This is a genomic window from Erwinia phyllosphaerae, assembly GCF_019132875.1.
Classification (GTDB): Bacteria; Pseudomonadota; Gammaproteobacteria; order Enterobacterales; family Enterobacteriaceae; genus Erwinia; species Erwinia phyllosphaerae.
In genome coordinates this window covers 1-447,793 of sequence record NZ_JAHSPF010000003.1, presented here as the reverse complement: position 1 = coordinate 447,793, position 447,793 = coordinate 1, and the positions used below count along the sequence as shown (strand labels likewise).

455 protein-coding genes, 4 tRNA genes, 1 other RNA gene, 9 pseudogenes and 1 other annotated feature (1 of these 470 cut by a window edge) are annotated in these 447,793 nt (G+C 53.0%); of the genes and pseudogenes, 190 read left to right on the top strand and 279 right to left on the bottom strand.

From position 1 onward, the window contains the following. The 10 genes from KUE00_RS08075 to ssuD all read right to left on the bottom strand — a co-directional run. A protein-coding gene (locus KUE00_RS08075; protein WP_246759217.1) for a MetQ/NlpA family ABC transporter substrate-binding protein crosses the window boundary here: on the bottom strand, window positions 1-171 show its 5' end (the start). It extends 621 nt beyond the left edge of the window; only the first 171 of its 792 coding nucleotides appear in the window; the start codon lies at window positions 169-171; its stop codon lies off the left edge, out of view. Beyond that, window positions 168-1,544 carry an LLM class flavin-dependent oxidoreductase gene (locus KUE00_RS08070; RefSeq protein WP_246759216.1) on the bottom strand — a complete coding sequence of 459 codons (1,377 nt, stop codon included), beginning with the start codon at window positions 1,542-1,544 and terminating at the stop codon, window positions 168-170. The genes KUE00_RS08075 and KUE00_RS08070 overlap by 4 nt, the downstream gene beginning before the upstream one ends. Next, on the bottom strand, window positions 1,541-2,737 hold the full coding sequence (locus KUE00_RS08065) for an SfnB family sulfur acquisition oxidoreductase (protein WP_246759214.1): 1,197 nt from the start codon (window positions 2,735-2,737) through the stop codon (window positions 1,541-1,543). The genes KUE00_RS08070 and KUE00_RS08065 overlap by 4 nt, the downstream gene beginning before the upstream one ends. A 10-nt stretch (window positions 2,738-2,747) precedes the next feature. Next, the gene (locus KUE00_RS08060) at window positions 2,748-3,953 is read right to left on the bottom strand and encodes an SfnB family sulfur acquisition oxidoreductase (protein ID WP_246759213.1); all 1,206 of its coding nucleotides are present in this window, start codon (window positions 3,951-3,953) and stop codon (window positions 2,748-2,750) included. Between the two features lie 17 nt (window positions 3,954-3,970). Beyond that, window positions 3,971-5,173, bottom strand: a complete 1,203-nt coding sequence (locus KUE00_RS08055) for an acyl-CoA dehydrogenase family protein (protein ID WP_246759212.1) — start codon at window positions 5,171-5,173, stop codon at window positions 3,971-3,973. Next, window positions 5,166-6,617: an MFS transporter gene (locus tag KUE00_RS08050; RefSeq protein ID WP_246759211.1), complete on the bottom strand. Its 1,452-nt coding sequence runs from the start codon at window positions 6,615-6,617 to the stop codon at window positions 5,166-5,168. The genes KUE00_RS08055 and KUE00_RS08050 overlap by 8 nt, the downstream gene beginning before the upstream one ends. A 313-nt stretch (window positions 6,618-6,930) precedes the next feature. Next, window positions 6,931-8,337 (bottom strand): LLM class flavin-dependent oxidoreductase, encoded by a 1,407-nt coding sequence (locus KUE00_RS08045; protein WP_246759210.1) that lies wholly within the window; start codon window positions 8,335-8,337, stop codon window positions 6,931-6,933. 101 nt (window positions 8,338-8,438) lie between these two features. Next, a complete protein-coding gene (locus tag KUE00_RS08040; RefSeq protein WP_246759209.1) occupies window positions 8,439-9,848 on the bottom strand; it encodes an FAD/NAD(P)-binding protein in 1,410 nt (469 codons plus the stop codon). Further along, window positions 9,841-10,917, bottom strand: a complete 1,077-nt coding sequence (sfnG, locus tag KUE00_RS08035) for a dimethylsulfone monooxygenase SfnG (protein WP_246759306.1) — start codon at window positions 10,915-10,917, stop codon at window positions 9,841-9,843. The genes KUE00_RS08040 and sfnG overlap by 8 nt, the downstream gene beginning before the upstream one ends. Before the next feature lie 25 nt (window positions 10,918-10,942). Further along, complete coding sequence (gene ssuD / locus KUE00_RS08030) at window positions 10,943-12,100, bottom strand: FMNH2-dependent alkanesulfonate monooxygenase (protein ID WP_246759208.1); 1,158 nt, start codon at window positions 12,098-12,100, stop codon at window positions 10,943-10,945. 271 nt (window positions 12,101-12,371) lie between these two features. Between ssuD and KUE00_RS08025 the strand changes: the two genes are divergently transcribed. Continuing rightward, window positions 12,372-14,276, top strand: a complete 1,905-nt coding sequence (locus KUE00_RS08025) for a sigma-54-dependent Fis family transcriptional regulator (RefSeq protein ID WP_246759207.1) — start codon at window positions 12,372-12,374, stop codon at window positions 14,274-14,276. Window positions 14,277-14,288: 12 nt separating this feature from the next. Here KUE00_RS08025 and KUE00_RS08020 read toward each other — a convergent pair whose 3' ends face one another. The 5 genes from KUE00_RS08020 to KUE00_RS08000 form a co-directional block, all read right to left on the bottom strand. Then, a complete protein-coding gene (locus KUE00_RS08020; RefSeq protein WP_246759205.1) occupies window positions 14,289-15,038 on the bottom strand; it encodes an IclR family transcriptional regulator in 750 nt (249 codons plus the stop codon). Between the two features lie 316 nt (window positions 15,039-15,354). Further along, entirely contained in the window at window positions 15,355-17,043 is a 1,689-nt protein-coding gene (betA, locus tag KUE00_RS08015) for a choline dehydrogenase (protein WP_246759204.1), read from the bottom strand. A 61-nt stretch (window positions 17,044-17,104) separates the two neighbouring features. After that, window positions 17,105-18,562 (bottom strand): betaine-aldehyde dehydrogenase, encoded by a 1,458-nt coding sequence (gene betB / locus KUE00_RS08010; RefSeq protein ID WP_246759305.1) that lies wholly within the window; start codon window positions 18,560-18,562, stop codon window positions 17,105-17,107. A gap of 25 nt (window positions 18,563-18,587) precedes the next feature. Further along, window positions 18,588-19,184, bottom strand: a complete 597-nt coding sequence (betI, locus tag KUE00_RS08005) for a transcriptional regulator BetI (protein ID WP_246759199.1) — start codon at window positions 19,182-19,184, stop codon at window positions 18,588-18,590. Window positions 19,185-19,638: 454 nt separating this feature from the next. Beyond that, entirely contained in the window at window positions 19,639-21,090 is a 1,452-nt protein-coding gene (locus KUE00_RS08000) for a flagellin N-terminal helical domain-containing protein (RefSeq protein WP_246759198.1), read from the bottom strand. Window positions 21,091-21,716: 626 nt separating this feature from the next. On the opposite strand from KUE00_RS08000, the gene dtpA reads away from it, so the two are divergent. After that, on the top strand, window positions 21,717-23,180 hold the full coding sequence (dtpA, locus tag KUE00_RS07995) for a dipeptide/tripeptide permease DtpA (protein WP_246759197.1): 1,464 nt from the start codon (window positions 21,717-21,719) through the stop codon (window positions 23,178-23,180). Window positions 23,181-23,296: 116 nt separating this feature from the next. Here the strand turns inward: dtpA and KUE00_RS07990 are convergent, their stop codons facing one another. Both KUE00_RS07990 and KUE00_RS07985 read right to left on the bottom strand, forming a co-directional pair. Further along, window positions 23,297-24,175: a pyridoxamine 5'-phosphate oxidase family protein gene (locus KUE00_RS07990; RefSeq protein ID WP_246759195.1), complete on the bottom strand. Its 879-nt coding sequence runs from the start codon at window positions 24,173-24,175 to the stop codon at window positions 23,297-23,299. A gap of 2 nt (window positions 24,176-24,177) precedes the next feature. Then, entirely contained in the window at window positions 24,178-24,792 is a 615-nt protein-coding gene (locus KUE00_RS07985; RefSeq protein WP_246759194.1) for a glutathione S-transferase, read from the bottom strand. A 95-nt stretch (window positions 24,793-24,887) separates the two neighbouring features. Here KUE00_RS07985 and KUE00_RS07980 point away from each other — a divergent pair, with 95 nt between their 5' ends. The 3 genes from KUE00_RS07980 to KUE00_RS07970 all read left to right on the top strand — a co-directional run bounded on the left by KUE00_RS07980 (window position 24,888) and on the right by KUE00_RS07970 (window position 27,325). Next, window positions 24,888-25,817 (top strand): LysR family transcriptional regulator, encoded by a 930-nt coding sequence (locus KUE00_RS07980; RefSeq protein ID WP_246759193.1) that lies wholly within the window; start codon window positions 24,888-24,890, stop codon window positions 25,815-25,817. An 87-nt stretch (window positions 25,818-25,904) separates the two neighbouring features. After that, the gene (gene gstA, locus KUE00_RS07975) at window positions 25,905-26,510 is read left to right on the top strand and encodes a glutathione transferase GstA (protein ID WP_246759192.1); all 606 of its coding nucleotides are present in this window, start codon (window positions 25,905-25,907) and stop codon (window positions 26,508-26,510) included. A gap of 74 nt (window positions 26,511-26,584) precedes the next feature. Next, window positions 26,585-27,325 carry a nitroreductase family protein gene (locus KUE00_RS07970; protein WP_246759190.1) on the top strand — a complete coding sequence of 247 codons (741 nt, stop codon included), beginning with the start codon at window positions 26,585-26,587 and terminating at the stop codon, window positions 27,323-27,325. A 31-nt stretch (window positions 27,326-27,356) separates the two neighbouring features. Here the strand turns inward: KUE00_RS07970 and pdxY are convergent, their stop codons facing one another. The 5 genes from pdxY to anmK form a co-directional block, all read right to left on the bottom strand. Beyond that, a complete protein-coding gene (pdxY, locus tag KUE00_RS07965) occupies window positions 27,357-28,217 on the bottom strand; it encodes a pyridoxal kinase PdxY (protein WP_246759188.1) in 861 nt (286 codons plus the stop codon). A gap of 134 nt (window positions 28,218-28,351) precedes the next feature. After that, entirely contained in the window at window positions 28,352-29,626 is a 1,275-nt protein-coding gene (gene tyrS / locus KUE00_RS07960) for a tyrosine--tRNA ligase (RefSeq protein ID WP_246759187.1), read from the bottom strand. Between the two features lie 135 nt (window positions 29,627-29,761). Continuing rightward, window positions 29,762-30,415 carry a pyridoxamine 5'-phosphate oxidase gene (pdxH, locus tag KUE00_RS07955; protein ID WP_246759186.1) on the bottom strand — a complete coding sequence of 218 codons (654 nt, stop codon included), beginning with the start codon at window positions 30,413-30,415 and terminating at the stop codon, window positions 29,762-29,764. Window positions 30,416-30,476: 61 nt separating this feature from the next. Further along, complete coding sequence (locus KUE00_RS07950) at window positions 30,477-30,785, bottom strand: MliC family protein (protein ID WP_246759185.1); 309 nt, start codon at window positions 30,783-30,785, stop codon at window positions 30,477-30,479. 9 nt (window positions 30,786-30,794) lie between these two features. Further along, a complete protein-coding gene (gene anmK, locus KUE00_RS07945; protein ID WP_246759184.1) occupies window positions 30,795-31,916 on the bottom strand; it encodes an anhydro-N-acetylmuramic acid kinase in 1,122 nt (373 codons plus the stop codon). 273 nt (window positions 31,917-32,189) lie between these two features. Between anmK and slyB the strand changes: the two genes are divergently transcribed. After that, on the top strand, window positions 32,190-32,657 hold the full coding sequence (slyB, locus tag KUE00_RS07940; protein WP_246759304.1) for an outer membrane lipoprotein SlyB: 468 nt from the start codon (window positions 32,190-32,192) through the stop codon (window positions 32,655-32,657). 30 nt (window positions 32,658-32,687) lie between these two features. Here slyB and slyA read toward each other — a convergent pair whose 3' ends face one another. After that, entirely contained in the window at window positions 32,688-33,125 is a 438-nt protein-coding gene (gene slyA / locus KUE00_RS07935) for a transcriptional regulator SlyA (RefSeq protein WP_246759183.1), read from the bottom strand. Between the two features lie 149 nt (window positions 33,126-33,274). Between slyA and KUE00_RS07930 the strand changes: the two genes are divergently transcribed. The 3 genes from KUE00_RS07930 to KUE00_RS07920 are packed head-to-tail and all read left to right on the top strand — an operon-like array spanning window position 33,275 to window position 36,353. Further along, on the top strand, window positions 33,275-33,514 hold the full coding sequence (locus KUE00_RS07930) for a DUF1656 domain-containing protein (protein ID WP_414146849.1): 240 nt from the start codon (window positions 33,275-33,277) through the stop codon (window positions 33,512-33,514). Continuing rightward, a complete protein-coding gene (locus KUE00_RS07925) occupies window positions 33,511-34,368 on the top strand; it encodes an efflux RND transporter periplasmic adaptor subunit (RefSeq protein WP_246759179.1) in 858 nt (285 codons plus the stop codon). Before KUE00_RS07930 ends, KUE00_RS07925 begins: the two co-directional genes overlap by 4 nt. Beyond that, window positions 34,365-36,353, top strand: a complete 1,989-nt coding sequence (locus tag KUE00_RS07920; RefSeq protein ID WP_246759178.1) for an FUSC family protein — start codon at window positions 34,365-34,367, stop codon at window positions 36,351-36,353. The genes KUE00_RS07925 and KUE00_RS07920 overlap by 4 nt, the downstream gene beginning before the upstream one ends. 35 nt (window positions 36,354-36,388) lie before the next feature. On the opposite strand, the gene KUE00_RS07915 is transcribed toward KUE00_RS07920, so the two are convergent. Further along, window positions 36,389-36,628 carry a DUF1289 domain-containing protein gene (locus KUE00_RS07915; protein WP_246759177.1) on the bottom strand — a complete coding sequence of 80 codons (240 nt, stop codon included), beginning with the start codon at window positions 36,626-36,628 and terminating at the stop codon, window positions 36,389-36,391. Window positions 36,629-36,759: 131 nt separating this feature from the next. On the opposite strand from KUE00_RS07915, the gene KUE00_RS07910 reads away from it, so the two are divergent. The 4 genes from KUE00_RS07910 (at window position 36,760) to rnt (ending at window position 40,162) form a co-directional block, all read left to right on the top strand. Further along, entirely contained in the window at window positions 36,760-37,395 is a 636-nt protein-coding gene (locus tag KUE00_RS07910; RefSeq protein WP_246759176.1) for a phosphoethanolamine transferase domain-containing protein, read from the top strand. Window positions 37,396-37,648: 253 nt separating this feature from the next. After that, a complete protein-coding gene (gene nemA, locus KUE00_RS07905) occupies window positions 37,649-38,749 on the top strand; it encodes an alkene reductase (protein WP_246759175.1) in 1,101 nt (366 codons plus the stop codon). A 191-nt stretch (window positions 38,750-38,940) separates the two neighbouring features. Next, complete coding sequence (gene gloA, locus KUE00_RS07900; RefSeq protein ID WP_246759174.1) at window positions 38,941-39,348, top strand: lactoylglutathione lyase; 408 nt, start codon at window positions 38,941-38,943, stop codon at window positions 39,346-39,348. A 163-nt stretch (window positions 39,349-39,511) separates the two neighbouring features. Next, complete coding sequence (gene rnt, locus KUE00_RS07895; protein WP_246759172.1) at window positions 39,512-40,162, top strand: ribonuclease T; 651 nt, start codon at window positions 39,512-39,514, stop codon at window positions 40,160-40,162. Window positions 40,163-40,222: 60 nt separating this feature from the next. Here rnt and KUE00_RS07890 read toward each other — a convergent pair whose 3' ends face one another. After that, window positions 40,223-40,561 carry a Grx4 family monothiol glutaredoxin gene (locus KUE00_RS07890; RefSeq protein WP_246759171.1) on the bottom strand — a complete coding sequence of 113 codons (339 nt, stop codon included), beginning with the start codon at window positions 40,559-40,561 and terminating at the stop codon, window positions 40,223-40,225. 369 nt (window positions 40,562-40,930) lie between these two features. Between KUE00_RS07890 and KUE00_RS07885 the strand changes: the two genes are divergently transcribed. Together KUE00_RS07885 and purR are read left to right on the top strand one after the other, a co-directional pair. Continuing rightward, window positions 40,931-41,755 (top strand): C40 family peptidase, encoded by an 825-nt coding sequence (locus tag KUE00_RS07885; RefSeq protein ID WP_281434544.1) that lies wholly within the window; start codon window positions 40,931-40,933, stop codon window positions 41,753-41,755. Between the two features lie 344 nt (window positions 41,756-42,099). After that, window positions 42,100-43,125, top strand: coding sequence for an HTH-type transcriptional repressor PurR (purR, locus tag KUE00_RS07880; RefSeq protein ID WP_246759167.1), 1,026 nt, complete (start codon window positions 42,100-42,102; stop codon window positions 43,123-43,125). Between the two features lie 30 nt (window positions 43,126-43,155). Here the strand turns inward: purR and punR are convergent, their stop codons facing one another. Next, window positions 43,156-44,064 carry a DNA-binding transcriptional activator PunR gene (punR, locus tag KUE00_RS07875; protein WP_246759166.1) on the bottom strand — a complete coding sequence of 303 codons (909 nt, stop codon included), beginning with the start codon at window positions 44,062-44,064 and terminating at the stop codon, window positions 43,156-43,158. A 116-nt stretch (window positions 44,065-44,180) separates the two neighbouring features. Between punR and punC the strand changes: the two genes are divergently transcribed. Next, window positions 44,181-45,368 (top strand): purine nucleoside transporter PunC, encoded by a 1,188-nt coding sequence (gene punC / locus KUE00_RS07870; RefSeq protein WP_246759165.1) that lies wholly within the window; start codon window positions 44,181-44,183, stop codon window positions 45,366-45,368. A gap of 291 nt (window positions 45,369-45,659) precedes the next feature. Then, complete coding sequence (gene cfa, locus KUE00_RS07865; protein ID WP_246759164.1) at window positions 45,660-46,808, top strand: cyclopropane fatty acyl phospholipid synthase; 1,149 nt, start codon at window positions 45,660-45,662, stop codon at window positions 46,806-46,808. A gap of 135 nt (window positions 46,809-46,943) precedes the next feature. On the opposite strand, the gene KUE00_RS07860 is transcribed toward cfa, so the two are convergent. Next, window positions 46,944-47,603, bottom strand: a complete 660-nt coding sequence (locus tag KUE00_RS07860) for a riboflavin synthase subunit alpha (protein ID WP_246759163.1) — start codon at window positions 47,601-47,603, stop codon at window positions 46,944-46,946. Window positions 47,604-47,697: 94 nt separating this feature from the next. Here KUE00_RS07860 and KUE00_RS07855 point away from each other — a divergent pair, with 94 nt between their 5' ends. The 6 genes from KUE00_RS07855 (at window position 47,698) to KUE00_RS07830 (ending at window position 52,066) form a co-directional block, all read left to right on the top strand. Beyond that, window positions 47,698-49,071 carry an MATE family efflux transporter gene (locus KUE00_RS07855; protein WP_246759162.1) on the top strand — a complete coding sequence of 458 codons (1,374 nt, stop codon included), beginning with the start codon at window positions 47,698-47,700 and terminating at the stop codon, window positions 49,069-49,071. Between the two features lie 143 nt (window positions 49,072-49,214). Then, a tRNA-Val gene (locus tag KUE00_RS07850) sits at window positions 49,215-49,291 on the top strand. A gap of 4 nt (window positions 49,292-49,295) precedes the next feature. Then, window positions 49,296-49,372, top strand: a tRNA-Val gene (locus KUE00_RS07845). A 4-nt stretch (window positions 49,373-49,376) separates the two neighbouring features. Next, window positions 49,377-49,453, top strand: a tRNA-Val gene (locus tag KUE00_RS07840). A gap of 658 nt (window positions 49,454-50,111) precedes the next feature. Beyond that, window positions 50,112-51,524, top strand: a complete 1,413-nt coding sequence (pykF, locus tag KUE00_RS07835) for a pyruvate kinase PykF (protein ID WP_246759161.1) — start codon at window positions 50,112-50,114, stop codon at window positions 51,522-51,524. A gap of 305 nt (window positions 51,525-51,829) precedes the next feature. Beyond that, on the top strand, window positions 51,830-52,066 hold the full coding sequence (locus KUE00_RS07830; protein ID WP_016169824.1) for a major outer membrane lipoprotein: 237 nt from the start codon (window positions 51,830-51,832) through the stop codon (window positions 52,064-52,066). Window positions 52,067-52,199: 133 nt separating this feature from the next. On the opposite strand, the gene KUE00_RS07825 is transcribed toward KUE00_RS07830, so the two are convergent. The 7 genes from KUE00_RS07825 to sufA form a co-directional block, all read right to left on the bottom strand. Next, window positions 52,200-53,153 (bottom strand): L,D-transpeptidase family protein, encoded by a 954-nt coding sequence (locus KUE00_RS07825; RefSeq protein ID WP_246759160.1) that lies wholly within the window; start codon window positions 53,151-53,153, stop codon window positions 52,200-52,202. A 69-nt stretch (window positions 53,154-53,222) separates the two neighbouring features. After that, window positions 53,223-53,645: a cysteine desulfuration protein SufE gene (sufE, locus tag KUE00_RS07820; protein ID WP_246759158.1), complete on the bottom strand. Its 423-nt coding sequence runs from the start codon at window positions 53,643-53,645 to the stop codon at window positions 53,223-53,225. Between the two features lie 22 nt (window positions 53,646-53,667). Continuing rightward, window positions 53,668-54,891 carry a cysteine desulfurase SufS gene (sufS, locus tag KUE00_RS07815; RefSeq protein ID WP_246759157.1) on the bottom strand — a complete coding sequence of 408 codons (1,224 nt, stop codon included), beginning with the start codon at window positions 54,889-54,891 and terminating at the stop codon, window positions 53,668-53,670. Further along, entirely contained in the window at window positions 54,888-56,171 is a 1,284-nt protein-coding gene (gene sufD / locus KUE00_RS07810; RefSeq protein ID WP_246759156.1) for a Fe-S cluster assembly protein SufD, read from the bottom strand. The genes sufS and sufD overlap by 4 nt, the downstream gene beginning before the upstream one ends. Continuing rightward, window positions 56,146-56,892 (bottom strand): Fe-S cluster assembly ATPase SufC, encoded by a 747-nt coding sequence (gene sufC / locus KUE00_RS07805; RefSeq protein WP_246759154.1) that lies wholly within the window; start codon window positions 56,890-56,892, stop codon window positions 56,146-56,148. The genes sufD and sufC overlap by 26 nt, the downstream gene beginning before the upstream one ends. A gap of 55 nt (window positions 56,893-56,947) precedes the next feature. Further along, complete coding sequence (gene sufB, locus KUE00_RS07800; protein ID WP_246759153.1) at window positions 56,948-58,441, bottom strand: Fe-S cluster assembly protein SufB; 1,494 nt, start codon at window positions 58,439-58,441, stop codon at window positions 56,948-56,950. Between the two features lie 5 nt (window positions 58,442-58,446). Then, window positions 58,447-58,821 (bottom strand): Fe-S cluster assembly scaffold SufA, encoded by a 375-nt coding sequence (gene sufA / locus KUE00_RS07795; protein WP_246759152.1) that lies wholly within the window; start codon window positions 58,819-58,821, stop codon window positions 58,447-58,449. Window positions 58,822-59,212: 391 nt separating this feature from the next. Between sufA and KUE00_RS07790 the strand changes: the two genes are divergently transcribed. After that, window positions 59,213-59,617, top strand: a complete 405-nt coding sequence (locus KUE00_RS07790) for a hypothetical protein (RefSeq protein ID WP_246759151.1) — start codon at window positions 59,213-59,215, stop codon at window positions 59,615-59,617. Between the two features lie 69 nt (window positions 59,618-59,686). Here the strand turns inward: KUE00_RS07790 and ydiJ are convergent, their stop codons facing one another. Then, window positions 59,687-62,740 carry a D-2-hydroxyglutarate dehydrogenase YdiJ gene (gene ydiJ / locus KUE00_RS07785; protein WP_246759150.1) on the bottom strand — a complete coding sequence of 1,018 codons (3,054 nt, stop codon included), beginning with the start codon at window positions 62,738-62,740 and terminating at the stop codon, window positions 59,687-59,689. A 211-nt stretch (window positions 62,741-62,951) separates the two neighbouring features. On the opposite strand from ydiJ, the gene ydiK reads away from it, so the two are divergent. Continuing rightward, window positions 62,952-64,070 (top strand): AI-2E family transporter YdiK, encoded by a 1,119-nt coding sequence (ydiK, locus tag KUE00_RS07780; RefSeq protein WP_246759149.1) that lies wholly within the window; start codon window positions 62,952-62,954, stop codon window positions 64,068-64,070. Between the two features lie 252 nt (window positions 64,071-64,322). After that, window positions 64,323-64,435, top strand: an RNA gene (gene rprA, locus KUE00_RS07775) — antisense sRNA RprA. 59 nt (window positions 64,436-64,494) lie between these two features. Here rprA and ppsA read toward each other — a convergent pair. Next, window positions 64,495-66,876, bottom strand: coding sequence for a phosphoenolpyruvate synthase (ppsA, locus tag KUE00_RS07770; RefSeq protein ID WP_246759148.1), 2,382 nt, complete (start codon window positions 66,874-66,876; stop codon window positions 64,495-64,497). 467 nt (window positions 66,877-67,343) lie between these two features. On the opposite strand from ppsA, the gene ppsR reads away from it, so the two are divergent. Together ppsR and KUE00_RS07760 are read left to right on the top strand one after the other, a co-directional pair. Further along, window positions 67,344-68,174 carry a posphoenolpyruvate synthetase regulatory kinase/phosphorylase PpsR gene (gene ppsR / locus KUE00_RS07765; RefSeq protein WP_246759147.1) on the top strand — a complete coding sequence of 277 codons (831 nt, stop codon included), beginning with the start codon at window positions 67,344-67,346 and terminating at the stop codon, window positions 68,172-68,174. A gap of 164 nt (window positions 68,175-68,338) precedes the next feature. Continuing rightward, entirely contained in the window at window positions 68,339-69,385 is a 1,047-nt protein-coding gene (locus KUE00_RS07760; RefSeq protein WP_246759146.1) for a 3-deoxy-7-phosphoheptulonate synthase, read from the top strand. A 97-nt stretch (window positions 69,386-69,482) separates the two neighbouring features. Here the strand turns inward: KUE00_RS07760 and KUE00_RS07755 are convergent, their stop codons facing one another. From KUE00_RS07755 to thrS, 13 genes are all read right to left on the bottom strand, one after another. Then, on the bottom strand, window positions 69,483-70,922 hold the full coding sequence (locus tag KUE00_RS07755) for a protein adenylyltransferase SelO (RefSeq protein WP_246759145.1): 1,440 nt from the start codon (window positions 70,920-70,922) through the stop codon (window positions 69,483-69,485). A gap of 91 nt (window positions 70,923-71,013) precedes the next feature. Continuing rightward, window positions 71,014-71,763, bottom strand: coding sequence for an EAL domain-containing protein (locus tag KUE00_RS07750; RefSeq protein WP_246759143.1), 750 nt, complete (start codon window positions 71,761-71,763; stop codon window positions 71,014-71,016). A 364-nt stretch (window positions 71,764-72,127) separates the two neighbouring features. Next, the gene (locus KUE00_RS07745; protein ID WP_246759141.1) at window positions 72,128-72,586 is read right to left on the bottom strand and encodes a C40 family peptidase; all 459 of its coding nucleotides are present in this window, start codon (window positions 72,584-72,586) and stop codon (window positions 72,128-72,130) included. Between the two features lie 52 nt (window positions 72,587-72,638). Beyond that, window positions 72,639-73,373, bottom strand: a complete 735-nt coding sequence (gene btuD, locus KUE00_RS07740) for a vitamin B12 ABC transporter ATP-binding protein BtuD (protein WP_246759139.1) — start codon at window positions 73,371-73,373, stop codon at window positions 72,639-72,641. Next, complete coding sequence (locus KUE00_RS07735) at window positions 73,374-73,919, bottom strand: glutathione peroxidase (protein ID WP_246759138.1); 546 nt, start codon at window positions 73,917-73,919, stop codon at window positions 73,374-73,376. It abuts the gene before it with no gap. Between the two features lie 41 nt (window positions 73,920-73,960). Beyond that, window positions 73,961-74,944, bottom strand: coding sequence for a vitamin B12 ABC transporter permease BtuC (gene btuC, locus KUE00_RS07730; RefSeq protein WP_246759137.1), 984 nt, complete (start codon window positions 74,942-74,944; stop codon window positions 73,961-73,963). 73 nt (window positions 74,945-75,017) lie between these two features. After that, the gene (gene ihfA, locus KUE00_RS07725; protein WP_004157378.1) at window positions 75,018-75,317 is read right to left on the bottom strand and encodes an integration host factor subunit alpha; all 300 of its coding nucleotides are present in this window, start codon (window positions 75,315-75,317) and stop codon (window positions 75,018-75,020) included. A 4-nt stretch (window positions 75,318-75,321) separates the two neighbouring features. Beyond that, entirely contained in the window at window positions 75,322-77,709 is a 2,388-nt protein-coding gene (gene pheT / locus KUE00_RS07720; RefSeq protein ID WP_246759136.1) for a phenylalanine--tRNA ligase subunit beta, read from the bottom strand. A 15-nt stretch (window positions 77,710-77,724) separates the two neighbouring features. After that, window positions 77,725-78,708, bottom strand: coding sequence for a phenylalanine--tRNA ligase subunit alpha (pheS, locus tag KUE00_RS07715; RefSeq protein WP_246759135.1), 984 nt, complete (start codon window positions 78,706-78,708; stop codon window positions 77,725-77,727). A gap of 78 nt (window positions 78,709-78,786) precedes the next feature. After that, window positions 78,787-78,911, bottom strand: a sequence feature (Phe leader region). A gap of 118 nt (window positions 78,912-79,029) precedes the next feature. Continuing rightward, window positions 79,030-79,386, bottom strand: coding sequence for a 50S ribosomal protein L20 (gene rplT, locus KUE00_RS07710; protein ID WP_246759134.1), 357 nt, complete (start codon window positions 79,384-79,386; stop codon window positions 79,030-79,032). A 39-nt stretch (window positions 79,387-79,425) separates the two neighbouring features. Next, window positions 79,426-79,623, bottom strand: a complete 198-nt coding sequence (gene rpmI / locus KUE00_RS07705) for a 50S ribosomal protein L35 (RefSeq protein WP_010275699.1) — start codon at window positions 79,621-79,623, stop codon at window positions 79,426-79,428. Window positions 79,624-79,716: 93 nt separating this feature from the next. Next, entirely contained in the window at window positions 79,717-80,268 is a 552-nt protein-coding gene (gene infC / locus KUE00_RS07700; RefSeq protein ID WP_246759303.1) for a translation initiation factor IF-3, read from the bottom strand. Between the two features lie 3 nt (window positions 80,269-80,271). After that, window positions 80,272-82,200, bottom strand: coding sequence for a threonine--tRNA ligase (thrS, locus tag KUE00_RS07695; protein WP_246759133.1), 1,929 nt, complete (start codon window positions 82,198-82,200; stop codon window positions 80,272-80,274). Window positions 82,201-82,622: 422 nt separating this feature from the next. Between thrS and KUE00_RS07690 the strand changes: the two genes are divergently transcribed. Further along, window positions 82,623-82,982 carry a DUF6404 family protein gene (locus KUE00_RS07690; RefSeq protein ID WP_246759132.1) on the top strand — a complete coding sequence of 120 codons (360 nt, stop codon included), beginning with the start codon at window positions 82,623-82,625 and terminating at the stop codon, window positions 82,980-82,982. 376 nt (window positions 82,983-83,358) lie between these two features. Here the strand turns inward: KUE00_RS07690 and KUE00_RS07685 are convergent, their stop codons facing one another. The 8 genes and pseudogenes from KUE00_RS07685 to KUE00_RS07655 form a co-directional block, all read right to left on the bottom strand. Further along, window positions 83,359-83,577, bottom strand: coding sequence for a hypothetical protein (locus KUE00_RS07685; protein WP_246759131.1), 219 nt, complete (start codon window positions 83,575-83,577; stop codon window positions 83,359-83,361). 21 nt (window positions 83,578-83,598) lie between these two features. Next, window positions 83,599-83,841: a hypothetical protein gene (locus KUE00_RS07680; RefSeq protein ID WP_246759130.1), complete on the bottom strand. Its 243-nt coding sequence runs from the start codon at window positions 83,839-83,841 to the stop codon at window positions 83,599-83,601. After that, window positions 83,838-83,999: a hypothetical protein gene (locus KUE00_RS07675; RefSeq protein WP_246759128.1), complete on the bottom strand. Its 162-nt coding sequence runs from the start codon at window positions 83,997-83,999 to the stop codon at window positions 83,838-83,840. Before KUE00_RS07675 ends, KUE00_RS07680 begins: the two co-directional genes overlap by 4 nt. Window positions 84,000-84,048: 49 nt before the next feature. Further along, on the bottom strand, window positions 84,049-84,552 hold the full coding sequence (locus KUE00_RS07670) for a hypothetical protein (RefSeq protein WP_246759126.1): 504 nt from the start codon (window positions 84,550-84,552) through the stop codon (window positions 84,049-84,051). A gap of 96 nt (window positions 84,553-84,648) precedes the next feature. Continuing rightward, window positions 84,649-84,996, bottom strand: coding sequence for a hypothetical protein (locus tag KUE00_RS07665; RefSeq protein WP_246759125.1), 348 nt, complete (start codon window positions 84,994-84,996; stop codon window positions 84,649-84,651). 105 nt (window positions 84,997-85,101) lie between these two features. Beyond that, the gene (locus tag KUE00_RS21945; protein ID WP_425523570.1) at window positions 85,102-85,236 is read right to left on the bottom strand and encodes a restriction endonuclease; all 135 of its coding nucleotides are present in this window, start codon (window positions 85,234-85,236) and stop codon (window positions 85,102-85,104) included. Continuing rightward, window positions 85,215-85,613 carry a restriction endonuclease gene (locus tag KUE00_RS07660; RefSeq protein WP_246759124.1) on the bottom strand — a complete coding sequence of 133 codons (399 nt, stop codon included), beginning with the start codon at window positions 85,611-85,613 and terminating at the stop codon, window positions 85,215-85,217. Before KUE00_RS07660 ends, KUE00_RS21945 begins: the two co-directional genes overlap by 22 nt. A 172-nt stretch (window positions 85,614-85,785) precedes the next feature. Beyond that, a pseudogene (locus KUE00_RS07655) lies at window positions 85,786-86,270 on the bottom strand (putative metallopeptidase); the annotation flags it as partial. Window positions 86,271-86,309: 39 nt separating this feature from the next. On the opposite strand from KUE00_RS07655, the gene KUE00_RS07650 reads away from it, so the two are divergent. From KUE00_RS07650 to KUE00_RS07640, 3 genes are all read left to right on the top strand, one after another. Further along, window positions 86,310-86,858, top strand: a complete 549-nt coding sequence (locus KUE00_RS07650) for a GNAT family N-acetyltransferase (RefSeq protein ID WP_246759123.1) — start codon at window positions 86,310-86,312, stop codon at window positions 86,856-86,858. Window positions 86,859-86,955: 97 nt separating this feature from the next. Beyond that, on the top strand, window positions 86,956-87,156 hold the full coding sequence (locus tag KUE00_RS07645; protein WP_246759122.1) for a hypothetical protein: 201 nt from the start codon (window positions 86,956-86,958) through the stop codon (window positions 87,154-87,156). 119 nt (window positions 87,157-87,275) lie between these two features. Further along, on the top strand, window positions 87,276-87,602 hold the full coding sequence (locus KUE00_RS07640; protein ID WP_246759121.1) for a hypothetical protein: 327 nt from the start codon (window positions 87,276-87,278) through the stop codon (window positions 87,600-87,602). 68 nt (window positions 87,603-87,670) lie between these two features. Here KUE00_RS07640 and KUE00_RS07635 read toward each other — a convergent pair whose 3' ends face one another. Beyond that, entirely contained in the window at window positions 87,671-88,117 is a 447-nt protein-coding gene (locus KUE00_RS07635) for a hypothetical protein (protein WP_246759120.1), read from the bottom strand. Window positions 88,118-88,379: 262 nt separating this feature from the next. Between KUE00_RS07635 and KUE00_RS21940 the strand changes: the two genes are divergently transcribed. Continuing rightward, a complete protein-coding gene (locus tag KUE00_RS21940; RefSeq protein WP_414146918.1) occupies window positions 88,380-88,739 on the top strand; it encodes a DUF6404 family protein in 360 nt (119 codons plus the stop codon). 447 nt (window positions 88,740-89,186) lie between these two features. On the opposite strand, the gene KUE00_RS07630 is transcribed toward KUE00_RS21940, so the two are convergent. Next, a complete protein-coding gene (locus KUE00_RS07630) occupies window positions 89,187-89,489 on the bottom strand; it encodes a hypothetical protein (RefSeq protein ID WP_246759118.1) in 303 nt (100 codons plus the stop codon). Window positions 89,490-90,294: 805 nt separating this feature from the next. Between KUE00_RS07630 and KUE00_RS07625 the strand changes: the two genes are divergently transcribed. Further along, complete coding sequence (locus tag KUE00_RS07625; protein ID WP_246759116.1) at window positions 90,295-90,498, top strand: hypothetical protein; 204 nt, start codon at window positions 90,295-90,297, stop codon at window positions 90,496-90,498. 58 nt (window positions 90,499-90,556) lie between these two features. On the opposite strand, the gene KUE00_RS07620 is transcribed toward KUE00_RS07625, so the two are convergent. The 6 genes from KUE00_RS07620 to KUE00_RS07595 all read right to left on the bottom strand — a co-directional run bounded on the left by KUE00_RS07620 (window position 90,557) and on the right by KUE00_RS07595 (window position 97,629). Continuing rightward, the gene (locus tag KUE00_RS07620) at window positions 90,557-91,939 is read right to left on the bottom strand and encodes a TolC family protein (RefSeq protein WP_246759115.1); all 1,383 of its coding nucleotides are present in this window, start codon (window positions 91,937-91,939) and stop codon (window positions 90,557-90,559) included. After that, window positions 91,936-92,961: an LpxL/LpxP family acyltransferase gene (locus KUE00_RS07615; RefSeq protein WP_246759302.1), complete on the bottom strand. Its 1,026-nt coding sequence runs from the start codon at window positions 92,959-92,961 to the stop codon at window positions 91,936-91,938. Before KUE00_RS07615 ends, KUE00_RS07620 begins: the two co-directional genes overlap by 4 nt. After that, window positions 92,948-95,044 carry a peptidase domain-containing ABC transporter gene (locus KUE00_RS07610; RefSeq protein ID WP_246759114.1) on the bottom strand — a complete coding sequence of 699 codons (2,097 nt, stop codon included), beginning with the start codon at window positions 95,042-95,044 and terminating at the stop codon, window positions 92,948-92,950. Before KUE00_RS07610 ends, KUE00_RS07615 begins: the two co-directional genes overlap by 14 nt. Next, complete coding sequence (locus KUE00_RS07605; RefSeq protein WP_246759113.1) at window positions 95,041-96,258, bottom strand: HlyD family secretion protein; 1,218 nt, start codon at window positions 96,256-96,258, stop codon at window positions 95,041-95,043. The genes KUE00_RS07610 and KUE00_RS07605 overlap by 4 nt, the downstream gene beginning before the upstream one ends. Before the next feature lie 131 nt (window positions 96,259-96,389). After that, entirely contained in the window at window positions 96,390-96,587 is a 198-nt protein-coding gene (locus tag KUE00_RS07600; protein ID WP_246759112.1) for a hypothetical protein, read from the bottom strand. A gap of 286 nt (window positions 96,588-96,873) precedes the next feature. Next, window positions 96,874-97,629, bottom strand: coding sequence for a DUF481 domain-containing protein (locus KUE00_RS07595; RefSeq protein WP_246759111.1), 756 nt, complete (start codon window positions 97,627-97,629; stop codon window positions 96,874-96,876). Between the two features lie 360 nt (window positions 97,630-97,989). Between KUE00_RS07595 and ghoS the strand changes: the two genes are divergently transcribed. After that, complete coding sequence (gene ghoS, locus KUE00_RS07590) at window positions 97,990-98,283, top strand: type V toxin-antitoxin system endoribonuclease antitoxin GhoS (RefSeq protein WP_246759109.1); 294 nt, start codon at window positions 97,990-97,992, stop codon at window positions 98,281-98,283. Between the two features lie 107 nt (window positions 98,284-98,390). Continuing rightward, on the top strand, window positions 98,391-99,275 hold the full coding sequence (locus tag KUE00_RS07585; RefSeq protein WP_246759108.1) for a fructosamine kinase family protein: 885 nt from the start codon (window positions 98,391-98,393) through the stop codon (window positions 99,273-99,275). Between the two features lie 5 nt (window positions 99,276-99,280). Here KUE00_RS07585 and KUE00_RS07580 read toward each other — a convergent pair whose 3' ends face one another. Continuing rightward, a complete protein-coding gene (locus KUE00_RS07580; RefSeq protein ID WP_246759107.1) occupies window positions 99,281-99,820 on the bottom strand; it encodes a YniB family protein in 540 nt (179 codons plus the stop codon). Window positions 99,821-99,983: 163 nt separating this feature from the next. Here KUE00_RS07580 and hxpB point away from each other — a divergent pair, with 163 nt between their 5' ends. From hxpB to KUE00_RS07550, 6 genes are all read left to right on the top strand, one after another. Then, a complete protein-coding gene (gene hxpB / locus KUE00_RS07575; protein WP_246759106.1) occupies window positions 99,984-100,655 on the top strand; it encodes a hexitol phosphatase HxpB in 672 nt (223 codons plus the stop codon). 208 nt (window positions 100,656-100,863) lie between these two features. Further along, window positions 100,864-101,454 carry a metal-dependent hydrolase gene (locus KUE00_RS07570; RefSeq protein ID WP_246759105.1) on the top strand — a complete coding sequence of 197 codons (591 nt, stop codon included), beginning with the start codon at window positions 100,864-100,866 and terminating at the stop codon, window positions 101,452-101,454. 158 nt (window positions 101,455-101,612) lie between these two features. Further along, window positions 101,613-103,010, top strand: coding sequence for an L-cystine transporter (locus KUE00_RS07565; protein WP_246759104.1), 1,398 nt, complete (start codon window positions 101,613-101,615; stop codon window positions 103,008-103,010). Window positions 103,011-103,126: 116 nt separating this feature from the next. Beyond that, window positions 103,127-105,391, top strand: a complete 2,265-nt coding sequence (gene katE / locus KUE00_RS07560; protein WP_246759103.1) for a catalase HPII — start codon at window positions 103,127-103,129, stop codon at window positions 105,389-105,391. A 353-nt stretch (window positions 105,392-105,744) separates the two neighbouring features. Continuing rightward, the gene (locus tag KUE00_RS07555; protein ID WP_246759102.1) at window positions 105,745-107,088 is read left to right on the top strand and encodes an MFS transporter; all 1,344 of its coding nucleotides are present in this window, start codon (window positions 105,745-105,747) and stop codon (window positions 107,086-107,088) included. A gap of 94 nt (window positions 107,089-107,182) precedes the next feature. Further along, entirely contained in the window at window positions 107,183-107,575 is a 393-nt protein-coding gene (locus KUE00_RS07550; protein WP_246759101.1) for a DUF6515 family protein, read from the top strand. A gap of 155 nt (window positions 107,576-107,730) precedes the next feature. On the opposite strand, the gene osmE is transcribed toward KUE00_RS07550, so the two are convergent. Further along, window positions 107,731-108,066 carry an osmotically-inducible lipoprotein OsmE gene (gene osmE, locus KUE00_RS07545; protein WP_246759100.1) on the bottom strand — a complete coding sequence of 112 codons (336 nt, stop codon included), beginning with the start codon at window positions 108,064-108,066 and terminating at the stop codon, window positions 107,731-107,733. A 217-nt stretch (window positions 108,067-108,283) separates the two neighbouring features. On the opposite strand from osmE, the gene KUE00_RS07540 reads away from it, so the two are divergent. The 4 genes from KUE00_RS07540 to cho all read left to right on the top strand — a co-directional run bounded on the left by KUE00_RS07540 (window position 108,284) and on the right by cho (window position 112,046). After that, on the top strand, window positions 108,284-108,865 hold the full coding sequence (locus tag KUE00_RS07540; RefSeq protein WP_246759098.1) for a TetR/AcrR family transcriptional regulator: 582 nt from the start codon (window positions 108,284-108,286) through the stop codon (window positions 108,863-108,865). Then, window positions 108,862-110,055, top strand: a complete 1,194-nt coding sequence (locus KUE00_RS07535) for a multidrug effflux MFS transporter (protein ID WP_246759096.1) — start codon at window positions 108,862-108,864, stop codon at window positions 110,053-110,055. Before KUE00_RS07540 ends, KUE00_RS07535 begins: the two co-directional genes overlap by 4 nt. Before the next feature lie 105 nt (window positions 110,056-110,160). Beyond that, a complete protein-coding gene (gene nadE, locus KUE00_RS07530) occupies window positions 110,161-110,988 on the top strand; it encodes an ammonia-dependent NAD(+) synthetase (RefSeq protein WP_246759094.1) in 828 nt (275 codons plus the stop codon). A gap of 191 nt (window positions 110,989-111,179) precedes the next feature. Then, complete coding sequence (gene cho / locus KUE00_RS07525) at window positions 111,180-112,046, top strand: excinuclease Cho (protein WP_246759093.1); 867 nt, start codon at window positions 111,180-111,182, stop codon at window positions 112,044-112,046. A gap of 341 nt (window positions 112,047-112,387) precedes the next feature. On the opposite strand, the gene spy is transcribed toward cho, so the two are convergent. The 7 genes from spy to KUE00_RS07490 form a co-directional block, all read right to left on the bottom strand. Next, the gene (gene spy / locus KUE00_RS07520) at window positions 112,388-112,882 is read right to left on the bottom strand and encodes an ATP-independent periplasmic protein-refolding chaperone Spy (RefSeq protein WP_246759092.1); all 495 of its coding nucleotides are present in this window, start codon (window positions 112,880-112,882) and stop codon (window positions 112,388-112,390) included. A 306-nt stretch (window positions 112,883-113,188) separates the two neighbouring features. After that, window positions 113,189-114,187, bottom strand: a complete 999-nt coding sequence (gene astE / locus KUE00_RS07515; protein ID WP_246759091.1) for a succinylglutamate desuccinylase — start codon at window positions 114,185-114,187, stop codon at window positions 113,189-113,191. An 82-nt stretch (window positions 114,188-114,269) separates the two neighbouring features. Then, window positions 114,270-115,595 carry an N-succinylarginine dihydrolase gene (gene astB, locus KUE00_RS07510; protein WP_246759089.1) on the bottom strand — a complete coding sequence of 442 codons (1,326 nt, stop codon included), beginning with the start codon at window positions 115,593-115,595 and terminating at the stop codon, window positions 114,270-114,272. After that, window positions 115,592-117,058: a succinylglutamate-semialdehyde dehydrogenase gene (gene astD, locus KUE00_RS07505; RefSeq protein WP_246759088.1), complete on the bottom strand. Its 1,467-nt coding sequence runs from the start codon at window positions 117,056-117,058 to the stop codon at window positions 115,592-115,594. The genes astB and astD overlap by 4 nt, the downstream gene beginning before the upstream one ends. Beyond that, window positions 117,055-118,089: an arginine N-succinyltransferase gene (astA, locus tag KUE00_RS07500; protein ID WP_246759087.1), complete on the bottom strand. Its 1,035-nt coding sequence runs from the start codon at window positions 118,087-118,089 to the stop codon at window positions 117,055-117,057. Before astA ends, astD begins: the two co-directional genes overlap by 4 nt. 588 nt (window positions 118,090-118,677) lie before the next feature. After that, a complete protein-coding gene (locus KUE00_RS07495) occupies window positions 118,678-119,583 on the bottom strand; it encodes a bestrophin family protein (protein WP_246759086.1) in 906 nt (301 codons plus the stop codon). Window positions 119,584-119,927: 344 nt separating this feature from the next. Next, window positions 119,928-121,364, bottom strand: a complete 1,437-nt coding sequence (locus tag KUE00_RS07490; protein ID WP_246759085.1) for a YchO/YchP family invasin — start codon at window positions 121,362-121,364, stop codon at window positions 119,928-119,930. Window positions 121,365-121,554: 190 nt separating this feature from the next. Here KUE00_RS07490 and KUE00_RS07485 point away from each other — a divergent pair, with 190 nt between their 5' ends. Further along, complete coding sequence (locus KUE00_RS07485; protein WP_246759083.1) at window positions 121,555-122,103, top strand: YbhB/YbcL family Raf kinase inhibitor-like protein; 549 nt, start codon at window positions 121,555-121,557, stop codon at window positions 122,101-122,103. 3 nt (window positions 122,104-122,106) lie between these two features. On the opposite strand, the gene KUE00_RS07480 is transcribed toward KUE00_RS07485, so the two are convergent. The 9 genes from KUE00_RS07480 to KUE00_RS07440 are packed head-to-tail and all read right to left on the bottom strand — an operon-like array spanning window position 122,107 to window position 131,222. Then, the gene (locus KUE00_RS07480; protein ID WP_246759082.1) at window positions 122,107-122,898 is read right to left on the bottom strand and encodes a glucose 1-dehydrogenase; all 792 of its coding nucleotides are present in this window, start codon (window positions 122,896-122,898) and stop codon (window positions 122,107-122,109) included. Then, a complete protein-coding gene (locus tag KUE00_RS07475) occupies window positions 122,876-124,420 on the bottom strand; it encodes an FGGY family carbohydrate kinase (protein ID WP_246759080.1) in 1,545 nt (514 codons plus the stop codon). The genes KUE00_RS07480 and KUE00_RS07475 overlap by 23 nt, the downstream gene beginning before the upstream one ends. Further along, the gene (locus tag KUE00_RS07470; RefSeq protein WP_246759079.1) at window positions 124,413-125,477 is read right to left on the bottom strand and encodes an ABC transporter permease; all 1,065 of its coding nucleotides are present in this window, start codon (window positions 125,475-125,477) and stop codon (window positions 124,413-124,415) included. The genes KUE00_RS07475 and KUE00_RS07470 overlap by 8 nt, the downstream gene beginning before the upstream one ends. Window positions 125,478-125,519: 42 nt before the next feature. Continuing rightward, window positions 125,520-127,058 carry a sugar ABC transporter ATP-binding protein gene (locus KUE00_RS07465; protein ID WP_246759078.1) on the bottom strand — a complete coding sequence of 513 codons (1,539 nt, stop codon included), beginning with the start codon at window positions 127,056-127,058 and terminating at the stop codon, window positions 125,520-125,522. Window positions 127,059-127,068: 10 nt separating this feature from the next. Further along, a complete protein-coding gene (locus KUE00_RS07460; protein ID WP_246759077.1) occupies window positions 127,069-127,680 on the bottom strand; it encodes a DUF2291 family protein in 612 nt (203 codons plus the stop codon). 29 nt (window positions 127,681-127,709) lie between these two features. After that, window positions 127,710-128,642 carry a D-ribose ABC transporter substrate-binding protein gene (locus KUE00_RS07455; RefSeq protein WP_425523567.1) on the bottom strand — a complete coding sequence of 311 codons (933 nt, stop codon included), beginning with the start codon at window positions 128,640-128,642 and terminating at the stop codon, window positions 127,710-127,712. A 51-nt stretch (window positions 128,643-128,693) separates the two neighbouring features. Beyond that, window positions 128,694-129,491: a GolD/DthD family dehydrogenase gene (locus KUE00_RS07450; protein ID WP_246759076.1), complete on the bottom strand. Its 798-nt coding sequence runs from the start codon at window positions 129,489-129,491 to the stop codon at window positions 128,694-128,696. Between the two features lie 10 nt (window positions 129,492-129,501). Beyond that, window positions 129,502-130,416: a transketolase family protein gene (locus KUE00_RS07445; RefSeq protein WP_246759075.1), complete on the bottom strand. Its 915-nt coding sequence runs from the start codon at window positions 130,414-130,416 to the stop codon at window positions 129,502-129,504. Next, window positions 130,416-131,222: a transketolase gene (locus KUE00_RS07440; protein WP_246759300.1), complete on the bottom strand. Its 807-nt coding sequence runs from the start codon at window positions 131,220-131,222 to the stop codon at window positions 130,416-130,418. The genes KUE00_RS07445 and KUE00_RS07440 overlap by 1 nt, the downstream gene beginning before the upstream one ends. Window positions 131,223-131,600: 378 nt before the next feature. Between KUE00_RS07440 and KUE00_RS07435 the strand changes: the two genes are divergently transcribed. Beyond that, window positions 131,601-132,392 (top strand): DeoR/GlpR family DNA-binding transcription regulator, encoded by a 792-nt coding sequence (locus KUE00_RS07435; protein WP_246759073.1) that lies wholly within the window; start codon window positions 131,601-131,603, stop codon window positions 132,390-132,392. Here KUE00_RS07435 and KUE00_RS07430 read toward each other — a convergent pair. Next, a complete protein-coding gene (locus KUE00_RS07430; protein ID WP_246759072.1) occupies window positions 132,378-132,521 on the bottom strand; it encodes a hypothetical protein in 144 nt (47 codons plus the stop codon). The genes KUE00_RS07435 and KUE00_RS07430 overlap by 15 nt on opposite strands. Window positions 132,522-132,773: 252 nt before the next feature. Here KUE00_RS07430 and KUE00_RS07425 point away from each other — a divergent pair, with 252 nt between their 5' ends. From KUE00_RS07425 to KUE00_RS07390, 8 genes are all read left to right on the top strand, one after another. Then, entirely contained in the window at window positions 132,774-133,301 is a 528-nt protein-coding gene (locus KUE00_RS07425; RefSeq protein WP_246759071.1) for an SH3 domain-containing protein, read from the top strand. A 79-nt stretch (window positions 133,302-133,380) separates the two neighbouring features. After that, window positions 133,381-134,595: a type IVB secretion system protein IcmH/DotU gene (gene icmH, locus KUE00_RS07420; RefSeq protein ID WP_246759070.1), complete on the top strand. Its 1,215-nt coding sequence runs from the start codon at window positions 133,381-133,383 to the stop codon at window positions 134,593-134,595. Further along, window positions 134,595-136,703 (top strand): type VI secretion system membrane subunit TssM, encoded by a 2,109-nt coding sequence (gene tssM / locus KUE00_RS07415; RefSeq protein ID WP_246759069.1) that lies wholly within the window; start codon window positions 134,595-134,597, stop codon window positions 136,701-136,703. The genes icmH and tssM overlap by 1 nt, the downstream gene beginning before the upstream one ends. A 17-nt stretch (window positions 136,704-136,720) precedes the next feature. Further along, window positions 136,721-137,419 (top strand): type VI secretion system-associated protein TagF, encoded by a 699-nt coding sequence (gene tagF, locus KUE00_RS07410; protein ID WP_246759068.1) that lies wholly within the window; start codon window positions 136,721-136,723, stop codon window positions 137,417-137,419. Window positions 137,420-137,454: 35 nt separating this feature from the next. After that, window positions 137,455-138,618 carry a type VI secretion system-associated FHA domain protein TagH gene (gene tagH / locus KUE00_RS07405; protein WP_246759066.1) on the top strand — a complete coding sequence of 388 codons (1,164 nt, stop codon included), beginning with the start codon at window positions 137,455-137,457 and terminating at the stop codon, window positions 138,616-138,618. Then, window positions 138,615-139,388, top strand: coding sequence for a PP2C family protein-serine/threonine phosphatase (locus tag KUE00_RS07400; protein WP_246759065.1), 774 nt, complete (start codon window positions 138,615-138,617; stop codon window positions 139,386-139,388). Before tagH ends, KUE00_RS07400 begins: the two co-directional genes overlap by 4 nt. A 12-nt stretch (window positions 139,389-139,400) precedes the next feature. Next, window positions 139,401-140,348 (top strand): hypothetical protein, encoded by a 948-nt coding sequence (locus KUE00_RS07395; protein ID WP_246759063.1) that lies wholly within the window; start codon window positions 139,401-139,403, stop codon window positions 140,346-140,348. Window positions 140,349-140,397: 49 nt separating this feature from the next. Further along, complete coding sequence (locus tag KUE00_RS07390; RefSeq protein ID WP_246759061.1) at window positions 140,398-141,849, top strand: serine/threonine protein kinase; 1,452 nt, start codon at window positions 140,398-140,400, stop codon at window positions 141,847-141,849. A 7-nt stretch (window positions 141,850-141,856) separates the two neighbouring features. Here KUE00_RS07390 and KUE00_RS07385 read toward each other — a convergent pair whose 3' ends face one another. Both KUE00_RS07385 and chaB read right to left on the bottom strand, forming a co-directional pair. Beyond that, window positions 141,857-142,534: a gamma-glutamylcyclotransferase gene (locus tag KUE00_RS07385; protein ID WP_246759060.1), complete on the bottom strand. Its 678-nt coding sequence runs from the start codon at window positions 142,532-142,534 to the stop codon at window positions 141,857-141,859. A 294-nt stretch (window positions 142,535-142,828) separates the two neighbouring features. Continuing rightward, window positions 142,829-143,059 (bottom strand): putative cation transport regulator ChaB, encoded by a 231-nt coding sequence (gene chaB, locus KUE00_RS07380; RefSeq protein ID WP_246759059.1) that lies wholly within the window; start codon window positions 143,057-143,059, stop codon window positions 142,829-142,831. A gap of 375 nt (window positions 143,060-143,434) precedes the next feature. On the opposite strand from chaB, the gene chaA reads away from it, so the two are divergent. Further along, complete coding sequence (chaA, locus tag KUE00_RS07375) at window positions 143,435-144,526, top strand: sodium-potassium/proton antiporter ChaA (protein ID WP_246759058.1); 1,092 nt, start codon at window positions 143,435-143,437, stop codon at window positions 144,524-144,526. Between the two features lie 221 nt (window positions 144,527-144,747). On the opposite strand, the gene kdsA is transcribed toward chaA, so the two are convergent. From kdsA to hemA, 6 genes are read right to left on the bottom strand one after another with little or no spacing between them, the layout of a single operon-like run. Then, window positions 144,748-145,602 carry a 3-deoxy-8-phosphooctulonate synthase gene (gene kdsA / locus KUE00_RS07370; protein WP_246759057.1) on the bottom strand — a complete coding sequence of 285 codons (855 nt, stop codon included), beginning with the start codon at window positions 145,600-145,602 and terminating at the stop codon, window positions 144,748-144,750. Between the two features lie 31 nt (window positions 145,603-145,633). Beyond that, a complete protein-coding gene (sirB1, locus tag KUE00_RS07365; RefSeq protein ID WP_246759056.1) occupies window positions 145,634-146,443 on the bottom strand; it encodes an invasion regulator SirB1 in 810 nt (269 codons plus the stop codon). Then, the gene (locus KUE00_RS07360) at window positions 146,440-146,838 is read right to left on the bottom strand and encodes a SirB2 family protein (RefSeq protein WP_246759055.1); all 399 of its coding nucleotides are present in this window, start codon (window positions 146,836-146,838) and stop codon (window positions 146,440-146,442) included. Before KUE00_RS07360 ends, sirB1 begins: the two co-directional genes overlap by 4 nt. Window positions 146,839-146,852: 14 nt before the next feature. Next, on the bottom strand, window positions 146,853-147,680 hold the full coding sequence (prmC, locus tag KUE00_RS07355; protein ID WP_246759054.1) for a peptide chain release factor N(5)-glutamine methyltransferase: 828 nt from the start codon (window positions 147,678-147,680) through the stop codon (window positions 146,853-146,855). Further along, window positions 147,680-148,762: a peptide chain release factor 1 gene (gene prfA, locus KUE00_RS07350; protein WP_246759052.1), complete on the bottom strand. Its 1,083-nt coding sequence runs from the start codon at window positions 148,760-148,762 to the stop codon at window positions 147,680-147,682. Before prfA ends, prmC begins: the two co-directional genes overlap by 1 nt. 33 nt (window positions 148,763-148,795) lie before the next feature. Further along, on the bottom strand, window positions 148,796-150,049 hold the full coding sequence (gene hemA, locus KUE00_RS07345) for a glutamyl-tRNA reductase (protein ID WP_246759051.1): 1,254 nt from the start codon (window positions 150,047-150,049) through the stop codon (window positions 148,796-148,798). Window positions 150,050-150,273: 224 nt separating this feature from the next. On the opposite strand from hemA, the gene lolB reads away from it, so the two are divergent. The 3 genes from lolB (at window position 150,274) to prs (ending at window position 152,853) form a co-directional block, all read left to right on the top strand. Beyond that, complete coding sequence (gene lolB / locus KUE00_RS07340; RefSeq protein ID WP_246759050.1) at window positions 150,274-150,891, top strand: lipoprotein insertase outer membrane protein LolB; 618 nt, start codon at window positions 150,274-150,276, stop codon at window positions 150,889-150,891. Next, on the top strand, window positions 150,888-151,766 hold the full coding sequence (gene ispE / locus KUE00_RS07335; RefSeq protein WP_246759049.1) for a 4-(cytidine 5'-diphospho)-2-C-methyl-D-erythritol kinase: 879 nt from the start codon (window positions 150,888-150,890) through the stop codon (window positions 151,764-151,766). Before lolB ends, ispE begins: the two co-directional genes overlap by 4 nt. A gap of 139 nt (window positions 151,767-151,905) precedes the next feature. Next, on the top strand, window positions 151,906-152,853 hold the full coding sequence (gene prs, locus KUE00_RS07330; RefSeq protein WP_124232585.1) for a ribose-phosphate diphosphokinase: 948 nt from the start codon (window positions 151,906-151,908) through the stop codon (window positions 152,851-152,853). A 122-nt stretch (window positions 152,854-152,975) separates the two neighbouring features. Here prs and ychH read toward each other — a convergent pair whose 3' ends face one another. After that, complete coding sequence (ychH, locus tag KUE00_RS07325; RefSeq protein ID WP_246759048.1) at window positions 152,976-153,260, bottom strand: stress-induced protein YchH; 285 nt, start codon at window positions 153,258-153,260, stop codon at window positions 152,976-152,978. Between the two features lie 258 nt (window positions 153,261-153,518). Between ychH and pth the strand changes: the two genes are divergently transcribed. Both pth and KUE00_RS21935 read left to right on the top strand, forming a co-directional pair. Further along, window positions 153,519-154,103, top strand: a complete 585-nt coding sequence (gene pth, locus KUE00_RS07320) for an aminoacyl-tRNA hydrolase (RefSeq protein ID WP_246759047.1) — start codon at window positions 153,519-153,521, stop codon at window positions 154,101-154,103. Window positions 154,104-154,639: 536 nt separating this feature from the next. Further along, window positions 154,640-154,804 carry a colicin-like pore-forming protein gene (locus KUE00_RS21935; RefSeq protein WP_425523569.1) on the top strand — a complete coding sequence of 55 codons (165 nt, stop codon included), beginning with the start codon at window positions 154,640-154,642 and terminating at the stop codon, window positions 154,802-154,804. Between the two features lie 4 nt (window positions 154,805-154,808). On the opposite strand, the gene KUE00_RS07315 is transcribed toward KUE00_RS21935, so the two are convergent. Next, window positions 154,809-155,153: a colicin E1 immunity protein gene (locus KUE00_RS07315; RefSeq protein ID WP_246759046.1), complete on the bottom strand. Its 345-nt coding sequence runs from the start codon at window positions 155,151-155,153 to the stop codon at window positions 154,809-154,811. A 179-nt stretch (window positions 155,154-155,332) separates the two neighbouring features. On the opposite strand from KUE00_RS07315, the pseudogene KUE00_RS07310 reads away from it, so the two are divergent. Beyond that, window positions 155,333-155,710: pseudogene (locus KUE00_RS07310) on the top strand (hypothetical protein); the annotation flags it as partial. A 383-nt stretch (window positions 155,711-156,093) separates the two neighbouring features. Here KUE00_RS07310 and KUE00_RS07305 read toward each other — a convergent pair. Beyond that, window positions 156,094-156,735: an EAL domain-containing protein gene (locus tag KUE00_RS07305; RefSeq protein WP_246759044.1), complete on the bottom strand. Its 642-nt coding sequence runs from the start codon at window positions 156,733-156,735 to the stop codon at window positions 156,094-156,096. A gap of 134 nt (window positions 156,736-156,869) precedes the next feature. Next, window positions 156,870-158,351, bottom strand: coding sequence for a SulP family inorganic anion transporter (locus tag KUE00_RS07300; protein ID WP_246759042.1), 1,482 nt, complete (start codon window positions 158,349-158,351; stop codon window positions 156,870-156,872). A gap of 334 nt (window positions 158,352-158,685) precedes the next feature. On the opposite strand from KUE00_RS07300, the gene ychF reads away from it, so the two are divergent. Next, entirely contained in the window at window positions 158,686-159,777 is a 1,092-nt protein-coding gene (gene ychF, locus KUE00_RS07295) for a redox-regulated ATPase YchF (protein WP_246759040.1), read from the top strand. A gap of 207 nt (window positions 159,778-159,984) precedes the next feature. After that, window positions 159,985-160,241, top strand: a pseudogene (locus KUE00_RS07290) (Arm DNA-binding domain-containing protein); the annotation flags it as partial. Window positions 160,242-160,443: 202 nt separating this feature from the next. On the opposite strand, the gene KUE00_RS07285 reads toward KUE00_RS07290, so the two are convergent. The 5 genes from KUE00_RS07285 to KUE00_RS07265 form a co-directional block, all read right to left on the bottom strand. Then, window positions 160,444-161,070, bottom strand: a complete 627-nt coding sequence (locus KUE00_RS07285) for a hypothetical protein (RefSeq protein ID WP_246759039.1) — start codon at window positions 161,068-161,070, stop codon at window positions 160,444-160,446. Between the two features lie 486 nt (window positions 161,071-161,556). Next, on the bottom strand, window positions 161,557-162,114 hold the full coding sequence (locus KUE00_RS07280; protein WP_246759038.1) for a DUF4142 domain-containing protein: 558 nt from the start codon (window positions 162,112-162,114) through the stop codon (window positions 161,557-161,559). A gap of 233 nt (window positions 162,115-162,347) precedes the next feature. Next, a complete protein-coding gene (locus KUE00_RS07275; protein WP_246759037.1) occupies window positions 162,348-162,536 on the bottom strand; it encodes a YjfB family protein in 189 nt (62 codons plus the stop codon). 176 nt (window positions 162,537-162,712) lie between these two features. Next, complete coding sequence (locus KUE00_RS07270) at window positions 162,713-163,699, bottom strand: SDR family oxidoreductase (RefSeq protein ID WP_246759036.1); 987 nt, start codon at window positions 163,697-163,699, stop codon at window positions 162,713-162,715. A gap of 272 nt (window positions 163,700-163,971) precedes the next feature. After that, window positions 163,972-164,823: an MBL fold metallo-hydrolase gene (locus KUE00_RS07265; RefSeq protein ID WP_246759035.1), complete on the bottom strand. Its 852-nt coding sequence runs from the start codon at window positions 164,821-164,823 to the stop codon at window positions 163,972-163,974. Window positions 164,824-165,187: 364 nt separating this feature from the next. On the opposite strand from KUE00_RS07265, the gene KUE00_RS07260 reads away from it, so the two are divergent. From KUE00_RS07260 to dcuR, 3 genes are all read left to right on the top strand, one after another. After that, window positions 165,188-166,297: a mechanosensitive ion channel family protein gene (locus KUE00_RS07260; RefSeq protein WP_246759034.1), complete on the top strand. Its 1,110-nt coding sequence runs from the start codon at window positions 165,188-165,190 to the stop codon at window positions 166,295-166,297. A gap of 382 nt (window positions 166,298-166,679) precedes the next feature. Beyond that, window positions 166,680-168,290 (top strand): sensor histidine kinase, encoded by a 1,611-nt coding sequence (locus KUE00_RS07255; RefSeq protein WP_246759033.1) that lies wholly within the window; start codon window positions 166,680-166,682, stop codon window positions 168,288-168,290. Beyond that, window positions 168,287-168,997, top strand: a complete 711-nt coding sequence (gene dcuR / locus KUE00_RS07250; protein WP_246759031.1) for a two-component system response regulator DcuR — start codon at window positions 168,287-168,289, stop codon at window positions 168,995-168,997. The genes KUE00_RS07255 and dcuR overlap by 4 nt, the downstream gene beginning before the upstream one ends. Here dcuR and KUE00_RS07245 read toward each other — a convergent pair. Then, entirely contained in the window at window positions 168,978-169,934 is a 957-nt protein-coding gene (locus tag KUE00_RS07245) for an FAD:protein FMN transferase (RefSeq protein ID WP_246759030.1), read from the bottom strand. The two genes, dcuR and KUE00_RS07245, sit on opposite strands and share 20 nt — an antisense overlap. A gap of 111 nt (window positions 169,935-170,045) precedes the next feature. Further along, a complete protein-coding gene (locus KUE00_RS07240; protein WP_246759029.1) occupies window positions 170,046-172,826 on the bottom strand; it encodes a flavocytochrome c in 2,781 nt (926 codons plus the stop codon). 584 nt (window positions 172,827-173,410) lie between these two features. On the opposite strand from KUE00_RS07240, the gene KUE00_RS07235 reads away from it, so the two are divergent. Both KUE00_RS07235 and fumA read left to right on the top strand, forming a co-directional pair. Continuing rightward, window positions 173,411-174,922 (top strand): anion permease, encoded by a 1,512-nt coding sequence (locus KUE00_RS07235; protein ID WP_246759028.1) that lies wholly within the window; start codon window positions 173,411-173,413, stop codon window positions 174,920-174,922. A gap of 100 nt (window positions 174,923-175,022) precedes the next feature. After that, window positions 175,023-176,666, top strand: a complete 1,644-nt coding sequence (fumA, locus tag KUE00_RS07230) for a class I fumarate hydratase FumA (protein WP_246759027.1) — start codon at window positions 175,023-175,025, stop codon at window positions 176,664-176,666. A 366-nt stretch (window positions 176,667-177,032) separates the two neighbouring features. On the opposite strand, the gene KUE00_RS07225 is transcribed toward fumA, so the two are convergent. The 4 genes from KUE00_RS07225 to KUE00_RS07210 form a co-directional block, all read right to left on the bottom strand. Further along, entirely contained in the window at window positions 177,033-178,736 is a 1,704-nt protein-coding gene (locus tag KUE00_RS07225) for an OmpA family protein (protein WP_246759026.1), read from the bottom strand. A gap of 3 nt (window positions 178,737-178,739) precedes the next feature. Then, window positions 178,740-179,387, bottom strand: coding sequence for a type VI secretion system protein TssL, short form (gene tssL, locus KUE00_RS07220; protein ID WP_246759025.1), 648 nt, complete (start codon window positions 179,385-179,387; stop codon window positions 178,740-178,742). Between the two features lie 91 nt (window positions 179,388-179,478). Continuing rightward, on the bottom strand, window positions 179,479-179,646 hold the full coding sequence (locus KUE00_RS07215) for a type VI secretion system contractile sheath small subunit (RefSeq protein WP_246759023.1): 168 nt from the start codon (window positions 179,644-179,646) through the stop codon (window positions 179,479-179,481). Window positions 179,647-179,969: 323 nt separating this feature from the next. Then, entirely contained in the window at window positions 179,970-181,139 is a 1,170-nt protein-coding gene (locus KUE00_RS07210) for a type VI secretion system ImpA family N-terminal domain-containing protein (RefSeq protein ID WP_246759021.1), read from the bottom strand. A 571-nt stretch (window positions 181,140-181,710) separates the two neighbouring features. Between KUE00_RS07210 and treA the strand changes: the two genes are divergently transcribed. Next, complete coding sequence (treA, locus tag KUE00_RS07205) at window positions 181,711-183,363, top strand: alpha,alpha-trehalase TreA (protein ID WP_246759019.1); 1,653 nt, start codon at window positions 181,711-181,713, stop codon at window positions 183,361-183,363. A 138-nt stretch (window positions 183,364-183,501) separates the two neighbouring features. On the opposite strand, the gene KUE00_RS07200 is transcribed toward treA, so the two are convergent. Next, window positions 183,502-183,750 carry a GlsB/YeaQ/YmgE family stress response membrane protein gene (locus KUE00_RS07200; protein ID WP_246759018.1) on the bottom strand — a complete coding sequence of 83 codons (249 nt, stop codon included), beginning with the start codon at window positions 183,748-183,750 and terminating at the stop codon, window positions 183,502-183,504. Window positions 183,751-183,931: 181 nt separating this feature from the next. Between KUE00_RS07200 and KUE00_RS07195 the strand changes: the two genes are divergently transcribed. After that, window positions 183,932-184,666: a flagellar brake protein gene (locus KUE00_RS07195; RefSeq protein WP_246759016.1), complete on the top strand. Its 735-nt coding sequence runs from the start codon at window positions 183,932-183,934 to the stop codon at window positions 184,664-184,666. Between the two features lie 62 nt (window positions 184,667-184,728). On the opposite strand, the gene emtA is transcribed toward KUE00_RS07195, so the two are convergent. After that, window positions 184,729-185,361 (bottom strand): membrane-bound lytic murein transglycosylase EmtA, encoded by a 633-nt coding sequence (emtA, locus tag KUE00_RS07190; protein ID WP_246759014.1) that lies wholly within the window; start codon window positions 185,359-185,361, stop codon window positions 184,729-184,731. Between the two features lie 279 nt (window positions 185,362-185,640). On the opposite strand from emtA, the gene ldcA reads away from it, so the two are divergent. Continuing rightward, window positions 185,641-186,552, top strand: coding sequence for a muramoyltetrapeptide carboxypeptidase (ldcA, locus tag KUE00_RS07185; protein WP_246759299.1), 912 nt, complete (start codon window positions 185,641-185,643; stop codon window positions 186,550-186,552). A gap of 16 nt (window positions 186,553-186,568) precedes the next feature. After that, entirely contained in the window at window positions 186,569-187,231 is a 663-nt protein-coding gene (locus tag KUE00_RS07180) for an MBL fold metallo-hydrolase (RefSeq protein ID WP_246759013.1), read from the top strand. A gap of 7 nt (window positions 187,232-187,238) precedes the next feature. Here KUE00_RS07180 and KUE00_RS07175 read toward each other — a convergent pair whose 3' ends face one another. From KUE00_RS07175 to KUE00_RS07160, 4 genes are all read right to left on the bottom strand, one after another. Beyond that, on the bottom strand, window positions 187,239-187,646 hold the full coding sequence (locus tag KUE00_RS07175; RefSeq protein WP_246759012.1) for a GNAT family N-acetyltransferase: 408 nt from the start codon (window positions 187,644-187,646) through the stop codon (window positions 187,239-187,241). Between the two features lie 19 nt (window positions 187,647-187,665). Continuing rightward, on the bottom strand, window positions 187,666-188,826 hold the full coding sequence (locus KUE00_RS07170; RefSeq protein WP_246759011.1) for an L-dopachrome tautomerase-related protein: 1,161 nt from the start codon (window positions 188,824-188,826) through the stop codon (window positions 187,666-187,668). Between the two features lie 76 nt (window positions 188,827-188,902). Then, window positions 188,903-189,307, bottom strand: coding sequence for a hypothetical protein (locus KUE00_RS07165; RefSeq protein ID WP_246759010.1), 405 nt, complete (start codon window positions 189,305-189,307; stop codon window positions 188,903-188,905). A gap of 95 nt (window positions 189,308-189,402) precedes the next feature. Then, window positions 189,403-189,618, bottom strand: a complete 216-nt coding sequence (locus KUE00_RS07160) for a YgdI/YgdR family lipoprotein (protein WP_246759009.1) — start codon at window positions 189,616-189,618, stop codon at window positions 189,403-189,405. Between the two features lie 191 nt (window positions 189,619-189,809). Between KUE00_RS07160 and KUE00_RS07155 the strand changes: the two genes are divergently transcribed. Beyond that, a complete protein-coding gene (locus KUE00_RS07155; protein WP_246759007.1) occupies window positions 189,810-190,055 on the top strand; it encodes a DinI-like family protein in 246 nt (81 codons plus the stop codon). Window positions 190,056-190,356: 301 nt separating this feature from the next. Continuing rightward, entirely contained in the window at window positions 190,357-190,596 is a 240-nt protein-coding gene (locus KUE00_RS07150; RefSeq protein WP_246759006.1) for a hypothetical protein, read from the top strand. 3 nt (window positions 190,597-190,599) lie between these two features. Here the strand turns inward: KUE00_RS07150 and KUE00_RS07145 are convergent, their stop codons facing one another. The 3 genes from KUE00_RS07145 to KUE00_RS07135 all read right to left on the bottom strand — a co-directional run bounded on the left by KUE00_RS07145 (window position 190,600) and on the right by KUE00_RS07135 (window position 192,013). Continuing rightward, complete coding sequence (locus KUE00_RS07145) at window positions 190,600-190,800, bottom strand: hypothetical protein (RefSeq protein WP_246759005.1); 201 nt, start codon at window positions 190,798-190,800, stop codon at window positions 190,600-190,602. A gap of 552 nt (window positions 190,801-191,352) precedes the next feature. Next, a complete protein-coding gene (locus KUE00_RS07140) occupies window positions 191,353-191,646 on the bottom strand; it encodes a phage holin family protein (RefSeq protein ID WP_246759003.1) in 294 nt (97 codons plus the stop codon). After that, the gene (locus KUE00_RS07135; protein WP_246759002.1) at window positions 191,633-192,013 is read right to left on the bottom strand and encodes a putative holin; all 381 of its coding nucleotides are present in this window, start codon (window positions 192,011-192,013) and stop codon (window positions 191,633-191,635) included. Before KUE00_RS07135 ends, KUE00_RS07140 begins: the two co-directional genes overlap by 14 nt. Window positions 192,014-192,750: 737 nt before the next feature. Here KUE00_RS07135 and KUE00_RS07130 point away from each other — a divergent pair. The 3 genes from KUE00_RS07130 (at window position 192,751) to budC (ending at window position 194,273) form a co-directional block, all read left to right on the top strand. After that, window positions 192,751-192,894 (top strand): hypothetical protein, encoded by a 144-nt coding sequence (locus KUE00_RS07130; RefSeq protein WP_246759001.1) that lies wholly within the window; start codon window positions 192,751-192,753, stop codon window positions 192,892-192,894. A 10-nt stretch (window positions 192,895-192,904) separates the two neighbouring features. Continuing rightward, window positions 192,905-193,396 (top strand): GNAT family N-acetyltransferase, encoded by a 492-nt coding sequence (locus KUE00_RS07125; RefSeq protein ID WP_246758999.1) that lies wholly within the window; start codon window positions 192,905-192,907, stop codon window positions 193,394-193,396. Window positions 193,397-193,508: 112 nt separating this feature from the next. Next, window positions 193,509-194,273, top strand: a complete 765-nt coding sequence (gene budC, locus KUE00_RS07120) for a meso-2,3-butanediol dehydrogenase (RefSeq protein ID WP_246758998.1) — start codon at window positions 193,509-193,511, stop codon at window positions 194,271-194,273. Window positions 194,274-194,392: 119 nt separating this feature from the next. On the opposite strand, the gene KUE00_RS07115 is transcribed toward budC, so the two are convergent. Continuing rightward, complete coding sequence (locus KUE00_RS07115) at window positions 194,393-195,475, bottom strand: acyltransferase family protein (RefSeq protein ID WP_246758996.1); 1,083 nt, start codon at window positions 195,473-195,475, stop codon at window positions 194,393-194,395. 762 nt (window positions 195,476-196,237) lie between these two features. On the opposite strand from KUE00_RS07115, the gene KUE00_RS07110 reads away from it, so the two are divergent. The 3 genes from KUE00_RS07110 to KUE00_RS07100 all read left to right on the top strand — a co-directional run bounded on the left by KUE00_RS07110 (window position 196,238) and on the right by KUE00_RS07100 (window position 201,214). Further along, complete coding sequence (locus tag KUE00_RS07110) at window positions 196,238-198,073, top strand: polyurethane esterase (protein WP_246758994.1); 1,836 nt, start codon at window positions 196,238-196,240, stop codon at window positions 198,071-198,073. 91 nt (window positions 198,074-198,164) lie between these two features. After that, window positions 198,165-199,853 (top strand): type I secretion system permease/ATPase, encoded by a 1,689-nt coding sequence (locus tag KUE00_RS07105; protein ID WP_246758992.1) that lies wholly within the window; start codon window positions 198,165-198,167, stop codon window positions 199,851-199,853. A gap of 35 nt (window positions 199,854-199,888) precedes the next feature. Further along, the gene (locus tag KUE00_RS07100; RefSeq protein ID WP_246758991.1) at window positions 199,889-201,214 is read left to right on the top strand and encodes an HlyD family type I secretion periplasmic adaptor subunit; all 1,326 of its coding nucleotides are present in this window, start codon (window positions 199,889-199,891) and stop codon (window positions 201,212-201,214) included. Between the two features lie 38 nt (window positions 201,215-201,252). Here KUE00_RS07100 and tcyN read toward each other — a convergent pair whose 3' ends face one another. The 10 genes from tcyN to KUE00_RS07050 form a co-directional block, all read right to left on the bottom strand. Continuing rightward, window positions 201,253-202,005: an L-cystine ABC transporter ATP-binding protein TcyN gene (gene tcyN, locus KUE00_RS07095; RefSeq protein ID WP_246758989.1), complete on the bottom strand. Its 753-nt coding sequence runs from the start codon at window positions 202,003-202,005 to the stop codon at window positions 201,253-201,255. Then, entirely contained in the window at window positions 202,002-202,670 is a 669-nt protein-coding gene (gene tcyL, locus KUE00_RS07090; RefSeq protein WP_246758988.1) for a cystine ABC transporter permease, read from the bottom strand. The genes tcyN and tcyL overlap by 4 nt, the downstream gene beginning before the upstream one ends. Beyond that, entirely contained in the window at window positions 202,670-203,470 is an 801-nt protein-coding gene (gene tcyJ, locus KUE00_RS07085) for a cystine ABC transporter substrate-binding protein (RefSeq protein WP_246758987.1), read from the bottom strand. The genes tcyL and tcyJ overlap by 1 nt, the downstream gene beginning before the upstream one ends. 60 nt (window positions 203,471-203,530) lie before the next feature. Next, the gene (locus KUE00_RS07080) at window positions 203,531-204,517 is read right to left on the bottom strand and encodes a D-cysteine desulfhydrase (RefSeq protein WP_246758986.1); all 987 of its coding nucleotides are present in this window, start codon (window positions 204,515-204,517) and stop codon (window positions 203,531-203,533) included. Window positions 204,518-204,604: 87 nt separating this feature from the next. Next, on the bottom strand, window positions 204,605-205,108 hold the full coding sequence (fliZ, locus tag KUE00_RS07075) for a flagella biosynthesis regulatory protein FliZ (RefSeq protein ID WP_246758985.1): 504 nt from the start codon (window positions 205,106-205,108) through the stop codon (window positions 204,605-204,607). A gap of 42 nt (window positions 205,109-205,150) precedes the next feature. After that, window positions 205,151-205,873 carry an RNA polymerase sigma factor FliA gene (locus tag KUE00_RS07070; RefSeq protein ID WP_246758984.1) on the bottom strand — a complete coding sequence of 241 codons (723 nt, stop codon included), beginning with the start codon at window positions 205,871-205,873 and terminating at the stop codon, window positions 205,151-205,153. 143 nt (window positions 205,874-206,016) lie between these two features. Further along, window positions 206,017-206,985 (bottom strand): HNH endonuclease signature motif containing protein, encoded by a 969-nt coding sequence (locus KUE00_RS07065; protein WP_246758983.1) that lies wholly within the window; start codon window positions 206,983-206,985, stop codon window positions 206,017-206,019. Window positions 206,986-207,480: 495 nt separating this feature from the next. Next, entirely contained in the window at window positions 207,481-208,293 is an 813-nt protein-coding gene (locus KUE00_RS07060) for a glycosyltransferase family 2 protein (RefSeq protein WP_246758982.1), read from the bottom strand. A gap of 75 nt (window positions 208,294-208,368) precedes the next feature. Continuing rightward, the gene (locus KUE00_RS07055) at window positions 208,369-212,007 is read right to left on the bottom strand and encodes a glycosyltransferase (RefSeq protein ID WP_246758981.1); all 3,639 of its coding nucleotides are present in this window, start codon (window positions 212,005-212,007) and stop codon (window positions 208,369-208,371) included. Between the two features lie 81 nt (window positions 212,008-212,088). Continuing rightward, on the bottom strand, window positions 212,089-212,898 hold the full coding sequence (locus tag KUE00_RS07050; RefSeq protein ID WP_281434522.1) for a flagellin N-terminal helical domain-containing protein: 810 nt from the start codon (window positions 212,896-212,898) through the stop codon (window positions 212,089-212,091). Window positions 212,899-213,269: 371 nt separating this feature from the next. Between KUE00_RS07050 and fliD the strand changes: the two genes are divergently transcribed. From fliD to amyA, 4 genes are all read left to right on the top strand, one after another. Beyond that, window positions 213,270-214,712, top strand: a complete 1,443-nt coding sequence (fliD, locus tag KUE00_RS07045; RefSeq protein WP_246758980.1) for a flagellar filament capping protein FliD — start codon at window positions 213,270-213,272, stop codon at window positions 214,710-214,712. Between the two features lie 12 nt (window positions 214,713-214,724). Then, on the top strand, window positions 214,725-215,132 hold the full coding sequence (gene fliS, locus KUE00_RS07040; RefSeq protein ID WP_246758979.1) for a flagellar export chaperone FliS: 408 nt from the start codon (window positions 214,725-214,727) through the stop codon (window positions 215,130-215,132). Next, window positions 215,132-215,491 carry a flagella biosynthesis regulatory protein FliT gene (gene fliT / locus KUE00_RS07035; protein ID WP_246758978.1) on the top strand — a complete coding sequence of 120 codons (360 nt, stop codon included), beginning with the start codon at window positions 215,132-215,134 and terminating at the stop codon, window positions 215,489-215,491. Before fliS ends, fliT begins: the two co-directional genes overlap by 1 nt. A gap of 131 nt (window positions 215,492-215,622) precedes the next feature. After that, window positions 215,623-217,104, top strand: coding sequence for an alpha-amylase (gene amyA / locus KUE00_RS07030; protein WP_246758977.1), 1,482 nt, complete (start codon window positions 215,623-215,625; stop codon window positions 217,102-217,104). 35 nt (window positions 217,105-217,139) lie between these two features. Here the strand turns inward: amyA and yedD are convergent, their stop codons facing one another. Then, window positions 217,140-217,619, bottom strand: coding sequence for a lipoprotein YedD (gene yedD / locus KUE00_RS07025; RefSeq protein ID WP_246758975.1), 480 nt, complete (start codon window positions 217,617-217,619; stop codon window positions 217,140-217,142). Between the two features lie 157 nt (window positions 217,620-217,776). Here yedD and KUE00_RS07020 point away from each other — a divergent pair, with 157 nt between their 5' ends. Then, window positions 217,777-218,100 carry a DUF6388 family protein gene (locus tag KUE00_RS07020; protein ID WP_246758974.1) on the top strand — a complete coding sequence of 108 codons (324 nt, stop codon included), beginning with the start codon at window positions 217,777-217,779 and terminating at the stop codon, window positions 218,098-218,100. A 413-nt stretch (window positions 218,101-218,513) separates the two neighbouring features. Next, the gene (locus KUE00_RS07015; RefSeq protein ID WP_246758972.1) at window positions 218,514-219,914 is read left to right on the top strand and encodes a GGDEF domain-containing protein; all 1,401 of its coding nucleotides are present in this window, start codon (window positions 218,514-218,516) and stop codon (window positions 219,912-219,914) included. A 73-nt stretch (window positions 219,915-219,987) separates the two neighbouring features. On the opposite strand, the gene KUE00_RS07010 is transcribed toward KUE00_RS07015, so the two are convergent. Beyond that, window positions 219,988-221,736 carry an amylovoran biosynthesis protein AmsF gene (locus KUE00_RS07010; protein WP_246758971.1) on the bottom strand — a complete coding sequence of 583 codons (1,749 nt, stop codon included), beginning with the start codon at window positions 221,734-221,736 and terminating at the stop codon, window positions 219,988-219,990. A 221-nt stretch (window positions 221,737-221,957) separates the two neighbouring features. Next, window positions 221,958-222,257, bottom strand: a complete 300-nt coding sequence (locus KUE00_RS07005; protein WP_246758969.1) for a hypothetical protein — start codon at window positions 222,255-222,257, stop codon at window positions 221,958-221,960. Between the two features lie 54 nt (window positions 222,258-222,311). Here KUE00_RS07005 and KUE00_RS07000 point away from each other — a divergent pair, with 54 nt between their 5' ends. Beyond that, a complete protein-coding gene (locus KUE00_RS07000) occupies window positions 222,312-222,725 on the top strand; it encodes a hypothetical protein (protein WP_246759310.1) in 414 nt (137 codons plus the stop codon). Window positions 222,726-222,781: 56 nt separating this feature from the next. Here the strand turns inward: KUE00_RS07000 and KUE00_RS22045 are convergent. The 3 genes and pseudogenes from KUE00_RS22045 to KUE00_RS06985 form a co-directional block, all read right to left on the bottom strand. Further along, window positions 222,782-222,991: pseudogene (locus tag KUE00_RS22045) on the bottom strand (DUF7940 domain-containing protein); the annotation flags it as partial. A 26-nt stretch (window positions 222,992-223,017) separates the two neighbouring features. Then, the gene (locus KUE00_RS06990; protein ID WP_246758968.1) at window positions 223,018-223,485 is read right to left on the bottom strand and encodes a glycoside hydrolase family protein; all 468 of its coding nucleotides are present in this window, start codon (window positions 223,483-223,485) and stop codon (window positions 223,018-223,020) included. A gap of 168 nt (window positions 223,486-223,653) precedes the next feature. After that, entirely contained in the window at window positions 223,654-224,040 is a 387-nt protein-coding gene (locus KUE00_RS06985; protein WP_246758967.1) for an antiterminator Q family protein, read from the bottom strand. Between the two features lie 321 nt (window positions 224,041-224,361). Here KUE00_RS06985 and KUE00_RS06980 point away from each other — a divergent pair, with 321 nt between their 5' ends. Beyond that, window positions 224,362-224,961: a helix-turn-helix domain-containing protein gene (locus KUE00_RS06980; protein WP_246758966.1), complete on the top strand. Its 600-nt coding sequence runs from the start codon at window positions 224,362-224,364 to the stop codon at window positions 224,959-224,961. A 241-nt stretch (window positions 224,962-225,202) separates the two neighbouring features. Here KUE00_RS06980 and ymcF read toward each other — a convergent pair whose 3' ends face one another. From ymcF to KUE00_RS06960, 4 genes are all read right to left on the bottom strand, one after another. Further along, the gene (gene ymcF, locus KUE00_RS06975; RefSeq protein WP_246759296.1) at window positions 225,203-225,352 is read right to left on the bottom strand and encodes a cold shock small protein YmcF; all 150 of its coding nucleotides are present in this window, start codon (window positions 225,350-225,352) and stop codon (window positions 225,203-225,205) included. A gap of 143 nt (window positions 225,353-225,495) precedes the next feature. Continuing rightward, window positions 225,496-225,789, bottom strand: a complete 294-nt coding sequence (locus tag KUE00_RS06970) for a hypothetical protein (RefSeq protein WP_246758965.1) — start codon at window positions 225,787-225,789, stop codon at window positions 225,496-225,498. A gap of 15 nt (window positions 225,790-225,804) precedes the next feature. Beyond that, window positions 225,805-226,032: a hypothetical protein gene (locus KUE00_RS06965; protein WP_246758963.1), complete on the bottom strand. Its 228-nt coding sequence runs from the start codon at window positions 226,030-226,032 to the stop codon at window positions 225,805-225,807. Window positions 226,033-226,340: 308 nt separating this feature from the next. Next, on the bottom strand, window positions 226,341-227,024 hold the full coding sequence (locus KUE00_RS06960) for an SOS response-associated peptidase family protein (protein WP_246758961.1): 684 nt from the start codon (window positions 227,022-227,024) through the stop codon (window positions 226,341-226,343). Window positions 227,025-227,562: 538 nt separating this feature from the next. Between KUE00_RS06960 and KUE00_RS06955 the strand changes: the two genes are divergently transcribed. The 3 genes from KUE00_RS06955 to KUE00_RS06945 all read left to right on the top strand — a co-directional run bounded on the left by KUE00_RS06955 (window position 227,563) and on the right by KUE00_RS06945 (window position 228,542). Continuing rightward, entirely contained in the window at window positions 227,563-228,027 is a 465-nt protein-coding gene (locus tag KUE00_RS06955) for an STM2901 family protein (protein WP_246758959.1), read from the top strand. Continuing rightward, entirely contained in the window at window positions 228,021-228,326 is a 306-nt protein-coding gene (locus KUE00_RS06950) for a DUF1493 family protein (protein ID WP_246758958.1), read from the top strand. Before KUE00_RS06955 ends, KUE00_RS06950 begins: the two co-directional genes overlap by 7 nt. A gap of 75 nt (window positions 228,327-228,401) precedes the next feature. After that, window positions 228,402-228,542, top strand: a complete 141-nt coding sequence (locus KUE00_RS06945) for a hypothetical protein (protein ID WP_246758957.1) — start codon at window positions 228,402-228,404, stop codon at window positions 228,540-228,542. 430 nt (window positions 228,543-228,972) lie between these two features. On the opposite strand, the gene fliE is transcribed toward KUE00_RS06945, so the two are convergent. After that, window positions 228,973-229,284 carry a flagellar hook-basal body complex protein FliE gene (gene fliE / locus KUE00_RS06940; protein ID WP_246758955.1) on the bottom strand — a complete coding sequence of 104 codons (312 nt, stop codon included), beginning with the start codon at window positions 229,282-229,284 and terminating at the stop codon, window positions 228,973-228,975. 244 nt (window positions 229,285-229,528) lie between these two features. On the opposite strand from fliE, the gene fliF reads away from it, so the two are divergent. The 15 genes from fliF (at window position 229,529) to KUE00_RS06865 (ending at window position 243,734) form a co-directional block, all read left to right on the top strand. Continuing rightward, entirely contained in the window at window positions 229,529-231,247 is a 1,719-nt protein-coding gene (gene fliF / locus KUE00_RS06935) for a flagellar basal-body MS-ring/collar protein FliF (RefSeq protein WP_246758953.1), read from the top strand. Beyond that, on the top strand, window positions 231,244-232,236 hold the full coding sequence (gene fliG, locus KUE00_RS06930; protein WP_246758951.1) for a flagellar motor switch protein FliG: 993 nt from the start codon (window positions 231,244-231,246) through the stop codon (window positions 232,234-232,236). The genes fliF and fliG overlap by 4 nt, the downstream gene beginning before the upstream one ends. Next, complete coding sequence (fliH, locus tag KUE00_RS06925; RefSeq protein WP_246758949.1) at window positions 232,229-232,933, top strand: flagellar assembly protein FliH; 705 nt, start codon at window positions 232,229-232,231, stop codon at window positions 232,931-232,933. Before fliG ends, fliH begins: the two co-directional genes overlap by 8 nt. Then, window positions 232,933-234,291 carry a flagellar protein export ATPase FliI gene (fliI, locus tag KUE00_RS06920; RefSeq protein ID WP_281434521.1) on the top strand — a complete coding sequence of 453 codons (1,359 nt, stop codon included), beginning with the start codon at window positions 232,933-232,935 and terminating at the stop codon, window positions 234,289-234,291. The genes fliH and fliI overlap by 1 nt, the downstream gene beginning before the upstream one ends. A 9-nt stretch (window positions 234,292-234,300) precedes the next feature. After that, entirely contained in the window at window positions 234,301-234,747 is a 447-nt protein-coding gene (gene fliJ / locus KUE00_RS06915) for a flagellar export protein FliJ (RefSeq protein WP_246758947.1), read from the top strand. Then, on the top strand, window positions 234,744-236,093 hold the full coding sequence (locus tag KUE00_RS06910; protein WP_246758946.1) for a flagellar hook-length control protein FliK: 1,350 nt from the start codon (window positions 234,744-234,746) through the stop codon (window positions 236,091-236,093). Before fliJ ends, KUE00_RS06910 begins: the two co-directional genes overlap by 4 nt. Window positions 236,094-236,236: 143 nt before the next feature. Then, window positions 236,237-236,716, top strand: coding sequence for a flagellar basal body-associated protein FliL (gene fliL, locus KUE00_RS06905; RefSeq protein ID WP_246758945.1), 480 nt, complete (start codon window positions 236,237-236,239; stop codon window positions 236,714-236,716). 6 nt (window positions 236,717-236,722) lie between these two features. Then, window positions 236,723-237,730, top strand: a complete 1,008-nt coding sequence (fliM, locus tag KUE00_RS06900; RefSeq protein WP_246758944.1) for a flagellar motor switch protein FliM — start codon at window positions 236,723-236,725, stop codon at window positions 237,728-237,730. Further along, window positions 237,723-238,130 carry a flagellar motor switch protein FliN gene (gene fliN, locus KUE00_RS06895; protein WP_246758943.1) on the top strand — a complete coding sequence of 136 codons (408 nt, stop codon included), beginning with the start codon at window positions 237,723-237,725 and terminating at the stop codon, window positions 238,128-238,130. Before fliM ends, fliN begins: the two co-directional genes overlap by 8 nt. A gap of 233 nt (window positions 238,131-238,363) precedes the next feature. After that, window positions 238,364-238,744 (top strand): flagellar biosynthetic protein FliO, encoded by a 381-nt coding sequence (gene fliO, locus KUE00_RS06890; RefSeq protein WP_246759292.1) that lies wholly within the window; start codon window positions 238,364-238,366, stop codon window positions 238,742-238,744. Beyond that, the gene (gene fliP / locus KUE00_RS06885) at window positions 238,741-239,475 is read left to right on the top strand and encodes a flagellar type III secretion system pore protein FliP (protein WP_246758942.1); all 735 of its coding nucleotides are present in this window, start codon (window positions 238,741-238,743) and stop codon (window positions 239,473-239,475) included. Before fliO ends, fliP begins: the two co-directional genes overlap by 4 nt. An 81-nt stretch (window positions 239,476-239,556) precedes the next feature. Beyond that, window positions 239,557-239,826: a flagellar biosynthesis protein FliQ gene (fliQ, locus tag KUE00_RS06880; RefSeq protein ID WP_246758941.1), complete on the top strand. Its 270-nt coding sequence runs from the start codon at window positions 239,557-239,559 to the stop codon at window positions 239,824-239,826. After that, the gene (gene fliR, locus KUE00_RS06875) at window positions 239,827-240,612 is read left to right on the top strand and encodes a flagellar biosynthetic protein FliR (protein WP_246758939.1); all 786 of its coding nucleotides are present in this window, start codon (window positions 239,827-239,829) and stop codon (window positions 240,610-240,612) included. 642 nt (window positions 240,613-241,254) lie between these two features. Continuing rightward, window positions 241,255-241,890 carry a transcriptional regulator RcsA gene (rcsA, locus tag KUE00_RS06870; protein ID WP_246758937.1) on the top strand — a complete coding sequence of 212 codons (636 nt, stop codon included), beginning with the start codon at window positions 241,255-241,257 and terminating at the stop codon, window positions 241,888-241,890. Between the two features lie 152 nt (window positions 241,891-242,042). Continuing rightward, complete coding sequence (locus KUE00_RS06865; protein ID WP_246758935.1) at window positions 242,043-243,734, top strand: methyl-accepting chemotaxis protein; 1,692 nt, start codon at window positions 242,043-242,045, stop codon at window positions 243,732-243,734. Between the two features lie 91 nt (window positions 243,735-243,825). Here KUE00_RS06865 and dsrB read toward each other — a convergent pair whose 3' ends face one another. Continuing rightward, the gene (gene dsrB / locus KUE00_RS06860; RefSeq protein WP_246758934.1) at window positions 243,826-244,014 is read right to left on the bottom strand and encodes a protein DsrB; all 189 of its coding nucleotides are present in this window, start codon (window positions 244,012-244,014) and stop codon (window positions 243,826-243,828) included. A 46-nt stretch (window positions 244,015-244,060) separates the two neighbouring features. After that, window positions 244,061-244,219: a YqaE/Pmp3 family membrane protein gene (locus tag KUE00_RS06855; protein WP_246758933.1), complete on the bottom strand. Its 159-nt coding sequence runs from the start codon at window positions 244,217-244,219 to the stop codon at window positions 244,061-244,063. Window positions 244,220-244,844: 625 nt separating this feature from the next. On the opposite strand from KUE00_RS06855, the gene KUE00_RS06850 reads away from it, so the two are divergent. Then, entirely contained in the window at window positions 244,845-245,648 is an 804-nt protein-coding gene (locus KUE00_RS06850; protein WP_246758932.1) for a mannosyl-3-phosphoglycerate phosphatase-related protein, read from the top strand. Between the two features lie 38 nt (window positions 245,649-245,686). Beyond that, window positions 245,687-246,907 carry a glycosyltransferase family protein gene (locus KUE00_RS06845; RefSeq protein WP_246758931.1) on the top strand — a complete coding sequence of 407 codons (1,221 nt, stop codon included), beginning with the start codon at window positions 245,687-245,689 and terminating at the stop codon, window positions 246,905-246,907. On the opposite strand, the gene dgcQ is transcribed toward KUE00_RS06845, so the two are convergent. The 5 genes from dgcQ to KUE00_RS06820 form a co-directional block, all read right to left on the bottom strand. Then, window positions 246,904-248,550: a cellulose biosynthesis regulator diguanylate cyclase DgcQ gene (dgcQ, locus tag KUE00_RS06840; protein WP_246758930.1), complete on the bottom strand. Its 1,647-nt coding sequence runs from the start codon at window positions 248,548-248,550 to the stop codon at window positions 246,904-246,906. The two genes, KUE00_RS06845 and dgcQ, sit on opposite strands and share 4 nt — an antisense overlap. A gap of 108 nt (window positions 248,551-248,658) precedes the next feature. Beyond that, the gene (locus KUE00_RS06835) at window positions 248,659-248,838 is read right to left on the bottom strand and encodes a YodC family protein (protein WP_246758928.1); all 180 of its coding nucleotides are present in this window, start codon (window positions 248,836-248,838) and stop codon (window positions 248,659-248,661) included. 314 nt (window positions 248,839-249,152) lie between these two features. Continuing rightward, window positions 249,153-249,932 carry a TIM barrel protein gene (locus KUE00_RS06830; RefSeq protein WP_246758927.1) on the bottom strand — a complete coding sequence of 260 codons (780 nt, stop codon included), beginning with the start codon at window positions 249,930-249,932 and terminating at the stop codon, window positions 249,153-249,155. Beyond that, the gene (locus KUE00_RS06825; RefSeq protein WP_246758926.1) at window positions 249,932-250,951 is read right to left on the bottom strand and encodes a Gfo/Idh/MocA family oxidoreductase; all 1,020 of its coding nucleotides are present in this window, start codon (window positions 250,949-250,951) and stop codon (window positions 249,932-249,934) included. The genes KUE00_RS06830 and KUE00_RS06825 overlap by 1 nt, the downstream gene beginning before the upstream one ends. 10 nt (window positions 250,952-250,961) lie before the next feature. Further along, window positions 250,962-252,410: a sugar porter family MFS transporter gene (locus KUE00_RS06820; RefSeq protein WP_246758925.1), complete on the bottom strand. Its 1,449-nt coding sequence runs from the start codon at window positions 252,408-252,410 to the stop codon at window positions 250,962-250,964. Window positions 252,411-252,596: 186 nt separating this feature from the next. On the opposite strand from KUE00_RS06820, the gene KUE00_RS06815 reads away from it, so the two are divergent. Next, the gene (locus tag KUE00_RS06815; protein WP_246758924.1) at window positions 252,597-254,558 is read left to right on the top strand and encodes a sigma-54-dependent Fis family transcriptional regulator; all 1,962 of its coding nucleotides are present in this window, start codon (window positions 252,597-252,599) and stop codon (window positions 254,556-254,558) included. 305 nt (window positions 254,559-254,863) lie between these two features. Continuing rightward, the gene (locus tag KUE00_RS06810; protein WP_246758923.1) at window positions 254,864-256,714 is read left to right on the top strand and encodes an acyltransferase family protein; all 1,851 of its coding nucleotides are present in this window, start codon (window positions 254,864-254,866) and stop codon (window positions 256,712-256,714) included. Window positions 256,715-256,772: 58 nt separating this feature from the next. Here the strand turns inward: KUE00_RS06810 and KUE00_RS21840 are convergent, their stop codons facing one another. From KUE00_RS21840 to KUE00_RS06800, 3 genes are read right to left on the bottom strand one after another with little or no spacing between them, the layout of a single operon-like run. Beyond that, a complete protein-coding gene (locus KUE00_RS21840; protein ID WP_281434520.1) occupies window positions 256,773-256,904 on the bottom strand; it encodes a hypothetical protein in 132 nt (43 codons plus the stop codon). A 39-nt stretch (window positions 256,905-256,943) separates the two neighbouring features. Next, the gene (locus KUE00_RS06805) at window positions 256,944-257,843 is read right to left on the bottom strand and encodes a DUF808 family protein (protein WP_246758921.1); all 900 of its coding nucleotides are present in this window, start codon (window positions 257,841-257,843) and stop codon (window positions 256,944-256,946) included. Between the two features lie 15 nt (window positions 257,844-257,858). Then, window positions 257,859-258,131 carry a hypothetical protein gene (locus KUE00_RS06800; protein WP_246758920.1) on the bottom strand — a complete coding sequence of 91 codons (273 nt, stop codon included), beginning with the start codon at window positions 258,129-258,131 and terminating at the stop codon, window positions 257,859-257,861. Between the two features lie 170 nt (window positions 258,132-258,301). Between KUE00_RS06800 and yedA the strand changes: the two genes are divergently transcribed. Further along, window positions 258,302-259,216: a drug/metabolite exporter YedA gene (gene yedA, locus KUE00_RS06795; RefSeq protein ID WP_246758919.1), complete on the top strand. Its 915-nt coding sequence runs from the start codon at window positions 258,302-258,304 to the stop codon at window positions 259,214-259,216. Here the strand turns inward: yedA and KUE00_RS06790 are convergent. Beyond that, a complete protein-coding gene (locus tag KUE00_RS06790; protein WP_246758918.1) occupies window positions 259,203-259,694 on the bottom strand; it encodes a very short patch repair endonuclease in 492 nt (163 codons plus the stop codon). The genes yedA and KUE00_RS06790 overlap by 14 nt on opposite strands. Before the next feature lie 113 nt (window positions 259,695-259,807). Beyond that, on the bottom strand, window positions 259,808-261,193 hold the full coding sequence (locus tag KUE00_RS06785) for a DNA cytosine methyltransferase (RefSeq protein ID WP_246759290.1): 1,386 nt from the start codon (window positions 261,191-261,193) through the stop codon (window positions 259,808-259,810). Between the two features lie 155 nt (window positions 261,194-261,348). Between KUE00_RS06785 and KUE00_RS06780 the strand changes: the two genes are divergently transcribed. Beyond that, window positions 261,349-262,011 carry an epoxyqueuosine reductase QueH gene (locus KUE00_RS06780; protein ID WP_246758917.1) on the top strand — a complete coding sequence of 221 codons (663 nt, stop codon included), beginning with the start codon at window positions 261,349-261,351 and terminating at the stop codon, window positions 262,009-262,011. An 84-nt stretch (window positions 262,012-262,095) separates the two neighbouring features. Here the strand turns inward: KUE00_RS06780 and KUE00_RS06775 are convergent, their stop codons facing one another. Further along, window positions 262,096-262,347, bottom strand: a complete 252-nt coding sequence (locus KUE00_RS06775) for a DUF6364 family protein (protein ID WP_246758916.1) — start codon at window positions 262,345-262,347, stop codon at window positions 262,096-262,098. Window positions 262,348-262,419: 72 nt separating this feature from the next. Beyond that, complete coding sequence (locus KUE00_RS06770) at window positions 262,420-263,124, bottom strand: phosphohydrolase (RefSeq protein WP_246758915.1); 705 nt, start codon at window positions 263,122-263,124, stop codon at window positions 262,420-262,422. 559 nt (window positions 263,125-263,683) lie between these two features. On the opposite strand from KUE00_RS06770, the gene KUE00_RS06765 reads away from it, so the two are divergent. The 3 genes from KUE00_RS06765 (at window position 263,684) to KUE00_RS06755 (ending at window position 265,308) form a co-directional block, all read left to right on the top strand. Next, window positions 263,684-264,343 carry a hypothetical protein gene (locus KUE00_RS06765; RefSeq protein WP_246758914.1) on the top strand — a complete coding sequence of 220 codons (660 nt, stop codon included), beginning with the start codon at window positions 263,684-263,686 and terminating at the stop codon, window positions 264,341-264,343. Window positions 264,344-264,365: 22 nt separating this feature from the next. Beyond that, entirely contained in the window at window positions 264,366-265,133 is a 768-nt protein-coding gene (gene mtfA / locus KUE00_RS06760; RefSeq protein ID WP_246758913.1) for a DgsA anti-repressor MtfA, read from the top strand. Between the two features lie 99 nt (window positions 265,134-265,232). Further along, window positions 265,233-265,308, top strand: a tRNA-Asn gene (locus KUE00_RS06755). A 75-nt stretch (window positions 265,309-265,383) separates the two neighbouring features. Here the strand turns inward: KUE00_RS06755 and KUE00_RS06750 are convergent. Further along, on the bottom strand, window positions 265,384-266,610 hold the full coding sequence (locus tag KUE00_RS06750; RefSeq protein ID WP_246758911.1) for an MFS transporter: 1,227 nt from the start codon (window positions 266,608-266,610) through the stop codon (window positions 265,384-265,386). Window positions 266,611-269,049: 2,439 nt separating this feature from the next. Between KUE00_RS06750 and KUE00_RS06745 the strand changes: the two genes are divergently transcribed. Both KUE00_RS06745 and KUE00_RS06740 read left to right on the top strand, forming a co-directional pair. Further along, on the top strand, window positions 269,050-269,514 hold the full coding sequence (locus KUE00_RS06745; protein WP_246758909.1) for an STM2901 family protein: 465 nt from the start codon (window positions 269,050-269,052) through the stop codon (window positions 269,512-269,514). Beyond that, window positions 269,508-269,846 (top strand): DUF1493 family protein, encoded by a 339-nt coding sequence (locus KUE00_RS06740; RefSeq protein WP_246758908.1) that lies wholly within the window; start codon window positions 269,508-269,510, stop codon window positions 269,844-269,846. Before KUE00_RS06745 ends, KUE00_RS06740 begins: the two co-directional genes overlap by 7 nt. A 337-nt stretch (window positions 269,847-270,183) precedes the next feature. Here KUE00_RS06740 and KUE00_RS06735 read toward each other — a convergent pair whose 3' ends face one another. Beyond that, on the bottom strand, window positions 270,184-270,591 hold the full coding sequence (locus tag KUE00_RS06735) for a glycoside hydrolase family 19 protein (protein WP_343215881.1): 408 nt from the start codon (window positions 270,589-270,591) through the stop codon (window positions 270,184-270,186). On the opposite strand from KUE00_RS06735, the gene KUE00_RS21835 reads away from it, so the two are divergent. The 4 genes and pseudogenes from KUE00_RS21835 to KUE00_RS06720 form a co-directional block, all read left to right on the top strand. Next, window positions 270,569-270,700: a hypothetical protein gene (locus KUE00_RS21835; RefSeq protein ID WP_281434548.1), complete on the top strand. Its 132-nt coding sequence runs from the start codon at window positions 270,569-270,571 to the stop codon at window positions 270,698-270,700. The genes KUE00_RS06735 and KUE00_RS21835 overlap by 23 nt on opposite strands. A gap of 183 nt (window positions 270,701-270,883) precedes the next feature. Continuing rightward, the gene (locus KUE00_RS06730; protein WP_246758906.1) at window positions 270,884-271,351 is read left to right on the top strand and encodes an STM2901 family protein; all 468 of its coding nucleotides are present in this window, start codon (window positions 270,884-270,886) and stop codon (window positions 271,349-271,351) included. Then, window positions 271,345-271,662 carry a DUF1493 family protein gene (locus tag KUE00_RS06725; RefSeq protein WP_246758905.1) on the top strand — a complete coding sequence of 106 codons (318 nt, stop codon included), beginning with the start codon at window positions 271,345-271,347 and terminating at the stop codon, window positions 271,660-271,662. Before KUE00_RS06730 ends, KUE00_RS06725 begins: the two co-directional genes overlap by 7 nt. Before the next feature lie 136 nt (window positions 271,663-271,798). Beyond that, a pseudogene (locus KUE00_RS06720) lies at window positions 271,799-271,999 on the top strand (site-specific integrase); the annotation flags it as partial. 98 nt (window positions 272,000-272,097) lie between these two features. Here the strand turns inward: KUE00_RS06720 and KUE00_RS06715 are convergent. Both KUE00_RS06715 and KUE00_RS06710 read right to left on the bottom strand, forming a co-directional pair. Further along, a pseudogene (locus KUE00_RS06715) lies at window positions 272,098-272,271 on the bottom strand (NADP-dependent isocitrate dehydrogenase); the annotation flags it as partial. A gap of 140 nt (window positions 272,272-272,411) precedes the next feature. Next, window positions 272,412-272,651 (bottom strand): DNA polymerase V, encoded by a 240-nt coding sequence (locus tag KUE00_RS06710; protein ID WP_246758904.1) that lies wholly within the window; start codon window positions 272,649-272,651, stop codon window positions 272,412-272,414. Between the two features lie 199 nt (window positions 272,652-272,850). Between KUE00_RS06710 and KUE00_RS06705 the strand changes: the two genes are divergently transcribed. Continuing rightward, window positions 272,851-273,549, top strand: a complete 699-nt coding sequence (locus tag KUE00_RS06705) for a hypothetical protein (protein WP_246758903.1) — start codon at window positions 272,851-272,853, stop codon at window positions 273,547-273,549. A gap of 223 nt (window positions 273,550-273,772) precedes the next feature. Here KUE00_RS06705 and KUE00_RS06700 read toward each other — a convergent pair whose 3' ends face one another. From KUE00_RS06700 to KUE00_RS06680, 4 genes are all read right to left on the bottom strand, one after another. Further along, window positions 273,773-273,955 carry a hypothetical protein gene (locus KUE00_RS06700; RefSeq protein WP_246758901.1) on the bottom strand — a complete coding sequence of 61 codons (183 nt, stop codon included), beginning with the start codon at window positions 273,953-273,955 and terminating at the stop codon, window positions 273,773-273,775. A 382-nt stretch (window positions 273,956-274,337) separates the two neighbouring features. Continuing rightward, the gene (locus tag KUE00_RS21900) at window positions 274,338-274,481 is read right to left on the bottom strand and encodes a phage holin family protein (protein WP_343215880.1); all 144 of its coding nucleotides are present in this window, start codon (window positions 274,479-274,481) and stop codon (window positions 274,338-274,340) included. Window positions 274,482-274,737: 256 nt separating this feature from the next. After that, window positions 274,738-275,124 carry a hypothetical protein gene (locus KUE00_RS06690; RefSeq protein ID WP_246758899.1) on the bottom strand — a complete coding sequence of 129 codons (387 nt, stop codon included), beginning with the start codon at window positions 275,122-275,124 and terminating at the stop codon, window positions 274,738-274,740. Window positions 275,125-275,746: 622 nt separating this feature from the next. Continuing rightward, window positions 275,747-275,914, bottom strand: a complete 168-nt coding sequence (locus KUE00_RS06680; protein ID WP_425523566.1) for a hypothetical protein — start codon at window positions 275,912-275,914, stop codon at window positions 275,747-275,749. A gap of 219 nt (window positions 275,915-276,133) precedes the next feature. Here KUE00_RS06680 and KUE00_RS06675 point away from each other — a divergent pair. The 3 genes and pseudogenes from KUE00_RS06675 to KUE00_RS06665 form a co-directional block, all read left to right on the top strand. After that, window positions 276,134-276,580, top strand: a pseudogene (locus tag KUE00_RS06675) (STM2901 family protein). Beyond that, a complete protein-coding gene (locus tag KUE00_RS06670; protein ID WP_246758897.1) occupies window positions 276,574-276,900 on the top strand; it encodes a DUF1493 family protein in 327 nt (108 codons plus the stop codon). The pseudogene KUE00_RS06675 and the gene KUE00_RS06670 overlap by 7 nt, the downstream one beginning before the upstream one ends. Before the next feature lie 136 nt (window positions 276,901-277,036). Continuing rightward, window positions 277,037-277,237 (top strand): annotated as a pseudogene (locus KUE00_RS06665) (site-specific integrase); the annotation flags it as partial. A gap of 98 nt (window positions 277,238-277,335) precedes the next feature. Here the strand turns inward: KUE00_RS06665 and KUE00_RS06660 are convergent. Both KUE00_RS06660 and KUE00_RS06655 read right to left on the bottom strand, forming a co-directional pair. Further along, window positions 277,336-277,503: pseudogene (locus KUE00_RS06660) on the bottom strand (NADP-dependent isocitrate dehydrogenase); the annotation flags it as partial. Window positions 277,504-277,712: 209 nt separating this feature from the next. Next, window positions 277,713-277,943 (bottom strand): DNA polymerase V, encoded by a 231-nt coding sequence (locus KUE00_RS06655; protein WP_246758896.1) that lies wholly within the window; start codon window positions 277,941-277,943, stop codon window positions 277,713-277,715. Between the two features lie 1,080 nt (window positions 277,944-279,023). Here KUE00_RS06655 and KUE00_RS06650 point away from each other — a divergent pair. Further along, window positions 279,024-279,869: a hypothetical protein gene (locus KUE00_RS06650; RefSeq protein ID WP_246758895.1), complete on the top strand. Its 846-nt coding sequence runs from the start codon at window positions 279,024-279,026 to the stop codon at window positions 279,867-279,869. A gap of 74 nt (window positions 279,870-279,943) precedes the next feature. Here the strand turns inward: KUE00_RS06650 and KUE00_RS06645 are convergent, their stop codons facing one another. The 10 genes from KUE00_RS06645 to KUE00_RS06600 are packed head-to-tail and all read right to left on the bottom strand — an operon-like array spanning window position 279,944 to window position 291,310. After that, window positions 279,944-280,825 (bottom strand): arabinofuranosidase catalytic domain-containing protein, encoded by an 882-nt coding sequence (locus KUE00_RS06645; RefSeq protein ID WP_246758894.1) that lies wholly within the window; start codon window positions 280,823-280,825, stop codon window positions 279,944-279,946. Then, the gene (locus KUE00_RS06640; protein ID WP_246758893.1) at window positions 280,826-283,564 is read right to left on the bottom strand and encodes a prophage tail fiber N-terminal domain-containing protein; all 2,739 of its coding nucleotides are present in this window, start codon (window positions 283,562-283,564) and stop codon (window positions 280,826-280,828) included. A gap of 2 nt (window positions 283,565-283,566) precedes the next feature. Further along, complete coding sequence (locus KUE00_RS06635; RefSeq protein ID WP_246758892.1) at window positions 283,567-284,826, bottom strand: tail fiber domain-containing protein; 1,260 nt, start codon at window positions 284,824-284,826, stop codon at window positions 283,567-283,569. Window positions 284,827-284,869: 43 nt separating this feature from the next. Continuing rightward, on the bottom strand, window positions 284,870-285,163 hold the full coding sequence (locus KUE00_RS06630) for a TonB family protein (protein WP_246758891.1): 294 nt from the start codon (window positions 285,161-285,163) through the stop codon (window positions 284,870-284,872). Window positions 285,164-285,187: 24 nt separating this feature from the next. Continuing rightward, window positions 285,188-285,964, bottom strand: a complete 777-nt coding sequence (locus tag KUE00_RS06625) for a hypothetical protein (RefSeq protein ID WP_246758889.1) — start codon at window positions 285,962-285,964, stop codon at window positions 285,188-285,190. Continuing rightward, a complete protein-coding gene (locus tag KUE00_RS06620) occupies window positions 285,957-286,322 on the bottom strand; it encodes a hypothetical protein (RefSeq protein WP_246758888.1) in 366 nt (121 codons plus the stop codon). Before KUE00_RS06620 ends, KUE00_RS06625 begins: the two co-directional genes overlap by 8 nt. Beyond that, window positions 286,319-289,399: a TipJ family phage tail tip protein gene (locus tag KUE00_RS06615; RefSeq protein ID WP_246758887.1), complete on the bottom strand. Its 3,081-nt coding sequence runs from the start codon at window positions 289,397-289,399 to the stop codon at window positions 286,319-286,321. Before KUE00_RS06615 ends, KUE00_RS06620 begins: the two co-directional genes overlap by 4 nt. Before the next feature lie 8 nt (window positions 289,400-289,407). Then, window positions 289,408-289,938: a tail assembly protein gene (locus tag KUE00_RS06610; RefSeq protein WP_246758886.1), complete on the bottom strand. Its 531-nt coding sequence runs from the start codon at window positions 289,936-289,938 to the stop codon at window positions 289,408-289,410. Further along, a complete protein-coding gene (locus KUE00_RS06605; RefSeq protein ID WP_246758885.1) occupies window positions 289,881-290,606 on the bottom strand; it encodes a C40 family peptidase in 726 nt (241 codons plus the stop codon). Before KUE00_RS06605 ends, KUE00_RS06610 begins: the two co-directional genes overlap by 58 nt. Then, entirely contained in the window at window positions 290,606-291,310 is a 705-nt protein-coding gene (locus KUE00_RS06600) for a phage minor tail protein L (protein WP_246758884.1), read from the bottom strand. The genes KUE00_RS06605 and KUE00_RS06600 overlap by 1 nt, the downstream gene beginning before the upstream one ends. Window positions 291,311-291,483: 173 nt before the next feature. On the opposite strand from KUE00_RS06600, the gene KUE00_RS06595 reads away from it, so the two are divergent. After that, window positions 291,484-291,747, top strand: coding sequence for a DUF1883 domain-containing protein (locus KUE00_RS06595; RefSeq protein ID WP_246758883.1), 264 nt, complete (start codon window positions 291,484-291,486; stop codon window positions 291,745-291,747). On the opposite strand, the gene KUE00_RS06590 is transcribed toward KUE00_RS06595, so the two are convergent. The 5 genes from KUE00_RS06590 to KUE00_RS06570 all read right to left on the bottom strand — a co-directional run bounded on the left by KUE00_RS06590 (window position 291,688) and on the right by KUE00_RS06570 (window position 296,825). Then, the gene (locus KUE00_RS06590; protein ID WP_246758881.1) at window positions 291,688-291,906 is read right to left on the bottom strand and encodes a hypothetical protein; all 219 of its coding nucleotides are present in this window, start codon (window positions 291,904-291,906) and stop codon (window positions 291,688-291,690) included. The genes KUE00_RS06595 and KUE00_RS06590 overlap by 60 nt on opposite strands. 13 nt (window positions 291,907-291,919) lie before the next feature. Then, window positions 291,920-292,273: a phage tail protein gene (locus tag KUE00_RS06585; protein ID WP_246758879.1), complete on the bottom strand. Its 354-nt coding sequence runs from the start codon at window positions 292,271-292,273 to the stop codon at window positions 291,920-291,922. A gap of 9 nt (window positions 292,274-292,282) precedes the next feature. Continuing rightward, window positions 292,283-295,399: a hypothetical protein gene (locus KUE00_RS06580; RefSeq protein ID WP_246758878.1), complete on the bottom strand. Its 3,117-nt coding sequence runs from the start codon at window positions 295,397-295,399 to the stop codon at window positions 292,283-292,285. A 58-nt stretch (window positions 295,400-295,457) separates the two neighbouring features. After that, window positions 295,458-296,126 (bottom strand): hypothetical protein, encoded by a 669-nt coding sequence (locus KUE00_RS06575; RefSeq protein WP_246758877.1) that lies wholly within the window; start codon window positions 296,124-296,126, stop codon window positions 295,458-295,460. Between the two features lie 291 nt (window positions 296,127-296,417). Next, on the bottom strand, window positions 296,418-296,825 hold the full coding sequence (locus KUE00_RS06570; protein WP_246758876.1) for a hypothetical protein: 408 nt from the start codon (window positions 296,823-296,825) through the stop codon (window positions 296,418-296,420). A 140-nt stretch (window positions 296,826-296,965) separates the two neighbouring features. Between KUE00_RS06570 and KUE00_RS06565 the strand changes: the two genes are divergently transcribed. Together KUE00_RS06565 and KUE00_RS06560 are read left to right on the top strand one after the other, a co-directional pair. Continuing rightward, window positions 296,966-297,517, top strand: a complete 552-nt coding sequence (locus KUE00_RS06565) for a hypothetical protein (protein ID WP_246758875.1) — start codon at window positions 296,966-296,968, stop codon at window positions 297,515-297,517. Window positions 297,518-297,553: 36 nt separating this feature from the next. Then, window positions 297,554-297,904 carry a hypothetical protein gene (locus KUE00_RS06560; protein ID WP_246758874.1) on the top strand — a complete coding sequence of 117 codons (351 nt, stop codon included), beginning with the start codon at window positions 297,554-297,556 and terminating at the stop codon, window positions 297,902-297,904. Here KUE00_RS06560 and KUE00_RS06555 read toward each other — a convergent pair. The 15 genes from KUE00_RS06555 to KUE00_RS06485 form a co-directional block, all read right to left on the bottom strand. Beyond that, on the bottom strand, window positions 297,888-298,574 hold the full coding sequence (locus KUE00_RS06555; protein ID WP_246758872.1) for a DUF6246 family protein: 687 nt from the start codon (window positions 298,572-298,574) through the stop codon (window positions 297,888-297,890). The genes KUE00_RS06560 and KUE00_RS06555 overlap by 17 nt on opposite strands. Window positions 298,575-298,633: 59 nt before the next feature. Beyond that, entirely contained in the window at window positions 298,634-299,377 is a 744-nt protein-coding gene (locus KUE00_RS06550; protein ID WP_246758870.1) for an Ig-like domain-containing protein, read from the bottom strand. Between the two features lie 32 nt (window positions 299,378-299,409). Continuing rightward, a complete protein-coding gene (locus KUE00_RS06545) occupies window positions 299,410-299,793 on the bottom strand; it encodes a phage tail termination protein (protein ID WP_246758869.1) in 384 nt (127 codons plus the stop codon). Then, entirely contained in the window at window positions 299,790-300,158 is a 369-nt protein-coding gene (locus tag KUE00_RS06540; protein WP_246758868.1) for an HK97 gp10 family phage protein, read from the bottom strand. Before KUE00_RS06540 ends, KUE00_RS06545 begins: the two co-directional genes overlap by 4 nt. A gap of 1 nt (window position 300,159) precedes the next feature. After that, window positions 300,160-300,510: a hypothetical protein gene (locus KUE00_RS06535; RefSeq protein WP_246758867.1), complete on the bottom strand. Its 351-nt coding sequence runs from the start codon at window positions 300,508-300,510 to the stop codon at window positions 300,160-300,162. A 172-nt stretch (window positions 300,511-300,682) separates the two neighbouring features. After that, complete coding sequence (locus KUE00_RS06530) at window positions 300,683-301,108, bottom strand: DUF7370 family protein (protein ID WP_246758866.1); 426 nt, start codon at window positions 301,106-301,108, stop codon at window positions 300,683-300,685. Further along, on the bottom strand, window positions 301,062-301,430 hold the full coding sequence (locus KUE00_RS06525) for a hypothetical protein (RefSeq protein WP_246758865.1): 369 nt from the start codon (window positions 301,428-301,430) through the stop codon (window positions 301,062-301,064). The genes KUE00_RS06530 and KUE00_RS06525 overlap by 47 nt, the downstream gene beginning before the upstream one ends. Window positions 301,431-301,440: 10 nt before the next feature. After that, window positions 301,441-302,517: a major capsid protein gene (locus KUE00_RS06520; protein ID WP_246758863.1), complete on the bottom strand. Its 1,077-nt coding sequence runs from the start codon at window positions 302,515-302,517 to the stop codon at window positions 301,441-301,443. A gap of 11 nt (window positions 302,518-302,528) precedes the next feature. Continuing rightward, complete coding sequence (locus KUE00_RS06515) at window positions 302,529-302,969, bottom strand: hypothetical protein (protein ID WP_246758862.1); 441 nt, start codon at window positions 302,967-302,969, stop codon at window positions 302,529-302,531. 3 nt (window positions 302,970-302,972) lie between these two features. Continuing rightward, window positions 302,973-304,364, bottom strand: coding sequence for a DUF2213 domain-containing protein (locus KUE00_RS06510; RefSeq protein ID WP_246758860.1), 1,392 nt, complete (start codon window positions 304,362-304,364; stop codon window positions 302,973-302,975). A 70-nt stretch (window positions 304,365-304,434) separates the two neighbouring features. Beyond that, window positions 304,435-304,914: a DNA polymerase alpha/epsilon subunit B gene (locus tag KUE00_RS06505; RefSeq protein ID WP_246758859.1), complete on the bottom strand. Its 480-nt coding sequence runs from the start codon at window positions 304,912-304,914 to the stop codon at window positions 304,435-304,437. A 36-nt stretch (window positions 304,915-304,950) separates the two neighbouring features. Beyond that, window positions 304,951-305,946 (bottom strand): phage minor head protein, encoded by a 996-nt coding sequence (locus KUE00_RS06500; RefSeq protein ID WP_246758858.1) that lies wholly within the window; start codon window positions 305,944-305,946, stop codon window positions 304,951-304,953. Then, on the bottom strand, window positions 305,897-307,342 hold the full coding sequence (locus tag KUE00_RS06495; RefSeq protein WP_246759289.1) for an anti-CBASS protein Acb1 family protein: 1,446 nt from the start codon (window positions 307,340-307,342) through the stop codon (window positions 305,897-305,899). The genes KUE00_RS06500 and KUE00_RS06495 overlap by 50 nt, the downstream gene beginning before the upstream one ends. Window positions 307,343-307,368: 26 nt before the next feature. Beyond that, window positions 307,369-308,841: a phage terminase large subunit family protein gene (locus tag KUE00_RS06490; RefSeq protein ID WP_246758857.1), complete on the bottom strand. Its 1,473-nt coding sequence runs from the start codon at window positions 308,839-308,841 to the stop codon at window positions 307,369-307,371. Then, window positions 308,828-309,400 carry a terminase small subunit gene (locus KUE00_RS06485; RefSeq protein WP_246758855.1) on the bottom strand — a complete coding sequence of 191 codons (573 nt, stop codon included), beginning with the start codon at window positions 309,398-309,400 and terminating at the stop codon, window positions 308,828-308,830. Before KUE00_RS06485 ends, KUE00_RS06490 begins: the two co-directional genes overlap by 14 nt. Before the next feature lie 21 nt (window positions 309,401-309,421). Here KUE00_RS06485 and KUE00_RS06480 point away from each other — a divergent pair, with 21 nt between their 5' ends. Next, window positions 309,422-309,868 (top strand): hypothetical protein, encoded by a 447-nt coding sequence (locus KUE00_RS06480; protein WP_246758853.1) that lies wholly within the window; start codon window positions 309,422-309,424, stop codon window positions 309,866-309,868. Between the two features lie 90 nt (window positions 309,869-309,958). Here KUE00_RS06480 and KUE00_RS06475 read toward each other — a convergent pair whose 3' ends face one another. From KUE00_RS06475 to KUE00_RS06455, 5 genes are all read right to left on the bottom strand, one after another. Further along, the gene (locus KUE00_RS06475; RefSeq protein WP_246758851.1) at window positions 309,959-310,138 is read right to left on the bottom strand and encodes a hypothetical protein; all 180 of its coding nucleotides are present in this window, start codon (window positions 310,136-310,138) and stop codon (window positions 309,959-309,961) included. Between the two features lie 117 nt (window positions 310,139-310,255). Beyond that, window positions 310,256-310,537, bottom strand: a complete 282-nt coding sequence (locus KUE00_RS06470; protein WP_246758850.1) for a hypothetical protein — start codon at window positions 310,535-310,537, stop codon at window positions 310,256-310,258. A gap of 81 nt (window positions 310,538-310,618) precedes the next feature. Then, complete coding sequence (locus tag KUE00_RS06465) at window positions 310,619-311,056, bottom strand: lysis protein (RefSeq protein ID WP_246758849.1); 438 nt, start codon at window positions 311,054-311,056, stop codon at window positions 310,619-310,621. Then, window positions 311,053-311,478 (bottom strand): lysozyme, encoded by a 426-nt coding sequence (locus tag KUE00_RS06460; RefSeq protein ID WP_246758848.1) that lies wholly within the window; start codon window positions 311,476-311,478, stop codon window positions 311,053-311,055. Before KUE00_RS06460 ends, KUE00_RS06465 begins: the two co-directional genes overlap by 4 nt. Beyond that, the gene (locus KUE00_RS06455; protein WP_246758847.1) at window positions 311,465-311,782 is read right to left on the bottom strand and encodes a phage holin family protein; all 318 of its coding nucleotides are present in this window, start codon (window positions 311,780-311,782) and stop codon (window positions 311,465-311,467) included. Before KUE00_RS06455 ends, KUE00_RS06460 begins: the two co-directional genes overlap by 14 nt. 182 nt (window positions 311,783-311,964) lie before the next feature. Here KUE00_RS06455 and KUE00_RS06450 point away from each other — a divergent pair, with 182 nt between their 5' ends. Next, a complete protein-coding gene (locus tag KUE00_RS06450; RefSeq protein ID WP_246758846.1) occupies window positions 311,965-312,231 on the top strand; it encodes a hypothetical protein in 267 nt (88 codons plus the stop codon). Window positions 312,232-312,475: 244 nt separating this feature from the next. Here the strand turns inward: KUE00_RS06450 and KUE00_RS06445 are convergent, their stop codons facing one another. After that, window positions 312,476-313,036 (bottom strand): glycoside hydrolase family 19 protein, encoded by a 561-nt coding sequence (locus KUE00_RS06445; RefSeq protein ID WP_246758845.1) that lies wholly within the window; start codon window positions 313,034-313,036, stop codon window positions 312,476-312,478. Window positions 313,037-313,055: 19 nt separating this feature from the next. On the opposite strand from KUE00_RS06445, the gene KUE00_RS06440 reads away from it, so the two are divergent. Beyond that, window positions 313,056-313,505, top strand: a complete 450-nt coding sequence (locus KUE00_RS06440; protein ID WP_246758844.1) for a hypothetical protein — start codon at window positions 313,056-313,058, stop codon at window positions 313,503-313,505. 126 nt (window positions 313,506-313,631) lie between these two features. On the opposite strand, the gene KUE00_RS06435 is transcribed toward KUE00_RS06440, so the two are convergent. Beyond that, window positions 313,632-313,922, bottom strand: coding sequence for a putative holin (locus KUE00_RS06435; RefSeq protein ID WP_246758843.1), 291 nt, complete (start codon window positions 313,920-313,922; stop codon window positions 313,632-313,634). 557 nt (window positions 313,923-314,479) lie between these two features. Between KUE00_RS06435 and KUE00_RS06430 the strand changes: the two genes are divergently transcribed. After that, window positions 314,480-315,514 (top strand): hypothetical protein, encoded by a 1,035-nt coding sequence (locus tag KUE00_RS06430; RefSeq protein WP_246758842.1) that lies wholly within the window; start codon window positions 314,480-314,482, stop codon window positions 315,512-315,514. Then, window positions 315,504-316,049, top strand: coding sequence for a hypothetical protein (locus tag KUE00_RS06425; protein ID WP_246758841.1), 546 nt, complete (start codon window positions 315,504-315,506; stop codon window positions 316,047-316,049). The genes KUE00_RS06430 and KUE00_RS06425 overlap by 11 nt, the downstream gene beginning before the upstream one ends. A gap of 18 nt (window positions 316,050-316,067) precedes the next feature. Here KUE00_RS06425 and KUE00_RS06420 read toward each other — a convergent pair whose 3' ends face one another. The 7 genes from KUE00_RS06420 to KUE00_RS06390 form a co-directional block, all read right to left on the bottom strand. Next, complete coding sequence (locus tag KUE00_RS06420; protein WP_246758840.1) at window positions 316,068-316,427, bottom strand: antiterminator Q family protein; 360 nt, start codon at window positions 316,425-316,427, stop codon at window positions 316,068-316,070. A 190-nt stretch (window positions 316,428-316,617) separates the two neighbouring features. Then, on the bottom strand, window positions 316,618-317,214 hold the full coding sequence (locus KUE00_RS06415; protein ID WP_246758838.1) for a DUF1367 family protein: 597 nt from the start codon (window positions 317,212-317,214) through the stop codon (window positions 316,618-316,620). Between the two features lie 43 nt (window positions 317,215-317,257). Beyond that, entirely contained in the window at window positions 317,258-317,926 is a 669-nt protein-coding gene (locus KUE00_RS06410; protein ID WP_246758837.1) for an autoinducer binding domain-containing protein, read from the bottom strand. A gap of 210 nt (window positions 317,927-318,136) precedes the next feature. After that, window positions 318,137-318,685: a replication protein P gene (locus KUE00_RS06405; protein ID WP_246759288.1), complete on the bottom strand. Its 549-nt coding sequence runs from the start codon at window positions 318,683-318,685 to the stop codon at window positions 318,137-318,139. Further along, on the bottom strand, window positions 318,630-319,655 hold the full coding sequence (locus tag KUE00_RS06400) for a hypothetical protein (protein WP_246758836.1): 1,026 nt from the start codon (window positions 319,653-319,655) through the stop codon (window positions 318,630-318,632). The genes KUE00_RS06405 and KUE00_RS06400 overlap by 56 nt, the downstream gene beginning before the upstream one ends. Next, complete coding sequence (locus tag KUE00_RS06395; RefSeq protein WP_246758835.1) at window positions 319,636-320,082, bottom strand: toxin YdaT family protein; 447 nt, start codon at window positions 320,080-320,082, stop codon at window positions 319,636-319,638. Before KUE00_RS06395 ends, KUE00_RS06400 begins: the two co-directional genes overlap by 20 nt. Continuing rightward, entirely contained in the window at window positions 320,060-320,338 is a 279-nt protein-coding gene (locus KUE00_RS06390) for a transcriptional regulator (RefSeq protein WP_246758834.1), read from the bottom strand. Before KUE00_RS06390 ends, KUE00_RS06395 begins: the two co-directional genes overlap by 23 nt. Window positions 320,339-320,443: 105 nt before the next feature. On the opposite strand from KUE00_RS06390, the gene KUE00_RS06385 reads away from it, so the two are divergent. The 12 genes from KUE00_RS06385 (at window position 320,444) to KUE00_RS06335 (ending at window position 328,884) form a co-directional block, all read left to right on the top strand. Further along, window positions 320,444-320,827: a helix-turn-helix domain-containing protein gene (locus KUE00_RS06385; protein WP_246758833.1), complete on the top strand. Its 384-nt coding sequence runs from the start codon at window positions 320,444-320,446 to the stop codon at window positions 320,825-320,827. A 630-nt stretch (window positions 320,828-321,457) separates the two neighbouring features. Continuing rightward, on the top strand, window positions 321,458-321,718 hold the full coding sequence (locus tag KUE00_RS06380; protein WP_246758831.1) for a hypothetical protein: 261 nt from the start codon (window positions 321,458-321,460) through the stop codon (window positions 321,716-321,718). Between the two features lie 72 nt (window positions 321,719-321,790). After that, a complete protein-coding gene (locus tag KUE00_RS06375; protein WP_246758829.1) occupies window positions 321,791-322,147 on the top strand; it encodes a hypothetical protein in 357 nt (118 codons plus the stop codon). Between the two features lie 50 nt (window positions 322,148-322,197). Then, a complete protein-coding gene (locus KUE00_RS06370) occupies window positions 322,198-322,356 on the top strand; it encodes a hypothetical protein (protein WP_246758828.1) in 159 nt (52 codons plus the stop codon). A 1-nt stretch (window position 322,357) separates the two neighbouring features. Continuing rightward, a complete protein-coding gene (locus KUE00_RS06365; protein WP_246758827.1) occupies window positions 322,358-325,207 on the top strand; it encodes a RecE family exodeoxyribonuclease in 2,850 nt (949 codons plus the stop codon). Continuing rightward, window positions 325,204-326,328, top strand: coding sequence for a RecT family recombinase (locus KUE00_RS06360; RefSeq protein ID WP_246758826.1), 1,125 nt, complete (start codon window positions 325,204-325,206; stop codon window positions 326,326-326,328). Before KUE00_RS06365 ends, KUE00_RS06360 begins: the two co-directional genes overlap by 4 nt. Window positions 326,329-326,330: 2 nt before the next feature. After that, a complete protein-coding gene (locus KUE00_RS06355) occupies window positions 326,331-326,807 on the top strand; it encodes a class I SAM-dependent methyltransferase (RefSeq protein WP_246758825.1) in 477 nt (158 codons plus the stop codon). Continuing rightward, window positions 326,800-327,030: a hypothetical protein gene (locus KUE00_RS06350; RefSeq protein ID WP_246758824.1), complete on the top strand. Its 231-nt coding sequence runs from the start codon at window positions 326,800-326,802 to the stop codon at window positions 327,028-327,030. The genes KUE00_RS06355 and KUE00_RS06350 overlap by 8 nt, the downstream gene beginning before the upstream one ends. A gap of 31 nt (window positions 327,031-327,061) precedes the next feature. Then, a complete protein-coding gene (locus KUE00_RS21930; protein WP_425523568.1) occupies window positions 327,062-327,235 on the top strand; it encodes a helix-turn-helix domain-containing protein in 174 nt (57 codons plus the stop codon). Next, window positions 327,232-327,474, top strand: coding sequence for a hypothetical protein (locus KUE00_RS06345; protein WP_246758823.1), 243 nt, complete (start codon window positions 327,232-327,234; stop codon window positions 327,472-327,474). The genes KUE00_RS21930 and KUE00_RS06345 overlap by 4 nt, the downstream gene beginning before the upstream one ends. Before the next feature lie 47 nt (window positions 327,475-327,521). Further along, complete coding sequence (locus KUE00_RS06340) at window positions 327,522-327,773, top strand: excisionase (protein WP_246758821.1); 252 nt, start codon at window positions 327,522-327,524, stop codon at window positions 327,771-327,773. Continuing rightward, the gene (locus KUE00_RS06335) at window positions 327,748-328,884 is read left to right on the top strand and encodes a site-specific integrase (protein WP_246758820.1); all 1,137 of its coding nucleotides are present in this window, start codon (window positions 327,748-327,750) and stop codon (window positions 328,882-328,884) included. The genes KUE00_RS06340 and KUE00_RS06335 overlap by 26 nt, the downstream gene beginning before the upstream one ends. 88 nt (window positions 328,885-328,972) lie before the next feature. Here KUE00_RS06335 and KUE00_RS06330 read toward each other — a convergent pair whose 3' ends face one another. Then, entirely contained in the window at window positions 328,973-329,869 is an 897-nt protein-coding gene (locus KUE00_RS06330; protein ID WP_246758819.1) for a hypothetical protein, read from the bottom strand. 188 nt (window positions 329,870-330,057) lie between these two features. Further along, window positions 330,058-331,308 (bottom strand): NADP-dependent isocitrate dehydrogenase, encoded by a 1,251-nt coding sequence (gene icd, locus KUE00_RS06325; protein WP_246758818.1) that lies wholly within the window; start codon window positions 331,306-331,308, stop codon window positions 330,058-330,060. A 130-nt stretch (window positions 331,309-331,438) separates the two neighbouring features. Here icd and rluE point away from each other — a divergent pair, with 130 nt between their 5' ends. The 8 genes from rluE to KUE00_RS06285 all read left to right on the top strand — a co-directional run bounded on the left by rluE (window position 331,439) and on the right by KUE00_RS06285 (window position 339,321). Then, a complete protein-coding gene (rluE, locus tag KUE00_RS06320) occupies window positions 331,439-332,071 on the top strand; it encodes a 23S rRNA pseudouridine(2457) synthase RluE (RefSeq protein WP_246758817.1) in 633 nt (210 codons plus the stop codon). A 19-nt stretch (window positions 332,072-332,090) separates the two neighbouring features. After that, entirely contained in the window at window positions 332,091-332,564 is a 474-nt protein-coding gene (locus KUE00_RS06315) for an NUDIX domain-containing protein (protein WP_246758816.1), read from the top strand. A 61-nt stretch (window positions 332,565-332,625) separates the two neighbouring features. After that, window positions 332,626-333,723, top strand: a complete 1,098-nt coding sequence (mnmA, locus tag KUE00_RS06310; RefSeq protein ID WP_246758815.1) for a tRNA 2-thiouridine(34) synthase MnmA — start codon at window positions 332,626-332,628, stop codon at window positions 333,721-333,723. Window positions 333,724-333,781: 58 nt separating this feature from the next. After that, entirely contained in the window at window positions 333,782-334,423 is a 642-nt protein-coding gene (gene hflD / locus KUE00_RS06305) for a high frequency lysogenization protein HflD (protein ID WP_246758814.1), read from the top strand. An 18-nt stretch (window positions 334,424-334,441) separates the two neighbouring features. Continuing rightward, window positions 334,442-335,812, top strand: coding sequence for an adenylosuccinate lyase (gene purB / locus KUE00_RS06300; protein WP_246758813.1), 1,371 nt, complete (start codon window positions 334,442-334,444; stop codon window positions 335,810-335,812). A gap of 160 nt (window positions 335,813-335,972) precedes the next feature. After that, window positions 335,973-336,641 (top strand): two-component system response regulator PhoP, encoded by a 669-nt coding sequence (gene phoP, locus KUE00_RS06295; protein ID WP_246758812.1) that lies wholly within the window; start codon window positions 335,973-335,975, stop codon window positions 336,639-336,641. Continuing rightward, window positions 336,641-338,101 carry a two-component system sensor histidine kinase PhoQ gene (gene phoQ / locus KUE00_RS06290; RefSeq protein ID WP_246758810.1) on the top strand — a complete coding sequence of 487 codons (1,461 nt, stop codon included), beginning with the start codon at window positions 336,641-336,643 and terminating at the stop codon, window positions 338,099-338,101. The genes phoP and phoQ overlap by 1 nt, the downstream gene beginning before the upstream one ends. A 92-nt stretch (window positions 338,102-338,193) precedes the next feature. Continuing rightward, window positions 338,194-339,321, top strand: a complete 1,128-nt coding sequence (locus KUE00_RS06285; RefSeq protein WP_246758809.1) for a ribosomal protein uL16 3-hydroxylase — start codon at window positions 338,194-338,196, stop codon at window positions 339,319-339,321. A 115-nt stretch (window positions 339,322-339,436) separates the two neighbouring features. Here KUE00_RS06285 and pepT read toward each other — a convergent pair whose 3' ends face one another. Together pepT and KUE00_RS06275 are read right to left on the bottom strand one after the other, a co-directional pair. Beyond that, entirely contained in the window at window positions 339,437-340,672 is a 1,236-nt protein-coding gene (pepT, locus tag KUE00_RS06280) for a peptidase T (RefSeq protein WP_246758808.1), read from the bottom strand. 101 nt (window positions 340,673-340,773) lie between these two features. Further along, complete coding sequence (locus tag KUE00_RS06275; protein ID WP_246758807.1) at window positions 340,774-341,343, bottom strand: helix-turn-helix domain-containing protein; 570 nt, start codon at window positions 341,341-341,343, stop codon at window positions 340,774-340,776. A gap of 92 nt (window positions 341,344-341,435) precedes the next feature. On the opposite strand from KUE00_RS06275, the gene KUE00_RS06270 reads away from it, so the two are divergent. After that, window positions 341,436-342,620 carry a benzoate/H(+) symporter BenE family transporter gene (locus KUE00_RS06270; protein ID WP_246758806.1) on the top strand — a complete coding sequence of 395 codons (1,185 nt, stop codon included), beginning with the start codon at window positions 341,436-341,438 and terminating at the stop codon, window positions 342,618-342,620. A 119-nt stretch (window positions 342,621-342,739) separates the two neighbouring features. Here the strand turns inward: KUE00_RS06270 and cobB are convergent, their stop codons facing one another. The 5 genes from cobB to lolC are packed head-to-tail and all read right to left on the bottom strand — an operon-like array spanning window position 342,740 to window position 347,637. Beyond that, window positions 342,740-343,573: a Sir2 family NAD+-dependent deacetylase gene (gene cobB / locus KUE00_RS06265; protein ID WP_246758805.1), complete on the bottom strand. Its 834-nt coding sequence runs from the start codon at window positions 343,571-343,573 to the stop codon at window positions 342,740-342,742. 10 nt (window positions 343,574-343,583) lie between these two features. After that, entirely contained in the window at window positions 343,584-344,495 is a 912-nt protein-coding gene (gene nagK, locus KUE00_RS06260; RefSeq protein ID WP_246758804.1) for an N-acetylglucosamine kinase, read from the bottom strand. A gap of 1 nt (window position 344,496) precedes the next feature. Beyond that, window positions 344,497-345,741 (bottom strand): lipoprotein-releasing ABC transporter permease subunit LolE, encoded by a 1,245-nt coding sequence (lolE, locus tag KUE00_RS06255; RefSeq protein WP_246758803.1) that lies wholly within the window; start codon window positions 345,739-345,741, stop codon window positions 344,497-344,499. Next, window positions 345,741-346,445, bottom strand: coding sequence for a lipoprotein-releasing ABC transporter ATP-binding protein LolD (lolD, locus tag KUE00_RS06250; RefSeq protein WP_246758801.1), 705 nt, complete (start codon window positions 346,443-346,445; stop codon window positions 345,741-345,743). Before lolD ends, lolE begins: the two co-directional genes overlap by 1 nt. Then, window positions 346,438-347,637 (bottom strand): lipoprotein-releasing ABC transporter permease subunit LolC, encoded by a 1,200-nt coding sequence (gene lolC, locus KUE00_RS06245; protein ID WP_246758800.1) that lies wholly within the window; start codon window positions 347,635-347,637, stop codon window positions 346,438-346,440. Before lolC ends, lolD begins: the two co-directional genes overlap by 8 nt. Window positions 347,638-347,893: 256 nt before the next feature. Between lolC and KUE00_RS06240 the strand changes: the two genes are divergently transcribed. Continuing rightward, on the top strand, window positions 347,894-348,103 hold the full coding sequence (locus KUE00_RS06240) for a hypothetical protein (RefSeq protein ID WP_246758799.1): 210 nt from the start codon (window positions 347,894-347,896) through the stop codon (window positions 348,101-348,103). Between the two features lie 77 nt (window positions 348,104-348,180). Then, window positions 348,181-351,627, top strand: coding sequence for a transcription-repair coupling factor (gene mfd / locus KUE00_RS06235; protein WP_246758798.1), 3,447 nt, complete (start codon window positions 348,181-348,183; stop codon window positions 351,625-351,627). A gap of 54 nt (window positions 351,628-351,681) precedes the next feature. Here mfd and gvpU read toward each other — a convergent pair whose 3' ends face one another. Further along, a complete protein-coding gene (gvpU, locus tag KUE00_RS06230; RefSeq protein WP_246758797.1) occupies window positions 351,682-352,107 on the bottom strand; it encodes a gas vesicle accessory protein GvpU in 426 nt (141 codons plus the stop codon). A 193-nt stretch (window positions 352,108-352,300) separates the two neighbouring features. Beyond that, a complete protein-coding gene (locus KUE00_RS06225; protein ID WP_246758796.1) occupies window positions 352,301-353,533 on the bottom strand; it encodes a sensor domain-containing diguanylate cyclase in 1,233 nt (410 codons plus the stop codon). A gap of 208 nt (window positions 353,534-353,741) precedes the next feature. Between KUE00_RS06225 and KUE00_RS06220 the strand changes: the two genes are divergently transcribed. After that, on the top strand, window positions 353,742-354,632 hold the full coding sequence (locus tag KUE00_RS06220; RefSeq protein WP_246758795.1) for an oxidoreductase: 891 nt from the start codon (window positions 353,742-353,744) through the stop codon (window positions 354,630-354,632). Window positions 354,633-354,742: 110 nt separating this feature from the next. Here KUE00_RS06220 and KUE00_RS06215 read toward each other — a convergent pair whose 3' ends face one another. The 3 genes from KUE00_RS06215 to KUE00_RS06205 all read right to left on the bottom strand — a co-directional run bounded on the left by KUE00_RS06215 (window position 354,743) and on the right by KUE00_RS06205 (window position 357,819). After that, a complete protein-coding gene (locus KUE00_RS06215) occupies window positions 354,743-355,774 on the bottom strand; it encodes a methionine synthase (RefSeq protein WP_246758794.1) in 1,032 nt (343 codons plus the stop codon). 29 nt (window positions 355,775-355,803) lie between these two features. Then, window positions 355,804-356,781, bottom strand: coding sequence for a DUF1852 domain-containing protein (locus KUE00_RS06210; RefSeq protein WP_246759287.1), 978 nt, complete (start codon window positions 356,779-356,781; stop codon window positions 355,804-355,806). Between the two features lie 375 nt (window positions 356,782-357,156). Then, entirely contained in the window at window positions 357,157-357,819 is a 663-nt protein-coding gene (locus tag KUE00_RS06205) for a glutathione S-transferase family protein (RefSeq protein ID WP_246758792.1), read from the bottom strand. Window positions 357,820-357,934: 115 nt separating this feature from the next. Here KUE00_RS06205 and KUE00_RS06200 point away from each other — a divergent pair, with 115 nt between their 5' ends. Then, window positions 357,935-358,828, top strand: coding sequence for a LysR family transcriptional regulator (locus KUE00_RS06200; RefSeq protein WP_246758791.1), 894 nt, complete (start codon window positions 357,935-357,937; stop codon window positions 358,826-358,828). Window positions 358,829-359,258: 430 nt separating this feature from the next. Here KUE00_RS06200 and KUE00_RS06195 read toward each other — a convergent pair whose 3' ends face one another. Beyond that, window positions 359,259-360,113, bottom strand: a complete 855-nt coding sequence (locus KUE00_RS06195; RefSeq protein WP_246758789.1) for a LysR family transcriptional regulator — start codon at window positions 360,111-360,113, stop codon at window positions 359,259-359,261. A gap of 74 nt (window positions 360,114-360,187) precedes the next feature. Between KUE00_RS06195 and KUE00_RS06190 the strand changes: the two genes are divergently transcribed. After that, window positions 360,188-361,111 (top strand): DMT family transporter, encoded by a 924-nt coding sequence (locus tag KUE00_RS06190; protein ID WP_246758788.1) that lies wholly within the window; start codon window positions 360,188-360,190, stop codon window positions 361,109-361,111. Window positions 361,112-361,140: 29 nt separating this feature from the next. Here the strand turns inward: KUE00_RS06190 and KUE00_RS06185 are convergent, their stop codons facing one another. Next, window positions 361,141-361,860, bottom strand: coding sequence for an SDR family oxidoreductase (locus KUE00_RS06185; RefSeq protein ID WP_246758787.1), 720 nt, complete (start codon window positions 361,858-361,860; stop codon window positions 361,141-361,143). A gap of 182 nt (window positions 361,861-362,042) precedes the next feature. Continuing rightward, on the bottom strand, window positions 362,043-362,669 hold the full coding sequence (locus tag KUE00_RS06180) for a glutathione S-transferase family protein (protein ID WP_246758786.1): 627 nt from the start codon (window positions 362,667-362,669) through the stop codon (window positions 362,043-362,045). Window positions 362,670-362,786: 117 nt separating this feature from the next. On the opposite strand from KUE00_RS06180, the gene KUE00_RS06175 reads away from it, so the two are divergent. From KUE00_RS06175 to KUE00_RS06165, 3 genes are all read left to right on the top strand, one after another. Beyond that, window positions 362,787-363,692: a LysR family transcriptional regulator gene (locus tag KUE00_RS06175; RefSeq protein ID WP_246758785.1), complete on the top strand. Its 906-nt coding sequence runs from the start codon at window positions 362,787-362,789 to the stop codon at window positions 363,690-363,692. Between the two features lie 98 nt (window positions 363,693-363,790). Further along, window positions 363,791-364,558, top strand: a complete 768-nt coding sequence (locus KUE00_RS06170) for an enoyl-CoA hydratase/isomerase family protein (protein WP_246758784.1) — start codon at window positions 363,791-363,793, stop codon at window positions 364,556-364,558. A gap of 85 nt (window positions 364,559-364,643) precedes the next feature. Further along, window positions 364,644-365,777 carry an alkene reductase gene (locus KUE00_RS06165; RefSeq protein ID WP_246758782.1) on the top strand — a complete coding sequence of 378 codons (1,134 nt, stop codon included), beginning with the start codon at window positions 364,644-364,646 and terminating at the stop codon, window positions 365,775-365,777. Between the two features lie 42 nt (window positions 365,778-365,819). Here KUE00_RS06165 and KUE00_RS06160 read toward each other — a convergent pair whose 3' ends face one another. The 5 genes from KUE00_RS06160 to KUE00_RS06140 all read right to left on the bottom strand — a co-directional run bounded on the left by KUE00_RS06160 (window position 365,820) and on the right by KUE00_RS06140 (window position 371,134). Continuing rightward, window positions 365,820-366,608 carry an alpha/beta fold hydrolase gene (locus KUE00_RS06160; protein ID WP_246758781.1) on the bottom strand — a complete coding sequence of 263 codons (789 nt, stop codon included), beginning with the start codon at window positions 366,606-366,608 and terminating at the stop codon, window positions 365,820-365,822. 159 nt (window positions 366,609-366,767) lie between these two features. Beyond that, the gene (gene yajD, locus KUE00_RS06155; RefSeq protein ID WP_246758780.1) at window positions 366,768-367,112 is read right to left on the bottom strand and encodes an HNH nuclease YajD; all 345 of its coding nucleotides are present in this window, start codon (window positions 367,110-367,112) and stop codon (window positions 366,768-366,770) included. A gap of 587 nt (window positions 367,113-367,699) precedes the next feature. Beyond that, window positions 367,700-368,263, bottom strand: coding sequence for an Ail/Lom family outer membrane beta-barrel protein (locus KUE00_RS06150; protein ID WP_246758779.1), 564 nt, complete (start codon window positions 368,261-368,263; stop codon window positions 367,700-367,702). Between the two features lie 733 nt (window positions 368,264-368,996). Beyond that, on the bottom strand, window positions 368,997-369,545 hold the full coding sequence (locus tag KUE00_RS06145) for a glycine zipper 2TM domain-containing protein (RefSeq protein WP_246758778.1): 549 nt from the start codon (window positions 369,543-369,545) through the stop codon (window positions 368,997-368,999). A 284-nt stretch (window positions 369,546-369,829) separates the two neighbouring features. Continuing rightward, window positions 369,830-371,134 (bottom strand): NAD(P)/FAD-dependent oxidoreductase, encoded by a 1,305-nt coding sequence (locus KUE00_RS06140; RefSeq protein WP_246758777.1) that lies wholly within the window; start codon window positions 371,132-371,134, stop codon window positions 369,830-369,832. Window positions 371,135-371,662: 528 nt separating this feature from the next. Between KUE00_RS06140 and KUE00_RS06135 the strand changes: the two genes are divergently transcribed. Continuing rightward, a complete protein-coding gene (locus KUE00_RS06135) occupies window positions 371,663-372,262 on the top strand; it encodes a carbonic anhydrase (RefSeq protein WP_246758776.1) in 600 nt (199 codons plus the stop codon). 13 nt (window positions 372,263-372,275) lie between these two features. Then, window positions 372,276-373,724: a SulP family inorganic anion transporter gene (locus KUE00_RS06130; RefSeq protein WP_246758775.1), complete on the top strand. Its 1,449-nt coding sequence runs from the start codon at window positions 372,276-372,278 to the stop codon at window positions 373,722-373,724. Window positions 373,725-373,948: 224 nt separating this feature from the next. Here KUE00_RS06130 and ycfP read toward each other — a convergent pair whose 3' ends face one another. The 20 genes from ycfP to yceD all read right to left on the bottom strand — a co-directional run bounded on the left by ycfP (window position 373,949) and on the right by yceD (window position 390,166). Then, window positions 373,949-374,491 carry an alpha/beta hydrolase YcfP gene (ycfP, locus tag KUE00_RS06125; protein ID WP_246758774.1) on the bottom strand — a complete coding sequence of 181 codons (543 nt, stop codon included), beginning with the start codon at window positions 374,489-374,491 and terminating at the stop codon, window positions 373,949-373,951. Between the two features lie 22 nt (window positions 374,492-374,513). Further along, window positions 374,514-375,521: a beta-N-acetylhexosaminidase gene (nagZ, locus tag KUE00_RS06120; protein WP_246758773.1), complete on the bottom strand. Its 1,008-nt coding sequence runs from the start codon at window positions 375,519-375,521 to the stop codon at window positions 374,514-374,516. 15 nt (window positions 375,522-375,536) lie between these two features. Next, window positions 375,537-376,385 carry a thiamine kinase gene (gene thiK / locus KUE00_RS06115; RefSeq protein WP_246758772.1) on the bottom strand — a complete coding sequence of 283 codons (849 nt, stop codon included), beginning with the start codon at window positions 376,383-376,385 and terminating at the stop codon, window positions 375,537-375,539. Continuing rightward, window positions 376,369-376,938: a penicillin-binding protein activator LpoB gene (gene lpoB / locus KUE00_RS06110; RefSeq protein WP_246759286.1), complete on the bottom strand. Its 570-nt coding sequence runs from the start codon at window positions 376,936-376,938 to the stop codon at window positions 376,369-376,371. The genes thiK and lpoB overlap by 17 nt, the downstream gene beginning before the upstream one ends. A gap of 43 nt (window positions 376,939-376,981) precedes the next feature. After that, entirely contained in the window at window positions 376,982-377,350 is a 369-nt protein-coding gene (locus KUE00_RS06105) for a YcfL family putative periplasmic lipoprotein (RefSeq protein ID WP_246758771.1), read from the bottom strand. Between the two features lie 12 nt (window positions 377,351-377,362). After that, complete coding sequence (hinT, locus tag KUE00_RS06100; RefSeq protein ID WP_246758770.1) at window positions 377,363-377,713, bottom strand: purine nucleoside phosphoramidase; 351 nt, start codon at window positions 377,711-377,713, stop codon at window positions 377,363-377,365. A 199-nt stretch (window positions 377,714-377,912) separates the two neighbouring features. Continuing rightward, window positions 377,913-379,346, bottom strand: a complete 1,434-nt coding sequence (gene ptsG / locus KUE00_RS06095) for a PTS glucose transporter subunit IIBC (RefSeq protein WP_246758769.1) — start codon at window positions 379,344-379,346, stop codon at window positions 377,913-377,915. Window positions 379,347-379,652: 306 nt separating this feature from the next. Further along, complete coding sequence (locus tag KUE00_RS06090; protein WP_246758766.1) at window positions 379,653-380,447, bottom strand: metal-dependent hydrolase; 795 nt, start codon at window positions 380,445-380,447, stop codon at window positions 379,653-379,655. Between the two features lie 9 nt (window positions 380,448-380,456). After that, window positions 380,457-381,449: a DNA polymerase III subunit delta' gene (holB, locus tag KUE00_RS06085; RefSeq protein ID WP_246758764.1), complete on the bottom strand. Its 993-nt coding sequence runs from the start codon at window positions 381,447-381,449 to the stop codon at window positions 380,457-380,459. Continuing rightward, on the bottom strand, window positions 381,446-382,078 hold the full coding sequence (tmk, locus tag KUE00_RS06080) for a dTMP kinase (protein ID WP_246758762.1): 633 nt from the start codon (window positions 382,076-382,078) through the stop codon (window positions 381,446-381,448). Before tmk ends, holB begins: the two co-directional genes overlap by 4 nt. Beyond that, window positions 382,068-383,087: a cell division protein YceG gene (yceG, locus tag KUE00_RS06075; protein ID WP_246758761.1), complete on the bottom strand. Its 1,020-nt coding sequence runs from the start codon at window positions 383,085-383,087 to the stop codon at window positions 382,068-382,070. The genes tmk and yceG overlap by 11 nt, the downstream gene beginning before the upstream one ends. Then, window positions 383,084-383,899 carry an aminodeoxychorismate lyase gene (gene pabC, locus KUE00_RS06070; protein WP_246758760.1) on the bottom strand — a complete coding sequence of 272 codons (816 nt, stop codon included), beginning with the start codon at window positions 383,897-383,899 and terminating at the stop codon, window positions 383,084-383,086. Before pabC ends, yceG begins: the two co-directional genes overlap by 4 nt. A 126-nt stretch (window positions 383,900-384,025) precedes the next feature. Beyond that, window positions 384,026-385,267 (bottom strand): beta-ketoacyl-ACP synthase II, encoded by a 1,242-nt coding sequence (gene fabF, locus KUE00_RS06065; protein ID WP_246758759.1) that lies wholly within the window; start codon window positions 385,265-385,267, stop codon window positions 384,026-384,028. 89 nt (window positions 385,268-385,356) lie between these two features. Then, entirely contained in the window at window positions 385,357-385,593 is a 237-nt protein-coding gene (acpP, locus tag KUE00_RS06060) for an acyl carrier protein (RefSeq protein ID WP_124233666.1), read from the bottom strand. Window positions 385,594-385,747: 154 nt separating this feature from the next. Next, complete coding sequence (fabG, locus tag KUE00_RS06055) at window positions 385,748-386,482, bottom strand: 3-oxoacyl-ACP reductase FabG (protein WP_246758758.1); 735 nt, start codon at window positions 386,480-386,482, stop codon at window positions 385,748-385,750. Window positions 386,483-386,495: 13 nt separating this feature from the next. Next, on the bottom strand, window positions 386,496-387,425 hold the full coding sequence (gene fabD / locus KUE00_RS06050; RefSeq protein WP_246758757.1) for an ACP S-malonyltransferase: 930 nt from the start codon (window positions 387,423-387,425) through the stop codon (window positions 386,496-386,498). Window positions 387,426-387,441: 16 nt separating this feature from the next. Next, window positions 387,442-388,395: a beta-ketoacyl-ACP synthase III gene (locus KUE00_RS06045; RefSeq protein ID WP_246758756.1), complete on the bottom strand. Its 954-nt coding sequence runs from the start codon at window positions 388,393-388,395 to the stop codon at window positions 387,442-387,444. Window positions 388,396-388,401: 6 nt separating this feature from the next. Beyond that, window positions 388,402-389,436, bottom strand: a complete 1,035-nt coding sequence (gene plsX / locus KUE00_RS06040) for a phosphate acyltransferase PlsX (protein ID WP_246758754.1) — start codon at window positions 389,434-389,436, stop codon at window positions 388,402-388,404. A gap of 23 nt (window positions 389,437-389,459) precedes the next feature. Continuing rightward, window positions 389,460-389,630, bottom strand: a complete 171-nt coding sequence (gene rpmF / locus KUE00_RS06035; RefSeq protein ID WP_013025362.1) for a 50S ribosomal protein L32 — start codon at window positions 389,628-389,630, stop codon at window positions 389,460-389,462. Window positions 389,631-389,644: 14 nt separating this feature from the next. After that, window positions 389,645-390,166: a 23S rRNA accumulation protein YceD gene (yceD, locus tag KUE00_RS06030; protein ID WP_246758753.1), complete on the bottom strand. Its 522-nt coding sequence runs from the start codon at window positions 390,164-390,166 to the stop codon at window positions 389,645-389,647. Window positions 390,167-390,308: 142 nt separating this feature from the next. Here yceD and KUE00_RS06025 point away from each other — a divergent pair, with 142 nt between their 5' ends. Next, a complete protein-coding gene (locus tag KUE00_RS06025; RefSeq protein WP_246758752.1) occupies window positions 390,309-390,890 on the top strand; it encodes a Maf family protein in 582 nt (193 codons plus the stop codon). A gap of 108 nt (window positions 390,891-390,998) precedes the next feature. Here the strand turns inward: KUE00_RS06025 and rluC are convergent, their stop codons facing one another. Further along, window positions 390,999-391,961, bottom strand: coding sequence for a 23S rRNA pseudouridine(955/2504/2580) synthase RluC (gene rluC / locus KUE00_RS06020; RefSeq protein ID WP_246758751.1), 963 nt, complete (start codon window positions 391,959-391,961; stop codon window positions 390,999-391,001). 571 nt (window positions 391,962-392,532) lie between these two features. Here rluC and rne point away from each other — a divergent pair. Further along, window positions 392,533-396,363, top strand: coding sequence for a ribonuclease E (gene rne, locus KUE00_RS06015; protein WP_246758750.1), 3,831 nt, complete (start codon window positions 392,533-392,535; stop codon window positions 396,361-396,363). A gap of 684 nt (window positions 396,364-397,047) precedes the next feature. On the opposite strand, the gene flgL is transcribed toward rne, so the two are convergent. The 11 genes from flgL to flgB form a co-directional block, all read right to left on the bottom strand. Then, window positions 397,048-398,013 (bottom strand): flagellar hook-associated protein FlgL, encoded by a 966-nt coding sequence (gene flgL / locus KUE00_RS06010; RefSeq protein WP_246758748.1) that lies wholly within the window; start codon window positions 398,011-398,013, stop codon window positions 397,048-397,050. 20 nt (window positions 398,014-398,033) lie between these two features. Beyond that, the gene (gene flgK / locus KUE00_RS06005) at window positions 398,034-399,686 is read right to left on the bottom strand and encodes a flagellar hook-associated protein FlgK (RefSeq protein WP_246758747.1); all 1,653 of its coding nucleotides are present in this window, start codon (window positions 399,684-399,686) and stop codon (window positions 398,034-398,036) included. Between the two features lie 121 nt (window positions 399,687-399,807). Beyond that, the gene (gene flgJ, locus KUE00_RS06000) at window positions 399,808-400,749 is read right to left on the bottom strand and encodes a flagellar assembly peptidoglycan hydrolase FlgJ (RefSeq protein ID WP_246758746.1); all 942 of its coding nucleotides are present in this window, start codon (window positions 400,747-400,749) and stop codon (window positions 399,808-399,810) included. Next, window positions 400,749-401,846: a flagellar basal body P-ring protein FlgI gene (locus KUE00_RS05995; RefSeq protein ID WP_281434519.1), complete on the bottom strand. Its 1,098-nt coding sequence runs from the start codon at window positions 401,844-401,846 to the stop codon at window positions 400,749-400,751. Before KUE00_RS05995 ends, flgJ begins: the two co-directional genes overlap by 1 nt. 9 nt (window positions 401,847-401,855) lie before the next feature. After that, window positions 401,856-402,557, bottom strand: a complete 702-nt coding sequence (locus KUE00_RS05990) for a flagellar basal body L-ring protein FlgH (RefSeq protein WP_246758744.1) — start codon at window positions 402,555-402,557, stop codon at window positions 401,856-401,858. A 72-nt stretch (window positions 402,558-402,629) separates the two neighbouring features. Beyond that, on the bottom strand, window positions 402,630-403,412 hold the full coding sequence (flgG, locus tag KUE00_RS05985; protein ID WP_246758743.1) for a flagellar basal-body rod protein FlgG: 783 nt from the start codon (window positions 403,410-403,412) through the stop codon (window positions 402,630-402,632). Between the two features lie 17 nt (window positions 403,413-403,429). After that, the gene (locus tag KUE00_RS05980) at window positions 403,430-404,170 is read right to left on the bottom strand and encodes a flagellar basal body rod protein FlgF (protein WP_246758742.1); all 741 of its coding nucleotides are present in this window, start codon (window positions 404,168-404,170) and stop codon (window positions 403,430-403,432) included. A 21-nt stretch (window positions 404,171-404,191) separates the two neighbouring features. Further along, on the bottom strand, window positions 404,192-405,400 hold the full coding sequence (flgE, locus tag KUE00_RS05975) for a flagellar hook protein FlgE (RefSeq protein WP_246758741.1): 1,209 nt from the start codon (window positions 405,398-405,400) through the stop codon (window positions 404,192-404,194). Window positions 405,401-405,426: 26 nt separating this feature from the next. After that, window positions 405,427-406,098 carry a flagellar hook assembly protein FlgD gene (gene flgD, locus KUE00_RS05970; RefSeq protein WP_246758740.1) on the bottom strand — a complete coding sequence of 224 codons (672 nt, stop codon included), beginning with the start codon at window positions 406,096-406,098 and terminating at the stop codon, window positions 405,427-405,429. Between the two features lie 11 nt (window positions 406,099-406,109). After that, window positions 406,110-406,514, bottom strand: coding sequence for a flagellar basal body rod protein FlgC (gene flgC / locus KUE00_RS05965; protein WP_246758738.1), 405 nt, complete (start codon window positions 406,512-406,514; stop codon window positions 406,110-406,112). 3 nt (window positions 406,515-406,517) lie between these two features. Beyond that, window positions 406,518-406,931, bottom strand: a complete 414-nt coding sequence (flgB, locus tag KUE00_RS05960; RefSeq protein WP_246758737.1) for a flagellar basal body rod protein FlgB — start codon at window positions 406,929-406,931, stop codon at window positions 406,518-406,520. A gap of 155 nt (window positions 406,932-407,086) precedes the next feature. Between flgB and flgA the strand changes: the two genes are divergently transcribed. The 3 genes from flgA to flgN all read left to right on the top strand — a co-directional run bounded on the left by flgA (window position 407,087) and on the right by flgN (window position 408,591). After that, window positions 407,087-407,752: a flagellar basal body P-ring formation chaperone FlgA gene (gene flgA / locus KUE00_RS05955; RefSeq protein ID WP_246758736.1), complete on the top strand. Its 666-nt coding sequence runs from the start codon at window positions 407,087-407,089 to the stop codon at window positions 407,750-407,752. Between the two features lie 100 nt (window positions 407,753-407,852). Further along, window positions 407,853-408,155, top strand: a complete 303-nt coding sequence (gene flgM / locus KUE00_RS05950) for a flagellar biosynthesis anti-sigma factor FlgM (RefSeq protein WP_246758735.1) — start codon at window positions 407,853-407,855, stop codon at window positions 408,153-408,155. A 4-nt stretch (window positions 408,156-408,159) separates the two neighbouring features. After that, on the top strand, window positions 408,160-408,591 hold the full coding sequence (gene flgN / locus KUE00_RS05945; RefSeq protein ID WP_246758734.1) for a flagellar export chaperone FlgN: 432 nt from the start codon (window positions 408,160-408,162) through the stop codon (window positions 408,589-408,591). A 111-nt stretch (window positions 408,592-408,702) separates the two neighbouring features. Here flgN and murJ read toward each other — a convergent pair whose 3' ends face one another. The 4 genes from murJ to rimJ all read right to left on the bottom strand — a co-directional run bounded on the left by murJ (window position 408,703) and on the right by rimJ (window position 412,696). Continuing rightward, on the bottom strand, window positions 408,703-410,241 hold the full coding sequence (murJ, locus tag KUE00_RS05940; protein ID WP_246758733.1) for a murein biosynthesis integral membrane protein MurJ: 1,539 nt from the start codon (window positions 410,239-410,241) through the stop codon (window positions 408,703-408,705). 127 nt (window positions 410,242-410,368) lie between these two features. Then, window positions 410,369-411,283: a Gfo/Idh/MocA family protein gene (locus KUE00_RS05935; RefSeq protein ID WP_246758730.1), complete on the bottom strand. Its 915-nt coding sequence runs from the start codon at window positions 411,281-411,283 to the stop codon at window positions 410,369-410,371. 163 nt (window positions 411,284-411,446) lie between these two features. Next, window positions 411,447-412,100 (bottom strand): DUF480 domain-containing protein, encoded by a 654-nt coding sequence (locus tag KUE00_RS05930; RefSeq protein ID WP_246758728.1) that lies wholly within the window; start codon window positions 412,098-412,100, stop codon window positions 411,447-411,449. Continuing rightward, window positions 412,100-412,696, bottom strand: a complete 597-nt coding sequence (gene rimJ / locus KUE00_RS05925; protein WP_246758727.1) for a ribosomal protein S5-alanine N-acetyltransferase — start codon at window positions 412,694-412,696, stop codon at window positions 412,100-412,102. The genes KUE00_RS05930 and rimJ overlap by 1 nt, the downstream gene beginning before the upstream one ends. A gap of 317 nt (window positions 412,697-413,013) precedes the next feature. Here rimJ and grxB point away from each other — a divergent pair, with 317 nt between their 5' ends. The 7 genes from grxB to solA all read left to right on the top strand — a co-directional run bounded on the left by grxB (window position 413,014) and on the right by solA (window position 418,034). Beyond that, the gene (grxB, locus tag KUE00_RS05920; protein WP_246758726.1) at window positions 413,014-413,661 is read left to right on the top strand and encodes a glutaredoxin 2; all 648 of its coding nucleotides are present in this window, start codon (window positions 413,014-413,016) and stop codon (window positions 413,659-413,661) included. Window positions 413,662-413,813: 152 nt separating this feature from the next. Then, window positions 413,814-414,377, top strand: coding sequence for a lipoprotein (locus tag KUE00_RS05915; protein WP_246758725.1), 564 nt, complete (start codon window positions 413,814-413,816; stop codon window positions 414,375-414,377). Between the two features lie 210 nt (window positions 414,378-414,587). Continuing rightward, entirely contained in the window at window positions 414,588-415,631 is a 1,044-nt protein-coding gene (pyrC, locus tag KUE00_RS05910) for a dihydroorotase (RefSeq protein WP_246758724.1), read from the top strand. Window positions 415,632-415,703: 72 nt separating this feature from the next. Next, window positions 415,704-415,949, top strand: coding sequence for a DNA damage-inducible protein I (dinI, locus tag KUE00_RS05905; protein WP_246758723.1), 246 nt, complete (start codon window positions 415,704-415,706; stop codon window positions 415,947-415,949). Window positions 415,950-416,111: 162 nt separating this feature from the next. Further along, window positions 416,112-416,330, top strand: a complete 219-nt coding sequence (locus KUE00_RS05900) for a hypothetical protein (protein ID WP_281434528.1) — start codon at window positions 416,112-416,114, stop codon at window positions 416,328-416,330. A gap of 237 nt (window positions 416,331-416,567) precedes the next feature. Further along, window positions 416,568-416,822 (top strand): biofilm formation regulator BssS, encoded by a 255-nt coding sequence (bssS, locus tag KUE00_RS05895; protein WP_246758720.1) that lies wholly within the window; start codon window positions 416,568-416,570, stop codon window positions 416,820-416,822. Window positions 416,823-416,927: 105 nt separating this feature from the next. Next, complete coding sequence (gene solA / locus KUE00_RS05890; protein ID WP_246758719.1) at window positions 416,928-418,034, top strand: N-methyl-L-tryptophan oxidase; 1,107 nt, start codon at window positions 416,928-416,930, stop codon at window positions 418,032-418,034. 78 nt (window positions 418,035-418,112) lie between these two features. Here the strand turns inward: solA and proP are convergent, their stop codons facing one another. The 3 genes from proP to trhO form a co-directional block, all read right to left on the bottom strand. Then, complete coding sequence (gene proP / locus KUE00_RS05885) at window positions 418,113-419,582, bottom strand: glycine betaine/L-proline transporter ProP (RefSeq protein WP_246758718.1); 1,470 nt, start codon at window positions 419,580-419,582, stop codon at window positions 418,113-418,115. A gap of 386 nt (window positions 419,583-419,968) precedes the next feature. Further along, on the bottom strand, window positions 419,969-420,562 hold the full coding sequence (locus tag KUE00_RS05880; RefSeq protein ID WP_246758717.1) for an NADPH-dependent FMN reductase: 594 nt from the start codon (window positions 420,560-420,562) through the stop codon (window positions 419,969-419,971). 320 nt (window positions 420,563-420,882) lie between these two features. Next, complete coding sequence (gene trhO / locus KUE00_RS05875) at window positions 420,883-421,935, bottom strand: oxygen-dependent tRNA uridine(34) hydroxylase TrhO (protein ID WP_246758715.1); 1,053 nt, start codon at window positions 421,933-421,935, stop codon at window positions 420,883-420,885. 208 nt (window positions 421,936-422,143) lie between these two features. On the opposite strand from trhO, the gene KUE00_RS05870 reads away from it, so the two are divergent. The 3 genes from KUE00_RS05870 (at window position 422,144) to mdtG (ending at window position 425,660) form a co-directional block, all read left to right on the top strand. Continuing rightward, window positions 422,144-423,238 carry an NADH:flavin oxidoreductase/NADH oxidase gene (locus KUE00_RS05870; RefSeq protein ID WP_246758713.1) on the top strand — a complete coding sequence of 365 codons (1,095 nt, stop codon included), beginning with the start codon at window positions 422,144-422,146 and terminating at the stop codon, window positions 423,236-423,238. 156 nt (window positions 423,239-423,394) lie between these two features. Further along, entirely contained in the window at window positions 423,395-424,315 is a 921-nt protein-coding gene (locus KUE00_RS05865; protein ID WP_246758712.1) for a Kdo(2)-lipid IV(A) acyltransferase, read from the top strand. Window positions 424,316-424,439: 124 nt separating this feature from the next. Then, entirely contained in the window at window positions 424,440-425,660 is a 1,221-nt protein-coding gene (mdtG, locus tag KUE00_RS05860) for a multidrug efflux MFS transporter MdtG (protein ID WP_246758711.1), read from the top strand. A 4-nt stretch (window positions 425,661-425,664) separates the two neighbouring features. On the opposite strand, the gene KUE00_RS05855 is transcribed toward mdtG, so the two are convergent. Both KUE00_RS05855 and KUE00_RS05850 read right to left on the bottom strand, forming a co-directional pair. Beyond that, entirely contained in the window at window positions 425,665-425,979 is a 315-nt protein-coding gene (locus KUE00_RS05855; protein ID WP_246758710.1) for an ArsR/SmtB family transcription factor, read from the bottom strand. Between the two features lie 15 nt (window positions 425,980-425,994). Then, complete coding sequence (locus KUE00_RS05850; protein ID WP_246758708.1) at window positions 425,995-427,119, bottom strand: alkene reductase; 1,125 nt, start codon at window positions 427,117-427,119, stop codon at window positions 425,995-425,997. A gap of 267 nt (window positions 427,120-427,386) precedes the next feature. On the opposite strand from KUE00_RS05850, the gene KUE00_RS05845 reads away from it, so the two are divergent. The 3 genes from KUE00_RS05845 to KUE00_RS05835 all read left to right on the top strand — a co-directional run bounded on the left by KUE00_RS05845 (window position 427,387) and on the right by KUE00_RS05835 (window position 429,952). Beyond that, entirely contained in the window at window positions 427,387-428,196 is an 810-nt protein-coding gene (locus KUE00_RS05845) for a flagellin N-terminal helical domain-containing protein (RefSeq protein WP_281434518.1), read from the top strand. Window positions 428,197-428,513: 317 nt separating this feature from the next. Continuing rightward, window positions 428,514-429,320: a DUF6216 family protein gene (locus KUE00_RS05840; RefSeq protein ID WP_246758706.1), complete on the top strand. Its 807-nt coding sequence runs from the start codon at window positions 428,514-428,516 to the stop codon at window positions 429,318-429,320. A gap of 224 nt (window positions 429,321-429,544) precedes the next feature. Beyond that, on the top strand, window positions 429,545-429,952 hold the full coding sequence (locus KUE00_RS05835) for a MysB family protein (RefSeq protein WP_246758705.1): 408 nt from the start codon (window positions 429,545-429,547) through the stop codon (window positions 429,950-429,952). A 3-nt stretch (window positions 429,953-429,955) separates the two neighbouring features. Here the strand turns inward: KUE00_RS05835 and KUE00_RS05830 are convergent, their stop codons facing one another. Further along, on the bottom strand, window positions 429,956-430,195 hold the full coding sequence (locus tag KUE00_RS05830) for a YceK/YidQ family lipoprotein (protein WP_246758704.1): 240 nt from the start codon (window positions 430,193-430,195) through the stop codon (window positions 429,956-429,958). 262 nt (window positions 430,196-430,457) lie between these two features. Between KUE00_RS05830 and KUE00_RS05825 the strand changes: the two genes are divergently transcribed. The 3 genes from KUE00_RS05825 to KUE00_RS05815 all read left to right on the top strand — a co-directional run bounded on the left by KUE00_RS05825 (window position 430,458) and on the right by KUE00_RS05815 (window position 433,009). Continuing rightward, window positions 430,458-431,651, top strand: a complete 1,194-nt coding sequence (locus KUE00_RS05825; protein ID WP_246758703.1) for a zinc-dependent alcohol dehydrogenase — start codon at window positions 430,458-430,460, stop codon at window positions 431,649-431,651. Window positions 431,652-431,977: 326 nt separating this feature from the next. Next, window positions 431,978-432,451, top strand: coding sequence for a YciE/YciF ferroxidase family protein (locus KUE00_RS05820; protein WP_246758702.1), 474 nt, complete (start codon window positions 431,978-431,980; stop codon window positions 432,449-432,451). Between the two features lie 51 nt (window positions 432,452-432,502). Next, window positions 432,503-433,009, top strand: coding sequence for a ferritin-like domain-containing protein (locus KUE00_RS05815; protein WP_246758699.1), 507 nt, complete (start codon window positions 432,503-432,505; stop codon window positions 433,007-433,009). 61 nt (window positions 433,010-433,070) lie between these two features. Here KUE00_RS05815 and mdoH read toward each other — a convergent pair whose 3' ends face one another. Next, window positions 433,071-435,611, bottom strand: a complete 2,541-nt coding sequence (mdoH, locus tag KUE00_RS05810; protein ID WP_246758697.1) for a glucans biosynthesis glucosyltransferase MdoH — start codon at window positions 435,609-435,611, stop codon at window positions 433,071-433,073. Next, window positions 435,604-437,142 carry a glucan biosynthesis protein G gene (locus KUE00_RS05805; RefSeq protein ID WP_246759281.1) on the bottom strand — a complete coding sequence of 513 codons (1,539 nt, stop codon included), beginning with the start codon at window positions 437,140-437,142 and terminating at the stop codon, window positions 435,604-435,606. Before KUE00_RS05805 ends, mdoH begins: the two co-directional genes overlap by 8 nt. Window positions 437,143-437,412: 270 nt before the next feature. Between KUE00_RS05805 and mdoC the strand changes: the two genes are divergently transcribed. Further along, window positions 437,413-438,534, top strand: a complete 1,122-nt coding sequence (mdoC, locus tag KUE00_RS05800) for a glucans biosynthesis protein MdoC (RefSeq protein ID WP_246758696.1) — start codon at window positions 437,413-437,415, stop codon at window positions 438,532-438,534. Between the two features lie 50 nt (window positions 438,535-438,584). On the opposite strand, the gene KUE00_RS05795 is transcribed toward mdoC, so the two are convergent. Further along, window positions 438,585-440,045, bottom strand: coding sequence for a phospholipase D family protein (locus KUE00_RS05795; protein ID WP_425523565.1), 1,461 nt, complete (start codon window positions 440,043-440,045; stop codon window positions 438,585-438,587). 173 nt (window positions 440,046-440,218) lie between these two features. On the opposite strand from KUE00_RS05795, the gene KUE00_RS05790 reads away from it, so the two are divergent. Then, window positions 440,219-441,373 (top strand): glycoside hydrolase family 1 protein, encoded by a 1,155-nt coding sequence (locus KUE00_RS05790; protein WP_246758693.1) that lies wholly within the window; start codon window positions 440,219-440,221, stop codon window positions 441,371-441,373. Here the strand turns inward: KUE00_RS05790 and KUE00_RS05785 are convergent. The 6 genes from KUE00_RS05785 to KUE00_RS05760 form a co-directional block, all read right to left on the bottom strand. Further along, the gene (locus tag KUE00_RS05785; RefSeq protein ID WP_246758691.1) at window positions 441,348-441,530 is read right to left on the bottom strand and encodes a hypothetical protein; all 183 of its coding nucleotides are present in this window, start codon (window positions 441,528-441,530) and stop codon (window positions 441,348-441,350) included. The genes KUE00_RS05790 and KUE00_RS05785 overlap by 26 nt on opposite strands. A gap of 163 nt (window positions 441,531-441,693) precedes the next feature. Beyond that, window positions 441,694-442,449: a YoaK family protein gene (locus tag KUE00_RS05780; RefSeq protein ID WP_246758690.1), complete on the bottom strand. Its 756-nt coding sequence runs from the start codon at window positions 442,447-442,449 to the stop codon at window positions 441,694-441,696. 389 nt (window positions 442,450-442,838) lie between these two features. Continuing rightward, window positions 442,839-444,236 (bottom strand): efflux transporter outer membrane subunit, encoded by a 1,398-nt coding sequence (locus KUE00_RS05775; RefSeq protein ID WP_246758689.1) that lies wholly within the window; start codon window positions 444,234-444,236, stop codon window positions 442,839-442,841. Continuing rightward, window positions 444,236-445,324, bottom strand: a complete 1,089-nt coding sequence (locus KUE00_RS05770; protein WP_246758688.1) for an HlyD family secretion protein — start codon at window positions 445,322-445,324, stop codon at window positions 444,236-444,238. The genes KUE00_RS05775 and KUE00_RS05770 overlap by 1 nt, the downstream gene beginning before the upstream one ends. Continuing rightward, a complete protein-coding gene (locus KUE00_RS05765; RefSeq protein WP_246758687.1) occupies window positions 445,293-447,008 on the bottom strand; it encodes an MFS transporter in 1,716 nt (571 codons plus the stop codon). The genes KUE00_RS05770 and KUE00_RS05765 overlap by 32 nt, the downstream gene beginning before the upstream one ends. 1 nt (window position 447,009) lies before the next feature. After that, entirely contained in the window at window positions 447,010-447,441 is a 432-nt protein-coding gene (locus tag KUE00_RS05760; RefSeq protein ID WP_246758686.1) for a MarR family winged helix-turn-helix transcriptional regulator, read from the bottom strand. Between the last annotated feature and the right edge of the window lie 352 nt (window positions 447,442-447,793).

Here is a 447,793-nt window from a genome sequence, read left to right as displayed (position 1 = left end):
GCTGAACTCAATCAGCTTAACCTCAAGCCCCTGTTTTTTTGCTTCCGCTACCGCCGTTTCCAGCGGCGGCGCGAAGGCTGAAGTGGTGCCCACCTTCAACGGCCCGCTGTAGTCTGCGGCGGCGGCCAGCGTGGACAGGCCCAGCAGGCCAGCCAGAATCAGTGCTTTCATCGTTTGTCCTTATGGTGAGAGGCAGCATCCACGCGCCAGCGAGCCGCCGGATGGCGCTGCGGCAGGCGGGAATCGCCGAAAAGTTTATTTCTGAGCGGGCCGGGCTGATAGGCCGTTTTGTAGCGTCCGCGCTGTTGCAGCTCCGGCACCACCAGCTCAATAAAATCGAGATAGCTTTGCGGGTTGAGGATGCGGGTCAGGTTGAAGCCATCAATATCCGCCTCGTCCAGCCAGCGGATTAGCTCGTCCGCCACCTGTGAGGGATCGCCAACGATGACCGTATAGCGGCCGCCCAGCGCGTGCTGCTCCAGCAGCTGCCGCCGCGTCCAGCCGTCATAGGCTTTGCTGACCGATTCAATAGCGCGCGTGGCGCCACCACCAATCGGTTCGTCCAGCGCGAACTGCGCCAGATCGACGCCGATCGAGCTGGAAAAGTGGGCGACCCCGGCCTCCGGGCTGGCGTAACGCAGGTACTCGCGGTATTTCTCCTGCGCTTCTCGGGCCGTGGCCGCGACGATAACCGAAATACCCATAAATATTTTGACGTCATCCGGCTGGCGACCTGCCGCTGTCGCTGCCTGCCGTAATCTTTTTGACTGCGCCCGCATCGCCTGCGGCGTACTGCCGTTAACAAAGGTGCATTCCGCATGGCGAGCGGCAAAATCAATCCCGCGCGCCGAGCTTCCGGCCTGAAACAGCAGCGGCGTGCGCTGGGGAGAAGGCTGTGACAGATGATAGCCATCCAGCTGATAAAACTCGCCGTGATGGTGTATCGGATGAATTCTGGCGGCGTCGGCATACCGGCGACGCTCCCGATCGTTGACGACGGCGTCCTCCTCCCAGCTCCCTTCCCACAGCTGATAGCTGACGTCGAGAAACTCGTCGGCGCGATCGTAGCGGCGATCGTGTGCCAGCAGCTCGCGCTCGCCCGTGGCTCTGGCCGCGCTGTCCAGATAGCCGGTCACGATATTCCAGCCGATACGGCCTTTGGTCAGATGATCCAGCGTGGAGAAGCGTCGGGCAAAGGCATAGGGGGTTTCGTAGCTGAGATTGGCGGTGACGCCAAAACCCAGGTGATCGGTCACGCTGGCCATCGCCGAAACCAGCATCAGCGGATCGTTGACCGGCAGCTGAATCGCTTCGCTGGCGGTCAGCATAATGCCCTGCTGGTAAACGTCGTAAACGCCAATAATGTCGGCAATAAACAGCCCGTCAAACAGCCCTTTTTCCAGCGTTTTTGCCAGCTCCAGCCAGTAGCCGAGGTCGTTAAAGTCCGTTGAGCGATCGTCGGGATGCGTCCACATGCCGTGGTGGATATGGCCAACGCAGTTCATATTGAAGGCGTTAAGCAGGATCTTTTTGGCCGGTTTCATATCGTTCCCCTGCGCGGCGGCAGCACGCCGTTCAGAACATAGTTGCCGATAGCCGGATATTTCCAGCGCACCGGATCGTGCAGCGTATGCGTGCGGGCATTGCGCCAGTGGCGGTCAAGGTTGTGCTCAGTCAGCGCGGCACGGGTGCCGGAAAGCTCAAACAGCAAATTGGCCGCCGCCAGCGAACACTCGGTGGTCCAGGCTCTGGCTGCGGCAACCTTGATGGATGCTGCGGCCACGCGCTGTGCGTCCGGCTGCTGCTGCGCCTCGTCCGTCGCATAACCCGCCTCTTCCAGCAGCGCTTCGCCTGCCTGCAGACGCGCCGCCATCTGCCCTACGCGGTCAATCAGCAGCGGATCGTCGCTGGCTTTCTCTACGCCCGAGTCCGGCCACGGCCTTGCCCTGGTACGAATAAAATCGAGCATGTCGTTAAACGCCGCGCGCGCAATACCCTGATCGACAGCGGCGTGCATAATCTGCGCCACCGGCCCAACCGTGGTTGGCCGCTCAAAAGCGCTTTGAAAAGGCACGATATCCTCTTCCTCGACGCTGACATCCTTAAACGTCACCGTGCCGCTGCCGGTCGTGCGTTGCCCAAATCCGCGCCAGTCATCGCTGACGTCAGCCTGCTGGCGCGGCACAAACACCAGCTGTTCTTTGCCTGCGGCATCGCGCGCGGCGGTGGGAATGCGATCGGCAAACAGCGCGCCGGTAGCGTAAAATTTTTGACCGTTGAGCCGCCAGCCGTTGCCGTCGTGCAGGATTGATGTAGAGCGAAGATGCGCGGCCTGCGTGCGAAATTCCGCCAGCGCGTTGCCCAGATGAACGCCCTGCAATACCTCCTGATAAAGGCGCTGCTGTTGCTGTTCGCTACCGTTCACGCGCAGGACTTCCAGCGCATAGAAGTGGTTTTGCGGGATTTGACCGATGGCGGCATCCGCTTCGCTGAGAATAGCGATAACCTGTGCCAGAACGCTGGTCGATACCGCCGCGCCACCGAAGCGGGCTGGAACGGTAATCGCGCCCAGACCGGAGGCGAACAGCGTCACCAGCTCCTCATGGGGAAGCTGCCGTTCGCGGTCGCGTTGGGACGACTGTTCGCGGAAATGCTGCGCCAGCTCGCGGGCGACGGCAAGCGCCTGGGCCGCAGAAACCAGTCTGGCGGCGGGCCGTTTGGGGGTTACCTGACTCATGACTTCTTCCTTAAATCCAGGCATGGCGCGCCGGGAAGATCGCATTAAGGTAATAGTTGCCGATAGCGTGATATTTCCAGCGCACCGGATCGTGTAGCGTATGGGTACGGGCGTTGCGCCAGTGGCGGTCAAGGTTGTGTTCGCTTAACGTGGCGCGGCTGCCGCCCCATTCCAGCAGTTTTTCGCTGACCATTAAGGCGGCGCTCGTCGTCAACACCTTCGCCTCTGCGACGGCGATGGAAGCACGCGCGGCAGCAGCCCCCTCCAGCGGCTGAAGCGCGACCTCATCCAGCGTGGTAGCGGCCCGGCGCAGCAGCGCTTCCGCTGCCTGTAACGCCGTCCAGACACGCCCCACATCCGCCAGCAGTTGCGCGTCGTCGGCGTTACGCTCCACGCCTGCATCAACCCACGGACGCGAATGAAGACGGATAAATTCACAGGCTTCGGTAAAGGCACCGCTGGCGATCCCGGCATCGATAGCCGTCTGGATCAGTTGCGACACGGGGCCGCGCAGTGAAGGTTTATCCGCCGAAGGTAGCGGCACCACCCGCGCCGGATCGACCGGCACAGCGGTCAGACGCACCGTGCCGCTGGCCGTGGTGCGCTGCCCCATTCCCGTCCAGTCGTCAACGATCTCCAGCCCCGGCGCGGTACGTGGCATAAACGCCATCACCGCTTCGCCTTTGTCATCAACGGCGGTGGTTACCACGATGTCGGCGAAAAGCGCCCCCGTGGAATAGAACTTTTCACCGGTTAAAAACAGCCCGCCCACGCGTCTGGCAAGGCGCGCCTGCACGTCGCGGGTATGACGGGTATGCTTCTCAGGGCCGCCGTTACCTAACCTCTTGCCTGCCACTATTTCTGCAAACAGCGCCCGCTGCTGCTCTGGCGTGGCGGCATCGCGGAGAAACTGAATAAGGCCAAAATGATTTTGCGGGATCTGCCCCAGCGACGGATCGGCGGCGGAGATCAGCCGAAAAACTTCCGCCACGGTACGGTACGGCAGCCCGCCGCCGCCGAATTCACGAGGTATGGAAATGCTGCCCAGCCCGCTGCGGCTGAACAGCGCCAGCGCTTCCAGCGGATAGCGGCGCTCTCTGTCGCGATGTGCGGCATCGGGTAACGCCAGTGCCGCCACCTCCCTGGCTGCGGCCAGCGCGTGCGCTTCGCTGGTTATCACCCCCGCTGGCGCCCGGTCATTTTCAGACACGCTCATACTTTGCTCCTGCGGCTTCAGCCGCCGTTACCGATCTGCCAGATAAAGGTTGGATCGTTGCCGTTCACTTCCCAGTCGCCGACGTTGCGTGCCTTATAGATAACGGGATTGTGTGAGGCTACGGTGCGGGCATTGCGCCAGTGACGATCCAGCGCTTTACTGACGCGGGTATCGGAAGCGCCCAGCGCGTTAAACAGCTCGGTGGCGGCACGCGGCACCAGCTCGCTGGCGATAACCTGCGCCTTAGCCGCTTCCAGCTCGGCCTGAATATTGGCCTTATGCAGCTGCTCTTCGCTAACGTTCAGCCAGCGCGCGTCAAAAGCCTTTTGTAACGACAGGCTGGCCCGCTGTACTGCGGCTTCCACCGCAAATACCTGACTGGAAATTTGCCCGACAACCTGTAGAACCTGCGCGTCCTGTTTGACCAGCGGCGCGTTGCCGTGGCTGTAGATCCTTTTACGCTGCGCCACGGCCTGCGACACGTCGCGGCTTACCGCGCGGCCAATGCCCACCAGCACCGATAAGAGAACGTGCTGATAGAAAGCGGTTTGATAGCGAAAGCGTTCGCTGAAGTCATAAACGTTTTCCTGTTCAACCGTCGCCTGGCGAAAGCGCGTGGTGCCGCTGCCGGTCAAGCGTTGCCCAAAGCCGTCCCAGTCGTCGTCGCGCTCCACGCCCTGCTGATGCGTGTTGACCAGCGCAATGACGTCGCGACCGTTGTCGGTGCGCTGCGCGTACACATCAATCCAGTCGGCGTAAAGCGTGCCGGTGCTGTAAAACTTTTCGCCGTCAAGCAGCCAGCCTTGCGCCGCGGGCGAGACTTTTGTTAAGACTTCGCCCAGCTTCAGATTGCCGATTTCGCTCCAGCCGCTGCCGACCAGCTCACCGTCTGCAAAGCGGCGGAACCAGCGGCGGCGCGATTCGCTGTCCGGCTGGTTAAGCCGGTCTTCGACAAAGGCAAAGTGCGCGCGCAGCGCCTGCGGCAGATTTGAGTCCGCCTCGGCCAGCTCGCTCAGCAGTTGAAACAGCTCCGGCAGCGTCGCGCCCAGGCCACCCTCTTCACGCGGGATGCGCAAAGTGCCAAAACCCGCCTCTTTCAGCCAGCGAACCGGCTCGTATGCCAGTTCACGCTGTCGTTCACGCCCGACGGCACCTTCGGCGATACGGGCAAAAATCGGGCGGAAACGCGCCGCCAGCGCAGCATAAGTAGATTCAGACATGCGGTTCTCCGGATGTAGCGTTATCGTCGATGTCCTGACGCGTCGGTTCAAACCGCACGATAATCAGGAAGAAAATGGGAATGAGGGCCGCCAGCGAGACGATCCAGAACATATTGGTGCCAAAAGAGGCCTGCAGGATTGGCAGGATAAACAGCGCCAGCGCGCTGCCGATACCCGACAGCGAACGGCCAAAGCCGACGCCGGTGGCGCGGATATGCGTGGGATAAGAGAGCGCCGGATAGATCATCATTTGCGCACCCGGCCCGAAGCCTTCGGCAAACAGCCACAGGCCGAGCATCAGGATGGCGAAGACCACGCCAGCGGCCGCCTGTGGATGTCCCACCAGTGCCAGGGAGATCAGCGCAATAAACTGTAGGGCGAAACCGGCAATCGCTACGTGACGCGACGGAAATTTCCACGCCAGCCGCATGCCCAGCAGCCCGCCGGTAAAGGCGAACAGCGCGTTTAAGCCCAGTGAAGCGGAGATGGTTTCAAAGACGCCCGCGCCGAGAAACTGCGCCAGAATAGACGGCAGGAAAAAGGCGATAGCCGTGTATTCAAACGAGATACAAACGTTCATTACTGCCGTAACCAGCGTGCGCTCGCGGTAAGGCTTTTGAAACAGAACGCGAAAGCTAACCTTTGGCGGTGCTTTCGGTTTCTCTGCGGTTTTTTCTTCGTGCGCGGTAATGCCGTAAGAGTCACGCAGGATCCTGACCGCGCCGCTCAGATCGCCCTGGTTAGCGGCCCAGAGTGGCGATTCATTCATAAACTTGCTGCGTACCGCAATAATCAGCAGCGCCGGCACCGCACCAAACAGCAGCGAAGCGCGCCACAGCCAGTCGATATGCTCTTTCGGCAGCAGAAAATAGAGCGCGAAAATGATAAAAAAGCAGGCCGACGAGGCCGCGTACCACATTGGGCACCAGGCGGCCAGCCGCGCGGCCTTATTGCCCTTACCGCTGAACTTAGAGAACTCGGCCAGATAGGCCATCGCCACGGGCAGATCGATGCCCACGCCTATCCCCATCAGAAACCGGGCGCCAATCAATACCCAGACGTTTGGCGCAAAGCCAGCCACAATCGCCGAGACCACAAAAAACAGCATATCGGCCATAAACACCGAGTAGCGGCCATACTTGTCGGTCAGCCAGCCGCCGACCAGGTTGCCGATAATGGTGCCGAGCATGATTGACGACGTGACCAGTCCGGTGAGCGTCGGCGTCAGGCCAAACTCTTTTACCACGTCATCAATCCCGTAAGAGAGCGTGGTGAGATCGTACGCGTCCAGAAAAACGCCGCCCAGCGCCAGAAACACGATCCAGCGCGCGTAGCTGTTTTTGTTGCCTCTGCTGTTGATTAATTGCGCCACGTCGCTGACCGAGCGTACCGGTGCCGATAGCGGCGGCGACGTGATGTCGTCGTCCAGGTTAATTGAGCTCATTATTGCCTCGTTATTTTGCAGGTGTTCGCCTGTTATAAGACGAAACCAAATGATGTCAAAACAACAAAAAATTCCGCCTAAATGCCTTTTATTCAATTGGTTGTAGTGTTTTTCAGACAGCAGAAAATGCCGGGGCGGCGCACGGCTACCCCGGTAAAAGCTATTATCTGACGAAACAGAAATAGCACGGCGCGACAACGTGACAGCGTCACTTACCGGCCGCACTACGCCTTATTCGATTTTAAGTACGTTACCCTTCTGTGCCCGTAGCCTGGCTTTGCCAGCGCCCGTTTTGCCTTCGCTGCGCCAAAGCTTATTCGGTGGCAAACGCGTTTTCGGCGGGGGCCGTTTGCCCGTGGCGGCGATAGCCCGTTCCCGGATGCGGTTCACTCAGGCGCGGTCCCTGACCAAAAAGCTTGTCACGCAGCGTGCCGGGCTGATACTCCTGCTTGTAGACGCCGCGCTTTTGCAGTTCAGGAACCAGCAGCTCGACCACATCGCTAAAGGTTTCGTGCGTGACGGCATAGGCCAGGTTAAAGCCGTCGACGTCGGTTTCCTCTACCCAGCTTTGCAGCTCGTCGGCCACCGTGGTCGCGCTACCCACCAACAGCGGCCCGAAACCGCCAATACCGACCCAGTCCGCCAGCGCCTGCACCGTCCACTGTTTGTCAGGATCGGCCGTAGAAAAGGTCTCTACCGCCGACTGAATGGCATTGGTATGCAGATGCTTCAGTACCTGTTCAGGCTGATACTGACCAAAATCGATGCCCGTCCAGCCGGAAATCAGCGCCAGCGCGCCTTCATAGCTGACGTAGCTTTTATACTCCTGCCATTTGGCCTGCGCGGCCTTATCCGTTTCTCCCACAATCACCGTTTGCAGATTAAAAATCAGTACGCTGCGCGGATCGCGTCCCGCCTCGGCTGCCCGACGGCGAATATCCGCCACCGTTTTCTTCAGCAGCACTTTTGACGGCGCGGCGACAAAGACGCATTCGGCATGTTCGGCGGCAAACTGTTTACCCCGGCTGGACGCGCCAGCCTGATAGAGCACTGGCGTACGCTGCGGCGACGGCTCGCACAGGTGAATACCCGGCACCTGAAAGAAGGTTCCCTGATGATTGATGGGATGAATTTTGCCGGGATCGCTAAAGATACGCCGCTCGCGGTCGCGCAGGACGGCCCCCTCTTCCCAGCTTCCCTCCAGCAGCTTATAAACGACCTGTAAGTACTCATCGGCATAGTCGTAGCGGGCATCGTGGTCGGTTTGCGCCTGAAAACCGATATTACGCGCGCCGCTCTCCAGATAAGAGGTCACGATATTCCAGCCGATACGCCCTTTGGTCAGGTGATCGAGCGTGGAGAGACGACGGGCAAAGGGATAAGGATGTTCAAAAGAGAGCGAGGCGGTCAGGCCAAAGCCCAGATGTTCCGTAACCAGCGCCATCGGCGTAATCAGCGCCAGCGGATCGTTGACTGGCACCTGAGTCGCATGGCGAATGGCGGCGTCGTTATTGCCATTCAGCACATCGTAAACGCCGAGGACGTCGGCAATAAATAAGCCGTCGAATTTCCCCTTCTCCAGCAGGCGGGCTAAATCCGTCCAGTAGGCTAAGTCTTTATATTGCCAGGAGCGGTCGCGCGGATGCGCCCACAGGCCGGGCGACTGATGGCCCACACAGTTCATATCAAAAGCGTTCAGTCGAATTTCACGTTGCGGCATAGCGGTCTCCATAGCCGTCACTTGCGGGCGTAACGGCATTGATGCAGATAAAGCGCGGCCTGTCCGCAATAGCTATTGCCGACGGATCCGCGATTGAAGTATTAACGGGAAGCGTGCAGTGAAGGACAACATCGCGGCACCGGCGGCGATGTGTTAAGCAACTTTTCAGCCAGCGCTTCGGCATGTTCCGCCACCTGCGGCAGGCCCATCAGTTCGCCAAAGCGCCCACGCGCCGCCGGGCCGACGACGTGCAGATGCGGGTTGGCCGTGCCGCTGCGGTTCAGGGTTTGCGACCGCGCGTCAACCAGAATGCCCAGCCCCAGCGGATCGGCCTGAATAAGCCCCTCGGCGGCCAGCTGGCCCAGCAGGCTGTCGCTGCTCAGCAGTGAACCGTGCGCCGGGCCGGTGGTAACAATCAGTTTATCGACGACGAGGGTGGTTGCCGTACCTTTACGCGGCTGTAGCCTCAGCGCAATTTCTGCACCTTCGCTGTTGGCCGCTACCAGCCTTGCCGCCAGCACGCGCAGTTGACCGCTGTGCTGCCCCTCTTCCAGCGCTTTGCTGACCTGCGGGGCGATTCGATAGCGATGTACGTCCCACCACGGACGCAGGTGGCGTAAAAAACGCCGCTGCTCTTTTAAGGCCATTTGCTGCCAGATTTGCTGGCCATGAAAGCGAATATCGTCCAGCACCAGCTGCCACGGCACGCCTTCTTCTGCCGCCTGCGCTACCTCTTGCCTTACGCGTCGTAGCCAGCCGCGAGCGGTTGCTGGCATGTGGCGATAATCAAGCGGACGGGCGTCATAGTCGCCGCTGACGTTATTGCGCGGCAGCTGGCCACGGCGTGAAAAAGCGGTTATCGGGCCACGATGACCCTGTAGCTGAAGAGAGGCGACCACATCGGCCATCGTCAGGCCAGAGCCAATAATGGCGACGCGATCTTCACTGCCCACTTTCGCCAGCGCCTGCGGCAGCCACGGATTGGCGATCAGGCCCGGATGCTCCACCAGCGCCTGCTGCACGAGGCGCGGCAAGGCGGGCGGCGGATGGCTGATTGCCAGTACGACCTCGTCTGCCCGGTAAGCGCGTCCTGCCGCCGTCAGAATTTGGCCTTCCCGCAGCGCCACGGCGCGATCCTGAACGTGAACCAGCCTGACCTGCAAACGGGCGGCTTCGGCAAACTGCTCTGCCACATAAGCCCCAAACTGCGCACGCTGCGGATAAAGCTTGCCGTCCTGCCAGCGGCTTGCCGCATCGTTCTGATAAGCAGCAGAAGCGCGATACCAGCGTTCAAAGTCGCCTTCCTGCGCGGCACAAAGCTGCATGCGCGAGGCCTGAACGTTAATGCGGTGCGCCGGATCCTGCGTGCTATAGGCAACGCCCTGTCCCAACTGCGCGCGCGGTTCAATCACCGTGACCGTCAGGCCTGCGGCTCCCTGGCGTGCAAGGTGGATTGCCAGCGCCGTGCCGGTAAAGCCGCCGCCGATAATCACAATATGCCGCTCAGCCATGGTGCAGCTCCGGCTGCGTCTGCCGCTCCAGTTCGCGTACCAGCGGGATCACTTCGCGGCCAAAGAATTCCACCTCTTCCTGAAAATGCAGGAAGCCCAGCAGCATGAGATCGACCCCCGCGTGCTTCATGGCGACGATCCTTTCGGCTATCTGCTGCGGCGTGCCGATCAGATTGGTTTTGAAACCATCGTTGTATTGCACCAGATCTTCCAGCGTGGAGCGCGCCCAGTTACCTTCGCCTTCCGGCGAGGCGCTGCCCGCATTTTTCACTTCATGCTGAAAGCCTTTTACCGCGTCGGGGTTCGCGTGATTTAAAATCTCCTGTAATACCTGCTGCGCTTCCTGCTCGCTTTGCCGGGCAATGACAAAGCCGTTGACGCCGATTTTAACCCGGTGCCGGTTCTCTTTGGCTTTCTGCTGAATGTCCTGCACCTGCTGGCGAACGCCCTCCAGCGTGTTGCCGTTGGTGAAGTACCAGTCGGAAACCCGTGCGGCCATATCACGCGCGGCACGCGAGCTGCCGCCCTGGAAGATTTCCGGCTGCGGCATCAGCGGCTTTGGCTTTAGCGAGTAGTCGCGGTAGCGGTAGAAGTCGCCGGCAAAGCTGAAGCTCTCCTCCTGCCAGATACCGCGCAGGCAGCGAATAAACTCTTCGGAACGCAGATAGCGCTCTTCATGATCCAGCCAGGGTTCGCCAATCGCTTTAAATTCGCCGCGAAACCAGCCGCTGACGATGTTGACCGCGATGCGGGCATTGCTCAGATGACTGATGGTCGCAATCTGTTTGGCGGCAAGCGTTGGATTCCACGGGCCGGGCAAAATAGCGGCAATGACCTTCAGCCTTTCCGTCGCGCCCAGCAGCGCCTGGGAGAAGGTGACGGATTCGTGCTGATTGTCCGCGCCATAACCCGCGGTAAAACGGATTTGCGTTAAGGCGTAGTCAAATCCCGCCTGCTCCGCAATACGCGCCAGCTTGCGGTTATAATCAAAATCCCAGCCGGTGCGCTGCGGGATCTGGCTGATCACCAGACCACCCGACACGTTGGGTACCCAGTAGGCGAACTGCATCGGTTGCTTTGGCACGCTGCGCTCCTTAACTCTTTTTAGCCGGACGACGATCGCCGCCGATAGTTTCACCAAACGGCCCGGTATTGACCGTACGCTGGCGTGTTTTCTCGCCTTCCGTCTGCAACAAAGGCATCACCAGCTCGGCAAAGCGGTGCGCCTCTTCCAGGTGGGGATAGCCAGAGAAGATAAAGTTTTCAATGCCCAGCGCCTGGTATTCGCGAATGCGCTCGACTATCTGCTGAGGACTGCCGACCAGCGCCGTGCCCGCGCCGCCGCGTACCAGCCCGACACCTGCCCATAAGTTTGGCGCAATGCGCAGATCTTCGCGAGAGCCCTTGTGCAGCGCGCTCATCCGCGCCTGGCCGGTAGAGTCCATGCGCGCAAAAATTTTCTGGGCGCTGGCAATGGTTTCGTCATCCAGATGCGCGATCAGGCGATCGGCGGCGGCCCAGGCTTCCTCTTCCGTTTCGCGTACGATGACGTGCAGACGGATGCCATAGCTCAGCTGACGGCCACGCTGCTCCGCGCGCTGGCGCACTACAGCCAGCTTTTCCGCGACCTGCGCCACCGGCTCGCCCCAGGTCAGATAGCTGTCGATCTGGTTGGCCGCGACATCAATAGCCTCGTCAGACGAGCCGCCAAAATAGAGCGGCGGCCCGTTTTCCTGTACGGGCGGAAACAGCACCTCCGCGCCTTCAACATGGATATGCTCGCCTGCAAAATCGACTTTTTCACCTTTCAGCAGCCGCGAATAGACTTCCAGGAATTCGCGCGTTACCTGATAACGCTCGGCATGGCTGAGAAAAATGCCGTCGCCTTTGTTTTCGACCGGATCGCCGCCCGTTACAACGTTGATCAGCAGACGACCTTCCGACAGGCGATCCAGCGTGGCGGCCATGCGTGCCGCCAGCGTCGGCGGTTGTAAACCTGGCCGTACGGCCACCAGATAGCGCAGCCGTTTAGTGATGGGTGCCAGCGCCGACGCCACCAGCCATGAGTCTTCACAGCTTTTCCCGGTAGGGATTAACACACCATAGAAACCGAGGTTATCAGCGGCCAGCGCGACCTGCTGCAAATAGGGCAAATCGACGGCGCGTCCGCCCTCTGCTGTTCCCAGGTAGCGGCCATCACCGTGCGTGGGTAGAAACCAAAACAGCTTTAGATTTTCCTGCGAGGCGCTCATTCTCACTTTCCTTATAACGTTATCTTAATTTATTCATTAGCGGCATTATCTTTGGTTATATAGACATGTGCAGGAAGCGTGCCAGGCGGGCGGGATTTTTAAATTCTTTAAAATCAGCAAGATAATTTTTTCGGAAACAAACCTGACTGCTGCAAATGCAGCAACTGCTGTCAGCCACCTGCTGCATTTGCAGCAGCGGGCAGGAAAGGACTCTCGTCACTGCTAACCAGCAAGGTTATGTTAGCGGCAGAGACTTTTACCGGAGAAAGCTATGTCCAGTTCCGTTGCCGATTTAATCGACCCCGCTTCCGTCGCGTTTAAAGACGTGCTGGATCGCCTTGCGCCCGGCGATGCCACGGTGCTGATCACAGGCGAAACCGGTACGGGGAAAGAGGTAGTGGCGCGCTACCTGCACCAGCACAGCCCAAGGCGCGATCGCCCTTTTCTGGCGGTAAACTGTGGCGCGCTGACGGAGAGCCTGGCGGAATCAGAACTGTTTGGTCACGAGAAAGGCGCGTTTACCGGCGCGACCAGCCAGCAGCCGGGCTGGTTTGAGGCGGCCGAGGGCGGCACGCTGCTGTTAGATGAAATCGGCGAGCTGAGCCTGCCGCTACAGGTCAAGCTGCTGCGCGTATTGCAGGAGCGGGAAATTACTCGCGTCGGTTCCCATCGTGCGGTTAGCGTTGACGTGCGGGTAATTGCAGCGACCCATGTCAATCTTACCGGTGCCATCCGGGAAAAACGTTTTCGGGAAGATCTCTATTACCGTCTTAACGTCGCGGAAGTGACGCTGCCGCCGCTGCGCCAGCGTAGCCAGGATATTCCGCTGCTGGCTAACCATTTTCTTACGCTCTATGCCCGCCGCCTTGGCCGCCCGCAGCTGCGCCTTAGCGAAGAGGCGATGGCGGCGCTGGTCGCCTGGCGCTGGCCCGGCAATATCCGCGAGCTGGAAAATACGCTGCATAATGCGGTGTTGTTGAGTCAGCAAACGCTGATTACCGCCGACCAGCTGCGCCTTAGCTCGCCTGTCGAAGCGCTGCCGCAGGCGGAAAATTCGCTGGACAGATTTTTGCGTCAGCACCTGCAACAGCATAGCGGGCCGGTTTATCAGGAAGTTATGGATGCGCTGGTGCGTCACGCTTTTGAGCAGTGCCAGCATAATCAGCTACAAACGGCGGCGCTGCTGGGTATCAGCCGCAATACTTTGCGCACTCATCTGGGGCATCTGGGCCTGATTAAGCCGCGCCGCAGCCTGCCGACAGGCCGCTCTTCCGCACGGGAAGCCGCACCCGCGGGCGAGCGCGAGCTGCGCATCGGCTACCAGAAGTTTGGCAATCTGGGCATTTTAAAAGCGCGCCAGACGCTGGAAACGCTGTTTATGCACCAGGGCGTGAGCGTGCTCTGGTGCGAGTTTCCCGCCGGGCCGCAGCTGCTGCACGCGCTGGATAACCATGAGATTGACTTTGGCACCACGGGCGAAGTGCCGCCGCTGTTCGCCCAGGCAAACCATTCGCCGCTGCGCTATGTGGCTTATGAACCCGCCGCGCCGCAGAGCGTGGCTTTGCTGGTGGCCGCCGACAGCGCTATCCAGACGATTGCCGATCTAAAAGGTAAACGTATTGCGGTGAATAAAGGTTCCAACGTGCATTATCTGCTGTTGCAGATTCTGGACGAGGCGGGCCTGTCGCTGGACGACGTGCGCATCGTTTACGCGCCGCCGAAATATCCTTTAACGCCCAGCGATCGTCACGCCGTCGATGCCTGGATGATGTGGGATCCGTTGCTTAGCGAGGCGGAGCGCGAGCGCGATTTACGGGTGATCGCCAGCGGCACGGGTCGGGTCAACAACCATCAGTTTTACCTGGCGCACCGCGATCTTATCGCGCGTTCTGACGATTTATTGCAGACGCTGCTGGGCGCGCTGGAACAGACCGGACGCTATATCGATACCCGCCGCGACGAGGCCGCCGCCCTGCTCTCGGCCGAGCTGGGCCTGTCGCACGCTTCGCTGGCACATGCCTTAACGCGCCGCAGCCATCAGACACGGCGGATGGATTTAGCTATCGTGCGCCAACAGCAGGCTATCGCTGACCGCTTCTTCGCGCTGGGCCTGCTGCCGCGTGCCATTAATGTACGCGATGCGGTAACGGTTTATACCTCTGTGGAGCTGGTCTGAGCCGCCTTTGCGTCAGCCAGCCAGCAGCGCCTCCGTTTCGGCTTTGCACTGCAACAGCGCGGAAAGCAGATGGTCAAACTCTTCGTCAAAGCGTATCGCCGGCACGGCCAGGGAAATCGCGTAATGCTCGTTCACTCTGGTTTTGATATAAACGCCGAGGCCGCAGACCCCGCGTGCATGCTCTTCGCGATCAATGGCGTAGTGACTGGCGCGCACCTGCTCAACGTCCTGCAAAATGGCGGGCAGCGTGCGGAGCGTTTGTTCGGTACGGAGATCGAGATGCCCGGCGAGCATCTCGCTGATTTGCTGGTTGCTTAACTGCGCCAGGATCGCCTTGCCATGCGCGGTACAATGACAGGGAAAGGCGGTACCTACGGCGGAAACCACGCGCAGTTCCCGATCGGAGACAAACTGGCTGACCGACACCGCATGGCTGCCCCGCCAGACGCAAAGATCGACCGTTTCGCGGGTGCGTCGCCCCAGCGCTTCCATTGCCGGACGGGAAAGCGCAATGACATCGGTATGGGCCGACGCCGCCAGCCGTGCCAGTGCCGGGCCAAGCTTCACCTCCCCCGCGCTTACGATCAGCAGCTGCTGGCTTTCCAGCGAGGCTACCAGGCGGTGAACGGTAGTGCGCGGTAGCTCTACCTGCCGGGACAGCGCGGAAATAGTCATTCCGGCGGGCTGATGTTCCAGCGCGCGCAGCAGCGTTGCCGCGCGGGCAATAACCTGGGAACCGTTGTTTTCGCGATCGGTGCTCATGAGTAGCCTGTAGGTTATGACAGTAACCGGCCTCATTATCCACATAGTGGACAGCTTGAACAGAGGATAGCGGTGACATCAGGCAGGCTATAGAAAATGAGTGGTTAAAACGAAGTGTTGAATAACACTGGCATGATGAAGGGTAAAGCGGTAACGGATATTACCGTGGGCGAGTAAATATCTGCCCCGAAGTAACATAAAAGCTGACCACGCCGGACAATAGCGGCGTGGTCAGTTAATCAGCTCAAAGCACGGCCTTTATCGACAGGCGCTGGCCATGATAAAGGCAAGGGTTTCCGTTCCCCTGGTCAGGCTATCAGGCTACGCCTTCTTCCTGCGCCTGCTCCGCTTCGGCTTTTTCACGCTGCAGTCGATAATAATCCGCTTTGGACGGGGCCAGCGGCGTGCGGCCACGGATTAGATCGGCCATTTTTTCTGCAATCATCACCGTTGGCGCATTCAGGTTACCGGTCGTGATCTGCGGCATAATAGAAGCATCCACCACACGCAGGTTCTGCATACCGTGTACGCGCCCTTCTGCATCGACCACCGCCATTTCGTCATTACCCATCGCGCAGCTGCCGCAAGGATGATAGGCCGTTTCCGCATGATCGCGGACGAAGGCGTCGATCTGCTCGTCGCTCTGCACTGCCGCACCTGGCTGAATCTCTTCGCCACAGTATTCTGCCAGCGCAGGCTGACGCATAATTTCGCGCGTATGGCGCACCGCGTGGCGAAACTCTTCCCAGTCACGCTCTTCCGACATGTAGTTAAAGAAGATCGACGGCGCGGCGTAAGGATGCTTCGAGGTCAGCTTAACGCGGCCACGGCTGCGTGAGCGCATGGGGCCAACGTGGGCCTGGAAACCGTGCTCCTTAACCGGGCTGCTGCCGTTGTAGTTAATGGCAACCGGCAGGAAGTGATACTGCAAGTCTGGCCAGTCCGGCTGGTCGTCGCTGCGAATAAAGCCGCCCGCTTCAAACTGGTTGCTGGCACCGATACCCGTGCCGTTAAACAGCCATTCTGCACCAATCGCCGGCTGGTTCCACCACTGGAGCGACGGATAGAGGCTAACGGGCTTTTTGCAGCGGAACTGCATATAAACTTCCAGGTGATCCTGAAGATTGCGGCCCACGCCCGGTAAGGCATGGACTACCGGGATATCCAGCTCGCGTAACCACTCTTCCGGGCCAACGCCAGAGCGTTGCAATACCTGCGGTGAGGCGATGGCACCCGCACACAGCAGGACTTCACGCGTGGCCGTTGCCCGCTCTTCTTTGCCGCCGCGCAGCCAGCAGACGCCCACGGCGGTTTTGCCCTCAAACAGAATACGGTCGGTTTGCGCATGGGTGACGATGGTCAGGTTTGAACGCTGTTTCGCCTCGTCCAGATAGCCGCGTGCGGTGCTGGAACGACGGCCTTTTGGCGTCACCGTTCGGTCCATCGGGCCAAAACCATCCTGGCGATAGCCGTTCATATCGTCGGTCTCGTGGTGACCGGCCTGCTTCGCCGCGTCGATAAAGGCGCGGAACAGCGGGTTATTGCCCTTCTTCGGCGTGGTGACGCTCAGATACCCTTCGCCGCCGTGATAGTCGTTTTCGCCGATATCGCGTTTCTCGGCCTTGCGGAAATAAGGCAGGCAATTGAGATAAGACCAGTTTTCCAGCCCCTTTTTTTGCGCCCAGTTATCGTAGTCCATCGCGTTGCCGCGCACGTAGCACATGCCGTTGATCAGCGAAGAGCCACCCAGACCCTTACCACGTCCGCACTCCATGCGGCGATTGTTCATTTTGGGTTCCGGATCCGTTTCATAAGCCCAGTTATAGCGTTTTCCCTGTAGCGGATAAGCTAAAGCGGCTGGCATTTGGGTACGGAAATCCCAGCGGTGATCCTTGCCGCCTGCTTCCAGTAAAAGTACCGATACGTCAGCATCCTCAGTCAGTCGTGTTGCCAGAACGTTGCCGGCAGAGCCAGCGCCAATAATGATATAGTCAAATTTCTGCATTAAACCTCCGGATAGCCGCGGCCTGCGCCGCGGCAAAAAAACAGTGTCGTCATCAGGGCAATCAGAACGCGGACGGATAGTCGCCCATTTCGATCAGCACGGATTTGGTACGCGTATAGTGGTGTAGCGTTTCCAGGCCGTTTTCACGTCCTACGCCGGACTGCTTATAGCCGCCAACCGGCATTGGCGCAGGCGATTCGCCCCAGCTGTTCACCCAGCAGATGCCCGCTTCCAGCTGATGGATAACGCGGTGTGCGCGATTCAGCGAGGTGGTAAAGACGCCTGCGGCCAGACCATATTCCGTGTTATTGGCGCGATCGATAACTTCCTGCTCGTCATCAAACACCAGCACGCTCATCACCGGGCCAAAAATCTCTTCCTGCACAATGCGCATTTCGTCGGAACAGTCGGTGAACACGGTTGGCGCCACAAAGCAGCCCTTCGCCATTTCGCCTTCGGTCAGGCGGAAACCGCCAGCCAGCACGCGTGCGCCCTCGTTTTTACCGATTTCCAGATAGGAGACCACCTTCTGGCAGTGCTCTTCGCTGACCAGCGGGCCGAAATTGGTGTCCGGCAGCGTTGGATCGCCACATTTGATAGCCTCCATTTTTTCCAGCAGGCGCTTTTCAAAATCCGCTTTTAGTGAGCGATGCACGAACACGCGCGTGCCGTTGGTGCAAACCTGGCCACTGCTGTAGAAGTTAGCCATCATCGCGCCATCTACGGCACGTTCCAGCTCGGCATCTTCAAAGACGATCAGCGGCGATTTGCCACCGAGTTCCATGGTGACCGACTTCAGGTTCGCCAGTGCCGCATCCGCCATGACGCGCTTACCGGTATTCACTTCGCCAGTAAAGGAGACTTTAGCGATCTTCGGATGCTGGCTCAGGCCCTGACCGACAGCGCCGGCACCCTGGACAACGTTGAAAACGCCGTCCGGTAGCCCGGCTTCGGTAAAGATTTTTGCCAGCTCCAGCGCGCTGAGCGGCGTGACTTCGCTGGGCTTAAAGATCATTGCGTTGCCGGTAGCCAGCGCAGGCGCGCTTTTCCACATTGCAATCTGAATGGGGTAGTTCCAGGCACCGATGCCGGCACAAACGCCCAGGGGTTCGCGGCGGGTATAAACCAGCGCGCTGTCGCGCAGTGGAATCGATTCGCCTTCTACCGCCACAGCCAGGCCCGCATAGTACTCCAGTACATCTGCGCCCGTGACAATGTCAACCGCTTCGGTTTCGCTGAGCGGTTTGCCGGTGTCTGCGGTTTCCAGCGCGGCCAGCTCATCGTTACGCTCACGCAGGATCGCTACGGCTTTTAACAGGACACGGCTACGTTCGACCGGCGTATAGCCGCGCCAGATACGCTGGCCCGCTTCGGCACTGGCGACGGCGCGATCGATATCCTGCTGGCTGGCTGAGGTCACTTCTGCCAGCACTTCACCATTGGCGGGATTGATGGTGGTAAACGTTTCGCCATGACCCGCTTCTTCGCGGCCATTGATGTAAAGTCCACGGCGTTGCATATCGGCCATGTCTCCTCCTTCAGGGTTAGGTTGCCGGGGCGGAAAGCCACAGCGCGAGATTTTGATAGCAAAGCTGACGAGCGTCGAAAAGCCCTTGCGCCATCGGCTGCGGGGCCAGCGTCATACGCAGCCACAGCCCGTCGATTAATGCCGCCATGCTGGCGCCTGCCGCACGCGCCGTCTCTTTCGGCAGCGCCCGGGCAAACTGCGCCGTCAGGTTGGCGTGCAGGCGGCGGTCGTTGATGCGCTGTAGCCGCTGCAGATCGGGCTGGTGCAGGCTGCTGCTCCAGAAAGCCAGCCAGGTTTTCAGAACCGGTCCGGCAATCTGCGAGATGTCAAAGTTACCGTCGATGATGGCGCGAATTTGTGCCTGCGGCTCGTCTGCCGCCTGGCGACGATGATGTACCACCGCCACGTACAGATCGGAGAGAATTTGCCGCATGCAGGCGTCCAACAGGCCATTTTTGTCGCCAAAATAGTGGCTGACAATGCCCGTAGAGACTCCCGCTTCTTTGGCAATCAGCGCCAGGCTGGCATCGGCCAGGCCTACGCGGTCGATAACCGTCAGCGTCGCGTGAATTAACTGCGCCTGACGAATCGCTTTCATTCCAACTTTTGGCATCGCTTCATCGGTTTTAGCTATTGAATGAGGATGATTATAGACATTTTATATTGAACGTTCAATCAAGAAAAAATTTTACGCCGTCGGCACGTGGTCTTTTGCGACAGTCTGAACGCAAAAAACATCACCATCAGAACGTCAAGCTTTCGCCATATTTAATTGAAATATAAGAAATAAGTAAGCCATCACCGCTTTACACCGGTAAAGAAATTTTTAGCCGCCTGCTGCGCTGGTGTTATCACTGTGAAAATTAAAAATTAAGGCCTGTTGCTCTGAAAAACTGGCGTAACCGCGATGCAAAATATGTAATGCGACCGCCGTTAATCGACAGGATGTGGCCGACAAGAAAACGCCGGAAAGTCGGCAAAACTTTCCGGCGGAGAGGGGTTAAAACGATCGGACGACCCGATAAAAAATGCGCTAAATAAAAGTTAGCGGAGAGAAGCGCAGTCAATCAGTCGCGCAGCAGGGTTAAGACATCCTGGGCTGACTGGTTAGCCATTTTCATTACTGCATTCTGGCCCTGATCTTTGATTTGCGCCCTGGCCAGCTGGCTGGCTTCCTGCGCGTAATCGGCATCCTGAATCCGGCTCTGCGCCGCCTGAGTGGCTATGCTCTGCTGTGACAGCACTGATTTATTTGACTCATAGCGATTCATTTTTGCGCCGTAGTCGGAGCGGTAGCCGCTGACTTTATTCAGCGCCGCATCCAGCGCAGTCATAGAGGTACGGATAGCGCTCGCGGTCAGCAGGCTGGTGTTGTCCAGACCCAGCGTCTTTGTATCAGAAGGCGTTGGCCCCAGTGTGTCCGACTGCACCGGCTGACCATAATTGGCGCTGGTGATTACCTGTAGCGGCTGGCTCTGTTTTGGCGGTACGGCTGGCGTTTCGGTTGGCGTTGGCAGCGATCCCCAGGTCAGATTGCCGCTGAACGACCCGTTACCAACCACGACCACGATCAGATCTTCACTGACGTTGTCGATATTAATCCGCTCCTGTGAATTGCTGGTCAGCGTGCCGTCGTTTTCCGCACCGGTAGTCGCATCCTCATAACGATCGCCATCGCCGCTATAGGTAATACTCATGCCGTTATAGCTGCTGGTCTCGCTACCGGTCAGCGCCCACGACGATCCTCCTTCATTAAGATCCGTGCTGTCGTAGCTGGCACCGCTGGCAAAGCCATTACTGGTCGTCAGTACTTTACTGGTTGCCGTGGCGTCATTGGTTACGCCTTTACTTATCCATGTATAGTCCGCATCGCTGCCGTCCACCGGCGTGCCGGCCAGATGCTTGCCGTCACGGGTGAAGAGCTGAAGATCGTCATCCATGCTAAAGGAGTCAATGGTGATAGTGATATTGGTCGCGCCTGCCGGAATATAGGCAAGCGACACAATCCCGGAGGTAAACGAGTAATCCTGCCCGGCCACCGGAAATTTAGTTCCTATGGGCGATACATTGCCTAGCAGCGTGGGCGTCTGTTCGGGCGTGCTGGTCGCCAGCGGGAACTGCCCGAAAATCTCTGTGCCGCTGGCAATGCCGTTGATGCCATTCATTAACTGCTGATATTCCGTATCCAGGCTTTGCCGGTCAGAAACAGACATGGTGCCGTTGGCTGCGCGTACCGCCAGGCTTTTTGCCTTGATCAGCATATCGCTGATATTGCCCAGCGCGCTTTCTGCCGTTTGCGCATAGCTGATGGCATCGTTCAGGCCGCGCGTAACGGCGCTGTCCGCATTGATATTTGCCTGCATACGGTTAGCAATCGACATGCCCGCCGCATCGTCGCTGGCTCCATTGATACGTAACCCTGATGAAAGTCTTTCAATAGATTGCGCCAGCAAAGAGGTATTTGCCGAGCGAGCGTTACCTGTTTTAAGAGCAGTATCGTTATTATTGACTGTTAACATTGTTTCTCTGCGCAATTATTGAGGTAAGTGAGATTATCGGCGCGAGGAAGATGCGCTTTAGCGTCAGGAGGAATCTTTACACAGCGTACGCCCGCGCGAATCGAACGACCTTTTTGTATTTTATCCGTAACAAAACGCCTGAAGATCGCAGGAAGGAGAAGTTATTTTTTGGAAATTAATATCTGCCGTTCAGCCTGTAAAATCAGCTATTTTACGCAGACTGGCCCAACCAGCGCATCAGTACCTTATAAAAAACCATTTTCCTTAGCGATTTACGCATAAGCGGCGTTTAATTTTGCTTATCTTTGCTTCTGCAAAACATTATTCCTGAAAAAAGGCCCTGGTGATTAGCTTCATCGCGCGAATAAATTTTATGCGAATAGCAGCCTTATATAATAAACAAATGCGTTACAACAATATTTAATATTGAAAACATACCTATATCCATGAGTAAACACTTGTAAAACGGCCCCTGACGTTATTTGAAAAAACGCTTGCCTGGCAGCAAACAATGGGCGAAATTAACCGCCAATTTTCCAAATTTATAACTATGCGGCTAATGCCCGTCCTGTTCGACGATGACTTATTTTTTTAGTCGAATCAGGAAATTGACTCCAGAGGTATCAGTGTCAACTGCAAACAAACAACCCGATACAGGCAGTATCAACGCGTTTAAACAACCGCGATCTTTTTATCTTATTTTTTCTATCGAACTCTGGGAACGGTTCGGTTATTACGGCCTGCAAGGCATTATGGCGGTGTATCTCGTCAAAATGCTGGGCATGTCGGAAGAGCAGTCTATTACGCTGTTCGCTTCCTTTAGCGCGCTGGTATACGGCCTGATTGCCGTTGGCGGCTGGCTGGGCGATAAGGTGCTGGGCACCAAGCGCGTGATCGTGCTCGGTACGCTGGTGCTGGCGCTGGGCTATGCGCTGGTGGCGTGGTCGGGCCATGATGTCAGCCTGGTTTATATCGGCATGGCGACCATCGCCGTGGGTAACGGCCTGTTTAAGGCTAACCCCTCTTCTCTGCTTTCGACCTGTTATGCCAAGGACGATCCGCGTCTGGATGGTGCCTTCACCATGTACTACATGGCGATTAATATCGGTTCGTTTTTCTCTATGCTGGCAACGCCGTGGCTGGCTGCGCATTACGGCTGGAACGTCGCTTTCTCGCTCTCCTTCGTCGGCATGCTGATTACCCTGGTTAACTTTATGCTGTGCCGTAAATGGGTGAAAGATCACGGCTCTAAACCTGACTTTCAGCCGCTGCATCTGGGCAAACTGCTGGCGACCCTTGCTGGCGTCGCCGTGCTGGTCGTGGTGGCAACCTGGATGCTGCATCACCAGGATATCGCGCGCCTGGTGCTGGCCGCAGTGGCTGTAGGCATCGTTCTGCTGTTCGCTAAAGAGACCTTCGCTTTACAGGGCGCGGCGCGGCGTAAAATGATTGTCGCGTTTCTGCTGATGGTGGAAGCTATCGTCTTCTTCGTGCTGTACATGCAGATGCCCACCTCGCTGAACTTCTTTGCTATCCGCAACGTCGAGCACAGCATCCTGGGGCTGGCCTTCCAGCCGGAACAGTACCAGGCGCTGAATCCGTTCTGGATTATGATTTTTAGCCCGCTGCTGGCGGCAATCTATAACAAAATGGGCGACCGCCTGCCGATGCCGCACAAGTTTGCGGTGGGGATGGTGCTCTGCTCGGTGGCGTTTCTGGTGCTGCCGCTGGGCGCTAAATTTGCCAACGAGCTGGGGATCGTCTCCGTTAGCTGGCTGATCCTGAGCTATGCGCTGCAAAGCGTGGGCGAGCTGATGATCTCCGGCCTGGGTCTGGCGATGGTGGCGCAGCTGGTGCCGCAGCGCCTGATGGGCTTTATTATGGGATCCTGGTTCCTGACCACGGCAGGTGCCGCGATGGTAGCCGGGAAAGTGGCGAACATGATGGCCGTACCGGAAAACATTACCGACCCGCTACAGTCGCTGCACGTTTATGGTGATGTCTTCCTGCAAATCGGTGTCGTGACCGGTGTGATTGCCGTGCTGATGATGCTGACCGCGCCAAAACTCAACCGAATGACGCAGGGTTAATAGCCAGGCCCCAAACTAACAGGGACTAATAAGGGTGACGACTATGTCACCCTTAAAATCGGGGCCGAGGTGCTTTTCGCAAGGAGCAAAAAATGGTCTCTTTGTGCGGCACATAATCATTTCCTGATAGCCAGCGTAGAGGCGGCAAACTCCACCTCCAGCCCCACGGCGGGCAACAGCTGGCGAATACGTAAAATCCTTTCCGGCTCAATCAACAAACAGCGCTCGCCTTCGTTTGTATTCTGCCAGTTAATCTCCGCTTTCCCCTGGATATGCAGCGCGTTTCCCTGGTGAAAATCCATAATCAGCAAAGCGCAGCGTGGTTCCAGCAGTAAATTTCCCAGCGTGTTCATATAGCGATTGCCCGCATAGTCAACCATCTGCAGCCTGCCGTTTTTAAGCTCAATAAATCCCGGCAGCCCGCCGCGATGTGAAATATCTGCGCCGCCCGCCTGTTCTCGCTGTACGCGACTGGCAATAAAACAGGTATCCGCAGCGGCAATCAGGTAACGCGCATCGGCATCCAGAGCAGAGAGATATTCCAGTTCCACCAGCCGCTGCGGATCGCTTTCCGCTATGCTTCGCCGCTGGATATAGTTGGCGCAGTTGCCGAAGCTCTCCTCTATGGCAAGCGTAACAAACTCTGCCGTCACGCCTGCGATAACGCCGTTTACCCGATTGCGCCGTCGGTTAGAGAAATCCAGCCCTAATCCCCCTGCCCGCATGCCTGGCCTGAGCGGCGGCAGATAAAGAGCGTTATGCAGCGAGGCCGTGGCTATGCGCAAATGGCCGTCATCGATGGCCTGCACAAATCCCGGCGCGCCCTGTAGCAGCGCCGCGACGGGATAGCCGTCAGCATCGGCAACGCTAAAAAAGAACTGCTTCAATCCGGCATAAAAGAGACGGTGCTGTTGCGGCATTGTTTTATAGATGGCGGCGCTGTCCGTGCTAAAGCCCGCCAGCCGCTGCGCCATAAGTTCACCGGAATGAAACATTGTTATTCTCCCTGTGGATGCGGCAACGCGGGCAGCGCAATAAAGCCAGCCAGTGATTCAACCTGGCCAAGCCACTGGCGGATTGCCGGATAGTCCAGCGCAATACCGCCCTCCGGCGCGCAGGCGACATAGGCATAGCAGGCCAGATCGGCAAGCGTCGCCTTATCGCCTACCAGCCAGGTTTTGCCCTGCAAATGCGCTTCCATCTGCGGCAGGAATTTTTGCGCCGTTGCGAGGGCCGAATCGTAGTTTTCCGCCACGCCAAACTGCTTTATCAAGCGCGCCGAGGCCACGCCATAGCGGATCTCGCCTGCGGCTTTCGCCAGCCATTGATGCACCTGCACTTCCAGATACAGCTCCTTTGGTAACCACTGGCTGTCGGGCGCATAGCGTTTGGTCAGCCAGATCAGTATCGCATTGCTGTCGCTGATAACCTGTTCGCCGTCGACCAGCACCGGGATCTGTCCATACGGATTTAGCGCCAGAAATTCGTCGCTTTTTCTGACTTCAGCGCCGGCTTCCCGCCATTCCGCCGTGAGATTCAGCATCGCCAGCAGCAGCCGGACCCGATGGACGTGCCCGGAAAGTTCAGTACCGTAAAGCGTTAGTGTGTTCATGCCTTTCTCCTTGCGTTTCTTTTCAGCATACTCTTGCTGAAAACGGCGTATACGGGCAAAAATAGCAATTCATAATTTCGCTAAGTGGAACAGTGATGGATAAGCTTGATGAGCTGGCGGTCTTTGTTGCCGTGGTGCAGCACGGAAGCCTGGCGGCGGCCGCACGGACGCTCCGGCGTTCACCTGCCGCAGTGACGCGCACGCTGGCCGCGCTGGAAAAACGCTTTGGCAGCCTGTTAATTGAGCGAACCACGCGCCGCCTTGCGCCAACGCCCGCCGGTATGACGCTGTTTGAGCGGGCAAAAAAGCTGCTGGATGAATACCAGCAGGCGCTAAATGCCGTCACCGATAATCAGCTCAGCGGCCAGCTTCGCCTGACCGCCCCGGTCCAGTTTGGCCGCCGGCATGTTGCCCCACTGCTGCTGGCTTTTATGGAGCACTATCCGGATATTCAGATCGAACTTCAGCTTAACGATGGCTATCAGGATCTGATTGAACAAGGGCTGGATATGGCATTACGCATCGGCCAGCTGCGGGATTCTTCGCTAGTGGCCGTCTCCGTAGGAAGCGTACAGCGCCTGCTGGTCGCCAGTCCTGACTACCTTACCCGCATGGGAACGCCCGGGTCACCGGCGGCCCTGGCCCATCACTCTCTGATAGCCAGCATTTCGCAGGCTGCCGGTAAAGAGTGGCGTTTTTCTTCCGCTGGCGTGCAGGAACGCGTACGCCTTACTCCCCGGCTGATAGTTAACGAAGTGGAAACACAGCTGCTCGCCGCACGCGCAGGCAAAGGCATTGCGCGACTGCTTTCCTATCAGGTTTATGACGATCTTCAGACGGGATCGCTGTGCGAAATCTTGCCGGATTATCGTTCCACGGCCGTTCCGGTGCAGCTGGTGAGGCAAAACGTAAAATATATGCCGGCCAGGGTTCGTGCTTTTTGGGATCTGGCTCTCGCCAGGCTGCCAGAGCTCGGCTGTTTGCAGACAAATAAACCGCGTAAAAACAAAATTCAGGCGAATTAAGAATATTGCGTACGCGGCAGCGCTGACTTTTTAAGCAGGCGGCACTAAGCTAAAAACATCTTTCGCCGCAAACTCAGGGAGTAAGCCATGAAACTGTTTTATAAGCCCGGCGCCTGTTCGCTTTCCCCGCATATTGTCATGCTGGAAACCGGTCTGGATTTTACGCTGATTAAAGTTGATACCGCTGCGGGCGTTACCGAGCAGCAGGAGAACTACCGTGAAATTAATCCAAAAGGTAAGGTGCCCGCGTTACAGTTCGATGACGGCACGGTGCTGACCGAAGGCGTCGCTATCGTGCAGTATCTGGCCGACCTGAAACCCGACCGGCAGCTCCTTGCACCGACGGGCACGCTGGCGCGCTATCAAACGCTGGCATGGCTCAACTTTATTTCGGCGGAGCTGCATAAAAGCTTTTCGCCTCTGTTTAAAGAGGCCACGCCGGACGCTTATAAGGCAACGCTGCGCCAGCAGCTGGAGGAAAATTTTCGCTGGGTTGACCACGAGCTGGCGGATAAGCAATGGCTGTCGGGCCTGCACTTTACCGTGGCCGATGCCTATCTGTTTACCGTAATGCGCTGGGCGAAGCTGATTAAACTGGAGCTGTCGGGGCTAACGTCGCTGGAGGCGTGGTTTCAGCGAGCGGCCGCACGGCCGCACGTAGCCGAAGCGCTTGAGTCAGAAGGACTAAGCTAAAACACCCAGCGCATAAGGTGTTAAACCAGCGGATAACAATAATTTATACTCATGGGCTGACAACCGGAGGTTCTATGAGTTCTGTTATTGATATCCTTACCGCCCATAAAAGCGAACGCAGCTTTACCGAGAAGCCTGTTGACGACGCCATTATCGATCGTCTGGTGATGGCCGCTTACCGCGCACCGACGTCGGTCAACTCGCAGCAGGTATCGCTGGTAGTAACGCGCGGTGCCGAAGCGCGCGGCAAAATCTCCGCTATTGCGGGCGGTCAGCCGTGGATTGCCAAAGCGCCGTTATTTATCACTTTTGTACTGGATATGCATAAAAGCCAGCAGGCTATGGCCGCAATTGATAAAGAGCAGATCGCCCAGCAAAGCATCGAAAGCGTGGTTTCTGGCGCAACGGATATTGGGATTGCGCTTGGCGCAGTGATGACCGCCGCGCGTGCGGAAGGTCTGGGCATCGTGCCTATCGGCGGTATTCGTCGCGATCCGCAGGCAATGATTTCCCTGCTGAAGCTGCCGGAGCTGACTTTCCCGGTTGTGGGTCTGGCGTTGGGCTATGTTGATGTGCCAGCGCATCAGAAACCGCGTCTGCCGCTGGCCACTTTCCGCCACGATGAAGAGTACCGTACGGAAGGATTGCAGCAGAATATTGCGGATTACAATCAGGAGCTGACGCAGCACTGGCAGGCGACTGGCCGTACGGACGGGGAAGACTGGAGCAACAGCGTTGCCGGTTATTACCAGCACGTCTATTTCCCGGAAGTCTTACCCGCGCTGCTGAAGCAGGGCTTTGGCAACGACAAATAGTCAACTGACCGGGCGCAAGCCCGGTCAATATTTACAGCTTTACCGCATCAAAATGCTGCTGCGGATTGGCTATGGCGTCCTGGGCCGCCACCAGCTGCAGTTCATATTCGCCCATCTGGTGCGTGGTCAGCATCACTTCATAAACCGCCGCAGTAATATGCTCCAGCGCGTCCTTCAACGATTTACCGTGCAGCAAATTAACCAGCAGCAGCCCGCTGGTCAAATCCCCCACGCCAACCGGCTGGCGCACGCCAAAGTCCACCAGCGGACGACTGATATGCCAGGCTTCCTCTGCCGTCACCAGCAGCATTTCAAAACGATCGCTGCGCTGCCCCGCCCGCGCCAGGTGTTTCACCAGCACAATCTTTGGCCCTTTAGCAATGAGCTCGCGTGCGGTAGCGATAGCCTGCTCGACGCTGCTGACCTCGTGGCCGCTAAGCAGCTCCAGCTCCAGCAGGTTTGGCGCAATGATATCGCTGGCTGGCAGCGCGCTGCGCGCGTGAAACTCCGCTACCCCTGGCGCGACGATGCAGCCTTTTTCCGGATGGCCCATCACCGGATCGCAAAAATACCAGGCGTTCGGATTAGCCTGTTTTACCTGGCGGACGATTTCCAGGATCTGTTCGCCCTGCTCTGCCGAGCCAAGATAGCCGCTCAGCACCGCATCGCAGGTTTTCAGGCGGTCGATAGCCGCAATGCCGCTGACGATATCGGTCAGATGGCTGGCCGGCATCACCATGCCGGTCCAGTGACCGTACTGAGTATGGTTAGAAAACTGGACGGTATTCAGCGGCCAAAGGTTTGCGCCCAGGCGGCGCATCGGAAATTCCGACGCGCTGTTGCCGGCATGGCCGAAAACGGTATGCGACTGAACGGAGAGAATATTTTTCATGATAACCTTGCCAGGAAAAGAGGAGTGGTGAACACCTTCGCAGGCACAGAGCAATGCTGTCCGACGCGATATCATCGCCGATGGCCGGACAACATCGCGTCCGGCCAGCCTTCATATATTATTCGCCGCAGGAATTATTTCCAGACGATCAGAGAGTAGTTCTTTTTACCGCGACGCAGCAGCGTAAAACGGTCAAACAGGCGGTCCTGTGCTGCGAATGCGTAATCTGCCGCCAGCTGGACGTCGCCGTTGATGCTGACCGCTTTAGACTCAATCAGCTTGCGCGCCTGGCCGCGAGACGGTGCCAGATCGCCATCCACCATCGCCTGCTGCAGATCCTGGCCCTGCTCCAGCTCGATAAACGGCATGCCGTCCTGCGCCAGCTGCTCAAAGTCCGCTTCCGTCATCTCTGCCAGGCTGCCGGAGAACAGGCTTTTGGTGATGCGCTGCGCTGCGGTCAGGCCCTCTTCACCATGCACCAGTCTGGTCACCTGTTCCGCCAGCACGTACTGCGCACGCGGCGCTTTACCGCTGTTTTTGTCTTCTTCTTCCAGCGCGTTGATCTCTTCAATGCTCATAAAGGTGAAGAACTTCAGGAAGCGGTAAACGTCGGCGTCCGCCGTATTGATCCAGAACTGGTAGAACTTGTACGGGCTGGTTTTCTTCGCGTCCAGCCACACCGCGCCGCCTTCGGTTTTACCGAACTTGGTGCCGTCAGACTTGGTGATCAGCGGTACGGTCAGGCCAAAGACCTGGTTCTGGTGCAGACGACGGGTCAAATCGATACCGGAAGTGATGTTGCCCCACTGGTCGGAACCACCAATCTGCAGCGCCACGCCGTAACGTTCGTTCAGACAGGCAAAGTCGTAGCCCTGCAGCAGGTTGTAGGAGAACTCGGTAAAGGAGATACCCTGGTCGTCACGGTTCAGGCGCTGCTTCACCGCTTCTTTATTGATCATCTGGTTAACGGAGAAGTGCTTGCCAATATCGCGCAGGAAGGTCAGCACGTTCATGCCGCCGAACCAGTCGTAGTTGTTCGCCGCGATAGCGCTGTTGTCGCCGCAGTCGAAATTCAGGAAAGGCGCAACCTGACCGCGGATCTTTTCCACCCACTCGTTAACGGTATCGGCGGTGTTCAGCTTACGTTCGGCCGCTTTAAAGCTGGGGTCGCCAATCAGGCCGGTAGCGCCGCCAACCAGCGCCACCGGACGGTGTCCGGCATCCTGAAAGCGCTTCAGGCAGAGAAGTGGGACCAGATGGCCCAAGTGCAAGCTGTCGGCAGTGGGATCGAAGCCGCAATAGAGAGCAATTGGCCCTTGCGCCAGCCGCTCTGCTAACGCTTCCTCATCCGTTACCTGGGCGACCAGGCCACGCTCTTGCAATTGTTTAATCAGGTTACTGCTGCCCATCTGTGACTCCGTGTAAAAAAAGTCTGCACCTTTGCTGGTACACAGCTATCCGCTGGCTAGCGGATGAAAAAAAGGGGTATAGAATAAAGCGCTGGCGCACTCTGTGCCAGCGCTTAACGGGATTATTTCACGCAATCAGGGTGCCAGGCGGTCGATTTTCCACGCCTCGCCTTCGCGCTGGTAGAAAAAGCGATCGTGCAGCCGGTGTTCGCCGCCCTGCCAGAACTCCATCGAGTCGATTTTAATCCGGTACCCGCCCCAGAAGCTCGGCAATGGAACTTCGCCCTGCTGGAACTTTTGCTTCAGCTCCAGGAATTTGCCTTCCAGTACGCCACGCGCGGAGATGCGGCTCGACTGTTTTGATACCCAGGCACCAATCTGGCTTTCGCGTGGACGACTGTGAAAATACTTTACCACGTCGATCATTGACAGTTTTTCAACGTGGCCCAGTACCATGACCTGCCGCTCCAGCATATGCCAGGGGAAAAGCAGGCTGATGCGCGGATTGTTTTCCAGATGCTGCGCCTTACGGCTGCCAAGGTTGGTGTAAAAAACCATGCCGCGCTCGTCGAAATGCTTCAGCAACACGATGCGCTGATAAGGCTGCCCCTGCTCGTCTACGGTCGCCACGCTCATTGCCGTCGCATCCGGCAGCTGCGCTTCTACGGCCTGGCCAAGCCAGTGCTCGAACAGCGCCAGCGGGTTGGCGGGCAGATCTTTGCGGCGCAGGCCGCCACGGGTATATTCACGGCGCAGATGGGCAATCTGCTGCAGGCTGTCGTCATTCATGAGGGTTTTCCGCTAACAGGGTTAAGGCATTGTGCGCCTGTTTTCAATCATTTTCAACGAGTTAACTGCCGCTCAAGCGGCAGTCGTCAATAATGGTGGCACCGTTGCGTTCGATAAAGGCGGCGTCCCCTTTTGACCAGAAAACGTAGTGGTCATCCGCATAACGCGTGCCGGACGCCGCAGGCTGCTGCTTCAGCGTCAGCGGGTTGCCATCCAGAATAAGATTAACTTCCCGGCGGCTGTTATCAAGCATCACCGTTAACGGCAGCGTACCGCAGCTATAGTGCAGCGTTTTAATCTTCTCCGGCTGAGGATGAAACAGACAGCCGCTTAACAACAGCGCGCCGACAACAGGTAAATATTTTTTCATGCTCGCTCCTTAACGATAGCGCGGACTGTTGGCAGGAAAGATAGCACCCAGTACGGAAGCTTCACGCGCGCCGGTCACGGAAGGCAGATTACCGGTTTCGTAGGAGAGCGTGCGGTAAGCCAGCCAGGCAAACGCCAGCGCCTCCATATCGTCACCGCGAATGCCGATTTCATCAGTTAAGCTGACCTCGGTTCCGGCCAGCAGTGCGGCTAACCTTGCCATTAACAGCGGATTCTTGCCGCCGCCGCCGCAGACCAGCAGGCGTTCGCAGCCGCCGTTCAGCATGACCTGCTGCGCAATAGTGGCTGCCGTCAGCTCCACCAGCGTGGCCTGGATATCCTGCGGCGGCAGGCCGGGAAAGTTCACCAGCTGCCTTTCGATCCACGCCAGATTGAAATACTCTCTGCCGGTCGATTTGGGTGCCGGTAAGGCAAACCACGGATCGGCCAGCATTTGCTGTAACAGCGGATGAATGACCTGGCCGCTACTGCCCCATTCGCCATTTTTATCGTAGGGCTGCTGCTGCTGTAGCCAGATCCACGCGTCCAGCAACATGTTGCCCGGCCCGGTATCATAACCGCCCACCGGCTGGCCCGGGATCAACAGGGAAAGATTGGCGATGCCGCCAATATTGAGCACCATCCTCTTTTCATGGGGATGCATCAATACGGCCTGATGGAAGGCGGGCACCAGCGGCGCGCCCTGGCCGCCCAGCGCCATATCACGACGGCGAAAGTCGCCCACTACCGTGATGCCGGTCAGCGCGGCTATCTGGTTATTATCGCCGATTTGCAGCGTATTCGGCGCGTCGCCCAGCGGCTCGTGCCAGACGGTTTGTCCATGACAGCCAATGGCGGCGATATCCGCTTTTTCCAGACCTTCGCGGCGAACCAGCGTTTGTACCGCTTCGGCAAACAGCCGCCCCAGCCGGGTATCCAGCTGGCCTAGCTGCGAAAGCGTCAGCGACTGGCCCTGGTTTATCGCCAGTATCGCCTGGCGCAAATCCGGGGGCATTGGATGGCAATAGCTCGCCTGCTGCGCCACTATCTGCTGGTCGATAGCGGCCAGCACCACGTCCACGCCGTCCAGACTGGTGCCGGACATTACCCCGATATAGCGTCCCGATCTCATCAATATGCCTTATCCGCTATGGGAAGAGTAAACCTCGCTACAGCGTCGCAAAAACGGTGTGGCAATGCCATGATTAACTTTGCAATTTTACATGATGAAAGAATTTATATCCGGCTCTTCAGCCGTGGATTTATTCCAGATTTAGTTGGGCTGCGCTATTCTTATAGCAACTTTTTGCCGCAATCAGACGACAGGCATTGCCTGTATCTTATAATCGGGTTATTGATCGCTGCGCAATTGACTGCAGCACACAGAAAAGAAAGGAGTTTGATGATGTTAAAGCGCATGATGATCGTGGCACTGACCGGTGTGACTTTAGCAGGCTGTGCCAACAACAGCACGCTATCGGGCGATGTTTATAGCGCCTCTGAAGCGAAGCAGGTACAGAATGTGACTTATGGTACGCTGGTGGCTGTGCGTCCTGTACAAATTCAGGGCGGCGATGACAGCAACGTGATTGGCGCGATTGGCGGTGCCGTACTTGGCGGCTTTTTGGGTAATACCATTGGCGGCGGCGCAGGACGTGGCCTGGCAACGGCGGCAGGCGCGGTGGCGGGTGGCGTAGCGGGCCAGGGTGTGCAGGGCGCAATGAACAAAACCCAGGGCGTCGAGCTGGAAATCCGTAAGGATGACGGCAACACCATCATGGTCGTCCAGAAACAGGCGGCCAGCCGTTTCGCTGTGGGACAGCGCGTAGCGATGGCTTCCAACGGCAGCCAGGTTACCGTTTCACCACGCTAGGCACAGAAGAACCGGCTGCGGCCGGTTCTTCTACTCATCCCTGCCCTGTAACTCCAGAATATTCTTTTCCAGCCGAGCGATAAGCGTCACCAGCTTTTCAATTTCGCTCTGCGAGATCCCTGCCAGAATATCATCCCGCGTGGCGTCAATAACGTGTTCAACTTCATTGATGACCGGAGCGGCTTCTTCCGTAAGCTTGATGCGTTTAGCGCGGCGATCGCTGGCGCAGGTGGTGCGGGTAATCAGCCCTTTCTCTTCCAGCTGATCCAGCGTGCGTACCAGCGATGGCTGTTCAATGCCAATGGCTTTTGCCAGCTGAATTTGCGACTGCTCCGGCGGCAGTTGATGGATGTTGTGCAGCGTAACCCAGTGAGTCTGCGTCAGCTCCAGCGGCTTAAGGCGCTGGTCAATCAGCGAGCGCCAGATGCGCACCAGTCTTGCAAGGTCCGTTCCTAGTGGGGTATCCAATTTCTTCTCCTTATAATTAGCTTGCTAGCTATCACGCCTCATTCCAGGCTATTCTGCGAGTTTATGGGAGAGATTACAAATCCCATTCTCCTTAAGCGTAATACCAACTGGCTGCTATGCTGTGACAAAGGTAACAAGGAGTGCTTTTCGTGAACAACGCATTTTCGGCTGCTTTATCCCCGCTGACCGACCTGGTCTTTGGCGCTTCGCTCTATTTTCCACCGCTGTTTAAGGCTGTTTTGCTGGGCTTTTTCTGCTGGCTGTTGCTTCATCCGCTGCTGCGCGGCTGGATCTATTCCGGCGAAGTCTGGCATCCCACCCTGCTCGATCTCTCTCTGTTTATTCTCTGCGTCAGCGCTTCGCTGTGGCTGCTTATGGCACTCGTATGAAACTTAGCTCTCTGAAATACTTTTCTACCCTGATCTTTTTTGCCGCAGCGCTGTGCGCGGGCTGGTGGCTGTGGAACTACTATATGCAGTCGCCCTGGACGCGCGATGGTAAAGTGCGTGCCGAGCTGGTGAATATTACGCCGCAGGTTTCCGGCCGCATCGAACAGCTGCTGGTAAAAGATAACCAGTTTGTCACTAAGGGCAGCAAGCTGATGACGCTGGACGCCGAGCCTTACCGTATCGCCGTCCTGAACGCCGAGGCGCAGCTGGCAAAAGCGCAGGCCGATCTGCTGAAAGCGCAGCATGAGTCGCGCCGCAGAGAGAGTTTGCCGCGCAACGTTATCTCCGCAGAGGATCTTGACGCGGCAGAACTGAATACCCGTTCAATGGTGGCCGCGGCCAAAGCGGCGCAGGCCGGGCTGGAACAGGCAAAATGGAACCTTACCCAAACGCAGGTATTTGCGCCAGCCGATGGCTGGATCAGTAACCTGGTGATACGGCCTGGCAACTACGCCACCAGCGGTACGCCGGTCTTTGCGCTGGTCGACAGCCACTCGTTTTACGTAATGGGATACTTTGAAGAAACCAAGCTGCGGCACATTCGTCCTGGTTATCATGCCTCCGTGCGTCTTTACAGCGATAACCGCGTGCTGCAGGGAGAAGTGGAAAGTATTGGCCGGGCCATCTATGACCAGAGCGTGGAAAGCGACAGCTCGTTAATTCCCGACATCAAGCCCAACGTTCCCTGGGTGCGGCTGGCACAACGCGTGCCGGTACGTATCCGTCTGACCGCAGTGCCGCAAGGCCTGCAGCTGGTCGCGGGAACAACCTGTACCCTTTCCATCCAGCCATGAATTTTCAATGGCTTGCCTGGCAGGAGCTGCCCTGGATAAAGGCGACGAGCGGGCAGTGGCGCTATGCGTTGCGCAACGCTATCGCCATGTGCCTGGCCTTAAGTATCGCCTACGCGCTGGATCTGGATGAGCCGTACTGGGCAATGACCTCTGCCGCCGTGGTCAGCTTTCCTACCGTCGGCGGCGTTATCAGTAAAAGCCTGGGCAGAATTGCGGGCAGCCTGCTGGGCGCGGGTGCAGCCTTGCTGATTGCGGGCCATACGCTCAACGAACCCTGGCTATTTGCGCTGACTATCGCCGCCTGGCTGGCCTTTTGCACCTGGATCCAGAACCATTATCAAAATAACGTCGCCTACGCTTTTTCGCTGGCGGGCTATACGGCGGCGATTATCGTTTTTAGTACGGTCAACGTCACGGAGATTAGCGATCTTTGGGACATCACCCAGGCACGCGTTTGCGAAGTTATCACGGGCATTTTCTGCGGTGGGCTGATGATGATGATCCTGCCCAGCACCTCGGACGGGGACGCGCTGATTCGTTCGCTTAAAGAGATGCACGCGCGCCTGTTGGATCACGCCAGCCTGCTGCTGCAACGCGAAACTTCTGACAACGTACGCAGCGCGCATGAAAATGTGATTGGGCAAATACTGACGCTAAACCTGCTGCGTATTCAGGCTTTCTGGAGTCATTACCGCTTTCGCCGCCAGAATAACGTGCTGAACTATGTTCTGCATCAGCAGCTGCGCTTAACCAGCGTTATCTCCAGCCTGCGCCGAATGCTACTTAACTGGCCAGAAGCACCAGAGTCATTATTTACCGTTCTGCAACAGCTGCTGGCCGAGCTTGCGCGTGACGACAGCGATAAATACCGTCTGGCCCGGCTGCTGGCCAGCGCGGCACCTTCCGATCCCGACGACTATCGCTATCATGCTTTCTGGCACCGGCTGCGCTATTTTTGCTGGCTCTATCTGAATATCAGCCGCTGGCTGCGGCTGTTCGAGCAGGCCGACGCGGAGACTCGCCTGTCGCCCCCTGCCGTTCCCGCGCTGGCCCGTCGCAGCGACAGCGCCGAAGCCAGCTGGAGTGCGCTGCGGACTTTTGCGGTGATTGTGCTGGGCTGCGCTTTTACCATCGCCACACAGTGGGATTCCGGTGCCGCCGCGCTGACGCTCGCCGCTATCAGCTGCGTGCTTTACTCTTCCGTCCCTTCGCCCGTTAGCAGCGTCTCGCTGCTGTTAAAGACGCTGCTGTTGCTTTCGGTATTCAGCTTTCTTATTAAATTTGGCCTGATGGTACAGGTCAGCGTGCTGTGGCAGTTTTTACTGCTGCTGTTTCCGCTGCTGGTCACGCTACAGCTGTTTAAAGTCCAGCAGAAAAAGCGCGCCGCGCTCTGGGGCCAGCTGATTGTCTTTGGCGGCTCTTTCCTGGCGGTGACCAACCCGCCGGCTTACGATTATCAAAGCTTTCTTAACGATAACATCGCCAAGGTTTGCGGCGTGCTGCTGGCCTGGCTGGCCTTTTTGATCCTGCGGCCCAGCTCCGATAAACGACGCGGCCGACGGCATATCCGCGCGCTGCGAAGTGAGTTTCTGGATCAGCTAAGCCGTCGGCCGCAGCTGAGTGAAAGTCGATTTGAATCGCTTATTTACCATCGCGTTAACCAGCTTAACAACAGTCGGGATGAAACGGCGCGTCTCTGGCTGCTGCGCTGGGGAGTCGTCTTGCTCAACTGCTCGCATATCGTCTGGCAGTTGCGCGACTGGCAAAGTGATTCGCCCGCGCTGCTGGCCGTGCGCGAGGCGACGCTGGCAAACCTGCACCGGATTATCAGCGCCAGAGGGGTTCAGCCTGAGGCGCTTGCCGCAACGCTGGCAGAACTTCAAGAAAGTATTGCCACGCTGTCGGCGAAGGCCACGCCGGGTGAAACCGAGCTGGCAGGCATTACGTGGCGGCTCTACTGCTCGCTTTCACAGCTACGGCAATAGCCTGCCGCGCTGGCATCATCACGCAGGCATCCTGGCTAGAATAGCGAAGGCTGCTCGGGCTCATCCGGCTCCACGTTTTTAGCCGCGCGCTGCAAGCGCTGAAAGCGCAGACGACAAAGCCGCAGCACCTCACGCTTTTGCGCATCGCTGAACTTCATCCAGTTGAAACGCTCATCGCGGCTGCGCATACAGCCACGGCAGTAGCCGCGATCGTCGCTCTGGCAAACGCCCCGGCACGGACTGGGAACCGGGAAGAACTCAAGTTGTTCCGCCAACGTGACTCCTTAACAGGTAAAGGATGCGATTAATGGTAGTCTCTTTAGATCGTTGAGTGTCGGTTAAAGTTTCAAAACGGTAACGGCGCTATGCTCATACTTCCGCTTATTGTTGACAATGTGTTATGAAAATGCACGCTTTACGCTGTAATGAAATTGCTTTTAATTTTTATGCCGCCCTCTTTTTTACGTTTGCGCTTAATGCCGTTTTCCTTCTCCACGCCTGGGAAATGCTTCCTTACGTTTCGCTGAAGGATTATATTTTCGCCGCCACGCTACCGTTGGTGTTATTCAGCGCCTTTCTGTTTGTTTTCAGCCTGACGGCGCTGCCGTGGATAAGAAAGCCGTTATTAATCCTGCTGGTAGTCGCCAGCGCGATTGCTAACTATTTTATGTTCAGTTTTGGCCCGGTGATCGACAGCGCGGTTATCCAGAACATGCTGGAAAACGATCTGGAAGACGCGACCGCGCTGTTTAATCTGCGCAGCTTCCTCTGGTTTTCTTTGCCTGGCCTTGTTGCTGCGTTGCTGATTTGTCAGGTGAAAATTGGCACCAGCCACCCCTGGTGGATGAATCTTGCCTTTCGCACCTCGTCGGCCCTGGCGGCGGTGCTGCTCGTTTTGCTGGTTGCCGCTCTGTTTTATAAAAATTACGCTTCGCTGGTGCGTAACAACCCATGCCTGATCGAAATGATTACCCCGGCCAATATTGTCAGCGGTATCCAAAATTACGCCGACGAGCGCTGGCTTAGCGGCGGCCAGCCGTAGTAAATAAAGACTACGCTGCAGGATTTTCTGTGGTCAGAGACACTGTGGATACGGACATCCGAATGTCACAACGAGCGGGACTGTGATCTGACGGCTACGCGCGCGAAACGCATACAGCTACCCGCCCGTAAAGATGATCCGATTGTGCCGCGCGATTTCCGGGAAAGACACATTATCTACTACTATCAACAGTCACTAATTTTGCCTGGCAAGCCCATCCAGCGGTTTGCCGGTCTTTGACCAGGAGTGGCTGATGGAACTGAACAAGCTTTTTACCCCGCTTAAAGTAGGGGCAATTGTTGTGCCTAACCGTATCTTCATGGCACCGCTAACCCGCCTGCGCAGTATTGAGCCTGGCGATATCCCTACGCCGCTGATGGGTGAATACTACCGCCAGCGCGCCAGCGCCGGACTCATTATCACCGAAGCTACCCAGGTTTCTTTCCAGGCCAAAGGGTATGCTGGCGCGCCGGGGCTGCATACCGCCGAACAGATTGCCCGCTGGAAAGAGATAAACGCCGGCATTCATCAGGATGGCGGCCATAGCTCAGTGCAGCTGTGGCATACCGGACGCATTTCCCATAGCAGCCTGCAGCCGGAAGGCAAAGCGCCCGTTTCCGCTTCCGCTATCAATGCCGAAACCCGCACGTCATTGCGTGATGAAAAAGGTCAGGCGATCCGTGAGGCAACTTCTACGCCGCGAGAACTGCGCCCGGATGAGATTGACGACGTGATTAACGATTTTCGCCAGGCGGTGATCAACGCTCGCGAGGCGGATTTCGATCTGGTAGAGCTACATTCCGCACACGGTTATCTGATGCACCAGTTCCTTTCACCAGCCTCCAACCAGCGAACCGACGGCTACGGCGGTAGCGTAGAGAAGCGCACCCGTTTTGCGCTGGAAGTGGTCGATGCGGCCATTGATGGCTGGCACGCCGACAGGATCGGCATCCGCATTTCGCCGCTTGGCCCGTTTAACGGCCTGGACAACGGTGAAGACCAGGAAGCCGCCGCGCTTTACTACATCGGCGAGCTGGCGAAGCGTAATCTCGCTTACCTGCATATTTCTGAGCCGGACTGGGCGGGCGGCAAGCCTTATAGCGACGCTTTTCGCCAGGCCATTCGTGCGGCTTATCCAGGCGTGATTATTGGCGCTGGTGGCTACACGGCTGAAAAAGCGGAAGCGCTAATCGAGAAAGGGCTGATTGATGCCGTCGCCTTTGGCCGCGACTATATCGCCAACCCGGATCTGCCTGAGCGGTTGCAGCAAAACGCCCCGCTGAACGAACAGCGTCCGGCGCTTTTCTACGGCGGCGGCGCGGAAGGCTATACGGACTATCCAACGCTGAAATAGAACACCGGATATCGCGGCGGGTCGGTCTACAGCATCAGGATAAAGCACGCATTTCCTGGTTTCCCGTGGGTTATAGCTGCTATCCTGCTGTGCTGGCCGCTGGGCCACTGTAAATTCCTTCCGCTGACAAGATGAGGAGGAATTCAGGCTATGCTTGTTATCAATTGATAACTTTTTTAAAAGAGGATGTTATGCGCTTACTTCATACCATGCTGCGCGTTGGCGATCTGCAACGCTCCGTAGACTTTTACACCAAAGTGCTGGGTATGCGCCTGCTGCGCACCAGTGAAAATACCGAATACAAATATACGCTGGCTTTTGTGGGCTACACCGAAGAGAGCGATGGTGCAGTGATTGAGCTGACCTATAACTGGGGCGTGGATAAGTATGACCTGGGCGACGCCTATGGACATATCGCGCTGGGCGTGGACGATGTGGCAGCCACCTGCGATCGTATTCGTAACGAAGGCGGTAACGTCACGCGTGAAGCTGGCCCGGTTAAAGGCGGCACTACCGTTATCGCTTTTGTTGAAGATCCAGACGGTTATAAAATCGAGCTGATTGAAAACAAACATGCGGGCAACGGCCTGGGCGCATAAGCGTCGCGCGCTGCTAAAACGACCCGAGGGTATTTTAGCGCTCGCTTTAAGTTTGCCAGCAGTCTGTGGGCGCCGCTAAGGCGCCCTTCTTTCCCCTTCCCCTGCTGCAACTCTTACTGAAATTTGCCATAATACGCGCTCAATTTTCGCCTGTGAGATCCTGATGTCCGAATCGAACGAACTTAACGCCCTCAGCAGCCGTTTTCGCGGTTTTTACCCGGTCGTGATCGATGTTGAAACCGCCGGTTTTGACGCCAAAACTAATGCATTACTGGAAGTTGCTGCCGTTACGCTAAAGATGAACGCCGACGGCTGGCTGGAGAAGGATGAGACGCTCCACTTTCACGTTGAGCCGTTCGAAGGTTCTGTCCTGCAACCCGAGGCGCTGGCTTTTAACGGCATCGATCCTGACAATCCGCTGCGTGGCGCGGTCAGTGAATATGAAGCGTTACACGCTATCTTTAAAGCGGTGCGTAAAGGCATTAAAGATCAGGGCTGCAATCGCGCGGTCATGGTTGCCCACAACGCCACTTTCGATCTGAATTTTATGAATGCGGCTGCGGAACGCGCCGGTCTGAAACGCAATCCTTTCCATCCTTTCGTCACGTTTGATACCGCCGCGCTAAGTGGACTGGTGCTGGGACAAACGGTGCTGGCAAAAGCCTGTACGGCGGCCGGTATGCCTTTTGACAGCAGCCAGGCGCACTCGGCGCTGTATGATACGGTACAGACGGCAGATCTGTTTTGCGAGCTGGTCAACCGCTGGAAACGGCTTGGCGGCTGGCCCCTGCCGGAAGCGTCGGGCGGAGAGTAAAAAAAAGGCCTGGCGTAATGCCAGGCCTTTTTTATCGGGTAACGTCCGTTACCGACAAACTTACTCTGCTGCGTCAGACGGATACTTCTGCGCCGTCTCTTTAATCAGCTGCTGCAGTTCGCCCTGCTGGAACATTTGAATGATAATGTCGCAGCCGCCCACCAGTTCACCGTCTACCCACAGCTGAGGGAAAGTTGGCCAGTTGGCATACTTTGGCAGCTCGGCACGGATTTCCGGATTCTGCAGGATATCGACATAGGCAAAACGTTCGCCGCAGGCGGAAAGCGCCTGCACGGCCTGGGCAGAAAAGCCGCAGCTTGGCAGTTTAGGCGAGCCTTTCATATACAGCAGAATCGGGTTTTCTGCGATCTGGCGCTCAATCTTCTCAATAGTGCTCATTAATGCCTTCCTCAATCGGCTACTTCGTGTCTGTATAGTGTAGCGAGTCTACGCGTACGATGAAAATGCCATTTTCAGCAGCCTGACGCCATAACCTTGTCGCTACGCTCGGGAAACAAAGCATTAAAATATCATTTCCCGGAGGTTATTACCGCGTTCCTGATAAAATTTATCGGTGCGGTTGTGCAGATAACCAGCTGAAGAGGATAGATTTTACAGCTTTTACCGCTTTGTAATCATTGAAACAAAAAAGGCCTTACTTTTTCATTATGAGTTCGATTAGAATTATCCTAACCGACTGCCGTTGCGCAGTCCCCTGATTAACCAGGCTCTGGCCGCTGGCGGGAGCACAAACTGTTAATGGTAAAGATGCGTTTACTCATCACGCTGTTGATGCTGGCCTTTGCCCAGCTATTTATGACCATGGCGCACGCATCGCCACACGCGGCCGTTAAAGCGGATCACCACAAGGCTAATAGCCCCACGCCTGCCCGCGAAGACGATCGCCGCAAGCGTCGCCCGATAAAAACCACCGCCACCCGTAAAGTTAAAGTTAAAGAAACCAGCAAGGTCAAAGAAAGCAGTAAAGGCAAAGAGACCAGCAGCAAAAAGCCCCGCACTTCCCTGATTAAAAAATATAAGTTGCGCAAACACGAGCAGCAGACCGCCAAAGCTTTACCCCCGAAAAAACGCTACGGTCGCCATCGTGTGACTGAAGAGACAGAAGCCCTGACCAGCGGCAGCGCTTCCTCCCCGCTCAGGCTCAGTAAAGCGCACCGCGCACGCTACCAAAAAGCGCGCGAAACGGCGATGAACAAGCTAATGGATCAGCTGGGCAAGCCTTATTTATGGGGCGGCACCTCGCCAAAAACCGGTTTCGACTGTAGCGGTCTGGTCTGGTACGCCTATAAAGATCTGGTGAAATTTAAAATCCCCCGCACCGCTAATGAGATGTACCACTTAAGGGATGCGGCTTCGATAAAGCGTAACGAGCTGGAAAAAGGCGATCTGGTCTTCTTCCGCATCAACGGGCGCGGCGCGGCCGATCACGTTGGCGTTTATCTGGGCAACGGCAAATTTATCCAGTCGCCCCGCACCGGCAAAGATATTCAGGTTAGCGCGCTTGCCGATGATTACTGGGAACAGCATTACGTGGGGGCAAAACGGGTTATGACGCCTCGCACCATTCGTTAAAAGCTGACGGCTTCGCCAGTGAAAAATCCCCTCTCCGGCTGAACCTGCGTTAAGCAAGGCAGCCGGAGTTGTTTGCCGCAACGGGCGAATTTTGTCGTTTCACCGCCGTAAAAACCTCGTTTTATCCCTTCGCTCTTGTTAGAATCCACGGTTTGTTGCGCAACAGGCCCGCACGCCGGTTTTTTTAGCAGGCAACAGGCCGGTTTCGCCGCCCTTAACTCCCTCCTGATGTAACCATACCGCAACAAATCATGCGTATTTACGTCAGGTTTTTTATCATTCCAGGCAAACGTTTAACAAACCGCTTTTCAGTGACTTACTGAACAGCGCAGGAGTCTTGTTCCATGGCAACCATAAAAGATGTGGCCAAACGCGCCGGTGTCTCTACCACCACGGTGTCCCACGTCATTAATAAAACCCGTTTCGTCGCCGAAGAGACGCGGGAAGCCGTCTGGGCAGCGATCAAAGAGCTGCACTATTCACCCAGCGCCGTGGCCCGCAGCCTGAAGGTCAATAACACCAAAACCATTGGCCTGCTGGCGACCTCCAGCGAAGCGCCCTATTTTGCCGAAATTATTGAGGCCGTTGAACACAGCTGTTTCGCTAAGGGCTATACGCTGATCCTTGGCAACGCGCATAACGACCTGCAAAAGCAGCAGGCTTATCTGTCGATGATGGCGCAAAAGCGCGTCGATGGCCTGCTGGTCATGTGTGCCGAATACCCCGATGAACTGATAAAAATGCTCGAAGATCATCGCAATATTCCTATGGTGGTGATGGACTGGGGCGAGTCGCGAGGCGATTTTACCGATACGGTTCTGGATAACGCCTTTGAGGGCGGCTATCTGGCAGGACGTTATCTGATCGATCGCGGCCACCGTGATATCGGCGTGATCCCCGGCCACATGGAGCGCAACACTGGCGGTGGCCGCCATGCAGGTTTCCTGAAGGCGCTGGCGGAAGCGGGCATTACTTTACGGGAAGAGTGGCTGGTTCAGGGAGATTTCGAACCGGAGTCAGGCTATCACGCGATGCAGCAGCTGCTGGCACAGAAGCAGCGCCCTACGGCCGTCTTTTGCGGCGGTGACGTGATGGCAATGGGCGCTATTTGTGCCGCTGACGAGATGGGCCTGCGCGTTCCGCAGGATATTTCGGTGATCGGTTATGACAACGTGCGCAACTCGCGTTACTTTACGCCAGCGCTGACCACCGTTCATCAGCCGAAAGAGCGTCTTGGCGCAACGGCCTTTAATATGCTGCTCGACCGTATTACCAGCAAGCGCGAAGAGCCGCAGACTATTGAAGTCCACCCTACGCTGATCGAGCGTCGCTCCGTAGCGGATGGTCCCTTCCTCGACTATCGCCGCTAACCTGCCGGGCGGTATGTTACCGCCCCGTTTTCAGGCTTCCCGCAGCCATTCGCTGTTCAGCGTTTCCGTTTCGCCCAGATAGTCCAGCAGCCAGTGCATGGCGGGCGAAGCCTGCTGTTCTGACCAGCTGACGCAGCAGGGGCTGTCCGGAAAAAGCGGGTCAAGCGTCAGCTCGTGTAGCAAGCCATTTTGTAGCAGAGGCTGCGCCAGATGGCCCGGCACCATCCCGACGCACAGACCGGCCAGCAGGCAGTCAATCGCGCTCTCCCAGTCCGGCACTATCAGCCGCCGCTGATTATCCAGCGTCCACGTAGTTCTTTTTGGCAGCGCGCGCGAGGTATCTTCCAGCACCAGCGAAGGCCATTCGCGTATGTTCTCTTCCGTAACTTTTCCGCTTTGTTGCGCAAGCGGATGGCTCGCCTGCACTACGCAGCGCCAGTTCAATACGCCCATATCGCGAAAGGCAAACCGTCCGCCAACCGGAATTGCCTGAGTAGCACCAATCGCCACATCAACCCGCCCGTCCGCCAGCGCATCCCAGACGCCGTTAAAAACTTCTGATGAAAGATGCAGCTCTATATCGGGAAAGTGACGGTAAAAATCGACCACCAGCTGACGGGTTCGTTCTGCTTTTACAATCCTGTCGACAGCAATATTCAACTGGCCGCGCCAGCCGTTAGCGACCTGCTGGCAGTGGCGGCGTGTGGAAAGCATTTTTTTGATAACAGCACGGCCTTCCTGAATGAAAAGTTCGCCCGCTGCCGTCAGCACAACGTCGCGATGACGTCGTTCAAATAAAGGCACGGCGAGCCACTCTTCCAGCTGCCGTACGGTATAGCTGATAGCAGAAGGCACGCGATGTAGCTCGTTAGCCGCTGCGCTAAAGCTACCCGTTCTGGCTACCGCATCAATCACTTCAAGCGAATGTTCTGACCACATAATCTGCCTGCAAAATTTTTGAACGCAACAGACAAATATTACCGTTTCACAAGCGCTATGGCACTCCTTTACACTCTCGGCCGCCTATTAATTCGGTAAAAAGAGCGAAAGAAGTCATGCCATCGAAAGGATTTTTAATTTATCTCGCGCTGCTAAGCGTGGCAGGTTTTCTTGCCACCGATATGTATCTGCCTGCTTTTGGCGCCATGCAGCAGGATCTGCACACCGAAGCTGGCGCAATTAGCGCCAGCCTGAGCCTCTTTCTGGCAGGTTTTGCCAGCGCGCAGCTGTTCTGGGGGCCGCTTTCCGATCGCATCGGCCGTAAGCCGGTACTGCTGATGGGCCTGAGCCTGTTTGCCGTGAGCTGCGGCGCTATGTGGTGGGTTAATACCACGGTTGTGCTGCTGATCCTGCGCTTTTTACAGGCCGTGGGTATCTGTGCCGCCGCCGTGAGCTGGCAGGCACTGGTGATCGACCGTTATCCGGCCGCCAGGGCCAACCGCGTTTTCGCTACTATCATGCCGCTGGTTGCGCTTTCTCCGGCGCTGGCCCCGCTGCTCGGTGCCTGGCTGCTCAATCACTTTTCCTGGCGCGCGATTTTTTTAGCGCTGCTGCTGCTGGCGCTGGCGCTGCTGATCGCCACGCTCTTTATCTCTGCGCCAAAGGCTAAAGCGCATAAAGAAGAAGACAAGATCGGCTTTTTTACCCTGCTGAAATCGCCGGTGTGGAGTGGCAACGTGCTGATTTACGGTGCCTGTTCCGCCAGCTTTTTTGCGTGGCTGACCGGCTCCCCGTTTATTCTGGCCGAGTTGGGCATGTCGCCTGGCGATATCGGTCTGAGCTATGTGCCGCAGACGCTGGCCTTTCTGGCCGGCGGCTACGGCTGCCGCGCGCTGCTGAAACATACGGAAGGAGCCTCCCTGCTGCCGTGGCTGCTGGCTATTTATGCCTTGAGCGTGGTCGCCTTTTTTATTGCCGCGCAGATTGATTCGCCGACAACCTGGGCCCTGCTGCTGCCGTTTTGCGGTATGGCGCTGGCGAACGGCGCGATTTATCCTGTCGTCGTAGCAAATGCGCTGCTGCCTTTCCCGCAGGCGAGCGGCAAAGCGGCCGCGCTGCAAAACACCCTTCAGCTTGGCCTGTGCTTTGTAGCCAGCATGCTGGTATCCGGCTTTATCGCTACGCCGCTGGCTACCACTTCGCTGATTATGCTCAGTACTGTCTTTATGACAATTGTTGGCTATATTTTACAGCGGGGACAGGCAGCAAGCGCCTCGCTGGAACAGCTTGAAAGCCATCACTAACTCCCTGAATCCATTTAGTTAGCGTCCTAACAATAAGCCGTTGAATATTGTCTGAGGTGAGCATATACTCATTTTCAGGCAATAAAAAAATAACAAATCTGTATCATTATTTGAGTCCTGACAGGGTTGTCCGGGTGTTCTTTTTCTGTCTTGCATCACCCACTCTGTAGGCTTCAGTTCAATCCTCTGTAACGTCGGATATCAGCGCACTTACCGTGCGTTTTCTCACAATTCTGCGGAAATTGACTATTCTTTTCCCAGATTTCAATCACGAAGGGTGATGGAGAAGCTATGAGTTCATCGTGTATAGAAGAAGTGAGCCTGGAAGAAAATCAGTGGTTTCGGATCACCCAGGAAATGTTGCGCAACGCGGACGTTGAAATCAACGGCAGCCGTCCCTGGGATATTCAGGTCAGCCAACCCGATTTTTTTAAGCGCGTGATGCAGGAAGGTTCGCTTGGCCTTGGTGAAAGCTATATGGACGGCTGGTGGGAATGCGAGCGGCTGGATATGTTTTTTCACCGCGTCCTGAAAGCCAAACTGGATCAGCAACTGCCTCGCCATTTTAAAGATACCCTGCGTATTGCCGCCGCCCGCTTAACCAACCTACAGTCCCGCAAGCGCGCCTGGATTGTGGGCAAAGAGCATTACGATCTGGGCAACGACCTTTTCACTCTGATGCTTGACCCTTATATGCAGTATTCCTGCGGTTACTGGAAAGAAGCCGAAACGCTGGAGCAGGCGCAGGAAGCTAAATTAAAAATGATCTGCGAAAAGCTGCAGCTGGAGCCAGGTATGTCGTTACTGGATATTGGTTGCGGATGGGGCGGTCTGGCCGCCTATGCAGCGCGCCACTATGGCGTAACGGTGTTCGGCGTCACGATTTCAGCTGAACAGCAAAAGCTGGCTCAGCAGCGCTGCGAAGGACTGGACGTCACTATTCTGCTACAGGATTACCGCGATCTGGATCGGCAGTTTGACCGCATCGTTTCCGTCGGCATGTTTGAGCACGTTGGCCCGAAAAATTACGCGACCTATTTTGAGGTGGTGGATCGCAACCTCAAGCCGGAAGGTATTTTTCTGCTGCACACTATCGGTGCCAATAAAACGGACGATAACGTCGATCCGTGGATCGATAAATATATTTTCCCGAATGGCTGCCTCCCTTCCGTACGCCATATTGCCGAAGCGCACGAGCCGCATTTTGTTATGGAAGACTGGCATAATTTTGGCGCAGATTACGATTTAACGCTGATGGCCTGGCACCAACGCTTTCTAACCGCGTGGCCACAGCTGGCGGAGAAATATGGCGAGCGCTTTAAACGGATGTTTAGTTACTATCTGAACGCCTGTGCGGGTGCTTTCCGCGCGCGTGATATTCAGCTCTGGCAGGTTGTCTTTACCCATGGTAAAGAAGGCGGACTGCGCGTACCGCATTAAGCTTTAGCGCGCCCGATTTCTGCTGCTGACGAAGATTTATCGATCAAACCGCACCTTATTAAGTTGGCAACAACTTTAAGGTGCGGTTAATTTTGCATTTTGCAGCCCGGCTCAATCCTGCAATAAGCCGTTCTGTTACTCCGCCTGCGGCTGAATTTCTGCTGCCGCCGCCGCCAGCAATGACGCCTCACGCTGTGCCAGCACACGCTCTACGGTTTCTACGATTGCCTGAGTATGCGGATCGATTTCAATATTTACCCTGTCGCCCAGACGCTTGCCGCCCAGCGTGGTTCTTGCCAGCGTTTCAGGGATAAGATGAACGCAAAACTTGCTTTTGGTCACCTCACCTACCGTCAGGCTAATGCCGTCGATGCCGATAAAGCCTTTGTGCAGAATATATTTCATCTGCTCCGCGTCCTGCGGTTTAAACCATATTTCGCGGTTATTTTCCGAAGTGATAATTTTGCAAATTTCAGCGGTGGTCATAATATGGCCGGACATTAAGTGACCGCCAATTTCATCGCTGAATTTAGCCGCGCGCTCAACATTGACCACATCGCCGACTTTTAATTCGCCCAGGTTAGTAATGCGTAGCGTCTCTTTAACTAAATCAAAACTGATTTTATCGCCGTTGATCTCGGTTACCGTCAGGCAACAGCCATTATGAGAAACGGATGCGCCCAGCTCCAGGCCAGGCAGCATCTCTTCCGGCAGGCTAACGATATGGGTACGGAAATTTGGTTTCTCTTCAATCGCCAGCACCTCTGCGGTGCCTTGCACAATACCGGTAAACATAATTATGACCTCGGTGAATTTTTCGCTATTCTTGTCAGATCTAAAAACTATATCAAATAGTCTTCTTTCCTTCAGTTAAAAAACAGGTGTATACGTGCAGAAGTATCTGACAGAGGCGCGTCAATTGCTGGCGCTGGCAATTCCGGTTATTTTTGCGCAGATTGCGCAAACCGCCATGGGGTTTGTCGATACGGTAATGGCTGGCGACGTCAGCGCAACGGATATGGCTGCTGTAGCGGTAGGGACGTCCATCTGGTTACCCGCTATCCTTTTCGGTCACGGTTTGCTGCTCTCGCTGACGCCCGTGGTGGCGCAGTATAACGGCTCGGGCCGCCGGGACCGCATCGCTTTTCAGGTACGCCAGGCTTACTGGCTGGCCGCCTTTGCCTCGCTGCTGGTCATGGTAGTGCTTTATAACGCCGGATACGTTATCCGCTCTATGCACAATATCGATCCGGTGATGGCGGATAAGGCAGTGGGCTATCTGCATGCGCTGCTGTGGGGCGCGCCGGGCTATCTCTTCTTTCAAACCGCTCGTAACCAGTGCGAAGGGCTGGCTAAAACCAAACCCGGCATGGTGATGGGGTTCCTGGGGCTGCTGGTCAATATTCCGGTTAACTATATTTTTATCTACGGACACTTTGGCATGCCCGCGCTTGGCGGTGTCGGCTGCGGCGTGGCCACCGCATCGGTTTACTGGGTGATGTTTATCGCCATGAAGTTCTGGGTTTCGCGTGCCGGTTCAATGCGCGATATTCGTCTGCCGGATCGGTTCAGCGCGCCGGATGCAAAAGTACTGTGGCGGCTGTTTAATCTTGGCCTGCCCGTTGCGCTGGCGCTCTTTTTTGAAGTCACGCTGTTTGCCGTGGTCGCCCTGCTGGTATCGCCAATGGGCATCGTTGACGTGGCCGGCCACCAGATTGCGCTAAATTTCAGCTCGCTGATGTTCGTATTGCCGCTCTCTTTGGGCGCAGCGACCACTATCCGCGTCGGGTTTCGCCTTGGGCAGGGCTCTACCGAAGCGGCTCGGGTAGCTGCCTGGACGGCGCAAGGTGTCGGTATGTCGCTGTCGCTGCTGACCGCGCTGTTTACGGTAATTTTTCGCGAGCAGATTGCGCTGCTTTATAACCACAATCCGGCCGTCGTTACGCTGGCCGCCCAGCTGATGCTGCTGGCCGCCGTTTATCAGTTTTCCGATTCGGTGCAGGTTATCGGCAGCGGGATCCTGCGCGGCTATAAGGACACTCGCGCCATCTTCTTTATTACCTTTATCGCCTACTGGGTGCTGGGTTTGCCCAGCGGCTATATCCTGGCGCTAACGGACTGGGTCGTTGCGCCGATGGGGCCAGCTGGATTCTGGACCGGTTTTATCATTGGCTTAACCTCCAGCGCGGTGATGATGGTCTGGCGTATCCTTCGTTTACAGCGGCAGCCGGCCGAGCGTCTGCTGACGAGAGCAGCGCGATAAATCCGCAGGTTAGCCTGCAGATGTTTAAAAATGCTGCGCTTCGCACAGTTGCGCAGCAGTCGCGCTGAAATTGTCGATTTCTGCTTGCAAGGCGTCAGGGCTGTCGTTAATATTCGTCCCCGCTGTCGCCCAGATAGCATGATGCGTTCTTAGCTCAGTTGGTTAGAGCACCACCTTGACATGGTGGGGGTCGGAGGTTCGAGTCCTCTAGAACGCACCACAGTGCGTCCGTAGCTCAGTTGGTTAGAGCACCACCTTGACATGGTGGGGGTCGGTGGTTCGAGTCCACTCGGACGCACCATAACGCGTTCTTAGCTCAGTTGGTTAGAGCACCACCTTGACATGGTGGGGGTCGGAGGTTCGAGTCCTCTAGAACGCACCATCGCCTTAGGCTCCTTTTTTCTGTTCGTCTCTGCACCCGTTTATCCCCTTCCTGCTTTACTGTTTACTGTGCATCACGCTTTTTACACCTTATCGCTTCAGTGCCCGTTGCTATACCGCCCGTGACTTATCGCTTTACCACCTGTTGCCCGCCGCTTTGCCGCCCGTTGGTTGTCGCTTTATCGCCCATTGGTTGTCGCTTTATCGCCCATTGCTTATCGCTATATCGCCTGTTGCCCGTTGCTCATTGCCCGACTGGCCGTCATTTTTTGCGCATTAACGCCGCGTCCGCCTTTCCTGACTAAGCCTTGCTAACGCTTTTTTTGCGCAACAACCTGATCTGGTACAAGCTTTCACGTATCTCAAAATACTTTTTAATTGGTTTTCAACAGGCTGAGTAGCTATAATACGAAACGTTGTTTCACATGAATGGTTTCAGCGTATGGTTGGCCCTTTAGCAAAAACGATATCTGCTTGCGCAACATCACGCTGCGCCCGCGCTGAAACCGCGTTAAAACTTCCTCTGCACGCTTTTTTTCTGTCACCTATCCTTAAGCTGTATCGCAATTCGCCGCTCAGGCAACCATGCTTTTCCGGCGCGCAACACAAACACCGGGATCTCGCTTTATTTCATCCATTAACTTAACAGATGACTCGTCATGAAAAAGACCAAGATTGTTTGTACCATCGGTCCAAAAACCGAATCGGAAGAAATGTTGACTAACCTGCTGGACGCGGGCATGAACGTCATGCGTCTGAACTTTTCCCACGGCGATTATGAAGAACACGGTAAGCGTATCGCTAATCTTCGTAACGTGATTAACAACACCGGCAAGCAGGCCGCTATCCTGCTGGACACCAAAGGCCCGGAAATCCGCACCATGAAGCTGGAAGGCGGCGCGGATGTCTCTCTGAAAGCTGGCCAGACCTTTACCTTTACTACCGACCAGTCAGTTGTTGGCAACAGCGAGCGCGTTGCCGTGACCTACTCTGGCTTTGCTTCTGACCTGGCTATTGGCAACACCGTGCTGGTAGATGACGGCCTGATTGGCCTGGAAGTCACCGAAGTGACCGAAACCACCGTAGTTTGCAAAGTACTGAACAACGGCGACCTGGGTGAGAACAAAGGCGTTAACCTGCCGGGCGTTTCTATTCAGCTGCCAGCGCTGGCTGAAAAAGACAAGCGCGACCTCATTTTCGGTTGCGAACAGGGCGTAGACTTTGTTGCCGCCTCCTTTATCCGTAAGCGTTCAGACGTGCTGGAAATTCGCGAGCACCTGAAGCAGCACGGCGGCGCCCACATCCAGATCATCTCGAAAATTGAAAACCAGGAAGGCCTGAACAATTTTGATGAGATCCTGGACGCTTCTGACGGCATCATGGTGGCCCGTGGCGACCTGGGCGTGGAAATCCCGGTTGAAGAAGTGATTTTCGCGCAGAAGATGATGATCAAAAAGTGCAACCGCGCTCGCAAAGTCGTGATCACCGCGACGCAGATGCTGGATTCGATGATCAAAAACCCACGCCCTACCCGTGCGGAAGCGGGCGACGTGGCAAACGCCATTCTGGACGGTACGGATGCGGTTATGCTTTCTGGTGAAAGCGCCAAGGGCAAATACCCGCTGGAATCCGTTACTATTATGGCCACCATCTGCGAACGTACCGACCGCGTGATGAAAAGCCGCATCGACTCGCAGCATGACAACCGTAAAATGCGCATTACCGAAGCGGTATGTCGCGGCGCGGTAGAAACTGCCGAGAAGCTTGAAGCGCCGCTGATTGTGGTCGCTACCGAAGGCGGTAAGTCAGCCAAGTCCGTGCGTAAATATTTCCCTAACGCCACCATCCTTGCGCTGACCACCAATGAGCAGACCGCTCGTCAGCTGATCCTGAGCAAAGGCATTATCACTTCCGTGGTCAAAGAGATCGCTTCTACCGATGATTTTTACCGTATTGGTAAAGAAGCAGCGGTCGCCAGCGGCTACGGTCAGAAAGGCGATGTAGTGGTCATGGTTTCCGGTGCGCTGGTACCGAGCGGAACCACCAATACCGCCTCTGTGCACGTTCTGTAATCGAAGATTACGCCTTGTAGTGAAAAAGCGTCCTGAGTGGCGCTTTTTTTACAACTTTACTAACATGTTTTTGCGAAAATTCTAATCGAAATTAACGATGCAACTTTCTTTGGAGATGCGATAAGCCCGATTGAAATGGTCTGTTTTCGCTAAATTTTTTGGGGTTTTCCAGAAAGACGCTGCATCTTTGAGCGAACGATCAAATTTAAGCACGTTCTCACTAAAAATTTATTCTCATTGGAAAAAACTTTGTGTAATACTTGTAACGCTACATGGAGATTAACTCAATCTAGAGGGTATAAATAATGAATCGTACTAAACTGGTACTGGGCGCGGTAATTCTGGGTTCAACTCTGCTGGCTGGTTGCTCAAGCAACGCTAAAATCGACCAGCTGTCTACCGACGTTCAGACTCTGAACGCGAAAGTTGACCAGCTGAGCAACGACGTGAACGCAATCCGTTCTGACGTTCAGGCTGCTAAAGACGACGCAGCTCGCGCTAACCAGCGTCTGGACAACCAGGCTCACTCTTACCGTAAGTAAGAGTTCTGGTTTGAAAATGGCGCACATTGTGCGCCATTTTTTTTGCCTGTATCTGTTCAGCTTTCCGAAACCCTGTTTAAACGCGCTACAACACTTCCTGCTGGCCTCCCGCGCGCTTTTCAGTAATCTCCCTTCACAACGCTGTAGAAACGCTCCTGGTAGCGTCAGAAGGCTTTTTACCGCTGCTGACCAGCACCGGCATGCCGGAACGCCTTTTTAGTGCCGCCTCAACCATTTCACTATCGTTTTCGTCGCTATGGATAAATTGCTTAACCTGCGCCGGCAGCGTAATCGGCATGGTTTGCGGATCGTCCTGCTCGCGGTGCGAAAGCGGCTGATGAACCTCTATATAGCGTTTGCCGTCAGGCTCCACGGCATATTTCACGGGCTGATTAATGATCTGTACGCGCGTGTTTTCAGGGACGCTGTTAAACAGGCTTTCGATATCATCCGGCCGCAGGCGTATACAGCCGGAACTGACGCGCATGCCGATGCCGAAATCCGCATTGGTGCCGTGGATCAGGTAGTGGCCTTTGCCGTACGCCAGACGCAGCGCAAACAGCCCCATAGGATTATCCGGCCCGGCCGGTACGGTAATCGGTAAGGTTTTGCCTTCTGCCGCATAGCGCTTGCGGATATTAGGCGTGGGCGTCCAGGTAGGATTGGGGATTTTCTGGCTGATGCGGGTTACCATCGGTGGCGTATTCGCGCCCAGCTGGCCGATGCCGATGGGGTAAACCACTACTTTGTTTTCGCCTTTTGGATAGTAGTAGAGCCGCATCTCGGCAACGTTCACCACTATCCCCTCTCTTTTTGTATCCGGCAGCAGCATTTGCGTGGGTATAACCAGCTGAGAACCCGCCTTCGGCAGCCAGGGATCGGTGCCGGGATTCGCTTCCAGCATGCTTAACAGGCCAGTCTGAAAGCGTGCGGCAATGCTTTCCAGCGGGCGTCCATCGTGCGGCACGGTATAAAGCTGGTTTTCGCCCGTCAGGCGGCTGTCAGCGGCAGGAAGCGGATAGTCGGTGGCGCGGGCAGAGGCCATTGAAAGGAAAAACAGCAAAGAGGCAAACAGAGGGGTTTTCATCGACGTTTCTCATCAGGGGGTAATACTTCCCGTCTCGCTGACGGGAAGCCTGTCGAGAAGCGGAACAGCTTAGCCGGAAACGCTGGCCTGTGCTTTCTGACGGATAGCGCGGATCATCGCTTCAAGTCCCTGCGAGCGCGACGGCGTAAGATGCTGGGTCAGCGCCAGTTCAGCAAACCACGGGCGCACGTCAAAGTCCAGGATTTCTGCCGGCGTCATTTGCTGATAAAGCACAAACACCACTGCGATCAGCCCTTTCACAATAGCGGCATCGCTGTCGCCCTGAAGCACTACGCGGCCGCTGTCATCCAGGTTCATCACGATCCAGACCTGGCTTTGACAGCCGGAGATGGTGTTTTCCGGCTGATGCAGCGACTCGGGCAGCGCGGGCAGCTTTGCGCCCAGCTCAATCACATACAGATACTTTTCTTCCCAGTTGGCGCAGCGGGAAAAGTTACGTACCAGTCTCTCTTTATCTGGCATTGTCGCCATGCAATTCTCCTTTGCCAGCGGCTTAGCCGCCCAGCAGCATGTGTATACGCGTCAGGCCTGCCGCAAGGCGATCGACCTCTTCTTCGCTATTATACAGGACAAAAGAAGCACGACACATTGCCGGTACGCCATAGTGGTGCATCAGCGGCATAGCGCAGTGATGACCAGTACGAATAGCAATGCCGTAGCGATCGAGGAAGCTGCCCACGTCATAGGCATGATGCTGTCCCAGATTGAAAGCGATAACGCCTGCACGCTCCTGAGGGCCATAAATAACCAGCTCGGGCACGGCTGCCAGCTTGTCCAGCGCGTAACGCATCAGCGTCTTCTCGCGTTGGGCAATGGCTTCCAGCCCCAGCTCTTCAACCCAGGCCAGCGCCGCACCCAGACCGATGATGCCACCGGTATTAGGCGAACCCGCTTCGAAGCGCCACGGCGCTGCGGCATAGGTGGTGCCCTCAGTGAGGCTGACGGTAGCGATCATCGAGCCGCCCCCTTCCCACGGCGGCATCCGATCCAGCATTGCCTTACGGCCATACAGGATACCGATACCGGATGGGCCATAAATTTTATGGCCGGAGAAGAGGTAAAAGTCGCAGTCCAGATCCTGCACGTCGACTTTTTCGTGCATTACCGCCTGCGCGCCGTCAATCAGCGTCGCGACGCCTGCGGCTTTTGCCTGCGCTACCAGCTCTTTAACCGGGTTAACCGTGCCCAGCACGTTGGAAACGTGCGTAACGGCCAGCATGCGCGTACGTTCATCCATCAGCGCTGGCAGCGTTGTCAGATCCAGCTCGCCATTCGCCGTCAGCGGAATAAAACGCACTTCTGCGCCGGTACGCTCGGCAATCATCTGCCATGGCACGATATTGGCGTGGTGTTCCATCTCGGTGATGAGGATGTTGTCGCCGGGCTGCAGCTGGCTACCGCCCCAGCTGCTGGCCACAAGGTTAATTCCCTCGGTGGTACCCTTAACAAACACAATCTCTTCCGGCGAGGCGGCGTTAAGAAAACGCGCGGCGCTGGCGCGCACGTTTTCCATTTCCGTCGTCGCTTCGGCGCTCAGCGTATGGATGCCGCGATGCACCGCCGCATAACCATGCTCGTAGAAACGGCTTTCGGCATCGATAACCGCCTGCGGCTTCTGTGCGCTGGCGGCGCTGTCAAGATAGGCCAGCGGCTGGCCATTCACTTCTCGCGCCAGTACGGGAAAAGCTGCCCTGACGCGCGTCAGGTCAAAACTCATTTAATGCCTCCGGGAAAGCGCTGGGCGATACGCTGCATCACCGCTTCCTTCAGTACTTCATCCGTGATGGCCTCGGTCAGCTCTGCGGCGAAAGCGTAGATAATCATGCGCTGGGCAGACTCTTCGCTAATGCCGCGAGCGCGCAGATAGAACATCTGTTCGTCATCAATACGACCGATAGTCGCACCGTGGCTGCACTTCACGTCGTCCGCATAAATTTCCAGCTGCGGCTTGGTATCCACCTCTGCCAGACGGCCTAACAGCAGGTTGTTGTTGGTCATCTGCCCGTCGGTTTTCAGCGCGTGCTTAGCCACTTTGATATGGCCGTTAAACACCGCGCGCGCTTTATCGCGTACGATGGTTTTATGCAGCTGGCGGCTCTGGCAATAACCTTTGTTGTGCTCCAGATAAGTACGGCTGTCGCACACTTCTTTTTCTACCGGCAGCATCAGGCTGTTAATCGACAGATCGCTCCCCTCGCCGTTCAGCTGCACGCTGGTGTTATGGCGTGCCAGACCGCTACCCAGCAGGAAGCTATGGCTCGCCACGCGCGCATCACGCTCAATCACCAGATCGTTATGCGAGAAGTGGTTGCTGCTGGCGTGCTCAAAGCCCAGTTTGTAGTGCGTCAGCTGCGCGTTGTTGCCAACGGTAGCGGTAAAGCGAGCGCCGGTAAAATGCGCGCTGTCGTTCAGGCTAACGTAATGCTCAATAATGGTCGCTTCTGCGCCGTCATCCAGCTGCAGATGGTGGCGATAATGCGAGGTGTTCATCTCTTCCTGCGCGCTACCGCTGCTGATATGCAGCAGATAGACGGCGCGAGCGGCGGACTTGCCGCGCGCCAGATGAATGGTGGTCAACTCTTCCGCCAGGCTTTCCGTCAGGTGCAGGAACACCTCTGGCTGTACCGGCGCGTTAAGCTCACGGCGTCCGGCGGCCTTTGTCACCTGAATATCAAACAGATCCCAGCTGCTGTCGCTGAGCTGCGCGTTGAAGCGCCCGTCGACAAAGACCAGCTTAATGGCGTCGATATTCAGCGCCAGCGCGGCTACGTCTGCGGCCGTCAGCGTAGCGGACGTCGGCAGCACGAAGTTGTGCGCCAGCAGGCTGTCCAGCGGCGTATATTTCCAGTTCTCATGCTTGCGCGTCGGCAGGCCTAAGCGCAGCACCTGCTGCCAGTGTTGCTGAGCCTGCAGGGAACGCTGCTCGCCCTGGGTCTCGAACAGGTGATGCCACTGCTGCAGGGCGTTTTCACTACTCCTGTTCGGTAAGCCAGCCATAGCCTTGCTCCTCCAGTTGTTTCACCAGCGAGAAGTCGCCTGACTTGACGATCTTGCCCTGATACAGCACGTGCACGAAATCGGGCTTGATGTAGTCCAGGATGCGCTGGTAGTGGGTAACGATAATAAAGGCGCGTTTGCCGTCGCGCAGCGTGTTAACGCCGTTAGAGACGATTTTCAGCGCATCGATATCCAGTCCGGAGTCGGTTTCATCCAGAATGCAAAGTTCAGGTTCCAGCGCCGCCATCTGCAGAATGTCGTTACGCTTTTTCTCACCGCCGGAGAAGCCGACGTTTACGGAACGAGTCAGCAAATCTTCCGGCATTTTCAGCAGGTGAATTTTGTCTTCGATAAAGTCCTGGAAGTCGAAGCGGTCCAGCGACTCCTGGTCACGGTATTTACGCACCGCGTTGACGGCGGTTTGCAGGAAAAACTGGTTGCTGACGCCAGGGATTTCTACCGGATACTGGAAGGCCATAAAGATGCCTTCGCCCGCACGATCTTCCGGAGAAAGCTCCAGCAGATCTTTACCCTTAAAGGCAACGGAGCCGCCGGTGATTTCATACTCTTCACGGCCAGCCAGCGTGGCGGAAAGCGTACTTTTACCGGAACCGTTCGGGCCCATAATCGCATGCACTTCGCCTGGCTTCACTTCCAGATTCAACCCGCGCAGGATCTCTTTATCTTCGATACTTACCTGTAAATCTTTGATGCTTAACATAATGTTTCCTGGGCAATACCTGTCTGCATTGCGCAAAATGAGTAAGCAGCGGGGATCAGCCCACGCTGTGTTCTAAGCTTATCGCCAGCAGTTTTTGCGCTTCCACCGCAAACTCCAGCGGCAGCTCGGAGAAGACGTCCTTACAAAAGCCGTTAACGATCATTGAGATAGCGTCATCCTCGCTGATACCGCGCTGCAGGCAGTAGAACAGCTGATCTTCGCCAATTCTTGAGGTCGTGGCTTCGTGCTCCAGCTGCGCGGTATTGTTGCGCGCTTCCACGTACGGGAAGGTATGCGCGCCGCACTCGGCGCCGATCAGCATGGAGTCGCACTGGGTAAAGTTACGGGCGTTGGTCGCCGTTGGCATAATCTTCACCAGGCCGCGATAGGTGTTCTGGCTTTTACCCGCCGAAATCCCCTTGGAGATAATGGTGGATTTGGTGTTTTTACCAATGTGGATCATCTTGGTGCCGGTATCGGCCTGCTGATGACCGCTGGTCAGCGCCACGGAGAAAAACTCGCCCACGGAGTTGTCGCCGCGCAGGATCACGCTTGGATATTTCCAGGTAATCGCCGAACCGGTTTCAGACTGCGTCCATGACATCTTGCTGTTTTCGCCTTCACACAGCGCGCGCTTGGTCACGAAGTTCAGGATGCCGCCTTCCGACTCGCCGCCGGAGAACCAGTTCTGTACCGTAGAATATTTTACTTCCGCGTCTTTGTGGATGATGACTTCCACCACGGCCGCGTGCAGCTGATAGCTGTCGCGCACTGGCGCGGAACAACCTTCGATGTAGCTGACGTAGCTGCCTTCATCGGCAATCAGAATGGTGCGCTCGAACTGGCCGGTTTTTGCCGCGTTGATACGGAAATAGGTCGACAGCTCCATCGGGCAACGCACGCCTTTAGGGATATAAACAAAGGTCCCGTCCGAGGCGACAGCCGAATTCAGCGCGGCAAAGAAGTTGTCATTCGCAGGCACGACGCTGCCCAGATACTGTTTTACCAGCTCCGGATGTTCGTGGATCGCTTCGCCAAACGAGCAGAAAATGATGCCCTGCTCTGCCAGCTTGCCGCGATAGGTCGTGGAAACCGATACCGAGTCGAAAATCGCATCGACCGCCACTTCCTGACCCTCGCGAACCGGCACGCCCAGCTGTTTGAAGGCGTTTTCCACTTCTTCCGTCAGATAGTTTGGTGCTTCTGCGCCGGAGGTCTGCTGTGCGCCAGGCTCGGAAGCGCAGCTGTCGTCGCAGCTGCCGCAGGATGGCGCCGAGTAGTAACTGTAATCCTGATAGTTCAGTGACTTATAGTTAGCTTTCAGCCAGTGTGGCTCTTCCATTTCCAGCCAGGCCGCAAAGGCCTTGAGGCGAAAATCAAGCATCCACTCCGGCTCATTGCGTTTAGCCGAGATCGCGCGCACCACATCTTCATTGATGCCGTGGGCGAACTCTTCGGTTTGCAGCTGAGTGAAGAATCCTTCCTTGTACTTCTGGCGGCTTCCTTCCCAGACCTGCACGTCGTCTGATGTATCAGTATTTCGGGACATAAAATTTACTCAACGCCAAAGCTCTCACCACAGCCACAGGCGTGTTGAGCTTTAGGATTATTAAATTTAAAAATCTGGTTCAGGCCTTCACGTACGAAATCCACTTCGGTTCCGTCGATAAAAGGCATAGCCTGCAGCGGCACGTAAAGATTTGCGCCGTTATGGGTAAACACTAAATCATCTGACGCAGGCTCTTTAATCAAATCCATGGTGTAGCCGAATCCGGCGCAGCCGGACGTTTTCACGCCCAGCCGTAACCCCTTCACGTGCGGGTCACTGGCTGCCAGCGCAATGATCTGCTGTGCGGCACTGTCGGTTAGCGTCAGTCCTTTCCAGACGAAGTCGTCGGGAGAAAAAGAAGCGGTTGTTGCTGATGGCATAACATTACCTCGCGAGTCGGTAGCCCTGCGGGCTGATACCCCTATGTTAGTGATAATGATTGTCTCTTCAACCTCTTGTTTTGCAGGGATTAAGGCCAACCGGGTTTTTTCAGGCCTCTTTATTCAGTTTAGACCCTGTGAAGAGGTTTGCGATGTGCGTCGCGCCGTGATTTAACGAAATGGTAACACATTGAAAAGCAGCCAGTAAATATCAGCCGCGCTACGTTAATCAGGAATAATGCTTATTTTAACGCTTTCATCCTTAACGCGTATTGTTATTACCAATTTATTTAAGAGGCCGCATAAATCGATAAATTTTTTTTCGCTGATGTTGAATAATGCGCCAGTTATAATATGATAATGATTATCATTAGCGCGAACAGGACCCATCATGAAGCTGTCGATAAGCGCCTGGCTGCAGCATAAAATTGACGAATACCAGTTTTCCGTCCGCGATATCACCATCGATTATTATATGGCGCAGGCTAAACTCAACCGGCCCGACTGCTCGCTTGAGCAGTTGCGCAAATACAACGATACCTGCCTGGATATGGCAGAGCTTTGCCAGCTAAACGGCGACGACCAGAGCTATCTGCATGCCCTGGGCAGGCTGCATCAGCGTCTGCTGCAGGAATTGGGAAATAATCAGCGCGAACGCCTGTTCCGTATGCAAGCCTGGCAGCTGGCACGCCATACGCTTAGCCGTCTGTGCCATCAGCTGGCGCTGAGCGGCGAGTGGGAAAAGGCAACCCTGCTGCAAAGCGAATTTATGCGCCAGGCTTCATGGATTATGTGAAGGCTGACGCGCTGCAAAGCAAAACGCCACCAGTATACCCTGGTGGCGCTGTGATTTCTGCTGCGTCGTTTAGATCAGTTCCAGCAGCGCCTGTAGCGGATGACGCATGCCGTTGCCCTCTACCCTCTTCACCTGACTGCGGCATGAGTAGCCGGTCGCCAGACAGCGCTGGCGCGGCAGCTTTTGCAGCGCGGTATGCCAGGAAAGCTCGTAGATACCCAGCGAGTTAGCCAGATTTTTTGCCTCGTGGCCATAGGTGCCCGCCATCCCGCAGCAGCCTACGCTGATGTTTTCCAGCCTGGCGCCGAAGCGAGCGAAGATAGCGGCCCACTGCTGGCTGGAAGCGGGCAGCGCGGTCACTTCCGTACAGTGTCCGAACAGATACCAGGCCTCGCCGCTTTGGGGCACCGCCTGCCTTTCCGGCAACGCCTTTTGCAGCCATTCATGCACCAGCTGTACATGGAAATCGCCGCGATTATCGCCAAGAATTTCTTTGTATTCATCGCGATAACAAAGCACCAGTGCCGGATCGACGCCGACCATCGGCAGCTGTAGTTTGGCCACGCGATTTAAGAAATCCGCCGTCTTTTGCGCCGTTCTGGCGAAACGCTGCAAAAAGCCTTTGATGTGCTGCGCCTTGCCGTTTGGCGAGAAAGGCAACACTACCGGCTGGAAGCCCAGCTTCTCCACCAGCGCAACAAAATCGCTTACCAGCGAAGCCTCGTAATAGCTGGTGAACGGATCCTGGACGATCAGCACATGACTTGCGCGCTGCTCTGCGCCCATGGCTTCCAGCTGCTCCAGCGTGGTGGTAGTGGCCCGCTGCCCGGCCAGCTGGTTTTTCAGGCTGGGAGAAGAAAGCAGCGGCAGGTCGACCATGCCGATGTGATTTTTACTCAGCTCTCGTACCAGCGGCTGCCGCAGGAAAAAATTGAAAAATTTTGGCGCTTTCGCCATCAGCGGCGCATAGCTTTCCACGCTGGCAACCAGGTGATCGCTGGCGGGACGCAAATAGCGCGTATGGTAGAGCTGCAAAAAGCGAGAGCGGAAGCCGGGCACATCAATTTTAATCGGGCACTGCGTGGAGCACGCCTTGCAGGCCAGACAACCCGACATCGCCTCTTTTACCTCATGCGAGAAGTCATACTCGCCACGCCTGGCGTGCCAGCTGTTGCGGGTTCGCTCAATCATGCCGCGCAGGCTGACTTTCTGCGTCGGCAGGCTTCTTTCCAGCGCCAGCGGATCGACGCCCTGCTCCGCCAGTAGCCGCAGCCATTCACGCGTTAGCGTGGCGCGGCCTTTGGGCGAGTGAATGCGGTTGCCGGTAATTTTCATTGAGGGGCACATCGGGCTACGTGCGTCAAAATTAAAGCAGAGACCGTTACCGTTACACTCCATTGCGCCGCGCCAGTCGCTGCGCACGCTTATCGGGATCTGCCGGTCGAAAGTCCCGCGCTTGACCGCGTCGACTTTCATCATCGGTTCGTCGACGCCAAAAGGCGCGCAGATTTTGCCAGGATTCAGCCGGTTAGCGGGGTCGAAAGCGGCTTTGATGCGGCGCAAATCGTTGAACAGCTCTTCACCAAAAAAGGCCGGACTGTACTCCGCACGGAAGCCTTTCCCGTGTTCTCCCCACAGCAATCCGCCGTAGCGCGCCGTCAAGGCCACCACCTCGTCGGAAATTTGCTTCATCAACATTTCCTGCTGCGGATCGCACATATCCAGCGCTGGCCGCACATGCAGAACGCCAGCATCTACATGGCCAAACATGCCGTAGCTCAGGTTATGGCTATCCAGCAGCTGACGAAATTCAACGATATAGTCCGCCAGATGCTGCGGCGGTACGCAGGTATCCTCAACAAAAGGAATCGGCTTGGCGCGCCCTTTGGCATTTCCCAGCAGCCCTACGGCTTTTTTGCGCATCGCGTAGATGCGTTCAATGCCGCTAATATCGTCACACAGCTGATAGCCAATTACGCCTGCCTGCTGCTCCGCCATCAGCGTTTCCAGCCGCTGGCAAAGCGAGGCGACCTGCCCATCAATCAGCGCCCGGTCATCTCCGGCAAACTCCACGATATTCAGGCCGAGCATGTCACGATCCGGCACGTCGGTGATTAATTCGCTGACTGAGTGCCAGACGATATCTTCCCGCGCCAGGTTCAGCACTTTTGAATCGACGGTTTCCACCGATAGCGCCTGCGCTTCCACCATAAAAGGCGCGCTGCGCAGAGCGGAATCGAACGAGTCATATTTGATGTTGACCAGGCGGCGCACTTTAGGGATGGGCGTAATGTTTAACCGCGCTTCGGTGATAAAGGCCAGCGTGCCTTCTGCGCCACACAGCAGCCGGGTGAGATCAACCTGCTCCAGGTCGTCGCTAATAACGTGGCGCAAATCGTAACCGGTAAGAAAACGATTGAGCTTAGGAAACTTGTCGATAATCAGCTGGCGACGATCGCGGCAGCGTTCCAGCACCGTGCGGTAAATTTCCCCTTCCCGCGTCTGTTCTTTAGCCAGCGTCTCAGCCAGGGCAACCGGAACGGCGCGCGTATCCAGCATATCGCCGCCGATCAGCACGGCGCGCAATCCCAGAACGTGATCGGAAGTTTTCCCATAGACCAGCGAACCTTGCCCGGAGGCATCCGTATTGATCATGCCGCCAAGCGTGGCGCGGTTACTGGTTGAAAGCTCGGGAGAGAAAAAATAGCCAAGGGGTTTCAGCGCGGCGTTAAGCTGGTCTTTTATCACGCCGGCCTCGACTTTTACCCATCCCTGTTCAACATTGATCTCAAGAATGCGGTTCATGTAGCGGGACATATCCACCACGATACCCTGATTCAGCGACTGGCCGTTGGTGCCGGTGCCGCCACCGCGAGGCGTAAATATCAGGCTTTGATAGCGCTCTTCGCCTGCCAGCCTGGCGACCAGCGCCACGTCTGCCGTAGAACGTGGAAAGATAACCGCATCAGGTAACAGCTGATAGATGCTGTTGTCGGTGGACATGGTAAGGCGGTCGGCGTAGCTGGTGGCGGTATCGCCGGTAAAACCCTGTTGCTCTAACGTCTGCAAAAACTTCAGCACCAGTTGAACGAGGCCCGGCGCCTGAGAAATCTGTGGGATCATTATCTTGTAACCAGGTTGTGTTTGAAGGGTATCCTTTGCTCTTTGTCATGGTTTTATCACATTTTTTTGTCACCTGTCGCGATTTTAGGCAGGTGAAAAGAATAACGTGCCGTTTCCATTAAAAATGCGTTTAATACGTCAGGTTGAAAATGGTTGGCGCACTTCGCCACTATTCTCCGGTTGCTCATTTTATTGAGGTTAATGGCCATACATGAAGAACACGCAAAATGGATGGGATATGTTACAGGTTATCTTTTCTATCCTGTTTATTACCCTGCTTATCGTCGTCAGCCTGTGGGTGGTCCAGCCGTTTGTGCTGGGGTTTGCCTGGGCGAGCATGGTGGTGATCGCCACCTGGCCGCTGATGCTGAAAATTCAGGGCTGGCTGTGGGGGCGGCGCTCGCTGGCGGTTATCGTGATGACGCTGCTGCTGATGCTGCTGTTTGTTATCCCGATAGCCCTGCTGGTGAACAGCCTGATTGAAAACAGCGGCCCGCTGATCGCCTGGGCGACGTCCGGCCATCTGATGCTGCCGGAAATGCTCTGGCTGCACGATATCCCGCTGGTGGGTAGGAAGCTCTCTTCCGCCTATCGCCATCTGGTTGCCGGCGGCGGCGCAGCGATGATGACCAGCATTCAGCCTTATATCGGCCGCACCAGCGTCTTTCTGTTTGCCCAGGCCGGACACTTTGGCCGTTTTATGCTGCATTTGGGTTTAATGTTACTGTTCAGCGTGCTGCTCTACTGGCGTGGTGAACAGGTCGGTTTTGGCATCCGCCATTTCGCTTATCGTCTGGGCCATCGCCGTGGCGATGCCGTCGTGCTGCTTGCCGGTCAGGCGATCCGTGCCGTAGCGCTGGGCGTGGTGGTCACCGCTCTGGTCCAGGGCGTGCTTGGCGGTATCGGCCTGGCTATTTCCGGTATTCCTTATGCCACCGTCCTGACGGTAGTGATGATCCTTTCCTGCCTGGTACAGCTGGGGCCGCTGGTAGTGCTGGTTCCGGCCATTATCTGGCTTTACTGGAGCGGCGATAATACCTGGGCTACCGTGCTGCTGATATGGAGCTGCGTCGTAGGCACGCTGGATAGCGTCTTGCGGCCGATGCTGATCCGCATGGGTGCGGATTTGCCGATGATTCTGATCCTCTGTGGCGTGATTGGCGGGCTGGTGGCTTTTGGCATGATCGGCCTGTTTATCGGGCCGGTAGTGCTGGCGGTTTCTTATCGTCTGGTGTCTGTCTGGACGCATGAAGCGCCCGCTCCGCAAGAAGATCCCGAAGAGGTTGTTGAAGAACTTGCTGATATAGAACAGGAAAACTCAGCAAACTAATCTTTTTACGCGGTCAGTTAACCTGACCGCGTAATCCCGCCAAAAAATCCCTTTTGCGTGAAAGATGCCTTTGTTTAGCAACTTTTATCGTTTTTGCGCTGGCCGTCCCCTTTTCTCTCGTCCTTAAGAACAATTGATTAAGATAAATACACATATTCTGCATTACACCTGTTAACCGTCTCAAAAAATATTACCTCCCTTAAACTAATAAGAGGATTCTTAAAGACTCACTTCACGGCTGAGAATAGTATATCGGTTATGTTTAGCAGCAACGCGCTGATTTATAAACAACCTTTTCCCCTGAGTGACATAAAGAATTGCTGTGTGTAGTCTTTGCCCATCCCATGTGATGGGCTTTTTTTTATATGTACAAAAGCAAAAAGGCCGGATAAACCGGCCTTTTTATATAAGAACTTATGAATAGTTACGCTTTTTTCAGTTCGCCCAGGCTTAGCCAGGTTTGCACCACCGTATCCGGATTAAGCGACAGGCTATCGATTCCCTCTTCCATCAGCCAGGCCGCAAAATCTTCATGATCTGACGGCCCCTGGCCGCAGATACCGACATACTTATTGGCCTTTTTGGCGGCGCGAATCGCCATCGACAGCAGCGCTTTAACCGCGTCGTTACGCTCATCGAACAGTGCTGAGACGACGCCGGAATCCCTGTCCAGACCAAGCGCCAGCTGCGTCATATCATTAGAACCAATAGAGAAGCCGTCAAAATAGTGCAGGAACTCGTCCGCCAGCAGTGCGTTGGAGGGGATCTCGCACATCATAATGATCTTCAGGCCGTTCTCGCCGCGTTTCAGCCCCTGACTTTCCAGCTCCTCAACCACTGCTTTCGCCTGCGCAACGGTACGTACAAACGGCACCATGATTTCAACATTGGTCAGGCCCATTTCGTTACGCACGCGTTTCACCGCTACGCACTCCAGTGCAAAACAGTCGCGGAAGCTGTCAGCAACGTAGCGGCCTGCACCACGGAAGCCCAGCATCGGGTTTTCCTCTTCCGGCTCGTAGCGCTCGCCACCTACCAGGTTGGCATACTCGTTAGTTTTAAAATCTGACAGACGCACGATAACCCGTTTTGGCGCAAACGCAGCGCCCAGCGTGGCGATGCCTTCCGTCAGGCGCGCGATATAAAACTCAACCGGATCGTCAAAGCCTTTCATCATGCCGCGGATCTGCTGCTGCAGCTCTGGCGTTTGCTGGTCAAACTCCAGCAGCGCTTTAGGATGCACGCCAATCATGCGGTTGATGATGAATTCCAGTCGCGCCAGCCCGACGCCTTCGTTAGGCAAACAGGCGAAATCAAAAGCCCTGTCCGGATTTCCGACGTTCATCATGATTTTCAGCGGCAGCTGCGGCATTTCATCAACCTGAGAGCTTTTTACCTCAAAGTCGAGTAAATCATCATAAACGTAGCCGGTGTCGCCCTCTGCACAGGAGACCGTGACCTTGTGGCCCTCTTGCAGCCGTTCAGTCGCGTCACCACAGCCCACCACGGCTGGAATGCCCAGCTCGCGCGCGATAATAGCCGCATGACAGGTTCTGCCGCCGCGATTGGTGATAATCGCAGAGGCTTTTTTCATGATCGGTTCCCAGTCGGGATCGGTCATATCCGTCACCAGCACATCGCCTTTCTGGATGCGGTTCATTTCGCTGATATCGTGAATGACCTTCACCACGCCTGCGCCGATGCGGTGCCCGATAGCGCGCCCTTCCACCACGATGTTGCCTTTGCCCTGTAGCGTATAACGCTCCATGACCTGGCCGTTAGAACGCACCGTTTCGGGACGTGCCTGAACGATAAAGAGCTTGCCGGTGTGGCCATCTTTCGCCCACTCGATATCCATCGGCCGCTGGTAATGTTTTTCAATCTGCATGGCCTGCGCGGCCAGCGCCTCGACTTCTTCATTGCTCAGGCAGAAACGATCGCGTTCCGCTTCCGGTACATCCTCGATTTTGACCTGCTCACCGTGCGTTTGAGAATCGGTATAGACCATGCGAATTTTCTTCGAACCCATCGTACGGCGCACGATAGCAGGACGGCCCGCGGCGAGGGTCGGCTTATGGACATAAAATTCATCCGGATTGACCGCGCCCTGTACCACCATCTCACCCAGGCCGAAGGCGGCGGTAATAAATACGACCTGATCGAAGCCCGATTCGGTATCAATGGTAAACATGACGCCCGCGGTGCCGACATCAGAACGCACCATGCGCTGTACCCCAGCCGAGAGCGCTACGCCACGGTGGTCATAACCCTGATGAACGCGATAGGAAATGGCGCGGTCGTTAAACAGCGAGGCGTAAACGTGCTTCACCGCGATCAGAACGGCGTCAAATCCCTGCACGTTAAGAAACGTTTCCTGCTGGCCGGCGAAAGAGGCATCCGGCATATCTTCTGCCGTCGCAGAGGAGCGCACGGCAAAAGAGGCTTCGGCATCGTCTGCCGAAAGCTGCTGATACGCCTCGCGAATGGCCTGCTCCAGTTCTGGCTGGAAAGGCGTTTCCACAATCCACTGGCGGATCTGCTGACCCGCCTTCGCCAGTTCGTCAACATCGTCAATATCGGTTTTGTCTAACAGCGCATATATCCGCTGACTGACGCCGCTTTGATCGAGGAACTGATTGAATGCATCGGCCGTTGTGGCAAAACCGTCAGGAACGGAAACGCCAAGCGATGACAAATTAGTGATCATTTCACCCAGAGAAGCATTTTTGCCCCCCACCCGATCAACATCGTTCATGCCAAGCTGGTTATACCAGAGCACAAGCGGCAGTTCGCCTATATTGGACATTGAAGCAATCCTTTTGTGATGTAATTAAGAAGCACAGGGTCGTGCATTTCTGAGCCTGGCATATTCCGCTTCAGGAAAGAAACTGTTGAATCGTTCAAGCTTAATAAAAAGCTACTTTTAAGAAAATTCCGCGCAGAAAAATTTAATTGAAAAGGAAAGAAAAATAAATAATACATTGATTTTAAACAATAAAAAAAGCACTCAAACTTAGAGCAACCTTCGCGTTATTATTAATTCTTTTTCAGCATGCTTTTTTGCTTAACATGGGCTTTTGGGAATGGAAAAAGGGAACGCAATTTCATTATGGCTATTTTTCCTTTCGCCGACCATTATAGCCGACTTTATTCTACTTTTTATTTCATTTTATTTTATTTTGGCGATTTCATTTTGTTTCGCAAAAGCTATTACCGTTTGCTTTACTGTGACTATCTAATTTAGTCTGAAAAGCACAGCCACCAGGAGAAAACATGGATATCAGCGAACGTAGTGTTTTTTATATCTCGGACGGCACGGCTATTACCGCCGAGGTGCTGGGCCACGCCGTGCTTTCCCAGTTTCCCGTGGCCATCAACAGCGTCACGTTGCCCTTTGTTGAAAACGTGCAGCGTGCCCAGGCGGTAAAAGCGCAGATTAATGCGCTTTATCAGAAAAGCGGCCTGCGTCCTCTGGTGTTTATCTCTATCGTAACGCCAGAAATCCGCGAAATAATCTTGCAGAGCGAGGGGTTCTGTCAGGATATCGTGCAGTCTCTGGTTGCGCCGTTGCAGCAGGAGCTTGGGCTTGCTCCTGCCCCGGTCGCTAACCGCACGCACGGCCTGACAGCCAGTAACCTGGGTAAATATGACGCCCGTATCGCTGCCATAGACTATACGCTGGCGCACGACGACGGCATTTCGCTGCGTGGGCTGGAAGATGCACAGGTTATCCTGCTGGGGGTTTCGCGCTGTGGCAAAACACCGACCAGCCTCTATCTGGCCATGCAGTTTGGTATCCGTGCGGCCAACTATCCTTTTATTGCCGACGATATGGATAACCTCAAGCTGCCGCCAGCGCTGCGCCCTTTCCAGCACAAACTGTTTGGCCTGACTATCGATCCCGAACGTCTGGCCGCCATTCGCCAGGAAAGAGCGGAAAATACTCGCTATGCCTCCATGCGCCAGTGCCGGCTGGAAGTGGGTGAAGTAGAGGCGCTGTTCCGCACTCATCAAATTCGTTATCTCAACAGCACCAACTACTCCGTTGAGGAGATAGCCACCAAAATTCTCGACATCACGGGGCTGACTCGCCGAATGTATTGAGCGACAGAAAATTTTTGATCCCGCTTGTGAAACAGTGATATTTATCCCGAAACGCCCGGCAGACGGGCGTTTAAGGTTGAAACGATCGCCCCGTCAGGTTTATTGTGATCGCCATCACTTCCCGGTACTCCTGCCGTCGCGAAGATAAGATTTCAGAGAGCTTTATGACTAAGACAGATGAACTGCGGACCGCGCGCATCGAGAGCCTGATTACGCCTGATGAACTGGCGCAGCGGCATCCGATAACGCCAGAAATTGCCGCTAACGTTACCGACTGCCGCAAGCGCGTGGCACGTATCCTTGCTGGTGAAGATCGTCGCCTGCTGGTCGTTATTGGCCCTTGTTCGCTGCACGACCCCGCTGCTGCTTTAGACTATGCCGCAAAATTAAATGCGCTGCGCCAGCAGCATCACTCCCGGCTTGAGATTGTGATGCGGGCCTATTTTGAAAAACCGCGCACCGTAGTGGGCTGGAAAGGGTTAATCTCCGATCCCGACCTGGACGGTAGTTTTCGGGTCAATCACGGTCTGGAAACAGCACGCAAGCTACTGCTGGAGATCAACAGGCTTGGTATGCCAACCGCCACCGAGTTCCTGGACATGGTGGTCGGCCAGTTTATTGCGGATCTCATCAGCTGGGGAGCGATAGGCGCTCGCACCACGGAAAGCCAGATCCATCGAGAGATGGCTTCCGCGCTCTCTTGTCCGGTTGGTTTTAAAAACGGGACGGATGGCAATATCCAGATCGCCGTTGATGCGATCCGCGCCGCACGCGCCAGCCATATGTTTCTTTCACCGGACAAGCATGGCCAGATGACGATTTATCAGACCAGCGGCAATCCTTCCGGACACGTCATTATGCGCGGCGGTAAACAGCCGAACTATCATGCGGAAGATATCTCCGCAGCGGCGGCAAGCCTGCGCGAACACAATCTGCCGGAACGGCTGGTTATTGACTTCAGCCACGGTAACTGCCTGAAACAGCATCGCCTGCAGAAAGAGGTTGCCGCCTCGGTCGCGCAGCAAATCCGGAAAGGTTCGCAGGCGATTGCAGGCGTAATGATTGAAAGTTTCCTGAAGGAAGGAACACAGAAAGTCCAGTCCGGTACGCCGTTGCAATACGGCCAGTCGATTACCGATCCGTGCCTGGGCTGGGACGACAGCGAGGAAGTCCTGGCGCTGCTGGCAGATGCCGTGGCAACGCGGTTCTGACGAGTAAAGCGGCGCTGCCGCTTTACACCGTTTATGTAGCAGCATTTACAGCAGCAGCCCGCTGGCGCTGACTGCCTCTACTGTTCCCGCAGAGATCTTAGCTTGAACAGCTCACCTCAAGTTTTTTGCCCCAGTCCGGCGGCCGACGCATTAAATCAGCGAACTCCGGTGCGTCATCAAAAGGCCGCGACAGCGCCTGATGCAGACGGGTAAGCACGCTGATATCATCCTTCTCCGCCTGTTCAATCGCCTGCTGTGCCAGATAGTTCCTTAAAATGATGGCGGGATTCACCTGCTTCATCTTTTGCTGGCGCACCGCATCGTCGCCCTCTTCCTGCAACAGACGCTGGCGATAAACGTTGTACCAGCTGTCAAAGGCCTCGCGATCGATAAACTCGTCCCGCAGCGGCGAGCGCGACTGCTGCTGCTCCGTGTCGCAAAGCAGACGAAACGTCAACGTATAGTCGCTGCCCTCTTTCGTCATCAGCGACAGCAGCCCGGTCAAAATATCGTTATCATCTTTGCTCTGGGTCATCAGCCCCAGCTTCGCGCGCATCTGCGCTCCCCAACAGCGCATCAGCTCCGGTTCATATTCCGCCAGCGCCTGCTTCAGCTGCGTGGTATCCAGCAGCCCGGACAGCGAATGCGCCAGCCGATTCAGATTCCATAGCCCAACCACAGGCTGATTATCAAAGCTATAGCGGCCCTGATAATCGGAATGGTTACAGATAAAGTCCGGCTTATAATCATCCAGAAAACCGTACGGCCCGTAATCCAGCGTCATCCCCAGCACCGACATGTTGTCCGTATTCATCACCCCGTGCGCAAAACCAATGCTCTGCCAGTGCGCAATCAGCCTGGCCGTGCGCTTAACCACATCGCTAAACCAGAGCAGGTAGCGATCCGCTTCATTTTGCAGCTCCGGCCAGTGGTGGCGAATCAAATAGTCAGCCAGCTCCCGCACCTTTTCAGGCTGCTGTGCGTAAAAGAAATGCTCAAAATGGCCGAAACGAGCATGGCTTTCCGCCACGCGTAGCAGCATCGCACCGCGTTCAGTAGTCTCACGCTGCACAGGTTGATCGCTGGTCACGACCGTCAGCGCGCGCGAGGTCGGCACGCCAAGATGGTACATTGCTTCAGAGGCAAGAAATTCACGTAGCGAAGAGCGCAGCACGGCACGACCATCGCCCATGCGCGAGTAAGGCGTCAGACCGGCACCCTTCAGATGCCAGTCCATTTTACGACCGTCGGCCAACTGCTGCTCGCCCAGCAAAATGCCGCGCCCGTCACCTAACTGACCTGCCCAGACGCCAAACTGATGCCCGCTATAAACCTGAGCCAGCGGCTGCATTCCCGGCAACAGCTCTTCGCCGCTCCAGACGGCGGTTTTGTCAGCGCGGAACCAGCTCTCGCCCAGCCCCAGCTCCTGAGCCAGCGAGGCGCTGTGATAAAGCAGACGTGGGTTTTTTAACGGCGTAGGTTTCAGAGCGGTGTAAAATCCTGCCAGCTCGTTATGCCAGGTATTATTGAAGTGCATGCGGTCCCCTTAAAATTTACTGGCACCCGCTTTGCGCTTGCGGTACCGGCTTTAAGTGTAAACCGCCTGCGCACAAGGGAACACGGATTTGTTAAGGGGTTATTGCTGAATCGGTCATTAACTCTTTGGGCGGCACCACCAGCGTGGTCAGAGACTCTTCGGTTACCGGGGAAAACAACGCGCTCTGGATCCCATCAAACTGATATTGACTAACCTTTTCCAGCCCGGTCAGGTCGTCCACGCCCTGCACGATAACCTGCTGACAGTGTGGCTTAATATGTTCCAGTATGGAGTTGATAAAAGGACGGAAAGAGAGGCGGTTAATATTATGCTGAATAAAACCCTTGTCGATTTTTATACGAGAAAAGAGATTGTCGTATACCGCTTTTGATGGCGCTTTACCCGCGCCGTAATTTGCTAAAGATAAATCGAACCTTTCGCTTAGCGCCATCAGGCCCGGATTGTCTTTCCCCAGTTTTAAATCCGTAAAGCTCTCGGTAATTTCCAGCTCCAGCCAGCAGAGCGCATCCAGTTTACGGCTTAAAAACTCGCTTTCCAGGATAGTCTGTGCCAGTAACTCATCTATTTTTAGCGTAACTTTTACTTTTTGCTGACAGAAAAAGTCGAGATGTCTTTCAATACTGTTAATCTGATTTTGTAATAGAACGATGCGCTGTTCCTTACAGAGCTGCGGCAGCAGCAGCTCCTGTGGGATCGCCACGTTCGCCGTGCTGTGGGAAAACTGCGTCAGCAGCTCGACAGCGATAAGCTGCCCGCCGAAGCAGTAAATCGGGTTGAATGACGTGTAACTTTTATAATCCGCTTCCAGATGGATATTCATTCTTATTCAGCCATGATGAAGTTGTCATCCGCGCAGGCACATGGCGATGACAACGCCAGGGTTAAAGACGACCGCAGCAGAATAGCTCGGGTAAAGCCCACGCAACTAACTTAACCTAGCACATATTTTTTAAAAAAGATGCTGTGATATTAAATCACATTTAAATAGCGGCAAATCCCTTTAAACCGTTTCTTTAACCTTCCTTTACAAAATTCGACAAGGGAAAAGCCAGGCCAGCTATTTATAAAGACTTTCTATAATTACCCTGCTAAGCAATAGCGGTGCCTGCCACCGCTTATATAAATCAACTTATGGATAAATAAGCTTTTTTGTGACGGCCATCCCGTACATAACTTCCCACCGGTTAAATACGTCTTGCCTGCCAGAAAACCTTTTTCCAGTAAACGTTATTCAGCGAGGAACGGATAACGCCCTGACTGGTTGAGGCGTGAATAAACCTGTCGTCAGTATCGTAAATCCCTACATGCAAACCATTTTCCCCGGCTCCCGTTTTGAAAAACAGGAGATCGCCCGGCAGCAAATCTTTTTTGCTGATGCGCGTGCCCGTTTCGGTCTGCGCGATGGTGGTACGCGGCAGCTGAAGGTTAAAGCGGTCGCGAAAAGTCAGATAGACAAAACCGGAGCAGTCAACGCCATTACGTCCCAGACCGCCATAGCGGTAAGGCGTGCCGTGCCACTTGCCAAGCTGTGCATTTAGCTGGGCGATCACGGTAATAGAGTCAGAAAGACGACTGTTCGGCGGCGGCGCGTGGCTGCTACAACCCGCCAGCAAAATCGCAATCAACAAAAGTCCGTAGCGCATAACATGCTTCCTTTAATCATTGCCACTACCGAAAGCCACCCTGACCGGTTGGTTAATTAAACGTGGTCAGGAGTTCCCGACCGTTTGCAGAAATTTTTGTAAAAGGCACGCCATAGACAGCAGAAAGGCGTTCTGGTTGCAGCACTTCTCTGGCTGTACCCTGCTGTAAAAGCCCGCCTTCTTTCATTAGCCAGACGCGCTGAGCGTGGTGCAGGGAATGGTTCACATCATGTCCGCTCATCACCACCGTCAAGCCTTTTGCCACCCATGCCGCAAGACAGCGATCGAACGCGGCCTGCTGCGCCAGGTCCAGACCGGTTAGCGGCTCGTCGAGCAAGAGCAACGCGCCCTCCGGTTGCGCCATCTGGCAAAGCACGGCGGCCAGACGTACACGCTGCCACTCACCGCCGGAAAGCTGGCCAGGCGCGCATGACAGCTTATCCAGCAGCTGAAAGGTTTCACACAGCGTCAGCAACGCTTCTTCGCTCTCGTCGTTTATCTGGTGCATTTTCAGATAGTGCCAGACCGGCATACCCCCGGCCGCCATCTGCTGCTGAGCCAGATACGCCCGGTGCCTTGCCAGCGCGTAACCCGACCATGCAGCCAGCGGCTTACCGAGAAAGCAAATCTCGCCTTCTGACTTAATCATCCCGGACATGGCCGCCAACAGCGAGCTTTTCCCTGCACCGTTTGGGCCAAGCAGGTGGATCAGTTCGCCCTGGCCAACCTGAGCCGTAAAGGGCTGAAGGCGTCGCGCTACGGCAACGCCCTTACAGCTCAGCAGCATCTATTTTGCCAGCGCCGCTTTAATGCTTTCCATTACGATAGGGTCTTCCGGCGTCATATCCGGAGAGAAACGTTGCACCACGGTCCCGTCGCGGCCAATCAGGAACTTTTCAAAATTCCATAAAATATCGCCCGGTTCTTTTGGCCCACGACCTTTACTGAGCATTTTTTCCAGAAAACCGCTCTCTTCCGGCTCGACGGCTTCCGGCCTGGCGGCAACCAGCTGCTGGTACAAAGGATGACGCTGCGGGCCGTTGACTTCGATTTTACTGAACATCGGGAAGGTCACGCCATAGGTGGTACTGCAAAATGTTTTGATCTCTTCTTCACTGCCCGGCTCCTGTCCCAGAAACGCATTGCAGGGGAAACCCAATACGGAAAAACCGCGATCGGACCAGGCCTTATGAATGTTCTCTAACTGTTCATATTGCGGCGTCAGACCACATTTTGAAGCCACATTAACCACCAGCAGCACCTGGCCTTGCCAGTTTGCCAGGGTAGTGGCTTCACCATCCAGCGTGACCAGTTCTGTATCGTAAATACTCATTGGTTTTTCCTGTTTCAGTAGAGAGAAAAGCTGACCGATGGTCAGGCTCGATTGCGTAAAAGTAGCCAGATAAAAACCGGCGCGCCAAGCGTTGCCGTCACTACGCCAATCGGTAATTCTGCCGCAGCGATGGCGGTGCGTGCAAGAATGTCCGCCGCCAGCAGGACGCCGCCGCCGGCCAGCGCGCAGGCCGGTAACAGCATACGATGATCGTTAATATTGTTCAGGCGCAAAATATGCGGTACAACCAGGCCGATAAAGCCAATGGCCCCGGCCATCGCCACGCTGACGCCGGTCAGCCAGCCGGTAGCCAGTACCAGCACATTGCGCCACAGCAGCAGCGGCAGGCCCAGCTGACGGGCGGACGTCTCGCCCAGCGCCAGCAGGTTCAACACGCGCCACTGGCAGCAGAGCCAGACCAGCACCGGCAGCAACGCAATCATCAGCCCGCCGTAGCGCCAGTCAACGCCGCTAAAGCCGCCCATCATCCAGTACATCAGCTGGCGTAAATCCAGACTGGAGCTGAAATAGACGGCCCAGGTCATTACCGCGCTACAGATAATGCCTAAGGCGACGCCTGCCAGCAACAGTCGGCTACTGGAGAGCGAACGGCGAGAAAAGCGAAGCAGGATAAAGGTAATCAACAGCGCGCCTGCGATGGCAAAAACGCTGACGGGCCATAAGCCTGACAGACCGGTGAAGATGCTCAGCACCAGTCCGACACCGGCACCGTTCGCTACCCCAAGCAAACCGGGTTCGGCCAACGGGTTTTCAAACAGCGCCTGCATAATTGCACCGGTAACCGCCAGCGAAGCGCCCACCAGCACTACCGCCAGCGTACGCGGTAAGCGCAGCTGCCAGATAAAGAGCTGATTCTGTCCGGCAAACCAGCTTTGCGGCCATAGCCAGCGATCGCCGGCACAAAGGCTCAGTAAAACCATTAACAAACAGAAAGCCGCCAGTGCGGCCAGCCAGCGGCGCTGATGCCGACGAGCCTGCGCCACCTGTTGTGCAAGCGGGGTCATAAATCTTTTCCAGAACAGCCCAAAATTCAGGGATAAAAAAGGCCGCATTAAGCGGCCTTTTGTAGAGCATCGATTAGTCTTCTTTCGGCGTAGCGTTCTCGACCCGGCTTTTCAGCTTCTGACCAGGACGGAAAGTTACCACACGACGCGCCGTAATCGGAATATCTTCGCCGGTCTTGGGGTTACGTCCCGGACGTTGATTTTTGTCGCGAAGGTCGAAGTTGCCAAATCCTGACAGTTTCACCTGTTCACCGTTTTCCAAAGCACGTCGTACCTCTTCAAAAAACAGTTCTACCAGCTCTTTGGCATCCCGTTTGCTAAGCCCAAGCTTTTCAAACAGGTATTCAGACATCTCAGCTTTTGTAAGCGCCATAGGTTCAATCCCTCAAGGTTGCCTGGAATCGCTCTTTTAACGCCGCAACACATTTGGCGACGGTTGCAGCGATCTCCTCTTCTTCGAGTGTCCGGCCGGTATCTTGCAAAATCAGGCTGATAGCAAGGCTCTTAAAACCTTCATTAACACCCTTACCGCGGTACACATCAAACAAGTTTACGCCAACTACCTGATTTACGCCAACTTTCTTACATTCGGCGATAATATCTGCTGCGGGCACGTTTTCAGCCACCAGCACAGCGATATCACGACGGTTTGCCGGGAAGCGTGAAACCTCGCTCGCTTCAGGCAGGACGCGGTCTGACACCTTGTCCCATTCCAGTTCAAAGACCACGGTACGGCCGTTAAGATCCAGTTTCCGCTCAAGTTCCGGATGAACAACGCCCAGGTAACCGATACGCTGATCCTGCAAATAAATTCCGGCGCTCTGTCCCGGATGCAGCGCCGTATGAGCCTCAGCGCGGAACTCAATTTCGCTCAGTTTGCCTGTCAGATCGAGTACGGACTCTAAATCACCTTTTAAATCATAGAAGTCAACTGCCTGACGCGCCAGATCCCAGTGTTCCTCATAGCGAGCGCCGCTAATCACGCCCGCCAGCATAACATCCTGCCGGATACCGAGGTTTGCCTGTGTATCAGGCACAAAGCGTAAGCCGCTTTCAAACAGGCGCACGCGGCTCTGCTGACGATTCTGATTGTAAACCACCGCAGACAGCAGGCCGGTCCACAAAGAAAGACGCATTGCAGACATCTCAACGGAGATAGGGCTTGGCAGCACCAGGTTTTCTTCGCCCGGATGCAGCAGCGCCTGCACTTTAGGATCGACAAAGCTATAGGTAATCGCTTCCTGATAACCTTTGTCTACCAGCATCGCCTTCACGCGCTTCAGCGACAGATTAGCTTCGCGGTGCGAAGTCATAATCAGTCCCGCCTGAACCGGCACGTCAGGAATATTGTTGTAGCCGTATACGCGGGCAACTTCTTCCACCAGATCTTCTTCGATTTGCATATCGAAACGCCAGGCTGGTGCCACCGCCTGCCAGAAACCCTCACCTTCACTGACTTCACAGCCCAGACGGCGCAGAATGTCGCTGACTTCGCTATCGGCAATAACGTGACCAATCAGGCGATCCAGCTTTTCCCGGCGCAGCGTGATGGTTGCACGGACTGGCAGCGCTTCCTGATGAGTCTGGTCGATAACCGGGCCAGCTTCGCCGCCGCAGATATCCAGCAGCAAACGCGTAGCGCGCTCGATGGCTTTATATTGCAGCTGGAAGTCAACGCCGCGCTCATAGCGATGCGAGGCATCAGTATGCAGACCGTGACGGCGCGCGCGGCCGGTGATGGAAAGCGGGCTAAAGAAGGCGCACTCAAACAGCACGTTGGTGGTTTCTTCATTGACGCCGGAATGTTCGCCGCCAAAGATGCCGCCCATTGCCAGCGCTTTATGATGATCGGCAATCACTAAGGTGTCGGCGTTCAGCTTCGCCTCTGTGCCGTCAAGCAGCGTCAGCGTTTCGCCCTCTTCCGCCATGCGCACAATGATGCCGCCGTCGAGACGGTCAAGATCGAAGGCGTGCATTGGCTGACCGAGCTCAAGCAGCACGTAGTTGGTAACATCCACCACGGGATCGATTGAGCGGATACCGCAGCGGCGCAGCTTCTCTTTCATCCACAGCGGCGTGGCGGCTTTAACATTGATGCCTTTAATAACGCGCCCCAGATAACGTGGGCAGGCCTCAACCGCATCAACGCGGATGGGAAAGGTGTCCTGAACAGATGCGGTTACCGGCTCAATCACCGGCTCAACCAGATCCATTTTATTCAATACCGCAACGTCGCGCGCGATACCGATAATACCCAGGCAGTCTGCGCGGTTAGGCGTTACGCTGATTTCAATGGTGCTGTCGTCAAGCTTGAGGTATTCACGAATGTCGGTGCCAACGGCGGCGTCCAGCGGCAGTTCAATAATGCCGTTATGATCGTCAGAAATACCCAGCTCGGAATAAGAACAAAGCATGCCTTCTGAAGGCTCGCCGCGCAGTTTGGCCGCTTTGATTTTAAAGTCGCCCGGCAGAACCACGCCAACCGTCGCTACGGCCACCTTCAGACCCTGACGGCAGTTTGGCGCGCCGCAGACGATGTCCAGCAGGCGATCGCCGCCGACATTAATTTTTGTTACGCGCAGTTTGTCCGCGTTAGGATGCTGGCCGCATTCTACAACTTCGCCCACCACCACGCCGTGAAAAGCGCCGGCCACGGCTTCTACGCCGTCCACTTCCAGACCGGCCATGGTAATTTGTTCGCTAAGTGCTGCACTGTCTATGGCTGGGCTAACCCACTCACGTAACCAGAGTTCGCTGAATTTCATCGGTGTTGCCCGCCCTTATTTAAACTGTTTGAGGAAACGTAAATCATTTTCAAAGAAAGCGCGCAGATCGGTCACGCCATAGCGCAGCATAGTCAGACGCTCCATACCCATGCCGAAAGCGAAGCCGGAGTAAACTTCCGGATCGATGCCGACGTTGCGCAGCACGTTCGGATGCACCATGCCGCAGCCCAATACTTCCAGCCACTTGCCGTTTTTACCCATAACGTCCACTTCCGCAGAGGGTTCGGTGAACGGAAAGTAGGAAGGACGGAAACGGATCTGCAAATCTTCTTCAAAGAAGTTGCGCAGGAAGTCGTGCAGCGTGCCTTTCAGATTGGTAAAGCTGATATTTTTATCAACGATCAGGCCTTCCATCTGGTGGAACATTGGCGTATGCGTCTGATCGTAGTCGTTACGGTAAACGCGGCCTGGCGCGATAATGCGGATTGGCGGCTGCTGGTTTTTCATGGTGCGGATCTGCACGCCGGAAGTCTGCGTACGTAACAGACGCGTGGCATCGAACCAGAACGTATCGTGATCGGCACGTGCAGGGTGGTGGCCAGGAATATTCAGCGCGTCGAAATTATGATAGTCATCTTCGATTTCCGGTCCGGTTTCCACGGCAAAGCCCAGCTCGCCAAAAAACGTTTCGATGCGATCGATAGTCCGCGTGACCGGATGCAGGCCGCCGTTTTCGATACGGCGTCCCGGCAGAGAAACATCAATCGTTTCCTGCGCCAGTCGGGCATTCATTTCAGCAGATTCCAGCTCGTTTTTACGTGCGTTCAGCGCTTCCTGAACCTGCTGTTTCGCTTCGTTAATAACCGCGCCCGCCGCAGGACGATCTTCCGTTGGCAGATCGCGCAACGTGGTCATTTGCAGCGTTAACTGCCCTTTTTTACCCAGAAATTCAACGCGTACCGTTTCTAACGCGGCAACATCGTGTGCATTCTTAATGGCCGCTTGCGCGTTCGCCACCAGTTCTGCGAGATGTGACATGCTTTCCTCTTCTTCCAGCCGCCGTGGCCGGTCTGTTTTTATATGGGGACGACCCCGTCCTGGACAGGACGCGCCAGAAATAAAAAAGCCTCCACGAGGGAGGCTTTTAGCGCGATTTTTCGTTTCTTTTCTTTGCGCACAAGCCCCCGATGTTCAGGTGCTAAAGTAAAAAAAGAAGCGGAAATTCGCGGTCATGATGCGTTACCTTGTCGCCGGGCTGCTTAGCTGTGGCCCTATTGAAAAGCGCATGGACAAAAATGTCAATCTTTTGCTGTGGTTACAAAAATAAAAGAGGGAGACCAGCTCCCTCTTTCACCTGACTTACGCCAGAGCTGTTTTCGCTTTTTCGACCAGGGCAGTAAATGCCACTTTGTCGAATACGGCGATGTCAGCCAGAATCTTACGGTCGATTTCGATCGAAGCCTTTTTCAGGCCATTGATGAAACGGCTGTAAGAAATACCGTTAGTGCGTGCCGCTGCGTTGATACGCGCGATCCACAGCTGACGGAACTGACGCTTACGCTGACGACGGTCACGGTAAGCATACTGACCAGCTTTGATAACAGCCTGGAAAGCAACGCGGTAAACACGAGAACGTGCACCGTAGTAGCCTTTAGCTTGTTTTAAGATTTTTTTGTGACGTGCGCGAGCAACTACACCACGTTTTACACGAGCCATTTAGCTCTCCTGTTTAATATTCTGTTTAAAAAAAATGACTTATGCGTATGGCAGGCAGGCAATAACCAGACCCAGATCGCCTTTGGACACCAGGCCTTTCGGACGCAGGTGACGCTTACGCTTGGTAGATTTTTTGGTCAGAATATGACGCAGGTTTGCGTGTTTACGCTTGAAGCCGCCAGAGGCGGTCTTCTTGAAGCGCTTGGCCGCGCCACGTACAGTTTTAATCTTTGGCATTTAAAAACATCCACTTCGCATTGTTAATAAAATAAAACAGGCAGGCGAACAGCGATCTGACGGCACGCCGCCGAATCGCTGTCACTTTAGGGCCTACTGTTTCTTCTTAGGAGCGAGCACCATGATCATCTGGCGACCTTCGATCTTCGAAGGGAAGGATTCGACAATCGCCAGCTCCATGTCTTCGCACAGGTCTTTACGGATGCGGTAAAGCATTTCCATACCGACCTGCTGGTGAGCCATTTCACGACCGCGAAAACGCAGCGTGATTTTAGCTTTATCACCTTCTTCCAGAAAGCGAATCAGGTTGCGTAGTTTTACCTGATAGTCGCCATCATCGGTACCAGGACGGAATTTAATTTCCTTAACCTGGATAATCTTTTGCTTTTTCTTCTGTTCTTTAGAAGATTTGCTTTTCTCGTAGAGGAACTTGCCGTAATCCATGATACGGCAAACGGGCGGCTCGGCGTTAGGGCTGATTTCTACTAAATCAACGCCTGCTTCCTCAGCTTTTTCCAAAGCCTCATTCAGACTGACAATACCAATCTGCTCGCCATCGACGCCAGTCAGACGAACCTCAGTGGCGCGGATTTCTCTGTTAATGCGATTAGGACGCGCCGGTTGAACTCGTTTTCCGCCTTTAATACCTTATTCCTCCAGTTGATGAAGATTGCGACTGCGGATTTCATCCTGCAGTTTCGCGATCGCTTCGTTTACGTCCATGCTGCCCAGGTCTTTACCACGGCGGGTGCGAACGGCAACCTTGCCTGCTTCCACCTCTTTATCACCACAGACCAACATATAGGGGACACGACGTAACGTGTGCTCGCGGATTTTAAAGCCAATCTTCTCGTTTCTCAAGTCCGCTTTTACACGAATGCCCGCATTCTGAAGTTTTTGGGTCAATTCTGCAACATATTCGGACTGACCATCGGTGATATTCATCACCACCACTTGTACAGGAGCCAGCCAGGTTGGGAAGAAACCGGCATACTCTTCGGTTAAAATACCGATAAAGCGCTCCACTGAACCCAGAATAGCGCGGTGAATCATCACCGGCACCTGACGTTCATTATTTTCACCCACGTAGGAGGCGCTCAGGCGGCCCGGCAGCGAGAAGTCCAGCTGAACAGTGCCACACTGCCATGCGCGATCCAGACAGTCATGCAGGGTAAATTCAATTTTAGGGCCGTAGAAGGCACCTTCGCCCGGCTGATACTCGAACGGGATATCGTTCTCTTTCAGCGCGGCAGCCAGGTCGGCTTCTGCACGATCCCACTGTTCATCAGACCCGATGCGTTTGGCCGGACGGGTAGACAGCTTCACCACGATTTTTTCAAAACCGAAAGTGCTGTACATGTCATACACCATACGGATACAGCTGTTTACTTCCGTTCTTACCTGCTCTTCCGTACAGAAGATATGGGCATCGTCCTGAGTAAAGCCGCGTACGCGCATCAGGCCATGCAGCGCGCCAGATGGCTCGTTACGATGACAGCTACCAAATTCGGCCATGCGCAACGGCAGGTCGCGGTAGGATTTTAGACCCTGATTGAAAATTTGCACGTGACCAGGGCAATTCATTGGCTTGATGCAGTATTCACGGTTCTCGGAAGAAGTGGTGAACATCGCTTCTTTGTAGTTTTCCCAGTGGCCCGTTTTTTCCCACAGCACGCGGTCCATCATCAGCGGACCTTTCACTTCCTGATAGTTATATTCAGTCAGCTTGCTGCGCACAAAAACTTCCAGCTCGCGGAAAATCGTCCAGCCATCGTTATGCCAGAACACCATGCCCGGCGCTTCTTCCTGCATATGATACAGGTCAAGCTGCTTGCCAATTTTACGATGGTCGCGCTTGGCTGCTTCTTCCAGACGCTGTAAATAGGCCGCCAGCTGCTTTTTATCTGCCCATGCGGTGCCATAAATACGCTGCAGCATTTTATTGTTGCTGTCGCCGCGCCAGTAGGCGCCGGAAATTTTCTGCAGCTTAAAATGGTGGCAGAAGCGCATATTAGGAACGTGCGGGCCACGGCACATATCCACGTACTCTTCGTGATGATAGAGGCCGGGACGATCGTCGTGGCTAATGTTTTCATCAAGAATGGTCATCTTGTAGCTTTCGCCACGCGCGGCAAAAGCATCGCGTGCTTCCTGCCAGCTAACCTTCTTCTTGATAACGTCGTAATTCGTTTCGGCCAGCTGGTGCATGCGCTTTTCCAGCAGCTCGATATCTTCCTGTGTCAGGGTACGATCGATATCAACATCATAATAGAAACCGTTGTCGATAACCGGACCAATAGCCATTTTCGTGTCAGGCCAAAGCTGCTTGATGGCGTGTCCCAGCAGGTGAGCGCAGGAGTGGCGAATAATTTCCAGACCGGCTTCATCTTTGGCAGTAATGATGGCGACGTTCGCATCTTCGGTGATGGGATCAACCGCATCCACCAGCTCGCCGTTAACACGGCCTGCGATACAGGCTTTAGCCAGACCCGGACCGATGTCCTGGGCTATCTCCATCACGCTGACGGCGTGGTCAAAAGTACGCTGACTTCCATCAGGAAGTGTAATTACTGGCATGCTAAATCCTTACCTGCAGTGGTAACCCATACGCAAGGCTACATACAAAAGTTAGTTTATTTATATATCAGGCGGTTGTCTCTTAAAATCAACTCACATTTGTCAATTTGGAACACAGCCTGGTACACATAGTCAAAAGCCTGCCGTCGGCAAAAACCTTTGAAGGAGTAGTATCTTACACCTCATAGCAACAAATTGCACGGCGGGTTGGTAGAAACAACCTGCTGGCCTGCTTTCTTTAGTACGCTGGCGGCACATTAACGCCACTTAATCCAGCTTAGAGATAAAAGGGACGAACAAACATGGCTACCACCTCTACCGATCACCTCTGATCCCACTTTGTAAGAAATCCTAAAACCCGCTTCTTTTTATCCCTCGCCGCTACAGTTAAACAACATAGCAAACTATAGGGTGTATCTTTTATGAAAAGCCAACTGGCCTTTGAGAGTAAAAAGAGTCGTGCAATCGCCATTATGAAAAAGAAAGGTATGTGGCCTGGGCTCTACGCGCCTCCTTGCCACGTTTTTTTATGGAAAATGGGCGTTGCTGTAGCGCCACCGCCCTTCTCCTCTTTTTGGAATAATTTTTTATGCTTTACAGGCGTGAATACACCGTTCTGGGGCATGGTTATGTGGGTTGTTTTCTGGAAAGGGAAGCGTGAAGATCTTCTTTCTGCAACAGGGACAATTCTTACTGTTGGGCTAGTCTGTGGACTCGTTATGGCAGCGCTGGAGTCATGGCGAGGCAAAGCCAATCATCTTCCAGCATGGAGCGAAGTCTAGCGTGCTGTTGATTGTTGTCCTTTGTCTGAATCTACTTAGCCCACCATCGACTGTGGGCTTTTAATTTGTACAATTTCTAAACCATGCAATCGCCGCGCTGCACCTTACTGCTTCCTCTGTGTTCTGAGAAAAAGAACGTATGGTTAGCTCTGTAAGAATATTTGCAGGGGTTAGCCCAGCGTTTCTTGCAAGCAAACCGCGTACGGCTGCTCCGAAAGCACATTCGACATCTTCCAGCCTGTCAGTATTTTTTAGGGTCATACTTAAGGTACTTACTCCTGCAACTGAATTTAGCTCCCTACAAGAGCTTTTTTGCGACGCATCAGGCCAACAATCTAAGAACCGATGATACTTTTATCAGGGATAAGTTATCCATTTAATAAAACTCAAGGGTGATGCCGCGACGCTGAGCGATCGCCACTACTTTTGCCAGCAGCGCCGTTACGGTCGCCTGGTCGTACTCTTTGTTGTAGAAGCCCAACAGTGCAATCTGCCCAGTAAAGCCGCCGTGGTTCGGCACATCAACCGATGTCGGGTAGCCGTTGACATAAAACGGCAGTGTGGGCTTGTTACGGGTCGTACCAGTGGTCGTCACGCTGGTACCGTCAGGAATCCATTAGGCGATTTTGCTTGAGCTGACCGTGAATGCCCGCGCCACCCAGCTATCAGTGTAGGAGGCGTTGATGCTCTTCACTGCAGTAGTGGTACCGCCGGTGGCTACCTGAAACAGGTCTTGCCCTGCCCCAGAGGTGGCCACGCGCAGGCCGGTATACGGGGCAGCGGACGGCGACAGGTTCGCTATCGCATTACAAATTTGCCCTGACACCTCTTTCAAATTCCACACCGCGACGATCGTCATCCTTCTTTGGCTGCATTCGTTACCGCCTTGATATCCCTTGCCATTTGAACGAACTTTTTGTTCAGATCAATAGCATTAAGTCTAACCTGCATCATATTGCGCGTGATCTGGTCGTCTAGCGCGAGGCGCACGGCTACGGGGTAGGCCTGAATATCCATAAAAACCTCGTTTTGCGGGCATAAAAAAACCCGCATAGCGGGTTAATTATCAATTGTTCATAAGCCTCGTTACAGCCATCATATGTACGAAACTATCATCACTTAATTTCCTGGATAGCTCTCCATAATGAGAGAGGAAACCATATATCGTGTCAGGTGTAACTTCACCATTCCAGGCGCTGTACATTTTAAAGGCGATATTATAGTTATTGATTATAGCGTCATCGCCATTCCCTAATTGACCTCTTAGCTTACTAATCTGAAGCAGACGATCAGTCGTATGTGATAAGCCTGCGTTGTAACCTTTCATTTGAAAAGCAACATTAGCAATTGAGGTTTCTTTAAGTAGTTTGAGTGTGGGCTGCCTTTCTAAATATGTCACTAACATGTTGCATTCATCTACCATCTCCTGAGCTGATTGGCCCTGAACATGATTGTTAAGCATTACATCGAAATCACATGGGACTAAATCAGTATCGCTTAATGGAGATTCTTCATCACATCCACTGAGCGATGCCATAGCCAGCAAGGCGGCAAAAACCACTACCCTCATTTCCATTATCCTCATCATTATTGTTAGGAGTAATCCTGGCGGGGGTGCGGTGCAAAGGGAAGCAAGAAACAAAGAACCCGCTGGGGCAGAGAGTTATCACGCGCTTTTACGTGATTCATTTACGAAAGTGACGACTTGTGAAGATAACTTCTCGCGAATTTTAGAAGTCGTTTGATCCCTGATCGTTGAGATGGCATGTTTTTGCTGATCACTCAAACTATCCCATTGGGCCTTGTTAGGACCAATTGAATCATGAACTTCTTTAAGTTCAGCCCTACATTTCTCAAAAGCGTCTTCTGCAATGTCATTAGCTTGCATAGGAGTTTTGATCTGGCTTTCAGCAAAGCTGATTACGCAATTGCTCAAATTTTGAGAAGAACTGTTTAAATCAGCATGTGCCACTGAACATACCACCAGCCCAATGAAGGCTAATCCTAATTTCATACCTTATCCCCATCTACAACAGTTGAATAATGGTAACGGGCGCACGACGCAATGGGAAGCGCGAAACAAAAAACCGCCGGAGCGGGTTTGCATAACACGTTATAATTAAAGGCCAAGCATTTCTTTAAGCTGAGGTAGTTCTTCATGATGGATGAGAAGCACGCCTTCAGCATTTGCCAGCTGCCGCGCCGAACGAGTATAAGTAGCATTAGTAACTACTACTCCATAAGTGGCCCCCAGAACTTAGCCCCTGACGAAACCTCTTGTACGGCTGAATTACTAATGGGTCGCGAATATTTTTTGCACTGAATAGCGACTGTATTTCCATTAATTTCAGCCATAACATCTACACCCTGATCGCCGCTAGCTTTCGTAGTCCTGGCTGACCCTCCATTTTCCTTAAGCACCTCGGCGCAGTAGGCTTCATATTCAACAGGAGACATCCCATCCGAATAGGCAAATGTCGTTCCGTGGTGGGAATCCAGGTCAACCAGGTTAATCACCTGCGAATTGGTGTCGTGCAGCGTGTACATTCCTTTACGGGTGGTACTGGTGCCGTCGGTGCCAAGCAGGGTTGTATCGGTGATAGTAGCCACGCCATCGGTGCCGCCAGCCATCGTAATTTTCTTCTCCAGATAAAAAAGCCCACCGGTCAGGTGGGCTGTATTGAGACAGGGAGCGCTTTACGCGGCGCGCCTGATGACGTAAACCGCCTGCTCGCCGCTGAGGATTTCTTCCATCTTCGCGGCGTCGGTAATCTCTTCGCCGATCTGGTAATCAGCAAAGGCGATGTCCGTGCATACAAAGCTTTGGCTGACCTTCACGATTGAACTTAGGCGCGCCGAATTCATCGGTTTGCTGCCCTATGTGGTAAAGCTCATGTTCGACTAACGCACAGAATTCAAGATCGGTGCATTGTGAACAGAAGTCACCAGCCAGCGTGATGATGTAATCCGGCTTGTGGCCGAACCACTCGTAGAGCTGCTGCTCCATTCTGGCCTTTTGCCATCCACCAGTACGCATCATTACCTCTTCCGTCTGGGCGAGAACGGTACGCCCTTGTTTAGTGAATGCGGTGGACACCCACATGAAAGCAATTTCGGCGTCTATCAGGTGAGCATGGTCAGGGGTGTGCAAGTCGCCTTCACCGTCGAGGATGTTCTCTGTCACCCACTCATAATGCCGGTTGCAGGAATCAGCTTGATGTGGGGTGCAAATTCGTCAACGAAATCTTGTGGAGGGATGGGTCTGTAAACAATGCTAGTCTCAGGCATTATTGATTCCTGCGTGTCATCCCGCCTAAAGGAGATATCATGGATTTTTGCTGTGCTATACCATCCGATCATCAAGCTATTGCTGCACTTCACATTAAAGCGAGTCAGGAAGCCTATGCGGGCATCCTGCCGAATCACTACCTGATGGACATTTTGCCAGAGATAAAATCCAGGCTCTGGGAGGCCCGAGTAGGTAATGGCGTTGACAGAAAGTTGATACATCTCCTCCTCGCTAAGGAAGGCACCACATTAGCTGGATTCGCTTGCTTTAATTTCAATGAAGAAACTGAATTTGGTACATATCTGCATAATCTTTATGTTGATTCAGATTATCGGCGCAATGGTGTGGCAAGACGTTTGTTGTCAAAAAGCATTATCAGTCTTCCAGTTGAACGGATTGAATTACCTGTACACCTTTGTACATATACCAACAATTTCAGGGCCCGCTTATTTTACGAAAACCTTAAGGGCCAGGTTATTCAACAAAATGTAAACATGATAAAACATCTTCCTGAAATCAGCGTCACTCGCTACCAATGGCCTAGTGCGCGCTTTTTATACAATGCTCTTGCCACTAATGACCTATAGCTAACATAGCCTGATAAATGCGTTCAAATCGATGAGGTACTCGCGACAGAAGATTTCTTGTAGTCGGTGAGCGCCATTTAATTTCCTAAGGAGATTTATGTCTTACTCGTTTGGTGACATCACTATCCATTTTACCATGGCGCAAGGTGACACCTTTGTGGCATCCTGGGATGGTGGACAATCTGCAAACAAGGACTGGAATTTATTCATTGGATGGATTCATCAACAAACAGGCATAAACAAGGAAGAAATAAATAAATCCGCGGCTAAATGCTACGGCTTAACTGATGCCGGATAATCATCATCAGGCGCACTCACAAATGCACCTTGTGATGGTCAGGCTATTTAAAATAATTTACACCTGATCCAAAATTTCTCCATATTTTAAATTCAATATTTCCTATAAAAGGAGAATTTATGGAAAAAATCATTATTTCAGCGCTGTTATTAACCAGCTTTGCAGCATCTGCCGATTATTCAGAATGTGAAATTGTTAATGGGCAAATTTTTATCTGCGGTCTTCCGGCACAGTCAGAATCAGTCCCTGTAAAGCAATCTGATGATTATTACTACGACTGCTCGATTATCAGTGGGTCGGTTTTTTCATGTAAATCATGGGCACAGGCGGAAAACGTGCCAGTCCTACAATCTGATGGATATTACTCTAGTTGCTCAATTGTTAACGGGGGCGTCTCTTTTTGCGCTTCGGTGTATCAGGGTAAAGCAATACTTTTCCGTGATTAGATGATGAAGTCTCGCAGGTGTGGGGCTGATAGTGCTGTAATGCAGAGATCAATTCTTCTTAGGAATTGTCATGTTTTAATAAATGAAAAGCTCAGGCAGTAGATGCCAGTACCAGCGCTGCCAGGCTGGCCAGTATCGGGGTGCGTTGCGCCGGAATGTAGACGGTTCGTGTAGTCGAGCAATCTGCCAGCAATATCAGCAAGGACAGCGAGGCTACACGTAGGCTGGTTTTTGAGAATGGTGCGATATTCAATCTCTTTCTCCTGCGTGTTGTCGATGATGGTTGCCGCATACTGCTGCGCGGTAGCCGCTATCTCGTTGGCGTGCTGAAAGTTGAAAGCTTGTGATGAAATAATGGCTGCCTGACTGGTTGTCTGGTTCTGAAGCTCTTTTACGCTGTCCTGGGCAGTAATTGCTTTGCCGTGGTAATACAGCAGCGCCCATATCAGGAACAGCGCGGTAAGGATCAGAACGAGCACGGCAACAGCTGACCACTTAATTCGGCTTAAGATCATCGGTGCTCTCCGCCAGGCAGAGTGAGCGCTCCCTGTTACGGCGGGTTGACAGAAACAGCTGGCTGCCTGTTTTCTTTAATGCGATGGCCAGACATTAACGCCTCTTGATCCAGCTTAAGGATAAAAAGGGTTCATCGTCATCAAAAGCTGCCCCCTTTCGCCCGCCTGGTAGCACAGCATTGTAAAAAATCCTAAAAATAAAACAGTTTTGACTCCTGCTACTATAATTAGATAACAGGGTAAACTATGTGGGATTATTTTTATGAACAGCCATATTGCCTTTGAAAGTAAAAAAAGCCGTGCGCTCGCCCTTATGAAAAAAAAAGGTATGTGGCCCAGCCTCTATGCACCGCCTTGTCACGTTTTCTTGTGGGAACTAGGTATCAGCGTGGCGCCACCTCCTTTCTCTCCATTCTGGACAAATTTTGCGTGCATAACAGGCGTAAACACGACGTTCTGGGGAATAGTAATGTGGTTTGTTTTCTGGAAAGGTAATCAGGAGGATCTTCTTTCTGCTACGTGGACCATCCTTACCGTCGGGGTTTTGTGCGGGCTTTTTATGTCAGCCTTAGAATCCTGGCGGGGAAAGGCTAACAACCTTCCACCCTGGAGTGAGGTTTAGCGTGCTGCTTATTGTTACCCGCTGTCCGCATCCGCTTAGCCCACAATCTACCGTGGGCTTTTTAATAGGTAAGGTTCTGAAACCACTCAATGACAGCGCTGTTGCTTAAACTTGAGAAAACTTAATATCCACTCCGTCAGCCGTCTTGTGCTAAAGGCAGAATTTTAAGAATACGAAGGTCTTACAGAAAAAAAGTGGTTGCAGGTTGGTATGATGTCCGCACTGCACGACTCGCTATTTTGAAATTTTCAATTGCCGAGGGTTAGGTTTGAATTTAAGAATACTTTCATTAATTACCTGCTCGCAACATCCACCTTCACGATTAAATACATTAATTTTTTATATACCGGGAGCGAGCTTTTACAGCTCAAAATTAAGAAATCATATTTTGCTGTGACGACACATAAAAATGCCACGGTATTGTTAACAAAATCTTATAATAATCACTTAACTTTTGAGTAGCGTTACCGGAACTGAAATCCAGCTTCCAATAGCTGACTGCACGACAGCCCGGTATACGGCTTCTGGTAAATCTTTACCGATCGACGGGGCTCTTTCATCCAGATAGGCAATAAACAAGTTTTTCCGTCCGCCGCTGCTCAGGTAAATGTTCAAATTATCTATAAGGTATCCTGTCTTGTCCCATGTACTGGTCGCGCTATTGGGCCAGGATCCACCTATCGCCTTCAGGACGGCCCATTCTAAAGCTTTACCTTCCAGCGCATCGGTTTGTACAGTTTCAGTCAGCATACTTTCCCCAAAAACCCTGCCCTCTGGACAGAAAACAATCACTCATTAACAGGACGATATTAATCCATATTCCTGTACTGTTTTCACCCCAATATTGCGATAGCAATATATATTCAGATTTTGACCATATGAATGCCACTGAATATTCCGCTTTGCTTAAGATCCCTGAAACAGAATTTTCTTATTTAATTAAATTATTCTTTATTGTTGCTTCCTTAATAAATTATTGCTGATATCAATAATATAACTTCAGGAGTACCAGCCAGCAGACAGGTCGATGACGACGAGATTTGAACAGCCCTGTCAATCAGAGACCAGTCGAACCCGTATTGCAGTACCTTGCCGAGCCATGCCTGGAGGGGATGTTATTTGAGAGCACCCAGAGCATGCCTGAAGCGACGTTACCTGAGAGCACGCAGAGCATGCCTGAAGCGACGTTACCTGGGAGCACGCAGAGCGTGCCTGAAGGAACGTTACCTGAGAGCACGCAGAGCGTGCCTGAAGCGACGTTACCTGAGAGCACGCAGAGCGTGCCTGAAGCGACGTTATCTGAGAGCACGCAGAGCATGCCTGAAGTGACGTTATCGAGAGCACGCAGAGCATGCCTGAGGGGCATTGTCTGTGATCATACAGCCCTTGCCTGAAGGGGCATTATTGTCACCACACAGCGTTGAAGAGGCCGCCTCAGCATAGCCATTAACTTGCCCTCTTAGCTCTTTTCATTGTGGCTATGTGGAAAGAGTGAGGATAGTGACATATGTTAATAGTCAGGCACCGATCCGAGTTATCTGAAGAAGGAAGGTAAATGAAAATAACTGTGACGTTTGAAGATACCGGTATTGAAGAGGAGCATGATTTTGATTCTAAGCCTCGCGCCGGGGAGCTGGTAACGTTAGTGCACAACGGGAAAGAAGCAGACTATATCGTTATCACTGAGCCTGATCCGGACCATACTCATGACAATGGAAGTACCGGGCATCCGACAAAGGCCACGGTTCGGCCAGCTTAACAACCGGGTTTGATGAGGAGCGCGGCGCGATCCAGAATCAGAAAAGCGCGCCGCCACTCTAGCCACCAATGGCTTTCAGCAAAACGATCGTATTAGCCATAATCTGTTGCCGGTTGCTCTCCAGCTCAAGCCGGGCACTGCTTAATATATCAACAGCCTCGTAATAGCTGTAAAGATCTGCGTAGCCAGCCTCGTAACGTGCGGACAATTTTGCAAAGTTCTGCTGATGTTGAGCAACTTCACGCTCAGAAGCGGCATAAGCCTGCTGATAAACATTCAGGTTATTAGTGGTATCCTGAATATCCAATAGCGCCTGGGCCACCGTTTTACGGTATTCGACGACAGCAATCGCCTGCTGCGTTTTAGCATAATTCAAATTGGCGTAGTTTTTAGGCCAGCTAAATATCGGCACTATTACCGACGGCGTCAACGTCCAGTTTTCGCTCAAATTTCCCAGCACATGGTTAAAAGTGTCCGACGTATGATAAGCGCTGGCAAACAAGTTAAAGACCGGCAAAAAAGCGGCGCGAGCCATGCCGATAGTGCCGTTAGCAGATTTGATTTTCATCTCTGCGGCCAGAACATCCGGCCGGTTAAAGATAACTTCGGACGTAAGCTGCTGCGGTATATCAGGGTTGTTAAATTCGCCGGAAAGCGTTTGCCAGCTCTCCGTATTCAGCCAGGGAGAACGATAGCCTGACAAATATTCAAGCTTGTGAATACGGTTAACGATCTCCTTTTGCAGGTTCTGGCGGCTGCTTTCATCAATGGCTCTGCCACGAATGAATTTAGACATAGTAACGGCATCTACCCTGGCCGCCTGCTCCAGCACCTGTAACTTGCCGGCTATATCATCAAGGACGGCTATTTTATAGTTTAATAAGTGCCAGGCCTTAATCATGTATAGCGCTTCATACCAGCTGTTAGCCAGATCGGCCATAAGCGTCAGGCGCAGCGCGGCCGCTACGCTTTCATGGCTCTGTTTATCATGTTTTAGCGCCGCCACTTCATTGAGTTTCTTTCCCCATATATCTACCTCATAAGAGTCAACGCCGATGCTACTTTGATAGCTTTCGCTTTTTTGCTTAATACTCGCGCCGGTATAAGGCGATGAGCCTGTCGCCATAGCAATATTTTTTGCCGCTGAAAATTTCAGGCCGGGGAGCAAATCATATAAAGAACTTTGCCTCTGGGCATGGGCAGCGCTGACGCGTAGCATGCTCTGCTGAAGGTCATAGTTATTAATTAGCGCATGCTCAAGCACCGCCAGTAAAGGCTGGTCATTGGTAAACAGATCTTTAAAACTGTAATGACGATTTCCTTCACCTGCTTTAAGCTCCACATCAGAATCTGCCACCGTGGCAGGCTTGATGTAGTCGGGAGCCAGCGAACAGCCGCTCAATAAAGAGATGGTTAACAGAAGAGTGCTTTTTTTAATCATAGTCGATGAGAATACTTGTCATTTAACCGGGCAAAATGTGAGGCTTCACGGCTGTTTTTCGCATTCAACGAAAAGAGCGAAAGGTGATAATAAGCATCCAGAGAGGAGATAAAACTCCATTGCCAGGGCGTGGTACGAAGATAACCTTCCAGGAATGCCAGCATTCCTTTTGTTGCATCCTGCGTTTCCGTAAGCTGAACCGGTGGCGTAATTTCTACCAGATACTTTTCTTCTTCACTGGCGTAACAACATGAGACAAAGCTAACAGCTAACCCTAAGCGCTTTGCTACATTTACTATCCCCGTCGTCATCTGCCCTTTTTTATTAAAAAACTCGACGGATTCCGTTGCGCCATTATATACGCCAGCTGAATAGCCAAAGAGATCGTAAAATATCGCCACAACGGAATTTTCATCCCTGAGGCTGCGATTAAGTTTGAGAAGCATTCCTTTCTGATGAATATTAATAAATATAATATTTACGCCAGGAATGCTTATCTTATTATACATTTGCTGCAGGTCATCAGTGATTGCCTGGTAAACGGGTACGATAAAATCACAGCCGCTCCCCTGATACTGTCGTGCGGCGCCGAGGATCGCCAGCCAGTAGTCTCCCGTATGGGTACAGAGCAGCAGCTTAGCTGGCTTATGCTGGCCGCCAGTTATCACCTTACAGTTACGGTCAAGAAAAGAAAGCGTCTGCTTCCAGCTCATATCGTGCAGGGCAATTTGTATATATTTTGACATCAGCTTATTTAAAATCATTAGCCTGGCAAAACGTTCTTCTCTGACGCCAAGGATTTTTTCGCTTAAATATTCTGCGCTGGCCACTGAATAAAATTGAGAAAAATGGCTGAAGAAAATCGTGGCTAAAACATTTAAAAACGTATGTACCAGGCCCACAGGGCTACGGTCAAAAGTTGTTTTTGCCATAAGCCGAATAAGTTTTGCTATGAGCAGATTTTTCAGCCTGCTTCCCATTGTTTTCGAATGATAAAACAACGTTTTTTTAATGCGGTGCACCAATGGTAATTTCCTTATCAATCGCCTCGATCAGATGTTTGTCGTGTGACACTATGATGCAGGTCATCGGCAGGCTCTTTATCAGGCTAATGATTACCTGCCGGGCCTCGTCATCCAGATGCGAGGTGGGTTCATCCAACAGAATCAGCGAAGGTTTACGATATAAGGCTCTGGCTATCATCAGACGCTGCTGCTGACCGGAAGAGAGCCTGGCGCCATTGATGCCGAGTCTTGTATTTAACCCTGCGTTCAGGCTCCGAATAACCTGCCCCAGGTTGGCACTTTCGATGCAGTCTTCAAGCAGCTGCATGTCAAAATGTTCGCACTCATAGATAATGTTATCCATAATGCTGCCATTAATTATCTTATCCAGCGGCGTGACGACGGAGATTTGCTCCTGATATTGATACACCCCAAACTTCTGTAAGGCGATATTGTTAATCAGAACGTCGCCGCTTCCCGGCGTAAGCAGCCCGGAGATAATATTGAGTAACGTGGTTTTTCCGCAGCCCGAGGGGCCGGTAATAACCATTTTCTCACCTTTAGCAAGAGTAAAGGTGATGCCTTTAATAAAAGCCTCGTCCAGATTAGAGTAGCCAAACGCAAGATCTTTAACCGCGATAGTTTCAACCGGCTCTTTTTTATTTTTAGTACTGCTGCGAAACTCGCTCGTCGTGGCCGGTGCTTCCGGCATGATATCTTTCAGGCGCTTTACCTCAACCGAGCATATTTTAAGGTTAACGTGATTTTCCACCAGCGTCTGAATGTTGCTCATCAGGCAGTTTTTATAAAAAATAAATGAGATCAGCTGACCGGCCGTGTTCTGGCCTTTTAGCACGCTATAGGCCCCTGCTCCCATAATAATTAGCGTCTGGATATGCGAGATAGTCGTTACCGATAGCTGGATTAGCGCATTGAGTTTTTCAATGGCGGAGCGGTTATCTTCCAGCTGTGCATGATGGTAAAACCAGCTGCTGATTTTGCGATGCTCGGTATGGTTGATTTTAATCGTATTAATATTGTCTATGGCTTCCAGCAGGCTGTTATCCCTTCTGATTTCTGCATCCAGCGCGGAATATTGACGCGACATCAATGTTGACAGCAGCATAACCCTCACCAGTACCATTAAAGCAGTCACGGTCAAGGTTAACAGGGCCAGCTCAAAGCTAATCATAAACAGCAGCACGACAAAAATTACGGCAAAAAAGGCGTCAATAATAATATCGACCCAGCCGTGTGTGTAAATGACGTGAAAAACATCTACAGACTTTATTTTTCGCAGTAAATCTGACGGCATTCTTTTATTAAAGAATTTAAGGTTCATCCGGAAGAGTTCGCTAACCGTTTTAACGCCTTCCAGCTGCGAAATTGCCCGCCTTAAACGCTGGGCGATGACAATCTTCAGGTAGCTCCCGAAAGACTGGATCAGATAGACAAAAGCAAAGATATAGATCAACAACCAAAGAAAATCTTCATCGTTCTTTGGGAGGACTTCATCAAACACCAGCGACATAAATTTAGGAATAGCCACGTTAGTCAGCTGGATGACGATAGCCATAGCGGCAAAGGGCAGCATATAGCTTTTGTATTTGAGTAAGCCCTGGCTAAATGCCTGTAGATCGAAAAAGTTCTTCGGCTTTTGTGCGGTGACGGCCTCCTCATCGGCCAGCAAAAAACCTTCCGCCGGCACAATTTCCAGCGCTACGCCGGAAAAGTAGTTCTGGACCTCGTTCTGCGTAAAACGGCGGCTGCCAATGGCAGGATCCATTACTTCGATAGCGTTCCCATTCGTCTTTTTGAGCACCACAAAGTGACAGTTGTCCCATAAAAGAATGGCCGGTTTTTCCAGTTCATGGAGTGCATCAGCCGATACCTTCACGCCGGTGGCAATCATCTGATGCTCTGAGCATATTTTCATCAGGTGGTAAAAGGAAAGCCCGTCCAGCGTGACATCATATTTATTACGAAGCGCCTCAAGGCTAAGGTTTTTGCCATACACACTGGCGATGTAGCTAATGCAGGCCAGGCCGCACTCGGCGGCTTCGTCCTGTATGATATCCCTGGTTTTAAATTGTTTTTTCATTCGACAAAATCCGGGTTGCGTTTAAACGCTTTTTTCACGGGTAAAAACAGCCATTCTAATAAGCTTTGCTTAGGCTGACGTAGAGAGGTGGTCACCGACATACCATCATTAAGCCATGCAATTGGAATTTTATTATGTTTATCGTTTTCATTTATTCTTAGCTTAACGCGGAATAATGACTCTTTCTCGTCAAGGCTTACGTGCGTCGGGGTGTTAGCTACATTAATAATCTGCGCACTTAACATGCCGTAGTTCTCATAAGGGAAAGTGTCTACGCGCAGAAAGACGTTTTCACGCCGATCGATTAACCCAATCTGGCTGGCAGAAAGATAAAGAATGACGATGGGCTTTTCCTTACCCTCCTCTTTAACAATGATGGCGGGCGATTTACCATCAACGAAATCTCCTTTCAGGATGCCAACGTCGTGTACCGTACCCGTAACCGGAGAAGAAACGATATACTCCTGTTCCATCTGGATTTTATTCAGCTCGTTAATGACTTCGCGCTTTCTACGCTCCAGCTCGCTTTTGTTCTTCAGCAGCTCCCGTTCCATGCGCAGATAATTTATCTCTTGTTCGGCCTGGCTTTGCAGCAGATTCTGGTAATCAACGTCAGTTTTCTTTAATGCCAGATTATTATCGATAATAATCTGCTTTAAATTTTCTACTTCTGCCTTGTTAACTGATTTATTTTTCAGAAGATGATTAAGTTCATCAAGCTGTTTGTTATAAAGCTTGCTCTTTTGCTGATAATCTTTTTTTACTTCATCGATCTTTTTTATTTTTTTATCAAACTGGCTGAAATAGATTTCCTTCTGCTTGATTAATGTTTCCCACTCCTGCTGCTGGTGCTGCTCTTCGGTCTTTATATCCTGCTGCGTTTCAAGCAGCCTGTTGATGGTTTCACCGAGCATGCTTTTACCATTCTGCCGATCTTTAACATCTTGCCAGGGCAGCGCAACCCGAAAAAGCGGCATTCCTTTATCTACCTTATCGCCTTCTTTAACATACAAGTCCATGACGTTCCCCACCTTGCTGGCAGCAACGCGATAAAATGCTTCATTACGGATTAGCCCTTTAGCCGTTTCCTGTTTGCCGTAGCTTCCCTGCATAAGAAGAAAAACAAAGATAGCGGTGAAAATAACCGTGGTTGCGGCATAGATTTTTAGCCCCAGCGGAGATTTTGCCAGGTGCTGATTAAACCCGTTATTCATAGCTCATATCATTTAAGAGGATAAGCAGGCACATAATCGTTATGTGCCTGCTGGTTAGCATTGCCGTCGCATTTCAAATTAATTATGTTGTACGCCGACTTTGCAGTAAAGGTGTAGAGGACGCTTTATGTTTATGATGATGTTTTCTCGATTGCCACGCCTGCTACACTTCCCACCAGGGAGCCAATTACTGCGCCACCCGGTCCCCCCATTGCCGCGCCAGCGACTGCTCCGCCCAGGGCGCCAATAATTCCGCCGCCCCAGCCGCTACCCCAGCCACCACGAATTTCCTGACATTGCTCGAGCGTCATTTCAGTTTTGGTTGTCATGTTTATTCCCTTTCTAAATTAATTGGACAAGATATAAATATACAGCTGTTGCGCTGTTCGACCAGTTAACTAAATAAAATCTTCTCTCGCAAATTAAAGTGCTTAACCTGAGTCAAACCTTCTTAAGCTACAAAAAAATAAAATAAAAGTTGATGAGCTATATTTAACATAACCCTGATTAATCAACACGGGAAGGATATAATCAAAAATATTTTTTAAAGCGGAGATATATAAAGGGCAGAAGCGGATGGATAAATAAAGGGCCAGACTATTCCGGCCCGATAAATTACATAGCGTAGGAAAGCTGAATAGTCGTTTTCGTGTCCGTCTTATCCGGTGCGGATGAAGGTGGGTTCTGGTTCCACGTAACGTTATAGGCCATTTTCAAAGAGAAATGCGAGTTAATAGCGACCTGTAAACCGGTTTCGGAGTTGACCGTCGTATCATCGCTACCCAGCACGGAAACACCCTGGATAAATTTAGTGGTGTCGGTCAGCTGCCACTGGTAGCTGGCTGCGCCATAGGCTAATGCGTGAGTCTCGTGGCCGCCGTCATGGTAATCGTCGTAACGTACACCAGGACCGGCTTCCAGACGCAGTGAGTGCACCGGACCGTTCAGAATCTGACGACCGTAACCGGCAGCCAGCACAGAACGACCGTCATAACCATTGAAGCGATCGCTTAACCAGCTGGCCTGGCCGAACAGGTAATCAGAAGGGTTCAGGTTATAACGTGAACGGCCACCAACCTGATAAGTTTCTGAAGAACGCTCATCGTTAGAAGACGTGTTGCTGGCGTTGCCCCACAGGCTGTAGGCCATCTGCGCCTGGTACCAGGTCATATTGGTGCTGGCCGTCAGTGAAGAGCTGGTGGTGTTGCCGGTCTGCGCCAGGTAACCAGCAGCAGCATTGCCCTCAAAACTTTTTTTGGCCGTGGAGGGATCATCCATGACGGTAAAGACGTTGTTATCCGCCAAAGCCTGCTGGCATAAGGCCCCGCCAGAGAGTAAAAGGACTACCGACAACTTATTAAGCGCTTTCATTAAATGTTGATCCATACGACTAGTGAAAAAAGGTGAGTCTGAAGAGTTTTGCGAGGCAATCAATGCCTTTTAAGGAAAGAATCGTAACATTTTATGTAGGTATATAACCTGTTGTTTTTGCGAATCTAATTTGTAGATAATTGGGAGAATTCCCATTAACACGCGACAGTTCTGAATAGCTTAAGTGTTTTACCAGCGCTTCTTTTCCGGAAAGGTTCACTTCAAGCCAGCTAGCCCCGTGAAAACCTTGTCATATGCGACCCAATGTAAACAGATTTTTCAGGGGTATCCTGCTTTGTTTTCCGGCATCGCGCAGGATGAACTATGCTGAAAAATAATGTTTAAACAACGAGGTGTACTATGGTTTCTTCAGATATTGAACAGTATGTGGTCACTTTTCGTTTTAAAGAAGAAAGCCTGGCAGACGCGCTTGAGCTAAACAGCGCCCTGGCTAACGGCGGCTTTACAACTTCGTTAAATGATAAGGACGGCCATCCGCACGAACTGGGAACGAACAGCTTTGGCATTGTCAGCGCACTGACCCAGGAAGAGATCCGCGAACAGGCTATCAGCCTGGGGGAAATTGTGTTGGGTGAAAAGCCGGAGGTTGAAATTCAGACCTGGAAAACTTTTCAGGCCGAGGCCGCACGCTAAGGTTTTGTAAAAAATACGCTGCATTATGCGTAAGCGCTGGTTTTGTTTATTATTTAAGCGGTAGTATCAACATGTCCTGCAAGACACAGCGAAAAGAGGAACCCGCTATGTGGTCAGCCATTAGTCGTCTGTTGAGTGAGCATTTTGGTGAAGCTGAAATCAGCCAGCGCACAGAGCTTCCCGGTGGTGACGTGCATCCAGCCTGGCGCATCCGCTATGGCGACCGCGACATTTTTGTAAAATGTAACGGTCGCGAAATGCTGGATCTCTTTACCTGGGAAGCCGATCAGCTTCAGCTTCTGGCGCGTACTGCAACCGTGCGAGTCCCTGCCGTCTACGGCGTTGGCTACGATCGCGACGTCAGTTTTCTGTTACTGGAATATCTTTCCCTGTCACCGCCAGAGGGGCAGAGCGCTTTTCAGCTCGGTGAACAGCTGGCTCGCCTGCACCAGTGGAGCGAGCAACCACAGTTTGGACTCGATTTTGATAATAATATTACTACCTCGCCGCAGCCAAACAGCTGGCTTAAGCGCTGGTCCGTGTTTTTTGCCGAGCAGCGCATCGGCTGGCAGCTCCAGCTGGCGGCGGAAAAAGGCATTCAGTATGGCGATATCGAATTAATTATTCGCTGTACCCAAAACCTGCTGGATGCCCATCATCCCCAGCCTTCCCTGTTACACGGTGATTTGTGGCCGGCCAACTGCGCGATGAGTCCGGAGGGCCCCTGCGTTTTCGATCCGGCCTGCTACTGGGGCGACAGAGAGTGCGATATGGCGATGCTGGCTTATTTTCCAGGCTTGCCAAAGCAAATTCTTGAAGGCTACGAATCAATATGGCCGCTGCCGCACGATTATCAGCAGCGACAACCTGTTTATCAGCTCTATTACTTGCTTAACCGGGCCAACGTTTTTGGTGGGCACTGGCTGGGGGAAGCCCAGCAGGCGGTTGGCGCGCTGCTGGATCAGGATGAACTGAATAAACGCCCCGCGTAGCGGTTTTAATGGATAAAACCAGCCAGCTTAAGGACAAAGTAGCCTGCAACGGCTATCAGCACGGGAAGGACGTAGAGCGGAAAGAACTGCAGGAAAATGGTGTGGCGCGGTACCACTATCTTCTCTTCCAGCTGCTGGCGGCTGCGCCCTTCTTCACCTTTCGCCTTCTCTAAAATCATCTGATCTTCGATTCCCTCGCGAAGATGCCGCGACTGACGCCACATTCTTGCGCCAGACGCCTGTAGCGCCAGGCCGACAAAAATCAGGATATAGACTACCCAAAACAGCCAGTTTCCGCCCTGATTGAAATCCGGCACCGGTGAATTGTTCCAGAAAAAGTTCAGGAAACCGGTATTGAACCGCACCATATCAATCATGACGTGCGAAAAGTCCTGCATTACCGCATTAATCCCTGCCTGTTTTTCACGGCTGACTTCTACAAAGCGCATCAGTGAAATCAGCGTGGAAACCAGCGCCGGAATAAAAATAATCCAGCCAGCGATGCGCTTAAGTACCGCGACCCGCCCAGCTTGTTGATAAGTCATGCTTTCTCCTGTCCTTATGCTGTGAGGCTGTTAGTTTACCTTTGGCTGGCAAACTCTGCCTGGAAAAATAATACCTTCAGGATGACGCACGCTTTAGCCTGCCACCCTGCCGCACCTTTAACTTCATGTTAAGGTGTCAAAAAACGACTAACGGAGCCGCATTATGTCTTATTCACGTCCCGTACTTGCCGCAATTTTTGATATGGATGGGTTACTAATTGATTCAGAACCGTTATGGGAACAGGCGGAGCTGGATATTTTTGCCACGCTGGATGTCGACCTTTCCCGCCGCAGCGAGCTGCCGGACACGGTTGGCTTGCGCATCGATCAGGTTGTGCGGATGTGGTATGAAACTCTGCCCTGGAGCGGCCCCACTCAGGATGAGATCGCCCAACGTATTATTACTCGCGTTATTAACCTGATTGACGAAACGCGGCCGCTGCTGCCGGGCGTTGAGGCGGCACTCAAGCTCTGCCAGGCTGAAGGGCTGAAAATGGGTCTGGCTTCCGCCTCACCGCTTTTTATGCAGGAACACGTGCTGGAGATGTTTGGCCTGCGCCACTACTTTGAGGTGCTGGCTTCGGCAGAGGGGCTTCCTTACAGCAAGCCGCATCCTCAGGTTTATCTTGATGCAGCGGCGCGTCTCGGCGTCGATCCGCTTAACTGCGTCACGCTGGAAGACTCTGTTAACGGTATGATTGCCACCAAAGCGGCGCGAATGCGTTCCATCACTGTGCCTGCCCCTGTCCATGCCAGCGATGCGCGCTGGGCACTGGCGGATGTAAAGCTGGCCTCGTTAACTGAATTAAGCAGCCGTCATTTGTTGGGCAGTTAATACGGTGGCTGCCAGGCACATTTCGGGTCTGGTAGCCCGCCCGGGTTATACGGTAGATCATCTTAAAAACGGTTATCAGCAGCGGTTTTCGTCTTAAGATAAAAAAGGCAGCCATCTATTCATCTTTCGTTACAGCGTAACGTGTTTATTCTACTGTATATATCACCTATACTGGATGAATTGACAGTTCTGCTACCGAGTGTTTTCCATGACGGCCGAAGGCCATCTTATTTTTGCTATCGCCAGCGCAATTTTTGCCAAACGAGCCGACTTAACGCCCGTTCTCGGCAGTGCCGACTGGTGGCATATTATTCCTGCCACGTTGCTTACCTGCCTGCTGCCGGATATCGATCACCCACGCTCGACGCTTGGTCAACGCTTTCGCTGGCTATCGCAGCCCATTGCGCGAGCGTTCGGCCATCGCGGCTTTACGCATAGTCTGCTGGCCGTGATCGGTGGCGTTATGCTGCTACGACTACAGTTGCCAAAAGAGTGGGTACTGCCTGCGGATGTTTTTCAGGGGATGGTGCTGGGCTATCTAAGTCATATTGTTGCCGACATGCTGACGCCCGCAGGCGTTCCTTTGCTGTGGCCTTGCCGCTGGCGTTTTCGGCTGCCGCTGTTAAACAGCCGTAACGGTAACCAGCTGGAGCGGATGCTGTGCCTGGCGTTAGTTGGACTGGCAATGTGGTTCCCGGCAGGCGCGCCCTCTTTTGGTGCAAACAGCTGGCCGTTACAGGCGCTGGAGCAGGTACAGGATAACGTTAGCCGCTTTATAAATGCACACCTTGCTCACTAAGCAGTCGATTTAACCCAATGAGTTATAAACTATTCCTTTTGATTATATAACGCCTTTTCGCCGAGCTGATACCATCGTCCCACAGCGTACCCGTTGCGCAATAATTCTATCTTACTGGCGAAGCCAGCATAAAGCCTCGTTAAAACTGGAGATCTGGGATGAACCTTCCACTCATTGCAAACCTGGCAGCATTTATTGTGCTGCTGGTATTGCTGGCGAAAAGCGGTAACAAGAACTGGAGCCTGGCAAAAAAAGTCCTGCTGGGCCTGGCAACCGGCGTGTTGTTTGGCCTGGTTTTACATACTATTTACGGTGCCGACAGCGCCGTACTGAAAGAGTCTATCAGCTGGTTTAATATCGTCGGTAACGGCTATGTGCAGCTGTTGCAGATGATCGTTATGCCGCTGGTTTTTGCTTCTATTCTGAGCGCCGTCGCGCGGCTACATAATGCCTCGTCGCTGGGCAAAATTAGCCTGTTAACGATTGGCGTATTGCTGTTCACTACCGCTATCTCGGCGCTGGTAGGCGTCTTTGTCACCTGGCTGTTTGGTCTTAACGCCAATGGTCTGGTTCAGGGCGCACAGGAAACCGCTCGTCTGGCCGCGCTGCAATCTACCTATATGGGGAAAGTAGCCGATCTTTCCACGCCGCAACTGCTGCTCTCTTTCGTACCGAAAAATCCTTTTGCCGATCTGACCGGCGCGAACCCTACTTCTATTATCAGCGTGGTCATTTTTGCCGCTTTCCTGGGCGTGGCCGCACTGCATCTGCTGCGTGATGATAAGCCGAAAGGCGAGCGCGTACTGGCGGCAATAGATGTGCTGCAGGCCTGGGTCATGAAGCTGGTTCGCCTGATCATGAAGCTGACGCCTTATGGCGTCATGGCGTTAATGACCAAGGTTGTCGCCAGCTCAAACCTGGCCGATATCATCAAGCTGGGCGGTTTTGTGGTTGCCTCCTATCTGGGACTGGCAATCATGTTCGCCGTACACGCGCTGCTGCTGTCGGTAAACGGCGTGAACCCTAAGCGCTTCTTCCGCAAAGTCTGGCCGGTGATTACTTTCGCTTTTACCAGCCGCTCCAGCGCGGCGACTATCCCGCTGAGCGTTGAGGCACAAACCCGCCGTTTAGGTATCCCGGAATCGATAGCCAGCTTTGCGGCATCGTTTGGGGCGACTATTGGCCAGAACGGCTGCGCGGGTTTGTACCCTACCATGCTGGCGGTGATGGTCGCGCCGACGGTGGGCATTAACCCGTTCGATCCTGTCTGGATTGCTACGCTGGTCGGTATCGTGACGCTAAGTTCCGCTGGTGTAGCTGGCGTTGGCGGCGGTGCGACATTTGCCGCGCTGATCGTGCTGCCGACGCTTGGCCTGCCGGTCACGCTGGTGGCGCTGTTAATCTCTATCGAGCCGCTTATCGATATGGGCCGTACCGCGCTGAACGTAAACGGCTCAATGACGGCCGGTATGCTTACCAGCCAGTGGCTGAAGCAAACCGATAAGAGCCGCCTGCATGCAGAGGCAGACAGCGAAGCCGAGCTGGCGCACAGCTAATTCCGGAGGCCGCTTTGCGGCCTCTTCTCTTTACTTAACCCTGTGGTTTTCAGGCGTACCTCGCTCACTGTTCTATAGTTACTGGAGAGAAATAAACACCACAGGAGCAAGTGAGCATGTCAAAAGAAAAAGACAACAAGGAAATCACCCATAACGCCCCTTTAACCGGGCCGGATTCAGCAAAGCCCGGGATGGACTCTCTGGCGCCTGAAGATGGTTCGCATAAGCCTCTGTCAGAACCTACGCCGCCGGGCAAGCAGCCTACTGCGCCGGGCAGCCTGAAATCTCCTGATACCCATAACGCCAAGCTTGATGCGCTGGAAACCTTCCGTAAAGGCGGTGAAAACTTCCCGCTGACCACTAACCAGGGCACGCGCATCGCTGACGACCAAAATTCGCTGCGCGCCGGTACGCGTGGTCCAACGCTGCTGGAAGATTTTATCCTGCGCGAAAAGATTACCCATTTTGACCATGAGCGTATCCCTGAGCGCATCGTGCACGCACGTGGCTCGGCGGCGCACGGCTACTTCCAGCCGTATCGTGATATGAGCGACGTAACGAAGGCGGACTTCCTGCGCGATCCTGAAAAGCAGACGCCGGTTTTTGTCCGCTTCTCTACCGTTCAGGGCGGCGCAGGCTCGGCGGACACCGTGCGTGATATCCGCGGCTGGGCTACCAAGTTCTACACTGATGAAGGCGTTTTTGACCTGGTCGGCAACAACACGCCCGTCTTCTTTATTCAGGATGCCCATAAGTTTCCCGATTTTGTGCATGCGGTGAAACCGGAACCCCATAATGAAATCCCGCAGGGGCAAAGCGCGCACGATACTTTCTGGGACTATGTTTCGCTTCAGCCAGAAACGCTGCATAACGTCATCTGGGCCATGTCCGATCGCGGTATTCCGCGCAGCTACCGCACGATGGAAGGCTTTGGCATCCATACCTTCCGTTTTATCAATGCCGAAGGCAAAGCCACCTTTGTTCGCTTCCACTGGAAGCCCGTCGCCGGTAAAGCTTCGCTGCTGTGGGATGAATCACAGAAGCTCACCGGACGCGATCCGGATTTCCATCGCCGCGATCTGTGGGAAGCTATCGAAGCAGGCGACTATCCGGAATATGAGCTGGGCGTACAGCTGATCCCGGAAGAGGACGAGTTCAAGTTCGATTTCGACCTGCTTGACGCTACCAAGCTGATCCCGGAAGAGCTGGTGCCGGTGCAGCTGATTGGCAAAATGGTATTGAACCGCAATCCCGATAACTTTTTTGCCGAAACCGAGCAGGTCGCCTTCCATCCGGGCCATATCGTTCCCGGCATGGACTTTACTAACGACCCGCTGCTACAGGGACGCCTGTTCTCCTATACCGATACGCAAATCAGCCGTCTCGGCGGGCCTAACTTCCATGAGATCCCGATTAACCGCCCAACCTGCCCTTACCACAACTTCCAGCGTCAGGGCATGCATCGAATGGATATCGATACCAACCCGGCCAACTACGAGCCGAACTCCATTAATGATAACTGGCCGCGCGAAACGCCGCCTTCGCCACATCGCGGCGGTTTTGAAAGCTATCAGGAGCGCATTGAAGGCCATAAAGTGCGCGAGCGCAGCCCTTCGTTCGGCGAATACTATTCGCAGCCGCGCCTGTTCTGGAACAGCCAGACGCCTGTCGAACAGCAGCATATTATCGATGCGTTTTCCTTTGAGCTAAGCAAAGTCGCGCGTGCTTATATCCGTGAGCGCGTGGTTGATCATCTGGTGCATATTGATGTTTCGCTGGCTAACGGCGTAGCGGAAAATCTGGGCATCGCGCTTTCCGATGAGCAGATGCATACCGCGCCGCCAAAAGATGTTAACGGCCTGAAAAAGGATGCCAGCCTGAGCCTCTATGCCGTGCCGAGCGGGTCAATTAAGGGCCGCCAGGTTGCGCTGCTGATCAGCGACGGCGTGGTCGCGGCAGACGTGCTGGCTATTTTGCAGGAGCTGAAGGCGCAAGGCGTTCACGGCAAACTGCTGGCACCGCACATGGGTCAGGTACGCGCTGACGACGGCTCTAACCTGCCGATCGACGCGACCTTTAGCGGACTTCCATCGCTGACTTTTGACGCGGTTATCGTGCCGGACGGCAATATTGATGCGCTACTGCTTAGCGGCGACGCGCGTTATTTCCTGCTGGAAGCCTATAAGCACCTGAAAGTGATCGGCCTTAGCGGCGGCGCACGCCGTTTCAAATCGCAGTTTGGCCTGGGCGACAGCGAGCAGGAAGAAGGCCTGATTGAAGACAGTAAAGCGGAAGGCGTACTGATGAGCGAATTCCTTGCCGCGATGACCGCACACCGCGTCTGGTCGCGCAGCCAGAAGGCGTTAAGCGTTCCGGCTTAAAGCTTAAAACCGCGCGCTAAAAAGGTGCAGCCCGCCACGGCTGCACCTTTCAGATAGCTGACAAACCAGGACAGTCCGTGCGTTCTGGTTTTTTTTTGCAGCAACACCGCAGCCTCCTGGCAGCGGAGGCCAACCGGATAAGCGAACCGTTTTGGCATATGGACGCGCCAAACGTGCTTACATGAACGTACTAACGGCGTGTTCGTGTTCCGGTTGATCTCTGCAGCTATTCACTGGCCTGAACGCGACCTGATGTTTAAACAGAAGTATGTCAACGACCTCAAAGGTGTAATAGCCATCCTGGCATTGAAGTTGCTTTCTCTTAACATCACTCGTTGTTCAGGAGAAGCGCCATGAGAGTTGACACCCGCTACCGCTATCGTATTTTCGCCATGCTGTTTTTTATTGCGCTGATCAATTATATCGATCGCGGTGCCCTCTCCTTCGCGGCTAACGCGATTTCCGCTGAGTATCATTTCAGTAAGGTCCAGCTGGGCGTAGTGTTGAGCTACTTCGGTTTTGGCTATCTGTTTGGCTCCCTGTGCGGCGGTTTTCTGGCTGACCGGCTGGGCACCAAAAAAGTCTGGCTGCTGGCGGGGATTTTCTGGTCGCTGCTGGAAATAGCGACGGCCTGGGCTGGCGATCTGGGCATGGCGCTGTTTGGCGGCTCGGCGATTATGGGCTTTGCCGTGATGCGCATCCTGTTTGGTTTTGCCGAAGGCCCGGCCTATGCGCTGATGAATAAAGCTATCGCACACTGGGCCCCCGATAATGAGCGAGGAATGGCTCTGGGTATTGGCCTGCTCAGCACTCAGGTTGGCGCGCTGCTCACCGCGCCGATAGCGGTCGGCCTGCTGCTGCTGACGAACGACTGGCGGCTAATGTTTATCCTGCTGGGTGTATTCTCGCTGATAGCCATGGTCATCTTCGCTCGCATATTTACCGACAGCCCGTTACAACAGCCGCGCGCCAGCCAGGCCGAACGGGAACTGATTATCAAAGGCCAGGCACAAAGCACTGTCGGGCCGCGCCTGCCCTGGTGGCGCTTTTTCGGCAGCCGTACGCTGGTTTGCAACGCGCTGGGCTACTTCTCTTTTCTTTATGTCACTTTTACCCTGGTTACCTGGGGGCCAAAATATTTGCAGGACAGTTTTCATTACGATCTGCACTCGCTCTGGTATGTGGCGATGATCCCGTGGAGCGGTGCCTGTATCACCGTCCTGCTGGGCGGGAAAATAGCCGATGTGCTGCTTAAACGCACCGGTAACCTGCGTCTTGCCCGCAACCTTTTTGCCGCCATCGGTTTGCTCTGCACTGCACTCTGCTTTATGGCGATCCCGTGGATGGCCTCTGCGGCAGGTATCATTTTGCTGATGACGTTGGGCAACGCGCTGAACGCGCTGGTGAATAACGTCTACTGGTCAGTAGTTATAGACGTTACGCCTAAATCCACCGTCGGCAGCTACAGCGGCATGACGCTGGCGATAGCGAATCTGGCCTCCATTATTTCGCCCATGCTGAGCGGCTGGCTGGCCCAGCACTTTGGCTATAACGCGATGTTTAGCGCAACGGCGGCAATTGCCTTTGGCAGCATGCTGGCGATGCTGCTCCTGCAGCCGGAGAAAAAACTCGTTGCTGAGGCACCAGCGGGCAGCAATCTGACAGTGAACATGGAGACAGAGTTAAGAATACGTTAAGCAGTGTAAGCAACGGACAACAGCAGGCTGCTGGCGCTTGCGTTTTGACTGGCCCGGAGTAATGTTAATCTCAGTCAGAACCAGGAGAAAATGTATGAAAAAGGTGATGAGTGCTTTATTCGCCTTAACGCTGTTGTCGCCCGCGCTGGTATCGGCGCATCCTGGCGGCTGGGGGCCTGGGCCAGGCTGGGATCGGGGTCACGGTTGGGATCGCGGTCACGGCGGCCCCGGACGCCTTTCCTTTTTGCCGGAAGCGGCGGCGGCGGTCATTATTGGCGGCCTGACCTACTACGCGCTTAACGGTAACTATTATCAGCGCCAGAACGACAATACCTACGTGGTGGTACAGCCACCGGTTGAACGCGTTAGCGGTGATATGCACGCGCTGGACTATAACGGCGAACGCTTCTATGTCCAGGATGGTCATTACTACCGTCGCGATATCGACGGTCGCTATCTGGAAGTGCCAAGACCGCCCGGACTTTAACTGTAGGCGTAAAAAAACCGGCTAGCAGGCCGGTTTTTTATTGCTGTAAATCAGCTTAAAGCAGACGCGCACAGGACAGAGAGCGAAGCTTGCCGGCACGCTGTCGACAATAAAAAAACCGGCTGGCAGGCCGGTTTTTTTATTACTGCATTCGTTTACTGACCAGCTTGCGGGTCGGTATCGTACTCTTTGCAGCTCTGGAAACCGTAGTTCATTACGCGTCCGGTGTCGCTGTAGCTGACAAAGTAAGTCTGCTGCTTGCCGTCACGCTGGCCCAGCACATAAGTCTGGCAGGTACCGCGCGCGTGAACCATGGTGATTTCAGTAGAAGGTGGGCCAGCAATATCGCGAACCTGCTGACGAGTCATACCTTTTTTCACGTCCTGAACAACAGGTTTAGTAACATAGCTTTCCGCACGGTCATAGGCTGTACAGCCAGACAACACGGCAAGCGCCACCGCAGCACCAATAAATCCTGTAACCTTCTTCATGTTTTTTATTCCTCGTTTATTTTTCCATGTCGTTCTAAGCCTGGAACAGAAAGTCTGATTTATCAACTTTATGGCGAAAAAAGAGGGATAAAATTCTTATGATAACGACGGCAAGATGTTTATAATGCCGCCGCCGAGAATGAACGTTCGTTCTCACAGACTAACGCGCATGGCGGTGCCAGCTGGCTTAACGTCCGAGCGCGCCGTGAGGTAAAGCATGACCACACCAAATGAAGCCCGCGATGCCCGTCACCGGCAGCGCCAGGATGAAATTATCGCCGCCGGCCGCCGCTGCTTTCGCAAGGATGGCTTTCACGGGGCCAGCATGGCACAGCTTGCCGCGGAAGCACAGCTCAGCGTCGGCCAGATTTATCGTTATTTCATCAACAAAGACGCCATTATTGAAGAGATGGTCAAGCGCATTATCGATGCCCGGCTGCAGCATATTAACGACACCGCCACGGCCGATTTGCCAAAGCTGCTGGCCTGGCGTCACGCGCAAAATGAAGATGATGATGCGCTGATGATGGAGGTGGCCGCAGAAGCGACCCGCAATCCGCTTGTCGCCCGCATGATGGCGGAAGCCGACCAGCGAATGTTTACCCAGGCCTGCCTGAATGTAAAACGCGACCATCCCGAAATGAGCGATGAGCACATCCGCGCCTGCGTAGAAATTTTTGCCGTTCTCTCTGAAGGCACCTCGTGGCGTCGCCTGACGCCGCAAAAAGCCCCGCCGGAACAGCTTTACGCTTTTTATCAGCAATTTCGTACGATACTTTTTAAAACAGAGGATTCATGACACCTGCACACTCTAACCGTTTTGGCTATGCCATCACGCTCGGCCTGCTTGCCGGGCTGGGGCCGCTCTGCATCGATTTTTATCTGCCCGCCCTGCCCGCGCTGGCTAAAGAATTAAGCGCGCCCACGGCGACCGCCCAGCTCAGCCTGACCGCAGGCCTGATTGGACTGGGTGCTGGCCAGCTGGTATTTGGCCCTATGAGCGACAAATATGGCCGCGTAGGGCCATTATTGCTGTCACTGGTTCTGCTGTTAATCGCTTCCGTTGGCTGCGCGCTGGCACAGAACATTGACCAGCTGCTGGTGGCTCGCCTGTTGCAGGGCCTGTTCGGCGCTGGGGGTGCCGTGCTGTCACGCGCAATAGCCAGAGATATGTACAGCGGCCACGATTTAACGCGCTTTTTTGCGCTGCTGATGCTGGTTAACGGGCTGGCACCTATCGCCGCCCCGGTAATGGGCGGCATGCTGATGACGCTGTTTGGCTGGCGCGATCTGTTCTTAGTGATTGCCGCTATCGCCTTACTGCTGTTCTTCCTGGCGCGCATCAAGCTACACGAAACGCTGACGCCAGAACGCCGCAGCACAGGCAGTATTTTTGCCGCCTGGGCCGCGCTGGGCCAGATAATGACGTACCGTCCTTTTATGGGCTTCTGCCTCACGCAGGGTTTTATGATGTCCGGCATGTTTGCCTATATCGGCGCATCGCCTTTTGTTTTGCAGCAGCTTTACGGCCTGTCGCCTCAGGCTTTCAGCTTTTGCTTTGCCGCTAACGGCGTGGGCCTGATCATAGCCTCACAGACCAGCGCGCGTCTCAGCCCGCTATGGGGAGAGTATCGCGTGGTGAAAGGCGCGCTGACGCTGGCATTTGTCTCTTCAGGCAGCCTGCTGATCGCCGGCTTAACCGGCGCGGCGCTACCGTTCGTGCTGATCGCGCTATTTTTTAGCGTGGCGAGCAATGGCGCGGTCGGCGTGGCGGCGGCTTCGCTGGCGATGCAGAGCCAGGGGCACCGTGCGGGCAGCGCTTCCGCTGTGATGGGCGTTATCATGTTTACCCTGGGCGGCATTGCCGTACCGGTAACGGGCATCGGCGGCACCTCGGTGCTCACCATGACCGCCACCATCTTTGGCTGCTATCTGCTGGCCATCGCCATGTTCGTTTTTCTGGCGCAAAAGCCAAAAAAGCCTGATTAATCAGCAAAAGGCGTGCAAACAACGGGTTTGCGCCTTGTTGTTTCACGCCTGGCGCGTTAGTTTTAAAGCAGTGACTGTCCCGACATCTACTCCGAGGAGAGGTAAATGGCTCTGCAACAGGAAATTATCGACGCGCTGGGTGTTAAACCCACGATTGACGTTCAGCAAGAAATCCGCACCAGCATCGACTTTCTGAAGTCTTACCTGAAGGCCCATCCGTTTCTTAAATCGCTGGTGCTGGGCATCAGCGGCGGTCAGGACTCTACGCTGGCCGGCAAGCTGAGCCAGCTCGCCATCAGCGAACTGCGCGAAGAGACCGGCAACCAGGACTATCAGTTTATTGCCGTGCGTTTGCCTTATGGCGCCCAGGCTGACGAACAGGACTGCCAGGATGCGCTCCAGTTTATCAAGGCCGATCGTACCCTGACGGTGAACATCAAAGAAGCGGTACTGGCCAGTGAAAAAGCGCTGCGTGAAGCGGGCATCGACCTGTCAGACTTCGTACGCGGCAACGAAAAAGCCCGCGAAAGAATGAAAGCCCAGTACAGCATTGCCGGTATGACCTCTGGCGTGGTGGTGGGCACAGACCATGCCGCAGAAGCGGTAACGGGCTTTTTCACGAAATATGGCGATGGCGGCACCGATATTAACCCGCTGTTTCGCCTGAACAAAGGCCAGGGAAAACAGCTGCTGAAAGCGCTGGGCTGCCCGGAACATCTTTATCTTAAACATCCTACCGCAGACCTTGAGGACGACCGTCCGGGCCTGCAGGATGAGGTGGCGCTGGGCGTGACCTATGAGATGATCGACCAGTATCTGGAAGGCAAAAAGATTGACGATGCGGCCGCCAAAATTATTGAAGGCTGGTACCTGAAAACCGAGCACAAACGCCGTCCGCCAGTTACCGTTTTCGATGATTTCTGGCAGAAATAGCGCTTATTTCTCCCGGGCAGCCGTTCGGTTGCCCTTTATTTCTCCTGCTTTTCTGCCGTAGGTTTAGCTTGCCGCTGCTTCCTTCGTCTCTGCCTTAATCGCCGCTGCGTCATTATTCAGCGCCTTCTGACTCTTTTTTATCCGGTAAACCCCTGATACACTGTATAAGCAAACAGTAAGCGGAGTGCAATGTGGTCAGACGTACAGCCAGCCATCGCCTGTCATTTGAACCGGCGGCAATTTATCAGTATCCCGAACATCTGCGTCCCTCGCTTGAAGGGCTGCCTTCTTTGCCGGGCGTGTATACCTTTCATGGCGACAGCGAATCTCTGCCGCTGTACATCGGTAAAAGCATTAATCTACGCAGCCGCGTGATGTCCCATTTCCGCACGCCGGATGAGGCGAAAATGCTGCGCCAGTCGCGCTACGTCAGCTATATCACCACGGCTGGCGAGCTGGGCGCGCTGCTGCTGGAAGCGCAGATGATCAAGGTTCAGCAACCGCTATTTAATAAGCGGCTACGTAAAAACCGCCAGCTTTGTTCGCTGCTGATAAGCGAGATGAAGCCCAGCGTGGTCTACGCCAAAGAAGTGGATTTTTCGCATACCTCCAACCTGTTTGGCCTCTATTCCAGCCGCCGATCCGCGCTGGAAACGCTGCAAAAAATCGCCGACGAGCAGCGTCTTTGCCTGGGGCTGCTGGGGCTGGAAAACGTCAGCAAAGGCCGCGCCTGCTTCCGTTCCAGCCTGGGACGCTGTGCCGGGGCCTGCTGCGGAAAAGAGACGGTCGAAGAGCATCATGCACGCCTGCTGGCCGCGCTTGAACGGGTGCGCGTACAGTGCTGGCCGTGGGAAGGCGCGGTGGGCGTAGTAGAGGAAGGCGTACTGAAAACGCAAATCCACATTATCAACAACTGGTTTTATCTGGGTTCGGTGGACGATATTGCCGAAGCGGGAAAACTGACCTCTACGCCGCAGGGATTCGACAGCGACGGCTATAAGATCCTCTGCAAGCCAATTCTTAGCGGCAAGTTTCCCATCATTCCTCTTGGCGGATAATACCGTAAAGGGCATGCAGAGTTGTCTGCTGGCCCTTTATGACAAATAACGCAAAAAAACCGCCGACGCTGTCCACGGCCCTGAGGCTATAAACAACGTCGGCGGTCTTCACTAATGGCGTTACCTTGCCGAATGGCCCGGCGGCTTATCCGCTACGGCTTATGCCGCAGCAGGTAGCGCTTCACTTATTACGGCTTATGCTGCACCAGGTAACGCCTTATTTATCAAGGCTTGTGCCGCAGCAGGTAACGCCTTACTTATCAAGGCTTATGCCGCAGCAGGTAGCGCCTTACTTATTACGGCTTATTCAGCCGCCGGTAGCGCGGCTGGTCCGTTACGGCTTATTCAGCAGCCGGTGGCGCTGGCGGCATACCGTCGTGATGCGGCTTTTCAGTCAGACGCTTTTCAAAGTTCGCGTTGAACTCTTTTTTCTGCTCGGGCGTCAGTACGTTATACATCTTGTTCTGCGTTTCCAGCATGGAAAGCGCGCGTTCTTTGCCGTTAGCTGACATTTTGTCCGCCTGCGCTTCCGCTTTCGCGTGGTCGAAGCTGTCGGACGCGATAATGCTGTGCAGCGCGCGACGCTCTTCCTGAGAAGGACGCGGCATCTCTTTGTGCGACTCTTTCATAATGGTACGCATCTGCTGTTTCTGCGCGTCGGTCAGGTTCAGCCCTTTGAACATATCGTGTGGGCCACCGTGACGAGGCGGTTTATGCATCATCGGCTTATCAGCACCGGCTGGCGGTGGCGTAATGTTATCCGCTGCCGCATGAACAATGTTCGCAGCGCCCATAGCCAGTGTCATTGCTACAACCAGAGAAGTTAATTTACGCATTCGATTTTCCTTTTGCATTTCTGTGACGACAGCGTTGTCGTGATGTCGAAAGCTAGTGTATTGCGCTGAACGTCAAGTACTCAGAGCGTGGGTAAAGCCTTGAAAGCATAAAAGATAAAAAAGCGGCAATCATGGAGAGAATGCGAAGAATAAAGTGAGGAATTGCAAAAAAATATGACGAACGTGCGGTTAATGCAGAAATTATGGAGGAGTGTAATACAGCTGACAGCAACCAGAAAGGAAAAAGTAAAGATGAACGGGCAACGGATAACCAACGGCGGTGGCTGGTATCCGTTATGTAAACCGCTAGCGGCTGCCGCTGGTTTCGTTATGGGCGTTATCTTCCACCAGCATCAACCCCGCACGCTGCCCTTTTGCCACGTTGGGATTCGGGAACAGCACGTACTCTCTCGCCTGCTGGACGTAGCAGCGTTTATCACCGTCTTCAGCCAGCAGGGTACCCTGAGGGAAGGCGGTAAAGTTAAGCGTTGCGGAATTCATATGCAGCACAAACGCTTCCGAAAAACGGGTAATCTGCTGCGAAACCCGGTAGCGCAGCGGCGGCTCGTTGACCGGTGGGAGCGCCTCACCAGATAGCAGCGCGGCCAGCGCATCCCGCGCCGCGCTAAAGAGACTCAGATCGTTGCTGCCAAAAGGCAGAGCCTTACCCAGCTCCAGCGTGCAGCTGGCGGCATTAAAGTGCTGGGAACTGTAATGGGTAAAGGTACCGCCCGGTGTGCGATGAAACACCAGCGCCTGCAAGCCCGCAGCGGCCAGCCAGTGTAAAAAATCGTCTGGCCAGGCGCTGTCACGCAGCGGCATCACGCCAAACTGCGTATGCCAGGAGCCGCGAATAGCGGTATGTAAATCCAGATGCCAACGGATCTCCTCGCAGTTGCCCGCCTGCCAGAAGGTCTCCAGTACCTGCTCCAGACGCCATGCGCGTCGTGCTTCCATATTATCTTCATACTGCTGCCAGCGGCCGCCGAACAGACGATTCAAATCGCAGCGCTGATAGCGTTTTCCGCTGCGCATCGCTTCCGGGCTGCCAAAAATAACCAGCAAACGGAGCTGTAGCGTCCGCTTTCCAGCCAGCAACTCGTTAACCAGCTCGTTAACGATCTCAATGGGCGCGGTTTCGTTGCCGTGAATACCGGCAGAGACCACCAGCGCCCGGGCTGTCGGGCGATGAGGAGTAAATTCAAGGATGCCTTCATCCAGCCACTGCCAGCTAAGCTGTTCGTTGTGGCCGGAAGTTTGTGCAGGCGGCTCTGCGCTTAACGTTTGCTTTAAAAAATCCTGCATAGGTTCTCCTTATTATATGGGCTCCTTATGCGACTGCCGGGACACGCAAAGGTTCAGCCCTGCGCGCCCTGCTCCTCCCTGATTACTGTTGAAAAGAGTAGATACTCCCTAAGTCTAGCAGCTTCGTGAGTTCGTCCAGCGCTTCGCGGTTTTCTCTTAGCAACTGCGGGTCGGCCAGATCCTGCATAGAGAGCCGATCGCGGTAGTGGCGATCGATCCAGTCGTTAAGTAAAGCAAACAGGCTGTCGTTCATGATGGTGGCCGGATTAACCGCCGCCAGCTCCGCCTCGTTCATCACCACCCGCAGGCGCAGACAGGCTGGCCCGCCGCCGTTGCCCATGCTTTCGCGCAGGTCAAAAACCTTCAGCTCATCAATAACGCTGTCGGCGGTCAGCTCGTTGAGATAGCGCCAGACGCCCTCGTGCTGACGCGCCTCTTCCGGCAGGATCAGCAGCATTTTACCGGAAGCTTTGCTCAGCAGCTGGCTGTTAAACAGGTAGGTGGCTACCGCATCGCCCACGCTCACGCGATTATCCGGCACCACTACTGGCGTAAAGTCTGGCAGCCTTTCGCTGATGCGGTCGAACAGTGCCTGCTGATGAAGAAACGCCAGCTGATGGCAAAACAGCACCTGCTGGTTACTGACGGCAATCACATCGTTATGAAATACGCCCTGGTCGATCACCGCCGGATTTTGCTGGGCGAACAGCGTGCGTTCGGGATCGAGCTGATGCAGTCGCGCCACCGCCTGGCTGGCTTCCAGCGTCTGGCGTGCCGGATAGCGTGCCGGGACCAGTCCGCCGTTGCCCTCTTCGCGGCCATAGACAAACAGCTGCACGCCCGGCTCGCCATAGCCCTGGCTGAAGCGGTTATGGTTGGCCGCGCCTTCATCGCCAAACATCGCCACCTGCGGCAAAGCGTCGTGCACGCAAAAATGGCGCACGTCGCGGAAGATGGCCCGTAAAATTGCGCCGGTAGTCGGCGCTTCCAGCGAGCGATGGAATTTATTATTCAGGTTAGCCACGGTCAGATGGATGCGGCCGTCGGCGCTGTCGGCCGAAGGTGACACGGTCGCCGCATTCGCTACCCACATGGCGGAAGCCGAGCTGGCCGCCGAAAGCAGCGTTGGTGAACAGCTGGCGGCGCTGCTCAGCACCTGCTCTTCCGTTCCGCTGAAGCCAATCTGGCGTAAGGCGGCGATCGATGGCCGTTCGTGCGGCGGCAGTACCCCCTGCACAAACCCCATATCGGCCAGCGCTTTCATCTTCAGCAGCCCCTGTTTTGCCGCCAGCTTTGGACTGGAAACCTGATGCTGATGGCGAACCGAAGCTTCATTACCAAATGAAAGACCGGCGTAGTGATGGGTCAGGCCGGGTAAACCATCGAAGTTAACTTCGCGCGCGCTCATCGCTGCTCTCCTTCTGTGCTGAAGTCCAGACCGGGCAGCGTGGCGGCGGGCAAGGACAGCGTTGCTGAGGCCAGCGAGGCCAAAGGCCAGGCGCAGTAGTCCGCCGCGTAAAAAGCGCCGGGACGGTGATTGCCGGAAGCGCCAACGCCGCCAAACGGCGCGCTGCTGGCCGCACCGGTCAGCGGTTTGTTCCAGTTAACAATGCCTGCTCGCGCCTCGATAAGAAGCTGGTCGAACTGTTCCTGACGGGGGGAAATCAGGCCACAGGAAAGGCCGTAGCGCGTCGCATTAGCAATGCGTATTGCCTGATTAAAGTCGTCATAGCGGATCACCAGCAGCAGCGGGCCAAAAACTTCTTCATCCGCCAGAGTCAGGGAGGTGACGTCAATAATTCCTGGCGTCAGCAGAGCGCTCGCCCGGTCTGGCCAGCGCATAGGCAGCAGCACTTTGCCTCCCGCCTCAACCCGTGCCTGCCACTCACTGTAGATGTGTTCAGCGGCCCGTGGCGAAATCACGCTGCCCATAAACGGCTGCGGCTCAGCATCCCAGCGGCCTGGCTGAATCTTTGCCGCCACCTCAACCAGACGAGCCAGAAAGGCATCACCCTGCGGGCCGCGCTTAACCAGCAGCCTGCGAGCACAGGTACAGCGCTGGCCTGCGGTAATAAAAGCGGACTGAATAGCAATGTTAACCGCGGCATCTTCAGGCTGCGGCTCTTCGATAATCAGCGCATTGTTCCCGCCCATCTCCAGCGCCAGCATCTTGTCTGGCCGTCCGGCAAACTGCTTATGCAGCGCAAAGCCCGTGGCGGCGCTGCCGGTAAACAATACTCCGTCGATCTGCGGATCCTGAATCAATGCCTGGCCGCATGCTGCGCCGCCCTGAACCAGGTTCAGCACGCCATCCGGCAAGCCTGCCTGCTGCCACAGCCGCACCGTCTGCTCCGCGGTGGCGGGCGTTAATTCACTGGGCTTAAACACTACCGTATTGCCCGCCAGCAGCGCGGGAACGATATGCCCGTTGGGCAAGTGGCCGGGGAAATTATAGGGGCCTAATACCGCCATAACCCCGTGAGGCCGATGGCGCAGCAGGTTTTCGCCCTGCGCACTCTCGCCGGTTCTCGCATGGTAAGCGGTGACGGAAATAGCGATTTTATTGATCATCGCCTGCACTTCCGTTGCCGCTTCCCAGCGTGGCTTACCGGTTTCCTGGGCAATAATGGTGGTCAGCGCCTGCTGATTTTTTTGCAGCAGCAAAGCAAACTTTTCGGCCACTGCCTGACGCTCGGCAAACGTGCGGCGCGCCCAGGCGGGAAACACCGCGCGTGCTGCTTCAACGGCTGCCGCCACCTGTGACGGGCTGGCCGCTTTCCCTTGCCAGAGCGACTCGCCGTTGACCGGATCCTGCTTGCCAAAAGTTTCGCCGCCGCCGGTTAGCCATTGTCCGTTAATGTAGTGCGTCATGCCTTTTTCTCCTCACATCCTAAAGTCACCACGCGCAGAGAATCGCCCTGTTCGCAATGTAAAGTAGCCGCCTGCTCTGCCGTGATCCTCAGCGCTTCGCCATGCGGATCGACGTTCAGTAGCACTACCCGAAAATCGTCATAACGTTCATTACCTACCAGACACAGCGGCAGGCTCTCATCCACCCGCTCGACGACAGCGACGGGGCGGAGGCGGCTTTTGCGGATCGCCCGCACGCGATCGATATCGCATTCCAGCGTGGGGCCGCCGTCAAAAATGTCGATATAGTTCTGATAACGGAAGCCTTCCGCCTCAAGTACCGCACGCGCGGGCGAGGTTTGCGGATGCGTTTTGCCGATAACCGCCTGCGCTTCGGCAGAGAGATAATCGGTATACAGCGGATGCTTGGGCATCAGCTCGGCGATAAAGGTTTTTTTGCCGGTGCCGCTGAGGTAGTCGGCGGTACTGAAGGACATGGAGAAGAAGCGGCTGCCGACGCTTTCCCAGAAAGGCGAATGGCCGTTCTCGTCGCTAACGCCGCGCATTTCGGCAACGATTTTTTGCATAAAGCGTTCACGAAAAGCCGCGATAAACAGAAAGCGCGATTTGGAAAGCAGATAGCCGTTTTTGCCGTTGCGATAGTCAGGATCGAGAAACAGCGTGCACAGCTCGCTGCTGCCCGTATGGTCGTTACTTAACGAAAGCGTCGGTAAGACTTTATAAACGTTGAGTTCACGTGAGGCATGAACCTGCGTCCCAACGCGGAAATTGTACCAGGGATCCTGTAGTCCAACGGCAACTTCGATGGCGCAGATGCCGACGACCTGTTCAGTCTCGCTGTCTGCCATCACAAAGACATAGCCCTGTTCGGCCTGCGGCAGTTTACCCTGCCAGGTCAGGACCGAACGCTCAATGCGGTCGCTTAGCGTGTCGCTGTCGGCAGGCAAAGACGTCAGGCCGCCGCCTGTTTTCCCTGCCAGCTTCATCAGCTGTGCAAGGTCGTCGCGCTCTACGGGACGGATGACCATCATTATGCTGCTCCTTTTGCTGCCCGTGGCCGCATAAGTAAAATAAAAGTTTAAATAATGTTAACTATTATGGCGCGAAGCACCTCACTGTAAATTGCACGCTCTGTGCCAACCAGCAAAAAACTGCATAAAATTTTCATGGTTAAATTAAATCAACAGGTTACACCTTGCTGGTATGCATATAAAATGCATAAAAAGTGAATATCACTGTAAGAAAGCGAGATGGCGAGACAGAATTAAGAAAACTTATGCAGGCGGGAAAATAAATCACGGTTTTGTGATCGGAGAGGTGCAATAACAGAGAGAAAAATCCGGCAGCGCCCTGTTATCGTGCAGATCGCACCAAAAAAAGGCACAAGGCGGCTTTGCTGATGAAAAACTACTGCAGGCTGGGAGAGTAGCTATTGCCAGAGAACAGAGGCAGGCTGGGAAAGTAGCTATTGCCAGAGAAAGGAAGGTGCCGGGAAAGTAGTTAGTGCCAGAGAGCAGAAGTAGCCGTGAAAGTAACTATTGCCAGAGAACAGAGGCGGCGAGCGATAATTCTTGTGTTGCCGATAGCCCTGAAGTTAAGCGCTATCGGCAACGCTAACGCTAGGTCAGACGGTAATGCTTATCTGGCTGCGGCGTAGCGGGCAGTTCGCGCTGGTTGTTCATTTCCAGCAGGTTAATCTCGATATTGCTGCACATGGCGTCCATCGGCAGATGGTTGTTGGCGTAGCCAAAAGGCATTTCCAGCTCTTCGGCCAGCGTGTCCAGCGAAAGGAAACTGTAGGCAATAAATACGGAAACCAGCGGCGTCATATAGTGCAGGTCGGGCACCAGCGCGAAAGGCAGCAGCGTACAAAACAGATAAACCGTGCGGTGCAGCAGCAGGCCATAGGCAAAAGGGACCGGCACGCTGGCGAGCCTTTCGCATCCGCCCAACACCAGCGACAGCTGATGAATGCTGTTATCCAGCTGGGCATAAACAATATCGGAAATAACCCCGCCGCGACGCTGCTCCGCCAGCCACTGGGAAATTCTTAGTTCGATCATATTGGTGCGTGCGCGCCGTTTAAGAAGGTCTTCCGCCTCGTCACCCAAAAAGCGGACAAGGTCTTCCCGCGCATCGGTTTTGCGCAGCTGATGCTTCAGGCTGTAGCAAAACGCCAGCAGCAGCGAGGCAATCCTGGGCGCGTCGGCTGGCGAAATAGCCAGCACCTGACGCTGAATATCACGACAGGAAATCAGCAGGCTGCCCCACATTTGCCGCGCCTCGGAAAAGCGCGCATAGCAGACGCTGTTGCGAAAGCCCAGGAAGATAGCGATGGAGACACCCAGCAGGCTGAACGGTGCCAGGGTCAGCTTAATGCCCAGCGTTTCATACCAGTTGAGACAGATAATCGCGATAATCGACATCAGCAGATTAAGGCCCAGCCGAAATAAAATGCCGGGCAACACGGAGCCGTGCCAGGAGAAGAGACGAACAAACCAGTGACGATGTGGACGAACGATCATAATAAGCCCGTAATTTTTTTGTGAAAATAGTGGCAAATTTCTGCGCCGTTGCCCAGCTATTTCTGTGATATGAATCACCTTTTTTGCCCACGCCCGCCTGCTTACCTGTGAACCATCCCGGCTTACCTGTGAACCATTCCGGCTTACCTGTGAACCATTCCGGCTTACATGTGAACCATTCCGGCTTACATGTGAACCATCCCGGCTTACACATGCACCTTTCCGGCTTACACATGCATCTTTCCGGTTACACGTACACCTTCCCGGTTACACATGCATCTTTCCGGTTACACGTGCACCTTCCCGGTTACGCATGCAAATTAATTTTCGGGCCAGCTACGTTGTCAGGGCGCTATCAGGTTGAACTGGTTGGCGTCAGGATTTTGCAGCGTGACCGGCGGCGTCAGCTTAAGCGTAATCCAGTTGGAGGTAACGCGCTGCTGGCGACTGTCTTCAACAGTGACGGACAGGTGATATTCATTGCTGGCATCCGGCGAACTGTCCCAGGCAGGAATAATAATGCTCCAGCCGTTGGGGTTGACGTTGTCCGCAGGCGGCGTCAGGCTCAGCGCCTGGGTATCGCCCTGCCAGCTTATTCCCTTCAGCGGATTGGCCTGACGGATTTGCAGCTTCAGCGGCAGCGTTTCGCCCGGCTGTACCTGCCACGGCGGCGTCGCCAGGAACACCGACAGCGTTTTGCGCTGGCGGAACTCCATTACCGGCAGATTACTGCGCGTGACCGCATCATAACGGCTACCGCTGAGCGAGCGGGCCGCGGCGACGTTATCGGCCGACAGCTGCTTGCTCAACGCGACGCCAATCTGATAGTTCATTTTTAACGCCAGCTGATCCTGCGTGTCGCCGCTGTCGGCGGTTTTATGCGAGGCGGTCAGGGTAAAAAGCGGCACCGGCGTGTAGCTGACGCCAAGCTCAATGGCGGATGGGTTACTGCTGAGCGTGCCGTTGTTAAACAGATCGACATTATTTCCCAGATAGCGCTCGTAGCTTACGGAAACGCCCAGCTGCTGATAAAAGGGTAAGTAGCCCTGGGTAGTAATGTCGTAGCCGCGCGCCATCCGCGTCTCCTGCGTAGCCGAATTTTGCCGCCAGCCGGACAAAGGCTGATAGTAGTTAGCCGACAGGCGCAAAAAGTGGCTCCACGCCTCCGCGCCAAGCGAGCCGCGCTGCTGATTTTCGGCAAACAGATCGTCAACAAAGGCGTTATAGCCCAGCCGCCAGCTGCCGGTCAGCCAGCGCTGGCCAAGACCGGCACTGCCAACGATACCGTCGTCGCTTTGCTGTACGCCCAGCTGGCTAAAGGTCAGGTACTGGTATTTATCCTGCCACGGCGTAATCAGCTGTGCGGAAGACCCCGTGAAGTTGCCATTGCTGTCCACCGCCAGCGCAATGTTAGCCTTGCCGTAAGGCGACAGCAGCGACTGGCCTTCATCCTCGACCCGCTTTGCCGCTTCATCGCGAAAATGATTAAACGCCCAGGAACCCGCCTCGCTGCCTAACGAACGGTCGTCGGTGCTGTTCATACTGGCTTCGCCGATGCTTTTCATCGCGTTGGCGATGCGTTTTTCCAGCGCCGTATCGGAACCGGTGCTGCTGCTGCCAAGGTCGGGGAGCCGATCGCTAAAGCGAGCGGGATCGGCAAAAGGCGCGTCGGCGACGCGCGTTTCGGTAGTTAATGCCAGCACGGTAAAAGAAACGGTCAGCAGCGTTACCGGCAATAAAATGTTTCTGGCAGAAAAAGAGCAAGCGGTCATTTTTTTCATAACGTTATAAGCGGTCTGGCAGGCCTGTTCTGAGCATTAAACTGCGATGAAGATCACAAAATCAACCCAAGGCTAGCTTAACATTTTTGTTTTGCCAGTGGCACCCGCCTGCGCCATAACGATAAGTCACTGGCAGAGCGTACATTTATCGACCAGACTTGGCGCAACCCGTTAAAACAGGAATCCGCTAATGAAAAAAACGCTATTGTGTGCCGCGCTGTTATGCAGCGCTACGGCGGCGTGTGCCGCGCCGGTTTTTACGCTGACCTCTCCCGACTTTAACGACAACGATGTGATGGCGACAAAATTTGCCGGCTCGGACAAAGGCAACGCCAGCTGTACCGGCGAAAACGTCTCGCCCGCGCTGAGCTGGAGCAATCCGCCGCAGGGCACCAAAAGTTTTGCGCTGGTGGTGGTCGATCCGGTTGGCGCGAAGGGGCTGGGTGTCGATCATCTGGTGGCGTACAACATTCCCTTTCAGCGCACCACGTTTGCCCAGGGCGAGCTGACCCGCGGCAAAGGCTATACGGGCGGCAAAAATTCGCCGGGAACGCTGCGCTATCACGGCCCTTGCCCGCCGGTTGGCAGCGGCCAGCATCACTATAACTTTACGCTGATCGCCACCGATTTACCGGCCAACGGGCTGGAACAAGGCTTAACGCGCGAGGCGTTATTTACCCGCCTGAAAGGCCATACGCTGGGTGCCGCAGGTTTGATTGGCCGCTTCGGCAACGAGTAAGGCTCAGGACATAATCAGGCCGCCGTCAACGTTAATGGTTTGTCCGGTGATATAATGCGCATCATCGGACGCCAGAAAAGCCACCAGCCCGGCCACGTCCTGCGGCTTTCCGGCGCGCTTTAGCGGAATGCCCTGCACCCACTCGGCCATCAGTTCACCTTTGCCATATTGCTTCTCGCCGCTGAGGATTTCACCCCAGACGCGATCGTTATAGTCCCACATTTCGCTTTCGATAATGCCGGGACAAAAGGCGTTAACGGTAATGTTCCACGGAGCCAGCTCGTGCGCCAGGCTTTGCGTAATACCAATCACGCCCATTTTGCTGGCCGCGTAGTGCGGCGTATAGATAAAGCCCTGCCGTCCCTGGCCGGACGAGGTATTGATCAGGCTGCCGGAGCGCTGCTTAACCATATATTTTGCCGCCTCACGGCAGCAGAGCCAGACGCCTGTGGTATTGACCGCCAGCACCTTTTCAAAATCCGCTTTTGGCATCTTGTCGAAGTGTTCGATGGTGATAATCCCCGCGTTCTGCACCGATACGTCGATGGTGCCAAAACGTTCGGCGGCCTGCTGGTAGAGGTCGATAACCTGCTGTTCATCGGTAACGTCTGCCTGTAGCGCCAGGATCTCAGAACCTGAGCTTTTCAGGCGTTCTGCCGTGGCAAACACCCTTTCGGAGTTTGATACCATCACCAGCCGCGCGCCTTCTTGTGCAAAACGTTCTGCTATCCCCGCTCCGATCCCACGGCAGGCTCCGGTGATCACCACGGTTTTATCCTGAAAATTGTGCTTCATAGTGTGCTCCCTGAACTGAGGTTGTTTGCGGCCAGAGCGTGCGCTGTACCGCGCCGCGCCAGCCTTGCCAGCTTTGTTGCAGAACGGCATGACGGGCTTCGTCGGGCAGCCAGCGGTCGTGTGTCGGCAGTAACGGCAGCAGCTGGTCGTCACTCAGCTGCGCCAGCGCTTTGCGCGCCAGCAGTCCGGCACCCAGTGCGGAAAGTTCCGCCGTGCTGCTGCGGGCCACCGGGCAACCCAGCAGATCGGCCTGGAACTGCATCAGCCAGCCATTTTGCGTTGGGCCGCCATCCACCATTAACGTATTAAGATGAAAATCCTGATGCTGGCGCATCGCGGCTATCACGTCGGCAATCTGATAGGCGATGGCCTCCAGCGCGGCGCGGATCAGATGCGCAGGCGTCACGCCACGGCTTAAGCCGCAAATCAGGCCCCTCGCCTGTTCGTCCCACCAGGGCGCGCCGGTTCCCGTCAGCGCCGGAACAAAATAAACGCCGAGCGTAGAGTCAATGCTCGCAGGCAGGTCGTTCAGCGCGCGGCTTAACACTTCGCCTTTGCCGTCAACCAGACCAGTAGCCTGTGCCATCCAGGCTACGCCGTCACCGGTATGCGGAATGTTGCCCTCAAGTGCGTAAACCCGCCGCTCGCCGTCGTGCCACGCTATGGTGGTTGCCAGCTGCGTGATGCTCGTATCCGGCGTGGGCAGCGGTGCCATCACCGACGAGCCGGTGCCGTAGGTCGCCTTCACGCTGCCCGGCGCGCCCAGACCATGCCCATAAAGCGCAGCGTGCGAATCGCCTATCATTGCCAGCACGGGCAAACCATCGGCAATGCCGCTCAGGCCGTGCGTGATGCCAAACAGGCCGCTGGAGGGATGAATGGTCGGTAACGCCGCCCGCGGAATGCCGAACAGCGTCAGCATCTGCTTGTCCCAGTCGCCGGTTTGCAGGTTGAGTAACTGAGTACGAGCGGCGTTGGAGGTATCGCAGCGAAACTGCATGCCGCCGGTAAAGTGCCACAGCAGCCAGGCGTCGATAGTGCCCAGACAGAGATCGCCACTGGCGGCCCGTCTGTGGCCGTCGGGCAGGCTGTCCAGCAGCCAGCGCATTTTCGACGCTGAAAACAGCGGTGAAACCGGCAAACCGGTAACTTCGCGGATGAGCGCTTCCTGGCGGTCGTGACGCAGCTGCTCGCAAAACGCTGCCGAGCGCGAACATTGCCAGGTCAGCGCGGCGGCAAGCGGTTTACCGGTCTGGCGTTCCCAGCCCATCACCGTTTCCCGCTGGTTACTGATAGCCAGTGCGGCCACGGATTTGTCGCCCACCGCCTGGATCGCTTCGCGCACTACCGTCAGCGACGTCTCCAGCAGCAGCATGCCGTCCTGCTCTACCCAGCCCGACTGCGGCGTATTGACCGACAGCGGGCGCGAAGCCTTGTAAACTATCTGTCCGCGCGCGTCGATCGCCACCGCCTTGACGTTGCTGGTGCCTTCGTCGAGCGCAATAATCAGTTCTCTAGCCATGGCTCACCTCAGAAAGCGTCGGCGTCTGCTTTTTTTCGTGACGGCGCATCAGCACCACCTTGCTTTGCAAACGCTGCTGGAACTGGTCAATCACTACCGCACTGACAATCACCAGGCCTTTGATCACCATCTGCCAGAAATCGCTGACGCCCATCATCACCATGCCGTCGGCCAGAAAGACAATGACAAACGCGCCGATAATCGAACCGGAAACGTGACCACGGCCGCCGGACAGCGCGGTGCCGCCCAGCACCGTTGCGCCGATGGCGTCCATTTCAAACATATTCCCGGTCATCGGATGGGCAGTTTGCAGCTGGGACGCCACCACCAGGCCAACCAGCGCCGCGCACAGTCCGGAAAAGGCGTAAACAAAGATTTTGACCTTGATGATCGGCACACCGGCCAGCCGCGCGGCCGCCTCGTTGCCACCGCTGGCGTAGATATAACGGCCCAGCGGCGTCTTGCGCGTGATATACAGCCCGGCCAGCAAAAAACCCACCATCAGCCAGATAGGCAGATAGACGCCCAGAAAGGTGCCGGAGCCGAGCAGTGAGAAGCCGGTATTGCCCAGCTGCGGCAGGCCGGTCAGGTTGGCATAGGTGCTGCCGTCGTTGAACAGCAGCGCCGCGCCGCGCGCAACATACATCATGCCCAGCGTGCAGATAAAAGGCACCACGCCCAGGCGAGTGATCACCGTTCCGTTGATTAACCCAATAACGACGCCCGCCAGCGCTACGACAAGAAGCACTTCCGGCACGTTTAGAAAGAGTCTGGCTCCCTCCCAGAGCGGCAGGCCGTTGGTTAACAAAGCGCCCGCGATCATGCCGCAGATCCCGGCCACCGCACCCACGGAAAGATCGATCCCGCCCGTCAGCACCACCAGCGTCATGCCGATGGCGAGAAGCCCGGTGATCGCAACGTGTTGGGTCATGATCAACAGGTTCGACGGCGTGAAAAAGTTAGGCACCATAATGCTAAAAAAACCCACCACCAGCAGCAGCGCAATAAAAGTGCGCGCCTTTAACAGATACATGTAAAGCAGGTATTTATGGTTCATTTTGTTATCCTCAACGTCCCTTACGGGCTGGCCTGCGTTCAACTAATCCTGGGGAGTGGAGGCGGCGATAAGCTTTTCACGCGTCGCCTCCGCACGCGATAAGTCAGCGGTGATCTTGCCGTCCGCCATCACCAGAATGCGGTCAGCCAGGGCCATCACCTCGTCCAGCTCGGAAGACGAGAACATCACCGCCAGCCCTTGCTGCGCCAGCGAACCGACCAGATGGTAAACATCGCTTTTCGCCCCCACGTCGATGCCGCGCGTGGGCTCATCCAGCAACACCACGTTTGGCCCGGTCATCAGCGCCTTGCCCAGCACGACTTTCTGCTGATTGCCGCCGCTCAGGGAGATCACGGGCAGTTCCGCATCGCTGACCTTGATGGCCAGCCGTTGGATCATGCCGCTAACGCGCTCCGCTTCTTCAGCCGGTTTAAGCCAGCTCAGCGCCCGGCGAAAGCCACGCAGGCTGAGATCGCTGAGCGTCATATTGGTTTTGATCGACATGGTTTCGACCACCCCTTCGCCTTTGCGATCTTCCGGCACCAGCGCGATGCCTTTTTTCAGCCGCTGCTGAAAGTTGCGCTTGTCCAGGCATTCGCCGTTTAGCGTGACGCTGCCGCTCTGGCAAGGCATCAGCCCGATAAGCCCTTTAAATAACTCGGTGCGTCCGGCGCCCAGCAGGCCGTAAATTCCGATGACCTCACCCTTGCGCAGCGAAAAAGAGACGTTATTCAGCTTGTAACCGCCGTTTTGCGCCAGCGCGGTCAGCCCACTGACTTCCAGTACCGTTTCGCCCGGCTCCGCCGCGCGGTAGTCAAACTGTTTCTTTTTGTCGCCCACCATCTGCGCAATAATCCAGGGCACGCTGGCATCCTGTACGTCGCGCTCGCTGATAAAGCGTCCGTCGCGGAAAATGGTAATGTGGTCTCCAATTTCCATCAGCTCCTCCAGGCGATGCGAAATATAGATCAGGGTTACGCCACGCCGCTTCAGCGCGGCGATAACGTTAAACAGCACTTTGACTTCCGACTGGCTGAGCGCAGAGGTTGGCTCATCCATGATCAGAACGCGCGTATCTTTGGAGAGCGCGCGGGCAATCTCGACCAGCTGCTGGTGGCCAATGCCCAGCTCGCCCAGCGGCGTCCGGGGATCGATATCCAGCCCCAGCCGCTCCAGCAGCGTTTTCGCCAGCTGGTACTGATACTTTTCGTTAATGCGGCCGCGCTGGAAAAACTCGTTGCCGATAAAGATGTTGTCCATCACGTTCATATTGGGAAACAGGTTCAGCTCCTGAAAAATAATGCTGATACCCTGCTTTTCTGCCTGGCGGGTCGACCCCAGCGTTACCGGCTCGCCGTCCAGCAAAATCTGCCCTGACGACGGCGTCTCTACCCCCGCCAGCATTTTCATCATGGTGGATTTGCCCGCGCCGTTTTCGCCTATCAGCACGTTGACCTTGTTGCGCCAGACGCGATAGTTAACCTGATCCAGCGCGGTGACGCCGGGATAGAGGCGAGAAAGATGACGGGTTTCGATAATCACTTCCGGCAGCGGCCCGGCGTGCGCTTCAGGGTATGCCATACTGCGCTCCTTATTGACGGACAACGCGGGCTGGGGTAACAGCCGGGACGTTTTGCGGGATATCCCAGCTGCTGAAAACGCCGACGACATCCACGGCGTCACCGGGTTTGGGCTTGAGTTTTTGTATCTCGTCAGCGGCCAGCTGATTGATAGCGCGGCCGTAGTCGCCAAACAGCACCTGATCGTTGAAGTCCTGATAGCTGGCCCCTTTATAACCGTCGCGCAGCGCCGTACCGCGCAGGATTGGCCCGGTCTGCACCACCACGCTTTGCCCGCTGCGGTCTTTTACGGTCATTTTGCCGCTGCGCGAGGTGGTATCAACCGACTGCACCGTGCCGGTTATCCTGACCGCAAAGACGCAGGGGTTTTCCTGCTGGCTGCGATAGCCATATTGCTGGCAGGCGCTGTCAAAGTCTTTTGCCGCGGCCAGGCTGGCCAGCAGCTCATTTACCGCTCTGGCGTCATGCTGTATCTGCGGCACGATTTTTTGCTGCCAGCTGGCAGCCACGTTCGCCAGCTGAGGGTTGGGCGGATTTTTTAAATCGGCCAGCTCCTGCTGCGACACGATCCGGCAGCCGGCCAGGGCAAGCGCCGCCCCTGCCAGCCAGATTCGCCTGGACATAGGTTTCTCCTTTCGGCCCGCCTTAGCGGTCAGGGTTGATAGCTAAAATCCTGCACTTTTGCCGCGTTGTCCGGGGTTATCAGCATGCCGCGGAACATTACCCGCTGTTTTGCTGGCCGGGTGCCGTGCTGGATAAAGTTATCAAGATCGCTGACGCCCTCGGCCGCGATAGCCTGCGCCTGTAGCATCACGGTCGCTTTCAGCGTGCCGGCTTTCACCGCGTCGCGCTCGTCGTTGCTGCCGTCAATGCCCACCACCACCACGTCGTTACGGTTTGCCGCCTTAAGGGCTGCGATAGCGCCCAGCGCGACCGGGCCGTTGCCGCAGATCACGCCCTTAACGTCCGGATGCGCCTGCAGGATGCTGTCCATAATGCGCTTGCCGTCGATCAGGGTGCCTTTAGCATCCTGCTTCGCCACGCTTTGCATATCGGGGTACTGGTCAATCACCTGATGGAAAGATTTGGAACGGGTAACGCAGTTGTTGTCGGCGAGATTACAGGTCAGCTCCGCGTACTTGCCTTTTTCGCCCATTTTTTCCACAAAGACGTTAGCGACGTCCGATCCCGCCTGAAAGTTATTGTGGGTTATCTGTCGCAGCGCGACGTTATCTACCGGAATTTCCCGGTTGATCAGCACCACCGGGATCCCGGCGTCTTTGGCTTTCTGCACGGCGGCGACGCTGGCGGTTGAGTCGGCGTTGTCCAGGATAATCCCCTGCACTTTTTTACCGATAGCGGCGTCGATCAGCTCGTTCTGCTTTTTCACATCTTCGCCGTGCGACAGCACCGACGTTTTATAGCCCAGCGCCTGCGCCTTGCTGTTGGCCCCTTTCGCCTCAGAGGCGTAATAAGGGTTATCCAGCGAGTTGACCAGAATCATAATGGTGCCTTTTTCCGCCGCGTTGACAGCCTGGGTGCATAAAACGCCAGCGGTAGCTAACAGAAGTAATCGCATGTTCATAGGTGCGTTGCCTTATCATTATTTGTAGGGTACGGGTACGTGCAAAGAGTGTTACCAGATAGTGAAACCGCCATCGATCATCAGATCGGCCCCGGTGATCATGTCGCTGCCGTTACCGGCAAAGAACAGCACTGCCGCCGCGATCTCATCGGTATAGGCAAAGCGCCCGAGCGGGATCAGTTTTTTCATCGCTTCGCCCTTCTCGCCGCGCCAGGCTTTTTCACCCATTGGCGTCAGCACCACGGTCGGCGAGAGCGTATTAACGTTGATTTTGTGCGGTGCAAACTCCTTAGCCATCACTTTGGTCATGCCGAGCAGACCCGCCTTGGCCGAGGTGTAGGCCACGTGGTTGTCGATAGCGACAGAAGCGGCCTGCGAGGCGATGTTGATAATTTTTCCGCCCTTGCCCGCCTCGATCATCAGTTTTGCCGCCGCCTGCGAGCAAAGGAACGGGCCGGTAAGGTTGACCGCCAGCTGTTTCTGCCATTCGTCGAAGTCCGTTTCCAGCACCGGTTGCAGCATCACGTAGCCTGCGCAGTTCACCAGGATATCGATCTGGCCGTAATGGCTAATGACTTCGGCAAAGGCGTTATTTACGGATTGCGGATCGGTTACGTCGCACTCGATAAAATGCACGCTATCGGCGGCAAACTGGCCCGCCACGTCGTTAACCTTGCTCTGTTCAAAGGCGGGATAGAGCAGCGCCAGCCTTGCGCCTTTCTCCAGCAGCATCTGGTTGCTGGCCATCGCAATCCCGCCCAGGCCACCAGTGACCACCGCCACCTTATTACTTAAATCACCTTTGCTATCTACGCCGTAGCGCAGGTTGACATCATATTCACTGCTCATCCTTGCCTCCTCAGGCAGCAACGGTCTGTTGTAATGCCGCAAGCAACCCTTGCGCATCGATATTGAACTGGCGGCGCAGCGCGGCTCTGGAGCTGCTGTGGGTAAAGGCGTAAGCGGGAATGCCCAGCGGAACAAAGCGCTGGTGCAGCGCATGCTTGTGCATCAGCTCGCCGATAATGCTGGCCAGCCCGCCGCTTAGCGTGTGTTCTTCCATGGTGATGACCTGACGGTGGCTGGCGATCAGCTTGACCACCGCCGCCTCGTCCAGCGGCCACAGTGACGGCAGCGACACCACCGTCATCCCTTTTTCTTCGGTTGCCAGCGCCTCGTGGGCCAGCGTGCCCAGGCAGAACACCACCGTCTCTTCGCCCTGCTGTAACACCTCCGGCTTGCCGGGGACAAAGCGCCAGCTTTCATCGTGCAGCAGCGGTAGCTTGTCGCTGTCCATCCGGATATAAACCGGGCCAGGATGATAGATAGCGTGACGGGTCACGGCGCTGGCCTGCACGGCATCGGCCGGGGCAAAAACCTGTAGATTGCCAAAGGTACGGGCAATGGCGATATCATTGGTGCAGTGGTGCGTTGCACCAAGCGGACCATAGGCAAACCCGGCGTTCAGACCCAGCATTTTGACGTTGGTGTCGGTGTAGCAGACATCGTTTTTTACCTGCTCGTTGGCGCGGGCAAACAGAAAAGGCGCGGCGTTGGCGGTAAAGACCGTGCTGCCGCTGAGCGACACGCCCGCTGCCATGCCCACCATGTTCTGTTCGGCAATGCCGACGTTGATCACGCGCTGTGGAAACGCTTTTTCAAACGGCGCGATTTTTGATGTAGAGGTGGAGTCAGCCACCATCACGCTAAGATTTGCGCCTTTCTGCTGCTCTGCAAGCAGCGTGGCGATAACGGCGTCGCGTAAGTCTTGCATTACTGTTCCTCCAGTTCCGCCAGCCCCTGAGCCAGCTGTTGATCGTCAGGCACGGCATGGTGCCAGGCCGGGACGTTAGCCATAAAGGAGATGCCGTGGCCTTTTTCGGTATTGGCCAGGATCACCCGAGGCTTGCCGCTGCCGGGCTGGTTGACCGCACCGGCTATTGCCTGCGGATCGTGGCCGTCACACTCCAGCACCTCAAAACCAAAGGCCCGCCACTTATCCGCCAGCGGCTCCAGCGGCATAATGTCTTCCGTTTTGCCCGCCAGCTGCAGGCGGTTACGGTCAACAATGGCAATCAGATTATCGAGTTTGAACTTGCTGGCGGACATGGCCGCCTCCCAGTTGGATCCCTCCGCCAGCTCGCCGTCGCCCAGCAGCACAAAGACGCGCCGATGCGCCAGCCCGGCAAGGCGGTTGCCCAGCGCCAGCCCTACCGCAATCGGCAGGCCGTGTCCCAGACCGCCCGAGTTAATCTCCACCAGCTCCGGTAGCTTCTGCCGGATGGGATGCCCGGCCAGCAGCGTGTCGTCGCCCATAAACTGCGTTAACACCTCCGGCTGGATCATGCCCATCGCCGCCGCGCAGCAGTAAAGTCCGCCCGCGCCGTGACCCTTGGAGAGAATAAAACGATCCCGATCCGGCCTGGCCGCCCCGCAGTCCATGACGCCCATAAACAGCGTGCAGATGATGTCTACCTCGGAAAGATCGGCACCCGTATGGCCCTTGCCAGCCCGATGATTCATTTGCAGAACATAACGCCGGGCCTGGCGCGCTGTCTGTTTGATTGCCTGAAAATCCATCATTACCTCAGCTCCGGGTCGCGTGACAGGTCCGCTTTTGGCTAACGGCCTGCGACATTGGTTTTCGAATAAAAATATATACTATCGATAAGAAGCATAATGTGGCGCAGTTCAAACTTCAAACAAAAGCGATCTTTTAAATGGGAAAGAACGATCTTAATAAAAAGTAAATAAAATCAGCATATTATTAAAAAAGCGGCGTCAGGAAGCGGATCGTCGCCTTAAAAAAAGATTGTCATATACGCCCTTTTGACTTTTATTCGAAAATCAGTGCGCCATAGCGAAATTCGCATTCGGCTGCAACCAGGGTTACTATTTGCGGTAAACAGAGCGCTGAAACGGGCTGAAACGCAGAAAAAAACGAAGGGAGAGTAGCGGTTGAAAAGCAAAAGTGAGCAGCTGGCGGATATGCAACAGCGACGTGAAAAAATTCTGGAAATGATCCGTGAAGATGGCACCGTGACGGTTAAAAAGCTGACCGAAGCCTTTGATTTGACGGAAGCTACTATTCGCACCGACTTACGCGTGCTGCAAAAGGAAGGATTTGTACAGCGTTATCATGGCGGCGCAACACTGATGACCGGCAAGCAAAATACCGGCGCGCTACAGCTGGAGAGACAAACGCATCTGGAGCAGAAGGCCGCGATTGGCCGGCTGGCGGCTACGCATATCGAAAATGGGGATACCGTAATTTTCGATTCCGGCACCACAACCACCGCTATCGCTGAGTATCTGGGACATATTCGCAGGCTGTCGGTGGTCACTACGGCGGTGAATATCGCGCTAAAGCTGGGTGGCGAGCCGGGTATTAATATCCTGCTGACCGGCGGCACCTTTAAGTTTCCGACGCTCTCCACTTCCGGCGAAAAGGCCGCCAGCTTTTTTGAAAACGTGCTGGCGCAGAAGCTCTTTCTGGCGACGGCCTGTATTTCACCCAGGCTGGGGCTGAGCTTTCCCAGCGAAACCGATATCAAAGTTAAAACGGCGATGATCAAATCGGCCAGCACCGTCTACGTGGTGGCCGACTCCAGCAAAATCGACAAGGTGTCGATGTTCGCTCTGCCCTGTGACTGGAGCAATATCCACTATTTGATTACCGACAGCGGCATCTCTGCGCAGGCCGTCGCCGCGTTCGAAGCGCTGGGCGTCAATGTATTAGTTGCGTCGTAAAGCGCAACGACCTCGCTCCCGGTCGGGTAGCTCTTTGCCAAACAGGCTGCCTTGCGAGCAGATCCCGATATTGCTGGCTCCGCGCTCGCGCTGTAGTTCATGGATCAGCTGGCTCAGGGCCGCCGTCATTTCGCCAGTTCGTGCAGATTGTTCCGCTAAACTGTTAAGGGAATGTAAGGCCGCCTGCGGGCGCGTCGCGTTAATAACATGTTGCGAGGACTATCGCAATTGTTCCCATTCTCAAAAGCGTCATGTAGACTAAATACAAATTTTATCTTTCTGTAAAACAGAATGATTTTTATGTCATTACCGCCCTGGGGCGCTCAGGACATAAAGAGTGGAATTTCGCTGTCCCCACTGACGATATTCACGAGGATCAATGTGAAAACAAGCATCGCGTTAACCCTGCTGGCAGTCCTCACGCTGTCAGCCTGCAAGGCTCCGGCTCCTCCGGTGACGGATGATACCCTGGTTACGTCCAACGTGGATGGCGTAGCGCTAACGCATCGCCACGCCGTGCATGCGCCGCAATCTTTTACGCCCGTCAATGAAACCTATCGCGCGCTGTACAACGCTTCCGTTATGACCAGCCCGGACTTTGGCGGTAAGGTCGTGCGCTATCTGGAAAACGGCAAGCCGTTTATGGTGCTGGGCGAAGTAGAAAATCACTGGCTGGCTATTGCCGAGGCAGAAGCCGAGCCGTCAGCGGACCAGCAGCCGGACGCGCAAAAATCGCCACAGCTGATTGGCTATGTGCCTTTTAAAGCGGGCGTAAAAAGCGATCTCTACGACGCGACGCTGCGCAGCGATCGCCCCCGTCCGCGCAAGACAAAGAAAGTCTGCGTTGACGTAGGCGGCCAGAGCAAAGCCTGCCGTAATAACGATACGGCCACCTGGATTCTGGAATAGGCCCGTGAAGGCTAAACCTCCGATGAGATTGCCCAGCGCCTGCCTGCCAGACGCCATAAAGCTGAGAAAGTAAAGCCTGATGACCCTGGAACACCATGCTGACACGCCTGTCTTTGTCAGCCAGGAAAACCCGTTGCTTGTTGCGGCTGCGCCTTTGCTGAATGCAATCGTGCAGATCCGCCTGGCGGCAACGCATGACGATCCCGCTGGCCTGCGTCAACAGCTGGTTGACGAGATCCGTCAGTTTGAAGCCCGTTGCAAACAGGCCGGTTTGCCGTTCGATATGATTATCGGCGCGCGCTACTGCCTGTGCAGCGTGCTGGATGAAGCGGCGGCGCAAACGCCGTGGGGTACGCGTGGCGTCTGGTCCGGCAATGGCTTACTGGTTACGTTCCATAACGAAAGCTGGGGTGGCGAAAAGGTTTTCCAGCTGCTGTCACGCATCTCCCAGACGCCGGTTCAGCATTTGTGGCTGCTCGAGATCATCCATTATTGCCTGCTGTTAGGTTATGAGGGACGCTATCGCGCGGTTGAACAGGGTCGGCTGCAGCGTGACGCCATCAGGACGCGGCTGGCCCAGCTGATTGCGGATACCCGAGGTGAACAGCCGCAGATGCCGCAGCCGCAGCCGCTCTCCCCGGCCAGCCAGCATCTGCTGTGGCGCCCGCCGGTGCCGCTGTGGGCCAGCATTGCGGTTGCCGCCTTTATCGCCTGCCTGATTTACTCCGGCCTTAACTGGCGGCTGGGCAACGCTGCCGAGCCGCTGCTGCGCGCCATCTGGCAAACGCCGCTGCCGGGCAATGAAATTTCCCGCAGCAGCTCCGCCCAGGCGCTGCTGGATCTGCGGCAAAGGCTGGACGATCTGATCGCCGCGCGCCAGCTTGACGTGGCGGATGGCGCTAACGGCAGCAAGGTCATTATCGCCGCCGACAAGCTTTTTGGCCCTTCCGGCAGCGATCTGCTGCCCGAAGGCCGGGCGATCGTTACCCGCGTTTCGGCGGCCATGGACAATATCAAAGGCACCGTGCTGGTCAGCGTTTACACCGATAACCGGCCCGTGCGCTTTGCGCATTTTGCTTCTAACTATGAATATTCGCTTGCCCAGGCCCACAGCATCAGCGCACTGATGCGTCAGCAAATGCTGGAGCCGGGCCATTTGATCCGCAGCGAGGGCCGTGGCGACAGCAATCCTCTGTTGCCTAACGACAGCAGCGAAAACCGGGCGCGCAACCGCCGGGTTGAAATTATCCTGTTCCCGGCCCCTGAAGTGCAATCCAGCGCGGGGAAATCCTGATGTCTTCCATATTTACTACCCTGTTTTCCAGCCGCCTGCTGTGGGGCTTTCTTGGCATAACCGCGTTCAGCGCGCTGATCTGGATTGCCGGTCCGCTGCTGTCAATCAACGACATTCACTGGCTGGAAAGCAGCATCAACCGTCAGATAGCCATCGGCCTGTGCTACTTTTTGTGGATCCTGTTCCAGCTGATCCCACAGCTCTATCGCGCCTGGTTTAACAACAAGCTCCTGAATAATCTCCAGCAGTTCAGCGTCGAGCATGCTGAACAGGCGGCGGCGGAAGAGCTGCTCAGCGCGCTGTTCAGCGAAGCGGCCACGCTGCTGAAAAAGACCCATTTTCCCGGCCAGCGCCAGAAACGGCAGCGTGGCTGGCTACAGCGTTTCAGCTCCCAGTATCTTTACCAGCTGCCCTGGTACATCATCGTCGGCGCGCCGGGCGCAGGAAAAACCACGGCCCTGATTAATTCCGGACTGGAGTTTCCGCTTGGCGAAACGCTGGGCAGAAGCGCCCTGCGCGGCGTGGGCGGCACGCGCCACTGCGACTGGTGGTTTACCAACGAGGCCGTGCTGCTGGACACTGCGGGACGCTATACCCTACAGGAAAGCCAGCGGGCCAGAGACGCGAGCGAATGGCAGGCGTTTATCCAGCTGCTGAAGCGCTATCGCGCCCGCCAGCCGATTAACGGCGTCATTATGACTATCAGCGTGGCGGATCTGTTAAGCGACTCCGCCGATGTTCGTATTGCCCAGGCCAAATCCCTGCGCAGCCGCATGGCGGAGCTACATCAGCAAACCGGCATCCATTTTCCGGTCTATGTCATGGTGACCAAAACCGATCTGCTGAAAGGCTTTATGAGTTATAACGGCACGCTGGATAAAAGCCAGCGCGACCGTATCTGGGGATTTACCTTTCCCTGGAGCACGGACAGCGCCAGCGAAGTCTCTACGGCCGCGCTGTTTGACCAGCAGTTCCGCGAACTGTCGCTGCGTCTGCAAAACGACTTATCCGTTAAGATGGCGAAGGAAAACGATTTAACCCAGCGCGCCGACTGCTTTCTTTTTCCGCAGGAGTTCGCCTCCTTGCGTCCGCTGCTGGCTGAATATCTTGATATCGTTTTTAAACCGGAAAAAGGTGAAATGCCCTGGGCGGCGCGCGGGCTGTTTTTCACCAGCGGCACGCAGGAAGGGTTACCTTTTGACCGCATCATGGGCGAGCTGACGCGCAAGCTACAGCTGCCGCTGGCGTCCAGCCACTCGATTGCCAGCTGGGATACCGTGCACCGCAATGCGCCAATCCCGGCCAATAAAGGCCAGAGTTATTTTATCCATTCCCTGCTCAGCGATCTGATTTTTCAGGAAAGCGGCCTGGCGGGCAGCGACAGGCTCTGGGAGCGCCGCAACCGTCTTTTACACTGGACAGGCTACGCGTCTGTGGGACTGGCCTTGCTGCTGGCAACGCTTCTCTGGAGTACCAGCTATTATAAAAATCAGCACTATTTGCAGCAGGTTGCCGATCGTTTGCCACCGGTAGACCAGCAGGCGCAGAAGCTGTTGCGTAACAACAACGGGAGCATCCTGGATCTGCTACCCTTCTTAAATAGTCTGGTGGCCCTGCCGCAGAGCGACAGCTTTTCGCTGGAAGATCCGCCGTTAAGCATGCGTGCGGGTCTTTACCGCGGCGACCAGATTAACGCGGCCGCGCAGGGCTTTTATCAGAATGCGCTGAAAACTTTGCTGCTGCCGCGCGTCGCGCAAAACATCACGCAGACCTTGCGTAATGATAAAGGCGAAGACAGTGATTTCAGCCGTAATGCTCTGCGCGCCTACCAGATGCTCTATCAGCCGCGCAGCTATGACGGTGAATTTTTACGTGGATGGGTGATGCAGAATTTACAGCGTACGCTGCCCGCCAGCGTAACGACCCGACAGCTTCAGCAGCTTGACTGGCATCTGAGCCAGCTGCTGGACAGGCAGATCCAGACGTCGCCGTTTGCCCGTGATAATACGTTGATCATGAGAAAAATGGCGCTCGATCTGAATAACGCCCACGCCGTCGGCAAAACGGCCGCTGTTTTTGCTCCGTCGTCTCAGGTCACGACTAACTAGCCGGAAGGGTCATTATCATGCCGGAAAAAAATGAGCTGGGTTGGTACGGCAAGCTGCCGGGTACCGGCGATTTTTTGCAGCGCCGCATCCCTGAGCGCGTGGTTGCCAGCTGGTCAAACTGGTTTCAGCTGGGTTTATCGCACTGGTATCAGCATGGCGACGGAGTCAGTGAGCTTTTCAGCCGTGCGCCGGTCTGGAATTTTGCGCTGCCCGCGACGCTTGGCGTGCAGCGCGTGCAGATTGGCTGCCTGCTGCCGTCGCGCGATCGCGTTGGCCGCAGCTGGCCTTTGCTGGCGCTACAGAGCGTGCCGGTCAGCCACTGGCATCCGGCGCAGTTGGCCGTCTCGGGCGACTGGTTTCAGGCGCTGGGCGACACGCTTTACCAGGCCGTGACCAAAACCCTGACGCCCACCCAGCTGGAGCAGGCGCTGCTGAACCTGCCGCCGCTTTCCCAGCCCGACACCGGGCGTTCAGATATCATGGATGTTATCGGCTATCAGGATCTTCCCTGTACGCTGGCCTGGCATGAGGTGGCCAGCCGCTTCGACCCGATGCGCTATACCAGCTACTGGTGGACTAACCAGAGCGACGGCTATCCTTTAGCCAGCCATAAACACAGCGGTAATCTGACCGCGCAGCTATTTTCACAGCTATTCGATCCGGCCGCCGTCGCGCAGCCGGGTCGACATGGACTCTATCCACCCATGTTTGAATAGGGTTATTTTATGGCCCCGGCTTTCAGGAAAAGCGCATGCGATTTACCATAATTGAGAGTAAAACCGACGCGCCCGTGACGACCCGTGACTTTGTGCCGCCCGGCGGCACCATAGGACGTAGCGTTGATAACGATCTGGTTCTGCCGGACAGCGAACGTGCCATTTCCCGCCTGCAGGCCGTGGTTCACGTTGCCGGGAATGGCGAATGCCGCCTGACCAATCACGGCAGCGTGATTGCGGTTTTACATAACCATGCGCCGCTGGCGCGCGGTAAGCAAATTTTGCTGCAGCATGGCGATATGCTGGGTATCGGCGATTATCAAATCGCGGTCAGCGACCCGACCCGCAAGCAGGAAGCCGCGTTTAGCGACGTCGACCCGCTGGCGCTGTTTGGCAAAAATCAGCATTTGCCGGAAGATCCTTTAGGCATCCTTAATGAGCAGATGCCGATTATCACGCCGCCGCCTGAGCGAGAAGCGGCACACGTACGCCAGCCGCAAAACCGGCAGAGCGACGCCCGTTTAGATATCGATCCCGTCGCCCGCGAGCTTCCTCATGCAGAAAAGACCGCCGACGAAGGAAACGAGCAGCGGCTGCTGGCGGCGCTGATGGAAGGCATGGGGCTGGAAAGCGAGCCGGGCAAGCCGCCTTTTACCGAAGAGCAGATGCGCATCACCGGCAGAATGCTGAGCCTTTTTTCTCAGGGAACCGTTGCCCTGCTTTCATCGAGATCGATTCTCAAGCGCGGCGTGAAGGCCGAGATGACCATGATCCTTAACGAGGCCAATAACCCGTTTAAGATCCTGCCTTCCGGCAAAACGGTACTGATGCAGATTTATCAGAGCCAGATGCCTGGCTTTATGCCGCCGGAGCAGGCGGTACGCGACGCGCTGGTTGACTTGCAGGCGCATCAGCTGGGCATGATTGCCGGTATTCGCGCCATCATCGCGGCCATGCTGCAATCTTTTAATCCGCAACGGCTGGAAGACCACGCACGCCGCGACGGCAATCTGCCACGGATAGGCCTGAAACCCGTAAAAAAAGCCGCCCTGTGGGACTATTTCTTACGTCATTATCAGAACACGTCTGGCGAAATAGAGGACGATTTTCACACTCTTTTCGGTGATGCTTTTCTCCAGGCCTATGACATGGAAGTGAATCAGTACAAGGATTCACAAATCAGACCGGAACAAGAATGAAGATAAATTATGCCGCCACGTCGCAGACGGGCGCTCGTGAGAGCAATCAGGATGAAACCGGCGCATGGGCTGGCGACCATTGCGCCTGCTTTCTGGTTTGCGATGGGGTGGCCGGCACGGCCGGTGGCGGCGAGGCAGCCCGCATTGCCCGTGACGTGCTGATGGAAAAGATAGACGATCGCCCTTTTACGCCCTGCGACAGCAAAAGCCTGATAGAACAGGCACAAGAAGCGATTCGCCAGGCGCAGAAGAAAAATCTGAATTTTAAGCAGATGAGTACCACGCTGGCGGCTCTGTTTATTGACCGCGATCGCCAGCTGGCCTGGTGGGCGCACGCGGGCGACAGCCGCATTTACCACTTCCGCCGCGGCTTTATTCATGCCGTGACCAGCGACCACAGCCTGGCCCAGCAGTTAAAAGAGGCCGGCGTAGATAATTCCGGCATTAACAGCAACTTACTCTATAATGCACTCGGTACGGAGGTTGTGCAGTCCGCCAGCTACAGTGAAGTGACGCCGCTGGAAGACGGCGACGCTTTTCTGGTCTGTACGGACGGCTTCTGGTGCAGCCTGAAGGCGAGCGAAATGGAACAGGCTTTGCGCATGGTCAGTTCGCCGCAGGAGTGGCTGGCGCTGATGCAGAAAGCGATTTGTCGCAGCGACCCGAACGACAATTTAAGCGCGGTGGCCGTATGGGTTGGCTCACCGCAGGATACTACCCTGTTACAATCGATGGCGGACTCTACTCGCTTTCTCCCATCGCGTGATTAACCAAGGAACGTTATGAAATTCTGGTTGCCGGCTCTTACCCTGTTGTTTGCAACCGCCGCTCAGGCGGAAGATTACCGCGTGGTTTACTCCCCCAGCCTGGCGCTGGAGGTGTTTATCGACAACGTGGAAAGTAACGCGCCAAAAGACTGGTGTCAGGAGAGTATCCATCTGCGTATCGTTTCAGGGAAAAGCAAAGAGTCGAGCGTGCTGAATAATTTTTTACCGCGCGTGGGCAAGCTGCTGAATAACCAGTGCGGTAAGCTGGACGAACTGCCGTGGCGGATGGCTAACGAAGCCGGTTCCGTGCTGGCTTCCGGCACCGCTTCCAGAGAGCAGAACTGGCGCCCTATCGTTATCGCTGACGGCACGGCAACGGCCACCGCCAGCAATGCCGAACCATTGGATCTGTCGCAACCGGCTAACAACGCGCCGCTCCAGCATTTTGACCTGCCCGGCGGTTGCCACTTCCGCACCTGGTGGGACGAAAAAGGCCAGTCGCTGTTTATCCCTGATGCGAAGCACATGAGCTGCTCAACGGAAGGCTGGCTGGAAGGCAAAAGCGAGCTGCTGCTCGCCAGCGGCGGTAAAACCCAATCGATTGCCGTACAGTTTTATCAGGGGCTGCCGTTACGCAATCTACATCCGGCTGGCGGCCAGCTGACCATCGTGGCGGCCAATAACCAGCGGCTGGTGGTCAGCAAAAAAGATGCCCCGGACAGCTGGCTGCTGCTGACGTTCAACCCTTTGCTGCACGTCTGGTCATTTGAAGGCACGCTGCTGGTAAAAATGAGTAAAAGCCAGGCCGCCGATCCGCTACAGCTTAAAAGCCGCGTGGAAGCGCTGCGTAAAAGCTGGAGCAGCCTGGCGGATCCACAAACTAAAATTAATGTGCTGCTGGTAGATGACCTGCATGCAGACCTGGCCGATCCGGCTATTGGCGCCTGGCGCACTGTTAACTGACCCTTTCTCTTACCAGAGAAAGGCCGTTAGCACTTAGAGAGTGTTTACTATGTCGGCAAACGATAATAAAAGCGTGCCCAACGCCCTCCCGGCCGGGCACCGCTTCAATGAATTTGAGATTAAAGAGGTCATCGGCGGCGGCGGCTTCGGCATTGTCTATCGCGCCTGGGATCACCTGCTTGAGCGCACCATCGCTATTAAAGAATATTTGCCCGTTTCGCTGGTCTCGCGGGATGAGAAACTGACGATTACGCTGCGCGGCGAACGCTATCAGAAACTTTTTGCCGCCGGTTTAAACAGCTTTATTCAGGAAGCCCGCCTGCTGGCGCGATTCAACCATCCTGGACTGCTGCATGTTCTGCGCTTCTGGGAAGAGAACGGTACTGCCTATATGGGCACGCTCTATTACAGCGGCATGACGCTGAAAGAGTGGCAGCTTGGCAGTCCGGAAACCGTCACCGACGCGTGGATCCGTCAGCTGCTGCCGCCTTTGTTCGGCGCTATCGACACCATTCATCAGGCTGGCTATCTGCATCGCGATATCTCGCTGGATAACATTCAGATTCAGGATAACCAGCTGCCGGTGCTGCTGGACTTCGGTTCCGCCCGTAAAACTATCGGCAACCTTTCTGACCAGACGGAAATCATGCTGAAACCCGGCTATGCGCCGATTGAGCAGTACAGCGAGGAGAGCGACAGCGATCAGGGTCCCTGGACGGATATTTATGCGCTGGGTGCCGTACTGCACACGCTGGTCACGGGAAGCCCGCCGCCGGTGAGCGTGGTGCGCTGCATCGAAGACCGCTACCAGCCGCTGGCCCAGCTTCGCCCGGAAGGATTTTCGTTACCGCTGCTGAACGCGATTGACCGCGCGCTGGCCATGAAGCCGCAGGATCGTCCGCAGTCGGTTGATGAATTTGCAGCGCTGATTGCGCTACCGGTCAGCACGGTAGAAGAGCTGGTCAGCAGCGTCACGATAATGCCGGAAGAGCCTCCCGCGCTCCTGCAGGAAGAGCCAGAACGTCCGCCGGAGCAGCCGCCGATTATTATCGCTCCCGCTTCGGCCAGCGCGGAGTATGCTTCCCTGCGTCATCATAAGATGGCAAAGCCTCTGGCTATCGCTGCCGGTATCGCCGTACTGGCGCTGGTGGGATTAGGCATAGCCCTGACCCGTGATAACAGTTCGTCACAGGTCGAACCTTCTGCCGCCGCCGGTAATGAGAGCAATGCTGCGCCTGTGGCCAGCAGCAAGCCGGCAAGCGCAACCGTAGCCGCAAACCAGCCGATGATTGCTACGGTTTATCTGAAGCTGGCCAGTGGAGAAACGGTGGTGCTGAACGGCTCGCCTGTCGAGGTGAAACCGAACATCAGCGGCTATGCGTCGCTTAACCTGGCGGCCGGACATTATAAGGTTGAAGTACATTCCGCCACGGGTACGGTGCGCAATCAGGAGCTTGATATCGATAAGCCGGGAACCTGGCTGATTAATCCGGGTTCCTGAAGCCGGGTTAGCCAACCAGATCGTTGTGGTATTCCTGAAGATCGCGTACGCGCTGCACCAGATCGGTAAGGCATTCGTCATACAGACCGCGTCTTTTCAGCTCCTGTTCCAGCGAGAAAAGATATTGCGCATTGGTACCCAGAGGACCGCTGGCCTGGGCTATCAATGGCGCAATGGTCTGTGGGCAAGAGTCGGTTTCATAAAGTTCATGGCGCGGATCCATGACAAACGCCAGCGCCGTTACGCTACGCCCGTCGTCAAGCTCCAGCTCGCACCACGTTGGCAGATAGCAGCCGGTCACCATTTCTCGCTTCCAGAGCAGCCCCAGCTCTTCGTGCAGCTTCTCTTCCGGCAGACGAAACGCCAGACCGGTGGTGGCACCACCCTCTTTCAGCGCCAGCATGCGGCCAGGCTGCTGCGCGGTTCCCCGACCAGCGGTTAAACGCAGGCAAAAGGCCCGATGCCAGCCGCTTAGCGTGCCTTGCGCCACCTCGTCCGCTTCAAATACCGGATTCCACATCAGTGAACCGTAGCCGAAAATCCACACCGGCTTGTTATCAGGACGGCAGGTCAGCGTAGCCGCCAGGGAAGCCGCTCGCTGCTCGCTGGTCCATAACAGCGATTCCTCGATGGCTCCAAAAGCTGTTTTGCAATCCGCTTTTAACAGGAAATCTCTTGTTAACATTGAACCTCTCCGCTGCTGCCCATTCCCTGCTGCTGATAAAAAATAGAAGGATCGCGCCGTTACGCTTTTGTGACAATATGCCATTTAAGGCGTTGCGATCAAGGCTACAGCGCGTTTCAAAAGTAAAATTAAGCGTAAATTTATCATCGGCCTGATAACGAAAAACTTCAGCGCGCGCGTGATTAAACCACGCGCGGCGTCAATAAATGCTCAATAAAAAACCGCTTTGCGGAGGGGCTTAAGCCGATGGCTACTGGTAAGGGAAAAGAAAGAGGAGCAATTGCGGCGCTGGCATCAGCGTTTTTTATGCCACTTGTCATCGTCACCTTTTTCATACTGATGTTTCACCGCAGCCCAGGCGACCTTGTGCGCCACTTCTTCGCGTGACTCATCACCCCGGCGATCTTTCTTCTCTTTGTATTCGTCCCAGGCGCTGTTAAAAGCTTCCTGATAAATATCCTGGGCGTGGGCCGGCAGTACGTTTTTAACGCTGTCTGGCAGCGACGATCTTGAGTCGTATGGCATTGTTTATCTCCTGGTTATCCGATTTGATAAGCCTGGAACAAAATAGCCGACGTTGCCAGCCACAAATTTTCGCCTTCTTCAGCGAAAAACCTGATAATAACAATTATTTCCGCTATCTATATCGTCAATAAACCGCATTATACCGCGCATTTCTGGCGATTTAATCTTTAAATAATTCATTAAATACAATGAATTAAATGTAATAGTCTCTATAATTGCGCACTCAGCCACTTTATCATTGCAACAGGTAAAATCGTGTAAAGTTTACCACCTGTTAACCTTGCTGCCGTTACACTGCTGTCGCTTGTTATATAATCAACTAATAATGCGATTTCGCCTGTTGTCAGGCCGCTGGCCAGAAAAGGAAATAAGCTTATGAGTGCGCATGAAAGCGTCAGAACACGCCATAAAGAATCCTCTCTTGTTTTACCGATTGCAGCCCTGGTTATCTTATGGTTTTGGGGCGCTTCTGAATCCTTACCGGTGGTTATCGCTATCAACCTTATAGCGCTGGTCGCCATTCTTAGCAGCGCTTTTAGCGTGGTAAGACACGCCGACGTGCTTGCTCACCGCCTGGGTGAGCCTTACGGCTCGCTGATCCTGAGCCTTTCCGTAGTGATTCTGGAAGTTAGCCTGATTTCGGCGCTGATGGCTACCGGCGATGCGGCTCCGGTGCTGATGCGTGACACGCTCTACTCTATCGTGATGATCGTTACCGGCGGCCTGGTGGGCTTTGCGCTGCTGCTCGGCGGACGTAAATTTGCTACGCAATATGTCAATCTGGCTGGCGTAAAGCAGTATCTGATCGCTATCTTCCCGCTGGCCGTGCTGGTGCTGGTGTTTCCCAACGCGCTGCCGGGAGAAAACTTCAGTGCCGGCCAGGCGCTGCTGATCTCTGCGATTTCAGCGGCTATGTACGGCATTTTTTTGCTGATCCAAACCAAAACGCACCAGAGCCTGTTTATTTATGAGCATGAGGATGAAGGCGACGACCCGCAGCACGGCAAACCTTCGGCGCACTCCAGCATCTGGCATACCTGCTGGCTGCTGGTGCATCTGATTGCCGTTATCGCCGTCACCAAGATGGACTCCAGCACGCTCGGCTCGCTGTTGACGACGCTGAATGCGCCAGAGCAGTTTACGGGTTTCCTGGTGGCGTTACTGATCCTGTCACCGGAAGGTCTGGGAGCCATTAAAGCCGTGCTGGCGAATCAGGTGCAGCGCGCGATGAACCTCTTTTTCGGCTCCGTGCTGGCAACCATTTCGCTGACCGTGCCCGCCGTCACCATTATTGCTACGTTAACGGGCCAGGAGCTGGTATTCGGGCTGGAGCCGCCGCATATGGTGATCATGCTGGCTTCGCTGCTGCTGTGTCAGATTTCGTTCTCTACCGGCAGGACTAACGTGCTGAACGGCGCGGCGCATCTGGCGCTGTTTGTGGGTTATCTGATGACGGTGATGCTGTAATACTCTAATGGCAAGGATGCTGTAATGCGCTGATGGCAAGGATGCTGTGATGCTCTGATGGCAAGGATGCTGTAGAGAATGCGTCGTGAACACTACGTTCAGGCATGGCGGGAAGGCAAAGGGATGACTGGAAACAGCAGGCCAGCGCCGGAACGGCGGCTGGCCTGCTGTTTATCAGCTGCTGGTATCCAGCGCCGGGAAGGCGGCTGGCCTGTTGTTTATCAGCTGCTGGTATCCAGCGCCGGGAAGTTCTTCACCAGGTCATCAATCGCTTTCATCTGCGCCAGGAACGGCTCTAGCTTGTCCAGCGGCAGCGCGGACGGGCCGTCGCATTTCGCGTTGGCCGGATCCGGATGCGCTTCGATAAACAGACCGGCCAGGCCGACCGCCATACCGGAACGCGCCAGCTCGGTAACCTGACCGCGACGGCCGCTGGAAGCGGAGCCAAACGGGTCGCGGCACTGTAGCGCGTGCGTCACGTCAAAAATCACCGGGCTACCGTTAGAAACCTGCTTCATTACGTTAAAGCCCAGCATATCCACGACCAGGTTATCGTAACCAAAGTTGGCGCCGCGATCGCACAGGATAACCTGCTCGTTGCCGCCTTCCGCGAATTTCTCCACGATGTTGCCCATCTGGCCAGGGCTAACAAACTGCGGCTTCTTCACGTTGATTACCGCGCCGGTTTTCGCCATCGCTTCAACCAGGTCGGTCTGGCGCGCCAGAAACGCAGGCAGCTGGATAACGTCAACCACGTCGGCCACCGGCTGCGCCTGGCTTGCTTCATGAACGTCGGTGATGATTTTCACGCCGAAAGCCTGCTTCAGCTCCTGAAAAATCTTCATGCCCTCTTCCAGACCCGGCCCACGGTAGGAGCGGATAGAAGAACGGTTCGCCTTGTCAAAAGAGGCTTTAAACACGTAAGGGATGCCCAGCTTCTGGGTCACCGTGACATAGTGTTCACAGATACGCATGGCGAGATCGCGGGATTCCAGCACGTTCATGCCGCCGAACAGCACAAACGGCAGATCGTTTGCGACCTTGATATCGCCAATGCTAACCACTTTTTGTTTCATGTCTTCGCCTTATTCTTCAAAAGGATACAGATTAGTGCAGCGTGATCTGTTTTTGCTCAATCGAGTGAATCTGTAGTTTAATCATTTCGCTGACCGGATCTTCCGGACATTGCTCAACAAAATAGGTCAGATCGCTTAACGCCACGTGCTCGCAGTCCAGCTGCGCAAAAATCAGCCCGCGATCGCGAATTTCATAAGGATCTTCCGGGTCCATATTGATCAGTACCTGGCTGACCTGCAGCGCCAGCTCCATCTGCTTCTCTTCCATCAGCGCGGCTTTCAGCGTGTCCAGCATCTTGTTCAGCACCAGCTGCGGTTCGGCTTCCTGCAAATCGTCGTCATAAAGCTCTGCAACCGGGCCGATATTGCCCTTCAGCCAGACTTCCAGCGTATGTTCGTCCAGCGTTTCGCCGTTGAATGGATTGATCAGCCACATCTCTTCGTCAATCCAGTCGGCACGCAGGATTAGCTGCGTAGGGAAAATCACCGGCATCAGCGGCAGCGACAGCTGTCCCGCAATATGCAGAAAAATGACTCCCAGCGACACGGCGGTGCCCTGACGCGTTTTCAGCACGTTATCCAGCCACAGCGTATCCGAAAGCCGGTAAACGCCGCTGGCACCGCCAAATCCCCACTGCTGCCAGAACAGTTCAATCAGCTTCTCCAGCTGCAGGTCCTGCTCCAGCTGCGCCGGGATCGTGGCGCGAGCCTCTTCTACCAGCGCCGCCAGCTGCTTTTTTACGCCTTCAGCAGGAAAATCGGGACGGATGGCCAGCGTGGCCGCAATCACCGCCTCGCACAGCGGGGTCGCTGTGTCTTCATCAGTTGCTATCGACGTCATACATTCCCCAACAATGGCATTTTTGTGGTGGCCAGGTGATAAACTACCACCAGCGTCGCGGCCGCCACGATAAAAGCTATCCAGCGCACTTTTTGCGCGCGTGGTTTGCGCCCGAGTGCAATAAAACCGAGCGCGATATAGATAATAACGCCAAACAGCTTTTCAGTCAGCCAGGCACCTTGCGGTGTAAAGGGATAAAAGTGCGTGATTGCCACCAGCAAAAAGCCCGAAAGCAGCAACAGCGTGTCATTCACATGCGGCACAATGCGCACCCAGCGCTTTTGCAGCATTGCCGAGCCGCTTTGTAACCAGAAAAAACGCAGCAAAAACATCGCGGCGGTAATCGTTACCGTCAGCAGATGCAGTGTCTTAACAGAACCGTACCATTCAGCCATTATTTTTCCCTCATTCAGGGTTTTTGTGCGTAAGTAACGCGATCGTTGCCGCCATAGTCCCGGCAGGTCGCGACGGCGGAAAAGCCCTGGTCGCGCAGGATGGCCTGCACCGCCTGCGCCTGTTGCCAGCCGTGCTCCAGCAGCAGCCAGCCGCCGGGCAGCAGCATTTTTCCCGCTTCAGCCGCGATGATTTTAATATCGGCCAGGCCTGCGTCCGCCGCGACCAGCGCGCTCAGCGGCTCAAAACGCACGTCGCCCTGCGCCAGATGCTCATCGGCTTCATCGATATAGGGTGGATTACTGACGATGACGGCAAAGCGCTCGTCGGCCAGCGCGCTGAACCAGTTGCTCAGGCGGAAGGTGACGTTAGTGATACCAAGGCGCCGGGCATTGTGCTGCGCCAGCTCTACGGCAGCCGGAATACGATCGACGCCGGTGACCCGGCAGTCGGGGCGCTCACTGGCAATTGCCAGCGCTACCGCGCCGGTGCCGGTTCCCAAATCCAGAATGGCGACGGGCGCGGCAGGCAAACGGGCCAGCGCCTGCTCCACCAGCAGTTCGGTATCCGGCCGGGGGATAAGCGTATCGGGGGAAACGCTGAGCGGCAGCGACCAGAATTCACGCTCGCCGGTCAGGTATGCAATGGGTTCGCCGTCGATCCTGCGCGCCAGCAGCGAGGCCAGGCGCTCCTGCTCCGCCTGCGTCAGCGGCGTCTCATCAAAGGCGATTAGCCAGCTGCGGGACTTACCGGTCACAAATTCCAACAAAATTTCCGCATCTCTTTTTGGGCTTTCACTGCCCAGCTGCGAAACGGCTTCCTTAAGCCACTGCCTGATTTCCATTACTCCTGCTCGGACAGCGCGGCCAGCTGGTCAGCCTGATATTCCTGTACCACAGGCTCAATCAGCATATCCAGCTTGCCCTGCATCGCCTCATCCAGACGGTAAATAGTCAGGTTGATACGGTGGTCGGTGATACGGCCCTGCGGATAGTTGTAGGTGCGGTTGCGATCGGAGCGATCGCCGCTGCCCAGCAGGTTACGACGAGTGGACGCTTCTTCCTGCTGGCGTCTGGCGATTTCCGCCGCGCGGATACGTGAGCCCAGCACGGCCAACGCTTTGGCTTTGTTTTTATGCTGTGAACGCTCGTCCTGACACTCAACCACGATGCCGGTTGGCAGGTGAGTAATACGAATAGCTGAATCGGTGGTGTTAACGTGCTGACCGCCCGCGCCCGATGAGCGGAAGGTATCAATTTTCAGGTCGCTCGGGTTGATGTCCGGCAGCTCGGCTTCCGGTACTTCCGGCAGAATAGCGACGGTACAGGCAGAAGTATGGATACGGCCCTGGGACTCGGTTTCCGGCACGCGCTGCACGCGGTGTCCGCCGGATTCAAACTTCAGGCGGCCATAGGCGCCGTCACCGATAATTTTCGCGATCACTTCTTTATAGCCGCCGTGCTCGCCTTCGTTGGCGCTCATCACTTCCACTTTCCAGCGGCGGGATTCGGCATAGCGGCTATACATGCGGAACAGATCGCCCGCAAAAATAGCGGCCTCGTCCCCACCCGTTCCGGCACGAACTTCTACATAGCAGTTGCGTTCGTCGTCAGGATCTTTCGGCAGCAGTAAAACCTGTAGCTCCTGCTCCAGCTGCTCGCTGGCCTCGCGGGCCTCTTTCAGCTCTTCCTGCGCCATATCGCGCATTTCCGGATCGTTGAGCATCTCTTCAGCGGCGGCGATATCGTCCTGGTTCTGCTGCCATCTGCCAAAACACTGGCTGACGTCGGTCAGCTGAGCATATTCACGCGACAGCGCGCGAAAACGCTCCTGATCGGCGATCACGCCAGCATCGCCCAGCATCGCCTCAACTTCTTCATGGCGTTCCTGCAAGGCTTCCAGTTTGGCAACAATAGAAGGCTTCATTGGTGTTCCCTGTAATCAAAGAGGTAAAAAACGTTACAGCCCGAGGCCGTCGCGTAAAATCTGCAGGCGTTCGTCATCGCCGTCGCGGGCGGCCTGCTGAAGGGATTTGGTCGGCGCGTGGATCAGCCGGTTGGTCAGTTTGTGCGCCAGCTCGCGCAGGACGGCCTGGGCATCCGCGCCCTGCTGTAGCGCCGCCAGCGCGCGCTCTTCCAGCTCGGCGCGAACCTGGTCGGCCTGAGAGCGGTATTCACGGATAGTTTCGCTGGCGCTTTGCGCGCGCAGCCAGGACATAAACTCGCCGCTTTCCTGCACGACGATAGTTTCTGCCTGTACCGCAGCCGCTTTACGCTGCGCCATATTGCTTTCGATAATCGCCTGTAGATCGTCCACGCTGTAGAGGTAGGCGTTAGGCAGCTTGCCCACTTCCGGCTCGACGTCGCGCGGCACGGCGATATCCACCAGCAGCATCGGCTGGTTGCGGCGCTGCTTCAGCGCGCGCTCGACCATCCCTTTGCCGATAATCGGCAGCGGGCTGGCGGTAGAGCTGATAATAATGTCGGCTTCTGCCAGGCGGGCGTCGATTTCCGCCAGGTTAATGACTTCTGCCCCTACTTCGTCCGCCAGCTTCTGCGCACGTTCGCGGGTACGGTTAGCGATAATCAGCTTTTGCACTTTGTGCTCGCGCAGATGACGCGCCGCCAGCTCGATGGTTTCCCCCGCGCCGACCAGCAGTACGGTGACGGTCGACAGCGATTCAAAAATCTGCCGCGCCAGCGTACAGGCCGCAAAGGCGACGGAAACGGCGCTGGCACCGATTTCGGTTTCCGTGCGTACGCGCTTGGCTACCGAGAACGATTTCTGGAACATTCTCTCCAGCTCGCTGGAGATGGTGTGGCCGCGATGCGAGTCCGCGTAAGCTTTTTTCACCTGGCCTAAAATCTGCGGCTCGCCCAGCACCAGCGAATCCAGACCGCTGGCAACGCGCATCAGGTGGCTGACCGCCTCATTATCATGGTGCCAGTAGAGGCTTTTGCGCACTTCATCGGCGCTGAGCTGATGGTAGTCGCACAGCCATTTCACCAGCTGCTCCTGCAGATTCTCCTGCTGCTCGACGCTAAGATATAACTCGGTCCTGTTACAGGTAGACAGCACCACGCCGCCCTGCACCAGCGGCTGAGCGAGTAAGCTGTCAAGGGCCTGATCGAGCGTATCCGGCGAGAACGTTACGCGTTCACGCAGAGCCACAGGTGCCGTTTTATGATTTATTCCGAGTGCCAGCAAGGTCATGGTGATTAGGTCTGGGAGATCCCACTGTTGATAGGGTTTTGTGAGGCGCATTCTACAAGATGCGCGAGATCAAGAAAAGCCACATTCGCCGTTCACTGCGATTGATATGGCTATTAAGCACGAAACAGGACAAATTGAGCATTGACGCCGTCTTCCCCGGTAGCTAGCTTAAACGGTTAATTTGCGCGAAAGCGCCTGAACGGAGTCTGAGGAGCCTATCCCCTATGTTAATGAAGAGCACGATGCGTCTTCTCCCGCTTGCCAGCATACTGCTGGCAGCCTGTAGCGTTAATAAACCGCAGGGGCCTGGCGCCAGCGTGACCTCTCCACAATGGCAGCAGCATCAAAAAGCCGTGGAAAAAATTACCCAATACCAGACGCGAGGCGCCTTTGCTTACCTTTCTGACAAACAGAAAGTATACGCGCGCTTCAACTGGCAGCAAACCGCGCCGGATCGCTACCGTCTGCTGCTGACCAACCCGCTGGGCAGCACCGAACTGCAGCTGGATGCGCAGGGCAGCGTGGTACAGCTGGTCGATAACAAAGGTAAACGCTACACCAGCAACGATGCCGAAAAGATGATTTCGCAGCTTACCGGCATGGACATCCCACTCGACAACCTGCGTCAGTGGATGATGGGCCTGCCTGGTGACGCCAGCGACTACTCACTGGATGACAAGTACCGCCTGCGCACGGTCAACTACAGCCGCGACGGCCAGCAGTGGGCCGTTACCTGGCAGGGCTACGATGAAAAACAGCAGCCTGCCCTGCCTTCAAATATGGAACTGCGCGAAGGCGAGCAGCGTATCAAGCTAAAAATGGATGGCTGGACAGTTAAATGACGGCCGTTGTTGACCAGCACATCGCTAAGTGGCCCGCGCCCGCTAAGCTTAATCTGTTTCTCTACATTACCGGTCGCCGGCCTGACGGCTATCACGAGCTGCAAACGCTGTTCCAGTTTCTGGATTATGGCGACACGCTTAGCATTCAGCCGGACAGCAGCGGTGTTATTACCCTGCTGACGCCGATTGCAGGCGTGCCGGATGAAGAGAACCTGATCGTTCGTGCTGCAAAAATGTTGCAGGCGCATGCCAGCGAGCATGGCAGGCTGCCGGAAAACGCCGGGGCCGCTATCGCCATTGAAAAACGCCTGCCGATGGGCGGTGGTTTGGGTGGCGGCTCTTCCAATGCGGCCACGGTGCTGGTGGCGTTAAATCACTACTGGCAGACCGGCTTTAGCTTTGCAGAGCTGGCGAAGCTGGGCCTGGCGCTCGGCGCGGACGTGCCGGTGTTTGTGCAGGGCTTTGCCGCCTTTGCCGAAGGCGTTGGTGAAACGCTGACGCCGGTGACGCCCGAGGAGAAGTGGTATCTGGTCATTCATCCCGGCGTGCATATCTCTACGCCGGTGGTCTTTAACGACCCGGAGCTGATTCGCGATACGCCCCAAAGGGAAATCAGTGAGTTATTAGCGGCAAAATACCGCAATGATTGTGAGCCAGTAGTAAGAAAACGTTTTCGCGAGGTTGAACAGCTCGTTTCCTGGCTGCTAGAATACGCGCCGTCGCGCCTGACAGGAACCGGCGCTTGTGTGTTTGCAGAATTTGACACCGAGCACGCTGCCCGTCAGGTGGCTGAGCTTGCTTTGAAAAAGTGGCAGGGCTTTGTTGCGCGAGGCGTTAACGTTTCGCCGCTGCACCGCTACCTTTCAACGCAATAAGAGCTGTGGTGACCGCCTCAACCTGTTCCTGAGGCGGCACCGCACTCGATTACACCCGTATGAACCCGTCAGCGGTATACCGCCCAGTGCCGTTGACGACGATGTTCATTCTCTGGACGCAAAGCCTGAGGTTCTTCTCGTGCCTGATATGAAGCTTTTTGCTGGTAACGCCACCCCGGAACTAGCACAACGTATTGCCAACCGCCTTTACACTAGCCTGGGCGACGCCGCCGTCGGTCGTTTCAGTGATGGTGAAGTGAGCGTACAAATCAATGAAAATGTACGCGGTGGTGATATTTTCATCATCCAGTCCACCTGCGCACCTACCAATGACAACCTGATGGAACTGGTTGTGATGGTGGATGCCCTGCGCCGCGCTTCCGCTGGTCGTATTACCGCTGTTATTCCTTACTTTGGCTATGCCCGCCAGGATCGCCGCGTGCGTTCTGCCCGCGTGCCGATTACCGCCAAAGTTGTTGCAGATTTCCTGTCAAGCGTCGGCGTTGACCGCGTTCTGACTGTCGATCTGCATGCTGAACAGATTCAGGGCTTCTTTGATGTCCCGGTTGATAACGTCTTCGGCAGCCCGATCCTGCTGGAAGATATGCTGCAAATTGGTCTGGAAAACCCTATCGTGGTTTCTCCGGACATCGGCGGCGTGGTGCGTGCTCGCGCTATCGCCAAGCTGCTGAACGATACCGATATGGCTATCATCGACAAGCGTCGTCCGCGCGCCAACGTTTCTCAGGTGATGCACATCATCGGTGACGTGGCGGGTCGTGACTGCGTGCTGGTTGATGACATGATCGATACCGGCGGCACGCTGTGTAAAGCTGCTGAGGCGCTGAAGGAGCGTGGTGCGAAGCGCGTATTTGCTTACGCCACTCACCCGATTTTCTCTGGCAACGCGGTAGAAAACCTGCGTCATTCCGTGATTGATGAAGTGGTGGTTTGCGACACCATTCCTCTGCCGGAAGAGATCAAAGCGCTGCCAAACGTGCGTACCCTGACGCTCTCCGGCATGCTGGCTGAGGCAATCCGCCGCATCAGTAACGAAGAGTCTATCTCGGCAATGTTTGAGCATTAATCGGCGGGCGCTGACTGTTCAGCGCCCTGTCGTCAGCTTCCCGCTAGTGTTGGGGCGCTGAACAGAAAGCGGGACGGCTAACACCGTCCCGCTTTTTTTGGCTTTACTATTCGTGCAGCTTATTACTGGTGATGACCATGATCTGACGCTCTGCGGCAGCGCTTGTCACCGTAGTGACGTACCCAATAATAGTGATCCGTAATCTTTTCTCGTCCGCTAAGACGCGCGCCTATCAGCCACATCAGCGCGCCGATAAAGATGCCAAAAATTGCGGCATTGGCCAGAACTTGCGGCAGATGAAGCTGCGGCAGCTGGTTAAGTACCGCATAGCCGATCCCTGCTATCACTACTGCCAGACCGAGCACCATCAGTGCGTTACCGGTTAAACTGACATGTTTACGTCTCATTTGTCACCTCCAGAAGTCAATGCCGTCCGTGCGGTTAGTACCATAAGTTTATGCAATGGCTTAACGCTTCGTTGCGGAACAGATCACATTTACTGCTAAAAGTCTGACAAATCTTTACGCGCAGCAGATTGATTTTTCTATCGAAAACGTATTATCACGCCGGTGAACTATTGTGACCTCGCGCGCAGTTTTGAGTTCTGCTGCCGCTCTTAGTACACTAGCCGCCTTCCCTGTGGATCCCTTTAGGAAAACAAACAAGTGAGCAGCATTAAACTGATTGTCGGTCTGGCCAATCCCGGCGCGGAATATGCCGCTACGCGCCATAACGCGGGCGCGTGGTACGTCGATTTACTGGCTGAACGTCACAATCAGTCGTTAAAAGAAGAGAGTAAATTTTACGGTTATACCGCTCGTTTAAACATTGGCGGCGAAGACGTCAGGCTGCTGGTGCCCACCACCTTTATGAATCTGAGCGGCAAAGCGGTGGCTGCAATGGCAACCTTCTATCGGATTGCGCCAGAGGAGATTCTGGTGGCGCATGATGAGCTGGACCTGCCGCCGGGCGTGGCAAAATTTAAACAGGGCGGCGGCCACGGAGGCCATAACGGCCTGAAAGATATTATCAGCAAGCTGGGTAACAACCTGAACTTTCATCGTCTGCGTATCGGCATCGGTCATCCCGGCGACCGCAACAAGGTGGTTGGCTTTGTACTGGGTAAACCCCAGGCAGCAGAACAGACGTTGATTGATAACGCGGTGGACGAAGCGGCGCGCTGTACTGAGGTCTGGCTGAAAGAAGATCGGTTAAAAGCGATGAATCGACTGCATAGCTTTAAGGGTTAGGCCTGCTCTGGTGCGAAAATTTTAATACCAGTGTAATAAAACTTTTTCCGGAGCCGCCTGTTGGTTTATCACTGATAAATCAACAGGCTTATTATTAGCAAATTCGAAAATTTTAATACGATGATTGGGCATACTTGGGGGTTGGTTATCATACCTTTCTAAATCAGCAATGCTTTTCAGTTTCTAAAAAAATATAAACACAACATCCCGGTCATTACCCAAAATTACCCTTTTGCCTAAAAAAACCTGCAAGATCACAGAAACTCATTAGTAAATACATTATTTTTAACCAGCTTTATAATGCTTCTTCATTATTATTTTTATTGAAAAAATATTAATAACCTATACGAAAAGGGATATTAAACGAAAGAGAGGGCTAAATCATGTCGGGTTTTAATTATGGTGGTTGTCCAGGTGATGGCACTTACGGCCAATGTTTCCATATTTACGAAGAAAGATCGTCACTCCCCAGTAACTATTGCGTGTGGTAATCCCACTAAATATAATGAATAAAAATCCATAATTAATTTAGTGACATCAAGGGTGTAGGGTTCGGTGCATCTATGCTTACTGCGCATGTATTTAGTATTATGCTTAGCACCTCACCTGGTATTTTTGGTTTTGCACTGATGCTGGCAATCATAAGTGCATTAATCACGGATGAAAAGGTTGAAAAAGTAAACAAATTACTGGGGGTATGATTTTTTAAAGGTCATCTTCAGGATGACCTTTTTTTAATAGTAAATGCAATATATAAATCAGGCCAACAGGCACCGCTATAACAAAGCACAAAATATAATAAAAAATGTATAAAGTGCTTTTTTGAGGAATATCAATAAAAACACCTTTATGCCAAAAATCTTCAGGAACCAGGTAAAGCGCAACGTTTTCCATTGCTTTTTTAGCAAAAGGGAAAAGCAAAAAACTTATCACAGATGCAGCTAAAATACCTAAAAAGACAGGACCTCTGTTATCGCGCCATATAATATAGCTTGAAATTAAACATAACAGCCCAAAGAGCAAGTTTTTGAAATAGTACTTTAGCGTCATTATAGACATTCTTTTATCAAGTCATTCCATCATTGCACTGCAATCATAAGCTTACTACCAAATATAAAAAATCATTATTCAACATATGAGTTTGAAAGAAAATAGTCATGGCTCACATTATTTAACTACACAGGTAAAAGTGCTCGCGACTAACACGCAGTTAATGTACCGATGAATATATCGCCACCCAGGGCCTTGACAAGATCAAACTGCATACGGGTAGATTTGGTGAGTCAGATGCGAATAAAATTATGGTCGATCGCCTTGAGAAAATTTTAAAAGGCCAACTTGAGGCAACAGATATCGACAAGCGATTTTATACACATGAAATTCGGGAACTGGAAAGATATCGGGCTTTAGGTGTACCTGATAATGAAGTTGGTAAAAACATATGGAATAACGCTCATACAGCGACGCTGGAAGATTATAAAGTAGATGAAAAAACGCAACCTTTGTATATGCCAGAAGCAATAGAGGCACAAAACAAGCAGGAAGAGTGGGAATACCAATGGTTGATATTAAAAGTATGGTCGAGAATGAAAGCGTTGAAGATGTAGTCTTGTTCCTGGCCCCTCGGCTTGACTACTCGCGTATCGACAGTTGGTTTGTAAGATATAAATTTGATGTTATTGCGAACGGTTTACTTATCCGAACCTTTAAGAAACTGTTGAATGGAGAAAAATTTTATAAGGATGAGACGGGTAAGATTTTCAAAGGCCGCAACTGAGAAGCCCCGCAGTTTGTAGTCGATAAAAAATATGGCATAACACGGCGTTAGATAATCCCATAAAACAAGCGCCCGAACCTTATTGAATTATGGGCGCTACTGGTTTTAGCTACCGGTTTTAGCCAGCAAGCAATCTCACACCGTGCAAAAAGCCTGCTAGTCAGGCCAGTGAATGCAGGCGTCTGCCGTTATCAACAGCAGACGCCTTCTGCATTAAGGTCCTTCCGTGCCGTCCAGTGCATCCAGCGCCATAGATTCAGCAAAATAGCCCTGCACGCCCCAGACCTTGCTGGCCGCCAGCTTTTCCAGCTGGCCTTCGCTTTCGACGCCCGCCACCAATACGCGGTTGGTGTAACGATGAATATGGGCAATCAATACATTGAAGAAAGGCTTGCTGATGTTATCCAGATAGAACTGGCGATCCAGCTTGACGACTTCGAACATCTTCGACTGAAGCGCATTAAGGTTAGCGTCGCCTGCCCCCAGGTCGTCCAGCCATAAAATGTTCAGCTGATCGATTAGCGCACGCAACAGGGGGTTATTCGGCCCGTCGTGCAGATTAGGGAAATCTTCCGACAGCTTTAGCCGTACAAAAGGCAGCTGGCCCAAAATTCGCTGAATAAATGGCGATTCGGTCACCGCGCGCGCCAGCGGAAAATCAATCGTCAGGCAGCACAGCAGGCCGTGCAGCTGAAAATAGTCTGCATAACGTTCTACCGTCAGTAGCTGATCCAGCAGGCGGTTTTCCGCATTCTGGGCAGTTGGCGCATTCTGGTGTGGTAAAACAGTAAGCTCCAGCGCAATCAGCTCACCGCTAAGGGAATGAATCGGAATGTAACAGTAATTATCAATCATGCTTTATGCCAGCTCAGGACGTCCTGCCAGTGATTATATTCATCATATCGCCAAAAGTTAGAGGTTTACTCTGATACTCAGGGCGTTATAACGATTTTGATATATATCGGCAGGACCGGCCTTAGCTTTACGCTTTAGTCGCTGTCGGCGGCAACTTTATAGTCGGGCGCATCCAGCTCGTGACTACAAAAAGGGCCTGCCTGCTTTAACAGACTGATGCAATCTTCGCTGAGATGCCGCAGTTTGACGCTTTTCCCTTCCGCAATATAGCGCGCGGTCAGTTTATCAATGGCTTCAACGCCGCTGGAATCCATCACCCGCGTGCGGGCGAAATCGATAACCACTTCCTGCGGATCTTTTGCTGGCGTAAACAGCTCCTGAAAGCTGGCTACGGAAGCAAAAAACAGCGGGCCTTCCAGCCGGTAGGTCTTTTGGGTCTCGCTCTCTTCCTGCGACGTAATGGTAATGCGGGCATGCTGCCAGGCGAAAACCAGCGCGGAAATAATCACGCCGAAAATCACCGCCATCGCTAAATCGGTATAAATGGTTACCACGGTTACCGCCACCATAATCACCGCATCCGGTTTGGGCATGCGCTTCAGGCGTTTAAGCGAGCTCCACTCAAACGTGTTGATGCAGACGACAAACATGATGCCAGCCAGCGCCGCCACCGGCAGTAACGCAATATACTTCGACAGGCTAACCACAAACAGAATCAGCAAAACCGCGCCAACCAGGTTGGAAATGCGCCCGCGACCACCGGATGTAAAGTTGATGATCGACTGGCCAATCATGGCGCAACCGGCGAAGCTGCCGAAAAAGCCGCACAGCGTATTGCCGATGCCCTGCGCCACGCACTCCTTATTACCGTTGCCTTTTTTACTGCCCATTTCATCCAGCACCGCCAGCGTTAACAATGATTCTATCAGCCCGACCAGCGCGATAATCACCGAATAAGGCAGCACAATCTTCATCGTGGCCCAGCTTAGGGGCGCTTCTGGCAGATGGAAAAACGGCAGCGTGCCGGAAATATCGGCCAGATCCCCTACCCGTTTGGTATCCAGACCAAAACCGATAGCAATAGCGCTGATGGCAATGAGGGCCGCCAGCGAACCGGGAATGACTTTGGTGAATTTAGGAAACAGCCAGACGATCAGCATCGCCAGCGCCACCAGGCCGTACATCACCGGCCCCTGGTTTTTAATCATCGGGATCTGCGCCAGCGCAATCACGATAGCCAAACCATTCACGAAGCCATAGATAGCCGGTTGCGGCACAAGGCGGATAAATTTCCCCAGGCGGAACAGCCCAATCGCCAGCTGGATAACCCCGGCGAAAATAGTCGCCAGCAGCACGTATTCATAGCCGTGGGTCTGAATCAGGCTGATTAACACCACGATGATCGATCCCGCCGCACCGGAGATCATGCCGGGTTTGCCGCCAAACAGCGCGGTAACCAGACCAAGAATAAAGGCGGTATGCAGGCCGATGGTCGGCGACAGGCCGGCCAATAGTGAAAAGGCCGTGGCTTCCGGAATAAGGGCCACAGAGACAACAGCGCCCGCCAGAACGTCATTTTTGACGTCGGCAGCCCTGAGGTTGCTCAAATTGAACATGCTGATTTCCGTTTTTATAGTAATGCAGGATTACCGCACCGCCGCGTGGGGGCACAGTTCTGGCTCGTCAGAAAGACGAGAAGCGCAACAGACGTTGCAGGCAGGAAGGTTTCAGGGTGGCGTAAGCTGGAAGCGATGCATCCGCAGTGTTCTCCGTCTGGCGTAATGGGTAAACAGTATGTGAAAACGTGAGCGAGATCTCAACCCTATTCTGCCCGTTGCGGGTAGAAAACAGCGCCATCCAGGCGATAATTACGTGTATAATGCGCGGAAACTTAGTGCCAACCAGCTTTTCGGGGAAGAACGCTTCCTCTTATTAATTAAGGTGATTTACATGGGATTCAAATGCGGTATTGTGGGCCTGCCTAACGTCGGGAAATCCACACTGTTCAATGCGTTAACCAAAGCGGGCATCGAAGCGGCAAACTTCCCGTTCTGTACCATTGAGCCGAATACCGGCGTGGTGCCAATGCCTGATTCCCGTCTCGACAAACTGGCGGAAATCGTTAAGCCACAGCGTATTTTACCAACCACCATGGAGTTTGTGGATATCGCGGGCCTGGTAAAAGGCGCGTCGAAAGGCGAAGGTCTGGGCAATCAGTTCCTGACCAACATCCGCGAAACCGAAGCCATCGGCCACGTAGTGCGCTGCTTTGAAAACGATAACATCATTCACGTTAACAACAAGGTTAACCCGGCTGATGATATCGAAGTGATCAACACCGAGCTGGCGCTGTCCGATCTGGACACCTGTGAGCGTGCGCTGCAGCGCGTGCAGAAGAAAGCAAAAGGCGGCGATAAAGACGCTAAAGCAGAACAGGTCGCGCTGGAAAAATGCCTGCCTCACCTGTCTAACGCTGGCATGCTGCGTTCGCTGGATCTGAGCGAAGAAGATAAAGCGGCTATCCGCTACCTGAGCTTCCTGACCCTGAAGCCAACGATGTATATCGCTAACGTTAACGAAGATGGTTTCGAGAACAACCCTTACCTGGATCAGGTTCGTGAAATCGCTGCGCAAGAAGGTTCCATCGTTGTGCCGGTGTGCGCTGCTGTGGAATCCGACATCGCCGAGCTGGAAGACGCTGACCGCAACGAGTTTATGGCCGAGCTGGGTATTGAAGAGCCAGGTCTGAACCGCGTCATTCGCGCTGGTTACTCGCTGCTGAACCTGCAAACCTACTTCACCGCTGGCGTGAAGGAAGTGCGCGCCTGGACCATCCCTGTAGGCGCAACCGCTCCGCAGGCCGCCGGTAAAATTCATACCGACTTTGAGAAAGGTTTTATCCGCGCTCAGACCATCGCCTATGAAGACTACATCGCTTATAAAGGCGAACAGGGCGCGAAAGAAGCCGGTAAAATGCGTTCAGAAGGTAAAGATTACATCGTGAAAGATGGCGACGTGATGAACTTCCTGTTTAACGTCTAAATAAAATTTGTTGTCTCATGGGTTTCACTGAATCTCAGGGCAACGGTAAAAGCCTCTAAAATCCACGCAGTTGCGTGGATTTTTCATTTCATAATGTCTCAACCCATCTCGTAACAACGCTGTTATAAATGAGTACAACTTTCTTCCATCTTCATTTTAGTGAGTACAATAACGGTATAATAAATAAACAACCCTCCGTTATGCTCATTGATACAATGCCGCACTGCCAGGCCGAAAGAAAAACTCTGTCGACTTAACAATTTCAACGGTCTCTACCTCGAAATGAAACCCACTGGCAAAAAAGTCTGGCGTTAGCGATTTAAGCTCAACGGTAATCAAGCATGTTTGCCCTGGGTGAGTATCCAGCGGTAAAGCTCGCCGAAGCTCGCGAGAAATGCGAGCAAGCGCGAAAGCAAGTTGCTGAGGGTATGAACTCTGCTCAGGCGAGGCAGCCTGATAAAATTTGCAACCTTTGGCTGGAGAGGACTATATAATCCACACAGCCCGAACCGCAGGCCGTTCACGTTCAAATGAAATAGGTTACAGATCCAATGCCGTTAAGGCTCAACTTACACACATATGGGAGGGTGACAAATTTCCCCCCCTCCGATTCCCTACTGTATGAATGCCCGCATCTTCAGTGCTCCCCATATAAGTCGCTATCTCCTAAGCCACGTCCCTCACCTTTTTCAAAAAATCCCCAATCGCCGCCTCAATCACAGGCACGGTCAGCGCCGCAGCATCAACAACTATCCGTAGCCCATGCCCATAAGCGAACCCCGGCAGCAACTGATAACCACAACAAACCTCCGGCGCTTCATCTTGCGCTATTTCCTTCTCACGCTTCTCAATAAACTGCCAAAAGGTCAGCCCGCCAAAAATCGCATAGGCCTGTTTTTCTCGGCGCACCAAGGTATAGCTAACAATTTTGCCTTTGCTATTCACATTGGGGGTCGTTTCATATCGTGCCTCTTCTTTTTGTTCCTGCTGACTGAGCATCGCCCAGGCTTCATTGAATGCGCGATCGTGCACCGCATCCTGAAAAGCCAACTTGGCCGTGATGATTTCAGCATTCCAGAGATCGGCAGGATCGCAGCCGACAAAATAGATATCACTCCATGCCCAAATATGGTCGGGGTTATCTTTGTAGTGTTGAATATCGCAATCATCATAGAACATCCCGCCACAGCGATGACGTTGACGATAGATACGGTTTTTTAGCTCGATGACTTTTTTACGGCGCTGACGACGCGAAAGGGAAATAAAGGGGCGATGTTTGTTGAAAGGCGACATGGAAACTCCTTAACCGGCAACGCTAATGCGGCTGGAAGCAGTCCAGCCGCATAGATTAGCAAAAACCGAGGTTGGGGGACAGTCGTGAAGGAAAGAAAGTATTAACTGTGTACTAACACATTCCCCCTTCATCCGCGTGAGGTTAGACAAAGTAACGGCTGCGCATCGGCCGCTGCGGCCTCGTAGGATCGCCTACAACAATTTAGTGCCAAAAGCGGAAGTTGCTAAATCAGTCTGTGTTAATCAACGGGTAGCAGGTCAGTCCAACCATACCAGGAGATATCTACAGCGACTGAGGAGGGTAAGCGTACAGCTGCAATCGTATTCAGCCTGATAGTGAGATACAAGCCGGGGAAAGTTGATGCCAGAAGTAGCACCAGATACTTAATCGCCATGACTTTCGGTAACACTTCGAACAAACATAGTCCAGGTCACAGGACAGTATCCCCATCGAATGACCTGTCTACTTACTCGCCGTATGCCCGGTTACATCGCCATTTTTTGGGCAGCTTTCAGATGCTGCTCCACGACCGGCGTATGCGCATCAGCCAGCGCCTTTACATCCGGATCTTTAATTTTTTTGGCGTCACTTTCCAGCTTAGACAGCACCATCTTGTGGTCTTTAGTCCCGGCATTTTCCATATACATCTTGTCAAATGCGGCACCACTCACCTTTTCCAGCTTAGCGGCCATAGCTTTGTGCTTAGCGTCCGGCTCGGTTGGCAGCGTCACGCCCTTTTGCTCGGCGACGGTCTGTACTTTGGTTAAGGCGCCGCCGTGGTCATCGACCATCTGCTGCGCGAAGGCTTTGACTTCGCTGCTTTTGGCTTTGCTCAAGGCGATCTTGCCAGCGGCAACTTCATTGATATCAGCCTGCGCCATATCTTTCACCGCTTTTTCGTCGCCGGAGCTGAGTTTGGTGTTTGCTGCGGTCTGGCTTGCGGCGCCACTGGTCGGCGTCTGGGCCTGTACGGCAGCGGTGCTGAACATAGCCGCTACGACCGATACGGTCAGCAACCCTTTCAAAGTTTTACTTTTTTGCATTTTATTCTCCAGATGGTCATGGATATGGTTAACGTCAGATCGTTAACCGAGCACAGCCTCGGATGTAAATTACAACTGCTAGGGTCAGTATAGTGGATAAATGATTTAAGACAGCGGTTTAAGCCAGGGTCGTGAACGGAGGAGGTCAGGAGTGACGATAAAGCGGGGAGATTCTCGCTCCCCGTAGGAACAGCTGATTATGGCGTCCTGAGTCCTTTCCGCCATACCCTGGCTTATGCCGTGGTATTGATATTCCGTCCGATTGCCGGGTTAGCGGGCATCTGAGGAATAGAGGCGATCAGGCTGGTTGCCGCGGCCTGTTGGTTATCCAGCGTTTTCTTCAGTACGAGATTGCTGACCTGGCTGTTGAGTTCCAGATTATTAAGACCGGAAGCCAGTGACGCAATTTGCGATACATCCATCGTGCTCTCCTGTTTACTGTAACGAAAAAGACACCTGTTACGGCCTGAGATCGGGCCATAGAGGGTTATCGGCTTTTTCACAGAGAACGTTAGGGTTTCGGCACTAATAGCCTCGTTTTCTGCCGTGTGCACAACGGCAGACTCCTTACAGAAAAGCGGCACCCTGCCCTTATAACTTAACGCCGACGCAAAGCGCGCAGTCCCAGCCAGGCGACGGCGGCCACGCCCAGAATGGCCAGGCCAGGATTGTTAACGTTCAGGTGGACAGCGTGGCCTTCCGCCTTGTCGTCAAAGCGGCCGTGGCTGCGATGCAGCCCGTCTACCGGCTGATGCAGGTTGTCAGGCCGTTCTGCGACCTCTGACTCATCGGTAAGCTGTCCGCTCCAGCCCTGTTTCGCCATCATCCGGTCAAGCAGGCCAGGAAACAGCATGGTGCCCATAATTGACTGTACGGTGGTGCGCCCCAGCCAGACCTCGCGCGGTGCGCGGCTTGATGCTTTAACGATCGCTCTGGCGGCTACTTCGGGCTGAAAAATTGGCGGCATCGGCTGTACCGCATTGCCCATCTTGTTACGTGCCCAGTCAAACTGCGGCGTGTTTACGCCCGGCAGGTGCACCATCGTCAGGCGAATCGAACTTTTGTTGTGCAGCAGTTCACTGCGCAGCGAATCCGTGAAGCCCCGGATGGCCGCTTTAGCTGCACAATAGGCAGACTGCAACGGCACCGACCGATAGGCCAGCGCCGATCCAACCTGTACAATAGTGCCCTTGTCCCGCTCGCCCATTAGCGTCAGCGCGGCGCGCGTGCCGTGTACGCAGCCCAGATAAGTCACATCCGTGACCTGCTGGAACTCTTCATCGGTCACCTCCGTCACTGGCGCAAGCACGGTAAGCATGGCAGCATTTACCCAGACGCTGATGGGACCAAGCTCGGCCTCGATTTTACGGCCTGCGGCTAACAGCGCTGACCCGTCCGCCACATCGGCCGCAACGCCTGTTGCCCGTGCGCCCAGCAGCTTTAACTCTTCGATGGTTTCTTTGACGCTCTGTTCGCTGCGGCTAATCACCGCTACTGCGTAACCCGCCTCGGCAAATGCCTGTGCGCTGGCGCGCCCTACGCCAGCGGTTCCGCCGGTAATTACCACTACTTTTTCGGGAGACATAATCGGTCCTTGTTGACGGCTGCGTCGCAGCTAACTGATAAATAAAAAATCTTTGCCAGCTGAGTATGGCAGGTGACAGAAAAACTGCGGGGCTATAGCGGAAGATAAGCACGTACTGCTGACAAACAGCGCGGTCGGGCCTACCTACGTGACCGCTGGTAAATACGGCAATTGAATCTGTCTCCATGACCACGGATAAACACGGCGGCTGAATCTGCCTCCGTGACCGCTGGCACACATAACGGTTGAGGCAGCCTTCGCCACCAGCGCGTTTACAGAGGATAATCAGGCGTTTTTAACGCGCTTTTTGCAATCATCCGCTCCAGCTCACGCGCATCGTGGCTGCAAAACAGGCTGATTTCGTGACCGTGATGACTGGCCAGCTCGCGTAAACGCTGCTGGTTGAGCAGCCTGGCATCCGTATTCATCGACATTAGCCACTGATAAAAGCGCAGTCCGGGCGTACAGTGTCTTTGCTCTTCTATCTCACGGCGATAAAACCACGCATCGCCGCCGTGCAGCACCCAGCCCGTATCCGTCTGAATGGCAATTCCGGCGTGACCGGGCGTATGCCCGGCCAGAGGGATCATTAATATTTCGGGCGGCAGACCTTTTAAATCGGTGACCGCATCAAAACCAAACCACTTTTCCCCCGCTGGCTGATAGCCTGTCCAGCCGGAGATGCCGCCCCACTGTCCGGGTCGATAACGGGAACGGGTAAGCCAGCTGTGCCGCTGCTGCGCAGTATCGATCTCCTGCTGCATCAGATGAATTTGCGCCTGGGGGAAATCGGTCAGGCCGCCCGCGTGGTCAAAATCAAGATGGGTCAGCACGATGTGCCGCACGTCTGCCGCCCGATAGCCCAGCGCCTGAATTTGCGCCAGCGCCGTCAGTGATTCGCGGCGCTGTATATTGTTCATCACGCGGAAAAAAGTGGCTAACCGACCCGGCTGCCTGACATCTTCCGTGCCAAAACCGGTATCGACCAGCACCAGACCATGATTCTCGGTTTCAATCAGCAGACAGTGGCAAACCAGATGCGCGTGAAGGCCTTTACTGAAGCCGTCATAAAATGCGCCGCCCAACGGACACATGCAGCCACAGTTCAGGTGAATGATTTTCACTGATTTTATCTCCGTTACTCTGCCGTATGGATAAGTGTAGACGGCTTTTAAAATCGTCCGGTAAGAGTAGCGGCGTAGATTTCAGTGACGGCGGGCAGCGGGAAACTTTCGCCGTTCCCCGCTTGCGGCTGATTGCGACAGTCCGTCACCGCGCGGAAATAAAAGCGGGGCTGGCTCATCAGAGCGCTGTTCCAGAACCGAGGTTATGGTAGACGGTAACGCAAGATGATTTTTGACCATTGTTATGCCAGGCACAGGTTCCCTTCAGTAAACCACCTGCCGATCAAACAGTTGACCGTGCTCATTGCTCGTCAATCCTCGACTACAATTACCCCCTTACCCATTCAGAATAAAAGGAGGCCGTGTGAAAGAAGTTTTTCATACAAATTATTTGCACTTAATTACGTCAGTGACATTCTGGGGTAACATTCTTTTAGTGGTGGTGATTACTGCTGTCACTTTCCTGGTGATCAAAAAAGTCATTTCGCTGCTGCAAAAGCGCATTTCCCGGTGGTCTGCTAACCATGAAAACCGCGTCATGCACAAAGTCTTTCTGGACGTGCTGAAAAGAACCCGCGTCTCGCTGATTTTCTTTGCTTCTTTTTTATTCAGCCTGCAGTTTATCGTGCTGCCCGGCAACGTCAGCGGCACTATTCCGCACGCCTGGTTCCTGGTGCTGGCGCTGCAAATTGCGCTCTGGCTGGATCAGACCGTGCAGTCCTGGCTGCGCTACTCGCTGACCAGCTCCGGCCCCGACTCTCACCGTAATCCGGTAACCACCATTATTCTTGGGCTGTTACTGAGGGCGCTGGTCTGGTCGATTATGATCCTGTCGATTCTGGCAAACGCGGGCGTTAATATCACCGCGCTGGTGGCCAGTCTTGGCGTTGGGGGTATTGCTATTGCGCTGGCGGTGCAGACCGTTTTAAGCGACCTGTTTGCCTCGCTTTCCATCGGGATTGATAAACCTTTTGAAATTGGCGACTTTGTGGTCTTTAACGACGTTTCCGGCACTATTGAGCATATTGGTTTAAAAACCACGCGGATCCGCAGCCTGAGCGGTGAGCAGATTGTTTGCGCCAACGCGATTTTGCTACAGCAGACCATCCATAATTACAAAAGAATGCAGACGCGCCGTATCGTGTTTAATTTCGGCGTGCCGCTGGCTACCACGGCAGAGCAACTACGCCAGATTGGGCCGATGATTGAAGGCGTCATCAGCAAGATTGATAAGACAAGGTTCGACCGCGCGCATCTTTCCTCTTTTGAGTCCGACAGAATCATGTTTGAAGTAGTGCATATCCTGAAATTCTCCGATTACAACCAGTATATGGATGTTCAGCAGGAGATTAATTTATGCATCAAGGAGTATCTGGAAGAGACCGGAATTGGGCTGGCTGGCCCGCACCGTTTTGTTACCTTTACCGACAGCGATACGGCTTTCCCGGCCTTAGCTGAGCAAAAGCGCGCATAAAATTAGCGGCCCGGCAGGCTTATCTGTTCGGGCCACTTAGCCTGAGATGAAAAACAGCAATACAGGCGCAGCCTCATACTGCTGACAAACCTGGACAGTCCGTGCGTTCCGGCATTTTTTAAAGCAACACCGTAGCTTTTTGGCAGCGGAGGCCGACCGGATAACCGGACCGTTTTGGCGCATGGACGCGCCAAACGAGCCATCATGGACGATTTCACGGCGTGTCCGTGTTCCGGTCGGCCTCTGCAGCTATTCACTGGCCTGAACGCGACCTGATGTTTTATAAGTTTGTCAGCAGTCTGAGGCGTAGCCTTCATCATTTCACTGCCTTGCTCGCGCGAACGCGCTATATTGTTCGCTCCGAAACAGTCAGGGAACGATCATGGACTCGCAGCACTCTTACCCAACCCGCAAACGCCCGATGAAGCTCAGCACCTCGGTTAGCCTGATGGTTGGCGCGGTCATTGCCGCCGTGCTGCTGATTGTGCATCTGTTCTATTTTTTCCAGATAAGCCATATCACGCGCGCCAGCGTACAGGATAAAGCGCTGGCCGTAGCGCGCACGCTGGCCGATTCTCCCGATGTGCAGCGTGCTTTACTGCTGCCAGCCGACCGCAATATTATCCAGCCCGTGACGCTGGCCGTACAGCAAAGCAATCATCTGCTGTTTGTAGTGGTGACCAACATGGACGGCATTCGCTATTCGCATCCCAATAAAGCGGCAATCAACCGCCATTTTATTGGCGACGATCTGCAACCGGCGCTGGCTGGTCATGAAAACGTGTCGGTCAACCGTGGCCAGCTGGAACCGGCGCTACGGGTTTTCACCCCGGTTTATGACCAACAGCAGCGGCAAATTGGCGTCGTGGCGGTGGGGATATCGCTCAGTGAAGTTGCGCAGCAGATTGGGCGCAGCCGCTGGTCTATTCTGTGGACGGTGCTGTTTGGCGTGCTGGCTGGCGCAATAGGCACTTACTGCCTGGTCAAAGCATCCCGCCGCGTTCTCTCCGGGCTGGAACCCTATGAGATCTCCATGCTGTTCAGGCAGCGCCAGGCAATGCTGCAATCGCTAAAAGAAGGCGTGATTGCCGTGGATGAACAGGCGCAGGTAACGTTGATTAACCGTACCGCACAAGAGCTACTCAGCGACACGGTACAGGCGGTCAACGACGCGCCTGGCCCGTTAATAGATAATTTGCGTCAGGTAGTAAGAAGCGGTACGCCCTTGCGCGATGAAGAGATTCACTTTGCCGGGCGTATCTTAATCAGCAATACCATGCCGCTACGCGGTAAAAGCGGCATTACCGGCGCGGTCTGCACCTTCAGGGACAAAACCGAAGTTAGCCAGCTTATCCAGCGGCTTGACGGTATGGTGAACTATGTCGATGCGCTGCGTGAGCGCTCGCACGAATTTATGAACAAGCTGCATGTCATTCTCGGCCTGCTGCATTTAAAAGACTATCGGCAGCTGGAAAGCTACATTCTGAAAACCGCCAGCAACTACCAGGCAGAAATCGGTTCACTGATGGCAAAAATCAAATCGCCGGTGATCGCCGGTTTTCTGTTAAGCAAGATGAGTCATGCGGCAGACCGGGGCCACCAGCTGACCATCAGTAACGATAGCCTGCTGCCGGACAGCGGAAGCGAGCAGCAAACTGCCACGCTGATTACCGTACTGGGCAACCTGATTGAAAACGCGCTGGATGCCGCGGATGACGAGGCCGAAGGCGAAATCAGCGTGCTGCTGCACTATCAGAACGGCTGGCTGGCCTGCGTGGTCAGCGACGATGGGCCGGGCATTCCGCCCGATCGGCTGGAGGCTATTTTCGCTAAGGGCGTCTCCACTAAGGGTGAAAATCGCGGCGTGGGATTATTTCTGGCAAAACAACAAACTGAAAGCCTTGGCGGGAAAATTATTGTAGAGTCCGAGCCCGGCGTTTATACGCAATTTTTTGTACAACTGCCCTGGGACAGAGGAAGCAAAAGCGCATGATTAACGTATTAGTCGTCGACGATGACGCCATGGTTGCAGAGCTGAACCGCTGTTATATCGGCCAGCTGGAAGGCTTTAGCTGCGGCGGTATCGCTGCAACCCTGCAGCAGGCGAAAGAGATGGCGCTGCAAGGCGAATACGATCTCGTTTTGTTAGATATCTATCTTCAGCAGGATAACGGTCTCGATCTGCTGCCCGTGCTGCGCCAGGCAAAACGCGCGGTGGACGTTATCGTCATCTCTTCCGCTGCCGATGCCGAAACCATCCGGCAGTCGTTGCATTACGGCGTGGTAGATTATCTGATCAAACCTTTCCAGTTTCCGCGCTTTGAAGAGGCGTTGACTGGCTGGCGACGCAGAAAGGCGTTGATGGAGGGACAGCATTACTATCAGCAGGCGGACGTAGACAAGCTGATCCACGGCGACCGGGTAGCGGGCGACGGCAAGAAGCTGCCAAAAGGCTTAACGCCGCAGACGCTGCGCACGCTGTGCCAGTGGATTGACGCGCATCCGGACGACGAATTCTCCACCGACGATCTGGCCGCCGCCGTGAATATTTCGCGCGTCTCCTGTCGTAAATATCTTATCTGGCTGGCGCAGTGCAATATCCTGTTTACCAGCATTCACTATGGGGCGACCGGCCGACCCGTTTATCGCTATCGCCTGCAGGCTGAATATGCCGGTCTGCTCAGGCAGTACTGTCAGTAACGGTATAGCGCTCGTCCAGCTGCTGAAACTGCAGCGGCGCAGAGAGCACAACCTGGCGATCTTTAGTGACGAAAATGGCCTCAATTTGCGGATACGCCGCAAGATAAGCGAGGCCCTTTTCAACGCCCATGCCGTAAAGCAGCGTGGTGAAAATATCGCAGTCTGTCGAGTTATCGGCAATCACGGTGACGCTCAGCAGCTCGTTGTCGAGCGGATAGCCGGTACGCGGGTTGAGAATATGATGGTAAAGACGGCCATGCTGTTCAAAGTAGCGTTCATAAATCCCGGATGTTACTACCGACCTGTTGCTGACGCTTACCGTGCCGATTAGCGCTTCCGGCGAAGAAAACGGCACCTTCAGGCCGATAGCCCACGCCTGCTGGCCTTCCGGCGCGTTAAGCGTCTGCACGTTGCCGCCAAGATTGATTAATCCGCAGTCGCAGCCCTGCTGCAGCAAATAGTCCCTGACGCGATCGGCGATATAGCCTTTGGCAATCGCACCAAGGTCAATCTCCATGCCGGGCCGGGTGAGAAATACCGTTTGCTGCCGTTCATCCAGCACGACACAGGCGGGATCGGTTAACGCCAGCAGCGCGTTAATCTCTTCTGCTGGTGGCACGCTGTCGCCCTGAAAACCGATCTTCCAGCGCTTCACTAACGGGCCAATCGCAAAATTGAAACAGCTCTCCGGCAGCAGGCTGACTTCTCTGGCGCGTTTAATCAGAGCAAAGACGGGCGCGCTGACCGCAACAGGCTGCTTGCCTGCCGCCTGGTTGACGGCCATCACTTCGGAAGGCGAGCGGTTAACGGTAAACAGGTTTTCCTGCTGCTTAATCAGGCGGAAAACGTTGGCGGCCAGTTTTTCGTCGTGCCCGGCCAGCTTAAGCTGTACGGGCGACCCCATCAGTACCGCATCATAAGCGCAAAGCCTCATCATCTTTCCCTCTGGAGCATGGTGGTCGCCAGTATGCAACGCCGGAACGGCAAAATGCCAGCGTCCGACTGGCATTCATGCAGAACGGCGGAGCTGATGCCCCGCCGTCGCTTATCAGCGCTTCATTGCCCAGGCCGCCGCGTTATGTCCTGCCAGCTTGCCGAAGATGATAATGTCGGCGATAGCGTTGCCGCCGATGCGGTTACCGCCGTGGATACCGCCGACCACTTCTCCCGCCGCCCACGCGCCTGCAATCGGCTGCTGCTGCGTATTGAGCACGGCGGTATCGCTGTTGATGGTCACGCCGCCCATGGTGTGATGAACGCCAGGCGCGATGCGTATCGCATAAAACGGCCCCTGGTTAAGCGGATGACGCAGCGCGGTCTGGCGACCGAAGTCCTCATCGTTTTGCCGCTCAACAAACAGGTTGTAACGTTCCAGCGTGGCCAGCAGCGCATGGAAATCCATATTCAGCTTCACGGCCAGCTCGTGCGGTGACGGCGCGCTAACCACAAAGCCTTTGGCGATATACTCATCTGCCGCTTTGTTATTCAGCCTGACCTGCTCGTCAAAAATCACCCAGGCGCTTTTTTCCGGCAGAGCGATGATATCCGCCGACACTTTGTCGCGCGTGTTCATCTCGTTACAGAAACGGTGTCCGGCCTGGCTCACCAGAATCGCCCCACCGCCGCGAATCGCCTCGGAAATCAGGTATGAGGTGGTTTGTTCAACGGTCGGGTGAATCTGGATTTCGCCCATATCAACCGTGCCCGCGCCCGCTTTTTCCAGCAGCGCAATGCCGCTGCCGGTTGCGCCCTTATGGTTGGTGGTGACAAACCCATCCAGCTCAGGGCGATACTTAACCACCATTTCCCGGTTGGCGCTGAAGCCGCCGGTTGCCACAATAACGCTACTGGCGTTAAGGATGCGGCTGTCGTTATATTCATCCACCACTTTGACCCCGGCCACTTTATCGCCGTCCATAATGATTTCCGCTACGGTGGTTTCCAGCAGTACCTCAATGCCGCGCTGGTTAATATTTTTCACCAGTCCGCTGATTAAAAAGCCCCCTACCGCTGAACGGTCAGCCGGACGGTGCGTACGGTCAATGCTCATCCCGCCGGTGATAGTAATATCGTTCAGCTCGATGCCCTTCGCTGCCAGCCATTCAATAGCGTCCGGGGCCAGCTCGACAAACTCTTTCAGCAGCACCGGATTATTTTTAAACTGTCCACCCTTCAGCGTTTCCTGGTAGAACAGCTCTTTACTGTCCTTAATGCCTTTCAGCTTCTGGAAGCGGGTTTCCGCCGCGTTCATGCCCACGGAGGCTTTAATGGTGTTGCCGCCGATGGTCGGCATTTTTTCAATAATTGCCACGCGAGCGCCTTCATCATGCGCCTGGATAGCGGCGGCCAGGCCAGCGCCGCCGCTGCCAATCACCACCACATCGTAACTCTGCGGTGCCTGCGGATTGCCGCCCTCTTCAATCACGTGCTCTTTGCTGCTGGTCGCCAGCGCGCGCGAAACCGCTTTTTTCAGCGCTTCACTCTGCGTGGTAGCGCCAGTGACGGCATCCACGTGCGGGCTGTTGGCAACCAGGATACGGCTACGCAGGTTCTCAAAGGTGGTGGTGAAATCAACGTCCAGGCTTTCGTCCGGCACCAGCGTGATATCGGTAATACGGTCGGTATCCAGCGCGACGTTGATTTTCAGCTTCAGCGCTTCGGCTTCGACTTTTTCCTGATAGATACCCGCCTTATATTTGCGGCCGGTAGTGCTGGTATCGCGGATCATCGCGTCTACCAGCGAGAAACGCCACAGCGGCTCAGGAATGTTCAGCTCTTCGCGACGGTTGCTGTCGATATAAAGCTCAAGGCGATCGTTGTGGATGATGCGATCGGCCCAGTCCGGATAGGCAATGCAGGCTTTACCAATCGCTACCAAATCAAAACCGTGTTCCAGCGCGCTTTCGGCATCCGACTTGTTAACCACGCCGCCCACGCCAATCACCGGCACCTTCGCCAGCGTGGCTGAACGCTGAGCAATAAATTTGGTAATAAGCGGCGTTGGATCGCGCGTATCGACAATGGAAGGCCGTAACAGCTGGCCTACCGAGAAGTGAACATAGTCCAGCCCGCGCGCCGCCAGTTTCTCCAGCAGATACAGAGTATCGTCAAAGCGAATGCCCGGGACCTCCAGCTCTTCCGGCGAGAAGCGGTAGCCGATAATAAAGTTATCATCAGCAAAGCGCTCGGCCATTTTATGGGTAATTTCAAGCACTTCCAGCGGGAAGCGCGTACGGTTGTCGCGGCTGCCGCCCCATTTATCATCGCGCTGGTTGGAGTTAGGAGAGTAGAACTGCTGGATGAGATAAGTGTTAGCACCGTGAAGCTCAACGCCATCGAAGCCCGCCTTGATGGCCCGGTTTACCGCATCGCCAAATTTGGTGATCATGACCTCAACTTCTTCGCCTGTCAGTGCCGTGGGCGTCGTGGCACCTTCACGCGGCGCGGCAATAGCGCTGGGCGCAACCGGCGTTCTGCCGCCAATCAGTTCCGGCTCTACCATTCTGCCGCCGTGGTAGATTTGCAAAATTGCTTTGGAACCTTTCGATTTTATGGCGTCAGCAATGCGGGACAGGCCAGAGATTTTATTGTCGTTATCAATGCCGATAGCGCCGGGAAAAGCAGGTCCTTTCGGGTCGATAAAGGCGCACTCCACGATCACCGTACCGATGCTGCCTGCGCGATCGCGATAATACTCTACCAGCTCGCTGGTGACGGTACCGTCATAAAAGCCGGTACAGGTGGTCATCGGTGCCATCAGCAAACGGTTTTTCAGCACCGCGCCATTGGGCAGCGTAAGCGGATTCAGGATCGGGGTGAGCGTATTCATTATAACCGACTCCAGGAGGATGGAATTTTAAACCCTGTGACAGAAGAAGCGTAATTAATTAACTGACTGTTCCTGTTGCATGCAGTAAATATAGCAATTTTAATTTTTATCTTTGCGGTTAATTTAGTTAATAAAGTTTTGAAAGTAGTGCGATGAATTATTTATTTTATGCCCTGTCGGCACCCTGCTAATTGTTAACCAATAGTTAACAAAAATCAATATCCGGTTGTTACCAAAAATAAATCCAATAAAAACAAATAGATATTTTTACAAAAACCGTCTTCTGGAAATAGAGGCGGCAGAAAATCCGACTGATATGTAAAATAATGGTAATAGAAAAAGAACGGAAACACTGTTTCCAGCAAAAAGATAAAACGCGCGGGAAATATTTATTGATCCAGATCAATATTGTAAATTCGCACGAGTCGCATTATCTTCACAGCCGCTTAATAATGTGTTAAAAGATAGTTAGAAATAAATGAAGATTTATAAACACCACGGCGTGCAAGTCCAAAAACAAATAATTAAAAACGTGCTTAAACCGGGGCGTCAAACCACATTCTCAACAACTTGCAGACGATAAAATGAAACCACTATCAACCAACACCGAACCGCCCAAAGCTGCCGTCGCCGCTCCAGGCGCTAAAAAACATCTGATTATGCTTTTCCTGCCGGTATTGATAACGGTGCTGCTACTGCTCACGCCGGTTCCGGCCGGGCTGGAGCCTTACGCGTGGCACTTTTTTGCTGTCTTTGTCGGCGTCATCGTCGGGCTGATATTTGAGCCTTTGCCCGGCGCGGTTATCGGCCTGACCGGGGTGGTCGTTATCGCCCTGTTCAGCCGCTGGCTGCTGTTCAGCCCGGCAGAACTTAACGATCCCACATTCAAAGTAGCGACCCAGTCTTTTAAATGGGCCGTCAGCGGCTTCGGCAACTCCACGGTCTGGCTGATCTTCGGCGCCTTCATGTTTGCCGCAGGCTACGATAAAACCCAGTTCGGCCGCCGTCTGGCGCTGATCCTGGTGAAGTACCTGGGTCGTCGCAGCCTGACGCTGGGCTATGCCATTACCTTCGCCGATCTGCTGCTGGCCCCCTTTACGCCGTCCAACACCGCGCGCAGCGGCGGGACCATCTATCCTATTATCGCCAACCTGCCGCCGCTGTACGGCTCAAAGCCTAACGATCCCAGCGCGCGCAAAATTGGCTCCTATTTAATGTGGGTAGCGATAACCGCAGCCTGTATCACCAGCTCAATGTTTTTATCGGCGCTGGCCCCCAATTTGCTGGCGCTGGCGCTGGTAAAAAGCATTGTCGGCTTTGAGATTTCATGGGGAAGCTGGTTCCTGGCGTTCCTGCCGCTTGGCGTGCTGCTGATCCTGACCATGCCCTTGCTGGCCTACTGGTTCTATCCGCCAGAAGTCAAAATCAATGATGAAGTGCCGCGCTGGGCGAAAAGCGAGCTGGAAAAGCTCGGCAAACTTTCCCGTAATGAAATCCTGCTGCTGGTCTTTGTCTGCTGCGCGCTGCTGATGTGGATTTTCGCCGCCGCATGGATTGAACCAGCGCTGGCCGCGCTGCTGGTGGTCGTGCTGATGCTGTGGACGGGCGTACTGAACTGGAACGACATTACCAGCAATAAACCGGCATGGAACACCTTCGCCTGGTTCGCCACGCTGGTGGCGCTGGCGGATGGTCTGGCGCGGGTCGGCTTTATTGCCTGGCTGGGTAAAGAAGGCGGCCATTTGCTGACCGGCATCGACCCACAGGTGGCGGCGGTGATGCTGCTGGTGGCTTTCTTTCTGCTGCACTATCTGTTTGCCAGCACCACGGCCCATACTACCGCGCTGCTGCCTGCCATGCTGACCATTGCCGCCGCCATTCCGGGTATAAATATGCCGGTTTACTGCCTGATGATGGTTACGTCGCTGGGCGTTATGGGTATTATCACGCCTTACGGTACTGGCCCCAGCCCGATTTACTACGGCAGCGGCTATCTGCCTACCAAAGATTACTGGCGTCTTGGCACCATCTTTGGCGCTATCTTCCTTGGCGGCATGATGCTGATTGCCTATCCATGGATGGTTATGATGTTCTGAGTAGCCGAAAAATAATTCTGCTGGCCGGGCCGTGCAGGCTCTGGCCAGATAACATTGTTTCCCGTATGCCGCCTGCGGCTACGGGTTGAGCAGGTGAAAAATGTCGAACAAACCTTTCGTTTATCAACCGCCCTTTCCTCTCGCCCCTGAAGAAACCGAATATTATTTGCTGAGCCGCGAACACGTTTCCGTCAGCGAGTTTGCCGGCCAGGAAGTCCTGAAAGTCGAGCCAGCTGCTTTAACTCTGCTGGCGCAGCAGGCATTTCACGATGCCGCTTTTATGCTGCGCCCTGCGCATCAGCAGCAGGTAGCGTCCATTCTGGCCGATCCTGAAGCCAGCGAAAACGATAAGTACGTGGCGCTGCAGTTTTTAAGAAACTCAGAAATTGCGGCAAAAGGCGTGCTGCCAACCTGCCAGGACACCGGCACGGCTATCATCATGGGCAAAAAGGGCCAGCGGGTCTGGACCGGCGGCGGAGATGAAGCCGCGCTTTCGCAGGGCGTATATAACACCTACAGCCAGGACAATCTGCGCTACTCGCAAAACGTCGCGCTGGATATGTATCACGAGATCAATACCGGCACCAATCTACCGGCGCAAATCGATCTCTACAGCGTGGACGGCGACGAGTACAAGTTCCTCTGTATGGCGAAAGGCGGCGGCTCGGCCAACAAAACCTATCTCTGGCAAGAGACGCGCGCCCTGCTCAATCCCGGCAAGCTGGAAGCGTACCTGACGGAAAAAATGCGTACGCTGGGCACCGCAGCCTGCCCGCCTTACCATATTGCATTTGTTATTGGCGGCACCTCGGCAGAAAGCACGCTGAAAACGGTCAAGCTGGCGTCAACACACTATTATGACGGCCTGCCGTTTGAAGGCAACGAGCACGGCCAGGCGTTCCGCGACCGCAACCTGGAAGAAGCGCTCCTGAAGGCGGCGCAAAAACTGGGGCTGGGTGCGCAGTTCGGCGGCAAATACTTCGCGCATGATATTCGCGTCATCCGCCTGCCGCGTCACGGCGCGTCCTGTCCGGTAGGCATGGGCGTTTCCTGCTCGGCGGACCGCAACATCAAGGCGAAAATCAACCGGGAAGGTATCTGGATTGAGAAGCTGGAGGATAATCCGGGACGCTATATTCCAGCAGCGCTGCGCCAGCAAGGCGAAGGCGAAGTGCATCAGGTCAACCTGAACAGGCCGATGGAAGAGGTGCTGGCGCAGCTGTCACAGTATCCGGTTTCCACGCGGCTGTCGCTGAGCGGTACCATTATCGTGGCGCGGGATATCGCACATGCGAAATTTGGCGAGCGTCTGGAGAAAGGTGAAGGCCTGCCGCAGTATTTGAAAGATCACCCGGTGTATTACGCCGGCCCGGCCAAAACGCCAGAAGGCTACGCATCGGGATCGCTCGGCCCGACAACTGCCGGTCGTATGGACTCCTACGTTGACAAGCTACAGGCTAACGGCGGTAGCTTGATCATGCTGGCCAAGGGCAATCGCAGCCAGCAGGTGACGGATGCCTGCCGCCAGTACGGCGGTTTTTACCTGGGCAGCATCGGCGGCCCGGCAGCGGTGCTGGCGCAGCAGAGTATCAAAAGCCTGGAATGCGTAGAGTACCCGGAACTGGGTATGGAGGCGGTGTGGAAGATTGAGGTTGAAAACTTCCCGGCGTTTATTCTGGTCGATGATAAAGGCAACGACTTCTTCGCGCTTATTGCGCAGAACCAGTGTGCAAAATGTAAATAAGCCTGCGGTAAAGGCAACCGACAGCGCAACCAAAGCGGCGGCCAGTATGGTCGCCGCTTTTTGCATGCCTGGCCGCTCAATATGGTCGCCGCTTTTTGCATTTTTGCCTGCTTAATATAATCGCCGCTTTTTGCATGCTTGCCCGCTCAATGTGGTCGCCCGCTTTTTGCATGTTTGCCCACTCTGGCAGTTTCAGTGACACGTGATTTGCTTCGGGCAGCCTGAAGCTGTGGATGCCGCTTTTGCCATTTTGTTGCGTTCAGGCTGTTTCACAACGCGCATCGTTAGTAACGTAACGCTTACCGCAACGTGACGTTGTCACGTAAATTTACTATCGTACCCGGCTTCATACGGATATATCTGCCCTTATTGCTGTCGCCAGGAAGTTGCCATAGTAGCCATCTGGTTTAAAGCCACATCACCGCCCTGCGGTGGTACGCTGCCAGCCGATAACGGGCAGGCACCAGCCTGCGGGCTCAGGCTGATTTCAACACGGCGGTTAGCCATCCTGCCTGCCTCCGTATCATTACTTTTCAATGGGCGGCTTGCGCCATACCCCTGCACCACAAAACAGCTTTCCGCTATGCCGCCGTTATCACGCATCCAGTCGCGTACCGCTTCTGCCCGTTTCAGAGAAAGATGCTGATTGGTGTTTACGCTGCCAACGTTATCGGTGTGGCCGGCAATCTCGATCAGCCAGCCCGGTTTGGCCTTGATATCGATCAGCGCATTAACCAGTACGCGAGTGGAATCCGCTTTCAGCCGCCACTGGCCGGAAGCAAACAGCGCCAGGCTATCCAGCCGAATCGTCTGCGGTTGCTGTACTGCCACCACCGGCGGCGGCCAGGCTTCAATCGCAGCACGTACTGGCGCAATCAAGCCCGCGCCTTTATATAGCCCTAGTCCGTAACGCAACGGTTCGCCACCGCGTCGCCAGCTTTCCAGCAGCTGTAAATCGTCTTTGAGTTTTGCCCGAGCCTGGAGCTTAGGTTCAGGTGGCTCTTCGGGGAGTGAAAGATAAAGCGCCAGGCGATGGTTGACGTGCTGCAGCAGCTGGCGGTTGTGATGCCAGGAAGCCAACGTGGCCAGCAGCAGAAAAACGCCGCACAGCAGGCCTGTGGTACGTAAGATCTGCCTGATGCCAGTCCCCTGACGGCGAGGTAACTGCGCCAGCAGGCAGTCTGGCAAAGGCAACGTAGCCCGGGCAACGCCGGGACAGGATAAAGACGTTTGACTGGCCAGATGCTGCTGCCAGAGATTATTTTCAAGCGCCCCGGGCGGCGTAAAATTCCATCCCCGCGCACAAAACTTCAGCGCTGGCACTGCACCGGAGTGTTGCCCGGTAATCGCTGCGACCTGCGCTTTTTCCCACTTCAGCAGGCTGTCGAGCCAGAGTAGCCGGTGCAGGCGGCTTTCTCTTTCAACTGCGGGTGCCTCCTGTTGCCAGGCAGATAAAGAAAGCGGACTCTCTGCCAGCGGGTGAAACTGCATTCCCTGCTCCGGCAGCAGGGTAAACCAGCCGTGTAATGCCTCGGACGGGTTATCTCCCGGCGGTGATAACCAGCTGCAGGCCAGCAGCAGTGGCGTAACCGGTAACTTACATGCCGCTATCGCCCGATGCCAGCTGCGCAAGCCGTGCGTGAAGGCTTCTGTTTGCTGCTCCTCCGGGATAATGGCCAGCAACAGCGCCAGCCTGCCGCTTAACGTCGGCCTTTTTTCCACCAGGTACAGCGCCGTTTGCGACAGGTTTTCCGGTTCTGCAACGGCGATATACCATCCCTGTTGGGTTTCCCGATAAGGTTCGCCTGCGGCAAAAAGCGAAGCTTCACCACCGCATACCAGCACGACCCATCCGGCAAAACGCTCAGGTGGCAACAGGCTTTCGTTTATTATTGCGCCGGAATCCTGCGGTGTCCGCCGCCGCCAGTAGAATACCGCGCCGCCCGCGGCAAGAAAGATAATGCCGCTGGCCGTGACGGCAGCAAGCAGGCCGGGATGCCAGTAAATCTGCACCAGTATCAGCGACAGCCCGGCAGCCAGTAGTAGGGTTAACAACCTGATTTTATGCACCGTCTACCCCAGCCTCCCCGCCAGAAAAATGTGCTCCAGCGAAAACGAGAGCAGTAACCAAAGCCCCATCAGCAAAGCGATACCGCCCCCCCAAAATAACCATCCAGACTGGCGGCCCGCGTACAGGCGTTTTGGCCGTGAAACTAAAGGAATATCCTGGAGAAGATAAGGCGCTACCTGCTGGGCAAGCCGCTGCATAATATCTTCACGGCGCTTATCGCGGCTGGCCCGATAAAGGCCGCTAAACCCCAGCTGAAGCACACGGTAATAGCAGGTCAGCATGTGCGGATCGGGCGCAGGCTCTGCCAGTAGCATCCCAATCCGCTCCCACAGCTTTTCGCCTGCGTGCATAGCATTGAAATATTTAACCTGTAGCGGATTCGTTATCCAGTATTGATAGCCGTTATCCTGTTTCCCCCGGTTCATGACGCTTTCATCCAGCAGCGCGCAGACGGCATACAGCATCTGCTGCGAATGGGCCTTGCTGATACCCGCCTCGCTAAGCTGCTGCTGCCAGTTATCCAGCCAGCCGCAGGCTCGCTGATATAGCGCTTCGCCATCGATGATGTCCTGCCCGTTACGCAGCTGGCACACCAGTAGCCAGCCAGAGGAGAAAACCCGGTCAACAAGAGAGAGAGCATTTTCTTTCATGATCGCAGCACCGCAAAAAGTTCAAGGCTGACTTCTCTCAGAGAGCCAGAAATATAAAAGCGCAGCAGAAAATTGTTGTTCAGATTGCTATCTAACAAGCCAGTATCGCCCTGCGCGGCGGCAGCTGTCTGGTAATCTGTTCCGGCTTAACCCCCTTCATTTCACGAAAGGTGAGGCTGACGCTATAGCGGCTGGCGTATGGATCGAGATTGATACTGATGCGTGCACAATAAATTTCACTTTGGTATGAACCACTCATCTATCACTCCTTGTGAATATCGACAGAAAAGTAAAAAAACAGATTCGTTATGCGCCGTAATCAGAGGCATCAGAATATACAGGACATTCTTTAAAAAATTAGCGAATTAAATCAAAGTTACCAAAGCTTTCTTAAGATTACCGTGCTGATAGTTTATAAGACGCCAGATATTTCCTGAAATAACCAGATTAGCTATCAACCTGGCTTTATAACAGAATGGTCAGCACTCCAGGTGCTGCAAATTGTGACAGAGAAAATGATCCCCCCTGTTATTTTTTTATTTTACGGTCGGCGTGATTTTATTGTTATGTTAAAAACAGGCGTTATTTCTTCCGCTCCGGGACACCCTGCCGGGCCGCGTGTAAAATAAGCGCGTAACGCGCCAGCTGCTGTTTTATACGGTGTTCAATTTTACCGCGTAATACGGGTGAAGAATTATCGGCTTCAAGTCGACGTAGCAGCTCCTCAACGGGCAACATTGCCTGTAGCGGTTGCTGAATAGTGACCAGCTGCGCCTCCAGCTCGGCTCTGGAAAGACATGCCGTGCGCACTTCGCCACACTCGCCTACCTGTTCAGCCAGCTTTTGCAGCCTGAGCTGCGCCGTATGCCATAATCCCAGCTGTTCTGTCGGCAACGCGGTTGCAGTCATCATTTGCTGCCATTTATCCCGCTGCCAGCTCTGTTCAGGCGTGACCCGCTGCGCCAGCATCGCCACCCGCTGCGCTTTATCCGGTTCCGGTTGAATAAGCTGCCAGGCCCACACCGTTAGCCCACTCAGCACCAGAGTCGCCGCCACCCCGGCAATAAATCCCCGGCTGCGTTCCCAAAAGCTGAAACGAAGGTTTAGCGCTGAAGACGTCGTTAAATCTCTCGGCACGTAGATAAGCGGCGTAAACTCGCTATAACGGTTCGATGCGGCCTGATTGCCGCGTTTAAGGGCTTCCAGCGCCGTTGCTTTTGTCTCGCTTTGCGGTGCTGCCAGCCGTTCGGTAAGCGTAGCTACCTGGATGACCAGGCGATCCAGCTGGCTTAAATGCTTATGGGCAAGCTCTTCCAGCGTGGCAACGTTTTGCTCCAGCTGTTCGCGCAAATGCAGCAGCAGCTCGAGATCGCTCGCCCTGTAGCTGCTTTCGCTGATAATTTGCTGAACGCCCGTACTTAGCCAGGTGATAATAGCCAGTCTTGCCGGAAGCGGCTGTGGCCAGAGTGTAGGCCACTGATGCCTGATCATCGCAGTGATAATTTCTATGCCTTCACACAGACCGGCCAGGCCGGCATTGTGCGCTCTTGCCCGCGTATACCAGGCAACGCTTTGTAAATCCATGCCGTTAGCCCTGAAAAGCGCGATTGCCTGTCGCTCAACCTGTTGCCAGTCTGTCTCGCTATTACTGACAGTATTTAGCTTTGCTATTTCCTGACGAAGCGCGCTAAATTCCGGTAATGCCCGGGGATCGCCGCCGGTGTGTAAAATATTATTGTCAAACTCTGTCATGCCCTGATTTCCCTTTTTTAACAGCTTTGTTGCTCCCTGAAATCCGTCCTGTGCCCGCACAGGCTTTTCCCTGTTTGGCAGTGCAAGATAAACCTGCACTATCAGGATATTAATAACGCCATGCCTTTTTTCAGGCGCTAAAAGCAATATATTGATTGACCTGAAAATTTGCAAAGATAACTTTGCTTTTGCGCCAAATATTTAGCAATAAGCAGCCCTATATTTTTATTACAACAGCTTATTAACGGTTTAACTAAATGCATTAACTTACGCTATTATCTAAAACCCCGTAAAAAAATAAAACGCATTCGGAATAAATAAGCGTCGATGCTCGCTTGTACTGGCCGAATTTTTCAGAGAAAAAATTTAATAAAAGGTGAACAGCCCCGTAGTGTATTAAAATCCGACGTTGCTGACGGCGCGCGCCCTGCCAGTGATAACTGGAAATAAAAAAATGCCTGACCACATCACATTTCATCGTGATTTGCCACACGGTATGCAGAATGTCGTCTAAAGTTTGTTTCAGGGTCAATAACTTACAGATCCCCGTTCAGGCTATGGAGAACTAGCAATGCAGAGAGTTGAAAAACGTCAATGGAAAACTGTTCTGGCACTCCCGCTGCTGGCTACGCTGGCAGGCTATGCTAACGCCGCCGAGGTTTCACAGCAGGCCAGCACGGCACCTCAGCCGCCAGACGTGACGCTCGGGCCGCTTTATCAGGCCGTTCAGGCAGCAAAATTATTTCCCGATCAAAAAACGTTTGCGGATGCGCTGCCTAAAACCAGTCCCAGCCAGATCCTGGCGGACTGGCAGATGCAAAGAAAACAGAGCAACTTTGATTTGCGTCGTTTCGTCAAAACCAATTTTACCTTGCCGGTTAGCGGCGCGGCCTATGTGCCGCCAGCAGGCCAAAGCCTGCGAGAGCATATCGATGGGCTATGGCCCGTGTTGACCCGCAATGGTACACCGCTAAACCAGTGGGATTCGCTGCTGGCGCTACCAAAACCTTATGTCGTGCCCGGCGGCCGTTTCCAGGAAATTTATTACTGGGACAGCTATTTTACCATGCTGGGACTGGCCGAAAGCGGCCACTGGGACCGCGTTCAGGATATGGTCGATAACTTTGCCGCGCTGCTGGACAAGTATGGCCACATTCCTAACGGCAGCCGCAGCTACTATCTGAGCCGCTCGCAGCCGCCGTTTTTCAGCCTGATGGTAGATTTACTGGCAACGCATAAAGGCGAAAGCGTCTACAGCCAGTATCTGCCCGAGCTGCAAAAAGAGTACAGCTACTGGATGAGCGATGCCGACAGCCTTAAGGCAGGCGATGCCGCAAAAACCGTGGTGAAACTGAAAGATGGCACCTTGCTAAACCGCTACTGGGATAGCCGCGATACGCCACGTACCGAATCGTGGATGGATGACATCGAAACCGCAGAAAAAGCGAAAGAGCGTAACAAAGGCGAACTCTATCGCGATCTACGCGCCGGTGCAGCATCCGGCTGGGATTTCAGCTCACGTTGGTTTGCCAAACCTGGCGATATTTCCACTATCGAAACCACCCATATTCTGCCGGTAGACCTCAACTCGCTTATGTTCCATCTGGAACAAACGCTGGCGCGTGCCAATAAAGAAGCCGGTCATCAGGACGCCAGCCAGCACTTTACGCAGCTAGCCGAGCAGCGTCAGAAAGCGATTAACCACTATCTGTGGGACAGTAAACAGGGCTGGTACGCCGACTATGACTGGCGGAAAGCGAAGGTCAGACCGCAGCTGACCGCTGCCACGCTGTTCCCGCTTTATCTCAAAGTAGCGACGGCAGACCAGGCTAACCGTACGGCCATGGCGGTACAGGCGCAGCTGGTGAAAGAAGGTGGACTGGTCACCACTAACGTGAATAACGGCCAGCAGTGGGATGCGCCAAACGGCTGGGCACCTTTACAGTGGGCGGCGGTAGAAGGCCTTAATAACTACGGTAAGCAAACGCTGGCGAAGGATATTGGTATGCGCTTCTTAAATAACGTGCAAACCACCTATAACAAGGAGCATAAGCTGGTTGAAAAATATGTCGTGGAAGGTAAAAACCTGGGCGGCGGCGGCGGCGGTGAATATCCGTTGCAGGACGGCTTTGGCTGGACCAACGGCGTCACGCTCAAGCTAATGGATCTCTATTGCCCTAAAGGCGTGGTTTGTAACAACGTTAGCGATATCACTAAAAAGTAGGACAACTTCAGGCGACCGCACGTCGCCTGTACCTTTCTTTCCGATCTTTGCATAACCTTCTGCTATCCATAAAAAACCCCACGCCGGAGCGCGGGGTTATTGTTCACGGAACATTTCCTTTTCAGGACAACCGCGTGACTAGCTTCTGACTTTACGGTAGATCCACAGCACCACAATGGCGCCGATCACCGCCACGACAAAGCTACCGAAGTTAAAGCCGTCTACCTTGCCGAAGCCCACCAGGGTGCTGATCCAGCCGCCAACTACGGCGCCCACAATCCCCAGAATAACGGTGATGATAAAACCGCCGCCATCTTTACCCGGCATAATCCACTTTGCGATGATCCCGGCAATCAGACCAAAAATGATCCATGACAAAATTCCCATTTACTGCTCCTTGGTTTGTACTCATTGGACGGGCTAAGTATAGGCAAAGATTCTAACTCTGTGATTTAAAGCCAAACTTTTTGCACTTTTTTTTCACACCGCCTAAAGCGTCACACTTTCATGCCGATAATTTGTCGTATCACCGCCAGGCATGTGTTTGCTGACCTAATCGGAGTGGGACGTGAAAGAAGAAGAAAAAGAGCAGTATCTCAAGCGTGGCCCGCTCGCCGTGCTTGCCGTATTAAAAAATTTACATAAAAATCAGACACCAGTATTAGTTTCACACGACCGGGGCCAGTTTATTACTCGTCTGCTTTACGCTGACAAAGAGCGCCTGCTTCTTGACTATGGCAGTAACGATTATGAAAACCAGCTGGCGTTGACGATGAAAAACCTGCATCTGACTGCGGAAACGCAGGGTGCCAAGGTTGAATTTGCGCTAGACGCGCTGGAAGCCGATAACCATGAAGGGCTGCCGGCCTTTGGCGCTGACCTGCCCGACGTACTGTGGATGATCCAGCGCCGCGAGTTTTTCCGCGTGTGCGTACCGCTCGATCCGGTTTATTACTGCCATGTAAAATGGCCGGGCGGCGGCGAAGGCCGTATGCGCTTGCAGGACCTTTCGCTGGGGGGAGTCGGCGTATTAGGCGACGCCACGCTGCCGGAGACGCTGCAAGGTGGCGAAGAATTTAAAAAAATGCGTCTTGAGCTGGGCGAATATGGTCAGCTGGAAGTGGATGCTGCGCTGATTAACGTAGGCCAGCGCAGCATAGTAGGCAATAAAAATGAAACGGTGGTAACGCCTCGCCTGAGCTTTCGCTTTGCCTCGCTGAGCTTTGCCCAGGAACGTTTGCTGCAAAACGTGATCTTTTCGCTGGAGCGCCTGGCCCGCGAAAAAGCGACCCGTTTTCAGTAAAAAAGAAGCCGCCCGCACAGGTGGCTTTACTCATTATTCCTGTCCCGGGCGCACAGCTACCGTTAAATAGTGCGGTAAGCCGTGGTTACCTTCCACAGATAGCGCGGCGCCTGAGCGGCCGGGTGCTTCTCCTGCACGTGCTGATAAAACTCTTCCGGCGTCATAGAGTTAATCATGGCAATCGCCCGATCCCTGTCTCGCGAAAAGGTTCTCAGCAGCGCGCCAGCCCCGTTGGCGTAAGAAACGATAGTGGCGTAACGCAGGGTTTTTGGATTGCGTATACCGGCCAGGGACTGATCCTGCAAGATTTTCAGATAGGCGGTGCCGATATCGATATTTTTCACCGGATCACGCAGCTCCGAGCTGCTCGGCTGGCCGCGACGTCCCTGTACCCGATACACTTCACGCCCCGCCGTGGAGGCTTTTATCTGCATTAAACCAATGGCGTTTGATTTGCTGACCACCGTTGGATTGCCGCCCGACTCCACTGAAATAATCGCGTCCACCAGCTTCTGGTCAACGCCGTAGTTATGTGCCGCGTTCTCGGTAAATAAAGACCACGCCTGCGCGACTTTTTGCGGCGGCGCTTTGGTCAATGGCGTTTGCTGCAGGTTTTCGCTCTGCCTGTGCGGCTGACCGGCACAGCCTGCCAGCAGGAGCACGCCAAGTATTGCCGCTGTTTTTACGCTTCTCACGCTGTTGTTCCTTTAGGCTTTTGCTTCGCGCTTCATCATAACGGCTGTCTGCAGGGAGAAAATTACCGTAACTCCTAATTTGCCGTTTCGGTTGGTGACTTCAGCGCTGCTTTTCGTCATTATCAGCCGTATTGGACCCGCAATGGCACAAAATAATTCACTAAGCCCGCATAAAATTTGTTCGGGCCGCTTAAGCTTGTGGCCTGCTATCCTTGACGGCAGGCAAAACTCGTTGAAATAAAGTCATTATTTAGCCAGTAAAGGATAAAAGTGAAGATTATGTCCGTTATCCCACGCATTTTTCATCTGATTGCACCTTCTGGCTATTGTCAGAACCAGCAGGCAGCGCTGCTTGGCGTACAGCGCCTGCAGGCGCAGGGCCATCGGGTTAATAACACGCAGGTGATAGAGCGCCGCGACCAGCGCTTTGCCGGTAATGACCAGCAGCGGCTGCAAGATCTTGATCTGCTGACTACCGAGGCGGATATCGTCATGCCGGTACGCGGCGGCTACGGCGCTACCCGGTTGCTGCCCGATTTTGATGCCGCCGCGCTGGCGGCGCGGTTACGCGATCGGCCGATGGCGATTTGCGGGCACAGTGATTTTACGGTGATTCAGATGGCGCTGCTGCAGCAAGGCGCGCAGACCTTTAGCGGCCCGATGCTGGCGAGCAATTTTGGCGCAGAGGTTTTATCTGATTTTACCATCGAGCACTTCTGGCGCGCGCTGACTTCGCCAGAACTGACGTTAGAATGGCAAACGGAGCCGCAGCAGTTAGACGTTGCCGGTACGGTGTGGGGTGGCAATCTGGCGATGCTCACTTCCCTTATCGGTACGCCGTGGCTGCCGACAATTACCGGCGGTATTCTGGTGATCGAGGATATCAATGAGCATCCCTTCCGTACGGAAAGAATGCTGCTACAGCTGGCCCAGCATGGCGTGCTGGCGCGCCAGAAAGCCATTGTCGCCGGCAGCTTTACCGGTGTAAAACTGACTGATTACGACAGCGGTTACGATTTTAACAGCGTATGGACGCTGATTCGGCAGCTTACCGGCCTGCCCGTGGTCAGCGGCCTGGAATTTGGTCATCACTGGAATACCGTTACGCTACCCCTTGGCGCTCAGGGGCATCTACAGGTAGAAGGCTCCACCGCTACGCTGACCCTATCGGGACATCCCGTCCTGCGTTAGGCATTCTGGAGTATACATGAAGCAGCTGTATGAAGATCTGTGGGTTTCCACGCCAGAATTTCCGCCGGGCGAAAAAGATCCGGAACTGATGATGCATGGCTTTTTGCTGCAGCTTAATCGCGGCAACGTGCTGATTTCCCGCGTAGAAAACCCGGAAGATCATCATGTTATTCAGGATCTTGGCGGTATCTTCCGTCACTATCTTACCCACTGGCATGAAGCTGGCCCGGGTACGCAACTGCTCCAGCAGCGCTTTAATTCAGCGCTCTACTGCCATAACCGTGCGCTTGGCGCGGTCAGCTCGTTTGCTGAAGCGGACGACACCTTTAATCAGGCCGAAGTTCACTGCGGCAGTTTTCACGTGGTGCCGACGCCCGGCCATACGCCCGGCAGTACGACCTATCTGTATGCTTCACCTTATGGCAAAACCTATCTGTTTGTGGGTGATACCATCTGCCTTAGCCACGATCGCTGGATAACCGTGCTGGTGCCGGAAAGCAACGAAGCTGACTTAAAGCGCACGCTGGAATTTTATCGTGCCTTACGGCCGGACGTAGTGCTAATGAGTACGACCCGCGGCCATCTTTCATGGCAGGAAGTGACGGTGCGCGACTGGCTGTCGCTGCTGGACGAGGCAGAAAATGCGCCGCTGGATTTGCGCCAGCGGCCGGGAGAATAGCGACGAGTTAAAGCGCTTTCGTTAAGTAAAATCGCTGATGAACGCGCGGATAATTGTCCAGGACGAACCGCACCACGTATCCCTTCTTTTCGTAAAAAGGCCTGGCCTGAAAGCTGGCCGTATCTACCTGAGCATACAGACAGCCGCGCCTGCGGGCTTCCTCTTCCGCAGCCTGTATCAGTGCGCTTCCCGTCCCCTGCCCGCGCAGGGTATCACTGACCCACAGCATATTAATACGCAACCAGTCACCTACGGTTGACCCGGTCAGGCCAGCCAGCTTTTTGCCATCCGGCCCGCATATAAAAACGGCAAGGCTTACCGGCTTATCAATAAATTGTGAATTAAAGGCAAAGAGTTCGGCCTCGATTTCTGCCAAATCCTCTGCCCCAGGCTTATCCGTTAAAATTAATTCCATTTTTCCGCTCTCTCATTAACTAACCGTTCCAGACCGGCGGCACTTTTTGCCGCTCACCAAAGCTTTCCGGCAGCGGCACGCGGTAAATTCGCCACGGCTTTTGCACCCGATCTTTGCCGTCGGGTCCGCGTTTAAAGGCCATCCGCCCAAGCTGCGGGCAAGGAATATAAAGCTCGCGCTGCCAGGTAATAAACAGCGCATCCGGCCCCCAGATACGATCGTCTTCAATTACCACGCTGAGCTTGCCATCCGGCGACAGCATAGTGATCCGGGGCCGAAGAAATTCGGCCATATACAGATTCCCTTTGCTGTCCATCGCGGTGCCCACCAGCGTTGGCGTATCGTAGACGTATTGCACCTGCTGGGCCAGCTCGCTATCGCTTAGCGTTTCATCGCGCAGTCCGCGCGTAGGGACACGATAGAGCGGTCCGGTCAGTGCCTGAAAATAGAGCCACTGCCCGTCCGGACTGATCTCCAGCGGATCGGAGTGTACCTTCACTGGCGCGCCGGTTTTGTCCTGCATCATATAGCCGTTATCCCCGATGGGCGGCCTGTCGTTACGCATTAACGTCAACGGATGAGCAGAAAGCTTACGCAGCGCCTTGCCGGTTTTAAGGTTGACGACGATCAGACCACCCAGCCCGGAATCGGTGAAATAGGCGTTTCCGGCGTCCAGCCGCAGATCGTTAATGGTGCCGTTTTCCGGCAGCGTTTTTTCATCAAAGGTAATTTTACGCAGCAGCTTGCCGGTCATATCAAACTGCAAAATTTTCTGCGCATCGCGGCCCAGCTTTTTATCGCCCTGATCCACTACCCATAGCGTGTCATCGTCAAAGATATGGATGGTGTTAACCATGACAAAAGCATCGGTGCCGGGATTGCCAGGCTGCCAGCTGTTCCATTCACCGCCGGGAAAAGGTTTTAGCTGGCCGTCAGGCATCACTTCGGCCACAGAAGGGGAGTTTTCGCTGCCGGGCCAGCGCGGCAGGCCGACAAAGATGCGGTTATTACGGGTGACTGCAACTGCATTACACACCCAGGGCAGCGCAGCGACCTGCTGCAGCTCCGGGCCCAGCCCTTTGCTCAGACCATAATTAGTTGCGGCTTGCACCAGCGAACTACTGAAGGCCAGCGCCCCGGTAGTAACCAGCGAAGCGCGGCAAAACTGGCGTCGATTCATCTACTCCTCCTTGCTTATTAACCGCATAGCTGCGGCATTGCAGAAGGTATGAGTATAGGAGCAGACTGGTTTACCGTCAGGATTCGACGTTGCCGGAGGCATCGGTACGCTGTAGCGTCACCGTACTGTTTTCCCGTTCGCTCGTACGGCTACAGGAAACCAGCTTTTTCTGGCCGTTATAGGAAAAGAAGGTTTCGTTGCTGCTTCTGTTTATCACCATCTGGTCGCCGTTGCGGAACAGCACGATCTCAACCTTATCGCCACTATCCGTATGGGACTGCTGACTGCCGGACGCGATTTGAAAGTTATCGCCCGCCCACAGGATGGTAGTCAGCCCATACTGCGCGTTGGTGACGGTCATGGTCGGACGTCCGGCGCAGCTTATTTGATACTCGCTGTTTTGCATGGGCTCGGCGGAATCGGAAGCGTGAGCAAAAAAAGAGCAGGCCAACAGGCTTCCGACAGCGAATAAACGAAACATGAGCAGGATTCTCCGGGCAGATATAATTTTTTAGTCTGGCACATTATCCTGCCCATGTAGCGCAATTGTCACAATCAGAACAGACCTGGTCTTCCCTATAACCCGCTCATTTCCTTAATATCATCCTGATTAACCGCCTGCTGCACGCCGTTTTCATCCTTATAGATAACCATACCTGTCGCTTTATCCTTTTCCGGCTTGCCCTCTACTACCCTGGTGCTGCCGTCACGCATGTGCAAAACATGATTGCTGGTACAGCCCGTCAGGAGTACCGCAGCAGCAATCAGTGGAAAAAGTAGCATTTTGTTCATCTTTTCTCTCCGTTAGTAAATACCCGCAAGTGTAGTATTTGTGTCGGGCATCCTTTGACGATTATGGCGATATAATCGCGCTTAAGTTCAGACCAGATAAGGAAAGTTATCGCCGCCATCAACAAATTTCAGTTGAAGCCGCGCCAAAATAACTGTATTTTTATCCAGCATTTATAACCAGGATGATCCCCATGTTTGTTGAACTGATTTACGATAAGCGCAACGTTGCGGGCTTACCCAACGCGCAGCAGCTGATTTTAGATGAACTCACAAAACGTATCGGGCGTGTTTTCCCCGATGCCGAAGTAAAAGTTAAACCGATGCAGGCCAACGGCGTCAAAACCGATGCCAGTAAAAATGACAAATCGGTAATGTTGAGAATTATTGAAGAGATGTTTGACGAGGCCGATCAGTGGTTAATTGCTGAAGAGTTTTGAAAGTCAGCACCTGATTGTTATTTTGCCCTACTCATCCACATGCGGTTGCCATTTGCGGCCTGCATGCCCTGCTCTATTGACAAGTTTCCCTGGTGTTGGCCCGCAGTTTCTCTTTGCGGGCATTTTTTTAAATAAAATCCGTCCCCGCGCATAACGCTTCTCCTCTCTTTAAAAAAAACCACACTTAATGTTAAAATTAAGTTAACTAAAACTTTAATATTGTTACAGGGATATTTAATTAAAGTTTCCTGGTAGCGTGCCGAAGAGTGAAATAAGACCAGACAGAATGAAGAGAAAGGCTATGGCTGTTATTTGTATACCTCCGCTAACGGGCCTGTTAATGGATGCGGAATGCAGAAAAGGGACCTCGCTGACCAGGCAGGAAGTAGAAAAGATTCGGGACAGCACAACAACGGTTTCCGTGCCGGACGGTATCGCGAAAAATATGGATCCTTTTTGCGGATACGGTGATATCGACCCGCAAAAATGTTGGGAGACCTGGCTGCGTTATCGTGCCGCTGTACGAATGCTAACGGTTTGAGTATTAACCGTTTTTCTTACGCTGAGCGATTTCGGCGTAAAGCAGATCGTAGACCTGAGCGGCATAGGCCGAACTGTCTCGCAACATCTGAATGGCATCCTCCAGCGTTTGCGGCTCCATCTGGCCTATAATTCGCCACCCCAAAGCAATGTTCTTCGCTTCTTCCAGTTGATCCGGATGATAATCATACGCAGCTTCTGACACGAAATTCTCCTGATTTGAGTTTTGGCCCTATTTTACTGAGCAATGGCTGAGCATCTCAACCCTTGATTTTTTATAAATTTAATTAATGAGCCTTTTTTATGCATTTTTTTCTTTAAACGCTCTTTTAGACAGCAATATAAGGTTTTTCAGCGGCAAAAACAGATTTTTCCTGGCTCTAAAAAGAGAACATTTTGTGGATTATCGTCTACCTGCGGGAAATAGTGTAAGGAAATCGTTCACTTTTGCTTAATTAAGAAAAATCACCCATTACAAAACGTTTCGACAGAATTTTCCCTTGGCCCGCCAAAAAGCTTGCTTCCGTTTTTTTACTTATAAAACATTCGGGAAGTTAACGATAGTTATCTTAATTCAACAGGTTATATTAGTTGCATTCAATATATTTATGACGCGATCAATTACCGCCAGGATAATCACAAGCGTAATAATTTACTTTAAGTCAGAAGATTATTTTGCAGCAGGCACTATACGACCAGCGCCATTCTAAATAAGGGCAAGCATGCCAGCCGCGATACGAGCGCGACTGGCAGAGGGTCAGTGACTTTTTTTGGGGCGCAGCACGGCAAGGATTATCGCCACGTTGCCCTTAGAGCGAAATACTGCGGCGGCAATGACAAGATTTATCGCCAACGATGCCCAGTTAGTATGATCGTAATGATCAAAAAAATAGCGGAATGGGATAGAGCCATAGGCGAGTACGAGCATGTAAGCCAGCCAGGATGCCCAATACTCATGATGTGCGCCGGGTTTGCGGAAAAACATTAGCCGCAACGCTATCGCCGAGCAGGTGACCACGTTAGCAATCACCATGGGGTCATTTGTTACCATGGAAACCTCCTTTTAGCCGGGCCAGCCAGGCAACGGGATCCTGCTGGTTAAAGAACGTTAAGGTTTTAATAGCCAGAGCAGAAAGTAATACGGCCCCCAGTCCATCCAGTGGCCTGTCGCTGTAGCCCAGAACGCTGGCCAGTTTTGCCCCGACGACGCCAGAACCAAATACGCCAACAATCCAGGAGACAACAAAGTAAGCAGCTCTTACCCGTAAAGCGATATCAACTGCGCCCGCAACGTAAAATACCGATCCTGCGAAAGCGCCAAACAGCACGCTGTAATTCATGCCCCCTAACTGACTCGCCACACTCGCTCCGGCTGAAGTTACCGCACCGATGCTAACCACCATTTCATGAATGAACATAAAGCCCCCTTTCTGCTTCAGCGTCTTCTCAAATGGACGAGAAAAAAACTGGCCCGCGCCAGGAATAAAAATCGATTTATCATCGCTGGAGTAGTCGATGTACATAACTTAGCGCGGGATTTGCGTACGCGTGAGCACTCTGCAAATTTATTTGGTGCTGATTAGCAAAGCGATAATGCTTTAGCATGTGGTCTGATAAACGTCGGCCGATAGCGCTCTTTTTTTCTTGTTTACTGCCTTGGGTCGCCTGCTGCCGCCTCCATAAATCTTTTTGCAGTCGACCATAAAAGACGGTGGAAATACGCCCGGTTGCTGCCCGCCTCTATGGCCAGTAGTTTATCAAATTACGCGACTCTGTCAGGGTGTGAGCTGTATGATTCCACAGTATTATTTTGCTGGTTTACCTGAAAACGTTACGTAATAACGTCAGGAAATGATGGTCGACAAAGTTTCCAGTTATAAAGGTTGTTACCCTGGCGGCCCTGCCTGGCAACTCTGACAGAGCAGGTCATATCTGCCGCTGGCGCTTTTATGGAAACTGATGCAAATAAATCGTTGAAAGAAAGAGTTTTCCACTCAATACTTTTTAAAGCGATAGCGCGTACGCCGAGACAGGCACTGTCCGGGTCTGTTAAAACACAGCTTTCCTGGCGACGCGTTATGCCGTTATGGCTTTATCTGTGTAACTTATCCTGCTGGCACTGGATGATCCTTTCCAGCGTCACTGAGAGGTGACAATGCTGCGTTTCATTCTGGCGGGCTGTGCGATTTTGCTGATCGTTGCCGTATTTTTTATCGCTTTATCTTTTCCTGTGCGTATCAAGCTTGAAGACATGCTGTATGAATTTGCGCTCTTTATGATGCGTCATCGCCTGTACTGAAGGAGAGAAAATGGTAAGACTGGCACGGCTGGAAGAAGCAGAAGCACTATGGCAAATCCGTAATCAGGCCGTGCGCTACGGCTGTAAAGAAGCCTATGGCGAAAAAGCCGTTATTGCCTGGACGCCGGACTGTATGCCTTCTGGCTATCTGCGGGCCATCAGCCAGAATCCCTTTTTCGTAATAGATACGCCCGGCTTTCCTGTCGCCACCGGCTTTCTGGACATCAAGCAGCAAAGCGTCGAGGCCATTTTTACGCTCCCGGCATTTATGGGTAACGGCTATGCCACGCAAATCCTCGAGGCGATCAAAACCGAAGCGCGTTCCAGAGGTATTGCTTCATTAACGCTGGCCGCTACGCCTAACGCCGTCTCCTTTTATCAGCGCCACGGCTTTAAGCTGCTAAGAGAAACCCTCTTTCATTCGGCGCTGGCGGGCGATCTACGCTGCATGGATATGCAGGCTGATTTAACTCAAGAAAACGCTTACCGGCGCCCTGATTAAAAATCGTTTAACGATCAAGCAAATAAACACTCATAACCGCAATGCGGCTTGCGTTTCACCTCAGGCCTGCCAGGTTTAACAGCGTGTTTATTTATTTAACCAGGAGATTGAGATGGCCCGTTTTCAGCAAAAAGTTGTCGTGGTAACCGGAGCAGGCTCCGGAATTGGTCAGGCAGCGGCCGAGCGTTTTGCCCGTGAAGGCGCATCGGTAGTGCTGGTCGGCCGCACCAAAGAGAAGCTGGATAAAACGCTGGCAAAACTGACCCAGGGTGAGCATCTGGTTGCGCCTTGCGATGTCGGTGAGGCGGAACAGGTAGAAAAACTGGCGCAAACCGTGACGGACAAATATGGTCGCGTCGATGTGCTGGTCAACAATGCTGGCCAGATTGTGCAGGGCCGCATTCATGAAATTGGCCTGGACGACTGGAAAAAACTGATGAAGGTCGATCTGGATGGCGTTTTTTATTGCGTACATTACTTTATGCCCGCGCTGCTCAAAAGCAAAGGCAACGTGGTGAATATCTCTTCCGTTTCAGGCCTGGGCGGCGACTGGGGCATGAGCGTTTATAACGCGGCCAAAGGGGCAGTCACTAACTTTACCCGCTCGCTGGCGATGGATTATGGCGAAGATGGCGTGCGCGTCAATGCCATCTGTCCCGGCTTTACGTTTACCGATCTGACGGAAGAGATGAAAGACAATCAGCAGCTGCTGAACAAGTTTTATGAGCGCATTCCACTGGCCCGTGCGGGTGAGCCGGATGATATTGCCAGCGCCATCGCCTTTCTTGCCAGCGAAGACGCTAAATACATTACCGGCGTCAACCTGCCCGTTGATGGTGGGATTACCGCTTCCAACGGCCAGCCAAAACAGGCGTAAAAAAGAGGCGGCATACTTTGCCGCCTCTTTTTTTCAGACAGGCCACGCATCGACAAACAGAAGCGCTTGTCCGGCCTTATTCCAGCGTTTTAGCATCATGCTAACCCAGGTCGCTTAGTTTATCCCCGCTCGACCGTTAAGCTTCTGCGCAGCAGGCTCGGGAAGATAAACAGGTTCTTACCGATACCCCGATTGAGTAGCGACCAGCCCCCTACCGAACAGCCTGCGCACAACGCCATCATTGCTACCGGGTATCCCACCGCCCACAGCATCGAAAATGCTTTGCTGGCAAACAAATGATGATGTTCGGCAAACAGAATCGACGACATCCCAAAAAATTCGATAAAAATGCGGTGCAGCACGTAGATTTGTAGCGTATTTCTGCCCAGCCAGTTTAGCCAGCATAATGAGAAATAGCGGTTCAGCGTTCGACAGGCCGCGACAGAGAGTAAAATGGCCATAACGCACAGAAACAGACTATGCGCTATACCCAGCGTCGCGTGGATCAGCGAAAGTACCGCCAGCGCGGCCCAGGGCACCAAATTGTCACGATGCCATTCGCTCCAGCGCAATACAAGGCTGCTATAGAAGGTGCCCAGCAGAAAGAAAACCAAATACTGGGCGACGCTTTGTGGACCCCAGCCGGGAAAGAGTTTCATTACGGCAGCGTAATTTAACCCTACTGCAATCGTCATCATGGCGAATTTCTGTTCGCGCAACAGTTTGGCAAAAATGAAAAACAGACCAAGCGCATATAAATACCAGCTTGAACTCATCGCCAGCAGCATGAGCTTTACGGACTCCAGCGGCGTATCCGCCCAGGCAGCATTGGTATTCTTAGAAAGCTGTTCTCCCATAATTTCGCTGGAGACACCGCGGATCATCAGCCACTGAATAATGCCCCACAGGAAATAGAGATAGAAAAGATTAACTACGCGACTGGTAAAAACCTGCTTCCATGAACGGTTTATAATGCCATTCGTTGCCAGTAAACCTGAGACAAAGAAAAAAGCAGGCATGCGTAGCGGAGAAAGGTACTGATTAAAAGCCAGCCACAATTTGGCGGGTAGCCAGCCGGCGATCAGATGCCCGGTCATCTCAGCATAGCCTGGCAGTATAATATGATATAAAACAACAAGTAATATGCAGATGCCTTTCAGACTATTTATCCAGGCGATATCCGGCTTATGCGTACTATTCATCAGGATCACTCCGACGGTAATTTATCTGGACAGCATGAGGTCGCAATGCGTGTGATTTCAGATGCTATTATCTGGCGCAGGGTAATTATTATCAGAAAACGGTAAAACCATCTTCAAACACAGGCACTAAAATCAGCGACTGGGGGCTGTTAACAGTTTGCTTTAGGTTTGCCAGCGCTATTGCTCTTTTTCTACTGTATAACGCTTTGTTGTGATAAAAGAGCGAAATGAATAATATTCATTAACAACGCCACTATTTTAAAGCAGGTAAAGTTTACATTATCATCAAGATCTTATGACAGCCGGCCATTTCGCAACTTAAAGGAACAGTCCGATTATTCCTCTTAAGGCAAATGATTACCATGAGGTTTTTCTTAAATGCCGAAAACCTGACTAACCCTCCCCGAGAAGATCGGCTCAAATCTTTGTTTTTTAATTGAAAAAAATCAAACTATTATAAAGATAAAGTTTAGAACGCATAAACAGTATTACATTTAATTACCATAGAATAATAATGGAAAAGCATAATAAAAAGTTATAGATAGTTAATGCCGTGACTTTATTAACTCCCGCCATTAGCTGAGTAATATGCTTTTCATTTGCCGTGGGCATTAGAAATCTTTGTTAGCTATGAACGGCTATTTACCAGAAATTAGTAGCGGCAATTGAGTGGAGGTCACCAAACAAAGTCAGTTAAAACTATTGACTAACAATAAAGAGATTTTACTATTACGCGGCCCTGATAAAATAAAGGATTATAATATGGCTCTATTTAGCCTTACTGGTTATGGTGAGGAAAAATCTACAGCACTAATAGCTGATGCTTATGCTCTTAGTACCTATAGTTATCATAATTTCAGTGATGGTTTTTCCTGCGGATACCAGCAATATGGTTTTGGCGCAGGCCTCCCGCTAACGTTAATCAAAGCGCTTTTTGGTAATACTGCTTCTCAGGGTATTATTTCAGGCATTCCCTGGAATCCAGATTCTGAGGCAGCAGCCCAGGAAAAAACCAGGCAGGCAGGATGGTCGATTCTCAGCGCCGAAGAGCTGGGCTACCAGGGGAAAACCAATGCCCATGGCACCTTTTATGGTGAAAAAGCGGGTTACAGCACCAACCAGGCTGAAATCATGGGGAAATATGACGACAGCGGCAACCTGATACAAATAGGTATCGCTTTCCGCGGTACCGGCGCGCCACGTGGCGAATCCATACTGGATACGGTCGGCGACGTCGTTAACGATATCAAAGCCGCACTCTTCCCCGCCGACTATAGTAACAACTTTACGTATCACGCCTTTGGGAACCTGTTAGAAAAGGTGGCCGACTACGCGCAAAAAAATGGCTTAAGCGGCAATGACGTGGTGGTGACGGGCCACAGTTTGGGCGGCCTGTTGGTTAACAGCGTCTCTGCGCTGAGCGAAAGCTGCTGGAATGGATTTTATGCTGATGCAGCCTGTATTGCCCTTGCCTCTCCGACTCAAACCGAAAATGGGAAGGTCCTGAACATTGGCTTTGAAAACGATCCGGTATTCCGCGTGCTTAACGGCACAGATTTCACATGGGAAACGCTCGGGGTGCATGATACGCCACATGACAGCAGCACCGACAATATCGTCAACTTCAATGATTTCTATGCCTCTACGCTTTGGGGATTAACACCCCTGTCCATTTTAAACCCGGCGAGCTGGCTATCGCATATGCCTTTTTTCTACGAAACAAGCCTGTCCCGTATCATCAATTCAGAATTTTATGCGCTGATGGAGAGAGACTCTACGGTCATTACCGCTAATCTTTCAGATGCCTTCCGAGAAAATACCTGGGTAACCGATCTGAATAAATCCGCCCTGCCGCACAGCGGACCTACCTTTATATTAGGGAGCGAAGGCAATGATTTACTCGCTGGCGGAGAAGGTAATGACTACCTGGAAGGGGGAGCGGGTAACGATACCTTCCGTGATGCAGGCGGCTATAACATTATTCTTGGCGGCGAAGGCGATAATAAGCTTGATTTACGGCATGCGTTAAGTGACAGCGAGGTCGCATGGGACGGCTCCACGCTTTATCTACGCGAGGCGGATGGCGGATTGACGCTGGCACAGGATATTCACACCCTGCGCTCCAGAGAGTCTTTTATGTGGCTGTGGAGTCAAAATAAAGATCATCAGGTAACAAGTGAAGGATTGCGCTCTGGCAACCTCCTGACCTTATATGCCGATTCAACTACCGGCGATGCCGACGCTAACAACCTGACCGCGCATAAAGCAGGCAGCTGGCTGTTCGGCCTGCAAGGTGATGATGTTTTGACCGGCGCGGCCACAGGAGGAACAACTTTTGTCGGCGGTGAAGGCGATGATACGCTCCACAGCCAGGGCAGCGATAACAGTTTTCTGTTCACCGGCAACTTTGGTAACGACGTGCTGTATGGCTATAACGCCAGCGACAAGCTGATATTTATGGGGGTAGCTGGCGCAACAGAGGAAAATAGCCTGACGTTTGATGAGGGAAACGCCATCTTCAGCTTTGGCGAAAACAGCGTTACCCTGGTTGGGATAAACCAAAATATTTTTGCAGACGGGCATATTATTGTTGCCTGAATAACACCTCTTTTCCCGCTTCATTAAGCTTTATTTTCAGGCCCGATTTTTCGGGTCTGATTTTTGACTGTAATAAGGCAGCCTCAGCCCTATGGCAACATTACAAGAAAATGAAATTATGCGGATTATTCGCGAACACGGCAGCATATTCTGGTCGCTGGCTTTTTTTAGCGCCCTGATAAATTTAATGATGCTGGCTCCTTCAATTTATATGTTACAGGTCTACGATCGGGTTTTGCCTTCCGGAAATGAGATGACCCTGCTCATGTTAACGCTAATTATGCCGGGCATTTGCGTGGTAATGGGCCTGTTGGAGTATGCTCGCAACATGACGTTGATTTGTCTTGGTAACCGCTTCGACCTCAGGTTGAACCACCGGGTTTATATGGCTGCGGCTCAGGCGAATCTTCAGGCGGGGACAGCCGATGCGGGCCAGAGGCTGCACGATTTGACCACGCTACGTCAGTTTTTAACCGGCAATGCGCTGTTTGCCTTTTTTGATCTTCCCTGGTTTCCCGTCTATTTGCTGCTGATCTTTCTTTTTAACAGCTGGCTTGGCCTGCTGGCGTTGCTGGGCGCTCTGCTGTTGATTGCGCTGGCGGTCATCCATGAAGCCGTAACCCGTACGCCTCTGGCCAGCGCGGGCAAGCTGGCGGGTTCGGCCAATAGCCAGCTTAACAGAGATCTGTCTCACGCTGAGGTCATCAGGGCGATGGGGATGTTGCCTGCTCTGCATCAGCGCTGGCTCGCTCTTCATCACCGCTTTCTGTATCAGCAGTCCGTGGCCAGCCAGCGCGCGGCAATCCTTTCGACGCTGAGTAAAAATCTGCGTTTGCTGCTCCAGTCGCTGGTATTAGGTTTGGGCGCGTGGCTGGCGCTGGCTGGCCAGATAACGCCAGGCATGATGATAGCGGGGTCGATACTGATGGGCCGTACGCTGGCTCCCGTCGACCAAATTATTAACGCCTGGAAAAGCTGGGGTAACGCCCGTCTTGCCTGGCAACGTTTAAACGCGTTGCTGAAAGCCGTGCCGCCGCCGGCTAAAACTTTTACTTTGCCGGTGCCCAAAGGCTTTATCAGCGCCGACAGGATTGCCTCTGGGGGACTGTTACCCTCCGTCAGCTTCGCTTTAAAACCAGGAGATGTGTTAGGCGTAGTTGGCCCGGGCGCTTCGGGTAAATCCACGCTTGCCCGCATGATAGTCGGCATCGTGCCGCTTTCCGCAGGCAGGCTGCAATTAGATAATGCAGATATATCGCAATGGAGCCCTGAAAATCTGGGGCCGCATATCGGTTATCTGCCGCAAAATATTGCGCTTTTTTCCGGCACCGTTGCGGAAAATATTGCCCGCTTTAACCAGCCCGATGCTGCACAGGTTATTGCCGCTGCCCGTCTGGCTGGCGTGCATGAACTGATCCTGTCGCTGCCGCAAGGCTACGAAACCCCTGTGGGCCATAGCGGAACAGGTTTATCCGGAGGACAAATGCAGCGTATCGCGCTGGCTCGCGCGCTATATGGTGACCCCACGCTAATTGTCCTGGACGAACCTGACGCCAGCCTTGATAACGCAGGCGAGCAGGAACTCAGTCAAACCCTTCGGCGGCTCAAGGCGCTTAATAAAACGGTGGTGCTGGTTACTCATCGTCCGGCACAGCTTAATCTGACCACTAAACTGCTGCTGCTTTGTCAGGGTACGCCCAGCGTTTTTGGTGCCACCCGCGATATTATGCAGAAATTACGGCAGGCAGAAACCGCGCCTGATGCCAGAAACTCTCGTTAGCAGTTCGGGCTTACGGATTGACCTGAAAGGATTTTATGATGTTTAGCGAGCGGGCTGATGCCAGCCCAACTTTTCTTCCCCATAACGAGCGTACCTGGCTGCGCACAGGCTGGCTGACGGCAATCGCCGGTTTTTTTAGCTTTATTCTTTGGGCCACGTTTGCGCCGCTGGATAAGGGGGTGGCGACAACGGGCACGGTGGTTGTATCCGGCAATCGCAAAGCCGTTCAGGCTTTTAGTACCGGGATTGTGGAGAAGCTTGGCGTGAAAGAAGGCGATCGGGTGACAGCCGGACAGACGCTGGTCAGGCTTCGTCAGCAGCAGGTTATTGCCCGGCAGCAGTCGCTATACGGCCGCTATCTCTCCTTACTGATAACGCAAAGCCGTCTGCTGGCTGAAGAAGCCGACGCGGAAGAACCTGTTTTATCTGCCGTACTGGAAAAAGAAAAAGCGCGCCCTGCGGTAAAAGCGCTGCTTGAGCTTCAGCGCCAGCTGTTGCAATCGCGTCGCCGGGCGCTGACAGGTGAAATGGCTATCGCCAGGCAGTCGATAGCCGTACTACTCTCACAAAGAGAGGGATTACAGCAATCGACGGCCAGCAAGAGCCAGCAGCTGGCTGCTTTGCGTGAACAGGCCGCTACGCTTAAAAAACTTGCGGCGGCGGGCCATCTGCCTCGCCATGCTTATCTGGACGTTCAGCGCGACTATGCCAGGGTTGAGAGCGAGTTTCTGGAAATGAAAGGCCACGTCGACCAGCTGCGCAAACAGCAGCAGGAAACCGAGCTACGGATGACACAGCTGCTTGCCGACAGGCAGAAAGAGATTTATACGAAGCTGGCGGAAAACCAGCAGGAAATTACCGATTCCCGCCACCAGCTCAGCATTGCTGATATCGATATCGATAACACTCTGATTACCGCGCCGGTCAGCGGCACAGTGCTTGGACTCACTGTTTTTACTGAAGGAGGCGTTGTACAGGCAGGGGAACATCTGATGGCGATAGTGCCCGATAATGAGGCGCTGATTGTCGAAGCCAGACTGCCCGTCAACCTGATTGATAAAGTCCATCCCGGCCTGCCTGTGACCTTGCTGTTCAGCGCCTTTAACCAGAACACTACCCCTAAGATTCCTGGCGAACTGATTATGGTGTCCGCCGACAGCCTGACCGACAGCAGTACAGGCGCAGCTTTTTATCCCATACAGATAGCTATCACCGTGAAAGGAAAAGCGCTGCTGGCCAGACATCACATCAGGCCGGGCATGACGGCGGAAGTCTTTATCAATACGGGGTCGCGTTCATTGATGAACTATTTATTCAGGCCGATTCTGGATCGTGTCGCTACGGCGATGACGGAAGAGTAAATGCCTGCATCATGGGGTGATGCAGGCACCTTACTGCATCAGGCGTTTAAAAACTTTTCCAGAAACTGGCGGGTGCGCGGCTGCTGCGGATTGCTGAATAGCGCTTTCGCTGCGCCCTGCTCAACAATTCTGCCCTGATCCATGAAGATGGCGCGATCGGCCACGTCACGCGCAAAGCTCATTTCATGCGTAACGATGACCATAGTGCGGTTCTCCTGCGCCAGCGCACGGATAGTGTTCAGCACTTCACCTACCAGCTCCGGGTCCAGCGCGGAGGTTGGTTCGTCAAACAGAATGACCTCGGGGCGCATGGCCAGCGCGCGTGCAATGGCCACGCGCTGCTGCTGGCCGCCGGAAAGCCGACGCGGATAGCTCTCTTCCTTGCCCTCTAAGCCCACCTTTTGCAGCAGCTCACGTGCGCGCGCTATCGCCTCTGCTTTCGCCTCGCCCTTGACGATGGTTGGCCCTTCAATAATATTTTCCATCACCGAACGATGCGGAAACAGATTAAAGTTTTGAAAGACAAAGCCGACCTGCTGACGCAGGCGACGTACCTGCTCTTTCTGCCGGTTGAGGCTTTCTGCGGCATCAATCAGGATATCGCCCACCTTAATGGTGCCGCTATCCGGCGTTTCCAGCAGGTTGATGCTGCGCAATAAGGTGGTTTTGCCTGATCCGCTTGGCCCGATAATCGCCACAACTTCGCCGGCCGCAACTTCCAGATCGATACCGTGCAGCACCGTCTGGCCGTTAAACTTCTTTACCAGCCTGTTGACTTCAATGGTACTCATTTTGCCTCCCGATCCTGGCGATTAACGTGGTTTTCCAGCCTGCTTTGCAGTACGGAAAGCAGCGTTGCCATGACCCAGTAAATCAGCGAGGCCGCCAGATACATGGTGAAAACTTCCAGCGTACGCGACGTAATCAGCTGCGCCTGGCGAAACAGTTCAGGCACCTGAATCGTGGCGGCCAGCGAGGTGTCTTTAACCAGGCTGATAAAGCTGTTGCCGAGCGGCGGCAGCGCTGTACGAGCGGCCTGCGGCAGGATAACGCGACGCAAAGTCTGCCAGCGAGTCATGCCGATGCTGGCAGCCGCCTCCCACTGACCGCGTTCAATGGCGGCGATAGCGCCACGCAGCGATTCAGAAGCATAAGCGGCAGTATTCAGCGACAGGCCAATCATCGCGGAGGGAACAGGATCCAGCTCAATACCAAACTGCGGCAGGCCGTAGTAGATCATAAACAGCTGGGCAATCAGCGGCGTACCGCGAAAGATCGACACGTAAAAACGTGACAGCCAGGCTATCGGCCAGAAGTGCGACAAACGCATCATCGCCAGAACAAAGCCCAGCAGCAGGCCAAAGAACATGCCGCCAATGCTGAGCTGTAAGGTAAACAGCGCGCCCTTTAATAAAAAAGGTGCTGAATCCAGCACCAGTTGTAAACTTTCCTGCATTATTTAGTTACGTCCACGCCAAACCACTTGTCAGAAATTTTCGCCAGCGAACCGTCCTGCTGCATCTCTGCAATCGCTTTATCGATGGCGGCCAGCATGTCAGGGTTGCCCTTACGTAGCGCTACGCCCGCTTCCTGACGGGAGAAGGCCGGACCGGCTACCGCCAGCGTTTTACCGGTTTTCTTCACCAGGTCCAGCGCGGCCAGGCGATCGACCAGAATCGCGTCAATACGGCCTACGCGCAGATCCTGATATTTAGTTGGGTCGTCGTCGTAGGTACGGATATCCACACCCTTCACGTTTTCACGCAGCCACTGTTCGTAGTTGGTGCCCAGACCCAGACCCACTTTCTTGCCGCTGAGATCGGCAGGCTTAGTGATGCTGTCGGCCTTGTCGGCTTTGGTCAGCGCCTGAATACCAGAGATGGTGTACGGCGTGGAGAAATCATATTTCTTTTTGCGTTCGTCAGAGATAGTGACCTGATTGATCACCACATCAATACGCTTTGAATCTAATGAAGCCAGCATGCCATCCCATTTGGTCGGCTTAAGGCTGGCCTTTACGCCCAGATGCTGTGCCAGCGCGTTGGCGAAGTCGACTTCAAAACCGGCCAGCTTGCCGTTTTCATCCTGAAAGCTGAACGGCGGATAGGTGCCTTCCAGCCCGACCAGCAGCGTGCCGCGCTCTTTTACTTTGTTCAGCAGATTTTCTGCAGCAAAGGTTTTAGTGGTGACACCAGCAACCAGGGCCAGCGACATCATACCCAGCACCAGTTGACGACGAACCAGAGAAAAATTCATAAGCACTCCATGTTGAGAGACCATAGTCATTTGTTATTTGAGCCGCAGTCCACGACAGTTTCAACCTACAGGATGATAAGCAAACAGCGCAGGCGAGCCGCCCGTATGTATAAACAGAATCGGGCCTTCGCGGCGAAAACGTTTCTGCGTGATGCCGTCGAGCAGCCCAGCCATCGCTTTGCCAGTATAGACCGGGTCAAGGAAGATTCCTTCCAGCCTTGCCAGCAGTTTGATCGCCTCAATGCCCTCTTCGCTCGGCATACCGTAGCCCGGCGCAAAGTAGTCATCCCATAAGGTAACAGGCGCCTGCGCTTTTAGTTCCAGCGAGGCCGCCAGCTCCTGCTGGATACTTACCACTTTTGGCTGTTGTTCGGCGATCTTACGCGAGACGGTGACGCCCACCAGCTCCGTTTCCGGCAGCAGCTGTTCCAGCCCGACGGCCAGTCCCGCATGGGTTCCTGCACTGCCGGAAGCGACTACGACTGCGGCGAAATCTACCACGCCTTCGCTCTGATGGGCAATTTCTTGAGCACATTCTACGTACCCGAGCGCGCCCAGGGCGTTAGATCCACCAACCGGTACGATATAAGGCCGGAAGCCCTGAGCCTCCAGCCGCGTGGCGTGTTCGGCCATCTGTGCAGCAGGATCGTGCAGCGCATCCACCATAACCACTTCTGCATCCAGAAGATCCAGCAATAAACGATTGCCGTTAGAAAGGTAATTTTCAATCCCGGTGATCCCGGGATTTTCCAGGAGAGCGACGCACTTCAGGCCAAGCTTTGCCGCCACCGCCGCCGTCTGGCGAACGTGATTTGACTGAATGGCACCCGCAGTAAGCAGAACGTCGGCCCCCTGGCGCAGCGCATCTGCCGCCAGGAACTCCAGCTTGCGCAGCTTATTACCGCCCAGCGCAACAGGCGTGACGTCGTCACGTTTAATAAAGATATCGCGGCCGACATAGTCGGAAAGACGAGGAAGGTGCTCAAGAGGCGTCGGGGCGCCGAGCAGTTCCAGCCGGGGAAAAGAGTGTAAAAGATGTAAGGACAACGCGGCCTCCACAGCAGCAATGGGTCATCCTTACAGTCTTACAGAAGATAGCGAAAAGGTAACGTAAAAGAGGCTGCCATTCCCAACCTAATTGCGCTGCCAGCCTAAAAACTGGTCATACTTGCGCAAAGCGATGCGGTAATTATTATTGCCCGCAGCGGGCAGGTCATTTTCCAGACATTCGTGCCAGCTGTTGCCAGCCAGCCGTTCCGCCGGGAAATTACGGGCCGACAGCATACCGTCAAGGCGACGCAGGCGAACAACATATTCGCGGATCGTGCTGGGGCTCATCTCGGTCTGTTCAAACAGATACTGTTTAAACGCCATGATGTCAAAATAGGTAGGGTTCGTGTTGCAGTAAATATCACTGCAAAAACGGCACAGGGCGGTCAGCTCAAGCTGGAGCTTCGACCAGACCTGGTCGTCGATGGGCTGGTCCATGCGGGCAATCGCCTCTTTATTGATGATTTGCCCGCGAAAAACCAGCGCCATACGATCAAGAACTTTACTGCAATGTGAGCAATTGCTCTGGCTGTGCTTAAAATCTTTCAGATAGCGGCTCAGCGGCCTCATTTTAGTTTTGGATCCCATTTGGAGTCCCCGGTTGGTGTTGAGAGTGCAATACTGACTCTGTCAGCGCGCTCCCGTTAACCGGGCGCGCAGGCGTTTTATCGCCTGACTGTGCAGCTGGCTAACCCGGGATTCCCCGACCTCCAGCACTGCGCCAATCTCTTTCAGATTCAGCTCTTCCTGGTAATAAAGCGTCAGCACCATTTTTTCGCGCTCGGGCAGGGCCTCAATCGCTTCAATGACGCGTTCGCGAAGATTCCCTTCCATTAACTGGTGGAGTGGGTTAGCCTCTTCATGGCCTTCCGTCACCAGCTCCGCGCTGTCGCCGTGCTCCTCACGATATTCGTCGTAAGAGAACAGCTGGCTGTTATTGGTATCCAGCAGAATCTGCCGGTACTCTTCTAATGACAGGTCCAGTTGCGCAGCAATTTCCTGCTCGCTGGCCGGTCTTCCAAGGCTCTGCTCGACGCGATGCATCGCGCTGGCCACTTCACGTGCGTTACGGCGCACGCTGCGAGGTGCCCAGTCGCGGCTGCGAAGCTCATCAAGCATTGCGCCGCGTATCCGCTGTACGGCATAAGTGGTGAAAGCCGTTCCCTGAAGCGCGTCGTAACGCTCCACGGCATTCAGCAGCCCTATGCCACCCGCCTGCAGGAGGTCGTCCAGTTCAACACTGGCGGGCAACCTGACCTGTAAGCGCAGCGCCTCATGACGCACCAGCGGCACGTAGCGCTGCCACAGCGAGTTTTTATCCATCACGCCACCGACGGTATATAGATCGTTCACTATGACTATCCTGCGTTAGTTAAGTTATCGGCATGATTATCCGTTTCTGTAGTACGGATTGATTGGGGGAATAGCGGTGAAAAAGGCGGGTTATTTCATTTTTGTTGAAAAAAGCGGCATTGCGCGCCGCTTTTTACCAAAAGCTAACGTAACTTTTGCAATCTCTCGCGGGTTGCCTGAGGAACACGATCCCACAGTGCACAGGTTTGGCCAATAAGCTCCTGATAAGAAGCGCTTAACTCTTCATCCGCTGCCAGCGCGTGCCGAAAAGCTACTTTGCCGGTGGCGGCGTCAATGATCAGCAGGCGGCTGGAAAACAGCCGTTGCAGGTCGCTGCGCAGAAAAAGGCCGTTGTCCACGTTATTATCTTTCGGAAAACCGCTTTCATTTTCTTCCATATTGATGTGGCAGGCTTCTACCCATGGACAACTGGCGTTTTCGTGCAGGCGCGTGCCGGTAATCACACAGGCACCATAGCGTTCGCGCACGGCGCTGCTAAAAGATTGCTGACTGATTCGCTGCCACAATCGGGCTTTTACCCGACGTCCGACCTGGGTACCCGGCATCACGCCAGCGGTTGGCGGCAGCAGCGGCGAGCTTAGTACCACCAGAAATTGCAGTTGACGAGAATATTCAAAACAGGGGCGCGTCTGGCTGTCATAAAGCTGCCAGTACTCTTCTTCTTCATCCGTACGCAGCAGGCTCAGCGTAAAGCCGCGCTGCGCCATCAGGCTTTGCGCCATGATAGAAGCCGGATCCAGCATCGCTACCACTCTGCTTTCGCCCATTACTTTCCAGACGTTCCAGGGCGCAGGCGCGGGCGGACGTCGAAAATAGAGAAAGCTTTCCTGGCGTTGTAAATAGTGTTCAAAGCGCTGTAGATAGTTTTTGCGTTCGTTGTCATTAGAGATAAAAAGCACGTCGTCCAGTTCAGGATGAATATCACGGCTGGCGAAAACCGCCCGGATAATCCAGCTTTTACTGGAGGTCGAAGGACTGAGTAACCCCCGAGGCGTTAAAGATTTATCCTCGGGATATTTCTGGCTGTAGCGTTCGGCGATCTCGTCGAACGGCAACACTTCGCCAGGCAGCAGGTCATAATTGAAGCGCATGTCACACTCCGCAAAAAAGAGGAAAATACTTTGTTATAAAAAATGGTTATCGGCGCGGCGGGTTAAAACTCCAGCATCTGTGCAAGAAACCAGATAAGTCTTAGTCTGCGGGATGAAGTAAGCCAAACAGGAAGATGTATTACCCGGCTTAGCAGGATGAAGTAAGCCAGACAGGAAGATATTTACCCGGCTTAGCGGGATGAAGTAAGCCAGACAGGAAGATGTATTACCCGGCTTAGCAGGATGAAGTAAGCCAGACAGGAAGATGTATTACCCGGCTTAGCGGGATGAAGTAAGCCAGACAGGAAGATATTTACCCGGCTTAGCGGAAAGGAACCCTGCTCTGAAGGAAAATGAGCAATCCAGAGGGTATAAAAAATGAAGGCAAAACTTTCTTTAAGGTAAAGGCTATCAGTACTTAAAGAACCCGCTGTCAGCAGCCTTCATCTTTTTAACCTGCCGGACACGCCTGCTGCCCGGCAGTAATATTATTAATTAACTTACGGCGCTGGTGGTCGCGTATTTCTTTTTCAGCGCAGCCAGCTCTTTTTTCAGCGCGTCAATGCTGACCAACGGGATCTTCGGCGGCAGGCAGCCGTGCTTTTCCTGAAAATGCGTGGCGGCAACCAGGCTAATCGCACGAGAAGAGAGCTTGCCGGAAATGGTTGACTGTTGCGGGCTCCAGCCTTCATCACCCAGATAATTGCCCGAATTTTCAATATCCGGAAAATAGTGGTAGGAAGGATGAAACCCGGCCTTAATGACCGCATAGGTATGGTCAAGGTGCTCGACGGCATTATAGTAAATCTCATCCATCAGCCCGACTTTATCCAGGCACTTTCTGGAGTAATAACAAAAAGCGCCGACGCATGCATTATAAATCGGCATCGAAAAATCGCCGTAATCCATGGTGTAACAAGGCTTTGGCGTGCCGTCCGCCAGCATATTTTTATCACCGTGCTGGCTGAAGTTAAAATGCTGAATACCGGTACGCGCCGATAAAGAAATATATTGCGCAAAAACCGCCGGATCTTTAACGAAAATATCATCCTCGATCAGAAAAAAGTGATCCACGTTTTCTGCCTGGAGATAGCGCAGCGCTATATTTTTACTGCGCCCTACTCCCTGATTAATTTCATTATGATGAAGATAACAGTCCAGTTCCGCCAGCTCGGGATAATAAGCGCCATCGTTAACCACAATTAACGCGTCGATAATATCGCGAGGGAGCGACTGATAAAGTTTAAAAAGACCGGCTTTACGGTTGTAGGTCACAATGCCTACGCCAATTTTTTTTCCGTCAATCATCTTGCACCTTCGAACTTTTTTTACGGACGGGCAGCTGGCCGCCTGAAGCTGGCCAGCTGCCGTTTTCATTCATAATTAACCGCGCGGCAGCCAGGCGTTTTGCCAGTCAACCAGACCTTCGTCACGCAGCATCCAGTCGCGGAAAACACCGTCGCGCAGCGCATCACCGCGCGCGGCCAGCGCATCCATATCGGCCAGGTGTTCGCGAATGGCGTTCATCCAGTCTTTATAACGGTTGGTTACGCGGGTAACCGGCAGATCGCAGCGGTACGGTTCGATATCGGTACAGATTACCGGCACGCCGCAGGCGCCTAATTCCAGCAGACGCAGGTTACTTTTACATTCGTTAAAGAAGTTCATCTCTAACGGCACCAGCGCCAGGTCCAGATTTAACGTTGCCAGCTTCTCCGGATAAAACTCAAACGGCACGCCGTAGTGGAACTCGCACTTCACGTTCTGCGGTTTCATGCCCATAAAGACCCACTCCACCTCGTTTTCCAGCTCCTTCATAAAAGGCAGCAGGATCTCCAGGTCACCGGTATGGCTACTGCCCCCGGCCCAGCCGACGCGCGGCTTTTTACCCTGGCGACGCAGGCTGTTAAGCGAGGCCCACTGGTCATCAAGACGGTTCTGCGCGACCCGAATATCGTGGTGGAACGGCGCATAAGCTTCCGCCAGCGGCGCGGTGGAAACCACCAGCCAGTCCGCCTGCTCTACCGAACGGCGCAGCTGGCGCACAATATCTTTCGGCAGCTTTTTACGGAACACGCTTTTCAGCGGCAGATTGGGAATATAGTCATCATATTCCATGATGATTTTCGTATTGCTTACCTGACGGAACTGTTTGACGCGTTCAGGAATCGAAACGTCGGTAACCAGCTCCAGCAGCAGCGTATCGGGCTGGATCTGCGCCACTTCCATTACCGCAGGCAGGCCGTGCGTCAGGCCGCCTTCCAGAATAAGGTGCCCTTCCAGCGCTTTAAACGGCTTGATGACGCGGTAGTTGCCGCAGCCGGTCAGGTTTTTATGGCAGGCCATCATTACCGGCAGCGGACGGCCAGGCAGCGGCTGCTGGTAGCGTGACTGACGCGTGCCCAGCTGGAAGTTGCCGCCGACTTTGGTCAGCTGGCGGTTATAGCTGATATCCACGCTAAGCTCGCCGCGCCATTTTTCACGCAGCGTGTCAAAAACATCCGGGCCGACATGAGAAGCGATACCCACTTCCTCACCCAGCACGCGGGTTGCGCCACCCATGTGCAGCACGCGCGCATGTGGCGTCCAGACGGTCAGATAACCGTTGGCACGCGCTTTCAGGGCGAAGTCGACATCGCCCAGGTAAACCGGGAACTCGTCAACGCTAAAGCCGCCCAGCTCCACAAACACTTCTTTTGGCACCATCATGCAGGCTGCGCTGACGGCGGTAACGTTGAGCGTTGATTTCAGGCGTTGCATATAGCCCGGATTATCTACGCTTACCCCCTCATAGACCGGCGATAAACCTAAGCCGACCCCGGCCACGATGCCCGCATGCTGCACGCGGCCATCGTGATATTCCAGTCGCGCACCGATAATCCCTACTTCCGGCCGCATGGCGTGTTCGACCATCGCCGACAGCCACTCGCCCTCAACAATTTCGGTATCGTTGTTTAAAAACAGCAGCAGGTCGCCGCGCGCCTGTTCAACGGCAAAGTTGTTAATCGCCGCAAAGCTGAACGCCTGCGGCCAGCGCAGAACGCGTAACTGATCGATACCGAGCGCTTCCAGCTGCGCCAGATATTCACAGGTCGCTGCATCCTGAGAATTATTGTCAACGATCAGCAGCTCATAGTGGAGCCACTGCGTTTTTTCCATCAGGCTTTCGATACAGCGACGCAGCAACGGCAGGCGATCGCGGGTTGGAATGATGATGGAAACCAGCGGCTGCTGCGGGTGCGTAAAGCGTACGCGATGCAGACCGGGCAAAAGACCAGGTTCAACGGTCGCGGCCAGATTACAGCGCGCCAGATGCGCAGCCGTGCTGGCTGCGCTTTCCGCCATAATTTCCGGCTGCTGTAGCCAGCTCTCAGAGATAACCGGCACCAGCATCAGCGCATCGGCAATATGGCCAACAGACTGTGAGCCGCGGCTTTCAATAAATTTCCACGCCAGGTCAATCCCGCCCAGTCTTGTATAGGCGGCGTCAAACCCGCCCACTTCACGCGCGGCCGCCACGTTAATCAGCAGCTGTTCGCCAATATAAGGCTGGCTGCGCAACAGGTCGATATTCAGGTCGGGCTTAAACAGGCTTTCGGCGGCGAGCAGGTTTTCGCCGTTAACGCTGTCGCAGTACCATAGCGCTGCATCGGGCTGGCGCAGGCGATGTTCGGCAAAAACCAGCAGCGCCCACGGTACCAGCTCGCAGCCTGCCGTCACCAGTAACAGCGAGTCCGCTTCGGTGTCTTTAAACAGCGCGGCCAGCTGCTGGCTGTCGCTTATCGTTTCAGTCAGCGCCGGTTGCAGATACTGATCGGTCAGCGAGGCACGCGTTTTTTCTACCGCCGCGCTGTCGCCGTGCGGATCCAGAATAACCAGACCAATGTTTCCCGTTTCCGGCATCTGATTAATAAAAGAGAGCAGCACGCTGATGCGTGCTTCTGAAGGCTGACGCGTTTTCAGCCAGCTTTCCAGCACGCGCGATTTTTCCGCATCGTCGGCAATGACTTTGCGGTGCAGCGTCAGGCTGGCGACTTCAGCGTCGTTGATCAGTAATTTGTCAGCTTTTGGCAAACGCGCCATCAACGCCTTGAGTTGCGCGCTGAGCGACCACTGCTGAAAGGCTTCTGCACAATAGCTTTGCGCCCACTGCCACGCCTCGGCATAGGGTTCGATAATATCGGCTGCCCACTCTTCCGGGCTCTGGTGCGGCGCGCTGCCGTAATCGGCCGCGAAGTGCGAATCCAGCGCCGCTTCCAGCGTGTCGTCATTAACGTAGCCAGCGCCGGATACGGTATCGGTAAGGTAGGCAGGAATACCAGCGGCGACGGCCTGCACCATCGAACGCGTCTGGCCCATCACCACCTGATAAGTGCCCAGGAAATCCGGCGTCATTTCGATATCGCGGCGCTGTGAACTAATGTGGTCGAGCTTAATGCCCTTTTCCGCCAGCAGCGTGCGCAACGCGCTGACTTCTTCGTTTTGCTCTTCGGAAATAAGCAGAATACGCGACAGTTCAGGCATCGCTCGCGGCTGAACCTGGGCGAAGCTGTCGTTAACGGAAAGAGGAAATAGATGAAGTTTGCGCTGATCGATGCCTTTAAGCGCGAGTTTCGCATAGGAAATTGCGGAAACGGCCAGGCTAAAGGCGGCCAGCTTGTTTTCCAGAGCCGCACCGTAAGGCAGATCCTGGTCCGCATAGGCGTAGTAGTGTTGGAAAACGCAAACGCCAGTTATTTCGCCTTTCTGCAGGGCTGAGATCATTTTCAGACTCATATAACCCTGGCAAATCCAGATTAAATCGTAGTGCGCTGCCAGAGGATGTTCATCCTCCATAAAGCACTGCACATTACCGCTTTTTTGCAGTTCCTTTAGCCGCCGTAAATAGGTGCCTTCCACCAGCCGGGTGACCAAATCTATCTGCCAGCCCTGCGCGTGGAAATGGTCGACCACATCCATCAGGGTCGTTTCTGTATCGGTTAACCGGTTAAGTTGATCAATAGTAATTAAAAGACGATTCATACATTTTCTCCGCGCCATCTTATGTGGGCAAGATAGAAAAAACCCGGCCGTAGCCGGGTCGACGAAACGTGTCGTGCAAGATTACTGCAGCAGGGACAGAACGCCCTGTGGAACCTGGTTGGCTTTTGACAGCACGGAGGTACCAGCCTGCTGAAGGATCTGCGCCTTCGACATGTTTGAAACTTCTGTTGCGTAATCAGCATCCTGGATACGTGACTGTGACGCGGTCAGGTTGGTCACAGAAGTGTTCAGGTTGTTGATGGTGGATTCGAAACGGTTCTGAATCGCACCCAGGCCGCTACGTGCGGTATCGACGTTCTTGATGCGCGCATCCAGGTCTGACAGGTCGCCGCCGGTCACGCTGAAAGAAGCACCCAGGCCAGAAGTCTGGAAGCCAGCGCCGGACATGTCGATGCTGATCACGTTAGCATCGGTAGAGTCGTTAGCACCAACCTGGATGTTTACGCTGCCAGTGGTGTTGAAGATTGCCGTGCCGTTAAAGGTGCTTGCCGCGCCGATACGGTTGATTTCAGACAGGCGTGCGTCAACTTCTTTCTGGATTGAGTCGATGTCGTCGGCGCTGTTGGTGCCGTTTTTCGCCTGCACGGTCAGTTCACGGATACGCTGTAAGTTGGTGTTGACCTCGTCCAGTGAACCTTCAGCGGTCTGGGTCAGAGAGATACCATCGTTGGCGTTACGTGCCGCCTGAGTCAGACCTTTGATCTGAGAGTTCATGCGGTTAGCAATAGCTTCACCCGCGGCATCATCTTTTGCGCTGTTGATACGCAGGCCAGAAGAAAGACGCTCGATTGCGGTGCTCAGAGAAGCCTGTGATTTGTTCAGGTTGTTCTGAGTAGTCAGTGACATGATGTTAGTGTTAATAACGGACATAATAGTTTCCTTCAAAATCAGTAAGTTTATTAAGCTGAGCCTTCACGCTCACGGCGTCTGTCACCGTTACTCACGTTATCGGTTCGCTTAATCCGAACTTTAGAAAAAAAGTTGATAAACGACTAACTCATTGAAACTATTGCACTAAAATCACTGACCAGCTTGAACAAGCTGTTTGTTTCTTCACCACCCCGTTTAGCAGAGCGGGATATAATGAAAGCTATCATAGAGAAGTGCCGAAAAAACGATCTGGTTAATTACCTGCGAATCCCCCTCTTATTCTGCCTATTGAAAATTTTCGCCCGGCGTAAACTTTTCTTCTCTGCGGCCGATATGTGTATTGACCATATCTCATTCTTTAAGGATCCCCTATGGCAAGTGTAAGCTCGCTTGGCGCTGGTACCAGTCTCGATTTGGATACGCTCTATACCAATCTGGAAACCGCTGAGAAGACCAAACTGACCACCATTACCGATCAGCAAACGACCTATAACTCTAAGCTTAGCTCTTATAGCAAGCTGCAAAGTTCCATGGCGGCGCTGGAAACGGCTGCGGCTGCGCTAACCAAATCTACGGCTTTCAGCGCGACGGCGGTGACCAGTACCAATACCGCTTTTACTGCCACGACGGATGCCACCGCCTCGACCGGAGACTATAGCGTTGACGTTACTCAGGTCGCTAAAGCGCAGACGCTGATTTCCGGCTCTGTCAGCAGTAATAGTACACAGCTGGGCGCAACTACCAGCGGCAACAGCCGTACGCTGACGATTACGCAGCCCGGCACGTCTACGCCTTTAAGCATTACGCTGACCGACAGCCAGACGACGCTGTCCGGCATTGCCGACGCTATCAATAAAAGCGCCGGTAACGTCAGTGCCAGTATTATTAAGGCGAGCAGCGGCGACTATCGTCTGATGCTCAGCTCAAAAAGCACCGGTACCGATGGCGATATGACCGTTAGCGTGACCGGCGACGATACTTTGCAGGGCGTTATCGGCTACGACGCCAGCTCGACCAGTACGCAAAACATGTCGGTGCAGACCGCCTCGCAAAACGCCAAGCTCAGCATTAACGGCGTCGCGATAGAGCGCAGCAGCAACAACATTACCGATGCCCTGACCGGCGTGACGCTGAATCTTAAAGCAGCCAGCACGGACTCCTCAGGCGAGACGCTGACCGTATCGCGCTCTATTGATGACACGAAAAAAACCGTCAATGCTTTTGTTACGGCCTATAACTCGCTGAAATCGACTATCGCCTCGGTAACCAAATATACCGCAGTGTCGGCAGGTGCTTCTCAGTCAAGCAGCAACGGCGCGCTGTTAGGCGACAGCGTGGTTCGCTCGGTTGAAAACAGTATGAACTCGATTCTGACTTCGGTGCAGGGTGGCTCTTACTCGATTCTTGCGCAGCTGGGTATCACTATCGATCCTTCCACGCAAAGCGATGGCTCAACCGGCGCGCTGACCGTGGACGATACCAAGCTGACCGCCGCGCTGACCGATAACCCACAGGCCGTTAGCCAGTTCTTTATCGGTGACGGTAGCAAAACCGGCTTCGCAACCCAGCTGGACAGTACTCTGACCGCCATGTTAAGCACCACGGTCGGTAAAGAAGGCATTATCAAAAACGCCGAAGACGGTATTAATACGACGTTAAAAACGCTGAGCGACAGCTACGATAAAATGAGCGATTCGATTGACGCGACGATGGCCAGGTATAAAACGCAGTTTACGAACTTAAGTACGCTCGTAAACTCACTGACCAACACGGCGAGCTATCTGACGTCGCAGTTCTCCTCTTCAGACAGCTAATTGGGCGACGATATGTATAAAGATTCAGGAGCACAGCTTTACCGCAAGGTAGGACTGGAAAGCAGCGTGCTGGGTGCCAGCCAGCAACAGCTGACCACGCTGCTGTTCGACGGGGCGCTTAGCGCCCTGGTTCGGGCACGGTTGTTTATGCAGGATGGCCAGATCGAAAACAAAGGCAATGCGATCTCCAAAGCCATCAACATTATTGAAAATGGCCTGAAAGTTGGCCTGATCGATGAAAGCGGCGACGAGCTGGCTGCCAACCTGCTCGCGCTTTATGACTACATGATAAGACGCCTTCTTCAGGGTAATCTGCAGAATGATGTCGCGGCCGTTCAGGAAGTAGAAGATCTGCTGCGCAACATTGCCGATGCCTGGAAAGAGGTTACCGCCACTACTGTTCTTCAGGACGCCGTTTAATGAATATTGCACCGCATCTGATGTCGCTTTACCAACAGTTACTCGTCCTTAGTCAGTCAATGTTGCGTCTGGCAACGGACGGGGACTGGGACCAATTGATCGAAATGGAAGCTGATTATGTCAGTGCGGTGGGAAAACTGGCGGAGTGTACGCGACAAACACCCGTCCCGGCCCAGACTCAGGCCCAGTTAAGGCCTGTGCTGCGCCATATTCTCGATAACGAAGCGGAAGTCAAAACCCTGCTGGAAGCGCGTAAAGAGCAGCTTTCTGTATTGATTAGCCAGACGAGCCGTCAGAAATCCGTCAACAAAGCTTACGGCGGTATGGCAGGCGTTATTCTTTTCCCGCAAAATTCATAAGCCGGGACGCCGTTTTTCGTTACGTCTCTTCTCCGGTCAGCGCAGCGTAAAATATTTCTGCGCTGGCCCGCGCTTTTCCCGCCGCCTCTTCCATACTTCAGGTTCCCACTGATAATTATTGGAGCAATGGCATGCGCAATCCCACCTTATTGCAGTTCTTTCACTGGTATTACCCTGACGGAAGTAAGCTGTGGCCAGAAGTGGCAGAGCGTGCCGAGTGGCTGGCGCAGGCAGGCATTACCGATGTCTGGTTGCCGCCCGCCTATAAAAGTTCCGAAGGGGGAAAAGGCGTAGGTTACGCCACTTACGATCTTTTTGATCTGGGGGAATTTGAACAGAAAGGCAGCCGTGCCACGAAATATGGCGATAAAGAACAGCTGATAGCGGCGGTTAACGCGCTGAGAGCGCACGATGTCGGCGTGATCATGGACGTCGTGTTTAACCACAAAATGGGTGCCGATGAGAAAGAAAGAATTCAGGTCAATCGCGTTAACCCGGAAAACCGCGAAGAAATTGATGACGAAGTCATTGAGGCGGAAGCCTGGACACGCTTTAACTTCCCGGGTCGAGGCGGTCAGTACTCAAAATTCATCTGGGATTATAGATGTTTTAACGGCGTAGACTGCATTGAAAACCCCAATGAATTTGGCGTGTTTAAAATTGTTAACGCTTACACCGGCGACGGCTGGAATGAACAGGTTGACGACGAGCTGGGCAATTTCGACTACCTGATGGGCGCGAATATCGATTTTCGCAACAATGCCGTTACCGAGGAGCTAAAGTTCTGGGCGCGCTGGATGATGCAGCAGATTGCCTGTACCGGCTTCCGCCTGGATGCGGTAAAGCATATTCCCGCCTGGTTTTATAAGCAGTGGATCGATCATATTCAGGAAGTCGCGGAGCAGCCGATGCTGATTATCGCGGAATACTGGTCGCATGAGGTGGAGAAGCTGCAAAACTATATCCATCAGGTAGAAGGTAAAACCATGCTGTTTGACGCGCCGCTGCAAATGAAATTTCATAATGCGTCGCGCGAAGGAGCTAACTTCGATCTCAGCCAGATTTTCAGCGGCACGCTGGTTGAACACGATCACTGGCATGCTGTAACTATTGTGGCTAACCACGATACACAGCCTTTGCAGTCGCTGGAAGCGCCGGTGGAACCCTGGTTTAAACCGCTGGCCTACGCGCTAATCCTGCTACGTGAACAGGGTGTGCCCGCCGTGTTTTATCCCGACCTGTTTGGCGCCAGCTATGAAGACCAGGGCGGCGACGGCGAACAGTATCAAATCGATATGCCTGTTATTCCGGAGCTGGGGCCTTTGTTACAGGCGCGCCAGGAGTTTGCTCACGGCGTTCAGACCGAATGGTTCGACCATGCTAACTGCGTAGCTTTTGCCCGCAGCGGAACGGATGAACACGCGGGTTGCGTGGTGATTATGTCCAACGGCGAACAGGGCGAGAAGACGCTACCGCTGGGGAGTGATTTTGCCGGAAAAACCTGGAGAGACTATCTGGGCCATCGGGAAGAAAAAGTCACCTCTGACGAAGAGGGCAACGCGACTTTCTTTTGTAATGCGGGTAGCGTCAGCGTTTGGGTTATCGAAGCATAAAAAAAACCACGCGCGCGGGCGCGTGGTTCTTTCCATCAGCTTTTGCCGTTTCTTAGCATGGTCTTGTGATGCGACTTGCCGCTGCCGGAAGACTGGGAAGCGGCCTTCTTCGCCACAACCTTGTCGTTGACGTGCTTTAACGCATCCTGACATTCAGCAGTCGGCTGCGACACTTTTTGCAGCACCAGCTTGTCGTAATGCAGCGCCTGGCCTTCCAGCTCCAGCGGCATGACGCGCACCTCATTATTAATATTGACCCAGTCACCGGACAACAGCGTAATTTTGCCCGGTTTGGCGATAACCCGCTGCCACTGGCGGCAGTCCAGCGTATCGCCCTGCGCGGTAATAATCAGGCTAGCGACGGCCTCTTTACTGACCAGTCCCTTTTGCGGCCCCATTGTCTGCCAGTTGCCGACCAGGTTTGCGGGCGGCGGCGTTTTCACCGCGCTCTGGTAATTGGGTATTTGCGCACAGCCAGCCAGCGCAACGGCGGCTGTTAAAATCCACTTTTTCATTTTTAATTCCTGACTCGTCAACCAGGCGCTACGTTATAATCTTTTACCCGTACAATTCAAGCTGTCTCGCTCTTTGCCCTGCTCTTTTGCCCTGAGCTGATGCTGAAAAGGCGACAGCCGTGTAAACTGACGCCTCATTTTTTGCCGGACCCGTTTTATGAAGACTATTGAAGAATACTACGCCGCCGCTACCGCGCTTTTTCTTGAGGCGCATCCGGAAATCAAAGCTGGTATCGCCGCCTTAAGCGAGCAGGATGCGGCCAGCCTGGGTATGACGCTGCCACAGCTACAGCGCATGCAGAGCGATCGTGCCTACGCCGCGTTCACGCGTGAAAAAAAGCTCGACGGCATGCTGTTTGCTATTCAGCTGGCCGAACCGGATAAAGAAATAGCGGCGCAGGCTATTGAGGCCTACCTGCGCGAGCATGCCGCCGCGCTGGGCATGAGCTGGGAAGAGTTTTGCATTAAAAACGAACTGTAGCCGATCGGTTTTTGTTCTCTCTCCGGCGTGAATGCGCTGCCCTTTTCGCGCCGGATCCCGATAAATTTTTTCTGATTTTTAGGACCGCCTTTCTTTGGGAATTCTCTCAAACAGAAAAAAGGTAGTCATTTATAGTGCGTAAAGCACATTTTTTTACGGTATATATAGCACTTCCCGGATAAAGCAATTGAAAATCAGGTTGCGTGTCATAACTGGCCGAAAGATTGAAATTGAATAACCACAAGGATATTCTTGACGCGCAATCGTACAGGATTATTTCTCTTGATTTTATTAAGGTGCAACGCCTGGCGCTACTTCACTTTATCTTTTAAAACCATAAGCATAAAAAACAGCGCGTGCCGCTTCTCACGGCATTAACGCCCCTTTTGCCACGACATTGCCATGAATAAAGTTTGAGCAACTCAATGCCACTAAGCAAATATAAATTCAACCTGGTTATCCTGTTATTTTTTATCACGCTGAGCATGGCGCTGCTGGGACTTTATTGCCGCACGAACGCCGCACTTTCGCTGTTCTGGCCGTGTAACGCCCTGCTGTTGGGTTTACTGGTTCGTTTTCCTCAGCTTAGTTCGGCGCTGACGTTCCCCTCAATTTATGCAGGCCTGGTAACGGCGGATATCGCTTTTGGTACGCCGGTTGGCGCCTCGGCTGGAATGGATGCGGGCAACCTGGCTTTTATCGTTACCGGCATGGGCGTATTGTTGACCAGCTATCCCGCCCAGCCTCATCCACGCCGCCTGCAGGCGCTAAATCGCGTCTTTCCTGCCTCCGTGATTGGTGCAGCCGTCTGCGGCGTGATCGGCGCCGTTGCCAGCAAGCACTATTTCCATGATGACCTGGTAAAAGGCTGGATTTCGTGGTTTTGTGAACAGGTCTCAACGTCCATCATGCTGCTGCCGCTGGTGATTACCCTGCCCCGCAGCGATGAGCTGCCCGAGCTGGTAAAAGAGATGAAAGCCGCTTCGCCGCTGCCCTTGATGTCGCTGCTGGCCTCGGTTGCCTTAGGGATTTATGTTGGCGGCGGCGGCAGCCTGATTTTTCCTCTGCCTGCGCTGATGTGGTGCGCCGTAAGCTATCCGCTGTTTATCACCTGCCTGTTGACGATGGCGACGGGTATTACCGAAATTATTCTGGTTGCCAGCAACGTGTTTACTATTCAGGGCAGAGACGACTTCTTCCTGATTGACAGTCTTGCCGCCGCGCGTCTTGGCGTGGCGGCCATGACCATCAGCCCGCTGATTGTTTCCCTGAGCGCCACCGCCAATAAAAAGCTGGTGGCGCGCATTACCCGACGCGCAGATTACGACCTGCTGACCGGCGCACTAACCCGTAGCGGCCTGGCCGCCAGGCTGGATGCGCTGGCCGCCCGCAGGAACCACGTTTTTTACGGCGCGGCCTTTGTCGTGGATATCGATCATTTTAAAAGCATTAACGATACCTGGGGACATGCGGCAGGCGACTATGTGCTGGCACAAACCGTTGAGCGTATTCGCCAGACGCTACAGCAAACGGCCATTATCAGCCGCATGGGCGGCGAAGAGTTCTTGATTCTGATTGAAGGCATTTCACAACATCGCGCTTTCCTGCTGGCCGATCGCCTGCGGCGGAGCATTGAGCAGCACGCCATCATTTTAAACGACCAGGATTTAAGCGTAACGGTCAGTATTGGCATCAGCACGCTGAGCCTTATCGATGCCCACAGCCTGGACGAATCAATAAAAAGCGCCGATAAGCAACTTTACGTGGCCAAAAGCAGCGGCAGAAACCGCGTCTGTCCGGAATTTGTGTTGTAAAAAAGCCGCCATCGCTGGCGGCTGAATCTGGTTTCGCGCTGGCCGCTCGTGGCAAAGACGCAGCATCGGCGGGTCAATAATAAGCAATTTTACGATCGGTACCGTTAATGTTGATCGTAATATAGCCCGCAGTTGGCGTTGAGGGCGCTGTTGCAGGTGTTGTCGCTATCGTCAACACGCCCTTTTCATTCGCCCCAACGCCCGCCAGCCCGTTATGCAAACTCATCCGCGCGTTGACCATAGTCGTTCCCAGCAGATTAATATCGGTAACTTCGCTCATGTTGGGCTGAAAGAAACAGCACTCACCGGATTCAAAACGGCTTGGCCCTGTCGCCCGCAGGTTAAAAGAGGTGTCGCCGCTGTTGGCTTTCACTTTGATAAAGACTTCTGCATAGGTCATGCCGATGCGATTGATCTTCACGTCCAGCACCGAAGGCAATCCTTTATGCTGAATGTCGCCATAGATGCCGTTCCAGCAGCGGGAAATATTCAGCCATGTCATGCATGAGCCGGTTGAGGTCGTGGGATTGCCCGCCGGTTTCTCCAGCGCTTGCGTGTTCTGCCTGCCGACAATTTCAAATATCCACTGCAGGTTATCTTTGGGGAAATTGATTTTCCCCAGGTTAAACCATTTATCGGCGCTGCTGTTATTTGATACCCGGTAACCGGAATACCAGCCAGCCCGAACAGAACCGTTGAGCAAAATGCCGTAGTGCTCATCGCGCCGCCAGCTGTATTCGTATGAAGACAACCAGCGGCTTTCGTTATCGTAACGTAAATCCAGTTTGCTTTCGCCCTGCAGATTGATCTGCCGAAGCTGTACGCGGCTGTTGGTCATATCCAGCTTGTTGGGACAATCTTCCACGCTCAGCGCGTCCACAATCCATTCGCCATCGCGCAGATTGCCAGGAAAACGGCTGTGCTCAATCCAGACGTTATGGATCATCCCCTGAGTAACGCGCGGCATAGACAGGCTGGCATCGCCGTAGCCGTAGTGAAAATGGGCGTTGGTAAGCTCGACCGCCGTTGAGTGATCCCAGGCCCCAAAAGCCGCGTTTGAGTGGCCAACATCAAAAATTCTGCCATAGGTGTTGGCGGTATAAATTTGATTAAATTTCGAGTCCAGCGTATCAAGCAGTTTGATCACCGTTCCGCTGCAGTTGCTGGCGCGAAATGCGCTTATCAACACCGATTCACCCGCAACGATGGTATTTTCAAAGAACGGCTGCGCGTTGGAACACATGGACGCCGCGATCGCTTCTTTATGGTTATCGACGTCCGCTGACGCCTGACCATGCCATGCGATACCCTGGATAGTGGTACGGCGTGCTTTAACTTTGAATACGGGCGCGGCCGACTTATCTGAGATAATAATGGTGCGCGGTATGCCGCCGTGCGGGTTGTGGTCGCCGTATAAATAGAAAAAGGGAATTTCCGTTGCCGATAAATCAATCGGGCTAACCAAAAACTTACCGGCTGGAAAGCGCACGGCGATATCTCGCATAGTAACGTCATAGCGCAGCGCCCAGTCGATCATGCTTTTTACCGACGCGGTATCGTTAGTGGTACCGTTGCCTCTTGCGCCAAAGTGATAAAGATTAACTTCATCCGGATCGTTAATTACCCTGCGCCAGTAAAAACCATTGCCGGTTGCCAGGGTGCCACCGTCATCCGCTGGCGGTGAAGCCGTCACAAAACCCACGAAGTTACCGCCGCCCCGATAATAGTTGTCGCCATTATAATAGCGGCGCAATAAAGCCAGCTCGCCATTTTTAGCCGGCTTTATAGATCTCAACTCTGCAAAAGAATTAACTTCAATCATATTTACCTCCACAATAACGTGCAGTTTCTTTTAAATAAAAAATCTCCTGCGCAGCTCCCCTGGTGATTAAAAACTATTTCCCGGTTTCTTTTGCGCAATGTTTGGTCCATATTTCGTTATGCACGTTAATTGCTTTTACGGTTCTGACGTCCATTAATTTCCAGTCCTGCCCATAGGTGTGTATCGGTGAAAATAGCGTGCAGGACGAATCAATGGCTACATCAGGACTGTTTGTCGTTGTATTGCGATTCGCGCAGCTTATTACGAGCATCGTCATCATTAAGAGCATTATTGGCGACCTGAACATTTTTACTCTCCTCGCTATTTTTTGCCTGAGTTGCCGCTACGGCGGAGATTTTGGCCGTTTCAACTTTGGCGGCCTGCACATCGGCTTTAGCCTTTTCCTGCACCTTGCCGCTTTTTTTACCGCCGAACCAGCTGGCAACTATTGCCGCAATGACTACGCCAACACCGGCGAGCGCGTGCCAGCTTCCGCTGAATAAAGAGAGAAAGGTGGTCATTTTTTATCTCCTGATGCCGGGCCTGTAGCATCGGCCGGGGTTGATGAGCCTGAGGTGGCCGGCGTATCTGCCTTAACGGGCGCCGAAGCTGAAGTCCCTGACGCAGCAGAAGCCTCAGCTTTCGCCGTAGCGTCAGGCGTAGTGGATGCGACAGGCTTCACAGGCACCGCTGAGCTGGCTGATGAAGGTGAAGCGTCTGATTTAGCCGATGTATCCGAAGCGCCAGCTTTCGCCGTAGCGTCAGGCGTAGTGGATGCGACGGGCTTCACAGGCACCGCTGAGCTGACTGATGAAGGTGAAACGTCTGATTTAGCCGATGTATCCGAAGCGCCAGCTTTCGCTGTAGCGTCAGGCGTAGTGGATGCGACGGGCTTCACAGGCACCGCTGAGCTGACTGATGAAGGTGAAGCGCCTGAAGGGGCCGTAACAGCTGATATCACTGCATTAGCCGCTGCCAGTTTTTTCTGACGCACAAACTGGGCTATAACCGCCATAGCAACCATAAACGAGGCCAGCATGCCTAAGAAATGCTGCGGCATAACGGTCTTCACATCGTCAGGCAATCCGCTTAGCGCGCTGGAGGCGGAATCCGGAAAAGATTGCACCCACGCGCCCATGGCCGACCCCGCCGAGGCCAGCCAGACGGACCAGGTTTTAAACAGCAGCTTAGAGTGAGCCACCAGCTGAATTTTACCTTTTTTACTTATCCACCAGACAATAAGCGCCACCAGCATGACCAGTAATACAAACAGAAGAAATCTCATATAGCCCCCTTCCACGCATCATAAGTGCCGCTACGCATGGCATCCGCATGACGCTTTGCCCGTTCCGGCGTCTGTTTTGCCCATACGCTGCTCAGCATACCTTCCGCTGCGCCCGTAAAATTGTTGTTGGAAATCATCACCAACGTATTTTTGAATGCGCACAGGCCGTCAATACCCAATTGATAAGCCATGCTGTAAAGCACATCTGCACGCGCATCGTTACACTGCTTTAATGCGGCCACTAATACCGGCCTGTTATTCATCTCCTTTATTTTTGCATCCACCAGTTTCCCCATCCACACATCGCCAACTTCACGAGGGACGGTAAAATTATAATTTTGCAGCGGGGCATTTTTTGGCCCAAGCAAAATACCACAGCCAACCGTTGGATAACCTTCCGTGTCGATATAGGGTTTTTCCTTATAGCCTTCTTCAAAAGCCAGAATCTGAATTATCTTACTCATTTTTCACCTCTTCATTTTTAAAGCCGCCAGTGCGGTATCGATAAAATATTCCCTGGTGAAATTTTTATCGCAGGTGATGAATAAATACGGCTGCATATAAGCCATATAAAAAGTATAATTTTTTAACCATCAATATGTTTTTTAAGGCTGGATGGTTTTCAGCAAATGTCAGCCGGCGCAGAGGAAAAAATCATTTTCATCTTCCAGCTCTATTTCCAGCGCGCTTAACACACCTTCCACAAAACCTTCTGCGGCCTGTAACTGTTTACGGATTGTTCCGTCAGCGCAGCGACGGCGACGGGCAATCGAGCGTAAAGAGATACGGTAGTGATAATGCGCTACCAGCAATGCATACTGATCGGGATGATTGACTTTCAGCCTGCTAATACAGTTGTCGAGGATCATACCGTCATTATCACTACAAACAGGCCTGCCCGCAGGGACTGCGGTAACCAGACCACGAAAGCCAGCAGCCACGTGAGCATAATTTACACCGCTGCGTTCAGTAGCCGCCCAGCCACCCCACTTTTCCAGTAAGCTTTTCATGTCTCGCATTTTGCCCCCTCACCGATTGAATAAAACAGAAGTAAAAATAATGTTTTCAGCCACTTCCCTTAACGCTACCCCATAACGAAACGGCGCTGATTTCAGATGAAAATTTTCCTGTTACTGCGGCGCTTCGCTTGTTTTTTCTGGTTTAAATCACTCAACCTTTTCGTCGTCCTGGAGCCACATGACTGGAGAGTAGGGCGCCAGCCCGCTCGTGCTTTTTATCCGTTTAAGTATCAGCTCACCTTAATTAATAGCATAGGTTATTAAAGATGCAATAGCAAAGCGTGTTTGACGAAAAATACGTTTCGCTATAAATTTTGCTCTATGAAAAATACACTGGCCGATCGGCTGAACATGGCTATGTCCATGATAGGAATCACTCAGGGTGCTTTGGCAGAAGCGTCGGGCGTCTCACAACCTACTATCTGGCGTCTGACGAAGGGCAAGGCGGAAGGATCGCGCAAGCTGGTTGATATCGCCAGGGCGCTGGACGTGAACGTGCAATGGCTGGCCAGTGGCGAAGGCGAAATGCGTGGCGAGGCCGTATTAGGTGAAATAGAAAAAGCGACCAGCGCATCAACAATACCGGTTTGGGACGTTAACGGCAAAACGCGAGAGGTGGTTTCAACGCCAAACGGCGTAAAGGCTAAAAAAAGCTGGCGTGCTTATATTCTCGATCGAAACAGCGGCTGCGCGGAGGCAACCAGCGGCAGCATCGTGATTATAGATACCGAAGCCGCGCCGCAATCCGGCGATTTAGTGCTCGCAAAAGTGAATACGCGCATCTCGGTTTACCACTATCTGGAAGGGCCTTCTAACGGCTATTTAACCGTTGACGATCCTCGCCTGCCTGCCGTCGAGCTGTCATCAGAAGCAGAACTGACTGGCGTCGCCATCTTTTTAATACGCGATTTACGGCGATAACCTATAGCACAGGCTATCTTATCGATAGCCTGCGTTATTAAAAGTGGCCGTGATTCGGCATACAGCTTGAGCCCCTTTCGCCCTCTTACGGTGTTTCTCCACAATAGCCATACCGTCGCAGCGCGCGACAGTACAAATATCGGGGTAGTCACCAGACAAGCGAAACGGCAAATATCAGGACCAGTCAGCGGGCAATGCCGGGGCAGTCCGTAGATTTGTTGATAATTAAAAAGGCAGGAGCTTAACTTACGAAGGCTTTGTAGCTGACCGTCATAGTGGTTTTACAGAAGATGCATTTAGCACCGTGGGGGTTTTTAGGCGTGATACTGTGAAGCGAAAAACGGTACTGACATCCGTGGCATGTCGGACATCTGAATTTAATATCAGGAATAAAATAACCTTACTTTTTTTGAATTGAGTACTGACCTTAACACTCCTGCTGGCTATTGTCGAACGGAGTTCTCATTTTCTGCCCTAAAACAGAGAATAAATAAAATGCGCTGGTAAAATAAAGGCGAAGCGGCAAACACCAGATTACGTTTTACTCATGGCGTAGCCGTAAACTTTATTTTTATTAAGCTGTACAGTCAACGTCTTACCTTCAGTCGTGCTCATAGCATTGGCCTGGCTCCAGGACCACATCATAATCAGCCGCCCTTCCGGATAAGGCGTTTCTGTCGCTGGCTGCCCAAAAAGCGAAATCAGTTCCTGTCTGGTGGTGCCATAGTGGATCTGCGCCAGCTTTGCCTCATCAAAATTTTTTCCTGATGATGCTGTACAGCCGCACAGAACGAGCAAGGTACAGATTATAAAAACGCTTTTTTGCATATTATTGCCTTTTTTTCATGGATTCGCCTGAGGCGAATAGTCAGTGATGACGGCTATAGCATCAAGGATGTGATAAAAAAAAATTAATGCCAGAAAATATTCTGGCATTTTTATAAATAAATTCATTTTTGGCATAACGCTTTTTTTTCTTCCAGGCTTATTGCTGATGCAGCTTGTTCCTTCCCGGTTAAAAACACCGGACCTGCAAGCCTGGGCAGTAAAAAATGGAACGGAACTGCTCAACTTCTCTGCTGATGGTTACAAACATCAGGCTCCAGACACACTTTTGCTCTCTAAAACATACACAACGTGCTTATTGCTGCGTAAAAGTTAATCCGTTGTATCAATCCCGGTGAATCACTGTATGGTGGCGAGTTCAGCGCGAGCTGAAAAATGGATTTCCCCTTGTAACAGTTTCATGCCTGTGTAACGCAGGCTTTTTTACTGCTGACACCGAATTTATGAACAAGCCAGGTACTCCTACTACCCGGCGAGTGAGAAGAAGCCTGCTTAGCTGCGGGCTTTTTTTCGTCTGAACCGGCTACGGAGTGTTAAAGCACGGGATTTTCTATCTCATCCACCAGCTCGCTCCCCTGATTTTTTACGCTCCCCACCGATTTTGTAACCGCATGCCAGGCAAACTCGCCTGCCGGAACAGATTTGTCCTGCACAATTGCATCAATCTGTTTTAAAGCGGTATCAGGATTAAGCCAATCCAGTACGGCGGATGGCTCCAGCACAAGCGGACGGCGATCGTGAATATCAACTAACCCTTCATTGCTGGCAGCGGTAACGATGACAAAACCTTCTCTGTCGTGCGGCTTATCATAGGGCGCTTTACCAATGGCGGCGAAAAAGAGCGGCTTACCCGATTCGTGATAAATAAAATAGGGCTGCTTCCGGCTGCCGTCACGCTTCCATTCATACCAGCCATCCGCCATTACAATTGCCCTGCCGTGATGCCAGAGCGGCTTAAACATCCTTCCCGTGGCGGCGGTTTCGACCCTGGCGTTAATAAGCGGCTGCTTATCCCACCATTCCGGACCATAGCCCCAGTAAACCGGATCGAGACAAAGAGATTCATCACGCATGTTAAGCAGCAACACCTTAGTACCGGGCGCCACGTTATAGCGTCCAACAGGCGTATCATCCCAGGCTATGTCACGCTCCACCTGTCCGGCGAATATGTCTAAATATTCTTCGCGCGATCTGTATTGAGTAAATCGTCCACACATATGCACCTCCGCTAACAAGCGTAGCAGAGCGGTTTACGCTGGCAGACGGAAAGTCCGATACGAGCGGCTACGATCTATGCTTACCTGATTCGGAGCAGGATGTTGCGTGAGAGAGTCAGGGAAGGAGTTTACCGATGAGAAAATCTTCGTATTTAACCCAAAGGTGAATGCCACAAACAGGCGTTGTGGCTCTCACTGTGCTATCGGCCAGAGATGGGGTGCAGCTTAAAAAAGCAGTAGAGGAAAACAACACCCGGCAGCTAACGCTTATGAACACCAAACTAAACGAGTTTGTGCTACATGCGTGCTACGACAATGAGGCGATGTGATTTACCTCATAATATTCAAAACATTAAAACATTATATTCTGCATATTCACCACACCCGATAGACAGTTTTATATTCAATTAGCCAAGGTTATCATTGAGTAAAGCTCGGGGCTGGAAGAGACTTTTGGGTGAAAAGTAGCCATATCTGACGGTTCATCGATGTGGCGATAGAAACGATGATGAAAGTGGCCTAAGCATAAGGAGAATGAATGGACACTACGGAGCAAATCAACGGCTATTTTTACGGAGGATTCACTAACCTCTCTCCCGGTGAACTTTTTTTTTGGATTGCGGTTGATACAACAGCTGAGCATTTTGTCGGATCGGCTTCTTCTCCTATAAATCTAGCTGCTGCTGCATTATTGCTTGCTGGAGACAACAACATTTATGTTCCCGGTAAACTTGGCGGAGCAACTTTTGGGACTTCTCAGGCCTCCTTATGGGCCAGAAAATATATCAAAAATTTTACTCTTCCCCGTTCGATCCCCACTCTGGTCGGTGGCCCTAATCCCTTTAAAGTCAGGATCCGCACGACTAACAATCTGGCAGCGGCGATTGGTAGACTGGTTCCTGTTGTTGGCTGGGTAATCGTCGCATCTGATGTTAATTTGATCATTTGGAAAACAATGAATAAATACAACAGAATAGTCAAAAAGGGAGACAAGGTATGGTGACAGGTGATATTGAAAAAGCCGTTTTTGATTTAGTTGAAACGTATAACGGGCCTGGTCTTTTCAGGGGGAAGCGTCCTGTATTAAAAAGAGAAACAGACCTCAATAATGATTTTAAGATGCTGCCTGAGGATGCTTATGACTTGCTTGTTAACTATGCAGAAGAGTTTGACATTAATCCCAAAGATATCAACTTCTTAAGCTATTTCCCTGAAGACTTGAGCGCGCCACATTCACCGATAACAATAGATCTGCTTATTCGTTCAGCAGAAGCTGGAAGATGGCTTGACGCTCACCCTTAGCGGGTCATCCCAGGTAAGATGACTAAGACGCAGTGGTGGGGGAAAACAATTGGTTAATTCTTACAGGGAAAGGTTATGAGTATCAACAAAGTGTCATTGGTTTTAGTTTTTGCAGTTTGTATTGCATTGTTACTTGAGACAGGCTCTGCCCGGATTACTCATTACCTTGACGGAAAAATTGATAACCAGATCACCAAATGGGCCGACGGTAAATGAAAGGAAGATAAGATTAAGGTTGAGACGCGAGAATACAAAGGCAGCGAGACGCACGAATGCACTTTCGTTTTCAATCCGACAATAAACGCTTCAAGCGGCATGCCTGGCGTTCATTATGCTGTAGCGTCTCTGCGGCAAACATGGACGGCTGCTTTTAAGAGAGCAGTCGTCAGGAATCGTAAGGCCTGTCAATCCCGACACACCTATGCATGCTGGTCACTTTCGGCTGGCGCGAACCCAAACTTCGTCGCCAGCCAAATGGGACACACAGACGCACGGATGGTTTACCAGGTTTACGGTACCTGGATACAGGAAAATGACGTCGAGCAAATCAACCTGCTGAACAGCAGATTTGAAGGCTTTGCCCTACATATGCCCTACAACAAAGCCGCTATATAATATAGTCTTTTTATATCAAAAAGCTATATCACTAAACCTGCATATTCATCACTTCAGAATAAGCGTTCACCAGCTTATTACGTACCTGAATACCCATCTGCATAGAGACGGATGCTTTCTGCATATCGACCATCACGTCGTTCAGGTTGACGCCCGGTTTGCCCAGTTCGAAATCCTGCGCTTCGGTGCGGGACGCATTTTGCGTATCGCTGATTTTATTTAGTGCTTCTTTCATTGCATCTGCGAAATCTGCGTGACTGGTTGCATCAGTACGCTGGCCGGTTGCCTGTACTGCTGCGGTCTGCAGCTGCTGCATTACGCTCTCAATGCCTTGAATTGCCATGGTTTGCCTCTGTGTGTAAAGGGTAGTTCGTTTTGTTGTATAAAAACTTACCACAATGTCAATAAGACAAAGCCCGTAAATAAGCGCAAAAGTCGCAGCTTATCCAGCCATCGAATTTTTCAATTCAGAAAATAATAGCTCCCCATAAGAGGTGGATTAATTTGTTTAGCCAGCACATCAGGGAGTCAGATTTGTTACGACACTACACGAAACAGTCCGGTCAACTGTCAGGCGGGAAAGAGTCATGAATGCAACTGTCACGCAGGATCAACCAGAGAAGAAAGGTCTGAACGATCTTTTCGCTCGTTTAAAGGCAAATCCTCGCATCCCGATTATCATCGCTGCGGCGGCTGCCGTTGCCATTATTATCGCTATGGTGCTGTGGGCTAAACAGCCTGAATATCGCGTGCTCTACAACAACCTTAGCGATGAAGATGGCGGCGCCATCATCACTCAGCTAACCCAGATGAACGTGCCTTATCAGTTTGATGATAAAGGCGGCGCGCTGATGGTACCCGCAGAGAAAGTGCACGAGCTGCGCCTGCGTCTTGCCCAGCAGGGCCTGCCGAAAGGCGGCGCGGTCGGTTTTGAGCTGCTGGATCAGGAAAAGTTCGGCATCAGCCAGTTCAGCGAGCAGGTTAACTACCAGCGCGCGCTGGAAGGCGAGCTGTCACGCACTATTGAAACATTAGGCCCGGTGAAAAACGTTCGCGTTCATCTCGCCATGCCAAAACCGTCGCTGTTCGTACGTGAACAGAAAGCGCCAACGGCGTCGGTAACCTTAACCCTGCAGCCTGGCCGCGCGCTGGATCAGGGACAAATTAGCGCCATCGTGCATATGGTTTCCAGCAGCGTTGCTGGTTTACCACCGGGCAACGTCACCGTTATCGATCAGGCCGGTCATCTGTTGACCCAGTCCGATAACGCAGACCGCGACCTTAACGATGCCCAGCTGAAATATGCCAGCGATGTTGAAGCTCGCTTCCAGCAGCGTATCGAAGCGATTCTGAACCCGATTGTGGGTAACGGTAACGTACATGCTCAGGTTACGGCGCAGATTGATTTCAACGCTCGTGAGCAGACTGACGAGAAGTATCAGCCGAACAGCGACCCGACTAAACAGGCGATTCGTTCACGTCAGAGCAGCAACAGTGAACAAAATGGCGGACAGAACGGCGGCGTGCCTGGTGCACTCTCTAACCAGCCAGCTCCAGCCAATAGCGCGCCGGTAACGACGCCAGCAGCAAACAATAATGCCAACGGTGCTAACGGTGCTAACGGCGCAGCGGCTAACAACGCTAACGCTAACCAGAACACGAGCACGGCGAAAACGGGGCCATCAAGCAGCCGTAATGATGACACCACGAACTATGAAGTAGATCGCACCATCCTGCATACCAAGATGAATGTAGGTGAAGTACAGCGTCTGTCAGTAGCGGTTGTGGTGAACTACAAAACCGACGCGGCCGGTAAGCCGATAGCGCTGACCGATGCACAGCTGAAGCAGATTGATAACCTGACGCGTGAAGCGATGGGCTATTCAGAGCAGCGCGGCGATACGCTGAATGTTGTTAACTCACCATTCAACGAAACGGCCGAAACCGGTGGCGACCTGCCATTCTGGCAGCAGCAGTCCTTCATCGACCAGATGATGGAAGCAGGACGCTGGTTGCTGGTACTGATTGTGGCCTGGATCCTTTACCGCAAGCTGGTTCGTCCACAGCTTGCACGTAAAGCGGCACAGGAAAAAGCGATGGTGGAAGCCGCTAGCCAGGCAAGAGCAGGCAGCGACGACAACGAAGCCGTCTCCGTTAAGCTGTCAAAAGACGAGCTTGACCAGGAACGTAAGTCTCAGCACCGCATGAGTGCTGAGGTAATGAGCCAGCGTATTCGTGAGATGTCGGAAAACGACCCACGCGTGGTGGCTCTGGTCATTCGCCAGTGGATGAAGGACGAACTATGAGTCTCACCGGTACCGAAAAAAGCGCCATTCTGATGATGACGATTGGCGAAGACCGCGCGGCCGAGGTGTTTAAACACCTTGGTACCCGCGAAGTACAACACCTGAGCGCCGCGATTTCAAATATGCGTCAGGTATCACACAAGCAGCTGACCGAAGTGCTGCGCGAGTTTGAGACAGACGCCGAGCAGTTCGCAGCGCTGAACGTCAACTCAAACGACTACCTGCGCTCCGTACTGGTTAAAGCGCTGGGCGAAGAGCGCGCCTCCAGCCTGCTGGAAGACATTCTGGAAACCCGCGAAACCACCACGGGTATGGAAACGCTCAACTTTATGGAGCCTCAGGCGGCTGCCGACCTGATCCGCGACGAACATCCGCAGATCATCGCAACCATCCTGGTGCACCTGAAGCGTTCGCAGGCGGCCGATATTCTGGCGCAGTTCGACGAGCGTCTGCGTCACGATGTGATGCTGCGTATCGCCACCTTCGGCGGCGTACAGCCAGCGGCGCTGGCCGAGCTGACCGAAGTACTGAACGGCCTGCTGGATGGTCAGAACCTCAAGCGTGCGAAGATGGGCGGCGTAAGAACCGCAGCGGAAATCATCAACCTGATGAAAACGCAGCAGGAAGAAGCAGTTATCGAAGCGGTTCGCGAGTTCGACGGCGAGCTGGCCCAGAAAATCATCGACGAGATGTTCCTGTTCGAAAACCTGGTGGAAGTCGACGACCGCAGTATCCAGCGTCTGCTCCAGGAAGTGGAATCGGAATCGCTGCTGGTGGCGCTGAAAGGCTCCGAACAGCCGCTGCGCGAGAAGTTCCTGCGCAACATGTCGGCGCGTGCGGCAGATATCCTGCGCGACGACCTGGCAAACCGTGGCCCGATGCGTATGTCGGCGGTGGAAACAGAACAGAAAGCAATCCTGCTTATCGTTCGTCGCCTGGCGGAAAGTGGCGAGATGGTAATCGGCGGCGGCGAGGAACAATATGTCTGATAAATCTTCGCTGCCCTGGCGGCTCTGGCAGCCCAACGATCTTGGGCAGCCAAACAAGCCGCTGATGGCCTCCTTCGACGAGCCGGAAATCGTTCAGACAGAACCGTCTGACGATCCGTTCAGCCAGCAGCAGTTTGAACTGGAGCAGATGCAGAACCAGGCACGCAGCGAAGCACAGGGACAGGGTTACGCCGAAGGCCACCAGCAGGGTTTTAACGAAGGACAGCGCGCCGGTTTTGACGCTGGTTTTCAACAAGGTCTGGCGGAAGCGCAGCAGCAGCAGGCTCCGCTTCAGGCGCGCATGCAGCAACTGGTATCCGAGTTCTCCCATACGCTGGAAGCGCTGGACAGCGTTATCGCCGCTCGTCTGATGCAGCTGGCGCTGGAGGCCGCTCGCCAGGTAATTGGCCAGGCGCCGCACGTTGACGGCACCGCCCTGCTCCGCCAGATTCAGGGCATGATCCAGCAGGAGCCGATGTTTAGCGGCAAACCGACGCTGCGCGTGCATCCTGACGATCTGCAACGCGTTGAGCAGACGCTGGGCGCAACGCTTAGCCTGCACGGCTGGCGTCTGCTGGCAGACAGCACTATCCATCCCGGCGGCTGCAAAGTCAGCGCCGAAGATGGCGACCTTGACGCCAGCATCGCAACGCGCTGGCACGAACTTTGCCGCCTGGCTGCACCGGGAGAACTGTAATGACGACCACTCGTTTATCGCGCTGGCTTGGCGCGCTTGACTCTTTTGAACAACGCATGGCAACCCTGCCGGAAGTGCGCCGCTATGGCCGCCTGACCCGCGCAACCGGCCTGGTGCTGGAAGCGACCGGACTGCAACTGCCGCTGGGCGCAACCTGCGTGATTGAACGAGTGGACGGCAACGGCATTAACGAAGTGGAAAGCGAAGTGGTCGGCTTCAACGGCCAGAAACTGTTCCTGATGCCGCTGGAAGAAGTAGAAGGCATTTTGCCTGGCGCACGCGTTTATGCACGCGCCACCGGCGAGCACAGCGGTAAACAGCTGATGCTTGGCCCGGAACTGCTGGGCCGCGTGCTGGACGGCAGCGGTCGTCCGCTGGATGGGTTGCCTGCACCGGAAACCGGCTACCGTGCGCCGCTGATCACGCCACCGTTTAACCCGTTACAGCGTACGCCAATTACCGACGTGCTGGACACCGGCGTGCGGGCAATTAATGCCCTGCTGACGGTCGGTCGCGGCCAGCGTATGGGCCTGTTCGCCGGTTCTGGCGTGGGTAAAAGCGTGTTGTTGGGCATGATGGCCCGCTACACCAAAGCCGACGTGATTGTGGTTGGCCTGATTGGCGAACGTGGCCGCGAAGTAAAAGACTTTATCGAAAATATTCTGGGCACCGAAGGCCGTGCGCGTTCAGTCGTTATCGCCGCGCCTGCGGATGTCTCTCCTTTACTGCGTATGCAGGGTGCCGCTTACGCTACCCGTATCGCAGAAGATTTTCGCGACCGTGGCCAGCACGTGCTGCTGATTATGGACTCGCTGACCCGTTATGCGATGGCGCAGCGTGAAATCGCGCTGGCGATTGGCGAACCACCGGCGACCAAAGGCTATCCGCCTTCCGTTTTCGCCAAGCTGCCTGCGCTGGTAGAGCGTGCCGGTAACGGTATCGACGGCGGCGGTTCGATTACCGCATTTTATACCGTCCTGACCGAAGGCGACGACCAGCAGGACCCGATTGCGGACTCCGCGCGCGCCATCCTCGACGGCCATATCGTGCTGTCGCGTCGCCTGGCGGAATCGGGCCACTATCCGGCAATAGATATTGAAGCTTCAATCAGCCGCGTGATGTCGCATCTGATTGACGACACGCACTACGCGCGGGTACGCCAGTTCAAACAGCTGCTTTCCAGCTACCAACGCAACCGTGACCTGGTCAGCGTGGGTGCCTATGCAGCCGGTAGCGATCCCATGCTGGATAAGGCGATCAAACTCTATCCCGAGCTGGAAACTTTCCTGCAGCAGGGCATGTTTGAGCGCAGTACTTTTGACGACGCGTGTCTGCATCTGCAGGCGATTTTCGGTTAAGGCTGAATCATGGCAAAACACGCATCGCCTATCGAAACCCTGTGCGGCCTGGCGCAGAAAGATCTGGAAAAAGCCGCCATCCAGCTTGGTGACGTTCGTCGCGGCCAGAAACAGGCCGATGAACAGCTGACCATGCTGCTGAATTATCAGGATGAGTATCGCAAAACACTGAACAACACCATGGCGGAAGGCATCAACAGTACGCGCTGGTACAACTATCACCAGTTTATCGAAACGCTGGAAAAAGCGATCGACCAGCACCGCCAGCAGCTGGCGCACTGGAACGGCCGCGTAGAGAACGCATTGCGTCTGTGGCGCGAAAAGCAGCAGCGGCTTCATGCTTATGAAACCCTGCAGGCCCGCGCGGCAGCGACCGCATTACTACAAGAAAACCGTCTCGATCAGAAACGGATGGATGAATTTGCCCAACGGGCATCATTGAGGAAAGGTGAATGATCACTTTGCCACTGGTTACCAACGCCACTAACGCTACCAAAGCGACGTCTGCTGCCACGACTACCGCAAGCGCTACGGATGCTACCGATATCGGTACGGATTCCGGCATCGCTGCGACGGGAACAGCGGCTGAAACCGGTAGCGCGGGTTTTCTGACGCTGCTTGGCAACAAGCTGTTAACGCTGGCGCAGCAGGGGCAAACCGCTGCCCTGCCTGCCAGCACGACCGCCGCCACTGCCGCCAGCACGGACGACAAAGATACCTCATCGCCAAAAGCGAAGCTTAACGCACTGCTGGCCGCGCTGGACAAGCCTGAAACGCTGAATGCGTTGCTACAGCCCACCAAAGCCGGTACGCAAAGTAAAGATAGCGAGTTGACCGATACCAGCGAAAGCAGCGAAGGCACCGCCGCTACCGCAACGACCACGCTAAGCAATAACGATATGCAGGCGCTACAGGCGCTGTTTGCCATGCTGCCGCAGGCACAGGCGCAGCCAGCAGCGACCGCCACAGCGGCTAAAGGCAGCGATACGCTGGCCGACGGCGGCATTAAGGGCAGCAATGCGAACGCGACACTCGCTTCGCTCTTATCAAACGCTAAGGCAACCACGGCCAGCGCTGATGAATCAGTGAAAGGCAATGATAAAAATAGCCAGTCCGGCAGCAGCAATGTGTTGACGACCTCAACCGCCGCCACCGCGCAAAAAACCGATGCCAATACGGCTACGCTGACCAGCGCTTTCCAGCAGGTTTTAGGTCAGGTGAGCAAGGATAATGATAAAGAAAACTCAAGTTCTGCCACACAATCGACGATAACCACTAATGTTATTAGTGCAGCTTCTGCCGCGGTGACGCCAGCAGCCAGCTCGCTGGTCACGGCTCCGGCCGCGCCACAGCTAAGTTCACAGCTGGGCAGTCCGGAATGGCAGCAGGCGCTGGGCCAGCAGATTGTGATGTTCAGCCGTAACGGTCAGCAGACCGCCGAGCTGCATCTGCATCCGCAAGATCTGGGCAGTATACAAATAAGCCTTAAGCTGGACAGCGATCAGGCGCAGCTGAGCATGGTATCGAACCACAGCCAGGTTCGTGCCGCGCTGGAAGCCGCCATGCCGCAGCTAAAAGAAGCGCTGGCGCAGAACGGCATTAACCTGGGCCAGACCAACGTCAGCAGCGACGCGTTCCAGCAAGGCCAGAGCTTTAGCGGCCAGCAGGATCAGCAGCGTAATAACAGCCGTGGCAATACTTTTAGCCTGACGACTGACAATGACGATGTGACGCCAATTGCCGTTCCTGCCTCGCTGCAGTCGCGTGCAGCCGGTAACGGCGCTGTTGATATTTTCGCCTGACGGCCACAAACGCAAAAGCTAACGGCAAAACCCGCGTCTTTTCGCCCTATTGTTTGGCAACCGATGCGGGATAATCTGCCCATAACGTCGTCAGGGAGCGGATTAGATTGCTTCCGAAAATACTCACAGGAATTATCGCCAGTATGACTGAGAAGAAAGCCAAAAGCGGCAAACGTAAACTTTTGATTATCCTCATAGCGCTGATCGTTGTAGCCGCTTGTGGCGTCGGAGGTTATCTGGTCTGGCATAAAATGCACGGACCTGCCGATAAGGCGGAAGCTGCCAAGCCAACGCCACCGCCCGCGCCGGTCTTTTTCGCGCTGGATACTTTTACCGTTAACCTGATTAATCCGGATAACGATCCTGACCGCGTTTTGTATGTTGGATTCACGCTGCGTTTGCCAGACCAGGAAACCAGCCAGCGCATCAACGACTATCTGCCGGAAGTGCGCAGCCGTCTGCTGATGCTGCTCTCTAACCAGAACGCCGCCGCGCTTGGCAACGAGCAAGGCAAGCAGGAGCTGGTGAAACAGATTAAAGCCGTACTTGCACCGCCGCTGGTGCCGGGACAACCTCCGCAAAAGGTGACTGACGTTCTGTTCACCGCCTTTATCCTGAGGTAAGACAAAATGGGCGACAGCATTCTTTCACAGGCGGAAATCGACGCGCTGCTCAACGGCGACAGCGACAGCGCGGCAGAAGAGAACGTCAGCAGTGCGGGCGACAGTGATATTCGTCCTTACGATCCCAATACCCAGCGTCGCATGGTGCGCGAACGTCTGCAGGCGCTGGAGATCATTAACGAACGCTTTGCGCGTTCTTACAGGATGGCGCTGTTTAACCTGCTGCGCCGTAGCCCGGATATCACGGTTGGTGCGATTAAAATTCAGCCTTACCATGAATTTGCTCGCAACCTGCCGGTCCCGACGAACCTGAACCTGATTCATCTGAAGCCGCTGCGCGGCACCGCGCTGGTGGTGTTCTCGCCAAGCCTGGTGTTTATCGCCGTGGATAACCTGTTTGGCGGCGACGGTCGTTTCCCTACCAAGGTGGAAGGCCGCGAGTTTACCGCTACCGAACAGCGCGTGATCCGCAAGATGCTGAAGCTGGCGCTTGAGGGGTACAGCGAGGCGTGGAAACCGATTTATCCGCTGGATGTGGAGTATGTTCGCTCCGAGATGCAGGTAAAATTTACTAATATTACAACTTCACCTAACGATATCGTGATTACCACGCCGTTTCAGGTGGAGATAGGCAACCTGGTCGGCGAGTTCAATATCTGTATTCCGTTCAGCATGATTGAACCGCTGCGCGAAACGCTGGTGAATCCGCCGCTGGAGAACTCGCGTCAGGAAGATCAGAACTGGCGTGAGACGCTGGTTAAGCAGGTGCAACACTCCGAACTGGAGCTGATCGCCAACTTTGCCGACGTCTCAATGCGGATTTCGCGCCTGCTGGCGCTGAAGCCCGGCGATGTATTACCGATAGAAAAACCGGATCGCATTATCGCGCATGTCGATGGCGTGCCGGTGCTGACCAGCCAGTACGGCACCATGAATGGGCAGTACGCGCTGCGAGTGGAACATTTGATTAACCCGATTTTGAACTCGATGAATGAGGAACAGCCCCATGAGTGATACCAACAAGCCGTCCGCTGACGACCTCTCTGCGGACGACCTTTGGGCTGACGCGCTGAACGAGCAGTCAAACACTACCAGCAGCGCGTCTGAAGGGGTGTTTAAATCTCTGGAAAGCAACGATATCGCCGGTTCGCTACAGGATATCGATCTGATTATGGATATCCCGGTCAAGCTGACCGTGGAACTGGGCCGTACCAAGATGACCATTAAGGAGCTGCTGCGCCTGACGCAGGGTTCAGTGGTGGCGCTGGAAGGTCTGGCCGGTGAGCCGCTGGATATCCTGATCAACGGTTATCTGATTGCCCAGGGCGAAGTGGTCGTGGTCGCGGATAAGTATGGCGTGCGCATCACCGACATTATTACGCCTTCCGAGCGTATGCGTCGACTGAGCCGCTAATGAGTAGCAGCCAGGCACAGCAGTCGGCGGAACAGCCGCAGAACGATGCGGGTCAGCAACAGTCTGCGAACCAAACGCAGAACGATGCGGGTCAGCAACAGTCTGCGAGCCAAACGCACAACAATGCGGGCCAGCAACAGTCTGCGAACCAAACGCAGAACGATGCGGGTCAGCAACAGTCTGCGAGCCAAACGCAGAACAATGCGGGCCAGCAGTCGGTTATCCACTCACCGATGATGCAACAGCAGCCTGTGGGACAGCCGACCGTTTCTACCGGTTCGGTGCTGGCCCAGGTGAGCAGCGTACTGGCCGCGATTATTCTGTTAATTCTGGCCTGCGCCTGGCTTGCCAAACGCCTTGGCTTTACGCCGAAAACGGGCAAGCGTGGACAACACGGTTTGTCCGTTAGCGCCAGCTGTCAGGTTGGACAGCGCGAGCGCGTAGTGATTGTTGACGTGGAAGATGCCCGGCTGGTGCTGGGTGTGACGGCGCAGCAGATCACCCATTTGCATACCCTGCCGCCGTCAACGGCGCAGGAAAATCCGGAAGAGCCGCCGCCGCGCGATTTCCGTCAGGTTTTAGAGCTAATTAAACGCGCTGGAAAACCAAAATGAAACGCATTTTTCCCCTGCTGGCCTTGCTGTTGCTGTTGGCCCCTGAAGTTCACGCCCAGCTGCCAGGCCTGATTAGCCGCCCAACGGCAAACGGCGGCCAGAGCTGGTCGCTGCCGGTACAGACGCTGGTATTTATTACCTCGCTGACCTTTTTGCCTGCTATTTTGCTGATGATGACCAGCTTCACGCGCATCATCATTGTGTTTGGCCTGCTGCGTAACGCACTGGGCACGCCATCCGCCCCGCCAAACCAGGTACTGCTTGGCCTGGCGCTGTTTTTGACCTTTTTTATTATGAGTCCGGTGTTCGACAAGATGTATCAGGACGCTTATCTGCCGTTCAGCGAAGATAAGATGAGCATGCAGGATGCCATTGATAAAGGCGCGCAGCCGCTGCGGGAATTTATGTTGCGCCAGACGCGCGAAGCGGATCTGGCTCTGTTTGCCCGCCTGGCTAATACGCCGCCGTTACAGGGGCCGGAAGCCGTGCCAATGCGTATTTTGCTGCCAGCCTATGTGACCAGCGAACTGAAAACGGCTTTCCAGATTGGCTTTACCGTCTTTATTCCTTTTTTGATTATTGACCTGGTGGTCGCCAGCGTACTGATGGCGCTGGGGATGATGATGGTACCGCCCGCGACGATAGCGTTGCCCTTTAAGCTCATGCTGTTTGTGCTGGTAGACGGCTGGCAGCTGTTGATTAGTTCGCTGGCGCAAAGTTTTTACTCATAAACGGGCTAACCCGAAACAACGGTGTCGCGGCACAACCTGCGCTGACGACATTCCAAAGCACTATTATTTCCCGGAGTCGTGATGACACCTGAATCGGTTATGTCAATTGGTCATGATGCGCTGCACGTCGCGCTGCTGCTGGCGGCTCCGCTGCTGCTGGCTGCCCTGTTTAGCGGTTTGTTTATCAGCCTCATTCAGGCTGCGACGCAGATCAACGAGCAGACGCTCTCTTTTATTCCTAAAGTCCTCGCCGTGGTTGCCACTATCGTGGTGGCTGGCCCGTGGATGCTGAACCTGGTGCTGGACTACATGCGCACCTTGTTTACCAACCTGCCAACCATGATCGGCTAAATGATTAACTTCGACAGCAGCCAGCTGGTGTTATGGGTAGGCCAACTTTTCTGGCCTCTCGCCCGCGTGCTGGCGTTAATCATGACCGCGCCGATCTTGAGCGAAAAATCGATCAGCAAAAAAGTAAAGCTGGGTCTGGGCCTGCTGATCACTTATGTGCTGATCCCGACGCTGCCGCCCGTGAACATCGCCTTGTTCTCATTTTCAGGCCTGTGGCTGTTGATTCAGCAGATTCTTATAGGCGTCGCTATAGGTTTTACGATGCAATTCGCTTTTGCGGCGGTGAGAACAGCCGGGGAAGTGATTGGTTTACAAATGGGAATCTCCTTCGCCACCTTCTTCGATCCTGCCAGCCGACTGAATATGCCGGTGCTGGCCCGTTTTATGGATATGCTCGCGATGTTGCTGTTTTTATCCTTTAACGGTCATCTCTGGTTGATTTCTATGGTGGCAGACAGCTTTCATACGCTGCCGATTGGCGGTGATTTAGTCAATGGCAACGCTTTTCTGGCGCTAACGCGTGCAGCCAGTTTGATTTTCCTTAATGGAATGCGATTAGCGCTACCCTTGATAACTCTGCTGCTCATCATTAACCTGGCACTGGGTTTGTTAAACCGTGTTACACCTCAGCTGTCGGTATTTGCTATTGGCTTTCCCATCACCTTATCAATCGGCCTTGTCTTTATGAGCCTGATGATGCCGCTCCTCGCCCCTTTCTGCGAGCATCTGTTTAGTGAAGTATTTGATTTACTCTCGCAGATCCTTAATGAGCTTCCCGCCAGATAAACTTAAGTGTTACCCCACCCTATAAGACAACCCAATGATGCATAGTTAAGCGCATAGAATGTTTTAGTGCATTTTTCAAACCACGCTTCACAGAAATAACCTAAGGAAAATCTGATAAATTGCCGACTTCAATGAAAATTATTCTTATTAAAAGCCACTTAGCGTATTTTGTTTAACGAAACAGCTCGGATGTTGCGTGAAAGTTAAACAGAGTGAGCTTCAAAAGGGACTGTTTTTACTGAAGTTTTTATTTTTTGTAGTTTTTCTTGTATAAAACCGCGTTTTACGGCATTGTCAGCACCGCTTGTCACGCACTCATTCGTGTAGTGAATGTTTTTTAGGAATCGTCCTATCAGGTTTTTCTGCGTTCTGCGCGATAGTGGCGTGGTTCACAAAAGGGATGCAGTCTGCATCCGTCAGGCACTCGGCCTGGAAGCGGTTTTTATCCTGGTAGCTGTGCATTATGTGCCCGGACTAAACGGTTATCTCAAGCATAGATCGATCAAATTAGCGCTAAACTGACAGTGTTAATGCTGAGTACAAATAATAAAACTGAAAACAGAACATATTACTCTCGTAACTTACACAACGCGTAATTCATCGTTAGTTTAAACGAATAACAATTTGGTGAGGGTCGCAGTTATGCCAACAATTATAATGGATTCATGCAGCTACACACGCTTAGGCCTTACTGACTATATGTCGGTTAAGGGAGTTAAAAAGAAATATATTACTTCCGTTACCGATATCGATCAGCTACAGATTAAATGTCAACAGGTTCAACCTGGCGTCGTGTTTATTAACGAAGATTGTTTTATTTATGAAGCAGATGCCAGTGAGCGCATCAGAGATATTATTACACAGCATCCTGACACACTGTTTTTTATCTTTATGGCTATCTCCAATATCCATTTTGAGGAATACCTCTACGTTCGTAAGAACCTGATTATTACGTCAAAATCGATTAAGCCTGCGACACTTGATAATTTACTGGTTTCCTATTTCCAGAAAAAACTAAATGTTTCACCTCGCTATTCCGCTGGTTTCGATGTTCATCCATTGACGCTAAGCCAAACCGAGTCAAACATGCTGAAAATGTGGATGTCTGGCCACGATACGATTCAAATATCGGACAAAATGCAAATTAAGGCCAAGACGGTTTCTTCGCACAAAGGCAATATTAAACGTAAGATTAAAACACACAACAAACAGGTTATTTACCATGTGGTTCGCCTGACCGATAACGTTACCAGCGGTATCTACGTTAACGTTCGCTAAGCACAAAAAAAAGCCGACGACACCGTCGGCTTTTTTGTTCACTTCTGTTAGCCAAATCACACTTCATCCGTAATCTTTCCTCACTTTCTGCCGATGTCTTGTAAACAGAGCGAGGCCTGCCGCTTCGTTTCCCCAGCAAAGAGCGAAAGGGTATGAAATCATTTTCCCAAAATGTGGGCGATTCCCACATCAGTTTCTGGCAACATTTGCGTCTGGTTCCTCTTTTTAGCGCGATTCTCGGCGCTATCCTGCTTTTATTCGCGCTTTGTATTGGGCTTGCCAGCTATTACCTGATCCAGAGTAACCGGTCACTTCAGGATGTTACTGAAGAAATTCAGGTACGCATGGCTATTTCCAATAGCTCCAACCATATGCGCACGGCCCGGCTTAACCTTATCCACGCTGGCGCAGCGGTGCGTGAGGGGAATATGGAGCTGTTTGACAAAAACCTTAAGCAGGTTGAAAACAGAATTAAGCTGGCTACCGATAATTTTCAGGCCTATATGCATCGCCGGATTAAAACGCCAGAGGATGAAGCGCTGGATGGTGAACTGACTACCCGCTTTACGGCCTACCTTAATCAGGGCCTGGTACCGATGATAAAGAATGCACAGGCCGGTAGTTTTGAAAGCGTGCTCAGTCGGGAAACGGACGTCACTCGTAACCTGGATGACGCTTATAACGCCGTGCTGCTAAAGGCAATTGCCATTCGTACCCAGCGCGCCACCGCCATTAATGCCAGAGCAGAAGCGCAAACGCGTATGGGCTTTATCATGATGGCCAGCGCCTTTGCCGCCGCGCTATTGCTGACGCTGGCAACCTTTATTTTCCTGCGCCGCGTCGTTATCGCCCCGCTGCGCAATGCGGTAGACAGAATTGAGCGTATTTCCCACGGCGACCTGACCGCCACGCCGCAAAGCTGGGGACGTAGTGAAATCGGCACGCTGGGCAGCCATCTGCAAACCATGCAGCAGGCGCTGGAAAAAACGGTCGGCACGGTACGTGAGGGCGCAATGGCCATTTATCAGGGATCGACGGAGATCTCGGCGGGCAACAGCGATCTTTCTTCCCGTACGGATCGGCAGGCGGCCGCGCTGGAAGAAACCGCTGCCAGCATGGAGCAGCTTACCGCAACGGTGAAGCAGAACGCGGAAAACGCCCATTTTGCCAGTCAGCTTGCTAACGATGCCTCCGGCAAAGCTCGCCAGGGCGGCGACATTGTTTCCGGCGTTATCAGTACCATGAACAATATTTCTACCAGCTCGAAGAAAATAGCTGAAATCACCACCGTTATTAACAGCATCGCTTTTCAAACGAATATTCTGGCGCTTAACGCCGCCGTAGAGGCCGCGCGGGCTGGTGAACAGGGCCGTGGTTTTGCCGTAGTCGCCAGCGAAGTACGCAGTCTGGCGCAGCGTAGCGCCGGTGCAGCAAAAGAGATTGAAGGATTGATAGCCGAATCGGTGAGCCTGGTCGGACAGGGTTTATATCAGGTAGGCAACGCAGGTGAAAAGATGACGGATATCGTCGAAGCCGTGGGCGGCGTAACGAACATCATGACCGAGATCGCTTCTGCTTCAGATGAGCAAAGCCGTGGTATTCAGCAGATAAGCCTGGCCGTATCGGAAATGGATAACGCGACTCAGCAAAACGCATCGCTGGTTAAAGAGGCAACCGTGGCCGCCTCTTCGCTGGAAGATCAGGCTTCCCATCTTACTCAGGCCGTAGCCGCTTTCCATCTGAGCGGCAGCGTACAAAACAGCGTTCGGCCAGCGGCATCTAAGACCAGGCCAACGGCAGTAAAGCCCGCGCTGGCAGAAGCCGGTAACTGGGAAACTTTTTGATTAATCCCTGTCGTTAACCACGGTGACAGGAGCTGGTTTTAAGCTGGCAATAAAAAAGGGCGAGAAATTCGCCCTTTTGCTGGATGGCTGGCTACTGCTGCGGCTCAACAAAAATGCCGTCGCGATGCCCTGTTTCATTAAAAAACCAGATGCCCTGCGGATACTCTTCCAGCGCGACCAGGTACATAGTGCCTTCGCTAAAGTCTTCAACCGCCAGCACCTTTCCGGCTCTGCGCGGCCCGCCGTCGGTTTTTACCGTAACCCGATCGTTCACCTTCATCTGATTTCCTCTGATAACACGCCAGATTGCTAAGATAGCGTAGCCGTTAACGGCGGGCAATGACCCATACGGCATGGACGATACCGGGAATATAGCCGCACAGGGTCAGTAAGATATTTAGCCAGAAAGCGCCGCCAAAACCTACCTGCATAAATACGCCCAGCGGTGGCAGAAGAATAGCGATAATAATACGTAAAAAATCCATGATGCCTCCATAGCGTCGGATAACAGCTTGTTTTGTAATCGTTTATTGATTATAGCGGCAATTTGCCGTTTCGCTCGGCGCGCGCGTGTAAAACAACGTAATCAATAAGCGTTATTTTCACTTTTTTAACGTTTTACAGTGAGACTTCTGACAACTACACGGCTTACACTGTCCTCACTGCACCAACCCCAAAGGCGCAGTCAACCTAAAAAGTAACAAGGATTTTTGCCCGCGCAGCGCGGGCTTTTTTTTGTCTTTTTTCCGGGATATAGCGCTGAAAAGCGCAAAAAAAACCCGGCCAGAAGCCGGGAAAGAAAGGAAAATTCGTTACAGAGAAAACTCTCTAAGCACAGTCTGACCGAACCCGCTCTTAAGAAGAATCTTAAACACGTCGCCTGATGCAAAACGCCTGTGAATTTATCCACCTTCTGCCCTTCATAAAACCGCCCGGAAACGGCGTCAAAAGTTAGCGACTGCTTTTCCCCGCCCTCTTCATTTCTCTCTGTTTTTTGAGACTAATCCTGGTACAACCGTCTCGTTTAAACAGCGCTCCACCCTTCGCCTCCGGCGGATAACGCTATACTTGATTATCCTGCACCGCGTTCGGACAGAAGGAGAAATAACGATGCCAGCGCTGCATGACCCGCTTATGATCATTACCGATTTGGATGGTTCGCTGCTGGATCACCATACCTACAGCTGGCAGCCCGCTCAGGCCTGGCTGGATCGCCTGCAGTCCGCTGCGGTACCGCTGGTAATTTGCTCCAGTAAAACCGCTGCTGAAATCGTCCCTCTCCAGCGCTCGCTGGGCATCACCGGCGCGCCTTTTATAGCCGAAAACGGTGCCGTGGTTAAATGGCAGCAGCAAAATAGCGCTACGGCTTCTCTTCCGGGTGGTAAAAGTTATGCCGCGATTTGCGCCACGCTCGCGCAGCTGCGTGAGCAACACGGTTTTAAATTTACCGGCTTCGCGGATGTTTCAGAGAAAGAGGTGGCGGACTGGACAGGGCTGACGCCGCACGATGCGGCGCTTGCTAAAACGCGTGAAGGCTCGGAAAGCCTGATCTGGCGCGATACGACAGAGCAATTTACCTTTTTTCAGCAGGCGCTGGCAAAACACGAACTGGAGCTGGTTCAGGGCGGTCGCTTCTGGCACGTCATGAATCAGGGACGCGGTAAAGGCGCAGCGCTGAGCTGGCTACTAACGCATTTTCCCGCCTCCGGGAAAGGCCGCTGGATAACCATAGGTCTTGGCGATGGCCCTAACGACGCGCCCATGCTGGATAAAGTCGATTATGCCGTGGTGATCAAAGGCTACAGTAAAAACGCCGTTGAGCTAAAACGTCAGGATAAAGAGCATATCTTTTATAGCGCAGGTTTTGGCCCGCAAGGCTGGAGCGAAGGCCTGACGCACTATATAACGCAATAAACCCGCCCGCCAGACGGGCCAGCCTTAAGGAATACGCGATGAGTGATTTTTTCCAGAACGGCGTTATCACCAATTTTCATAATCTCACCGCACGTCCGGTCGAGGAGCTGGAAAAAGAACTGGTTTATTTTGCCGAGCGCCGCAAAATGGGGTTAATCCTGCCTTCCCTTTTTTCTGAACTGGAAGGCCCGGCGTTGGGCAATATCGTCGATGAACTGGCGAAAGTCCCCTATCTTGAAGAGATCGTGATTGGCCTGGATCGCGCCGACCGTGACCAGTTTCTACACGCTCGTGAATTTTTTTCCCGCCTGCCGCAGCGTCACCGAATTTTATGGAATGATGGCCCACGCCTGAAGGCGATTGACGCCGAGCTGGATAAAGAGGGTCTTTCGCCTTCGCAGCCAGGAAAAGGCCGGAACGTCTGGTTTTGTACCGGCTATACGCTGGCGTCTGAACGGTCAAGCTGCGTGGCGCTGCACGACTGCGATATCGTCACCTATGAGCGCGGTATGCTGGCTCGGTTGCTCTATCCGCTTGCCAATCCGGCTTTCCAGTATGAGTTTTGTAAGGGCTTTTACGCCCGCGTGGCCGATAATAAACTGAACGGCCGCGTTGGCCGCCTGCTGGTTGGGCCACTGCTGCGGTCGCTGCAAAAGGTTTACGGCCATTCGGAATATCTCGACTATTTAACCAGCTTCCGCTATCCGCTTTCCGGCGAGTTCGCGATGCGCACGCACGTGCTGAATAACATCAAAATCCCCGGCGACTGGGGGCTGGAAATCGGCGTGCTTTCGGAAATTTATCGCAACTACACCACGCGGCAGAGTTGCCAGGTCGAGATCGCCCATCACTACGATCACAAGCATCAGCCTCTGGCTGAAGATGATGGCACCGGCGGGCTGAAGCGCATGAGTAACGATATTGTGCAGTCTTTACTGCGTAAGATGGCGACGATGGGCGTTAATCTGACCAGCGACTCTTTTCGCGTGCTGAAAGCCACCTACTACCGTAACGCGCTGGATATGATGGAAATTTATAGCCATGAAGCGTCGATGAACGGGCTACGGTTTGACCAGCATGCGGAGGAAGCGGCGGTCGAAATGTTTACCCAGTCGATTCTGGAAGCGGGCCAGTCCTTTATTGAACGCCCCAATGAGAAACCATTTATTCCCAGCTGGAGCCGCGTGCAGTCTGCTTTTCCCGATATTATGCAGCGGATTTACAAGGCGGTGGAAGAAGATAATGAAGGCAACGTTTAGTCGCGGTCGCAGACGCGGTTTCTACCCGTTGCTTTAGCCAGATAGAGCCTGCGATCGGCTATTGAGCGCAGGCTGTCAAAATTGTATTCGCCGGTTTCCTGGCTGGAGGCGACGCCCAGCGACGCCGAAATCCGCAGCCACGCAGAATTACCGGCAAATACCTGTTTTCTGGCCAGCGTCAGACGTACTCGCTCGGCCACGTCGCGCGCCTCGCTGGCGCTGGCCGAGAGCACAATACAAAATTCCTCGCCACCCACGCGCCCTGCCGTTGCTTCGCCAATAGTTTCATGGATCACCGCAGCGGCGTAGGACAGCACGCGATCGCCCGCTTCATGGCCATAATTGTCATTAATCTGCTTGAAGTGATCCAAATCCAGCTGGATGACAGAAAAAGGTATATTCCGCTGTTGGCTTTCCTGAATTAGCGCCTCCGCCTGCTCAAAAAATGCCGTACGGTTAAGCATTTTCGTCAGGCCGTCATGACTGGCGCGCCAGCGGAAAGTTTCCTGCATCTTTAGCATGCGCCCGACCAGACGGAAAATGGCCTGATGCGACAGCAGCAGCACCAGGGTAAACAGCAGCCACATGCCCAGCAGCGCCAGCGCTACTCTTCCGGTATCGCTGGCCAGCCCCTGACGTAGCGTATCTACCTTAATCAGGACGCCTTCGGCATTGTGCGTTTTTACCCAGCTAACGTGACGCAAGCCTAATCGCAGCGTGCCCTGGCCGCCGAGGGAGATAGCCTTTGTTAGCCGGTGAAGCTGCGTCGGCGTAAACTGTTCGACAAGTGTTTTACTGCCTGCCGTACTGGCCAGTAAGGTGAAATGCGTGTTGTAAAACAGCAGGCTGCCCTTAGCGCGCTGCGGCAGCGCCTGCTGCAACTGCTGACTGATGCGGTTAGCCGGGAAGTCCATTGCCAGCACGCCATACCAGTAGCCATCCAGATCCAGCGGCAGGCTCAGCGTCAGCACGTCCCGCTCTCTGGCGGTGGCATAGAGGCCGCTCCAGCGCGATTGCCGCAGCGGGTTAATCTCTGGCCGCATCGAGGTAAACCAGAACGCTTTAGTGCTTTGTTCGAAGTGGCTGAGCGTTTCATTGTCGTGCAGCAGGGGCGTTGAGCTGAGCCAGAACCCGGAACGCGAGAGATACCAGAGGCGTGAATGGAAATCTTTGCCGGCATCGTTGAGTTGCAGGATCAGACTCATCACCAGCGTCGCCACCAGCTCTTTGCGCATTCTTTCATTGTCCCGCTTTAGTAGCGGAAAGCGTGCCAGCTGGCTGTCTGCAATCCCGGTTAACGGCAGGCCGCGCGTTGCGCTGGCATAAAGGTGCCAGATCGGCTGGCGACGTAGCAGCGCAAAATTTTGCAGCTGTAGGCGCATATCGTTGCTTTCAGCCGGCGCGCGCATCACCTGCTGTAGCATATTGCGATAAAAGAGAAGCTGATCGAGGCTGAACTGGAACTGGCGATCCAGCTCGCCGGAAAGCATATTCAGGCTGGCCTGCTGGTTAAGCTCATAGGTATCTTTTAATACCTCCGCCTCGCGCCAGGTCAGAAAAGAGGAAAAGAGAAAGACCAGCAGAAAACAGGCGTGAATCACCGCTTGCGGGCGGGAATGAAAAAAACCCTGAGCTAACTTCACGCAACAAAGCTCCCTGATGGCAGAATCGATGTTTCAGTTTAGTTGTGCCTGAGGGATTTGCAGGAAGTAAATGAAAACAGGACGAAAATTTTCGTCCCGTTTATCGGCTCAGCTGGCAAGTTGGTTTTGCTCCTCGTTAAGGGCGCAAAGCTCCTCTTCCCGAAAGGCTTCACGCCTGACGCTGTGCCCATCGTACCAGCGACACTCTACCATGCCGCTGGCATGGCCGGTGACAACCATCGCCGGACCACCTTCTTTAAGCTGTACCGCCTCACTGACCAGGATCATGCCTACTCCTTATGCAAAATGCTTTTCTGGGGGGAAATTCAGGTATAGCAGGCAATTGTCCGTTGCGCCGTTAACAGTAGGTAAAACTTTTGTTAAATATAAATAAGCAGTTAAAAATGCGAAAAATAAAAAAAGGAAATAAGTATTGTCAGGTAACTTTAAGTGAGGAGCTGCTATATGTGGCGTGGTATGAATATCAAACGAGTCCATTGTTTCTTGAGCGGTGACTACAAGGTTATTCACAATGGAGCAACGTTTGATATCAAAAGTAAATTTTAACGACAGGTCACGGAAAGTGCCTGTCACCGTAATTTTTATAGTGTAAAACAGTCGCGAAATTGCAGCAGTGCGGCGGTACTGTCCCCACTGGCCCAACCTTCCATCGCTACCGTTCCCTGATAGTCGACCTCATGCAGCACGCGTGCGATAGCACGATAATTGATTTCACCTGTACCCGGCTGCTGACGGCCAGGCACATCGGCGACCTGAATTTCGCCTATTGCCGCGCCCGCTCGACGGATCAGGGCAATCAAATTACCTTCGCCAATTTGTGCGTGATAAAGGTCAAGATTCATTTTCAGCGCGGGGCTGTCAACAGTCTCTACCAGCGCCAGCGTATCGGCCGCCAGTGCAAACGGTGTTCCCGGGTGATCAACCGGCAGATTAAGGTTTTCTAGCGTAAATACTCGACCTGCGCCCTCACCCAGCCGCGCTATTTTACGTAACGTATCTGCAGCTTTTAGCCACATTTCACCGGTGATGGTTTCCACGGGCTTTACCGGCAGGCCTTTGTCATCGAGCCCGGTACCATGCAAATTGAGCGTCGGACAATTTAAGCGCTCTGCCACGGCCAGCGAAGCTTCCGCGCTTTGGAGCAGCTGTTGGATCTCTTCTTTATCGAGCAAATTACCTGACAGATAACCGGTCATAGAGGTAAAACGTGCACCAGTAGCAGCCAGCGCGGCAATGTCTTTATTGGCCCATCCCCAGATTTCAACACCAAAACCCAGCTCGTGAATACGCTTGACCCGTTCTACAAACGGCAGATCGAGAAAAACCATTTCGGCACATACGGAGAGTTGATAGCTGCACATTAGCGGCCTCCCAGCTTGACTGGCTGGCCGTGCTTCACGGATTCAATACAGGCTAACGCGATTTCAAGTGCGTTGCGTGCATCTTCGCCAGTAGCACGCGGCGTTTCTCCTGTGCGGATGCAGCGGGCAAACTCAATCATTTCCATTACGTAGGCTTCACGCAGCAGATCGGAGTCCATGCGGGAGGTTTCAATCGCGATGCCGTCGGCATGGTAACGCACGCAGTTAGTGGCGTTGATATGGCCAGCCTGTAACATGCCTTTACTACCGAAAACTTCACCACGTACGTCGTAGCCATAAACTGCCTGGAAATTGGCCTCAGCGGTGGCAATAGCGCCGTTATCAAAACGGATAGTCACTACCGAGGTGTCAAGTAACCCCTTATCTTTGAAATCCGGGCGCACCAACGCATCAGCCAGCGCATAAACTTCCACCGGCTTAGCGCCATAGTTAAAGTGCAACAGCGTATCGAAATCATGGATCAGGGTTTCAAGGAATATTGTCCATTGTGGTATGGGTGCCGGATCGCGTAAGGCTGGATCGCGGGTGACCGAGCGGCTTAATTGCGTTGTGCCATTCTCACCCGCTTTCACTGCTGCTATTGCGGCCGCAAATCCGCTGTCAAAGCGTCGGTTAAAGCCAACCTGCAATACCACGCCTGCTCCTTTGGCCGCTGCAATAGCACGGTCCGCCTCATCCAGCGTAACCGCCATCGGTTTTTCACAAAACACATGTTTGCCTGCGCTGACTGCGGCAATAACCCATTCAGCATGCGTGCGGGCTGGCGAAGCGATAACAACGGCATCAATTTCAGCATCCATTAACAGCTCATGCAGGTTGCTATAAGCTTTTTCAACGCCGAGTTTTTCGGCCAGTTTCGCCGCTGCGCCTGGCTGTGGATCGGCCACGGCTGCCAGAGTTGCACCGGGCACGCGCCAGGCAAGGTTTTCAGCGTGAAAGCTTCCCATACGTCCTGCGCCAATCAGGCCAACACGTACCGGTGGTTTTTGAAAAGTCATAATTTACTCCTTATTGTTCAGGGTTACCGATGTGGGTAGAAAGAGGTTCTAAAGGTCGCCGCGCCTCTTCGGCAAAACGACGGGATTTGGAAAGCATGAGGGGTTCAATATGCTCAAGCGAAACGCCGCGAGTTTCCGGCAGAAAACGTTTTACAAACCAGAACGCCACCAGGCATCCCAAAGCACACAGCATGAGCGGAAACGCGCCATGAAAGCGTGCCATCAGCAGGACGCTGCGGTTCATCATTGGAAAACTTTGCGTGACGATAAAATTCGCTACATACATGGATGAAAAAGCGAACCCCATTGCCACGGCACGAATACGGTTAGGGAAAATTTCAGATATCAGCAGCCAGGCACCAAGACTCCATGACAGACCAAAGATCAACACAAAGGCCACCAGACCAACTACCGGCAATAAACCTTCTACCTGCGTAATAAATGCCCATGAAGTAAACATCAGACATAGCGCACAGCCAAGCGCTCCCCAACGTAGCAACGGCGTACGGCCCAGACGATCAATCACGCTCAGGCAAACAGCTACCCCCACCAGTAGCGCAAGGCCCAAAAAAATGCTCTGGAATAGCGAAGTTTGCATGCTTCCAGAAATGTTTTTTAGCAGCGACGGCGCGTAGTAAAGCAGAATATTGATGCCGGACACCTGTTGCAGAACGGCAATAGCGCAGCCAATTAACAAAATGTAGCGGGCGCGTTGGTCACGTAAAATACTGCGCTGGTTTGACTGCGCGCTTTCGTGCCGGAAAGAAATAAGGATCTCCTGGAGTAAACGATCGGCATGCTGTCCGTTAGATAAACGCGTCAATACCTCATGGGCGCGCTCTGTTTTCCCTTTAAGCGCCAGCCATCTTGGCGATTCAGGCATAAACGGCACTAACAGCAGAAAGAGTGCACAGGGCACCACGCCAGAAGCCAGCATCCAGCGCCAACCTGCATTAACCAGCCACTCATGCGTCATTCCGCGCGCAATAAAGTAATTCACCACATATACGGTTACCTGACCGCCAACCATGAGCATCTGTTGCAAACCCAGCATGCGGCCCCGCCAGTCTTTTGGCGATATTTCAGCGATATACAGCGGAGTAATAGCGGAGGCCATGCCTACTGCCAGTCCGCCGATAAGCCGATAAATTACAAAATCGGTTAAGGAGTTGGCTAACGCTGCGCCAGCAGCAGAGATGACAAACAGAACTGCGGTAGCAATTAGCGTCGATTTACGCCCAATCCGGTCGGAAATGTAGCCGACCCCCCAGGCCCCGAAGACACATCCCAAAATAACATTTGAAACGGCCCAGCCACTTTCCCAGGGCGAAAGGTTGAAATGTTCCGAAAATGGATCGATAACGCCGGAGATAACCGAGGCGTCATAACCCAGGATAACGCCGCTTAGTGAAGCGATAGAGCAGATGAAAAGGATCAGCCTTAAATTATGTTTACGCATGTTATTTATTTCCTTTTTTGCGCAATGAGCACACTTGCCATAGCTATTGCAAAGCTGATGCCAATGACAAAAAAGGAAATTATGTGAGACGCGGCACGGATTTAACTCACAAAACGGCAATAAAATTTACATGTAAACTTAACATGTCAATAAAATGTACATTTCATTTGCTATGCGGAGCGCGCTATGTACGCCATTGAACGTTTGCCTTTTAAAGATGAAAGCGACCCTATTTTTAGCCTTCCGACCAATACGGAATTTGCTCACTGGGACAATTTGCTTTGGCAAGGCTGGCATAGCTTTGAACGAGGTGAAAAACCTGCCTGGATACGGCCCGGCATTTTGCAATCCTGGCAGCGCTCGCAAATGCGCAATATCGATTTATCCTCCTTTAATTACGTTGCTCCTCCCCCCGATGAACTGGCCAGTATCCTTGAACACAATGCAGCGCTAATCCGGGTAGCACAGAGCATTATGGAAAACCTGCTGGCCTATAACCCGGATAGTCATATTAATTTGACCGATGCCCAGGGGGTAACGCTACATTATTGTGGTGCCGATTTAACGCCGGTTGGCAGTATTCTTCGTGAAGACGTGCTGGGTACAAACTGCACGGCCCGCTGTCTGACAGAGCAGCGACTGGTATATGTATTAAGTGGTGAAAACTGGAAGCTGGCTTTGCGCAAACGCAACCGCCAGTGTGCCGCTGCTCCTGTTCGCGATGCCAGCGGGCAGCTTATTGGCGTTCTGACGCTGACCGCTACGCCAGATAATTTCAATACGCATACGCTGGGCACCGTTCAGGCAGCAGCAGAAGCCGTGGGCCAACAGCTGATGCTGCAACGATTGCTGGCAGAGCAACAATCCATCCTGGAAACGCTGAATGAAGGCGTGATTGTCAGCGATCGTTTTGGGCGCATCAAAACCCTCAACCGCTATGCCCGGCAAATATTTCCCGGGCTCGACCCGGATAGTGGCTCTATCGACACGCTTCTACAGCCACAGGAGGGTTCTTTGCTTACTATGCCGTTTTGCAACGATCGTGAATTGCAATTTGTTCCGGGCGGCCTGCAGCCTGTTTCCTGTCTGATTTCATTAATGCCAGCGCCTGACGGCGGAAGGGTATTATCGCTGCGCGAAAACCAGCGTATCCGTGCTATTACGCGTAGAGTGATGGGTGTTAGTGCCAGTTACCGTTTCGAAATGATCCGGGGTAATGCGCCATCGCTATTACAGGCCATGCAAAAGGCTCGCGCCAGCAGCCGAACCGACAGTACCGTATTGCTGACCGGTGAAAGCGGTACAGGTAAGGAGCTATTCGCACAAGCAATTCATAACGCCAGTTCACGCCACCAGGAACCTTTCATTGCGTTGAACTGTGGCGCATTGCCAAGAGATTTAATACAGAGCGAGCTGTTTGGCTACAGTGATGGTGCCTTCACTGGATCACGTCGTGGCGGTTCGGCGGGCAAATTTGAGCTGGCTGATGGCGGCACTCTGTTTCTTGATGAAATTGGTGAAATGCCGCTGGAGGCGCAAACCAGTTTGCTGCGCGTATTGCAGGAAAACGAAGTGCTGCGTATTGGCGCAGCACACCCCATTCGCATTAATGTGCGCATTATCGCCGCGACTCACTGTAATTTGCTGGATGCGGTGGAGAAAGGGGCTTTCCGTCGAGACCTCTACTATCGACTGAACGTCATTTCGCTGGAAATTCCACCGCTGCGTCAGCGGCAGGAAGATATTCCCGAATTAGTTAATGGTTTTATTCAGTCACTTTGTGCCCGTCTTAAACGTATCACTCCGCGCGTAACAGCCGAGGCCCTGAGCTGCATGCAAAACTGGCACTGGCCCGGCAACGTGCGCGAACTTGAAAATCTGGTCGAGCGTATGGTCAATTTATGTGAACAACTGGAGATCGACTGTCAAGATTTACCTGAGGAAATGACCCGCACGAAAGCAGGAGTAAGCAGTACAGATACGCTGCCTTCATTACAGCACAATGAACGCCAACATGTGCTGAAAGTAGTCAGTGAGAAAAAAGGCAATCTACGCCAGTCCGCGCAGCAACTGGGGATTTCACGTACTGCACTTTATAACAAGTTGAACCAGTGGCAGGTAGATATAAAGCTTTTGAGAGGACAATAGCTCAATGTTAATACCGGGCATTCCGCTTATGTGAATGTGAATATTGTTAATACTTAACTATTTATGCTATTGCCAGAGTCCCGCTTCCTGATAATACTGCATTGGATAGTGTAACAAAAGAAGCACACTGCCTTACCCCTTCTGAAAAATTCAAATAAACAGTGACTTATAAAAACATCAGCGGCACTAATCTGAAAAATGCCGTTTAGGCTTCGTTTAAGATGATACTGGTTTAGTTAACACAAATTTACCTATATTGTCTTTATTTTACGTAGCTTTGTAACATTCCTCTGACAGGAGTTTCTGTGAATATCAAATATCGACCGGATATAGACGGCCTGCGCGCGTTAGCGATCGTGCCCGTTTTACTCTTCCATGCCGGCTTCAGTACGTTTTCAGGCGGCTATGTCGGCGTTGACGTTTTCTTTGTGATCAGTGGTTTTTTGATTACTTCCATCCTGTTGAAGGATATCCATAACAGCAGCTACAGCATTATCGACTTCTATGAACGGCGTATTCGTCGTATTTTCCCCGCCCTGTTTTCGGTGATTCTATTTGTGCTGCTGGTGGCGCCTTTTGCGCTGCTGCCTGACGACTACAACTTCCTGCCAAAAGAGGTTGCCGGGGCGCTGCTGTTTGTGTCGAATATCGTCAGCTGGCGCAAGTCGGGCTATTTCTCCAGCGATGCTGAAGAGCGGCCGCTGCTGCATACCTGGTCGTTGGGCGTCGAGGAGCAGTTCTATATCTTTGCGCCAATTATCCTGTTCTTTATCATCGTTAAGCTGAAGCGCAAGCCCGACCTGTTCCTGCTGGGTATTTTTGCCGCCTCTTTCCTGTTAAGCATTTTCCTTACCGGCCCGAAACCTTCCGCCGCTTTCTACCTGCTGCCTTCACGCACGTGGGAACTCATGGCCGGTTCACTGCTGGCGCTGAACCGCGTGGCGAAGCCGCGCAGCGCTTTGCTTAATGAGCTGATTGCGTTGGCCGGTTTTGCCGCTATCGTCGGCAGCGTTTTCCTGTTCAATGCAAAGACGGCGTTTCCTGGCTATGCCGCCGCGCTACCGGTTTTTGGCAGCGTGTGCATTATCTTTGCGGCGCAGCAAACGCTGGTTGGCAAGCTGCTGTCGCTGAAACCCGTGGTGTTTATCGGGCTGATTTCCTATTCGCTTTATCTGTGGCACTGGCCGCTGATTGTCTTTTTCCGCAACTGGAATCTGCTGATGGACAGCAGCGGACGCTGGCTGGTGGTCGCGGTGTCGTTAGTGATCGCCACGCTTTCCTGGCGCTTTATCGAACGTCCTTTCCGCAACCGCAGCGCCTTTCCTGCCGCGCGCTTATATAAAACCAGCGCCGTCGGCCTGGCCATTCTGGTCGCGGTGAGCGCGGCAACCTGGACCAAAGGCGGCTGGCCAACGCGCTTTAGCCCGCAGACGCAGGCGTTTATCGCGGCGCACAAAGACTTTAGTCCGGCCAGAAGCAGCTGCCACTTTAACGGCGGCGTGCCGGAAACGTCGAGCTACTGTCACTTTGGCACAGAGAAACCGACGGTAGCCGTCTGGGGCGACAGTCATGGTGTAGAACTTTCCCGCGCGCTGGGTAATAACCACGTTTCGCTCTATGAAATCACCTATTCCGCTTGCCCACCGGCCCTTGGCTTCCAGCTGGACGTGCGGCCGAACTGTATTGCGCACAACCAGCGCGCCATCAATTTTATCGAAGCGGACAAGGCGATTAAGGTGGTGGTGATGGTGGCACGCTATGAAGCTTATCCCACCTCGTTCTACCGCAATCTGAATGAGAGCGCTGAGCAGCTGATGGCGCACGGCAAGAAGGTAATTATTGTTGGACCAGTGCCGTCGCCGGGTGTTGATGTTCCTACCACGCTGGCGCGTGGACGCGATCCGCAGTTCGCCTTTAACAATCCGGCGTTCGACAATATCAAAAAGTATATTGATGCTGGCGTAGTGCGCTTTATGCCCTCTTCCGTGCTCTGTCAGCAGAATAAATGCAACATGCTGGTCAACGGTAAACCGCTGCTGTTTGATAACAACCATCTGAGCATGGCGTCAGCGAATTACGTGGCGAGCTATCTGTCGCGTACCGTTAATGCGCAACAGCAGCAGCCCAGCCAGCCGCAAAGAGTGGCAAACCTGTAAAGAAGACATAAAAAAAGCGGAAGAGAGGCTCTTCCGCTTAAAAGTTTTGACGCCAGGGTTAGATTTTGCAGCCTTCGCAGTCTGCTTCATCGCCCAGGTCAGTCGGCACTTCGCTGGCTTTTTTTTCCGCGTTGGCTTCCGCCTGCTCCAGCTCGGCATCAATATCAAATTCAAACATATCGTCTTTCATCTTCGCTCCCGGTTTGGTGAAGGGCTGTCTTTATACTGATTATGACCGCAGTTTGCCAGCCAGATTTACCACGCACAGCACGATCGATCCGACAATAAAACCGAGTACCAGGTTGGCGCCGTTGCTCACCAGCGAGCTGACGATGCCACCGTACCCGGCGGCCAGATGCTCAATATAGTGATGAATAAACGGCACGCCGTGCGCAATAATCCCGCCGCCGACCAAAAACATCGCCAGCGTGCCCACCACCGTCAGCACCTTCATCATTTTAGGTGCCAGCGTCAGCAACACACCACCGATACCCTGCGCCAGCGACGAAGATTTCTGTTTCAGCCACAGGCCTAGATCGTCGATTTTCACAATGCAGGCTACGATTCCGTATACGCCAATCGTCACCAGAATAGCGATACCCGCGAGGATAACTATCTGATTAAGCAGCGGCGCCTCTGACACGATGCCCAGCGTGATCGCCACGATCTCCGCTGACAGAATAAAATCGGTGCGCACCGCGCCTTTTACCTTTTTCTTCTCAAAGGCGGCCGCTTCCTGCTGTGAGAGATTACGTAGCCGCTGTTCGCGCGCCTCGTCGCTGTTCTCTTTTTTACCGTGCAGGCTGTGAACGACTTTCTCTACGCCTTCATAGCTCAGGTAAGCGCCACCGAGCATCAGCAACGGCGTAATCGCCCAGGGGATCCAGGCGCTGATTGCTAACGCCAGCGGCACCAGAATCAGCTTATTTAAAAAGGATCCTTTTGCCACACCCCAGACCACCGGCAGCTCGCGGTTGGCCTTGACGCCGCTAACCTGCTGCGCGTTCAGCGACAGGTCGTCGCCCAGCACGCCAACCGTCTTCTTTGCGGCGACTTTGCCCATCACCGAAATATCGTCCATCAGCGTGGTGATATCGTCCAGTAACGTCAGTAAACTACTTCCTGCCAAAATACCCTTCCTTATTTAATGTTCATCATGCTGGCAGCAGGGGCAGACTTCCACCGCCGCTACCGCCATATCCGCCACGCCATCGCAATCCCACTCTACCCGTACCGGCGCGTTTTCAGCCAAATCGTGATGCAGAAATTTGCTGACCGGACTTTCGGTCATCCCGCTAATCTCTTCCGTGGCAACCAGGCGATTGCCAACGAAAATGCGCGCGGTGGCCTGCGTGTTGACCATCCGCTCGCCGCTGAGTTTATACAGCCGCCTGACTGTCAGTTTGATACTGGCCATCACCGCCTCTGTTACAGGATGTTAAAGAGAGCATACTAAGCAAGTATGCGCGAGAGATGCAAATTATGTGGCCTGAATCGCTTTTTCAGCTAAAAAAAGTGACTATTCATCTGGTTGAAACAAGATTTTAACGTTACCGTAACCGCCTTTTATCTGCACCGAGAAAATTTATGTTACGCCGCTCGCCCGCTTTGCTTCCTCTCCTGGCCGCTTTGTTTGCCCTTTACTTTATCTGGGGCTCAACCTATTTCGCGATCCGCGTGGGCGTGGAGAGCTGGCCGCCAATGATGATGGCCGGACTCCGCTTTCTGCTGGCCGGGACGGTGCTGCTGGTTTTCCTGCTGCTGCGTGGTGAAAAGCTGCCCGGCTGGCGGGCGACAGGCAATGCCGCGCTGGTCGGCATTATGCTGCTGGCGGTCGGCAACGGCGCGGTAACGATTGCAGAGCACCAGCAGGTGCCGTCCGGCATTGCCGCCGTAATGGTCGCTACCGTGCCGCTGTTTGCCATGTGCTTTAGCCGCCTGTTTGGCATGCCTGGCCGCTGGATAGAATGGCTGGGAATTGCCGTCGGGCTGGTGGGCATTATTCTGCTCAACAGCAGCGGACATCTGGCCGGTAATCCCTGGGCGGCATTGATGATCCTGATCGGCTCTGTCAGCTGGGCGTTTGGCTCGGTATGGGGATCGCGTATTGCTCTGCCTGCGGGCATGATGGCTGGTGCAGTTGAAATGTTAGCCGCCGGCATGGTTTTGCTGCTGGGCAGCCAGCTCAGCGGCGAAAAGCTGGCCGCTGCGCCCGCGCTGTCCGGGTTTCTGGCGCTGGGCTATCTGACGCTGTTCGGTTCCGTTATCGCTATCAACGCCTATATGTTTCTTATTCGCAACGTTAGCCCGGCTATCGCCACCAGCTACGCCTATGTTAATCCGGTGGTTGCCGTATTGCTGGGGATGGGATTTGCCGGCGAGAGCCTGACGCCGCGCGAATGGCTGGCGCTGGGCATTATCGTGCTGGCGGTGGTGCTGGTGACGCTGGGCAAATATCTTTTCCTCGGCAGACCGGTGATTAAATCCGTCAGGGCTGATTAGGACGGGCATCGTCCAGTGGATGAATACCCTGCCAGTCAATTTCGCCGTTGCCTTCTGCGGCGAAAATCCACTCCTCCAGTCGGGAACCGATAGCTTCATCGCTCAGCTTCTTTTTATTGCGCAACGCGCATTCCCAGATAATCATTACCCGCCAGCCGCTTGCGCTGAGTTCCTGGATAAAGCGTTGGTCGCGCTCGACGTTACCGTTGATTTTGTTAAGCCAGAATTCGGTTCGCGTGGCGGGGACTTTGAAAAGGTAGCAGTTATGATGATGCCAGAAACAGCCGTGGACAAAGATAATGGCCTTGTGGCTCTCCAGCACAAAATCCGGTTTTCCCGGTAGCGACTTGTCCTGCACGCGATAGCTGAAGCCCAGGTTTGCCAGCAGTTCCGCCAGCCGGGTTTCAATCGCCGTATCCTGCGTGCGGATGGCGCGCATGTTTTTACTGCGGATTTCTGAGGTATGTACGTCAGCCATAGCACCTTCCTTATCGTGGCTTAAGTATAGTGCCCTTCTGTGCCAGCGGCCGCAAAGCAATCAGCAGCAGTGGGCGCGCCGCACTGCTGCTGATTTATTCAGATGGCCGACCTTTAGCGAGAAGCTTTCTTCTGCTTTACCGCCTGCGCAATCCAGGGCTGAAGCAACCTGGCGACCGCGGCAAAAGCGGGTACCACCACCGAGTTGCCAAACTGGCGATAGGCCTGGCTGTCCGAAACCGGAATGCGAAAGCTGTTGCCGCCTGGCGTTTCAAAGCCCATCAGGCGAGCGCACTCCCGTGGCGTCAGGCGACGCGGACGGCGCAGCTGGTTTTGCGGATGGTCAAAATCTTCTTCGCCAAGCATTTTGTCCCAGCCGCGATCGATCAGGATTTCCGAACCGTCCTTATAGTAACGGGCAGAAAGCGTGCGCACCACGCCGTGCTCCTTCTGCGGATCGACCAGGCCGTAACCAAAGCCGTTGCCTTTCGCCTGATGCTTTTTGGCGTAGTTGTAGAGATATTTCCACAACGTTGGCGTCAGAATATATTTTGCTGCCACTTCCTTATCCAGCAAATCGCGCAGCATCACGCGCTGCTGCGGATAGAGCGAGGAAAGGACAGAGAGGCTGAATTTTGGCAGTTGCAGATCGCGCCTGAAGCCCACCAGCACAATACGCTCGCGGTGCTGCGGCAGGAAGTGTTTACCATCGACGATTTTGGGATCCGCCGCGCCGTTGATTTCCGCATCGGCCACGTCATAGCCCAGCTCGTCCAGCGTCTGCATAATGATGCGGAAGGTTTTACCCTTATCGTGGCTTTTCAGGTTTTTGACGTTTTCCAGCACGAAAATAGCCGGTTTTTTCGCGGTAATAATGCGGGCCACGTCGAAAAAGAGCGTACCCTGCGCTTCGCACTCAAAGCCGTGGGCGCGGCCCAACGCATTTTTCTTCGAGACGCCCGCCAGCGAGAACGGCTGACAGGGGAAACCGGCCAACAATACGTCGTGATCCGGCACCTGCTGGTCAATATGCCGATAGGCTTCCTGCTCGCTAACCGGGCTGGCGCTGAGCGTGACGTCGCGGATATCCTGGTTAAAGACGTGCGCCTGCGGATCGCAATACCAGTTCGCCTTATAGGTTCTGACCGAGTATTTATTCCATTCGCTGGTAAACACGCACTGGCCACCAATAGCTTCGAAACCGCTGCGGATACCGCCAATGCCGGCGAACAGATCGATAAAACGAAAAGCATAGTGCGGATGGTGCGCCGGCGGTTGCGGCAGCATAGCCGCCAGCGCGCTGGCCTCCGCCTCGCTTAACGGATTGCCCGCTCCTTTCAGCCAGCGGCTTAACGCTTCCCGCGTCCAGCTATGGTGACCAACCTGTTGTAGCGTTGCCACAAGCGTTTTGCTGTCGTACACGGCCAGCAGGCGCTGCATTAGCTGCTGGTCTTCTGTGTACTGGTCTGGTGCTGCTGCGATGCTGTCGAACTCGCTCATAATCACTCGGTTAACGGAAATAAACGCCTGCCAGTCTATCACTTCAAGGGGTGAAAGCCAGGTAACCCGCAGACTTTTATAGCGGACCTGAAGCCGTGACATTGCACGACCATCCGCCTAAACTTGCCCTGTTTAAAAAAATGGAGCCTGATACAATGAGCGATATCACACGTCCGCCGCTAACCTTGCCGAATGGCGCTGACAAACTGCTGCTGCACTCCTGCTGCGCGCCCTGCTCTGGCGAAGTCATGGAAGCCATTGCCGCGGCCGGGATCGACTACACCATCTTCTTCTACAACCCGAATATTCATCCGCAAAAGGAATATCTGCTGCGTAAGGAAGAGAATATCCGCTTCGCTGAAAAGCACGGCGTGCCTTTTGTCGATGCCGACTACGATACCGATAACTGGTTTGAGCGTGCCAAAGGAATGGAATGGGAGCCGGAACGCGGCGCGCGCTGCACTATGTGTTTCGATATGCGTTTTGAACGTACCGCGCTTTATGCGCATGAACACGGTTTTCCGGCGATGACCAGCTGTTTAGGTATTTCGCGCTGGAAAAACATGCAGCAGATTAACGACTGCGGTGAACGCGCCGCGGCGCCTTATCCCGACCTGGTATACTGGGACTACAACTGGCGTAAGAAAGGCGGTTCGGCACGCATGATCGAGATCAGCAAGCGCGAACGGTTTTATCAGCAGGAATACTGCGGCTGCGTCTATTCGCTGCGTGACAGCAATCTGCATCGCAAAAACCAGGGTCGTCCGCTGATTAAGCTTGGCGTGCTCTATTACGGCGATGAAGAAGAGAAGTCATAAAGCCCTGTCGGCGGGCAGAATGCTGCTTTAATCGCTTGCGCAGTAGCAACCCCCTGATGCGCTAATCAGGGGAAACCGCCATGCTTATTTCTTTTTCTTAGATTTTTTCAGCAGCGCACGAACCTGCTTAAGCTCGCTAGCGCTCAGCTGCGCGTCGGCTTCTTCCGGCACGCTCTGATTATCGACGGCAGGTTCCTGCTGCTGCGCAGCAAGGCTGAGCTGTAAAAGCTGGCTAACTTCCTGGCTTAGGGAAGTCTGGTTTTCCTGCGCCAGGTTTTTCAACGTCTCTTTAAGCGCGGGATCGATTTTTAAAGTTAAGCTGACGGTATCGTTCATACTGATTCTCCTGATAAATGTCTGCCACACGGTAGCCTGAAAAATTTAGTTTAACTATACTGTCACAAAAATTTAATATTTCTCTCGCGCCTCGATAAACTCCCGCAGCACATCCGGATCCAGCTCGCAAAATTCCCCTTTTAATTCCGCACAAAGTTTTGCCATGTAGGTTATCAGAAAGTCGGCGTTGTGCTCCGCCAGGCGTCTTCCCTCAACGGTTTGCATCGTTTGCGGCAGCTTGAGCAGTTTTTTCTGGAAATGATCGAGCGCCCACTCGGTATCGTTTAAAGGACGCTCTTTGCCTAACGGATCGGCGCTATCAAACAGCGAGCGGCCCAGCGCGCCGGATACATAGAACACGCGCGCCAGCCCGATAGCGCCCAGCGATTCGAGACGATCGGCATCCTGCACGATTTTTGCCTCCAGCGTTTGGGCTGTGACGCCCGCGCTAAAGCTATGCGCGTGAACCACATGCGCCACCGCCTCATATTTATCTTCAGGAAAGTCGGAGAATTCTTCGCGCAGAATACGCCGCGTCTCTACCGCCGCCTGCGCCGAAGCCAGATGGCGCTCGGGGTGGTTTTTGGGCAGATTGACGATATCGTGAAAATAGCAGCCGGTTAGCACAACCAGCTCATCGACCGTCATCCCTTTCATAATACGCTGTGCCGTTAGCCAGACGCGTCGCAGATGCGCCACGTCATGCGCTTTATCATCCTGCGGCCAGCTGGCATGCAGCCAGTTCTCAAAACGTGTTTGCCAGTGAGCGAGTGACATAGACTTCTCCTTATAGTTTGGACTTGTCGAAACGTCAGTAAGTTAAGTCTCTTCACTGCGAGGCAAGAGATCGTCCACCTCATGGTTATAACGTTAATTTTAACGCTTTCACAACAGGTTTCACTTCATCATCCAGCGCGAGCTGGCTTGTTTTTAGGCAAATGGTTAAATATTTATAATGTAGTATTTGCAATTAGTTATCGGCATTTTGCCGCACAGTAAGTTAGAATCAAAGCCGAGCGGCACGTTGTTTTTATCTTGCAAATCACCAAAAGCGCCAGATTATGTTGCGCTATAATGACTGTAAGGGATTGTAAAGACGACATATCTCAAATTGACGATGTCAGCATTTTGCCGATATCCAGAGGCCGGTCAGATCAGTAATTTACCGCCTGCGTAACAAAGAAAACGGGCGTAAACAACTGGTCCAAAAATAAACAAGCACAGCTAATGTTTGCTTTACTCTTACTGCACTTTTTTAACACAGAGCAGCCCGGGCTGCCCTTTCGTCTGATGGCTGTGAACGGTGTTTTCACTAATAAGTAACAGGGGTCAAATTATGAAAGAACGCCCGATTTTGTTTAGCGATCAACGGGTGCGCGCGCTCCTCTCCGGTCAGCAGACCCAGACCCGACGTATTATGAAGTCACAACTCTTTGGCCCAGGTCAGGATAACCACGAAGGTTGCTACGGTATTGACGTACTGAACAATCACCTACAGGGCGACCGCGTAATGGGCATGGAGAACTTAAGCTACCACTGCCCTTACGGTCAGCCTGGCGACCGGCTGTGGGTCAGGGAAACCTGGCGCGGCCCGGTAGTGCCTGCCGATGCGATGGCCGAATATGAACGCAATCCGGCCCAGTTTAAATCATCGGCCTGGTGCCGCTACCGCGCGGATACCAGCGAGTTTTCCAGCGCGGGCGAGGAAGATGAGCATTTCGGCTGGCAGGCAGGCATTCATATGCCGCGCTGGGCCAGCCGTATCGATCTGATGATTACCGGCATTCGCGTCGAAAAAATCCAGGATATCAGCGATGACGACGTGCTGGCCGAAGGCGTGCAGACCGACTCCCACTTTTTAAATAACTTTTTCACCATGCACAGCGAAGTCGTTTCACCAAAAGATGCCTGGCGCAAACAGTGGGCATTACAGTATGGTGGCACCAGTTGGGAAGTTAATCCCTGGGTTTGGGTGATCGAGTTCAAACGGGTGTAATCCTGCCCTTAAAGGTGGCGCGATGATCAAATGGTTGAGGGCCACAGAGGCAACGTTTGATGAAATGCCCTGGCGAGAAGCCATGGCCATTCCCCTGCTCGGGGCATTGAATGAGGCCGAGCAGCAGCAGCTGATCCTGCTGGCGGCGCGTTTCCTGCAGCAAAAACGGCTGGTAGCGTTACAGGAGTTTGTGCTGGATGACGTGAAGTCAGCACGTCTGGCGCTGCTGTTTTGCCTGCCGGTTCTCAACCTTGGCTACGAATGGCTGGATGGCTTTCACGAGGTGTTGATTTATCCGGCACCTTTCGTTGTGGACGACGAGTGGCAGGATGAATTTGGTCTGGTACATCGTGAAAGCATGGTGCATTCCGGCCAGAGCTGGCAGCAGGGACCAATCGTGCTCAACTGGATGGACGTGCAGGATTCTTTCGATCTCTCCGGCTATAACCTGGTTATCCATGAGGTTGCACACAAGCTGGATAGCCGTGGCAGCGGTTATGCTAACGGTGTTCCCGCTATGCCGTTACGTAACGTGGCCGCCTGGGAGCAGAATTTACACGCGGCTATGGCTTCTATTCAGGATGAAATTGATCTGGTTGGCGAAAGCGCCGCCACGATTGATGCTTATGCGGCCAGCGATCCGGCAGAGTGTTTTGCGGTACTGTCAGAATATTTTTTCAGCGCGCCCGAGCTGCTGGAAGAACGTTTTCCAGCGCTTTATCAGCATTTCTGCCGCTTTTACCGTCAGGAGCCGCTAAAGCGCGTGAGTAATGACGAAATCGTACATTAACCGTGCCGGTTGTTTTAAAGATAGCCAGTTGAAAGCGTTAAACTTTTTTCCTGTTGACACGGCGAACCACCCTCGCTACTATGCGCTCCATCAACCGATTCCTCTGTAGTTCAGTCGGTAGAACGGCGGACTGTTAATCCGTATGTCACTGGTTCGAGTCCAGTCAGAGGAGCCAAATTTAAAAAAGCCCGCTCTTATGAGCGGGCTTTTTGCTGGAAAATATTCAGTCACCCTTCCGCATCAATAATGGCTAATCGACTTCTGTCAGATTAATGCCAGTTACGTTTGGCAGACACAGCGCGGCAATAATTCCAGTGCAATATGACACAATCGCCAGTATGCCCATCGAATAGCCTAAAGCAAAATGACTCGACGCAATTCCTACCAGAGCAGGCATTAATGAACCAAAGCCGCGTCCAAAGCTGGCGCAAAAACCAGCCCCGCTACCGCGAATATGCGTTGGATAAAGTTCAGAAAAAGCGGGTGCCAGACCTGAAGCTAAACCGCCCTGCAAAGCACCCAGGAAAAACCCCAGTACAAGCGTGATATTTAAGCTGAAGCTGGCAAACATATAAACGCTGACCACCGCCATCTGGCACAGCAGAAACAGTATGATAGTTTTCCAGCGGCCAAATTTATCGCTTAGCCTGCCGTAAAGAAATGGCCCGACTAACGAACCAAGGATATTTATCGCTAAATAGCCGGACATAGATACTACCGGCAAGCCAAGCTCCATACGTAAATAGGTTGGCAGCCAGGTGATCATTATGTAAGCCCCGCCAAATATTCCACTTGCCAGGACTGTTGCCGTAACGGTAATACGACGATGGCCGGACTGAAATATCTCTGTGACTTTGCCAGATTTTTTATCTGCCCTTGAAAAAACGGGTGATTCAGGGACCAGACGACGAATGAACCACACTAAAACCGCAGGCACTATGCCGATAAAAAAGAACACTTTCCATGCCGTTTCCTGCGGGAAAAAGTTCAGTAAAACAGGTAAAACAGCCAGCGAAATGGCATAGCCAATTGCGTATCCACTTTGAATCGATGCCCCAACCCGTCCACGATAGCTGGCGCGAATAACTTCGCTGATTAGTACTCCTCCAACGACCACTTCTCCGCCGTAGCCCAGGCCCTGTAAAAAACGAACGATAAGAAACTGCCAGAACTCGCCGCATAGCGCAGTAAGTGCCGTAAAGCAGGCAACCCATAATACCGTTAGCTGCATGACGCGTATGCGGCCCCAGCGATCGGCCAGCATACCCGAGCTCCACCCTCCAAGCGCGCTACCGATTAACGATGCGGAGCCTAATATACCGGCCTCAGATTTAGTCAGTATGGCCAGGCTTAATAAAATTGGCATCACCAGCGCAAAAATCGTGCTGTCCATGGAGTCAAGGACGAATCCACCTAAACATGCCCACCAGGTCTTTTTTTCATTTCCGGTGAGTTCGCTATACCATCCTGTTTTCATTTTTCACCTGCTATTGGCTATAAGAAACAAAAAGAGAAGCTTTTTTAAAGAAAGTTTTTTTGATGGTGCCTTTTAGAAATATATTAAAAATAAAATAGACAACAGCGATTCCGTAATCTTTTGTGAGCGTTATCCCATTACTGCTCGGATATAAAACGAAGAAAAATACCATCCGTATGTTTCGAGGAAAAATAAAATCACTAATACTTATTCAGCTATGAGTTTTGTTTATCGCGCACTGATTTATTGTGGCAGGAGTGGCGTAGGTAAAATCGCCGTTAATTTACCCCTGAATTTTTATACGCATTTTTAAACACAGTATTGAGAGGGAACGGGAAGCTAATTTTCAATATCGAATATTAACGAACGAAATAATTATTCATTTCTCTTGATAAAAAATAAAATCGGGCACCTGACTTCAACGGCACCAGGTATCAAAAAATAAATGAGAAGACTAATGTTAAAGAGGTTGATAATAAACCAGCTTTTTCTCTAATAAAATAACCCCAACCAAAATAAATAAGCATAACCAATAAAAAATGCATCCGATAAACCTTTTCCTCAGGCCAATCAAAATCGCCTGATATGTCGTCGCATCACGCTCTACCCGATTCTTAAGAAAAGCAATTTCTTTTGAATTAAACCCGTGCTCCACAAGTTTTTTCCATTTCGCAATTATTTACATGAAAAACCTTGACTAATTTCCCTCGATGTTGGCTATGACAACCTATTTAATGTTGAGAACAACTAAACCCGGTTAATCACAAATTTTATGGGTCATTTTCGATATGTTTTTACACCGGAGAAACTGGCGATTTTCCGTATAAGTCGGATGGGTACAGGCACATGCAACCGGGAAAAATTCGCCCCCCATTTAAAATCTTAAATTCACTGCGAACTTTTGATAATCATCACAGAAAAAAATTACGATATTTAATATAAAAAACCGCTTTAACAGGCCGAACTCTCAACATTTATTCAAAAGGGAATTTTTATGAGTGCCATAACCCCAGATATGCCACGAGCATTTGGCGATGGCGTAACGATATCCGGCGTTGAAGCTATTGCGAGCTGGGCCGTTGGAGCTGCATCAGGCGCGACAATAGCAGCACTTCAGTATGGGGAAACTTGCTGGTGGTAACTCACAAAATTAAATGGGCTATTTTAAGCGCCGTAATTCTTATTATTGTTAATTCAATTTTTAAATACTTTTCCACTGAGGAATTTTGGACAATAAAAAACATATTCCAGGTTTTTATTACTGCTGTACTAATCGCAATCGTTAACTATAAATTTATAAAATAGATTGAAGAGCGGTTTACTTCCCTTCTTAAGTCGTAAACTACATGCGGCAGCGTTTAAATTTTTACTTATCTGGGTTAAAGCTTTACGGGATATATAACTATCTGACAACGCTTCGGTAAACAGGCAAAAAAAATATCAAAAGCGCGCTGATTGGTGTCATCGGTGCGCCTTACTTACGTTTCGCCAATTATTTTTATCGGTAACCAATCGCATCACTCAGACGATGATTACGACGACCAGTTTTATAATGGTTCGGATCCCTGTCATCCGCTTTCCCTTATCGAGAAACTGCGACCGACCAGCGCAGCCCTCATATTTTTCCATAGCAGATCGCTCTATTATCAAAGCTTGCTTGCTATATTTAAACCTCTCAGGAGCAGTTTCAAAAAAGACCGGCTACCAGCCGTTTTTTTGTGCCTGCTTTATAGCAAGTCGAGATAGTTCAATAAGCTATCTTTTTTCGCTACTGGAAGCCCACAACGCAGATAGATCAAAGTTTTACTGTCATAATCTCTATTTGCCGGTAAACGGCTTTTTTGTGCACAGGAAACGCATCTGAAATAGCAGTATTCAAGTTTCTCGAAGATCTTCCAGGCAGGTCTGTTTTAAGCATTTTCGCGTGACCAGCGGCGACGCATGCTGTCCTTACAGAAGGAGACTTTTTTATCGCCGCCTTTTGGTGAAACAGAACAGGGAATTGATATTCAAAAACTCGTGGGCTAAAAATCACAAAAAAAGACGGACAAATGTAATGATGACCACGGCAAAGGATTGAACAGGCCCGCCACCTTCTTTCGTTAACAGGTCTTTAAAGCTGCGCTGGTAAATCTCGATCCACTCACCAGCCTGACGCAACGTGAAATGGTGATTGAACTAAGCGAGGTTCTGTACAAAATCAACGGTCGTAACCATCCGCCGCCCGCGCGGGCTATCTTGATACTCACTCTGTAAGCTGTTTTGATGTCATCACAGCGCGCCATTGCTGCCTTCCCACACAACTATTTTTAGATACAGTGGTAATGCCCATTACTAGAAGCGAGCGATACGGTTGCAGTCCGCAATTATGTGTTTACGTAACCTCGAAAAAAATCCATATTAACAGCTCCGATACAACTATTAGCTTAAGGATGAGTGATGGATACTGTTGAAGAACTGAATAACACATATTATTACGCAGGTAGATCTAATCTTACTGCCTGTGAACTGCTTTTCATGATATTTTGTGAAAAAACTGTCGAGCAATTGGGCCTTGGCATCGCGGATTTTAGTGCAGTCGTTGCTCTTTTAGCAGGCAGGAACGATCAGTTAACGCGAACAAAACCGCGTGATGCGCTCGAGGGAACCTCGCGCTTATCTAAGGCGTCGCGTAGAGTTTTCGGAAATGCAAAATTTCCCTATGGAATTAGGTTGCCGACCTTTATTGGTGGCTATACACCCCGGACGATGAAGCTGAGAATGGTTGCTAAAATAGGGACATTTACTGGCCGTACTATCCCCGTTGTGGGGTGGATGATTTTGGCTTCAGACATGTCAAAAATTTCATATAAAACAGTTCGTGATTATAATAGTATTGCACGCGGTAAGGATAAAATATGGTGACGGATGAAGAAGTTTTGAAGTTTTTCCGTGATGATCTTTCTATACCTGTTAACTGGAAAGGGAAAGCAGTCCCTCTTGAACTTGATACGCATTTGCAGGATTATGCGGCCCCAGATGAATTACCGTATACTATAGAAGATTTCGGTAAAAAATTTAAAATTGATGTATCAGTAATAGATATGAATTATTACTGTCCAATAGTAAGAATTCCATTCATTAAGCAACTTATAAATGGTAAAAAATTAAAAAAAGAAAAACTCAAAAATCGGCCAGAATTTACTGTGCGAATGTTTGCAGAGTCTGCGAAAGCAGGCCGCTGGCTATACGATTGATTCAGGCAAGGCCCGGCAATGGCCGGGTCTAAGCCGAAGTCACCAACCTGGCAGCTTTTTATCTGGGGCGGTCTTTTATCTGGGAGTCGCCGCTTCATTCCCAAATCTTTTATGTCAATAGCTTAACGTCAACTTTTATCTTACGTTAAGCTCACAGGCTTATAGTTTACAGGCGACGCATTCGAAAAAATCCCACTTTGAAAAGATAGTACGCTAATGTTAGAAAAAACTAATATTGCGTTAACTGATATTATGTATACTTATACTATCTTTTTTTCCTTGGGCTGTGTGCGGATATTGCAGTAATCACGTTAAAGCATTACAGCCTTTTCTTGGGCTAAAATAAACGCCTGTCAGGTAATCTATGTTCACCACCATTAATCCTGTGTGTCATTGCCACAATATCATCTTTATCTGCCAGCCTGTTTAACCCATGCTGCGTCCAGAAAAGACCTGCTGAATCAAGGGCGAGTATTATATCACTGGCTAAAATTTCAGGATGATGAATCAAATCTTTGTATAAATCTTCGCCAGTTTTATCGTAATTATAACGACCCGTGATTGGTATGAATCCTCTTCCTCTTGATATATAACCGTCACCTCGCTTAGTTTTTCCCAACTGCTTGTTGCCTTCATAGGCATTATGATTCGGGTCTATACCCTGCTCGGTTAATGAAGAAAAGCCCTTACTTCCTTTACAAAGCTGCGCAAGAAAGTGGCAGATGCTTAATCTCGATCCACTCACCAGCCTGACGCAACGTGAAATGGTGATTGAACTAAGCGAGGTTCTGTACAAAATCAACGGTCGTAACCATCCGTCGCCCGCGCGGGCTATCTTGATACTCTCTCTGTAAGCTGTTTTGATGTCATCACAGCGCGCCATTGCTGCCTTCCCACACAACTATTTTTAGATACAGTGGTAATGCCCATTACCAAAAGCGAGCGATACTGTTGCAGTCCGCAATTATGTGTTTACGTAACCTCGAAAAAAATCCATATTGACAGCTCCGATACAACTATTAGCTTAAGGATGAGTGATGGATACTGTTGAAGAACTGAATAACACATATTATTACGCAGGTAGATCTAATCTTACTGCCTGTGAGCTGCTTTTCATGATATTTTGTGAAAAAACTGTCGAGCAATTGGGTTTAACGATAGCTGATACAGGAGCGGTTATCGCAATAGTTTCAGGCAGAAATGATATCCCAACCAGAACCAAGCCTGGTGGCACGATTGTGAATACGTCACGAGCCTCAATAGCTTCACGTCGTGTTTTTAAAAATGTAAAGTTCCCATACATGATTAAGCTGCCAACATTAATTGGTCACATTACCAATCCCAAAAGTCTAAAAATAAGAATGGTTGCAAATATAGGGACATTTGTAGGACGCACGATTCCTGTGATGGGCTGGCTTATTTTAACGTCTGACGTATCGCAAATTACATATCGTACAATGATAGATTATAACCGCATTGCAAGAGGTAGTGATAAAATATGGTAGATAACATTGAAGGTAAAATATTTGAGTTGGTGGGGGCGTTCACCGGATTCGGATTAAAAGAGCTATCATTGACTGCTGAAACCGATATTGATGCGGATTTAAAACTGGACGATAGTGAGGCTGAAGAGTTGATGGAGATATACTTTAATCAATGTAGAGTTAAAAAGCTAAATTTTGATATTAATACATATTATCCCCAAAAGCCGTTATCATTAAATCCATTCAAAAAAAAACCTCCTGTAGCCGTGCCAGCTTTTACGATTGGAATGTTAATTGAATCAGCAAAAGCAGGACGCTGGCTATACGATTGATTCAGGCAAGGCCCGGCAATGGCCGGGCCTGATGCTACTTTAATAGCTGTAGCGCTAAATCTTCGGTCAGGTCCGGCTCGCCTTTTGACAGCTTCACTACCATATTCGCTAAACGCTCATTCGTAACCGGTCGACTTTCAGTAAGGCTCAAGACAAAGCAAATATTGCCCGGGCTGAAGGGACGCCGGCAACGTTTCATGAACAGCCTTCGCTGTCTGAACGGTTCTCGAGGGAACAGGGAGTGGATACCAGACTTTTACTGGGTCATAAATCGCAAAGACAGACCGACAGATATCATGACGATCGGGGCAAGGAATGGTTGCTTGTTGCGCTTTAAAAGGGCGGGTTTTGATAAAATTTTGATAACCGTTAGCAGGCTATCAAAAGCCAACACAATTTCAACAACCGTGTTGGCTTAGTGTTGCAAGAAGCAGCTTACATATGCTGAATCATAGCATCGCCAAACTCTGAAGATTTCAGCAGCTTAGCGCCGTCCATCAGACGTTCGAAGTCATAGGTAACGGTTTTGGCAGCAATCGCGCCTTCCATACCTTTAACAATCAGGTCTGCGGCTTCGAACCAGCCCATGTGACGCAGCAGTATTTTTGCAAAGTAGTGTTATGTTACTGATAAGCATAGATTTTACCTATGCTTTATGCAGGGATGTGCTTCACAATTAATGTCTTGAAACCCCTTTAAAATCAGCTCACTGCTATGAGTTTTGGGGAATAAAATCCGCGGCAAATCCTTCAAAATTCACCATTGTTTGGATTTAATAGTTGGAATGTTCGCCTGTCGCCTGCTTCCGTCGATACATCTTTAAAGCTGCACTGGTAGATCTCGATCCATTCATTAGCCTGCCGCAACGTGAAATGGTGATTGAACTTAGCAAGGTTTTGCACAAAATCCACGGTAGCGACTGTCCGGCGTCCTTGCGAGCTTATCCTGATACTTTCTCTGTATGCTGCAATGTCATCATAGCGTGCCATAGCTGCCTTCCCAGTAAACTGTTTTTATATACAGTATTTAGGTGGACTTGAAATGGCAAGTAACTTATCTGGATTATTTGTTTACACAACGACAACATGAACACATTATAACTGTGGTTAATAGATAACCATATGTTTCTGCTGTGTATGTTGTGAGTCCCCATCAGCAGATCTATGAAAAACAACAAGGATTGTAAAAATGTCACATAATGTATTACTAGCGGAGAAACTTGAAGCAGACAGGTATTTATCTTTACTATTGGAAAAAAGCATACACAAAACAAAAGAAGAAGCATTAAAGCAAGCTAAACTCATTGAAAGTGGAATCCAGCGTCTGACATGGTATTCCTCTTGTTTTTTTGAAAACTATAAAGATGTTTGTGAAAAACAAAAAATTGAAGATATACGATTTGCCAAGGCGCTTATTAAAATAATAAAAAACCTAAACTCTAATGTTATAAATGAAATGGTCACTATATTTGTTGACCAAATGGTAAGAGGCTTATCCGATGAAAGAATCAGAAATATTACGCGAATATTAGCACGAAATGGTTCATCGATTACAACATCAACATTAACAAAACTTTCCTTTAGTTATACTATTGCTTCTGCTGTGAGTTCAGGTTTTGATATGCGCGCTGCTATCGATAGCGCCACCACTGTGTGGACAGGAAGAGCTGTTTTAACTGCAAATTTATACGGTTATGTCCAAAAAGCCGCGAATGCAGCAGAAAGGCTAAAAAAGAGAAATTTAATTTATTATTCTGCGCTTTATCAAGAAGAATTAGAAATGCTTTATTTTCTTATTGAACCCTTAATCAATAGAGTTGATAACTTTGGCAGATCATTCCTCACAGATCAAGAGATAGCGAGTAATATTTTAAGGATTACATCATGAAAAAAATGCTAGGGGTTTTTTGGCAAGATTTAATAAGAATAATTACGAGAATATACTTGCCGCTATGTACAACTGTAATCTTCGCCATGATTGCAGCCAACTTCTGGCCTGATTATTTTCATGTTACTACTTTTATCTATCTGGTTATTTCCTTTTGCGTTAGCGATTATCTTTTTAAGAAAAAACCCAAATGATATAAAGCCCGGCAATGCCGGGCCTGTTGTTATTTAAGTATCTGCAAAGCAAACCCTTCTGCTAAATCCGGATCACCGTCTGATAGCTGTCGAATCATCTTTGCCATGCTCTCATTTGTGACCGGCTGCCCCGCGGCCAGCAGTTGAATAGCGGCCTCGCCGAACAACTGGCATACAGCATCGCGTGCCTGTTCTGTGAAATCCGTTTCCATAACCTTTCCTTTATTGCGATGAATTACACCACCGAATAATAAGAAAGTTGCTCGTTACCGATCCCCTCACTATCTCCTGACTCTACATTAAAAACAATCACTCCAGAAATATAATCACTGTACGTAATCGGCGATGGAAACCACGTACTTAGCCCGATAATAGACTAATACGGCGAGCTAATCGGCACTGCTGTCAACGTTCCTACACCGGGTCCGTTCTTGCTGAGTTCAACGTTTCCCGTAGCATAATCTGTAATAGCATAAAGCTGCGTTAGTTGGGATGTGCTGAAGCTGTCGGAAGACGTCATTACCGTATCATCCATTGACGTTCGTGCTATCAGTGTCATTCTGCGCTACTGGTATAGTTTGTACTGACGGCAAACTAAGCTTTATTTCTTTTTTTTATCCCTGTCAGACGTTCCCAGAAATAATTTAGCGCCGCAGATCCCATTGTCCCGGACATGCCAGCGGCAGCGAGCGTGTAATAGATGCTGAGGCGCGATTCCATCACGCGCAGTCTGCCCATCAATCCGGCAAAACCTGGCACGACAACTTGCGCAAGAGCAGCGATCCAGCTCCACGCTGGATTTTTCCTGTAAATCTAAAAATATATTTAATCAGTCTGCCCCATATAGACATAAAAATAATGAGCACCGAGGCCAATAGGCCATAGGTGCCGGGGCTCTATGTGGCATTTTCATAGCTTCGCCTTCATGAGCGGGTGGCTGTGTTATAAGAGAAATAAAAAAGGCCTACCGAAGTGAGCCTTTGAGGTATTAAAGTTAATTTATATCCTGACTATCTTTATAAATATTTCCCAAAACATTTTTTATACAAATCGGCATCATTCTCTGTCTGAAGAAACTTCTGGCTTCAGAATAAGGAGTTGTCATTCCTTCTTGCATTTTTCTAAACCCTTCAGCCCCTTCAATAGAAACTTTCACAAAATCAGTTTCATCTATCTTGAAATCTGATAATGAATATCCAGATTTTTTGAATTTTTTGACCTCTCCGTCAACTATATACGAAATATTTGCATCGGTTGCCATAGCCTTATCGGTTATTTGCCATTCCATTTCGCATAAATCTTGAGCAGCTTTTTGAGGGTTACTGATGGCGGCAAAAGATGGACTAGCCAATAATACAAAAATAAAAGCTAATAATTTCATAGCCCCTCCTTGAGAAAAGAAGAACTTTAACCTTAAACCTGGCAAAGGTGAAGGCCGTACTAATAAAATGCAAACAATAACTCCCCCCGCGATTATGCCAGGGCTTAAATATTTTATGTTTATAAGACCACTACATCTCCGATCTTGTCTGTTCAAATCTGGCCCTTTCTAAGGGGGCAAGTACTTTACCAACCTTGATACAGCTGAATGAGCTATAACAGCTGCTATGCGCGCCAGTGCTCACAGCATAGAAATTGTGGGGGCATTTATCCTTTCCGAACGCTGGCGTTTGACCATACTGTCAGTTACCGGGTTATTACTTACCTTAAAAAAGGAAGCACTGAGCTTTACCTACGTCAAAATTCAGAATTGTTCTTGAATACAAACTCTATAATGGCAAACCTTATATCGCGCCTTCCATACCTTTAACAATCAGGTCTGCGGTTTCGAACCAGCCCATGTGACCCAGCAGTATTTTTGCAAAGTAGTGTTATGTTCCTGATACGCGCAGACTTTCCCTATACTTTATGCAGGGATTTACTCCACAATTAGTGTCTTGAAACCGCTCTAAAATCAGCTGACTGCTATGAGTTTTGGAGAATAAATATCTGCGGCGAATTCTTCAAAATCCGCCGTTGTTTGGATTGAACAACTGGAACGTCCGGCGATCGCCCTCTTCAGTCGAAACGTCCTTGAAACCGAGTTGGTAGATTTCAATCCACTCGTTCGCCTCGCGCAGCGTCCAGATATAATTGTATTGCGCCAGGTTCTGCACAAAATCGACAGTCATTACCGTTCTGGCCCTTTCCCGTCAATTTTGATGCTTTATCTGTATGCGCTGCCGATGTCGTCGTAGCACGCCATACGCCCTCAATTACTGTTTTTATATACAGTGATAGACCCTATCGACAGAAGCAAGCGATACTATTGCAGGCCGCGATCATGTGTTTACGTAATAATCAAAATCTTTCATCATGTAGTCGGAAATTTATCAACTTAAGGACAAGTTATGGATACTGTTGAAGAGTTAAACGGAACCTATTTCTACAAAGGAGTCTTCAACCTTTCGGCGGGGGAATTGTTTTTCTAGATTTTTCTTGATGCTGTACATGAACAATTCGGTGTGTCTGACATTGTAGCGGCGGCCGGTGTCATTCTGGGACAACCTACTCGCCCGACAAGAGGTAAATTCGCAGGCGCAACCAAGGGTACTTCAATAGTTTCTGAAACCTCGCGTCGTTATCTAAATATAGAGCTGCCGTTCCGCCTACCGACATTTACTAATGCCAGCCTCAGAACCCTGAAGCCCAAATTTGTTAACAATCCTGGCGCTTTCGTCGGACGAACCGTTCCGGTGCCTGGATGAGCAGTCTGTGCATCTGATATAGCAATAATAGCATTCAGGGCGACCACGAACTACAACCGGATAGCCAGAGGAAACGACAAGATATGGTGACTGATGAAGACGTTCTGGATTTCTTCCGCAGAGAACTGCCTCTGGTAACATCTCTACGCCTGAAACCCGTTCAGCTGAAGCCAGACACCATCCTGCAAGAATATGCAGAAGTTGAGGATCTGGCACAGGCGATAGACAGATATGCAGATAAATTCGGTATCGACGTATCTGTATTAAATATTGAAAATTATTTCCCCTGGGAAATCCCATGGTTTTTCCGAAAATGGTTTACCAAAAAATCCGTAAAGCAATCCCGGAAGCCACTAACAATTGCAATGTTTGCTGAATCAGCAAAAGCAGGCCGCTGGCTATACGATTGATTCAGGCAAGGCCCGGCAATGGTCGGGCCTGATGCTACTTTAATAGCTGTAGCCCGAAATCTTCGGTCAGGTCCGGCTCGCCTTCTGATAGCTTCACTACCATATTCGCTAAACGCTCATTCGTAACCGGTCGACTTTCAATAAGGCTCGTGACAAAGCGAATATTGCCCGGGCTGAAGGGACGCCGGCAACGTTTCATGAACAGCGTTCGCTGTCTGAACAGTTCTCGAGGGAACAGGGAGTGGATACCAGACTTTTACTGGGTCATAAATCGCAAAGACAGACCGACAGATATCATGACGATCGGGGCAAGGAATGGTTGCTTGTTGCGCTTTAAAACGGCGGGTTTTGATAAAATTTTGATAACCGCTAGCAGGCTATCAAAAGCCAACACAATTTCAACAATCGTGTTGGCTTAGTGTTGCAAGAAGCAGCTTACATATGCTGAATCATAGCATCGCCAAACTCTGAAGATTTCAGCAGTTTAGCGCCGTCCATCAGACGTTCGAAGTCATAGGTAACGGTTTTGGCAGCAATCGCGCCTTCCATACCTTTAACAATCAGGTCTGCGGCTTCGAACCAGCCCATGTGACGCAGCAGTATCTAAGCGAAATTGCGTTAAGCTAATGATTTAATTAGTTTTAAATTCAATATACAGCTGAGAAACATGCTTTATTTGCTATCTAAACACCTATGAATAAACAGTAACTTAGCACTAGTTTTGGGGAAGAGAAAATCTAAATTATTTTTTAAAATGCGAGTCTGCATTTGGCTAACAGACTCATGTCTTCAAAACGCTAGGCACAATATCCTTAATTTATGTTGTAGAGCTGAAAGGTCCTTTGCTCTCCCTCTTCTGTTGACACGTCTTTAAAATTCCATTGATACTGCTCGATCCACTCGTTCGCCTCTTTTAACGTCCAGATGTGATTGTATCGTGCCAATGCCTGTACGAAATCTACTGTCGTTACTGTCCTGCGCCCTGCCATGCTGATTCTGATGCTTTCCCTATATGCCGTCCCGATGTCATCATAGCGTGCCATATGCTCTCTCTATAATACTGTTTTTATATACAGTACATAAACACAGAAGCTTTTGGCAAGAAGAATGAATTACGGGCTTATCAGCCGATTTTGCAAGTCGCATCCGCTGTATAAATGAACAGGCTGAATAAATTGCCATAAATGACAATTGGTAAGCGTAGGTTATGATAGCTGGATCTCGTTATTGCCAATGTAAAACCAACTGATTTTGCAAGTAAACTTGCAGTAAGAGTAGATATAACTATCACATACAGGTTAAGGCTATCAGATAGAAAATATTAGCCTAAAGAAGTTTTCATTAAAGAGATTATAAAATGACTTCCCAGCCACCGGGCCAAGTTTTCATTGATTAAATTATGACTACAAAACTCTCGAAAATTTTTATCCGGGAACGACTCGGCCTTAAACCTTGGGAGCCTACATCCCAGCAGGCTCTCAAACGTATAGCTGCTCAGTGTGGGCGCAATGAGATAGCTGAGATACATATTCGAATAATGTATCTGCGAGCAGAAAGAATAATGACACCGGATTGGGATGGCGATACACATGATGACATTTGGAAAGCTACCAACGAGCTGCACGTCATTTTACAACTTATCGCTGGTTGAATATCCAGCCGATTTAGTGCAGCATTAGCTAAAAGAAATGTTTGTAATTCTCTGATAAAAAAGGAATAAAGTAAACTTTTTCTCGGTTGGCATGACGTTATATTCAAATTGTAACTGGTTGATTATGCGTGAAAAAAATTTGACTTTGATAACCGATTTTATCGTGTAATGTGCTAATGATTCTCTGATTGGCGGCACCACTTTTTTCATTAAAAATATTAAGTACGGCACGGTGATTCCTGTTCCCCTGAAGGGAAGAACAATATCTTTTATATGCTTTTTTAATTATACAGAATTTAAAATATATGAAATCCATTCATTAATTACTTATATCTTATGGCATAAATCTTAAAAATCCATAATCAACTGCACTCAGCTACCAATTAAAAATTCTTATGGTAATCTATTGTCGTAAAAAAAATAACATCAACCATGAATAAACTCACTTTAAACAAAAACCATAAGGCCTTACATGAATAAAGAAAAGATAATGTCTTTTTTTAATCTAGCCACACCTGTAAAGTTAGTCATTTCCTCATTAATAACTGCGTTAAGTGGCACTACTTATTTCGCTATAATAAATAAGGTGGCAATGTATTGGTATTCAATTGAGAATGGATTCAGGCTACCTGTTGAAGGATCGCCTTTTATTACTATTGCTATATCAAGTGTAACTTTTTTGACAATGATGGGGGCTACATTACTTTTTTTATTATTGTTTGCCTTTTCTCATTTCATGAAAAAATTCACTATTAAGCTTGAAGGCTATCATAAAAAAAAGATACAACTTCATAAGGAAGCTGGCAATAAGATTAGAATTTTTTTGTTTAATCTGGTTAAGCCTACCCCCGACCGTCCCATCGATGTTAAATTCATTATATTAATTTCAATTTTTATGGGGGTTATTTCTTGCTTTATCGTATATTTTAGCTCACAATCTCCTCCCCTAAAAGCTTATATTATATTGCCTTTTTTATCTGTCATTTACCCAGTATTAATAAGCTCACCATTCCTCCCACACAGAAAGGCTATATTAAGTATCATGACTTTGCTTTTCATGATTATTTCACCTTTTTTACTTTTAGATTCAGGTAATTATAAAAAAATATTATCCTCTATCAACTACGGCGGATACTCTTCTATAGATTTGCACATAGGTGATAAAGCAATCAATGATGCAAAACTGGTTTTCCGTTCTAGCGAATACATATTTATATGCGGAAATGATAAAAACAAAATAACAGAAATACCAATTAAAGATGTAACATCCATAGACTATATAGTTAAAGAAGAAGTTAATCACGCTAAAGTTCTTTAATAAACCAGTAGTTTTTATTAGGCAGAAAATAGACACAACAGACTAATTCTGCCTTCATAAAATTTTTTTAGCAATCAAACCACTGAATAATAGGAAAGCTGTTCGCTGCTTATCCCGTCACCATCACCCGATTCTGTACTAAACACAATTACCTCAGACATATAACCACTATACGTAATCGGCGACGAAAGCCACGTACTCAGTCCGATAATAGACGAAGACGGCGAGCTGATGTTCGCTGCAACTGTCAGCTGACCGGCCGCCACGCTACGCCCGTTCTGACTGAGTTCCACATTGCCGACGGCGTAATCCGCAACAGCGTAAAGCTGTGTTAGCTGGGACGTGCTGAAGCTGTCGGAAGACGTCAGGCTGACGGTATCCTCTGTTGACGTTCGCGCTATCAGTGTCATTCTGCCGCTGCTGTTGTAGTTCGCGCCGATGGCGAACTGAGCCAGGCTCGACGTCATATTGATATGCAATACCGCGCATTTTGCAGAGCTTGCTGTCGGCCGCACAACTACAGCGGCTTCCAGCCGTGTTTTCCCTGATACTGGTGGTGCCAGGCTGAACGCCCGTTTATCGTAAAAATAAACGGCCGGTAGGCCACCGGCACGCGCCAGAACACCTGATTTAACAATGCGTGGCTGCCCGGATGCAACACTGCGCGTCGCATGGACTCCGTTTCCGCTCTGATCGTACCAGATTGTAATAAATGCATCGCCCTCGCCCGCGAAATCAAGCAGCGCTGCCGCATCAAGTACGCCGTCTGACGTGAAACCGATATCAGCGGTTGTTTCGTCACTCGAACGCCGGACATTAATTAGCGGACCGTTATAAGAGGAAAACAGACGGCGCAGTGAAAGCGCAATCATTGGTTTAAAACCATCGAGCGGGCCAATAAATGGCAGGTCGCAATGACTGCCGCTGAACGCAACGTTACTTTTTAAAATGAGCATTTAATTTACCGTAATCGTTATTTGTTTTTCAGCTGATTGCCCTGCACTGTTTGTGCAATGAACAACCGCTGTATAATTTCCCGGTACTGTAGTTTTCAGTTTTAACAGCCCAGCACTAGATTCATAATTAATAGCCGCAGGCAGGCCGGTTACTGTGATAATTTTTTTAACGCTATTATCATCTGTCACGAGCACACCGCAGTCGCAGGCTGCGTATAAATCAAACTGCGTAGATGATGAGGAAAGCGTAATTTTATCGACCTTGATGTTGGGACCGACATTTACGTAAGTGCGTACCGGTTCGCACGTTGAACCGTCAGAAAGATAGCCGTAAATAACAAAATTCAGGCGCCCCGACTTTGTGTAGCCGCTAAAAATTTTAATCTGGCGCGCTACTGCATCATACGTGACGAAGTCAGGCAAACAGTTATAAGAGGCTGTCCGGCTGCCGCCTGGCTCGTTTTCTTCGGCCATAATGACCTGTACATGCTCAACGACATTAACTCCCCATAATTCTCCAACAGGCGGGAGCGTTATCGTTCCTTCCTGCCCGTAATCGACAGAAATTGGATCGATTGCCACTAGAGGTTTGACGTGCAGCCTGTCAGCTCGTCGCCAGATGCGCACCCAGTCAACATAGATTGTTGCTCCGTCCGGCTGCGCACCCCATTCAGCGGCCTTATATTGATCACCGTCAAAATTGCCGTTATAGACGTGGCTGCTCATCAGCAGATAGCCTGGCTCTGACTTTGAATTCGCGTTAACGCTGCTTGTATGAGTCAGAACGTCGTCGATATAAATTTTTACGCCGGACGTATTCAGGATTGCAGTGACTTTGTGAAAAACATTATCGAAAAGATCCTTTGCGCCGCCGAGCGATCCGCCGCCCGTTCTGCTGCCGTCCGAACCCCAGAGATTCCAGTTTGAGTAAGCTTCCTTACTGTTGCCCTCGATGATATCCATTTCGTCAGAATCAAACGTGTAAGACGGCAGGCAGCTTTGCGTCCACAGCGCGGGGTGCCAGCCAGCCGGATTTTTCCCAGCCTGGGTAAATCTGGCCATCCATTCAATAATTACATCGCCCCGGCCCGCTTCGCCCGCGTAAAATGCAAAGGCGGCGGCTGACGAAACCATCGCAGCTAACTCTGTTCGTTTCCCCTGAACGTGTTTTAGTTCAGAAGCAGTGCCGCGCCGCGCAGTCAGTTTTAGCACGCCGTTGGTTACGGCCATCGCGTCAAAACCAACGGGTACGCCACGGTTCGAATCGTTATGCCCAGTGTGGTAAGGATCAGTGTTATACATTGTGCCCAACAACGTATCTGAGCCACGCGGCGGGTTAAGATATGTACGTGTTGTGAACCATCGGCCCAATGGCCTGGCCGGAGAAATGATATCGAGATTGTTAAAGTCATCGCCTACTGATAAAACGTAACCGTCATATATCGTATCCGCTGCACCAGCCGTTTCCAGTGCAATACCGCCGATCCTGTTACTGTTGTTATCAGCTATATGCACGCCACTGACAACGTTGCTGACAGTTACGCCGAGCGAATGCCCAATATCATCAGCAGTGATCAGATAGTTCCGGGCAGTTTGATTTGCTATCGCCTCGCCGTCCCGTGTCCATTGATAACCGCCAGCTGCGTATCCGTCCGGCAAAACTGCGTAAACACGGCTACCCGGAGACGCATTACCGATGATTTCTGCGCTTACCGAGGATTGGGCAGCCATTGCAGATAGCGTGCTTTGCACCGAGCCTTTCACTTTTGGGATATAAAGATCGCCGCCGCCAGAAATTGAGATTATTTTCGTGCCGTTGGCGTCCTGAATTTCCAGCAGCGGCGAAGATGAGCTGGTTTTAACGTGCGGTACGACGCTGTTAAGGCTTTCACGCACGCCGCGCTCCATTCCGCGCAGCAGCAGCTCGCCTTTATTGTCAAAGCGCGCATAGGGTCGGTTATTGCTGTCCCGAAATTCTGCCAGCGCCGTGCCGGTTTGCGCGCTGATTGCGTTTGCGCTGGCCTGCGACGTGACAATCTCAGCCTCGCCTTTATTGTTGCGATAAAAGATGAAGCTGGCCGCGCTACCCGTTCCCTGCGCCACGCGAAAATAGTCACCGCTTAGCGTGTTGGCCAGTCCTTCGGACACGCTGGAATACGTTCCCGAAGAATCCGTTATCGATTGTGCTGTGTTCGCCGCAGCTAACGCTTCATCCCGCGCCGCCACAGCTTCGACAGCCGCACTACTGGCGGATTGAACATGTTCCTCTGATGTAGCAATAGCTTCGGCCACAATTTTTTTAGCCTGCGTCACGTCTTGCGCCACCGTCTCTGCACGCGTTACCACTGCTGCAGCATTATCGGCGCCGGTACGCGCTTCTTTCGCTGAGACATCGACACTCTGATGGATAGTGCGGATAGCGTTGTAAATTACAGGATCGGCAAGAATCGGCTCGCCATATAATATGTAGTCGTTAAGGCTTCCTGGCTCACTGCCCGTCTGTAGCTGGAATTTACCGAGCGCCTGCCGGCCACCGCGCGCGTATTCAATCGATGCACTATAGCCGCCGGGTAAAAGTGAAAATGAATAATTCCCGGCGTTGTCGGTCACGACAGTTACAGTCTGGTTTTTGAGAACAGATGTAGAATTGATTGTGCTCGAGATGGTAATACGTGTGCCAGACAATATCGCTCCCAGCGGATCACGGAGCACACCTGATATTTGAATTGATTCTGCCATTTTTATTGCACCTCTAATTTTTCCACTCTCAATATCAAACCTTTAACCGCAGTCAGTAATAAACCTATTAGTTCTCCCGGATTAAGTGTCTTACTTTTATTTGAAAGGGTTATTACGCCACTGGGCAAAATTTTCTCCAGCTCCTGCGCAATAACCCCAAATTCATGCGTGGAGCCGATTATATTTTCAGTATCTATAAATTTAAATGATACAGGCCGTATCAGCCTGATAATATCAATTGCTTTTTCAGGATCGACATCCTGAATATTTTCTTTCAGATTTTCATCTGAATCAAAAAAATTAATACCCTTTGCGTTATCATCCACTACAACTTCTAAATAATTTGATGCTATGGCAGTGAACGCCCTGACACGGTTGCTAACAGATGTGGAACCGTTTGGCGCTCTGAATATGCCATTCGGCTCGAACGTATAGCGCATGGTTTCAGCAGTGTTAGTATTATTTATCAGCCTTATCCAGAAACCACCCGTACCACCGCCGGGATTCACTACGATCGAACCTGCGCCAGTCCCTGCTGATTCATTCCATGACAGATAGGCACCCTGCTGTCTCAAATCAGTATCGCCAGCGCCGCCAACACCCAGGCTGCCGCCAAGTTTTCCTCCTGATTTACCATTTACGGTATTAAATCGCGCATCGTTGCCGGCAGCGACCGTATCCGCTGTCGTGCCGACATCAAGTACAGCGGCCTCTTTTAATCCTAAATTAGTACGTGCGTCTTCTTCTGTTGTTGCGCCGGTGCCACCCTGCTCAACAGATAATGCCGTTTTTAGTCCGGTTAGCTCAGTGATATCGCTGTTTACGCCGCTGGCGGCCCGCCCACTTATGCCGCCGTTCAGCGTTTTTTGCATAGCGGGCCAGCTCGGTCCGGTTATCTGCGCTCCATCTGGCAGATTAATAGTTATATCGCCAGTAGCGGTGTAGAAGCCCTGCCAGTTCGCCTTATCAAGATTTAAACCACGGATCGCTTTGGCTACGTCAGCTGCCAGCTGTGCTGTTATGCCAACCAATGCCTGGTTCGCTACTGCTGACCATGCGACACCGGATGTCGTTGGCCCACTGAATGCTGTATTTAGTGTTAAAGCGGTATCTGACTCGACAGATTTAACCCCTAACGTATAAGTCACACCGCCTATTACAGTAACAATAAAATCATTCGCAGTGAGGTCTGATTTAAATCCGGTTTCCGTACCTGTTACCGCTGTAGAGTTGTTTATAAAAATAATCTTTCCTGCTGCCATGTTTTTTCCGCCAATAAAAAACCCGCCAATTAGCGGGTTAAGTTTATCTTTCAAATTTAACAGTTAAGGGAATATCTTTTTTGGGTAAACCACTCTTAAATCGCCACTTCCTAATAGAATCCTTAACAATTTCATCAAACATCATGTAAGGTTTGGAATCTATGATCCGTATATTCGTCACCTCGCCATTCTGATTTATATCATAAATCAAGGACACCTGCCCACTCGCACGCAGATGCCACGCATTACGCGGGTAAAACACCTGCTCATTTTTAACCAAATTATCACTTGCAGCACAAGAAGTTAATAGCAAGACATATGCAATAACAAATTTCACTTTATACCTTCCTTGGTAATTAAATTAATTTTCTATCCTTACGGGATTATAGCTAACTGGTGATTGAGAAACATCGACAATCATCATTTGTGATCGTGTATTTTCATGTGCCCACCCTCCTGCAGGAACCATATCAAGATACTCTCCGCGTGGTACTAAAGACACAACGGCCTGGTTATCAGAGCCGGTGAGGTGAACACACTCGTAAAGCATAACGCCAAACGTTGACCAACCTGTGTAAATCCAGCCCCGAGGATTTGGCAGTGATACCGCCAGGTTACCTGAGCCAAGTGCGCCGAGATTTGTCCAGTTGCCGCCGTCTGGATCGGTCGTATCGTGGTTCGGATAACCGGGATCCAGCCATTTGACAGCACGCACAATCATGAAATTCCACCCAGTGTCGAATATTATGCCGCCTGTTGCGTCAAATATTTGCATTCCATACTCTGAGCGTTCCGGTGGTATCCACCGATCAAAAATATAATATTGCAAAGTGCCAATATCTTTATTCGGCCACTTGAGAACCGTTGCACGTTTTTGCGTTACGCTACCAGCCGTCTGGAAGTCGTTAATACCGGGAATGCATGCCACTCGCTGCTCGGCTGTCATAGGCCGGAAAAATATAATGGGGTTATTAAATGCGGATAAATCCATATACACGCGGGAATAATAACCTCCTGTATTTGTTGGAAACTGAGAGTTGTTAATCTGGCCAGATGAGCGGAGGATATAATTAACGTCACTGGCATTGGCAATAACATAGTTTTTATCATTGATCAGCTGTACACCATACTCAGCCATTGTATACACCCCAGTGAACGGTCAGTCCACCAAATGCCAGACTGTTGCTGGTATCGTCCGGGAAAGAAAGAATACGAGCATTGTATGAGATATCGATATAATTCGTTCCGCAGTAAATATCCGGCGGTGAATAGGCATAAGTCCGCTGCGAGGGGACTATAAGTCCTGCTATTGGCGTGCAGTAAGCGAAAGGCGTGCCTCCGCTAAAAGCTATACCACTAATACGCTGACTCCAGTCGGCCCCGCCCCAACTCATCAGGGGGATATCGTAAGAACCGAGCCAGCGCGACATAATGACACTATGGTCGTAAAGCAAATTGCCCGCTGCGTCAAAAACCTGCCATCCGTAAGTACTCATGACAGTTTTCCCGCCTTAAACCTGACCGTGTTATTTTCATCAGTGAATACCATGTTGTTGTCTGGTTTACTGAGACGCCATCCACCGCCGCTCCCATAGCTGGTAGACTGGATATAATTTCCGATTTTGGTGTTATCGATTGTTCCATCCTGTATAAAAGCCGATCGTAAAAATACCTGTCCATTGATAGCGGCAAATGCCAGCTGATATCCCCCTGCACTACTGCCGGTATAAATCCCAAACTGGTCAGCGTTAAAGGCAATAGTAGACTTATAGCTGCTACCAGAGGGCTCAATCCCCATCGCCATACCCGTTTTGTAATACTGCCCGTCGCGCAGGATTTGCAGACCTACATCATAAAACGCGCTGGCTGTGCCATCGGAGTTAACCGTGGCGGTTAATTTCTGGTTTACAGATGAGGTTAAATCGCCAATTTGCGCCTGCACAAGTGTGCTCTGCTCAGCCATAGCGCGGTTAACATCAGCAATGGTTGTGCGCACGGTCAAAATATCGGCTCTGACCTCTCCAAATTGCTGAAACTGGTAATCGACTGACGAATTGTTGTCGAGAGCGTTCTGCAGCAGCCCTTCTATATTTGTGTCAATTTGGCCGCTCAAACGCTCAAACGTTTCCGATTTTCTGATTTGCTCATCGATATAATCAAGCATCCCTAGGATATCAGCCGACGCCTGACCGCTTATTTCAACAAACGTTGACACGCCAAACGCGTTCTTGGTGCGGACATACATATAATATGTCTTATCTGCTTTGAGCCCGTGCAGCGTCCATTGCGAAGCCCTGCCGAGGAATTGTGCCTCATTCTCAATATTGTCAATGCTACCCGCCTGAATCTCGCCGGTGTACCAGAACTCGAACGAGGTATCGGTTGTGGCCGTAACGCTCATCACCGGCACAATGTCAGCAGAGAATATGCCAGGCGTCCATTGAATGAACGATGGAGTGTCCGGGGCGCCGATAATCAGGCTGACTTGCGTTTCCGCCCCCTTCATGCCATTTTCATTGCGGCCACGAACGCCCAGCGTGTAGCTACCCGCAACCAGCCCGTAAAACTCATACCGGAACTGGTCGGTTTCGTACTGCGCAACCACAGCCCCAGCATCGTTATAGACGTACAGCTCGAACACGATTTTTTTCGTAAACGTTCCCGTCTCCCACGTTGCTGTTACCTGAACGGTCTCGCTATTGGTGTTAACGATCCGGAGGTTTTCGATGTTCGGGACGCGATATCCGTTGAGTGTATCGTTCGGGATATCGAAGACAGCACCCTCGTCCACGACGGCCTGTTTGTTCGGGTCGTATAGCGTTGCGGAGATAGAGTAAGCGGAATTGTTGTCGTCTTCTGATACACCCATTACACGGAACAAACGCGTCGCTACAGAGCCGGTTGAGATAACGAATATTGTGCCATTTTTCACCCAGGCTGGCGTGTTGCGGAGTGTGATCACTTTGCCGTTAACTCTGGCAATTTGATATTTGACGAATTTGCCATCTGACCCCATCAGGGACATGGTATCACCGCCGCCCGCCAGCCCAGACACATCGGCATCGACAGTAATAGCTGCACCGCTATGCGAGATAATGCGGCCGCCGAGACGCGTCGCGGCGTAATTATTGTCGGCCACTTCTATCACATCGCCAGGCATAAACGCGATTGCGTCACGCGCCATCCTGAATATGACTTTCTTTGCTTCCCTTTTCGCCGTTTCCAGCAACCATTTTCCGGCGCGGAAAGCCTGTCCGCGCGACGTACAGCCGAACGCTTCCAGCGTCGTTTCGTTATAGCCGTAACGGTCAATCATCTCGTCATCAGAGACGGACTCCTTTACCTGCTCCCAGCCGTTATTCGGATCGGTCCAGGATACGACTACCGCGTTATAGCGTTCAGAACGTTTCATCGAGCTATATGTGAAGAGGCCATCGACAACATTAGCATTCGTCACGGCCACAACCGGATCTTGCGGATTATCGAGCATGACAGAAAAGCGTAGGCCGTCCCATAGCGCAATGCCACGAAACATCCCGGCAATGTCGTCCAGCAAGTCACGCGCGCTCTTTTGCTCTGTTACATAGGCATTGAGCGTAAATCGCGGCTCCTGGCCGCCATAGCCGTCATTAACAAGCTGATCGCAGTACTGCGACAGAACGTACAGGCTGCCATCGTCAACATCAATGTATCCAGCACGCTTTGCCAGGCCGTACCGCGTATTCTTTACCAGTGCACGGAAAATCCAGGCCGGGTTATTTGTCCAGGCGGATTTAAAGCCACCAGTCCATAAACCCGAGTAGGTGCGGTTGATCGGGTCATAGTTGTCCGGTACATCCACAATCAGGCCGCGCAGGTGGTAGGTTCGCGTCGGAGTGTCGGTATACTGGTCACGATCCACAACACAACCGGCAACTGCTGCATAAGGGTATGAAAGATTGTCGTCGGTAATTTCGGTAAAGCTGTTCCAGGTGGTGCCATTTGATAGCAGATCGCTGGTGCTGTCAGCAGTCACACGGCGCAGACGAATATCAAAAGGCTTTGTGTCCGGCGCGTCAATCAGATGCGCCTCAAGGTATTCCCCGGATATTTTCCCCTTAATCGTCACCGTTTTCGCTGTCTGCCACGAGCTGTTACCGGTGCGCGTCTCGATCACCATCGTTACCGATGCGTTTTTCTGGTTACCTTTGGAATCCTGCTCAACCAAACCAGATACGCCTATGTTCATGCGCACGCGCGTTACGTCCGTATCCGTAACCGTTCTGACAAGCGGCGTGTTCTGCGTGACTGCTGCGTTAACAATGGTCGTAGACTCAATAGCAGAGAAGCCGGTGATTGGTGCCTGGGTTGCCGAGCCAGGCCGCCAGGCTACGCTTACGCCGTTAATGCTCACGTTTCCGAAGGCGTCGGTGACGGGTGTTTTATTCAGCATGAATGATGATAAATGACTCTGGTCTACCGGGCCCGCAATCGGCCCTTCACTGATCAGGTCGAGAACTTTAAGAAACTGCTTGGATTTGAGATTATCGTCGAGAAGTTTTGCAGTGCTGCCACCGCCGCCGCCTGAGCTCATGTGTCACCTTAGCTAATGGAAATAGACCAGTCCTGGTTATTCGAAGTGTCGATGCCGAGGGAAATAACGTTAGAGCCGACAACCATTTCACCTAAAAGCAACGGCACTGGGCGACCCTGACCAACCCGGTTATCCATACTGGTAAATGAGTTATTGGTAATCGAATCTGATTGCGCTGAGTCCGCACTGGTTTTAGTTTTCATGTGTGACGTCATATAAAGTGAATACGCCACAGAAGCCACGCTGACAGCCACCAGCGCCCATACAGCAAAACCAGCACCGGTAAACGCGCCCTCAACGATCGGAACAAACAGCACCGTCGCGCCGTCTTTCAGATGCCTGTCCATATGAAGTGAAAGTGTGTCATTGGATACGTCAGCGCCATCAACGCGCATCCTGATGCGGGTACGATAAAAATCGCGTTTAAATGCCGGGCATTGGGCAAGCAAGAGGCGTAATCCCTGCGACGGGGTATCAACGTTTAAAGCGATCTGGCGGAAATGTCGTCGAAGATGCCCTGCAAATTTAAATTTGAGCATTGCTCATGCCTCCAGATTGAATGAGTAAGTTTTACGTATGCCTGCCGGTAAGGCTCCCGACGGCTCAGGCGACCAGCTTGTTCGTGATGCAGCACCATATTGTCGCCGAGCCATATCATCGCGTGACAGGGATCGGACTCAGGAAACGCGCGCCGGATGATGACGTCGCCAGGTTGAATATTGGCGGCAGGCACTTCACTGAATCCGCTGCTGGCCATATTCTTCAGATAAAGGTTTTCGCCACGAACCCACCAGCCAGCGCTACGCTCAAAATCGGGCAAATTAATACCGCAAAGATGATATGCGTCCCGGAAAAGCGTGTAACAGTCGGTGACACCGTGTTCAAAGCTGCGCCCAAGCAGATGCGGTACAGGTCGAAACTTACGGAGCCTGCCGCCGCTAGCAAGCCACCAGTCGATTCCGGTTGCGATTTGTGCCTGCCGGTCAGCGCCGGACAGCACCAGTTTATTGATGGGATGGGAATGAAAAACGGCGGTGATTTTTCCCGCCGCTTCCGCTTTCAACCAATCATCGTCACTTATCCGGAAATGCCGCTCCGGCTCCGGGTGCGCGTTGCTGCAGCGCATCAGGTACTCACCGTCGATAACCAGACCGCAGACTTCATTAGCCGACGCCGCAGCGAAGGCTAGGCATTCTTGTTCAATCATCAGGACACCCTTGACGATCCGGGGAAGCCGCCGAACGGCTTTGGGTTAGGCTTGGGATGGCGGAACTCGCAGCCGCGCAGATGCTTTGAGCATTTGTCTTTTGACAGGTCAGAGGTCGGGTTGTCCTTTTCATCCGCAACCGCAGGGCCGGAATACCCGCAGCCGTCGCCGCGATAAACCCACTGGCAAACATCCGCCAGAATGGTTCGCGCCGGGATAATAGCGTTATCGCAGTCCACCGGCGTCGCCAGGTTATACGTGACGGTCTCGAACGTCTCTTCGGCCATTTCTTCAATAACGTAGCGGGACACGGCTTCCATAGTCGGAGCAGCATCACCGTTGCCGTTCGGAAAGTTCACCGCATCCAGATGTTTTACCAATACCTGCCGGCGCGTCACTACCGCGCCAAGTGCGTCATCGAAATCATGGTTGATGCCGGTGATCAAGCCGAAAATGTTCGCTACTTTCATTGTCGGGCGTGAATACGTTCCCTCGGATTTTATTTCGAAGCCCTCAACAGCAACCGGGTAGGCTGAGTAAGCGCGCCCCTGCCAGATAACATCGTTGTAATAGCCATTGGTACCGGAATGGAAGCGGATAACGTCTCCGCCGAACGCCTGGAGTTCGACCTCGAACAGGTCAAGCATTGCGCCGACTCCGGCGTCAGTACTTTCAATGATTAGCTCTGCTGGGATATCTCTCATATTTAGCTCATAAAAAAGGCCGCACTATGGCGACCACTGGTTGGTTACTGATCGAATATCAGGATTTCGCCAATAGACAGTTAAGGATATGTTGAGTATTCAGCTCGTCCATGTTTGGGGCATGGGCGCACACAGCAATGAGGGATGGCTGATTACCTCTTAAGGAACAAGGCATGTCACACATTCACAGTAGAGAATATATTGACGGAGGAAGCACTGTATCCGTTGAATGCTCTCATCAGATAAATGTCCTGCTTATGGATGATACGAATTACTCCAATTATAAAAATGGCAGGAGTTGCCGCTATTATGGAGGCTTCTATAAAATGCTGCCGGCAAACATTTCTGTCCCGAGCACTGGCTACTGGAATGTGGTGCTAGCCTTGCCTGCAGGTCATCGAGCTAATATCCGCTATTCCATTAACATTATAAGATAACTTCTCTTGAGCTCTTGCCTGTGTAAGTGATTCTTCAAGGGCGGCAATGATTTTCTGCTGTGTGCCGTCCTTTAAATAGCTAAGTGATGTGAGATTTTCTTGAGAAAGAATATCCCGCGCCCAAATTTCTTTACCTTCAACAGTGATAACTACTTTCATACTCTCTCCTGAATTATCTCGGTACTTGTTCAAAGGTTGCGGTCAGCTCGTACTGCCCGCCGGTTTTCTTCATTGACCAGGACCGACAAACAAACAGCGCCTGCGTATCGGTATCCGATGGCGTCCAGTAAAATGACTCCACGGCCATCCGCGCTTTCAGGAACGCTTCGGCCTGTTTCGCTACGTTAGGCCGTACGCACTTCGCATCGTCATAACCGATAAACGTCAGCGAATAGCTGTCCATCAGCGGATTAATGCCGCGCGTCTGGCGCTGCTCGTATCCGTCGCCAAGCTTCACTACCGCCACATTCGGAGCGCGGCTAACCGTGAAGCCTTTTTGTGGGCTCCATGTGAAAGTTTCTGGCATTAGATAATCCTAATTGCGGAGCATGCCGCCAGGGCGCTGCTCATTTTTCATAGCCCTGAGTGATTGCTCGTAAGCTATTTTTGCCATCTGATTAGCGATCTCTTGCGGATCGCCCGTAGAGGATTGAATGGTGAAATAATTGTTTTGCTGGATAGTCGAGCCTGAAGTGCCGGAATTTTGCAGGTCACTATTGCTAATAACCTTGCCGTTATCTCCCGGAATCATGTACTGCTTGCCGGTGCTGGCCTGGTAAATTTCAGGCATGCCGCCCTCACCCACTTGGTATATTGAGCCGACGGAGACCGGACCGCCATTTTTGCGAGCACCAGCAATTGCCAGCCCCTTCGAGGCGGCCAGCGCCGTTGTATATGCAGTTGTTCCAACAGAGGTTGCGCTGCCCAGCGTGGCGATTGATGCACTCATCGCCGCGGGCGCCCATGCCGCTGTCGCCGCTGTCGCCTGCGCGGTAGTCGAGGCCAGCGCCGCAGCCGCAGCCGCCTGCCCCATAATCATGTTCTTCACATATTGTAGGCCCATCTCCACCAGCCCACTGACAACGCTGTTCAGGATTGTGGAGCCAATATTGGCAAAAGACTCGCTGAGGCTTTGAGTTCCATTCAGAAGCCCGGTAATCGCATTCGTCGCCCCACCCTGCAACGAGTCGATTGCAGAGCCTAGCATCTGGTTTGCCTGGCTCTGATTCTCCCAAATCTTCCACGCAGCATCGATGCGGGCCTGCTCATATTCAGTGTTTGCAGCGTTTACCAGAGCGAGACTTTGCTGCTGTGTAATAACCTTTTGGTTTTCAAATTCCTGAATGAGAGCCAGCTTACGGGCATTCTCGTTTGCCAGAGCCTGCACTGGATCAACTGAACCGGCCGCGTCCTGAATTGCAGTGACGCCGGAATTACTCTCCGCTCTGATTTTGGCAAGGTTAATCTGGTGCTGCTGCTCCGCTTTCTCGGACACGGCGTCATATTCCTGCTGTGTGATTTTCCTCGCATCCAGTGCTGCCTTAAGGTTTTTGGCTGACTCGGCATAGGATTTATTTTCTGCTTCTGCGGGAATGTTTTTCAATGCTTCAGTCACACCTTTTGCAGCGGCGGCAGCATCAATGGCAGCGGCTGTATAATCTCTGGCCTCCAGCTTTTGCTTTTCCGTAGCGCCGGCACCGAGCGACTGCTCAGCTCTTAAAAGCTGCTGCTCTCTCGTTAATTCCTGGGTAGAATTCGCTGCCAGCTCAGCCTGCCGCTTCATATTTGCGAGCTTCTGCGCGACTTTTTCAGCCTCATTCGCCCCGCGTTTTGCGGAGGATTTATCTGAAGCATCTTTTTTCTTCTGTTCAGATAATTTTTTTGTCAGCGCAAACTCTTCTTTTTTTGCATCCACATACATCCGGGTTTGCTCAGGATCAAGCCCGTTATTTGCCGCCGCTATCGCTGCACGGTATTCAATTGCCGCCTCTTTCCCCCTGACCATTTCAAGGCGCAGGGCTGCGATATTCTGCTCTATTGACCTGAGTTCCTGTTCAAAAGTGAGCTCAGTCTTTTTTGCCAGAGCAGATTTGAGTTTTGCCACCTGCTTTTCCATTTCATCAGCCGATGCACCCGTTTCAGACAGTGCATTGCGCAGGCTTTTCTCAGCAGCCATTTCTCTCGCTGCCGCCAGGCTTTCATGTAATGCCTTTTCCAGAAGGTCATTAGAGTCAATGACACTTTTCATTGATTTGTCATAAACTTCGTTTGCAGCCGCATTAGCGGTAGTAGCTTCCCCAGCTTTCGCAGCTTGTCGGGTAAATTGCGCAATGCGTTCCTGCCCTATTCGCACCGTCTCGCCAAGGCCGTTAACCTTCCCCGCCATTACGCTAATCTGGTCTGATAACGACTGAATAGCGCCGGGGTCAGCTTTAAATTGCAAAGCTGTATAGAGCCGGTTTTTTAATTCGGCCAGTTCAGTTTGAGCATCTTTCAGCGCTGCGGTATCTACCACCAGCTTGATTCTGGCCTTACCTGCAACAGCTTCAGCCTGCACTTTTGTTAAGTACTCGGTACGCCTGGCGGCGTCTTCAATTTCCTGCTTATAATTTTCGATCCCGGACGTGTCGTTCATTGCCTGGTAGAGCGAATAAACGCCTGCTGCTGCCAGCAATAAAATACCCGATGGCCCACCAAGCAGAGATAATGCACTGCGGGCACCTGCCACGGCCGCCGCCTGAACCTTCGAGGCAGCAGTCAGTTTCTCAGCAGCAATAGTTGCCGCGGCACTGGCTTTTGTTACGGTAGAAACGGCCGCCGCCTCCAGAGCTAATGCCTGCGTCAGTTTTTCATTGGCTGCCGCTGATGCCACTTTTGCAAGCCTCACCCTGTCTTCAGCAGCAGTAACCTCTTTGACGGCCTGATTCGACTGCCTGAGCATTTTTTCCTGTGTTGCTTCAACAGCATTTCTGGTGCGCATCGCCTGAGCAACCGCCTTTTCTGAGTTGCTGATAAGCAGGTTTGCCTCTGACTGACGCAAGGTTTCTTTCTGGCGTGACAGCAACGCTGCGAGAGAATTTACTTCAGCTTCTTTTCGCGCAAAAACAGCTTCGGCTACCTGCATTTCCGTTGCGGCGACCTGAACCGCTGATTCGGCAAGTTTTTTCTCGGCGGCTGCTTTTACCACAAGCTGAGATGCAGACTCTTTTAAGGCTACCACTTCTTTTTGAGCGGATGCTGCGTTATCAAGCTGTGCATTTGTGGCAGCCACGGCTTCTTTAGCGTGTTTAATTAGCGCCGCTGTGGCCGAACCTACATTCGATATATACCCGGCCCCCAGCCTGCTGGCCACCGTGCCGAGGGCACCGTGGAATTTGTTTTGTGCATCTGAAGCATTCAGAACGGCGTCAGAAGACGCACCAATTTTTCCTGACAGCTGAGCAAGCCTGGCAGACAATTTATTGACCTCCGGCATTGCCAGCGCTGAGGAAACGGCTTTTGCACCTTTACTCAATTTATTAAAATCGGGCGTTGTTTCTTTTGCAGCTTCACCGAGGGAATTGAGCGCTACTTTAGCTTTCTCACTTTCTCCCAATAATGGAGCAATATCAGCTCCGACTTCGTAATAAATTTCGCCCACTTTTTCGGCCATGCTTGTCTCCAGGCATAAAAAAACCTCGCCGGAGCGAAGTCTTCAGCAAAATTTGCTTTTAATTGAAATTGCTTATCACCCTGTATTTAATGCTCTGATTCGTAGCATCAATTACTTCAATTCGAGCGCCTTTATAACCTATAGTTTTCGATTCAGACAGGTCATACTCAACATCATTATTAAAAGCTGGACGAGCCATATTACCTGATGACTCTCTGTAACCTATATTGATCTTGTTACCTACACGCCCGTTGTAGAGCAATGCCTGTTGAAAGCTGCTATCGCTACTGACGTTCAGATTTGTATGCTCGAATGGCATGTCGTCCTCACAAGTCGTAGCTGAAAAGACAGTTATAACGCACAGCGTTTTTGTGCCCTTTTTAGCCATTATCCCCTGCCACATATCAGCCAGAGCTGCTTTATCTACGTTTGCTGATTCTGGCGTCCCTGTGGGTAAATAAAACTCAGCTTTTGAATCCTCCCCTACTTTTTTCAAGTAGCCGGGGGTAACAGTATATGCCCATGACACCTTAGCAGGAGCAATCACTTTCAAGCCTTCGTATTTTGCAATCACGCCTTGCCGTAACAGAGAGTCACCGACATACACCGTATTAACAGAACCTTGTGGTGGCTCACTAATGTTCTGTGTGCTCGGCATGTAATTGTATTTTGGTGAGGTGCATCCTGATAAGAGCATTAAAATGCCAATACCCAAAAGCTTCTTCATATCCCTATCCCTATAAGTAACAGTAGCGTTAATCCTAAAGGGAAGCTGATAGGATAGGAAGTAGAGAAAACGGGACAGATCGTCCTCTTTCTTCTTTCATGATCCGCACCCGTCCGTGTGAAGCTCATCGCTCAAACCAATAAAGGGCGGAGTATGGGGATGTTAGGTTATATGTCAGCAGCAGTGGTTATAGTGGTCGCCGCGTTGTTCACATGGCATGAGTTTATGGCTTGGGTGTATGGGATGTAGAATGGAAGCCCGCCTGAGCGGGCTTTTTTGCATACTGTCGAATTATCTAAAGGCCTGAGTAATTCCCTTCATCAGGCTATCAATTAATTTTTTCATGAAAATTTCATCCTCAACTGCACCCGCTGCTGAATGCTCACCTACTCCAAAGAAAATCAAGGAGTCACTGCCCCAACCTTGGACTGCGTAAACAGGAACTGACGCTTGAAGATGATGCTCATTATGCGAGACTCTAACAGCCCAATCAAACTTAAACTCTCCATTAAATACCTGTATTTCAGCAATTTCGCGCGAAAATCCGTCCTGCTTTAAAAAAACATCTCCAGAATCAATACCCGTTTCGGCAATGAAAGATCTCAGAGCTTCAGTTAGTTTATCTTGCGCTGCGCTCTCAAATTTTTTTTTGCTACGAGACATTGATTCAATTTGCTGTGCAAAGATTGATAAAGACATAGAACCTCCATGATGAAAATCAAATCGTAGCACGGTGTGGCCGCGGGGAAGTGAAAAAACATAAGCACTGATCATCTGTCAGGATGGAGTGTAAGCTAGGGCCAGGATACTCTGCTAACACTCACAGCAGAGGATTCATCATGGAAAGAGACAACGTTAACGACAATTTTTTGAGGTTTCCCTATCGCAAACAGATTCATGAAGATGGGAGAATCAACAATGGCGGTATCGATCTCACTTTAGAACCGAAACGCATTAATGAAATCCATGAGGCGCAAAATTATCCATGGCTAAAAAAATTCCTCAGCGAGGTTAATGGTCCAGATGGGGTTTTCATGACATTTGGATGTGACTTTGGACCATATGAGAACTATTACGCCGGATACTTTGATTTTTCATTCCGCCCGAGCAGCAGGCCTGCATCCGTTGAGACTCTCCGAAGGCTTGATGATGAATTCTATGTCTGGATCAGCGATTTATACTCGGATGATACTTCGGAACCTCACCCATTAGATTTCTCACGCGCAATGCTTCTATGGAGCCACTCCCCACTGGAATATCGGGGAACCTTTGACAAAGTTGGGCTTTGGTATCGGCACCAAGAGGTTGGTGGCTGCGAGTGGTTGGTGAACCACGTTCGGCACTTTTTAGTTGAGGTATATCCAGCATTATTAGCTCCTAATAAAAAATGACCCTAATTAATTCCAAACTTCCTGCAGGAGATATTTATGAAAGATGAATTACATAACATCGTCATAGCAGTACCAATCGACGATGTTGGCTTAATAATAAAGATAATGAAGGAGCACAATGTCGAAGCAGCATTATCAGAAAAGTATAAGAAGGGCTACGCTTTTGATTCTGCTCTTTATGACATAGTAATTGAAGTAATCAAATCACCATATTTTATTCCCCCAATCGCATTGGCTTTACGCGCTTTTTTAAAAAGGAATGATAAAAAGAAATTCATTGTTAAGACGCCAGAAGGAGAATCTCTCAACTTAGAAGGTTACTCAAAAAAGGAAATAGAGCAGATTTTGAAAAGAGTTAAGCGACTCAGTTTTATCGAGAGGCAGTAGAGCCCTTTGCCAATCTTCGCGCCTTCTTCGCCAGATAGTCATCAGCAACCGCATCGTACTCTTCCCGCGTGAATCCTTTCTGATCCGGATATCTTGCAGCCAGCAGCAATTGAAATTCGGTCATCGTTAACTGCTCAGCATCGGCGCGGCTCATGTTGAAGTGGTTACGGGCGGCGCTGATGTAGTCGAACGCGCGAAATTCGGTGGTAGCCTGGCCTGACTCATGCCGCTGTAGCTGGCGAACCTTCGCTTTGCCGATAATGCCGTGGGTAATGAGCGACTGGGCAATCAACACCATGTCGCCAGACGGCATCGCCCCTTTGCGATAGACGAAAGCCCATTTGCCAGATTTGCCGGGAACAATTTCGCCAGTAAGCGCTACAGGGTCTCGGTCGCAGCATGCTGTGAGTACCGCCATAGCTGCCATCATGGCTGACTTGGCAATCTGCTTACGGTTCACAAAATCAATCAGCCACGCTGGCAACTTACCAAATGCCACTAGCGCCTGCTGAAGCAACGGTGTGACCTCGTCATTATACAGGTCATAAAACGCCTTAACTATCTCCTGCGGCTCGCCGATGCGAGACATAGCTGCAAATGATGGCCGGAAAAAGTAATCATCTTCGCCATGGCTTATTAGGCATTCGCCAATCTCTTTCTGTGGTGTCATGAGTTTATCCGGTAACAGACATTTTTGGGGCCACCAGCAGGAAGCCCCTGAAATGGCAGTCATGAGGCAGTAACGGTTATCGCAGTCGTGCCGGTAAAAGCACCATCACTGGATGTGAAAGTGATGGTCGCTGAGCCAGCGGCTACGCCGGTGATCAGGCCGGTAGAGTTGACGGTTGCTTTGGTTGTGTCAGACGTTTTCCATATGCCGGATTTGTCCGTCGCATCAGCGGGTAACACAGTCGCGGTAAGCTGGCGGGTTGCGCCAGCTGCAATTGACGTGGTAGCTGGCATAATGGTCACGCCCGTAACGGAGACCACATCGTTTGTATCCAGAATCTGGATTGTGTCAGCAGCCGCTACCTTAAATTCGGTGGAAAACGTAATGATGTCATTAGTACCGCCGTCCGAACTTAGTGCATTAATCAGCATGTAGCCTATAAAAGTGACGGGACCGAACTCCATACGTACCCAAACCGTGGGCTGTAGCGCGGATTGAATTGCGGTGTTGAAATTTTTAATCAGGCGGCCAACGCCGTACTGATCCAGCTTATCGTTTTTGCGAACCTCACCTTCAAAATTAATAGTGAAGTCAGCGTTGGTGACAATGTTCTCGACATAGCCTTTTGTGTCATCGGCATCGCTGGTAACGCTGTTCGGGCTAAAGTCGAAACCCTTACTTGTGCCGGCGGCCAGAGCTTTCCACTCTGATTCCTGTGGGAAGACATCAGGGCAGCCATCGGCTACTTCGAGCACAATGGCGCGGCCAAACAACTTGGTGTTGTCTGATGGGCAATCTGCCATGGATAAATCCTCTTTGATGTGATGTAGTGCGGCTATTCGCCGTATTTGATTGCAAACTGAAGCCGATAGACCAGGCGGCCTTCGGTAGTCAGGACTGGCGCAGGGATCCCGCCAACGTTTTCGATGTAGCCAATGCAGTCGCCGGGCAGTGGGTTAGCATGAATATGTTCAATGATTTCCTGAACTGCTTTGTCAGTTGCCTCGTTATCATCCTTCGCACCGACAATATCGACCAATACGTAATATTCAGCGCCAAGTTCATTACGGATGTTTGAGCCACCATTTGGCCGGAATACAATAAACGCATCCGATAAATTGCCGCTATCACGCCACGCCAGCAGTTGGGTTGAAAAACCAAAGGTCAGGCCCGCACTGATAAAGTAGTTGTGCAAACGAACGTGCATCGGGGGGGTCACAGACTCATTTCCTTTTTAAATGTCCTGTTGATAAGCTCGCGGGTATCCTCAAATCCCTTAGCCAAAAAAAGTTTTTGAGCCGTTGCGCGTCGGAACGTCTGCGGAACGTTTGGATCGTGAACATAGACGGCATAATTAGCTGAGTAACCGACACGCCCTGTTAACCTGGTGCCATCTAAACTCAGCTCCCTGTACTGACTGTTCATCAAGGTTGACGTATCGATTGGCGTATACAGAGCGGCTTGAGAAGAGCCAATAATAAGCGAGCTCTGGATAGCCCGCACCGCCTTCCTGCCCTGAATGTCATCGATCAGCGCATTCATTTCTTGCTGCGCCTGACTGATACCTTTTACTTTCACCCCCATATTAAACTCCCGTAATAATGATGTAATCGTCAGCCAGACGGTCGAACGTGTCTGCGTTGCGAATTACCTGCATAATTTCATCTGCCCCGGCCTTGCGCGGGTCGGCTTCTGAGGATTCACCAATAAGAATGTAATCACCGGTTCTGGCGCTGGCGAACTCAGTCCAGAAGGTGTTTTTCACCACTTTCTCAGCACCGATATCACCTAACCGTTTTGACAGTCCGCCTTGGTAATCGCACATAATCGTTACCGGAAAGTCATAACCGACAGTATCGCCATACTCGTTCCGGTCGGGATAACGCTGCCAGAGAGTACATATCGCCGTATATGACCAGTTAGCTGTGGTGGTCATGGCTATCACCTCCAGTGGGTTACTGCGGGATTCTCAGCTGCAATTCGTGGGCAATTAATCACCCAATGGCCGCTGCTGTTAACGTAGCCTGTAGACTGCCGACCCGTTGATGTTTTGAGCCAGACGCGCTCGAATGGCTGTGGCAGACGCAGACTTACCGGCACCCACTCCATCAGCGGCCTCCGACAACCATAAACAGACCGACCTTATTACCGGAAAGCGGCAAATCCGAAAAGCAGCCGTTTTTATCCCAGTCCAGAATCTGCGAATAAAGGTGATCCGTCCCAGCAGAATCATAAGTGAAAGAGCGGGATGCTCCAGAAGGAGCAGACTGAGACGCTATTTTGCGAGCACCAGACAAGGCTGCGAGGCGCGCGACGGCGTAGATAAGCAGCAGCTTTTGCAGGTTTTCTGAATACCCGGCCCCTTCCATACAGGCGGAGACTCCACTTACTTGTTCTGTCAGCAAGGTAAGTAACGCATCGGGAACCGTAAAGCCCAGTTCCGCTATAAACGGCTTGATATCATCCAGCGTAATTTGGGCGGCCATATCACTTATCCTTTTTTGTCGCTGCTGCCAGTGCTGCTTCAGCGTCATCGGCACGCCTGGTTTCTGCTGCCAGCGCATCGGCGTGTTCTTTTTCTTTGGTTTCAGCGTCGTCCTGCAGCTGTTTTACCTGATCCAGAGCATCGTCTAATTGAGATTGCAGGTCAGCACTGGCTGCTGAATCACTTGAGGATGGCGTGGCTACTTCAGACTGTAGAGATTCCCCTTTTTTATCTTTTGACACTTCAGCCTGACCGGATTTAATCCACTTCTCCGCCACTGAATCCGCCACTTCATACACCTTCCCGGCTTCCAGCTTCTGGAATCCGGCACCGGCAAACAGGTTTTTACCCAGGACTTTTACGAGTGTCATGTTTTGCTCCTTAGCTTGAGGCGTGAACGACAGAGAAATGGCCGTTAATGTCCTGCTTGACCATTAGCCCAGCAGCACCCCAGGTGCGCCAGACGTAATCGCTGTTATAGAACAGGCGCGGATCGGCAACAGTGCCAAATGCCTGGCCTACGATTGGCGCGATAACTCCTGAACCCAACGGAACGATAAGGATTTCATTACCAGTCAGCTTGGCATCCTCTTTGACTGCCTCAATGCCTGACAGCTTCAAAACCTCCGCCAGCACGGTGCGGGTCTGGTTGACATCGAAATACTGCTCCCAGTTTGACAGGAGTTCGCCGGAAACATACCAGGTCTGCTTACCGTATTGGTAATTCTGCAACTTCAGCACATCGCGCAGGTCAATTGCCTGTTGTCGAATAGCTTTCGGATCGGTGCTGGTTGCAAAATTAAATGTCAGCGTAATTTGAGCTACGCGCTCATCTGCACGTAATCCTTTCCAGGTGTAATCGTCGAACTTAATGAAGTTGCCAGCAGCATCGCGGAAGCCATCCCAAATAAAATTCACGTACTGGCGACGAACATCATCAACAGAGCCGGACTGAGCGTCAGCCAGCGAAGCCAACGCAGAGCCTTTATTGAAGATCGGGTCACGCCAGTTGAATTTGAAGCCGCTGTCGTGAATTGGCACCATCGTACCGTCGAAGGTATAGCTCTTGGCATCCAGCGCCGCGCCGATCTGACCGGACATTGACGTGTGCGCCCAGCCACGGCCGCCTTTACGCGCATACTCGTACACTGACTCTTCCAGGCGAACGGAGCGAGACAGCGGCATCAGGTCGTTCAGCAGCGTAAACTCGGTGTTTGGCTCAAATTCGGCGAGAACAGTCTGGTCATAGGCTTTATAGAGGCGGCGAATATCGTCGATCGCGTTCACTGCGTCCAGCGTCGGAGCATTTGCTGCCGCGCCGCGCCAGCGGGTTCGGGCGATAAAGTCGGCCACTGCCTGAGCGCTGGCGTTACGCGCAAACTGTAACTCCTGAAACTGGGCCTGGTTAGCCTCAAGGTTTCGCGTCTCAGTCGCCTTTTTAGTGGAAAATACAAACATTCAGGTGCTCCTTACTTAATAACAATGCGCAGGAGTTCGCCTGCCGTTGCAATGGTGTATGCGTTATCTTCTTCAACAAAACAGCGCGTAGATTCGCCTGTGGCCTTCGCTTTAACGCGTCCATTGACGATCGACAGCGGCTGTCCTTTTGTATACGTGCCTTTTTCAGCAGGAACATTGAAAAAAACTCCCTCTGTTGGGTGGAATGCGACAACCCAGTCGCCGGCAGCAATCGTGTCGTCTACCGTTTTGCAGCGCAGATAGTCAAAATTGGCCACGTACAGAATTGCGTCCTCGTTACCTGCTACCGACGCTGTAAATTTTTTTGTGGTGTTATCGAAGTAGCCGATGGTCCCTGGTTGAGTGTCTGCTGCGGCCGCGCCTTCGCGATGTAGCTGCGGGTTATGGAAAATACCGCCCGCGTGAATTACGTGCTTTCCGTCTTTAGCCATTATTTACTCCGGCATTTCGCTGACTGACTGGTTAGAGTTGACCTGGCGGAATGAGCCATTCAGGCAGGTAGAGGTCTGGCACTGCGCATACAGTCCGTCCAGCGCGGCACCATCGAGTGCATTTACCGCCATATCATCAAGACCAAACTTCATTTTCACCGCGGCGCGCTTTTCACCTTTTTCTTTGTCGGAATTAGCGCTCAGGCTGTTAACCACGGTGTCGACGCGCTCCGCCAGCGCTTTTGCCCAGGCTGGCATTTCTTCCTGGTTCTGCGCTGGCTGCTTATCCTTCTTGTCGGCCTCTTCTTTTTCCTTTTTGGCTTTTTCGTCGGCTTCATCCTTTGCCTTCTTGTCAGCCGCTACCTGCTCGTTATATGCCACCAGCAGCTGATCGTCGGACAGACCATCGGTCGGCTTACCAGCGGCTTTGAGCGCATTGATAATCATCGTTTTCATCGGACTTTTTTCTCCGTTAGTTTTAATTTCGTATTCAGTAGGTTTGCGCACGACTTCCTGCCGATCTCCGACAAATTCAGCAGTGCAGTCATCGTTGATCAGGTATTTCTGTTGGTACGTTTTCTGCTCCTCGCGATAGATGAACCGGTCGGGCCACACCGTTTCCGGCAAGGCGTAATAATCCGCAGGCTTGCCAGCACGTAGCTTGCTGGATAGCGCGCTCTGGATATCATCAAAGGAAAAATTGGAAGCATTGGTGAAATAGAACTTCGTTTTGTTAAGCAGGCCTTCTTTGGTGCAGTCAGCAGCGTCCGCCAGGCTGGCGTTCTGGATTTCCATCTCGTCGCCCTGAGCATTTACGAAAATGCCTACGCCCTCCTGCGGTGTTCCTGCCGGGGTTTCATGCAGCAAAATGGCGCAATGGTCGTAATCCTGATTGGTCGCGATCCAGCTGTACTTTTTGCCTCTGGATGTGCCGGAACCCGTCGCTTTATTCAGTCCCAGACCGGTAGAAACGCCGATGGGCTCAACATCTTTACCAGCCTTCATATCCTCAAGGCGGCTCACCACTTCTTTACCCTTGTCTGTAGCTTCGGCATAACGGAGGTTCACGCACATATCCATCAGCACGCGATCGGCATCTTTTCTGACATTCCGGGCAAAAGCGCCAATGTGGTATTCGTTCACTGCGCGAATATTGCTGGCGCTAACGTACTGGCCTTCAATTTTCGGATGCCCATAAGGCATGGACTTGCCTTCAAGGCTCTTATAGCCTTTTGCTATTTCGTCTGCCGGATACAACCCGCCATTGAGCACAATATCGTCGATGACCGGACAGACGTCCTTTACGACAATGTGCTCAACGCCATCGATGATTTCAGAGGTGATGTTTGAAGCGGAGTTGATGACCGACAGCACGTTTACGCAGATGCGTGACATGCTGTGTCCTCTTTGGTGGATTTCAGGCAATAAAAAAAGGCCGCCTAAGCGACCCTAAGGATGGTACCTGCTAATTTCTGACGTTTAATTTCGTTATCAAGGCGGAATGAACTGCCTCAAAAAGTGGAGTCATGTCAACATTGCCATCAATTTCATAGCACTTAATCTCTGATGGAAACCCTTCAAACTCAAAATAATATTCGTCACCATGCCGTCTTACCTTGACATTTATTAGCTTTCTTATTTGGATGTCATCAGTTTCATAGCTACATAAATTCAATAAGAACTGGAAGCAAAGTTTCCGATCTTCTTTTGGTAAAGCTGGAGGTGCTGTGGGTATTATCTGCTTGCTGGAGGGGTCGTATAGGCCCGTCATTAAAATTGGTACTGTCTTACCTTTAGAATCGACTGCTTTTTCATTTGTTAAGCCAAGAAATTCTCTGAAGTTAGCTTGAAAGTTGAAATAAGCATCATATAGCTTTTCCCAGTATATATCTTCGGCAGTAACAAGACTTGATACAGCCATTCGCAACTCATCATACTTAGACATCTGAACCCCCTTTTGAAAAGTAATTCAAATCTAACATCATGTATCGGAATCTGTCTTCTTCCAAAGATTCAGCTCCTCCTCCAACTTATGGGTCAGCCCATTATTAGAAATACTTCCGTCGCCTTTGAGAATGACAGGTATCTGACTGCAATAGCAGTTGAAGCGATTGCTATTCTCGGCGTAGAAGGCCTCCACTTCTTTCGTCGTGTAGGTACGTCCGTGACGTGACGCGTGCCAACGCCGTGTTGTCGGTTTCAGCGCTGATAGCCACAACAGCTTAGTATTCAGCCCCAGCCTTTCCCGCGCCCAGTCTGTTTCCTGCCATTGTGCCTTACGCAGCGCCCCAACCTGTTCGGTCTGCGCCATGTTCTTCGCCCGCGCCATTGACACATCCAGCCGCTTGCTGATTATCCTGGCTGTTTCGCGTGGATTAATGCCGCGTCCTATGGCGTCGGAAACCACATTTGCCAGGTCTGCGCGTGCCGCGTCACTGAGCCCCACCCAGTCGCTGTAAGTTGAGACGTAGGCGGCTGCTATCTGGTTCTGATATGCCGGAGCACTCAGTAGCTGCATCAGTGTGGTTTGTTGAGCGTAAACCGGCGATTGCACAGATAAATTTGTGAATGCCTGATGTGTACCGCGCTCATACTCTGCGGCCACATAATCCAGCGCCCACAGATTCTGGCTGCCGCCCTCCAGCAGCGCATCGTCCAGGATCGTCTGGACGCGCTGAAGCAGGTCGGCAAGCTGCGCCGCAATCATATCGTAGGTGTAGGTGCCGGCATTGCACTTGTAGAACGAGGCTGGCCCGTCATCGTTGTTGCAGACCAGATAACTTTGCTGCGCGTTGCCCTGGCGCTGCTGTCCGGTCAGACGTTGGTCGAATAGCTCCTTCAGGTTTCGCTTGATGCCAAGATAACGCTGCTCAATATCGCGATACATCCTGCCAACTGGTCGTGCTGATTGCGTGGGGTCAGCTTTATTACGCGGTACGATCGGCGTTCCGATTCGGGTTATCGCTGTCTTCGTCATCTGTCAGCGGGTCCTTACCGGTTGGTTTAGTGTTGGGATCTGGTGGCATTTCATTTTCGTATTCAGGCAGCGTCTGGAGTTCGCCAGCTGCGCGTATTTCGTTTTCTTTCACCGCAGCCCGGCCAAATGCCTGCTGGGTTTTCTGAGCCACTTCGGCCATTTTCGCCATATTATCTGTTTTATCAGCCTGGCTGGGAGCCAGTAGATCAGACCATGACACGGTTACTTCATCGTTAGCTGCTGGCGCAATCAGGCCAATTAACCAGAAACGGCGGACAATCGTCTCAATAACATCGGCAAGAAAACCGTTACGGCGCGACATACGCGTGCGTGCCCAGTCTTTCATATCTTCAGTTGATGCCCGTTCGCCGGTAATCTGACCCACCAGCACTTTTACCGGTATAGGGATTGTGGCGCAGAATTCACTGAGTGCCGTCCGCCATGTAGGCTCCGGGTCAGCAGCCGCAACCGACAGTACTTCAGCCGTACCAGCCTGCATAAACGTTGCCGCATCGGTATTTTCATTCAGTCTGACAACCTGCTCATTTAAAGCATCAGCCAGTTCGTTATCTTTCACGCCTAAAGCACCAGCCAGCGCACGGAAGTCGGTCTTTTCGCTGAATGCAAAATTAAGCTGGCGGCTGGCATTTTTCAAAAATCCCTCAGCACTACCGCCGGAAACCTTTTCGATATCGAGTAGCTTATTGAAACCGGCCCTCAGCATTGGCACACCCGACGTTAAAAGACCATCATCTGCACCTTCCGCCAGGATAATGAGGCGATCCGGATGAATTGGAATTTGTCTCGCCGGCGCGCCATCCTGCTGACCTTCAACCGGTAACTCAATAAAGCTGTACATTTTCGGCTGGCCAAAGTTTTCGCTATCCGGATCGGTATCCCAGACGCTGACGTCAAGTTGTGACTCCCAGACAGGGATCAACTTCACCAGCGCCCTGTCACCGGTGCGCCTGATGACTGCTGCGTTTGGCGGATCACTCCATTTGCCGCTATCCCCCAACTGAATAAGAATTGCTGAATAACGGCCAACCATATTGCGCCGGTCAGCGTCTTTAATCTGCTTCCAGCATCGTTTCAGTAGGCGCTTTAGCGTTTTATCCCACGCTGATTCGGCCTCCGCGTCTTTTGCTTTCTCGCCTTCAAAGACTTCGGGGAAATCTTCCCAGCATCCGTCCAGCATGCGTTTTACTGCGGATCCGGCTATAGCATTGCGCTCATAGGCGTTGTAGAAATCGTCAAACGTGAGGTTGTTGGGATAACCAAATTCCTGATAAATGCGCTGGCGTTTCGTGTTACCAGATTTACCGATGTATTGCCCGTACAATGCACGAGCACGCCCTTCCGCCAGGCTATTAATTGCCACGGACAGCGCTTTCATTTTGTCTGTTGTCACGTTGTCCTCCGTCAGCGCTTACGCACCAACATACCAATGTTTTGAGGTTCGCTTAATTCGGTGAGGGCGTAGACCATTGCATCCAGCCGATCGGGTGATTTTTTTGCAGTTGCCGGAACATATTCCATTAACTGATTTTCAAGCGTGTAAAGACTCCCACGGTGGGCTACTTTGCCTTGCTCATAGAGTGCAGATATTGGCTCTGCGCGGGCATACTTGCCTTTGTTAGCATGTACGCGAATGATGCGGCCTTCGAAACCGGCATTACGCAGCGTATCCTTAGCCATATCGCCACCCTGATTGGTTTCGATAACGATGGCATCAGCATTATGTCGCTCATAAGCGTTAATCGCTTTAGTAGCCCAGCCATTGGGAGAAAACCGCCCGCTATAATCGGCGTCCACTGAATACTGCTTATCTTTTCCTGAGCCATAAGCGCTGGCAGCGACAATGCCGGATTCATCACTTTCCTCGCTGTTAGTCGCCTGCGGATCTATAGCCACAACGGTACGCACCAGCTCTTCGCGCAATGGAAGCTTATGCGCGCCGGCGATCAAGGATTCATTCCACAGGGCGCCTTCAGCATTAAATCGCCGCGGCTTCTGCATATATTGTGCTTCTGCCGTTCTGCGGTGAGAGAACAGCGACACGCGATGCGATTCATTATGTTTATAAGGCCAGAGCCAGCCATCAGGCAGACCATGATCAATCGGTATCGCGTGGGTGTTCTCGGGATACTGCTCTGTGTAGCTCAGCGCATTATCAATCATTACCGGCAAATTCAGGTGGTGCCACATTTCACCGCTGCCACCACGCAGCAGATAGCCGCTTAAATCCTGATAGTGGATGCGCTGCATAATCACGATCATCGGCGTGGTTTCGACGGCCAGACGTGATTTTATTGTCTCATTAAACCGATTATTTACGCCGTCACGCACTGTTTCACTAAATGCATCATCCGGTTTTACCGGGTCGTCAATAATCAGCGCACCTTGCCAGCCTGGCTCCATGTGTCCGGCACGGAAGCCAGTAACCTGACCTGCCGCTGATGATGCATATACGCCGCCACCAGCCTCGTTCCACCACATCGCCTTACTGTCCGCGTCGACGCTTAAGTCCATTGGCCACATGGCCTGATAATTTTTTGATTTAATTATTCCGCGCGCGGTCGAAGAATTTAGCAGCGCCAGGTTATGAGAATATGAGAGGTGCATAAATCGGGCACGTTTATTGAGTGCCAGCCCGCGTCCCATCATATTGATGGTTGCCAGTTCGGTTTTTGTGTAGCCAGGCGGAACATTAATAATCAGCCGGTTTATCTCGCCATCAACCACGCGGTCGAGCGTTCGCTGAATAACCTGATGGTGTGGCGCGACAATCATCTTGCCGCCGGTGCGCTGCTTGAAGAAGTACCGCGCGAAATACAGACCGTCTTCCTCACACTCTAACCGGCGGGCGTAATTTTTCTGCTCAGCAGTCGTCATCCTCCAACATCTCCCGCCGGGCAGCTTTGTACTCGTCTTTGGTCAGGGCAGCCACTTCTATCGGGCCGCCGTTTTTGCCAGTGTGTTCGTGCGCCGCCTGCTCTTTGAATGCCATCACTGTTACGTGCTTACCGAGCAACTCCAGGTTTCTGACTTTGTCCGGCCACTTTATCTTTTTAAGGATGCCGACCATTTCTCTTTCATCGCCATGCCCTTCAAACATTTCCGCCAGGTCGAAACCAGAAATATAACGCCTCCATGAAGCAGGCCAGTCAGCAACCGGCTTTAGTGATAAATCATTGTTTAAAATGTCTATTACATCCATCTGATCAATCTCCACAAGGCGACGAAGCACATAAGTTGCATTGATGTTAATTTGTTCATTGCGTTGCGCTTTAAGTTCGGCGATTCTGTTTCGAATGTCAGGTTTTGACATGTTTTGGGATGCGGTACGGTTCGCGGTCTTCTCGCTGTACCCCGCCCGAATAGCCGCTTGCGTGGCGTTCAAATCGATGAGGTACTCGCGACAGAACATTTCTTGCTTGTCGGTAAGTGCCATTATTTATTCCAAGGATTTAATATGTCTGAAATAGCTAAGCGAACTTCTAAGAACGCCGGTGATGCAGGTGAATACTATGTCGCATATATGCTGTCAAAGTTGGGTATCAGCGCTGCACTTACTACCAGTGGATCGAGTGCGGTTGACATCATTGCCACTATCGATGGCTCCAAAAGCATAAGCATTCAGGTTAAGGGCTCCTGGGCAAGAACGCAGCCCCGCCAATGGATGGTTGGCAAACATATACCTACCAACTCCCCTGATTATTTCTATGTTTTCTGCAACATGTCCGAAGACATTTCGCATAAAAATATCCCTGAAGTATTCATTGTCCCAAGCGAAATAGTCGCCAGCCAATCCACTTGGCAGCATACTGTTCCATTGTTCAAGATTGGGAAAGGTGAAGATTCAAAATACCTCGACCGATGGGATTTCATTCAGTCCGCCTTGGCACATGCTCCATCTTAAGCTCGTCATCCGGCGCGAGGTATGCCCATGCGTCTTGTTCACTCCAATAAAAAAAACCGCCCAGAGGCGGCTTATTAATAAAATTGGTATTTATACTTTGTTAAAAGCCACAACTAACAAATCCCTCGGATTTAACCTATTGTGTGCGGCAATCAACTTCATCTGCTCAGCCAGTACGTGCGCAGGATCCTTATCCTCTGATACAAAGACTTGATATGCACAATTTTCTTTATTTCCTGCCTCGTGCCAAGAAACGAACCAGTCTTGCATGACAATCTCCTTATAAATATGAGGTATACCTTAGCTTTGAGACCGCTCTCAGTGAAGCAAAATTAATCATCATCAGAAGCCTCGCAAATGCGTCTAGTGCGGAATAATCATTTCCTTTTAGGGCTTGAGAAAACTTGTTGTTGATTTGAGTAATATGCGGTGGCGTTCAGTAAGCTCTTCCTCGGTCAGGTAATAACATTTGAATTCAGAAGGCGGACCCACCAATTGAGCAGGGTTTAGCTTGCTCACCGTAGAAAGACCGACAATTGTCCCATCAGACTCACACTCACCCCAAGCTGCTATTGGATATACTGCATCAGAAGTGTTGACGCTTTTGTCGCCCTCAACAAACAGATACCATTTTCCACTCACAGGAACGATTTTACTGAAACGACTCATGACTGGCATACCCTCGTTTATATATCAAAAAATCAAGGATATAATATTTTTTAAAATAAAAGCTATGATTTTCACGCGTCATTATTTCAAGCACTGCTCTCTAATGTACTGCTGAAGACCGGCTATCTGCTTTCCGGCGACTTCGATTCGATATCTGAGAGTGAAATAATCCCGTTCAGCGGCGTCAGTAAGTCTGGCGCTGGTTGCATTAGCCAGGCTGGCGGCGCTGGCGGCGGGTTGCTGCGGACAGGTGACGGCGAGCTGCAACCGGCGGCGGCCAGCGCTAATATCGCGCTGCAGCTGAGTAATAGTAGCCTGGGCATTGGTTAATTCTCCCGTTAATTTCGCATCCAGCGCAGCTACAGCCTGCCGGCGCTGCTGCATATCGTCTATTGTTGCCTGACGTTCTGCCGCCTGCTCTGCCGCCGCTGCATACTGTGCGCGGTAGGACAGCGTCGTTTTGCCCAGCCCCAGCGCTGCCACCAGCAGCAAGCCGAAAGCCGCCGCTTTCCAGTTCATGATAAAAACAGCTCCCGTTCTGCTGTACGCCGCCTGCGCAGTCCATCCAGCGGTTTGCCATCGGCATAAATCCAGCGGTAAAACTGCCCGGCAGCACCGGCATAATCACCGGCGTTCAGTTTTTTTAGCAGCGTTGAGCGGGTAAAATTACCGGTACCAACGTGAAACACGAACGACACTAACGCATCAAACTGGCCCTGCGTCATTTTTGTCCTGACATTTGTGTTTACCGTCAGCTCTGCAACCTGCAGATCCTCACGTAAAAACGCATCAGCCTGATGGCCGGTAATCACATCGCCGGTTTTCACGCCGCGAGTGTGACCATAGCCAATAGTCAGAACGCCCGCGCTACAGCGATATGCCGTTAAGCGCAGCCCCTCAAACCGTTTAATTAGCTCGGTACCGCGATTACTGATTTCCATTTTTTATCCCTGTGAGCCGTTCCCAGAAATAGTTCAACGCTGCCGATCCCATTGTTCCTGACATACCAGCGGCGACAAGCGTGTAATAGATGCTGAGTCCTGACTCTATCGCGAGCAGGCCGCCGATTAGCCCAGCGAACCCGGACACGACGACCTGGGCCAGTGCGGCAACCCAGCTCCACACCTGATTATTGCGGCGCACCTCGACGATATATTTCACCAGGCCGCCCCAGATTGACATAGCAAGGATCAGCGCCCAAGCCAGCAGGCCGTAAGTGCTGGGATCACGATTTGGCATTTTCATAGCTCCACCTCCCTGAGCGGGGGTTATGCATTTGGCGAAAAAAAGAAAAGGCCCACCGAAGTGAGCCTTGATAAGGTAGCGTCTCAAACTAAAGAATTTCAGGCATTCATCATAATTTAAGCATTGCAAATACATGCCAATGCGTTTAATAAATAACGATAATCTTATAAAGCGAGACATAAATGCAAACGCTTCAACAAGCAATCAAAAACTATAACGGCGGTACTGCCCTTTCTGAAATAAAAGTGTACGAAGTTGGAGGTTTGCAAATTTTCATCGTTTTTGACGTCGAGCGAGACCCCATACTTATTAAATGTCCGCATAATCATGGTTGGGTGGAGACTTCGATTGGATTCCGAGAGCCGGAAAATTCCACTATCAGTTACCCAGTGACAGAAGCAGGGATGGATACGTGCGCAATGGTGTACCCAGAAGCAAAAATACAGTAAAAACAAAAATATGCTAACACCAAGCTTAAATTTTTTATGGTTGTGGGCTCATTTCCCAAATACAGAAAGCAAAAACCCCGCCGGGGCGAGGTTCAAAATCATAAGTGGCGTATGCACAGAAATCCCACTTTAGGGAGATAATACGCCAACTTCGGACAAAATCAATATTCCGTTAACTGATATTATGCATACTTATACTATCTTTTTTGCCATGGAGCTAAGCACGGATATTTCAGTAATCACGTTAAAGCATTGCAGCCTTTACTCGGGCTAAAAATAAACGCCTGTCAGATAGTCCATGCTCACCACCATTAATCCTGTGTGTTATTGCCACAATATCATCTTTATCTGCCAGCCTGTTTAGCCCATGCTTCGTCCAGAAAAGGCCAGCTGACTCAAGGGCAAGTTGTATATCGCTGGCTAAAAGCTCAGGATGATGAATCAAATCTTTGTGTAAATCTTCACCAACTTTATTGTAATTATAACGGCCCGTTATTTGTATAAATCCTCTTCCTCTGAATAAATAACCGTCACCCCGCTTAGTGTTTCCCAATTGCTTGTTGCCTTCATAAGCATTGTGATTCGGGTCTATGCCCTGCTCGGTTAACGAGGAAAAGCCCTTGCTTTCTTTACAAAGCTGAGCGAGAAAGTGGCAGACTCTTAAATAAGTATTAATCTGATATTTTGCCATCACGATTGGTAGATACTGTGGCATCAGCTGAATAATCCTGGCTTGATTTTGTCCTTTTATGCCTCGAAAGTGATAAGAAATTGCGTACAATACCTTGGAATCTATCTTTTTCATTCATGTATACCGGGTGATTATGACTAAAAAATTTGTACTGTTAACGTTAGCGACGGCTATTTTTTCAACACAGTTGCATGCTGAGGTTAGCTGTCGTGACATACCTGTTCTAAAAGCGCCTCAAGGCCAGGAAGTTAACTTCAAAGGTAACTTATTGAGATACGAACAAAAATGCTGGTATCTCCCTTTGAAATCCGGGCAACGCTTGCATATTAACCTTAAAGATAATAACGGCAACTCAGCCCTGACTATCTATAAGCCAGGTGCAACCATAAAATATGGTAGTGGTAATCCGCAAGACGAAGATCCTGCTAACTACTACTATGGTGACACACTAAAAGGTGCCCCGGCAGACGGTGAAACCAGAAAGGTTAATGAAACTGTTACTGATTCAGGTAAGTACTTAATGGTAGTAGGCCTTTCTGCTGGCGCAGGTTCTGAATTTAGTGGGACATTAAAAGCCAGATAGTTTCAGGTTATTACAAGCCCCAAGCAAAAAGTAAGGGGCTTAAATTATCACGGAAATAAATTATCTTTTATTTAGTCACTTTTCTGAACTGCATATCAGCATGGCTTTCCTCAATCTCACACCTCGTCACCAGCTTTTCAAAAAAACGGCTTCCAGTTTATGTTTCAGGTGCACCCATTCAGGCCTGGTAACAACACAAGAATGGCACAAAAGACTGGCTACATACCCAAACACGAAATAGCCAAGCGTCTGCCAACGCGACAATTCCCGCGCAGTGACGACAAAGCACATTGAGCCTGCAAACGCGCCAAACACTATTGAGTAATCGACAGACGTTATAAATCCGATTAGCGTTGACGCAACTAAGCCCCAGCTCGCTGCCATCGCGGTCGCGCTGGTAGTGATGGGTTCTGCCATCTGTAACGATCCTTAATTAAAAAATACTGCTGTGCTTTTCTTGTGTAGAAAGCTGAGAAAATCTATAAAAAAGCCCGCAGGAGCAGGTAAGCGAGGATATGACAAGGAGTGTGTTAGCTGTAGGCCGGTGCCTTACGGTGAGCCAGAAAAACCAGAACCTGCCCCCGCCGATTAAAAGGATTTACCACAGCAGGTCATTTATAACGCTTTGAATATCCACTAGCGGTCAATACCTGGATTTTTAACAGTCTGCCATTTACTTCAAAGAAGCGCGTTCCCTTGTATGTTACACCTTCCGGACTAGCGCTCTGGCTCTGGGGTAATGAGGCACGCTTTTCTGTGGTCAGAAACAAAAAAACGCTTAATAGCGCGATTTTAAATTTTATGAGTCAACGCATAGTGACAACACATAGCAGATTAAAAGAAGTTTTGCGTACGCATTAGCTTTTTTTGGTATTATTTTAGGAAGAAGACTATTGAAGACCTACCTTAAAATTTTTTTGTTGCAACACTACAGGTAGTAATCTTATTAAGATATTGATTTAAAAGGGAATTATATGGCGAACCTCAAGATTACTAAGACTAAGAGAATAATTTACAAAGAAGTATCCATTCCAGGGTGTAATCAATCCTTACAGGAAATGCTTACTGCCATCTTAAAATCCCACCCTAAGGCTGACCAACGAAAGGAGTTGGTTAATCCGGCTTCTGATGAGCTTTTCCGGCTTATCAACAAGAGTGAAGAATTCAATGGCGTACTTTTTTGTCAGTTAGTCGCCTTTGAGCCAGGACACTCTCAGCGGTACATCCAGTTGCAAGACGATGCTGAATCATACGAGATAAGGTCGGTGACTTCTGTTGAACTTTCAAAATTGACAGATGCAGAGGCTGACAAGGTTCAGTCTGAAAACGAGCAAGTAATTAGAGAATTCATTGATTCTATTCTCTACTTTGGAGTATTCGGTAACAGTATTGTTGTAATGCAGTCCCGTTCGCTTACCACCAGAGAACTTGAAATCCACCTTAAATGGTTACTTGGCAGTCTGACTACCTCAATACCAGCAGAATGCATACTAAAAGTGACTGATAAACCTAAAGAAGAAATCATAGAAGAAATCTTGAAAAGGCCTGTAAAATCAGTTTCTGTTGGAGCGCCAGTGGTAGCTGTATCTGAACATAAAAAAATGGAAGATGCTCCTTCTTGGGTACCCAGCGGCGCCGCTTCTGATATGCTGAAAGTGATGCTTGCAGAGCAGTGGGAAAAGTTTATCTCTTCGAGTAAACTGGAAGATTGCCTTGACGACGCCAATCTTGAAGTGAGATTGACTATCAGCTACAAACGAAAAACATCGGATAGTGGTGAGAGAATGTTGAGGAACCTTGTAGATGCTACACGACATTACCCTGATGAAGATGTGACGGTTGAGATGGTCGGCGGCACTCGTTTGACGGGTAAAGAGATAAGGCTCTGGGAGACTGTAAAGCTTACGAGTTACAATAGCCTGATTGATGAACATGAACTTTATAGCCAAATGCATGAATGGCTAATGACCTTAGTAAGAACTGGTGAAATAGAGGAAGATGGCGAGTAAGAGTAATGGCAGGTTCAAATGGTTACGTTCACCAAGTGCTGCATTTCATTTGGTAGTTCTCCTTTTGCTGTCATTTTTTACTTGGAAATTTTCATCCAAATATATAAGTCTAGATAGTATACCTTGGCCAGTTATAGTAGTACTCACGGCCGCTGTTGCCAATAGCATTACGCTTTACACCAAGCTTTCTGAAACAAAAAAGAATGCTGCAGAAGATTTGTCGCGCACTGAATTAAGACATTTTAATCAAATAGTCGAGAGAAAAAGGTCATCTACGTTAATAGTCATGATTCTGCAAATCCTCGTAGTATTAGGGGTGATTTTAATTAGTATGGCTGGCAAGCAAGAATTGATTTCTGATCATATTAAGACATTAACGAACATTGTAGTTTCTGCAATAGCTTGCTCGCTATACTCAGCGATTCCAATGTTACTTGGAATTAAAGAAGTCTTTGATTTTGAAGCGGTTATCAAGAACAGAAAGAAAATTATCAAAAGGCAGTCTGAGACATTGAAAAAGCTAGCCAAGAAATAAATGGCTAGCAAATCACCTTTACATTTTAATTTCCATGTTCAACATTGCAAGGCAGCCACTTATAAAACCTTCGGCTGTCTGCAATTCCTTTCTGATAGTTCCATCAGAGCATTTACGTTTGCGAGCGATACTTCTCAGTGAAATACCAAGCACAAAATGCGCAATAATCAGCTCGTACTCTTCTGGCTTCAATTTTCTCAATCTCGCTACGCACCCATCGATCATAATCCCCGTATCGTCATCACATTGCATTCGCGATTTCTTACTATAAGGTAATAAGCCCTTAAAGCCTGCCGCTATCGGCTGCCAGTCTACGCCACTGTTATCAGAAGCTGCCCAGGCGCCCCATTTATCCAATACATCATAGATATCACGCAACGTCTTACTCTCCATTTAATAGCTCATACACCTGCGCCAGCAGGCATTCTTCGGTACCGTAATTTTTTTCCACATCGCCTGCCCTGCTTAGATTGCCACGCCGCATTCGCCGGTTCGGTGGTGGAGAGGGCAAAGAGAAATAGTTCTGAAGTGGCTGGCGCGCTGAAGGGCCGCTGTTCTGCTTTCTTCATCATGCGAACTCCAGCAATTGCGCGGCCACGTTTTCAGCCTCTTCAGGCGTGCGGAAGCTGTGGAATAAAATAAAATTCCACAGAACGTTAAAAACGGATTTGTAGAGCGCGTGAAACGTGTCTTCGTCCATCCGCGCAAAGCTCATGGATTTTGGCATGCGGCGACGCAGGCCGTCCGGCAATATTACGGTATCGTAATAACCGGCCTCAACGATTGCCCACGCCCGGTACGGTTCGAACGATTTAAGCAGCGCCATGTCTTTAGCACGCCGCTGGCCGACTGCATGCAGATAGTTATCGGCGGCCGCGCTGAGTGTCTCGCCGTGCTGGCCAGCCATGCTGACCAGATATTTAACGAACCCGTCAACAATTTGCCGTTCGCCAGGCGACAGCGTGCCGCCGGCAGGCGTCCAGTATTCGAACCCCAGCTGCAGCAGTTTAAAAAATCGTTTGTGGTACTGATAATTGCGGACGCGGCGAAACTCGGCCTGCACCAGCTCGCCCAGCTTTACACGCTGCAAAAACTCGCTGGCCTCGATCGTTGCCGGAGCCAGCAGAGTTGGTGCTATTTTTTCTAACTGTATCAATTGCGCCATTGGTTTCTCCGAAATGGCGCGGCAAGCTAAAGGCTGTTCAGACCTATGAAGCTATATTATCAAATTCAGCGGGCGAATTGGAGGCCCGACGTTTTACTATTTCTGCCAGCGTATCAAGCGGCGCGATAATTTCATTATCCATAATCGGGCGGATGATTTTGGCATCGGCGGTTTCGTATATTTGATAGCGGCGACATCCTGAATAAATCACTTCCCCCTCAACACCACGCAATTTCATATTTAGCTGATGGCAATCACGCAGTATTTTTTTAAAAGCCTCGCGATTTCGGTCAATTGTTTTCTGGAATTGCGGTGTATCGCCGGTTTTTCTGATTAGAGTCAGCATTGCGACATTGTTTAATTCGTCGTGCAATGTAAACGTGTGACCCTGCATTACATCGTGATGCCGGGCAGCATCGAATATTTCAACGTCACCCAGGCTGCGCGTCATCGTTGCCTGGTCCCAAAAAAAATCACTGACACCGCTTATGCCTGTAATAATAACTGGATCTGTGCGGTGGCGTTTTTTTATCTGATAGTCTGATTCAAACCAGCCAATGCGATTACTCAGGATATAAAAATAATTCGGGTTATTTTTATTTATCAGAGCGTATGTAAATATCACATCGTCGAACATTTTCAGTTTCTGCCGAATGTTATCACGCATTACGACATCAAATTTATCCTGACGTTTGAAAATTTTTTTCAACATGGGAATAATCTCACGGAATTAGTTAATTAAGCAGATATTTTTTAGATATCATCGTCCGTGAAGTTATTTTTTTGTTTTTTTTAAAACCCAATAATAATTGAGATTGCCGTATCATACCCCTAAAGAGTTATTTACTGAACTTTAGTTTAGCTGGTCTTACCACCTCGTTTAGCGATGATTTAGATTCGTATCATTTTTTTAATATTTACCCTATTTCTTAAACCATCCTGCAGCCTCGCGGCGCAGAAATTCTGCTCGCAGCGTTTCGGCTGGTGTTGGGCCGCCAGGGTTGGCTGGCGCTGCGATTTGGACGCGTACTGGCGGTACGGGGTACCCTGCAGCAATTTTTTTCTCCCACCGCTGCAGCAGCGCGGCAGCGCGCTTTTCGTGTTCTGCGTGCGTCATGTTGCGCTCGATACCGTCGCGCCGTAGTTCGATGCAGATGTGATATAAAACCGGCTGGCTCCACGGGAATTTATCAACGCTGCTGTAGCGCCACTCGTTTTCGCGCCAGCGCTTGAATTCGTTCAGCACGTCTGCCGTGGTCAGGCCCAGGCCGCCGCTGCCGCATTCTGCCACAAGCTGCATGAATTCAGCGAAATCGGGTGGCCAGCTGTTTCCGGCGCGGCATCGGTCAACGCACGCCGTCGCTACCCGTCTGAGCTGTTCAGCAGTCATTGCCTGCGTTTGAGTTTCCCAGAGTTTATTCGGGCGGTTCCCGTTTTTCGTGATCCAGCGGTTCGAATAAATTTTGGTCATCAAATCCCACAGCCGCCACGCCGGCGTATCCGCTGCGTTCGTATTGCTCCTGCTGCTCTCGTAGCCACTGCTCGCGGCCTGCCCTGAGCTGCTGGTCTGCCAGTGATTCCCCGTTTCCCGATACATGATTTACGTCCCGTTGCTGATGGCGCGGCGAGTCCTGCTCACGTTGCAGCCAGTTCGTGATGAATTTCCGGATGCCCCGGCTGGTTTTGGTTTTTTTGGGATTGCTGTCCAGCCAGCCGCGCATGTTTCGCAGCTGCTGCCGAATATCCACGGCTGGGTATAACCCGGCCATTTCAGCAATGAATTCCGTGCTGACCGGATATTCCCCGCCACCTCCTGAGAGCGGAAGGGTTATAAAAATTTCTGCTGGTGGTTTGGCGTCGGCCTGGAGCTGTTTTTTTGCTCCGGGCAAGAGATCTTTAGGTTTTAGATCTTTTATCTCTTTTATTATCTCTTCTTCTCTTATCTGTGGCGTGACGCGCGTGACGTCACGTGACGCTTCGTGACGTGACGTGACGGTTGTTTCTTTATCGCACTCCGCCTTTTTACGCTCACGATATTTCCTGGCCCGCTCCGCAGCAGTCAGGGCGGGCCTTCCGCCACTTCTTTGAGCTGCTGCAGGTGCCTGTCTTTTGTCCCAGCCAGTAATAATTGTTCCGTCTAAAACACGTCCCTGCATCGCATTAATCACGTCATCAACGTGACGTTCCGTCACGTCGAGTGCGCTCGCAATATCCTCGTTCGTGACGGTCACGTGACGTGACGTGACGCCGTTACTGTCCGTGACGGGATTCTGTGCAGCGCTAACTAAAAGCTGGAGATAAATTGCCTGAACCAGGGCGATTGGCTGCCCTGACGCTTTTGCTATCGTTCGCCATTTCGGGTCGTTCGGCATGTCGTGCCATAGTCGGAGCCATGAGTTGGCCATAAAAACCTTCAATAATTTATGCAAACGCAGCGCCATTTAAGACGGCCTGTTTTACCGCCTTTAGTGCTGCTATAGCCCGATCCACTTCCTGTTCAATTACTGACGCCGGCGCTTTCAGATGCACAGCGTTTATAGCCTGAATTCCATCCCTCGCGGCTACGGTGGCCAGCAGTGCTGGATTATCAGGATCCACCAGCCGTACGCGTCGTTCTGCTGGCAATGCAGCGACCAGCGCGGGCGCCATTTCTGCCGCCTGGCGCCGGTAATAATCCGTCTCACCGCGTAGCGCGCGCTTTATTTGCTGCTCAATATTGTGTAGATCCCGCGCCGTTGCTGCTGATTCCCGGAAATCAGATCGTCGTTCGGCGACGCTTAAAGCGACTCGTTTCCATCCGATTTCCGAAGCCCAGCTCTCAATTTCGCGGGCGATCCTGCCCGCTTCAGCTTCCCTGCTGATTTTCATGGTTCAGATTTCCCTGTGTCGATTCGGTATGTTTGTGATCAGGCGGCAGGCCGTCAGATGGATTCGGATGTAGATCAGGGCGCAATTCGTGCGGAGTTACACCCGTTAATCGGTATATTGGTATTACTCGCTCAGGAGGAACTTTACCCTCATATTTTCGTAGCCAGCGGTTAACTGATTGCGTGGCAATCCCAAGTGATGCTGCGAGTTTTACCTGACTACCTGCGTGCATGATTGCCTTATCAAGACCGTTCATTTTTAAGCTCCATGTTTAAAACAGGAAGATATTAAGCCTCCAGCTTAAAAAAAGTCAAGCTAAGGCTTCTTTAAATCATTTCAGCGCCTGGCTTAAAATTGAGTCATGAAAAAAACAGAACTAAACGAATCGACACTCACCTCCAGACTTAGCCAGCTTCAAAAGCTAAAAGGGTTAAGCAAAATGGATATGGCCAAAATTGCAGGCGTCAGCCCCCAATCTGTAAATGGTTGGTTTAAAAGAGGTTCAATCAGTAAGACGTCGGCAATGAAACTTTCTACAGCGTTAGATGTTTCTTTATCTTGGCTGCTGGGTGAAGGTGGGGATCAGCAAAGCGAACTTAGCGCCGATGAAATGCAACTTATTGAGATATATAGACAATTAGGCGCATCTGAGAAAAGAAACATGCTCGCTGCGTTCGAAATGCGTCTTCAGGAAATCAAGGATTACTACGAAAAATACGCAGCGCCCAATAAACCATTGCCTTAACCTCCCCCCCGAAAAAAAGCCGGCGTTAGCCGGTTTTTTTTGGCCCTCAAGCCTGCTCCCCTAAAAAATAACCTTCCTGAAACCAATAATTTAAAAAGAAATGCGCAAAAAAAAATTAAACCTTAGCTTGATTTATTAAGCTGTAGGCTTATTATCTCTTCAGCGCAAAAGCACAAGCTGGCGCGGCAGGCTAACAAAATGTTCCGCTGGCCCGGCGATAAGGGCAAACAAAATTTAGCTGGCTGTGCCGACGGAGAACCGCAGCACTCATAGCGACCTGCCACGATTACCACGGCATAGCCAGCTAAACACGATTTGCGGCCACACCAGGGCCAGATACGGGCGTCATTGACGTCGCCGGAACCGTAACCGGCACGTATACCATGTAGCAGAGAATGATCCGGAATAACGCGGCGGCGTCCGGATTGAATCCGCCGAGTCGGTAACTTCGTCGCAGTAAACGGACTGGAATCCCGACCATGCTGGCTGGAAGGTCAGCATCAACTAACGGAGGGAACCAAATGTTGATAGGTATCGCCGCGCTGTTAGGCGGCATGGTTGGCGCCAGCCTGGCGCTGGTGGTGGTCGGTCTGGTAGTTGCAGCTGGCCAGGATTGAAAGGAGAAAAAACATGGGAACGCTCGTTTCCTGGACACCGGACAACGGCGGTTATTACCCGGTTCTATGCAACAGGTGTAATCGGGTTATAGGTTCAGTCGATACGCTTCTAAACCGGGCAGATGCGATAAAAATTATGGACGCAATGCATTATTGCTCTGCAAAAGTTGTTCTGATTACTGACCGCAATAAACTGGCCGAAGCACAAGCGGCCGCAAAATCAGGAAATTTCGAGTTAGGAAATAAGCTGCTCCGCGAAGCCTACTCGTATTAAATTTTAGCCACACTAGGGAAATATGTCATTCATTTGGCAGGACGTTACTCAATCTGAAGAAAGGACAGCAACATGAAAAAATCAAGTTTGGCTTTATTAATTGAATTCAATCCCGTCACCTTTATAGAAATGACAGACAGGAAAGTCGCTGCTATTTACATTGATGATAAAATCATTGGTTATGTAGCAACAAACGTAACTAGCGAAGAAAAAATTATTACACCATTTACAGCTCTCGGCGAATTGCCCGAGGTGGACTGCCATTTGTGCGCCGCGAGGGCGCTCTTTGCTAACTACGCTGATTTATCTAAGGATTCCGTAAAAGGTGCTGAATTTGAAAAAGAAATATTCGCCTCATTTGAGATAAATGCGAATACGATAAAAGATTTCATCAAAGACATGCTGGGAAAACCTGAAACCCGTCATTAATTACCGCCCGGCCGCTCCGGCGGTCGGTAAACTCTGAAGGAATAGAAATCATGTTCGAACTTACCGCAGAACAAGCAAAAATATTGAACGCCTTCCTCGATAGCGAATACGTTAATTTCATCGATATGTGCGACGAGCTGGCAGAAGGAAATCAAGACGGCAAAGATATTGCCGATGCCATCTTCAGAGCTTTAGGTGGGGATGAATAAAATGTCCGTTTACTCTTATTTTCTCAAAGCGAAACAAAAGTTTGATAAAAAAAGCCTCTTTATTCATTTTGAAGCCAAAGACGATAAAGCGGCTATAAATAAAATTAATTATTTGCTGGATGAAGCAGGTTATGACAGCGCTCATTATTTTAAACCCATGCGCACTGACTTTCCTGTTTTTGACGACCTGCCGCCAGAAAACATTTTCGATGCAGTCTGGTGCGATCGCTACGAATTGAACGGCTCAACGTGGCAATTGAAAGCTGCCCCGGCGGAAACTGTCAAAATCAACGCGACCGCGCCAGCTGCAGGTGAACCAGCAGAACCGGCCAACGTTGCAGCGCTAACAGTGCAGGAACCAGTAGCGCCAGCGGCAACCGAATCTGACAACGATGTAATCTGCACCGCTGAAAAAGCCTCGCTGCTGCAGCGCACGCTGGGCGCGTGGCTCTATGAGAGTTTCAGCGAATTAACTCGTCTGCAGTGTAGGGAAATAACGCACCTGCAGCATGACACTGACGCAACCTACGCGCAAAACCTGCTGCTGGCCGTAAACAGTTCGTCTGTGCGCCAGCTGCAACACGTTTTTCCTGAAACCATTTTTATGCTCGTCGCAGCCGTGAAATCAATCTGGCCAGTTGACGGTAAAGCGCCTGGCGTCGGTCTGCTGCTGAAGTTCGTTGAGGAATGGCTCGCTGCTCACAACGACGCTACTGGCGCGGGTGCTGGCCGCGATAAAATCCGCGCTGACGTCGTAGAAAAATGGGTCAAACGTTATAACAAACCGGTTATCGAACATCGCACGCCCAGCGGCACGAACGCAGGCGGCGGTAATGTCACGGATCGCGGCGAGGATTTCAAACACGATTTCGACACGCTGGCGCTGGAAGTCGCGATCGGCCTCGTTGGCCGCGCGATGGATTTCGATATATATAACCTGCGCGGCGGCGTCATTAATCGCGCCCGCGATATCGTGAAGCTCAAAGAGAGGCCGTTTCCGGCATGGTTCGACGCTCTGCGCAGCTCCGCTGGCATCCTCGACTATTCCCGCGCCGCAATTATCGCGCTCGTCAAATGCGCGCCGGACGATATTCACCAAAATCCAGTTGCGCTGCGCGAGTACATCAACAGAAATCTGACGGAATCAGACCACGCTTACCCTACCGCCGAAACCGTTGCTGCCGCTTGCGGCATACAGCAATGCGCCGCGCTGCCAGCTGAAGGAACGCACAATGAAAATGAGAAAGGACAGGAACATCAAGACGCGGATAGCGTATTGGCAAACACTGCGCAGCAGGCTGAATCAGCTGAAAACCCAGCAGGCCAGCCAGCTGCATTCCAGGAAACGCTGGCAGATCCGCTTCCGGTAAAAAATGCCTCAAATGAAGGTGAAAAACAGGAAATGGCCGCCACCGCACCGGAAGCATTTACGCCACTGGGCGACGGCAAATATGACGTTTCCGCGCTGTTTGCCAGCTCACCACTCGCCAGCGCTGCAATAGAACCAGAAGCGGCCTATGTCGAACCAGATACAGCTCCCGACGAACCAGAACCGGCATATTTCGAACCGGGCCGCTATCCAGACCTGGCGAACGCGGCTTATCACGGCGCGAACGGCATCAGCAGCACAATGTTGAAAGATGCGCGTGTAAGCCTGCTCTGGTATCACTGCCGCCACGTTGCGAAAACCATTCCGCGCGAAGCCACCAGCACGCTGAATTTTGGCAATCTGGTGCATACACTGGCATTGCAGCCGCAAAAACTCGCCAGCGAATTCAATATTGAGCCAGTAATCCCGGACGGCGCGTTTACCACTGCAGCAAGCATGAAAAAGGCGATCGAGGCGTACAACGCCGCGCTACAGCCGGGACTGAGCATCGACGATATAAAAACCCGGATCGATGCGTATAACGCCGGACAGAAAAAGCCCTACACGCTGGGCTGCGATGCGACTGAAACCGGCATGTTATACGGCATGTTGCCGCCTGGATTCCAGACCATACCGGCAGACCAAAAACATACTGTTACGGCTATGAAAGCGGCCATTAAGCAATACAACGCCACGTTGCCGGCAGCGCTGAAAACGGCAGGCAGCCGCGACGAATTGCTAAGCGTGCTGGAAACCATTGAGCCGCAGATCGTTGCAGCCGAACGCCAGCGGCCGCAGCCAGTTAACACGTCTGGCAGCAAAGAAGAGCTAACGACCATCGTGAAAAAAATCCGTCCGGATGCCGTATTTGCCGACGAGCTAATCGCATCATGGAAAGAATGCGATGACGGCCGTATTCCGGTTACACAGAAGCAGATGAAGCATGCGAAAGCGCTACAGGCTGCGCTGCTGGCGCACCCGACAATCGGGCCGCTGCTCAATCATCCACATAGGGAATCGGAGGTCAGTTATTTCGGCATCGACGAAGACACCGGGCTGGAAGTCCGCGTGCGGCCTGATATCGAAATCACCACCGGCGGCCGCCGTCTCGGCCTGGACCTGAAGACTATCAGCATGTGGGGCGTTAAAGCGGACCAGGTAAAGGCGCGGCTTCACCGCGAGATTACGGGCCGTGATTACCACCTCAGCGCCGCGATGTATTCCGACGTCGCCGGGTTCGACCAGTTCTACTGGATTTTCATTAACAGCGACGAAAATTACTGCTGGGTTGCCATTGTGGAAGCCTCTCCAGATCTGCTGCAGCTGGGCCGTCTCGAATACAAAAAAACGCTGCGCGATATCGATAACGCCATGACAACTGGCTACTGGCCAGCGCCAATCACTGACGACTACACCGACGATCTCAACGATTACGACCTGCGCCGGCTGGAATGGCTGCAGAAAGAAATGGAGGCAGCATGAACGAAATTACGACCGCCGGCAATAATGCCGTGCGCACGATCGATAACGTTTCAATCCTGACGAATGGCGATTTATTCAACCGGCTGCAGGTGCTGGCAAATGTCATGGCCAACAGCGGGGAAATGGTGCCAGCGCATTACCGTGGCAAACCTGAAACTTGCATGGCCACGGCTATGCAGGCGGCCCGCTGGGGTATGGATCCGTTTGCAGTCGCGCAGAAAACACATATCGTCAGCGGCACGCTGGGCTACGAAGCCCAACTGGTTAACGCCGTTATAACTACTATGGCACCGACAAAAGACAGGCTCCATTACGACTGGTTTGGGTTGTGGGAAAACGTGATCGGCAAATTCGTCGAAAAAACTTCGTCGAAGGGCAACAAATATATTGCCCCCGGCTGGAGCCTGGCAGACGAAAAAGGCGTAGGCGTTAAAGTTTGGGCGACACTGCGCGGGGAGGATACACCTCGCGAATTAACGCTTTATCTCAGCCAGGCACAGGTGCGAAATTCTACGCTGTGGGCAAGTGATCCCCGCCAGCAGCTGGCATACCTGGCCGTTAAGCGATGGGCTCGCCTGTACTGTCCGGACGTCATTTTAGGTGTCTATTCCGACGATGAATTAGGCCCGCGCGTTGAGAAAGACATCACGCCAGCAGCCGATCGCGTAGTTCTCAGCGAACTGGCCAGCGCAGCGCCGCCAGCAGAGCCGGTACCGACAAAATCTACCAGCGAAACACCGACGGCCGCTGCAGCGCCAGAACCTGCCGCGCAGTCGGCAGAGCCTGAAATAGCACAGCAGCTACGCGAAGGTATTCAGAAAGCCGACACGCCGGAACGCGCTACAGAATTGCGCAAGCAGATTGAGGATAAAAAAGACGAGCTGGGCATCTCACTGTACACAGAGCTGAAAAATAAAGCTGTTCAGCGCTTTTACCGCCTGAACGCGATGGCAGAAATCAATGCGAAATTCGATGAACTGTCACCAAATTCACCTGACGCGGCAGCGCATTTAAAGGCTCTGATAACGCTGATTAATAAATCAAAACGCCATCTCGATTCCGCCGAATTTCAACGGTTTTCTGTCGCAGCGAACGACATGCGCGCGGAATACGGAGTGTAAGCATGCAAATACTCGATATGGCATGCGGTAGCCGGATGTTCTGGATCGATAAAAGCGATCCGCGTGCCGTGTTTGCAGATATCCGCGCTGAAACGCATGTTCTGTGTGATAGCCGTGCGCTGCACATCAGCCCGGATGTGCTCGCCGATTTTCGCGCCCTGCCGTTTGCAGACTGCAGTTTTTCCCAGGTCGTGTTCGATCCACCGCATTTAATCCGCGCCGGCGAACGCAGCTGGATGCGTAAAAAGTACGGCGTGCTGAATAAAGAAACCTGGCGTGATGATATCCGTGCCGGGTTCACAGAAGCATTCCGCGTGTTGCGGCCGCATGGGACGCTGATTTTTAAATGGAACGAGACGCAGATCCCGGCGAGCCAAATCCTGACGCTGACAGACCAAAAACCGACGGTCTGGCAGCGCACCGGCAAAAGTGACAAGACCCACTGGATAATTTTTTTGAAGGATAGAAACCATGACTGATAAATCCCAAACGACATGGCCGGAAAAAGTTGAAGCGCTGGAAGCGCAAGTAAATGAACTGACAGCGCTGATAAAAGCGCTGGCGGCTGAAAACTTAGCAAAAAGCAAATGCCTGGCTTTTTTCGCTTCCGTTATAAAAGCCGGAGAACTTTGGACAATTACATGTCAGCAAGAATACGACCACGCTCAGCGTTTTCGTCCAGTGGAGAAAGGCGGTGAATAAATTTTCGTTCAGTCTGGCCGTCCTGAAATTGATGCGACGCAAGCGTATTAAACAAACGCAATTAGCGGCTGCTCTAAACATTTCTCACGGGACAGTACACAAGACGATACTGCGAGGGCAGCCGTCAGTTTCTACATGTGAACGCTACGCAGAAGCGCTTGGTGTTTCGCTGCCTGAATTAATTAAAGAAGGTTATTATTCATGAATTTTAAATTTTCGCGCGACGAACTGGAGCGCATGAAAAAAACAGATAGTGCAAAGCCCGGCGACGTCACCGCGCTGGCGCAAATCGTACTGAACATGCTGGCTGTTAAACCGGTTGGCGAAGTTATTGCAGACGAGCCGCTATTTCCCGGCGATAAACCGGTATGCAGTCCATCGCTGTACCGGTCTTTGCCTGCGGGTACGGCGCTCTATATCCGGCCACCAGCGCCAAAAAGATAATTTTTTAAATATTTCTGTCCAGGGTTTAACCTGGCTGTGAGGTAAATATGGCCAGAATGGTAAGTTTAGATGCGTGGGCAAAAGAAGAATTTGGTGAGCAAGCGCCAAGCCCACGCACCTTAAATTTATACGCAAAAAGCAAAATGATGGTTCCACCAGCAGTAAAAGTAGGCAGACGGTGGATGATTGATCGGGAAGCCAGATTTACCGGTATGCTGGCTACACCCAGATTATCCCCGAATGCCAGCCCATTATTAAAAAGGATTATTGAAGATGGCAGCCAGACCAAGAACGCATAACATAACGATTCCCAATCTCTATGCAAAACTCGATAAGCGCACAGGTAAGGTTTATTGGCAATATAAGCACCCTGTCACTGGTAAATTTCACAGCCTCGGTACTAATGCAGCAGAAGCTAAACAGGTTGCCAGTGAAGCAAACGACATTATCGCTGAACAGCGTACACGTCAGATCCTCAGCGTTAACGAGAAAATTGCCAGAATGCGGGAATCAAGAGAGTTTATCACCGTCACAACTTGGCTGGATCGTTACCTTGAAATCCAGCAAGAACGGCTTGAATCAGGCGAAATAAAAATCAACTCAGTTAAGCAAAAGAAGAAGCCTGTCGAATTATTGCGCCAACATTCAGGGATGTTTTATCTGAAAGATGTTACTGCGCTGGAAGTGGCAGAAATCATTGATATGGTGAAAGCACAGGGGCATAACCGTATGGCTCAGGTCGTCAGGATGGCTATCATTGACGTTTTCAAAGAGGCGCAACACGCCGGACATGTACCGCCAGGCTACAACCCGGCACAGGCAACAAAACAGCCCCGAAACAGAGTGACACGCCAGCGCTTGTCGCTCAATGAGTGGAAAACCATTTATGCCGCCGCTGAACAACATCCGCCCTACCTCCAGTGCGCAATGCTATTGGCTTTAGTGACCGGCCAGCGGATAGGTGACATTTCTAATATGAAGTTTTCGGATATCTGGGATGATATGCTGCACGTTACCCAGGAGAAAACCGGTTCACGTCTGGCTATTCCGCTGGATCTGACCTGTACGGCAATAAATATGTCATTACGAGATGTTGTAGCCAGATGCCGTGATGCTGTTTTGAGTAAATACTTGGTTCATTTCTGGCACACAACATCACAAGCCGTGCGGGGAGATAAGGTATCTGCAAATTCTATTACGACAACTTTTAAAAAAGCTAGAAATCGTTGCGGTATAACATGGCCGGAAGGCACAGCCCCGACGTTTCATGAGCAACGTTCTTTGTCCGAACGCCTGTATCGGGAGCAAGGGCTGGAGACGCAAAAACTGCTGGGTCATAAATCACAAAAAATGACGGATAAATATAATGATGATAGAGGAAAAGAATGGGGAGTAGTGAAAGTTAATTAATCATAGTAAAAACAGGACATTAATTTGTATAAGATCCCGATAGCAACCAAAAAAAAGCGCCATAAGCGCTTTTTAATTTTAAGTTATGCTACTTACGACCTTCTGCTTTTCTTTGAAGCATACGAGCCTTCAAGGAAGCGGCCTTAAAAGGTTTGCCGTTGTTCAAGCCAGCCGTATGAGTAGCAACTCTGGTTTCTGGTAAATCGTTATTTTTCATTGCTTCCTCCTCGGTGGTATTGAACTTATCTTTACTAAGATAGCTTTCAGCTTTGTTCTGGTCAAGCATTTTAAGCTCAAATTCGAGTGCCTGCGCATCTTGATGTTCTTCATCGGACATCATTGCGATTAAGTCACGAACGTCTTCCTTACTAACAAATCTTTCTTCAATGCACTGGCAAATCCTCGAATGATACGTGTCTAACTCCAAAGCAGGTACCCAGCAAAGATTGTCTACTATCAAACTTGAGTTAGACCATTGAATGAAGCATACATCACCACCAGAACACTCATCATTTCTCAACGCATGTTCCATACTTGAAAGCATTAGTTGCTGAATTTGAGTGTCATCCGGGCAAGTCCCGTTAACCTGTTTAAAAACTTCCAATTTAGCCATGAAAGTCGTTAAAGCTTCTTCGGAGCCTGAACCTCCACCGTAAAAAGATAAATTGTTGAGAGTTCTTTGGTCAACACCCTCTGAGTAAAGGACTTGGCCAGTAGCTCGATCAACCTCAATAACACCGTACGCAGAACCTTCCATTTCGACAAGCATACTCATCGAATCAATATAATCTTCTTCTATACCAAGCGCTTCAACGTAAGTAGCCAAAGCAACTAAAATCGGATCAATATGTCCGGACAAAAAGATTATGGAGTCATCCATAACATAAAATTTTTTGAATGGCGCTTTAGAGGGTCTCTTGTAATTATCAGTCCAAAGCTCATCCACTGCCGCAATTACATCACCAAAAACAATATTTGTGGTCATTGTACTTTTTTTTATGTTAAGGATTTGTTCACTATACCTTATTCCATTGAGCCGAGTGAAGCTGTCTATCAAAACCAATTTGTGAGTTTTGGGGAAGAGTTTTGGGGAGGTTTTGGGGAAGAGAAGCAGCAAACATGAAACCAACAAGAAATTAACCACTATGTTGGTTTCATGTTAAAGCCAGATTGTTACATATGCTGAATCATAGCATCGCCAAACTCTGAAGACTTCAGCAGCTTAGCGCCATCCATCAGACGTTCGAAGTCATAGGTAACGGTCTTGGCAGCAATCGCGCCTTCCATACCTTTAACAATCAGGTCTGCGGCTTCGAACCAGCCCATGTGACGCAGCATCATTTCAGCGGACAGGATAACGGAACCTGGGTTCACTTTATCCTGACCTGCATATTTAGGTGCAGTACCGTGAGTGGCTTCAAACAGCGCGCATTCGTCGCCAATGTTTGCGCCAGGCGCGATACCGATACCGCCAACCTGTGCCGCCAGGGCATCGGAAATGTAGTCACCGTTCAGGTTCATACAGGCGATAACGTCATACTCGGCTGGACGCAGCAGGATCTGCTGCAGGAACGCATCGGCGATCACGTCTTTAACAACGATCTCTTTACCGGTGTTCGGGTTCTTGATTTTCAACCATGGGCCGCCATCGATCAGCTCGCCGCCGAACTCTTCTTTCGCCAGCTGGTAACCCCAGTCTTTGAAAGCGCCTTCGGTGAACTTCATGATGTTGCCTTTGTGTACCAGCGTCACGGAATCGCGATCGTTGGTGATAGCATACTCAATCGCTGCACGGACCAGGCGTTTGGTGCCCTCTTCCGAACAAGGCTTAACGCCGATACCGCACTGCTCAGGGAAGCGAATTTTCTTCACGCCCATTTCGTCGCGCAGGAATTTAATTACTTTGTCCGCTTCCGGCGTACCGGCTTTCCATTCGATACCGGCATAGATATCTTCAGAGTTCTCGCGGAAGATCACCATATCGGTATCTTCAGGACGTTTTACCGGGCTTGGCGTGCCGGTGTAATAACGTACCGGGCGCAGACAGATATACAGATCCAGCTGCTGGCGCAGGGCGACGTTCAGGGAGCGAATACCGCCGCCAACTGGCGTGGTCAGTGGGCCTTTGATCGCCACACGGTACTCTTTGATTAAATCGAGGGTTTCTTCTGGCAGCCAAACGTCCTGACCGTAAAGCTCGACTGACTTCTCACCGGTGTAAATCTCCATCCAGGAAATTTTGCGCTCACCGTTGTAAGCTTTCTGTACAGCGGCATCAACCACCTTGATCATCACGGGAGACACGTCAACGCCAATGCCGTCACCTTCAATAAAAGGGATGATTGGGTTGTTTGGTACGTTCAGTTTGCCCTGATCCAGGGTGATTTTCTGACCTTCCGCCGGAACAACTACTTTGCTTTCCATTAACCTCTCCTGAGAACGCTTTTTGTTAATGATTTGTAAGATGCGGGTCAATACTACTTGAATATTCACGCCGCGCCAATCCTCACCGCTTTGCGTTATAATGCGCCCATTATGAACAAGTGCAATGACTATGCGTAAATCTTCCTTTAATAATCACCATGTTAAACGTCCAGGCGCGGCCCGTAGCGCAAAAGCTGCCGACAAGGGCCCACGTCGTGTTATCGTTTTTAACAAACCTTTTGACGTGCTGCCGCAGTTCAGCGATGAAGCCGGGCGCAGCACGCTAAAAGATTACATTTCAATAACTAATATTTATGCCGCCGGTCGTCTGGACCGCGACAGCGAAGGCCTGATGGTGCTGACTAACGATGGCGCATTACAGGCAAAATTGACTCAGCCAGGCAAACGTACCGGAAAAATTTATTATGTTCAGGTAGAAGGCGCACCTCAGGAAAGCGATATTCAGCCGCTGCGTGATGGCGTTAATCTGAAAGATGGCCCGACCCTGGCGGCCGGCGTAGAAATCGTCGCCGAACCCGCATGGATCTGGCCGCGTAATCCGCCGATTCGTGAACGAAAAGCCATTCCCACCAGCTGGCTGAAGATCACGCTGTATGAAGGACGAAACCGTCAGGTGCGCCGCATGACGGCCCATATCGGCTACCCTACTTTACGTTTAATCCGCTTTGCGATGGGCAAAGTAGAACTGGAAAACTTATCGCCCGGTGAATGGCGAGACGTCACCAGCGAGTTCCCCGACTAAAAACAGCAAGGAGTCAGCCATGTTTAAGCCGCACGTTACCGTAGCAACCGTGGTCCAGGCGGAAGGTCACTTTCTGGTGGTAGAAGAGATGGTACGAGGTCGTGCGACCCTGAATCAGCCTGCCGGTCATCTGGAAGCCAACGAAACGCTGTTGCAGGCCGCCGCGCGTGAGCTGTATGAGGAGACCGGCATTGAGGGTGTGCCGCAGGCTTTTCTGCATCTTCATCAGTGGATAGCGCCTGACGACACACCTTTTTTGCGTTTTCTGTTTGCGCTGGATTTACCAAAAATGCTGCCCGCTTATCCGCAGGATCGCGATATCGATCGCGCTTTATGGCTGCCGCCGGAAGAGATTTTCGGCGCGAAAAAGCTTCGTTCTCCGCTGGTTGCCGAAAGTTTACGAATTTACCAGCAGGGAACCCGCTATCCGCTTGAGCTGCTGAGCGCTTTTCAGTGGCCCTTTAGCGAGGATGCGCCCGCCGCTGACGCGTGATAGAATACGCCGCAATTTTAAAGTGCAGCCTTTAACTGCAACTCAAAGTCGGGTACTTCTCATGTCGTTAAATAAAAAAGTGATCGTCGGTATGTCCGGCGGTGTGGACTCCTCCGTTTCCGCCTGGTTACTGCAACAGCAGGGCTATCAGGTAGAAGGCCTGTTTATGAAGAACTGGGAGGAGGACGACGGTGAGGAGTACTGTACCGCCGCAGAAGATCTGGCGGATGCGCAGGCCGTTTGCGACAAGCTGGGCATTCATCTGCACACGGTAAACTTTGCGGCGGAATACTGGGACAACGTGTTCGAGCACTTCCTTGAAGAATATAAGGCTGGCCGCACGCCGAACCCGGATATTCTCTGCAATAAAGAGATCAAATTTAAAGCCTTTCTGGAATTCGCTGCCGAAGATCTGGGTGCGGATTTCATCGCCACCGGCCACTACGTGCGCCGTCAGGATGTTGCCGGTAAAAGCCAGCTGCTGCGCGGCCTGGACGATAACAAAGACCAGAGCTACTTCCTCTATACGCTGGGCCATGAGCAGATTGCGCAAAGCCTGTTTCCCGTTGGCGAACTGGCCAAGCCGGAAGTGCGCCGCATCGCGGAAGAGCTGGAGCTGGTGACGGCGAAGAAAAAAGATTCTACCGGTATCTGCTTTATCGGCGAACGTAAATTCCGCGATTTCCTGGGCCGCTATTTGCCAGCCCAGCCTGGCCGCATTGTCAGCACGGAAGGCGAAGTAGTCGGTGAACACCAGGGTCTGATGTACCATACGCTGGGCCAGCGTAAAGGGTTAGGCATTGGCGGCACCAAAGAAGGCAGCGAAGAGCCGTGGTACGTGGTGGATAAGGATGTGGCAAACAACCTGCTGGTTGTCGCCCAGGGCCATGACCACCCGCGTCTGATGTCGGTTGGGCTGATTGCCCAGCAGCTGCATCTGGTCGATCGTGAGACGATAACGGCGTCCTTCCGCTGTACGGTAAAAACCCGCTATCGCCAGGGCGATATTCCCTGCACGGTAACGCCGCTGGACGCCGACAGGCTGGAAGTTCGCTTTGACGAGCCGGTTGCGGCCGTGACGCCAGGCCAGTCGGCGGTGTTTTATCAGGGCGAAGTTTGCCTGGGCGGCGGCATTATTGAAGAGCGTCTGCCGCTTTAAGGATTTTGCCGGGCGCCTGCCCGGCTTTTCCGCCTTACCGGCGCATACAGGAGTTACCGTGGCGAAAAATTTTTATGATATTACGCTGGCTCTCGCGGGCATCTGCCAGTCGGCACATCTGGTCCAGCAGCTGGCGCATCAGGGGCACTGCCCGCCAGAGTCGCTGAAGGTGTCACTGGAAAGCGTTGTCGATCTGAATCCCTCTTCCACCCTGGCCGTTTACGGCGGTAAAGAGGAAAATTTACGTTTCGGTTTAGAAACGCTGATTGCGGTGCTGAACAGCAGCAGCCGCCACGGTGCGGGCGCAGAGTTAACCCGCTATACGCTGAGCATGATGGTGCTGGAGCGCAAGCTGAGCGCCAGCAAAACGGCGCTGGACGATCTGTCAAAGCGCATCGCGCAGCTTGACCGCCAGCTGGTACATTACGATTTAGAGTCCGATACGCTGCTCAGCGCAATGGCGGCGATTTATGTCGACGTCATTAGCCCGCTTGGCCCGCGCATCCAGGTGACCGGCTCGCCCGCCGTGCTGCAAAACTCGCAAATTCAGAGCAAAGTTCGCGCCGCGCTTCTGGCCGGTATCCGCGCTGCGGTACTCTGGCAGCAGGTTGGCGGTGGCCGACTGCAGCTGATGTTTTCCCGAAATCGTCTCGTCACCGAGGCGAAGCAAATTTTATCCCGTTGTTCCCAATCTCTTTAATCTTCAGGAGTTACACTGATGGAATTATCCTCTCTGACTGCCGTCTCCCCGATTGATGGTCGTTATGGCGACAAAGTCAGCCCGCTGCGCGCTATTTTCAGCGAATTTGGCCTGCTGAAATTCCGCGTCGAGGTTGAAGTACGCTGGTTACAAAAACTGGCCGCCTGCGCAGAGATCAAGGAAGTTCCTGCATTTGATGCTGACGCAAACGCTTACCTTGATGCAATTGTGGCTAATTTCAACGAAGAAGACGCGGCACGCATCAAAACCATCGAGCGCACCACCAATCATGACGTCAAAGCGGTAGAATATTTTCTGAAAGAGAAAGTGGAGCCGGTTGCCGCACTGCACGCCGTGTCGGAATTTATTCACTTTGCCTGTACTTCAGAAGACATCAACAACCTGTCTCACGCGCTGATGCTGGAAACGGCCCGTCGCGAAGTTGTCGTGCCTTACTGGAACAAAATCATTGCGGCAGTAAAAGATCTGGCGGTGCAGTATCGTGATATTCCGCTGCTTTCCCGCACGCATGGTCAGCCCGCTACCCCTTCTACGCTGGGCAAAGAGATGGCCAACGTTGCTTACCGCTTTGAGCGTCAGCTGCGTCAGCTGGAACGCATTGAAGTACTGGGCAAAATCAACGGCGCGGTAGGTAACTATAATGCCCACATTGCCGCCTATCCGGAAGTTGACTGGCATCAGATGAGCGAAAGTTTTGTGACCTCTCTGGGCATCACCTGGAACCCGTATACCACGCAGATCGAACCGCACGATTACATTGCCGAAATGTTTGACTGTATCGCTCGCTTCAACACCATCCTGATCGATTTCGACCGCGACGTGTGGGGCTACATTGCGCTGAACCACTTCAAACAGAAAACCATTGCAGGCGAAATTGGTTCTTCTACCATGCCGCATAAAGTTAACCCGATCGACTTCGAAAACTCCGAGGGTAATCTGGGCCTGGCGAACGCGGTGATGCAGCATCTGGCCAGCAAACTGCCGGTTTCCCGCTGGCAGCGCGATCTCACTGACTCTACGGTATTACGTAACCTGGGCGTTGGCATGGGCTATGCGCTGATCGCCTATCAGGCGACGCTGAAAGGCGTTTCCAAGCTGGAAGTTAACCGTGACCGCCTGCTGGACGAGCTGGATCACAACTGGGAAGTACTGGCAGAGCCGATCCAGACCGTGATGCGCCGCTACGGCATCGAAAAGCCGTACGAGAAGCTTAAAGAGCTGACGCGCGGCAAACGTGTTGATGCAGCGGGTATGAAAGCCTTTATCGATGGGCTGGAACTGCCGGAAGAAGAGAAAACGCGCCTGAAGCTGATGACGCCAGCAAACTACCTTGGCCGCGCCGTGCAAATGGTTGATGAACTGCCGTAATTGCGGCGCTGCGTTTAATTAATTCTACAACCTGCCATACTCTTTTCAGGCCGACGCAAGTCGGCCTGTGTTAACCTGTTGTTTACCTGCTTTAACCTATACTTTTCTCAGATAAAAATCAGGCCCGGTCTTTGACCGAATCTACAGAAAGGATAATGTTATGCGCGTACTGATAGTGGAAGATAATCCCCTGCTGCGTCACCATCTGGCCGTCCAGCTGCGCGAAATGGGTCATCAGGTTGATGCGGCAGAAGACGCTAAAGAAGCGGATTATTTCCTTAATGAACACACCCCCGATATTACCCTGGTGGATCTGGGCCTGCCCGATGAAGACGGCATGACTATGATCCGCCGCTGGCGTGGTCTGGAAGTGAAGCAGCCCATTCTGGTATTGACCGCTCGCGAAGGCTGGCAGGCCAAGGTTGAAGCGCTTGAAGCCGGTGCCGACGACTACGTGACTAAACCGTTTCATATTGAAGAAGTGGTTGCCCGCATGCAGGCGCTAATGCGTCGCAACAGCGGACTTGCCTCGCAGATTATTACCCTCGCACCTTTCCAGGTTGATCTTTCCCGGCGGGAACTGAGTATTGACGAGCAGCAGATTAAGCTGACCGCCTTTGAATATACCATTATCGAAACGCTGATCCGCAACGCCGGAAAGGTTGTCAGTAAAGATTCGCTGATGTTACAGCTTTATCCCGATGCTGAACTGCGTGAAAGCCATACCATTGACGTACTGATGGGTCGCTTGCGTAAAAAAATCCAGGCCGTTTATCCGCAAGATGTGATTACTACCGTCCGCGGACAAGGTTACCGGTTCGATCTTTAATGTCGCTCTTTCGTCCTGAAACGCCCTTTTCGCTACGTGCCCGCTTTCTCCTTGCCACGGCTGCGGTCGTCCTGATCCTGTCACTCTCCTACGGCATGGTGGCGGTAGTGGGCTATGTGGTCAGCTTCGATAAAAATACCTATCGGGTTATGCGCGCGGAAAGCAATCTGTTTTTTACGCTGGCACAGTGGCAAAACCATCAGTTAACCATCGCGCAGCCGGAACGGGTCTCGCTTAACTTCCCGACGCTGGTCTTTATTTACAACGAAGATGGCAAGCTGCTCTGGCAGCTGCGGGACGTGCCGGAAATTCGCACCCGCATCAAGCGTGAATGGCTGAAGCGCGCCGACTTTTACGAAATCGACGCCGATAACAGCACCAGCCGTCGCGCGCTGGGTAATAACCCGGATGCACAGAATAAGCTGACCGCCTATGACGATAATAATAACGATACCTTTACCCACTCGGTAGCGGTCAACCGTTACGCGGCCACCACCTCACTCCCGGCGCTCACCGTGGTAGTGGTGGACTCGATTCCGCAAGAGCTACAGCATTCGGACGTGGTCTGGTCGTGGTTCAGCTATGTGCTGCTGGTCAATCTGCTGCTGGTTATCCCTTTGCTGTGGCTTGCCGCGCACTGGAGCTTGCGGCCTATTGGGTCACTTGCCGCACAGCTGCGTGAGCTTGAGCACGGTACGCGCGAAACGCTGGCCGACGAAACGCCGCAGGAGCTAAAAAGCCTGGTGCGCAACCTTAATTTCCTGCTGGATAACGAGCGCCAGCGCTATACCCGTTATCGCACCACGCTCAGCGATCTGACGCACAGCCTGAAAACGCCGCTGGCGGTACTGCAAACCACGCTGCGATCGCTGCGCGGCGGCCGCAATCTCTCGATTGAGCAGGCTGAACCTATCATGCTGGAGCAGATCAGCCGCATCTCACAGCAAATTGGCTACTATCTGCACCGTGCCAGCATGCAGGCCGATCATAACGTTCTGAAACGCGAGCTGCATTCCGTTCCCGGCCTGCTCGATGGTCTTTGCTCGGCGCTGAACAAGGTTTATCAGTTAAAGGGCGTTGAACTGACGCTGGATCTCTCGCCAGAGATCACCTTTATCGGCGAACAGAACGACTTTATGGAAGTAATGGGTAACGTGCTGGATAACGCCTGCAAATATTGTCTGGAGTTTGTTGAAATTCGCGGTCGCCAGACCGATGACGAGCTACATCTGATTGTTGAAGATGACGGTCCGGGCATTCCGGAAAGCAAACGCGATATGATCTTTATCCGTGGGCAGCGGGCCGATACATTGCGGCCAGGACAAGGCTTAGGATTGGCGGTTGCTCGCGATATTCTTGAGCAATATGCGGGCGATATTATTGCCTCCACCAGCGAGCTGGGCGGTGCCAGAATGGAGGTCATTTTTAAACGTCAGGAAGGCCTACACCCCGGCGAATAGCCCAGTTTGCGGCAGCCGCCGCAAATGCTTTTCCCCGCTCTTCTTCCCCGCTGTTATAATCGATAAAATTCAGCGTTTCAGGAACTCGCAATATGGACTATCAGCTCGATCTTAACTGGCCCGATTTTATTCAGCGCTACTGGCAGAAACGGCCGGTCGTGCTTAAGCGCGGCTTTAAAAATTTTGTCGACCCTATTTCGCCGGACGAACTGGCTGGTCTGGCGATGGAAAACGAGGTCGATAGTCGGCTGGTTAGCCATGAGGACGACAAGTGGCAGGTTGCCCACGGCCCGTTCGAAAATTACGACCACCTTGGCGAGCACAACTGGTCGCTGCTGGTACAGGCGGTCGATCACTGGCATGAGCCTTCTGCCGCGCTGATGCGCCCTTTCCGTTTTCTGCCCGACTGGCGCACCGACGATCTGATGATCTCCTTCTCCGTGCCCGGCGGCGGCGTTGGCCCGCATCTGGACCAGTACGACGTCTTCATTATTCAGGGAACCGGACGCCGTCGCTGGCGCGTGGGCGAAAAAGTGGCGATGAAACAGCACTGCCCGCACCCCGATTTACTGCAGGTAGAGCCGTTTGACGCCATTATTGATGAAGAGATGGAGCCGGGCGACATTCTTTATATCCCGCCAGGATTCCCGCATGAAGGCTACTCGCTGGAAAGCGCCATCAACTATTCAGTAGGCTTTCGTGCGCCAAGCGGCCGCGAGCTAATCAGCGGCTTTGCGGATTACGTTCTTTCGCGCGAGCTGGGCAGCCGTCGCTTTACCGACCCGGATGTGCCCGCGCGTGAAAACACCGCGGAGATCCTTCCGCAGGAACTGGACGGCATCCGCGAGATGATGCTGGAAGTGATTAACCAGCCGGAGCACTTTAACCAGTGGTTTGGCGAATTTATCTCCCAGTCGCGTCACGAGCTGGACGTTGCGCCGCCGGAACCGCCTTATCAGCCTGATGAGATTTACGATGCGCTGCAACAGGGCGACAGGCTGCAACGCCTGGGTGGCCTGCGCGTGCTGTCGATTGGCGAAGCCGTCTTTGTTAACGGTGAGAAGCTGGAATCCCAGCAGCCACAGGCGCTGCGCGTGCTGGCGAACCATCATTCGCTGAGCGCGGAAGCACTGGGCGAAGCGTTAAATGACCCATCCTTCCTGGCACAGCTGGCAGCGCTGGTAAACAGCGGTTACTGGTACTTTAGCGAAGAAGAGTAGTTATCACGGCCTGACTGCTATTCTGGCGAAGAAGAATAGTCATCACGGCCTGACTGCTATTCTGACGAAGAAGATAAATAAAGCGTGCCGCGACAGGGACGTCGCGGCCCGAACACTATGACTTTTTCGCCTGCTCGGCAGTTAGCGTGGCAATACGCACAATCACCGCAACTGCTTTTTCCATAATATCCAGCGAGGCAAACTCATGCTTGCCGTGGTAGTTATAGCCGCCGGTAAAGATATTGGGACAAGGTAACCCCTTGAACGACAGCGCTGCGCCATCCGTGCCGCCGCGTATCGGCTTCGTCTTCGGCTCAATGTCACAGTCGCGCATCGCCTGAAGCGCCAGCTCGATAATATGCGGATGCGCCTCCACTTTTTCACGCATATTGAAGTAGCTGTCTTCTGTCTGTACTTCAATCGCCGTTTCCTTTGGCTGGTCCTTTGCCAGCGTCGCGGCAATATCTTTCAGCGTCTGCTTTCTCGCGTTAAAACTGTTGCGGTCAAAGTCGCGAATAATGTAGTGCAGCTCGGCTTTATCCACGCAGCCCTTGATACCGTGCAGATGATAAAAACCCTCATAGCCTTCAGTCTGCTCTGGCACTTCTTTTTGCGGCATCGCCGCATGAAAACGCATGGCCAGATCCAGCGCGTTGACCATCACGCCTTTCGCACTGCCCGGATGCACATTATTACCGGTGATTTTTACCGTGGCGGAAGCGGCATTGAAGTTTTCATATTCAAATTCACCCAGATCGCTGCCGTCCATTGTGTAAGCCCAGTCAGCGCCAAAAGCCGCCACGTCAAAGCAGCTGGTACCTTTGCCCGTCTCTTCGTCTGGTGTAAAGGCAATGCGAATATCGCCGTGCGGAATATTTTCATTTTTTAGCCGGGCGATTGCCGTGACAATTTCTGCCACGCCCGCCTTATCATCAGCGCCCAGCAGCGTTTTGCCATCGGTGGTGATCAGCGTGTGTCCCGTCAGGCGGTGCAGCACGGGAAACATAACCGGTGACAGCACTTCTGTCCCTACGCCCAGAGCAATATCGCCGCCGCGATAGTTTTCCACAATCTGTGGATTGACATTTTTACCGGTAAAATCCGGTGAGGTATCCATATGGGAGATAAAACCGATGGTGGGGACCGACCAGTCGACGTTCGCGGGTAATGTTGCCATTACCACGGCGTGGGTGCTCAGCGTGACGTTGCTTAAACCCAGCGCTTCCAGTTCTTTTTTCAGCTCGCGGGCCAGCTGCCATTGCCCATCGGTACTGGGAACCTGGCGGGTGTGAGCTTTAGACTGTGTGTCAAATGAGACATAGTGTAAAAAGCGATCGAGTAAATTATTCATCAGCCTTCCCTCTGAGTGCGGATGTTTATTATCTGTCTTTTTGCCTGGCGTTTATTGCGTCAGGTCAGTTGAATGAAAAGTGCCTGCGCGGCGTCGTCCTGTTAACGGTTCGCTTTACCACCCGGATAATGGATCAGGCTATGGAAACGTACCGATTGCGTGCTGCTGTTACGATAGCTGTGCGAGACGTCCGCCTGAAAGCGCAGCCCTTCACCCGCTTTAAGCGTATGCCATTGCTCGCCAATCGCCAGCTGTAGCTCGCCTGCAATCACTACCACGTGCTCAATAACGCCGCTGTCGTGGGCCGAGGATTCACTAAGGGCACCAGCAGCCAGCTCTACCACCAGCATATCGAAGCCTAGCTGCGGGTCGAAAGGAAACAGTGAGCTAATCTGCATAGCGCTATTTTGTTGCTGCCAGCGTCGGGTTTCTTCGCTACGAAGAATCTCCGCATTTGAGGCTTCCGCCGTAATAAACAGCGAGAACGGTACGTTAAAGCCCGTGGCTATCTTCCACAGCGTCGCAACCGTGGGGCTGGATTCGCCGCGCTCTATCTGGCCCAGCATCGCTTTGCTCACGCCTGTTTGCGCGGCGGTCTGGCTAAGACTCCATTCGCGCGCCAGGCGGAGCGTTTTTAGCATCCGGCCAGGTTCCGGCAGTGCCTGCGTCATCACTCTCCTCCTTTTTTTTGACAGTATAGCGCTTGTGCATTATAACGCACACCATCGGTTTGTGCGTTATAACGGTCAACGCGGAGAAGGTTATGCGGCCTGCTTTTTCATTACGTCATCTTACTTTGCCAGCCCTCGTGGCGGGTTTTGTCGCCGTGCTGGTAGGCTATACCAGCTCCGCCGCGATTATCTTTCAGGCTGCCGGTGCCGCAGGCGCCACCACCGCTCAGCTTGGCGGCTGGCTGAGCATGCTGGGCCTGGCAATGGGAATCACCTCGATTGGGCTCTCGCTGTATTATCGCGCGCCCGTGCTGACGGCCTGGTCAACGCCTGGCGCCGCGCTGCTGGTCACCAGCCTGCCCGGCACCTCAATGGCGGACACGATTGGCGTATTTATTTTCGCCTCGGGGCTGATTTTTCTTTGCGGCGTAACCGGGCTGTTTGCGCGCCTGATGAATCATATTCCTCAGGCGATTTCTGCCGCGATGCTGGCAGGTATTCTGCTGCGTTTTGGCCTGGATGCCTTTGTTTCGCTACAACCTGATTTTGTGCTGACGGCCAGTATGTGTCTGGCTTATCTGCTCGCCCGTCGCTTTCTGCCGCGCTACGCCATTGTCCTGACGCTGCTGGTTGGGCTGGCCGTCGCGGCCCTGAAAGGTGAAATTCACTTTTTGCACCAGCCGCTGGCTTTTGCCGTGCCGCAATTTATTATGCCGCACTTCAGCTGGTCGACGCTGCTGGGTATCGGCGTGCCTTTCTTTGTGGTGACGATGGCCTCGCAGAACGCGCCGGGCATCGCTACGTTAAAGGCAGCTGGCTATCAGGTGCCGATTTCGCCGCTGATGAGCTGGACCGGACTGGCCTCGCTGCTGCTGTCCCCTTTCGGCGGATTTTCCGTCTGTATTGCGGCCATTACCGCCGCCATCTGTATGGGGCCGGATGTGCATCCGGATCCGCAACGGCGTTACTGGGGCGCAGCGTGCGCAGGCTTTTTCTATTTACTGGCTGGTTTGTTCGGCGGTGCGATTGGCCAGCTGTTCAGCGCGCTCCCGCCAGCACTAATCCATACCATTGCCGGACTGGCGCTGCTGGGAACGATAGCGGGAAGCTTACAGCGCGCGCTGGCAGAAGATAAACAGCGTGAAGCAGCAGTGATTACCTTTTTGATTACCGCTTCCGGCCTTTCGCTGCTGGGTATTGGCGCGGCATTCTGGGGGCTTATTGGCGGCATTATCGCGCATCTGGTTCTGGCGCTGCCACAAAGGAAAACCGTTTAGCCTTAACATTTTTATTCAGCCTGGCCATTGCTCTGCTGCCCACTGCTTTGCACCAATCCAGCAGCGACTGTCCCAGCGACACAGTCGCCTGCCCGGCAACAACTTCCCTCGCGACTCTGCTACTTAATTTTCGCCAGCATTTTATGCACAAACCTCGGCACCACTTCGCTCGCCAGCCCGTACTCTTTTTCTTCAAACTCGCTGCCTACCTGGCTCGGTTCCAGATTCAGCTCGACGGTATGCGCACCCTGTAATTTCGCTTCATGCACAAAGCCCGCCGCCGGGTAAACGTGGCCGGAAGTGCCGATAGCAATAAAATAGTCCGCCTGCGCCAGCGCCTGATAAATCTCATCCATTTGCAGCGGCATCTCGCCAAACCACACGATATGCGGCCGCAGCACGGAAGGAAACTGACAGCAGTGACAGCGATCGTCCTCTGTTACGTCGCCCTGCCAGTGCAGCACCTGGCCGCTGGAAACGCAGCGTACCTTTAGCAGTTCGCCGTGCATGTGAATAACGTGGCGGCTGCCTGCGCGTTCATGCAGATTATCGATATTTTGCGTGACCAGCAGGAAGTGGTCACCCAGCGCCGCTTCAAGCTCCGCCAGCGCTGCATGAGCGGCATTGGGTGTAATCTCATCCGTCTGCATAAGCTGACGGCGACGTGCGTTATAAAACGCCTGTACTTTTTGCGGATTGCGGGCAAAACCCTCCGGCGTCGCCACCTCTTCCACCTTATGCTCTTCCCACAGGCCGTCAGCCGCACGGAAAGTCTGAATGCCAGACTCGGCGGAAATGCCTGCGCCGGTCAGCACCACCACGCGCGGTAATGGATGCTGGGCGATCTCCAGAGTGCGGTCGCGTTCGAAAATGCGCTGGCGAAAACGCTGCTGCACTTTGCGGCGGTTTTTCTTATAGCGGGCCAGCCTCAACCGGCGACGGGGTGTACGCATGATAAATCCTCTAATCCTTAATGTGCAGAAAGGCGGCGCCGCGCATGCCGCCTGCATCTCCATGACGGGCTTTGGCAAAGCGTGGCGGCTTTGCGCCCGGCAACAGGTGCTTCGCTACCTGCTGCGCCAGTCCGTCATAGAGCGCGTCAAAACCAGACAGGCCTCCGCCCAGCACCACCAGATGTGGGTCCACCAGCGTCAGCCAGTTTGCCAGGCAAACTGCCAACAGCGCCTGGTAGCGCGCGGTATGGGCAATAGCCTGCTCGTCCTGCTGATAATAGCGGCTGGCTATCTCTGGTGCGCTAAGATCTGACTGATAGTGTAGCCGCCACAGGCGAGCAAAACCCGGCCCCGACAGCCACGGCTCAATGCAGCCACGCTTGCCGCAGCCGCACAGTGGCTGTACCACATCGCGCCCAAGGACTTCCAGCGCGTCAAGCGGCAGGCGCATATGCCCAAATTCGCCCGCAACAAAATTGCGTCCGGTCAGCGTTTTGCCTTCAATCACCAGGCCGCCGCCCACGCCCGTACCTAAAATCAGGCCCAGCACCACCGGATAGGCTTTAAACTCGTCGTCCCAGGCTTCCGACAGTGCAAAACAGTTGGCGTCGTTATCAATACGCACATCGCGGCCCAGCCGTTGGCTGAGATCCGCCTGAAGACGCTGCCCCTGCGCGGCCGGAATGTTGGCGGTAAATACCGTGCCGTCATCCGGCACGGGCAATCCGGGTATGCCCATGCCTATGCTACCTGGCTCACCGCAAAACGCGTCGGCCTCGTGCGTTAGCGCCACCAGCCTAGCCAGCAGCTCTGCGTAATCCTGCGTTGGCGTGGCGACGCGCTTGTGCCAGATTTGCTGGCGCGCCGCATTATAAACGCCAAGCGCAATTTTGCTGCCGCCGACGTCAAAACCGTAATACATCTTACTGCCCACTCAGCACGCGAGCCGGGTCGATGCGGCTGGCGCGCCTGGCGGGATACCAGCTGGCAATCAGGCTCAGCACCAGCGATGTCACCAGCACGATAGCCACATCCAGCCAGTGAACCTCTGACGGTAAGAAATCGATAAAATAGATATCGCCGGAGAGGAAATGATAGCCGGTCAGGGTTTCAATTCCGTGGATAAGCGGCGTCAGGTTATAGGCCGCCAGCACGCCGACTACCACGCCACTGACGCTGCCCAGCAGACCCGCCATCAGTCCGTACCAGACAAAAATCGCGCGGATCAGTCCGTCTTTTGCGCCCAGCGTACGCAATACGGCGATATCGCCGCTCTTGTCCTTGACCGCCATTACCAGCGTCGACACGATGTTAAAGCAGGCCACGCCAATCACCAGCACCATCGCCAGATACATAATGGCGCGGATCATCTGGATATCGCGGTACATATAGCCATAGGTACCAATCCAGCTGCGAATATAGACGTAAGAATGCGTAACTTCGCCCGCGTCCCGCACCAGCTTCTGTGCGGCGAAAGGATTGGTCATCTTCAGCGCGATGCCGGTGACGCTGTCGTTCATCGCCAGATAGTCCTGCGCATCCTTTAGCGGCACCAGCGCCAGGCTGTGGTCCAGCATGCCGCTCAGCGCCAGAATACCGCTAACCTGTAGCCGCACGCGTTTGGGTTGCAGCAGCTTGTGCTCGGTATCGCTGTTGGGGATCATGATGGTTAGCCAGTCGCCCTGCTTTACCTTCAGGCTGTTGGCGACGCCCTGCCCCAGGATAATCTGCTGCTTGCCCGCGCTGAAGCTTTGCCAGGCGTTGTTTTGTACATAGGCCGGGAGCGCGCTGAGCTTCGTTTCCTGCTGCGGATCGACGCCTTTAACCTGAATCGCCTGCAGCTTCGCGCCGCTTTCAATCAGGCCAGTGAAGTTAATATAAGGTGCCGCCGCCGCGATACCCGGTACCTGCTCAACCTTTGGCAATAGCGTCTGCCAGCCGGTAAAAGGCTGATTAACCGGCTCGATTTCGCCGTGCGGCACCACCGCCAGAATGCGATTATTAAGTTCGCGTTCAAAGCCGTTCATCGCGCTCAGCCCGACAATCAGCACCGCCACGCCCAGCGCGATACCAACCGTGGAAATCACCGAAATCAGCGACACCATGCCGCCACGACGGCGCCCGCGGCTGAAGCGCAGGCCCAGTAGAAGAGAAAGAGAACTTGCCATTACGCCATGCCCGCCAGCGTCAGCTCTTCACTGAGTACGCCGTCACGCATCTCCATCTGGCGGTTCAGCCTTTTAGCCAGATGCAGATCGTGTGTCACTACCAGGAAAGCGGTGCCCTGACGCACGTTCAGTTCGCCCAGCAGATCGAAAATGGCGTCCGCGTTACGCGCGTCCAGGTTGCCGGTCGGCTCGTCCGCCAGCACTAAACGCGGATTATTCACCAGCGCACGCGCTATCGCCACGCGCTGACGTTCGCCGCCGGAAAGCTCGGAAGGACGATGCGCCGCCCGTTTTTCCAGCCCGACCGCGCGCAGCATTTCAATGGCTTTCTCTTCTGCCTGCGCCTTGCTGGCTTTGCCAATCAGCAGCGGCATCGCCACGTTTTCCAGCGCGCTGAAGTCCGGCAGCAGGTGGTGAAACTGATAAATAAAGCCCAGTTCGCGGTTGCGCAGCTCGGCTTTCGCCGCCGAAGACATGCCGTTCAGCGATTTACCGTTAAACACCACGTCGCCCGAAGTTGGCGTATCCAGACCGCCCAGCAGGTGCATTAAGGTACTTTTGCCTGAGCCGGAACTGCCGACAATCGCCATCATTTCGCCGGGTGCCACGCTGAAAGAGACGTTGCGCAGCACGTCAGTCTGGACGCTGCCTTCCTGATAGCGTTTGCACAGGTTGTCGCACTGCAACAGGATGTTGTTACTCATAACGTAAAGCCTCAGCGGGTTGAACGGCGGCCGCGCGCCAGGAAGGATAAAGGGTAGAAAGCAGCGCCACGGCCATTGCCACGACGGCGATGGTGGCTACCTGCACGCCGGAAATGTCGACGGGCAGCGCCGCGCCGTCAAGGAAAGCGCCAATCAGCGGCATCAGGTTGTTGAGCTGGCTGGCCAGCAGCACGCCCAGCAGTGCGCCAAGCAGCGCGCCGACCACGCCCGCCGTTGCGCCCTGTACCATAAACACCAGCATAATCTGGCGGCGCGTCAGGCCCTGGGTTTGCAGGATCGCCACTTCGCCCTGCTTTTCCATAATCAGCAAGCCAAGCGAGGTAATGATGTTGAACGCCGCGACGGCGACAATCAGGCTAAGCAGCAGCCCCATCATATTTTTTTCCATTTTCACCGCCTGGAACAGCTCGCCTTTGCGCTCGCGCCAGTCTTTCCATACCAGACCGGCAGGCAGCTTTTGCCCGCTGAGCGTATCGACCTGCAGCGGCTTATCCAGCCACAAACGCCAGCCGGTGATATGGCCTGCCGGATAGCGCATCAGCCGCGAAGCATCCTGCTGGTTGAGCAGAATCTGGTAGCCGTCTACTTCGCTGTTGGCGGCGAAGGTGCCAATCACCGTAAACAGGCGCTGGCTTGGCAGGCGGCCCATTGGCGTGAACTGGCTGGCGGAAGGCACCATCAGACGAACCTGATCGCCCCGCTTCAGGCCAAGCTGCTCTGCCAGCTGCTCGCCAACGATAATGCGGTACTGATTGGGCTGTAGCTCGCTTTGCTTAACGTTAACCAGAAACGGCGTCAGCGGATCCGGCTCGTCGGGGTTAATCCCCAGCATGACGCCGACGCCGACGCTGCGCGCGCTTTGCAGCACCGCGTCGCCGGTGGTCAGCGGCGTGACGCGATCAACGCCCTGTAGCTTCAGCGATGCCGCAGTAACCTGTTGCGGATCGAGAGAACCTTTTTCGCTGGTGATCAGCGCCTGGGGCATCAGGTTTAAGGTGTTTTTTTCCAGCTCGTGTTCAAAGCCGTTCATCACCGACAGCACGGTGACCAGCGCCAGCACGCCGAGCGTGATGCCAATGGCGGAGAGCCAGGAAACAAACCGCCCGAAGCGGTCCGATGCTCGCCCACGCATATAGCGCAGGCCGATAAATAACGCGACAGGTTGATACATGTTATCCGTCTTTTGGCGGTAATAAGGCAAAAAGTGATCGAAGATGATAAAGGTTAGCCCGGCGTTATGGAACCTCTAAGCCGCTGACTCTTTTACTAAGTTTTATGATCCTCGAGGCTTGCCGCACTTCGTGGCGAAATATCACACGAAAAACGACCGTTATTTACCCAATTGTTACGCAGGAAACGGCATAAACTTACCTTATCCCCCGGGGGAAAACTTTTGGGCAACGTGAGTAAAGGCGGGAGCAGGCATAATGTCAAGATATCCTAAAGGCAGTATTGTCAGGCATAAAACTGGCGAAATTAAAGGGTTAGTGGTCAACGTCTTCGAACAGGGCGACGCGCCCGCGGGCTATTACGTAAAGTGGGACGACGGCAACCACAGCTATCACGGCGAAAAAGAGTTGATCTGGGCAAACATTGACCGGCCCAGAATGCACTACACGCAACAATCGCCAAAATAGAGGTATACTCGGTTAGCCGAACAGGAAACGTCTCGTTTCCTGCTCTCCCTTTTTGTGAAGAGACCGACTGACTGATTATGCCTGAACATGCCCGATATAACCTGCCAGCAAAAGCAGGCGACCAGCGTCAGCTGGGACAACTCACCGGTGCCGCCTGCGCGGTAGAAAGTGCTGAAATTCTCGCGCGTCACGGCGGCCCAGTGATGCTGATTGCACCGGATATGCAAAACGCGCTGCGTTTGCAGGATGAAATCCGGCAGTTTACCGACGAGCCGGTAATGACCCTGGCCGACTGGGAAACGCTGCCTTTTGACAGCTTTTCGCCGCATCAGGAAATTATCTCTTCACGTCTTTCGACGCTTTATAACCTGCCGACGCTGACAAAAGGCGTGCTGATCCTGCCGGTGAATACGCTGATGCAGCGGGTCTGCCCGCACAGCTTTCTGCACGGTCATGCGCTGGTGATGCGTAAAGGCCAGCACCTGTCGCGTGATGCGCTGCGCGCTCAGCTGGAGCAGGCTGGCTACCGTCATGTCGATCAGGTAATGGAGCACGGTGAATATGCCACGCGCGGCGCGCTTCTGGATCTCTATCCGATGGGCAGCGAACAGCCCTACCGCATCGACTTTTTTGATGATGAGATCGACAGCCTGCGCCTGTTCGACGTTGACAGCCAGCGCACGCTGGAAGAGGTAGAGGCGATTAACCTGCTGCCCGCCCACGAGTTTCCGACCGATAAAGCAGCCATTGAGCTGTTCCGCACGCAGTGGCGCGAACACTTTGACGTCAGACGTGAAGCTGAACATATCTATCAGCAGGTGAGCAAAGGCACGCTGCCTTCTGGCATTGAATACTGGCAGCCGCTCTTTTTTGAGCAGGCGCTACCTTCGCTGTTTAGCTATCTTCCTGCCAATACGCTGTTGATTAATACCGGCGAGCTGGAAAGCGCGGCGGAGCGCTTCTGGCAGGAAGTGATGGCGCGTTTTGAAAATCGCCGTGTCGATCCGATGCGGCCCTTACTGCCGCCGGAAAAACTCTGGCTGCGCACCGACGAACTGTTTGGCGAGCTGAAAAAGTGGCCGCGCGTCCAGCTGAAAAGCGACGAGCTGGCAGAAAAAGCGGCCAATACCAATCTGGGCTATCAAAATCTGCCCGATCTGGCGGTGCAGGCGCAGGCAAAAGCGCCGCTGGGCGCGCTGCGGCAGTTCCTGGAGAATTTCAGCGGCCCGGTGATCTTTTCGGTAGAGAGCGAAGGCCGCCGCGAAGCGTTACAGGAGCTGCTGGCCCGCATCAAGCTCACGCCGAAAACCATTCACGCCTTAAATGACGCGCAAGAACCCGGCGCTTATCTGATTATTGGCGCCAGCGAGCACGGCTTTATCGACAGCCTGCGCAACCGGGCGCTGATTTGTGAAAGCGATTTGCTGGGCGAGCGCGTCAGCCGCCGTCGTCAGGATAGCCGCCGCACCATTAACCCGGACGTGCTGATCCGCAACCTGGCGGAGCTGCATCCTGGCCAGCCGGTGGTGCATCTGGAGCACGGTGTTGGTCGCTATATCGGTCTGACCACGCTGGAAACCGGCGGCATTACCGCCGAGTATCTGATGCTGGCCTATGCCGGAGACGCTAAGCTTTACGTGCCGGTTTCTTCTCTGCATCTGATCAGCCGCTACGCTGGCGGCGCGGACGAAAATGCCCCACTGCACAAGCTGGGCAGCGATGCCTGGTCGCGCGCGCGGCAAAAAGCGGCGGAAAAAGTGCGCGACGTGGCCGCCGAGCTGCTGGATATCTATGCCCAGCGCGCGGCTAAAGCGGGCTTCGCCTTTAAGCACGATCGCGAGCAGTATCAGCTGTTTTGCGACAGCTTCCCGTTTGAAACCACGCCGGATCAGGCGCAGGCGATTAACGCGGTGCTCAGCGATATGTGCCAGCCGCTGGCGATGGACCGGCTGGTCTGCGGCGACGTGGGCTTTGGTAAAACCGAAGTGGCGATGCGCGCTGCCTTCCTGGCAGTGGAAAACCACAAGCAGGTTGCCGTGCTGGTGCCAACTACCCTGCTTGCCCAGCAGCATTACGATAACTTCCGCGATCGCTTCGCCAACTGGCCAGTCCGCATTGAGATGCTTTCCCGCTTTCGCAGCGCTAAAGAGCAAACGCAAATTCTGGAAGAAGCTCGCGAAGGCAAAATTGATATTCTGATCGGCACGCACAAGCTGTTGCAGAGCGAGATTAAATGGCGCGACCTGGGGCTGCTGATTGTCGATGAAGAGCACCGCTTTGGCGTGCGTCATAAAGAGCGGATTAAGGCGATGCGTGCCGATGTCGATATCCTGACGCTGACCGCCACGCCAATCCCGCGTACGCTGAATATGGCAATGAGCGGCATGCGCGACCTGTCGATTATCGCGACGCCGCCAGCGCGTCGTCTTGCGGTAAAAACCTTTGTCCGCGAGTTCGATAATCTGGTGGTACGTGAGGCGATCCTGCGCGAAGTGCTGCGCGGCGGCCAGGTTTATTATCTTTATAACGATGTGGAAAACATTGAGAAAGCCGCGAACCGCATTGCGGAGCTGGTGCCGGAAGCGCGCGTTGCTATTGGTCACGGCCAGATGCGCGAACGCGACCTGGAACGGGTGATGAACGATTTCCATCATCAGCGTTTTAACGTGCTGGTTTGTACCACCATTATTGAAACCGGTATCGATATTCCCACGGCGAACACCATTATCATCGAACGAGCCGACCACTTTGGCCTGGCGCAGCTGCACCAGCTTCGCGGCCGCGTGGGCCGTTCACACCATCAGGCCTATGCGTGGCTGTTAACGCCGCATCCGAAGTCGATGACTACCGATGCGCACAAGCGTCTGGAAGCTATTGCCTCGCTGGAAGATTTGGGCGCGGGTTTTGCGCTGGCAACGCACGATTTAGAGATCCGTGGCGCGGGCGAGCTGCTGGGTGAAGATCAGCATGGCCAGATGGAAAGCATCGGCTTCTCGCTTTATATGGAGCTGCTGGAAAACGCCGTCGACGCGCTGAAGGAAGGTCGCGAGCCATCGCTGGAGGATTTGACCAACAGCCAGACCGATATCGAACTGCGCATGCCTTCGCTGCTGCCGGACGATTTTATCCCGGACGTAAATACGCGCCTGTCGTTCTACAAGCGGATTGCCAGCGCGCAGCAGGAAGGCGAGCTGGATGATTTGAAGGTCGAGCTGATTGACCGCTTTGGTCAGCTGCCGGATGCGGCGCGCAACCTGCTGGACATTGCCGCGCTGCGCCTGATGGCGAAAAAGATTGGTATTCGTCGCGTCGAGGCCAGCGAGAAAGGCGGTTTTGTCGAGTTTGCCGAGAAGAACAAGGCCGATCCAGGCTGGCTGATTGGCCTGCTGCAGAAGGAGCCGCAGAACTGGCGGCTGGATGGCCCCACTAAGCTGAAGTTCACGCGCGAGCTTGCTGAACGCAAGTTGCGCATGAAGTGGGTACGTGACTTTATGGCACAGCTGCTGGAAAACGCGGCCGCCTGAACCATCACCGTTTCAGTACGTTAATAACGGCTGAAACGGTGCTTTCCCGGCTCATCAGTCGTTAGTCGAAATACCCAACATAAAGCCGTCGATCTCTTCTATTTTGATCCTGAGCAGGCCATTTTTATGGTGTGAGAACTGCTCGGAACCGAGGCGAAAAGAGACATCTTTCAGATGCAGAAAGTTAAGCGGCACGGAAGCATCATCATCTTCCGGCGTGTAATAGGCTTCGCCGGTGCGTTTGAAATAGTTGGCAATCGCCTGTTCTACCGTGCCTTCCTCAACCTTGCCAAAAAACTCGGCGATTTGTTCGTAATATTCCTTGCCGGAAATGGTATTTCCCGTCACCAGCGCCCCTTTAACAAACAAGGTAACGCCCAGGCCTACGCCAAATTTGCTGGCGATATTGGCGATAAAATTCAGATCGGCATCGCGCATTTTACTGGCGAACACGTTAGTCATTTCACTCTGTTCAGACATGATTATCTCCTTGCCTTATGGAAGCGATACATCAGCTTGAGTAATGAGTTTAGTGGATAACGGGTCGCTGACCACTGCCTGCTGCGAGTTTTACCTCCGGGCCGTGCCTTGTGCGCTATTTCAGGGGGGGGGAGAAACTGAACGGGCGATATGCTGCTGAAGGCTACCGCTAACGACGTGCCTGAACGCCAGATCAGAAAAACTGATATGACCCATCACGTCGTGCTTTCGCCTGGTACATCGCTATGTCGGCATGCTCAAATAAACTTTTAACCGATGCCGTCCCGGGCCGCGCCAGGCTAATACCTATCGCCGCCCCGATCCGTACTTCCTTATCATTAAAGACAAAAGGCTCTTTCAGGCTGTCAATGAGGCGCTGGGCGATGGCGGACGCTGCCTGCCGATTGCTGCACCTGGCTGCCACTACAAACTCGTCGCCGCCAAGGCGTGCCACAGAGTCGCCCGGGCGCATGCAACCTTGTAACCGTTCGCTTACCTGTTGCAGCAAGGCATCTCCCGTCGCGTGTCCCATTGAATCATTCACGGCCTTGAAGCCGTTCAGATCGATAAACAGGACCGTGGTGTAGGCCAGATTGTCATGCTGCGCCAGCATTTCGCTAATCTGGTTGTTGATCCAGGCCCGGTTAGGCAAGCCGGTCAGCGTATCGCGAGTTGCCAGTTTCTCAAGCTCCTGCATCTTTTTCTTATCACGGGTAATGTCGCGAGAAACCAGCACTGCGCCAATATTCTTGCCCGTAGAAGGATTCCTGACGCCGCAGGCCTTTGTGCCAAGCGTAATATAGTGACCGTCGCGATGTAGCTTGCGTACCTCGACTACGTCCGGCAACGTGCCGCCGTTGAAGACATGTTGCAGTGCCTCCGTCGCGGGTGCCTGGTCATCGGGGTGCAGGAAATTGACTACCAGTTGACCCACCACCTCATCGGCTGACCAGCCTATCATTTCGCTATAGGATGGCGAGATAGAAACGTATCGGCCATCTTTATCGCAATGGGCAATCAGGTCGGTGCTGTTTTCAATCAGCAGACGATATTCCGCCGCCGTGCGCAGCGCATCCTCAAGAGCTTTGCGCGGCCCGGTGATATCAAGAATAAAGCCGCTATACTGTTTTTCCGATGCTCCAGGTTGACTATCCGGCAAGCCGGAAAGGATTACACGCCGCGTGGTTCCGTCCAGACAATGGATAGGTATTTCGATATGAAAAGGCGTCACCCGTTCCAGCGCCGCCGTCAGCTGGAGCGCGATATTGGTATCATCGTCAGCCTGTGCCAGCCTCAACCATGTACTTAACGTGACGCCTTTCAGTGCGGGCATCAGGCCAGCCGGATTTTCCTGGCTGGTGACGCATACGCCCTGGCTATCCGTGGACCAGACGGCGGAAAGAGCGGGTTTGTTCACAGTGATCATGGTGGCCGGTCCCATTGTTTACTGAAGCGCCAGCCTGTTCGGCAGCCGTTTCTGTAGTGCTATCTTGCCCGCAAAATGCACGAGGCATTATCTATAACGAGATTCAAGGTCAGAAGTAGTAGCCTACGTATATCGGCAAACCGGCCTACAAACTTTAATGGACCTTAACGTATGGTATGTAACCACGCTGACTTCAGGAGGACTTATTATGTCTGACCGCCCGACAATTGCGCTCGTTGGCCCCGGTGCGATAGGTACTACCATCGCCGCCGCGCTTCATGAAGTTGGTCGCACGCCGATACTTTGCGGACGGACCGCGCATTCGCAATTAGTTTTGCATCACGATAAGGGAGAAGTAGTCGTGCCAGGCCCGGTCCTGAATAACGCCTCTATCGTCACCCATCCGATAGAGTTGGTCTTTGTGGCAGTAAAAACTACTCAGGTAGCTGACTGCGCAGACTGGCTGGCCGCGTTATGCAATGAAAATACCGTAGTCTGTGCCCTGCAAAACGGCGTGGAGCAGAAAACCCAGCTGGAACTCTACGTTAACGGGGCAACGGTACTGCCTTCCGTAGTATGGTTTCCGGCGCAGCGCGAGCCTGATGCTTCCGTTACCCTTCGCGCCAAACCGCGTTTGACTCTGCCCAGTTTACCGCAGGCACAACGTGTCGTAGATGCGCTTGACGGCACGCGCTGCACGGTGGAGTTGTCGTCAGATTTTCTCTCCATTGCCTGGCGAAAACTGCTACAGAATGCGGCGGCAGGTCTGATGGTGCTGGCAAATCGCCGCTCGGGGATGTTTTCACGCACGGATATTACCTCACTGACCCTGGCTTATCTGGGGGAATGTCTGACTGTCGCGCGAGCGCAGGGTGCAATACTTCAGGATAACGTTCCACAGGAGATCGTCGAGGGTTTTCAGCGTGCGCCTGCGGATCTGGGTACTTCTATCCTCGCCGACCGCCAGGCTAACCGCCCGCTGGAGTGGGATACACGCAACGGCGTTATTCAGCGTTATGGTCGCTCACTGAGTATTCCAACCCCCATCAGTGACATCGTTGTCCCCTTGCTGGCGGCTGGCAGTGAGGGGCCGGGTTAAATCCTTTTACCCGTATTTGCTGCCATCAACCCTGGTAAGCTATAAAAAAAGCAGGACGACCGTATCAGCCGCCCTGCTTCGAACTCTGTTTCAGAAGGGATTAACCCGTCTTATTTTGCCAGCAACTCTTTGCGAACGATTTCCGCGCCTGCACTCAGGGCATTCAGCTTGCCTCTCGCTACATGGCGTGGCAGCGGAATCATGCCGCAGTTAGTGCAAGGATAAAGCTTGTCGGCGTCGACAAACTGCAGGGCTTTACGCAGCGTTGCGGCGACTTCTTCCGGGGTTTCAATGTTATTGGTTGCCACGTCAATGGCACCAACCATTACTTTCTTACCGCGAATCAGCTCAATCAGCTCCATTGGCACGTGCGAGTTCTGACATTCCAGCGAAACAATATCGATATTAGATTTTTGCAGCTTAGGGAAAATCTCTTCATATTGACGCCATTCTGAACCCAGCGTTTTTTTCCAGTCCGTGTTGGCTTTGATGCCGTAGCCGTAGCAAATGTGCACGGCAGTTTCACACTGCAGGCCTTCGATAGCTCTTTCTAACGTTGCGATACCCCAGTCGTTGACTTCATCAAAGAAAACGTTAAAGGCAGGCTCATCAAACTGGATAATATCGACACCGGCGGCTTCTAATTCTTTGGCTTCCTGGTTAAGGATTTTAGCGAATTCCCAGGCCAGCTTTTCACGGCTTTTATAGTGACCGTCATACAGCGTATCGATCATGGTCATCGGACCAGGCAATGCCCATTTGATCGGCTGTTTGGTTTGCTGACGCAGGAATTTGGCGTCTTCAACAAAAACCGGCTTGCGGCGCGCAACATCACCAAACACCGTAGGCACGCTTGCCTCATAACGGTCGCGGATTTTAACGATTTCGCGCTTCTCAAAATCAACGCCGTCAAGGTGTTCAATAAACGTAGTGACAAAGTGCTGACGCGTCTGCTCGCCATCGCTAACGATATCAATACCGGCCTGCTGCTGGTCGTCCAGGCACAGGCGCAGCGCATCTTTTTTACCGTCGACTAATTCATCACCCTGCAGTTTCCAGGGTGACCAGAGCTGCTCTGGCTGAGCAAGCCATGATGGCTTAGGTAAGCTGCCGGCAGTAGAAGTAGGTAATAATTTTTTCATCGCAGGTGACCTTATATTTTTTTGGTTAATCAAGAAACGGAACGTGCAAACCACTGCTCAAGAAGAGTCTGGTACGGTTTGATAAAGTGCTCTTCAGTAAACTTCCCTTGTTCTACTGCCAGATGGCTGCGTTCTTCTCGATCGTAAACAATTTGCGTTAAGGAATAATCCTGATAATTCAGATCCGGGCGGTACTCTTTTCCTGCCGCGGAATTGGCGTTGTAAATTTCTGGCCGATAGATTTTCTGAAAAGTTTCCATCGTGCTGATAGTCCCAATCAGTTCAAGATTGGTGTAATCGCTGAGCAGGTCGCCAGAAAAATAGAAAGCTAAAGGCGCCACGCTATTGGCCGGCATAAAATAGCGAGCCTGCAGGCCCATTTTGGCGAAATAGCGGTCGGTCAGAGAATATTCATCCTGCTGATATTCAATGCCCAGCACGGGATGCGTATTACCGGTACGGTAATAGGTATTTTTGCTGGAAACACTCAGGCAGATAACCGGCGCTTTTTTGAAGTTTTCTTTGTAAACGTCCGAGTTGATAAAGCTTTTGAAGATATTCCCGTGCAAATCACCAAAATTATCCGGCGTGCTGAAGGCAGACTGATTTTTGTTGTGCTCTGACAGCAGTACGCTGAAGTCATAATCCCGCACGTAAGAGGAGAAGTTATTGCCCACAATGCCGTCAATGCGTTGGCTAGTTTTTTTATCAACGATATTGGTTTTCAATACTTCAATGACCGGGAAGGCTTTACCCGTGCCTTCAATGTCCAGCCAGGCGGAGATGATGTCCAGCTCAACGGCATAACGGTCTGCTTTAGGGTTATCCCAGTGCGCCAGAGAGTTGAAACGATTGTTCATCATCACTAAGGCGTTGTGCAGGTTTTCCTGACGTTTCTCACCCCTTGCCAGGTTCGCAAAGTTGGTGGTGATACGCGTATTTTCGGAAGGGTTGTAATTTTCGTCGAAACGAAGGCTCTTAATGGTGAAGCTAAATGCGTTAGTCATCGTCATCCGGTATCCTGATATCTGTTATAAACCTGATTCTGTTGCTTGCTGTCAGGACATCCTGATGTTCTTTGCAGGCTTTCTCATTCAGTTGTGTTTATGTTATCTGTGTTAATAACTATGCATACTTTATGCCTGAGTCACAGAATGAAAAAAAGTGATTTAATTTCAACGAACATGAGAGAAATTCATGTTGCGTCGGGCAGATGATGAAAATGATGACGGGCGTGGCCGGATGGTCGCCTAAGCAGGCATGCTTTTAGCAGAACAGCAGGCACCCTGCTTTGAACACCGGATGCCTGATAAGAGATAACTTCCCGAACGCCAGGCTATTTCCGGCATTCTGTTTTGAGCATACCCAGGCTTGAGGTTGCTTTAAAAGTTTGACGCGTTCAAAACGCCAGCCATGCGTTTTTCTACTTCGTCACGCGTCGATTCCCACGCGGGCACGGTCTCCAGTAGACGCTGCTGCCAGGCTATCAGCCCAGGAAACTCGTCAAACGGCGCGCCGGTGCGTTTGTATTGCGAAAAAGGTGCGGCGATATCAATATCGGCAAGCGTCAGCGCATCGCCAACAATGAACTTTCGGTTTGCAAGATGCTCATCCAGAACCTTTGCCGCGCTACGAATATTGCTTATCGCCAGCTGGGTAATCGCTTCGTCCTTTGGCTTATCCATAAAGGTTTCCCCGGCCCACGCATCGAACAGCAGAGTAGAGAATATCCGCCATTGCTCACCGGACCAGAACATCCATTGTAATACTTCCCACTTCTCTGACGGCGTGCGGCCAGTCAAACTGGAATCTGCTTTGTCGGCCAGGTAGAGGTTAATGGCTGACGCTTCCCAGATAATGGTGTCGCCGTCCTGCAATACGGGAGAAAGACCGTGCGGGTTTAGCTTCAGAAACTCGGCCGTATGGCTTTCTCCTTTGAACAAGTCGATATTCATACGTTCGATATTAATACCCATAACCGCAGCGGCGGTTGTGACACGTCGGAGGCTGCCTGAACCAGGGTCGCCGTAAATTTTGATGGACATAATTTCCTCATGGATCGGTGATTGTTAACTCAACCTGTAGTGAAGGATCCACGTTAAACTTTTTCTTCTGGTAAATGTATACTGCGATTTTGCAGAACACTTATCTGGAATATAAATGAATGACCGCTGGCTTGAGATAGAGGTTTTCACCCGTGTTGCAGAGGCGGGAAGCTTTTCCCGTGCCGCCCAGGAGCTTGGGCTGTCACAGCCTTCAACTTCTCGTATCATCACCGGGCTGGAAAAGCGTCTGGGCGTGAAGCTCTTGCTGCGCACGACCCGCAACATGGCGTTAACTGAAGCGGGTGCAGTGTTTCTGGAAAAGGCTCGCCAGGCGGCTGCCGATTTAGAAGAGGCCGAAGATGCGGCTCGGGGAGTTGATTCTCTGCGGGGAACTGTTCGCCTGGCAGTACCCGTAATGTACGGTACCAGAGCGATCATTCCCGCCTTACCGGCTTTTCTCGAACGCTATCCCGATCTGCGGGTTGAAATTACCATGCGGGACGAGCGGCAGAACCTGGTGGCTGCCGGCATTGATGTAGCCATCCGCATGGGCGACCTTGAGGATTCTACCTTTGGCGCAAGGCAAATTGCCTCCGTGCCGCGAATGTTAGTGGCCTCACCAGCCTATCTCGCCAGGAAAGGCGTGCCCAGAGAGCCGGAAGAACTCGCTTTTCACGACGCGATCCTGCACGAGTTGAGCTTTCCTGAAAAGAGCACGCTAAAACTGTTTAAGGCAGGTGCAGACCAGGTTGTAACGCTGCGTGGACAAATCAAAATTGATGCGGCTCCGGGTATTCTGGCGGCTGCAATGGCAGGTTTGGGCATAGCCAACGTGACAACGGTCATGTCCGCACAAGAGCGAAGCGACGGCAGCCTTGTGCAGCTATTACCAGACTATGAGCTTGAGCCTTTAAAGGCGTATGCCGTTTTTCCTGCTGGCCCCAGGCCATCGGCTAAGGTACGGGCGCTGGTCACTCACCTTATCGCCGCCTGCGGGAAGAGTTTATAGCTTCACAATGGGTTTAGCGGAAACGAAGATATGTTAAATTTAGGTTATTGAAACCTGTAACGGAAAACATATCGTGGAATGGTTTAGTCAGGACAGATTTGATGTGCGCCTGGAATGGGGTTTATCTGCCATTGATTATCTGGCTAAAGACGCTGACTGCGCGGTAATCGTCGACGTTATGTCATTCTCCACGTGCGTTAGTCTGGCTATTGATAATGGTGCTCGTATCTATCCCTGGCCGTGGAAAGATGGCTCTGCCATCGAATACGCTATAAAAATTGGGGCGAAGACAGCCAGTCCGGACAGAAAATTCCATAGCAAGGGGTACAGCCTGTCACCGGTTTCTATACGGAGCATAAGCGATGGCGAAAGCCTGGTACTTCCCTCTCCTAACGGTTCCGCAATTTCCTTTATAAGCGGTGGCCCCCGCCTACAACCGAAACGATTGCTGTATCGCGCGCGCCAACAGTTCAACGGCCTCTTCCCCGCGAGATGCAGCGTTGCGCATAAATACGATGTCATGGTCTGGAATAACTGGCATATCTTCGAGGATATTCATGCGCCCGGTAACCTTGCCACGGTCAATAAGGCTGACGGCTAAGCCTGCTTCCACGCATGCTTTAATTGCCTGATTTGAGGGACTTTCAAGCACGATGCGCGAACGCCGACCTGACGCTTTGAGCGATTCAATCATCGCTTCACGGTAAGGGCAAGACTCGGCGTGGACGGCCAAAGGAAGAGGATCGTCAAGCGCCACGGCTGTACTCTTTGGGCCGACCCAGACCGGCGTAGTTGACATTAACAGTTGGGTATTCGGGCCAATAAGCCCTTTGCACTGGGCCACTATGGCCGTCTGCAATTTGGCACGCTGCACCCAGTCTCGTAATACATAACTCGGCCCCGTTTTCAGCTCCAGCACAACGTTTGGCCAGGCTGCGGTAAAAGTCGGCAAGATATCCTGTATGACCCTGATCGCGTATTCATCAGGTACTCCCAACATGATCCGCCCGGTGAGGTTAGTGCCGTGCAGATCGGCTAAAACCTGATCGTGCGTGCGTAACAGCCCGGCGGTAGCGCTTAACAGACGCTTCCCCAGCGCCGTGAGAGAAACTGACTGGTTATCGCGATTCAGCAGTCGGCCACCCGCTACCGCCTCAAGCCGCTGAATATGAACGCTCACCGCCGCAGGGCTTTTATGCAGCTGTTCGGCTGCCGCGCTGAACTTGCCGCTGCGAACCACGGTATGAAAGGTACGTAACAGCTCGATGTCAAGAATGGCGGCCATGATTTAATCCTGATGAACAACTGCTTCATATTATTTTGATTTACCAGATTACACCTGCCCCGTAGCCTTTGAGAATGAAAACAACAATCCAGCTTCAACCCGCTAAACCGTCGTGCCGCAACTGGCGTCAGGCCCTGCCGCTGCCTTTACTTGAGGCAGGGCTGGTGCTGACCTGGAGTTCGGGATTCGTTGGCGCGCGCTTCTCCATCGATTACGCCCCGGCGTTACTTGTGGTGTTCTGGCGTAGCGTGGTGGTCTCTCTTTTCCTGCTGCCCTTTGTCTACAAACAACTAAGGACCACACCTTTTCTTATCCTGCTGAAAAATGCCGGGACAGGCTTGCTGGCAATGGCCGGGTATATGACCGGCGTGACGCAAGGCATCGCGCTCGGCGTTCCGGCCGGTCTTGTCGCTCTGTGCGCAGATCTGCTGCCGCTGGGTATGGCGCTGCTGGCGGCGGTGTTTCTCGGTGAGCAGTTAGCGCGCCAGGTCTGGCTGGGGCTAATCGTCGGATTGGCTGGAGTGATGTGGGTGATGCAAAGCGTGCTGGGGCTGGGCAACGCGCCGCTATGGGCCTACGGCTTGCCGGTGGCGGGCATGCTGTCCCTTGCCGTAGCGACGTTGTGGCAGAAACGCATCGGCTCTTCACAATCAATGGGCCTAATACCCAATCTCTGGCTACAGTGTTTCGTTTCAAGTTTCGCATTCGCCGCCATACAGGGTAGCCAGGGTAGCCTGGCACCGATCTGCAATATGGGCTTTGCTCTGAGCGTGCTGTGGACAGTCACCCTGTCCACTTTTGGCGGCTACGGTCTGTATTGGGTCTGCCTGCGACGAAGCTCCCCGACCCGGGTTGCCAGCGTACTGTATCTTAGCCCGCCGATCACCCTGGTCTGGGCCTGGGCCATGTTTGATGAGCCTCTGTCCTGGCAGATGGCGTCCGGGATGGCAATTTCTGCGGGCGGCATCTGGCTGATAATACGTGCCGGGGATCGATGATCTAATCCCGTTCGCCTGAGAGCAAAGCTTCACAAAAAAGTCAGATTACCCACCGATGCACCACCGTCGACATACAGCGTCTGCCCCGTCATAAAAGCAGCTTCTTCGGACATAAGAAAAGCAGCCGTTGCCGCAATTTCCTCGGGTTTACCAAACCTCTTCATAGGTACACCGGCAAGGTAACGCTTTTCCCCTTCGCTACCGGGAGGATTATTTTCCCGAAACAACGTCGTCTCGGTAGGCCCTGGCGCGACCGCATTCACCGTTATTCCCGTTTGTGCCAGTTCCAGCGCCCAGTTGCGGGTGAAGCTGATTAACGCTGCTTTTGCAGCCGCATAAGCCGTACGCTCAACGCTTCCCAGCACCGTAAGGCTGGAAATATTCACAATGCGCCCCCAGCCCCGCTCTTTCATCCCGGCAAGGATCGCCTGAGTACCTTGTAAAGCCGGATAAAGATTAACCCGCATGACGTCGTCAAACGAGGATAAATCGATCTCCCCCAGGCGCTGCGGCTTGACCAGCCCAACGTTATTTACGATGCCGTCAAAGGCGAAGCGAAGGCTCAGTTGCTCAAAGGTCTTTTGAGTGGCGGCGACGTCTGCAAGATCGGCGTTAACCAGCGTGCCGGGGAAGTTATCGACCGCTCCGCGTGCCAGGCCGACCACCTGATGTCCCGCGTCGGCGAGGCGCCGGGCAAGCGCCAGCCCAATGCCTTTACTGGCACCGGTAATTAAAAAAGTTCTCTGCATTATTTACTCCGGTTAATGATCTCTGGGTCTTCTCGCCAGAGAGGGAAATAGCATTACAGTCCACATATACGCTGTCGTAAAGGCGACAGGTTATAAGCGGCGGTACCTGAAAGGGTTAACCTGTCGCCAGCGCGTTAACGCGCTCAATGGCACGCTGCACCACAGCACGGGAAGCGACTGCATTAAACCAGCGCGTTAACGCGCTCAATGGCACGCTGCACCGCAGGACGAGAAGCGACTGCATCAAACCAGCGCGCCACGTCAGGCGTATCCTCAAGGCTGACGCCAGCAAATTCACGTCGCCAGAACCAGCCAAAGTGGGCAATATCGGCGATAGAAAATTCTTCACCGGCAACAAAAGCGTGACGGGCCAGCACGCCATCCAGCATTTTTACCGTGCGGGCGGCTTCGGTTGAAAAACGCTGCATCGCCAAAGGCTGTGGCTCGGCGGCCTGACGCTGGAAAAAACCCGCCTGACCAAAGGCTGGCCCCAGTGCGGAAGCATGGAAGAACAGCTGTTCAAATACGCGTGCCCTTGCAGCGCCCGACGCGGGTAAAAGCTTTCCGGTTTTTTCGGCAAGATAAATGAGGATGGCGGCTGATTCCGTCAGAACCAGCCTGTCGGAGGCTACCGTACTGTCTACAAGCACAGGCACTTTGCCGTTCGGGTTCAAGGCGATAAATTCAGCCTTTTTTTGTTCGCCCTGGCGCACGTTCACCGGGTGCAATACATAGTCAAGCTCCAACTCTTCCAGCGCTATCGGGACTTTAATGCTGTTTGGCGTAGCGAATGCATAGATATCAATCATGGCCGTTTCCTTGTTAAGTGTTAGTCAGGTTTGACGTGATGAACAACATATTGGCTGGCGTGTTTCAGGAATGGTAGATATGCTCACGTGATAACAACTATTCTTCGGGGGAATAACATGGATCGCTTTCAGGCGATGGCAACGTTTATACGCGTTGTGGATACGGGCTCTTTTTCTGCCGCCGCCAGGCAGCTTAACGTTGGCCAGCCTGCCGTATCAAAAATCGTTGCCCAGCTTGAATCACGGCTGCAAACCAGTTTACTGACGCGTTCTACTCACGGCCTGACGCCCACTGAAGCCGGGCAACGGTTCTATGAACGTGCGCGAGCCGCAATTCAGGAAGCGGACGAAGCGGAACTGGCCGCCCGAGGCGCAGGGAAAGGGTTATCGGGAAAGCTCCGGATTTCTGCGGCAACCACTTTTGCCAGGCTGCATATCATCCCGCGCCTTCCGCAATTTCTTGCAGAACATCCGGAGCTGGACGTTGATGTCATTCTTGATGACCGGGTGATCGATTTAATCGCAGAAGGTGTCGACGTGTCGTTACGCATGGGAGCGTTACCTGACTCTTCTGCCGTGGCGCGCAAGCTGGCCACCAGCGCCCGCTCGGTTATCGCTACTGAGGAATATCTGGCGAATAAAGGAGAACCGGCAACACCCGCCGAACTGGCAGAGCATGAGGCCGTTCTCTATAACCCCCAGCCGAACTTCTGGTCATTCACCCGTGAAGGCGCGGTGACTTCTGTGGCGGTGAAAGGACGTATTCGCGTTAGCGCCGCCGAAGGCCAACGCGCAGCCGTGCTGAGCAATATGGGATTGTGCATCGCTTCTGACTGGATGTTTGCAGAAGAGCTTAAAAGCGGTATGGTCAGAAAAGTGCTGACGGCCTGGCAACTGCCAGCCATCGACTTGTGGGCAGTATTTCCGAACGGTCGGCTGGCAAGTGCCAAAGCGCGCCAGTTTGCAGGATTTGTGGAAACGATTATGAACGAGGAAGGCTCTCTTCATTCCAGTAAGGAATAGGCGTTATCTAATCTGACGGCGATCTCATTCATAATGGAATGGGGTAGTGTTGTTTCACGGTCAGTCAATACCGACTGGCATGAACAAGGAACATCACTATGACAACGTTTGCAACCTACCAACATGCTTTCCCTAACGCTCGCCTGACCCGTAAATCTAATGGCGTACTGGAAGTTAAATTCCATACTCACGGGGAAAAACTGGTGTTTGATGGTCATACTCATGAACAGTTTGTTGCGCTGTTCCATGCCATCGGTGAAGACCGTGAAAACCGCGCGGTTATCCTGACCGGCTCAGGCGAGGCTTTTATGGACGCCATCAGTCCGGAAGGTTTTGATTTCTTCAGTCCCACAGGCTTCGACAAAATCCTGCGCGAAGGCAGAAAAGTGCTGAGCAATATTCTGGATATCGAAGTTCCGATGATTACCGCCCTTAACGGCCCCGTGTTGCTCCACAGTGAATATGCCCTGCTGACCGACATTGTGCTGGCCACGTCAGAAACGGTTTTTCAGGATAAACCCCATTTTGAGTTCGGCATCGTTCCCGGCGATGGTGTTCATATCCTCTGGCCTGAAGTTATTGGCTCAATCCGTGGACGCTATTTCCTGCTTACCCGTCAGATTCTGGATGCGCAAACGGCAAAAGACTGGGGCGTCGTCAATGAAATCGTGCCGGCAGATACTCTTCTGTCCCGTGCACATGAAATTGCCGACGGCATTGCTGCCCTTCCGCCGCTGACCTCACGCTATACCCGCATTGCGCTGACGCAGCGTCTGAAACGCCTGATGGACGAAGGCGTTGGCTATGGCCTGGCGCTTGAGGGGATCAGTGCGGCGCAGGTTGCTCATACTTTGGCGCAGCAGTAGATCCATCCGGAATCTTACCAACTTTTAAAGCTGACTGCCGGGGCCTTGATAACTGAAGGCACCTGCTTATTGACAGGGGAAAATGATGAAAACGCTATTAACACCGATAACAGCAGGCCAGTTGCAGTTAAAGCATCGCATAGTGATGGCGCCCACCACGCGTATGAGAACCGTACAGGGTGGCATACCTGGTGAACTGATGATTGAATATTATCGGCAGCGGGCAAGCGAAGGCGGGCTTCTTATTGCAGAGGCAACGGCGGTATCGCCTTACGCTAATGCCTATGCGGATGCGCCCGGTATTTTTAACGATCGGCAGCAGGCGGGATGGCAAAAACTGGTCGAAGCGGTGCACGCGCGCGGCAGTCAGATTGTGCTTCAGCTCTGGCATCCCGGTCGGCAGTCTTTACCCGAGCTCTCTCTGGGCCGTCAGCCCGTCGCGCCCTCGGCGCTTATTGCCAGGGAAACTTATGGTGTGGCAAAAAATGATAACGGAACCTATGAAGGAAAACTTTTTCCCGAGCCGCGCGCGCTGGAAACAGATGAAATCAAACAGCCGATCGATGAATTACAACAGGCGGCCCGCCGTGCCATGGCCGCCGGATTTGATGGCGTTGAGCTGCATGCCGCCAATGGCTATTTGCCAGAGCAATTCCTGTTAGACGGCAGTAATCAACGCACCGACAGCTACGGCGGCAATCTGGAAAACCGCGCGCGTTTTCTGCTGGAGTCCGTTGCAGCCCTGACCAATATCTGGGGCAAGGGACGCGTTGCGGTACGCCTCTCTCCCAGTGGTATTTACGGGGATATGCATGACAGCGATCCGACCACGACATTTCGCTACCTGGTTGCACAGCTAGATTCTTTTGAACTGGCATACCTGCACATTATTGAACCCCGCATTACCGGGCCGGAAGACAGAGAGGCAGGATATTATTCAGAGCCGGTCGCCAGCCGCGACTTACGACCTTATTACCATGGGAAGATTATTGCGGCAGGAGGATTTAAATCTGAGAGTGCGGAAGAGATGCTGAAAAGTGGCGATGCCGATATGATCGCCTTTGGTCGACTCTTTACCTCAAATCCGGATTTGCCGGAGCGCATTCGCCATGATTTACCCCTCACCGCCTATGATCGCACCACCTTTTTTGGCGGCGATGAGCGCGGCTATACGGATTATCCCGTGCACGGGGCTTTAGCATCTGCCAGCGCCTTATAGAGGATAAAAAGGGCACTATCGTGCCCGCAATCCTGATTAAGCTCAGTAACCAGCCACGTGAGCAGCTTTCATTATCAGTCCGGCTACCGCTTCCGGCTGTGAAATCATGGAGACATGGCTGGCCTTTAGCTCAATCGTATCGGCATGCATGCGTTTCGCCATAAAGCGCTCCAGATCTGTATTAATAGTGCGGTCCTGGGTTGAAACGGCATAAAAGGTTGGCTTGAACTGCCACGCCGCCACGGTCGTTCTGGCTGTTTTAATGGCTTTTCCCATCGGCTGCTGGGCGGCATAATAAACTTTTGCCTGGCTTTCCGGCAGGTCGTTGGCAAAATCATGAAGAAATGCCGATTCCGTTAATTTCGCATAATCGCCCTGCCATTTAATGCCCGCAGAAGCGGGCGCGGCCGGGAATTTTTTGGTCAGTGCCGTATAGTCTTCATTAGCGGCAGGTGCACGAGCGGCAATATAAACCAGTCCTTTCACCTCAGGATCGTTCCCTGCCTGACTAATTACCATCCCGCCGTAAGAATGTGCGACCAGAATAACCGGGCCATTCTGTAGAGCCAGTGCGCGTTTTACCGCAGCAACGTCATCATCCAGAGAAGTAGTAGGATTTTGCACCGAGGTCACATTAAGACCCTTAGCCTGCAGTAGTGGAATCACTTTTCCCCAGCTGGAGCCGTCAGCAAATAGTCCATGCACCAGCACAATATTTTTAACCGGCGGTTGTGGGACGCTTAAATTCGTTCCGACTTCAGCATGAGCGGCGGTAACCCCTGCTCCACTGAGAGCTATGCAGGCAATAAGAGACAAACTACGCAGTTTCATATCAAGTCCTGATTGAGAAAGATATTTGTACTATAGCAACCCGCTCGCAGGCAAAGGACATCCTGCGAGATTTTTGATGGGGCATCCCGACAACGGGGTCGGGACTGTAGTGTTATGCTGCGCGGAGGAGTTGCACGCCAGAAGCGGTTAAGGCTGGCGTTACTTTTTCTTGAGCATCGACTTCAGGTCAGCAAAGGGGTTGTAGGTGGCGGCGGCAACATCTTTTTGCGCATCCTCTCCTGCAATCACAGTTGTGCCGTACTGATCGGCTTCGGTGTATTTGGAATGCTCGTGGTCATGGCAGTACAGGCAAAGCAGCTCCCAGTTACTACCATCTTCCGGGTTATTGGTATGATCGTGATCGATATGGTGAACGGTGAGTTCACGCAGATTTGAATAGACAAACTCTCGCGAGCAGCGTCCGCATACCCACGGGTAAATTTTCAGTGCTTTTTCACGGTAGCCGCTTTCCAGCCGACCGTAGTTTTTTGGGATGAAAGCCATGGATGATGTCACCTGTCATAAAAGGATAGTTTTACGCTAATGCGCCTAATATATCCCACAATGACGCGAAAGGAGAAATGTACGTACGTTTACGCTTCGTCAGGTTGCGTAACAAAGCTATCCCGGCAAGAAGCGTTAGTTCGCTGACAAAGCCCTGCTGATAAGATTTTGCTCAGATAAAGGGAAAGAGCGTGCTGCTGACCCTTTTACTCACCATTGTACCAGTGCCACAGCTGAAAGCAGCAAGCGTAACAGTAACGTATACCTGCGATAATAAATATCCAGGCCAACAAGTCCACTGGATTAAACAAAAGATCTCTGCAATTTAACCGGATCATCGGCGCAAAAGTAAAAAAAGTGCATATACAAAGTATATTTATTATTGCAGATTCTCTTCTTTTACATAAGAATTTACTTTCTTTTAAATGTTTGAACTTTTCATTTGCCATTATCTGCTGCATCCTTTTCCAGAGTCATTTAGAAATCCCTTTAACTGACAATGCAATATTTCATAATCACAACAACAAATAACCATTCTCTCTTTTTATAAATCCCGACAACCAGGTCGGGATTTATATGGTTCATTATCAGAAACGATAGCCAAGACCAATATTAAAACCATTTACCGTTACGTTATCATTAAATTTGACGCGGGTTCCCTCGTAACCAACGTTAACGGAGAGGTAATCTGTAGGATTAATAACCACGCCTGCGCCATAAGCAAAAGAGGTTTTACTTACGTCAGTTTGTTCTGAATACTCAGAGAGATACGTTACTTTATCTTTTACTTTAGTATGCGCCATACCAGCCAGAGCATACAAACTAACGTAATCGTTAATACGGTATGCAGGGCCAGCCAGGAGCGAATAGTATTTTACATCGGTTTTACCGTCATAACCGCTGATATCGTCAAAGGCCTCAACATGCTCGGAATAGCCGTCATCACCTTTCATGTAAGTAAATGAACCGATAACGCTGACAGGTGACGCCCATTCATAACGATACTGAACGTTTACCCCACGGATATTTTTAAAATCCTCAACCTTGCTCTGTGCATAGCCAAGGGAGAGTGTATGGTTGTTAGCGAGAACATTACCGCTGATAAGCAGGCCAGTACAAAGTAACGCTACGGCTGTGATATTCATTTTCATCGTTTATCATTCCCTTTTTACTGATTTAATTAGTCCTCCCTACGCGCTAACGCAGGGTTATGCCACCTGCTTTATCAGTACGCTACTGGAAAAGTTTAATTAACTTTCAGAGCGTACTGAACAGGATTTTCTTACAGGCATCCCGGTTACCTGTTGGTACAGCACCAGTATGCAGGAAGGGGTCGCCACGCTGCAGGTTTTCCAGCCTTATTCTGATTTAATCAGATCTATCGACGCTCCGGCACAGGCTGGCATAGTTGGTCAGTCGCTCATACAGCACGCAGATGACGGGTTCTTACCAGAGAAAATAAGCACCCTTAGTGCGTCAGAAAAAATTTTCCGTTCTTTTCCATATATGAAATACCGACCATACAACTGTAACAGAACAGGCGCTGAGAATTTTTATGCGCACATTATGCACCCAAATTAAAAATCCTCAAGAGAAAATGCAGAGGAAATTATATAAGAATCACGCTTGCGAAGGCAAAAACTTAAATAAATGCGTTATTTAATCAGATACTTTATTCGCCGGGCGTGGGGTTTTAAGGAAAAAAAGGAACGGTGCTTCCAGTTAAATTTAAATTAAGTCGAAAGTGTGGAAAAAATTCAGCCACCTGATAATTGCAGGCCCATCCTGAACCATAAAAAAAGCCCCATCTGAGAAGATGGGGCCATAGACTTTTAGCGAACAGATAGCGCGGTGGAAATCCCCCTGACAGCGGACTTAACTGAATTAAGCCTGGTTAGCCTGATTATTCAGGACCAGCTGCCCATCGCTGTTGAGCGGAATACGCGTGCCGGGATCGTTATCCATACGAATTTTTCCCTGCTGACTACCAATCTTATAGGTAACGTCGTAACCCAGCGTTTTTTCCTGCTTGTCGTAGACAGTTTTGCAGCGCTGCTCGGTAGTGGTATAGGTGTCGCCGTTTTGCATTGCACCCTGTACCTGATTACCGCCGTAGCCGCCAGCCAGCGCCCCGGCTACGGTTGCTACATCGCGCCCACGACCGCCGCCGAACTGGTGCCCCAGAACGCCACCCGCTACTGCGCCAAGCACGGAGCCTGCAATACGATGTTCATCCTGCACGGCGCGACGGTGGGTCAGCGTGACGTTACGACATTCCTGACGCGGATTTTTTGTGGTTTCTTTGATTGGCGTGGCGGAAAGTACCTGGGCAAACTGCGGCCCACGATCGAAAACGTTCATGCCCGCTACAGCAGCGACGCCCAGCGCGGCCGCTACGCCAATGCCGATACCTGCCAACATAGATTTATTCACGGGACTGCCTCCTGAAACTGTTACCGCACATCATTGCCTGCCGTGCCGATCCGTTGCGCTGGCGGTGATCTGGCGTGTGCGACGCGCCTTGATACGTAAAGTTTGCTTATCAGGACCAGTTATGACAATAAGAATTCCGGACGAAATAGTTATGTTAACTCAAATACAAATCTTTTTAAGAGAGTTCTTAAGGCGGGCTGTGGCGGGAGTTTACAATAGAAAGGCTTATAGCAACGGCATAGCTATAAGCCTTTTTGTTAACGTTTACACGGTACTGATTTTGATTAGTGCAGCTTCAGTCGAGGACGAATAACGCGGTTAATACTGCCTACCAGCATCATCAGTCCCGTCTTGAAATAGCCGTGCAGCGCGACCTGGTGCATACGGTATAGCGAGATATACACGAAACGTGCAATGCGCCCTTCCACCATCATTGAACCGCGCATCAGGTTACCCATCAGGCTGCCGACGGTGCTAAAACGGGAAAGCGATACCAGCGAACCGTGGTCTTTATAGACGTAGGCTTTCTGCGCATGGCCTTTCATCTGCGCAAGGATGTTATCCAGCACGCGCGACGCCATCTGGTGCGCTGACTGGGCGCGCGGCGGCACAAAACCACCGGAAGGTAGCGCGCAGGATGCGCAATCGCCAATGGCATAAATGTCCGCATCGCGAGTGGTTTGCAGCGTAGGCTCCACCACCAGCTGATTGATGCGGTTGGTTTCCAGGCCGCCAATCTCTTTCATAAAGTCCGGTGCTTTAATCCCTGCCGCCCAAACCATTAAATCGGCGTTGATATACTCACCCGATTTAGTATGCAGGCCGTGTTCATCCGCGCTGGTCACCATCGTCTGGGTCAGAACGCGCACGCCTAGTTTGGTTAGCTCCTGATGCGCAGCGGTAGAGATACGCGGCGGCAGCGCGGGCAGGATGCGTTCGCCAGCTTCTACCAGCGTCACGTTCAGCGCGCTGTTGTTCAACCCTTTGTAACCATAGCTGTGCAGCTGTTTGACCGCGTTATGCAACTCGGCAGAGAGTTCTACGCCGGTTGCGCCGCCGCCAACAATAGCGATATTCACTTTTTCCTGTGAGCCTTCGCTTGCAGAGAACTTCAGGAACAGGTTCAGCATTTCGTTATGGAAGCGGCGAGCCTGGTGCGGATTATCCAGGAAGATGCAGTGATCTTTAACGCCCGGCGTACCGAAATCGTTTGATGTACTGCCCAGCGCCATCACCAGCGTGTCATAGGCCAGCTCGCGAGCGGGAACGAGTAGCTCGCCCTGGGCATCGCGGATTTCCGCCAGCTGTAGACGTTTATTGTCGCGGTCAATATCCGTCAGCGTCCCCAGCTGAAACTGAAAATGGTGATTGCGAGCGTGGGCCAGATAGCTTAGCGCGTCGATCCCTTCATCTAACGACCCCGTTGCGACTTCATGCAGCAGCGGTTTCCAGAGATGGCTGTGATTACGATCCACCAGGGTGATTTCCGCTTTCTTGTTCCGGCCCAGTTTATGACCAAGCTGCGTCGCCAGCTCAAGCCCGCCGGCTCCTCCGCCGACAATAACAATCTTCTTCATTGGTGTAGTCAAACGACCCCCTCAAATTGTGAACCAATCGTTAATTAAAGGTTAAATAATATCCTTAATTAACATAGGGTTGGCGATTTATTCGCTATCTACAGGCAGCATAGCATGAGGAAAAACGGCAGTCCTGCAAAAATTGATATAGGTCAACTTTTTCAGCCCTTTCCTGACAGGCCACTGTTTTAAATGGGCAAAACGGTGGCCAGCCAGGAAAATGGGATGTTTTAAGGTTACAGACATAGTTATTTAACACGCTAATCGGAATTAACATGAATAACGCAGCAAATATAAATCCACTGGTCTGCGAAGGAGGTAATTTAAAGATTTCCATAAAGGCTGTACTTTTTGAGAAAAAATTTCTGCGACACTATTTTTATAAAAACCATTTAAAGCAACAGAAAGTTATATTTAATTAATAACTCTGCATTCATTCCAGTAATTACCGCAAAAGCTTTATTTTCTAAAAATGCCTGGTTCATTAAGTTTTCCTTAAGAAATTTACATTACCTTCTTTTAACAGCAAAGGAGCAAGGAATGAAAATAATTAACAGGCTAATGGCCCGGAACCGGAGTTGGGTACAGCAGCAAAAAAACCGCGATGCCGATTATTTTTTAAAGATGGTGACAGCCCAGCAACCGCAGGCGTTATGGATAGGCTGCTCCGATAGCCGCATGCCTGCGGAAGTGCTGACCTGTGCGCCGCCCGGCGAAATATTTGTGCATCGCAATATCGCTAATATGGTACTGGAGGACGATGAAAGCTTGATGAGCGTGCTGCAATATGCGCTACAGCATTTACAGATAACCACCCTTATTGTTTGCGGACACTATGGCTGTGGCGGTGTTAAGGCCGCGCTTGAATTAAAAAAGAGCCAAACAGAAGAGCTCGATCCATTAATACGGCGCTTGTGTAAGCTTTATCGGGATCTTGATGGCTGGATGTCCATCTTTAAGCCGGAAAAACAAATAGCCACGACCGATATTAAAACGCTTACGCAATATCATATTCTGGCGCAGACAATTAATTTAATTCATTCTGCACCGGTTAAATCAGCGCGACAGCAGGGAAAAGAGATAGCTGTGTATGGTTGCCTGTATGAACTGCACAGTGGCCGTTTAAAAAGATTGATTTAAAAGGACATAAATAATGAATTTGAAAACGTTACGCGGTGATATCCTGGCCGGAACTGTGGTTTTCCTTGTCGCGTTACCGCTCAGCCTTGGGATTGCCCAGGCCTGCGGACTGCCGCCGTTTGTTGGTCTGCTGACCGGCGTGATTGGTGGACTGGTGGTGACACTGCTTAGCCCTTCCCGTTTTGCAGTAAGTGGCCCTGCAGCAGGGCTGGTGACCATTATCACCGTGGCGATGGCAAGCCTGGAGAGCTTTTCATTGTTGCTGGCAGCGCTGGTATTTGCAGGCGCGCTGCAAATTCTCGCCGGTTTTCTTCGCGTCGGGCGCTGGATTAGCCTGGTGCCGGGATCGGTGATCCAGGGCATGATGGTGGCTATCGGCCTGCTACTGATTCGACAGCAAACGCCTGCGGCGCTTGATGCGGAAGGTGAAACGGTGACAAAACTGTTTTCGCCTGTCTCGGTCTTCGTGGCGCTGGGTGCCATAACGATCCTGTTCCTGTGGCAAAAGCTTCGTACCCAACACCGTTTTTTTGGTCTGGTACCCGGCGAGCTGGTCGCGGTGCTCTGGGGCTGCCTGGTGATAGCGATTGGCGGACGTGTGATGCCAGAAGCTATCGCCACGCTGGACAGGCTGGCCCTGCCGGAAGTAGACTCTTTTTCCTCGCTGGCCCAACAGTTTCGGCATCCGGATTTTATTCATGCGTGGCGCAATCCAAAAGTCTGGCTGACGGCCTTAACGCTGGCGCTGGTGGCAAGCCTGGAGACGTTGCTTAGCCAGCAGGCGCTGAAAAAGCTGGTCGCACAACATCCGGCCCCGTCGTCAAATAAAGAGCTTTGTGCCCAGGGCGTAGGCAATATGTTAAGTGGCCTTCTGGGCGGCATCCCCGTTACGGCGGTAATTGTTCGCAGCTCGGTTAATGTTAATGCAGGCGCAAAAAGTAAGCTTTCCGTTTTGCTGCACGGCATGCTGCTGTTTTGCTGCGGTCTCTTTTTTGAATCGATGCTGAATACTATTCCGCTGGCCAGTCTGGCCGCCATTCTGATTTACACCGGCTACAAGCTGGCTACCCCTGCGGTTTTTGTTCGCCAGTGGCGCCAGGGCATCGTCCAGTTTATCCCTTTTATAACCACTACTATTGGTATTATCTTTGTGGGCATGTTGCCCGGCCTGTTCGCCGGTGTTTTGATGCAGCTGCTGTGCAGCACTATTGCCGGTCATCGTAGCGCTATTCAGCTAAGCCGCTACAACGACTGTTTTGTGCTGCGCTTTAATCAGAACCTGACTTTTTTGCACAACGCACAGCTACAAAATTTATTAGCTAAAATTCCCGACAACAGCATGATTATCGCCGAGCACAGTAGCGCGGAATATATGGATGCAGATATTCGCTCAACGCTGGCGGAGTTTAGCGAACTGGCCTCGCGCAGAAACATTGTGCTTGACCAGTGGCCGCAGTCATAAAAGCAGTAACGCTGGCAGAGAAAAAGCTGCCAGCGTTTACCGACGAAGGAAGATTTGCCAGCATTTACCAACAGAAGTAGATTTACCAGCGTTCACCAGCAAAGGAATATCTGCCAGCATTCACCGGCAGAAGTAGATTTACCAGCGTTCACCAGCAGAAGAATATCTGCCAGCATTTACCGGCAGACGAAGGTTTACCAGCGGTCACCGGCAAATTTTAGCCCTCAACCCAGCGTCTTAAAGGCTTTGATACGCTGCAGATGAGAAGAGATGTTTTTGAATTTATGGCTCTGGATTTCATCCCAGATAATTTCGTAATAGTCAGCCAGCGCCGCCGCGCTGCGCTGGCTATCCAGCGCTTCATCCTGACGGGAAAGGATAACCAGGCAACGGTCGCGATTTTTTTCGCGGAAGTTGCTGACGCACTTGGTGGCGATATCCAGATACTCTTCCGGCCGGTTGATTTTGCCCGCCATATTCTCTTCCGGCCACAGGTTAGGATTAAACATTACCTGGCGAATATCGTTAAGAAAGCCGATCCGTTCCGCCCAGAAACCGCCCAGCCCTACGCCGCAAATCATAGGGCATTCATCATCGGAGGTGCGCAGAATTTTGTCCGTTTCGTTCAGCAGAAACTGCATATCGTGTTTAGGATGCAGCGTACTGTAGCTCAGCAGCCGCACGTCCGGATCGATAAACTGTAGCTGCAGCACCTTCTCGTGATTGCCAGGGCTGTTGGAATCAAAACCGTGCAGATAAATAATCATCGGCTTCCTCCTCGTTTGTCTGTCAGCTGCGCTTTTCCAGCCAGCGCGTTTGCAACGCGGTCAGCGCCTGGCTGGTTTCTTTCCAGCGCGATGACGCCAGCAGCTGTTGACGGGTAAATGTTCCGCGATGATACAGTCGGGTAGCGCGCTGTGCATCGGCCGGCGAAAGATTATCCAGCACGCTAACGGCACCGCTGCGGTTGTTGCAAACCAGAATCATATCGCAACCCGCATCCAGCGAAGCCTGGCCACGCTCGGCGTAGCTGCCCATGATTGCCGCGCCTTCCATCGATAAGTCGTCGGAAAAAATAACGCCGTCAAAGCCCAGCTCGTTACGCAACACGTTTTTCAGCCAGTGTGCCGAACCGCTGGCGGGACGCGAGTCTATCTGAGTATAGATAACGTGCGCAGGCATCACCGCATCCAGCATTTTTTCGTCAATCAGCTGCTTAAAAATCTGCATATCGTGCTGGCGAATCACCTCTTCGGGGCGATCGTCACGCGGCGTCTCTTTGTGTGAATCCGCGCTAACCGCACCGTGGCCGGGGAAATGCTTGCCGGTGGTTTTCATGCCTGCTTCGTGCATGCCGTTGATAAAATGGCGCGCCATTGTCAACGCAATAGCGGGATCCTCATGGAAGCTGCGTTCACCGATGGCAGCACTGCCGTGACCGATATCCAGTACCGGCGCGAAGCTGATATCTATATCCATCGCTATCATCTCGGCGGCCATGAGCCAGCCCGCCTGCTGCGCCAGCGTTGCCGCTTCTGCCTCGCTGTTTAATGCTGCAAAAGATTGCATCGCCGGTAGACGCGTAAAGCCTTCGCGAAAGCGCTGGACCCGTCCGCCTTCCTGATCGACGGCAAGCACCAGCCGATGACGCGAGGCCGCGCGAATTTGCCTGATAAGCTCCTGTAGCTGCTCAGGATCGTGATAGTTACGGCTAAACAGGATCAGCCCGCCCACCAGCGGATGTTGTAAAATTTCGCGCTCTTCCGCGTCCAGCTCGTAACCGAGCACATCTAACATTACCGGTCCCACAAATTACCTCTTGTCATCTACCCGCTGCCAGGCCTGCGCCGCCAGCGTAAAAAATGTTTTTTCGCCGCTCTGCTGCCAGCGTAGTTCATACCAGCTGGCCATCAGCAGCGCCAGCCACGGCTGCCAGCGCGCTATTTGCCGCAGCAGCAGGCTGGCGTCGATATGTTGTAAAGCAGCATAATGATTTATCAGTGCCAGCGAGTTTTCTTTATCAAGGCCGTTACCGGCGATAACTGCCGCCAGCTCCAGCGCCACGTCACCATCGCTGGCATATTCCCAGTCAATCAGCCGCAGCCTGCCATCACACTGAACGATATTGCCCGGATGGACATCCATATGTAACAGCGCATAGCGCAGCGGCTTTGGCTCCCCCTTGCGCTGTAAACGCCTGAGCGCGCGCAGCCAGCCGCAATGACGTCTTTCCGGCTGGCTGAGCTGCCAGTACCGTTCCAGCAGTTTTTGCATCTGCAAAGGATACCCTGTCGGCGCTTGCCGATGCAGACTGGCAAGAGAGTGAGCCACGCGCGGCAGAGCAGCCAGAAACGCCTTTTCGCTGAGCGCTGCGCCCGGCTGCCAGCCAAGCAGCAACCAGTTATCCGCATAGCCGTAGACCGCAGGCGCAAGGTTGCTGGCGGTCAGCTTACGCAGGATACGGTATTCACGATGCCGGTCGACTCCTGGAATAGGCTGGGCTTTGCGCTGATAACGCGCCAGCAGCGTGCTGTTTTCCCGTTCTATCTTTGTGGTCAGGCCGGTCAGTCCCGCCAGCGGAAAAAAAGAACCGGCGGATTGCTCCGCCGGAAATCTTTGGCAAATCAGCTTATCAAGCGCCGGATCAGTGCTGTACGACACCGCTGCCTGACCAGATAAGTTCACCGGTCTGCACCAGCATGAGCTGCATTTGCAGGTCAGGAGATTTTATATCGCCCTGCACGTTGGTATAGAGCACATACTGCGCGCCAACGTAGCGAGCCAGACCAACGGCTTTGCTGCGCGAACCCAGGCTATCTTCAGCTGAAAGGCCCAGCGTCTGTTTTGCCGTCGCCAGCTGTTCAGGCGCAACCAGCTTAAACTGGCTGTTGTTTTGCAGCGCATTTTGTAGCGCGGCGGTGGCTTTGGCGCGCTGCAGGCTGCCGTTGGTGCTGTTTTTTACGCCATCAATCAGCAATACGCTGCCGGGGGTGACGCCATCGGCCCGCAGCATCTGTGCCACCAGTGGCGTAACGCTGGCATCCCAGTTGATAGACTGCATTTTTGGCGGCTGCGGCACCGTTTCTACCGGCTGCGGCTGTTCTGGTACAGGTTGCGGCTGCACGGGAACAGGCTGCGGCTGTGCAGGCTCGACCGGCGCGGGCTGCTGACGCTGCTGCATAACACAGCCGCTCAGGATCAGCGCCAGTAGCATAGCGCCAGAGAGTTTTATGACCTTCCTTTCCACCTTCAGTCTCCTACAGATACAGGTACAGACGAACTTTACTGGCCGTCAGGTTACCCGTTTGTGATGATATTTCAATACTGCCATGTGGCACGACGGTGACCGTTCGCGGCGCTTCAAAGGGAAGAATTTCCAGCCCTTTATCGTCATACCAGTAAAAACGGTAATGCAGCTTCACCGGTTTTTCCTGCTGGTTATAGAGCTGTGATGAAGCGCGCTGCTGCCCTTCATGCACGGATAAAACCGGCTTATCGGTGATGATGCCGGCCGACAATACCGACGACTCCATCACCAGCGACTGCGAAGTATCGATGGTGGTGCGGTCGCTGGTGCAGCCACTCAGCAATGCCAGCATGGCGCCGATTGCGATAGTTCGCTTCATAAGTGTCCCTGATTAGCGAGCCAGCATTGGCCCAAGCGGGCGGCCGCCCAGCAGATGCAGGTGGATATGGTAAACCTCCTGCCCGCCGTGCTGGTTGCAGTTCATAATCAGGCGATAGCCATCTTCCGCAATCCCTTCATCTTTAGCAATTTTGGCTGCGACCACAATCATCCGGCCCAGCGCGGCTTCGTGCCCTGCTACCGTATCGTTTGCCGTCGGGATTAAAATATTAGGCACGATCAGAATATGGGTAGGAGCCTGAGGGGAGATATCGCGGAAAGCGGTGACCAGTTCGTCCTGATAAACGATATCGGACGGAATTTCACGTCGGATAATTTTACTGAAAATGGTTTCTTCAGCCATGGTGCATGTCCTTTAGCTATGAATGGAGTTACGGCAGTATGAGCGAGATATTTGTTTTCTTTCAACCTTCCGCTGACTTTTCTTTGCGGCGCTGCTGCTTTTACCGCCTGCTGCCATAAAAAAAGGGAGCTTTCGCTCCCTTTATGGTTGTTTCTGCCGGACTGCCGGGGCGTATTAACCCTCGCGGCATTTCGGGCCATTACATATTGCGGATGTAGTCATCCATATCGGTTTTCAGGTTATCTGATTTGGTACCAAAGATAGCCTGCACGCCCGAGCCTGCCACAACCACGCCCGCTGCGCCAAGGCGCTTCAGGCCGGACTGATTGACTTTTGAGACGTCAGCTACGCTAACGCGTAAGCGAGTGATACAGGCATCCAGGTTGGTGATGTTCTCTTTGCCACCAAAAGCCGCCACCAGGTTAGCGGCCATTTCGCTGGAAGCGCCCACTGTCTGTTCAGCTGTCGTCTCTTCGCGGCCTGGCGTTTTCAGATTGAATTTAGCAATCAGTACGCGGAAAACGGTGTAATAGATCAGGCCGTAAATGATACCAACAATCGGAAACAGCCAGATTTTGCTGCTGTTGCCGCTCAACACGATAAAGTCGATCAGGCCGTGCGAGAAGCTGGTGCCGTCGCGCATCCCCAACAGAATACAAATTGGGAAAGCCAGGCCGGCCAGAATAGCATGGATAACATAGAGGATCGGCGCAACGAACATGAATGAGAATTCAATAGGTTCGGTGATGCCGGTCAGGAACGAAGTCAGCGCAGCGGAGATCATGATGCCGCCCACTTTCGCACGGTTTTCTGGTTTAGCAGAGTGCCAGATAGCAATTGCCGCCGCTGGCAGACCGTACATTTTAAACAGGAAGCCGCCAGAAAGTTTACCCGCAGTTGGGTCACCCGCCATGTAGCGAGGAATATCACCGTGGAAAACCTGACCCGCTGCGTTGGTGAATTCACCAATCTGCATCTGGAAAGGGACGTTCCAGATATGGTGCAGACCAAACGGCACCAGCGAACGCTCAATCACGCCGTAGATACCAAAAGCGACCACCGGGTTCTGATACGCAGCCCACTGGGAGAAGTCCTGAATGGCAGTCCCGACCGGGGGCCAGATAAAGGAGAGAATAACGCCAACAAAAATGGCGGTAAAACCGGAAATAATCGGCACGAAGCGTTTACCGGCAAAGAAGCCAAGGTATTCCGGCAGCTTGATGCGATAAAAGCGGTTAAACATATAGGCCGCAATGGCACCGGCGATAATCCCGCCCAGCACGCCCGTATCGGCAAGATGTTTAGCGGTAATCTCGGCAGCTGGCATATGCAGTACCAGCGGCGCAACTACCGCCATGGTTTTGACCATGATACCGTAGGCCACTACCGCAGCCAGTGCGGAAACACCATCGTTATTGGTAAAGCCCAGCGCCACGCCGATAGCAAAAATTAGCGGCATATTGGCGAAGACCGATCCGCCCGCTTCCGCCATCACGTTGGAAACTACCGCGGGTAGCCAGCTGAAGTTGGCGGAACCGACGCCAAGCAGGATACCGGCAATCGGCAGCACCGATACCGGCAACATCAGCGATTTACCGACCTTTTGCAGGTTTGCAAATGCGTTTTTGAACATAGTGTAAAACTCCTGAGTATAGGTGCTTTTACGCGTTTTCAGGCGCGATAACGGGGGGAGGATCCGTTATAAAATGGAGCGCTAAGCGCCCTCGTGATTTATTACGAACTGTAAAATAATTCGTTCAGCATTTGTTTGACGGTTATCACGTTTCATTGAACAACCGCCTGCTATGTAGTTTATTTCTGGTCAGCACGCCAGTAATTGCGCAATAAAAAACCGTATTCCCCGGGCTGGGGCAATACGGTTCGCTGGTATTACAAATTTATTACGAGCAATAAAATAAAGTTTCGACAGTCAGAATAATTACTGGTCCTGCAGGCGCTCGGGCGACACATGGAACAGGCGGGAAAAGTTGGCTGTCGTAGCCTCTGCCAGCGCTTCGATACTGACGCCCTTCAACACCGCCATATAGTCTGCAACGTCTCGGGTATAGGCTGGCTGATTTTCTTTGCCGCGATAAGGAACGGGGGCCAGGTAAGGCGAATCCGTTTCCACCAGAATTCTGTCCAGCGGCACGTAGCGAGCCGCTTCGCGAATCGTTTCCGCGTTGCGAAAGGTAACGATGCCGGAAAACGAAATATAAAAGCCCATATCCAGCAGTTTTTCCGCCGTCTCACGATCTTCCGTAAAGCAGTGCAGTACGCCACCGCACTCCTCAACCTTTTCTTCTTTCAAAATGGCCAGCGTATCTTCCCGCGCGTCACGCGTGTGCACAATGACCGGCTTGTTTAAATCACGGCCGATACGAATATGCTCGCGGAAAGAAGCCTGCTGCTGCGCCAGCGTTTCTTTCTGGTAGTAATAATCCAGACCCGTTTCGCCCAGCGCAATGACCCGCTCATCCGCCGCCAGCTGGCGCAGCTCGGCAAAATCGTAAGGCTCTTCCTGGTTAAGCGGATGCACGCCGCAGGAGTAAGCAACGTTATGACGATCGCCAATTAGCTGCGTCATCGCTTTATAACCGGGCAGCGTGGTGGCGACCGCCAGCATAAATTTTACGTCGCGCGCGGCTGCTTTAGCCAGCACGTCATCCAGGTCCTGGTGCAGCTTTTCGTAATCAAGGCCATCAAGATGGCAGTGTGAATCAACTAAAAACATAATAGTTCTCTACTTCAGGCCCACCAGCGAGGCATGCAGCATCTGCTCCCATGCCAGCAGCTGGTCGGTCAATAATAATTCGCGGTTGACGGCAACCACGTTGAGCAGGCGATCCCGGCAATACATCCACTGGCGAACGCTTTCATCAAGGGCACTGGCGGGCAGCTGTTGGGCAATTTGCGCAATCAGCGCCTGACTGTCGGCATTGGCGATAAACTCTCCGCCGCCCTGCTGCCATTTAAGCGCATCCACCAGCAGCGCACAGAGCCAGCCTGTACGCTGCGCGGCATCGTCATGGTTAAGTACTGGCAGCAAGGATAGCATATCTTGCTGCAGCGCCTGAGGCAGCGCCGCGCACAGCGTCTGCCGCGCGCTCCAGCCATTTTCAAGCAGCTGTAGCGCTGCGGCCGGCGCGCCACCGCTCAGGCGCAGCGCGGTCAGACAATCCTGCTGCGGCGCACCGTTCTGCTTTTGTAGCCAGCCCATGCTTTGCGCTTCGTCCGGTACGGCCAGATGGAAGGTCAGGCAACGGCTACGTAGCGTCGCGGGCAGCTGGGAAGGCTGTTCGCAACAAAGCAGGAACCAGGTATTGGCAGGCGGCTCTTCCAGCGTTTTCAGCATTGCGTTGGCGGCCGCTTCGGTAAGCTGCGCGGCATTTGGCAGCCAGATGACTTTTGAACCGCTCTGCTGGGCGTGGTGAAAAAGCTTTTCCGTTACGCTGCGCACGGCATCAATGCCTAACGAGCTTTTCCCTTTTTCCGCCGTCAGTTCATACCAGTCCGGGTGCGTATGGGCCTGCATCAATTTACAGGCGTGGCACTCACCGCAGCTTTTCAGTCCGTCTTTACGTTGGCACATTAACCAGCGGCTAATGCCCCAGACCAGCGAAGCGTCGCCCATTCCCGGTAGCGCCTGCAGCAGTAGCGCATGATGTCCGCGCCCTGCCTCGTGCTGGCCGATAATTTGCCGATAAGGCTGGTTTAGCCACGGATACCAGATCATGGCTGTTCCTGTAGCCACTGCACCAGAGTCTGGTTAATCGCTGCTGATACTTCTTCAATGTTTTGCGTAGCATCAATCGTTTTGATGCGTGCATCGCCGGCGGCAAGCGCAAGATAACGCTCGCGCGTGCGGGTAAAGAAGTTCAGCGACTCCTGCTCAATGCGATCCAGCTCGCCTCTGGCTCTGGCACGCTGCAGGCCGATTTCCGGCGTGACGTCCAGATAAAGCGTTAAGTCAGGCGCAAAATCGCCCAGCACGCTCTGCTTCAGCTGGTTCATCAGCGTAGTATCCATACCGCGGCCGCCGCCCTGGTAAGCCTGAGAAGAGAGATCGTGACGATCGCCTACTACCCATGCGCCGCGAGCCAGCGCGGGCTTAATAACATTTTCAACCAGCTGGACGCGTGCGGCATAGAGCATCAGCAGCTCGGCCTGATCGGTCACTTTTTCGCCTTCTATGCCCTGCTTAATCAGCTCACGCAGTTTTTCCGCCAGCGGCGTACCGCCAGGCTCGCGCGTAAAGACGACGTCATTAATGCTCTGCTGGCGTAGCGTGGCAACAATCGCCTCGCGCGCTGTGGTTTTGCCCGCGCCTTCCAGCCCTTCGATGACGATAAATTTACTTTTCATTTTTTTCCTTGAGCGCAAGACGCCAGGCCTGCACGGCACGGTTATGGCTGGCCAGGTTGGTGGTAAAGGTATGGCCACCTTTGCCGTCCGCTACAAAGTAGAGGAAGTCCGTTTTTAACGGCTGCGCGGCGGCTTCCAGCGATGCTTTACCCGGCATGGCAATAGGGCCTGGCGGCATCCCGGAGATAACATAGGTGTTGTAGGCCGTTGGCGTTTCCAGGTCTCTGCGCGTCAGCGTGCCTTTATAGCTGTCGCCCATGCCATAGATGACCGTAGGATCGGTTTGCAAACGCATCCCAATACGCAGGCGATTGATAAAGACCGAAGCAACCTTGCCGCGTTCATCGCCCAGCGCCGTTTCTTTTTCAACAATCGAAGCCATTGTCAGCAGATCGTTTTTATCTTTATAAGGCAGCCCTTCCGCTTTGCTTTGCCATAGCGTATCGACAATTTTTACCATCTGTTCGTGGGCGCGCGTCAGGATCGCCACGTCAGTGGTGTTAGCCGTATAGGAGTAGGTATCCGGATAGAACCAGCCTTCTACTTCCTGTGGCGGGATTTTCAGCGTGGTGGCGACCGTGCTCAGTTTATCATCCGGCAGCGTATGTTTGATATAAGGCGCGGCACGCAGCTGTGCCAGCCACTCCTGCATTCTGGAACCTTCAATAAAGCGAATGGGAAACTGCGCTTCCTTACCGCTGGAAAGCAGCGCCAGCATCTGGCGAACGGTCATCCCCTGGGTAAACCGGTAGGTCCCGGCCTTAAACTTAGCCAGCTCCGGCTCAAGCTTAAGCAACCAGCCAAACCAGACGGTATGCGGTATGATTTTCTGCTGGTTTAGCTCTGCTTCCAGCACGACGCGACCCGAACCGGCCGGTAGCGTAAAAATGGCTTCTTTATTAATGGATAGAGGCGAATCGGCAAGCTGTTTTACCTGCCAGTAGCTCCAGGCCGTGCCTGCGATGACCAGCGCGATCAGCCCGCCAAGAAGTTTGCTTTTTACTGTCATAAATTTCCCTGAAAATCGTTCAGCTTACTGAGCCGGTTGAATAGCTCTCTTGAGCCGTAACGCCGGTTTTCAATTTCAGCAACCGGTAACATCGGCATCAATGCATTAGTAATAAAAATTTCGTCCGCTTTTTCAAGCGCCGAGGGCGGCACGCTGACTTCGGTGACCGCGATATTTTGCTCGGCAAGCTGCCGGATAACCCACCGGCGCTGAATACCGTTTACGCCGCATTCTGTCAGCTCGGGCGTATAAACGCTTTCGCCCTCGCGCCAGAATAAATTTGCCGCACAGCATTCCACCAGCATCCCCCGGGTGTCAAGCACCAGCGCCTCGTCGGCAGCGGTCTGCTCAAGCTCTGTGCGGATCAATACCTGCTCCAGCCGGTTGAGATGTTTTATGCCGGCCAGCAGCGGATTACGGCCCAGCCTGACGGAGCTTAACGCCAGCTTTACGCCGTTCTGCCTGAGTTGATGATAATGCGCAGGATAATCGGACAGCATGATAACGCGTGAAGGCTGCTGACAGCCGCTGGCGCTGTAGCCACGTCCGCCTGCACCGCGGGAAACGATGACTTTGAGCACGCCTGCCGAACGCGTGGCGGCGGCCATTACCATTTCATTTTGCAGCATCTGCCAGTTGATATGGTAAATAAGCAGTCGGTCACAGGCTTCACGCAAACGGTTAAGGTGCGCGTTCAGCGCAACAACTTTTCCGTGCATGATGCGTGCCGTGGTAAAGCAGCCGTCGCCAAACTGTACGGCGCGGTCTTTAACCTGAATGGTTTCCTGCAGCTCGCCGTTTATCCAGATCATCAATGTTCCTTATTCGCTGTTTTTATGGTCAGCAAGCCTTATCCCGACCTGTCGCCGCCAAAAGGGTAATACCGGTATAAAAACAAAAAAGCCCGCGCGCGGCGGGCCTGTCATAAAAGCAGGTCGTTAAATTTTACGGAAAATCAGCGAGCCGTTGGTGCCGCCGAAACCGAAGGAGTTGCACAGAGCATACTCCAGACCTTTAACCTGACGCGCCGTGTGGGGCACAAAATCCAGATCGCAACCTTCATCCGGATTATCCAGATTGATGGTTGGCGGAATGACCTGGTCGCGCAGTGCAAGGATGGAGTAGATAGATTCTACCGCGCCTGCCGCGCCTAACAGATGACCGGTCATGGATTTCGTTGAGCTGACCATCACGCGGGATGCCGCCGCACCAAAGACCGACTTTACGGCCTGGGCTTCTGCAATGTCGCCCGCTGGCGTCGAGGTGCCGTGTGCGTTGATGTAGCCAATTTGCTCTGCTGACAGCTGCGCATCACGCAGGGCATTTTCCATCGCCAGCGCCGCGCCCGCACCGTTTTCCGGCGGTGAGGTCATATGATACGCATCGCTGCTCATGCCAAAACCTACCAGTTCAGCGTAGATTTTCGCGCCGCGTTTTTTAGCGTGCTCATACTCTTCCAGCAGGACGATTCCCGCACCGTCGCCCAGCACGAAGCCATCGCGATCTTTATCCCACGGACGGCTTGCCGCCTGCGGATTGTCGTTACGGGTTGAAAGCGCACGCGCCGCGCCGAAGCCGCCGATGCCCAGTGGCGTACTGCCCTTTTCCGCGCCGCCGGCCAGCATTACGTCCGCATCGTTATAGGCAATCATACGTGCTGCCTGACCGATGTTGTGGACGCCGGTAGTACAGGCGGTAGAAATGGCAATGCTCGGCCCTTTCATGCCGTACATAATCGTCAGGTGACCGGCGATCATGTTCACAATGGTGGAAGGCACAAAGAAAGGACTGATTTTACGTGGGCCACCGTTAACCAGCGACGTATGGTTTTCTTCAATCAAACCAAGACCGCCAATACCGGAACCGATTGCGGCACCGATACGGTGAGCATTTTCGTCAGTAATGACCAGACCGGAATCCTGCATGGCCTGAATGCCAGCGACAACTCCATATTGAATGAAAGCATCCATCTTGCGCTGATCTTTGCGCGAGATAAATTCTTCGCAGTTAAAATCCTTTACTAAGCCAGCAAAACGCGTTGCGTAGGCGCTAGCTTCAAAATGGTCGATCGGGCTGATGCCACTCTGACCGGCAACAAGAGCATTCCAGGTAGACTCTACGGTATTGCCGACAGGAGACAACATGCCAAGACCGGTCACAACTACACGACGCTTAGACACGTTCGTCCTCCAGGGAGGGGAAAATAGGGAAATCAGTGGGACGTACAGATAAAACTCAGGCGGTCGAGTGACCGCCTGGAGATGCTCACTTAGCCCTGGTGACCATTGATGTAATCAATAGCAGCCTGAACGGTAGTGATTTTCTCAGCTTCTTCGTCCGGAATCTCGGTATCAAACTCTTCTTCCAGAGCCATTACCAGCTCAACGGTATCAAGAGAATCAGCGCCCAGATCTTCTACAAAAGAGGCAGTGTTAACAACTTCTTCCTGCTTAACGCCAAGCTGCTCGCCAATGATTTTCTTAACGCGTTCTTCGATAGTGCTCATACTATTAAATTTCCTATCAAAACTCGCTTTCGCGATGGTTTTCGTAGTGTATAAAATGTTGAAAAAGATGCAACTAAATCCCGGCTGGTCAAACCACGAATTTACGCTATTTTGCGGGTTTTACCGCAAATAACGCAAATACTTTTCGTGATTATCAGACCATGTACATTCCGCCATTGACGTGCAGCGTTTCACCAGTGATGTACGCCGCCTCGTCAGAGGCTAAAAATGCAACGGCACTGGCGATTTCCTGCGCGTCGCCAAGACGACCCGCCGGCACTCCCGCCAGAATGCCCGCACGCTGCTCTTCAGTCAGCGCACGCGTCATGTCGGTTTCAATGAAACCGGGAGCCACAACGTTAACGGTAATACCACGTGACGCGACTTCCCGCGCCAGTGACTTGCTGAAGCCGATCAAACCCGCTTTTGCTGCTGCGTAGTTTGCCTGGCCCGCATTACCCATTGTTCCAACAACGGAGCCAATGGTAATAATTCGGCCTACGCGTTTCTTCATCATAGCGCGCATTACCGCTTTTGACAGGCGGAATACGGAAGTAAGATTAGTGTCCAGGATATCCTGCCACTCATCGTCCTTCATACGCATCAGAAGATTATCACGCGTGATGCCAGCATTATTGACTAAAATGTCTACTTCGCCAAATTCCGCGCGAATATTTCCCAGCACTTCTTCAATAGAAGCACTATCGGTCACATTCAGCAGCAGGCCTTTGCCATTGCTGCCCAGGTAAGCGCTGATAGCTTCTGCGCCGCTCTGGCTGGTCGCCGTACCGATCACTTTCGCGCCGCCCGCGACCAGTTTTTCTGCAATCGCACGGCCAATGCCGCGGCTCGCGCCGGTTACCAGCGCAATTTTTCCTTCGAAGTTCATCTTCATCCTCTTTTTACTGCTCGATCGCCGCTGACAGGCTGGCCGGGTCGTTCACCGGTGCCGCCGTCAGGGTGTCTACAATTCGCTTTGTCAGCCCGGTCAGTACTTTACCCGGCCCGGCTTCCAGCAGTGACGTTACGCCCTGCTGCGCCATAAATTCTACGCATTCGGTCCAGCGAACCGGGCTGTACAGCTGGCGAACCAGCGCGCTACGAATAGCTTCCGCCGAGGTTTCGCAGCGCACATCAACGTTGTTCACTACCGGAATAGCCGGCGCGTTGAAGGTCAGCTGTTCCAGCGCAACGGCCAGCTTGTCTGCCGCAGGCTTCATCAGCGCGCAGTGAGACGGTACGCTGACCGGTAAAGGCAGCGCACGCTTGGCACCGGCGGCCTTACAGGCTGCACCAGCACGCTCCACCGCCGCTTTATTTCCGGCAATCACTACCTGGCCCGGTGAGTTAAAGTTCACCGGCGAGACAACCTCGCCCTGCGCCGCTTCTTCACAGGCTTTGGCGATAGAGGCGTCGTCCAGGCCGATAATCGCCTGCATGGCGCCCGTTCCTTCCGGAACCGCTTCCTGCATCAGTTTGCCGCGCAGTTCAACCAGCTTAATGGCGTCTTTAAAATCGATCACGCCTGCGCAAACCAGCGCACTATACTCGCCAAGGCTGTGTCCTGCCAGCATTGCTGGCGCAGATCCGCCTTTTTCCTGCCAAACGCGGAAAATAGCAACAGATGCAGCCAGTAAAGCGGGCTGGGTCTGCCAGGTTTTGTTCAGTTCTTCAGCAGGACCGTTCTGCACCAGCGCCCACAGGTCGTAACCCAGCGCGGCGGAAGCTTCGCCAAAAGTTTGTTCAACCAGCGGATTTTCAGCGGCCAGTTCGGCCAGCATGCCCACCGTCTGCGATCCCTGTCCCGGGAAAACCATTGCAAATTGCGTCATTGTTCTATCCTGTTAATCAAAAACGAACCAGCGCCGAACCCCAGGTGAACCCGCCACCAAAGGCTTCCAGCAGAATCAGCTGGCCCGGTTTAATCCGACCGTCGCGCACCGCTTCGTCCAGTGCAGACGGCACGGAAGCGGCAGAGGTGTTGCCGTGACGGTCGAGCGTGACCACCACTTTATCCATCTCCATGCCCAGCTTGCGCGCGGTTGCGCTGATAATGCGCAGGTTAGCCTGATGCGGCACCAGCCAGTCGATAGCTTCGCGCTCCAGGTTATTGGCTTTCAGCGTTTCTTCAACGATGTGCGCCAGCTCCGTTACCGCAACTTTAAACACTTCGTTACCGGCCATTTTGAGATACGAAGGCTGATCCTGGTGCTCACGATCCTGATTGGCGAGAGAGAGAAGCTGACCATAGCGGCCATCTGCATGCAGATGGGTAGAAATGATGCCTGGCTCTTCGCTCGCACCTAATACTACCGCGCCTGCGCCATCGCCAAACAGGATGATGGTGCCGCGATCCTCAGGATCGAGCGTGCGCGCCAGCGCGTCAGCACCGATCACCAGCGCATTTTTTACCGCGCCGTTTTTAATGTACTGATCGGCCACGCTCAGCGCGTAGGTGAAACCAGCACAGGCGGCAGCCAGATCGAAGGAAGCCGCATCGTTAATATCCAGCATCTGCTGGATCATGCAGGCAGAGCTTGGAAACGCGTGGCTGGAAGAGGTGGTCGCCACCACAATCAGGCCAATATCGTTTTTGTCGATACCCGCCATTTCCAGTGCGCGTTCCGCGGCGTGGAAACCCATCGTGGCCACGGTTTCGTCTGCTGCTGCAATACGACGTTCACGGATACCGGTTCGTGTGACAATCCACTCGTCCGAGGTATCCACCATTTTTTCCAGATCGGCGTTAGTCCGCACCTGTTCGGGCAGATAGCTGCCCGTACCGATAATCTTCGTATACATGTACGCTCAGTCACTCTTAGGTAATACAGTTTCAAGGCGGGCGGCAATCCGCTCGGGAAGTTGCCGCCGCACCGCCTGCTCTGCCTGTTTTATTGCCGCAACAAATGCGTGCTGGCTGGCAGCGCCGTGGCTTTTTACCACGGTTTTGCGTAGCCCCAACAGGCAGGCGCCATTGTACTGGTCAGGGTCGAGCTGGCCGAACCGCTTCGCCAGGCGTTTTTTGACAAAACGTCCTAACAGCGACAGCCACCAGGCCCTTTTTTTACCTTCGCCTTGTGATTGCAACAGCGAAAGAAACACTCTTACCACGCCTTCCATAGTCTTTAACGTCACGTTGCCGATGAAACCATCGCACACAAGGACGTCTGTTTTGCCGGTAAGAAGTTCGTTGCCTTCGAGGTATCCAATATAGTTAATTTCCGGCGACTCTCGCAGAATAGTTGCGGCGTCCCGGATACTGTCTAAACCTTTGGTCTCTTCCTGACCGATATTGAGCAGCGCCACGCGAGGACGCGTAACGGACAGCATATCTTCTGCCATTACCGCCCCCATAACGGCGAACTGCACCAGCATGGCGCTGGTTGCGTCGACGTTAGCGCCTAAATCCAGCACCACCGTTTTACCTGCCTGTACGTTAGGCAGCACGGTCATCAGTGCCGGACGCTCAATGCCGTTTAACGGCCCAAGCACAAGTTTAGCCAGCCCCATCAGTGCACCTGTGTTACCGGCACTAATGCAGGCTTCTGCCCGCCCCTCTTTCACCAGCTCAAGCGCCACGCGCATGGAGGTACCCCGGCTGTGGCGTATCGCCTGGGCAGGCCTGGCATCACTGGCAATAACCGACTCGGCAGGAATAATCTGCAGACGTTCCCGCAGGGCGGAATCAGCTTTTGCGAGTAATGACGTGATTTTGTCGGGATGACCGACCAGAAGAAGGTGCAGCTGCGCGTCTGATGCCAGTGCCTGCATTGCCGCAGGCACTGTCACGCAGGGACCGAAATCCCCGCCCATGGCATCAATCGCCAGGGTCAAACGTGTCAAAGTATCGCCGGCTGGGCCGTGAATTACTTAACGATGACCTTGCGACCGCGGTAGTAACCATCCGCAGTGATGTGGTGACGCAGATGCGTTTCGCCAGAAACTTTATCTACGGAAAGAGTGGCAGTGGTCAGCGCATCGTGTGAACGACGCATGCCACGTTTGGAACGGGTTGGTTTATTCTGTTGTACGGCCATGGACCTTACTCCTATTACTTACGCTTTAAACTGGCTAATACGGCAAATGGGTTTGGTTTTTCCGCCTCTGCAGGCAACTTGCCAAAGACCATGTCCGCCTCGGACACTTCACAGTGTTCAGAATCATGCACCGGAACGACAGGCAGGGCGAGGATGAGTTCATCTTCTACCACCGCCAGCAGATCAATTTCGCCAAACTCGTTGACGTTGACCGGCTCGTACGCTTCCGGCAGTGCCTCTGCCTGTTCGTCAGTGACGACCGGGCTGAAGCAATACGTTACGTGGACGGCATGCGGAAAGGACTGGCCGCAGCGTTGACAAGACAGCGTAACGGAAACCGCAGCAGTGCCATTCAGCACGGCTAAACGCTGATTGTCGATCGCGAACGACATCGTACAATCTACATCACTGTCCACACTCACTACCGATTCGGCAAGACGCTCCACCTGTTCAGGGGTGTAAACGCCCTGGTAATCCAGGCGCTTCTGAGCGGTGCGAACCGGATCGAGAGTCAGGGGTAATTTTACCTTTTGCATAGGGCGCGCATATTAACTTTGTAACGAGATAGAGTCAAAGAAAAAGGCCGTTTTACAGCATCTTTCACCCATTATTCGCATCCAGTGCGGCGCATAGTTTAAAATGTCCTGCACTCCTGCGCTATCTATTCCGGAAAAAATTATGACACAGCTGGTTCTGGCTTCAACTTCCCCTTTCAGAAAAGTGCTGCTTGAGAAGCTAGGCATGCCCTTTATTACTGCTGCGCCAGACGTGGATGAAACACCACAACCCAATGAATCGGCAACAGATTTAGTACAGCGACTCGCCGCTGCCAAAGCGCGTGCGCTGGCCGTTAACTACCCTGCCCATTTGATTATAGGCTCCGATCAGGTTTGCGTGATTGACGGTAAAATAACCGGAAAACCTCATACTAAAGAGAAGGCCTGCGCGCAATTACGTCAGGCCAGCGGGCACAGCGTGATTTTTTATACAGGGCTGGCACTTTTTGACAGTCGAAATAATAACCTGAAGGTGATTTGTGAACCCTTTAGCGTGGATTTCAGATTATTAAGTGAAGAAGAAATCATTAACTATGTTGATAAAGAGCAGCCGCTTAACTGTGCGGGAAGCTTTAAAAGCGAAGGGCTGGGAATAACGCTGTTCGATCGGTTAACCGGCCGCGATCCTAATACGCTGGTGGGACTGCCGCTGATAGCGCTTTGCGAGATGCTGCGTGAGGCGGGCGTGAATCCGCTGGAGTGAGATGTGGTGAGAGCCGCGCTTCCATGCGCAAATCGTTCTCGACGTGAGAACGTCAGCCGCCGTGCTTAAAAACAATGATTAATCTGAGAAAGCCTGCAATACAGCCTGTTACTTATCCGGCGATGTTTTCCTTAATACCGCCAGGCAATGTTTAAGTTCATCATCCAGTGGAGCTTCAACCCGCATTACTTCACCGGTATTAGGATGGGTGAACTTCAGCGCAGCCGCGTGCAGAAAAAGCCTTTTGAGTCCCGTACCTGCCAGCTGGGCGTCGAAATCCCGCTCGCCGTAGCGGTCATCAAAGGCAATCGGATGACCCGCATGCAGCGTATGGACACGGATCTGATGTGTGCGCCCGGTAATCGGACTGGCTTTTACCAGCGTGGCTTTGGCGTAGCGCTCTTCTACTTTAAAACGCGTTTCCGACGGCTTGCCTTCGCTGCTGACGCGCACTATACGCTCGCCGCTTTGCAGAATATTTTTCAGCAGCGGTGCCTGCACGGCCTTGATATGGGAAGGCCACGAACCGCGTACCAGCGCCAGATAATCTTTTTGCATGCCTTTTTCACGTAGCTGCTCGTGCAGCGAGCGCAGCGCGGAACGCTTTTTGGCCACCAGCAGAATGCCTGAGGTATCGCGATCGAGGCGGTGCACCAGCTCCAGAAAGCGCGCCTCAGGACGCAGCGCGCGCAGCCCTTCAATCACGCCGAAGCTCAGCCCGCTGCCACCGTGGACGGCCGTGCCTGATGGCTTGTTCATCACCAGAATATGATCGTCTTCATAGATAATGGCGTGAGCAAGCGCGGCAACCTTGTCCAGCTTTGGCGAAACCGCGGCTTCTTCCCGCTCGGCAACGCGTACCGGAGGAATGCGCACTTCATCCCCCGCTTCCAGCTTATATTCTGGCTTAATTCGACCTTTATTAACGCGCACCTCGCCCTTGCGCAAAATGCGATAAATCATGCTTTTTGGCACGCCTTTAAGCTGCGTGCGTAAAAAATTGTCGATGCGCTGTCCCGCTTCATCAGCGGAAATCGTCACCATTTGTACTGCAGGAGTATTGGTTTTCATGGTTCGCGATTCTAAATAGAGCGCCAGGATAGCGCCACTTCTTTTTCTGTGCTTAACTGACAGTGACCTTATCCTGCCAGAGTTTAAGACTGTTTTTTAGGCAATTTGCTGAAAAGCGCTGCAAATCGTCTGAATTGCTGGAATAAACTTCGCAGAGCGGGAAAAGTCACCTTGCTATCACAAGCTTAGCGATGGAATAATGATTCCGTTTTCCTGGTTAATCCTTGTGAAACGAGAAAAAAGCGTTATAAGAGATTTTGCCGGATAGCCCATACACGCAGCAATGGCGTAAGACGTATTGTGCAATCAGGCATTTAGCGGGCTGCGGGTTGCAGCCTGGACGACAAGACGGGATGGGTTCACTCTGGTTAGTTCTGGCGGTTTCCCTTCTTTAATAAATGCGCTGTTTTCCAGATGAAAAACAGGCTACCGAGATTTTGCGCCCCTTGAGCCGCCGATAACCGGGAGGTTGACGGCTTTGCGATGAGACACGGGGCCATCGGTCAGAAGCGTCCAGCGTTACTATTGCCCGTAGCTTTGTCACTAATGTAAGAATAATGAGTAAGTTACGATGAAAAGAATGTTGATCAACGCAACTCAACAGGAGGAGTTGCGTGTTGCCCTCGTGGATGGACAACGCCTGTACGATCTGGATATTGAAAGCCCCGGACACGAACAGAAAAAAGCGAACATCTATAAAGGTAAAATTACCCGCATTGAGCCAAGTCTGGAAGCCGCCTTTGTTGATTACGGCGCTGAAAGACACGGTTTTCTCCCTCTGAAAGAAATCTCCCGCGAAAACTTTCCTGCTAACTATTCTTCTCACGGCCGCCCAAATATTAAAGACGTGCTGCGTGAAGGCCAGGAAGTCATTGTTCAGATCGATAAAGAAGAGCGCGGTAATAAAGGCGCGGCGTTAACCACCTTTATTAGCCTGGCCGGTAGCTATCTGGTACTGATGCCAAATAACCCGCGCGCTGGCGGTATTTCACGTCGTATTGAAGGCGATGACCGCACCGAGCTGAAAGAGGCGCTTTCCGCGCTGGAGCTGCCGGAAGGCATGGGTCTTATCGTTCGCACCGCCGGCGTTGGCAAGTCTGCCGAGGCGCTGCAGTGGGATCTGAGCTTCCGGATGAAGCACTGGGAAGCCATCAAAAAAGCCGCCGACAGCCGCCCTGCTCCCTTTCTAATCCATCAGGAAAGCAACGTCATCGTTCGCGCGTTCCGCGACTATCTGCGCCAGGACATCGGCGAAATCCTGATTGATAACCCGAAAGTGCTGGAGCTGGCTCGCCAGCATATCGCCGCGCTGGGCCGTCCGGATTTTAGCAGCAAAATTAAGCTCTACACCGGTGAAATCCCGCTGTTCAGCCACTATCAGATCGAGTCGCAAATCGAGTCGGCCTTCCAGCGTGAAGTGCGCCTGCCGTCCGGCGGCTCTATCGTTATCGACAGCACCGAAGCGCTGACCGCGATTGATATCAACTCCGCTCGCGCTACCCGCGGTGGCGACATCGAAGAAACGGCATTTAATACTAACCTGGAAGCGGCAGACGAAATCGCCCGCCAGCTGCGCCTGCGCGATCTGGGCGGCCTGATCGTTATCGACTTTATCGATATGACGCCGGTTCGCCACCAGCGCGCGGTAGAAAACCGCCTGCGCGAAGCGGTGCGTCAGGATCGTGCCCGTATTCAAATCAGCCATATTTCACGCTTCGGCCTGCTGGAGATGTCTCGTCAGCGCCTTAGCCCATCGCTGGGTGAGTCAAGCCATCACGTTTGTCCTCGCTGTAGCGGTACCGGCACCATTCGCGATAACGAATCGCTGTCGCTCTCCATTCTGCGCCTGATTGAAGAAGAAGCGCTGAAAGAAAACACTAAAGAAGTCCACGCCATTGTTCCGGTTCAGATTGCTTCTTACCTGCTGAACGAAAAACGTGAAGCGGTGAGCGCTATTGAGAAGCGTCAGGGCGGCGTGCGTGCCATTATCGTGCCAAACGATCAGATGGAAACGCCACACTACTCCGTGCTGCGCGTGCGCAGTGGCGAAGAGACGCAGACCCTGAGCTATCACCTGCCGAAGCTGCATGAAGCGGAAATGGCGCTGCCTTCTGAAGAAGAGCACGCCGAGCGTAAGCGTCCTGAACAACCTGCCCTGGCAGCGTTTGTTATGCCGGATGCGCCACCTGCACCTCAGGAAGCGCCAGCTGCTGCGCCAGCCGAGCCGGTGGCTGCTCCTCAGCCTGCCGCTGTTGCCGCACCTGGCAATGAGCCTGGTCTGGTTGGTCGCTTCCTTCGTGGCCTGAAGAAAATGTTCGCGGGTGAGGAAAAACCTGTTGAGCAGCCGCAGCCTGAAGCAGTAGTGGAAGAAGAAAAAGCGCCGGAAGCCGCGCCACCGCGCAGCGAACGCCGCAACAACCGTCGCCAGAATAACCGCCGCGATCGTAACAACAGCGAGCGTTATGGTGACCGTAGCGAACGCAACAACGATCGCAACGGCGAACGTAACGAGCGTAATAACGATCGCAATGGCGAACGCACTAACGATCGCAACAACAACCGTAACGACCGCAACTCTAACCGTAACGAGCGCATGGTACGCGACATCGATCCAAACGCGGAAGCGCGTGAAGATAATCGTCGCAACAAGCGTAACGTTGCTGCGCCACAGGCAGATGCGCCAGTCAGCGAAGAAGTGCGTAACCAGCAGCGCGAAGAGCAGCAACAGCAGCGTCGCGAACAGCGTGCTGAACGTAAACGTCGCCAGGAAGAAAAACGCCTGGCCGCGCAGGAAGAGAAAGTTGCTGAAACCGCACCGGTAATGGAAGCGGAAGCCGCAACCGAGCAAAGCGAAGAGACGGTGCAGGTTATGCCGCGTCGTAAGCCGCGCCAGCTCAATCAAAAAGTGCGTATTGAAACGGCCGAGCAAACCGCCGCCCGCTCTTTCGCGCCAGCCGAGCCGGATTCCGCTGAAGAGCAGCCAGCTCTGACTAACGCGTCAGATGTTACCGAAGCGGAAGATGAAGATCGCGACAGCAACAGCATGCCGCGTCGTTCACGCCGTTCGCCACGCCATCTGCGCGTCAGCGGCCAGCGCCGTCGTCGCTATCGTGACGAGCGTTATCCAAATCAGTCACCGATGCCGCTAACCTTTGCTGCCGCTTCTCCGGAGATGGCTTCAGGTAAGGTATGGGTCTCTTATCCGGTAGCGCACGTTTCCGACGACAATGAAATCGAGCAGTCTGTCGTGCCGGATTACGGTCATGAAGACGCCCTCGCTGAAACGCTGTCACAGGAAGTGCAGGACGAAGCGCAGCCGGTGCACATCGCCGAGCCACAACAGGAGCCAGCTACCGTTGCTGAGAACGCGGCTTTTGCAGCACCGGTCATCGCTGACAGCACCGCCGCTATCGACGCTCCGGTGAACGAAGAGCCTGCGGTTATTTCGGGCGCTGACGAAAAAGCGGCTGAAGCTGTTGCACAGCAGGCTTTCCCGGCCGACCAGGGCCAGGCCGACATCCGCACGCAGGGCGTGGCTGAAGAAGCGCCGGTTGCGCAGACGCCAGCCGTAACTTCTGCAACGGATGTTAATGCAGAAACTGCACGTCAGGTTGAAGAAGTGCTGAACGCGCCGGAAGTAACGGAAGAACCTGTTACTACTACCGAGCCTCATGCACCAGTGCCCGCCCGCGACGAACCTGTTGCTGCGGCAGCACAGACGTATGCTTCTGCACCTGCGGCCTCGCCTGCGCCAGTAGCCTCTGCCCAGCCTGAAGCTAGCGTACCAGCAGCATCTGCTCAGCAAGAAGCGGCACCTGTAGCAGCTCAGACTGAAGCAACTACGCCTGCGGTACCGGCTCAGCAAGAAGCGGCACCTGTAGCAGCGGCTCAGGCTGAAGCGACTACTCCTGCTGCACAGCATGCAGCAGCTCAGTCAGAAGCTACCGCGCCTGAGGCACCGGCTCAGCATGAAGCGGCGCCTGCAGCAGCGACTCAGGCTGAAGCGACCGCGCCTGCGGCACCGGTTCAGCACGAAGCGACGCCTGCAGCACCGGCTCAGTCTGCAACTGCAGCGCCTGAGTCACCTGCTCAGCCTGAAGCTGCGCGCGGATCGTTTGCTTCCGCTGCGCCAGCTAAGCCACAGGCACCGGTCGATGCTGCGCCTGTGCAGCAGGCACCGGCGCCAGCGGAAAGCGTGGTAAAAGCGCAGTCGGAAACCGCGGCTCCAGCGTTCAAGCATCACGCTACGGCACCGATGACCAAAGCGCCAGCGCCGGTTTATCAGCAAGAGCCGGCCCGTCACAGCGACTGGGTTCGTCCTGCTTTTAACTTTGAAGGCAAAGGTTCTGCGGGCGGTCACGCTGCAACGCATCAGGCAACTGCACCGGCTACGCGCCCGTAGCAGTTCCCGCTGATAAAAAGCCCTGGTCACTGACCGGGGCTTTTTTTTGGCTACCTGCCAGCGAGGTGACCGAGGCTTTTTTAGCTACCTGCCAGCAAGGTGACCGAGGCTTTTTGGCTACCTGCCAGCGAGATAACCGAGGCTTTTTTGGCTACCTGTTAGCGAGGTGACCGAGGCTCTTTTAGCTACCTGCTAGCGAGGTAGCCGAGGCTTTTTTGGCTACCTGCCAGCGAGATAATCGGGGCTTTTATGGCTACCTGCCAGCAAGGTGACCGAGGCTTATTTAGCTACCTGCCAGCGAGATAACCGAGGCTTTTTTAGCTGCCTCCCAGCGAAGAGACCGAGATTTTTTTTAGCCGCCTGTCAGCGAGATAACCGAGGCTTTTTTTTTGGGCTACCTGTCAGCAAGGTGACAATGGGCCAGCATTACCGGCCAGTGAAAACCTTTCGTTTGGCTGTGGCCTTGTATTTTCATACTTAGTTTTATGGCAGAAGATTAGTTTGAAAATGCTGCATAGCGCGAGAAGATGGCGAAAGTTGCTCGCCCCGTTTTTACCGGGCTGCTGCATCAGTTTGAACAGGGGGGTTTATTACTGGCAAAAAAAATCCCGTCGTCAGGAGGTTAATCTGAAGACGGGAAAAAGGTGGACGAACCCGGTTTAAGCGCGTCCAAAATGGGTAAACCTAAGAATTAATTTTAAACAGTGACATCTGTGACATTGAGCTGAACACCTTATAAGAAGCCTGCAGCGCCGCCTGCTTCATGGTGTAGGACGAAATCGTACTGGTATAGTCCGCATCAACCAGGTTACTCATCTGGGTTGACTGGTTTAGCGTGGTATCGTCAGCTTTAGATTCAATATTATCCAGCTCGCTGAGCTGGGTACCCACTTCAGACTGCACTTTCAGTACGTTGTTCATCGAGTTACGGAGACCGCGGTTGGCCTTCGCCATATCCGCCGCCGCCGCGTCTTTAGTGGTTCCGTCGGCATCTGCCAGCGGCTGCTTCAGCGCGTTAATCGCCGTATTCAGCGTGGTAAAAATATTGGCTTCGCTGGCGCTGCCGTCCGGCTCTGGCGTGGCATTGCTGGTCAGGCTGGTAAACACCTGGCTGCCGGTATGGTTGGTCACCATAGTACGGCTGTCATCCACTTTCTGGCTGATTGCCGTATCGCCGCCGTTATAGGTCACGTTGCCGCTGGCGTCCTGGGTGAAAGGCGCGGTATCCGACTTATAGCCAGCGAACATATAGCGGCCATTACCATCCGTCGAGTTCGCCAGGTTCATCAGCTGATCGCGCAGGCTGGTCAGCGTAGTCGCATAAGTCGAGCGGTCTTCGTCCGACAGCGTACCGGTTGACGCCGCAACAACCGCCGTCTGTGCCTGGGTAATCACGTTAGTTACCTGAGACAGGTTGGTATCTTCCTGTGACAGATTACTGGTAGCGAAGTTACGGGCCGTTTTGTACTGGCTGGTTTGCGCCTGAGCCTGAGAAAGCACAACTGCCTGAGCCGCCGCGACCGGGTCATCCGATGGATTGACCACGCGTTTGCCGGTTGATAACTGTTGACCTGACTTCAGCCAGCTGGCCTGCGAATCAGAAATGCCGCGCATCTGCTGGTCATAAATCATTGTGGTACTTAAGCGCATGATTTTATCCTTCTGAGGAATCAGCTTACGGCGCCAATCAGCGCGTTAAAAATGGTTTGGGCAGTCTGCAAAATCTGCGCGTTCGCCGTGTAATACTGCTGGTAGCGCGTCAGGTTGCCATACTCTTCATCCAGGTTGACGCCGGAAACGGACTGCTGCTGGTTGGTCAGCTGCGTTACCACGTTCGTCTGGGTGGTGCTGGTCGTTTCCAGATTGCTGGTTTTGTTGCCAATCGTGGCAACCATGCTGGCATAACCCTGCGTAATCGTGCTGCCGCCGCTAATGACACCTTTGGTCTGCAAATTCAGCAGCGACTGCGCGTTGTTGTTGTTGCTAACTCCATTATCGGCATCGGCAGCGGCGACTTTAGCTTCGTCGGTAATGTTCACGCTCATATTAGCGATGGTGTTGGCTACCGGCTTGACCAGGAAGCTGTCTTTCGCCGCAGGCGTGCCGCTGACCGTCAGCTGTAAGCCATCGAAACTGAGCGTTGGGTTACCGCTGCTGTCCGTTCCCGCCGTGGCGGTCACGCTGGCATTGTCGGACTGGCGCTTGACGTTCCAGTTGGTGCCGTCGTAGCTCACCGTATAATCTGAGGCCTTTACGCTGCTGGTATCTGTCCACGCCGCAGAGACGGAAGCCGTACTGGTATTCTTTGTATTTGCCGTGACGGACGGGCCACCAAGGTTAAAGAAAGCTTCGCCCGCATCGCCATTGCTGTCATAGCCCGCTTCGTGCTGGGTGTTGAAGCTGTCGCCCAGCGCCATCGCCATCTGGCCAAGCTGGTTACGGGTTGTATCCAGATCGCTACGGAAAGCGAGCAGACCGCCCAGCGAGCCGGTTGTAATCTGGCTATCGGGAATTTCAGTGGTTTTACCGCTGGTGGAGTCCACGGTCGCCACTACTTTACGTGTTGGATCGGCGCTGGAAGAGACAGAGGCCAGTTTGTTATAGCTGTCGCCCTGCACCAGCGAAATACCGTTGCCGATGCTGATGTTGTAGCTGCCGCCATCCTGCTGACTGACGGTCACGCCGACAATATTGTTCAGATCGCTGACCAACTGGTCGCGCTGATCCAGCAGATCGTTAGGGGAGTTACCCGCGCCCGCGCCTTTCAGCTTGGTGATCTGCTGGTTGATATTGGCGATCTGTTTGGCGTAGCCGTTGATCTGGTCGACGCTGGAAGTGATCGAGGTGCTCAGGCTGCTGTCCGCGTTACGCAGATAGGTATCGGTCACTTTGAACTGGTTTACCAGGCCATCTGCCTTGCCCAATACTGCCTGACGCGACGAGGAGTCAGAAGCGTTACTGACCAGCGTTTGCAGGGAAGAGAAAAAATCCTGCACGGTGGTCGACAGCGTATTGGTAGTGCCGGAGAACATATCGTCAATGTTCGACATCTGGCTATACTGCGTGGTCAACGCGCTGGACTGGGTGCTGGCGCTGCGCAACTGGTTAGTAATAAACGCATCGTACTCGCGGTTGACGCTGGCAACCGAAACGCCGTTACCATAATACTGCGTACCGTTCAGCGTACTGCTTGCCTGAGCCAGAACCGTTGTCTGACGTGAATAGCCGGCAACGCTGTAATTGCTAATGTTGTTACTGGTGGTGCTCAACGCGGCCGAAGCGGCGTTGATACCGGTCATAGCGGTATTAATTAAGTTAGACATGTCGGTTCCTTATCACCCTGGCTCAGCACGGCCCGGCAGTACAATCGGTTACCGGCCTGCGTTAACGCAAATCCGGCTTTACAAAGTTATCGGCAAAATTAACGCAAACTTGAGCGAGAAATCAGAACAAATCGCCCAGATCCTGGGTGTAAGCCTTCACGACCTTTTCGCCCATATTTTTGAATTGCTGGATCATTCCCACCAGCTTCTGCGCATATTTTGGATCGGTTGCGTAGCCTGCGGCCTGCAACGCTTTCGCGCCCTGCTCCGGCGTCGCCGCCGTGGTAACCGCCTGATAGCGCGGGTTATTGGCAATCAGTTTTACGTAGTCGTTCAGCGCATCGAAATAAGAGTCGTAAACGCGGAATTTGGCTTTTACCTTTTTCGCTTCGCCGTGCTCATATTCGGTGGTGGTGATTTCCGTGGTTTTGCCCTGCCAGCTGCCCGTCGCTTTGATACCAAAAAGGTTGTAGCTCGGCTTGCCTTCAGCGGTCATGATCTGGCGCTGTCCCCAGCCAGACTCCAGCGCGGCCTGCGCCAGGATCAGGTGATGAGGAATACCGGTACCGGCGCTGGCCTCGATGGCCGGCTGTGACAGTTTGGCGATAAAGTCGCTGCTGTCGCCGCTGAGCGGCGTGTCCGCAGGTGCTGGTAAGCGCGGTACGGCCTTACGCACAATCTGTTCCATCGCCAGCGGCGGCAGCGTGTTGATAAAGTCTTTGTCCAGCATCATCGGCACGGTGCCCGCTTTTTCATCGGGCGACTGCGCCTGCTCCATTTGCTTGACCATCATGTCGGCCAGGCCCAGTCCTTTAGAGGCGATCTGCTGCCCAATCTGCTGATCGTACATGGACGTATAAAGACGCGTCTGTTCAGTGCTCAGCAGGCCATCCTGCGGCAGCGCCTGACGCATGCTTTTCAACATCATTTGTACAAACATCCCTTCTACCTGCTTTGCAACTTCCCGCGCATGCGCTTTCGGGTCGCTGCTGGCCTGACGTTTCAGGGTGTTCAGGGCGCCGCTGTCATACGCGGCTCCCATCAGAGACTGGGTATCGCTCATCAGATAATTTCCAGTTTGGCGTGCAGACAGCCCGCGCTCTGCATTGACTGCAGGATAGACATTAAGTCGATTGGCGTAGCGCCCAGTGCGTTCAGTGCGCGAACCACGCTGTTCAGATTGGCGCTGGCGTTAACGCTTTGCAGTGCGCCACCGCTCTGACGTAAATCGATCTGCGTTTGCGGCGTCACTGCCGTCTGGCCGCCCGCAAACGGCGTGTTCGGCTGGCTAACGTTCTGCTGCTGGTTAACCGTGACCGACAGATTGCCCTGAGCGATAGCGCAGGAACTGAGCATCACTTCGCGGTTCATGACTACCGAGCCGGTACGCGAGTTGATAATCACTTTCGCGTCCTGAATCGGCACCGACACATCGATATTCTGGATATCGGCCAGCAGGCGAACCTGGGAAGTGCCGTTGGCAGAAACCTGTACCTGCACGGTACGGCCATCCAGCGCCTGGGCTGAGCCGTAGCGACCGTTGATCGCATCAGCGATGCGCTGCGCCATGCTGAAGTCTTCTTCATTCAGGAACAGGTTAATGACGTTAGAGGTGCCGAAGTTATTCGACAGCTCGCGTTCAATGGTGGCTCCGCCGGTGATGCGACCACCGTTAACCTGGTTTACCGTCACGCTGCTGCCGCCTGCTGAAGCACCCGCACCGCCGACCAGAATGTTACCCTGAGCCAGGGCGTAAACCTGATTGTCGACGCCTTTCAGCGGCGTCATCAGCAGCGTACCGCCGCGCAGGCTCTTCGCGTTACCCATTGAGGAAACCACCACGTCAATCACCTGCCCCTGGCGGCCGAACGCTGGCAGCTTGGCGGTGACCATCACCGCCGCCACGTTTTTCAGCTGCATGTTGGTGCCGCTTGGGACAGTAATACCCAGCTGCGACAACATGTTGTTCAAACTCTGCGTGGTAAACGGCGTCTGGGTGGTCTGGTCACCAGACCCGTCCAGGCCAACCACCAGACCGTAACCGATCAGCGAGTTATCGCGTACGCCGCCAACCGTGGTCAAATCGCGAATGCGATCGGCGTGGGCGAAGGCGCTGATAGCGGTCAGCAGCAGCAGGGTGAATCGAATAATCTTACGCATTTTAACCTCTTAGAATGGTGACAGGTTCAGGAAGAACCGTTGCAGCCAGCCCATCGTCTGTGCCTCATTGATATAGCCGTTGCCGACGTACTCAATGCGGGCATCCGCCACCTGGGTCGAAATTACGCTGTTGCTGCCGCTGATGGTGCGTGGGTTGACCACGCCCGAGAAGCGGATAAATTCCGTGCCCTGGTTAATCTCAATCTGTTTCTCACCGACCACTTTCAGGTTGCCGTTCGGCAGAACCTGGTTCACGGTCACGGTGATGGTGCCGGTAAAGGTGTTGTTCGCCGTAGCGCCGCCTTTACCTGCAAAAGTATTCTTGCCGCTGCCATCCAGCGTAGCTTTGTCGCCGCCCAGCAGGCCGGTCAACGCGCTTGGTACGGCGGTCAGGCCCACAGTGGCACTGCCGTCGCGTCCCGCAGACGCGGTGGAACTCTTACTGGCACTGACGTTTTCCTGCAGGGTAATGGTCAGCGTATCGCCAATATTACGTGGACGACGATCCTCGAACAGCGGCTGGTAGCCGTAGTTCATTGGCATCACGCCCTGAAAAATGGAACCGTTAACAACCGGTGGCGAAGCAGGCAGCGGCTGGGCCGTTGTCGAACCTTCCACCAGAGGCTTACGTGGAACTAAAGCACAACCGTTAAGCGTCAGCAGCGCTAAGGCTACCAACAAGCGTCCAGGCATTGAGATTTGCTTCGCCATGGAATTAACCTTTAATAATGAATGAAAACTTTTATCAGAGCCGGGCGAACCCGGCCGTTACTGCTGTTTTACTTACAGCTGAGTCAGCTTGGCCAGCATCTGATCGGATGTGCTGATTGCCTTACTGTTGATCTCATAGGCGCGCTGCGTCTGAATCATGCTTACCAGTTCCTCGGCAACGTTAACGTTGGAGGTTTCGACATAGCCCTGATAGAGCAGGCCCGCGCCGTTGTTGCCTGGCGTGCTGTCCGTTGGCGCACCGGATGCCTGCGTTTCCTGGTAAAGGTTTTCACCTTTGCTTTCCAGACCGGCATCGTTAATAAAGGTGCTCAGCGTCAGCTGACCAACCTGCGTCGGCTGAGTCTGGCCCTGCACCGTTACGCTGACCACGCCGTCACGGCCGATAGTCATGCTCAGTGCGTTAGCCGGGATAGTAATCGCAGGCTGCACCGGGAAACCGGCGTTGGTCACCAGCTGGCCGTTCTGGTCAGTCTGGAAAGAACCGTCGCGGGTATAGGCCAGCGTGCCGTCCGGCATCTGCACCTGGAAATAGCCCTGACCGCTGATCGCCACATCTTTCGATGAGTCGGTTTTGTTCAGGTTACCCTGGGTGTGCAGACGTTCTGTCGCTACCGGACGCGTACCTGTACCCATCTGCATACCGGAAGGCAGTGTCGTCTGCTCAGAAGACTGCGCGCCAGGCTGACGAATGGTCTGGTACATCAGGTCTTCAAACACGGCACGCTGGCGTTTAAAGCCGTTGGTGCTAACGTTTGCCAGGTTGTTCGAAATGACGTCCATATTGGTTTGCTGAGCGTCAAGACCGGTTTTGGCAATCCATAAAGAGTTAATCATGTTGTATTCCTCTGCACTTAGCTCATTGACAGCAGCTGGTTAGCGCGTTGTTCATTTTCATCGACGCTGGAGATAACTTTCATCTGCATCTCGAAGCGGCGTGAGTTAGCGATCATATCGACCATGGTCTGGGTAGAGCTGACGTTGCTGCCTTCCAGCACGCCAGGCATCACCTGAATGGTCGGGTCGCTCTGCAATGTCTGTGCCCCACCGGTGGGACGGAACAGGCCGTCGTCACCGCGAGTCACCTGCGAGCCGGTGGCTTTCACCAGCTTCAGCCGTCCCAGCTGCACAGTGGCGTTCGGCGGATCGCCCGGGTTCAGCGCGGTAATCGTTCCGTCAGCAGCAATGGTGATTTCCGACCCTTGCGGCACGGCGATCGGTCCACCGTCGCCCATGACCAGCTTGCCCTGAATGGTGAGCTGCCCGGCCGGGTTTAACTCCATGTTGCCGTTGCGGGTGTAGGCTTCAGAGCCATCTGCCGCCTGCACCGCCAGCCAGCCATCCTGACGAACAGCAACGTCCAGCGAGCGTCCGGTATAGTCCATCGCGCCTGGCGTCATATCCGACCCCGGCGTTGAAGCCGTGACCAGCGTACGGGTTGGCAGCGACTGGCCCTGCACCGGCACGGCACGCAGCGCGTTAAGCTGCGCACGGAAGCCCGGCGTTGAGGCGTTGGCCAGGTTGTTGGCCGTGACTGCCTGCTGTTCGAGGGTCTGGCTTGCCGCCCCCATTGCTGTATATATCGCGTGATCCATAGGACTCCCCTGTTAGCCGAATTAACGCAGGTTGACCAGGGTGTTGAGGATCTGGTCCTGAGTTTTGATGGTCTGGGCGTTGGACTGATAGTTACGCTGTGCCACGATCATGTTTACCAGCTCTTTACTCAGGTCAACGTTGGAAGATTCCAGCGCGCCTGCGGTCAGGGTGCCCAGGTTACCGGTGCCTGCCAGACCAATCAGTGCCTGACCAGAAGACGCGGTTGCAGACCAGACGTTGTTACCTTCAGACTTCAGGCCTTCCGGGTTAGCAAAGTTAGCCAGCGCGATCTGCCCCAGAGTCTGGCTTTTCTCGTTGGAGTAGTTGCCGACTACGGTGCCGTCGTTGTTAATCTGGTAGCTGGTCAGGTCGCCCGGCTTGTAGCCATCCTGCGTTGGGTTACCAAACGTTGTGGTGCCGGTGTTCTGCTGCTGGCTGCCGGTCATATCCAGCGAGAAAGTCGTCGCGGCTGAACCGTTCAGGCCCGCCAGCGATACCGACTGGGTTGCCGTGGAGGTCAGCTGACCGCTGGTGTTAAAGGTCATGTTAAAGGTGCCCACGTCCGCCGTTGGATCCGCTGCACTGCCATCCTTCACGTTCACGGTCCAGGCGTTGTCGCCGGTCTTGGTGAAGTAAAGGTTCAGGTTGTGCTCGTTACCCAGCGAGTCATAGGTGGTCATTGACGCTTTGCTGTTGTAAGAAGCCGTATTGTTAATATCCAGCGGCGTGGTAGTCGGCACGCTGTCGGTAGAGTTCAGGTTCGCCACCAGCGCTGCGGTAGAGGTCGATTTAGCCGCCATCGCCGTTGTTGGGATGCTCAGCGCAACCGGGTTAGCACCGGTCTGCACGGTTGGTGGCGTACCGGTTGCCGGATAGCCGGTCAGCTGCAGGCCGTTGGCGTTGACGATGTTGCGGTTGGCGTCCAGGGTAAACTGGCCGTTACGGGTATAGGACACCGCGCCGCTGCTGTCGGTCATACGGAAGAAACCAGACTGGCTGATCGCCACGTCCAGGCCACGGCTGGTGGAAGTGGTGGTACCGTCGTTAAAGTCCTGCGTTACCGCAGCCACTTTTACGCCCAGGCCCACTTTAGAATCCGCGAACATATCGGCGAAGGAAACGGTAGCGGATTTAAAACCCACCGTTGCGGAGTTAGCGATGTTGTTGCCGATAACGTCAAGGTTGCTGGAGGCGGCGTTTAAGCCACTGACTGCCTGAGAAAATGCCATCTGTGTATTCCTGAATTGGGGTTAAGTTAAATAATCTGACGAACATTCGCGACGGTGGTCGTACCCATCGTGCCGAGGTCCAGAACGGCACCGCTGGTGTCGTTAGTAACCCCATTAACCAATGCATAGTTCAGCGGCTGCGCGACCAGCTGGCCGCTGGCGTTGCTGGCGCTGATAGCCACGCTGTATTTACCGTCTGTTGCCGTGGTGCCATCAGCCTGTGAACCATCCCATGAGAAGGTATGGACACCGGCACTCAGCGCGCCCAGGTTGATGGTTTGCACCACTTTGCCGGACGAATCAGAAATAGTTGCCGTAGTCGCCGTGGAGGCCTGCGTCAGGCTAAGGCCGAACGGCGTAGTCTGGCTGCTGCCAACCAGCACCTGCGAGCCATCGACCATCACGCCGTGACCAATCAGCGTGGAAGCCTGCAAAGACTGTCCGCTGTTGATCTGGCCGGAAATCGATCCCAGCGTGGTGTTCAGTTTTTCAATACCGCTCAGGGTGTTGATCTGCGCCAGCTGGGTAGTCAGCTGGCTGTTGTCCATCGGATTCGTCGGGTCCTGGTTTTTCAACTGCGTGACCAACAGGGTCAGGAAGTTACTTTGCAGGTCGGCTGCCGAGGTATCGGTAGTCGACGACGACGAGGTAATAGCTGTGTTATCAAGTGACTCATTAACGCCAACGGTAATGCCCATCTGCCTGTTCCTTATTGACCCATGGTCAGGGTTTTCATCATCATTTGTTTCACGGTATTCAGTACTTCAACGTTGGCCTGATAGCTGCGCGAGGCCGACATGGTATTAACCGTTTCCCCGACCACATCGACGTTTGGCATCTTTACGTAGCCTTTGGCGTCTGCCATCGGATTACCCGGTTCGTAAACCAGTTTTGCTGGCGTTGGGTCATCGACGACCTGCGACACACGCACGCCGCCGGTTACTTCGCCTGGCTGCGCGTCGGTCTGGAAGACGACCTGCTTTGCCACATAAGGCTGACCATCCGGGCCGGTGACGCTGTCGGCGTTGGCCAGGTTACTGGCGCTGACGTTCAGGCGCTGCGACTGGGCGGCCATTGCCGAACCGGCGATGTTAAAAATATTCAGTAAAGCCATAAATTATTGCCCCTGTAGTACGGACATCATGCTTTTGATCTGCCCGCTGATGACGGTCAAATCCGTCTGGTACTTCAGGCTGTTATCGGCGAACTCGGTACGTTCACGGTCCATATCCACCGTGTTGCCATCCAGCGAAGGCTGGGAAGGCACGCGGTACATCAGATCCGCTGATGAAGGTTCCGCCGACTGTGCAGCGATATGGCGTGATGACGTTGTCGCCAGCGACATGCCCGTTCCCTGCGCCCGGCCCTGCTCCATCACTTTGCTCAGCTGGCTGGCAAAATCGATATCGCGCGCCTGATAGCCCGGCGTGTCCGCGTTAGCGATGTTGGATGCCAGGATCTCCTGCCGCTGGGCACGCAGGTTTAGCGCTTCGGTGTTAAACCGCAGTGCCGCGTCAAGTTTGTCGAGCATGCTTCCTCCGCAAGTTGAATTTCAGTGAGGAGAGAATAAGCGGACCAGGAATAATCCGATCGGCGGAATAGCGCTAAAAAGCGTCGTTAATTTGCGCCTTGACTTTGCGCGGGGGTCAGTAGAATTGTTGCCATGTTGTATTGAGGATGAAAAAAATGCGTGGTTTGACTTTCTTCCTGCTGGGACTGGGGATGGCGACAATGTCCGCCAGCGCCGCCGACTTAACGGCCCAGCTCAATCAATTTTTTAAAGCGCGCTATGGAGAAACCGGCCAGGGCGCCGATACTCTGAGCGTGGTGGTCAAAACGCCACAGACGCAATGGCCCACCTGTGAGGCTCCACAATTTTCTTTACCGGGCAATAGCCGGATGTGGGGCAACATGAGCGTGGCTGCTAACTGCGATCAGAACCGTCGTTACCTGCAGGTACAGGTTCAGGTCGAGGGTGACTATCTGGTGGCGGCCCGCCAGGTGGTACGCGGCACGGCGCTGACCGCAGATGATTTAAAAGTCGTACATGGCCGTCTGGATACGTTACCGGCACGCGCGGTTATTAATGCCGCCGACGTGGCTGACGGCATCGCGCTGCGGGACATTATTCCCGGCCAGCCGCTCACGATGATGATGGTGCGCCAGCCGTGGCGAGTAAAAGCAGGCGATAATGTTAACGTTATTGCCAGCGGAGACGGTTTTAATGTTGCCAGCGAGGGGCGCGCCATGAATAATGCGACCGCCGCGCAGCTGGTCAGAGTCAGAATGAATTCGGGACAGATTGTCAGCGGTAAAGTCGGCCCGGATGGGAATATTCTTATAACGCTATAAACAGCTAAAGATGGCTTCATCTCTGCCGATAGTGTAAATAACAGACGTAATACACTTAGCTATTCAGGCCGCGATTTGCCTGAACTTACAGGAGCCAGATATGAGCATCGACAGAACTCAGCCTACGAAGCCAGCCAGCACTGTGCAGCCTCGCGATCTTCCCGAAGTTGCCACGCCCAAGGCCCAAAAGACAGAGACAGCAACGAAAACTACCCCGTCGGGTACTCAGGTAGTATTGAGCGGCGCCCAGTCGCAGCTGACCAAAGCCAGCTCGCAGGATATTAACACCGCGCGCGTTGAGCAGCTGAAGAGCGCTATCCGTAATGGCGAGTTGAAAATGGATACCGGCAAAATTGCCGATGCCCTGATTCAGCAGGCCAAAGACTCTATAGAAGGTAACTAGGTAAATGACTAAGCTGCTGACCGCGCTTGATAAAATGCTGGAAGTACTGAAAAGTCTGGCTGACGTAATGACGGCAGAGCACCAACAGCTCTCAGGCGGCCAGATCAACAGCAGCTTACTGCAGCGTATTACGGAAGATAAAGGTTCTCTGCTGGCGACGCTCAATTTTCTTGAGCAGCTGCGCCGCGACGCGGAGAAAGAGGCTGGCGTTTATGCGCCCTACAGCGGTCAGCCAGAAATGGCCCGTCGCTGGTCAGCCCTTCAGGAACAGACAGTAAAACTGCGCGACACCAATTTGCACAACGGCATGCTGCTGAATCATCAAATCTCCTTTACTGAAAAGGCGATTGAGGTATTGAAACCTTATCAGACGCAGAGCTTCTACGGCCCGGATGGCCAGGCGACTTCAAGCAGCTACGTGAATCGTAAAGTGTAAGTCTTTAGGAAGATACGTTAAGCGTTAGCCTTAAAGTAAGGCGCAGTTGAGCGCCACGCATAAAAAACCCCGGCAGATGACCGGGGTTTTGCTTTTGTTTTACCGCTGTTTTCAGGCGGTTGTTGTGCGGGCGAAATCTTTCACGCGGAAACCCAGCAGCGCCAGTACCGCAAAGTAGACACCGCCGCCCACGGCACAGACTGCCGCCAGCCGCAGTAAGCGCATCAGCATGTTGCCTTGCGCCCAGTCCGGCATCACCCAGAGAATGCCCACCAGCGCCGCCGCCATCGCCACCACGGCAATCACCAGCCGCAGCAGAAAGCTAAACCAGCCGGGCTGCGGCTGGAAAATTTTCTGCTTTCTAAGCTGCCAGTACAGCAGCGAGGCGTTCAGGCAGGCCGCCAGACCAATCGACAGCGCCAGACCCGCATGCTTCAGCGGCCCAATAAACGCCAGGTTCATCAGCTGCGTCATTATCAGGGTAATAATGGCGATTTTTACCGGCGTTTTAATGTCCTGCCGCGAATAGAAGCCCGGCGCCAGGATTTTTACCACGATCAGGCCCATCAGGCCCACCGAATAGGCGACCAGCGCGCGCTGGGTCATTGCGGCATCGAAAGCGGAAAACTTGCCGTACTGGAACAGTGAAATAGTCAGCGGTTTGGCAATAATCCCCAGCGCCACCGCGCTCGGCAGCGCCAGCACGAAGCAGAGACGTAATCCCCAGTCCATCAGGCGGTTATATTCCTGGTGATTGTTGCTGGCAAAGCTTTTCGCCAGCGAAGGCAGCAGAATGGTACCGAGCGCCACGCCCAGCACGCCGGAAGGAAACTCCATCAGACGGTCGGCGTAATACATCCAGGAAACGGAGCCCGAAACCAGAAAAGAGGCAAAAATAGTGTTAATGATCAGCGAAATCTGGCTCACGGAAACGCCCAGTATCGCTGGCCCCATCTGGCGCATCACTCGCCAGACGCCCGCATCTTTCAAATTCAGGCGCGGCAGCACCAGCATGCCGATTTTCTTTAAATGCGGCAGCTGATAGCCCAGCTGCAGCACGCCGCCAGCCACGACGGCCCAGGCCAGCGCCATCACCGGCGGATGAAAATGCGGTGCGGCAAACAGCGCAAAACCGATCATGCTGACATTCAGCAGCGTGGGCGCAAAGGCCGGAACGGAAAAACGGTTCCAGGTATTGAGGATTGCGCCCGCCAGCGAGGCCAGAGAGATAAGCATGATGTAGGGGAAGGTGACGCGCAGCAGCGCCGAAGTCAGCGCGAACTTATCGGCGGTATCGGCAAAGCCCGGTGCGGTAACCAGAATCACCCACGGCGCGGCAAACATCCCGGCCAGCGTGATAATCGCCAGCGCCAGCGTCAGCAAACCGGAAACGTAAGCGACAAAAACCCGCGTCGCTTCCTCGCCCTGCTTACTTTTATACTCGGCAAGAATGGGCACAAAAGCCTGGGAGAACGCGCCTTCAGCAAAGATACGGCGCAGCAAATTGGGTAACTTAAAGGCGACAAAGAAGGCGTCGGTTGCCATTCCCGCGCCAAAAACGCGCGCCACTATGGCATCGCGCGCAAATCCCAGCACGCGAGAAAACAGGGTCATCGAGCTGACCGCTGCCAGTGATTTCAACAGGTTCATTTTCTTCCTGATTTTTTTGCAAGGATGCGGCTCGGGCCACGGTAATTACTCGGCCACGGGCAAACCGCCTGAAAGTGGGCATAGTCTACTGATATAGCGCTAAATAACCATATTCGATTGTTACACGTTATTCTCTGTCGCTGTCGCGCCAGAGCTTTTCAATAACGCGCTGCGCGGCCAGCGCCTGCTCGCCGGAGGTTTGCGGCATAGTCTGATTTTGCACGCAGTCAATAAAATGACGGGCGGCGCCGACAAATCCTCGCTGCTCCAGCGTGCTTTGCCAGCCCGGTACCGGCTCAATAATCAGGCGGCCAGCGGTTTCCTGACGGAGTTCACGCATCTCATCAACCTGCCAGACGCTGCCGTCCGCTATCGCCACTACCGATTCACGCTGCGTCCCCGCCCGTCGGTGCATACTGGTAGTGATTTGCAGATTGCCGTAATGAAAATGGTGCTCGGCGTAGAGCATTTCGCCTTCATCGTTGGTTTGTAAAACGCCGCCCTGCAGCGTTCCCCCGCCGCCCAGCCACAGCGCCGTATCCACCACGTGCAGATAGTCATCCAGTAAGGTAAAGAAAAGATCGTGCGGCCCGACGCTGTCACAGCGATGCTTATCCATGCGCAGCGAAGCGAGAGGGTTAACCTGCTTCAGCTGAAGATAACGAGGCGCAAAACGGCGGTTAAAAGCCACCATCAGTTTGCGCCCGTGCCTGTGCGCCAGTGCCACCAGCTGCTCAGCTTCGGCAAGCGTAGCCGCCAGCGGCTTGTCGACGCAGACATCTTTTCCCGCCAGCAGCAGCTGTTTGACAATGCTGAAGTGCGTGGCGGTGGAGGTATGAACAAAGAGAGCATCGCAGGCGTCGCTCAGCCCGTCCAGCGTACTGTAAAGCGGAATACGCCAGCTGTCGCATACCGCGCGGGCTTTCTGCTGGCCGGGAGAAAACGCGCCGACAAACTGAAAGTCCCGGGCGTTAGCCAACACCGGTAGCCAGGCTTTTTGCGCAATATTGCCTAAACCGACCATCCCTATACGTAACGTCATCACACACTCCTGGCGACTATGCGGCCTTAAGCCCTGTCGTTATTTCAGCATCCGGCGACGCCGGTTAACTTATCCGATTCTGCTACGCCCGCTATCATCTGACTCAGGCTGTTTCAGCCGCGCTCGCTATGGCTGGTTGCGGTTCTGTAAGCCGCGCCTGCTGTCAATTTTCACCGTTGACTATGGCAGTAAGCTTTGCCAGCTGTTGCCTGAGCTCTGCCATTTCGCGCTCCAGTTCGGCAACGCGCTCGTTCAAATCGCCATTTTCCGTCGCTGTATCGGTAACGGCCAGCGCCGCTTCATCCACCTGACCGCTGAAAAGATGCATATAGCGGCTTTCTCGCTTGCCCGGCTCGCGTGCCAGCCTGACCACAAAAGGGCCATCTTCTCGCGTCGCCAGATTTTCCAGCGTCTGCTCCACCTCGGCCATATCGGCAAATTCATGCAGGCGAGTGCTGCGCGTACGCAGTTCGCCCGGCGTTTGCGCGCCGCGCAGCAGCAGCGTGGCGACCAGCGCAAACTCGGCGGGGGACAGTTTTAGCTGGCCGAACTCGCTGTTACAAAAACGATGTTCGTACTTTACTACCCGCTGCCCGGCACCGCTAAAAGCGGTAATCAGATGTTTTTTAGCCAGCATGTCCAGCGAATCCTGCACGCTGGTTTCACCAAGCGTCATCACCGGTTCACGGTTTGATTTCTGGTTGCAGGCCGTCACGACGCCGTTCAGCGACATAGGATATTGGTCCGGCGTGGTGACCTGTTTTTCCAGGAGACAGCCGATAATGCGCGCCTCAACGGGCGAAAGCGTCATTTTCATTAAAAGGATCCACGTCGTTCAGGTGTCCATTCTCTGGCAGTCAGCGCGGTCAACACGTGATCCTGCCAGCGTCCGTCAATCAGCAGATAATCTTTGGCATAGCCCTCTTTCTCAAAGCCGAGCCGCGCCAGCAGATCGCCGCTACGCTGATTATGCGGCATATAGTTAGCCATGATACGGTGCATCCGTTGCTGGCGCTGCATATAGCGAATCGCCGACTGTAATGCCTCAAACATCATGCCCTGGCCCTGCCACTTCTGCCCCAGCGAGTAGCCCAGATAGCAGGCGTGGAAAGAGCCGCGCACCACATTACTGAAGTTTGCCACGCCGCGCACTTCGTTTTCGTCCGGATCCATCACCGCAAAATAGTAGGCGCTGCCCTGCTTATGCATATCGGTTATCAGCCCCAGCCGCGCCTGCCAGCCGGAAGGATAGCAGTGGCTCTCGTCGCGAATCGGCTCCCAGGGCTTAAGAAACAGCCGGTTTTCTGCATAATAATCCGCCAGACGCCAGGCGTCGCGCTCGTGGATTAGACGCACGACCAGCCTGTCGGTGGTCAGACGAACTTTGGGCGCAGCGGAACGATAGCCAAACATCTTCTCTCCTGAGCAGGGGCAGTTAGGTTAAATACCGGCGCAAAAGAGTGGCTGGCCGGTTTAAGCAGCTTCTCTTCACTATAACCGCCCGGTTAGCCATGTAAAATATTGCGGGTGAAATTTCAAAAAATAATGACGGAAGCCGCTGAAAATAGCGGATAAAATGCGCTCTCAATGACGCTTACTTCCCGCCTTCTCCCTGATTTTCGCGCTTATACCGCGGTTTGCCCTCGTGCTAAATCTCTTCCATACTCCCTTAATACATTCAGAAGATTACAGGCAAGACCGTTAATCTTCACCGCTGTAAGGAGGCATTCTTGAAACTGTTTATTTACGATCACTGCCCGTTCTGCGTAAAAGCCCGCATGATTTTTGGTTTAAAAAATCTGCCGGTCGAACTGATCGTTATGGCCAATGATGATGAAGAAACGCCGAAAAAATTGATCGGTCAGAAAATGGCGCCGATCCTGATGAAGGAAGACGGTAGCTGCATGCCGGAAAGCCTTGATATCGTCGACTATGTAGATAAAAGCGACCGCGAACCGCTGCTGACGGGGCGCACTAATCCGGCCATCAGCGACTGGCTGCGCCACGTTAACGGCTATTTGAATAAGCTTCTGCTGCCGCGTATCGCCAAAGCACCTTTCGCCGAATTCGCCACGCCGGAGGCGCGCAGCTATTTTAAAAATAAAAAAGAGGCCAACGTTGGCAGCTTTGAAGAACTGCTGCAGCACTCGGAAGGCTTTATCAAGAATATCAACGATGACCTACGCAAGCTCGATAAGCTAATCGTGAAACCCAATGCCGTAAACGGCGAGCTTTCGCTGGATGATATTCGTCTGTTCCCTGTACTGCGCTCGCTGACGCTGGTGGCAGGAGTAGAGTATCCCAGCCGCGTGGCCGACTATCGCGACAACATGGCGAAACAGACCCAGGTTACCCTGCTCTCCTCTGTTGCCGCCTGATCTTCCGGGGCCACATTCGTGGCCCCGCTTTATTTCGTCACAAATTTTCCCGCAACCTTTACCGCCAGCCTGGTGACTCTCGGCCGTTTGTCCGGCAAGCTAGCGCTTCGCGTCAGAAGGGGTATCTGACGTCTCAAGTTCAGAGGAGCACTATGAAAAAGTTTTTTTGGGGGCTAAGCGCCCTGTTGCTGGTGGGTATGTTAACCGGCTGTAATCAGTTGACGCAGTACAGCATCAGCGAGCAGGAAGTAAACCAGGCGCTGCAAAAACATAACAATTTTGAAAAACAGATTGGCGTTGCCGGACTGGTCGATGCCCATATTGTGCTGACCGACCTCAGCAGCAAGATTGGGCGTGAAGAACCCAATAAGGTAACGCTTTCCGGTAAAGCCACGGTGGATATCAGCTCGCTGTTCGGTCCACAGCACGCGGTAATGCTGCTGACCATGAAAGCGCAGCCGGTTTTTGACAAGGATAACGGCGTCATTTACCTGAAAGATATGCAGCTCACCGACGTGCAGGCGCAGCCGGAAAAGATGCAGGGCGCGCTGAATACGTTAACCCCTTATCTGAATCAGTCGTTAAAAGATTACTTTAATCAGAAACCGGCTTACGTCCTGAGCACGGATCGCAGCAAGGCAGAGTCGCTGGCGAAGCGTTTTGCCAAAGGGCTGGAAGTAAAACCCGGCGAGCTGATCATTCCGTTTACCAATTAATCGCTTACGGCCTGCCTGCTGGCAGGCCGTTACGCCAGTCCGACACGCTGCAAATTTACGGTAAGCTTCAGGCAAACTTCCCCTTCTCTTACGGAGCAGCGCTTTTTTGCAACTTCTTTCATAAAGCAGGTGCAAACGTTTGGCTTTGCCCCTATCCTTGATACCCGGCCAAATCGCGCCATATCGATTTCCTTTCTGCCGGAGCCCGTAATGACTGCACACCCTCAGCTTGTAATCCGCCGCCCAGACGACTGGCATATCCATCTGCGAGATGATGAGATGCTGAAAACCGTGCTGCCCTTTACCAGCGAGGTGAACGGCCGCGCTATCGTTATGCCTAACCTGGTGCCGCCGGTGACCAGCGTTGCCGCCGCCATCGCCTACCGCGAGCGTATTCTGGCGGCCATTCCTGACGGCCACGCTTTTACGCCCTTAATGACCTGCTACCTGACCGACTCGCTTGATGCGGATGAAGTCGAGAAAGGTTTTAACGAAGGCGTCTTTACCGCCGCGAAACTCTATCCGGCGCATGCCACGACCAACTCCAGCCACGGCGTGACCAATATCGCCTCTATTGCGCTGGTGCTGGAGCGCATGCAAAAAATCGGTATGCCGCTGTTGATCCATGGTGAAGTGACCGACTCACACGTTGATATTTTTGACCGTGAGGCGCGCTTTATCGAAACGGTGATGGAGCCGCTGCGTAAACAGTATCCGGAACTGAAGGTGGTTTTTGAACACATCACTACCAAAGAAGCCGCGGCTTACGTGCAGGAAGGCAATCGTTTTCTGGGCGCGACCATTACGCCACAGCACCTGATGTTTAACCGCAATCACATGCTGGTTGGCGGCGTGCGCCCGCATCTTTACTGCCTGCCAATCCTGAAGCGCAACGTGCATCAGGAAGCCTTAAGAAAGGTTATCGCCAGCGGTAACGACCGTTTCTTTCTGGGAACGGATACGGCACCGCATTTGCGTCATCGTAAAGAGGCCAGCTGCGGCTGCGCGGGCGTCTTCAACGCCCCCTCTTCACTTCCCGCCTACGCTACGGTATTTGAGGAAATGGACGCGCTGGAGCATTTTGCCGCTTTCTGTTCCGAAAATGGCCCGCGCTTTTATGGTTTGCCGCTGAACGAAGGTACCCTTAAGCTGGTACGTCAGCCGTGGACGGTGCCGGAAAGCGTGACCCTTGGCGAAGATACGCTGGTACCGTTCCTGGCGGGCGAGACGCTGAACTGGCGCGTAGAGCTGTAACACGCAGGATAAAAAGGATTGCGTCCGGTTCCTTTGCTGTATATATTCACAGTACATTAATCGGAGGCTTTTATGCGTATTGAAGTCACTGTCGCAAAAACTACCTCTCTGCCGGCTGGCGCGATTGACGCGCTGTCGGCAGAGCTAAGCAAACGTATCGACAAGCAATTTCCTGAATCCGCCCACAGCGTCTCGGTGCGCTATGCAGCCGCCAATAATCTGACGGTGATGGGCGGCGGTAAAGAGGCGAAAGACCAAATCACCGATATCCTGCAGGAAACCTGGGAAAGCGCCGACGACTGGTTTATCACCGACTGACCGGCTCTGCCCTCTCTTCCGTTTTTTGCCGGGTTCGCCGCCCGGCTTTTTTCGTCTTCCCCCTGTTCGCGCCTGCCAGAATCTGTCTATAGTAGTCACACCCGATTAATGACCGCCGTTGGCTAAGAGGACGCTGTGAATGTCGAAAACCCTGAAGAAGCGATGACCTTTGGTGAACTGCTGGCGCTGATTGCCGATCAGCAGCGCCGTTTGAGCGTGCTCGAAGTCGCCTTCTCTTCCCTCTCTCTTTGTCTTGATGAGCGCGCTTCGCTGCTGCTGGTTGAAAAGCTGCGTCTGGAAGCAACGCGCCCGGAGCACGATGAAAATAAACGGCAGCATTTTGCCGCGCTGGCAGAAGAACTGGCCAAACGAGCCGGGTGAATAATATTTATTCAAGTTTTATTATTTCTCTGCCGATATTTATATTATCGGGACGGATTAAAAGTTTCTGCGTACGCTAATCCCGTTAAAAACAGAGTCAAATGGCCTTAATTGAAACTTCGTTCTGTGGGCAGCAGAATTTCTGTTATAATTATCCTGCTCTATGAAAAAAGGCCGCTTTGAACCTCGATAAATCACTTCGTTGTCATTGTCAACACGAGTAATAAGGGGGTTATAATGGACAGAAACAAAGAGGTTATCCAGACGCATCCCCTCATTGGGTGGGATATCAGTACCGTGGACAGCTACGATGCGATGATGATCCGTTTGCATTCGCTTACCTCTAACGAGCAGCCGAGCGATGAGGCAGAAGTGGGTCAAACCTATTGGTTGACCACCGACGTAGCCAGGCAATTTATCTCTATTCTCGAAGCTGGCATAGCCAAGATAGAAGCGACAGAATATCAGGATCGCGATTACAAAAAGCACTAATTTCGAACGCGTTACCCTGAAGGCACCCATACGGGTGCCTTTTTCATTAGCGGCGCTTTTGTTATCCTGCCCTGATTGCCCGTTTAACTAAGGAGCCAGGTGCAGATGGTATATGACTTAATAGTGGTAGGCAGCGGCTCGGTGGGCGCAGCGGCAGCATGGTATGCTAACCAGGCGGGCCTGAATGTGCTGATGATTGACCGTGCGCACCCGCCTCACCGTGAAGGGAGCCATCACGGTGAATCGCGTTTAATTCGCCACGCGTACGGCGAAGGTGCTCGCTACGTTCCGCTGGTACTGCGTGCCCAGCAGCTATGGGACGAACTGGAGCAGCGGTGTAGCGAACGTATTATGCAGCGCAGCGGCGTCATTAATCTTGCTCCTGTTAATTCCGAATTTATCCGCAACGTTCGGCAAAGTGCCGATGAATTCAGTTTACCGGTGGAAGTGTTAACCGGTGAAGAAGCCGCACGCCGCTGGCCACAACTCTCTGTTCCTGAAGGTTATATCGGCGTTTTTGAACCGCGCTCCGGCTACCTGAAGTCAGAACTGGCGCTACGCCATCTTATCCGTTTATGTGAACAGGCCGGCTGTGCACAGCTGTTCAACTGTGCAGTTACGGCACTGGGCGAGCGCGACGGATTACAGCTGGTGGAGACTTCAGAAGGCATTTTCCGCGGGAAAAAGCTGTTGGTCAGTGCGGGAACATGGGTTAAAACACTGCTGCCTTCGCTACCCATTACGCCGGTGAGAAAGGTCTTCGCCTGGCATCAGGCTGACGGCCGCTACAGTGAAAATAATAAATTTCCGGCTTTCACCGTCGAGATGCCTGACGGCACACACTTTTATGGTTTTCCTGCAGATAACAACGCGATCAAAATCGGCAAGCACGACGGTGGTCAGCCGATTACCGCGCCGGAACAGCGTAAGCCTTTTGGTGCCGTAGCCGAAGATGGCAGCGAGCTGTTTAACTTTTTACGCCATTTTTTGCCCGGCGTCGGCGTTTGCCTGCGTGGCGAAGCCTGCACTTATGATAATACGGCGGATGAAGATTTTATTATCGATACGCTAAATCCGGACAGGATGATTATTACCGGCCTAAGCGGACACGGTTTTAAATTTGCCACGGTATTAGGTGAAATAGCGGCCCGGTTTGCGCAAAACAAATCGACAGAATTCGATTTAACGCCCTTCTCTCTTAGCCGCTTTTAAATAAAAAAAGACGGCAATAAATTGCCGTCTTTCCCACTCAGATAACTTCCGTAAATAACGTTATAGTTTCCCGGAAAATTATTTTGACGCTATTGCCGCTGCGTCTTTCTTTTGCTGACGCAGACGGAGCTTATTAATCAGCTTATGCGCTTCCGCTTTGCTGGCCACCGCCGGTGCCGATCCGTTCAGCGGCTTACGCGCCGTTTCACGCATAGTGAAAACGGTGATCACGCCAATAACGCCAGCCCCCATCAGATAGTAAGCAGGCATCATCAGATTATGCGTGGTTTCTACCAGCCAGGTGGTCATCAGCGGCGTCGTACCGCCAAACAGCGAAACGGACAGGTTAAAGCCGATAGCCAGCGCGCTGTAACGAATATCCGTAGCAAACAGCGCAGGCAGCGTAGCAGGCATTGAACCGCTGAAGCAGGTATGCAGCACGCCCAGAATAATCAGGCCCGCGAACACCAGCCACATATTGCCGGAGCCAATCAGCATCAGACAAGGTACGGCCAGTACGATCAGACCAATTGCGCCGCTTAAGATCACCGGACGACGGCCCAGGCGATCGTTCCAGTGACCGGAAAACAGCGTCAGCGGCATCATCACAAACATCACTACCAGAATCAGCAGCAGGCTGCTCATCTCGCTCAGACCCAGCACGCCGGTGAGGTAGCTTGGCATATAAGAGGTCAGCATATAGTTAGAGACGTTAAACAGCAGCACCAGGCCGATACACTTCAGCATCTGCGCGCGGTATTTGCTAAGCATTTGCAGCAGCGTCAGGCGCGGTTTGCTGTGCTCCAGCGCGTCCTGTTTTTCCATATGCTTCTGGAACGCCGGCGTTTCTTCCAGCTTCAGGCGCACGTAGAGTCCGAACAGGCCAAGCGGTGCGGCGATAAAGAATGGAATACGCCAGCCCCAGTCCAGCAGCGTTGCTTCCGGCATGGCGGCAGTCAGGCCGGTAACCAGGCCCGCGCCGAGCAGGTAGCCACCCAGCGTACCGAATTCCAGGAAGCTGCCCATAAAACCGCGACGGTTATCGGTAGAGTATTCCGCGATGAAGGTCGCGGCACCGCCATATTCGCCGCCGGTGGAGAAACCCTGAACCAGACGGGCTACCAGCAGCAGGACAGGTGCCAGGATACCGATGCTGTTATAGCTGGGTATCAGGCCGATACAGAAGGTGCCGATAGCCATCATGATCATCGTGACGGCCAGTACTTTCTGACGTCCTACTTTGTCACCCAGCGGGCCAAAGACCAGCCCGCCAATGGGACGCACCACGAAAGCCGCCGCAAAGGCACCGAAAGCCGCAAGCAGCTGCGCCGCAGAGCTACCGCCGGGGAAGAAGACTTTACCAATAGTGACCGCAAGATAGCTGTAGACGCCAAAATCAAACCATTCCATGGCGTTGCCCAGCGCAGCTGCACCGACGGCGCGCTTCAGCATGTCTTTATCAACGATGGTGATATCGTCTACGGTGAGTTCTTTCGATTTTTTCTGCCAGAAGTGCTTTTTGTGTCTGGTTTCTGGTTGCGTGCTCATACAATCCCCTTAGTGAGAATGACTGGCAGCATCATAGCTTTCGTTGCCGGTGGAGCCTGGGGTGAAGAGAGGGAATGAAAGCTATAAAGCAGCAAAGTTTGAAAGTACAGCGGGTAAAAACGTTTCTTTACGGGAATTTACTCTATACGACAGGCTCCTTTTTATCAAGTTTGTGACAGAAATCGCTGCAATAGCCGATTTATTCACTGGTAAATCGTGTGGCCATTGTGCAAGTCAGACAGAAAAGCTGGGCCGTTAGCCCTCTTCCCTCCGACGTTTTACAAAACGCCGAAGGAAAGGATATTAGTGTCTTTCTGCATGCCGAAGGAAAAGGTGTATTAGTATCTTTCTGCATGCCGAAGAGAAAGGGGATTACTGTCTTTCTGCTATCCCCAGAGATGACGTCCGGCGGTATTACTTTGCAGATTTTCTGGATCCACCAGCAGGGCTTGCTCAAGATGCAGCCAGAGTTTTCTTAGCTCTGGCCCGGTGCGTTTGTCAGCCAGCAGCGACTGTTCATCCATTGCAGGCAGCATTAGCGGATGTTCAGTAGTGGCCCGGGGACTGCAATCTTCTATCAATCGACAACCGAGGATATGCAGCATTTCCGTCAGCTGCGCCTGCGCAAGCGTTGCACGCACTGAAAGGTTGGGAAAGGCCAGCCGTTTTTCCATTAGCTCTCCGCTGCCAACAATCCAGTCCAGCGCATTTTTCATCACGCCTGAAACACCGTGCGCATACTCGGGGCTTACCAGTAAGAGCATATCGGCCTCGGCAAGCGCCTTACGCCAGCGGCTAACCTCTTCACCAGCCTGCTCATCATTATCCGCATTAAACAGCGGCAGGCGGCCCAGCTCTGAGTAGATCCTGAAATCTATGTTCTCTGGCTTAATAAGCTGCATGGCTCGCAGAAAAAGATGGTTAACCGAGGCGCTACGCAGGCTGCCCGCGACGGCAAGAATCCGGGGTTTATGGCTCATTGTTTTCCCTTTTGTCGAACTGTGTTAGCAGCTGGTACATGAATTATTGACCAGCTGTCATGCTCTGAGATAAGCCAGCATACTCCGTAGCCAAAGCCGACGCTAAACGGTGTTTTTAGTATGTTGTAACTATCAACGGCATCATTATGCAAGCAGAGATGCCGCAACGGCCAATGAGGACGAGCGTTCAGCAAGCAGGGGGTCAGAGAATGCCCATGAGAATCGGCGGCTTTAGCCAATACCAAACCGCATAATATGGGCCTGATAAGCTCAAAAATATAAAAGCGACCGGCGTCCGTGCCGGTAACTGCGCTGAAAACTTAATTATCCGGCGTGGGGATTTTCAGCGTCATATTCAGCAAGCCGCGCGACTTGTTGAAAATTTTATTGCCGTTTTCGCGTCCCGCCCGGCGAGCACGCTGCTCTTCCGGCGTTAGCGCCAGCTCTTCCATGCAGATTGGGCTACAGCAATCGTGATATTTTTCCGCGCAGCTCGGACACTGGATAAACAGCAGATGACAACCGTCGTTTTTACAGTTTACATGCGTATCGCAGGCCGTCCCGCACTGGTGGCAATGTGCGATAACATCTTCTGAAATACGTTCGCCCATACGCTCGTCAAAGACAAAGTTTTTCCCCTTGAAGCGTACCGGCAAGCCCTGCTCGCGCGCGCGACGGGCGTACTCAATAATCCCGCCTTCAATGTGATAAACATTTTCAAAGCCGTTGTGACGCATCCACGCGCTGGCTTTTTCACAGCGAATACCGCCGGTGCAGTACATCACGATTTTTTTGTCTTTGTTGTCCTGCAGCATATCAACCGCCATTGGCAGCTGATCGCGGAAGGTGTCCGCCGGAATTTCCAGCGCGTTGTCAAAATGGCCCACTTCATATTCATAGTGGTTACGCATATCGACAAAAACCGCGTCCGGATCGTCCAGCATGGCGTTGACTTCGCCCGCCTTGAGATAGCCGCCAACGTCGCTGGCGTCAAAAGTTTCATCGGTAATACCGTCGGCAACGATGCGTTCGCGCACTTTCAGGCGCAGCACCCAGAACGATTTTCCATCATCGTCGAGCGCGATATTCATGCGCAGGTTATCCAGCGCCGGATCGAAAGCGTACAGCATCGCCTTCATCGCTTCGTACTGGCTGGCCGGTACGCTGATCTGCGCGTTAATACCTTCCGCAGCGACGTAAACGCGACCAAAGACTTTTAATTTTGTTAAGGCGATATAAAGCGCATCACGGAAGGCTTTTGGATCGTTGATGGTGAAATACTTGTAGAAGGAGACTGTGGTACGCGGCTCGGTCTCGGCCAGCATCCGCGCTTTCAGCTCTTCATTAGAAACAAGGTTATGTAACACTGGCATGGTGTACGTTCCTGCGACTTTTGAGAAATTTTGCGGGCGCTATCATACCTGAATGTTGTCAGAATCAAACCGAAATCCAGCGGGTTTGTAAAAAAGAAGCTACCGAAGCTGGCGTTATGCAAGTGACAAAAAAGCATATCCTGACCAACATCACAAAAAAATCTGCCTATAGTTAGCCTGTTCAGTCTTACATTTATGGAGAAAGTGCATGAGCCAGCTATTTAGCCCAATCAGTCTGGGTAAGTTAACGCTTAAAAACCGTATCGCCATTGCCCCTATGTGTCAGTATTCCGCCGAGCACGGCAAAGCAACAGCATGGCACCGCATTCATCTTGGCCATCTGGCGCTTTCCGGGGCGGGACTGTTAATTATTGAAGCCGCAGCGATTGAGCCTGCCGGACGCATCACGCCGCAGGATTTAGGGCTGTGGGATGACCAGACCGAACAGGCGCTGGGCGAAGTGCTGCACGACGTGCGTAAATATTCCAAAATGCCGATCGGCATTCAGCTCGCCCATGCCGGACGCAAGGCCTCTACCGATGTACCGTGGCACGGCGGCAAATTTTTGCAGCCGGAACAGGGTGGCTGGCAGACCTCCGCGCCTTCCGCCGTCCCTTTTGACGAGGGCGACAATACGCCGCTGGCGCTGACCGCCGAGCGTATTAAAGAGATTAAGCAGGCGTTTGTCGATAGCGCCATCCGTGCCGACCGCCTGGGCCTGGATCTGATTGAGGTTCATGCCGCGCACGGTTATCTGCTGCATGAGTTTTTATCGCCACTGTCCAATAAGCGTGAAGATAAGTATGGCGGCTCGCTGGAAAACCGGATGCGTCTGACGCTGGAAGTTTTCCGTGAAGTGCGCCGCGTCTTCCCGGCGGACAAGCCGGTTGGCGTGCGCATTTCCGCGACTGACTGGGTGAACGGCGGCTGGGATCTGGAACAGTCTGTGGCACTGAGTAAAGCGCTGGCTGCAGAAGGCTGTGCCTATATTCACGTCTCCAGCGGCGGCCTGGCGCCAGAGCAGAAAATCAGCGTAGGCCCGAACTATCAGGTGCCTTTCTCCGCGGCGATTAAAAAAGAAGTGTCTGTTCCGGTTATTGCTGTGGGGCTGATCACCGAGCCACATCAGGCTGAGGCCGTGCTGGTAGAGCAGGAGGCCGATATGGTCGCCCTGGCGCGCGGCATGTTATATAACCCACGCTGGCCGTGGCATGCCGCTGCCGCCCTGGGTGCAAAAGTTGATGCACCAGAGCAGTACTGGCGCTGCGAACCGCATGAAGTAAAAGGCCTGTTTAACTCCTGATGTACCTGTTAACGCCAGCGCCATCGTGCGTCTGGCGTTATAAACCGCTTGAATCCCCACGCATTAATTCAGTTTACCGTCAAAAAATGGCACAATAGGTCATAAACAATAAATTCCGGGCAGCATAATAATGCCCTTTTTACGATCTGGACACTCATGACTCAGCTGCCTCAGTTTACGCGCGCTTTGTTGCATCCCCGTTATTGGTTTACCTGGTTGGGTATAGGCTTGCTCTACCTGTTGGTGCTGCTGCCCTACCCCCTGCTCTATCGTCTTGGCTGCGGCCTGGGACGCCTTGCCATGCGTTTTATCACCCGCCGCGTAGAGGTTGCCCGCCGTAATCTGGAACTCTGCTTTCCGGAAATGCCGGAAGCGGAACGGGAAGCGATGGTGGTGCGTAATTTTGAATCAGTCGGTATGGGCCTGATTGAAACCGGCATGGCCTGGTTCTGGCCAGACTGGCGTATCAGCAAATGGTTTCAGGTAAGCGGTCTGGAACATATTGATAAGGCCCATCAGGAAGGCAAAGGTGTGCTGCTGATCGGCATGCACTTTTTGACCCTGGAACTGGGCGCGCGAATTTTCGGTATTCATAACCCCGGTATTGGCGTGTATCGCCCTAACGACAATGCGCTGCTCGACTGGCTGCAAACGTGGGGAAGAATGCGCTCAAATAAAAGCATGCTGGACCGCAAGGATCTGAAAGGCATGATCCGCGCGCTGAAAAACGGCGATATCATCTGGTACGCGCCCGATCACGACTATGGCCCAAAAAGCAGCGTCTTTGTGCCTTTCTTTGGCGTGGAAAAAGCCGCCTCGACCAAAGGCAGCTATTTGCTGATCCGCAGCGGTCAGCCTGCGGTTATTCCTTTTGTGCCGCGCCGTTTGCCACACGGCAAAGGCTACGAGATGGTTATCCTGCCTGCGGAAGATGCGATGCCGCTGGACGATGAAGCCGCCACCGCCGCGCGCATGAACAAAGTCGTCGAGCATGGCGTGCTGATGGCACCAGAACAATATATGTGGCTGCATCGCCGCTTTAAAACCCGCCCGGCGGGTGAACCTTCCCTGTATTGACCGATCCGGGCGGTGAGCGGCTTCCTCAACGCCCGCTTAATCGCCCGCTTTTTCTCAGGTTTCCGCTATTAACGCCGTATTTTTGAGCGCATACTTAGCTTGCTAATAAAATACACAGGCGCTTATGGCTACTACTGACTTTCCTTCGGCCATCAACTGGCAAAAAAATCTGTTTATCGCGTGGTGCGGCTGTTTCCTGACCGGCGTAGCCTTTAGCCTGGTGATGCCTTTCCTGCCGCTCTATGTAGAAGAGCTTGGCGTGACCGACCCGGAGGCGCTGAACCTGTGGTCCGGTCTGGTGTTCAGCATTACCTTTCTGTTTTCCGCTATCGCTTCGCCGTTCTGGGGAGGCCTGGCCGATCGCAAAGGCCGCAAAATCATGCTGCTGCGTTCGGCGCTGGGGATGGCAATCATCATGGTTTTGATGGGCATGGCGACCTCTATCTGGCAGTTTCTGGTGCTGCGTGCGCTGCTGGGCCTGCTGGGCGGATTTGTCCCCAATGCGAATGCGCTGATTGCCACGCAGGTACCGCGCAAAAGAAGCGGCTGGGCGCTGGGATGGCTGTCGACCGGGGCGGTGAGCGGCGCGCTGATCGGGCCGCTGATTGGCGGCCTGCTGGCAGACAGCTTCGGCCTGCGCCCCGTCTTTTATATTACCGCCACCGTGCTGTTTATCTGTTTCCTGATGACGCTGTTCGCCATCCGCGAAGAGTTTGTACCGGTGCAGAAAAAAGATATGCTGCACGCCCGCGAGGTTTTTACTTCCATTAAGAAGCCAAAGCTGGTGCTGTCACTGTTTGTCACCACGCTGATTATTCAGGTTGCGACAGGCTCTATCGCACCCATTTTGACGCTGTACGTGCGGGATCTGGCTGGCGATATTCAAAATCTGGCCTTCGTCAGCGGGCTGATCGCTTCAGTTCCGGGGGTGGCGGCGTTGATCAGCGCGCCACGGCTGGGCAAGTTAGGTGACAGGATCGGCCCGGATCGTATACTGATCGCTATGCTGATCGTTTCCGTGCTGCTGCTGATCCCCATGTCGCTGGTACAGAACCCTCTTCAGCTGGGCATTCTGCGTTTTTTGCTGGGCGCGGCTGACGGCGCGCTGCTGCCTGCGGTGCAAACGCTGTTGATCTATAACGTCAGCAACGGCGTGGCCGGTCGCATTTTTAGCTATAACCAGTCTTTCCGCGATATCGGTAACGTAACCGGCCCGCTAATGGGTGCGGTAGTCTCTGCCCACTGGGGTTTTCGCGCGGTGTTTATGGTTACGGCTGGCGTGGTACTTTTTAACGCGGTCTACTCTTGGTACACGTTACGTTACCGGACTGCTCAGGCCGAATAACAGGTTACAGCTCGTTAAGAAACTGAGTCATCATTCCGGCGATCTCGCTAATACGAGGTTCACAGCGGCGATAGTAAGTCCATTTACCGACCTTGTTCGCCTCAAGAAGCCCCGCTTCCTGCAACACTTTCAGGCACAGCGAGGTGGCGGGCTGTGATAAGCCCGCCTTATCCTGAATAAGGCTGGCGCATACGCCATATAGCCCAAAATCGTATAGCTGGCTGTAACCGGAAAAAGCCTCCTGCGGGTTTTTAAGCCAGCTCAGCACGGCCATACGCGTTGGGTTTGCCAGCAACTTCATGGCATTTTCAGGGGTCATCCAGCCTCACAACCATCAGGAACGATAAAACGGATAGTCAGTATATCCTTTACGGGTGCCGCCATACAGCGATGCTGCATCCACAGCGTTCAGCGGATAGCCATTGCCTAAACGCAGCGGTAAATCCGGATTAGCAATAAAAGTCCTGCCAAAGCCGAACAGATCGCCCCAGCCCTGCTGCAGGATGTGTTCAGCTTTTTGTTGCGTGTAGCGGCCGGAATACATAATTGGCCCATGAAACGTGTCACGCAGTGCGTTGCGGAAGCTTTCCGGCAGATCGGGGCTGTTATCCCAGTCAGCTTCTGCAATCGACAGATAGCCAACGTTAAGCGAGTCCAGCATTTTTGCCGCCGTGATATAGGTGGTCTGCGGATCGTTTTCTACCAGGCCCAGATAAACTCGCTCTTCACTGGTGCTGGTAAATAGCGGCGCGAATCTTACGCCTACGCGCTGGCTGCCAAACACCGAGCTGACCGCCGCGATGATTTCCTGTAAAAAACGCAGCCTGTTTGCCAGCGAGCCACCATATTCATCGGTGCGAAAATTACTGTGCTGCGAAATAAACTGGTTGATCAAATAGCCATTGGCAGCGTGCAGCTCTACGCCATCAAATCCGGCTTCCTGCGCGTTCTCCGCAGCCTTACGGTACAGTTCTACAATTTCTTTTACTTCTGCGGTTGTCAGCTCGCGCGGCATCTCCGGCGCGGTAAGCATGCCTTCGCCCGGAGCGGTTTCAATAAATACGCGTACGCCTTCTGCCGCAATAGCGGAAGGGGCGACCGGTGGCTGTTTACCCGGCTGGAGTGCACTGTGCGAGACGCGGCCAACGTGCCAGAGCTGGCAAAATAGTGTGCCACCTTCCTGATGAACAGCTTCCGTTACCTTTTTCCAGCCGGCAATCTGCTCTGCACTGTGGATGCCCGGTGTCCAGGCATAGCCTTGCCCTCGCGGTTCAATCTGTGTTCCTTCGGTGATCATAAAACCGGCGCTGGCGCGCTGACGGTAATAGTCCACCATCATTTCGCCGGGAATGTTGCCTGGTTGTTCGCTACGGCAGCGCGTCAGCGGCGGCAGCGCAATGCGGTTACGCAACGTCAGATTGCCCATCTGCAAAGGCGTGAAGAGAGTTTTAGTGTTCATAGAGCGCATTATCCTGCTAATTGAAAACGCCCATTATATTTAAACATTTAAATATGTAAATGCATTTAGCCGTTGCAGGTCACCCGTTAACGGTAAAAAATAATTAAGCTTTTGATTTATCAGATAAGAGTGCTGGCCAGGCCAGTTGTACAGGATTTATGTCGATTCTGTTTAAAGTTTTTTCAGTGTGTGACGATAAATAATACAGACGGTGACGGGCATCCTGGCGCCGTATCCGAACCCTGGTAAAATTTTAAGGAAACGATCATGTCCGTTATCAATACTAACATTATGTCACTGACCACTCAGAACAACCTGAACAAATCACAGGCTTCTCTGAGCACCGCTATCGAACGCCTGTCTTCCGGCCTGCGTATCAACAGCGCTAAAGACGACGCCGCGGGCGAAGCGATTGCTAACCGCATGAGCTCACAGATCAAAGGTCTGACTCAGGCATCACGTAACGCCAACGACGGTATCTCTCTGACCCAGACCGCTGAAGGTTCACTGGACGAGGTCAACACCAACTTACAGCGTATTCGTGAACTGACCGTGCAGGCGAAAAACGGCACCAACAGCGCCGACGACATCGACTCAATCCAGAAAGAAGTTGACGCACGCCTGTCTGAAATCAACCGTATCGGCGCAGCAAGCACCTTTAACGGCACGGCAATCTTCAACTCTACCGGCAGCGTAAACATTCAGGTTGGCGCGAACGACTCTACCGACGCTAACGTTATCAGCATCGACCTGTCCGGCGCTGGCTTCCAGACTTCTGGCCTGGGCGCAACCTTCGACGTAACCGGCGGCGACCTGTCAGACCTGGATGCGCGCATCAAGGACGTTGACACCGCACGTAGCGGCCTGGGTGCGATTCAGAACCGTTTCGAATCTACCATCAACAACCTGAACACTTCTGTGACCAACCTGACTGCGTCACAGTCACGTATCCAGGATGCTGATTACGCAACAGAAGTTTCAAACATGTCGAAGGCGCAGATCCTTCAGCAGGCTGGTACCTCCGTGCTGTCAAAAGCCAACCAGGTTCCACAGGGCGTTCTGTCTCTGCTGCAGTAAGTTCTGTCGCTTCAGTAAACCCGGCTCCGGCCGGGTTTTTTATTGCCAGTTTTGTGGTCAGCATGTAAAGGCAAGGCAATTTTTTGCCCGGCATCCTGTCTGGCCCCCATAAAACTTGCCCGTGATAATTCCTGTCCCCGCAATATGTTTTTTTAATCCCACCGCCATTTTTCTTTAGAAGAGAGAAAAATTTCGTTAAGGCTCAAGCCAAAAAAATAATTCGCTAAATACCTGTGAAGTATTTTGAATACCTTGCTTACCAGCAGGGCCGGTGAGAATATTCACATTCAATCTGAACAATAAACAACACTTACTCTATGGAAGACTTTGTCCAGTTTATCGAAAAATATGACTCCTTTTTCAAGTTACTTCTGGCCCTGCTAATTATTATTACCATCTGGCTCTATTTTTATAAAAAAACGGGTTCAAGCTACAGTATGACGGACAAGCTCTGGTCAATATTTGTTGGTCAGAAAGATTTTTACAACAAAAAACTGGATACGTTTCATAAAGAGAGACACGATGTCGATAAATTCAATTCCGTCTATAATTTAAACGCCGCTAATGTTGCCGAGCTGGAGAAATTTACCGAGTGGGTCAAGGAAAATGGCCATGATATTCGGAAGATTTCTGGTATAAAGGGCTGGTTTAGTATTGCTAAGCTTAACGTTAGTAAACCTGCCAGGAGTATGACTTTTTTATTGCTGTTAACTTTCTTTTTCCTGGTTCTGTCTGGTCTGTTTGTATCCCTGTGCGGACTAACCCCAAACGCAATTGTCAAACTTAGCAAGCAGGATCCCTGGTTTATTATTAATCATCAAAGAGCAAAACCCCTGTTTAATGAGGCCGCCATTACCGCTGATAACTGTGCAGACACAAGCTATAACAAGGGCGATTATTCAAGGCGCTCCGGTATCACTCTGGGATCGGTTAACGGCATCTGTCAGGCATTTCAGGATAAAAAAGAATCTATGGCTATCGACAAAATCATTAAAAACCAGAAAATTTTATTTTATGTAGGCCTTTATATTATAGCCTTTGGCGGCCTGGCGTTAAAATATACCTTTCGCAGGATTAACGCGTTAGATTTTATCCATTCTTCTTTGCAGAAACGCCGTAATTAACGATGAGAGAGGATAACGACTGGCGCGAAGCCAGTCGCCTTGTGTAAAACCCGTCAGCAGCCAGGGTATTCTTTGCCACATTACCGATGCTAATCTAACTAACATACTGATAGTTAATCATAAATTATCATTAGTTTTTTTTCCCATTCGGGTTTACCCCAGCCAATCTTCGACTATCCTTCATAAAAACCTGCAACTTTTGTTTTTTGTTATGGAGAAACCCGATGAGCATGTATGCAACGCTGGAAGAGGCTATTGACGCCGCACGCGAAGAGTTCCTGGCCGCCAACCCGGAAATGGAAGAGGACGAAGCGTCAGTCAGCCAGTTTAACCTGCAAAAGTATGTGATGCAGGATGGCGATATTATGTGGCAGGCGGAATTTTTAGCCGATGACGTAGACGAAGGCGAAATCCTGGCTCTGCGCAGCGGTGAAGCGGCACAGGCGATTTTCGACGGCGACTTTGACGAAATCGAGCTGCGTCAGGAGTGGCTGCCGGAAAACACGCTGCACGAATGGGATGAAGGCGAGTTTCAGCTGGAGCCGCCGGGCGATACCGAAGAAGGTAAAGCCGCTGCGGACGAATGGGAAGACGATAACAGCGACTCCGAACGTGCGGATCGCTGGGAGTAAGGCTTAATCGTAAGGGCCGTGGTGCGCGTCCACCGGCAGCAGCAGCGTATCGACCACCAGCGACAGCGGCAGGTCGATAATCGTCAGAAAGCGCCAGGGCGTGTCGCGAACGTCCCACTGTACGCCCGGGTAATACTGGTTACCATGCCCCTGTCCGGGCATGGTCCGGCTGATGATACTGCCGCAGCCGGTCAGCAACAGCAGGGAAAGTCCCAGCAGTAAAGTACGAATCAACGTGATCATCTTCTTAGTCTTGAATAAAAAACGCGCCATTGTACAGCAATAGATCGGCTTAATAAGCGTATTGAACGCAAAAAATCTGTAAAACCCCGCCGTACTGGCCCGCTCCTGCCTTATTGCCGCTATCTCATCTGTCCCCTTCTTTTCGGGCCGTGACTTTTACTCGCTGTCCATACAATGCTGTTCCTGTTCTATGCTTTGTGGGCAACTTCCCGTTATCGCAAGAGGTTTCCCCTTTTGCTCATTTACGAACTGGAGCCAGAATATGAAAGCCCTCACCTACCATGGCCCGCACCGGGTCAGCGTCGACAACATGCCCGACCCTACCATTGAAGCGCCTGACGATATTATTCTGCGCGTAACGGCTACGGCTATTTGTGGTTCCGATCTGCATCTGTATCGCGGCAAAATTCCGGGGACAAACCATGGCGATATTTTTGGCCATGAGTTTATGGGCGAAGTGGTGGAAACGGGCAATGCCGTGACAAAAGTCGCCAGGGGCGACCGGGTCGTGATCCCTTTTGTTATCGCCTGCGGCGACTGTTTCTTCTGTCAGCTTCATCAGTATGCGGCCTGCGAAACCACCAACAGCGGCCGTGGCGCTATTCTCAATCGTAAAGGCATTACGCCACCTGCCGCGCTGTTTGGCTATAGCAATCTCTACGGCGGCATCCCGGGCGGACAGGCGGAATATGTTCGCGTACCTAAAGCCAACACCGGCCCGTTTAAAGTGCCGGATACGCTTTCCGATGAAAAGGTGCTGTTCTTATCCGATATTTTGCCCACGGCCTGGCAAGCGGTGCAGAATGCCGGTCTGAAACAGGGTTCCAGCGTGGCGATTTTTGGTGCTGGCCCGGTTGGTCTCCTGAGCGCGGCCTGCGCCAGGCTGGCGGGCGCCGAACAGATCTTTATGATCGATCATCATCCCTACCGGCTGGAATTTGCTCGCGAACGTTACGGGGTGATCCCCATTAATTTCGATGAGAACGATGACCCGGCAGCCTGGATTATAGAAAACACCAAAGGCCATCGCGGCGTGGATGCGGTCATTGACGCCATCGGATTCGAAGCCAAAGGTAGCCTGACGGAAACCGTGCTGAGCAACCTGAAGCTGGAAGGCAGTAGCGGCAAAGCGCTTCGCCAGTGTATTGCCGCCGTACGCCGTGGCGGCGTGGTCAGCGTGCCGGGCGTTTATGCAGGCTTTATTCACGCCTTTATGTTTGGCGACGCCTTTGATAAAGGCCTGACGTTTAAAATGGGGCAAACCCACGTCCACGCTTTCCTGCCTGACCTGCTGAAGCTGATTGAGCAAGGTCACCTCAAGCCCGAAGAGATTGTTACCCACCACATGCCGCTGGAAGATGCAAAGCGCGCCTACGAAATTTTTGAAAAGCGCCAGGAAGACTGCCGCAAGATTATTCTGGTGCCGGGAATGGCAAGTACTCAGGCCACGCTTTGACCTTAACGCCGTCCGCCGTTGCCTGTAACGGCGGACGCTTTCCACTATTCATCGCGGTTCCCTTTTCCTGAAAGTATCCCATTAGCGGTGAACACAGCATCTCATTTTATGTTGATGCTTTTGACCGCTGCGCCACATTGTAAAGTTAATCAATTATTATAAAGATAATTCCTCTGCCTGTGACGTCGTTCTCGGAATAATCCTTGAATTGGAAATTTCTGGATTTTAGCCGTCACAAACGGTGAGTTCAGACTAACCTTAATGCTGTTGTACGACGACTCGTTGATAAAAATGATTTTTTTCCCGCTTATAAAACGGAGTGAACTATGACCATCAAGACGCTGGAAGACTTATTCATTCATGATTTATCAGACGTTTATAGCGCAGAAAAGCAAATCACCCGCGCCCTACCGAAAATGGCCCGTGCCGCTACTGATGAGAAGCTGGTAGCCGCTTTTAAACAGCACCTTGAAGAGACGCACGGCCAGATAGAGCGCCTGGATCAGCTGGTGGAAAGTACCGATGGCGTACGCATTAAGCGTATGAAGTGCCACGCGCTGGAAGGTCTGGTGGAAGAAGCCCAGGAGATTATCGACTCCGTTGAGGCAGGCCCGGTGCGCGATGCTGGTTTGATTGGCGCGGCGCAGAAAGTCGAACATTACGAAATTGCCACCTACGGTACGCTGCGCGCGCTGGCCTTAAAGCTGGGCTACAAAGAAGCCGCCCGTCTGCTGGGAGAAACGCTTGAAGAAGAGAAAGCTACCGACGACAAGCTGACCGTTATCGCAGAACAACAATAATTTTCTACTGGCCACTCAGAGAAGCCGGACTACAAACTTACGAGGTACACCATGACGCATGAAGAGAACTATCTGGCCTGGGTAAAAGACGCGCATGCAATGGAAAAGCAGGCGGAAAGCATGCTGGAAAAACAGGCTGCGCGCCTGGAACACTATCCGGATCTGAAAGCCCGTATTGAACAGCATATTGATGAAACTCGCCAGCAGCAGGCAATGGTACAGTCGGTTATCGATCGCTATGACACATCGCATTCCGTATTAAAAGATACGGTTGGCAAGCTAACGGCTTTTGGCCAGGCGATGGGCGGCATGCTGGCGGATGACGAAGTAGTTAAAGGCGCGATTAGCAGCTATGCCTTTGAGAATTTTGAAATCGCCAACTACACGGCGCTGATTGCGGCCGCTGAACTGATAGGCGATACCGAAGGCGCAAGAGTGTTTACCGAAATTCGCGAACAGGAAGTGGCAATGGCCGACTGGGCGCTGAACCATTTGCCGGACGTAACCGAACAGTTCCTGACCCGTTCTGCTGCACCGGGTGTTGAAGCGAAGAAATAGCTGCCGCTTCAGGTAAAAAAAACCGGGAACTTTCGTTCCCGGTTTTTTATTGGTCGTAACCTTAGATTTTCGTTGGCTGGATAGCCAGCGGGTTCATCTTCAGCGACTTATAATAGTCAAACCAGTCATGGTACTTGTCGGCATTCTGCCACAGGCGATAGTGCATGCGCGAAAGCGTAACCGGATCGCTGATTAGCGCAAGGCGACGGTCGCGGTCCAGCTTCGCCGGAGATTCGCTTAACGCCTGCTCGACGCGGCGGTCACGGGCGAATTCCAGGATTTCACTTTGCAGATGGCGCGAGGTTGCCATAGCGCTGGCCAGAGCGTTAAACGACGGATGGAACAGCGCGTGCATAAAGCCATCTTTCAGCGCGCGTTCACGATTCAGTTCGTTATAGCGATCGGTATCAATCAGCTCTCTTGGCGGCTCAAACTCTTCCGGGATCAGGAACAGCTTCGCGCGTTTTGATGCCATACCCGTTGTCGAGCGGCTTGAAAAGACCGAGACAAAAGGCGACAGGATCAGAGAGAAGACGATAGGTGCCAGCCACCACAGGAAGTTCAGGTCGAGCCAGCCCATGCCTGCCGCCCAGACAATGCCCAGCGCCATTTGCGAGCCGTGACGCTTAAAGGCCTCGCTCCACGGCGTCGCGTCATCATCACGCTGCGGTGAATTCCACACCACTTCCCAGCCCAGGAACGCGCTGACCACAAACACCGTGTGGAACAGCATGCGCACCGGTGCCAGCAGCACGGAGAACAGCACTTCCAGGAACAGTGAAACGGTTACGCGCAGTACGCCGCCGTAAGGCTTCGCTCCTTTAAACCAGATCAGAATGATACTGAGCAGTTTTGGCAGGAACAACAGCACCATCGTGGTCGAAAACAGCGCTATCGCCAGCTCCGGACGCCACTGCGGCCAGACCGGGAAGAGCTGCCTTGGCTGCAGGAAGTACTGCGGTTCCATTAGCGTATGCACCACCTGGAGCGCCGTCGAAAGCGCCAGGAACATAAACCATAGCGGGGCCGACAGATAGGACATTACGCCAGTCAGGAACACGGCACGGTGCACAGGGTGCATGCCTTTTACCAGGAACAGGCGGAAGTTCATCAGGTTGCCGTGACACCAGCGGCGGTCGCGTTTCAGTTCGTCCAGCAGGTTTGGCGGCAGCTCCTCATAGGAACCCGGCAGATCGTAAGCAATCCACACGCCCCAGCCTGCACGGCGCATCAGCGCGGCTTCCACAAAGTCATGCGACAAAATAGAACCGGCGAAAGAGCCTTCACCAGGCAACGGCGCAAGGGCGCAGTGCTCAATAAAAGGCTTAACGCGAATGATGGCGTTATGGCCCCAGTAGTGTGATTCGCCCAGCTGCCAGAAGTGCAGGCCGGCCGTAAACAGCGGGCCGTAAACACGGGTGGCAAACTGCTGGCAACGTGCATAGAGCGTATCCATACCGGAAGCTTTTGGCGAAGACTGGATAATCCCGGCGTTCGGGTTAGCCTCCATCATACGCACCAGGCCGGTCAGACATTCGCCGCTCATTACGCTGTCCGCATCCAGCACGACCATGTAGCTGTACTGGCTGCCCCAGCGACGGCAGAAATCATCGATGTTACCGCTTTTACGCTTCACGCGACGACGGCGACGACGATAGAAAATGCGCCCTTCCCCGCCGACGTCACGCACCAGCTCCATCCAGGCCTTTTGCTCGGCCATGGCGATATCCGGGTTGTAGCTGTCGCTCAGGATATAGACGTCAAAGTGCTGCTGCTCGCCCGTTCTGACCACGGACTCCCAGGTGGCGCGCAGGCCGGCAAAAACGCGTTCCACGTCTTCGTTACAGATCGGCATAATCAGCGCGGTACGATGTTCCGGGTTGATCGGATCGTTGTCGTTGCTGTTATAGGAAATACTGTATTTGTCTTTACCGATCAGCAACTGCAGAAAACCCATCAGCGCCGTCCAGAAGCCCGCCGAAACCCAACAGAAGAGAACGGCGAACAGGAACAGAATCCCCGTTTGCAGCACGTAAGGCAGGATTTGCAGCACCGACTGCTGCCAGTTCTGGTTGATCATCTCCATGGGATCGATCAGCGCCCAGCCCTGGTAAGGCAGAATGGTTTTCATATACCAGGTAGCAATCACCGTCTGCGCAATGGTTAGCAGCAGCAGGATGTAGCGGCGAATCGAGCCAACGTGACGCCACTTCTCCTCCGCCCGCTGCTCTTCGGCATTGGCATAACGCGGTTTGGATTTATGACCACGCAGGGAATCCCACGCGCGCGAAACCGGGTTGGTTCGCCATGCTTCCGGGTACATTGAAGAGCGAGTGTGGCGCGGCATCGCTTTCAGCGTGGTGCGATGCAGCGCATCTTCACCAAACTGTTCGCCTTTGCCCACGGAGTCCGGCCACGTCATTTCAATGCGCGATTTGACCGACGCCAGCGGCGCGTCGTCGACGCGATCCGGCACGGGTGCCTCGCTCAGGGTTTGATGAAGCTGGCTCAGCCCTTCAGCAGACGAGCCAAGCAGCGCCTCCTTCCGCTGGGCGGAAAGAGGCAGCGCATCAATGTAATCAGCTTGAGTAGATTTATTCATTGGCAGGCAACTGATAGCTCCAGGTTTCTGTCAGCGTTTTGTCGCCGTTAACCAGCGCAGCACGCATCTCTGTTGGCTGTTTGGTGTCCTTAACGCGTAAGCGGATCACCAGACGCCAGCCTTTGGTCACTGGATTGTAGCGCACGCTGTTTTCTACCAGCTCGCCGTTGTTTCCAATGCTGACCTGTGGCGCAACCGGCGTATCGGCCGGGAGCTTGCTCATATCCTGACCGGCGAAGTCGACGATAAAAGCGACGGTGCCGTCAGGCTGGCGTACCAGGTTAGACTGCTTCACGTCGCCCGTTGAACGCAGCGTATCCTTCACAAAAGCCATATCCGGCGAATGCAGCTGGTTCTCGTCGCGGGTGAAGTGCAGACGATACTTAAAGCTCATCTCTTTGCCTGGTTCCGGCAGAGTTTGCGGCGTCCAGAACGCAACGATGTTGTCGTTGGTTTCGTCAGCGGTAGGAATTTCCACCAGCTCTACGCGGCCTTTACCCCAGTCGCCCTGAGGCTCAATCCAGCCGCTTGGGCGCAGATCGTAACGGTCATCGAGATCCTGGTACTGCGAGAAGTCGCGACCGCGCTGCAGCAGGCCAAAGCCTTTTGGACTCTCAACGGTAAAGGTACTGACCGCCAGATGTTTTGGATTGTTCAGCGGACGCCAGATCCACTCGCCGTTACCGGCATGGATCGACAGGCCGTCGGAATCATGCAGCGATGGACGATAGTTAGTCTGTGGCGAAGGCTGGTTAGCGCCAAACAGGAACATGCTGGTCAGCGGCGCGATGCCCAGTTTGCCCACCTTATCGCGCAGGTAAACTTTTGACTCTACGTCAACCGTAGACTCTTTGCCTGGCGTGATCAGGAAGCGATAAGCACCGGTTGCGCGTGGTGAATCAAGCAGCGCATAAATCACCAGATGCTTGTCGGCAGGTTTTGGACGCTCGACCCAAAACTCTTTAAAGCGAGGGAATTCTTCGCCGGAAGGCAGCGCGGTATCAATCGCCAGCCCGCGGGATGAGAGACCATATACCTGACCTGCCCCGATAACGCGGAAATAGCTGGCACCCAGGAAGCTGGTAATCTCATCGTCTTTTTTGTTTTTGCTGTTAAGCGGATAAAGAACCTTAAAACCGGCAAAGCCGAGGTTTTTAACGGTTTCAGGATCGTGCTTAACGTTACCGAAATTAAAAAAGTCCGGCGAATATTTAATCTCATGCACGGTTGAAGCCGTCACTTCATTAATTTTAACCGGCGTGTCAAAGTACATACCCTGATGGTAGAACTCCAGCTTGAACGGGGTTTTCAGCTTGCTCCACCAGGCTTTATCGCGATTGAACTGGATCTGCTGATAGTCAGCATACTTCATGTCGCGCAGTTGGGAAGGTAAATTGCTTTTGGGCGCTTCATACCCTTTCCCGGCCAAATCTTTCGCCTGTTTTGCTACGTCATCAATGCCAAACGCCCAGACTGAACTGGCGTACATTGACAGCAAAACCGTTGCGCCAAGCAGACGCAAATTCATCAGTTTTGGCTTATTCTTCATTTTAATCAGCACATCTCCCCCTTTCGTGTGCCTAAAACAATCCCATCCATCTTAATGGATAATTCACATTTCCGACAGCTCAACAACATCTTTGTTCCTCGTGTTTGTTGCTTTTAGCGCCCTGTTCTCAACTGCTTAGCGGATACGGATTCCCCTGATAGTATACCTGCCTTTTCTCAACTAGAGTAAGCGGTAAGCTTTAGCGTGGCTCAGGGTGAGCAAACGCTGTAAAACGTTGAATATGGGATGAATATGATTAAAAAATCCGGACAGCGAGAATATTTTTTTGATTCAATCAGAGCGTATCTGATGCTTTTAGGCGTACCTTTTCACGTCTCCCTGATTTATTCCAGCCAGAGTTGGTCAGTAAATAGTCTGCATTCTTCCGACTGGCTGACTTTACTGAATGATTTTATTCACGCGTTCCGTATGCAGGTTTTCTTTGTTATTTCCGGCTATTTTTCCTATATGCTTTTTTTACGCTATGAGCAAAAGCGCTGGCTGAAAGTTCGTCTGGAACGCGTTGGCATTCCTATGCTGGCGGCGATACCGCTGCTGACCGTTCCGCAGTTCTTTATGCTGAAAGCCTGGACCACTAAAATTGGCGACTGGAGCCAGCTGAGTTTTTACCAAAAGTTTAATGCGCTCAGCTGGGATTTGATATCACACCTCTGGTTTTTACTGGTGCTGGTGGCGCTGACCGTGCTTGGCGTCTGGCTATTTAAGCGGCTGCGCGATGGCAAACAAACAGACTATTCTGAGCTTAACTGGACGCGGCTTAGCCTGGCTATTCTGCTTTGCAGCGTCGTTTGGGGCGCGGTTCGTCGCCTGCTGTTTATTTTTGCACCGGACCTGTTAAGCAATGGCCTGTTTAACTATGCCGTGATGCAGACGCTGTTTTTCCTGCCCTTCTTTATGCTGGGCGCGATGGCGTGGAAATACCCGCAAATTAAGGCACTGCTGATCAAACCCGTACCCTGGACCTTTATCGGCTCCGCGCTGGCTTTTGTCGCCTATGTGGCTAACCAGACCTGGAGCAAAGGTGAAGGCTGGCTGTATGAGATTGATGCGGTGGTTTCCATGATGATGGGGCTATGGATGGTCAACGTGGTGTTTTCGCTGGGTCATCGCCTGCTGAATTCGCACTCGCCACGCGTCACCTATCTGGTTAACGCTTCGCTGTTTATTTACCTGGTTCACCATCCGCTGACCATTCTTTACGGCATCTTCCTCGTGCCGCATATCGGTAATAATACGCTGGGCTTTTTTGTCGGTCTGCTGTTCGTGTTCGGCATCGCTTTTATGCTTTATGAACTGCATCTTCGCGTTCCGTTTCTGCGCTTTCTGTTTTCCGGTAAACCGCAAACGAAATAAAGCTTATGGCCCGGTGATGCCGGGCCATAAGCTTAACTTAAAGGAAGCGGCTACAGCAGCCACTCGATAGGCAGCCGCCAGACCAGCCGAACCAGTAAACGCTGCATAAACCGGGTGCGCGGCTCGCGGCGATGCACGATCTCTCGCTCTTCTCCCGGATATTCTATCCAGTTTACTCTTCCCCACTTGTCCAGCTTCAGCGTCCAGGCGCGATCGCGTATCTGCCTGATAAAACGCTGGTGAATGCTGGTCGCCAGCTGTTCGCTTTCCACTACAAAGCCCATTTCCGTATTCAACATTGCCGAGCGCGGGTCAAAATTAAACGAGCCGATAAAGACTTTCTCGTTATCGACGCTAAAGGTTTTAGCATGCAGGCTGGAGCCAGAATTCCCCGTCAGGCCGCGATCGTGCGGCGCGTCGCGCGTGCCGTTGTTAGGCTTAAGCTCGTAAAGCGTTACGCCGTGCCGCAGCAGCTTTTTACGCCACTTGGCATAGCCAGCATGCACCACCGAAACATCATTCGCCGCCAGCGAGTTAGTGAGGATCGCGATTTTTACCCCTTTCCTGACCAGCCCCAGCAGCTGCGCCACACCAGCGCGGGTGGGCACAAAATAGGCGGAAATAATATCAAACTGCTGCTGTGGCTTGCCGATGACCTCCAGCATACGCTGCGGCAGCAGGGAAGCCTCCCTGGCGCGTCCCAGTCCTTTGCGCGGGTCGTCGCTTAACAGCCGGGTTTTGGCCCACGTCAGCGGCAGCTTTCCGGCCGCCAGCTGCGTGGCGAAGCTGGAAGCCTCGACCCGTTGCAGATAGCGTTCAACCTGCGGATCGTTGCGCCACTCCTCCGGCAGCGAGGCCGCCGCGCTTTCCGCTTCGTTTTCCACATCCACGACTTTACTGAACGGTTCGACGGCTCCGCTGTGCCAGTAACGCAGGAAATCATCCGTGACCTCTTCCACTACCGGGCCAACGGCCAGCACGTCCAGATCGGAAAAAAGCGGTTCGTCACCTGCACCAAAATATTCATCGCCAACGTTTCGGCCGCCGACGATAGTGACCTCGCCATCCACGGTAAAACTTTTGTTGTGCATACGCCGGTTTAGCCTGGCGAAATCCGTCAGGTAACCCAGCGCGCGCAGCGTACGAAACGAGAAGGGATTAAACAGACGGATCTGGATATTATCGTGACGACAGAGCTCGCTCAGCGTGCTGTCCAGCCCCATCGTATTGTTGTCATCCAGCAGCAGGCGCACCCTGACGCCGCGCTCGGCTGCATCCAGTATCGCACTGAACAACAGCCGGCCCGACATGTCGTTCTGCCAGATATAATATTGAATATCGAGCGTCTGTTCCGCCATCGCTATTAACTGATAGCGAGCGGCAAACGCATCCAGCCCTTCTTCCAACGGATAAATGCCACTGTATCCAGGATGTGTTTCCGCCAGGGGAGAAACGGCACGCGTCAGCGACGTGGACGCAAACGGTTCTTCTGGCGTAAAAGCTTCAACCACGGTTATTCCTTCTTTTTATCTGACGGCGGATGCAGTCTGCCTTCTATTATTGTCGCTGTTGTGACCAATTGTCATGCGACAGTTCTGATAGCGGGTCGGCTGGCCAAATAATCATAGTTTGCCTGGTGGTCTAAACTTAGCGCATATCGTAAAAGTAACCCTGAGGAAACGTTATGAGAGTTACGCCTACAGCGTCGTCGGAAGGACGCACTCCGCCGCTGTTCAAAAGTTTTTTTCAGGGAAGCTTTGCCTGTTCCACCGCCTGCCGTGGCGAAGGCAAACGCGTGGATCTGGTGATAAATAGCGGCCACGATCTGCTGCTCGAAAAAGATTACGCGCTGCTGGCCGCACATCAACTGCTTACCGCCCGCGACAGCGCACGCTGGTATCTGATAGAAAAAACGCCCGGTAACTATGACTGGTCAACCTTTTTGCCCATGCTGCATGCCGCAGAAAACAACGGGCTGGAGATAATCTGGGAGCTGGCGCATTTTGGCTGGCCCGATCATCTCGATATCTGGCAGCCGCAGTTTGTTGACAGCTTTGCCGCCTTCGCCCGCGCTATGGCCCGCCTGATGCGCGATGAAGGCTATCAGACGCCGTTTTTTACTCCCGTTAACCAAATCTCGTTTTGGGCATGGGCGGGTGCTGAAGTTGCGCTGTTTAACCCTGGCGTGACGGGCCGCGGACGGGCGTTAAAACAGCAGCTGGTAAGAGCTTCCATTGCCGCCATGCGCGCTATTCGCGAAGAACTGCCGGGCGCGCGTTTCGTGCTGACCGATCCGCTGGTGAATATCGTGACTAAAGAAAGTTCGGCGGCCGCGCAGGAAGAAGCCCGGCACCAGCACGAGGCGCAATATGAGGCCTGGGATATGCTTAGCGGACGACTGCATCCGGAGCTGGGCGGCGACGGCACGCTGCTGGACGTGGTTGGCGTCAACTATTATCCCGATAATCAATGGTATCTCAGCGGCGATCTATTAACGCCTGAACAGGGGGAATACCGCCCGCTTGCCAGCCTGCTGCGGGAGATCTGGCAGCGTTACCAGCGGCCGCTGCTGATAGCCGAAACGGGCGCGGAAGGCGACCAGCGCGCGCCCTGGCTGAGAAGCGTGGTCGAGCAGGTTAATCTGGCACATGATGGCGGCGTCGCGGTTGAAGGTCTTTCGATTTATCCCGCCGTCGATTACCCTTCATGGGCCGACGACCGCCGTTCGCCGGGTGGCCTGTTCGGTTTACCGGACGCTAATGGCAACCGGACTATCTGCGAGCCTTATGCGCTGGAAATCCGCAGTCAGCATATTAAGATGAGGAATCTTGCCGGGTAACAATCTGAACCGGACAATCCTGTGACGAGGATGCAACAGGTTCAGGCACGCGGCGTACATCGGTAAGCCAGGTCAGAATAAAAATAACCACGACGGCAATCAGGCTTGCGCCCAGCAGCCCGGTCAATGCCAGTAATCGATCTTCACGAGTTTCCATTCTCATCTTTCCTTACGTCAGCATGCCATAAAGTAGATCGGCTTATTAACAAAGTAATAAACAGCGTGAAGATTATCAGCGTGCGGGCAGAGACTGCAAGTCCGGGAGCGCGTGGCGGGCAGGGTTGCGCCAGTCCGGCACTTATCCGGACTGGCTATGCGGGCTAATATATTCCGATTTTTTTAAAACTGTACAGACGTCTTCTGGCTCGCAATAAGGCGGTAAGCGCGCCCCAGAGCGCTACGACCGCCAGGAAAACACCCAGTCCAAACATCGCCACAAAGCCGAAAGCTTTGAACAAGAGCAGGCCTGCGATACACCCGCTCAGAAAAGAGAAAACGGTCGTTAAATGCGTATACAGCTGCTTTTGCTGGAAACGTCGGTCGGCATAGGAGACATGGCTGATAAAAGAAGAGATAAAGGAACCCAGAGCAATGCCCGCATCGGTGAGCGTCCCGGTAATATGCGTGGCTCTGACGCGCCCATTGGAAAGCTGGGTCGAGGTCGAATTATGAATTCCCATTAAAAAGCCAAGCAGCACCGAAACTTCCCGATTGTTGCCGGGCGAGAAAAAGTTTAGCTCAAACAATGATATAAACGTTAATGCGATGCCTTCCGCCAGAATAATCAGACAGTAAATCGTTCTGAGCTTTTTTTTCAGGCCGGCCAACACCATAAAGCGTGCACTTACCGAGCCAATCACAAAGGCGATAATCAACACGGCCAGAAAGATTAAATCGTGAAAATCCGCGCTAAACACCTCTGAGGAGATTTGCGAAGTGTTCCCCGTCATATGTGAAGGGAAAAAACCAAAAGCGCCCAGCGCCATCGCGTTCAGTACGCCTGCCGTGGTCGCCAGTACCAGAGCCAGGTAGCGATCTTCCGTATGGGACCTGACCTTCTTTTTCTTAATCAGCACATTATTCACCATTGAGTTGCGTAGAAAGCGGGTCCGGATTAAAGATCTCGTAGCTATTGCTGGCGCTAAAATAACGCTCTTGTTCATCTTAGCTGTGAACATCAATAAGTTATTAAAGCTTATCTTACTTTTGTTATATTAATGTAAACACAATGCAAGGAAAATGCAGTTTTGCTGCAATAACAAGGGGCTGGCGCGCTGCCCCTTCACTATAGGGATTAATTATGATAAGGATAAGATGAGGGTTATCTGCGGTTCAGAACACTTTAGCATGCGTACGGTAGCCTTCCTGGCCGTACAGGGTGGTTTGTTTCACGCGTCCATGCGTAAAAGCAGGTCTACGCCATTGGTCTATCATCGGCCTGACCGCAATGATATGTGTGACGAGATTATCCCGTTTTGTCGCTGGCTTCAGCATGCCAGCCGCCGCCCAGCGCACGATAAAGATCTATCTGCGCCTGCAGTAAATTGTTTTTCACCTGAACCAGATTTAACTGCGTGCTGAACAAGGTGCGCTGTGCATCCAGCTCATCCAGATAAGAAGCGTAGCCATTCTGATAGCGATTATGTGCTATGCGCAGCGCTTCGCTGACCACCTGCTCCTGCTGTTGCAGCTCCCCAAGCTGTTCTTTGTAGCGCGCTATCGCGTCCAGGTCGTTATTCACTTCGCTAAAGGCATTGCGTACTACCTTTTCATAGTTAAACAACGCCTGATTGCGGGCCGCCATTGAAACATCAACCTGAGCAGTGAGCGCCTCCCTGTTAAGAATCGGTGCCAGCACGCTGCCGCCGATGCTCCAGAGCCGGAAAGGATTTTCCGTTAGCTCGTGCAGCACGGAGCTTTGCAGCGTACCGCTCGCCGTCAGATTTAATGAGGGAAGCAGACGCGCTTTTGATGAAGCCAGCGTGGCGTCCGCAGCCAGCAGCAACCGCTGTGCCTGGGCAATATCCGGGCGGCGCTGCAGCAGCTCTGAAGGCAGTAGCGCAGGTAACTGCTGCGGCATGACCTGCGTAAAACGGCTGCGCCGCGCAATTTCTCTGGGGTTCATACCGACCAGGATACTGAGCGCGTTTTCCTGCTGGGCAATCTGATGCTGTAACACCGGAATTTGCGCTTTAGCCGTCTGGTATTCCGACCGGGACTGTACCCACTCCAGCTTTGAGGTGTAGCCGGTTTCAAACTGCCGCTGGGCCAGCCGCAGGGAATTTTCTCGTGTCGCGAGCGTAGCCCGGGTAACCCGTAGCTGTTCGTCCAGCGCCAGCAACGTCATATAGCCCGAGGCGACAGAACTGGCAACGGTAAGCTCGGCGGCGGAAGAGGCAGCCTGGATTGCCGCCAGCGAAGATCGGGCTGCCGCAATATTGCTGCTGCGCGCTCCCCAGAGATCCACCTCATAGTTGGCCTGCAATAATCCCTGAAACACCGCGTATTCATAAGGCTGGCCGGTGACCGACGAAAGCGCTCTGGCATGCGTGGCGGAGACGCCGGCATCCAGCGTCGGATAACTGTCGCCTTCGGCCGCACGTAATTCTGCACGATACTGATCGATACGGGAGCGAGCGGTTAGAATATCAAGGTTATTTTTTAAGGCCCGATCGACCAGCGTATTCAGAGCCTGGTCGTCAAAGGCACGCCACCACCCTGCCTCAACAGGCGAGGAAGGCCCCGCCTGGTTACGCCACTGCGTGGGCACGGGCAGTGAACCGGGCGCCTTTTCAACTTTAGTGGCGCAGCCGCCAAGCGTTGCTGCCAGCACCAGAGCCAGCAGCGGCAAAGTCTGACGCATTATTTCGCCTCCTGCACGGCGGCGGAAGTATCAATATTGACTTCAACCGACATGCCGGGCCGCAGACGGGCCGCGTTATCCCCGGTAATCTTAATACGCACCGGGATGCGCTGGGCTATTTTGACAAAGTTGCCGGTCGCATTGTCGGGAGAGATAGCGCTGAACTCCGAGCCAGCCGCAGGAGAAATATACTCCACCTCGCCCTGAAATTTCTCGCCCGCCAGCGCGTCAACGGTGAAAGTAACCGGCAATCCTGGCCTGACGTGCGCCATCTGCGTCTCTTTCATATTGGCAACGACCCACATCTGCTGCGGGACCAGCGACGTCAGACGGGTACCGGCCGCAACATAAGCGCCCTGCCTGACCGAAATCTGTCCAAGCTGGCCGTCGCGCGGCGCGATAATCCGGGTATTTCCAAGGTCGATCTGCGCCAGCTCCAGCGCGGCCTGGGCGTTAGCCACATCCGCTTCCAGCGAGGCGTGATTGATAATGACGGTACGTAAATCCTGGCGGGAAACCTCCAGCGTCGCTTTCGCCTGCTCCACTTCCGCCATCGTCTGGCTGTTGCTGGCGCGGGAAGCATCGCGTTCGCGAATTGACAGCGAACCATCCGCCACCAGATTGTCGACGCGTTTTAAATCCAGCCCGCTTTTCACCGCCTGCGCTTTAGCATTGCTCAGTGCGGCCTGATTACGCTCTATGACCGCCTGCGCGCTGCGCCGTTGCTGGACGTTATTGTCCAGCGCCGCTTTCTTCATCGCCAGTTGCGCCTGTGCCTGATGGACGCGCTGACGATAAATGCGGTCGTCAATGGTCATCATAACTTCGCCTTTGTGCACCGGCTGGTAATCCAGCACGTTTACGGCGGTGACATAGCCGCTGACCTGCGGACTGATAAAGGTCACCTGACCACGTACATAGGCATTTTCCGTAGATTCAATCTGACTGGTAAAGGGCGGCAGTTGCCAGGCATAAAGGATGACCAGTACGCCGACAATCGCAATGCCCGCCCCCATCGCTATCGATAAAATCCGTAATTTATTGTTGCGTTCACGCTCAGCGAGCTGGCTCTGTTCCTGCTGACTCATTGGTTCCCCGTACTTGTTGTTGCTGCATTCGCCGTTCCGCTTCCGCTTCGCGCTTCGCCTGCTGCCAGTTGAGATAGCGCAGACGCGATAAACGCCACAGCACCCAGATTAACGTTACAAAAGCCATCGCGGCGGTAAGAAGATAGGTATCGTTATAAGCCAGCACGTTGGCCTGCAGAGTAGCGACCGACTGCAGCTGCGTCGTGCTTTGCGCGCTGAGCAGCGCAGGATCGCCGATATAGCTGCTATACAGGCTGGAATATTGCGCCAGCCGGTCAGTAACGTTGCTGTCGAGATAAGAGAGCTGATCGCCCAACAGGCTGGAGTGATATTTTTCCCGCCAGGTCTGGAAGGTGCCCAGCAGCGCAGAGCCGATCAAGCCGCCCAGGTTCTGGCTCATACCAAACAACACCACCAGGCTGACCAGATTTTTCGGCTGCGTTACCACGCTGCCAATATTCAGCAGCAGCGCTGGCGCGATAAAAAAGGTGCTGCTGAAGCCCAGCAGAAACTGGCTGATATACATATTATTGCCGCGGGTGACGGGGCTGGAGTGCGCATCCATTAACGACGCCACCATGATTAACAGCAGCGATATCACTATCGGCCAGCTAAGGTGTTTGACGTTGATGGTCAGCGCACTGACGGTAATCCCGGCGATGACCCCAAGCAGAATGGCCAGCGCCAGCCCCTGCATCTGATCGTTTAGCAAACCGATCTGCTGTAGATAACCGATAGCCCCGGTATTCTGTTCGGCCAGCGTGACGCGCAGCATAATCATGACGATCCCCAGACGGAAAATCGACCCCGTTCGCAACCAGCGCGTATTGATAAGCGGATTACTGCGGTTATGCTCCAGTACCACGGCGGCAATCACCAGTACCAGCCCCAGCGCCAGACAGATGCCTAACCATGGCGTACTGGTCCACCACTCAATCCTGCCAAGGGAAAGCACGCCGCAAAACAGCGCCATACCCGGTGCCATCAGCATAAAGGTCAGAAAATCCTTCTTTTCGAATACCTTTATTCGGTCGCCCGGCGGCAGCTTCAGAATAAGCACCGCGCCCAGGCAAATCATCGCCAGCCCCAGCTCAAACAGATAGAGACCGCGCCACTCGTCCAGCTGTAACAGCTCGCTGGAAAAAAGCCGCGCCAGCGGGATAGCCAGCTGCGAAGCGCCCAAACCGATAGTCAAAGCCTTTAACCGGTGCTTCGCAGGCCAGGCCTGGGTCTGATAATAGATGCCCAGCGAGCTTAGCGCCGCGCCAACCATACCGTGTGCAGCGCGCACGATTATAGCGGAGCTGAGATCGTTAACCAGCAGATGGAAAAAGGAAACCAGTGCATAGAGCACCAGAAAGGCTTCGGTAAAAGCACGCAGGCCAAACTGCTGACGGAATTTAACCAACAGCAGGTTGATAGAGATATTGCCCATCACATAGACCGCAGGCAGCCAGGCAATTTCATTGCTGTATGCGCCAAATACTCCCTGAAGATTGCTTAAGTTCGCCGTGACCAGCGCATTACTTAACGCACCGGTAATAGAGATAAGCAGCCCAATGATGCCAAAAGCGATACGTTTATGGGTCGGATGCAGCGGCGTCGAAGGTGAACCGGGCAACATGGGCTTTTCGCCCGGTGCCCATTCGCGCGGCGCGAAAGGATCGGGACGGTTACTGCGCATACTATTTCGTCCCGGTCGCTTGCAGAATTTTTTGTAAGACCCTCTGCGCAACAATGAGTTCGTCCCGGCTTACCGTCGTTAACATTTCGTTGCGTAGCTTATCCATCTCTACGGCGAGCCGCTGGTGCAGCTCTCTGCCTTTCTCAGTAATATGCACCAGCCGCTTACGGCGATCTTCCGCTATTTGCGTCCGCTCAATAAGCTGCTGCCTGACCAGGCGATCGATTAAAGGTACCAGCGTGGCCTCTTCCAGCCCCAGCGCCACGGCCAGCTCTTTCTGACTGACAGGCGAACTCTGCGCCGCCAGCGTGGCTATCGCCATCCAGCTGCTGGTCGTGAGTCCGTCCTCTTTCATGCGACGGTCGATCGCCTGGCGCCAGGCCTGCGCGGTCAGGTGAAGCAATCGTGAGAAAGTGAGATCTTGTAGATTCAATGTATAGGGGCCTGATTATTAGGTTGCTAACTAAAAAGCACCGGCGATTATAATCAAGAATACTAGTCGACGGGAAGGGTTTTAGTGGCCCTGACGACAGAATTATCTGCACCCTGTGCGCTGACGCGGTTCTTTGCACTTTGAGTGCAGGCTGTCGATTGATTTTTATAGAGGATGGCCGCACAGGAAAGCCTTGTCGCTGCCGGTTCTGGCACTAAAACAGGAAGACGCAGCAAGATGAGCCTGGTGCTGAGAGCACAAAGCAGATAGCAGAAAGCAGAGAGCAGAGAGCAGAGAGCAGAGAGCAGAGAGCAGAGAGCAGAGAGCAGAGAGCAGAGAGCAGAGAGCAGAG

What these genes read in the sequence shown, in the direction of transcription:
- lpoB (WP_246759286.1), bottom strand. Translation starts at nt 376,938, where the DNA reads ATGCTACTGGCGCTGATCCTGAGCGGCTGTGTTATGCAGCAGCGTCAG.
- KUE00_RS07990 (WP_246759195.1), bottom strand. Translation starts at nt 24,175, where the DNA reads ATGTTTCATTCCGGTGAACTTATGGCGCAGCGGCTGGCGGGCTTTAGC.
- KUE00_RS07750 (WP_246759143.1), bottom strand. Translation starts at nt 71,763, where the DNA reads ATGAATATCCATCTGGAAGCGGATTATAAAAGTTACACGTCATTCAAC.
- KUE00_RS07980 (WP_246759193.1), top strand. Translation starts at nt 24,888, where the DNA reads ATGGATAAGCTTGATGAGCTGGCGGTCTTTGTTGCCGTGGTGCAGCAC.
- flgM (WP_246758735.1), top strand. Translation starts at nt 407,853, where the DNA reads ATGAGCATCGACAGAACTCAGCCTACGAAGCCAGCCAGCACTGTGCAG.
- KUE00_RS05765 (WP_246758687.1), bottom strand. Translation starts at nt 447,008, where the DNA reads ATGCGCAGTAACCGTCCCGATCCTTTCGCGCCGCGCGAATGGGCACCG.
- KUE00_RS06105 (WP_246758771.1), bottom strand. Translation starts at nt 377,350, where the DNA reads ATGAAGCGAACTATCGCAATCGGCGCCATGCTGGCATTGCTGAGTGGC.
- KUE00_RS08060 (WP_246759213.1), bottom strand. Translation starts at nt 3,953, where the DNA reads ATGAGCGTGTCTGAAAATGACCGGGCGCCAGCGGGGGTGATAACCAGC.
- KUE00_RS08000 (WP_246759198.1), bottom strand. Translation starts at nt 21,090, where the DNA reads ATGTTAACAGTCAATAATAACGATACTGCTCTTAAAACAGGTAACGCT.
- ycfP (WP_246758774.1), bottom strand. Translation starts at nt 374,491, where the DNA reads ATGATTATTTATCTGCACGGTTTTGATTCCAACAGCCCTGGCAATCAC.
- KUE00_RS05835 (WP_246758705.1), top strand. Translation starts at nt 429,545, where the DNA reads ATGAGCATGTATGCAACGCTGGAAGAGGCTATTGACGCCGCACGCGAA.
- yajD (WP_246758780.1), bottom strand. Translation starts at nt 367,112, where the DNA reads ATGGCTTTCATCCCAAAAAACTACGGTCGGCTGGAAAGCGGCTACCGT.
- KUE00_RS05840 (WP_246758706.1), top strand. Translation starts at nt 428,514, where the DNA reads ATGGAAGACTTTGTCCAGTTTATCGAAAAATATGACTCCTTTTTCAAG.
- cfa (WP_246759164.1), top strand. Translation starts at nt 45,660, where the DNA reads ATGAGTTCATCGTGTATAGAAGAAGTGAGCCTGGAAGAAAATCAGTGG.
- sufC (WP_246759154.1), bottom strand. Translation starts at nt 56,892, where the DNA reads ATGTTAAGCATCAAAGATTTACAGGTAAGTATCGAAGATAAAGAGATC.
- KUE00_RS07275 (WP_246759037.1), bottom strand. Translation starts at nt 162,536, where the DNA reads ATGGATGTATCGCAAATTGCGTCACTGGCTTCCGGTCTTAATAATCTG.
- amyA (WP_246758977.1), top strand. Translation starts at nt 215,623, where the DNA reads ATGCGCAATCCCACCTTATTGCAGTTCTTTCACTGGTATTACCCTGAC.
- KUE00_RS05935 (WP_246758730.1), bottom strand. Translation starts at nt 411,283, where the DNA reads ATGACGTTACGTATAGGGATGGTCGGTTTAGGCAATATTGCGCAAAAA.
- fliL (WP_246758945.1), top strand. Translation starts at nt 236,237, where the DNA reads ATGACTGAGAAGAAAGCCAAAAGCGGCAAACGTAAACTTTTGATTATC.
- KUE00_RS06495 (WP_246759289.1), bottom strand. Translation starts at nt 307,342, where the DNA reads ATGAAAGCGCTGTCCGTGGCAATTAATAGCCTGGCGGAAGGGCGTGCT.
- tagF (WP_246759068.1), top strand. Translation starts at nt 136,721, where the DNA reads ATGCCGGAAAAAAATGAGCTGGGTTGGTACGGCAAGCTGCCGGGTACC.
- KUE00_RS07950 (WP_246759185.1), bottom strand. Translation starts at nt 30,785, where the DNA reads ATGAAAAAATATTTACCTGTTGTCGGCGCGCTGTTGTTAAGCGGCTGT.
- KUE00_RS07475 (WP_246759080.1), bottom strand. Translation starts at nt 124,420, where the DNA reads ATGGCTAGAGAACTGATTATTGCGCTCGACGAAGGCACCAGCAACGTC.
- KUE00_RS06560 (WP_246758874.1), top strand. Translation starts at nt 297,554, where the DNA reads ATGAAAGATGAATTACATAACATCGTCATAGCAGTACCAATCGACGAT.
- KUE00_RS06385 (WP_246758833.1), top strand. Translation starts at nt 320,444, where the DNA reads ATGAAAAAAACAGAACTAAACGAATCGACACTCACCTCCAGACTTAGC.
- KUE00_RS06425 (WP_246758841.1), top strand. Translation starts at nt 315,504, where the DNA reads ATGGCGAGTAAGAGTAATGGCAGGTTCAAATGGTTACGTTCACCAAGT.
- KUE00_RS06175 (WP_246758785.1), top strand. Translation starts at nt 362,787, where the DNA reads ATGGATCGCTTTCAGGCGATGGCAACGTTTATACGCGTTGTGGATACG.
- KUE00_RS06535 (WP_246758867.1), bottom strand. Translation starts at nt 300,510, where the DNA reads ATGACCACCACAGCTAACTGGTCATATACGGCGATATGTACTCTCTGG.
- icmH (WP_246759070.1), top strand. Translation starts at nt 133,381, where the DNA reads ATGACCCTGGAACACCATGCTGACACGCCTGTCTTTGTCAGCCAGGAA.
- KUE00_RS05775 (WP_246758689.1), bottom strand. Translation starts at nt 444,236, where the DNA reads ATGCGTCAGACTTTGCCGCTGCTGGCTCTGGTGCTGGCAGCAACGCTT.
- KUE00_RS06470 (WP_246758850.1), bottom strand. Translation starts at nt 310,537, where the DNA reads ATGAGTCGTTTCAGTAAAATCGTTCCTGTGAGTGGAAAATGGTATCTG.
- dinI (WP_246758723.1), top strand. Translation starts at nt 415,704, where the DNA reads ATGCGTATTGAAGTCACTGTCGCAAAAACTACCTCTCTGCCGGCTGGC.
- KUE00_RS06410 (WP_246758837.1), bottom strand. Translation starts at nt 317,926, where the DNA reads ATGTTGAAAAAAATTTTCAAACGTCAGGATAAATTTGATGTCGTAATG.
- dcuR (WP_246759031.1), top strand. Translation starts at nt 168,287, where the DNA reads ATGATTAACGTATTAGTCGTCGACGATGACGCCATGGTTGCAGAGCTG.
- sufA (WP_246759152.1), bottom strand. Translation starts at nt 58,821, where the DNA reads ATGCCATCAGCAACAACCGCTTCTTTTTCTCCCGACGACTTCGTCTGG.
- ydiK (WP_246759149.1), top strand. Translation starts at nt 62,952, where the DNA reads ATGAAGAACACGCAAAATGGATGGGATATGTTACAGGTTATCTTTTCT.
- KUE00_RS07885 (WP_281434544.1), top strand. Translation starts at nt 40,931, where the DNA reads ATGCGTTTACTCATCACGCTGTTGATGCTGGCCTTTGCCCAGCTATTT.
- KUE00_RS06440 (WP_246758844.1), top strand. Translation starts at nt 313,056, where the DNA reads ATGACTAAAAAATTTGTACTGTTAACGTTAGCGACGGCTATTTTTTCA.
- KUE00_RS06540 (WP_246758868.1), bottom strand. Translation starts at nt 300,158, where the DNA reads ATGGGGGTGAAAGTAAAAGGTATCAGTCAGGCGCAGCAAGAAATGAAT.
- KUE00_RS06170 (WP_246758784.1), top strand. Translation starts at nt 363,791, where the DNA reads ATGACAACGTTTGCAACCTACCAACATGCTTTCCCTAACGCTCGCCTG.
- KUE00_RS06650 (WP_246758895.1), top strand. Translation starts at nt 279,024, where the DNA reads ATGAATAAAGAAAAGATAATGTCTTTTTTTAATCTAGCCACACCTGTA.
- phoQ (WP_246758810.1), top strand. Translation starts at nt 336,641, where the DNA reads ATGTCGCTCTTTCGTCCTGAAACGCCCTTTTCGCTACGTGCCCGCTTT.
- KUE00_RS06610 (WP_246758886.1), bottom strand. Translation starts at nt 289,938, where the DNA reads ATGCTCAAATTTAAATTTGCAGGGCATCTTCGACGACATTTCCGCCAG.
- KUE00_RS07675 (WP_246759128.1), bottom strand. Translation starts at nt 83,999, where the DNA reads ATGGATATTCAGGCCTACCCCGTAGCCGTGCGCCTCGCGCTAGACGAC.
- KUE00_RS05770 (WP_246758688.1), bottom strand. Translation starts at nt 445,324, where the DNA reads ATGAGTCAGCAGGAACAGAGCCAGCTCGCTGAGCGTGAACGCAACAAT.
- KUE00_RS07160 (WP_246759009.1), bottom strand. Translation starts at nt 189,618, where the DNA reads ATGAACAAAATGCTACTTTTTCCACTGATTGCTGCTGCGGTACTCCTG.
- KUE00_RS06635 (WP_246758892.1), bottom strand. Translation starts at nt 284,826, where the DNA reads ATGGCAGCAGGAAAGATTATTTTTATAAACAACTCTACAGCGGTAACA.
- KUE00_RS08070 (WP_246759216.1), bottom strand. Translation starts at nt 1,544, where the DNA reads ATGAAACCGGCCAAAAAGATCCTGCTTAACGCCTTCAATATGAACTGC.
- KUE00_RS06365 (WP_246758827.1), top strand. Translation starts at nt 322,358, where the DNA reads ATGTCCGTTTACTCTTATTTTCTCAAAGCGAAACAAAAGTTTGATAAA.
- KUE00_RS06515 (WP_246758862.1), bottom strand. Translation starts at nt 302,969, where the DNA reads ATGGCTAAAGACGGAAAGCACGTAATTCACGCGGGCGGTATTTTCCAT.
- KUE00_RS06680 (WP_425523566.1), bottom strand. Translation starts at nt 275,914, where the DNA reads ATGACTGTCGATTTTGTGCAGAACCTGGCGCAATACAATTATATCTGG.
- mfd (WP_246758798.1), top strand. Translation starts at nt 348,181, where the DNA reads ATGCCTGAACATGCCCGATATAACCTGCCAGCAAAAGCAGGCGACCAG.
- KUE00_RS07605 (WP_246759113.1), bottom strand. Translation starts at nt 96,258, where the DNA reads ATGAATAACGGGTTTAATCAGCACCTGGCAAAATCTCCGCTGGGGCTA.
- flgE (WP_246758741.1), bottom strand. Translation starts at nt 405,400, where the DNA reads ATGGCATTTTCTCAGGCAGTCAGTGGCTTAAACGCCGCCTCCAGCAAC.
- KUE00_RS07130 (WP_246759001.1), top strand. Translation starts at nt 192,751, where the DNA reads ATGCTGCGTTTCATTCTGGCGGGCTGTGCGATTTTGCTGATCGTTGCC.
- KUE00_RS05900 (WP_281434528.1), top strand. Translation starts at nt 416,112, where the DNA reads ATGACCTTTGGTGAACTGCTGGCGCTGATTGCCGATCAGCAGCGCCGT.
- KUE00_RS07175 (WP_246759012.1), bottom strand. Translation starts at nt 187,646, where the DNA reads ATGGAATTAATTTTAACGGATAAGCCTGGGGCAGAGGATTTGGCAGAA.
- KUE00_RS07625 (WP_246759116.1), top strand. Translation starts at nt 90,295, where the DNA reads ATGAAAATAACTGTGACGTTTGAAGATACCGGTATTGAAGAGGAGCAT.
- KUE00_RS06500 (WP_246758858.1), bottom strand. Translation starts at nt 305,946, where the DNA reads ATGACGAAGACAGCGATAACCCGAATCGGAACGCCGATCGTACCGCGT.
- KUE00_RS07760 (WP_246759146.1), top strand. Translation starts at nt 68,339, where the DNA reads ATGACTAAGACAGATGAACTGCGGACCGCGCGCATCGAGAGCCTGATT.
- KUE00_RS06480 (WP_246758853.1), top strand. Translation starts at nt 309,422, where the DNA reads ATGTCTGAAATAGCTAAGCGAACTTCTAAGAACGCCGGTGATGCAGGT.
- hxpB (WP_246759106.1), top strand. Translation starts at nt 99,984, where the DNA reads ATGTCTTATTCACGTCCCGTACTTGCCGCAATTTTTGATATGGATGGG.
- KUE00_RS06845 (WP_246758931.1), top strand. Translation starts at nt 245,687, where the DNA reads ATGAGTGATTTTTTCCAGAACGGCGTTATCACCAATTTTCATAATCTC.
- KUE00_RS07495 (WP_246759086.1), bottom strand. Translation starts at nt 119,583, where the DNA reads ATGATCGTTCGTCCACATCGTCACTGGTTTGTTCGTCTCTTCTCCTGG.
- betA (WP_246759204.1), bottom strand. Translation starts at nt 17,043, where the DNA reads ATGCAGAAATTTGACTATATCATTATTGGCGCTGGCTCTGCCGGCAAC.
- KUE00_RS06550 (WP_246758870.1), bottom strand. Translation starts at nt 299,377, where the DNA reads ATGGCAGATTGCCCATCAGACAACACCAAGTTGTTTGGCCGCGCCATT.
- KUE00_RS06705 (WP_246758903.1), top strand. Translation starts at nt 272,851, where the DNA reads ATGTCACATAATGTATTACTAGCGGAGAAACTTGAAGCAGACAGGTAT.
- KUE00_RS05915 (WP_246758725.1), top strand. Translation starts at nt 413,814, where the DNA reads ATGAAAAAGTTTTTTTGGGGGCTAAGCGCCCTGTTGCTGGTGGGTATG.
- rne (WP_246758750.1), top strand. Translation starts at nt 392,533, where the DNA reads ATGAAAAGAATGTTGATCAACGCAACTCAACAGGAGGAGTTGCGTGTT.
- sufS (WP_246759157.1), bottom strand. Translation starts at nt 54,891, where the DNA reads ATGAGTTTTGACCTGACGCGCGTCAGGGCAGCTTTTCCCGTACTGGCG.
- fumA (WP_246759027.1), top strand. Translation starts at nt 175,023, where the DNA reads ATGTCGAACAAACCTTTCGTTTATCAACCGCCCTTTCCTCTCGCCCCT.
- KUE00_RS06990 (WP_246758968.1), bottom strand. Translation starts at nt 223,485, where the DNA reads ATGAGTAAGATAATTCAGATTCTGGCTTTTGAAGAAGGCTATAAGGAA.
- KUE00_RS06655 (WP_246758896.1), bottom strand. Translation starts at nt 277,943, where the DNA reads ATGGCACGCTATGATGACATCGGGACGGCATATAGGGAAAGCATCAGA.
- KUE00_RS07470 (WP_246759079.1), bottom strand. Translation starts at nt 125,477, where the DNA reads ATGAACCATAAATACCTGCTTTACATGTATCTGTTAAAGGCGCGCACT.
- KUE00_RS06450 (WP_246758846.1), top strand. Translation starts at nt 311,965, where the DNA reads ATGCAAACGCTTCAACAAGCAATCAAAAACTATAACGGCGGTACTGCC.
- thrS (WP_246759133.1), bottom strand. Translation starts at nt 82,200, where the DNA reads ATGCCAGTAATTACACTTCCTGATGGAAGTCAGCGTACTTTTGACCAC.
- KUE00_RS06520 (WP_246758863.1), bottom strand. Translation starts at nt 302,517, where the DNA reads ATGTTTGTATTTTCCACTAAAAAGGCGACTGAGACGCGAAACCTTGAG.
- KUE00_RS06345 (WP_246758823.1), top strand. Translation starts at nt 327,232, where the DNA reads ATGAATTTTAAATTTTCGCGCGACGAACTGGAGCGCATGAAAAAAACA.
- KUE00_RS05850 (WP_246758708.1), bottom strand. Translation starts at nt 427,119, where the DNA reads ATGAACACTAAAACTCTCTTCACGCCTTTGCAGATGGGCAATCTGACG.
- KUE00_RS06240 (WP_246758799.1), top strand. Translation starts at nt 347,894, where the DNA reads ATGTCAAGATATCCTAAAGGCAGTATTGTCAGGCATAAAACTGGCGAA.
- KUE00_RS07445 (WP_246759075.1), bottom strand. Translation starts at nt 130,416, where the DNA reads ATGCAAGACTTACGCGACGCCGTTATCGCCACGCTGCTTGCAGAGCAG.
- pyrC (WP_246758724.1), top strand. Translation starts at nt 414,588, where the DNA reads ATGACTGCACACCCTCAGCTTGTAATCCGCCGCCCAGACGACTGGCAT.
- KUE00_RS07235 (WP_246759028.1), top strand. Translation starts at nt 173,411, where the DNA reads ATGAAACCACTATCAACCAACACCGAACCGCCCAAAGCTGCCGTCGCC.
- KUE00_RS06740 (WP_246758908.1), top strand. Translation starts at nt 269,508, where the DNA reads ATGGTGACGGATGAAGAAGTTTTGAAGTTTTTCCGTGATGATCTTTCT.
- KUE00_RS06700 (WP_246758901.1), bottom strand. Translation starts at nt 273,955, where the DNA reads ATGGAAACGGATTTCACAGAACAGGCACGCGATGCTGTATGCCAGTTG.
- KUE00_RS06150 (WP_246758779.1), bottom strand. Translation starts at nt 368,263, where the DNA reads ATGAAAATGAATATCACAGCCGTAGCGTTACTTTGTACTGGCCTGCTT.
- KUE00_RS07270 (WP_246759036.1), bottom strand. Translation starts at nt 163,699, where the DNA reads ATGTCTCCCGAAAAAGTAGTGGTAATTACCGGCGGAACCGCTGGCGTA.
- ssuD (WP_246759208.1), bottom strand. Translation starts at nt 12,100, where the DNA reads ATGAGCGCCTCGCAGGAAAATCTAAAGCTGTTTTGGTTTCTACCCACG.
- pdxH (WP_246759186.1), bottom strand. Translation starts at nt 30,415, where the DNA reads ATGAATGACGACAGCCTGCAGCAGATTGCCCATCTGCGCCGTGAATAT.
- rpmF (WP_013025362.1), bottom strand. Translation starts at nt 389,630, where the DNA reads ATGGCCGTACAACAGAATAAACCAACCCGTTCCAAACGTGGCATGCGT.
- sirB1 (WP_246759056.1), bottom strand. Translation starts at nt 146,443, where the DNA reads ATGACGTCGATAGCAACTGATGAAGACACAGCGACCCCGCTGTGCGAG.
- KUE00_RS06620 (WP_246758888.1), bottom strand. Translation starts at nt 286,322, where the DNA reads ATGAGTACTTACGGATGGCAGGTTTTTGACGCAGCGGGCAATTTGCTT.
- KUE00_RS05865 (WP_246758712.1), top strand. Translation starts at nt 423,395, where the DNA reads ATGACTCAGCTGCCTCAGTTTACGCGCGCTTTGTTGCATCCCCGTTAT.
- KUE00_RS06555 (WP_246758872.1), bottom strand. Translation starts at nt 298,574, where the DNA reads ATGACACCACAGAAAGAGATTGGCGAATGCCTAATAAGCCATGGCGAA.
- anmK (WP_246759184.1), bottom strand. Translation starts at nt 31,916, where the DNA reads ATGAGATCGGGACGCTATATCGGGGTAATGTCCGGCACCAGTCTGGAC.
- proP (WP_246758718.1), bottom strand. Translation starts at nt 419,582, where the DNA reads ATGAGCACGCAACCAGAAACCAGACACAAAAAGCACTTCTGGCAGAAA.
- KUE00_RS06910 (WP_246758946.1), top strand. Translation starts at nt 234,744, where the DNA reads ATGATCACTTTGCCACTGGTTACCAACGCCACTAACGCTACCAAAGCG.
- yceG (WP_246758761.1), bottom strand. Translation starts at nt 383,087, where the DNA reads ATGACAGTAAAAAGCAAACTTCTTGGCGGGCTGATCGCGCTGGTCATC.
- fliN (WP_246758943.1), top strand. Translation starts at nt 237,723, where the DNA reads ATGAGTGATACCAACAAGCCGTCCGCTGACGACCTCTCTGCGGACGAC.
- KUE00_RS06045 (WP_246758756.1), bottom strand. Translation starts at nt 388,395, where the DNA reads ATGTATACGAAGATTATCGGTACGGGCAGCTATCTGCCCGAACAGGTG.
- KUE00_RS07600 (WP_246759112.1), bottom strand. Translation starts at nt 96,587, where the DNA reads ATGACAACCAAAACTGAAATGACGCTCGAGCAATGTCAGGAAATTCGT.
- KUE00_RS07550 (WP_246759101.1), top strand. Translation starts at nt 107,183, where the DNA reads ATGAAAAAGGTGATGAGTGCTTTATTCGCCTTAACGCTGTTGTCGCCC.
- KUE00_RS07360 (WP_246759055.1), bottom strand. Translation starts at nt 146,838, where the DNA reads ATGGCTGAATGGTACGGTTCTGTTAAGACACTGCATCTGCTGACGGTA.
- sfnG (WP_246759306.1), bottom strand. Translation starts at nt 10,917, where the DNA reads ATGCAGTTCGCCTACTGGGTACCCAACGTGTCGGGTGGTCTGGTGATC.
- KUE00_RS07150 (WP_246759006.1), top strand. Translation starts at nt 190,357, where the DNA reads ATGGCTGTTATTTGTATACCTCCGCTAACGGGCCTGTTAATGGATGCG.
- KUE00_RS21840 (WP_281434520.1), bottom strand. Translation starts at nt 256,904, where the DNA reads ATGAAAGACGATATGTTTGAATTTGATATTGATGCCGAGCTGGAGCAG.
- KUE00_RS06455 (WP_246758847.1), bottom strand. Translation starts at nt 311,782, where the DNA reads ATGAAAATGCCAAATCGTGATCCCAGCACTTACGGCCTGCTGGCTTGG.
- KUE00_RS06090 (WP_246758766.1), bottom strand. Translation starts at nt 380,447, where the DNA reads ATGTTTTTAGTTGATTCACACTGCCATCTTGATGGCCTTGATTACGAA.
- KUE00_RS07680 (WP_246759130.1), bottom strand. Translation starts at nt 83,841, where the DNA reads ATGACGATCGTCGCGGTGTGGAATTTGAAAGAGGTGTCAGGGCAAATT.
- KUE00_RS07060 (WP_246758982.1), bottom strand. Translation starts at nt 208,293, where the DNA reads ATGATTGACGGAAAAAAAATTGGCGTAGGCATTGTGACCTACAACCGT.
- KUE00_RS06690 (WP_246758899.1), bottom strand. Translation starts at nt 275,124, where the DNA reads ATGAAATTATTAGCTTTTATTTTTGTATTATTGGCTAGTCCATCTTTT.
- KUE00_RS08020 (WP_246759205.1), bottom strand. Translation starts at nt 15,038, where the DNA reads ATGAGCACCGATCGCGAAAACAACGGTTCCCAGGTTATTGCCCGCGCG.
- KUE00_RS07210 (WP_246759021.1), bottom strand. Translation starts at nt 181,139, where the DNA reads ATGACAGAGTTTGACAATAATATTTTACACACCGGCGGCGATCCCCGG.
- KUE00_RS05995 (WP_281434519.1), bottom strand. Translation starts at nt 401,846, where the DNA reads ATGCGTAAGATTATTCGATTCACCCTGCTGCTGCTGACCGCTATCAGC.
- KUE00_RS06575 (WP_246758877.1), bottom strand. Translation starts at nt 296,126, where the DNA reads ATGAAGAAGCTTTTGGGTATTGGCATTTTAATGCTCTTATCAGGATGC.
- flgD (WP_246758740.1), bottom strand. Translation starts at nt 406,098, where the DNA reads ATGGGCATTACCGTTGGCGTTAATGAGTCACTTGATAACACAGCTATT.
- fliZ (WP_246758985.1), bottom strand. Translation starts at nt 205,108, where the DNA reads ATGGGATCCAAAACTAAAATGAGGCCGCTGAGCCGCTATCTGAAAGAT.
- solA (WP_246758719.1), top strand. Translation starts at nt 416,928, where the DNA reads ATGGTATATGACTTAATAGTGGTAGGCAGCGGCTCGGTGGGCGCAGCG.
- KUE00_RS06025 (WP_246758752.1), top strand. Translation starts at nt 390,309, where the DNA reads ATGACACAGCTGGTTCTGGCTTCAACTTCCCCTTTCAGAAAAGTGCTG.
- fabG (WP_246758758.1), bottom strand. Translation starts at nt 386,482, where the DNA reads ATGAACTTCGAAGGAAAAATTGCGCTGGTAACCGGCGCGAGCCGCGGC.
- KUE00_RS06360 (WP_246758826.1), top strand. Translation starts at nt 325,204, where the DNA reads ATGAACGAAATTACGACCGCCGGCAATAATGCCGTGCGCACGATCGAT.
- KUE00_RS07555 (WP_246759102.1), top strand. Translation starts at nt 105,745, where the DNA reads ATGAGAGTTGACACCCGCTACCGCTATCGTATTTTCGCCATGCTGTTT.
- KUE00_RS06745 (WP_246758909.1), top strand. Translation starts at nt 269,050, where the DNA reads ATGGATACTGTTGAAGAACTGAATAACACATATTATTACGCAGGTAGA.
- KUE00_RS07665 (WP_246759125.1), bottom strand. Translation starts at nt 84,996, where the DNA reads ATGAAATTAGGATTAGCCTTCATTGGGCTGGTGGTATGTTCAGTGGCA.
- treA (WP_246759019.1), top strand. Translation starts at nt 181,711, where the DNA reads ATGCAGAGAGTTGAAAAACGTCAATGGAAAACTGTTCTGGCACTCCCG.
- gloA (WP_246759174.1), top strand. Translation starts at nt 38,941, where the DNA reads ATGCGCTTACTTCATACCATGCTGCGCGTTGGCGATCTGCAACGCTCC.
- astA (WP_246759087.1), bottom strand. Translation starts at nt 118,089, where the DNA reads ATGATGGTCATCCGTCCCGTAGAGCGCGACGACCTTGCACAGCTGATG.
- KUE00_RS07745 (WP_246759141.1), bottom strand. Translation starts at nt 72,586, where the DNA reads ATGCGCTACGGACTTTTGTTGATTGCGATTTTGCTGGCGGGTTGTAGC.
- KUE00_RS21835 (WP_281434548.1), top strand. Translation starts at nt 270,569, where the DNA reads ATGCTTAATCTCGATCCACTCACCAGCCTGACGCAACGTGAAATGGTG.
- KUE00_RS06730 (WP_246758906.1), top strand. Translation starts at nt 270,884, where the DNA reads ATGGATACTGTTGAAGAACTGAATAACACATATTATTACGCAGGTAGA.
- tyrS (WP_246759187.1), bottom strand. Translation starts at nt 29,626, where the DNA reads ATGGGCAGCAGTAACCTGATTAAACAATTGCAAGAGCGTGGCCTGGTC.
- KUE00_RS05830 (WP_246758704.1), bottom strand. Translation starts at nt 430,195, where the DNA reads ATGATCACGTTGATTCGTACTTTACTGCTGGGACTTTCCCTGCTGTTG.
- astB (WP_246759089.1), bottom strand. Translation starts at nt 115,595, where the DNA reads ATGAGCGCGCGCGAAGTTAACTTCGATGGTTTACCCGGCCTGACCCAT.
- KUE00_RS07755 (WP_246759145.1), bottom strand. Translation starts at nt 70,922, where the DNA reads ATGCACTTCAATAATACCTGGCATAACGAGCTGGCAGGATTTTACACC.
- sufE (WP_246759158.1), bottom strand. Translation starts at nt 53,645, where the DNA reads ATGGCGACAATGCCAGATAAAGAGAGACTGGTACGTAACTTTTCCCGC.
- pheT (WP_246759136.1), bottom strand. Translation starts at nt 77,709, where the DNA reads ATGAAATTCAGCGAACTCTGGTTACGTGAGTGGGTTAGCCCAGCCATA.
- pabC (WP_246758760.1), bottom strand. Translation starts at nt 383,899, where the DNA reads ATGATCTGGATAAACGGCGAGCTGCAGGAAACCATTCAGGTTAAAGAC.
- flgC (WP_246758738.1), bottom strand. Translation starts at nt 406,514, where the DNA reads ATGGCTTTACTGAATATTTTTAACATCGCCGGTTCGGCAATGGCCGCC.
- KUE00_RS06340 (WP_246758821.1), top strand. Translation starts at nt 327,522, where the DNA reads ATGGCCAGAATGGTAAGTTTAGATGCGTGGGCAAAAGAAGAATTTGGT.
- ptsG (WP_246758769.1), bottom strand. Translation starts at nt 379,346, where the DNA reads ATGTTCAAAAACGCATTTGCAAACCTGCAAAAGGTCGGTAAATCGCTG.
- astE (WP_246759091.1), bottom strand. Translation starts at nt 114,187, where the DNA reads ATGCAGGATTTTTTAAAGCAAACGTTAAGCGCAGAGCCGCCTGCACAA.
- KUE00_RS06415 (WP_246758838.1), bottom strand. Translation starts at nt 317,214, where the DNA reads ATGGCGCAATTGATACAGTTAGAAAAAATAGCACCAACTCTGCTGGCT.
- KUE00_RS06770 (WP_246758915.1), bottom strand. Translation starts at nt 263,124, where the DNA reads ATGTCACTCGCTCACTGGCAAACACGTTTTGAGAACTGGCTGCATGCC.
- KUE00_RS07790 (WP_246759151.1), top strand. Translation starts at nt 59,213, where the DNA reads ATGAAGCTGTCGATAAGCGCCTGGCTGCAGCATAAAATTGACGAATAC.
- ppsR (WP_246759147.1), top strand. Translation starts at nt 67,344, where the DNA reads ATGGATATCAGCGAACGTAGTGTTTTTTATATCTCGGACGGCACGGCT.
- KUE00_RS07620 (WP_246759115.1), bottom strand. Translation starts at nt 91,939, where the DNA reads ATGATTAAAAAAAGCACTCTTCTGTTAACCATCTCTTTATTGAGCGGC.
- mnmA (WP_246758815.1), top strand. Translation starts at nt 332,626, where the DNA reads ATGTCGTTAAATAAAAAAGTGATCGTCGGTATGTCCGGCGGTGTGGAC.
- spy (WP_246759092.1), bottom strand. Translation starts at nt 112,882, where the DNA reads ATGCGTAAATTAACTTCTCTGGTTGTAGCAATGACACTGGCTATGGGC.
- KUE00_RS06750 (WP_246758911.1), bottom strand. Translation starts at nt 266,610, where the DNA reads ATGAAAACAGGATGGTATAGCGAACTCACCGGAAATGAAAAAAAGACC.
- KUE00_RS07890 (WP_246759171.1), bottom strand. Translation starts at nt 40,561, where the DNA reads ATGAGCACTATTGAGAAGATTGAGCGCCAGATCGCAGAAAACCCGATT.
- KUE00_RS05845 (WP_281434518.1), top strand. Translation starts at nt 427,387, where the DNA reads ATGTCCGTTATCAATACTAACATTATGTCACTGACCACTCAGAACAAC.
- cobB (WP_246758805.1), bottom strand. Translation starts at nt 343,573, where the DNA reads ATGCGTACACCCCGTCGCCGGTTGAGGCTGGCCCGCTATAAGAAAAAC.
- KUE00_RS07485 (WP_246759083.1), top strand. Translation starts at nt 121,555, where the DNA reads ATGAAAAAAACGCTATTGTGTGCCGCGCTGTTATGCAGCGCTACGGCG.
- KUE00_RS07105 (WP_246758992.1), top strand. Translation starts at nt 198,165, where the DNA reads ATGGCAACATTACAAGAAAATGAAATTATGCGGATTATTCGCGAACAC.
- KUE00_RS06135 (WP_246758776.1), top strand. Translation starts at nt 371,663, where the DNA reads ATGAAAATAATTAACAGGCTAATGGCCCGGAACCGGAGTTGGGTACAG.
- KUE00_RS07610 (WP_246759114.1), bottom strand. Translation starts at nt 95,044, where the DNA reads ATGAAAAAACAATTTAAAACCAGGGATATCATACAGGACGAAGCCGCC.
- fliR (WP_246758939.1), top strand. Translation starts at nt 239,827, where the DNA reads ATGATTAACTTCGACAGCAGCCAGCTGGTGTTATGGGTAGGCCAACTT.
- KUE00_RS06330 (WP_246758819.1), bottom strand. Translation starts at nt 329,869, where the DNA reads ATGACCACAAATATTGTTTTTGGTGATGTAATTGCGGCAGTGGATGAG.
- KUE00_RS07670 (WP_246759126.1), bottom strand. Translation starts at nt 84,552, where the DNA reads ATGAGGGTAGTGGTTTTTGCCGCCTTGCTGGCTATGGCATCGCTCAGT.
- KUE00_RS05820 (WP_246758702.1), top strand. Translation starts at nt 431,978, where the DNA reads ATGACCATCAAGACGCTGGAAGACTTATTCATTCATGATTTATCAGAC.
- KUE00_RS07285 (WP_246759039.1), bottom strand. Translation starts at nt 161,070, where the DNA reads ATGTCGCCTTTCAACAAACATCGCCCCTTTATTTCCCTTTCGCGTCGT.
- rnt (WP_246759172.1), top strand. Translation starts at nt 39,512, where the DNA reads ATGTCCGAATCGAACGAACTTAACGCCCTCAGCAGCCGTTTTCGCGGT.
- KUE00_RS07140 (WP_246759003.1), bottom strand. Translation starts at nt 191,646, where the DNA reads ATGGTAACAAATGACCCCATGGTGATTGCTAACGTGGTCACCTGCTCG.
- fliJ (WP_246758947.1), top strand. Translation starts at nt 234,301, where the DNA reads ATGGCAAAACACGCATCGCCTATCGAAACCCTGTGCGGCCTGGCGCAG.
- KUE00_RS07565 (WP_246759104.1), top strand. Translation starts at nt 101,613, where the DNA reads ATGAACCTTCCACTCATTGCAAACCTGGCAGCATTTATTGTGCTGCTG.
- bssS (WP_246758720.1), top strand. Translation starts at nt 416,568, where the DNA reads ATGGACAGAAACAAAGAGGTTATCCAGACGCATCCCCTCATTGGGTGG.
- KUE00_RS07395 (WP_246759063.1), top strand. Translation starts at nt 139,401, where the DNA reads ATGAAATTCTGGTTGCCGGCTCTTACCCTGTTGTTTGCAACCGCCGCT.
- pykF (WP_246759161.1), top strand. Translation starts at nt 50,112, where the DNA reads ATGAAAAAGACCAAGATTGTTTGTACCATCGGTCCAAAAACCGAATCG.
- KUE00_RS06270 (WP_246758806.1), top strand. Translation starts at nt 341,436, where the DNA reads ATGCGGCCTGCTTTTTCATTACGTCATCTTACTTTGCCAGCCCTCGTG.
- KUE00_RS06950 (WP_246758958.1), top strand. Translation starts at nt 228,021, where the DNA reads ATGGTGACAGGTGATATTGAAAAAGCCGTTTTTGATTTAGTTGAAACG.
- nemA (WP_246759175.1), top strand. Translation starts at nt 37,649, where the DNA reads ATGGAACTGAACAAGCTTTTTACCCCGCTTAAAGTAGGGGCAATTGTT.
- KUE00_RS06185 (WP_246758787.1), bottom strand. Translation starts at nt 361,860, where the DNA reads ATGCAGAGAACTTTTTTAATTACCGGTGCCAGTAAAGGCATTGGGCTG.
- KUE00_RS07455 (WP_425523567.1), bottom strand. Translation starts at nt 128,642, where the DNA reads ATGAACATGCGATTACTTCTGTTAGCTACCGCTGGCGTTTTATGCACC.
- flgG (WP_246758743.1), bottom strand. Translation starts at nt 403,412, where the DNA reads ATGATTAACTCTTTATGGATTGCCAAAACCGGTCTTGACGCTCAGCAA.
- sufB (WP_246759153.1), bottom strand. Translation starts at nt 58,441, where the DNA reads ATGTCCCGAAATACTGATACATCAGACGACGTGCAGGTCTGGGAAGGA.
- KUE00_RS05855 (WP_246758710.1), bottom strand. Translation starts at nt 425,979, where the DNA reads ATGACCCCTGAAAATGCCATGAAGTTGCTGGCAAACCCAACGCGTATG.
- KUE00_RS08045 (WP_246759210.1), bottom strand. Translation starts at nt 8,337, where the DNA reads ATGCCGCAACGTGAAATTCGACTGAACGCTTTTGATATGAACTGTGTG.
- tcyN (WP_246758989.1), bottom strand. Translation starts at nt 202,005, where the DNA reads ATGAGTACCATTGAAGTCAACAGGCTGGTAAAGAAGTTTAACGGCCAG.
- yedD (WP_246758975.1), bottom strand. Translation starts at nt 217,619, where the DNA reads ATGAAAAAGTGGATTTTAACAGCCGCCGTTGCGCTGGCTGGCTGTGCG.
- rpmI (WP_010275699.1), bottom strand. Translation starts at nt 79,623, where the DNA reads ATGCCAAAGATTAAAACTGTACGTGGCGCGGCCAAGCGCTTCAAGAAG.
- KUE00_RS07635 (WP_246759120.1), bottom strand. Translation starts at nt 88,117, where the DNA reads ATGATCTTAAGCCGAATTAAGTGGTCAGCTGTTGCCGTGCTCGTTCTG.
- flgL (WP_246758748.1), bottom strand. Translation starts at nt 398,013, where the DNA reads ATGCGCTTAAGTACCACAATGATTTATGACCAGCAGATGCGCGGCATT.
- lolB (WP_246759050.1), top strand. Translation starts at nt 150,274, where the DNA reads ATGTTAATGAAGAGCACGATGCGTCTTCTCCCGCTTGCCAGCATACTG.
- tmk (WP_246758762.1), bottom strand. Translation starts at nt 382,078, where the DNA reads ATGAAAAGTAAATTTATCGTCATCGAAGGGCTGGAAGGCGCGGGCAAA.
- KUE00_RS06350 (WP_246758824.1), top strand. Translation starts at nt 326,800, where the DNA reads ATGACTGATAAATCCCAAACGACATGGCCGGAAAAAGTTGAAGCGCTG.
- chaB (WP_246759059.1), bottom strand. Translation starts at nt 143,059, where the DNA reads ATGCCATACGACTCAAGATCGTCGCTGCCAGACAGCGTTAAAAACGTA.
- KUE00_RS08055 (WP_246759212.1), bottom strand. Translation starts at nt 5,173, where the DNA reads ATGTCTGAATCTACTTATGCTGCGCTGGCGGCGCGTTTCCGCCCGATT.
- KUE00_RS06570 (WP_246758876.1), bottom strand. Translation starts at nt 296,825, where the DNA reads ATGTCTTTATCAATCTTTGCACAGCAAATTGAATCAATGTCTCGTAGC.
- ychH (WP_246759048.1), bottom strand. Translation starts at nt 153,260, where the DNA reads ATGAGACGTAAACATGTCAGTTTAACCGGTAACGCACTGATGGTGCTC.
- KUE00_RS06605 (WP_246758885.1), bottom strand. Translation starts at nt 290,606, where the DNA reads ATGATTGAACAAGAATGCCTAGCCTTCGCTGCGGCGTCGGCTAATGAA.
- KUE00_RS05870 (WP_246758713.1), top strand. Translation starts at nt 422,144, where the DNA reads ATGAGCCAGCTATTTAGCCCAATCAGTCTGGGTAAGTTAACGCTTAAA.
- ispE (WP_246759049.1), top strand. Translation starts at nt 150,888, where the DNA reads ATGACGGCCGTTGTTGACCAGCACATCGCTAAGTGGCCCGCGCCCGCT.
- KUE00_RS07385 (WP_246759060.1), bottom strand. Translation starts at nt 142,534, where the DNA reads ATGTTAACAAGAGATTTCCTGTTAAAAGCGGATTGCAAAACAGCTTTT.
- KUE00_RS06590 (WP_246758881.1), bottom strand. Translation starts at nt 291,906, where the DNA reads ATGAAAGTAGTTATCACTGTTGAAGGTAAAGAAATTTGGGCGCGGGAT.
- KUE00_RS07065 (WP_246758983.1), bottom strand. Translation starts at nt 206,985, where the DNA reads ATGCGCTTCAATTATGACCTGCTGCCTGGCGAAGTGTTGCCGTTCGAC.
- KUE00_RS06970 (WP_246758965.1), bottom strand. Translation starts at nt 225,789, where the DNA reads ATGCAAAAAAGCGTTTTTATAATCTGTACCTTGCTCGTTCTGTGCGGC.
- KUE00_RS06865 (WP_246758935.1), top strand. Translation starts at nt 242,043, where the DNA reads ATGAAATCATTTTCCCAAAATGTGGGCGATTCCCACATCAGTTTCTGG.
- KUE00_RS06945 (WP_246758957.1), top strand. Translation starts at nt 228,402, where the DNA reads ATGAGTATCAACAAAGTGTCATTGGTTTTAGTTTTTGCAGTTTGTATT.
- hemA (WP_246759051.1), bottom strand. Translation starts at nt 150,049, where the DNA reads ATGACCTTGCTGGCACTCGGAATAAATCATAAAACGGCACCTGTGGCT.
- KUE00_RS06180 (WP_246758786.1), bottom strand. Translation starts at nt 362,669, where the DNA reads ATGATTGATATCTATGCATTCGCTACGCCAAACAGCATTAAAGTCCCG.
- KUE00_RS06225 (WP_246758796.1), bottom strand. Translation starts at nt 353,533, where the DNA reads ATGATCACTGTGAACAAACCCGCTCTTTCCGCCGTCTGGTCCACGGAT.
- KUE00_RS06625 (WP_246758889.1), bottom strand. Translation starts at nt 285,964, where the DNA reads ATGGCTGAGTATGGTGTACAGCTGATCAATGATAAAAACTATGTTATT.
- fliI (WP_281434521.1), top strand. Translation starts at nt 232,933, where the DNA reads ATGACGACCACTCGTTTATCGCGCTGGCTTGGCGCGCTTGACTCTTTT.
- KUE00_RS07640 (WP_246759121.1), top strand. Translation starts at nt 87,276, where the DNA reads ATGGAAAAAATCATTATTTCAGCGCTGTTATTAACCAGCTTTGCAGCA.
- KUE00_RS06585 (WP_246758879.1), bottom strand. Translation starts at nt 292,273, where the DNA reads ATGCCAGAAACTTTCACATGGAGCCCACAAAAAGGCTTCACGGTTAGC.
- rluC (WP_246758751.1), bottom strand. Translation starts at nt 391,961, where the DNA reads ATGAAAACCAATACTCCTGCAGTACAAATGGTGACGATTTCCGCTGAT.
- KUE00_RS07985 (WP_246759194.1), bottom strand. Translation starts at nt 24,792, where the DNA reads ATGAACACACTAACGCTTTACGGTACTGAACTTTCCGGGCACGTCCAT.
- punC (WP_246759165.1), top strand. Translation starts at nt 44,181, where the DNA reads ATGCCATCGAAAGGATTTTTAATTTATCTCGCGCTGCTAAGCGTGGCA.
- KUE00_RS21930 (WP_425523568.1), top strand. Translation starts at nt 327,062, where the DNA reads ATGCGACGCAAGCGTATTAAACAAACGCAATTAGCGGCTGCTCTAAAC.
- KUE00_RS06595 (WP_246758883.1), top strand. Translation starts at nt 291,484, where the DNA reads ATGTCACACATTCACAGTAGAGAATATATTGACGGAGGAAGCACTGTA.
- KUE00_RS06815 (WP_246758924.1), top strand. Translation starts at nt 252,597, where the DNA reads ATGTACGCCATTGAACGTTTGCCTTTTAAAGATGAAAGCGACCCTATT.
- KUE00_RS07180 (WP_246759013.1), top strand. Translation starts at nt 186,569, where the DNA reads ATGAAGCAGCTGTATGAAGATCTGTGGGTTTCCACGCCAGAATTTCCG.
- KUE00_RS07595 (WP_246759111.1), bottom strand. Translation starts at nt 97,629, where the DNA reads ATGAAAGCGCTTAATAAGTTGTCGGTAGTCCTTTTACTCTCTGGCGGG.
- flgJ (WP_246758746.1), bottom strand. Translation starts at nt 400,749, where the DNA reads ATGAGCGATACCCAGTCTCTGATGGGAGCCGCGTATGACAGCGGCGCC.
- KUE00_RS06405 (WP_246759288.1), bottom strand. Translation starts at nt 318,685, where the DNA reads ATGACCAAAATTTATTCGAACCGCTGGATCACGAAAAACGGGAACCGC.
- chaA (WP_246759058.1), top strand. Translation starts at nt 143,435, where the DNA reads ATGAGTGCGCATGAAAGCGTCAGAACACGCCATAAAGAATCCTCTCTT.
- fabD (WP_246758757.1), bottom strand. Translation starts at nt 387,425, where the DNA reads ATGACGCAATTTGCAATGGTTTTCCCGGGACAGGGATCGCAGACGGTG.
- KUE00_RS06525 (WP_246758865.1), bottom strand. Translation starts at nt 301,430, where the DNA reads ATGACACTCGTAAAAGTCCTGGGTAAAAACCTGTTTGCCGGTGCCGGA.
- KUE00_RS08040 (WP_246759209.1), bottom strand. Translation starts at nt 9,848, where the DNA reads ATGGCTGAGCGGCATATTGTGATTATCGGCGGCGGCTTTACCGGCACG.
- KUE00_RS07480 (WP_246759082.1), bottom strand. Translation starts at nt 122,898, where the DNA reads ATGAAGCACAATTTTCAGGATAAAACCGTGGTGATCACCGGAGCCTGC.
- tssL (WP_246759025.1), bottom strand. Translation starts at nt 179,387, where the DNA reads ATGAAAGAAAATGCTCTCTCTCTTGTTGACCGGGTTTTCTCCTCTGGC.
- KUE00_RS07125 (WP_246758999.1), top strand. Translation starts at nt 192,905, where the DNA reads ATGGTAAGACTGGCACGGCTGGAAGAAGCAGAAGCACTATGGCAAATC.
- betB (WP_246759305.1), bottom strand. Translation starts at nt 18,562, where the DNA reads ATGCAACGCCGTGGACTTTACATCAATGGCCGCGAAGAAGCGGGTCAT.
- pheS (WP_246759135.1), bottom strand. Translation starts at nt 78,708, where the DNA reads ATGTCACATCTCGCAGAACTGGTGGCGAACGCGCAAGCGGCCATTAAG.
- hinT (WP_246758770.1), bottom strand. Translation starts at nt 377,713, where the DNA reads ATGGCTGAAGAAACCATTTTCAGTAAAATTATCCGACGTGAAATTCCG.
- KUE00_RS06210 (WP_246759287.1), bottom strand. Translation starts at nt 356,781, where the DNA reads ATGACTAACGCATTTAGCTTCACCATTAAGAGCCTTCGTTTCGACGAA.
- KUE00_RS07215 (WP_246759023.1), bottom strand. Translation starts at nt 179,646, where the DNA reads ATGAGTGGTTCATACCAAAGTGAAATTTATTGTGCACGCATCAGTATC.
- KUE00_RS07055 (WP_246758981.1), bottom strand. Translation starts at nt 212,007, where the DNA reads ATGAATCGTCTTTTAATTACTATTGATCAACTTAACCGGTTAACCGAT.
- lolE (WP_246758803.1), bottom strand. Translation starts at nt 345,741, where the DNA reads ATGGCAAGTTCTCTTTCTCTTCTACTGGGCCTGCGCTTCAGCCGCGGG.
- mdtG (WP_246758711.1), top strand. Translation starts at nt 424,440, where the DNA reads ATGGCTACTACTGACTTTCCTTCGGCCATCAACTGGCAAAAAAATCTG.
- fliO (WP_246759292.1), top strand. Translation starts at nt 238,364, where the DNA reads ATGATGCAACAGCAGCCTGTGGGACAGCCGACCGTTTCTACCGGTTCG.
- dsrB (WP_246758934.1), bottom strand. Translation starts at nt 244,014, where the DNA reads ATGAAGGTGAACGATCGGGTTACGGTAAAAACCGACGGCGGGCCGCGC.
- KUE00_RS06200 (WP_246758791.1), top strand. Translation starts at nt 357,935, where the DNA reads ATGAATGACCGCTGGCTTGAGATAGAGGTTTTCACCCGTGTTGCAGAG.
- flgK (WP_246758747.1), bottom strand. Translation starts at nt 399,686, where the DNA reads ATGTCTAACTTAATTAATACCGCTATGACCGGTATCAACGCCGCTTCG.
- fliH (WP_246758949.1), top strand. Translation starts at nt 232,229, where the DNA reads ATGTCTGATAAATCTTCGCTGCCCTGGCGGCTCTGGCAGCCCAACGAT.
- KUE00_RS07970 (WP_246759190.1), top strand. Translation starts at nt 26,585, where the DNA reads ATGAGTTCTGTTATTGATATCCTTACCGCCCATAAAAGCGAACGCAGC.
- KUE00_RS06490 (WP_246758857.1), bottom strand. Translation starts at nt 308,841, where the DNA reads ATGACGACTGCTGAGCAGAAAAATTACGCCCGCCGGTTAGAGTGTGAG.
- pepT (WP_246758808.1), bottom strand. Translation starts at nt 340,672, where the DNA reads ATGAATAATTTACTCGATCGCTTTTTACACTATGTCTCATTTGACACA.
- KUE00_RS07200 (WP_246759018.1), bottom strand. Translation starts at nt 183,750, where the DNA reads ATGGGAATTTTGTCATGGATCATTTTTGGTCTGATTGCCGGGATCATC.
- KUE00_RS07570 (WP_246759105.1), top strand. Translation starts at nt 100,864, where the DNA reads ATGACGGCCGAAGGCCATCTTATTTTTGCTATCGCCAGCGCAATTTTT.
- KUE00_RS06375 (WP_246758829.1), top strand. Translation starts at nt 321,791, where the DNA reads ATGAAAAAATCAAGTTTGGCTTTATTAATTGAATTCAATCCCGTCACC.
- KUE00_RS07110 (WP_246758994.1), top strand. Translation starts at nt 196,238, where the DNA reads ATGGCTCTATTTAGCCTTACTGGTTATGGTGAGGAAAAATCTACAGCA.
- KUE00_RS06985 (WP_246758967.1), bottom strand. Translation starts at nt 224,040, where the DNA reads ATGCGAGACATGAAAAGCTTACTGGAAAAGTGGGGTGGCTGGGCGGCT.
- ychF (WP_246759040.1), top strand. Translation starts at nt 158,686, where the DNA reads ATGGGATTCAAATGCGGTATTGTGGGCCTGCCTAACGTCGGGAAATCC.
- KUE00_RS07390 (WP_246759061.1), top strand. Translation starts at nt 140,398, where the DNA reads ATGTCGGCAAACGATAATAAAAGCGTGCCCAACGCCCTCCCGGCCGGG.
- betI (WP_246759199.1), bottom strand. Translation starts at nt 19,184, where the DNA reads ATGCCAAAAGTTGGAATGAAAGCGATTCGTCAGGCGCAGTTAATTCAC.
- sufD (WP_246759156.1), bottom strand. Translation starts at nt 56,171, where the DNA reads ATGGCTGGCTTACCGAACAGGAGTAGTGAAAACGCCCTGCAGCAGTGG.
- KUE00_RS07115 (WP_246758996.1), bottom strand. Translation starts at nt 195,475, where the DNA reads ATGAATAGTACGCATAAGCCGGATATCGCCTGGATAAATAGTCTGAAA.
- KUE00_RS07020 (WP_246758974.1), top strand. Translation starts at nt 217,777, where the DNA reads ATGAAGACTATTGAAGAATACTACGCCGCCGCTACCGCGCTTTTTCTT.
- KUE00_RS05930 (WP_246758728.1), bottom strand. Translation starts at nt 412,100, where the DNA reads ATGAAAATGACGCTTTCGCCCGTTGAGGCGCGCATTATCGGCTGTCTC.
- yceD (WP_246758753.1), bottom strand. Translation starts at nt 390,166, where the DNA reads ATGCAAAAGGTAAAATTACCCCTGACTCTCGATCCGGTTCGCACCGCT.
- KUE00_RS06825 (WP_246758926.1), bottom strand. Translation starts at nt 250,951, where the DNA reads ATGACTTTTCAAAAACCACCGGTACGTGTTGGCCTGATTGGCGCAGGA.
- KUE00_RS05980 (WP_246758742.1), bottom strand. Translation starts at nt 404,170, where the DNA reads ATGGATCACGCGATATATACAGCAATGGGGGCGGCAAGCCAGACCCTC.
- KUE00_RS07585 (WP_246759108.1), top strand. Translation starts at nt 98,391, where the DNA reads ATGTGGTCAGCCATTAGTCGTCTGTTGAGTGAGCATTTTGGTGAAGCT.
- btuC (WP_246759137.1), bottom strand. Translation starts at nt 74,944, where the DNA reads ATGACCCCGCTTGCACAACAGGTGGCGCAGGCTCGTCGGCATCAGCGC.
- trhO (WP_246758715.1), bottom strand. Translation starts at nt 421,935, where the DNA reads ATGCCAGTGTTACATAACCTTGTTTCTAATGAAGAGCTGAAAGCGCGG.
- prmC (WP_246759054.1), bottom strand. Translation starts at nt 147,680, where the DNA reads ATGGAAATCAGGCAGTGGCTTAAGGAAGCCGTTTCGCAGCTGGGCAGT.
- KUE00_RS06485 (WP_246758855.1), bottom strand. Translation starts at nt 309,400, where the DNA reads ATGGCACTTACCGACAAGCAAGAAATGTTCTGTCGCGAGTACCTCATC.
- KUE00_RS06130 (WP_246758775.1), top strand. Translation starts at nt 372,276, where the DNA reads ATGAATTTGAAAACGTTACGCGGTGATATCCTGGCCGGAACTGTGGTT.
- KUE00_RS07650 (WP_246759123.1), top strand. Translation starts at nt 86,310, where the DNA reads ATGGATTTTTGCTGTGCTATACCATCCGATCATCAAGCTATTGCTGCA.
- yedA (WP_246758919.1), top strand. Translation starts at nt 258,302, where the DNA reads ATGTTACGCCGCTCGCCCGCTTTGCTTCCTCTCCTGGCCGCTTTGTTT.
- ghoS (WP_246759109.1), top strand. Translation starts at nt 97,990, where the DNA reads ATGGTTTCTTCAGATATTGAACAGTATGTGGTCACTTTTCGTTTTAAA.
- KUE00_RS05785 (WP_246758691.1), bottom strand. Translation starts at nt 441,530, where the DNA reads ATGGAAACTCGTGAAGATCGATTACTGGCATTGACCGGGCTGCTGGGC.
- KUE00_RS07690 (WP_246759132.1), top strand. Translation starts at nt 82,623, where the DNA reads ATGAAAAGCCAACTGGCCTTTGAGAGTAAAAAGAGTCGTGCAATCGCC.
- KUE00_RS06275 (WP_246758807.1), bottom strand. Translation starts at nt 341,343, where the DNA reads ATGACGCAGGCACTGCCGGAACCTGGCCGGATGCTAAAAACGCTCCGC.
- KUE00_RS06645 (WP_246758894.1), bottom strand. Translation starts at nt 280,825, where the DNA reads ATGCTCATTTTAAAAAGTAACGTTGCGTTCAGCGGCAGTCATTGCGAC.
- KUE00_RS08050 (WP_246759211.1), bottom strand. Translation starts at nt 6,617, where the DNA reads ATGAGCTCAATTAACCTGGACGACGACATCACGTCGCCGCCGCTATCG.
- KUE00_RS06220 (WP_246758795.1), top strand. Translation starts at nt 353,742, where the DNA reads ATGTCTGACCGCCCGACAATTGCGCTCGTTGGCCCCGGTGCGATAGGT.
- KUE00_RS06830 (WP_246758927.1), bottom strand. Translation starts at nt 249,932, where the DNA reads ATGTGCAGCTATCAACTCTCCGTATGTGCCGAAATGGTTTTTCTCGAT.
- KUE00_RS06565 (WP_246758875.1), top strand. Translation starts at nt 296,966, where the DNA reads ATGGAAAGAGACAACGTTAACGACAATTTTTTGAGGTTTCCCTATCGC.
- gstA (WP_246759192.1), top strand. Translation starts at nt 25,905, where the DNA reads ATGAAACTGTTTTATAAGCCCGGCGCCTGTTCGCTTTCCCCGCATATT.
- KUE00_RS08025 (WP_246759207.1), top strand. Translation starts at nt 12,372, where the DNA reads ATGTCCAGTTCCGTTGCCGATTTAATCGACCCCGCTTCCGTCGCGTTT.
- KUE00_RS06725 (WP_246758905.1), top strand. Translation starts at nt 271,345, where the DNA reads ATGGTAGATAACATTGAAGGTAAAATATTTGAGTTGGTGGGGGCGTTC.
- KUE00_RS07165 (WP_246759010.1), bottom strand. Translation starts at nt 189,307, where the DNA reads ATGTTTCGTTTATTCGCTGTCGGAAGCCTGTTGGCCTGCTCTTTTTTT.
- osmE (WP_246759100.1), bottom strand. Translation starts at nt 108,066, where the DNA reads ATGAAGAAGGTTACAGGATTTATTGGTGCTGCGGTGGCGCTTGCCGTG.
- fliE (WP_246758955.1), bottom strand. Translation starts at nt 229,284, where the DNA reads ATGGCAATTCAAGGCATTGAGAGCGTAATGCAGCAGCTGCAGACCGCA.
- KUE00_RS06160 (WP_246758781.1), bottom strand. Translation starts at nt 366,608, where the DNA reads ATGAAACTGCGTAGTTTGTCTCTTATTGCCTGCATAGCTCTCAGTGGA.
- ydiJ (WP_246759150.1), bottom strand. Translation starts at nt 62,740, where the DNA reads ATGATCCCACAGATTTCTCAGGCGCCGGGCCTCGTTCAACTGGTGCTG.
- KUE00_RS07660 (WP_246759124.1), bottom strand. Translation starts at nt 85,613, where the DNA reads ATGGCTGGCGGCACCGATGGCGTGGCTACTATCACCGATACAACCCTG.
- KUE00_RS07925 (WP_246759179.1), top strand. Translation starts at nt 33,511, where the DNA reads ATGAAACTTAGCTCTCTGAAATACTTTTCTACCCTGATCTTTTTTGCC.
- lolC (WP_246758800.1), bottom strand. Translation starts at nt 347,637, where the DNA reads ATGTATCAACCTGTCGCGTTATTTATCGGCCTGCGCTATATGCGTGGG.
- fliQ (WP_246758941.1), top strand. Translation starts at nt 239,557, where the DNA reads ATGACACCTGAATCGGTTATGTCAATTGGTCATGATGCGCTGCACGTC.
- slyB (WP_246759304.1), top strand. Translation starts at nt 32,190, where the DNA reads ATGTTAAAGCGCATGATGATCGTGGCACTGACCGGTGTGACTTTAGCA.
- tcyJ (WP_246758987.1), bottom strand. Translation starts at nt 203,470, where the DNA reads ATGAATTTTTCTCTGGTTCGTCGTCAACTGGTGCTGGGTATGATGTCG.
- KUE00_RS07490 (WP_246759085.1), bottom strand. Translation starts at nt 121,364, where the DNA reads ATGAAAAAAATGACCGCTTGCTCTTTTTCTGCCAGAAACATTTTATTG.
- purR (WP_246759167.1), top strand. Translation starts at nt 42,100, where the DNA reads ATGGCAACCATAAAAGATGTGGCCAAACGCGCCGGTGTCTCTACCACC.
- nagZ (WP_246758773.1), bottom strand. Translation starts at nt 375,521, where the DNA reads ATGTTAGATGTGCTCGGTTACGAGCTGGACGCGGAAGAGCGCGAAATT.
- mdoH (WP_246758697.1), bottom strand. Translation starts at nt 435,611, where the DNA reads ATGAATAAATCTACTCAAGCTGATTACATTGATGCGCTGCCTCTTTCC.
- KUE00_RS07005 (WP_246758969.1), bottom strand. Translation starts at nt 222,257, where the DNA reads ATGACCACCTTTCTCTCTTTATTCAGCGGAAGCTGGCACGCGCTCGCC.
- KUE00_RS06710 (WP_246758904.1), bottom strand. Translation starts at nt 272,651, where the DNA reads ATGGCACGCTATGATGACATTGCAGCATACAGAGAAAGTATCAGGATA.
- rimJ (WP_246758727.1), bottom strand. Translation starts at nt 412,696, where the DNA reads ATGTTTGGCTATCGTTCCGCTGCGCCCAAAGTTCGTCTGACCACCGAC.
- flgA (WP_246758736.1), top strand. Translation starts at nt 407,087, where the DNA reads ATGCGTGGTTTGACTTTCTTCCTGCTGGGACTGGGGATGGCGACAATG.
- KUE00_RS06835 (WP_246758928.1), bottom strand. Translation starts at nt 248,838, where the DNA reads ATGATCCTGGTCAGTGAGGCGGTACAGCTTAAAGAAGGTGGTCCGGCG.
- KUE00_RS07430 (WP_246759072.1), bottom strand. Translation starts at nt 132,521, where the DNA reads ATGACGGCGGCCCTGAGCCAGCTGATCCATGAACTACAGCGCGAGCGC.
- KUE00_RS07240 (WP_246759029.1), bottom strand. Translation starts at nt 172,826, where the DNA reads ATGAATACGCTCACCCCGATCCTGAATCCGCTTACGCTGCCCAATGGC.
- KUE00_RS07645 (WP_246759122.1), top strand. Translation starts at nt 86,956, where the DNA reads ATGTCTTACTCGTTTGGTGACATCACTATCCATTTTACCATGGCGCAA.
- KUE00_RS06205 (WP_246758792.1), bottom strand. Translation starts at nt 357,819, where the DNA reads ATGTCCATCAAAATTTACGGCGACCCTGGTTCAGGCAGCCTCCGACGT.
- KUE00_RS06775 (WP_246758916.1), bottom strand. Translation starts at nt 262,347, where the DNA reads ATGAACGATACCGTCAGCTTAACTTTAAAAATCGATCCCGCGCTTAAA.
- KUE00_RS07010 (WP_246758971.1), bottom strand. Translation starts at nt 221,736, where the DNA reads ATGATTGAAGTTAATTCTTTTGCAGAGTTGAGATCTATAAAGCCGGCT.
- tcyL (WP_246758988.1), bottom strand. Translation starts at nt 202,670, where the DNA reads ATGCAGGAAAGTTTACAACTGGTGCTGGATTCAGCACCTTTTTTATTA.
- KUE00_RS07735 (WP_246759138.1), bottom strand. Translation starts at nt 73,919, where the DNA reads ATGAGTATTTACGATACAGAACTGGTCACGCTGGATGGTGAAGCCACT.
- KUE00_RS07280 (WP_246759038.1), bottom strand. Translation starts at nt 162,114, where the DNA reads ATGCAAAAAAGTAAAACTTTGAAAGGGTTGCTGACCGTATCGGTCGTA.
- KUE00_RS07920 (WP_246759178.1), top strand. Translation starts at nt 34,365, where the DNA reads ATGAATTTTCAATGGCTTGCCTGGCAGGAGCTGCCCTGGATAAAGGCG.
- KUE00_RS07300 (WP_246759042.1), bottom strand. Translation starts at nt 158,351, where the DNA reads ATGTTCAATTTGAGCAACCTCAGGGCTGCCGACGTCAAAAATGACGTT.
- KUE00_RS06355 (WP_246758825.1), top strand. Translation starts at nt 326,331, where the DNA reads ATGCAAATACTCGATATGGCATGCGGTAGCCGGATGTTCTGGATCGAT.
- KUE00_RS06640 (WP_246758893.1), bottom strand. Translation starts at nt 283,564, where the DNA reads ATGGCAGAATCAATTCAAATATCAGGTGTGCTCCGTGATCCGCTGGGA.
- KUE00_RS06460 (WP_246758848.1), bottom strand. Translation starts at nt 311,478, where the DNA reads ATGGAAATCAGTAATCGCGGTACCGAGCTAATTAAACGGTTTGAGGGG.
- KUE00_RS07245 (WP_246759030.1), bottom strand. Translation starts at nt 169,934, where the DNA reads ATGATGAGGCTTTGCGCTTATGATGCGGTACTGATGGGGTCGCCCGTA.
- KUE00_RS06165 (WP_246758782.1), top strand. Translation starts at nt 364,644, where the DNA reads ATGAAAACGCTATTAACACCGATAACAGCAGGCCAGTTGCAGTTAAAG.
- kdsA (WP_246759057.1), bottom strand. Translation starts at nt 145,602, where the DNA reads ATGAAACAAAAAGTGGTTAGCATTGGCGATATCAAGGTCGCAAACGAT.
- KUE00_RS05790 (WP_246758693.1), top strand. Translation starts at nt 440,219, where the DNA reads ATGAGAGTTACGCCTACAGCGTCGTCGGAAGGACGCACTCCGCCGCTG.
- KUE00_RS06670 (WP_246758897.1), top strand. Translation starts at nt 276,574, where the DNA reads ATGGTGACTGATGAAGACGTTCTGGATTTCTTCCGCAGAGAACTGCCT.
- flgB (WP_246758737.1), bottom strand. Translation starts at nt 406,931, where the DNA reads ATGCTCGACAAACTTGACGCGGCACTGCGGTTTAACACCGAAGCGCTA.
- pdxY (WP_246759188.1), bottom strand. Translation starts at nt 28,217, where the DNA reads ATGAAAAATATTCTCTCCGTTCAGTCGCATACCGTTTTCGGCCATGCC.
- KUE00_RS06215 (WP_246758794.1), bottom strand. Translation starts at nt 355,774, where the DNA reads ATGAAAAAATTATTACCTACTTCTACTGCCGGCAGCTTACCTAAGCCA.
- KUE00_RS06510 (WP_246758860.1), bottom strand. Translation starts at nt 304,364, where the DNA reads ATGTCACGCATCTGCGTAAACGTGCTGTCGGTCATCAACTCCGCTTCA.
- tagH (WP_246759066.1), top strand. Translation starts at nt 137,455, where the DNA reads ATGCGATTTACCATAATTGAGAGTAAAACCGACGCGCCCGTGACGACC.
- KUE00_RS07910 (WP_246759176.1), top strand. Translation starts at nt 36,760, where the DNA reads ATGCACGCTTTACGCTGTAATGAAATTGCTTTTAATTTTTATGCCGCC.
- rplT (WP_246759134.1), bottom strand. Translation starts at nt 79,386, where the DNA reads ATGGCTCGTGTAAAACGTGGTGTAGTTGCTCGCGCACGTCACAAAAAA.
- mdoC (WP_246758696.1), top strand. Translation starts at nt 437,413, where the DNA reads ATGATTAAAAAATCCGGACAGCGAGAATATTTTTTTGATTCAATCAGA.
- prfA (WP_246759052.1), bottom strand. Translation starts at nt 148,762, where the DNA reads ATGAAGCCTTCTATTGTTGCCAAACTGGAAGCCTTGCAGGAACGCCAT.
- purB (WP_246758813.1), top strand. Translation starts at nt 334,442, where the DNA reads ATGGAATTATCCTCTCTGACTGCCGTCTCCCCGATTGATGGTCGTTAT.
- fliF (WP_246758953.1), top strand. Translation starts at nt 229,529, where the DNA reads ATGAATGCAACTGTCACGCAGGATCAACCAGAGAAGAAAGGTCTGAAC.
- KUE00_RS06855 (WP_246758933.1), bottom strand. Translation starts at nt 244,219, where the DNA reads ATGGATTTTTTACGTATTATTATCGCTATTCTTCTGCCACCGCTGGGC.
- KUE00_RS07155 (WP_246759007.1), top strand. Translation starts at nt 189,810, where the DNA reads ATGTTTGTTGAACTGATTTACGATAAGCGCAACGTTGCGGGCTTACCC.
- KUE00_RS06505 (WP_246758859.1), bottom strand. Translation starts at nt 304,914, where the DNA reads ATGTCTAAGTATGATGAGTTGCGAATGGCTGTATCAAGTCTTGTTACT.
- ppsA (WP_246759148.1), bottom strand. Translation starts at nt 66,876, where the DNA reads ATGTCCAATATAGGCGAACTGCCGCTTGTGCTCTGGTATAACCAGCTT.
- KUE00_RS07465 (WP_246759078.1), bottom strand. Translation starts at nt 127,058, where the DNA reads ATGGCATACCCTGAAGCGCACGCCGGGCCGCTGCCGGAAGTGATTATC.
- KUE00_RS07450 (WP_246759076.1), bottom strand. Translation starts at nt 129,491, where the DNA reads ATGAGCAGTGAATATGATGTCAACCTGCGCTACGGCGTAGATAGCAAA.
- KUE00_RS06960 (WP_246758961.1), bottom strand. Translation starts at nt 227,024, where the DNA reads ATGTGTGGACGATTTACTCAATACAGATCGCGCGAAGAATATTTAGAC.
- KUE00_RS06390 (WP_246758834.1), bottom strand. Translation starts at nt 320,338, where the DNA reads ATGAACGGTCTTGATAAGGCAATCATGCACGCAGGTAGTCAGGTAAAA.
- holB (WP_246758764.1), bottom strand. Translation starts at nt 381,449, where the DNA reads ATGATCTGGTATCCGTGGCTAAACCAGCCTTATCGGCAAATTATCGGC.
- KUE00_RS07460 (WP_246759077.1), bottom strand. Translation starts at nt 127,680, where the DNA reads ATGTCCAGGCGAATCTGGCTGGCAGGGGCGGCGCTTGCCCTGGCCGGC.
- KUE00_RS06190 (WP_246758788.1), top strand. Translation starts at nt 360,188, where the DNA reads ATGAAAACAACAATCCAGCTTCAACCCGCTAAACCGTCGTGCCGCAAC.
- ldcA (WP_246759299.1), top strand. Translation starts at nt 185,641, where the DNA reads ATGTCCGTTATCCCACGCATTTTTCATCTGATTGCACCTTCTGGCTAT.
- KUE00_RS06315 (WP_246758816.1), top strand. Translation starts at nt 332,091, where the DNA reads ATGTTTAAGCCGCACGTTACCGTAGCAACCGTGGTCCAGGCGGAAGGT.
- KUE00_RS07315 (WP_246759046.1), bottom strand. Translation starts at nt 155,153, where the DNA reads ATGACGCTAAAGTACTATTTCAAAAACTTGCTCTTTGGGCTGTTATGT.
- KUE00_RS06850 (WP_246758932.1), top strand. Translation starts at nt 244,845, where the DNA reads ATGCCAGCGCTGCATGACCCGCTTATGATCATTACCGATTTGGATGGT.
- KUE00_RS05990 (WP_246758744.1), bottom strand. Translation starts at nt 402,557, where the DNA reads ATGGCGAAGCAAATCTCAATGCCTGGACGCTTGTTGGTAGCCTTAGCG.
- KUE00_RS07255 (WP_246759033.1), top strand. Translation starts at nt 166,680, where the DNA reads ATGGACTCGCAGCACTCTTACCCAACCCGCAAACGCCCGATGAAGCTC.
- rluE (WP_246758817.1), top strand. Translation starts at nt 331,439, where the DNA reads ATGCGTAAATCTTCCTTTAATAATCACCATGTTAAACGTCCAGGCGCG.
- fliS (WP_246758979.1), top strand. Translation starts at nt 214,725, where the DNA reads ATGTATAAAGATTCAGGAGCACAGCTTTACCGCAAGGTAGGACTGGAA.
- KUE00_RS06445 (WP_246758845.1), bottom strand. Translation starts at nt 313,036, where the DNA reads ATGAAAAAGATAGATTCCAAGGTATTGTACGCAATTTCTTATCACTTT.
- KUE00_RS07170 (WP_246759011.1), bottom strand. Translation starts at nt 188,826, where the DNA reads ATGAATCGACGCCAGTTTTGCCGCGCTTCGCTGGTTACTACCGGGGCG.
- ihfA (WP_004157378.1), bottom strand. Translation starts at nt 75,317, where the DNA reads ATGGCGCTTACAAAAGCTGAGATGTCTGAATACCTGTTTGAAAAGCTT.
- KUE00_RS06195 (WP_246758789.1), bottom strand. Translation starts at nt 360,113, where the DNA reads ATGGCCGCCATTCTTGACATCGAGCTGTTACGTACCTTTCATACCGTG.
- fliT (WP_246758978.1), top strand. Translation starts at nt 215,132, where the DNA reads ATGAATATTGCACCGCATCTGATGTCGCTTTACCAACAGTTACTCGTC.
- mtfA (WP_246758913.1), top strand. Translation starts at nt 264,366, where the DNA reads ATGATCAAATGGTTGAGGGCCACAGAGGCAACGTTTGATGAAATGCCC.
- KUE00_RS06395 (WP_246758835.1), bottom strand. Translation starts at nt 320,082, where the DNA reads ATGAAAATCAGCAGGGAAGCTGAAGCGGGCAGGATCGCCCGCGAAATT.
- punR (WP_246759166.1), bottom strand. Translation starts at nt 44,064, where the DNA reads ATGTGGTCAGAACATTCGCTTGAAGTGATTGATGCGGTAGCCAGAACG.
- phoP (WP_246758812.1), top strand. Translation starts at nt 335,973, where the DNA reads ATGCGCGTACTGATAGTGGAAGATAATCCCCTGCTGCGTCACCATCTG.
- KUE00_RS06790 (WP_246758918.1), bottom strand. Translation starts at nt 259,694, where the DNA reads ATGGCTGACGTACATACCTCAGAAATCCGCAGTAAAAACATGCGCGCC.
- fliP (WP_246758942.1), top strand. Translation starts at nt 238,741, where the DNA reads ATGAAACGCATTTTTCCCCTGCTGGCCTTGCTGTTGCTGTTGGCCCCT.
- KUE00_RS06615 (WP_246758887.1), bottom strand. Translation starts at nt 289,399, where the DNA reads ATGAGCTCAGGCGGCGGCGGTGGCAGCACTGCAAAACTTCTCGACGAT.
- flgN (WP_246758734.1), top strand. Translation starts at nt 408,160, where the DNA reads ATGACTAAGCTGCTGACCGCGCTTGATAAAATGCTGGAAGTACTGAAA.
- KUE00_RS06335 (WP_246758820.1), top strand. Translation starts at nt 327,748, where the DNA reads ATGGCAGCCAGACCAAGAACGCATAACATAACGATTCCCAATCTCTAT.
- KUE00_RS06780 (WP_246758917.1), top strand. Translation starts at nt 261,349, where the DNA reads ATGAGCGATATCACACGTCCGCCGCTAACCTTGCCGAATGGCGCTGAC.
- nagK (WP_246758804.1), bottom strand. Translation starts at nt 344,495, where the DNA reads ATGTATTACGGTTTTGACGTCGGCGGCAGCAAAATTGCGCTTGGCGTT.
- tssM (WP_246759069.1), top strand. Translation starts at nt 134,595, where the DNA reads ATGTCTTCCATATTTACTACCCTGTTTTCCAGCCGCCTGCTGTGGGGC.
- fliG (WP_246758951.1), top strand. Translation starts at nt 231,244, where the DNA reads ATGAGTCTCACCGGTACCGAAAAAAGCGCCATTCTGATGATGACGATT.
- KUE00_RS06955 (WP_246758959.1), top strand. Translation starts at nt 227,563, where the DNA reads ATGGACACTACGGAGCAAATCAACGGCTATTTTTACGGAGGATTCACT.
- budC (WP_246758998.1), top strand. Translation starts at nt 193,509, where the DNA reads ATGGCCCGTTTTCAGCAAAAAGTTGTCGTGGTAACCGGAGCAGGCTCC.
- KUE00_RS05815 (WP_246758699.1), top strand. Translation starts at nt 432,503, where the DNA reads ATGACGCATGAAGAGAACTATCTGGCCTGGGTAAAAGACGCGCATGCA.
- KUE00_RS06435 (WP_246758843.1), bottom strand. Translation starts at nt 313,922, where the DNA reads ATGGCAGAACCCATCACTACCAGCGCGACCGCGATGGCAGCGAGCTGG.
- KUE00_RS06785 (WP_246759290.1), bottom strand. Translation starts at nt 261,193, where the DNA reads ATGAGCGAGTTCGACAGCATCGCAGCAGCACCAGACCAGTACACAGAA.
- KUE00_RS06765 (WP_246758914.1), top strand. Translation starts at nt 263,684, where the DNA reads ATGAAAGAACGCCCGATTTTGTTTAGCGATCAACGGGTGCGCGCGCTC.
- icd (WP_246758818.1), bottom strand. Translation starts at nt 331,308, where the DNA reads ATGGAAAGCAAAGTAGTTGTTCCGGCGGAAGGTCAGAAAATCACCCTG.
- lolD (WP_246758801.1), bottom strand. Translation starts at nt 346,445, where the DNA reads ATGAGTAACAACATCCTGTTGCAGTGCGACAACCTGTGCAAACGCTAT.
- KUE00_RS06580 (WP_246758878.1), bottom strand. Translation starts at nt 295,399, where the DNA reads ATGGCCGAAAAAGTGGGCGAAATTTATTACGAAGTCGGAGCTGATATT.
- KUE00_RS07440 (WP_246759300.1), bottom strand. Translation starts at nt 131,222, where the DNA reads ATGGATTTTCAGGCAATCAAACAGACAGCGCGCCAGGCCCGGCGTTAT.
- KUE00_RS06820 (WP_246758925.1), bottom strand. Translation starts at nt 252,410, where the DNA reads ATGCGTAAACATAATTTAAGGCTGATCCTTTTCATCTGCTCTATCGCT.
- KUE00_RS07305 (WP_246759044.1), bottom strand. Translation starts at nt 156,735, where the DNA reads ATGATTGATAATTACTGTTACATTCCGATTCATTCCCTTAGCGGTGAG.
- KUE00_RS06465 (WP_246758849.1), bottom strand. Translation starts at nt 311,056, where the DNA reads ATGAACTGGAAAGCGGCGGCTTTCGGCTTGCTGCTGGTGGCAGCGCTG.
- KUE00_RS07580 (WP_246759107.1), bottom strand. Translation starts at nt 99,820, where the DNA reads ATGACTTATCAACAAGCTGGGCGGGTCGCGGTACTTAAGCGCATCGCT.
- KUE00_RS06370 (WP_246758828.1), top strand. Translation starts at nt 322,198, where the DNA reads ATGTTCGAACTTACCGCAGAACAAGCAAAAATATTGAACGCCTTCCTC.
- fliD (WP_246758980.1), top strand. Translation starts at nt 213,270, where the DNA reads ATGGCAAGTGTAAGCTCGCTTGGCGCTGGTACCAGTCTCGATTTGGAT.
- gvpU (WP_246758797.1), bottom strand. Translation starts at nt 352,107, where the DNA reads ATGTCTGAACAGAGTGAAATGACTAACGTGTTCGCCAGTAAAATGCGC.
- KUE00_RS21900 (WP_343215880.1), bottom strand. Translation starts at nt 274,481, where the DNA reads ATGGGCAGACTGCGCGTGATGGAATCGCGCCTCAGCATCTATTACACG.
- KUE00_RS06475 (WP_246758851.1), bottom strand. Translation starts at nt 310,138, where the DNA reads ATGCAAGACTGGTTCGTTTCTTGGCACGAGGCAGGAAATAAAGAAAAT.
- KUE00_RS08065 (WP_246759214.1), bottom strand. Translation starts at nt 2,737, where the DNA reads ATGAGTCAGGTAACCCCCAAACGGCCCGCCGCCAGACTGGTTTCTGCG.
- fliM (WP_246758944.1), top strand. Translation starts at nt 236,723, where the DNA reads ATGGGCGACAGCATTCTTTCACAGGCGGAAATCGACGCGCTGCTCAAC.
- KUE00_RS07050 (WP_281434522.1), bottom strand. Translation starts at nt 212,898, where the DNA reads ATGTCCGTTATTAACACTAACATCATGTCACTGACTACTCAGAACAAC.
- astD (WP_246759088.1), bottom strand. Translation starts at nt 117,058, where the DNA reads ATGACGCACTACATTAACGGACAATGGCTAACCGGCGGCGGCGAAACT.
- KUE00_RS07535 (WP_246759096.1), top strand. Translation starts at nt 108,862, where the DNA reads ATGACACCTGCACACTCTAACCGTTTTGGCTATGCCATCACGCTCGGC.
- KUE00_RS06380 (WP_246758831.1), top strand. Translation starts at nt 321,458, where the DNA reads ATGGGAACGCTCGTTTCCTGGACACCGGACAACGGCGGTTATTACCCG.
- KUE00_RS06430 (WP_246758842.1), top strand. Translation starts at nt 314,480, where the DNA reads ATGGCGAACCTCAAGATTACTAAGACTAAGAGAATAATTTACAAAGAA.
- KUE00_RS07630 (WP_246759118.1), bottom strand. Translation starts at nt 89,489, where the DNA reads ATGCTGACTGAAACTGTACAAACCGATGCGCTGGAAGGTAAAGCTTTA.
- KUE00_RS06980 (WP_246758966.1), top strand. Translation starts at nt 224,362, where the DNA reads ATGAAAAATACACTGGCCGATCGGCTGAACATGGCTATGTCCATGATA.
- KUE00_RS07825 (WP_246759160.1), bottom strand. Translation starts at nt 53,153, where the DNA reads ATGAAAACCCCTCTGTTTGCCTCTTTGCTGTTTTTCCTTTCAATGGCC.
- katE (WP_246759103.1), top strand. Translation starts at nt 103,127, where the DNA reads ATGTCAAAAGAAAAAGACAACAAGGAAATCACCCATAACGCCCCTTTA.
- btuD (WP_246759139.1), bottom strand. Translation starts at nt 73,373, where the DNA reads ATGCTGCTGAGCTGTAAGGGCGTTGCCGTAGCGCGACGCCTTCAGCCC.
- KUE00_RS05880 (WP_246758717.1), bottom strand. Translation starts at nt 420,562, where the DNA reads ATGAGCCATAAACCCCGGATTCTTGCCGTCGCGGGCAGCCTGCGTAGC.
- rcsA (WP_246758937.1), top strand. Translation starts at nt 241,255, where the DNA reads ATGCCAACAATTATAATGGATTCATGCAGCTACACACGCTTAGGCCTT.
- KUE00_RS07135 (WP_246759002.1), bottom strand. Translation starts at nt 192,013, where the DNA reads ATGTTCATTCATGAAATGGTGGTTAGCATCGGTGCGGTAACTTCAGCC.
- KUE00_RS07830 (WP_016169824.1), top strand. Translation starts at nt 51,830, where the DNA reads ATGAATCGTACTAAACTGGTACTGGGCGCGGTAATTCTGGGTTCAACT.
- KUE00_RS06600 (WP_246758884.1), bottom strand. Translation starts at nt 291,310, where the DNA reads ATGAGAGATATCCCAGCAGAGCTAATCATTGAAAGTACTGACGCCGGA.
- KUE00_RS07860 (WP_246759163.1), bottom strand. Translation starts at nt 47,603, where the DNA reads ATGTTTACCGGTATTGTGCAAGGCACCGCAGAGGTGCTGGCGATTGAA.
- KUE00_RS07540 (WP_246759098.1), top strand. Translation starts at nt 108,284, where the DNA reads ATGACCACACCAAATGAAGCCCGCGATGCCCGTCACCGGCAGCGCCAG.
- KUE00_RS06530 (WP_246758866.1), bottom strand. Translation starts at nt 301,108, where the DNA reads ATGACGCTGAAGCAGCACTGGCAGCAGCGACAAAAAAGGATAAGTGAT.
- KUE00_RS06400 (WP_246758836.1), bottom strand. Translation starts at nt 319,655, where the DNA reads ATGGCGCTGCGTTTGCATAAATTATTGAAGGTTTTTATGGCCAACTCA.
- KUE00_RS07400 (WP_246759065.1), top strand. Translation starts at nt 138,615, where the DNA reads ATGAAGATAAATTATGCCGCCACGTCGCAGACGGGCGCTCGTGAGAGC.
- KUE00_RS21940 (WP_414146918.1), top strand. Translation starts at nt 88,380, where the DNA reads ATGAACAGCCATATTGCCTTTGAAAGTAAAAAAAGCCGTGCGCTCGCC.
- murJ (WP_246758733.1), bottom strand. Translation starts at nt 410,241, where the DNA reads ATGAACCTGTTGAAATCACTGGCAGCGGTCAGCTCGATGACCCTGTTT.
- nadE (WP_246759094.1), top strand. Translation starts at nt 110,161, where the DNA reads ATGGCTCTGCAACAGGAAATTATCGACGCGCTGGGTGTTAAACCCACG.
- KUE00_RS06285 (WP_246758809.1), top strand. Translation starts at nt 338,194, where the DNA reads ATGGACTATCAGCTCGATCTTAACTGGCCCGATTTTATTCAGCGCTAC.
- acpP (WP_124233666.1), bottom strand. Translation starts at nt 385,593, where the DNA reads ATGAGCACTATCGAAGAACGCGTTAAGAAAATCATTGGCGAGCAGCTT.
- KUE00_RS06800 (WP_246758920.1), bottom strand. Translation starts at nt 258,131, where the DNA reads ATGGCCAGTATCAAACTGACAGTCAGGCGGCTGTATAAACTCAGCGGC.
- KUE00_RS05825 (WP_246758703.1), top strand. Translation starts at nt 430,458, where the DNA reads ATGAAAGCCCTCACCTACCATGGCCCGCACCGGGTCAGCGTCGACAAC.
- KUE00_RS07100 (WP_246758991.1), top strand. Translation starts at nt 199,889, where the DNA reads ATGATGTTTAGCGAGCGGGCTGATGCCAGCCCAACTTTTCTTCCCCAT.